This is a genomic window from Krasilnikovia sp. M28-CT-15 (assembly GCF_047159595.1).
GTDB lineage: Bacteria > Actinomycetota > Actinomycetes > Mycobacteriales > Micromonosporaceae > Actinoplanes.
Window position 1 is genome coordinate 229,869 of sequence record NZ_BAAGAK010000001.1, and the last position, 454,582, is coordinate 684,450.

The 454,582-nt window shown below is 70.0% G+C and carries 417 protein-coding genes, 23 tRNA genes and 13 pseudogenes (2 of these 453 only partly in view); 229 read left to right on the top strand and 224 right to left on the bottom strand.

Going from position 1 to position 454,582, the window contains the following annotated elements; genetic code table 11:
• From ACMCNO_RS01100 to ACMCNO_RS01110, 3 genes are all read right to left on the bottom strand, one after another.
• Positions 1-919: the beginning of an SGNH/GDSL hydrolase family protein gene (locus ACMCNO_RS01100; RefSeq protein ID WP_412747560.1), read on the bottom strand. 3,092 nt of this gene lie to the left of the window's left edge; only the first 919 of its 4,011 coding nucleotides appear in the window; the start codon lies at positions 917-919; the stop codon falls past the left edge of the window.
• A 1,053-nt stretch (positions 920-1,972) separates the two neighbouring features.
• Positions 1,973-3,052: an inositol-3-phosphate synthase gene (locus tag ACMCNO_RS01105; protein WP_412753572.1), complete on the bottom strand. Its 1,080-nt coding sequence runs from the start codon at positions 3,050-3,052 to the stop codon at positions 1,973-1,975.
• A 20-nt stretch (positions 3,053-3,072) separates the two neighbouring features.
• Positions 3,073-3,675: a PadR family transcriptional regulator gene (locus tag ACMCNO_RS01110; protein ID WP_412747561.1), complete on the bottom strand. Its 603-nt coding sequence runs from the start codon at positions 3,673-3,675 to the stop codon at positions 3,073-3,075.
• 178 nt (positions 3,676-3,853) lie between these two features.
• Here ACMCNO_RS01110 and ACMCNO_RS01115 point away from each other — a divergent pair, with 178 nt between their 5' ends.
• Together ACMCNO_RS01115 and ACMCNO_RS01120 are read left to right on the top strand one after the other, a co-directional pair.
• On the top strand, positions 3,854-4,321 hold the full coding sequence (locus ACMCNO_RS01115; RefSeq protein ID WP_412747562.1) for a DUF5318 domain-containing protein: 468 nt from the start codon (positions 3,854-3,856) through the stop codon (positions 4,319-4,321).
• Positions 4,322-4,509: 188 nt separating this feature from the next.
• Positions 4,510-7,278: a transglycosylase domain-containing protein gene (locus ACMCNO_RS01120; protein WP_412747563.1), complete on the top strand. Its 2,769-nt coding sequence runs from the start codon at positions 4,510-4,512 to the stop codon at positions 7,276-7,278.
• 388 nt (positions 7,279-7,666) lie between these two features.
• Here ACMCNO_RS01120 and ACMCNO_RS01125 read toward each other — a convergent pair whose 3' ends face one another.
• Entirely contained in the window at positions 7,667-7,957 is a 291-nt protein-coding gene (locus ACMCNO_RS01125) for a hypothetical protein (protein WP_412747564.1), read from the bottom strand.
• Between the two features lie 56 nt (positions 7,958-8,013).
• Here ACMCNO_RS01125 and ACMCNO_RS01130 point away from each other — a divergent pair, with 56 nt between their 5' ends.
• The gene (locus tag ACMCNO_RS01130; RefSeq protein WP_412747565.1) at positions 8,014-8,466 is read left to right on the top strand and encodes a DUF2690 domain-containing protein; all 453 of its coding nucleotides are present in this window, start codon (positions 8,014-8,016) and stop codon (positions 8,464-8,466) included.
• A 326-nt stretch (positions 8,467-8,792) separates the two neighbouring features.
• Positions 8,793-10,295, top strand: a complete 1,503-nt coding sequence (locus ACMCNO_RS01135; protein WP_412747566.1) for a glycosyltransferase family 87 protein — start codon at positions 8,793-8,795, stop codon at positions 10,293-10,295.
• A 6-nt stretch (positions 10,296-10,301) separates the two neighbouring features.
• Here the strand turns inward: ACMCNO_RS01135 and ACMCNO_RS01140 are convergent, their stop codons facing one another.
• Both ACMCNO_RS01140 and ACMCNO_RS01145 read right to left on the bottom strand, forming a co-directional pair.
• Positions 10,302-12,203 carry a hypothetical protein gene (locus ACMCNO_RS01140; protein WP_412753573.1) on the bottom strand — a complete coding sequence of 634 codons (1,902 nt, stop codon included), beginning with the start codon at positions 12,201-12,203 and terminating at the stop codon, positions 10,302-10,304.
• Positions 12,204-12,267: 64 nt separating this feature from the next.
• Positions 12,268-13,044 (bottom strand): deoxyribonuclease IV, encoded by a 777-nt coding sequence (locus tag ACMCNO_RS01145; protein ID WP_412747567.1) that lies wholly within the window; start codon positions 13,042-13,044, stop codon positions 12,268-12,270.
• A 147-nt stretch (positions 13,045-13,191) separates the two neighbouring features.
• Here ACMCNO_RS01145 and ACMCNO_RS01150 point away from each other — a divergent pair, with 147 nt between their 5' ends.
• From ACMCNO_RS01150 to rplI, 5 genes are all read left to right on the top strand, one after another.
• A complete protein-coding gene (locus ACMCNO_RS01150; protein WP_412747568.1) occupies positions 13,192-14,169 on the top strand; it encodes a hypothetical protein in 978 nt (325 codons plus the stop codon).
• Positions 14,170-14,507: 338 nt separating this feature from the next.
• Entirely contained in the window at positions 14,508-14,798 is a 291-nt protein-coding gene (rpsF, locus tag ACMCNO_RS01155) for a 30S ribosomal protein S6 (protein ID WP_106128737.1), read from the top strand.
• 77 nt (positions 14,799-14,875) lie between these two features.
• Positions 14,876-15,418: a single-stranded DNA-binding protein gene (locus ACMCNO_RS01160; protein WP_412747569.1), complete on the top strand. Its 543-nt coding sequence runs from the start codon at positions 14,876-14,878 to the stop codon at positions 15,416-15,418.
• A gap of 54 nt (positions 15,419-15,472) precedes the next feature.
• Positions 15,473-15,712, top strand: coding sequence for a 30S ribosomal protein S18 (gene rpsR / locus ACMCNO_RS01165; protein WP_412747570.1), 240 nt, complete (start codon positions 15,473-15,475; stop codon positions 15,710-15,712).
• A gap of 14 nt (positions 15,713-15,726) precedes the next feature.
• Entirely contained in the window at positions 15,727-16,176 is a 450-nt protein-coding gene (rplI, locus tag ACMCNO_RS01170; protein ID WP_412747571.1) for a 50S ribosomal protein L9, read from the top strand.
• Between the two features lie 109 nt (positions 16,177-16,285).
• Here the strand turns inward: rplI and ACMCNO_RS01175 are convergent, their stop codons facing one another.
• Positions 16,286-19,297 (bottom strand): hypothetical protein, encoded by a 3,012-nt coding sequence (locus ACMCNO_RS01175; RefSeq protein ID WP_412747572.1) that lies wholly within the window; start codon positions 19,295-19,297, stop codon positions 16,286-16,288.
• Positions 19,298-19,864: 567 nt separating this feature from the next.
• Here ACMCNO_RS01175 and dnaB point away from each other — a divergent pair.
• The gene (dnaB, locus tag ACMCNO_RS01180) at positions 19,865-22,504 is read left to right on the top strand and encodes a replicative DNA helicase (protein WP_412747573.1); all 2,640 of its coding nucleotides are present in this window, start codon (positions 19,865-19,867) and stop codon (positions 22,502-22,504) included.
• Positions 22,505-22,620: 116 nt separating this feature from the next.
• On the opposite strand, the gene ACMCNO_RS01185 is transcribed toward dnaB, so the two are convergent.
• From ACMCNO_RS01185 to ACMCNO_RS01195, 3 genes are read right to left on the bottom strand one after another with little or no spacing between them, the layout of a single operon-like run.
• Positions 22,621-23,064, bottom strand: coding sequence for a zf-TFIIB domain-containing protein (locus ACMCNO_RS01185; protein ID WP_412747574.1), 444 nt, complete (start codon positions 23,062-23,064; stop codon positions 22,621-22,623).
• A gap of 1 nt (position 23,065) precedes the next feature.
• Positions 23,066-24,442, bottom strand: a complete 1,377-nt coding sequence (locus tag ACMCNO_RS01190) for a glycosyltransferase 87 family protein (RefSeq protein WP_412753574.1) — start codon at positions 24,440-24,442, stop codon at positions 23,066-23,068.
• Entirely contained in the window at positions 24,442-26,970 is a 2,529-nt protein-coding gene (locus ACMCNO_RS01195) for a putative bifunctional diguanylate cyclase/phosphodiesterase (RefSeq protein ID WP_412747575.1), read from the bottom strand. The genes ACMCNO_RS01190 and ACMCNO_RS01195 overlap by 1 nt, the downstream gene beginning before the upstream one ends.
• Before the next feature lie 527 nt (positions 26,971-27,497).
• Here ACMCNO_RS01195 and moaC point away from each other — a divergent pair.
• The 4 genes from moaC to ACMCNO_RS01215 all read left to right on the top strand — a co-directional run bounded on the left by moaC (position 27,498) and on the right by ACMCNO_RS01215 (position 30,282).
• Entirely contained in the window at positions 27,498-27,989 is a 492-nt protein-coding gene (gene moaC, locus ACMCNO_RS01200; RefSeq protein ID WP_412747576.1) for a cyclic pyranopterin monophosphate synthase MoaC, read from the top strand.
• Positions 27,962-28,480: a molybdenum cofactor biosynthesis protein B gene (locus ACMCNO_RS01205; protein ID WP_412747577.1), complete on the top strand. Its 519-nt coding sequence runs from the start codon at positions 27,962-27,964 to the stop codon at positions 28,478-28,480. The genes moaC and ACMCNO_RS01205 overlap by 28 nt, the downstream gene beginning before the upstream one ends.
• 26 nt (positions 28,481-28,506) lie before the next feature.
• Positions 28,507-29,733 (top strand): molybdopterin molybdotransferase MoeA, encoded by a 1,227-nt coding sequence (locus ACMCNO_RS01210; RefSeq protein ID WP_412747578.1) that lies wholly within the window; start codon positions 28,507-28,509, stop codon positions 29,731-29,733.
• A 114-nt stretch (positions 29,734-29,847) separates the two neighbouring features.
• On the top strand, positions 29,848-30,282 hold the full coding sequence (locus tag ACMCNO_RS01215) for a molybdenum cofactor biosynthesis protein MoaE (protein ID WP_412747579.1): 435 nt from the start codon (positions 29,848-29,850) through the stop codon (positions 30,280-30,282).
• A 6-nt stretch (positions 30,283-30,288) separates the two neighbouring features.
• Here the strand turns inward: ACMCNO_RS01215 and ACMCNO_RS01220 are convergent, their stop codons facing one another.
• From ACMCNO_RS01220 to ACMCNO_RS01235, 4 genes are all read right to left on the bottom strand, one after another.
• Entirely contained in the window at positions 30,289-31,686 is a 1,398-nt protein-coding gene (locus ACMCNO_RS01220) for a glycosyltransferase 87 family protein (RefSeq protein ID WP_412747580.1), read from the bottom strand.
• Positions 31,687-31,841: 155 nt separating this feature from the next.
• Positions 31,842-32,396, bottom strand: coding sequence for a DoxX family protein (locus ACMCNO_RS01225; protein ID WP_412747581.1), 555 nt, complete (start codon positions 32,394-32,396; stop codon positions 31,842-31,844).
• A 28-nt stretch (positions 32,397-32,424) separates the two neighbouring features.
• Positions 32,425-33,630 (bottom strand): ATP-binding protein, encoded by a 1,206-nt coding sequence (locus ACMCNO_RS01230; protein WP_412747582.1) that lies wholly within the window; start codon positions 33,628-33,630, stop codon positions 32,425-32,427.
• A 116-nt stretch (positions 33,631-33,746) separates the two neighbouring features.
• On the bottom strand, positions 33,747-34,418 hold the full coding sequence (locus ACMCNO_RS01235) for a hypothetical protein (protein WP_412747583.1): 672 nt from the start codon (positions 34,416-34,418) through the stop codon (positions 33,747-33,749).
• A gap of 173 nt (positions 34,419-34,591) precedes the next feature.
• Between ACMCNO_RS01235 and ACMCNO_RS01240 the strand changes: the two genes are divergently transcribed.
• Complete coding sequence (locus ACMCNO_RS01240) at positions 34,592-35,311, top strand: prepilin peptidase (RefSeq protein ID WP_412747584.1); 720 nt, start codon at positions 34,592-34,594, stop codon at positions 35,309-35,311.
• A gap of 6 nt (positions 35,312-35,317) precedes the next feature.
• Here ACMCNO_RS01240 and ACMCNO_RS01245 read toward each other — a convergent pair whose 3' ends face one another.
• The 5 genes from ACMCNO_RS01245 to ACMCNO_RS01265 all read right to left on the bottom strand — a co-directional run bounded on the left by ACMCNO_RS01245 (position 35,318) and on the right by ACMCNO_RS01265 (position 42,443).
• On the bottom strand, positions 35,318-38,491 hold the full coding sequence (locus tag ACMCNO_RS01245) for a UvrD-helicase domain-containing protein (protein WP_412747585.1): 3,174 nt from the start codon (positions 38,489-38,491) through the stop codon (positions 35,318-35,320).
• 181 nt (positions 38,492-38,672) lie between these two features.
• Positions 38,673-39,956 carry a metallophosphoesterase gene (locus ACMCNO_RS01250; protein WP_412753575.1) on the bottom strand — a complete coding sequence of 428 codons (1,284 nt, stop codon included), beginning with the start codon at positions 39,954-39,956 and terminating at the stop codon, positions 38,673-38,675.
• Positions 39,957-39,961: 5 nt separating this feature from the next.
• A complete protein-coding gene (locus ACMCNO_RS01255) occupies positions 39,962-40,201 on the bottom strand; it encodes a MoaD/ThiS family protein (protein ID WP_412747586.1) in 240 nt (79 codons plus the stop codon).
• A 3-nt stretch (positions 40,202-40,204) separates the two neighbouring features.
• Positions 40,205-41,248 (bottom strand): GTP 3',8-cyclase MoaA, encoded by a 1,044-nt coding sequence (gene moaA / locus ACMCNO_RS01260; RefSeq protein WP_412753576.1) that lies wholly within the window; start codon positions 41,246-41,248, stop codon positions 40,205-40,207.
• 313 nt (positions 41,249-41,561) lie between these two features.
• Positions 41,562-42,443, bottom strand: a complete 882-nt coding sequence (locus tag ACMCNO_RS01265) for a fructosamine kinase family protein (protein ID WP_412747587.1) — start codon at positions 42,441-42,443, stop codon at positions 41,562-41,564.
• A 56-nt stretch (positions 42,444-42,499) separates the two neighbouring features.
• Between ACMCNO_RS01265 and ACMCNO_RS01270 the strand changes: the two genes are divergently transcribed.
• The gene (locus tag ACMCNO_RS01270) at positions 42,500-43,012 is read left to right on the top strand and encodes a GNAT family N-acetyltransferase (RefSeq protein ID WP_412747588.1); all 513 of its coding nucleotides are present in this window, start codon (positions 42,500-42,502) and stop codon (positions 43,010-43,012) included.
• A gap of 100 nt (positions 43,013-43,112) precedes the next feature.
• Positions 43,113-43,988, top strand: coding sequence for a DUF4192 domain-containing protein (locus tag ACMCNO_RS01275; protein WP_412747589.1), 876 nt, complete (start codon positions 43,113-43,115; stop codon positions 43,986-43,988).
• 54 nt (positions 43,989-44,042) lie between these two features.
• On the opposite strand, the gene ACMCNO_RS01280 is transcribed toward ACMCNO_RS01275, so the two are convergent.
• From ACMCNO_RS01280 to ACMCNO_RS01290, 3 genes are all read right to left on the bottom strand, one after another.
• Positions 44,043-44,825 carry an aminoglycoside phosphotransferase gene (locus tag ACMCNO_RS01280; RefSeq protein WP_412747590.1) on the bottom strand — a complete coding sequence of 261 codons (783 nt, stop codon included), beginning with the start codon at positions 44,823-44,825 and terminating at the stop codon, positions 44,043-44,045.
• Between the two features lie 16 nt (positions 44,826-44,841).
• Entirely contained in the window at positions 44,842-45,333 is a 492-nt protein-coding gene (locus tag ACMCNO_RS01285) for a hypothetical protein (protein WP_412747591.1), read from the bottom strand.
• A 100-nt stretch (positions 45,334-45,433) separates the two neighbouring features.
• Positions 45,434-45,673, bottom strand: a complete 240-nt coding sequence (locus ACMCNO_RS01290) for a hypothetical protein (RefSeq protein ID WP_412747592.1) — start codon at positions 45,671-45,673, stop codon at positions 45,434-45,436.
• A 532-nt stretch (positions 45,674-46,205) separates the two neighbouring features.
• On the opposite strand from ACMCNO_RS01290, the gene ACMCNO_RS01295 reads away from it, so the two are divergent.
• The 3 genes from ACMCNO_RS01295 (at position 46,206) to ACMCNO_RS01305 (ending at position 49,785) form a co-directional block, all read left to right on the top strand.
• The gene (locus ACMCNO_RS01295) at positions 46,206-47,567 is read left to right on the top strand and encodes a hypothetical protein (protein ID WP_412747593.1); all 1,362 of its coding nucleotides are present in this window, start codon (positions 46,206-46,208) and stop codon (positions 47,565-47,567) included.
• 32 nt (positions 47,568-47,599) lie between these two features.
• On the top strand, positions 47,600-48,085 hold the full coding sequence (locus ACMCNO_RS01300; RefSeq protein WP_412747594.1) for an NUDIX domain-containing protein: 486 nt from the start codon (positions 47,600-47,602) through the stop codon (positions 48,083-48,085).
• A gap of 902 nt (positions 48,086-48,987) precedes the next feature.
• Positions 48,988-49,785 (top strand): hypothetical protein, encoded by a 798-nt coding sequence (locus tag ACMCNO_RS01305; RefSeq protein WP_412747595.1) that lies wholly within the window; start codon positions 48,988-48,990, stop codon positions 49,783-49,785.
• A gap of 583 nt (positions 49,786-50,368) precedes the next feature.
• Here the strand turns inward: ACMCNO_RS01305 and ACMCNO_RS01310 are convergent.
• The 3 genes from ACMCNO_RS01310 to ACMCNO_RS01320 all read right to left on the bottom strand — a co-directional run bounded on the left by ACMCNO_RS01310 (position 50,369) and on the right by ACMCNO_RS01320 (position 54,234).
• Positions 50,369-51,328 (bottom strand): AraC family transcriptional regulator, encoded by a 960-nt coding sequence (locus ACMCNO_RS01310; protein ID WP_412747596.1) that lies wholly within the window; start codon positions 51,326-51,328, stop codon positions 50,369-50,371.
• 115 nt (positions 51,329-51,443) lie between these two features.
• A complete protein-coding gene (locus ACMCNO_RS01315; RefSeq protein ID WP_412747597.1) occupies positions 51,444-52,400 on the bottom strand; it encodes an AraC family transcriptional regulator in 957 nt (318 codons plus the stop codon).
• A gap of 391 nt (positions 52,401-52,791) precedes the next feature.
• Entirely contained in the window at positions 52,792-54,234 is a 1,443-nt protein-coding gene (locus ACMCNO_RS01320) for a recombinase family protein (RefSeq protein ID WP_412747598.1), read from the bottom strand.
• A 21-nt stretch (positions 54,235-54,255) separates the two neighbouring features.
• Here ACMCNO_RS01320 and ACMCNO_RS01325 point away from each other — a divergent pair, with 21 nt between their 5' ends.
• Complete coding sequence (locus ACMCNO_RS01325; protein ID WP_412747599.1) at positions 54,256-54,459, top strand: DUF4192 family protein; 204 nt, start codon at positions 54,256-54,258, stop codon at positions 54,457-54,459.
• Between the two features lie 100 nt (positions 54,460-54,559).
• Here ACMCNO_RS01325 and fdhD read toward each other — a convergent pair whose 3' ends face one another.
• Positions 54,560-55,387 (bottom strand): formate dehydrogenase accessory sulfurtransferase FdhD, encoded by an 828-nt coding sequence (gene fdhD / locus ACMCNO_RS01330; RefSeq protein WP_412747600.1) that lies wholly within the window; start codon positions 55,385-55,387, stop codon positions 54,560-54,562.
• Positions 55,388-55,464: 77 nt separating this feature from the next.
• Here fdhD and ACMCNO_RS01335 point away from each other — a divergent pair, with 77 nt between their 5' ends.
• The 6 genes from ACMCNO_RS01335 to ACMCNO_RS01360 all read left to right on the top strand — a co-directional run bounded on the left by ACMCNO_RS01335 (position 55,465) and on the right by ACMCNO_RS01360 (position 59,214).
• Complete coding sequence (locus ACMCNO_RS01335) at positions 55,465-56,064, top strand: molybdenum cofactor guanylyltransferase (RefSeq protein ID WP_412747601.1); 600 nt, start codon at positions 55,465-55,467, stop codon at positions 56,062-56,064.
• A gap of 120 nt (positions 56,065-56,184) precedes the next feature.
• Complete coding sequence (locus tag ACMCNO_RS01340) at positions 56,185-56,457, top strand: DUF6457 domain-containing protein (RefSeq protein ID WP_412747602.1); 273 nt, start codon at positions 56,185-56,187, stop codon at positions 56,455-56,457.
• A gap of 48 nt (positions 56,458-56,505) precedes the next feature.
• Positions 56,506-57,582 (top strand): T3SS (YopN, CesT) and YbjN peptide-binding chaperone 1, encoded by a 1,077-nt coding sequence (locus ACMCNO_RS01345; RefSeq protein ID WP_412747603.1) that lies wholly within the window; start codon positions 56,506-56,508, stop codon positions 57,580-57,582.
• A 294-nt stretch (positions 57,583-57,876) separates the two neighbouring features.
• A complete protein-coding gene (locus ACMCNO_RS01350; protein WP_412747604.1) occupies positions 57,877-58,128 on the top strand; it encodes a hypothetical protein in 252 nt (83 codons plus the stop codon).
• A gap of 103 nt (positions 58,129-58,231) precedes the next feature.
• Complete coding sequence (locus ACMCNO_RS01355; protein WP_412747605.1) at positions 58,232-58,801, top strand: hypothetical protein; 570 nt, start codon at positions 58,232-58,234, stop codon at positions 58,799-58,801.
• Positions 58,801-59,214: a hypothetical protein gene (locus ACMCNO_RS01360; RefSeq protein ID WP_412747606.1), complete on the top strand. Its 414-nt coding sequence runs from the start codon at positions 58,801-58,803 to the stop codon at positions 59,212-59,214. Before ACMCNO_RS01355 ends, ACMCNO_RS01360 begins: the two co-directional genes overlap by 1 nt.
• Positions 59,215-59,289: 75 nt before the next feature.
• On the opposite strand, the gene ACMCNO_RS01365 is transcribed toward ACMCNO_RS01360, so the two are convergent.
• Positions 59,290-61,167, bottom strand: coding sequence for a beta-propeller domain-containing protein (locus tag ACMCNO_RS01365; RefSeq protein WP_412747607.1), 1,878 nt, complete (start codon positions 61,165-61,167; stop codon positions 59,290-59,292).
• 53 nt (positions 61,168-61,220) lie between these two features.
• A complete protein-coding gene (locus tag ACMCNO_RS01370) occupies positions 61,221-61,679 on the bottom strand; it encodes an Lrp/AsnC family transcriptional regulator (RefSeq protein WP_412753577.1) in 459 nt (152 codons plus the stop codon).
• Positions 61,680-61,746: 67 nt separating this feature from the next.
• Between ACMCNO_RS01370 and ddaH the strand changes: the two genes are divergently transcribed.
• A complete protein-coding gene (ddaH, locus tag ACMCNO_RS01375; protein ID WP_412747608.1) occupies positions 61,747-62,574 on the top strand; it encodes a dimethylargininase in 828 nt (275 codons plus the stop codon).
• Here the strand turns inward: ddaH and ACMCNO_RS01380 are convergent, their stop codons facing one another.
• Positions 62,575-62,721, bottom strand: a complete 147-nt coding sequence (locus ACMCNO_RS01380) for a hypothetical protein (protein ID WP_412747609.1) — start codon at positions 62,719-62,721, stop codon at positions 62,575-62,577.
• 102 nt (positions 62,722-62,823) lie between these two features.
• Between ACMCNO_RS01380 and ACMCNO_RS01385 the strand changes: the two genes are divergently transcribed.
• The gene (locus ACMCNO_RS01385) at positions 62,824-63,399 is read left to right on the top strand and encodes a bacterial proteasome activator family protein (protein ID WP_412747610.1); all 576 of its coding nucleotides are present in this window, start codon (positions 62,824-62,826) and stop codon (positions 63,397-63,399) included.
• Between the two features lie 7 nt (positions 63,400-63,406).
• Here the strand turns inward: ACMCNO_RS01385 and ACMCNO_RS01390 are convergent, their stop codons facing one another.
• The 4 genes from ACMCNO_RS01390 to ACMCNO_RS01405 all read right to left on the bottom strand — a co-directional run bounded on the left by ACMCNO_RS01390 (position 63,407) and on the right by ACMCNO_RS01405 (position 67,224).
• Complete coding sequence (locus ACMCNO_RS01390) at positions 63,407-64,222, bottom strand: HAD family hydrolase (protein WP_412747611.1); 816 nt, start codon at positions 64,220-64,222, stop codon at positions 63,407-63,409.
• Positions 64,222-65,043, bottom strand: a complete 822-nt coding sequence (locus ACMCNO_RS01395) for an HAD family hydrolase (RefSeq protein WP_412747612.1) — start codon at positions 65,041-65,043, stop codon at positions 64,222-64,224. Before ACMCNO_RS01395 ends, ACMCNO_RS01390 begins: the two co-directional genes overlap by 1 nt.
• Before the next feature lie 107 nt (positions 65,044-65,150).
• Positions 65,151-66,410: a serine--tRNA ligase gene (gene serS, locus ACMCNO_RS01400; protein ID WP_412747613.1), complete on the bottom strand. Its 1,260-nt coding sequence runs from the start codon at positions 66,408-66,410 to the stop codon at positions 65,151-65,153.
• 61 nt (positions 66,411-66,471) lie between these two features.
• Positions 66,472-67,224: a hypothetical protein gene (locus ACMCNO_RS01405; RefSeq protein ID WP_412747614.1), complete on the bottom strand. Its 753-nt coding sequence runs from the start codon at positions 67,222-67,224 to the stop codon at positions 66,472-66,474.
• A 67-nt stretch (positions 67,225-67,291) separates the two neighbouring features.
• Here ACMCNO_RS01405 and ACMCNO_RS01410 point away from each other — a divergent pair, with 67 nt between their 5' ends.
• The 3 genes from ACMCNO_RS01410 (at position 67,292) to ACMCNO_RS01420 (ending at position 68,976) form a co-directional block, all read left to right on the top strand.
• Positions 67,292-67,720 carry an OsmC family protein gene (locus ACMCNO_RS01410; RefSeq protein WP_412747615.1) on the top strand — a complete coding sequence of 143 codons (429 nt, stop codon included), beginning with the start codon at positions 67,292-67,294 and terminating at the stop codon, positions 67,718-67,720.
• A 92-nt stretch (positions 67,721-67,812) separates the two neighbouring features.
• Entirely contained in the window at positions 67,813-68,175 is a 363-nt protein-coding gene (locus ACMCNO_RS01415) for a metallopeptidase family protein (RefSeq protein ID WP_412747616.1), read from the top strand.
• A 66-nt stretch (positions 68,176-68,241) separates the two neighbouring features.
• Positions 68,242-68,976 carry an AIM24 family protein gene (locus ACMCNO_RS01420; RefSeq protein ID WP_412747617.1) on the top strand — a complete coding sequence of 245 codons (735 nt, stop codon included), beginning with the start codon at positions 68,242-68,244 and terminating at the stop codon, positions 68,974-68,976.
• A 94-nt stretch (positions 68,977-69,070) separates the two neighbouring features.
• Here ACMCNO_RS01420 and pheA read toward each other — a convergent pair whose 3' ends face one another.
• The 6 genes from pheA to ACMCNO_RS01450 form a co-directional block, all read right to left on the bottom strand.
• Positions 69,071-70,027, bottom strand: a complete 957-nt coding sequence (gene pheA / locus ACMCNO_RS01425) for a prephenate dehydratase (RefSeq protein WP_412747618.1) — start codon at positions 70,025-70,027, stop codon at positions 69,071-69,073.
• A gap of 68 nt (positions 70,028-70,095) precedes the next feature.
• Positions 70,096-71,994 carry a PAS domain S-box protein gene (locus ACMCNO_RS01430; RefSeq protein ID WP_412747619.1) on the bottom strand — a complete coding sequence of 633 codons (1,899 nt, stop codon included), beginning with the start codon at positions 71,992-71,994 and terminating at the stop codon, positions 70,096-70,098.
• Positions 71,995-72,136: 142 nt separating this feature from the next.
• Entirely contained in the window at positions 72,137-72,730 is a 594-nt protein-coding gene (locus ACMCNO_RS01435; protein ID WP_412747620.1) for a hypothetical protein, read from the bottom strand.
• 34 nt (positions 72,731-72,764) lie between these two features.
• A complete protein-coding gene (locus ACMCNO_RS01440; RefSeq protein ID WP_412747621.1) occupies positions 72,765-73,154 on the bottom strand; it encodes an ACT domain-containing protein in 390 nt (129 codons plus the stop codon).
• Between the two features lie 85 nt (positions 73,155-73,239).
• Complete coding sequence (locus ACMCNO_RS01445; protein ID WP_412747622.1) at positions 73,240-73,704, bottom strand: PAS domain-containing protein; 465 nt, start codon at positions 73,702-73,704, stop codon at positions 73,240-73,242.
• A gap of 50 nt (positions 73,705-73,754) precedes the next feature.
• Positions 73,755-74,522: a hypothetical protein gene (locus tag ACMCNO_RS01450; RefSeq protein ID WP_412747623.1), complete on the bottom strand. Its 768-nt coding sequence runs from the start codon at positions 74,520-74,522 to the stop codon at positions 73,755-73,757.
• A 286-nt stretch (positions 74,523-74,808) separates the two neighbouring features.
• On the opposite strand from ACMCNO_RS01450, the gene ACMCNO_RS01455 reads away from it, so the two are divergent.
• Positions 74,809-76,035 carry an arginine deiminase gene (locus ACMCNO_RS01455; RefSeq protein WP_412747624.1) on the top strand — a complete coding sequence of 409 codons (1,227 nt, stop codon included), beginning with the start codon at positions 74,809-74,811 and terminating at the stop codon, positions 76,033-76,035.
• Here ACMCNO_RS01455 and ACMCNO_RS01460 read toward each other — a convergent pair.
• From ACMCNO_RS01460 to ACMCNO_RS01515, 12 genes are all read right to left on the bottom strand, one after another.
• Entirely contained in the window at positions 76,022-76,897 is an 876-nt protein-coding gene (locus ACMCNO_RS01460; protein WP_412747625.1) for a DUF5926 family protein, read from the bottom strand. The genes ACMCNO_RS01455 and ACMCNO_RS01460 overlap by 14 nt on opposite strands.
• A 122-nt stretch (positions 76,898-77,019) precedes the next feature.
• Entirely contained in the window at positions 77,020-78,219 is a 1,200-nt protein-coding gene (locus tag ACMCNO_RS01465) for a sensor histidine kinase (RefSeq protein ID WP_412747626.1), read from the bottom strand.
• Positions 78,220-78,306: 87 nt separating this feature from the next.
• On the bottom strand, positions 78,307-79,107 hold the full coding sequence (locus ACMCNO_RS01470) for a glycerophosphodiester phosphodiesterase (RefSeq protein ID WP_412747627.1): 801 nt from the start codon (positions 79,105-79,107) through the stop codon (positions 78,307-78,309).
• The gene (locus ACMCNO_RS01475) at positions 79,104-79,439 is read right to left on the bottom strand and encodes a rhodanese-like domain-containing protein (protein ID WP_412747628.1); all 336 of its coding nucleotides are present in this window, start codon (positions 79,437-79,439) and stop codon (positions 79,104-79,106) included. The genes ACMCNO_RS01470 and ACMCNO_RS01475 overlap by 4 nt, the downstream gene beginning before the upstream one ends.
• Positions 79,440-79,455: 16 nt before the next feature.
• On the bottom strand, positions 79,456-80,637 hold the full coding sequence (locus ACMCNO_RS01480) for an LCP family protein (protein WP_412747629.1): 1,182 nt from the start codon (positions 80,635-80,637) through the stop codon (positions 79,456-79,458).
• 185 nt (positions 80,638-80,822) lie between these two features.
• Positions 80,823-82,064 (bottom strand): LCP family protein, encoded by a 1,242-nt coding sequence (locus tag ACMCNO_RS01485; RefSeq protein WP_412747630.1) that lies wholly within the window; start codon positions 82,062-82,064, stop codon positions 80,823-80,825.
• Between the two features lie 110 nt (positions 82,065-82,174).
• Entirely contained in the window at positions 82,175-83,140 is a 966-nt protein-coding gene (locus tag ACMCNO_RS01490) for an NAD-dependent epimerase/dehydratase family protein (protein ID WP_412747631.1), read from the bottom strand.
• A gap of 55 nt (positions 83,141-83,195) precedes the next feature.
• Positions 83,196-84,869, bottom strand: coding sequence for a cation acetate symporter (locus ACMCNO_RS01495; RefSeq protein WP_412747632.1), 1,674 nt, complete (start codon positions 84,867-84,869; stop codon positions 83,196-83,198).
• Positions 84,869-85,243: a DUF485 domain-containing protein gene (locus ACMCNO_RS01500; protein ID WP_412753578.1), complete on the bottom strand. Its 375-nt coding sequence runs from the start codon at positions 85,241-85,243 to the stop codon at positions 84,869-84,871. The genes ACMCNO_RS01495 and ACMCNO_RS01500 overlap by 1 nt, the downstream gene beginning before the upstream one ends.
• A 132-nt stretch (positions 85,244-85,375) precedes the next feature.
• Positions 85,376-85,903, bottom strand: coding sequence for a flavin reductase family protein (locus ACMCNO_RS01505; RefSeq protein WP_412747633.1), 528 nt, complete (start codon positions 85,901-85,903; stop codon positions 85,376-85,378).
• A 161-nt stretch (positions 85,904-86,064) separates the two neighbouring features.
• Positions 86,065-86,838: a GntR family transcriptional regulator gene (locus tag ACMCNO_RS01510; RefSeq protein WP_412747634.1), complete on the bottom strand. Its 774-nt coding sequence runs from the start codon at positions 86,836-86,838 to the stop codon at positions 86,065-86,067.
• Positions 86,835-87,380, bottom strand: coding sequence for a UTRA domain-containing protein (locus tag ACMCNO_RS01515; protein WP_412747635.1), 546 nt, complete (start codon positions 87,378-87,380; stop codon positions 86,835-86,837). The genes ACMCNO_RS01510 and ACMCNO_RS01515 overlap by 4 nt, the downstream gene beginning before the upstream one ends.
• A gap of 232 nt (positions 87,381-87,612) precedes the next feature.
• Here ACMCNO_RS01515 and ACMCNO_RS01520 point away from each other — a divergent pair, with 232 nt between their 5' ends.
• Positions 87,613-87,846, top strand: coding sequence for a hypothetical protein (locus ACMCNO_RS01520; protein WP_412747636.1), 234 nt, complete (start codon positions 87,613-87,615; stop codon positions 87,844-87,846).
• Between the two features lie 331 nt (positions 87,847-88,177).
• Positions 88,178-89,683 (top strand): glycosyltransferase family 2 protein, encoded by a 1,506-nt coding sequence (locus tag ACMCNO_RS01525; protein ID WP_412747637.1) that lies wholly within the window; start codon positions 88,178-88,180, stop codon positions 89,681-89,683.
• Between the two features lie 68 nt (positions 89,684-89,751).
• Here ACMCNO_RS01525 and ACMCNO_RS01530 read toward each other — a convergent pair whose 3' ends face one another.
• From ACMCNO_RS01530 to ACMCNO_RS01580, 11 genes are all read right to left on the bottom strand, one after another.
• Entirely contained in the window at positions 89,752-90,753 is a 1,002-nt protein-coding gene (locus ACMCNO_RS01530) for a hypothetical protein (protein ID WP_412747638.1), read from the bottom strand.
• Positions 90,754-90,889: 136 nt separating this feature from the next.
• Positions 90,890-92,524: a cation acetate symporter gene (locus tag ACMCNO_RS01535; protein WP_412747639.1), complete on the bottom strand. Its 1,635-nt coding sequence runs from the start codon at positions 92,522-92,524 to the stop codon at positions 90,890-90,892.
• A complete protein-coding gene (locus ACMCNO_RS01540; RefSeq protein ID WP_412747640.1) occupies positions 92,521-92,928 on the bottom strand; it encodes a DUF485 domain-containing protein in 408 nt (135 codons plus the stop codon). Before ACMCNO_RS01540 ends, ACMCNO_RS01535 begins: the two co-directional genes overlap by 4 nt.
• 123 nt (positions 92,929-93,051) lie before the next feature.
• Positions 93,052-93,450, bottom strand: coding sequence for a hypothetical protein (locus ACMCNO_RS01545; protein WP_412747641.1), 399 nt, complete (start codon positions 93,448-93,450; stop codon positions 93,052-93,054).
• A 195-nt stretch (positions 93,451-93,645) separates the two neighbouring features.
• On the bottom strand, positions 93,646-95,334 hold the full coding sequence (locus ACMCNO_RS01550; RefSeq protein ID WP_412747642.1) for a DUF4153 domain-containing protein: 1,689 nt from the start codon (positions 95,332-95,334) through the stop codon (positions 93,646-93,648).
• 13 nt (positions 95,335-95,347) lie between these two features.
• The gene (locus ACMCNO_RS01555) at positions 95,348-96,430 is read right to left on the bottom strand and encodes an ATP-binding protein (RefSeq protein WP_412747643.1); all 1,083 of its coding nucleotides are present in this window, start codon (positions 96,428-96,430) and stop codon (positions 95,348-95,350) included.
• Positions 96,427-97,116, bottom strand: coding sequence for a response regulator transcription factor (locus ACMCNO_RS01560; protein ID WP_412747644.1), 690 nt, complete (start codon positions 97,114-97,116; stop codon positions 96,427-96,429). The genes ACMCNO_RS01555 and ACMCNO_RS01560 overlap by 4 nt, the downstream gene beginning before the upstream one ends.
• Positions 97,117-97,359: 243 nt before the next feature.
• Entirely contained in the window at positions 97,360-98,106 is a 747-nt protein-coding gene (locus ACMCNO_RS01565; protein WP_412747645.1) for a LytR/AlgR family response regulator transcription factor, read from the bottom strand.
• A complete protein-coding gene (locus ACMCNO_RS01570; protein WP_412753579.1) occupies positions 98,103-99,323 on the bottom strand; it encodes a sensor histidine kinase in 1,221 nt (406 codons plus the stop codon). Before ACMCNO_RS01570 ends, ACMCNO_RS01565 begins: the two co-directional genes overlap by 4 nt.
• A 150-nt stretch (positions 99,324-99,473) precedes the next feature.
• The gene (locus tag ACMCNO_RS01575) at positions 99,474-100,982 is read right to left on the bottom strand and encodes a sugar transferase (protein ID WP_412753580.1); all 1,509 of its coding nucleotides are present in this window, start codon (positions 100,980-100,982) and stop codon (positions 99,474-99,476) included.
• 357 nt (positions 100,983-101,339) lie between these two features.
• Positions 101,340-102,200, bottom strand: coding sequence for an Fpg/Nei family DNA glycosylase (locus ACMCNO_RS01580; RefSeq protein WP_412747646.1), 861 nt, complete (start codon positions 102,198-102,200; stop codon positions 101,340-101,342).
• 24 nt (positions 102,201-102,224) lie between these two features.
• On the opposite strand from ACMCNO_RS01580, the gene ACMCNO_RS01585 reads away from it, so the two are divergent.
• Positions 102,225-103,436, top strand: coding sequence for a glycosyltransferase (locus ACMCNO_RS01585; protein WP_412747647.1), 1,212 nt, complete (start codon positions 102,225-102,227; stop codon positions 103,434-103,436).
• Positions 103,437-103,451: 15 nt separating this feature from the next.
• Here the strand turns inward: ACMCNO_RS01585 and ACMCNO_RS01590 are convergent, their stop codons facing one another.
• Genes ACMCNO_RS01590 through ACMCNO_RS01600 form a run of 3 tightly spaced genes read right to left on the bottom strand, consistent with a single transcriptional unit; the run spans position 103,452 to position 105,953 of the window.
• A complete protein-coding gene (locus ACMCNO_RS01590) occupies positions 103,452-104,198 on the bottom strand; it encodes a CDP-alcohol phosphatidyltransferase family protein (protein ID WP_412747648.1) in 747 nt (248 codons plus the stop codon).
• Positions 104,173-105,234: an iron-containing alcohol dehydrogenase family protein gene (locus tag ACMCNO_RS01595; RefSeq protein WP_412747649.1), complete on the bottom strand. Its 1,062-nt coding sequence runs from the start codon at positions 105,232-105,234 to the stop codon at positions 104,173-104,175. The genes ACMCNO_RS01590 and ACMCNO_RS01595 overlap by 26 nt, the downstream gene beginning before the upstream one ends.
• Positions 105,222-105,953, bottom strand: a complete 732-nt coding sequence (locus tag ACMCNO_RS01600) for a sugar phosphate nucleotidyltransferase (protein WP_412747650.1) — start codon at positions 105,951-105,953, stop codon at positions 105,222-105,224. The genes ACMCNO_RS01595 and ACMCNO_RS01600 overlap by 13 nt, the downstream gene beginning before the upstream one ends.
• Before the next feature lie 291 nt (positions 105,954-106,244).
• Between ACMCNO_RS01600 and ACMCNO_RS01605 the strand changes: the two genes are divergently transcribed.
• The 3 genes from ACMCNO_RS01605 to eccB all read left to right on the top strand — a co-directional run bounded on the left by ACMCNO_RS01605 (position 106,245) and on the right by eccB (position 110,131).
• On the top strand, positions 106,245-107,339 hold the full coding sequence (locus ACMCNO_RS01605) for a PLP-dependent aminotransferase family protein (RefSeq protein WP_412747651.1): 1,095 nt from the start codon (positions 106,245-106,247) through the stop codon (positions 107,337-107,339).
• 128 nt (positions 107,340-107,467) lie between these two features.
• Positions 107,468-108,610: a magnesium/cobalt transporter CorA gene (gene corA, locus ACMCNO_RS01610; protein WP_412747652.1), complete on the top strand. Its 1,143-nt coding sequence runs from the start codon at positions 107,468-107,470 to the stop codon at positions 108,608-108,610.
• A 90-nt stretch (positions 108,611-108,700) separates the two neighbouring features.
• Positions 108,701-110,131, top strand: a complete 1,431-nt coding sequence (gene eccB / locus ACMCNO_RS01615) for a type VII secretion protein EccB (protein WP_412747653.1) — start codon at positions 108,701-108,703, stop codon at positions 110,129-110,131.
• Between the two features lie 18 nt (positions 110,132-110,149).
• Here the strand turns inward: eccB and ACMCNO_RS01620 are convergent, their stop codons facing one another.
• Entirely contained in the window at positions 110,150-110,776 is a 627-nt protein-coding gene (locus ACMCNO_RS01620) for a hypothetical protein (RefSeq protein WP_412747654.1), read from the bottom strand.
• A 128-nt stretch (positions 110,777-110,904) separates the two neighbouring features.
• Here ACMCNO_RS01620 and ACMCNO_RS01625 point away from each other — a divergent pair, with 128 nt between their 5' ends.
• Both ACMCNO_RS01625 and ACMCNO_RS01630 read left to right on the top strand, forming a co-directional pair.
• Entirely contained in the window at positions 110,905-111,435 is a 531-nt protein-coding gene (locus ACMCNO_RS01625; protein WP_412747655.1) for a peptidylprolyl isomerase, read from the top strand.
• A 27-nt stretch (positions 111,436-111,462) separates the two neighbouring features.
• Positions 111,463-112,374, top strand: a complete 912-nt coding sequence (locus ACMCNO_RS01630) for a rhomboid family intramembrane serine protease (protein ID WP_412747656.1) — start codon at positions 111,463-111,465, stop codon at positions 112,372-112,374.
• Here the strand turns inward: ACMCNO_RS01630 and ACMCNO_RS01635 are convergent.
• Positions 112,350-112,790 carry a PH domain-containing protein gene (locus ACMCNO_RS01635; RefSeq protein ID WP_412747657.1) on the bottom strand — a complete coding sequence of 147 codons (441 nt, stop codon included), beginning with the start codon at positions 112,788-112,790 and terminating at the stop codon, positions 112,350-112,352. The genes ACMCNO_RS01630 and ACMCNO_RS01635 overlap by 25 nt on opposite strands.
• A 36-nt stretch (positions 112,791-112,826) precedes the next feature.
• Between ACMCNO_RS01635 and ACMCNO_RS01640 the strand changes: the two genes are divergently transcribed.
• The 5 genes from ACMCNO_RS01640 to ACMCNO_RS01660 all read left to right on the top strand — a co-directional run bounded on the left by ACMCNO_RS01640 (position 112,827) and on the right by ACMCNO_RS01660 (position 118,441).
• A complete protein-coding gene (locus ACMCNO_RS01640) occupies positions 112,827-113,957 on the top strand; it encodes an acetyl-CoA C-acyltransferase (RefSeq protein WP_412747658.1) in 1,131 nt (376 codons plus the stop codon).
• Positions 113,958-114,015: 58 nt separating this feature from the next.
• Positions 114,016-114,492, top strand: a complete 477-nt coding sequence (locus ACMCNO_RS01645) for a hypothetical protein (protein ID WP_412747659.1) — start codon at positions 114,016-114,018, stop codon at positions 114,490-114,492.
• A gap of 190 nt (positions 114,493-114,682) precedes the next feature.
• A complete protein-coding gene (locus tag ACMCNO_RS01650) occupies positions 114,683-116,419 on the top strand; it encodes a S8 family serine peptidase (RefSeq protein ID WP_412747660.1) in 1,737 nt (578 codons plus the stop codon).
• A gap of 204 nt (positions 116,420-116,623) precedes the next feature.
• Positions 116,624-117,367 carry a hypothetical protein gene (locus ACMCNO_RS01655; RefSeq protein ID WP_412747661.1) on the top strand — a complete coding sequence of 248 codons (744 nt, stop codon included), beginning with the start codon at positions 116,624-116,626 and terminating at the stop codon, positions 117,365-117,367.
• A 309-nt stretch (positions 117,368-117,676) separates the two neighbouring features.
• The gene (locus ACMCNO_RS01660; RefSeq protein WP_412747662.1) at positions 117,677-118,441 is read left to right on the top strand and encodes an SAM-dependent methyltransferase; all 765 of its coding nucleotides are present in this window, start codon (positions 117,677-117,679) and stop codon (positions 118,439-118,441) included.
• Between the two features lie 282 nt (positions 118,442-118,723).
• Here ACMCNO_RS01660 and ACMCNO_RS01665 read toward each other — a convergent pair whose 3' ends face one another.
• The 3 genes from ACMCNO_RS01665 to ACMCNO_RS01675 form a co-directional block, all read right to left on the bottom strand.
• The gene (locus ACMCNO_RS01665; RefSeq protein WP_412747663.1) at positions 118,724-119,158 is read right to left on the bottom strand and encodes a hypothetical protein; all 435 of its coding nucleotides are present in this window, start codon (positions 119,156-119,158) and stop codon (positions 118,724-118,726) included.
• A 165-nt stretch (positions 119,159-119,323) separates the two neighbouring features.
• A complete protein-coding gene (locus ACMCNO_RS01670; protein ID WP_412747664.1) occupies positions 119,324-119,455 on the bottom strand; it encodes a hypothetical protein in 132 nt (43 codons plus the stop codon).
• A 420-nt stretch (positions 119,456-119,875) separates the two neighbouring features.
• Positions 119,876-119,960, bottom strand: a tRNA-Ser gene (locus ACMCNO_RS01675).
• Positions 119,961-120,200: 240 nt separating this feature from the next.
• Between ACMCNO_RS01675 and ACMCNO_RS01680 the strand changes: the two genes are divergently transcribed.
• Complete coding sequence (locus ACMCNO_RS01680; RefSeq protein WP_412747665.1) at positions 120,201-122,042, top strand: ricin-type beta-trefoil lectin domain protein; 1,842 nt, start codon at positions 120,201-120,203, stop codon at positions 122,040-122,042.
• Between the two features lie 150 nt (positions 122,043-122,192).
• A complete protein-coding gene (locus ACMCNO_RS01685; RefSeq protein WP_412747666.1) occupies positions 122,193-123,167 on the top strand; it encodes an NAD(P)H-quinone oxidoreductase in 975 nt (324 codons plus the stop codon).
• Positions 123,168-123,169: 2 nt separating this feature from the next.
• On the opposite strand, the gene soxR is transcribed toward ACMCNO_RS01685, so the two are convergent.
• Complete coding sequence (soxR, locus tag ACMCNO_RS01690) at positions 123,170-123,607, bottom strand: redox-sensitive transcriptional activator SoxR (RefSeq protein ID WP_412747667.1); 438 nt, start codon at positions 123,605-123,607, stop codon at positions 123,170-123,172.
• Positions 123,608-123,656: 49 nt separating this feature from the next.
• On the opposite strand from soxR, the gene ACMCNO_RS01695 reads away from it, so the two are divergent.
• From ACMCNO_RS01695 to ACMCNO_RS01715, 5 genes are all read left to right on the top strand, one after another.
• The gene (locus ACMCNO_RS01695; RefSeq protein ID WP_412747668.1) at positions 123,657-124,343 is read left to right on the top strand and encodes a transketolase; all 687 of its coding nucleotides are present in this window, start codon (positions 123,657-123,659) and stop codon (positions 124,341-124,343) included.
• A 2-nt stretch (positions 124,344-124,345) separates the two neighbouring features.
• The gene (locus ACMCNO_RS01700) at positions 124,346-125,224 is read left to right on the top strand and encodes a transketolase family protein (protein WP_412747669.1); all 879 of its coding nucleotides are present in this window, start codon (positions 124,346-124,348) and stop codon (positions 125,222-125,224) included.
• 328 nt (positions 125,225-125,552) lie between these two features.
• Positions 125,553-126,455 (top strand): C40 family peptidase, encoded by a 903-nt coding sequence (locus ACMCNO_RS01705; protein ID WP_412747670.1) that lies wholly within the window; start codon positions 125,553-125,555, stop codon positions 126,453-126,455.
• Positions 126,456-126,549: 94 nt separating this feature from the next.
• A complete protein-coding gene (locus tag ACMCNO_RS01710; protein ID WP_412747671.1) occupies positions 126,550-127,209 on the top strand; it encodes a GNAT family N-acetyltransferase in 660 nt (219 codons plus the stop codon).
• Between the two features lie 321 nt (positions 127,210-127,530).
• Positions 127,531-128,061, top strand: a complete 531-nt coding sequence (locus ACMCNO_RS01715; RefSeq protein WP_412747672.1) for a YbhB/YbcL family Raf kinase inhibitor-like protein — start codon at positions 127,531-127,533, stop codon at positions 128,059-128,061.
• Between the two features lie 51 nt (positions 128,062-128,112).
• On the opposite strand, the gene ACMCNO_RS01720 is transcribed toward ACMCNO_RS01715, so the two are convergent.
• Entirely contained in the window at positions 128,113-128,823 is a 711-nt protein-coding gene (locus ACMCNO_RS01720) for a class I SAM-dependent methyltransferase (RefSeq protein ID WP_412747673.1), read from the bottom strand.
• A gap of 799 nt (positions 128,824-129,622) precedes the next feature.
• On the opposite strand from ACMCNO_RS01720, the gene ACMCNO_RS01725 reads away from it, so the two are divergent.
• On the top strand, positions 129,623-131,053 hold the full coding sequence (locus ACMCNO_RS01725) for a hypothetical protein (RefSeq protein ID WP_412747674.1): 1,431 nt from the start codon (positions 129,623-129,625) through the stop codon (positions 131,051-131,053).
• Positions 131,054-131,062: 9 nt separating this feature from the next.
• On the opposite strand, the gene ACMCNO_RS01730 is transcribed toward ACMCNO_RS01725, so the two are convergent.
• A complete protein-coding gene (locus tag ACMCNO_RS01730; protein WP_412753581.1) occupies positions 131,063-131,779 on the bottom strand; it encodes an IucA/IucC family C-terminal-domain containing protein in 717 nt (238 codons plus the stop codon).
• 393 nt (positions 131,780-132,172) lie between these two features.
• Here ACMCNO_RS01730 and ACMCNO_RS01735 point away from each other — a divergent pair, with 393 nt between their 5' ends.
• Positions 132,173-133,837 (top strand): peptide deformylase, encoded by a 1,665-nt coding sequence (locus tag ACMCNO_RS01735; RefSeq protein ID WP_412753582.1) that lies wholly within the window; start codon positions 132,173-132,175, stop codon positions 133,835-133,837.
• Positions 133,838-133,840: 3 nt separating this feature from the next.
• Here ACMCNO_RS01735 and ACMCNO_RS01740 read toward each other — a convergent pair whose 3' ends face one another.
• On the bottom strand, positions 133,841-134,956 hold the full coding sequence (locus ACMCNO_RS01740; RefSeq protein ID WP_412747675.1) for a globin domain-containing protein: 1,116 nt from the start codon (positions 134,954-134,956) through the stop codon (positions 133,841-133,843).
• Between the two features lie 141 nt (positions 134,957-135,097).
• Here ACMCNO_RS01740 and ACMCNO_RS01745 point away from each other — a divergent pair, with 141 nt between their 5' ends.
• Positions 135,098-135,853 carry a CPBP family intramembrane glutamic endopeptidase gene (locus ACMCNO_RS01745; protein WP_412747676.1) on the top strand — a complete coding sequence of 252 codons (756 nt, stop codon included), beginning with the start codon at positions 135,098-135,100 and terminating at the stop codon, positions 135,851-135,853.
• Between the two features lie 52 nt (positions 135,854-135,905).
• On the opposite strand, the gene ACMCNO_RS01750 is transcribed toward ACMCNO_RS01745, so the two are convergent.
• Positions 135,906-137,441 (bottom strand): hypothetical protein, encoded by a 1,536-nt coding sequence (locus ACMCNO_RS01750; protein ID WP_412747677.1) that lies wholly within the window; start codon positions 137,439-137,441, stop codon positions 135,906-135,908.
• Between the two features lie 153 nt (positions 137,442-137,594).
• Between ACMCNO_RS01750 and ACMCNO_RS01755 the strand changes: the two genes are divergently transcribed.
• Positions 137,595-137,685 (top strand) — tRNA-Ser (locus ACMCNO_RS01755).
• 360 nt (positions 137,686-138,045) lie between these two features.
• Here the strand turns inward: ACMCNO_RS01755 and ACMCNO_RS01760 are convergent.
• On the bottom strand, positions 138,046-139,002 hold the full coding sequence (locus ACMCNO_RS01760; RefSeq protein ID WP_412747678.1) for a SigB/SigF/SigG family RNA polymerase sigma factor: 957 nt from the start codon (positions 139,000-139,002) through the stop codon (positions 138,046-138,048).
• Positions 139,003-139,447: 445 nt separating this feature from the next.
• On the opposite strand from ACMCNO_RS01760, the gene ACMCNO_RS01765 reads away from it, so the two are divergent.
• Positions 139,448-140,179, top strand: a complete 732-nt coding sequence (locus ACMCNO_RS01765) for a GAF and ANTAR domain-containing protein (protein WP_412747679.1) — start codon at positions 139,448-139,450, stop codon at positions 140,177-140,179.
• A 40-nt stretch (positions 140,180-140,219) separates the two neighbouring features.
• Positions 140,220-140,951, top strand: coding sequence for an ANTAR domain-containing protein (locus ACMCNO_RS01770; RefSeq protein ID WP_412747680.1), 732 nt, complete (start codon positions 140,220-140,222; stop codon positions 140,949-140,951).
• 174 nt (positions 140,952-141,125) lie between these two features.
• On the opposite strand, the gene ACMCNO_RS01775 is transcribed toward ACMCNO_RS01770, so the two are convergent.
• Entirely contained in the window at positions 141,126-141,821 is a 696-nt protein-coding gene (locus ACMCNO_RS01775) for a TetR/AcrR family transcriptional regulator C-terminal domain-containing protein (RefSeq protein WP_412747681.1), read from the bottom strand.
• A 153-nt stretch (positions 141,822-141,974) separates the two neighbouring features.
• Between ACMCNO_RS01775 and ACMCNO_RS01780 the strand changes: the two genes are divergently transcribed.
• The 4 genes from ACMCNO_RS01780 (at position 141,975) to ACMCNO_RS01795 (ending at position 143,888) form a co-directional block, all read left to right on the top strand.
• The gene (locus tag ACMCNO_RS01780; protein ID WP_412747682.1) at positions 141,975-142,427 is read left to right on the top strand and encodes a hypothetical protein; all 453 of its coding nucleotides are present in this window, start codon (positions 141,975-141,977) and stop codon (positions 142,425-142,427) included.
• Between the two features lie 68 nt (positions 142,428-142,495).
• Positions 142,496-142,654 (top strand): hypothetical protein, encoded by a 159-nt coding sequence (locus tag ACMCNO_RS01785; protein WP_412747683.1) that lies wholly within the window; start codon positions 142,496-142,498, stop codon positions 142,652-142,654.
• Between the two features lie 102 nt (positions 142,655-142,756).
• Complete coding sequence (locus ACMCNO_RS01790; protein WP_412747684.1) at positions 142,757-143,002, top strand: hypothetical protein; 246 nt, start codon at positions 142,757-142,759, stop codon at positions 143,000-143,002.
• Positions 143,003-143,324: 322 nt separating this feature from the next.
• On the top strand, positions 143,325-143,888 hold the full coding sequence (locus tag ACMCNO_RS01795) for a DUF5994 family protein (RefSeq protein WP_412747685.1): 564 nt from the start codon (positions 143,325-143,327) through the stop codon (positions 143,886-143,888).
• Positions 143,889-144,141: 253 nt separating this feature from the next.
• Here ACMCNO_RS01795 and ACMCNO_RS01800 read toward each other — a convergent pair whose 3' ends face one another.
• Positions 144,142-145,119, bottom strand: coding sequence for a magnesium transporter CorA family protein (locus tag ACMCNO_RS01800; RefSeq protein WP_412747686.1), 978 nt, complete (start codon positions 145,117-145,119; stop codon positions 144,142-144,144).
• Between the two features lie 505 nt (positions 145,120-145,624).
• On the opposite strand from ACMCNO_RS01800, the gene ACMCNO_RS01805 reads away from it, so the two are divergent.
• Entirely contained in the window at positions 145,625-145,867 is a 243-nt protein-coding gene (locus ACMCNO_RS01805) for a hypothetical protein (protein WP_412747687.1), read from the top strand.
• A 195-nt stretch (positions 145,868-146,062) separates the two neighbouring features.
• Here the strand turns inward: ACMCNO_RS01805 and ACMCNO_RS01810 are convergent, their stop codons facing one another.
• The 3 genes from ACMCNO_RS01810 to ACMCNO_RS01820 all read right to left on the bottom strand — a co-directional run bounded on the left by ACMCNO_RS01810 (position 146,063) and on the right by ACMCNO_RS01820 (position 148,562).
• Positions 146,063-146,431 carry an STAS domain-containing protein gene (locus ACMCNO_RS01810; RefSeq protein ID WP_412747688.1) on the bottom strand — a complete coding sequence of 123 codons (369 nt, stop codon included), beginning with the start codon at positions 146,429-146,431 and terminating at the stop codon, positions 146,063-146,065.
• A gap of 40 nt (positions 146,432-146,471) precedes the next feature.
• Positions 146,472-147,692, bottom strand: a complete 1,221-nt coding sequence (locus ACMCNO_RS01815; protein ID WP_412747689.1) for a PP2C family protein-serine/threonine phosphatase — start codon at positions 147,690-147,692, stop codon at positions 146,472-146,474.
• 135 nt (positions 147,693-147,827) lie between these two features.
• Positions 147,828-148,562, bottom strand: a complete 735-nt coding sequence (locus tag ACMCNO_RS01820; protein ID WP_412747690.1) for a maleylpyruvate isomerase family mycothiol-dependent enzyme — start codon at positions 148,560-148,562, stop codon at positions 147,828-147,830.
• A 341-nt stretch (positions 148,563-148,903) separates the two neighbouring features.
• On the opposite strand from ACMCNO_RS01820, the gene ACMCNO_RS01825 reads away from it, so the two are divergent.
• From ACMCNO_RS01825 to ACMCNO_RS01855, 7 genes are all read left to right on the top strand, one after another.
• Positions 148,904-150,445 carry a carboxylesterase/lipase family protein gene (locus tag ACMCNO_RS01825; protein WP_412747691.1) on the top strand — a complete coding sequence of 514 codons (1,542 nt, stop codon included), beginning with the start codon at positions 148,904-148,906 and terminating at the stop codon, positions 150,443-150,445.
• Positions 150,446-150,752: 307 nt separating this feature from the next.
• Positions 150,753-151,799, top strand: coding sequence for a LuxR C-terminal-related transcriptional regulator (locus ACMCNO_RS01830; protein ID WP_412747692.1), 1,047 nt, complete (start codon positions 150,753-150,755; stop codon positions 151,797-151,799).
• Positions 151,800-151,949: 150 nt separating this feature from the next.
• Positions 151,950-152,615 carry an HdeD family acid-resistance protein gene (locus tag ACMCNO_RS01835; protein WP_412747693.1) on the top strand — a complete coding sequence of 222 codons (666 nt, stop codon included), beginning with the start codon at positions 151,950-151,952 and terminating at the stop codon, positions 152,613-152,615.
• Positions 152,616-152,626: 11 nt separating this feature from the next.
• The gene (locus tag ACMCNO_RS01840) at positions 152,627-152,890 is read left to right on the top strand and encodes a UBP-type zinc finger domain-containing protein (protein WP_412747694.1); all 264 of its coding nucleotides are present in this window, start codon (positions 152,627-152,629) and stop codon (positions 152,888-152,890) included.
• Positions 152,891-153,098: 208 nt separating this feature from the next.
• Positions 153,099-153,641, top strand: coding sequence for an SRPBCC family protein (locus tag ACMCNO_RS01845; protein WP_412747695.1), 543 nt, complete (start codon positions 153,099-153,101; stop codon positions 153,639-153,641).
• Positions 153,638-154,813 (top strand): zinc-dependent alcohol dehydrogenase, encoded by a 1,176-nt coding sequence (locus ACMCNO_RS01850; RefSeq protein ID WP_412747696.1) that lies wholly within the window; start codon positions 153,638-153,640, stop codon positions 154,811-154,813. The genes ACMCNO_RS01845 and ACMCNO_RS01850 overlap by 4 nt, the downstream gene beginning before the upstream one ends.
• 73 nt (positions 154,814-154,886) lie before the next feature.
• The gene (locus ACMCNO_RS01855; protein WP_412747697.1) at positions 154,887-155,918 is read left to right on the top strand and encodes a hypothetical protein; all 1,032 of its coding nucleotides are present in this window, start codon (positions 154,887-154,889) and stop codon (positions 155,916-155,918) included.
• 341 nt (positions 155,919-156,259) lie between these two features.
• On the opposite strand, the gene ACMCNO_RS01860 is transcribed toward ACMCNO_RS01855, so the two are convergent.
• The gene (locus ACMCNO_RS01860) at positions 156,260-156,889 is read right to left on the bottom strand and encodes a BON domain-containing protein (RefSeq protein WP_412747698.1); all 630 of its coding nucleotides are present in this window, start codon (positions 156,887-156,889) and stop codon (positions 156,260-156,262) included.
• A gap of 894 nt (positions 156,890-157,783) precedes the next feature.
• On the opposite strand from ACMCNO_RS01860, the gene dnaK reads away from it, so the two are divergent.
• The 8 genes and pseudogenes from dnaK to ACMCNO_RS01900 all read left to right on the top strand — a co-directional run bounded on the left by dnaK (position 157,784) and on the right by ACMCNO_RS01900 (position 167,667).
• On the top strand, positions 157,784-159,676 hold the full coding sequence (gene dnaK / locus ACMCNO_RS01865) for a molecular chaperone DnaK (RefSeq protein WP_412747699.1): 1,893 nt from the start codon (positions 157,784-157,786) through the stop codon (positions 159,674-159,676).
• Between the two features lie 6 nt (positions 159,677-159,682).
• Positions 159,683-160,222, top strand: coding sequence for a nucleotide exchange factor GrpE (locus tag ACMCNO_RS01870; RefSeq protein WP_412747700.1), 540 nt, complete (start codon positions 159,683-159,685; stop codon positions 160,220-160,222).
• Positions 160,222-161,199, top strand: coding sequence for a DnaJ C-terminal domain-containing protein (locus ACMCNO_RS01875; protein ID WP_412747701.1), 978 nt, complete (start codon positions 160,222-160,224; stop codon positions 161,197-161,199). The genes ACMCNO_RS01870 and ACMCNO_RS01875 overlap by 1 nt, the downstream gene beginning before the upstream one ends.
• A complete protein-coding gene (locus tag ACMCNO_RS01880) occupies positions 161,196-161,525 on the top strand; it encodes a chaperone modulator CbpM (protein WP_412747702.1) in 330 nt (109 codons plus the stop codon). The genes ACMCNO_RS01875 and ACMCNO_RS01880 overlap by 4 nt, the downstream gene beginning before the upstream one ends.
• A complete protein-coding gene (clpB, locus tag ACMCNO_RS01885; RefSeq protein WP_412747703.1) occupies positions 161,516-164,140 on the top strand; it encodes an ATP-dependent chaperone ClpB in 2,625 nt (874 codons plus the stop codon). Before ACMCNO_RS01880 ends, clpB begins: the two co-directional genes overlap by 10 nt.
• Before the next feature lies 1 nt (position 164,141).
• Positions 164,142-164,576, top strand: coding sequence for a thioredoxin (gene trxA / locus ACMCNO_RS01890; protein WP_412747704.1), 435 nt, complete (start codon positions 164,142-164,144; stop codon positions 164,574-164,576).
• Between the two features lie 35 nt (positions 164,577-164,611).
• Positions 164,612-166,255 (top strand): annotated as a pseudogene (locus tag ACMCNO_RS01895) (FAD-dependent oxidoreductase).
• 254 nt (positions 166,256-166,509) lie between these two features.
• On the top strand, positions 166,510-167,667 hold the full coding sequence (locus tag ACMCNO_RS01900) for a hypothetical protein (protein WP_412747705.1): 1,158 nt from the start codon (positions 166,510-166,512) through the stop codon (positions 167,665-167,667).
• A 215-nt stretch (positions 167,668-167,882) separates the two neighbouring features.
• Here the strand turns inward: ACMCNO_RS01900 and ACMCNO_RS01905 are convergent, their stop codons facing one another.
• The 3 genes from ACMCNO_RS01905 to ACMCNO_RS01915 form a co-directional block, all read right to left on the bottom strand.
• On the bottom strand, positions 167,883-169,043 hold the full coding sequence (locus ACMCNO_RS01905) for a glutathione-independent formaldehyde dehydrogenase (protein WP_412747706.1): 1,161 nt from the start codon (positions 169,041-169,043) through the stop codon (positions 167,883-167,885).
• 805 nt (positions 169,044-169,848) lie between these two features.
• Positions 169,849-171,273, bottom strand: a complete 1,425-nt coding sequence (locus tag ACMCNO_RS01910) for a methyl-accepting chemotaxis protein (RefSeq protein ID WP_412747707.1) — start codon at positions 171,271-171,273, stop codon at positions 169,849-169,851.
• A 416-nt stretch (positions 171,274-171,689) separates the two neighbouring features.
• On the bottom strand, positions 171,690-172,640 hold the full coding sequence (locus ACMCNO_RS01915) for a GlxA family transcriptional regulator (protein ID WP_412747708.1): 951 nt from the start codon (positions 172,638-172,640) through the stop codon (positions 171,690-171,692).
• Positions 172,641-172,700: 60 nt separating this feature from the next.
• On the opposite strand from ACMCNO_RS01915, the gene ACMCNO_RS01920 reads away from it, so the two are divergent.
• The 4 genes from ACMCNO_RS01920 to ACMCNO_RS01935 all read left to right on the top strand — a co-directional run bounded on the left by ACMCNO_RS01920 (position 172,701) and on the right by ACMCNO_RS01935 (position 175,185).
• Positions 172,701-173,006, top strand: coding sequence for an enoyl-CoA hydratase-related protein (locus ACMCNO_RS01920; protein WP_412747709.1), 306 nt, complete (start codon positions 172,701-172,703; stop codon positions 173,004-173,006).
• Entirely contained in the window at positions 172,976-173,491 is a 516-nt protein-coding gene (locus ACMCNO_RS01925; protein WP_412747710.1) for an enoyl-CoA hydratase-related protein, read from the top strand. Before ACMCNO_RS01920 ends, ACMCNO_RS01925 begins: the two co-directional genes overlap by 31 nt.
• Before the next feature lie 50 nt (positions 173,492-173,541).
• Positions 173,542-174,636 carry a lipocalin-like domain-containing protein gene (locus ACMCNO_RS01930; RefSeq protein WP_412747711.1) on the top strand — a complete coding sequence of 365 codons (1,095 nt, stop codon included), beginning with the start codon at positions 173,542-173,544 and terminating at the stop codon, positions 174,634-174,636.
• Between the two features lie 408 nt (positions 174,637-175,044).
• Positions 175,045-175,185 carry a hypothetical protein gene (locus ACMCNO_RS01935; RefSeq protein ID WP_412747712.1) on the top strand — a complete coding sequence of 47 codons (141 nt, stop codon included), beginning with the start codon at positions 175,045-175,047 and terminating at the stop codon, positions 175,183-175,185.
• Between the two features lie 329 nt (positions 175,186-175,514).
• On the opposite strand, the gene ACMCNO_RS01940 is transcribed toward ACMCNO_RS01935, so the two are convergent.
• Positions 175,515-176,153, bottom strand: a complete 639-nt coding sequence (locus ACMCNO_RS01940; RefSeq protein ID WP_412747713.1) for a VOC family protein — start codon at positions 176,151-176,153, stop codon at positions 175,515-175,517.
• 292 nt (positions 176,154-176,445) lie between these two features.
• Here ACMCNO_RS01940 and ACMCNO_RS01945 point away from each other — a divergent pair.
• Positions 176,446-176,598 (top strand): annotated as a pseudogene (locus ACMCNO_RS01945) (helix-turn-helix transcriptional regulator); the annotation flags it as partial.
• 322 nt (positions 176,599-176,920) lie between these two features.
• Here the strand turns inward: ACMCNO_RS01945 and ACMCNO_RS01950 are convergent.
• Complete coding sequence (locus tag ACMCNO_RS01950; RefSeq protein ID WP_412747714.1) at positions 176,921-177,274, bottom strand: barstar family protein; 354 nt, start codon at positions 177,272-177,274, stop codon at positions 176,921-176,923.
• A 169-nt stretch (positions 177,275-177,443) separates the two neighbouring features.
• On the opposite strand from ACMCNO_RS01950, the gene ACMCNO_RS01955 reads away from it, so the two are divergent.
• Both ACMCNO_RS01955 and ACMCNO_RS01960 read left to right on the top strand, forming a co-directional pair.
• Entirely contained in the window at positions 177,444-178,031 is a 588-nt protein-coding gene (locus ACMCNO_RS01955; protein ID WP_412747715.1) for a GNAT family N-acetyltransferase, read from the top strand.
• Between the two features lie 206 nt (positions 178,032-178,237).
• Positions 178,238-178,702, top strand: coding sequence for a DIP1984 family protein (locus ACMCNO_RS01960; protein ID WP_412747716.1), 465 nt, complete (start codon positions 178,238-178,240; stop codon positions 178,700-178,702).
• 628 nt (positions 178,703-179,330) lie between these two features.
• Here the strand turns inward: ACMCNO_RS01960 and ACMCNO_RS01965 are convergent.
• A complete protein-coding gene (locus ACMCNO_RS01965; protein ID WP_412747717.1) occupies positions 179,331-179,861 on the bottom strand; it encodes a cytidine deaminase family protein in 531 nt (176 codons plus the stop codon).
• A gap of 337 nt (positions 179,862-180,198) precedes the next feature.
• On the opposite strand from ACMCNO_RS01965, the gene ACMCNO_RS01970 reads away from it, so the two are divergent.
• Positions 180,199-181,197: an NAD(P)-dependent alcohol dehydrogenase gene (locus ACMCNO_RS01970; protein ID WP_412747718.1), complete on the top strand. Its 999-nt coding sequence runs from the start codon at positions 180,199-180,201 to the stop codon at positions 181,195-181,197.
• A gap of 136 nt (positions 181,198-181,333) precedes the next feature.
• Positions 181,334-181,774, top strand: coding sequence for a DUF4279 domain-containing protein (locus ACMCNO_RS01975; RefSeq protein WP_412747719.1), 441 nt, complete (start codon positions 181,334-181,336; stop codon positions 181,772-181,774).
• A gap of 189 nt (positions 181,775-181,963) precedes the next feature.
• Here ACMCNO_RS01975 and ACMCNO_RS01980 read toward each other — a convergent pair whose 3' ends face one another.
• Positions 181,964-182,371, bottom strand: a complete 408-nt coding sequence (locus ACMCNO_RS01980) for a nitroreductase family deazaflavin-dependent oxidoreductase (RefSeq protein ID WP_412747720.1) — start codon at positions 182,369-182,371, stop codon at positions 181,964-181,966.
• 814 nt (positions 182,372-183,185) lie between these two features.
• On the opposite strand from ACMCNO_RS01980, the gene ACMCNO_RS01985 reads away from it, so the two are divergent.
• The 5 genes from ACMCNO_RS01985 (at position 183,186) to ACMCNO_RS02005 (ending at position 188,731) form a co-directional block, all read left to right on the top strand.
• Positions 183,186-184,577 carry a hypothetical protein gene (locus ACMCNO_RS01985; RefSeq protein WP_412747721.1) on the top strand — a complete coding sequence of 464 codons (1,392 nt, stop codon included), beginning with the start codon at positions 183,186-183,188 and terminating at the stop codon, positions 184,575-184,577.
• A gap of 1 nt (position 184,578) precedes the next feature.
• The gene (locus tag ACMCNO_RS01990; protein ID WP_412747722.1) at positions 184,579-185,142 is read left to right on the top strand and encodes a hypothetical protein; all 564 of its coding nucleotides are present in this window, start codon (positions 184,579-184,581) and stop codon (positions 185,140-185,142) included.
• Positions 185,136-185,768 carry a hypothetical protein gene (locus tag ACMCNO_RS01995; RefSeq protein WP_412747723.1) on the top strand — a complete coding sequence of 211 codons (633 nt, stop codon included), beginning with the start codon at positions 185,136-185,138 and terminating at the stop codon, positions 185,766-185,768. Before ACMCNO_RS01990 ends, ACMCNO_RS01995 begins: the two co-directional genes overlap by 7 nt.
• A 224-nt stretch (positions 185,769-185,992) precedes the next feature.
• On the top strand, positions 185,993-186,499 hold the full coding sequence (locus ACMCNO_RS02000) for a hypothetical protein (protein ID WP_412747724.1): 507 nt from the start codon (positions 185,993-185,995) through the stop codon (positions 186,497-186,499).
• Between the two features lie 687 nt (positions 186,500-187,186).
• Positions 187,187-188,731 (top strand): hypothetical protein, encoded by a 1,545-nt coding sequence (locus ACMCNO_RS02005; protein WP_412747725.1) that lies wholly within the window; start codon positions 187,187-187,189, stop codon positions 188,729-188,731.
• Positions 188,732-188,872: 141 nt separating this feature from the next.
• Here ACMCNO_RS02005 and ACMCNO_RS02010 read toward each other — a convergent pair.
• Positions 188,873-189,004, bottom strand: a pseudogene (locus tag ACMCNO_RS02010) (histone-like nucleoid-structuring protein Lsr2); the annotation flags it as partial.
• 13 nt (positions 189,005-189,017) lie between these two features.
• Here ACMCNO_RS02010 and ACMCNO_RS02015 point away from each other — a divergent pair.
• Positions 189,018-189,713 (top strand): annotated as a pseudogene (locus tag ACMCNO_RS02015) (MMPL family transporter); the annotation flags it as partial.
• Between the two features lie 232 nt (positions 189,714-189,945).
• Here the strand turns inward: ACMCNO_RS02015 and ACMCNO_RS02020 are convergent.
• Positions 189,946-190,248: a MerR family transcriptional regulator gene (locus ACMCNO_RS02020; protein ID WP_412747726.1), complete on the bottom strand. Its 303-nt coding sequence runs from the start codon at positions 190,246-190,248 to the stop codon at positions 189,946-189,948.
• A 171-nt stretch (positions 190,249-190,419) separates the two neighbouring features.
• Between ACMCNO_RS02020 and ACMCNO_RS02025 the strand changes: the two genes are divergently transcribed.
• Entirely contained in the window at positions 190,420-190,842 is a 423-nt protein-coding gene (locus ACMCNO_RS02025) for a hypothetical protein (RefSeq protein ID WP_412747727.1), read from the top strand.
• 430 nt (positions 190,843-191,272) lie between these two features.
• Here ACMCNO_RS02025 and ACMCNO_RS02030 read toward each other — a convergent pair whose 3' ends face one another.
• Positions 191,273-191,818, bottom strand: a complete 546-nt coding sequence (locus tag ACMCNO_RS02030; RefSeq protein WP_412747728.1) for a hypothetical protein — start codon at positions 191,816-191,818, stop codon at positions 191,273-191,275.
• A 479-nt stretch (positions 191,819-192,297) separates the two neighbouring features.
• Between ACMCNO_RS02030 and ACMCNO_RS02035 the strand changes: the two genes are divergently transcribed.
• On the top strand, positions 192,298-193,542 hold the full coding sequence (locus ACMCNO_RS02035; protein ID WP_412747729.1) for a cyanophycinase: 1,245 nt from the start codon (positions 192,298-192,300) through the stop codon (positions 193,540-193,542).
• 47 nt (positions 193,543-193,589) lie between these two features.
• Here the strand turns inward: ACMCNO_RS02035 and ACMCNO_RS02040 are convergent, their stop codons facing one another.
• The 6 genes from ACMCNO_RS02040 to ACMCNO_RS02065 all read right to left on the bottom strand — a co-directional run bounded on the left by ACMCNO_RS02040 (position 193,590) and on the right by ACMCNO_RS02065 (position 199,527).
• Positions 193,590-194,744, bottom strand: coding sequence for a M20 family metallopeptidase (locus tag ACMCNO_RS02040; RefSeq protein WP_412747730.1), 1,155 nt, complete (start codon positions 194,742-194,744; stop codon positions 193,590-193,592).
• The gene (locus ACMCNO_RS02045; RefSeq protein WP_412753583.1) at positions 194,741-195,493 is read right to left on the bottom strand and encodes an amino acid ABC transporter ATP-binding protein; all 753 of its coding nucleotides are present in this window, start codon (positions 195,491-195,493) and stop codon (positions 194,741-194,743) included. Before ACMCNO_RS02045 ends, ACMCNO_RS02040 begins: the two co-directional genes overlap by 4 nt.
• Before the next feature lie 8 nt (positions 195,494-195,501).
• A complete protein-coding gene (locus tag ACMCNO_RS02050) occupies positions 195,502-196,353 on the bottom strand; it encodes an amino acid ABC transporter permease (RefSeq protein WP_412747731.1) in 852 nt (283 codons plus the stop codon).
• A gap of 103 nt (positions 196,354-196,456) precedes the next feature.
• On the bottom strand, positions 196,457-197,398 hold the full coding sequence (locus ACMCNO_RS02055) for a transporter substrate-binding domain-containing protein (RefSeq protein ID WP_412747732.1): 942 nt from the start codon (positions 197,396-197,398) through the stop codon (positions 196,457-196,459).
• A gap of 88 nt (positions 197,399-197,486) precedes the next feature.
• On the bottom strand, positions 197,487-198,332 hold the full coding sequence (locus tag ACMCNO_RS02060; protein WP_412747733.1) for a MurR/RpiR family transcriptional regulator: 846 nt from the start codon (positions 198,330-198,332) through the stop codon (positions 197,487-197,489).
• Positions 198,333-198,357: 25 nt separating this feature from the next.
• The gene (locus ACMCNO_RS02065; RefSeq protein ID WP_412747734.1) at positions 198,358-199,527 is read right to left on the bottom strand and encodes a hypothetical protein; all 1,170 of its coding nucleotides are present in this window, start codon (positions 199,525-199,527) and stop codon (positions 198,358-198,360) included.
• A 195-nt stretch (positions 199,528-199,722) separates the two neighbouring features.
• Here ACMCNO_RS02065 and ACMCNO_RS02070 point away from each other — a divergent pair, with 195 nt between their 5' ends.
• The gene (locus ACMCNO_RS02070) at positions 199,723-201,333 is read left to right on the top strand and encodes a diguanylate cyclase (protein ID WP_412747735.1); all 1,611 of its coding nucleotides are present in this window, start codon (positions 199,723-199,725) and stop codon (positions 201,331-201,333) included.
• Between the two features lie 3 nt (positions 201,334-201,336).
• On the opposite strand, the gene ACMCNO_RS02075 is transcribed toward ACMCNO_RS02070, so the two are convergent.
• Entirely contained in the window at positions 201,337-203,421 is a 2,085-nt protein-coding gene (locus ACMCNO_RS02075) for an alpha-galactosidase (protein ID WP_412747736.1), read from the bottom strand.
• A gap of 17 nt (positions 203,422-203,438) precedes the next feature.
• A complete protein-coding gene (locus ACMCNO_RS02080) occupies positions 203,439-204,425 on the bottom strand; it encodes a LacI family DNA-binding transcriptional regulator (protein ID WP_412747737.1) in 987 nt (328 codons plus the stop codon).
• A 188-nt stretch (positions 204,426-204,613) separates the two neighbouring features.
• On the opposite strand from ACMCNO_RS02080, the gene ACMCNO_RS02085 reads away from it, so the two are divergent.
• The 8 genes and pseudogenes from ACMCNO_RS02085 to ACMCNO_RS02120 all read left to right on the top strand — a co-directional run.
• Positions 204,614-206,629 carry a beta-galactosidase gene (locus ACMCNO_RS02085; RefSeq protein WP_412747738.1) on the top strand — a complete coding sequence of 672 codons (2,016 nt, stop codon included), beginning with the start codon at positions 204,614-204,616 and terminating at the stop codon, positions 206,627-206,629.
• Entirely contained in the window at positions 206,626-207,606 is a 981-nt protein-coding gene (locus tag ACMCNO_RS02090) for a carbohydrate ABC transporter permease (RefSeq protein WP_412747739.1), read from the top strand. Before ACMCNO_RS02085 ends, ACMCNO_RS02090 begins: the two co-directional genes overlap by 4 nt.
• Complete coding sequence (locus tag ACMCNO_RS02095) at positions 207,603-208,511, top strand: carbohydrate ABC transporter permease (RefSeq protein WP_412747740.1); 909 nt, start codon at positions 207,603-207,605, stop codon at positions 208,509-208,511. The genes ACMCNO_RS02090 and ACMCNO_RS02095 overlap by 4 nt, the downstream gene beginning before the upstream one ends.
• 198 nt (positions 208,512-208,709) lie before the next feature.
• Entirely contained in the window at positions 208,710-209,885 is a 1,176-nt protein-coding gene (locus ACMCNO_RS02100) for an extracellular solute-binding protein (RefSeq protein WP_412747741.1), read from the top strand.
• A 269-nt stretch (positions 209,886-210,154) separates the two neighbouring features.
• Positions 210,155-210,727 carry a galactose-1-phosphate uridylyltransferase gene (gene galT, locus ACMCNO_RS02105; protein ID WP_412747742.1) on the top strand — a complete coding sequence of 191 codons (573 nt, stop codon included), beginning with the start codon at positions 210,155-210,157 and terminating at the stop codon, positions 210,725-210,727.
• Positions 210,681-211,172 (top strand): galactose-1-phosphate uridylyltransferase, encoded by a 492-nt coding sequence (galT, locus tag ACMCNO_RS02110; protein ID WP_412747743.1) that lies wholly within the window; start codon positions 210,681-210,683, stop codon positions 211,170-211,172. The genes galT (ACMCNO_RS02105) and galT (ACMCNO_RS02110) overlap by 47 nt, the downstream gene beginning before the upstream one ends.
• Positions 211,169-211,519: a galactokinase family protein gene (locus tag ACMCNO_RS02115; RefSeq protein ID WP_412747744.1), complete on the top strand. Its 351-nt coding sequence runs from the start codon at positions 211,169-211,171 to the stop codon at positions 211,517-211,519. Before galT (ACMCNO_RS02110) ends, ACMCNO_RS02115 begins: the two co-directional genes overlap by 4 nt.
• Positions 211,443-211,634 (top strand): annotated as a pseudogene (locus ACMCNO_RS02120) (hypothetical protein); the annotation flags it as partial. The gene ACMCNO_RS02115 and the pseudogene ACMCNO_RS02120, both read left to right, overlap by 77 nt.
• On the opposite strand, the gene ACMCNO_RS02125 reads toward ACMCNO_RS02120, so the two are convergent.
• From ACMCNO_RS02125 to ACMCNO_RS02145, 5 genes are all read right to left on the bottom strand, one after another.
• Positions 211,548-211,874: a hypothetical protein gene (locus ACMCNO_RS02125; RefSeq protein WP_412747745.1), complete on the bottom strand. Its 327-nt coding sequence runs from the start codon at positions 211,872-211,874 to the stop codon at positions 211,548-211,550. The pseudogene ACMCNO_RS02120 and the gene ACMCNO_RS02125 overlap by 87 nt on opposite strands.
• Positions 211,875-212,027: 153 nt before the next feature.
• The gene (locus tag ACMCNO_RS02130; protein ID WP_412747746.1) at positions 212,028-212,798 is read right to left on the bottom strand and encodes an adenylate kinase; all 771 of its coding nucleotides are present in this window, start codon (positions 212,796-212,798) and stop codon (positions 212,028-212,030) included.
• Complete coding sequence (locus tag ACMCNO_RS02135) at positions 212,783-214,600, bottom strand: SulP family inorganic anion transporter (RefSeq protein ID WP_412747747.1); 1,818 nt, start codon at positions 214,598-214,600, stop codon at positions 212,783-212,785. The genes ACMCNO_RS02130 and ACMCNO_RS02135 overlap by 16 nt, the downstream gene beginning before the upstream one ends.
• Positions 214,597-214,932 carry an ArsR/SmtB family transcription factor gene (locus tag ACMCNO_RS02140; RefSeq protein WP_412753584.1) on the bottom strand — a complete coding sequence of 112 codons (336 nt, stop codon included), beginning with the start codon at positions 214,930-214,932 and terminating at the stop codon, positions 214,597-214,599. Before ACMCNO_RS02140 ends, ACMCNO_RS02135 begins: the two co-directional genes overlap by 4 nt.
• Before the next feature lie 593 nt (positions 214,933-215,525).
• Positions 215,526-215,870, bottom strand: coding sequence for an ArsR/SmtB family transcription factor (locus ACMCNO_RS02145; protein WP_412747748.1), 345 nt, complete (start codon positions 215,868-215,870; stop codon positions 215,526-215,528).
• A 196-nt stretch (positions 215,871-216,066) separates the two neighbouring features.
• On the opposite strand from ACMCNO_RS02145, the gene ACMCNO_RS02150 reads away from it, so the two are divergent.
• The gene (locus tag ACMCNO_RS02150; RefSeq protein ID WP_412747749.1) at positions 216,067-217,890 is read left to right on the top strand and encodes a phosphoenolpyruvate carboxykinase (GTP); all 1,824 of its coding nucleotides are present in this window, start codon (positions 216,067-216,069) and stop codon (positions 217,888-217,890) included.
• An 87-nt stretch (positions 217,891-217,977) separates the two neighbouring features.
• The gene (locus tag ACMCNO_RS02155) at positions 217,978-218,184 is read left to right on the top strand and encodes a DUF2795 domain-containing protein (RefSeq protein ID WP_412747750.1); all 207 of its coding nucleotides are present in this window, start codon (positions 217,978-217,980) and stop codon (positions 218,182-218,184) included.
• Between the two features lie 147 nt (positions 218,185-218,331).
• On the opposite strand, the gene ACMCNO_RS02160 is transcribed toward ACMCNO_RS02155, so the two are convergent.
• From ACMCNO_RS02160 to ACMCNO_RS02170, 3 genes and pseudogenes are all read right to left on the bottom strand, one after another.
• Complete coding sequence (locus tag ACMCNO_RS02160; protein WP_412747751.1) at positions 218,332-219,171, bottom strand: hypothetical protein; 840 nt, start codon at positions 219,169-219,171, stop codon at positions 218,332-218,334.
• 492 nt (positions 219,172-219,663) lie between these two features.
• Complete coding sequence (locus tag ACMCNO_RS02165; protein WP_412747752.1) at positions 219,664-220,740, bottom strand: hypothetical protein; 1,077 nt, start codon at positions 220,738-220,740, stop codon at positions 219,664-219,666.
• A gap of 392 nt (positions 220,741-221,132) precedes the next feature.
• Positions 221,133-221,281 (bottom strand): annotated as a pseudogene (locus ACMCNO_RS02170) (IS5/IS1182 family transposase); the annotation flags it as partial.
• A 26-nt stretch (positions 221,282-221,307) separates the two neighbouring features.
• Here ACMCNO_RS02170 and ACMCNO_RS02175 point away from each other — a divergent pair.
• Positions 221,308-221,631 (top strand): annotated as a pseudogene (locus tag ACMCNO_RS02175) (FAD-dependent oxidoreductase); the annotation flags it as partial.
• A 27-nt stretch (positions 221,632-221,658) separates the two neighbouring features.
• On the opposite strand, the pseudogene ACMCNO_RS02180 reads toward ACMCNO_RS02175, so the two are convergent.
• Both ACMCNO_RS02180 and ACMCNO_RS02185 read right to left on the bottom strand, forming a co-directional pair.
• Positions 221,659-221,850, bottom strand: a pseudogene (locus tag ACMCNO_RS02180) (hypothetical protein); the annotation flags it as partial.
• Positions 221,851-221,892: 42 nt separating this feature from the next.
• On the bottom strand, positions 221,893-222,981 hold the full coding sequence (locus tag ACMCNO_RS02185; RefSeq protein ID WP_412747753.1) for a flavin-containing monooxygenase: 1,089 nt from the start codon (positions 222,979-222,981) through the stop codon (positions 221,893-221,895).
• Positions 222,982-223,054: 73 nt separating this feature from the next.
• On the opposite strand from ACMCNO_RS02185, the gene ACMCNO_RS02190 reads away from it, so the two are divergent.
• The 3 genes from ACMCNO_RS02190 (at position 223,055) to ACMCNO_RS02200 (ending at position 224,900) form a co-directional block, all read left to right on the top strand.
• A complete protein-coding gene (locus ACMCNO_RS02190; protein ID WP_412747754.1) occupies positions 223,055-223,360 on the top strand; it encodes an ArsR/SmtB family transcription factor in 306 nt (101 codons plus the stop codon).
• Between the two features lie 367 nt (positions 223,361-223,727).
• The gene (locus ACMCNO_RS02195; RefSeq protein ID WP_412747755.1) at positions 223,728-224,165 is read left to right on the top strand and encodes a hypothetical protein; all 438 of its coding nucleotides are present in this window, start codon (positions 223,728-223,730) and stop codon (positions 224,163-224,165) included.
• A gap of 108 nt (positions 224,166-224,273) precedes the next feature.
• Positions 224,274-224,900 carry a DUF305 domain-containing protein gene (locus ACMCNO_RS02200; RefSeq protein ID WP_412747756.1) on the top strand — a complete coding sequence of 209 codons (627 nt, stop codon included), beginning with the start codon at positions 224,274-224,276 and terminating at the stop codon, positions 224,898-224,900.
• A 61-nt stretch (positions 224,901-224,961) separates the two neighbouring features.
• On the opposite strand, the gene ACMCNO_RS02205 is transcribed toward ACMCNO_RS02200, so the two are convergent.
• The 3 genes from ACMCNO_RS02205 to ACMCNO_RS02215 form a co-directional block, all read right to left on the bottom strand.
• A complete protein-coding gene (locus tag ACMCNO_RS02205) occupies positions 224,962-225,483 on the bottom strand; it encodes a DUF4396 domain-containing protein (protein WP_412747757.1) in 522 nt (173 codons plus the stop codon).
• 112 nt (positions 225,484-225,595) lie between these two features.
• The gene (locus ACMCNO_RS02210) at positions 225,596-225,724 is read right to left on the bottom strand and encodes a hypothetical protein (RefSeq protein WP_412747758.1); all 129 of its coding nucleotides are present in this window, start codon (positions 225,722-225,724) and stop codon (positions 225,596-225,598) included.
• A 21-nt stretch (positions 225,725-225,745) separates the two neighbouring features.
• Entirely contained in the window at positions 225,746-226,183 is a 438-nt protein-coding gene (locus ACMCNO_RS02215; protein ID WP_412747759.1) for a cupredoxin domain-containing protein, read from the bottom strand.
• 151 nt (positions 226,184-226,334) lie between these two features.
• Here ACMCNO_RS02215 and ACMCNO_RS02220 point away from each other — a divergent pair, with 151 nt between their 5' ends.
• The 3 genes from ACMCNO_RS02220 to ACMCNO_RS02230 all read left to right on the top strand — a co-directional run bounded on the left by ACMCNO_RS02220 (position 226,335) and on the right by ACMCNO_RS02230 (position 227,331).
• Positions 226,335-226,565, top strand: a complete 231-nt coding sequence (locus tag ACMCNO_RS02220; protein WP_412747760.1) for a DUF2933 domain-containing protein — start codon at positions 226,335-226,337, stop codon at positions 226,563-226,565.
• A 34-nt stretch (positions 226,566-226,599) separates the two neighbouring features.
• A complete protein-coding gene (locus ACMCNO_RS02225) occupies positions 226,600-226,872 on the top strand; it encodes an SHOCT domain-containing protein (protein ID WP_412747761.1) in 273 nt (90 codons plus the stop codon).
• 315 nt (positions 226,873-227,187) lie between these two features.
• Complete coding sequence (locus ACMCNO_RS02230; RefSeq protein ID WP_412747762.1) at positions 227,188-227,331, top strand: hypothetical protein; 144 nt, start codon at positions 227,188-227,190, stop codon at positions 227,329-227,331.
• Positions 227,332-227,967: 636 nt separating this feature from the next.
• Here ACMCNO_RS02230 and ACMCNO_RS02235 read toward each other — a convergent pair.
• From ACMCNO_RS02235 to ACMCNO_RS02260, 6 genes are all read right to left on the bottom strand, one after another.
• On the bottom strand, positions 227,968-228,684 hold the full coding sequence (locus tag ACMCNO_RS02235) for a hypothetical protein (protein WP_412747763.1): 717 nt from the start codon (positions 228,682-228,684) through the stop codon (positions 227,968-227,970).
• A 147-nt stretch (positions 228,685-228,831) separates the two neighbouring features.
• Entirely contained in the window at positions 228,832-230,610 is a 1,779-nt protein-coding gene (locus ACMCNO_RS02240; protein ID WP_412747764.1) for an ATP-binding protein, read from the bottom strand.
• Between the two features lie 75 nt (positions 230,611-230,685).
• A complete protein-coding gene (locus ACMCNO_RS02245; protein ID WP_412747765.1) occupies positions 230,686-231,171 on the bottom strand; it encodes a hypothetical protein in 486 nt (161 codons plus the stop codon).
• Between the two features lie 1,558 nt (positions 231,172-232,729).
• Positions 232,730-233,895 (bottom strand): IS3 family transposase gene (locus ACMCNO_RS02250; protein WP_412747766.1). Its coding sequence is split into 2 segments (ribosomal slippage): positions 232,730-233,608 and positions 233,611-233,895, totalling 1,164 coding nucleotides; the frame shifts between segments, so codons are not numbered across the junction.
• A 710-nt stretch (positions 233,896-234,605) separates the two neighbouring features.
• Positions 234,606-235,070 carry a helix-turn-helix domain-containing protein gene (locus tag ACMCNO_RS02255; protein WP_412747767.1) on the bottom strand — a complete coding sequence of 155 codons (465 nt, stop codon included), beginning with the start codon at positions 235,068-235,070 and terminating at the stop codon, positions 234,606-234,608.
• 333 nt (positions 235,071-235,403) lie between these two features.
• Entirely contained in the window at positions 235,404-235,799 is a 396-nt protein-coding gene (locus tag ACMCNO_RS02260; protein ID WP_412747768.1) for a hypothetical protein, read from the bottom strand.
• 209 nt (positions 235,800-236,008) lie between these two features.
• Here ACMCNO_RS02260 and ACMCNO_RS02265 point away from each other — a divergent pair, with 209 nt between their 5' ends.
• The 3 genes from ACMCNO_RS02265 (at position 236,009) to ACMCNO_RS02275 (ending at position 239,936) form a co-directional block, all read left to right on the top strand.
• Positions 236,009-236,362 (top strand): hypothetical protein, encoded by a 354-nt coding sequence (locus tag ACMCNO_RS02265; protein WP_412747769.1) that lies wholly within the window; start codon positions 236,009-236,011, stop codon positions 236,360-236,362.
• A gap of 114 nt (positions 236,363-236,476) precedes the next feature.
• The gene (locus ACMCNO_RS02270) at positions 236,477-237,952 is read left to right on the top strand and encodes an ATP-binding protein (protein WP_412747770.1); all 1,476 of its coding nucleotides are present in this window, start codon (positions 236,477-236,479) and stop codon (positions 237,950-237,952) included.
• 103 nt (positions 237,953-238,055) lie between these two features.
• The gene (locus tag ACMCNO_RS02275; protein WP_412747771.1) at positions 238,056-239,936 is read left to right on the top strand and encodes a Druantia anti-phage system protein DruA; all 1,881 of its coding nucleotides are present in this window, start codon (positions 238,056-238,058) and stop codon (positions 239,934-239,936) included.
• A 37-nt stretch (positions 239,937-239,973) separates the two neighbouring features.
• Here ACMCNO_RS02275 and ACMCNO_RS02280 read toward each other — a convergent pair whose 3' ends face one another.
• The 5 genes from ACMCNO_RS02280 to ACMCNO_RS02300 form a co-directional block, all read right to left on the bottom strand.
• A complete protein-coding gene (locus ACMCNO_RS02280) occupies positions 239,974-244,764 on the bottom strand; it encodes a helicase HerA domain-containing protein (RefSeq protein ID WP_412747772.1) in 4,791 nt (1,596 codons plus the stop codon).
• 26 nt (positions 244,765-244,790) lie between these two features.
• Positions 244,791-246,293, bottom strand: a complete 1,503-nt coding sequence (locus ACMCNO_RS02285; RefSeq protein WP_412747773.1) for a hypothetical protein — start codon at positions 246,291-246,293, stop codon at positions 244,791-244,793.
• Positions 246,290-247,849 carry a hypothetical protein gene (locus ACMCNO_RS02290; protein ID WP_412747774.1) on the bottom strand — a complete coding sequence of 520 codons (1,560 nt, stop codon included), beginning with the start codon at positions 247,847-247,849 and terminating at the stop codon, positions 246,290-246,292. Before ACMCNO_RS02290 ends, ACMCNO_RS02285 begins: the two co-directional genes overlap by 4 nt.
• A 797-nt stretch (positions 247,850-248,646) precedes the next feature.
• Positions 248,647-249,711 (bottom strand): hypothetical protein, encoded by a 1,065-nt coding sequence (locus ACMCNO_RS02295; protein ID WP_412747775.1) that lies wholly within the window; start codon positions 249,709-249,711, stop codon positions 248,647-248,649.
• A gap of 74 nt (positions 249,712-249,785) precedes the next feature.
• Positions 249,786-252,470: a hypothetical protein gene (locus ACMCNO_RS02300; RefSeq protein WP_412747776.1), complete on the bottom strand. Its 2,685-nt coding sequence runs from the start codon at positions 252,468-252,470 to the stop codon at positions 249,786-249,788.
• Between the two features lie 107 nt (positions 252,471-252,577).
• On the opposite strand from ACMCNO_RS02300, the gene ACMCNO_RS02305 reads away from it, so the two are divergent.
• The gene (locus tag ACMCNO_RS02305; protein WP_412747777.1) at positions 252,578-254,419 is read left to right on the top strand and encodes an RHS repeat-associated core domain-containing protein; all 1,842 of its coding nucleotides are present in this window, start codon (positions 252,578-252,580) and stop codon (positions 254,417-254,419) included.
• Between the two features lie 18 nt (positions 254,420-254,437).
• Here the strand turns inward: ACMCNO_RS02305 and ACMCNO_RS02310 are convergent, their stop codons facing one another.
• Positions 254,438-255,724 (bottom strand): IS256 family transposase, encoded by a 1,287-nt coding sequence (locus tag ACMCNO_RS02310; protein WP_412747778.1) that lies wholly within the window; start codon positions 255,722-255,724, stop codon positions 254,438-254,440.
• Positions 255,725-255,969: 245 nt separating this feature from the next.
• On the opposite strand from ACMCNO_RS02310, the gene ACMCNO_RS02315 reads away from it, so the two are divergent.
• From ACMCNO_RS02315 to ACMCNO_RS02330, 4 genes are all read left to right on the top strand, one after another.
• Positions 255,970-256,986, top strand: a complete 1,017-nt coding sequence (locus ACMCNO_RS02315) for an IS110 family transposase (protein WP_412747779.1) — start codon at positions 255,970-255,972, stop codon at positions 256,984-256,986.
• A 33-nt stretch (positions 256,987-257,019) separates the two neighbouring features.
• Positions 257,020-257,457 carry an RCC1 domain-containing protein gene (locus ACMCNO_RS02320; protein ID WP_412753585.1) on the top strand — a complete coding sequence of 146 codons (438 nt, stop codon included), beginning with the start codon at positions 257,020-257,022 and terminating at the stop codon, positions 257,455-257,457.
• A gap of 317 nt (positions 257,458-257,774) precedes the next feature.
• A complete protein-coding gene (locus ACMCNO_RS02325; protein ID WP_412753586.1) occupies positions 257,775-259,418 on the top strand; it encodes an ABC transporter transmembrane domain-containing protein in 1,644 nt (547 codons plus the stop codon).
• A gap of 16 nt (positions 259,419-259,434) precedes the next feature.
• Positions 259,435-261,207, top strand: coding sequence for an ABC transporter ATP-binding protein (locus tag ACMCNO_RS02330; protein WP_412747780.1), 1,773 nt, complete (start codon positions 259,435-259,437; stop codon positions 261,205-261,207).
• Positions 261,208-261,574: 367 nt separating this feature from the next.
• Here the strand turns inward: ACMCNO_RS02330 and ACMCNO_RS02335 are convergent, their stop codons facing one another.
• Together ACMCNO_RS02335 and ACMCNO_RS02340 are read right to left on the bottom strand one after the other, a co-directional pair.
• On the bottom strand, positions 261,575-261,775 hold the full coding sequence (locus ACMCNO_RS02335) for a hypothetical protein (protein WP_412747781.1): 201 nt from the start codon (positions 261,773-261,775) through the stop codon (positions 261,575-261,577).
• A gap of 23 nt (positions 261,776-261,798) precedes the next feature.
• Positions 261,799-263,184: a hypothetical protein gene (locus ACMCNO_RS02340; RefSeq protein ID WP_412747782.1), complete on the bottom strand. Its 1,386-nt coding sequence runs from the start codon at positions 263,182-263,184 to the stop codon at positions 261,799-261,801.
• Between the two features lie 408 nt (positions 263,185-263,592).
• Between ACMCNO_RS02340 and ACMCNO_RS02345 the strand changes: the two genes are divergently transcribed.
• Together ACMCNO_RS02345 and ACMCNO_RS02350 are read left to right on the top strand one after the other, a co-directional pair.
• The gene (locus ACMCNO_RS02345; RefSeq protein ID WP_412747783.1) at positions 263,593-263,994 is read left to right on the top strand and encodes a hypothetical protein; all 402 of its coding nucleotides are present in this window, start codon (positions 263,593-263,595) and stop codon (positions 263,992-263,994) included.
• A gap of 134 nt (positions 263,995-264,128) precedes the next feature.
• Positions 264,129-264,425, top strand: coding sequence for a hypothetical protein (locus tag ACMCNO_RS02350; protein WP_412747784.1), 297 nt, complete (start codon positions 264,129-264,131; stop codon positions 264,423-264,425).
• Between the two features lie 295 nt (positions 264,426-264,720).
• Here the strand turns inward: ACMCNO_RS02350 and ACMCNO_RS02355 are convergent, their stop codons facing one another.
• The 5 genes from ACMCNO_RS02355 to ACMCNO_RS02375 form a co-directional block, all read right to left on the bottom strand.
• On the bottom strand, positions 264,721-265,182 hold the full coding sequence (locus tag ACMCNO_RS02355; protein ID WP_412747785.1) for a hypothetical protein: 462 nt from the start codon (positions 265,180-265,182) through the stop codon (positions 264,721-264,723).
• Between the two features lie 159 nt (positions 265,183-265,341).
• Positions 265,342-265,686 carry a histone-like nucleoid-structuring protein Lsr2 gene (locus ACMCNO_RS02360; RefSeq protein ID WP_412747786.1) on the bottom strand — a complete coding sequence of 115 codons (345 nt, stop codon included), beginning with the start codon at positions 265,684-265,686 and terminating at the stop codon, positions 265,342-265,344.
• Between the two features lie 174 nt (positions 265,687-265,860).
• Positions 265,861-266,340 carry a hypothetical protein gene (locus ACMCNO_RS02365; protein WP_412747787.1) on the bottom strand — a complete coding sequence of 160 codons (480 nt, stop codon included), beginning with the start codon at positions 266,338-266,340 and terminating at the stop codon, positions 265,861-265,863.
• 194 nt (positions 266,341-266,534) lie between these two features.
• A complete protein-coding gene (locus tag ACMCNO_RS02370; protein ID WP_412747788.1) occupies positions 266,535-267,044 on the bottom strand; it encodes a hypothetical protein in 510 nt (169 codons plus the stop codon).
• Between the two features lie 212 nt (positions 267,045-267,256).
• The gene (locus ACMCNO_RS02375; protein ID WP_412747789.1) at positions 267,257-267,616 is read right to left on the bottom strand and encodes a hypothetical protein; all 360 of its coding nucleotides are present in this window, start codon (positions 267,614-267,616) and stop codon (positions 267,257-267,259) included.
• A 1,039-nt stretch (positions 267,617-268,655) separates the two neighbouring features.
• Between ACMCNO_RS02375 and ACMCNO_RS02380 the strand changes: the two genes are divergently transcribed.
• A tRNA-Arg gene (locus ACMCNO_RS02380) sits at positions 268,656-268,728 on the top strand.
• 445 nt (positions 268,729-269,173) lie between these two features.
• Here ACMCNO_RS02380 and ACMCNO_RS02385 read toward each other — a convergent pair.
• From ACMCNO_RS02385 to ACMCNO_RS02395, 3 genes are all read right to left on the bottom strand, one after another.
• The gene (locus tag ACMCNO_RS02385) at positions 269,174-269,512 is read right to left on the bottom strand and encodes a DUF6086 family protein (RefSeq protein ID WP_412753587.1); all 339 of its coding nucleotides are present in this window, start codon (positions 269,510-269,512) and stop codon (positions 269,174-269,176) included.
• A 65-nt stretch (positions 269,513-269,577) separates the two neighbouring features.
• Positions 269,578-269,973, bottom strand: coding sequence for a hypothetical protein (locus ACMCNO_RS02390; protein ID WP_412747790.1), 396 nt, complete (start codon positions 269,971-269,973; stop codon positions 269,578-269,580).
• Positions 269,974-270,423: 450 nt separating this feature from the next.
• The gene (locus tag ACMCNO_RS02395) at positions 270,424-273,495 is read right to left on the bottom strand and encodes a DUF3427 domain-containing protein (protein WP_412747791.1); all 3,072 of its coding nucleotides are present in this window, start codon (positions 273,493-273,495) and stop codon (positions 270,424-270,426) included.
• Between the two features lie 155 nt (positions 273,496-273,650).
• Here ACMCNO_RS02395 and ACMCNO_RS02400 point away from each other — a divergent pair, with 155 nt between their 5' ends.
• The 6 genes from ACMCNO_RS02400 to ACMCNO_RS02425 all read left to right on the top strand — a co-directional run bounded on the left by ACMCNO_RS02400 (position 273,651) and on the right by ACMCNO_RS02425 (position 279,068).
• Positions 273,651-274,565: a phosphorothioated DNA-binding restriction endonuclease gene (locus tag ACMCNO_RS02400; RefSeq protein ID WP_412753588.1), complete on the top strand. Its 915-nt coding sequence runs from the start codon at positions 273,651-273,653 to the stop codon at positions 274,563-274,565.
• Positions 274,566-275,446: 881 nt separating this feature from the next.
• Positions 275,447-276,576, top strand: a protein-coding gene (locus tag ACMCNO_RS02405) for an IS3 family transposase (RefSeq protein ID WP_412747792.1) whose coding sequence is annotated in 2 segments (ribosomal slippage) — positions 275,447-275,711 and positions 275,711-276,576 — 1,131 coding nt in all. Because the reading frame shifts where the segments join, the coding sequence is not laid out codon by codon here.
• A gap of 189 nt (positions 276,577-276,765) precedes the next feature.
• Positions 276,766-277,155 (top strand): YbaB/EbfC family nucleoid-associated protein, encoded by a 390-nt coding sequence (locus ACMCNO_RS02410; protein WP_412747793.1) that lies wholly within the window; start codon positions 276,766-276,768, stop codon positions 277,153-277,155.
• On the top strand, positions 277,152-277,463 hold the full coding sequence (locus ACMCNO_RS02415) for a hypothetical protein (protein WP_412747794.1): 312 nt from the start codon (positions 277,152-277,154) through the stop codon (positions 277,461-277,463). The genes ACMCNO_RS02410 and ACMCNO_RS02415 overlap by 4 nt, the downstream gene beginning before the upstream one ends.
• Complete coding sequence (locus tag ACMCNO_RS02420) at positions 277,463-278,464, top strand: hypothetical protein (RefSeq protein WP_412747795.1); 1,002 nt, start codon at positions 277,463-277,465, stop codon at positions 278,462-278,464. Before ACMCNO_RS02415 ends, ACMCNO_RS02420 begins: the two co-directional genes overlap by 1 nt.
• A gap of 13 nt (positions 278,465-278,477) precedes the next feature.
• Complete coding sequence (locus ACMCNO_RS02425) at positions 278,478-279,068, top strand: DUF6346 domain-containing protein (protein WP_412747796.1); 591 nt, start codon at positions 278,478-278,480, stop codon at positions 279,066-279,068.
• On the opposite strand, the gene xerC is transcribed toward ACMCNO_RS02425, so the two are convergent.
• From xerC to ACMCNO_RS02440, 3 genes and pseudogenes are all read right to left on the bottom strand, one after another.
• Positions 279,045-280,277 (bottom strand): tyrosine recombinase XerC, encoded by a 1,233-nt coding sequence (xerC, locus tag ACMCNO_RS02430; RefSeq protein ID WP_412747797.1) that lies wholly within the window; start codon positions 280,275-280,277, stop codon positions 279,045-279,047. The two genes, ACMCNO_RS02425 and xerC, sit on opposite strands and share 24 nt — an antisense overlap.
• Positions 280,274-280,492, bottom strand: coding sequence for a helix-turn-helix domain-containing protein (locus tag ACMCNO_RS02435; RefSeq protein WP_412747798.1), 219 nt, complete (start codon positions 280,490-280,492; stop codon positions 280,274-280,276). Before ACMCNO_RS02435 ends, xerC begins: the two co-directional genes overlap by 4 nt.
• Positions 280,493-280,512: 20 nt before the next feature.
• Positions 280,513-281,451: pseudogene (locus ACMCNO_RS02440) on the bottom strand (replication initiator); the annotation flags it as partial.
• Positions 281,452-281,576: 125 nt separating this feature from the next.
• Here ACMCNO_RS02440 and ACMCNO_RS02445 point away from each other — a divergent pair.
• The 4 genes and pseudogenes from ACMCNO_RS02445 to ACMCNO_RS02460 form a co-directional block, all read left to right on the top strand.
• Positions 281,577-281,984: a hypothetical protein gene (locus ACMCNO_RS02445; protein ID WP_412747799.1), complete on the top strand. Its 408-nt coding sequence runs from the start codon at positions 281,577-281,579 to the stop codon at positions 281,982-281,984.
• Positions 281,984-283,642, top strand: a complete 1,659-nt coding sequence (locus tag ACMCNO_RS02450) for a hypothetical protein (RefSeq protein ID WP_412747800.1) — start codon at positions 281,984-281,986, stop codon at positions 283,640-283,642. Before ACMCNO_RS02445 ends, ACMCNO_RS02450 begins: the two co-directional genes overlap by 1 nt.
• Positions 283,639-284,808, top strand: a complete 1,170-nt coding sequence (locus ACMCNO_RS02455) for a S8 family serine peptidase (RefSeq protein ID WP_412747801.1) — start codon at positions 283,639-283,641, stop codon at positions 284,806-284,808. The genes ACMCNO_RS02450 and ACMCNO_RS02455 overlap by 4 nt, the downstream gene beginning before the upstream one ends.
• Before the next feature lie 10 nt (positions 284,809-284,818).
• Positions 284,819-285,051: pseudogene (locus ACMCNO_RS02460) on the top strand (hypothetical protein); the annotation flags it as partial.
• 32 nt (positions 285,052-285,083) lie between these two features.
• On the opposite strand, the gene ACMCNO_RS02465 reads toward ACMCNO_RS02460, so the two are convergent.
• Both ACMCNO_RS02465 and ACMCNO_RS02470 read right to left on the bottom strand, forming a co-directional pair.
• The gene (locus ACMCNO_RS02465; protein ID WP_412747802.1) at positions 285,084-285,677 is read right to left on the bottom strand and encodes a DinB family protein; all 594 of its coding nucleotides are present in this window, start codon (positions 285,675-285,677) and stop codon (positions 285,084-285,086) included.
• A gap of 974 nt (positions 285,678-286,651) precedes the next feature.
• On the bottom strand, positions 286,652-287,260 hold the full coding sequence (locus ACMCNO_RS02470; RefSeq protein ID WP_412747803.1) for a hypothetical protein: 609 nt from the start codon (positions 287,258-287,260) through the stop codon (positions 286,652-286,654).
• Positions 287,261-287,440: 180 nt separating this feature from the next.
• Here ACMCNO_RS02470 and ACMCNO_RS02475 point away from each other — a divergent pair, with 180 nt between their 5' ends.
• The gene (locus ACMCNO_RS02475) at positions 287,441-287,758 is read left to right on the top strand and encodes a PadR family transcriptional regulator (protein ID WP_412747804.1); all 318 of its coding nucleotides are present in this window, start codon (positions 287,441-287,443) and stop codon (positions 287,756-287,758) included.
• A 123-nt stretch (positions 287,759-287,881) separates the two neighbouring features.
• Here ACMCNO_RS02475 and rho read toward each other — a convergent pair whose 3' ends face one another.
• From rho to ACMCNO_RS02490, 3 genes are all read right to left on the bottom strand, one after another.
• Positions 287,882-289,090, bottom strand: coding sequence for a transcription termination factor Rho (rho, locus tag ACMCNO_RS02480; protein WP_412747805.1), 1,209 nt, complete (start codon positions 289,088-289,090; stop codon positions 287,882-287,884).
• Between the two features lie 287 nt (positions 289,091-289,377).
• On the bottom strand, positions 289,378-291,534 hold the full coding sequence (gene helR / locus ACMCNO_RS02485; RefSeq protein ID WP_412753589.1) for an RNA polymerase recycling motor ATPase HelR: 2,157 nt from the start codon (positions 291,532-291,534) through the stop codon (positions 289,378-289,380).
• Positions 291,535-291,766: 232 nt separating this feature from the next.
• On the bottom strand, positions 291,767-292,204 hold the full coding sequence (locus tag ACMCNO_RS02490; protein WP_412747806.1) for a nitroreductase family deazaflavin-dependent oxidoreductase: 438 nt from the start codon (positions 292,202-292,204) through the stop codon (positions 291,767-291,769).
• A 556-nt stretch (positions 292,205-292,760) separates the two neighbouring features.
• On the opposite strand from ACMCNO_RS02490, the gene ACMCNO_RS02495 reads away from it, so the two are divergent.
• Entirely contained in the window at positions 292,761-293,180 is a 420-nt protein-coding gene (locus ACMCNO_RS02495) for a hypothetical protein (RefSeq protein WP_412747807.1), read from the top strand.
• A 119-nt stretch (positions 293,181-293,299) separates the two neighbouring features.
• Here ACMCNO_RS02495 and ACMCNO_RS02500 read toward each other — a convergent pair.
• The 21 genes from ACMCNO_RS02500 to mptB form a co-directional block, all read right to left on the bottom strand.
• Positions 293,300-293,372: transfer RNA gene (locus ACMCNO_RS02500), tRNA-Arg, on the bottom strand.
• A 45-nt stretch (positions 293,373-293,417) separates the two neighbouring features.
• A tRNA-Tyr gene (locus tag ACMCNO_RS02505) sits at positions 293,418-293,504 on the bottom strand.
• Between the two features lie 255 nt (positions 293,505-293,759).
• Positions 293,760-293,831 (bottom strand) — tRNA-Val (locus ACMCNO_RS02510).
• Positions 293,832-293,845: 14 nt separating this feature from the next.
• A tRNA-Asn gene (locus ACMCNO_RS02515) sits at positions 293,846-293,919 on the bottom strand.
• A gap of 9 nt (positions 293,920-293,928) precedes the next feature.
• Positions 293,929-294,002: transfer RNA gene (locus ACMCNO_RS02520), tRNA-Val, on the bottom strand.
• Positions 294,003-294,082, bottom strand: a tRNA-Met gene (locus ACMCNO_RS02525).
• 100 nt (positions 294,083-294,182) lie between these two features.
• Positions 294,183-294,269, bottom strand: a tRNA-Ser gene (locus ACMCNO_RS02530).
• A 3-nt stretch (positions 294,270-294,272) separates the two neighbouring features.
• Positions 294,273-294,358: transfer RNA gene (locus ACMCNO_RS02535), tRNA-Ser, on the bottom strand.
• A 3-nt stretch (positions 294,359-294,361) separates the two neighbouring features.
• Positions 294,362-294,434: transfer RNA gene (locus ACMCNO_RS02540), tRNA-Arg, on the bottom strand.
• Positions 294,435-294,439: 5 nt separating this feature from the next.
• Positions 294,440-294,513: transfer RNA gene (locus ACMCNO_RS02545), tRNA-Ile, on the bottom strand.
• A 5-nt stretch (positions 294,514-294,518) separates the two neighbouring features.
• A tRNA-Ser gene (locus ACMCNO_RS02550) sits at positions 294,519-294,603 on the bottom strand.
• Between the two features lie 4 nt (positions 294,604-294,607).
• Positions 294,608-294,680 (bottom strand) — tRNA-Asp (locus ACMCNO_RS02555).
• Between the two features lie 37 nt (positions 294,681-294,717).
• Positions 294,718-294,790: transfer RNA gene (locus ACMCNO_RS02560), tRNA-Ala, on the bottom strand.
• A 5-nt stretch (positions 294,791-294,795) separates the two neighbouring features.
• Positions 294,796-294,871 (bottom strand) — tRNA-Leu (locus ACMCNO_RS02565).
• 5 nt (positions 294,872-294,876) lie between these two features.
• Positions 294,877-294,949: transfer RNA gene (locus ACMCNO_RS02570), tRNA-Thr, on the bottom strand.
• Between the two features lie 5 nt (positions 294,950-294,954).
• Positions 294,955-295,025: transfer RNA gene (locus ACMCNO_RS02575), tRNA-Gln, on the bottom strand.
• 34 nt (positions 295,026-295,059) lie between these two features.
• A tRNA-Gly gene (locus ACMCNO_RS02580) sits at positions 295,060-295,133 on the bottom strand.
• Positions 295,134-295,152: 19 nt separating this feature from the next.
• Positions 295,153-295,225: transfer RNA gene (locus tag ACMCNO_RS02585), tRNA-Glu, on the bottom strand.
• A 92-nt stretch (positions 295,226-295,317) separates the two neighbouring features.
• A tRNA-Pro gene (locus tag ACMCNO_RS02590) sits at positions 295,318-295,390 on the bottom strand.
• Between the two features lie 116 nt (positions 295,391-295,506).
• A tRNA-Trp gene (locus ACMCNO_RS02595) sits at positions 295,507-295,580 on the bottom strand.
• A gap of 66 nt (positions 295,581-295,646) precedes the next feature.
• Positions 295,647-297,356, bottom strand: a complete 1,710-nt coding sequence (gene mptB / locus ACMCNO_RS02600) for a polyprenol phosphomannose-dependent alpha 1,6 mannosyltransferase MptB (RefSeq protein ID WP_412747808.1) — start codon at positions 297,354-297,356, stop codon at positions 295,647-295,649.
• A gap of 230 nt (positions 297,357-297,586) precedes the next feature.
• Here mptB and ACMCNO_RS02605 point away from each other — a divergent pair, with 230 nt between their 5' ends.
• The 3 genes from ACMCNO_RS02605 (at position 297,587) to ACMCNO_RS02615 (ending at position 301,249) form a co-directional block, all read left to right on the top strand.
• Complete coding sequence (locus ACMCNO_RS02605) at positions 297,587-298,117, top strand: PadR family transcriptional regulator (RefSeq protein ID WP_412747809.1); 531 nt, start codon at positions 297,587-297,589, stop codon at positions 298,115-298,117.
• A 76-nt stretch (positions 298,118-298,193) separates the two neighbouring features.
• On the top strand, positions 298,194-298,886 hold the full coding sequence (locus ACMCNO_RS02610; protein ID WP_412747810.1) for an ABC transporter ATP-binding protein: 693 nt from the start codon (positions 298,194-298,196) through the stop codon (positions 298,884-298,886).
• Positions 298,883-301,249 (top strand): FtsX-like permease family protein, encoded by a 2,367-nt coding sequence (locus ACMCNO_RS02615; RefSeq protein ID WP_412747811.1) that lies wholly within the window; start codon positions 298,883-298,885, stop codon positions 301,247-301,249. The genes ACMCNO_RS02610 and ACMCNO_RS02615 overlap by 4 nt, the downstream gene beginning before the upstream one ends.
• A 51-nt stretch (positions 301,250-301,300) precedes the next feature.
• On the opposite strand, the gene ACMCNO_RS02620 is transcribed toward ACMCNO_RS02615, so the two are convergent.
• A complete protein-coding gene (locus tag ACMCNO_RS02620; protein WP_412747812.1) occupies positions 301,301-302,665 on the bottom strand; it encodes a serine hydrolase domain-containing protein in 1,365 nt (454 codons plus the stop codon).
• 403 nt (positions 302,666-303,068) lie between these two features.
• On the opposite strand from ACMCNO_RS02620, the gene ACMCNO_RS02625 reads away from it, so the two are divergent.
• On the top strand, positions 303,069-304,052 hold the full coding sequence (locus ACMCNO_RS02625; protein WP_412747813.1) for a hypothetical protein: 984 nt from the start codon (positions 303,069-303,071) through the stop codon (positions 304,050-304,052).
• A gap of 55 nt (positions 304,053-304,107) precedes the next feature.
• Here the strand turns inward: ACMCNO_RS02625 and ACMCNO_RS02630 are convergent, their stop codons facing one another.
• Positions 304,108-304,713 (bottom strand): hypothetical protein, encoded by a 606-nt coding sequence (locus tag ACMCNO_RS02630; RefSeq protein ID WP_412747814.1) that lies wholly within the window; start codon positions 304,711-304,713, stop codon positions 304,108-304,110.
• Positions 304,714-304,955: 242 nt separating this feature from the next.
• On the opposite strand from ACMCNO_RS02630, the gene ACMCNO_RS02635 reads away from it, so the two are divergent.
• On the top strand, positions 304,956-305,612 hold the full coding sequence (locus ACMCNO_RS02635; RefSeq protein WP_412747815.1) for a VC0807 family protein: 657 nt from the start codon (positions 304,956-304,958) through the stop codon (positions 305,610-305,612).
• Between the two features lie 49 nt (positions 305,613-305,661).
• On the opposite strand, the gene ACMCNO_RS02640 is transcribed toward ACMCNO_RS02635, so the two are convergent.
• Complete coding sequence (locus ACMCNO_RS02640) at positions 305,662-306,093, bottom strand: sigma factor-like helix-turn-helix DNA-binding protein (protein WP_412747816.1); 432 nt, start codon at positions 306,091-306,093, stop codon at positions 305,662-305,664.
• Between ACMCNO_RS02640 and ACMCNO_RS02645 the strand changes: the two genes are divergently transcribed.
• Both ACMCNO_RS02645 and ACMCNO_RS02650 read left to right on the top strand, forming a co-directional pair.
• On the top strand, positions 306,093-306,251 hold the full coding sequence (locus tag ACMCNO_RS02645; protein WP_412747817.1) for a hypothetical protein: 159 nt from the start codon (positions 306,093-306,095) through the stop codon (positions 306,249-306,251). The genes ACMCNO_RS02640 and ACMCNO_RS02645 overlap by 1 nt on opposite strands.
• 51 nt (positions 306,252-306,302) lie before the next feature.
• Positions 306,303-306,440, top strand: coding sequence for a hypothetical protein (locus ACMCNO_RS02650; RefSeq protein WP_412747818.1), 138 nt, complete (start codon positions 306,303-306,305; stop codon positions 306,438-306,440).
• A 67-nt stretch (positions 306,441-306,507) separates the two neighbouring features.
• On the opposite strand, the gene ACMCNO_RS02655 is transcribed toward ACMCNO_RS02650, so the two are convergent.
• On the bottom strand, positions 306,508-307,440 hold the full coding sequence (locus tag ACMCNO_RS02655; protein WP_412747819.1) for an NADP-dependent oxidoreductase: 933 nt from the start codon (positions 307,438-307,440) through the stop codon (positions 306,508-306,510).
• A 78-nt stretch (positions 307,441-307,518) separates the two neighbouring features.
• Between ACMCNO_RS02655 and ACMCNO_RS02660 the strand changes: the two genes are divergently transcribed.
• Positions 307,519-307,935: a winged helix-turn-helix transcriptional regulator gene (locus ACMCNO_RS02660; RefSeq protein ID WP_412747820.1), complete on the top strand. Its 417-nt coding sequence runs from the start codon at positions 307,519-307,521 to the stop codon at positions 307,933-307,935.
• Between the two features lie 192 nt (positions 307,936-308,127).
• Here ACMCNO_RS02660 and ACMCNO_RS02665 read toward each other — a convergent pair whose 3' ends face one another.
• Entirely contained in the window at positions 308,128-309,264 is a 1,137-nt protein-coding gene (locus ACMCNO_RS02665; protein WP_412747821.1) for an acyl-CoA dehydrogenase family protein, read from the bottom strand.
• Between the two features lie 83 nt (positions 309,265-309,347).
• Here ACMCNO_RS02665 and ACMCNO_RS02670 point away from each other — a divergent pair, with 83 nt between their 5' ends.
• The 4 genes from ACMCNO_RS02670 to ACMCNO_RS02685 all read left to right on the top strand — a co-directional run bounded on the left by ACMCNO_RS02670 (position 309,348) and on the right by ACMCNO_RS02685 (position 314,353).
• A complete protein-coding gene (locus tag ACMCNO_RS02670) occupies positions 309,348-310,349 on the top strand; it encodes an AraC family transcriptional regulator (protein WP_412747822.1) in 1,002 nt (333 codons plus the stop codon).
• A gap of 48 nt (positions 310,350-310,397) precedes the next feature.
• The gene (locus tag ACMCNO_RS02675) at positions 310,398-311,600 is read left to right on the top strand and encodes an acetyl-CoA C-acetyltransferase (protein ID WP_412747823.1); all 1,203 of its coding nucleotides are present in this window, start codon (positions 310,398-310,400) and stop codon (positions 311,598-311,600) included.
• A gap of 13 nt (positions 311,601-311,613) precedes the next feature.
• Positions 311,614-313,755: a 3-hydroxyacyl-CoA dehydrogenase NAD-binding domain-containing protein gene (locus ACMCNO_RS02680; protein WP_412747824.1), complete on the top strand. Its 2,142-nt coding sequence runs from the start codon at positions 311,614-311,616 to the stop codon at positions 313,753-313,755.
• Positions 313,756-313,918: 163 nt separating this feature from the next.
• A complete protein-coding gene (locus tag ACMCNO_RS02685) occupies positions 313,919-314,353 on the top strand; it encodes a hypothetical protein (RefSeq protein ID WP_412747825.1) in 435 nt (144 codons plus the stop codon).
• A 26-nt stretch (positions 314,354-314,379) separates the two neighbouring features.
• Here the strand turns inward: ACMCNO_RS02685 and ACMCNO_RS02690 are convergent, their stop codons facing one another.
• A complete protein-coding gene (locus ACMCNO_RS02690) occupies positions 314,380-315,552 on the bottom strand; it encodes a low temperature requirement protein A (protein ID WP_412747826.1) in 1,173 nt (390 codons plus the stop codon).
• A gap of 330 nt (positions 315,553-315,882) precedes the next feature.
• Here ACMCNO_RS02690 and ACMCNO_RS02695 point away from each other — a divergent pair, with 330 nt between their 5' ends.
• The 10 genes from ACMCNO_RS02695 (at position 315,883) to ACMCNO_RS02740 (ending at position 323,855) form a co-directional block, all read left to right on the top strand.
• Positions 315,883-316,710: a type 1 glutamine amidotransferase domain-containing protein gene (locus tag ACMCNO_RS02695; protein ID WP_412747827.1), complete on the top strand. Its 828-nt coding sequence runs from the start codon at positions 315,883-315,885 to the stop codon at positions 316,708-316,710.
• 39 nt (positions 316,711-316,749) lie between these two features.
• Positions 316,750-318,369 carry a thiamine pyrophosphate-binding protein gene (locus ACMCNO_RS02700; protein ID WP_412747828.1) on the top strand — a complete coding sequence of 540 codons (1,620 nt, stop codon included), beginning with the start codon at positions 316,750-316,752 and terminating at the stop codon, positions 318,367-318,369.
• Between the two features lie 12 nt (positions 318,370-318,381).
• Positions 318,382-318,813, top strand: a complete 432-nt coding sequence (locus tag ACMCNO_RS02705; RefSeq protein WP_412747829.1) for a hypothetical protein — start codon at positions 318,382-318,384, stop codon at positions 318,811-318,813.
• A 46-nt stretch (positions 318,814-318,859) separates the two neighbouring features.
• Positions 318,860-319,288, top strand: coding sequence for a nuclear transport factor 2 family protein (locus ACMCNO_RS02710; protein ID WP_412747830.1), 429 nt, complete (start codon positions 318,860-318,862; stop codon positions 319,286-319,288).
• On the top strand, positions 319,288-319,740 hold the full coding sequence (locus ACMCNO_RS02715) for a nuclear transport factor 2 family protein (protein WP_412747831.1): 453 nt from the start codon (positions 319,288-319,290) through the stop codon (positions 319,738-319,740). The genes ACMCNO_RS02710 and ACMCNO_RS02715 overlap by 1 nt, the downstream gene beginning before the upstream one ends.
• A gap of 32 nt (positions 319,741-319,772) precedes the next feature.
• Entirely contained in the window at positions 319,773-320,150 is a 378-nt protein-coding gene (locus ACMCNO_RS02720) for a nuclear transport factor 2 family protein (RefSeq protein ID WP_412747832.1), read from the top strand.
• Positions 320,147-321,700, top strand: coding sequence for a GMC family oxidoreductase (locus ACMCNO_RS02725; RefSeq protein WP_412747833.1), 1,554 nt, complete (start codon positions 320,147-320,149; stop codon positions 321,698-321,700). The genes ACMCNO_RS02720 and ACMCNO_RS02725 overlap by 4 nt, the downstream gene beginning before the upstream one ends.
• A complete protein-coding gene (locus ACMCNO_RS02730) occupies positions 321,693-322,298 on the top strand; it encodes a DJ-1/PfpI family protein (protein ID WP_412747834.1) in 606 nt (201 codons plus the stop codon). The genes ACMCNO_RS02725 and ACMCNO_RS02730 overlap by 8 nt, the downstream gene beginning before the upstream one ends.
• On the top strand, positions 322,295-322,768 hold the full coding sequence (locus tag ACMCNO_RS02735; protein ID WP_412747835.1) for a VOC family protein: 474 nt from the start codon (positions 322,295-322,297) through the stop codon (positions 322,766-322,768). The genes ACMCNO_RS02730 and ACMCNO_RS02735 overlap by 4 nt, the downstream gene beginning before the upstream one ends.
• A 109-nt stretch (positions 322,769-322,877) precedes the next feature.
• A complete protein-coding gene (locus ACMCNO_RS02740; RefSeq protein ID WP_412753590.1) occupies positions 322,878-323,855 on the top strand; it encodes an aldo/keto reductase in 978 nt (325 codons plus the stop codon).
• 181 nt (positions 323,856-324,036) lie between these two features.
• Here the strand turns inward: ACMCNO_RS02740 and ACMCNO_RS02745 are convergent, their stop codons facing one another.
• Positions 324,037-325,281, bottom strand: coding sequence for an IS701 family transposase (locus ACMCNO_RS02745; RefSeq protein ID WP_412747836.1), 1,245 nt, complete (start codon positions 325,279-325,281; stop codon positions 324,037-324,039).
• A gap of 861 nt (positions 325,282-326,142) precedes the next feature.
• Between ACMCNO_RS02745 and ACMCNO_RS02750 the strand changes: the two genes are divergently transcribed.
• The 7 genes from ACMCNO_RS02750 to ACMCNO_RS02780 all read left to right on the top strand — a co-directional run bounded on the left by ACMCNO_RS02750 (position 326,143) and on the right by ACMCNO_RS02780 (position 333,920).
• Positions 326,143-327,087, top strand: a complete 945-nt coding sequence (locus ACMCNO_RS02750) for an NAD(P)/FAD-dependent oxidoreductase (RefSeq protein ID WP_412747837.1) — start codon at positions 326,143-326,145, stop codon at positions 327,085-327,087.
• A gap of 25 nt (positions 327,088-327,112) precedes the next feature.
• The gene (locus ACMCNO_RS02755) at positions 327,113-327,433 is read left to right on the top strand and encodes a UBP-type zinc finger domain-containing protein (protein ID WP_412747838.1); all 321 of its coding nucleotides are present in this window, start codon (positions 327,113-327,115) and stop codon (positions 327,431-327,433) included.
• Positions 327,430-328,824 (top strand): peroxidase family protein, encoded by a 1,395-nt coding sequence (locus ACMCNO_RS02760; RefSeq protein WP_412747839.1) that lies wholly within the window; start codon positions 327,430-327,432, stop codon positions 328,822-328,824. The genes ACMCNO_RS02755 and ACMCNO_RS02760 overlap by 4 nt, the downstream gene beginning before the upstream one ends.
• A gap of 337 nt (positions 328,825-329,161) precedes the next feature.
• Complete coding sequence (locus tag ACMCNO_RS02765) at positions 329,162-330,928, top strand: AGE family epimerase/isomerase (RefSeq protein ID WP_412747840.1); 1,767 nt, start codon at positions 329,162-329,164, stop codon at positions 330,926-330,928.
• Between the two features lie 96 nt (positions 330,929-331,024).
• Positions 331,025-331,405 carry an STAS domain-containing protein gene (locus tag ACMCNO_RS02770; protein WP_412747841.1) on the top strand — a complete coding sequence of 127 codons (381 nt, stop codon included), beginning with the start codon at positions 331,025-331,027 and terminating at the stop codon, positions 331,403-331,405.
• Entirely contained in the window at positions 331,402-333,540 is a 2,139-nt protein-coding gene (glgX, locus tag ACMCNO_RS02775) for a glycogen debranching protein GlgX (RefSeq protein ID WP_412747842.1), read from the top strand. Before ACMCNO_RS02770 ends, glgX begins: the two co-directional genes overlap by 4 nt.
• A 59-nt stretch (positions 333,541-333,599) precedes the next feature.
• Positions 333,600-333,920, top strand: coding sequence for an STAS domain-containing protein (locus ACMCNO_RS02780; protein WP_412747843.1), 321 nt, complete (start codon positions 333,600-333,602; stop codon positions 333,918-333,920).
• Between the two features lie 84 nt (positions 333,921-334,004).
• Here ACMCNO_RS02780 and ACMCNO_RS02785 read toward each other — a convergent pair whose 3' ends face one another.
• From ACMCNO_RS02785 to ACMCNO_RS02810, 6 genes are all read right to left on the bottom strand, one after another.
• Positions 334,005-335,249 carry a glycosyltransferase family 4 protein gene (locus ACMCNO_RS02785; RefSeq protein ID WP_412747844.1) on the bottom strand — a complete coding sequence of 415 codons (1,245 nt, stop codon included), beginning with the start codon at positions 335,247-335,249 and terminating at the stop codon, positions 334,005-334,007.
• Entirely contained in the window at positions 335,246-336,427 is a 1,182-nt protein-coding gene (locus ACMCNO_RS02790; protein ID WP_412747845.1) for a PP2C family protein-serine/threonine phosphatase, read from the bottom strand. Before ACMCNO_RS02790 ends, ACMCNO_RS02785 begins: the two co-directional genes overlap by 4 nt.
• Before the next feature lie 5 nt (positions 336,428-336,432).
• Positions 336,433-336,864, bottom strand: a complete 432-nt coding sequence (locus ACMCNO_RS02795) for an ATP-binding protein (RefSeq protein WP_412747846.1) — start codon at positions 336,862-336,864, stop codon at positions 336,433-336,435.
• 6 nt (positions 336,865-336,870) lie between these two features.
• Positions 336,871-337,191 (bottom strand): STAS domain-containing protein, encoded by a 321-nt coding sequence (locus ACMCNO_RS02800; RefSeq protein ID WP_412747847.1) that lies wholly within the window; start codon positions 337,189-337,191, stop codon positions 336,871-336,873.
• Between the two features lie 42 nt (positions 337,192-337,233).
• Entirely contained in the window at positions 337,234-337,572 is a 339-nt protein-coding gene (locus tag ACMCNO_RS02805) for an STAS domain-containing protein (RefSeq protein ID WP_412747848.1), read from the bottom strand.
• Positions 337,573-337,835: 263 nt separating this feature from the next.
• Positions 337,836-338,594, bottom strand: coding sequence for an SDR family NAD(P)-dependent oxidoreductase (locus tag ACMCNO_RS02810; protein ID WP_412747849.1), 759 nt, complete (start codon positions 338,592-338,594; stop codon positions 337,836-337,838).
• A gap of 129 nt (positions 338,595-338,723) precedes the next feature.
• On the opposite strand from ACMCNO_RS02810, the gene ACMCNO_RS02815 reads away from it, so the two are divergent.
• Positions 338,724-340,358, top strand: coding sequence for an esterase-like activity of phytase family protein (locus ACMCNO_RS02815; protein ID WP_412747850.1), 1,635 nt, complete (start codon positions 338,724-338,726; stop codon positions 340,356-340,358).
• A gap of 92 nt (positions 340,359-340,450) precedes the next feature.
• Here the strand turns inward: ACMCNO_RS02815 and ACMCNO_RS02820 are convergent, their stop codons facing one another.
• Genes ACMCNO_RS02820 through ACMCNO_RS02830 form a run of 3 tightly spaced genes read right to left on the bottom strand, consistent with a single transcriptional unit; the run spans position 340,451 to position 343,198 of the window.
• A complete protein-coding gene (locus ACMCNO_RS02820) occupies positions 340,451-341,389 on the bottom strand; it encodes a peptidase inhibitor family I36 protein (protein ID WP_412747851.1) in 939 nt (312 codons plus the stop codon).
• A 13-nt stretch (positions 341,390-341,402) separates the two neighbouring features.
• The gene (locus ACMCNO_RS02825) at positions 341,403-342,290 is read right to left on the bottom strand and encodes a peptidase inhibitor family I36 protein (protein WP_412747852.1); all 888 of its coding nucleotides are present in this window, start codon (positions 342,288-342,290) and stop codon (positions 341,403-341,405) included.
• A gap of 50 nt (positions 342,291-342,340) precedes the next feature.
• On the bottom strand, positions 342,341-343,198 hold the full coding sequence (locus ACMCNO_RS02830; protein ID WP_412747853.1) for a peptidoglycan-binding domain-containing protein: 858 nt from the start codon (positions 343,196-343,198) through the stop codon (positions 342,341-342,343).
• Between the two features lie 309 nt (positions 343,199-343,507).
• Here ACMCNO_RS02830 and ACMCNO_RS02835 point away from each other — a divergent pair, with 309 nt between their 5' ends.
• Positions 343,508-344,146 (top strand): flagellar brake protein, encoded by a 639-nt coding sequence (locus ACMCNO_RS02835; protein ID WP_412747854.1) that lies wholly within the window; start codon positions 343,508-343,510, stop codon positions 344,144-344,146.
• 45 nt (positions 344,147-344,191) lie between these two features.
• Here the strand turns inward: ACMCNO_RS02835 and ACMCNO_RS02840 are convergent, their stop codons facing one another.
• Together ACMCNO_RS02840 and ACMCNO_RS02845 are read right to left on the bottom strand one after the other, a co-directional pair.
• A complete protein-coding gene (locus ACMCNO_RS02840) occupies positions 344,192-344,512 on the bottom strand; it encodes a hypothetical protein (RefSeq protein WP_412747855.1) in 321 nt (106 codons plus the stop codon).
• Between the two features lie 173 nt (positions 344,513-344,685).
• Entirely contained in the window at positions 344,686-345,759 is a 1,074-nt protein-coding gene (locus ACMCNO_RS02845) for a Gfo/Idh/MocA family oxidoreductase (RefSeq protein WP_412747856.1), read from the bottom strand.
• Positions 345,760-345,815: 56 nt separating this feature from the next.
• Here ACMCNO_RS02845 and ACMCNO_RS02850 point away from each other — a divergent pair, with 56 nt between their 5' ends.
• Entirely contained in the window at positions 345,816-346,913 is a 1,098-nt protein-coding gene (locus ACMCNO_RS02850) for an ROK family protein (RefSeq protein ID WP_412747857.1), read from the top strand.
• A gap of 61 nt (positions 346,914-346,974) precedes the next feature.
• Here ACMCNO_RS02850 and ACMCNO_RS02855 read toward each other — a convergent pair whose 3' ends face one another.
• A complete protein-coding gene (locus ACMCNO_RS02855; RefSeq protein ID WP_412747858.1) occupies positions 346,975-347,178 on the bottom strand; it encodes a hypothetical protein in 204 nt (67 codons plus the stop codon).
• 126 nt (positions 347,179-347,304) lie between these two features.
• Between ACMCNO_RS02855 and ACMCNO_RS02860 the strand changes: the two genes are divergently transcribed.
• Entirely contained in the window at positions 347,305-347,802 is a 498-nt protein-coding gene (locus ACMCNO_RS02860) for a DinB family protein (RefSeq protein WP_412747859.1), read from the top strand.
• A 5-nt stretch (positions 347,803-347,807) separates the two neighbouring features.
• Here the strand turns inward: ACMCNO_RS02860 and ACMCNO_RS02865 are convergent, their stop codons facing one another.
• From ACMCNO_RS02865 to ACMCNO_RS02880, 4 genes are all read right to left on the bottom strand, one after another.
• A complete protein-coding gene (locus tag ACMCNO_RS02865; protein ID WP_412747860.1) occupies positions 347,808-349,166 on the bottom strand; it encodes an MFS transporter in 1,359 nt (452 codons plus the stop codon).
• Between the two features lie 165 nt (positions 349,167-349,331).
• A complete protein-coding gene (locus tag ACMCNO_RS02870) occupies positions 349,332-350,831 on the bottom strand; it encodes a M1 family metallopeptidase (protein WP_412747861.1) in 1,500 nt (499 codons plus the stop codon).
• A gap of 143 nt (positions 350,832-350,974) precedes the next feature.
• Positions 350,975-351,169 carry a hypothetical protein gene (locus tag ACMCNO_RS02875; protein ID WP_412747862.1) on the bottom strand — a complete coding sequence of 65 codons (195 nt, stop codon included), beginning with the start codon at positions 351,167-351,169 and terminating at the stop codon, positions 350,975-350,977.
• A 724-nt stretch (positions 351,170-351,893) separates the two neighbouring features.
• Positions 351,894-352,118: a hypothetical protein gene (locus tag ACMCNO_RS02880; protein ID WP_412747863.1), complete on the bottom strand. Its 225-nt coding sequence runs from the start codon at positions 352,116-352,118 to the stop codon at positions 351,894-351,896.
• Positions 352,119-352,292: 174 nt separating this feature from the next.
• Here ACMCNO_RS02880 and ACMCNO_RS02885 point away from each other — a divergent pair, with 174 nt between their 5' ends.
• Positions 352,293-353,174 (top strand): hypothetical protein, encoded by an 882-nt coding sequence (locus tag ACMCNO_RS02885; protein WP_412747864.1) that lies wholly within the window; start codon positions 352,293-352,295, stop codon positions 353,172-353,174.
• Here the strand turns inward: ACMCNO_RS02885 and ACMCNO_RS02890 are convergent.
• Entirely contained in the window at positions 353,171-353,899 is a 729-nt protein-coding gene (locus tag ACMCNO_RS02890) for an HAD family hydrolase (protein WP_412747865.1), read from the bottom strand. The genes ACMCNO_RS02885 and ACMCNO_RS02890 overlap by 4 nt on opposite strands.
• Before the next feature lie 183 nt (positions 353,900-354,082).
• Positions 354,083-356,029: a S8 family serine peptidase gene (locus ACMCNO_RS02895; RefSeq protein WP_412747866.1), complete on the bottom strand. Its 1,947-nt coding sequence runs from the start codon at positions 356,027-356,029 to the stop codon at positions 354,083-354,085.
• 361 nt (positions 356,030-356,390) lie between these two features.
• Here ACMCNO_RS02895 and ACMCNO_RS02900 point away from each other — a divergent pair, with 361 nt between their 5' ends.
• Positions 356,391-357,065: a hypothetical protein gene (locus tag ACMCNO_RS02900; RefSeq protein WP_412747867.1), complete on the top strand. Its 675-nt coding sequence runs from the start codon at positions 356,391-356,393 to the stop codon at positions 357,063-357,065.
• A 167-nt stretch (positions 357,066-357,232) separates the two neighbouring features.
• A complete protein-coding gene (locus ACMCNO_RS02905) occupies positions 357,233-357,592 on the top strand; it encodes a helix-turn-helix domain-containing protein (RefSeq protein ID WP_412747868.1) in 360 nt (119 codons plus the stop codon).
• Positions 357,593-357,688: 96 nt separating this feature from the next.
• On the opposite strand, the gene glpK (ACMCNO_RS02910) is transcribed toward ACMCNO_RS02905, so the two are convergent.
• Together glpK (ACMCNO_RS02910) and ACMCNO_RS02915 are read right to left on the bottom strand one after the other, a co-directional pair.
• Positions 357,689-359,209, bottom strand: coding sequence for a glycerol kinase GlpK (gene glpK / locus ACMCNO_RS02910; RefSeq protein WP_412747869.1), 1,521 nt, complete (start codon positions 359,207-359,209; stop codon positions 357,689-357,691).
• 19 nt (positions 359,210-359,228) lie between these two features.
• Positions 359,229-359,996, bottom strand: coding sequence for an IclR family transcriptional regulator (locus tag ACMCNO_RS02915; RefSeq protein WP_412747870.1), 768 nt, complete (start codon positions 359,994-359,996; stop codon positions 359,229-359,231).
• Between the two features lie 148 nt (positions 359,997-360,144).
• Here ACMCNO_RS02915 and glpK (ACMCNO_RS02920) point away from each other — a divergent pair.
• The 3 genes and pseudogenes from glpK (ACMCNO_RS02920) to ACMCNO_RS02930 all read left to right on the top strand — a co-directional run bounded on the left by glpK (ACMCNO_RS02920) (position 360,145) and on the right by ACMCNO_RS02930 (position 364,802).
• Positions 360,145-361,663 (top strand): annotated as a pseudogene (gene glpK / locus ACMCNO_RS02920) (glycerol kinase GlpK).
• Positions 361,664-361,741: 78 nt separating this feature from the next.
• Positions 361,742-363,454 carry a glycerol-3-phosphate dehydrogenase/oxidase gene (locus tag ACMCNO_RS02925; RefSeq protein ID WP_412747871.1) on the top strand — a complete coding sequence of 571 codons (1,713 nt, stop codon included), beginning with the start codon at positions 361,742-361,744 and terminating at the stop codon, positions 363,452-363,454.
• Between the two features lie 130 nt (positions 363,455-363,584).
• Complete coding sequence (locus ACMCNO_RS02930) at positions 363,585-364,802, top strand: globin domain-containing protein (protein ID WP_412747872.1); 1,218 nt, start codon at positions 363,585-363,587, stop codon at positions 364,800-364,802.
• A gap of 60 nt (positions 364,803-364,862) precedes the next feature.
• Here the strand turns inward: ACMCNO_RS02930 and ACMCNO_RS02935 are convergent, their stop codons facing one another.
• The 5 genes from ACMCNO_RS02935 to ACMCNO_RS02955 form a co-directional block, all read right to left on the bottom strand.
• Positions 364,863-365,423 (bottom strand): hypothetical protein, encoded by a 561-nt coding sequence (locus tag ACMCNO_RS02935; RefSeq protein WP_412747873.1) that lies wholly within the window; start codon positions 365,421-365,423, stop codon positions 364,863-364,865.
• Between the two features lie 21 nt (positions 365,424-365,444).
• A complete protein-coding gene (locus ACMCNO_RS02940; protein ID WP_412747874.1) occupies positions 365,445-367,226 on the bottom strand; it encodes a substrate-binding domain-containing protein in 1,782 nt (593 codons plus the stop codon).
• Positions 367,227-367,623: 397 nt separating this feature from the next.
• Positions 367,624-367,863 carry a hypothetical protein gene (locus ACMCNO_RS02945; protein WP_412747875.1) on the bottom strand — a complete coding sequence of 80 codons (240 nt, stop codon included), beginning with the start codon at positions 367,861-367,863 and terminating at the stop codon, positions 367,624-367,626.
• Between the two features lie 104 nt (positions 367,864-367,967).
• The gene (locus ACMCNO_RS02950; protein WP_412747876.1) at positions 367,968-368,420 is read right to left on the bottom strand and encodes a GNAT family N-acetyltransferase; all 453 of its coding nucleotides are present in this window, start codon (positions 368,418-368,420) and stop codon (positions 367,968-367,970) included.
• Between the two features lie 35 nt (positions 368,421-368,455).
• Positions 368,456-369,640, bottom strand: coding sequence for a cytochrome P450 family protein (locus ACMCNO_RS02955; RefSeq protein WP_412747877.1), 1,185 nt, complete (start codon positions 369,638-369,640; stop codon positions 368,456-368,458).
• A gap of 413 nt (positions 369,641-370,053) precedes the next feature.
• On the opposite strand from ACMCNO_RS02955, the gene ACMCNO_RS02960 reads away from it, so the two are divergent.
• Positions 370,054-370,404: a histone-like nucleoid-structuring protein Lsr2 gene (locus ACMCNO_RS02960; protein ID WP_412747878.1), complete on the top strand. Its 351-nt coding sequence runs from the start codon at positions 370,054-370,056 to the stop codon at positions 370,402-370,404.
• 633 nt (positions 370,405-371,037) lie between these two features.
• Positions 371,038-371,541 carry a CAP domain-containing protein gene (locus tag ACMCNO_RS02965; RefSeq protein ID WP_412747879.1) on the top strand — a complete coding sequence of 168 codons (504 nt, stop codon included), beginning with the start codon at positions 371,038-371,040 and terminating at the stop codon, positions 371,539-371,541.
• 131 nt (positions 371,542-371,672) lie between these two features.
• Here the strand turns inward: ACMCNO_RS02965 and bluB are convergent, their stop codons facing one another.
• Positions 371,673-372,299 carry a 5,6-dimethylbenzimidazole synthase gene (gene bluB, locus ACMCNO_RS02970; RefSeq protein WP_412747880.1) on the bottom strand — a complete coding sequence of 209 codons (627 nt, stop codon included), beginning with the start codon at positions 372,297-372,299 and terminating at the stop codon, positions 371,673-371,675.
• Positions 372,300-372,577: 278 nt separating this feature from the next.
• Here bluB and ACMCNO_RS02975 point away from each other — a divergent pair, with 278 nt between their 5' ends.
• Together ACMCNO_RS02975 and ACMCNO_RS02980 are read left to right on the top strand one after the other, a co-directional pair.
• The gene (locus ACMCNO_RS02975; protein WP_412747881.1) at positions 372,578-373,276 is read left to right on the top strand and encodes a hypothetical protein; all 699 of its coding nucleotides are present in this window, start codon (positions 372,578-372,580) and stop codon (positions 373,274-373,276) included.
• Positions 373,277-373,403: 127 nt separating this feature from the next.
• Entirely contained in the window at positions 373,404-374,666 is a 1,263-nt protein-coding gene (locus tag ACMCNO_RS02980; RefSeq protein ID WP_412747882.1) for an EAL domain-containing protein, read from the top strand.
• A gap of 85 nt (positions 374,667-374,751) precedes the next feature.
• Here ACMCNO_RS02980 and ACMCNO_RS02985 read toward each other — a convergent pair whose 3' ends face one another.
• Positions 374,752-375,546 (bottom strand): L,D-transpeptidase family protein, encoded by a 795-nt coding sequence (locus ACMCNO_RS02985; RefSeq protein WP_412747883.1) that lies wholly within the window; start codon positions 375,544-375,546, stop codon positions 374,752-374,754.
• Positions 375,547-375,702: 156 nt separating this feature from the next.
• Here ACMCNO_RS02985 and ACMCNO_RS02990 point away from each other — a divergent pair, with 156 nt between their 5' ends.
• Together ACMCNO_RS02990 and ACMCNO_RS02995 are read left to right on the top strand one after the other, a co-directional pair.
• On the top strand, positions 375,703-376,323 hold the full coding sequence (locus ACMCNO_RS02990) for a CGNR zinc finger domain-containing protein (protein WP_412747884.1): 621 nt from the start codon (positions 375,703-375,705) through the stop codon (positions 376,321-376,323).
• Positions 376,324-376,378: 55 nt separating this feature from the next.
• Positions 376,379-377,149: a zf-HC2 domain-containing protein gene (locus tag ACMCNO_RS02995; RefSeq protein ID WP_412747885.1), complete on the top strand. Its 771-nt coding sequence runs from the start codon at positions 376,379-376,381 to the stop codon at positions 377,147-377,149.
• Between the two features lie 4 nt (positions 377,150-377,153).
• On the opposite strand, the gene ACMCNO_RS03000 is transcribed toward ACMCNO_RS02995, so the two are convergent.
• From ACMCNO_RS03000 to ACMCNO_RS03010, 3 genes are all read right to left on the bottom strand, one after another.
• Entirely contained in the window at positions 377,154-377,378 is a 225-nt protein-coding gene (locus ACMCNO_RS03000) for a hypothetical protein (RefSeq protein ID WP_412747886.1), read from the bottom strand.
• 84 nt (positions 377,379-377,462) lie between these two features.
• Positions 377,463-377,948 carry a large conductance mechanosensitive channel protein MscL gene (gene mscL / locus ACMCNO_RS03005; RefSeq protein ID WP_412753591.1) on the bottom strand — a complete coding sequence of 162 codons (486 nt, stop codon included), beginning with the start codon at positions 377,946-377,948 and terminating at the stop codon, positions 377,463-377,465.
• 116 nt (positions 377,949-378,064) lie between these two features.
• Positions 378,065-378,418, bottom strand: a complete 354-nt coding sequence (locus ACMCNO_RS03010; RefSeq protein WP_412747887.1) for an STAS domain-containing protein — start codon at positions 378,416-378,418, stop codon at positions 378,065-378,067.
• Positions 378,419-378,549: 131 nt separating this feature from the next.
• Between ACMCNO_RS03010 and ACMCNO_RS03015 the strand changes: the two genes are divergently transcribed.
• From ACMCNO_RS03015 to ACMCNO_RS03025, 3 genes are read left to right on the top strand one after another with little or no spacing between them, the layout of a single operon-like run.
• Complete coding sequence (locus ACMCNO_RS03015) at positions 378,550-379,083, top strand: helix-turn-helix transcriptional regulator (RefSeq protein ID WP_412747888.1); 534 nt, start codon at positions 378,550-378,552, stop codon at positions 379,081-379,083.
• Positions 379,080-379,769, top strand: coding sequence for an ABC transporter ATP-binding protein (locus ACMCNO_RS03020; protein ID WP_412747889.1), 690 nt, complete (start codon positions 379,080-379,082; stop codon positions 379,767-379,769). Before ACMCNO_RS03015 ends, ACMCNO_RS03020 begins: the two co-directional genes overlap by 4 nt.
• Entirely contained in the window at positions 379,766-381,250 is a 1,485-nt protein-coding gene (locus tag ACMCNO_RS03025; RefSeq protein WP_412747890.1) for an FtsX-like permease family protein, read from the top strand. The genes ACMCNO_RS03020 and ACMCNO_RS03025 overlap by 4 nt, the downstream gene beginning before the upstream one ends.
• On the opposite strand, the gene ACMCNO_RS03030 is transcribed toward ACMCNO_RS03025, so the two are convergent.
• The gene (locus tag ACMCNO_RS03030) at positions 381,247-383,457 is read right to left on the bottom strand and encodes an ATP-binding protein (RefSeq protein WP_412747891.1); all 2,211 of its coding nucleotides are present in this window, start codon (positions 383,455-383,457) and stop codon (positions 381,247-381,249) included. The genes ACMCNO_RS03025 and ACMCNO_RS03030 overlap by 4 nt on opposite strands.
• Positions 383,458-383,622: 165 nt before the next feature.
• On the bottom strand, positions 383,623-385,710 hold the full coding sequence (locus ACMCNO_RS03035; RefSeq protein ID WP_412747892.1) for a S9 family peptidase: 2,088 nt from the start codon (positions 385,708-385,710) through the stop codon (positions 383,623-383,625).
• Between the two features lie 240 nt (positions 385,711-385,950).
• Between ACMCNO_RS03035 and ACMCNO_RS03040 the strand changes: the two genes are divergently transcribed.
• Positions 385,951-387,117, top strand: a complete 1,167-nt coding sequence (locus ACMCNO_RS03040; RefSeq protein WP_412747893.1) for an FAD-binding oxidoreductase — start codon at positions 385,951-385,953, stop codon at positions 387,115-387,117.
• Between the two features lie 46 nt (positions 387,118-387,163).
• Here the strand turns inward: ACMCNO_RS03040 and ACMCNO_RS03045 are convergent, their stop codons facing one another.
• Together ACMCNO_RS03045 and ACMCNO_RS03050 are read right to left on the bottom strand one after the other, a co-directional pair.
• Complete coding sequence (locus tag ACMCNO_RS03045; RefSeq protein WP_412747894.1) at positions 387,164-387,727, bottom strand: dihydrofolate reductase family protein; 564 nt, start codon at positions 387,725-387,727, stop codon at positions 387,164-387,166.
• Positions 387,728-387,757: 30 nt separating this feature from the next.
• Positions 387,758-389,782: a SpoIIE family protein phosphatase gene (locus ACMCNO_RS03050; protein WP_412747895.1), complete on the bottom strand. Its 2,025-nt coding sequence runs from the start codon at positions 389,780-389,782 to the stop codon at positions 387,758-387,760.
• A 114-nt stretch (positions 389,783-389,896) separates the two neighbouring features.
• Here ACMCNO_RS03050 and ACMCNO_RS03055 point away from each other — a divergent pair, with 114 nt between their 5' ends.
• On the top strand, positions 389,897-394,297 hold the full coding sequence (locus ACMCNO_RS03055; RefSeq protein WP_412747896.1) for a HAMP domain-containing protein: 4,401 nt from the start codon (positions 389,897-389,899) through the stop codon (positions 394,295-394,297).
• Positions 394,290-394,838, top strand: coding sequence for a two-component system response regulator (locus ACMCNO_RS03060; RefSeq protein WP_412747897.1), 549 nt, complete (start codon positions 394,290-394,292; stop codon positions 394,836-394,838). The genes ACMCNO_RS03055 and ACMCNO_RS03060 overlap by 8 nt, the downstream gene beginning before the upstream one ends.
• 66 nt (positions 394,839-394,904) lie before the next feature.
• On the opposite strand, the gene ACMCNO_RS03065 is transcribed toward ACMCNO_RS03060, so the two are convergent.
• The 3 genes from ACMCNO_RS03065 to ACMCNO_RS03075 form a co-directional block, all read right to left on the bottom strand.
• Entirely contained in the window at positions 394,905-395,339 is a 435-nt protein-coding gene (locus ACMCNO_RS03065; RefSeq protein ID WP_412747898.1) for an Imm1 family immunity protein, read from the bottom strand.
• Positions 395,305-395,730 (bottom strand): DddA-like double-stranded DNA deaminase toxin, encoded by a 426-nt coding sequence (locus ACMCNO_RS03070; protein ID WP_412747899.1) that lies wholly within the window; start codon positions 395,728-395,730, stop codon positions 395,305-395,307. Before ACMCNO_RS03070 ends, ACMCNO_RS03065 begins: the two co-directional genes overlap by 35 nt.
• Before the next feature lie 81 nt (positions 395,731-395,811).
• Positions 395,812-396,078, bottom strand: coding sequence for a hypothetical protein (locus ACMCNO_RS03075; RefSeq protein ID WP_412747900.1), 267 nt, complete (start codon positions 396,076-396,078; stop codon positions 395,812-395,814).
• 618 nt (positions 396,079-396,696) lie between these two features.
• Between ACMCNO_RS03075 and ACMCNO_RS03080 the strand changes: the two genes are divergently transcribed.
• Genes ACMCNO_RS03080 through ACMCNO_RS03090 form a run of 3 tightly spaced genes read left to right on the top strand, consistent with a single transcriptional unit; the run spans position 396,697 to position 398,622 of the window.
• The gene (locus tag ACMCNO_RS03080; protein ID WP_412747901.1) at positions 396,697-397,500 is read left to right on the top strand and encodes a helix-turn-helix domain-containing protein; all 804 of its coding nucleotides are present in this window, start codon (positions 396,697-396,699) and stop codon (positions 397,498-397,500) included.
• A gap of 8 nt (positions 397,501-397,508) precedes the next feature.
• Positions 397,509-397,850, top strand: coding sequence for a PCC domain-containing protein (locus ACMCNO_RS03085; RefSeq protein ID WP_412747902.1), 342 nt, complete (start codon positions 397,509-397,511; stop codon positions 397,848-397,850).
• Positions 397,851-397,884: 34 nt separating this feature from the next.
• A complete protein-coding gene (locus ACMCNO_RS03090; RefSeq protein ID WP_412747903.1) occupies positions 397,885-398,622 on the top strand; it encodes a hypothetical protein in 738 nt (245 codons plus the stop codon).
• A gap of 4 nt (positions 398,623-398,626) precedes the next feature.
• Here the strand turns inward: ACMCNO_RS03090 and ACMCNO_RS03095 are convergent, their stop codons facing one another.
• The 4 genes from ACMCNO_RS03095 to ACMCNO_RS03110 form a co-directional block, all read right to left on the bottom strand.
• Positions 398,627-398,800: a hypothetical protein gene (locus ACMCNO_RS03095; protein WP_412747904.1), complete on the bottom strand. Its 174-nt coding sequence runs from the start codon at positions 398,798-398,800 to the stop codon at positions 398,627-398,629.
• A 123-nt stretch (positions 398,801-398,923) separates the two neighbouring features.
• Positions 398,924-399,271, bottom strand: a complete 348-nt coding sequence (locus ACMCNO_RS03100) for a thioredoxin family protein (RefSeq protein WP_412747905.1) — start codon at positions 399,269-399,271, stop codon at positions 398,924-398,926.
• Entirely contained in the window at positions 399,253-399,633 is a 381-nt protein-coding gene (locus ACMCNO_RS03105) for a MerR family transcriptional regulator (protein WP_412747906.1), read from the bottom strand. Before ACMCNO_RS03105 ends, ACMCNO_RS03100 begins: the two co-directional genes overlap by 19 nt.
• A 47-nt stretch (positions 399,634-399,680) precedes the next feature.
• Positions 399,681-400,019, bottom strand: a complete 339-nt coding sequence (locus tag ACMCNO_RS03110; RefSeq protein ID WP_412747907.1) for an STAS domain-containing protein — start codon at positions 400,017-400,019, stop codon at positions 399,681-399,683.
• Positions 400,020-400,144: 125 nt separating this feature from the next.
• Here ACMCNO_RS03110 and hemL point away from each other — a divergent pair, with 125 nt between their 5' ends.
• The 11 genes and pseudogenes from hemL to ACMCNO_RS03165 all read left to right on the top strand — a co-directional run bounded on the left by hemL (position 400,145) and on the right by ACMCNO_RS03165 (position 411,148).
• A complete protein-coding gene (gene hemL, locus ACMCNO_RS03115; protein WP_412747908.1) occupies positions 400,145-401,482 on the top strand; it encodes a glutamate-1-semialdehyde 2,1-aminomutase in 1,338 nt (445 codons plus the stop codon).
• Positions 401,479-402,132 carry a histidine phosphatase family protein gene (locus ACMCNO_RS03120; protein WP_412747909.1) on the top strand — a complete coding sequence of 218 codons (654 nt, stop codon included), beginning with the start codon at positions 401,479-401,481 and terminating at the stop codon, positions 402,130-402,132. The genes hemL and ACMCNO_RS03120 overlap by 4 nt, the downstream gene beginning before the upstream one ends.
• Position 402,133: 1 nt before the next feature.
• Positions 402,134-402,691, top strand: coding sequence for a TlpA family protein disulfide reductase (locus ACMCNO_RS03125; protein WP_412747910.1), 558 nt, complete (start codon positions 402,134-402,136; stop codon positions 402,689-402,691).
• Positions 402,691-403,629, top strand: coding sequence for a cytochrome c biogenesis CcdA family protein (locus ACMCNO_RS03130; RefSeq protein WP_412747911.1), 939 nt, complete (start codon positions 402,691-402,693; stop codon positions 403,627-403,629). The genes ACMCNO_RS03125 and ACMCNO_RS03130 overlap by 1 nt, the downstream gene beginning before the upstream one ends.
• A 25-nt stretch (positions 403,630-403,654) precedes the next feature.
• Positions 403,655-405,280 (top strand): cytochrome c biogenesis protein ResB, encoded by a 1,626-nt coding sequence (locus tag ACMCNO_RS03135; RefSeq protein ID WP_412747912.1) that lies wholly within the window; start codon positions 403,655-403,657, stop codon positions 405,278-405,280.
• Positions 405,280-406,347 carry a c-type cytochrome biogenesis protein CcsB gene (ccsB, locus tag ACMCNO_RS03140; RefSeq protein ID WP_412747913.1) on the top strand — a complete coding sequence of 356 codons (1,068 nt, stop codon included), beginning with the start codon at positions 405,280-405,282 and terminating at the stop codon, positions 406,345-406,347. The genes ACMCNO_RS03135 and ccsB overlap by 1 nt, the downstream gene beginning before the upstream one ends.
• A gap of 199 nt (positions 406,348-406,546) precedes the next feature.
• Positions 406,547-407,056, top strand: coding sequence for an RNA polymerase sigma factor (locus ACMCNO_RS03145; protein WP_412747914.1), 510 nt, complete (start codon positions 406,547-406,549; stop codon positions 407,054-407,056).
• Entirely contained in the window at positions 407,049-407,930 is an 882-nt protein-coding gene (locus tag ACMCNO_RS03150) for a hypothetical protein (protein WP_412747915.1), read from the top strand. Before ACMCNO_RS03145 ends, ACMCNO_RS03150 begins: the two co-directional genes overlap by 8 nt.
• 69 nt (positions 407,931-407,999) lie before the next feature.
• Entirely contained in the window at positions 408,000-409,460 is a 1,461-nt protein-coding gene (locus tag ACMCNO_RS03155; protein ID WP_412753592.1) for a menaquinone biosynthesis decarboxylase, read from the top strand.
• A pseudogene (gene mqnP / locus ACMCNO_RS03160) lies at positions 409,457-410,377 on the top strand (menaquinone biosynthesis prenyltransferase MqnP); the annotation flags it as partial. The gene ACMCNO_RS03155 and the pseudogene mqnP, both read left to right, overlap by 4 nt.
• Positions 410,378-410,524: 147 nt before the next feature.
• Complete coding sequence (locus tag ACMCNO_RS03165; protein ID WP_412747916.1) at positions 410,525-411,148, top strand: UbiX family flavin prenyltransferase; 624 nt, start codon at positions 410,525-410,527, stop codon at positions 411,146-411,148.
• Positions 411,149-411,190: 42 nt separating this feature from the next.
• Here the strand turns inward: ACMCNO_RS03165 and ACMCNO_RS03170 are convergent, their stop codons facing one another.
• A complete protein-coding gene (locus ACMCNO_RS03170) occupies positions 411,191-411,466 on the bottom strand; it encodes a BldC family transcriptional regulator (RefSeq protein WP_412747917.1) in 276 nt (91 codons plus the stop codon).
• 281 nt (positions 411,467-411,747) lie between these two features.
• On the opposite strand from ACMCNO_RS03170, the gene ACMCNO_RS03175 reads away from it, so the two are divergent.
• Positions 411,748-412,197, top strand: coding sequence for an Lrp/AsnC family transcriptional regulator (locus ACMCNO_RS03175; protein WP_130510234.1), 450 nt, complete (start codon positions 411,748-411,750; stop codon positions 412,195-412,197).
• Positions 412,198-412,207: 10 nt separating this feature from the next.
• Entirely contained in the window at positions 412,208-413,296 is a 1,089-nt protein-coding gene (locus tag ACMCNO_RS03180; protein ID WP_412747918.1) for a PLP-dependent cysteine synthase family protein, read from the top strand.
• A 74-nt stretch (positions 413,297-413,370) separates the two neighbouring features.
• Here the strand turns inward: ACMCNO_RS03180 and ACMCNO_RS03185 are convergent, their stop codons facing one another.
• From ACMCNO_RS03185 to ACMCNO_RS03200, 4 genes are all read right to left on the bottom strand, one after another.
• Positions 413,371-413,994: a putative glycolipid-binding domain-containing protein gene (locus ACMCNO_RS03185; protein ID WP_412747919.1), complete on the bottom strand. Its 624-nt coding sequence runs from the start codon at positions 413,992-413,994 to the stop codon at positions 413,371-413,373.
• Between the two features lie 174 nt (positions 413,995-414,168).
• Positions 414,169-415,932, bottom strand: coding sequence for a DEAD/DEAH box helicase (locus ACMCNO_RS03190; protein WP_412747920.1), 1,764 nt, complete (start codon positions 415,930-415,932; stop codon positions 414,169-414,171).
• Between the two features lie 241 nt (positions 415,933-416,173).
• Complete coding sequence (locus ACMCNO_RS03195) at positions 416,174-417,397, bottom strand: hypothetical protein (RefSeq protein WP_412747921.1); 1,224 nt, start codon at positions 417,395-417,397, stop codon at positions 416,174-416,176.
• A gap of 129 nt (positions 417,398-417,526) precedes the next feature.
• A complete protein-coding gene (locus ACMCNO_RS03200) occupies positions 417,527-419,164 on the bottom strand; it encodes a C40 family peptidase (protein ID WP_412747922.1) in 1,638 nt (545 codons plus the stop codon).
• 276 nt (positions 419,165-419,440) lie between these two features.
• Here ACMCNO_RS03200 and mqnE point away from each other — a divergent pair, with 276 nt between their 5' ends.
• The 4 genes and pseudogenes from mqnE to ACMCNO_RS03220 form a co-directional block, all read left to right on the top strand.
• Complete coding sequence (mqnE, locus tag ACMCNO_RS03205; RefSeq protein ID WP_412747923.1) at positions 419,441-420,610, top strand: aminofutalosine synthase MqnE; 1,170 nt, start codon at positions 419,441-419,443, stop codon at positions 420,608-420,610.
• Positions 420,611-420,634: 24 nt separating this feature from the next.
• On the top strand, positions 420,635-421,063 hold the full coding sequence (locus tag ACMCNO_RS03210) for a hypothetical protein (protein WP_412747924.1): 429 nt from the start codon (positions 420,635-420,637) through the stop codon (positions 421,061-421,063).
• Positions 421,064-421,075: 12 nt separating this feature from the next.
• Positions 421,076-421,450 carry a DUF4229 domain-containing protein gene (locus tag ACMCNO_RS03215; RefSeq protein ID WP_412747925.1) on the top strand — a complete coding sequence of 125 codons (375 nt, stop codon included), beginning with the start codon at positions 421,076-421,078 and terminating at the stop codon, positions 421,448-421,450.
• Between the two features lie 163 nt (positions 421,451-421,613).
• Positions 421,614-422,927: pseudogene (locus ACMCNO_RS03220) on the top strand (M14 family metallopeptidase); the annotation flags it as partial.
• A 49-nt stretch (positions 422,928-422,976) separates the two neighbouring features.
• On the opposite strand, the gene ACMCNO_RS03225 reads toward ACMCNO_RS03220, so the two are convergent.
• Both ACMCNO_RS03225 and ACMCNO_RS03230 read right to left on the bottom strand, forming a co-directional pair.
• Positions 422,977-423,741, bottom strand: coding sequence for a VOC family protein (locus ACMCNO_RS03225; protein WP_412747926.1), 765 nt, complete (start codon positions 423,739-423,741; stop codon positions 422,977-422,979).
• Positions 423,742-423,951: 210 nt separating this feature from the next.
• Positions 423,952-425,976 (bottom strand): HelD family protein, encoded by a 2,025-nt coding sequence (locus ACMCNO_RS03230; RefSeq protein WP_412747927.1) that lies wholly within the window; start codon positions 425,974-425,976, stop codon positions 423,952-423,954.
• 253 nt (positions 425,977-426,229) lie between these two features.
• On the opposite strand from ACMCNO_RS03230, the gene ACMCNO_RS03235 reads away from it, so the two are divergent.
• The 4 genes from ACMCNO_RS03235 (at position 426,230) to ACMCNO_RS03250 (ending at position 428,051) form a co-directional block, all read left to right on the top strand.
• The gene (locus ACMCNO_RS03235) at positions 426,230-426,589 is read left to right on the top strand and encodes a type II toxin-antitoxin system RelE/ParE family toxin (RefSeq protein WP_412753593.1); all 360 of its coding nucleotides are present in this window, start codon (positions 426,230-426,232) and stop codon (positions 426,587-426,589) included.
• Positions 426,582-426,902 carry a helix-turn-helix domain-containing protein gene (locus ACMCNO_RS03240; protein ID WP_412747928.1) on the top strand — a complete coding sequence of 107 codons (321 nt, stop codon included), beginning with the start codon at positions 426,582-426,584 and terminating at the stop codon, positions 426,900-426,902. Before ACMCNO_RS03235 ends, ACMCNO_RS03240 begins: the two co-directional genes overlap by 8 nt.
• Before the next feature lie 77 nt (positions 426,903-426,979).
• Entirely contained in the window at positions 426,980-427,126 is a 147-nt protein-coding gene (locus ACMCNO_RS03245) for a type II toxin-antitoxin system Phd/YefM family antitoxin (protein WP_412747929.1), read from the top strand.
• Positions 427,127-427,205: 79 nt separating this feature from the next.
• Positions 427,206-428,051 carry a menaquinone biosynthetic enzyme MqnA/MqnD family protein gene (locus ACMCNO_RS03250; protein ID WP_412747930.1) on the top strand — a complete coding sequence of 282 codons (846 nt, stop codon included), beginning with the start codon at positions 427,206-427,208 and terminating at the stop codon, positions 428,049-428,051.
• A 19-nt stretch (positions 428,052-428,070) separates the two neighbouring features.
• Here the strand turns inward: ACMCNO_RS03250 and ACMCNO_RS03255 are convergent, their stop codons facing one another.
• The 3 genes from ACMCNO_RS03255 to ACMCNO_RS03265 all read right to left on the bottom strand — a co-directional run bounded on the left by ACMCNO_RS03255 (position 428,071) and on the right by ACMCNO_RS03265 (position 432,103).
• Positions 428,071-429,309, bottom strand: coding sequence for a glycosyltransferase family 2 protein (locus ACMCNO_RS03255; RefSeq protein WP_412747931.1), 1,239 nt, complete (start codon positions 429,307-429,309; stop codon positions 428,071-428,073).
• A 1-nt stretch (position 429,310) separates the two neighbouring features.
• Positions 429,311-430,810, bottom strand: coding sequence for a hypothetical protein (locus ACMCNO_RS03260; RefSeq protein ID WP_412747932.1), 1,500 nt, complete (start codon positions 430,808-430,810; stop codon positions 429,311-429,313).
• Positions 430,811-431,158: 348 nt separating this feature from the next.
• A complete protein-coding gene (locus tag ACMCNO_RS03265; protein ID WP_412753594.1) occupies positions 431,159-432,103 on the bottom strand; it encodes an aldo/keto reductase in 945 nt (314 codons plus the stop codon).
• Positions 432,104-432,282: 179 nt separating this feature from the next.
• On the opposite strand from ACMCNO_RS03265, the gene ACMCNO_RS03270 reads away from it, so the two are divergent.
• Complete coding sequence (locus ACMCNO_RS03270; RefSeq protein WP_412747933.1) at positions 432,283-433,884, top strand: beta-1,3-glucanase family protein; 1,602 nt, start codon at positions 432,283-432,285, stop codon at positions 433,882-433,884.
• 4 nt (positions 433,885-433,888) lie between these two features.
• Here ACMCNO_RS03270 and ACMCNO_RS03275 read toward each other — a convergent pair whose 3' ends face one another.
• Together ACMCNO_RS03275 and ACMCNO_RS03280 are read right to left on the bottom strand one after the other, a co-directional pair.
• Complete coding sequence (locus ACMCNO_RS03275) at positions 433,889-434,782, bottom strand: SWIM zinc finger family protein (protein WP_412747934.1); 894 nt, start codon at positions 434,780-434,782, stop codon at positions 433,889-433,891.
• Position 434,783: 1 nt separating this feature from the next.
• Positions 434,784-437,876 (bottom strand): SNF2-related protein, encoded by a 3,093-nt coding sequence (locus ACMCNO_RS03280; protein ID WP_412747935.1) that lies wholly within the window; start codon positions 437,874-437,876, stop codon positions 434,784-434,786.
• Positions 437,877-438,014: 138 nt separating this feature from the next.
• On the opposite strand from ACMCNO_RS03280, the gene mqnC reads away from it, so the two are divergent.
• From mqnC to nuoL, 16 genes are all read left to right on the top strand, one after another.
• Complete coding sequence (gene mqnC / locus ACMCNO_RS03285; RefSeq protein ID WP_412747936.1) at positions 438,015-439,253, top strand: cyclic dehypoxanthinyl futalosine synthase; 1,239 nt, start codon at positions 438,015-438,017, stop codon at positions 439,251-439,253.
• A 358-nt stretch (positions 439,254-439,611) separates the two neighbouring features.
• Positions 439,612-440,307 (top strand): demethylmenaquinone methyltransferase, encoded by a 696-nt coding sequence (locus tag ACMCNO_RS03290; protein WP_412747937.1) that lies wholly within the window; start codon positions 439,612-439,614, stop codon positions 440,305-440,307.
• Between the two features lie 110 nt (positions 440,308-440,417).
• Positions 440,418-440,879, top strand: a complete 462-nt coding sequence (locus ACMCNO_RS03295; protein ID WP_412747938.1) for a hypothetical protein — start codon at positions 440,418-440,420, stop codon at positions 440,877-440,879.
• Between the two features lie 100 nt (positions 440,880-440,979).
• Positions 440,980-442,278 (top strand): geranylgeranyl reductase family protein, encoded by a 1,299-nt coding sequence (locus ACMCNO_RS03300; protein ID WP_412747939.1) that lies wholly within the window; start codon positions 440,980-440,982, stop codon positions 442,276-442,278.
• A gap of 175 nt (positions 442,279-442,453) precedes the next feature.
• Complete coding sequence (locus ACMCNO_RS03305) at positions 442,454-442,819, top strand: NADH-quinone oxidoreductase subunit A (RefSeq protein ID WP_412747940.1); 366 nt, start codon at positions 442,454-442,456, stop codon at positions 442,817-442,819.
• 6 nt (positions 442,820-442,825) lie between these two features.
• Positions 442,826-443,500 (top strand): NuoB/complex I 20 kDa subunit family protein, encoded by a 675-nt coding sequence (locus ACMCNO_RS03310; RefSeq protein WP_412747941.1) that lies wholly within the window; start codon positions 442,826-442,828, stop codon positions 443,498-443,500.
• Positions 443,501-443,565: 65 nt separating this feature from the next.
• Complete coding sequence (locus ACMCNO_RS03315; RefSeq protein ID WP_412753595.1) at positions 443,566-444,258, top strand: NADH-quinone oxidoreductase subunit C; 693 nt, start codon at positions 443,566-443,568, stop codon at positions 444,256-444,258.
• Positions 444,255-445,595 (top strand): NADH-quinone oxidoreductase subunit D, encoded by a 1,341-nt coding sequence (locus ACMCNO_RS03320; RefSeq protein ID WP_412747942.1) that lies wholly within the window; start codon positions 444,255-444,257, stop codon positions 445,593-445,595. Before ACMCNO_RS03315 ends, ACMCNO_RS03320 begins: the two co-directional genes overlap by 4 nt.
• Positions 445,596-446,684: an NADH-quinone oxidoreductase subunit NuoE gene (nuoE, locus tag ACMCNO_RS03325; RefSeq protein ID WP_412747943.1), complete on the top strand. Its 1,089-nt coding sequence runs from the start codon at positions 445,596-445,598 to the stop codon at positions 446,682-446,684. It begins immediately after the preceding gene.
• Complete coding sequence (gene nuoF / locus ACMCNO_RS03330) at positions 446,681-447,997, top strand: NADH-quinone oxidoreductase subunit NuoF (protein WP_412747944.1); 1,317 nt, start codon at positions 446,681-446,683, stop codon at positions 447,995-447,997. The genes nuoE and nuoF overlap by 4 nt, the downstream gene beginning before the upstream one ends.
• Positions 447,997-450,513, top strand: a complete 2,517-nt coding sequence (locus tag ACMCNO_RS03335) for an NADH-quinone oxidoreductase subunit G (RefSeq protein ID WP_412747945.1) — start codon at positions 447,997-447,999, stop codon at positions 450,511-450,513. The genes nuoF and ACMCNO_RS03335 overlap by 1 nt, the downstream gene beginning before the upstream one ends.
• On the top strand, positions 450,513-451,895 hold the full coding sequence (gene nuoH, locus ACMCNO_RS03340) for an NADH-quinone oxidoreductase subunit NuoH (RefSeq protein WP_412753596.1): 1,383 nt from the start codon (positions 450,513-450,515) through the stop codon (positions 451,893-451,895). The genes ACMCNO_RS03335 and nuoH overlap by 1 nt, the downstream gene beginning before the upstream one ends.
• Position 451,896: 1 nt before the next feature.
• Complete coding sequence (nuoI, locus tag ACMCNO_RS03345) at positions 451,897-452,568, top strand: NADH-quinone oxidoreductase subunit NuoI (RefSeq protein ID WP_412747946.1); 672 nt, start codon at positions 451,897-451,899, stop codon at positions 452,566-452,568.
• Complete coding sequence (locus ACMCNO_RS03350) at positions 452,568-453,335, top strand: NADH-quinone oxidoreductase subunit J (RefSeq protein ID WP_412747947.1); 768 nt, start codon at positions 452,568-452,570, stop codon at positions 453,333-453,335. Before nuoI ends, ACMCNO_RS03350 begins: the two co-directional genes overlap by 1 nt.
• Positions 453,332-453,631 carry an NADH-quinone oxidoreductase subunit NuoK gene (gene nuoK / locus ACMCNO_RS03355; protein ID WP_130510265.1) on the top strand — a complete coding sequence of 100 codons (300 nt, stop codon included), beginning with the start codon at positions 453,332-453,334 and terminating at the stop codon, positions 453,629-453,631. The genes ACMCNO_RS03350 and nuoK overlap by 4 nt, the downstream gene beginning before the upstream one ends.
• 20 nt (positions 453,632-453,651) lie before the next feature.
• Positions 453,652-454,582, top strand: the start of a protein-coding gene (gene nuoL, locus ACMCNO_RS03360; protein ID WP_412753597.1) for an NADH-quinone oxidoreductase subunit L. Its footprint extends 977 nt past the window's final position; 931 of the gene's 1,908 nt are visible here — the first part of the coding sequence; its start codon is at positions 453,652-453,654; the stop codon falls past the right edge of the window.

Sequence of the window (454,582 nt, forward strand, 5' to 3'; positions counted from 1 at the left end):
GCTTGCCGGTGATGAACACCCGGCCGCCGGTGCCACGTGCCAGCGAGACGTCCGACAGCGACCCGCGTCCGATCTCCTGGACGGTGGCCTTCGCTGCGGCGAGATGACGCACCACCGTGGTCTGTTCGGCGCGTTCCAGGTAGGTGAGCCCACCGTGGCCATCGGCAGTCAGGTGCGCGATCGCGCCCGCCGCCTTGGTGAGCGTCGATGCCTTTCCATCATGGTTGATGGAGAGGATGCGCGTGCCGTCATAGGCAGCGATCTTGTCGAGGACCGGAACCGCTGAGGTGACCTGCCCGGGTAGCTCGACCCGGGTGGTGATCTTCCGCGCGGCGGTGTCAACGACGTGGATGCGGGTCCGGCCCAGCTCAGCGGCGCCGCTCTGCGTCAGCGTGGCTGTCTCGTCGGATCCACAGCCGGGGTTGTAGTAGGCGATGCTCACGTTGATGTTCAGCTTGGTGACCTCGCCCGAGGCCATGTCGACCACAGCGGCGAAGGCGCCCTGGTCGAAGAGATTCGTCCGGTTGGCGAAGTGCCTGGGTTCGTACACCACGACGGCGCGCTTACCGGAACCGGTGAGACACGCATTGCCGATCCACTGGTCGGTGATGATGTCCGGCTCGGCCAGAGTCGCCACCGTCCGCCAGGTGTAGCCGGCCTTCGCGTCGGCCGCCAGCAGATGCAACCCGGTCGCGTCGCCGGCGGTGGTCCACATGCGGTCGCCGGAGGTCTTCCAGTCCTTGCCGATGACGCCGGGGCGGTCGGCTGGGGCCACCCCATCGGGGGCCTGCGAACCCTGCTGCGCGGGTGGCGGGGTGGGAGCTGCCTGCTGCGGGCTCGCGGCCGCCGCCCGGCCACCGGTCAGTCCGGCGGTAGCCGCCAGGCTGGCGACCAGCAACGTGCCTATTCGTCGTCTCACATGACCCTCTTCTTAGACATGGATCGCTGTTGACATGGGTGGGCACCGCCTCGCGAGGACGCTGCTTCCGTCGTCGAAAGGTCGGGACCCGAGCAGAGAAATCGACCGGAATGTGGTCAGTCGGGGGGAAGCAGCATGCGTGCCGGGCACATGAAAGATCGGCCGACCGCGGATGTCCCGGTCGGCCGTGTCCGATGTGCACTGCGCCGCTCTGTCTGCCCGCCTCACCACGTGCGGGTGCGGCGTCGAGTTAGGCCATCGGAGGTGATGACGCCGCCAACTGTGCTGCGTCCGGGTGGCAGTACTCAGATGAGCGTTTCCAGCCCACCGCGATGGAGGCGCACCCCGATGCTCATGCTGATATCCGACCCGTTAGCCAAGCAACGGGTGATGCGGTTACCGCTTCGTTCGGAACATCGCCAACCAAGCTCCCCGTAGTTTGACTGATGTCTCTTTGGTTGTCGGGCAGGTGCCGCCACAGACCCTAGGAGCGATAGCGGAGTATGTCAATTCATAAGATCCTCAGCGCATGCCGGCCGCGCAGAACCAGTAGCCTGACGCCAGCCGTTGTGGCGACCGTTGGGCGCTGCGTTGTTCACATAGGGCAGTCGCATCGCTCGGTGGTCACCGCCCGCAGTGGTGCGGGGGGCGGCACGAAAATCGGTGGCGCGGTCGGTGCCGGCGGTGCAGAATGCTGGCCCGAGGTTGTCTGACTGGAATCAACATCGCTGTGGCCATGCGTACTGTCGCCCGAGCATGATCGGTGCTGCGACCAATTAAAGCGTTTGGTATCGCTCGATGAGGACGGCGCGCTGTCCTCATCGTGATTGTTCATCTGCGTCCGTCGCGAAGGCTGTGTGCGCAATTCCACGCTCCGCTTCTCGCTCCCCGGCCACGCTGGAATTGAATGGCCGGCAGAACGCCTGCCATCGCCGCAGCACCGGATGCACGACAAACGTCGAGGACGCAGCGCGTGGCTGCGTCCTCGACGTCAATTCACAGAGCCGATCGTGGGCTCCGGGCGGGGTCCCTCGACGCGGATCCTCGGCTTGACTAGCGCTCGATCTCGCCGCGGATGAACGCCTCGACGGACTCCTTGGCGTCGTGGTCGTTGTACTGCACCGGCGGCGACTTCATGAAGTAGGAGCTGGCCGACAGGATCGGCCCACCGATCCCGCGGTCCTTGGCGATCTTCGCGGCGCGTACCGCATCGATGATCACACCGGCGGAGTTCGGCGAGTCCCACACCTCAAGCTTCAGCTCGGCGTTCAGCGGGGTGTCGCCGAAGCTGCGGCCCTCCAGCCGGATGTACGCCCACTTGCGGTCGTCGAGCCACGGCACGTGGTCCGACGGCCCGATGTGCACGTCGCTCTTGAGCATCTCGTGCGGGATCTGGCTGGTCACCGACTGGGTCTTGGAGATCTTCTTGGAGACCAGGCGGTTGCGCTCCAGCATGTTCATGAAGTCCATGTTGCCGCCGAAGTTGAGCTGGTACGTGCGCAGCAGCTCGACCCCGCGGTCCTCGAACAGCTTGGCCAGCGCCCGGTGCACGATCGTCGCGCCGACCTGGCTCTTGATGTCGTCACCGACGATCGGCAGGCCCGCATCCTCGAACTTCTTTGCCCACTCCGGGTCGGAGGCGATGAAGACCGGCAGCGCGTTGACGAACGCGCAGCCCGCGTCGATCGCGGCCTGGGCGTAGAACTTGTCGGCCTTCTCGGAGCCCACCGGCAGGTACGAGACGACGACGTCGACCTCGGCGTCGCGCAGCGCCTGGGCCACGTCGACCTCCTCGGCCGAGGACTCCTCGATGATCTCCCGGTAGTACTGGCCCAGACCGTCGAAGGTCGGGCCGCGCTGCACGGTGACGCCGGTGGGCGGCACGTCGCACAGCTTGATGGTGTTGTTCTCGCTGGCAACGATCGCCTCGGCCAGGTCCATCCCGACCTTCTTGGCATCCACGTCGAACGCCGCGACGAACTTCACGTCGGAGACGTGGTAGTCGCCGAAGGTCACGTGCATGAGACCCGGAACACGGTCGTTCGGGTCGGCGTTGCGGTAGTACTCGACGCCCTGCACGAGGGACGAGGCGCAGTTACCCACACCCACGATGGCGACGCGGACGGAGCCCATCGCGATTGCCTCCTTGTTCATCACGGCCGGTCCTGGTGCGGACGCGGGTTCTCGGGGGATGTCTCCGCGGCCGGTGTGGCCGGGGACCGGCCGGAGCGCTCGTTCGTGATGAGCTCCTCCAGCCAGCGGACCTCGCGCTCGCACGCTTCGAGTCCGTGTCGTTGCAGTTCGAGGGTGTACGCGTCGAGCCGATCCGCGGCCCGGGAGAGGACGTCACGCAGACCCTCCCGGCGCTCCTCGATCCGGCGGCGGCGGCCTTCGAGGATCCGCAGCCGGGTTGCCTGGTCAGTCCGGGCAAAAAACGCAAAATGTACGCCGAAGCCGGCGTCGTCGTAGGTCTCCGGGCCCGCCTGGGCCAACAGCTCCGCGAACCGCTCCTTGCCCTCGGCCGTGATCTTGTACACGATCCGGCCGCGTTTGCTGGTCAGCGGTGGGACCATCGCGTCCTCCGGCGCGGTCTCGCTGATCCAACCGGCGGTGTTCAAGCGCTTCAGCGTGGGGTACAAGGTGCCGTAGCTGATCGCGGCACGGATGGTCCCCAGCTTGGTGGAAAGCTCCTTGCGTAGCTCGTACCCGTGCATGGGGGCCTCCTGAAGGAGGCCGAGGACGGCGAGTTCGAGCACGTCGCCACCTCCTCGCCGGATCTGCGGCCGCACATTGCGGGACGATGTATCGGGCCGATACATCGTCACGTTAGAACGCGAGCGCTCCGGCCGCAACATGATCGCGGCTACGCGGTCACTGCGCCACGCTGAGTGACGCCTGTCGCCGTACGGGACACGAGCGCGTACTCTCTTCGCCATGCGCACGCAGCGGCAGGTCGTCGACTACTCGCTTCAGAAGCGGGCGCTGCTGCGTGACGTGCGTAACGGCAAGGTCGGAACGCTTGAAGTCTGCGATGCGTCGCCGTACCTGAAGAATGCAGCCAGATTCCACGGCGAGCCCACGGACGAGCGCTGCCCGATCTGCCGTCACGACAACCTCACCCTGGTGCACTACATCTATGGCGATGAGCTCAAGCAGTCGGCTGGACAGGCACGCAAGCTCGCGGAGCTGCCCGTGCTGGCCATGACGCTGCGTGAGTTCCAGGTGTTCGTCGTGGAGGTGTGCCGCTCCTGTGCGTGGAACCACCTCACCGAGCAGTATCTGCTCGGCCGGGATGCGCTCAACGCCGACGAACTGGACAGGGTCGAGGCCGTCGCCTCGGCTTCCTCGGGCCGCCACCACGAGGCAGGGTCGTCGTCGCAGCGCCGGGAGGGCCGATGGTGACTCGCCCCCCTAACGCCAACGTCGACACGACCCCGACCGACACGGGCATCCAGCGCCGCAATCGGTCATTCTTGGCATCTGACAGCGCGGCTGCGCGGACGCAGCCCACGACGACCGCTAGTGGCGCAGCCCCCGGAAGCCCTTCCCGGCTTTTCGGGCGTGCCACCGCGACCGGTAGGTGTGACTGAATGAATTCGAACGGCGACTCGCAGTCAGCACGCGCCCGGGCCCGAGTGCCCGGGCCGTCCGCTGCTACCGGCCCGGACGGCGACCCGTCCCGCGCTGCAGCCCGTCCTGCCCCGGACGCGTACCGGCGTGGCACCGCAGGTCAGGCCAGCGTCGGGGCGCCGCGCGGCTCGGCGTCGGTCGGAGCACCCGCCGGCCGCGCCGCGGTCGGCGCCGCCTCAGTCGGCTCGGCGCGGGTCGGCGCGGCGTACGGCGCCGCGGGCGGCACCGGATCGTACGGTGGCCGGGCCGCCGTGGCCCGTGCCGCGGTGCGTCCGTCGGCCGGTCCGGACGGCTTCGGCGGGTTCGACGAGCACGGTGGCGGCGGCGTGGGCCGTCCGAACCGCAAGGACTTGACGAAGGTTGCCAAGCGCCGGCGGCGCACCAACGTCCTCACGGCGGCGGCCGCGGTCGTGGTCATCCTGCTGGGCGCCGGCGTCGTCGGGGGCACCTGGTTCTTCGACGGTGTCGACCTGCCACAGCAGAAGTCCGAGGACCAGTCGACCACCGTTCGGGACAGTGACGGCAAGGTTCTCGCCAAACTCGGCAGCCAGAACCGGACCGTCGTCCCGGATGCGGCCATCCCCGTGATGGTTCAGCACGCCGTGGCGGCCGCCGAGGACAAGAACTTCTACGACCACCACGGCATCGACTTCCTCGGCATCGCCCGGGCCGCGTGGAACAACTTCACCGGCGGCGACAAGCAGGGCGCCTCGACGATCACCCAGCAGTACGCGCGGCACGCTGCCGACCTCAAGGACATCAGCTACAACCGGAAGCTGCGCGAGGCGGTGATCGCCCGCAAGCTCGAGTCGAAGTACAACAAGCAGAAGATCATGGGCCTCTACCTGAACTCGGTGTACTTCGGCGAAGGCCGGTACGGCATCGAGGCGGCGGCGCAGGGCTACTTCGGCAAGTCTGTGCTCGCCCCGCCGGACAGCCCGAGGGCGCTCACGATCTCCGAGGCGGCGGTTCTCGCTTCGATCATCAAGCAGCCCGAGCCGGTCAAGGGTGGCCACCAGGGATTCGACCCGAACATCAACCCGCAAGCGTCGAAAGACCGTTGGCAGTACACCCTCAACAACATGCTGGAGATGAAGTGGATCTCCCCGGAGCAGCGTGCCGCCGCGGTCTGGCCGGACCGGAAGTTGGGGCTGCGTCCGATCGAGAAGGGCAAGTCCAGCGGCGACGCCGCTAACAAGCCGGTCGGCATGATCATCCGGCATGTCAAGCAGGAACTGCGCGAAATGGGCATCGACGACGACGAGCAGCGTCGCGGCGGGCTCGACATCAAGACCACCATCGACCCGGACATCCAGAAGGCCGCGGAGGAGTCCGCGCGGCGGTCCAGCGATGAGTCTCCGATGCACGACAAGCCGAGTTCGTACCAGGCTGCGCTCGTCGCCATCGATCCGTCCGACGGCCAGGTAAAGGCCTACTACGGCGGCGACGATCCCAATGGTCTCGACTACGCGGGATACATGAAGGGCGACACGGGGGAAATCGATGAAAAGGGCGGCGGCCAGTCGCCCGGCTCATCCTTCAAGCCGTACACGCTGGCGGCGGGCCTGAAGAAGGGCATCTCGTTCGAGACCCACTGGAATGGCAATCTGGAACGCCTGCAGGGCGGGAAGATCAGCAACGCGGGGGCGGATCCCGGCACCGTGTGTAATGGTCAGATCGCGTTCTGTCAGCTGGAGAAGGCGACGATTCAGTCGTACAACTTCCCGTTCTACTGGATCGCCGAGAAGCTCGGGCCGTCGGCGGTGTTGGAGGCGGCGAAGTCGGCAGGCATCCGCCACATCTGGACCGACAGCCTCAAGAGCAATCCCCAGGGCCTCATGATCGACCTGGACAAGACCGACGCTTCGACCTGGAACAAGTACTTCGCTCCGGAGACCGGCTTCGGCCAGTACCGGGTCCTGCCGCTGGAACACGCCAACGGAATCGCGACCCTCATCAACGGCGGCGTCTACCACAAGGCCCATTTCATCTCCACGGTCAGCCGCCGCGATGAGGTCACCGGCAAGATGGTCGCGTTCTGGCACGAGAACGTCAAAGGTGTTCCGGAATTCCCCGCGGACCAGATGAGCGACCTGCTGGGCGTCATGCAGAAGATCCCGGACCACGCGAACAAGGTGCTGCGCAACAACCGGCCTGCCGCGGTCAAGACCGGCACCTGGGAGTACAACATCAAGAAGAAGGGCGAAACCGTTCGCGGCAACGGTGACGCGTGGATGGTTGGTGGCATCCCACAACTGGCCGCCGCGGTCTGGATCGGTGGCGCTAAGGGGAAGGTCCAGCTGAAGCAGGGACCCGACGGCACCGGCAAGGGCATGATCGGCGGCAGCACGCCGGGTGCGGTGTGGAAGATGTTCATGGACAAGGTCACGGACAAGCTCGACTGGAAGGTCGAGCGCTTCCCGGAACGTCAGCGCACCGGTGATCCCAACAGCCCGTTCCAGAACGGCGTGGCGCCCCCGCCGCCGGTCGAGCAGCCGCAGTGCCTCATCGGCTTCCTCTGCCCGGGCGGAAACAACAACGGCGGGAACAACGGCGGAAACAACGGCGGCGGGAACAACGGCGGGAACAACGGGCCCGGCGGTGACAACGGTGGCAACAACGACGGTGGAAACAACAACAACGGCGGCGATCCACCCACCACGTTCCCCGGCCAGTTCCTCAACGGTAATACGCCGGATACCAACAGCACGCCCGGAGCCGGCGGGTAGCACAATGGGCCGGGTTCGATCAAAGAGCCCGGCCCATCATGGTGAATTCGCTGGCGCCTGGGACCATCACGGACGAAAAGGGGCAGGATGCTGCCCAACGGTGCCTTGACCTGACTCGCCGATGGGCATGTTCGACGACCCCTGCATGCACCTCGCGATCCTGTTAAGAGGAGCGTGCAAAGTCGTGGGCGCGTGGCTGGATGGATCAGCCACGGTTCGGGCAGACGACGTGTCCCTCGCCTCGTCCGGCCGGTATGGACTGCGAACAGTTTCCGAGCCGGGTGTTGGACACGGCGGTGCACGCCGTCGTGCCGACCCCACCACTGTCGCATCTCGACGGGCAGTAGCGCCCCGCTGACATGTTCGACCGCGTCCAGGCCGTCGTCACTCAGGTCCAGCGTTCACCGTTCCTGGATTGCGCATAGTCGACGATCCGCTTCTTGATGTCCGCCACCGGGCTGTCGCCACGGATCACCGCAATCACGATGGCGCCTGAGTTGTCGCTGGCAACTGTGGTGCGGGTCCTACTGCAGAAATTCAGATGCCGACCCAGTTCTCGGCCGGATAGCATCCATCGGCGCTGGACGATCGAGAGGCCTGACGGGGCCTGCCATGGCAATCCCGCGTCGGTGACCACTGTGGTTCCGGCGCGCGACCGCGTCGGCGCGTCCACGGCCATCCGGTGCACAGTGGAGATCCGGCAATCGCGCGACAAGGAAACGGGGACTCGTAGTCTTGCTGAGGATTAGAGCAACTCTCCTGATCAGTGTTTTGTTTGCCATCGCGGCAAGCTTCATGGTTGCCTCTCCGGCACAGGCTGCGCCTGCCGGGTGCGGAGCGATCTGTGACGGCAAGGATCCGCAGTCCTACAAGGTTGGCGGCAGGGCCGGCTCGCCGACGTGCGGCTCCGATGCAGTGACGAAGGGGACGTTCTCCGGCGTCGAATTGCGATACAGCCCGTTCTGTCGGACCGCCTGGGCCAGGAACACAAGGACCGGAATGTTGGGCTACGTCACCGTGGAAAGCTTCGACTCGAGCGGTAGGAAGCGCCTGACGTACGACGATGGGGATTCCACCTGGACTCGGATGGTGAACGACAAAGGCATGAAAGCACGTGCGTGCCGGTGGGAGTACGACAGTGAGTTCGACAACACGCCGAACCTCCTGGGCTGTACTGCCAAGTTCTGAGTGAGACCGACACCGATCGGGCGGGCCGCATCGCGACCCGTCCGATCGATCAGGACGTCCGCCGAGGACCGCCGTCTGCGGCCGTTCCCGGGATCATGCCGACGCGCGGGGCGCAGTTTCAGGTCGTGATCCTGGCCGGCGGTGCGCCCGGCACATCCGTTGATTCCCCCACCCCGCCTTTGCGTCGTCGTCTGGTCATTGCGCCGACGGCCCACTCGGGTCCGGTATCCACCTCACATTTCACCACCTACGGCGGAACCCAGGCGCGGGGCAGTTCGGCGTGCGGCGCCCTCTTCGCGCGTCCGGGTAGGGCATGATTCCCAGTCATGAGCACGCAGTCGTCCACAGACGTCGAACGGTCCGGATCGCAGGACCACCCCGCATCCTCGGACGGCTTCGTGCGCGGGCTCTCCGAGGCGATCGGCGGGCCACTGGGCGGCCATGCCGTGCCGCCAGAGGCCCGGCCGAACCGCTTCTGGACGGCGGCGCGGATCGTCCTCGCCCTGACCTGTCTCACCCTGGCGCTGCACTGGGTGCAGAAGTCGCCGTGCCAGGACGGCGACTGGCAGAAGAACATCCAGTACACGCGGTTCTGCTACACCGATGTGCTGGCGCTGTACTACGCCGAGGAACTCAACCAGGGCAAGGTGCCGTACCGGGACCACGCCGTGGAGTATCCGGTGGTCACGGGCTATTTCATGGGGGCGCTCGGGCTGCCGGTGCACGCGCTCGGCCAGAAGTTCCCCGGCATCAACCAGGGCAAGTGGTTCTACAACGCCAACGCGTTCGTACTCTGCGCACTGGCGGTCGCCACCGCCGCGGTCATCCTCGCTCTGCGGCGCCGCAGACCCTGGGACGCCGCGATCTTCGCGTTGTCACCGATCCTGTTCGTCACCGCCACGGTCAACTGGGATTTCCTGGCCATCGGACTGGCCATGTTCGGCCTGTACGCGTGGGCCAGGCGGCGGCCCGCGCTCGCCGGGATTCTGCTCGGCCTCGGCGGGGCCGCCAAACTGTGGCCGCTGTTCATCCTCGGCCCGATCCTCGTTCTCGGGTTGCGCTCCGCCCGGCTGCGGGCCGCCTTCACCGCCATCGGTACGGCGGTCGCCGCGTGGGCGATCGTCAACCTCCCGGTGTTCCTGGCCTACCGGACAAGCTGGAACCGGTTCTTCGACCTCAACACCGAGCGCCCCGTCGACTGGGGCACGTTCTGGTACATCGGTCGCTACCTCGACGGCAAGTGGAACACCGGCACCCCGGGGAACCAGGGCCCGTTCCAATGGCTCAGTGACCACGTTCCCGCGTTGAACTGGGTCACGTACGCATTGTTCGGTCTGAGCTGCCTGGCCGTCACCGTGGTGTGCATGCTGGCGCCCCGGCGCCCGCGTCTGTCCCAGGCCGCGTTCCTCGTCGTTGCGGCGTTCCTCATCTTCAGCAAGGTGTGGTCCCAGCAGTACGTGCTGTGGCTGCTGCCGCTGATCGTGCTGGCCCGCCCGCGGTGGGGCGCGATCCTCGCCTGGAGCGTCGCCGAGATCGGGTACTTCACCGCGTTCTATGCCGAACTGCTCGGGGCCGGCGGCAAGCCCGTCATTCCGGAGGGGACGTTCGTGCTGGCATCGACGCTGCGCCTGATCACCGTGGCGGTGCTCTGCGGGTTCGTGGTGCGGGACATGTGGCGGCCGGAGCGGGATGCCGTCCGGAGCACGTACGCGGACGATCCGGACGGTGGTGAGCTGGACGGAGCACCGGACGCACCGTGGGTGGCCCAGCTGCGCCGGCCGCAGCGCCCGTCGACCCCGCAGCCGCCCGAGGTGCCCGTCACCGTCTGACTGATGTCAGGGGATGTGGAACAGAACGGTGTCCTCGTCCAGGTCTTCCCGGGTGATTCCGAGTGGATCCACCGGAACATCGCCCGCGCGTTCCCACGGGGTGCCCGCCGCCTGCGAGCGCACCAGCAACACGGTCTGCACCCCGAGCCCGCGCAGGTACGCGATGCTGGCCTGGTCCGGGAACGTGACCGCGTTGCGGCGCAGCTCCGCCTGGTGCGCCGGGGCGAACGCGCCACCGCCGTTGGCCAGCGGCTGGAACCGCGACGTCGACCAGAGCATGACGGTCTGATCGCTCAGTGTGAAGGTGGGCAGCACCAGAGTCGAGCTGGCGACCGTACGCATGGCCTCGGGTTGAAGGGGAACGACCGGATGAGCGGTGACCCCCCAGCCCTCGACCAGCACCAGAGCGAGTGGCACGAGCGTGGCCGCGCGTAGCCACGGGCCCGGCCACGGAGGCATCCGCTGCGCGGACAGTTGCTCGGCGCGCCGGACGAACTCGTCGGCCGCACCCGCCGCCAGCACGGCCAGCAGCAGGGTCACCCAGAGCATGAGACGGCCCGGGATCCGCACGCCGAACGAGCCGGGCAGGTGGCCGAACAGCGGCAGGTACGTCCAGCGGCCGTCGAAGACGGTGGTGCCGAGCGTCAGCACCACCGCGGCCGCGAGGGCGAGCAGCATGACGAAGCGCTGACGCCAGGTCCAGATGGAGAAGACCAGGCCGACCAGGGCGAGCGTGTACAGGACGAAGCCCGGCAACAGGCTCATCTCGGCGGCCCAGCGCAGCGACGCGCGCGGAACCGCATGCGCGGCACCCCAGATCCGGGACTCGGCCGGGCCGATGAGCAGACTGTGCACCGGCGGCGAGAAGAACCGCACCTCCGTCCCGGCGGGGCCGGTGGCCCCGGCACGCAGGTAGGGCAGCGCGATGAGCAGCCCCACACCGGCCACGATGAGGATCCCCAGCAGGTCGGTGACGAGCAGCCGCCACCCCAGCACCGGGCCCTGGCCGCGGCGGCGCAGTCGTCGGATCGGCGCCGCGACCAGCACGACGAGGACCAGGAAAGCCAGCACGTACGCGAAGGGCAGGCCCTGCGCGAAACCGAGGCTGATCTGCCAGGCGGCCAGCAACCAGCCCGCCACGGCCCAGCGGGCGCGTCGTCGGGCGGGCCGGAAACCGTACCGCAGGGACCAGCCGTGCCCGCGGGCGAGCATCGCGAGCGCCAACGGGATCGCGCCGACCGACACGATGTCGAGGTGGCCCTCCTGCGCCAGCCGCCACGGCGCGTACGCGAACGCGACCGCGCCCACCGCGGCACCGGTGCGCCGGGCGCCGAGCTGGCGGATCAACGTGTACCCGCCCAGGGTCAGCAGCGCGTGGGCCAGGACGAACAGGATGTTGTAGCGCAGCACCGCCGCGTCCGGTCCGGTGCCCAGCATCCCGGCGGGAGCGTAGCCGAGCAGGCTGTCGCCGAACGCGAACGAGTGAGGCAGGGGGAAGAACGCGTTCGCGTGCCAGAGCCGGGCCGGGTCGGTGATCAGGATGTGTCCGGCCCAGGAGACCTGCCAGGCCTGGCGGGACGGATCGTAGAGGTCCTGCGGGAGGGTGCGCAGCGGGTAGCGCAGGGCGGGCCAGGTCATCGCCACTGCGAGGAGCAGGGAGGCGTAGCCGGCCAGGGCGTACTCGTGGATCAGGCCGCGGCGCAGGGCGCGGACGGCTCGACGGAGCCGGCCGGGGGTGCGCTCCGGGGTGGTGGCGAACGCGGTCCACGGATCTGGGGGCGCGCCGGGCGGCCGGGTGGCGGGCAGCTCCGAGCGGCCCTGGTCCAGCTTGTCCCCCGGCTGCGCCGAAGCTGGTGCCTCGGTGGGTCTTCGCTCGCTCGTCGGCGTGTTGGCGGGCTGGTCGGCCATGGCCGATGGGTCGGGGCTGAGCTGCGGCTGGTCGGTTGTCACGCCATCACCTCCTGCCGCTGCGTCAGCTGCCCGCCCGCTCCCGCAGCAGGGCGATGTCGGCGGACTGGCCAGCCGCGCCACCGGGCGTCTCGACGATGACGGGTGCCCCGGCCGCACGGATCACTGCCACCACCAGGTCCGGCCCGATCTTGCCATTGCCGAGGTTGTCATGCCGGTCGCGGCCCGAGTCGAACGGGTCCTTCGAATCGTTCGCATGGATCAGGTCGATGCGGCCGGTGATGGCCTTCACCCGGTCGACGATGCCGAGCAGCTCCTCGCCACCCGCGTGGGCGTGGCAGGTGTCCAGGCAGAAGCCCGCACCGAACTCGCCGATCGCATCCCAGAGCCGGGCGAGGTTGTCGAAGCGGCGGGCCATCGCGCGCTCGCCGCCCGCGGTGTTCTCGATCAGGACCGGCAGCGGCAGGCCGCCCTCCTTTTCCGCGTACGCAAAAGTCTTGCGCCAGTTGTCGACGCCGACCGCGGGGTCGTCGCCGTCGCCGACGTGGCCGCCGTGCACGATCAGGCCGCGCGCGCCGATCTCGGCCGCCGCCCGGGCGTGGGTGAGCAGCAGCTTGCGGCTCGGGATGCGGATGCGGTTGTTGAGCGTGGCCACATTCACGATGTACGGCGCGTGGATGTAGACCGCCACGTCCGAGGCGCGCAAAGCCTCGGCGTCGGGGCGCGGGGCGGGCGTCTTCCAGCCCTGCGGGTCGGAGAGGAAGAACTGCACCGCGTCCGCGTTGCGGGCGGCGGCTTCGGCGAGGGGGTCGCCGGGATCGACATGGGCTCCGATGCGCATGGGTCGAGCCTACGACGGGGGTACGACGTAACCGGATGCACCAGTCGGCGACGCCGTGCGTCACCGGGCTCCTCCGCGTCTCGTTAACCGAGGGATTCTGCAGGTCAATGCGCCGGTGCAGGCCGGCCGAACCGGGGAGATGGGTGCATGTCGCGTCAGTTCCGACACGTGGGTGCGGCGATGGCGCTGGGCGGCCTGCTTCTCGGCGCCCCGCTGCTGACGAACGAGAACGCCAGCGCGGAGCAGTCCGCCGAGGGCCGGCCCGGGGCGTCCCTCGGGGCGCACACCCTCGAGCTGGCCTGCAAATCCACACCGGACCTGGAGGTCGTCACGGCCCGGGCCGAACGGGTCCGGGCGAAAAGGCGGGGCGCCAGCCCCCAGCGGGTAGTGGCGCAGCGCGGCACCCACCGCAAGCCGGTCAGCCGCCACGGCGCCACCGAGGCGACGTTCGTGCGGGCCCTGAGCGCACCGACGGACGACCCGACGTGCGCACTGACCGACGAGTCGACGCCGGTCGTCGCGCCGCCCACGCAGACTTCGGTGCCGCCGTCGAGCGTGCCGGTCCCGATCCCGGTGCCGTCCGGCTCCCCCAACGTGACGACGACCCCGTCCGGCCAGGGCACGCCGTCGAACTCGGTGGGCGCTGGTTCGTCCGTGCCGCCGCCGGTGACCCAGACCACCCGCCCGCAGCGGCCCCCGACCGTCCGGCCGGGCACCTCGCGGCCGACCCTGCCGCGACCGGTACCGGTCACGACCGCACCGACCACGGCCGTGATCGAGCCGGTCGGCGGTAACAACGCCGGGTCCCAGGATGGCCCCACCCGCAGGGACACGGTGGCCGCCGCACCCGTGATCGCGGGGCTTCCGCCGGGCGGCCCCAGCTCGCTGGCCACCGGCGTGACCGCGGTCGAGGGTCCGCCGACCACCGATGCCGTCCCCGGCACGACGTCCGCTGGGCCGGCGGCGGTGGTGAGCGCCGGGGAGCCCACGGCGTTGCCGCCGGTGCCGGACGATGCCCCGATCGGCCTGCTGGCGCTGACCGCTCTGGTCTGCGCCGCGGGAGTGTCTTCAGGCACGATTCGGGCAATAGTGGCGCAACGTGCATCTCGGGCAATGATGGCGTAGACTCCCGGTCAGAAAGCTCCGCGGGGCGGCTGCGTCCAACCTCATCGGTGTGGTCGTTCCTCCCCAGGTCCCACCCAGCGAAAGCGGACCGGACGCCCCGCGGCTCTCCCACGAACGGCCCCGTCCCTGCCCGGACGGGGCCGTTCCGGTTTGTTCGGCGGGTTTTTGCGCTCGGTGGGCGCGCCGGTATGCTTGCCCGGTCCGCCGGGTGACCGCCGTGGGCCAATCGCTCCACGGCGTTGCTGTGGGTCGACCACGACGTCGCACGGCGGCGGACAGCAAGACCTCCTGCCACGGAGAGACCGTGGCCGTTTAAGCCCACAGGAGGTGAGAACGTCTTGCGTCATTACGAACTCATGGTGATCCTCGACCCCAGTCTCGAGGAGCGCACCGTCGCCCCGTCGCTCGACACGTACCTGAACGTGATCCGTACCGCGGGCGGCTCGGTGGAGAAGCTCGACGTGTGGGGCCGTCGCCGGCTCTCGTTCGAGATCAACAAGAAGTCAGAGGGCATCTACGCCGTCGTGGACCTGCAGGCGACGCCGGAGGCCGTGGCTGAGCTGGACCGTCAGCTGCGCCTCAACGAGTCCATCCTGCGTACCAAGGTCATCCGGCCCGAGACGCGCTGACTTACCGTCCCCGTCGTTTCTGTCGTAGGACTCTGCGAGTCTCATCCCAGCAAACGCGAGGACGCGAGGAGAAGGTCATGGCAGGAGACACCACCATCACGGTCATCGGCAACTTGACCGACGACCCTGAGCTGCGCTTCACCCCGTCCGGTGCGGCGGTCGCCAAGTTCCGCGTCGCATCGACGCCGCGGTTCCTGGACAAGGCATCCGGCGAATGGAAGGACGGCGAGCCGCTCTTCCTGGCGTGCAACATCTGGCGCGACGCCGCGGAGCACGTGGCCGAGTCGCTTCAGCGTGGCGCCCGCGTCATCGTCACGGGCCGGCTGCGCCAGCGCTCGTACGAGACGCGCGAGGGTGAGAAGCGCACCGTCATCGAGCTCGAGGTCGACGAGATCGGCCCGTCGCTGCGCTACGCCACGGCGAAGGTGCAGAAGATGTCGCGCTCCGGCGGCGGTGGGGGCGGCTTCGGCGCCTCCGGCGGTGGTGGCAACCGGCAGCAGGCCAACGGCGGCGGTGGGGGCGGCGGATTCGACGACCCCTGGGCCACGGCTGCCCCTGCCCAGCCCTCCGGCAGCCGCTCCGGCGGCGGCAACAACTTCGACGACGAGCCACCTTTCTAGCGGGCGGGGCGGCCCTGCCGCCCGGCACGCGACATGACATCAGGAGCAAGAGCAATGGCGAAGGCTGCGGCACTGCGCAAGCCGAAGAAGAAGGTGAACCCGCTCGACAAGGAGGGGATCACCTACATCGACTACAAAGACACCCAGCTGCTGCGGAAGTTCATCTCCGACCGGGGCAAGATCCGCGCTCGGCGAGTCACCGGTGTGAACTCCCAGCAGCAGCGGCAGATCGCCCGCGCGGTCAAGAACGCCCGCGAGATGGCGCTTCTGCCGTACACGGCCTCGGCGCGCTGAGAGGAGGCACCCAGATGAAGATCATTCTCACCCATGAGGTGTCGGGTCTCGGGACCCCCGGCGACATCGTCGAGGTCAAGAACGGCTACGGCCGCAACTACCTGCTTCCGCAGGGCTTCGCGATCGCCTGGACCAAGGGCGCCGAGAAGCAGGTGGCGGTCATCCGCCGGGCCCGCGAAGCCCGCGAGATTCGCGACCTCGGCCAGGCCAATGAGGTCAAGGGCCAGCTCGAGGGCCTCAAGGTCACGCTGACGGCGCGCTCCGGCAACGGCGGCCGCCTGTTCGGCTCGATCACCCCGGCCGAGATCACCGACGCGGTCAAGGCCGCCGGCGGTCCGGCCCTGGACCGGCGGCGCCTCGAGCTGCCCGGCCACATCAAGACCACGGGCTCCTACAAGGTCCAGGTCAAGCTGCACCCCGAGGTGACCGCCACGTTCCCGGTGAACGTGGTCGCCGCCAAGTAACAGGCACACTGCGACAGGCGCACCGGCTCAGCCGGTGCGCCTGTCGGCGTTTTCGGGGTTCGTGGTGTCGCCCGGCCGCGTGGGACCCTGTTCCCGGACGCGCAGAGCGTCAGCTCAGAGAGTTGCCGGTGATCGCGGAGGTCAGCACCGTGGCGATGCCACCGCCCACGACCGCCGCGGCCAGGCCGACGCTGGCGGCCTTCCACGAGCCGCTGGCCCGGCGCAAGCCGACAGCCACGGCGATGCTCAGCACCAGCGACAGCGCGAACTGCGGAGCCGCCTTGGCCAGCGTGCCGAGCGCGTGCGCCTGCTGGGCGCCGTTGAGCACCAGCATGGCGAGGACGAACAACACCACCGGGACGCCGTACCAGATGACGGTGTAACCCACCGCGGCCAGCGGCCCGCCGGTGTCCTCCTCGATCTCGTCCTCATCCGGCTCCAGCAGGCTCGTCTGCCGCCGCTCCGACACGGCCGCCAGACCACCGACGGCGCGACGCTCATACGAGCCGGTCGCCGCGCTCTCGTATGCGGTCACCGGGCGCGGCGGCCACTGGGTGTCCGGCGGATCCTGCCAGCGGCCAGCCGAACGCGCACCGACCAGCATCGGCTCACGCGACTCCGCGCGTGCGGCCGATCCACCTCCGTTGTCCGCCGGCCTGCCGGAGACGGGTACGGACGCCTTGCCGGCGGCACGCCCCGGCGGGTTCTGCGACGACGGGCGGGACGAGCCGTCGGTCAGGCCACCCTGCGCCGCCATCTCGCGCCGCCAGTCGCCGGTGTTGCCGTCGCGGTAGCTCGCGGTGCCCGACCCCGGCTGGTCCCGGCCGGTGGTGCCCGGGCCCGGGTTCAGCGCGCGGATCTCGGTGGCGGCCTCGCCGGGCGACGGCCGCTGGTCCGAGCGCAGCTCCGCGCGGAGTTCCGCCTGCAGCTCCTGCCGCCAGGCCTGGGTCGGCGCGTCCTCCAGGCGGGTCATCCGCCAGTTGTCGCGCTCCGGCTGCGGCTCGGAATCACGGCGCCAGGCCTCGGGGTCCAGCGGCCCGCCGGTACCGCCGTCGCCGGCCGCCCGACGGTCGTCATCGTCGTCGTCATCACCCGCTCGGCGCCGTCCACCGCGGCGCGACTCATCGCGCCAGCTGCCCGCGGCGCCGTCGTCGCGGCGAGGCGCGTCGCGCCACTCCCCGGTACGCGCCTCCCGGCGGGGCTCCTCGCGCCACTCTCCGGGCCGCCCGGTGCGCATGGACTCGTCGCGCCATTCGCCCGCGCGGGTGCCGCGGCGGGGTTCGTCGCGCCATCCAGGACGATCGTCCGGCTCCGGCGCGTAACCACGCCCGCCCACCGGGCCTTCCGCCTCGTACCCGCGTCGCCGGGTCGGGAGCTCGGGCTCGTACCCGCGCTGTCCGCTCGGCAGCTCGGGCTGGTATCCGCGCTGTCCGTCCGGCAGCTCGGGAGGGTATCCGCGCTGGCCGCTCGGGGGTTCGGGCTCGTATCCACGGCGCCGGGCGGGCGGCTCGGTCGCGTCCGGAGCCGACCGCCGGCCGTCGGTGCGCGGCTCCTGCGGCTGCCAGGGCAGCGGGATGACGCCGGTTTCGGCGGCGCCGTCCGCCCACGGGTCCGACGCCGGACCGGGGTCGCGGCGAGGGCGTTGCTGCCGCGGCGCACGGTCCGTGCGCTCCGCGGAGTCTTCGTCTTCCTCGAACAGGCTCCACTGGCCCGTGTCGGGATCACGGCGCCAGTCGTCGTCCTCGTAGCGCCGGTCCGGCGTGGCCAGGTCGGCTCGCCAGTTCGCCGCCTCGGGGTCGGGCTCGGCCCGCCGGCTGCGCGACGGCGGGCGTTCCGGCTCCGTACGCCGCAGGCGTGCGCTGGACTGTCCCGGGTCGGCGTCCCACTGCCGCTGCGGTTCCGCGTCCCAGCCTTGCGAGGCGGGCGGTTCCTGGCCCGGGCGCCAGCCGCGGGACGTCGACTGCCCCGGATCGGTGTACGCGGGCATCGTGCCGGTGTCGGTGTGCCCGGCCCAGTTGTCCGCCTCCGTACGGGTCGACCAGCCCGTACCGCCTTCCGGCGGGCGCCGGCGCCCCGACTGGTCAGCCAGGCCCGTGGTGCCGGCGGCCGACTCCTGTCGCCACCGCTCGCGGTCGTCGTCGCGTACCAGATGGCGGCCGGAGTCGTGGGGCGCGGGCGCGGCCCAGGAGCCCGGCTCCGCGGGAGCGGACCAGCCCGGTGCGGTTCCGGGGGTGGGCCCGGGCTGCTGCCAGCTCGGTGTCGTCTCGGCGCGCTGCCAGCTCGCCGTACTCTCCGGATCGCGCACGGAGGCGCCATCCGTCCGCGACCAGCTGCCGGAACGTGGTTCCTCGCGAGGCTGTTGCCACGACGGACCCGTATCGACGAGCTGCTGCCATGCCGGAGTGCTCGGCGTCGACCGGCCGGTGTCCTGCTGCCACGGCGGTGTGCTCGCGGCGCTCTGCTCCCAGGGCGGGACGGCCGGACCGGCCTGTTCCCAGGGTGGCGTGGCCGCGGCACCACCCTGCTCCCAGCCCGGCGTGGTGGCCGGCTGCTGCCACGGCGCGCTGGCGCCGGGCTGCCAGGGCGGCGTCGGCGCCGCGAACTGCTGCCACGCCGGGCGGGTGTCGCCGCCCGGCTGCCATGGTGGGTCGGGCGCGGGCGAGCCAGCCGCCGCGCCGTTGCCGTTGTCGGCCGCGGGCTGGCGGGAGTCCTGGCCCCCGGCCGGGTCGTCCGCAGCCGGGGACTGCCACGCCGAACTCGAAATCGCCCGTCGGCCGGTGGTCGGTGGGGCGACCTGCGGCGGCAGGTCAGCCGCGCCCGCGCTGCCGGTTTGCCACGCCTCGGTGGTGGATCGCCAACCATGGGTGCCGGAGGTGGAGCGCCACTCCGTCGTCTGCCGCCAGCGTGCGGTCTCGGTCGTGGCCTGCCACTCGGCGGTCTCCGTACGCCAGCCGACGCCGTCGGCGGGATATCCGGAGCGGGTCGTCGGCACGACCTCGGACCAGCGGCTCACGGACTGCCATTGCCCGTTCTGATCCGTGGTGGTCGCGGGCAGGTTCGCCTGCTGCGCCCACTGGTCGGCGCGGCGCGACCAGGCGACGGCCTCGGGGATCGGCTGCATGCTGCCGGTGTCAGTGACAGAACCCGTAGTCAGGGACGTATCATCTGATTCGGGATTTTCTGGACCGGCGGTTGGGGACCACGACTCCGGCGTGCGCCTGTCTCGCGGCAGGCGGGCGCCGTAGTCCCACTCCCGTTGGTCCACGACAAAAGGGTGACGTCCGCGAGGCCGAACCGCAACGCCCTGACGCGACGGCTTCGTCACGCAAGGCAGTCTTTCTCGTTGCCCGGCCTCCACAGCATGCCCCGCGCCGCAGCTCATGGCGTGTTCCGACGCCTCGCCGGACCGGTTCGGCGAGGCGGCCAACAGCCGCCCACCTTTTTCCTCTCCACACCATGGGGACGGCGAAATCGCACGTCAGGTGCCCTGGCGCGGCAGCGTCCCCAGCCGTTGTACACAGGCTGTGCACAGGACCGCGCACAGGCTGGGTCGGCCTTTCCACAGGTTGTCCCGAGGGCCGTCCACCGCGCGGCTTGGGCGGGTGGCCCGCGGGTCCGTATGGTTACCGCGCCGTGCCCGGCCCCCCGTGGAGAATTCCCCGGAACGGCCGAGCCGGGCAGCCGGAAAATGTCAGACCCCGGGTGTTCGATCACGACGGCGCGAACGGCGAGCTGGGGGAGGTCCGGAGTGTCGGTCACCGACGACGCACGGCCAGACTCCCGCCCGTCTCCACCGGGGGGCCGCGCCCCGGCCGGCGCGGGCGCGAGCGGCGGCCCTCCGGGCGGCGGCGGTCCGCCACGCGACGGCGCCCCGAGCGGCGGCTTCGACAAGTCGCCGCCGCAGGACATCGCCGCCGAGCAGAGCGTCCTCGGCGGCATGCTGCTGTCCAAGGACGCGATCGCCGACGTCGTCGAGATTCTCAAGTCCCACGACTTCTACCGGCCAGTGCACGCCACGGTCTTCGACACCATTCTCGATCTGTACGGTCGCGGCGAGCCGGCCGACGGCATCACGGTCGCGGCGGCCCTGGCCGACTCCGGCGACCTGCAGCGCGTCGGCGGGGTGCCGTATCTGCACACGCTGATCGAGAGCGTTCCGACCGCCGCCAACGCCTCCTACTACGCCCGGATCGTCTCCGAGCGGGCCGTGCTCCGCCGCCTCGTCGAAGCGGGCACGAAGATCGTCCAGCTCGGGTACGGCACCGGCGGCAATGGTGGGCGCGACGTCGACGACATCGTCGACCTGGCCCAGCAGGCGGTGTACGACGTCACCGAGCGGCGGGTCAGCGAGGACTTCGCGGTGCTCGCCGACATGCTCCAGCCGACCCTCGACGAGATCGAGGCGGTCGGTGCCACCAACGGGATGATGACCGGCGTGCCTACCGGGTTCTCCGACCTGGACCGGCTGCTCAACGGCCTGCACCCGGGCCAACTGATCATCGTCGCGGGTCGGCCGGGTTTGGGAAAGGCGCTTGCTCTGGATACGCCCATTCCCACGCCGGACGGATGGACGACGATGGGACGCCTGACGGTAGGCGACGTGGTTCTCGGCGAGGACGGACGGCCGACGAAGGTCGTCGAGGCGTTTCCGATCCTCCACGGTCGGCGCTGCTACGAAGTCGAATTCTCCGACGGGTCGGTGATCGTCGCAGACGGCGAACATCTGTGGAAGACCGCAACGCGGGCCGCACGGCGGCAGCGCAGCGAGAACACGCTCGCCTTCCAGCGGCGCGAGGAAGCCAGAAACGCGCTGCCCGTCATGCACACCGTCGCCAAGCAGGCCGGCACGGTGGGCACACTGACACGGCAGTACACCCGCCGGGGGGAGCCGTGGAGCAGGCAAGTCCAGGCATATTCGAGCCGTGCCTTGTTCGAGGCATTGCATCAGCGTGTTCGGCGCCGCATGAACGCGGAAACCACCGCGGACCACCCTGGCGTGGTTTCTACGGAGCAGATCGCGCGGACCCTGCGCTTTCCGACAGACGGCAGGCTCAACCACTCGGTAGACAACTGTCAGCCGCTCGCCTTGGCGCATCGAAGCGATCTCCCTGTCCCGCCGTACACGCTGGGTGCCTGGCTGGGCGACGGATCCGCTGATGGCAGCGGGTTCACGACCGCAGACCCGGAAATGTCGGCCAACAAGCACATCCCGATGGCGTACCTCAGATCGTCTGAGAGCCAGCGCAGGGCGCTACTTGCGGGCTTGATGGACGCCGACGGCACCGTCACACCGACAGGCAGCCTTCAGTTCACTGTTACCTCGGAACGCCTTGCGGTTGACGTACGCGAACTGGTTGTTGGCCTTGGCTACCGGTGTTCTCTGACCACCAAGCCCGTTCCTGGGCGAAAGCCAGACTCCTCGATCGCGTACACCCTGAACTTCTCCACGGCGGATCGCGTGTTCCGGCTTGCCCACAAGGAACAGGCGCACCGAACGCGCTGCCGGACCACAACCACAGCACGAACGGGCCTGCGCTACATCGTTGACGTCCGGCCGGTGCCGAGCGTGCCCGTTCGCTGCATCATGGTGGACAACGCGGATCACATGTACCTCGCCGGTCGATCAATGATTCCCACCCACAACTCGACTGCGTCGATGGACTTCGCCCGCAACGCCGCGATCCGCGCGAACTGTGCCAGTGCCATCTTCTCGCTGGAGATGAGCAAGATCGAGATCGTCATGCGGCTGCTGTCGGCGGAGGCTCGGGTACCTCTGCACGTCCTGCGCTCCGGCCAGCTCTCCGACGACGACTGGACGAAGCTGGCCCGGCGGATGGGCGAGATCAGCGAAGCCCCCATCTTCGTCGACGACACCCCGAGCATGAACCTGATGGAGATCCGGGCCAAGGCCCGCCGCCTCAAGCAGCGCCACGACCTCAAGCTCATCGTCGTCGACTACCTGCAGCTGATGACCTCCCCGAAGCGCACCGAGAGTCGCCAGCAGGAGGTCGCCGACCTGTCGCGGGGACTCAAGCTGCTGGCCAAAGAGGTCGAGTGCCCGGTGATCGCGGTGAGCCAGCTGAACCGCGGCCCCGAACAACGTACCGACAAGCGGCCCCAATTGTCCGATCTGCGGGAAAGTGGATCAATCGAGCAGGATGCCGATGTTGTCATACTTCTGCATCGCGACGACTACTACGACAAGGAATCGCCGCGCGCCGGCGAGGCGGACTTCATCGTCGCGAAGCATCGGAACGGGCCGACCGACACGGTGACTGTGGCGGCGCAACTTCACCTGTCCCGCTTCGTCGACATGGCGATCGTCTGACTGCGGTCAATGCGACCAACACCCGTGGCGTCTGCCGGGCCCGACGTCCGAACCCCGATCACCGGGGGCCGCCTGCTGAACAAGCGGCCCCGGTTGACTCGCGGTGGTTCGGGCGATCAGTCGAACAGTTCGTTCAGGAAGCTCTTCCGGCGCCGGTAGTGACCGTGATGCCGGTAATGCCCATGATGGCGGTAGTGGCCGTGGTGCCCGTAGACGGGCGCCGCCGGCGGATACCCATGCGCGGCCGGAGCCCCGTACGGAGCCGGCGGGGGCGGCGGAGCGTAGCCACCACCGTGGTGACCCGGCGCGGGTGGCGCAGCGTAGCCGCCGTGGGCGGGCGGGGGCGGCGGGGGCGCGTACGCCCCGGGCTGCGGAGCCCCGGACTGCGGTGGCCGGCCGGCCGCCTGACGGCTGTTCCAGTTGGCCTCGGCCTCGAACAGCTTCTCCAGCTCCCCGCGGTCGAGGAAGATGCCGCGGCATTCGGTGCACTGGTCGATCGTGACCCCGCTGCGCTCGTACTGCCGCATCTCACCGTGACACTTCGGACAGGTCATCTGCATCTCACACACGGTACAAGGCCGCGTCATCGCGGGGTGCCGTTGTGGCTGAGTACTTCCTGAGTGCCGGCGTCCAGGCCAGCAGCGCCAGCGGATACAGCAGGTAGCCGAACCGGGTGGTCGGCATGAGCAGGATCGCGGCCAGCAGGCCGTACCCGCAGAACAGTGCCGCGGTCGCGGCCGTGCGTGGTGGGCGACGCAGCAGCAGCATCGCGATCGTGAGCCCGGCCGCGCCGAGCAGCGCCGCCGCGACGTACCGGCCGCCGGGCAGGGCCGAGGCGATGAGCTGGCCGGGGAACGGGGACTGCGCGGGGCTGTGCACCAGGCCGTGCCCGAGCGGGAAGCGCAGCACGTTCTCCGTCAGCGCGTCCGCGTCGACCAGCAGTGCGGGGAGCAGGGCCAGCAACGGCAGCCCGATGGCCCCGGGCAGCAGGCGGCGGCCGCGCCGGGCGGTCAGGGCGAACACCACGAGTACGGCGGCGACGGGCAGCGCGAAGAGCTTGGCCGCGGCGGCCACCCCGACGGCGACACCCGCGGCGGCGAACCGGCCGGTCGCGCAGCACGCGAGGGCCAGCAGGCACAGGGCGAGAACGGGCAGGTCGTCGCCGCCCGTGGCCAATGTCAGGGCGCAGATCGGGAGCACCGTCGCGAACTGTGTGGCGCGCACCCGTGCGGCCGGGTCGGCAAGCCGCAGGAGTACGACCGCGGCGATCAGGGCGGCCGCGGTGACCACCGCGAACCACACCCGGGCATCGGTCCACCAGGCGCCACCCATGGCGGCCCGGGGCAGCCCGAACACGGCCATGCCCGGCTGGTACGGGGCGTACCCGAGCAGCCGTTCCGACTCCGGCAGCGCCGCGATGGCGTCGCGCCCCAGGTACGGTGTCCCGCTCTCCAGGAGCCGCCGCCCCATCTGCTCGACGACCAGCACTTCTTCCTGGGCGCGGTCGGTGCGCCCGCCGGCGCGCTGCACCGCTTCGACGATCAGCGGCAGCAGCGCCACCCCGGCCCAGACCAGCCAGGCCAGCGGGGCGCGCCCGCTCCAGGCCGGGTTTGAGGGTGATCCCCACCGGGAGGGAGGTTTCGAGGGCCGATTTCCAGGCAGGAGGCGGGCCGCCGCCGACGACGGCTGCTCGACCCCCGGTGCGGTGCCGAGCGGGTGGCCGTTGAAGCGCCGGGCGAGGAGCTGGCCGGTCACCACCACCGCGGCGATCAGATACGCCCACACCGCGATCGCGCCCCAGCCACGGTGCGGGAGCAGGGTGGAGGTCAGCGCGGTGGCCAGCGCGAATGCGGCGGACACCGCGTACAGGATGAGGTCGCCGACGAGGCCGTCGACGGCCCGGTCGACGCGCCTCAGCAGTCGGCCGGGGGCGGAGATCACGCGGGCAAGTGTGGCAGAGACGATCTCCCGTGGGCCCTGCGGCGGGGCAGGCGCACCACGGCGCCGGTCTCATGCAGGGCCTCAGCCAGTACCCCGGGGCGGCCCCCGGAGCCGCGCCGCAGCGCCGCCAGTAGGCGCCCGGCGCCCATGGGCCGGGCGAACAGGTGACCCTGACCGGCGACGCAGCCCAGCCGGAACAGGGCGTGTCGCTGGGGTTCGCTCTCCACGCCCTCGGCGACGACCGTGAGCTGGAGGCTGCGGGCCAGATCCACGGTGGACCGGATGACCGCCGCCGCCTCCGGGGAGGTCTCCACCGCCAGGACGAACTCCCGGTCGATCTTCAGCTCGTGCACGGGGATGCGCGACAGCACCGACAGTGACGAGACTCCGCTGCCGAAGTCGTCCAGCGCCAGCCGCACGCCCGCGTCGCGCAGCTCGCTCAGGGCGCGTTCGACGACTTCGAGCTGGCTGAGCGTGAGGGTCTCGGCGAGTTCGAGGACGAGCCGGTCGGCGGGTACGGCACGGTTGTGCAGGCGGGCCAGGACGGCCGCGGGGAACTGCGGATCGAGCAGGCTGCGCGGGGACACGTTGACCGCCACGGGCAGGTCGAAGCCCGCCTCCCGCCACGCGCCGGACGCGGTGAGCGACTGGTCGAGCACGGCGTCCGCGAATGCCGCGAGCTGCCCGGAACGTTCGACGGTCTCCAGGAAGTCCAGCGGCCGGAGGTGGCCGTGCTGGGGGTGGTGCCACCGGGCCAGTGCCTCGGCGGAGATCACCTCGCCGGTGCCGAGGTCGACGATCGGCTGGAAGTCGACCACGAACTGCTGTTCTGCGACGGCGCGGCGCAGTTCGCCGCCGAGCATCAGCCGTCCGAGGTCCGCGGTGTCGCGGGCGTGCGCGTACGTGGCGGTGCGCCGCCCGGAGCGTTTGGCCTGGTACATCGCCACGTCGGCGCGGCGCATCAGCTCTTCGACCCCGCCGGTGCCGGGGGCCAGCGCGATGCCGCCGGCCGCCTCGACCGTGAGCTGCATGCCGTCGACCTCGATGGTGCGGTCGAGTTGGGCCAGCATCGACTCGGCCCGGTGTGCCGCCATGGCGGGGGCGGGCAGGCCGGTCAGCAGGATCGCGAACTCGTCGCCGCCGAGCCGGGCGACGAGGTCGCCGGGCTGGGCGGCGTCCTGCAGGCGGCGGCCGACCTCGCGCAGGACGGCGTCACCGGCCGCGTGCCCGAGGGTGTCGTTGACCTCTTTGAAGTGGTTCAGGTCGATGAGCAGCAGAGCCAGGATGCCGCCCCCGGCGCCGTCCGCGATGCTGGCGCTGGTGCGTTCGTACAGTTTGCGGCGGTTGGGTAGGCCGGTGAGCGGGTCGTGGGTGGCGGCGTGCGCGTTCTCGGTGGAGATCCGGGCGAGTTCGGCGTACGCCTGCGCGTTGCGGATGGCGGTGCACAGGGCCGAGGCGAAGGTGCGCAGCTTGTACTGTTCGAACTCGGTGAAGTTGACCCGGTCCCGAAAGCGCAGCCGCAGTTCGCCCGCCCGGTAGCTGCCATCCGTGGTCTGGAGTTCGGCCGTGATCAGGTTGCCGTCCGGTGTGGACGCCGCGGGCGCCGGCCCGTCGAAGGTCACGCCGCGTTCCACGCCGCGCACGACCCGGTCGCTGGTTCCGTCCGCGAAGTCGATCTCCACGTCGTCGGCGGAGAAGATCTGCGCCGCCCGGGTGGACGCCAGGTGCAGCACCTCGGTGAGGTCGGGGACGTTGAGGGCGTCGATCGCGCGGGACAACCGCTGCCAGGATTCCCGTTCGACCCGGGTGCGTACCCGCCGCGAGTGCCAGAGGTGCACGCAGGCGATCAGCAGCGGGACGAGCAGCAGGAGCAGCGGGTCGCCGCGGTAGGCCAGGACCGCCACCACCCAGAGGACCGTGGCCAGGCGGAAGACGTGCCCCACGATCTTGACGTCGAGATTCATCCGGGCGACCCGGGCGATCGGGGCCTGCTGCACGATGGCCATCAGCGGGAAGAACACCAGGTCGTCGACGATCACCATGGCACCGAACGCGAGCGTGAGCGCGATCGGGTTGAAATGCGGACGGTCCGCGGCATGGTCCATACCGGAGGCGATCAGGACCAGGCCGGCGGCGGTGGCGGTCAGCACCTCCTTGGCCACGGCGAAGACGACCTTCCGCGGTGGCAGCCGGAGCAGCACCTTGTCGATGAGCGCACCCGCCACGGCCGCCAGCACGACCCATGGCACGGGCGCGAGGGCGAGGCCGACGAGCACGGGGACCTCGGCCCACGCGACGGCTTCGCCGTTGGAGCGTACGCGGACGTGGACCCGCAGCCGGTGGGCGAACACCGTGCCGCCGCAGATCGCGACCAGCAGCAGGGCGTCCGGCCAGCCCGGACGTGGGCGCACGGGCAGGGTCGCGTCGACGACCGCCGCGAACATCGCCAACACGACGACGAGACCGACGAACAGCCGTAGCTGTCGATCGGTCACGTCGTCGTCAAGACTCTTCGCGGATCGCATCCGACTCCTGATAACCGAGCACATCGGATACCCAGCACATCTCTCATGGCTCAGACATCAGCGTATCGACACGTGCACGCCGGCGCACGGTCAGTCACTCCCATTCGTTGCTGCGCATGGCCGTCTCCCTCGCCGTCCCGTCAGGAGCTTCGCGGGCCCCTGAACCCCCTACGTACCGGTTCGCGTCGCGACAGAGGGAACGTTATGCGGGCACGCGCGGTTTTGGTAGTGATTCGTGCCGGTATGCGCAGAACACGAGAATCGACCATCGCCGCCATCACAATCCGCGTCCGGGCACGGACTGAACGCAATCCGCAACCGGGTCAAACCAGAGTGTTCCGATTACCGGACATAACGCCCCGCAAACCTGAAAGCATTGACAATAGCGATCTGGGTGGCTCTGGTTATCAACGAGCAGATGGCTGCTGAGCAGCGGGAAATCAGCGAAATTTGTCGTGGGGAAATTGTGCTGTGCCGGTGGCGATCGCGCTAACCCCAGCTCGCCGGCCGTTCTATAAGCTCCCGGTATGCCCGACGAATCCCTGCTCACCCACGTCGACGACACCGGGGCCGCGCGCATGGTGGACGTCTCCGCCAAGGCGGTCACGGCCCGCCGTGCCGTGGCCGCCGGTCGGCTCGACACCACCGCGGAGGTGGTCGCGCTGCTCCGGGGCGACGGCCTGCCCAAAGGGGACGCTCTGGCGGTGGCCCGCCTCGCCGGAATCATGGGAGCCAAGCGCACCCCGGAGATCATCCCGCTGTGTCACCCGATCGGGCTGCACGGGGTGACGGTCGACCTGCAGGTGACCGACGCGGGTGTCGAGATCGTCGCGACCACCAAGACCGCCGAGCGCACCGGCGTCGAGATGGAGGCGCTGACCGCGGTCGCCACCGCCGGGCTCGCCCTGATCGACATGGTCAAGGCCGTCGACCCGGCCGCGAGCCTGCAAGCCGTCCGGGTGCTGCGCAAGGAGGGCGGCAAGACCGGCGAATGGGTACGCCCGCAGGATCGCCCGTGACGTCCCCCGCGATCCGGGCCCGGGTCGTGGTCGCCTCCAACCGGGCCGCGGCCGGCATCTACTCCGACACCAGTGGCCCGCTGCTGGTCGCCGGGCTGCGCGACCTCGGCTGCGACGTCGAACCGGTCCCGGTCGTGGTCCCGGACGGCGAGCCGGTCACCGACGCGCTGCGTGCGGCGGTCACCGACGGCGTCGACGTCGTGCTGACCAGCGGCGGCACCGGGGTCACCCCCACCGACCGGACCCCCGAGGCGACCCGGGTGCTGCTGGACTTCGAGATCCCGGGCATCGCGGAGGCGCTGCGCGCGTACGGACGGGACAATGTGCCCGCGGCCGCCCTCTCCCGCGGGGTGGCCGGGGTGGCCGGGCGCACGCTCATCGTCAACCTCCCCGGTTCCACCGGCGGGGCCCGGGACGGACTCGCCGTGCTCGGCCCGCTGCTGGCGCACACCGTGCAGCAGCTGCGCGGCGGCGACCACGGCCGCGAGTGACCGCCCGGCGTGGCTAGGCTGATCGGGTGAGTGCTGAGGGCGTCCCGGTGGACTGGGACAAGGCGCGCCGGAGCGCGTACGAGGCGGGCCGGGCGGCAGCCGGGCCTGGTGAGCGGGTGCCGCTGGCCGAGGCTGACGGGCGTACTCTCGCCGAGCCGCTGTGCGCGCTGACCGATCTGCCCGCGTTCCCCACGTCCAGCATCGACGGGTGGGCGGTGCGTGGCCCCGCACCCTGGCGCCCGGTCGGCCGGGTGCTTGCCGGGCACACCCCGGCGCCGCTGACCGGCGACGGCACCTGCGTCGAGATCGCCACCGGTGCCATGGTCCCGTCCGGCACGGCTGCCCTGCTGCGCGTCGAGGAGTCCGGCCGCGACGCCGACGGCCTGGTCACCGGCACCCCGCGCAGCGCGCCCGAATGGCGGCTGCCCGGTGAGGAGGCGACCCGCGGCGAACAGCTGCTCGGTGCCGGGACCGCGGTGGACCCGGCCGTGGTCGGGCTAGCCGCCACCTGCGGCCACGAGACCTTGGCGGTGCGCCGGGCGGCCCGCGCGGCCGTACTGATCTTCGGTGATGAGCTGCTCACCGGCGGGGTGCCCGGCGATGGCCGGGTCCGCGACTCCCTCGGCCCCCAGGTGCCCGGCTGGCTGCGCCGCTACGGCGCCACCGTCGGCCCGGACGACGTGGCCGGCCCGGTCCGCGACACCCTCGACGCGCACGTCGACGCGCTGCGCGCCGCGCTCGCCGGGGCCGACCTCGTCTGCACCACCGGCGGCACGATGCACGGGCCGGTCGACCACCTGCACCCGGCGCTGGCCGCCCTCGACGCCGAGTACGTGGTGAACACGGTCGCGGTCCGGCCCGGCTTCCCGATGCTGCTGGCCCGCGTCACCGATCCGGACGGGCGGGCCCGCTTCGTCGCCGGGCTCCCCGGCAACCCCCAGTCCGCGGTGATCGCGCTGGTGTCGCTGGTGGCCCCGCTGCTGGCCGGGCTGCACGGCCGGGAGCTACCCGAGCTGCCCCAGGTCACCGCGGGTGCCGACGTCGCGGGGCGGGGCGGGTTCACCCATCTGGCCCTGGCCGCTCTCGACCCGCACCGGGGCACGGCCACCCCGGTCGGTCATGTCGGCTCCGCGATGCTGCGCGGGCTGGCCCAGGCGCACGGGTTCGTGGTGGTGCGCCCGGGCACCCAGGCCACCGCCGGAGACCGGGTGCCTTTCCTGCCACTACCCCTGCATCCCGGAGAACGGCCATGACCGACTGCACCGAGCGCAGCGAGGGCCGGGAGGGCATGGCCAAGGAGGCACTGCCATGACCGACTGCACCGAGCGCAGCGAGGGCCGGGAGGGCATGGCCAGAGAGGCACTGCCATGACCGTCGAGCAGCCGTCCGTGACCATCGTGGCGGTCAGCGACACCGACCTGGATCTGGCCGCGCACGAGCGCGCGGTGGCCGACCCGCGGGCCGGGGCGGTCGTCTCGTTCCAGGGGGTGGTCCGCGACCACGACCACGGCCGGGGCGTCACGTTGCTGGAGTACGAGGGTCACCCCAGTGCCGAGGCGGTGCTGCGGGAGGTGGCCGCGGAGGTGGCCGCCGACCCGGCCGTTTATGCGGTGGCCGTGTCCCACCGCATCGGCACGCTGCGGATCGGCGACGTCGCACTGGTGGCGGCGGTCAGCACGGCGCACCGTGGGGCGGCGTTCGCGGCCTGCGGGCGACTGGTCGACGAGGTGAAGGCCCGGCTGCCGATCTGGAAGCGGCAGGTCTTCGCGGACGGCACCGACGAGTGGGTGAACTGCCCCTGAACCCGGTCAGCGCGGCGCGGTCGTCGCGGGACTCGGCCGCGACTCGGCCGGCGCCGTCCGGGGCCGGTCGACCGGGAACGCCGGCGCCGCCCCGGCCCGCGTCGGCAGCCCGTTGATCAGCAGGATCATCGCCAGCGCGTACGCGTTGCCGCCGATCGTCCCGACCACCCCGCCCGCGCCGGACACCGTCCACATCGGAGTGGTGACGAACAGCAGGTAGGTGAGCACGGCCGCGACCGCGTACCCGGCTCCCGCGAAACCGGGTGGGCGCCCCGGCCACGGGCGCCGGGCGCCGACCCGCTGCCGGAACGCCGCGTCCACCAGGATCAGCACCGCCGGCACCACCCAGATCAGCTCGTACGTGCCGGTGACCGGTCCCACGATGGCCGCGGTGAGGCCCACCAGGGTGAACGCCGCGATCTCGTCGCCGTCCGCGTGCGCGGACCGGGCCCGCAGCAGACCCACCGCCAGCAGCAGCGAGGCGACCGACAGCCACAGCAGCACCGGCGTGGTGGCCGAGTCGTACAGGCGGGCCAGCACACCGGCCAGCGACTGGTTGCCGGGCGAGGCCATCCCGCCCCGGCGGTCCAGGCGGCCCAGCACCTCATCGAGCCATGCGGCGCTCTGTTGTGGAGCGGCCAGCACGGCGACCACGCCGAGGCTCAGCGCGGTGGCCACCGCGGTGCATGCCGCTCGCCACTGGCGGGTGCCCGCGAGGTAGACGATGAACAGGATCGGGCTCAGGTTCAGCGCGGTCGCGACGCCGATGCCCGCCCCGGCCCACGTCCCCCGCTGCCACCAGCGCCGTGGTGGCCGGGCCGGGGCGCCGACGTGTGGCGAGGGTGGGCGAGGACGGCCCGGCCACCACGCGGCGCGGCTGCGCGCCCAGGCGTGGCGGCGCAACGCCACCACGTCGGCCACGATCAGGCTGAAGATCAGTACGTCCAGCTGGCCGAGTCCGAGTGCCGCCCGGACCGGCTCCAGCAGCAGGGCCAGGGCACCCGCCGCCAGCACGGCGCGCCACCGTGGCCGTCCGTACCGGCGGGCCACCGGGCCGGCCAGCGCGTACAGGGTCAGCGCGAGGGTCGCGATCCCGGCGAGCGCCAGCAGCTGGCCCGCGACCGTGATGGGCAGCCACGCGGCGGGCAGCAGCAGGAACGCGGCGACCGGCGTGACCGCGGTGCCCAGGTCGCTGTCCGGTGCGCGGTAGTCGTACAGGCCGTCGCCGGCCAGCCAGTTGCGCGCGGCGGCGCGGTCGAGGGCGAGACCGGCCAGGCCGTACCGATGGGTGAGGGCGGCTACCGCGATGCCGACACCGGCGCAGGCCAGCGCGGCCACGGCGAGCCGCGCCGCTCTCCGGTGAGTGCGCGCGGTTCGGCGCGCACGCTCCACAATCGCCGGCATGGCGCGACCCCCCGTCGCTCTCGCTCTCTGGTCCGCTCGGACCTCGAGGGGCGGCGCGGATCAGGTCCGGCACGGCCCGCGGCGCGAGCTTGGCAGGCCCCGGGCAAACGCCGACGGCCCCCGATGCTTAACGCCGGGAGCGGCGGGGAGGTTGTTCAGTGCGGCAACCGCCGCGCGACGGTGGCCGATGCCGCCGCGATCTTCGCCTCTCGTTTCGCGGTCCGCACCGCGCGGCGCACCGAGCGTTGCACCGTACGCTGCGAGCGGTCGACCGCGTGCGAGGTGCGGTACCGCAGGCCCGGCCTGCCCTCGGTGTCTGACGCGGCCAGCAGCAGTCCGCCGAGCAGGCCGAGGTTCTTGAGGAAGTGGACCTGCTGCTGACCGCGCTCCGGTTCGGACATCGTCCAGAAGGGATGCCCGGCCAGGGTCGTGGGGACCAGGCCCGCGGCCAGCACCACCGCGGCCGGGCGGGTGAACCGGCCACTGACCAGCAGCAGCCCCGCGACCACGTCACTGGCCGCCTTGAGGCGGACCAGGCTCTGCGCGTCGCTGGGCAGCCGGGAGTCCACCCGCTCGATCAGCGGGCTGACGTGGTCGGTGACCTTCTTGGCCATGTCGACCCGGGAGCCGGGGTCGAGGGCGATGCGGATCCCACTGGTGACGAAGATGGCGCCGAGCATGGCGCGGGCTGCGCTGCGTACGGGCTTCATACCGCTGGTTATACCCGCACCGGACGGATCATGCCGGTTGTGTCCTGAGGTAGCGGCCGAAGTGCGGGACGGTGAACGCGACCGTGCCGCGCCCGCCGGAGTAGATCAGCCCTTTCTTGATGAGCGCGTCGCGGGCCGGTGACAGGCTGGCCGGGCGGCGGCTCAGGGCGCCCGCGATGTCGGCGGTGGGCACCGCGGCGTCCATGTCGTCGGCCGCCTCACCGGACAGCGCGGCCATGGTCCGCATGTACTCGCGTTCGGCCGGGGTGGCGCGCTCGAAGCGCGAGCCGAAGAAGCCGACCGCCAGTTCGGCCTCCGCTTCGGGGGCGGCCACCCGGACGTCCGCGGCGGTGATCGGTGAGGTGGGCGCGTGATCCCAGGTCGCCTTTCCGTACGCCTGTACGAAGTACGGGTATCCGCCGGACTTCTCGTAGAGCAGGTCCAGCGCCTTCGGCTCGTACGCGACGTCCTCGCGGGCGGCCGGGGCGCACAGCGCGTGGTCGGCGGCGATCCGGTCCAGCCGGTCGATGCGCTGGTAGCGGAAGAGCCGTTCCGAGTACGACTTGGCGGCGGACAGCACTGCGGGCAGGTGCGGCAGCCCGGCGCCGACCACGATCAGCGGGGCGCCGAGCTGGGACAGCTCGTGGCAGGCGGCGCAGAGCGCGGAGACCTCGGCGGGCCCCAGGTCCTGCATCTCGTCGATGAACAGCGCGATGCCGGTGCCCACGTCGGTGGCCAGCGACGCGGCGTCCGTGAACAGCTCCACGAGGTCGATCTCGATGTCGCCGGAGTCGGCCCGGCCCCGGGTGGGCGGGACGTCGATGCCGGGGGACCACCGGTCGCGCAGCTTCGCGCCGGAGTCGCCGGCCCGCAGCGCGAACGCCTTCAGGACGCCGAGCACCTCGTCCACCCGGTCGGGGTCGCGGTGGTGCGGGGTCAGCTCCCGGATGGCCATGTGCAGCGCGCCGGACAGGGGGCGGCGCAGCGACTGGTCCGGGCGCGCCTCGATCTTGCCGGTGCCCCACAGGCGGCCGATCGCCGCCGAGCGCAGCGTGTTGAGCAGTACGGTCTTGCCGACGCCGCGCAGGCCGGTCAGGACGAGGCTGCGTTCGGGGCGGGCCCGGGCGACACGTTCGAGGACGACGTCGAACGCGTCCAGTTCGCGGCCGCGGCCCGCCAGCTCGGGGGGCCGCTGCCCGGCGCCGGGCGCGTACGGGTTCCGTACCGGATCCACGGATAGCACCGTATCGGGCTGTCTAGCCGAATTGCTAGAGACGGGACTCGACGGGCTTCTAAGGTTTTCTAGCGTCTCGGCTAGAAACCGCTAGAACGACCTACCGTTCGGGAGCCCTACTTCTCGCGGAGGCAGAGGACGAAGTCGAGGCTGTCCAGCTCGCTGTCGTAGAAGTACCACTTGGTGTACCCCGTGACCTTGCTGCACTTGACCTTGGCGTCGTCCTCGCCCGTGGTGTGCCCGTCCACCCGCTTGAGCACCTCGTACGTGCCCGAGGCGCACGGCGTGATCTTCATGATGGGCGAGGCGACCGTGCCTTCGTTACGGACACACTGCCCCTTCGACACGAACCGGGCGTCCGAGCTGCTGCCGGGCTCCGCCCCCACACCCGTGGCCGCTGCGCTCGGCGTCGCCAGCGTGCCGGACTGCTGCTTCTGTCCCTTGTCCCGGGTGATCAGCCACGCGGTCGTCGCGAGACCGCCGCAGATGAGCAGGCCCAGCACCACCACCAGGACGAGGATCGGGCCGTTGCGGCGGCGCGGCTGCGGCCCGCCCGGCGGCGTCCACCCTCCCGGCGCACCGGTCGGCGCGGAGGTGTACGGCTGTGGATAACTTGCCGACGCCCCGGTGTCGGTCGGCACGGAGACCGGATGGGCGCCCCAGCCACCCTCCGGCGGCGCCGTGGGGTGTCCGCCCCAAGGGTCGGACGGTTCCGTGTACGGCTCGTCGGACCCCGGCAGTCCGCCGGCCGGCCACGGCCGCCCGGAGTTCGGGCCGTTCTGGGTCATCGGGGTCCTCCTGGCACACGTTCGCTGCCCCGCAACGGTAGCGTGCGGCGGCTCCGCGTTCTGTCCCGGAATCGCGCCCACCATGGATCATTCCGGCGACAACCGCCCGAACGATCGCCGCTGTCGGCAACCCGACCCGCCGATGCGGTCCGCCGCCGATACGGTCCATGGTCATGTCGCTACCCATCGTCATCCTCGCTACCGGGTACGGCGCCGCCGCGAGCGCGTTCCTGCCCCGGGTGGCGTACCGGCTGAGCGTCCCGTTCGGGACTGCACCCAGGCCGGTCTGCGCCCGGTGCGAGCGGTCTTTCCCCGCCGGGCACCGCGGATGGGTCCGCGCCGGGAGCCCGTGCCCGTGCGCCGGATCGCCGGCGGACCTGGCCGTGGTCGGCGCCGGTGCGAGCGCGTCCGCGGTGCTGGCCCTGGCGCTGGGGACCGTGCCGATACTGCCCGCGCTGCTGGCGGCGGTGCCGATCGGTGTGCTGCTGGCCGCGGTGGATCTGCGCTGTCTACGGCTGCCCGACCCGCTCGTCGGGGCGCTGGCCGCGGTCGTCGTGCCGCCACTCGTACCGCTGGCCCTCGGCGGCGGGGAGCCGGGGCGGCTGGGGCGCGCCGCCGCCGCGGCGGGACTCGCCGGCGTCGCGTACCTGATGGTGGCGTTGCTGCCCGGGCAGGGTCTGGGCTTCGGCGACGTCAAGCTGGCCGCGGTCCTCGCCTTTCCCCTCGGCTACCTCGGCTGGCCCGCCGTTGCCGTCGGGATGGTGGCGCCGCACCTGGTCAACGGCCCCGCGGCGCTGTTCCTGCTGGTCTCCGGGCGGGCCCGCCGGGGCACCGCCCTGCCGCTGGGCCCGGCCCTGCTGGCGGGCGCCGTCGTCGGCGCGCTCGCGGCCTGACCCGCGCTACAGCAGGCGGAGCTGGCGGTCGCGCGGCCTCGCCGGGACCGTGTCACCCATCCGCTCGAACAGTCCCGCGTCGATCGCGTCGAGGAACGGCGTCGGCGCCTGCTCCCGTTCGCTGCCGTGCCGGAATCTGCGGGCCGAGTGCGTCACGTACAGCCGGTCCTGGGCCCGGGTCAGGCCCACGAAGAACAGCCGCCGCTCCTCCGCGGTCTGGTCGGCGTCCGGTGCCGCCCCCGGCCAGCGCAGCGGCAGCAGCCCGTCCTCGCAGCCCACCAGGAACACGACCGGGAACTCCAGGCCCTTGGCCGCATGCAGGGTCAGCAGGTTCACCGCCTCGGCGCGCGGGTCCAGCGCGTCCACCTCGGCACCCGTGGCGATCTCCTGCAGCAGGCGGGGCAGGTCGTCACCGACCCGCTGTGCCAGCGGCATGAGCAGATCCGCGGCCGCCCAGACGTCCTCCGGGGCGAGCTGCTCGCCGTCCAGGGTGGGCGCCGCGTACCGCTGGGCCAGGACCTGGGCGGTCAGCTTCACCCGGGCCGCCAGCGAGCCGCCCAGGCCGCCCGCGTGACGCAGCTCGCGGGCCAGCACCTGCACCCCGGCGCGGTCGCGCAGCCGGTTGTGGGACCGCTTCTGTACGGGCACCCCGGCGCGCGCCAGCGCCGCCACGATCGGACCCGACTGGGCGTCCGTGCGGTACAGCACCGCGATGTCCGAGAAGGACAGCGCGCCGGGCACGACCGCCCGGCCGTCGACGCGTCCGGAGTCGAGCGAACGGTGCGACAGCCCGCCGACCAGCTCGTCGACCGTACGAACCACGAAGTCGGCCTCGTCGGCCGCGGAACTCGCCCGGTACCGCCCCACCAGTGGCGCCTCGGGGTCGAGCCGGGCCGGGTCGAGCCGCCGCCCGCGCACCAGCGTGCTCGGCGCGATCGCCTGCACCGCCGCCGCCAGAATCGGCGCGGACGAGCGGTAGTTGCGGGTCAGCCGGACCAGCCGGGCATCCGTGAAGTCCTGCGAGAAACGCAGGAAATACCCCACGTCGGCGCCGCGGAACGAATAGATCGCCTGATCCGGGTCGCCGATCGCGCACAGGTTGCCGTCGGCCGGGCTGAGCAGGCGCAGCAGTTCGTACTGCACCTCGTCGACGTCCTGATACTCGTCCACGAAGATCCAGCGCCACCGGTCCCGGTACTGCTGCACCAGCGCGGGATCATCGCGCAGCAGCGCGACCGGCAGGGTGAGCAGGTCGTCCAGGTCGACCAGGTTCCGCTGGCGCAGCAGCTTCGTGTACGCGGCCGTGTCGTCACCGGCCTGTTCCCGGACCGCGTCGCGTTCGGCGTCCTCCGCGATCCGCCACCCCGGGCTCAGCCCCGCCGCCTTCGCGTTCTCCGTCAGGATGGCCAGCCCGACCGCGTGGAACGTGCCGACCGTGATGTCCTCGGCGGCGTCGCCGAGCAGCCCGGACAGCCGTACGCGAAGCTCCTCGGCCGCCCGCCGGGTGAAGGTGATCGCGAGGCAGCGCTCGGGGAAGATCCCCAGCTCCGCGCAGAGGTACGCGATCCGGTGCGTCAACGTGCGGGTCTTGCCCGTGCCGGGACCGGCCACAATCAGCAGCGGCCCGCCGGGCGCCGACGCAGCCACCCGCTGCATGGCGTCCAGCCGGTCCAGCAGCCCCGTGCCGACCTCCTCCATCCCGGCCAGCATCGGCTCGAACGGCTCGTGCGGGCTCGGCGGCGGGGGCAGCGGCGGGGCCGGGGCCGGTACGGTCTTGCGCGGCTCGCGCACCTTCGGCGTGGGCACCCGGCCGAGCTGCGGTTCGGACCGCCGCTGCTGAGGGACCGCCGCCGCGGCCGGCACGTCGAACAGCGTCTCGGCCTGCGGGGCGCTCGCCCGGTTGCGCAGCTCCCCCGGCTCGAACAGGGTGATCACTCCGTACTCGCCGTCGTAGCCCGGGACCCGGCGGACCGCGCCGCGGCGCAGCCGGTCGATCGCCTCGCGCAGATGCTCGCCGCCCGCCTGCCCGATCGCGTCCAGCGGCACCGTACGCAGGATGTCCAGCTCGGTGCCGAGCGTGGCGACGAGGTGGTTGAGCTGCGACTCGACCGTCTTGGACTTGGGGCCGACCCCGCTGATCTCGCCGAGGATCTCGTGCAGCTGGATGAGGTGTTCGACCCGTTGCGGGCGGCGGCCGGCGCCCGGCGGGCGGTCGGCCAGGTCCTCGACCCGGCTCAGGACGCCGACGGTCAGTGGCTTGCCACACTCCGGGCACCGGCCTCCCGCCTCCCGGGTGCGGGCGGGCTCCCAGTTCACGGCGCAGGCGCGGTGGCCGTCCGCGTGGTACTTGCCCTCCTCGGGGAAGAACTCGATCGTGCCCGCGAGGGTGTGCCCGTCCTTGATCGCGAAATAGTCCGGGGTGCCGGTGAACAGCGTCGCCTCGCGGGCCAGCGCGGCGGGGGAATGCGCGTCCGAGTTGGACACCAGGCGGTAGCGGTCCAGGCTGGACACCCGCCAGTTCATCTCCGGGTCCGACGACAGGCCGGTCTCCACGGCGGTGATCTGGTCGGCCAGGTCGGCGTAGCAGTCGGCGATCGCGTCGAAGCCGGACTTCGAGCCGAGCGCGGAGAACCACGGGGTCCAGATGTGCGCGGGTACCAGGTAGGCGTCCGGGCTGGCCTCGAGCGTGATCTCCAGCAGATCCCGGGAGTCCAGGCCCAGGATCGGGCGGCCGTCCGCGGTCAGGTTGCCGACCCGGCCGAGGGCGGTGTTGAACCGCGCGGCCGCGTCCAGGTCGGGCATGTAGATCAGGTGGTGCACCTTGCGGGTGCGGTCGTCCCGTTTGTAGATCGTCGAGATCTCGACGCTGAGCATGAAACTCGCCTCGGGGGTGTCCCGCAGCGAACCCGGCAGGCGCTGCTCGACGCCGCCCCGCAGGTCGTCGGTGAGCCGGAACAGGCCCGGCCCGGCGGGTACGAGACTCTCCCGCAGGTGTTCGAACCACGCCGGATGCGTGAAATCGCCCGTGCCGAGCACCGCGATGCCCTTGCGGCGTGCCCACCAGGCGAGGTTGGGCAGCGTGAGGTCACGGCTGCAGGCGCGCGAGTACTTCGAGTGAATGTGCAGGTCCGCGACGTACGTGTCCGCGGTGACCGAGGACCCTGCGCTGAACGAGGGCACGCCGCATCCTGTCATGGGCACACCTGTACGCGCGCGCCGCCACGCGCGGAGTGACCCATTCGATCCGCGTGCGCATGACCGCCTCCGCCGCGGCGCAGCGAGGGCCGCGCGGGCAGGCCGGTCAACTACGCATCCTCGATCGTGGCCGCCCGCGCCGTCGGGCAACGCCGGGAATTCACTGTCACGGGGTACGCAACTCGACGAGCGTCACCTGGGGCGGGGCGCCGACGCGCACCGGTGGCCCCCAGAAGCCCGCGCCGTTCGTCACGTACAGCGGGACGCCGTCGACCTTGCCGTAGCCGCTGACCACCGGCTGGCCCTCCGCCTTGACGACCAGGTTGAACGGTGCCATCTGGCCGCCGTGGGTGTGGCCGGACAACTGCAGGTCGACGCCGAAGCTCGCGGCCTGGTGGACCTGCACGGGCTGGTGAGCCAGCAGAATCACGGGGCGGGAAGGGTCCCGGTCACCGAGCGCCTTGCGGAAGTCCGGGCCCTGCCCGTACACCGCCCCGGCCAGGTCGTTGACCCCGGCCAGGTCGAGCCCGCCGAGCGCGACCCGCTCGTTCTGCAGCGGCCGTACGCCCAGCCGAGCGACCTCCTGCACCCAGTCCTGGTAGTCCGGGCGGTAGTACTCGTGGTTGCCGGTCACGAAGTAGGCGCCCTGCCGGGACTTGATCCGCGCCAGCGGCTCGGCGTACCGGCCGAGTTCCGCCACGCTGCCGTCAACGAGGTCACCGACGATGCAGACGACGTCCGCGTCCAGCGAGTTGATCATGTCGACGATGCGGCCGACGTGGTGCGAGGCGCTCAGCGGCCCGAGGTGGATGTCCGAGACCACGGCGAACCGGGTGCCGTCCAGCCCCCGCGGAAGCTTGGCCAAGGGGATCCGCACCCGGTCCAGGCGCGGCGGCCCCAACGCGGTGCGTACGCCGTAGCCGGTGATGCCTGCCGCGGTGAGCCCCGCGAAGATCGCCGCACCGCGCGCCAGCAGCAGCCGTCGGTCGACCCCCGCGCGCTCGGGCGGCCCGTCGGCAGCCTCGGCGCCCATCCCGGGCGAGGCCGCCTCCCGCCGTGCGGGGTCCACGGCCGGGACCGCGACGGCGGCTGCCGTGACGGGTTCTTCCACCCGCGCTCCGGCTGCGGCTGTGGCTGGCGCCTCCGCCCCGGCGGCGGACCGGCGGTGCAGCCACAACCCGATCAACAGCCGTGGCACCTCCAGCACCAGCAGCACGATGAGCAGGTAGAACATCAGCGCGATCCACAGATATCCCAGCCAGCCGACCACCTCGGCGTTCCCACCCCGGGTCAGCAGGAGGGTGACCGGGACGAGCGCGGCCAGCAGAGCCACCACGGCTCCGCCGATCCGCCGGGCCCGGCCCGGTCGCAGCGGGTCACGGACGAGCCGCTTCCACAGGTACAGGTGGATCAGCCCGAGGACGGCGAGGACCACGGCGACGAAGGCGATCACGGTCAGCCCCCCGCGAACGGAGGCAGGACGTCGACGGTCGCGCCGGTCGGCAGCAGCGCCGCGCGGTCGTGGCACTGCAGTCCGTCGACCAGGTAGCTGGCGGCCTTGAGGACGACCGCGAGGCGTTCACCGTGCCGGGTGGTGAGGCGGTCCACGAGATCGTCGAGCGTGCCCGCGTCGACGCCTTCGGTGCTGACCCCGGCCGCGGCGCGCGCCCCGGCGAAGTAGCGGACGGTCAACACCGCTCAGCCTCCGATCGCCGACATCGGTCGGGCCGGTTGCAGGAACGCCGGATCGTCGATGCCGTGTCCCGCCCGCTTGCCGTACATGGCGGTCTGCCAGGCCCGCGCGATCTCCGCGTCGTCGGCGCCGCCACGCAGCAGCGCCCGCAGGTCGGACTCCTCGCGGGCGAAGAGGCAGTTGCGCACCTGGCCGTCCGCGGTCAGCCGGGTGCGGTCGCAGTCGCCGCAGAAGGGCCGGGTCACGCTGCCGATCACGCCGACCCGGGCGGGGCCCCCGTCCGCGGCTGTCCAGCCCGGTACCAGCCAGGTCTCGGCCGGGGCCGTTCCACGTGAAACGGTGTCGGGTTCCAGGCCGAACGGCTCCAGCGACTCGAGGATCTCCGCCGCGGTGACCATGGTGTGCCGGTCCCACTGGTGCTGCGCGTCCAGGGGCATCTGCTCGATGAAACGCAACTCGTACCCATGCTCGAGCGCGAAACGCAGCAGTGCGGGAGCCTCGTCGTCGTTGATGCCCCGCATGAGCACGGTGTTGATCTTCACCGGGGTGAGCCCGGCGGCCGCCGCGCCACGCAGACCGGCCAGCACGTCGGCATGCCGGTCCCGGCGCGTCAGGGTCTGGAAGCGCTCCGGTGACAGCGTGTCGAGGGAGACGTTGACCCGCCCCAGCCCGGCGTCGCGCAGGGCGGGTGCGAGCCGGTCGAGCCCGATGCCGTTGGTGGTGACGGACAGCCGCGGTCGCGGGGACAGCCGCGCGGCCGCGGCCACGATGTCGACCAGCCCCGGGCGGATCAGGGGCTCGCCGCCGGTGAAGCGGACCTCGGTCACCCCGAGCAGCTCCACCGCGATCTGGATCAGCCGGTGCATTTCGTCGTCCGTGAGCTGCTGCTGCCGGGGCAGCCAGGCCAGACCCTCTTCGGGCATGCAGTACGAGCAGCGCAGATTGCATCGATCCGTCAGCGACACCCGCAGATCGGTCGCCACCCGACCGAATCGGTCCACCAGTGGCCCGGCTCCGGCCCGCTCGGACGTCGCAGCCTGCTCGGCCACGGGGGTTTCCGCTGCTCCGGCGGCCCGCTGAGCCGGTCCGGGACGGTCGGCCGGTCCGGGACGGCCGACAGGTTCGGCGGCACCGACCCGCTCCCTGGGCGCCACCGCGTCGAGGCACTCGGCGGTTCCGACCGCGCCGAGAGACCCGACGGCGTCGACCCGCCCGGCGGAATCCAGCCGCCCGGCGCTGTCGACCCGCCCGGCGCTGTCGACCCACTCGGCGGTGCGGGTCACGGACCTACCCTCGCTCACCGATCGAATCTAGCCCGTCGGGCCGACATTTCCGCGCCGGCGTCGTCAGTCCCACAACCCCTCAGAGGCGAAGGGCCAGGTCGGCGGCCGTGCGCACCGCCGCGCGGTAGGTCTCACCGAACACCGCCGTGTGCACGAGCAGCAGGTGCAGCTGGTGCACCGGCACGCGCGCCCGCCAGCCGTCGGCCAGCGGCCAGGTCTCCGCGTACGCATCCAGGATCCGGTCCAGGTGTGGCGCCCCGCCGAACAGCGCGAGCTGCGCGAGGTCCGTCTCCCGGTGGCCGCCGTGCGCCGCCGGGTCGACCAGCCACGCGCGGCCGTCGGCGGCCCACAGCACGTTGCCCGGCCACAGGTCGCCGTGCAACCGCGACGGCGGCTCGTCCGCGCCGTACCCGGGCAGGTCGGCGATGACGCGCTCGACGGCCGCGACGTCCGCCGTCGCCAGCGCGCCGCGATCGGCCGAGATCTTCAGGTACGGCCGCAGCCGGTGCTCGCCGAACCAGCTCGACCACGGCCCGGCAGACGCGGAGTTGTCCTGCGCGAGCGGGCCGATGAACCCGGCCCATGCGGCGCCGAACCCGGGCGCCCCCGCGCGGTGCAGCCCGGCCAGCTCCCGGCCGAACCGCTCGGCCGCCGCCGGGGTGGCCGTCCCCGGCTCGACCCACGCCAGCGCCAGCAGATCCGGCAGCGCCACCAGCACCTCCGGCACCGGCACGGCGCCCGCCTCGGCCAGCCAGCGCAGCCCGCTCGCCTCGGCGGCGAAGAAGCCCTCCGGCGGGGCACCTCGCGGCCAGGTCTTGGCGAACAGCGAGGTGCCGTCGTCCAAGGTCAGGCGCGCGGCGTGGCACACGTCGCCGCCGCCCACCGGGGTCTCCCGGATGCGCTGATGGGTGAGAAATGTCGGGAGGTGCTCGGGGTGCGCGTGCAGGTACGCCAGATCCACGCCCTCATCTTCCACTTCGGGTTACGAGCTGCCCGATTCGGAGCCAAAATGTCGGCATGGACCCTGTCGCAGTGCGTTCGTACCGGCCGACCGATCACAGCGCGGCACGCCGGCTGTGGTCCGAGCTGACCCGCCAGCACACGAACATGTACGGCACCGCGAACGGCAAGGGTGACGACGGCGGAGCCGAGTTCGAGGAGTACCTCACCCGGCTCGATCTGGGCGGTGTCTGGGTCGCCGACCATGCCGACGACGGGGTGATCGGCCTGGTCGGGCTGGTCATCCGGGGCCGGGCGGGCGAGGTCGAGCCGATCGTGGTCACCGCGACCCACCGGCACAAGGGGGTGGGCCGCAAACTCCTGCGGCACGTGGCCGACGAGGCGCGGCGCCGCAACATGAAATCGCTGACCATCTCCCCCGAGTCGCGCAACGTGGAGGCCATCCGCAGCCTGCACGCGGCCGGGTACAACGTCGTCTCCGCGATCGAGCTGACCCTCGACCTCGGCCGCGACACCCAGGCGTGGCAACCCGACAGCGTCGAACTGCACGAGCTGTCATTCCGCTCCTGACCTGGGCGGTTACGCTCCGTGCCTGTGGATGACGGGCGTGTCGTCCACAGGCCGAGGATCGGCACGCCCGGGAGGCCGGGGCCGCGCCACGCTGCCCCGCATGACACCCGAGTGCACCCTCAAGGTCAGCAGTCCCGCCGAACTCATCGCGGCGGTGCCGTTCCTGCTCGGCTTCCACCCGGCCGACAGCATCACCGTGGTCGCCGTCCGCGGGCCGCGGGTGCGCTTCGCCGCCCGTCATGACCTGCCCGAGCCGGACCAGCCCGGCGACGAGCTGCGCACCGAGTCCGACCACGTCGCCGAGGTCGTGGCCCGCCAGGGCGTCGACGGCGCCACGGTCATCGGGTACGGCCCGGCCGACCGGGTCACCCCTGCCGTGGCGCGCACCGCCGAGGCGCTGCGCCGCCAGGGGCTGGTGGTGCACGACGAGCTGCGGGTCACCGACGGGCGCTACTGGTCGTACCGGTGCACCGAGCCCGCCTGCTGCCCGCCGGACGGTCGCCCGTGCCCGCCCGGGCACAGCGCGGTCGCGGCCGCCGCCACGTTCGCGGGACAGGTGGCGCTGCCGGACCGGGCCGCCCTCGTGGCCCAGCTCGCCTCCGTGACGGGCGCCGACCGGGCGGCGATGACCGCGGCGACCGCCCGGGCCCAGGGGCGGCTGGCCGATCTCATGGCCCGGGAACTGCACGAGGCGGGTTTCGCCCGGCTGGTCCGCCACGCCGGCCGGACGGCGGTCCGGGCGGCGGAGCGGTCCTACCGGTCGGGCCGGGGCCTGGCCGACGACCAGGTCGCGTGGCTCGGGGTGCTGCTGATACACCTGCCGGTGCGTGACTACGCATGGGAACGCATCGGCACCCAGCCGTGGCGGGTGACGATGTGGACGGACGTGCTGCGCCGGGTCGAGCCGCCGTACCTGCTGGCGCCCGCCTGCCTGCTGAGTTTCACCGGGTGTCCGGCAAACACCGCATCAGACTAACGGACCAATGCCCCCGATGGCTTCATAGTGCGACGTCTACATCCCTCAGCTCAGTCACTGGGAACGAAGGCGCCGGTGGGCCGCCCACTTGCCGGTCCAGGCCGCAAGGTCGTGTACCCACTGATGAGGGCTCTGCCGGGACTTGGCCGACCACTTCGAGGCGTTCTTGGACGCGAATTCGTCCAACACCTCAGGATCAGTCGCAGTCCATGCAGGGAACCTCGCGAGCCAGTTCTCAGCCTGCTCGGGCTTGTGGCCACTGCCGATCAGCCACTGAACAAGCAGGGCGAGTTCGACCCACGAAGCGGCCTTGGTCGCCCATGCCCAATCGACGATCCGCAGGCCGTCCGTGGTCACGATCAGGTTGGTCGGGTTGAGGTCAGAGTGGATGACCATCGCGCCCGTCATCGCCGGGTGCCCGAACCCGAGCCGGGCTTCAGGGGTGAACCACGGTCGGCCCGGCGCGGGGGTCTCCTGAAGTTCGTTTAATGTCGCAGTGAGCAGATCAAGATCCGGACTTCCGGGGGACAGATCGGCGTGGGGACCGTCGAGATGTTCGGTCCCCACCACCAACCACCCATCGGACTGGAAGTCCCACAGGACCGCGGCTGGATACCGGCCAACGGCCTTCGTGACGGCCAGTTCGTAGCGCAGTGTCAGAACGTTCGTCTCGGCTGAGGCAGCCTTGATGAACACCGTTCCGTTCGGCCCGGTGACGGCGGAGGCGATCTCCGCGTGGTCGCCGGTCACGGCCGGGGTCACCTCGAAGGCTCCGCCGATTCGGTCGGCGATCTCGGTGGTGACGGCCTCCGGCAAGGCGGTCCAGTCACTGCGCAAGGGAGATCCTTATCGGTCAGGCGTTGATACCGGGCTGCGGCGGGTTGGGTGGGCAGCAGGACTCGGCCTCGCCGCTCCAGAATTCCATGTCGACCGGGTAGCCGGTCGCGTGCAATGCCGACAGCGTGTAGGTCATGGCGGTGCCGTCCTGCATGGCCTCGGTCAGGATCGGGCGGTGGTGCACGTAGTGGCCCGCGACCTCGTGACAGGCTGCGGTGTAGGGCTCGCTGATCTGGAGAGCGGCGTGCCACACGGCATCGACCGGGCGGGTCGGGACGACCCGGTAGGACTCGCCGGACGGCAGTGTCATGCCGTAGCCGGGGTTATCGTGCGCGTCGGCGTATGCCTTGAGGAAGATCAGAAACTGCTCGGTCGCTCGTTCGGCGTAGGTCTGAGTGACCTCCTGCTTGGCGGCGAAGTAGCGGGCGATCTTGTCGAACACCTCAGCCGAGACAAGCGTTCGAGGGTCCGCGACGATCGCACCCGGCATGTCCGCGGTGATGGTCATTTTCTGTACCTCCTGCTCCGAGGGGTTATGGGAGGCTACGCACCACAGGAAGCGGACGGTGCGTAGAGTCTTGCCATCTGCACGCCTTTCGGCACAATGATCAAATTTCCTGCGTGAACGCAGGGCCGCGTATGTAGAGTTCGCGGCCTTGCCAGCCGCCGTGATGCTCCGGCGTGCCCTTCGCGCATTTCCCGAACACGCGCCACCACGTCAAATCGTCGCCGTAGTCGCATGGCTCAATCACCATTTCGACACGACAAAGGATCGGTCCAGCGCCGTACTTGTAGTCCTCGTCCGCCAGGCGCAACGTGACGCCCGGTCGGGGCCTATCGGCCACCATGGGCGACCGCGCTTCCCCGGCTCGGCTCCCACGCCCGCAACGCGGTGAGCAGGGATTCCAACGGTGCCGACTCGGGCGGGTAGACCACGGCCGCACGGCCGACCGCCCGAAGGCCTGGATGGAGCGACGCCCCGCGGACTCGCTTCGGCAGCGCAGGGAGCGGCGTCAAAGGCGCACTGACGGTACGCGCAGATGGTGGGGTTCCCCTGACCGTGTAAGCCATGACGTCATACCTCTCGTTGAACCGGACCGGATTTGTCGATGTCGGCCGAGCACCGTTGGGGTGATCCGCGCGGGCCGACTCGCACCAGACAGAGGACCGGCGTGACCATTCCGCTGCTGAAGAAGTATTCGATGAGCGCCTTCCCATCGAAGGGGGCTGCCCTCAGATCACCAGATTTCCGGCCTGCTCGTAAGAAGGCGAGCCTTGCCCCGGAATGCTGATCCAGGGCACAGGTTGTGCGGGGTTGCGCGCACCCAGATGATCAAATCCGGACCACGTATGGTGACTCCGTTGGCACAGGAGGTACCGATGGTGCGACCAGTCACGAACCACGAACTCGAGGCGCTGCTGCACGAGGCTGGGTACGGATACGCGCATGGCGCCTTCGCCCGCCAGGTGAACCACGCGGCCGGCGACCATGGTCACCTGCGCTACGACGCCTCGACCGTCTACTGGTGGCTCCGGGGGCGCTGCCCGGACCGGCACATCCAGGAGCTGATCACGACGGTTCTGGCCCGCAGGATCGGCCGAACGATCACCGTGGACGCCCTCGGTCTCGGGGGCGAGGGCACGCAGGTCGGACTGCATTACCCAGGTTCGCCACGAGAGGCGGTCGATGTCGGCAGCCGGTTGTGGAGGATGACAGTGCAGCGCGGAGACCTTGTGGCTGCCACCCCGTTCGTCGTCGCAGCGGCCTTAAACACCGGATTCGCCTGGCGCTTCGACCCCGCCGACGCCACGGTGGCGCACCAGGGGAGCCGACGGATCCTCGACTCGGACGTCACGGCGCTGCAACTGTTCGCCGATCAGTTCGCCGAGCTCGACCGCCAACACGGCGGCGGCGCTCACCACACACGCACTCTGATGAGCGACTTTCTGTACCGAAATGTCAGCCCGATGCTGCACGGCACCTACACCGACGCGGTCGGACGACGGCTGATGACCGCTGCCGCCACCATCGCCGGGCAACTCGCGTTCATGACTTACGACGCTGGTGAACACGGCGCCGCCCAACGCCACTTCACCACGGCGCTGCGCCTGGCGAAGGCCGCCGATGATGCCCTCTACGGCGCTCACGTGCTGGCGAACCTCGCCACCCAGGCGATCTACCTCGGCCACGGCCCCGAAGCAGTACGACTCGCCCGCGCCGCGCTTGACGGCGCTGGCCGGGCCCCCGCCTCCGTCCTTGCCCGTCTGCACACCACTGAAGCGAGCGCGCACGCCATGGCCGGCGACCGGAGGGCCTGCACCAGGGTCCTGGCCAGGGCCGCCCGCGCTCTCGCCAGATCCCGACCAGGAGACGCACCAGCTTGGGCCGGGTACTTCAGCCCCGCGCACTTCGCCGGCGCGGCGCTGCGTTGCCACCGTGACCTTCAGCTACACCGCCAGGCCGTCCGCTACGGACCCGCCGCACTCGACGTTCCGGCGGGAAACGTTCGAACCCGGGTGCTACATACCGCTCTGCTCGCCACCACCCATGCCGCCGCTGGCGATCTCGATGAAGCTTGCCTCCTCGGTAAGGAGGCCATCCAGCACAGCCGCACCATCAGCTCAGGGCGCGTCCGCCACCGGCTCGCCGAGTTCGCCCGTGGGCTGACACCGCATCGTTCGGTCGCGGGCGTCGCCGACTTTCTCGAAGAACACCGCAGCGCCCTCGCCGTCGCTGTGTGAGCGCAGCGGGCAAACTCGACTACCGTCGCCCCATGAACACGTGGGTCGAGCCTGAGGTCTGGTACGCGCAACTGCCCTCCTTCCACGCCGCAGCCGCCGCCCTGATCACCGCCACCGGCACCGACCACGTCCTGCTGGTGAAGCCCACGTACCGAGACGGCTGGTCACTCCCCGGCGGATACGTCGAAGCAACCGAGTATCCCCACAACACCTGCGCCCGCGAACTGCATGAGGAACTCGGCCTCACTGTCAGACCCGGCGCCCTGCTCGTCGTGGACTGGGCCCCACCTGAAGGCAAACGCCCCCGAGCAATCATCAGCCTGACCTTCGACTGCGGCGAACTCTCGCCGGATGTCGAGATCACCCTGGCAGCAGGCGAACTCGACGACTGGGTGTTCCGCACGCCCGACGAGGCGGCAGCGTGTCTGCCCGCCAACGTCGCCCCGCGCATTGCCGCGGCTCTGCAGGCACGCGCCCTCGGAGAGACCGCATACCTGGCCGGAGGCCGAATCATGTAGCCCGACGCCACGCGCGGCGTCTGCGGCCTGGGAGATCCACAGAGGACGCGAAGATCTCGATGCGTCCCCCGTCCTGCCCTTTGCGCTGTTCGGCGCTCCACGAACCTCTGAGCAGGCGCGACGACGTATGGCCGATGGTCGACGCGGGCGCAGCCGTGGGCGCCGCCGTGGCCGCGTGACGAAGTGACGGAACGAACGTCACTCTCCTATTACTTCTTCAAATTCCTTCTCCTCCTTTAAGCAGCAATAGAGAGTGACGCAACTTCCGTCACTTCGTCACCTCGACCGACGGCACCGCCCACCGACCCGGGCCTCTTGAGAACCTCGTCCTGCTCCCGCTGGACCGTGTCGCGGTTCGGCCGCGCCCGCCGAAGCGAGCAACCCATGCCGCCGCGATGTTGCGTGAACAGGCTGAGCCGACCTGGCCGACTTGCAGAACGTCCCGCCCTTCACCTGGAGCCTCGCGCGGCATTCGGCTGCGGGCGGGACAAGTTCGCGGTGCACACCCTCGGCCGTCTGGCGGGACGCCGAGGAGAGCGCGCCGTTGGGCCAGCGCTTCCGTGAGCGGAGCCGCCGCGTGTCTGCCACTTGGCGGCTCCGCCCCGGTCCGCCCCGACGCCGCCAGCAGGCGCGCCGCCCGCCAATCGCCCGCGCCACCAAGGAGGCCGCTATCCCTCGCCACACCCGAACGCCCAGCCGCAGGCGACGCCGTCCGTCAGTCGCGCCGACCTCCCGGCCGACCGCCCTGGTCGTCAACCGCGATGCCGTCGCCGCGATGCGCAGTGGCTACCGCGTCGTCCACGTCCAGGGCGCCACGCCCGTCTACCGATACACGGACGCGTGACCGAACCCACTCCGGACCGCTCGCCGCACCCCCCGCACCGCCCGAAGGGACACTGACCATGGCGAAACTGACTGTCTACGGCCGAGACGACGGCCCTATCGACCTTGAGCGTGACCTCCCGCCCCACGTACTCGCCTCGCCCGAGTGCCCGCCCGACATCCGCGACGCCCGCCGGGCATTCGAGGACGCCGACGCCCGCCGTGCACCGTTCGCCGACGCTCTCCAGGCCGTCAAGGACGAGCCCGAGGACCGCGCCATTGCGATCCGCCGCGCCGTCCGCGACGGTGAGGAACCGCCCAGCCCGCTCGACCCCATCGCGCACGCTGAGCGCGTCCGCATCGCCACCGAGCAACTGAACGCGGCCACCCGCGTAGCCGTCACCGCAGGCAACCGATACGAGCAGCTCATCCCCGTGCACCGCGACACGCTGCGGACGATCGTCGCCGCGCACGCCCCAGCACTCGCCACGCGGGCCGCCGAGTCCGGTCGCACGGCACAGGCCGACTACGCCGCCGCGCAAGCGGCCCTTGACGTACTCCAGATGCTCGACTACTCGTACGTCGGGACCGAACCGGACGAGACGCGGCGCGTGCGGATGGAGCACACCGTGGGCGCTCACTACCACCGCGTCGAGAAAGCAGACCCGCGCAACGAACCCGGACGCCCGATGCGGATGGCGATGTCGTGGCATGACGTCCTTGCCGTGACGGCTGGCATCCCTGCCGACATCGCGGTCCGTGATCCGCTTGCCGAACCTGACGAGGCAGTCGCGTCCGCGCACGCCCGCTACCTAGCAGTCCCCGTCGACGACCGGGGCCGCGAGCCGATCGTGCTGGACGGGCAGCCGCGCCGATGAGCCCCCGACGACCGGAATCTGACCAGGCTCGCGTCGCCCGCGTCGTCGCTGAAGCCGACGACGCCCGCCAACGCCGCCACCAAGAGCCGCGCGCCGACCGCAGCTGGATGATCGCCCCGCAGCGGAGCGCTACGGCCTCCCGCCTGAGCTGGCCGAACGCATCACCGCCGACCGAACCGCAGAGATCCACGCTCAAGCGCGCCAGCTCGCCATTGCACACGCGACCGCGCACAGTCCGGCGCCGAGGCCGGACTGACACCGGAAGCAGCCATCAAGCTTGAACTCGTCGCCGGTCGCCACCCACGGCAGAGCCAGCAGCCCTTCGACCCGGTCGAAGTGATCGAGCGGCTGCGAAAGCCGCACTGACATCGCACACGGCCCGGCCGCCCGAGCGCGGTCGGGCCGCCCTGCGACCTACACCCGACACGGCACCACGAGCCCGAGCATCATTTGAGATTCGGTAACAGAGGGTGGCCGCCCCTGGGGGATAGACCCCCGCTGGTTTGCTCCCGCACCGAAGCGGCATAGCGTCTCGGGGTCTGTACGGGCATAGAGGTCGCCAACGGCGCGCCATGAAGCGCGTTCAGTTACGGAGCGTATGCCGGGGCGAGTGGCCGTAGACCGCGCGGTAGTAGGCGGCGAACCGTCCGAGGTGCCCGAATCCCCAGCGCCGGGCGATGGCGGAGACCTCGTCACCGTTGGTCGGGTCGGCGGCTTGCAGGTCCTCGTGGACGTAGGAGAGCCGTACCCGCCGCAAGTACAGCAGGGGCGTCGTGTCCAGGTGGCGTTGGAAGGCCTGTTGCAGGGTGCGGACGCTGATCCCGGCCGCAGCGGCGATGTCGGCCATGGTCAGCGGCCGGGCGGGGTTCGCCTCGATGAACGCGACCGCGCGGCGGATTGCGGCAGCCTGTGCCCCTGACCGGCTGGTATGGCCGCAGGTGTACGGAAACGTTGCCAGGGCCGCGCCCGCGATCATGTCGATCGCGCCCGCCAACACGAGGGGATGAGCAAGGGCCGTGTCCGGGTCGTGCAGCTGCGCGTGGATGTGCTGCATGGTGGCGCGGAAGTAGCGGCCTAACGCGGGCGTTATCGGGCTCATGTCGGTGAACCGAAACCGGCGCGGATCGAGCCCGACATGGGCCGCGACGGGCGCAACCGGCAGCCGCAGGACCACCGTGTCGAGATCGCGGGCGAAGGAGCTGTGCGTCTGACCCATCGGGGCGACCACGGTGTCTCCGGCGGTCATGTCCACGTGCAGGTCGCGGGTGTGGATGCTGGCCTGAGCCCGGCCCGCCGTGATGAAGCAAAGGAAGTCGAAGGGCGGGCTCTGCATGTCGACGCCGATCGGGCTGGTCACGTCGTCGACCGCTAGCGGTCCGACGCTGACGCTGCGCTGTCGGTAGAAGAAGGTGAACTTGTCTCCGGAGATCTTCATCCGGGTGTCGGCGTAGGTGCTGCGGACGATCTCGACGGCTTGCTCCGGGTCGTCGGTGGCCACCTCGAAGCGGTGCACCGGCCCGGCGTCGGTACCACGGAGATCCATTGTCTCCTCCCTGGCTGGTCGGCTAGCCCGCCGAACCGGCCGGGGATCGACGGGTTCCTCTGCGTTTGCCTGCCGTTCAACTATGCCCCGCGCCAACTGACGAGGCCACTGGCTGTCACCTGTGGAGGGTCTCCGAGGGCGGGCACCCGTAGACGGCGCGGTAATAGCCCGCGAACCGGCCCAGGTGGCCAAAGCCCCAACGATGCGCGACCCGGGACACCCCGGTGCGGGCCGGGTCGGCCGCGCGCAGCTCGTCGTGGGCGTGGGCCAGGCGGACACGCCGCAGGTAGCCCACCGGCGAGACGCCCAACTGCTCACGGAAGCCCTGTTGCAGGGCGCGGACACTGACCCCGGCCGCGGCGGCGATGTCGCCGATGGTCATCGGCTGGGCCAGGTTCGCCTCGATGAACGCCACCGCGCGGCGGACCGCAGCGGCCCCGATCCACGGCCGACCCTCATGGTCACAGGCGTGCGGAAACGTCGCTAGGACCGCACTGGCCATCAGGTCGATCACCCCGGCCAGGACCAGGGGATGCATCAAGGCGGTGTCCTCGGCCTGCAGCGAACGGTGCACGTAGTCCATGGTGGACCGGAAGTGGCGGCCCAGGGCCGGGCTGAACGGGACCACGGAGGTGAGCCGGAACCGGTCTGGATCCAGTCCGGCGCGGGCCGCGACCGGCGCGACCGGCATACGCAGGATCATCGTGTCAACATCGCGGACAGACCCAGAGAACGGCACCCCGACCGGGTTCGCCGCAACGTCACCCGGCCCGACCTGTGTCTGCTCGGTGCCGACACGGAAGCTGGACTGTCCGCCGCGCAGGGCGATGACACACAGGGAGTCGAACGGCGGACATTCGATGTCGACGCTCATCGGCTGCCGCACCGTGTCCACCGCCAGCGATCCCGCCTGCACGGTGTGGTGACGGTAGGAGAACGTGGCTTCGTCACCGGAGATCCTTATCCGCGTGTCGGCGTAGATGCTCCGCACGATCTCGACGGCTTCCTGCGGGTCGTCGGTGCTCACCGCGAAGCGGTGTACCGGCCCGGCGCCGGTGCCGACGGGGTCCATCGATGTTCTCCCTGGCGGGTGGGGGTAGCCCGCCGAACCGACCGCGGACCGGCGGACGCTCGACAGTGCCTGACCGTTCCACTATGCGGTGGGCGGCGACCGGCTGTCACCCGTGCAGGGTATCCGCGGGCGGGCACTCGTGGACGGGGCGGTAGTGGCTGAACCGGCCGAGATTGACCAAGCCCTATCGATGGGTGATGTGAAAGGAGGACCAATGGCTCGCGGCACACTGCACACCCCCAAGCCCGACGACCAGCGCCGACGCCGCAACGCGCCGACGCACGGCGAGGTTGCCCTTCCTGGTAGACCAGTCAGAATCGTGGCCCAAGGTCGGTGAACGTCAGAGGCCCCGCACCGGAAGTCTCCGGGCGGGGCCTCGTGCGTCTGGCTCTCATTCGAGGTCCGGATCGCCCTCGGCCCAGCGGAGCAGCACTCGACTGGAGTCGAACCCCTGGCGCCCAGTCGGTCGCCCAGGATTGGCCGCCAGGACCCCGACAGCGTCGGTAAGCAGTTCGCGGCGACCTTCGGTGCCTCGTCGGTCCCACTCCTGGCCCAGCGTGAGCCCGGTGGGCACCCGCTCAACGACAGTTCTGCGTGGTGCGGCCTCGATTCGCGCCCGTTCCGCTTGCAACTCCTGTAGCTGAGCGAAGGCTTCTGGCGTCGCCGCCATCGCCATGTCCGCGAGAGCGGCCGAGATACGGTCATCGATTTCTGCGAGATCGCCGTCACCGGTCACCGTGACACGCTCGACGGTCATCGGCACATGGGCAAAGGATGCCAAGAACTCCCCGGCGACGAACTCCTCAACCCGCGGCGCGTCGATGTGCACGGACCGCGAGCAGAGCTGCCCCTGACCTCGCGCGTTGCACCTATAGACGATTCCCCGATCCCGGCCCGGGGTGGCGACATAGAGCCGCGCCCCGCACGATCCGCACGTGATGATCCCGCTCAGCAGGCGGGCGGGCGCCCGGCCGCGTGGCCCCGCCGCCGCCTTTGGCGCGAGCGCCTTACGAAGGGCAAGCACCGTTGGCAGGTCAAGCACCTCGGGAAACGGCGTGAACCGCTTGCCGGTGTCGTCCCGTAGCACTTTGCCGCCGATGCTGACGGCGCCCGTTAGGGCGTCACCGGTCAGCATCTGGGTCAGTGAGACCCGGCGCCAGGTGTTCGAGAACCGGGGCTTATGTCCGCGCTCGTTGAGCCAGCGCGTCACCCGTCCCAGGCTGTGCCCAGCCAAGATCATGTGAGCCGCCTCTTGGACGACAGCGGCTTCGGTCGGCTCGACCGCCAGCGTCTTCCCGACCCCGTTCGCCGCAGGGACGACGCGATAGCCGTACGGGGGAGCACCGCCAGGCCACCGCCCGGCCCGCCGCAGGCGGTCGACTGCCGATCGGGTGCGGTCACGCATCCGCTCCCGCTCCGCCCGAGCGATCTCCGCCCGGATAACGAACAACATCCGGAACGCTTCGCCGTCCGCTGAGTCGAGCCCCTTGGTGTCCATGAGCCGGACTGGTGGACTGACGATCTTGCCGGTGGCCGGGTCCTTGCCCTCGACCACGTCCAGGAGCGCTGCTGCGACGTTCAGGCCCTCTCGCGTCATCCGGTCTACGTGCCACGCGATGAGGACGTCAGCGCGCCCCTCGCGGGCATCGGCGAGCCATGCCTGAAACCCCGGCCGGTCCCGCAGTGAGCCCGTGTAGCCGTCATCGACGTGGAGGGCGATCTCCTCGAAGCCTTCCCGCGCGCACAGGGCGCGCAGGTCGGCGATCATGCCGTCCCGGGACATGTTGGTGCTGCCTGCCGCCTTGCTGAGTCGCACATTGAGCGACGCCCGCATCGGTCCTCCTCGCCTGATGAGGTGTTTAGAAGATTAGCCGCGTTCGCGGCGTGGCGGGCGGGGCTCGGTGCGCTGGCGCGCGTCGCGGTGGACCGGGCGCTGGTGCAGGATCCCCGGTACCCGATGGCACGGCTGCTGGAGGACGTCCTCGGTTACGCCGTCGACCCCGCGGCGGTCACGGGCTGGCCCCGTGTCGTCGTGCCCGATGGCCCGGCACCGGCCTGACAATCCGCGCTCGCCCGCCAGGTCCGGACTCCAGCTTGGCCGGATCTTGGTCGGTTTCCGCCCGCCCGGGGGCGCGAACTGACCAAGATCTCGAGCGAGGTCAGCAGGTGACGCGGTGGGGGGCGGTGTAGACGTTCATCGAGCGGCCACGCAGGAATCCCACCAGTGTCATCTCGGCCTCCTCGGCCAGCTCCACGGCCAGCGTGCTGGGCGCGGAGACGGCCGCCAGCACGGGCAGCCCCGCCATCCACGCCTTCTGGGTCAGCTCGAAGCTGGCCCGGCCGGAGACGAGCAGCAGGTGCCCACGCAGCGGCAGCCGGCCCTCGCGCAGTGCCCACCCGACCACCTTGTCCACGGCGTTGTGCCGTCCCACGTCCTCGCGCAACACGACCAGCGTGCCGTCGGGGTCGAACAGCCCGGCCGCATGCAGACCGCCGGTGCGGTCGAAGGTGCGCTGCGCGGTCCGCAGGCGGCCGGGCAGCTCGGCCAGCATGTGCGCACCGATGGTGACCGGATCCTCGGTGAGCGCGAACCGCGACCGGGTTCGTACCGCGTCGATGCTGGCCTTGCCGCATACCCCGCACCCGCTGGTGGTGGTGAAGTTCCGGCTCGGGTCCGTCACCGGCGGCGGCACGTCCGGGCCGAGCACGACGTCGATCACGTTGTACGTGTTCGGAGCGTCGGTCCCGGCGCAGAGCTGGGCGGTGACCACGTCCGCGGCGCCCCGGATGACGCCCTCGGTGAACAGGAAGCCCAGCGCGAGATCGATGTCCTGGCCGGGGGTGCGCATCGTGACCGTCAGCGGTGCCCGCCGGACCCGGATCTCCAGCGGCTCCTCGGCCGCCAGGTCGTCCGGCCGGTGCCGGGGCGCGCCCGCGGAGTCGAGATCGATGCGGAGCACCGGTCGCCGGTTCATCGTGCGCGCCATGGTCCGACCCTATGCCGTGCAGCGGCAGGGTTCCCGGTGCGGTCACGCTCCTGTCCCGGCCGGGATACGGTACGTACGTGGGGGGATTTGCTGCGGTGGTTCTGGCCGGTGGTGCGGCGCGTCGAATGGGCGGAGCGGACAAGCCGGCATTGACGGTCGCGGGGCAGTCCATGCTGACCCGGGTGCTCGCTGCGGTGCACGACGCCGACCCGCGAGTGGTGGTCGGCCCGGTGCCTCCCGATCTGCCCGTACACGTCGATTCCACGCGCGAGGACCCGCCCGGTGGAGGTCCGGTGGCGGCGACGGCGGCGGGGCTGGCCCTCGTTCCGGCGGATGTCTCGCTGACCGCGTTGCTGGCCGCGGACCTGCCGCTGCTCACCGGCGAGGCGGTCGATGTGTTGCGTCTCACGGTGGAGTCCGCACCCATGCAGGGCGCGCTGTACCGCGACGCCGAGGGCCGCCGCCAGTCGCTGTGCGGGGTGTGGCGTACGGCCGCGTTGCGCGACGCCGTCGACCGGCTGGCCGGCAAACGGGGCGACCTGCACGGCGCACCCATGCGTGAGCTGCTCGACGAGCTGAGCTTCATAGACGTCTCGTGGCGACGGCCGGGTCCGCCACCCTGGTTCGACTGCGACACCGACGACGACCTGCGCGCGGCCGAACAGTGGGCTCGATGAGTTCTGCGGGCTCGATGATCCTCCTCGCCGTCGGTGAGGCGTGGAGTCCGACCGCCTGCCCGTCCCCCGACCCGACGATCAGGGCCACCCGGGCGACCAGGTGGCCGGGGAGTGAATGCGATGAATGAGCTGGAGGCCTGGCTGGCGGCGGCTGGTGCCGAGGTCGGCGTGGCACCCGCCGAGGTCGACACCGCGGCGCTGCTCGACGTCGCCCGTGACGTCGCCCACCAGGTGCTGCGGCCGGGCGCGCCGGTCACGGCGTACCTGATGGGGCTGGCCGTGGGGCGCGGCGCCGACCCGGCCGACGTCGCCGCGCGGATCCGGGCCCTGGCCCTGGCCTGGCCGCAGCGGGCGGGCGCACAGCCCGTCGTCGCCGACCCACCGACCCCGTGAATCCCGAGCTCGCCGCTCGGTAGGGTGACGGGGACGGAGGTGGCGATCATGACCGTGGATGACGCGCACGAGCAGCCCGAAGGCGGCCTGCTCGACGAGCCGACAACGGCTGACCTGCGGGCCAAAGTGACCGAGGCCTGGCGTGAGTTCGCCGGTGCGCTCGCCGCTCTGCTGCCCACGCTCTCCCCCGGCGCGCACGTCGACCTCACCCTCGACCCCACCGCGTCCGGCACCGGGGCGGCCATCTACTCGGTGAGCCTGCGATTGCTCTCCGGTGGCGTGGTGGAGGCGCTCGCGGTCGGCAACGCCGCCCTGCCGGAGGGTTTTCGGATGGACCGGTCCGCCGTGGCGGACCTGGTCGCGCTCGGCTGGTCGCCGCCCGGGGTGCTGCCCGGCTCGGGTGACTCGTTCGGTCTGCGCACCGAGGTGTCCGCCGCGAACCGGCTCGCCACGGTCGTCACCCGCACGCTGCGCGACGTGTACGGCGCACCGCACCCCGCGTTCCTGGTCTATCTGGTGCACGACGAACAGGACGAGCCGCTCGAGAGCCCGCCGCTGGGCACGGCCCGGCACGAGCCGGGCGTCGGCCAGGCCATCGACCTCGCCGACCTCGACGAGGACGGCGTGTTGACCGAGGCGCTGGCGAACGCGGCCGACGAGGTCGTTCCGCTGGAGGAGCGGGTCCGCACGGTCGTCGCCACGATGTCGAAGACCACAGTGGACCAGTTGCAGGTCGACACCGACGGCGACATCGGCATCCGGGCCGGGTCGGCGATGGTGTTCGTCCGGGTCCGCGACAATCCACCGCTGGTGGACGTGTTCTCCCCGATCCTCACGGAGGTCGAGCCGACCGAGCAGCTGTACGTCAAGCTGTCCGAGCTGACCAACCGCATGCCGATCGGTCGCCTGTACTGCGCCCAGGACACCGTGTGGGCCTCCATCCCGGTGTTCGGCCGCAATTTCCAGGCCACCCATCTCATGCTGGCGGTGCAGGTGATGACCGGTCTCGCGGACGAACTGGACGATCGGCTGCACGGCGAGTTCGGCGGTAAGCGCTTCTTCGGCGAGGGCGACAAGCCCGCGGGCCGGACCGACGGCGAGCATCGCACCGGTATGTATCTGTAGGCACACCCCACGTGGCTGCGGACCGGTATCGCGATACCGGATACTCGTCGGTCCACATAGGTGAATTGTCGCCCCGAATCGTCGCCGAACTGCCTGCATTGATTGACGTCAAATTACGGTGATATTGTTCACTGTCCTTTTTGAGGACTTTGTAGTTCGTCGGGGCAATGCGTCAAACCGTGGACATCAATTGATTTGCTACTTTGCCTGCGGCTCGCGCTCATGCCCCTCCTGAGTTCCACAGTCACGGCGGGGGAACGATAGAAGCGCGCGACGAAATCGAATCGGGGTGTCATGAGCAGAATCCGCAAAGGACTGTTCGGTGCGGCCACGGCCGCTGTCCTGACGGCCGGGGCGCTGATCCCGGGTACCGCGGCTCAAGCCGCAGGGGCCTGGTACGACGTGGGTTGGTACCGGAACAAGTCCACTTGTGAGGCCGAGGGCAAGAAGGCCGTCAACAAGGACAAGAAGGATGCCTACACCGACTGGCGGTGCCAGTCCGACTCGCCGGGCTACCGGCTCCTGGTCCTGCAGGTCTGGAAGTAATCCGTACGCGGCTCCGGAGTCGTTGAGCCGCCCACGGCGATCACCCGGTTGAATGGGCGCGAAGCCCTGGCCGACTGGTGCAATTGTGTGCTTGGAGAGGTGTATGAAGACGTTCCTCATGAAGGCGGTCCTCGCCCCGGTCGTGGCCCTCGGCATCATCGCCGTTCCCGCTGCGGCCTGGGCCAAGGAAGGTAAGACCGGTCACTCCGGTTGCTACAAGGCCAAGGCCTCCGACACGTACGAGTCGTTCCTGCAGGCGAACAACTCGACGACGAAGATCAGCAGCGAGGGCGGCGATGTGACGGTCACCTCGATCGCCACCGGCACGGCCTACGACTGCGGCCCCGCGGGTCGCGGCAAGTCCGTCCCGAAGATCACCGTGGAACTGCAGTTCCACGCCGAGGGCAAGCGGCTGTCCTGCGGCGGCACCGTCGGTGGCGGTGTTTCCGGCGGCGCCCCGGGGGTCAACGCCAGCATCACCTGCAACGGCGAGAAGACCGACATGAACGTCTCCCTGAAGCACACCTGCAAGAACACGGACAAGTGCAAGATCTCGGTCTCGGACGAGACGTTCTCGGCGTCCAGCGACGGGCGGATCTCGATGCTGGAGACGAAGGTCATCGTGACCAACGGAACCAACGTCCGCACCTCGTCCCGCGTGAAGCTGTTCTGATGCGGCCGGGACGAAAGACGATCGCCGCGGCGACGGCCGCCGTGGCCACCGCCATCGGTGTGCTCGTGCCGAGCGCGGCGAGCGCCGCCACCGACCCGGGAAACCCGCACTGCCGGCTGGCTGTCAGCCGCATCAGCGAGTCCGTCGACTTTGTCAGCGGCACGGGCCGGGTGAACGACCGCAGCGGTTGTGGCGGGACGACCATCCAGGTCTCCGTCGAGCGCAGCCGCTTCTGGGGCTGGGAGGTCGTCGCGCGTTCCGAGGTGAAGCGGGACCGCAGCGACACCAGAGTGATGTACGACTGCACGGGCACCGGCAAGCACGACTTCCGGCTGACCATCGTGCCGATCGGCATGTTCGACGAGGCGGTGCATTCGTCGGTGCTGCACGGGGTGCAGTGCTCCTCGCGCTGATGTGAGGCGGGCGCGGCCCGCCACCGGCGACTTCAGATGACGATCTGGGTCCGTGGTGGCGGGCCGCGCCCGTTGTCACGCCGGGAGCCAGGCCAGGCGGTCCATCGTGGACAGGCCCGAGGCCTGCAGGCCGGAGTCGGAGACGGTCCACAGCACGTCACCGACCACCAGCGTGCGCCGCACGGCCGGGGCGACGGCGTCCACCACCCGCGGCTGCGCGATCCTGCCGACCTCGGTCAGCCCGCCGTCGGTCACCCGCAGGGCCAGCGCCGACGCGGTGGGAATGCTGCGGCCACGCGGATCGTACGTCGTGACCGGCACCACGAGCAGTTGCGTGGTGGGCCACCACAGCAGGGCGTGCGGGTCCCATTCCGCCTCGGACTGGCCGTCCGCGATGTGGTGCTGGGCCAGGCGCCTGGGGTGGGCCGGATCGGTGGTGTCGAACAGCGACACCTGGGTGCCGGTCACCCGCCCCGCGGTGTCCGCCTCCTGGCCGACGCCGATGAGCCGCCCCTCGCCGACCGGCTGCAGGTGCGCCGAGTAGCCGGTGATCTTGAGTTGGCCCGTGACGGCGGGGTGCGCCGGGTCGGCGAGGTCGACCGCGTACAGCGGGTCGGTCTGCCGGAAGGTGACCACGTAGCCGCGCGGGCCGATGAACCGTACCGAGTAGATCCGTTCGCCGTGGCCCAGACCGTCCACGACGCCGACCGGTGCGAGGGTGTCCCCGCGCTGCTCCAGCACCCGGACGGCGGAGGCGGACGTGCTGTCGTCGGTCGTCGCGACGCGCAGGCGCCCGTCCCACTCCGACAGCGCGTACTGGTTGACGAGCCGGCCCGGAACGGATCCGGCGGCCGCGTACCGGGGACGGTCGGCGCCGGTGAGCTCCAGGCGGAAGATGTCAGTGTTCCCGGCCTTCGGTGTGCTGAAGGGTTCGGGCCCGGTGTCGTATCGCCACCGCTGGTCGCCGGCCAGGTAGAGGCTGGTGGCCGTGCCGTACACGGTGTCGGCGTCGGCCACCACCGTGACCGGGTCCCCGTCGGTGAGCGCGGGCGCGTTCAGGTCGAACGTCAGCACGGTGAGCAGGGAGGTGCCGGAGAAGTCGGCGGGCCGGCTGACCCGGTCGCAGCCGACCTGGCCGGAGGTCGTGGCGGAGCCCGTCGTGACGGACCAGTCGGGCAGCCAGGCGCTCAGCGGCGCGCGGCCGACGGCCGTACGGTTGGCCGCCGTCCGATCGCCCTCGACGCTCTCGGGTCGATCCGGCATCTGGATCTCCGGCATCGATCGCAGCACCACCCGGGCCACCGTCCCGGTCTGCCGGGCGTCGACCAGCGTGCCGTCGCCGGTGTAGCGGCTGATCACCCGCGGAGTGCCGCGCAGGTCGACGAGGAGCAGCTGCGCCTGACTTCTCATCGGCGGCCCGACGCGGTCGATCGCGGCCTCCAGGTCGGCGGAGCGGACCAGGACCAGGGCGACGTCCCCGGCCAGCAGCAGTTGCGGGTCGCCCGCGACGTGGAGGTCCAGGCGGCCGGTGGTCTTCCGGCTGGCCGCGTCGACGATTTGCAGTCTGCCGCTGGTCAGGGTGACGATGCGCCGGCCGTCGGTCTTCACGATGTCCGGTTCATCGGCGTCCTGCTCGTGATTGTTGGTGTCCGAGTGCGGTGCCGCGGGAGCGGGGGCGGGTGCGCCCCCCTTCTCCACAGCGCGGGCGCTGTCCGCCCTGGCGTCCGCGACCCCCGCGCCGGGCAACCCCCACGGGCCGACCGCCTTCCTGGTGTGCGAACGCAGGTCATCGAGCAGCTGCTGGCAGGAGTCGAAGGCCACGAGCCGCAGCGCCCCGGCGGAGATCGTGCTGATCGGCCGGGGCGGTGCGGGGCGCGAGGTGCAGCCGCTCAGCGGCAGCGTGGCGGCGAGGGCGCCGCAGAGCAACGGGCGGGTCCAGCGTGGGGCAGGCATGTCGGTGGGACGTCGGGCGGACCCGCCCGGTTCCGCTTCATTTCCAGACCGGCTCAGTTCGGCGCGGGCACCTGGGTGGGGGTCTCGACGAGCCGGGACAGCACCACCATGCTGCGGGTCGAGGTGACGAACGGCTCGGCCCGCAGCCGTTCCAGGGCCTGTTCCAGGTGGCCGATGTCGGCGGCCCGCAGGTGCACCAGCGCGTCCGCCTGCCCCGACACGGTGTACGCCCCGACCACCTCGGGGTGGCGCCGGGTCGCGACCGTGATCTGCGCGGGCGTGGTCCGGCCGGTGCAGAACAGCTCCACGAACGCCTCCGTCGTCCAGCCCACGGCGGCCGGTTCGATGACGGTGGTGAACCCCTTGATGACCCCACTGGAGCGGAGGCGATCGACGCGGCGCTTCACGGCCGGCGCCGACAGGGACACCTTGGCCCCGATCTCGGCGTAGGACGCGCGGGCGTCATTCACGAGCAACGCAATGATTCGCTGGTCTACGGCGTCCATCTGCAACGATTCGTCTCCGACGAGCAAGGCTTCGACCTGTTTCGTTCCTCTCAGCGTACCTACCCTTTACCTCATGAGTCACACGGAGCGGATGCCGCGTACCCGGACATATCTGATGTGCCCGCCGGAGCACTTCACGGTCGAGTACGCCATCAATCCCTGGATGGACACCACCGCTCCGGTCGACCCGGTGCTGGCCCTCAAGCAGTGGCAGATGCTGCACGACACACTCGCCGACCTCGGGCACCAGGTGCACGTGCTGAGCCCGCAGCCCGGCCTGCCCGACATGGTGTTCGCCGCCAACGGCGCGTTCTCCGTCGACGGCACCGTGTACGGCGCCCGCTTCAAGCACCCGCAGCGCGCCGCCGAGGCCGCCTTCCACCAGCTCTTCTACGCCAGCGGCGCGTGGCGCTTCGCCGACCCCGCGTTCGTCAACGAGGGCGAAGGCGACTTCGCGTACCTGCCGAACGCGTACGGCGGGCTGATCCTCGCCGGGTACGGCTTCCGCACCGACCCGGCCGCGCACGCCGAGGCGCAGGAGGTCCTGGGCCGCCCGGTGGTCTCGCTCAAGCTGGTCGACCCGGCGTACTACCACCTGGACACCGCGCTGGCCGCGCTCGACGACCGGAACGTCACGTACTACCCGGACGCCTTCTCCGCCGCCTCGCAGCGGGTCCTGCGCCAGCTCTTCCCGGACGCGGTGCTGGCCGACCGGGCCGACGCGGAGGCGTTCGGCCTGAACCTGGTCAGCGACGGCCGCAACGTGGTGCTCAACACCGAGGCGGCCGGCATGGCCGACAAGGTGCGGGCGGCCGGCTACACCCCGGTGACCGTGGACCTGTCCGAGCTCAAGCGCGGCGGCGGCAGCGTCAAGTGCGCCGTAGCCGAACTCCGCCCCTGATCATCGCCCGTCATGAATGAAGCCAGCCTTGGCGAGTGCCTGGAGGACCTTCCGCATCTCCCCCTGGCTGGCCACGTCCAGCTCCAGACAGCGGGCGACAAACCAGTCGTCCTCCCGGTGCACCGCGGCGGTGAACGTTCGTACCATCGACCCCCCTCAGGCTGCCAGGTCACATCCTATGGCCCTGCTGCGCGTCGCGGCATGACGCCCGTGGCGAATAGCTAGCGGCCGTGCGGGAAGATGGAACGCATGACCGACGACACCCCCACCCCTGAGAAGCGTGACGACGGCTCCGTCATCGTCGTGGGTCCCGACGGCCGCCCGATGGGCACGGTGGACGCCAACGGCGAGGTCAACCCGGAGGACCCCGGCAATCTGATCGAGCAGCCGGCCAAGGTCATGCGCATCGGCAGCATGATCAAGCAGCTGCTCGAGGAGGTCCGCGCCGCGCCGCTCGACGAGGCCAGCCGCAGCCGGCTGCGGGAGATCCACCACCGCTCGATCAAGGAGCTGGAAGACGGCCTCGCGCCGGAACTGCAGGAGGAGCTTGAGCGCCTGTCCCTGCCGTTCAACGGCGACACCCCGCCCAGCGAGGGCGAGCTGCGCATCGCGCAGGCCCAGCTGGTCGGCTGGCTGGAGGGGCTGTTCCACGGCATCCAGGCGGCGCTGGTGGCCCAGCAGATGGCGGCCCGCCTGCAACTGGAGCAGATGCGCTCGGGACGCCCGGCCCTGCCGGTAGGCCCGAACGGCATCATCCCCGGCATGCCGGGCCAGGCCGGCTCCGGCGGCGAGGGCACCGCACACAGCACCGGCCAGTACCTGTAACGAAAGATCAGAGCGGAAACAGCCGCTCCAGGTACGCCGCCACCCCGTCCTCGTCGTTCGTGAGCGTCACCTCGTCGGCGACCTCACGAACGGCGGGGTGGGCGTTGCCCATCGCCACCGACCGGCCCGCCCAGCTCAGCATCGGCACGTCGTTGGGCATGTCCCCGAACGCCACGACGTCGTCGGCCGTGAACCCCTCCTGCTCGCACAGCCAGGCCAGCCCGGCCGCCTTGGTCACCCCCGCCGCGGAGATCTCCACCAGCGCCGACGAGGAGGAGTGCGTGGCCTCGGCCAGCCCGGCCAGGGTGTGGCCGACCAGGGTGTAGAAGTCGTCCGGCGCCTGGGTGACCGAGCGGGCCAGCAGCTTCACCGCCGGAACGGTCGTCAGTTCCTCGGGCGTCGCGAGGACCCGGACGTTGCGGTGCTCGGCCTCCCAGGTCATCGGCCACCGCTGCTCGTACCAGAACTTGCGGCCGTCCTCGACCTCGACGGCCAGCGCGACGTCCGGGACGGCCTCGCGCAGCCGCTTGGTCACCTCCAGCAGCAGCTCGACCTCCAGCGGGGCGGCGCGCAGCACGTGATCGGTGTCGGGGTCGTAGACGATCGCCCCGTTCGCGCAGACCGCGGGCAGCGGCTCGGCCAGCTGGTCGTAGAGCTGGCGCAGCCAGCGCAGCGGGCGACCGGTGACGAGCACGGTCGGGATCCCCTTGCCGTGGAGCCGGTCGAGCGTTTCGGCAGTGCGCGGGCTCAGTGAGCCGTCGGTGCGGATCAGGGTGCCGTCGATGTCGGAGGCGACGAGGCGTACCGGCGGGGGAGCGGACATCACCTCGACAGTAGCTTGTCCAGGAACACCGCCACCCCGTCGGCGTCGTTGGCCAGGGTCACCTCGTCGGCGGCGGCGAGGACCGACGGGTGGGCGTTGGCCACCGCCACCCGCCCCCAGCCCGCCCAGGCGAACATGGGCAGGTCGTTGGGCATGTCGCCGAACACCAGCACGTCACCGGGATCGACGCCGATCGACTGGGTGACCACCGCGAGGCCCGCGCCCTTGTCCACCCCGGGCGGGCAGATCTCGATGTAGTTCATGCCGGCCTGGGTGACCGACGCCACCTCGGGCGGCACGATCCGCTGCGCGGTGGCCAGCAGGTCGTCGACGTCGCAGTCGGCGCACCGGGCGAACGCCTTGATCACGTCCACGGCCACGCAGACCTCCCGCGGCCGTTCCTCGATCACCACCGGGTAGCGCCAGGTGGGGTCGCGGTCGCCCCACAGCGGGGCGTCGTCGTAGTCGAGTGCCTCCACCAGCACGGACAGCGGCCCGACCGCGGCCTCCAGGTCGGCCAGGATGCCAGCGAGGGCGCGCCCGGACAGCCGCCGGGTGTGCAGGGTCACCGGCTCGTCCGGGTGGCTCTGGTCGATCACCCAGGCGCCCTGGGCGAGGACGAGGAATTCCGCGGCGCGGATGTCGGTGCGGGTCAGCCCGGTCAGCCGGGGGCCCCGGCCGGTGGCCCCGACCACCCGGATTCCGGCGGCCCGGACCCGGTCGAGCACCTCATGGGTGTACGGGGACACGGTGTCGTCGCTGCGCACCAGCGTGCCGTCGAGATCGGTCGCGATGAGCTTCGGCAAGCCGGGCTTGACCATCTCTACCTCCGAGGGTGGTAAACCCCCGCGGAGGGCGGAAGGAGAAGGCTACACCCGGCCCACCACCGGCGGCCATCACGTTTCGTGGCCGCCAGATTCCGATCCAGTTACCGGACGGGTTCCAGGACGTCGCGCCCGCCGAGGAACGGCTGCAACGCCTTGGGCACCTGCACCGAGCCGTCCGGCCGCTGGTGGTTCTCCAGGATCGGGATGAGCCAGCGGGTGGTGGCCAGCGTGCCGTTCAGGGTGGCCACGGTCTGCGGCTTGCCGTCGGAGTCGCGGTAGCGGATGTTGAGCCGCCGCGCCTGGAACGTGGTGCAGTTCGAGGTCGAGGTGACCTCCCGGTAGCGCTGCTGCGACGGCACCCACGCCTCGCAGTCGTACTTGCGGGCCGCGCTGCTGCCCAGGTCGCCCGCGGCCACGTCGATCACCCGGTACGGGATCTCGACCTTGGCCAGCATCTCCTCCTCCATGGCCAGCAGCTTCAGGTGCTCCGCCTGCGCCTCCTCCGGGCGGCAGAACGAGAACATCTCCACCTTGTCGAACTGGTGCACCCGCAGGATCCCGCGTACGTCCCGGCCGTGCGATCCCGCCTCCCGCCGGAAACACGACGACCAGCCCGCGTACCGCTGCGGGCCGTCGAGCTCCAGGATCTCGTTCGAGTGGTACGCCGCGAGCGCCACCTCCGAGGTCCCCACGAGATACAGGTCGTCGGCCTCCAGCCGGTAGATCTCGCTGGCGTGCGCGCCGAGGAAGCCCGTACCTTCCATCGACTCGGGCTTGACCAGCACCGGGGTGATCGAGGGCGTGAAGCCGTGCTCGACCGCCTGCTGGATCGCCATCTGCAGCAGCGCGAGCTGCAGCAGCGCGCCGACGCCGGTCAGGTAGTAGAACCGCGAGCCCGAGACCTTCGCGCCGCGCTCGGTGTCGATCGCCCGCAGCCCCTCGCCCAGCTCCAGGTGGTCCTTCGGGTCGGGAATGTCGGGGATCTGGCCGACCTCGCGCAGCACCACGAAGTCGTCCTCGCCGCCGGGCGGCACCCCGTCCTCGACGATGTTGGGCACGGCCAGCTGAGCCTGGCGCAGTGCCTGGTCGGCGTCGGCCGCGGCGGCCTCGGCCGCCTTCACCTCGGCAGCCAGCTCCTTGGTACGGGCCAGCAGCGCGGCCCGTTCGTCGCCGGTGGCCCTCGGCACCTGCTTGCCCAGGGATTTCTGCTCCGCCCGCACGGCCTCGAAGCGTTGAGTGGCGGCCCGGCGGTCCTCATCGGCGCGCAGCAGGTCGTCGACCACCGTGGTGGGCTCGCCGCGCAGGCGCTGGCTGGCACGGATCGGCTCGGGGTCCTCGCGGAGCAGACGCAGGTCAATCACGATAGGTGAGCCTACCGGCGCCGCCGGGCGGCGTTCAGCCCGATATCGCCCGCCGTCCCGATCAGGTCGACTCGTCGCGTTCCGCCGTGTCGGGCGGGAACGGCTGGGCGGGGGTGACCGTGAGGCCGTGCGGGGCCTCCGGCGGGCCCTCGTCGTCGGTGTCGCGGGGCCGCCGCCACGACCACACCGGGGACGCGGCCGGTGCCTCCGCGCCGTCGGCGGGCTCCGGATCCACGCCCGGTCCGAGGTGCCGACCGGCCAGGTACAGGGCCAGCATGGTGGCCGCGACCCCGAACAGGGCGCACCAGATCCCCCGCCCGTACGTGAGCTTCAGCTGGTCGTCGCCGAGCTGGATGGTGAACACGTTGCCCAGCACCCCGCTGGTGTGGCGCAGGTGGGCCGCGACCCCGGCCAGAAGGGCGAGCTGGACCCCGGCGGTGCTGAGCCCGGCCAGCCGGGCGTACCGGCGGCCGGGTTGCGGGCCGAGCAGCACCAGCACCACGGCCGCCACCAGCGGGAACATCCCGGCGAGGTAGCCGGCGCCCCAGACGCCCAGGTCGGCGAGCGTGGCGGGCAGCGGCTTCGTGCCCACCTGGCCGTCGCCGAAGACGGTGGCGTCCACGGCGGTGACCTGCCACTCGGACATCAGCGAGGCGAACAGCGCGACACCGCCCAGCGCGGCGGCCAGCGGCACGAGGCGCCGGTCCGCGGCCAGCCCGGCGGCCCACGCGGTGACGTGCCGTCGCGGCCGTCCGGCACCCGACTCGTCGTCGCGACCGAACTCGACCACCGCAGGCTGCTCCCCGGCCGACATGAGATCCATCATGGCCCGGCCCCGGCCTCGGCGGCCAGCACACCCGGAATGGACTAGCGTCTGGTACATGCCTATTCGCACTGCATCAGCCCGCTGGTCCGGCAACCTCACCGAAGGCACCGGAACGATCAAGACCGGCAAGGGTGGCCTGTCCGGGAACTACTCCTTTGCGTCGCGGTTCGAGGAGGGCCAGGGGACGAACCCGGAGGAGCTGATCGGCGCCGCGCACGCCGGCTGCTTCTCGATGGCGTTCTCCAAGGGCCTCGCGGACGCGGGGTTCCCGCCCACCGCGGTCGACACCACCGCCAAGGTCCACCTGGACAAGACCGACGCCGGGATGACGGTCACCCGCATCGACCTGGAGACCGTCGGCGACGTGCCGGGCATCGACGACGGCACGTTCCAGAAGATCGCCCTCGGTGCCAAGGAGAACTGCCCGATCTCGCGCCTGCTCTCCCCCGGCGCCGAGATCAGCCTCAACGCCTCGCTGGCGTGATCCGCTCGTGGCCGGTGCGCTCGGCGTGTCTGTCGGACACCCGACCGCACCGGTCGCGCCGATCATTCCTCCGCGTGCCCGGATGACGCACAATGGGCGCTGTGCCGGTCGAGATGAGCCGTGAGCGATTCGAGGAGCTGGTGGGCCAGGCGCTCGACGAGGTGCCGGTCGAGCTGCTCAACCTCATGGACAACGTGGTGATCCTGGTCGAGGACACACCGCCGGACGGCGACGACGAGCTGCTCGGACTGTACGAGGGCCACGCGCTCACCGAGCGCGGCTGGGACTACGCCGGGGTGCTGCCGGACCGGATCACGATCTACCGCCGGCCGACACTGAACGTCTGCCGCACGGAACTCGACGTCATCGACGAGGTGGCGATCACGGTCGTCCACGAGATCGCGCACCATTTCGGCATCGACGATCACCGCCTGCATGAGCTGGGATGGGGCTGAACGGCCGGTGACGGTGTTGTGACCTGCTTCTACGCTGGGTCGCACACCAACACAGGAGGGCCTTACATGCGCAGTGACCTGTTCTCGGCGGACAACCTCGAGAAGGAGTCGGCCCAGCCCGGTCTGCGGCTGCAGAACTCGAAGCTGCTGAAGGCGGAATTGAACGGCGAGTTCATGGCGCGGACCGGATCGATGGTCGCGTACCAGGGGCAGGTCCAGTTCGAGGCGCTCGGCTCGGGCGGCCTCGGCAAGTTCCTCAAGCAGAAGCTGACCGGCGAGGGCGTCCCGCTGATGCGGGTCAGCGGCCGGGGTGACGTGTTCCTCGCGGAGCGGGCCGCCGACATCCACCTCATCGACCTGGAGCCGGGTGACGCCCTCTCCATCAACGGCGCCAACGTGCTGGCGTTCGACTCGACCCTGCAGTACGACATCAAGATGGTGCAGGGCGCGGGCATGATGTCCAACGCCGGCCTCTTCAACTGCGTCTTCACCGGGTACGGCCGGATCGCGGTCACCACCAAGGGCAGCCCGGTCGTGCTGAGTGTGGATCAGCCCACCTATGTGGACCCGCAGGCCGCGATCTGCTGGTCGGCCAACCTGCAGACCGGCTACCACCGCGCGGAGCAGCTCGGCCTCGGCACGCTGCTGGGCCGCACCACCGGCGAGCGGTTCACGATGAGCTTCGCGGGCCAGGGCTTCGTCGTGGTCCAGCCGTCCGAGGAGCCCCCGGGTGGCCTGGCCGGCGCCGGGTCGGGCCAGCAGCAACAGCAGGGCGGCCTGCTGGGCGGCCTGCTCGGCTGACGATCGCCGCGCAGGCGGATCTCGAAGAGTTCGGGTGCGGTGCCGGCCCGAACTCTTCACCGTTTCCGGGCGCCGCCCACGCGCGGGCGCGGTGTCAGGCGGGCTCGCCGGCGCGGAGGCGGGCGAGCCACGCAGCGCTGTCGGCGAAGTCGTGATTGGACAGTCCGGTCGGTGGATCCGTCGGCCGGACCGTCTCGGCGGCCGACCATCGGTGGCGCGGATAGCTGCCGAGGAAGCGCACGTCGGCGCAGATCCGGCGCAGGCCTTGCAGGGCCTCGCCCAGCCGTGCCTCGGCGACGTGCCCGGTGCAGTCGAGGAAGAACACGTAGATGCCGAGCTGCTCGCCCGTGGGGCGGGATTCGATGCGGCTCAGGTTGATGCCGCGGACGGCCAGCTCGGTGAGCACGGCCAGCAGCGCACCGACCCGGTCGTGGGCGATCGAGACCGCCAGCGAGGTGATGTCGTCGCCGCTCGGGGCGCCCGGCGGCGCGGGCCGCGACAGCAGCGCGAACCGGGTGACCGCGTCCGGTCGGTCGGCGATCTTGTCGGCCAGCACGGTCAGCCGGTTGCGGGGCACGCCGATCGGCGCGCAGATCGCGGCGTCGTACTCGCCGGCCGCGGCCGCGATCGCGGCGGCCGCGTTGGAGAGCACGTCGACGACCGCGGCGTCGGGCAGATGTGTCCGCAGGAACGCGCGGCACTGGGCGGACGCCTGCGGGTGCGCGGCAACCGTACGGATCTCGTGCAGCGGGATCAGCCGCGCCGCCGCCAGCTGGAACTCCACCGGCAGGACGACCTCCCGGGTGATCACCAGCGGGGTGCCGGTGGCCAGCTCGTCGAGGGTGACCGGCACGGCGCCGCCCACGGAGTTCTCCAGCGGCACGAGCGCGGCGTCGGCCTCGCCGGAGCGCACCGCGTCGAGGGCCTCCGGCACGCTGCGGGCGGGGATGCGGCTGCCGCGCTCCGCGGCGGGGATGGTGCGCAGCGCCTGCTCCGTGAAGGTCCCCTCGGGACCGAGGTAGACGTATCGGGTCGGCGGGGTTCCCGGCATGGGCCCAGCTTAGTGACGCCTGCCGGTCGCGGTCGTCGGCCGTGCCCCGGTCCCACGCCCGGGTGCCGTCACCGGCTCGGCACGCCGGTACCGGTCAGCGCATCCTGCACGCTGCCGAGCAGGCTCTCGGTGGTGAACGGCTTGTGCAGCAGGATGCCGCCGGTGGCGCGCCGCACCCCGGCGTTCCCGTCGGTGTAGCCGGACACGAACAGCACCGGGATGTCCGGCTGGCGGGCCTTGAACCGCTCCGCCAGCTCAGGCCCGGACATCTGCGGCATGAGTACGTCCGTCAGCAGCAGGTCGAACGGTTCGTCGGCGAGCGTCAGCGCGGCCTCCGGATGGGCGGCCGGTACCGGCTTGTACCCGTTGCGGTCGAGGATGCGCACCATCAGTTCGCGGACGGTCTCGTCGTCGTCGACCACCAGCACCCGTTCGCCGTTGCCGTGACCGGCGGGCCGGTCCGCCACGACGTCGGCGGGCAGGCCGGTCACCTCCGCGGCCGGGAACACGACGGAGAAGGTGGTGCCCACGTGCGGTTCGGAGGCGATCCGGATGCTGCCCCCGGCGTCGGTGACGATGCCGTAGACCGTGGCCAGCCCGAGGCCCGTACCCTCGTGTTTCGCCTTGGTGGTGAAGAACGGCTCGAAGACCCGGTTGACCACCTCGGGCGACATTCCGGTCCCCGTGTCGTTGACCGTCAGCCGAATGTAGCGGCCCGACAGGGGAGGTGGCGCGTAGCCCACCTCGTCGGGGGCCATCTCGACGTGATCGACCTCCATCACCAGCACCCCGCCGTCGGGCATGGCGTCGCGGGCGTTGATGACGAGGTTGAACAGGACCTGGTCGATGCTGCTGCGGTCGGCGATGATCGTGGTCGGCTGCTCGGCGGTCCGGGTGACGAGCTGGATGTGGCCACCCAGGGTGCGCGAAAACAGGTCGTTGGCCTCGATGACGACGTCGTTGAGATCGATGATGGCGGGCTCGGTGCGTTCGCTGCGGGCGAAGACGAGCAGTTGGTGAGTGAGCCTGCGGGCCCGCTCGGCGGCCCGCAGGACGCGGGCGAGATCGTCGCGGGCCTCGCTGTCGGTGGGGATCTGCTCGGCCGCGAACTGGCTGTAGTTGAGGATGATGGCCAGCAGGTTGTTGAAGTCGTGCGCGATGCCCCCCGCCAGCTGGCCCAGGCTCTCCAGGCGTTGCGCGGTCTGGGTGCGCTCCAGGGCGGCCCGTTCCTTGGCGCCCGCCCGCTTGCGGGCAGAGACGTCGTGCTCGATGAAGGCCACGGCGGTCACGTTCCCGGCGGTGTCGCGGACCGGGGCCAGCATGACGGCGACATCGAACAACCCGCCGTCGCGGTTCAATCGGACGACCTCGATCTGTTCGCTGCGCCGCCCTTCGGCCGCCTCGGCGAACATCGCCAGCAGTGCCGTGCCGTCGTCGGGCGGGGCGAGCATCTGGATGCTGGACCCGATCGCCTGGGCTCGGGTGTAGCCGTAGATCTCCTCGGCGCCCCGGTTCCAGGTGGTGATCGTTCCCTCCGTTGTCGCGGTGTAGACCGCGTCGCTGGACGCCTCCAGGACCGCCGCCAGCATCACCTGGTCTTTGACGGCCGCGGCGGAGTTGCTTTCGAGCAGGCGGCGGTGCCGGGCGATGACGATGCTGATGACCGTGGCCGCGATCGTGACCGCCACCCGCAGGATCTGATCCCAGGTGCCCCACAGGCCCTGGTACGTGGAGACCACGACGACCAGGCTGGTGGCGTATACACCGATCGAGAACACCGCTGCCGGGCTGCCGGACACGGCGGCCAGGCAGGGGCCCAGCGCGATCACGCCGAACGACAGCAGGTGCGGCTCGGCCCCCAGGGTCAGCAGGGCCAGTCCGCTGGTCGCCACCGCCGGTAGGACCATCGGATGGACATGGCGGGAGCCGGGGCCGCCTCGGGACGTGGCCCGGGATCCCGTGCTCATCACGATGTCCCTTCTGAGGCGCATCACGTCCATAAATCTTGGACCGAGCCTCACGTTACGCTCATATCGGTTATAACGGGCGTCCATCAGCGATGCGGGACCGTCGGCCAGGGAAGGCCCCGTCCCCCGGCGGGTCAGGCGATCAGAAGCCGCAGGCCCGGACCCTGATGCCGGGTGGTGCGTCGGCCTGGACCCGGTCGCTGCACACGTCCGCACCGGCCTCGACCAGACGCAACGCATCCGGTTTACCCCGGCTGACGACAAACAACGGCTCGTCCTGCTCCGCATTCTCGGCGGCCAGCCGCACCGTGGTGAACTGCCACGACTGCTCGCAGAACGGCCCCTCGGCGACCTTCAGCGGCGTGTCGGGGATGCCGGGCTTACCGTTGATCAGCGCCAGCACCTGCTGCGCGGCGGGCCCCTTCGTACACGGGCCGGCCGGTGACGGCGGTGGCGTCGTCGTGGGCGCGGGCGTCGTCGTCGGCGGCGTCGCCAGAGTCGGCGGCACCCCGTTCGGCGGGCCGGCGGGTGGGACACCCGGCACGCCGGCGCTGGGCAGCCCGCCGGGCGGTGAGGCGTACGCCGGTGCCGACGGTGCGCTGCTGACCTCGTCGGGCGCCCGCGGCGGCGCCGTCGGCAGGGGCTGCGGGGGTGCGCCCGCGCAACCGGCGAGAGCGGCGAGAGTCCCGGTCATCACGAGCCGGGCGGCGGTTCGGCGTACGCGCAGGCGTGCCACGGCCCCATGGTAGGGCCTCATGACGGTCGATGGATCAGCCGGCGATGCGGTGTCCGGCCGCGGTGAGCGTGTCCATCGCCTCGCGCAGCCGCACGGTCGGGACCAGCAGGTAGTCCGTGTCGTACGTGGAGAAGGTGACGATGTTGACCCGCGCCTCGGCCAGCGGCCCGATCAGCGACGCCAGGACGCCGGTCAGGGCGAGGTCGAGCGGGCCGACCACACGCAGGGCGCGCCACGGCGTTTCCGCGACCGCTTCGGCGGGCGCCCGGTCGGCCGGGCAGATGACGGACAGCTCGTCGGGGGCCCAGGTCACCGAGATGACGCCCTTGTCGTCCGGCCCGCTGCTCAACGACGCGGGCAGGGCGGATCCGGCTGGCAGCCGGCACACCGCATACTCCTCCGGCAGCAGCTCCAGATCCAACATGAGGGAAGAGTACGTTCCCCGCGTGCTTCGCCCAATGCCTCGCGGGTGCGTTGATCGCCACAACCCGACATCCGGCCACGGACGGTCAGTATCGGACTGCGGAGAGAAACGTCAGCGAGGCGACAACGTGGCCACCGTGCCAGAGCGGGGTGGCGATCGCGTCGACGGTCAGGTGGGCGGAGTCGGTGGACGGCTTGACCCGCAGGAGGCCGCGGGCGAGCCGCTCGCTGCGGATGGCCAGCAGCGGCGGGATCTTCTCCACCTCGGGCTCGGACAACTCGCCCGCGCCCGCGGTGAAGTCGATGAGCCGCAGCACGCCGCCCAGCAGGGGCTGACCCACCGCCTCGGCGGGGGTGCCGAGGCCGAGCAGCTCGCTGCCCGACGGCGAGATCGCGAGGATCCGGGAGGTCACGTCGATGACCAGGCACGGCTCGGCCGCGGCCGTCACCGTGGACGTCCACCGGTCGATGCCGCCGACGAACTCGGCCTCCGCCGGGGTCCGCGCCTGCGGCACGAACGCGCCTGAGAGTGAGAGTTCGACGTGCGCCACCCGCACCTCCCTGTAAGCCTGCGCACGGGTCCGTGCACTGACTCCGAACGTTACCGGCGGGCCGAACGCTTGTCAGCGGCCGTTTGTCCGGTGCCGTGCCAGCGATAGTCGCCGACCGGACGGTAGGGCGCATTCGACCAGGTGTCGGGACGGCGGGCGACCGCGGAGAGTTTTCCGGCGGTGGCCGAGGAGATCCGCGCCCCGCCCGCGATGAGTAGCCGGTCCAGCTCCTTGTGCGTGGCCACCAGGCAGTCCTTGGGCAGGCCGTGCACGCTGATCACCCCGGAGCCGACGAACGCCAGGACGGGACTCACCGGCACGGAGAGTCCGACCGCGGCGGACATCGCGCGGGCGGCACGCTTCGCGTCCCGGCGCGCCTCGGTCACGTACGCGGGGCGTTTGCCGTTGATCTGGACGACGTCACCGGCGATGAGGACGCGGGCGCGACCGTGGTCGGCGACCGTGACCGCGTACACGCCGCCGGGGCCGATCGCGAGGAAGCCCGCGCGGTCGTCGACCGGGTCGGGCTCGTACCTGCCGACGGAGTCGGTGCGCGGCCATTCGACGATGTGCCAGGCGGGACCGAGCCGGTCCAGGCGGGTGAGCGCGCGGGCACCGGCGGCCTCCACGCGGCGGGCCTCCCGCTCGGCGCGGCGGCGGCGGGCCCAGTCGAACGGGCTGAGGCGGGGCACCTCGAGCGCGGTGGGCGGCGCGTCGCGCTGGGGCCCACGAACGGGGGTGAGGGCTCTGCTGGGTACGGGCAGGGTGGCGGGGCGGGCGGAGAAGACAGTCACTGCGACCTCCGGCAAAAGGTCCATCGGGCTCTCTTGTCACTACCGTAGGTGTTCAACCCCACACGGAAGCAAGACATCCCACGAGACTGAAAGCGGAGTGAGTAGGGATGAATGCCGCATTCATGCCTGGCCTCTTCTTGCTCATGATGCATTCCGTGCCTCGGTCTCCCCACAGGACTCGGTAGTCGTCACCAAGTTAGCCTCCCCTGACTGGCGGACGCAGCCCTGTCCCACGATTCCGGCGCACAACGTCACCTGGCGAGCGCGGCGCGTGCCGGAAGCGCGGTCGGCGGTGGCCTAGGCTCGGCCTGTGACCGGCCATGTCGACAGCGAGGTCAGCCCACTGCGTACGGTCCTGCTGCACCGGCCCGGGCCGGAGCTGGCCCGGCTGACGCCCCGGAACAACGACTCGCTGCTCTTCGACGCGATCCCGTGGGTGGGCCGCGCCCAGGAGGAGCACGACGCGTTCGCCGCGGCGCTGCGCGAGCGCGGCGTCGAGGTGCTGTACCTCGGCCAACTGCTGGCGGAGACGCTGGCGGTGCCCGAGGCGCGGGCCGTGCTGACCGCCGAGGTGCTGGACACCCCACGACTGGGCGACATCCTGCGCGAACGGGTCGCCGCCCACCTGGCCGACCTGGGCCCGCCCGAACTGGCCCGGGTGCTCATGGCCGGGCTCGCCCACGAAGAGGTCAAACCCGGCCCCGGGCGCCCGGGCGGGCTGGTCTACCAACTCATGGACTCCCACGACTTCGTCATCGACCCGCTGCCCAACCTGCTGTTCACCCGGGACTCGTCGGTCTGGATCTCCGACCGGGTCGCGGTCACCAGCCTCGCCATGCCCGCCCGCCGCCGGGAGACCACCCTGACCGGGGCGATCTACCGGCACCATCCCCGGTTCGCGGGCACCGAGCTGCTCTACACCCCGGAGCTGGAACACGTCGAGGGCGGCGACGTGCTGCTGCTGGCGCCCGGGGTGCTGGCGGTCGGGGTCGGCGAGCGGACCACCCCGGCCGGGGTGGAACGGCTCGCCCACCGGGTCTTCGCCGCCGGGCTCGCGCACACCATCCTCGCGGTGCCGATCGCCCAGGAACGGGCCACCATGCACCTGGACACGGTGTGCACGATGGTCGACGTCGACGCGGTGGTGATGTATCCGAACGTCGCGAACACCCTGCAGGCGTACCTGGTCACGGCCGGGCCGGACGGCGCGCCGGAAGCCGCCGGGCCGCAGCCGTTCCTGGCCGCGGCGGCCGCCGCCATGGGCATCGACCGGCTGCGCGTCATCGACACCGGCCTGGACCCGGTCACCGCCGAACGGGAGCAGTGGGACGACGGCAACAACACCCTCGCGCTGGCGCCCCGGCTCTGCGTCGCGTACGAGCGCAACGTCGAGACGAACGCCCAACTGGAGCGCGCGGGCATCGAGGTCATCGCGATCAGCGGCTCGGAGCTGGGCTCCGGGCGCGGCGGTCCGCGCTGCATGAGCTGCCCGATCGCCCGCGCCCCGCTCGCCGCCTGGGCGTCTAACGCAGGGTGAGCTGGCGGCCGACGAGGCCCTGCTTGGCGCGCCGGGCGGCCGCGTCCAGGGGCGCCGTCTCTCCCAGCGTGTCCCGGTAGCGCTTCGCGAAGTCGGCCAGCGGGGCCTCCCAGTCGGCCGCCTCAAGCTCGCGCGGCACGTCCCACACGGGAACGAGCAGCCCGTGCGCCCGGAACATCCCCGCGAACCGGGTCGCCTCGCCCAGGGTCAGCTCGCCCGCCGCCGACAGCCGGGCCAGCGCGTCCAGCGCGGCGTCCTCCGGATCCGGCATGACCCAGCGCACATGCGCCTTGTCCGGCACCCGGCACCAGTACGCGGCGGGTGCGGCGGCCAGCCGCTCGGTCGGGTAGATGGAGGCGTTGGCCCGTTCCAGCGAGGCCGCCACGCCCGGGTCGTCGGCCTGCTCGGCGTCCAGCCAGTACTCGAAGGTCAGGTGCAGGGTGACGTCCAGCGGCCCGTCGTCGAGGATGTCCTGCAGCCGCGGCCCCGGCCCGGGCAGGGCGGGCACCGCCACGGTCTCGCCCGGCTCGGTACGCAGCGCGCACAGGATCGCCACCGCGAGATCGCGGGAGACGTCACCGGACTGCACGTGGCGCTGCAGCCCGACGAAGACCTCGCCGTCACGGCGGATCATCGCGGGCCACGCCATCGGCAGCACCGTGGAGAGGGTGACCGGGCGGTCGCCGTACTCCGCGGTGATCTCCGGCTTGAGGCGCAACGGCGCCGAGGCGGCCGGGACCAGCTCGCGCAGCGCGATCCACTCCGGTTCGTCGGCGAGGCCCTCGAACGGCCGGGCGACGAAGATGTCGCGCACCTTCTGGCGCTTGGGCTCGGTCTGCGGGCCCTTTCGACGCTTGCTCATGGCGCATCAGCCTAGGCGCTGCGATCCGCTGCGCCCCGCCGCGGCCCATCGTGTCGGCCACCCGCCCCGGTCAAACCCGAGGGGCCGCCAGACCCGACCGCCCGCCAAACCCGGGGCGCCGTCTACCCGCGAGGTAGCCGGACCTCGGCCAGGGTGCCGCCGCCCTCGCGCGGGCGCAGCGCCACCCAGCCGCGCTGCCGCTCCACGATCCGCCGCACCAGGTAGAGACCCAGCCCGGCGCCGGGGTGCCGGCGCCGGTCACCGGACTCACCCTGCCAGTACCGTTCGAACGCGCGCTCCACGTGCTCGGGGCGGATTCCGGCGCCGCGATCGCACACCCGGAACGTCACGGTCTGCTCATCGGCCTCGGCGCGCAGCTCCACCGGGGTGTTCGGCGGCGAGTACTTGTCCGCGTTCGTGGCCAGCTCGGTGAGGATCGTGGCCAGGGAGGCACGGTCCCCGTACGCCTTGGGCAGCTCGGCGGGCAGGTCGTCGAGCACGAGGCGGCGGCGCAGGTCGGCGGGCAGCTCGTCGGCGGCCTGCCGCAGCGCCTCGACCAGGTCGAACGGGCCGGGCGGGGTGCCGGCGACGTCGCCCTCCTCGCTGGTCGCGGCCAGTAGCCGGTCCACCAGCCGGGCCAGTTCACCGGCCCGGGCCCCGATCACCCGGACCGCCTCCTGGCGCCCGCATTCGTCGAGGGACTCCCAGTGGTTCGTGAGGGTGTCCGCGTACCCCTTGATCACGGTGACCGGGGTGCGCAGCTCGTGGCTGGTCACGGCGACGAACAGGTCCCGGTCCTCCTGGCGGCGGGCCAGCTCGGCGTCGTCGCCGTACGCGGGCAGGCCGTTGGGATGGGTGTACAGCCGTCCGGCGAGCGTCGCCAGCAGCTCCAGCACGGCGTGCTGCTCCGGGCCGGGTGGCTCGGCGGCGACGGTGAAGTACACGTACAGCGCGCCGACGACCGTGCCCGCTGCGTCCGCGCGGGCCGCCAGCACCCGGGGCACGTCCTCGGCGCCGACCGGGCCGGTGAATTCGTCGTTCAGCGCGCCTGGGGTGACCAGCAGGCTGCGGTGCCGCGCCAGCTCGTCGTCGACCCGGTGCACCCGGCGGCCCAGCACGTGGGCGCAGGTGCCGCAGGCGGCGATGATCCGGCCGTGTTCCGGGCCGTACTCGGCGAAGCCGGCGCCCGCGCCGTCGAGCACCTCCCAGGCCAGCCGGACGACGTCCTCGAGGACGGCGACCCCCGCCGCGCCGGCGTTGATCCGGTCCAGGACGGCGAGTTGCCCCCGGGTCAGCGCGGCGTAGTCGGGTCGCTGGGGCATGTCTGCGAGTCTGCCTCGGTTCCGGAAATTTCGGCAGGGCGGCTGGTGGATCTTGGCCACAATGTCACTCGCTCGGCTGGTTTGTGCTCAGCCGGCGCCGAGCCGGTCCAGCACGAACCGCGGCCGGTCGGTGATCACCCCGTCGACCCCCTGGGCGAGCGCCAGGTCCAGCTCGTCGGCGGTGTTGACGGTCCACACGTACGTGCCGTGCCCGGCGGCCCGCAGCGCCGGGACCAGTTGGGGCCGGGTCCGCAGCAGACCGACACCCGGACCGGCGATCCGCGCCCCGAACGGCAGGCGGCCCTTGCTCACTCCCGGGGGCAGCAGCTCCAGCAGGTACACCGTGGGGATGGCGGGGGCCAGCGTCCGGACGCGGCGCAGCGCGAGCGCGGCGAACGACATCACGGTCACCCGTACGGGGTCGTCGGGGCGGGGGTCGGCGAGGCCGTGGCGGCGCAGCAGCTCCACGAGGCGGCGCTCGACGTCGGCGCCGTACCGGGAGGGGTGCTTGGTCTCGATCAGCAGGCGGACCTGGCGCCCGCTGTCGCGGACCGCGCCGAGCAGCCGATCGAGCGTGAGCAGCCGGGTGCGGTCCGGGTCCGGGGGGTCGTCCAGGGGGTCGTCACCGGCCGACGGGTGCCAGGAGCCGAAGTCCAGCTCGTCCAGCTCGGCGAGGGTCTTGCCGCTGACCAGGCCGCGGCCGTTGCTGGTCCGGTCCAGCCGCCGGTCGTGGACGCAGACCAGATGCCCGTCGCGGGTCAGCCGCACGTCGCATTCCAGGCCGTCCGCCCCCTCGTCGAGGGCGCGCAGGTACGCCGCGAGCGTGTGCTCGGGCAGCGCCTCGGAGGAGCCGCGGTGCGCGAACACGAGCGGACGGTCGGCGCTCACAGGACGCGGGCCGGCTGACCGTTCTCGCTGACCATGTCGCGGCCGACCGCGGCCCAGGACTGCATGCCGCCGTCGAGGTTGCGCACGTTGTCCCAGCCGTTGCCCGACAGGTAGGACACGACCTGGCCGGAGCGGCCGCCGGAGCGGCACACCACGACCACGTCGGCGTCCGTGGGCACCTCGGCCATCCGGGCCGGGATCTCCATCATCGGTACGTGGTGCGCCCCGGGCGCGTGCCCGGCGGTCCACTCGTCGGGCTCCCGCACATCGATCAGGTAGGCGCCGGGGTCGACCTCGGCGGCGCTCACGCTGGGTACCTGTGGTCCGAACACGGCTCTCAGCCTAGGACTATTTCTCGTTCGCGATGACGTCCGGGTGGTTGACGATGAACTCGCCGAGCTTGTCCTCCTGGACCGCCTTGAACATTTCCATGCTTTCGGGGGTGATGGTCTCCCGGCCCGCGCCGTTGCCCGCGAACGTGCCCTTGTTCGTGCGCAGCAGCACGAGGTCGTTGGCGGCGATGCCCTTGAGCCCGAAGATGAAGTCCTGGATCGGCACCCCGCCCGTGTCGAGCACGAACGCCTGGCCCGCCGCCTTGATCAGCCCGGTGGCCTTGAGCGGGTTGGCCAGCGCTCCGCTGGTGCTGGCCTTCTTGGCCATGGCCTTGATGAGCTGCTGCTGGTGGCGCTGCCGGTCGTAGTCGCCGTTCTTGAGGCCGTACCGCTGGCGGGAGTAGTCGAGCGCCTCCCAGCCTTCCATGTTCTTGCAGCCGACCTCGTGCCAGATCGGCTTGGTCGGCTTGCCGGTCTTGCGGGCCTCCGCGAGGAACAGCGCCTTGTCGTCGACCCAGACCATGTGCTTGGACTTGACCCGCTGGTCCACGCACATGCGTACGCCGCCCAGCGCCTCGATGACGCTCTTGAAACCGGCGAAGTCGATGATCGCCGCGCCGTCGAAACTCATCCCGGTGTTGGCCTTGATGGTCTGTGCCATCAGCTGCGCGCCGCCCGCCCAGCCGCCGCCGTTCTGCGCGCCGTGGAAGAACGCCTCGTTGGCCTTGGAGACCCCGCCCGGGTAGCCGTTCTTGGCGAACGCCGGCACCTGCATCTGGGTGTCACGCGGGATGGACACCAGATACGCCTGGTCGTGGCTGGCCGGGATGTGCAGCACGATGATCGTGTCGGAACGCAGGTCGTCGACCGCCCAGCGCTTGCGCGCGTCGACGCCCATGAGCAGCAGGTCGATCGGTCCCTTGAGCGGGTCGCCGCCCTTGCCGGTGGTCGCCTTCTTGGTGTCGCCGATCAGGTTGTCCTGGGTGATCGCTCCGGTGGCGCTGGCGATCACCCACTTGCTGCCGAGAAGACCCGCTCCGCTGCCCAGCATCAGCAGTGTGCCCAGCACGACGGTCAGGCGCGCCCACAGCGGGCTGCCGCGCTTCTTGCGCGGCGGTGCGGCGGGCGCGATCAGCCCGTCCTGGCGGACGGCGTCCCGATCCTGCGACTGGGGGGGTCGAGGGGGGGCGACCGTCATTCAGAGCTCCAGAAGATCGGGAAGGGGGCCGAACCACTGTACGTTCAACTTCGATATCGCGGGAGTCCTCCCGCGTTTCAAGTCCGTGACACAGAGTGTTTACGGACGACGCGGGCTGGTGGTTTCCACCGGCCCGCGTCGAATGCCCGTCCTGTGTGCCGCTTTTGTGCGGCGACACACAGTCGCTATTTACCCGCCTTCGCCGCGGCGCTGGGCAGGTTGGCAGACATCCACTCGGTCATCTTGTCGGCAGAAACCGCCTTGTACAAAGCGAGTGCCTTCTCCCGGTCGCTGACCACGACGCTCTGTCCGCCGATGGTCTGGCTGCCCACGTTGGGGCTGGTGATGAACGTGAGCTTGTCGCCACGGATGTTGCGGAACTGGACCGCCATGTCGGTGAGCGAGAAGTCCTGGTCGACCGTGACGGCTGCGGTGACCGCCTTGAGGAAGTCGTTCAGCTTGCCGGGGTTGGTCAGCGTGCCCGTGCTGGCGGCCTTGTCCATCAGCGCCTTCAGGAATTCCTGCTGGTGCTGCATGCGGGCGAAGTCGCCGCGGGCGAACTGCTTGCGCTGACGGATCCAGTCCAGGGCCTGGGTGCCGTCCATGTGCATGGTGCCCTTCTTGAACACCCGGTGCGGCTTGTGGATCGAGGTGATGGTCTGCTCGACCTTCAGGTCGACCCCGCCGAGGGCGTCCGTGACCTCCTTGAACCCGCCGAAGTCGATCGCCATCACGTGGTCGATGCGCACGTCCGAGAAGCACTCGACCGTACGGACCGCGCGGGGCAGGCCGCCGAACGCGAACGCCGCGTTGATCTTGTTGCGGCTGCCGCTGCTGCACGGCGCGTTGTTCTCCGACGGGATCTGCACGTACAGGTCGCGGGGGATCGACACGAGCTGCGCGGAACCGTGGTCGGCCGGGATGTGCATGAGGATCAGGGTGTCCGCGCGCCAGGCATTGGTGGAGTCCTTGGCCGCGTCCGGGTCCCGCGAGTCGCTGCCGACCAGCAGGATGTTCAGCGCACCGTCGACCGTCTTGGCCGGGCGGCCACCCGTGATCTGGTCGAACGCGTTCGTCCGCTTCAGGTCGTTGTCCAGGCCGTTGGCGTAGCCCATCAACGTGACCGCCGCGATCACGCCGATGACGATCACCGCGATGCCGCCGACCAGCGCGATCCGCCCCCAGCGCGGCTTCGGCTTGCCCCGGTACGGCCGCCCGGGACCGCCACCACGGCCGGGCCCGCGCGGCGGCGGGCCGCCGGGTCCGGCGGGGGCACCGGCCCACCCGTCACGCCCGTCGGGGCGGGAAGCGCGCTCGCGGTAGGCGCCGGGTACACCGGCGTGGCCCGAGGTGCGGCTGGAGCCGGGGTGAGCGGCGCCGGGAACGGAGGCGCGGCCGGAGCCGTAGGAGGACGTGGTCGGTGACATGCTCTCAGGTTACGTAAGCCCATCCAGGCATTTCGTGCATCGACACTGGCGCGGCACGAAGGGAGGAGACAATTACGCTCCGTGAGAAGTTCACTACCTGCCCGAAATGATCAGTTCCTGAAGAACTCGATCGTGCGGCGCAGCCCTTCCTCGGGCCCGACCTGCGGCTCGTAGCCGAGCAGCGTGCGGGCCAGGGTGAGGTCGGGGCGGCGCTTCTCCGGGTCGTCCGCGGCGCGTGGCACCAACTCGATCGTCGAGCTGCTGCCGGACAGCTCGACGATGAGCCGGGCCAGGTCGAGCATGGTCATCTCATGCTCGGTGCCGCAGTTGATCGGCCCGGTCTCGGTCGAGTCGAGCAGCAGCAGGATCCCGCGGACCAGGTCGTCCACGTACGTGATCGAGCGGGTCTGGGTGCCGGTGCCCTGCACGGTCAGTGCGGCCCCGCGCAGCGCCTGGCTGATGAAGGTGGGGATGGCCCGGCCGTCGTCCGGGCGCATCCGCGGCCCGTACGTGTTGAAGATCCGCACGATGGCCGTGTCCAGCCCGTGGAAGCGGTGGTACGCCATCGTGGCGGCCTCGGAGAACCGCTTCGACTCGTCGTAGACCGCCCGCACCCCGATCGGGTTGACGTTGCCCCAGTACGTCTCGGGCTGCGGGTGCACCAGCGGGTCCCCGTACGCCTCGGAGGTCGAGGCCATCAGGAAGCGGGCGGCGTCGGCGACCGCGCGGTCCAGCAGCGCCATGGTGCCGATCGAGCCGACCTTGAGGATCTCCATCGGCAGCTTGGCGAAGTCCGTGGGGCTGGCCGGTGACGCCATGTGCAGGATCGCGTCGAACCGGTCGGCCAGCGCCGGGTGGGGTGGCAGTCCCTCGGTCACGTCCGCCTCGACCAGCGTGAAGCGGGGCTCCGTGGCGAGGTGGGTCAGGTTGTCCCGGGAGCCGGTGACGAAGTTGTCCAGCGCCACGACGGTGCACCCGCGCGCCAGCAGTGCGTCCACCACGTGCGAGGGCACGAAGCCGCCGCCGCCGCTGACCAGAATCCGATGCCCGGGGCCGTACCTCTGCGTGACTGCCATGCCGGACACGATAGCGACCGGGGCCGGTGCGCGATCCGCACCGGCCCCGGGCGGATCAGTGTGCGCCGTAGCCGGTCAGCGAGCGCACCTCCAGTTCGGCGTACTTGACGCTGTCCTGCTCCTTGGAGATCACCGTGCCGAGCCAGCCGCAGAAGAAGCCGATCGGGATGGAGATGATGCCCGGGTTGTTCAGCGGGAACCAGTGCCAGTCGTGCTCCGGGAACATGGCGGTCGGCGAGCCGGACACCACGGGCGAGAAGAACACCAGCACGATCGCCGAGATCAGGCCGCCGTAGATCGCCCAGAGCGCGCCGGAGGTGTTGAACCGGCCCCAGAACAGGCTGTACAGGATCGCGGGGAGATTCGCCGAGGCCGCCACCGCGAACGCCAGCGCCACCAGGAACGCCACGTTCAGGCTCTGCGCGTAGATCGACAGCCCGATCGCGATCGCGCCGATGACCAGCGCCGCGATCCGGGCCACCCGAACCTCGTCACGCTCGGAGGCCTGCCCGCGGCGGATCACGTTCGCGTAGAAGTCGTGCGCCACGCTCGACGACGACGCCAGCGTCAGGCCCGCGACCACCGCGAGGATCGTGGCGAACGCGACCGCCGCGATGATCGCCAGCAGCACCGCCCCGCCGGTCTGGCCGCCGAAGTATTCGATGCCGAGCGCCTGGGCGAGCTGCGGGGCCGCGGTGTTACCGGCCTTGTCCTGGGCGGTGATCTCCTTGCCGCCCACCAGGGCCGCCGCCCCGAACCCGAGGGCCAGGGTGAACAGGTAGAAGGTGCCGATGATGCCGATCGCCCAGAGCACGCTCTTGCGGGCGGTGCGGCTGGTCGGGACGGTATAAAACCGGGTCAGGATGTGCGGCAGACCGGCCGTGCCCAGCACCAGGGCGATGCCGAGCGAGAACAGGTCCATCTTGCTGTAGAACGTCTCCAGCGCGGTGGGCTTCTCGACGCCGTACCGCAGGCCCGGTTCGAGGAACGCCGCGCCCTTGCCGGACGCCTTGGCGGCGTCGCCCAGCAGGGTGGACAGGTTGAACTTGTAGTGCGCCAGCACCAGCAGCGTCATCACCAGGGCGCCGGACATCAGCATCACGGCCTTGACGATCTGCACGTACGTGGTGCCCTTCATCCCGCCGACGACCACGTAAATGATCATCAGGGCGCCGACCAGGATGATCGTGGCGACCTTGGCGGTGTCCGCGTCCATGCCCAGGAAGGTGGTGTCCGCCTTGATGCCCAGTAGCAGGCTGACCAGCGCCCCCGCACCGACCATCTGGGCGATCAGATAGAAGATCGACACGGCGATGGTGGAGACCGACGCCGCGGTGCGCACCGGCCGCTGCCGCATCCGGAACGCCAGCACGTCGGCCATCGTGTACCGGCCCGAGTTGCGCAGGAACTCCGCGACCAGCAACAACGCGACGAGCCACGCGACCAGGAAGCCGATGGAGTAGAGGAAGCCGTCGTAGCCGTACAGGGCGATCAGACCCGCGATGCCCAGGAACGAGGCGGCCGACATGTAGTCCCCGCCGATGGCCATGCCGTTCTGGAAGCCGGAGAACGACCGGCCGCCCGCGTAGAAATCCGTCGCGGTCTTGGTCTGCCGGCTGGCCCAGACCGTGATGCCCAGGGTGATCGCGACGAAGACCAGAAAGAGCGTGATCGTCAGCGTACGGGAGGTCGACGACGTCGCCTCCGCGGCGAACAGGTGCGACTCCATCACGCCACCTCCCCGGCGGCCACGTCGGCCCCGCTCTCCATGTCGGCGCGGATCCTGTCGGCCACCGGGTCCAGCTTCTCGGCCGCGTACCGGGCGTAGTACCAGGCGATCAGGAACGTCGAGACGAACTGGAGCAGGCCGAAGACCAGCGCGACGTTGATGTTGCCGATGATCTTGATGCTCATGAAGTCCCGCGCGTACGCCGAGAGCAGCACGTACAGCGCGTACCAGCCGAAGAATGCGATCGTGGTCGGGAAGATGAACCGGCGCAGCTTGCGGCGCAGCTCCCCGAACTCCGGGGACTGCTGGACGGCGACGTACTTCTCCGCCGTCGTGATGTCCCCGGTCGCGGGTGCCGGGTCATCGGGGGTCAGTTCCGTGGTCAACGTGGCTCACCACCTTCGTGGGGGCGGGTCTTTCGCGCACCGTACGGAGGAAGGCCGGCCAGGTGGGGGAGGCTGGTCGGGACGTGCGCCGAACGGGCGTCCCACTGCGCCGATCGGTCGTCAGTCGGCCAGGCGACGGTAGCGGCCCCGGAAGTGCACCAGCGGATCCGGTGCGGCGTCCAGCCGTACCGTCTCGACGGTTGCCTCCACCAGCAGTGACCAGGCGTATGGCCGGGACCCGTCGAGGCGGCACCCCGCCCAGGTGCGTGCACCGGCGGGCACCGGCCCGTAGTCGGTGTCGGTCCAGGCGTCCTGCGCGAACAGCCCGCCGGGTGCGGGCATCAGGCCCGCGAAGCGGTCGGCGAGCTGCTGGTCGTCCGTGTCGAGAAGGGTGACCGCGAACCGGCCTGCCGAAGACGCGGCGTCCCAGAAGTCGCTCTCCTCGTCCACCAGCCCGGCGATCCGGCCGGGCTCGCCGTCCGCCACGACCAGCGACGAGACCGTGAGGCCCGCCGGGCCCGGGGTCGTCCACAGCGTGACCGGGGCGGCCAACCGGCCGCGCATCCGGCGCAGCGCGGAGCGCTCCTGGTCGGGGGTGGCGAACGGATCCGTGGAGTGGATCTGCGCTCCGGGCTCGATCGGGTTCACGGCCCCATTCTGGTCTGCCGACGCACCGTACGAAGGGTGCCGCAGCCGACCGGTTGCCGCGGGAAACAACACTTGCCCCGGTTGCTGCCCGAAAGCGCACGCCGCCCCGCGCTGACGCCGCCATTGTGGATCTTGGTGGCCGTGCGGCTCCTGATGAGTGCCTACCGTGATTCCGGCAGGTCGTACTGCACCTCATAGTGTTGTGCCGATTTGATCATGATGGTGGCCTCGACCGCACGGCCGCTGTCGTCGAACGCCACCCGGAACTGACGTAGCACCGGGACGTCCTCGGGCAGTTGCAGCGCGACGAACTCGGCAACGGTGGCGAATCGCGCGGCCACCTGGTCGACCGCGTTCCGCAGTGGATGGCCCAGCGCCGCAAGCGCCGCCGGGGAGCCGCCCTTGATGCGCCTGTTCTGCGCGAGGACGGTGCCGCGGGCGATGTCCACGGGGTAATGCGTCCACACCAGCTCGGCCGGTTGTTCGTCCAGTAGCAACACCTGGTGGCGGACCACCACCGCCTCCCCGGGAGTGAGACCGAACGCTGCTGCGACCTGAGCGGTGCCTGGACGCTCGCCGACCTCGATCAACCGTGACGAGCCGGACCGTCCCTGTGCGGCGTTGTCCGTGATCCACGGATACGGCTCGCTGGGCGCGGGCGGGTCCGCGTAGTGGGCGGCCCGCACGACCGTGGGGCGGCGGTGCGTGGCCAGAACCGCTCGGCCGCGCTGGCCCTCTACCAGGCCCTCCGCCTTGAGGATGGCAATCGCGCGGGTGACACTCATGTTGTTCACGCCGTACCGCCGGGTGAGTTCGGCGGTGGTCGGCAGCCGGGCGCCGGGTGCGATGTCCCCGGACAGGATGAGCGCGCGCAGATCGCCTGCCAGTTGGCGTTGTCGGGACCGTACCCCGTCGTCAGGAACCGGAGAGCTCACGGAGTCGATGGTCGCATCCGGTAGGACACGGGCCCGCACAGCCGCGCGACCATACAGTTGACTGCGTGCTCGACGGCTCGGCCTCCGGCGTCGACGTTGGTCCGGGTCAGGACGAGGACCGGTTCGTGCCACTCGACTTCGAGGAGCTCCGCCTCGTCGGCCTCCGGGTGGCGGGCAATGATCTGCTCGAAGACGTCGACCGGCGCGTGGCCCAGCGCAGCGAGCGCGGCCACGGCACCCCCGCGGATCTTTCCTGGCCTGGCGAGATCGGTATCAGCCGCGATGGAGGCCGGATAGTAGGACGCGGCGATCTCCACCGGACGATCGTCCAGCAGCATCAGCCGGCACCGTCGAACCGTGTGGTCGCTGTCCCGCAAGCGCAGGGCGGCCCGGACGGAGTCGGGGACGTCCGCCGTCACGGACACCTCGAGCAGGCGCTGGCTGCCTGACTTACCGCGGACGGCGGCATCTGCTGACCATGCATTACCCGTGCTCGCGCGGATGTACTGATCGGACGTCGTCTCGCCGCGCTGGTCCGTCATCCCGATCGCCTCCTGCTACGCCGCTCCAAGCCATGTTGCCCGAACGGAATCCGTTGTGCTCGTTCGGGTGGTCCTGCTGCAGCCTTACACAATATGTGTAAGGCTGGCTTCAGCTCCGCGCTGACGTACTGAGGATCGTCTCTGCGGCGGTGGGTGAGCCGGGGGTGCGCCGCGATGTTTCGTGTGCGGCACGACCAACGGAGCGGTGCGCCCTGTCTTGAAGGAGAGTGCGATGTGCGAGGCGTGGCTGAAGCCGGGGCGCGTGGTGCGCGTCGGCGGCGCGGCCAGCGTCCAAATCCAGGGGCGCCGGGCAATCACTCTCCGGATCGTCCGCGTGGATCGTCGTGCCACGTACGAAGGCTGGGTCTGGCTGGAGGGCTACGTCCTCGACAGCCGTGGAAGGGCGGTTCAGCGGCGCATCGTCTTCGTGCTCCGTGCTGGCCTGCGACCGTATCCACCGGACTGACGGATGAGCTGCCGACTGCCCTGAGCGGACCGCCCTGTTTGCAGAGAATCGTGATGGATGATGGGGTGCGGCGAGATGCCGTTGATCTGGCAATGGGGAGTGCCCGTGGCGGACCGCGTGTGCGCCCGAAGCGTGCCGGGCGGTCGGATGTTGGCCGGGCGGTGCGCCGCCGTGCTGGTTCCAGCGGGCGTTCACCGCGGCCGGGGAGTAGCGTGGGCGTGACATTCGGTCGGAGAATGCGGCCTGGGTGCGACCAGGCTCACGGTCGCGCTACACCACGGACACGTCTCCGTTCAATCGCCGTGAAAAATGCTCCGTACGGTGGGTCGCCATGGTCTCCACCCTTCTCCTGTCAGTTCCGCTCCTGCTGATCCTCTATTTCGGATTCTTTGCGGTGCACACGTACGCGTACAGCATCGCGGCGTTCTTCAAGAAGCCGCTGCCGACCGTGACCCCCCGTCCGGACGCCCGCGTGGCGGTCGTCGTCGTCTCCTTCAATGAGCGCGCCGTCATCGCGGACACCGTCGCCGCCTGTGAAAGGCTGACCTTCCCGAACAAGACCGTCATCGTCGGTGACGACTCCACGGACCCCGAGACCATCGCGCTGTTGCGGGGGCTGGCCACCGCACGCGGATGCGTGGGCCCGACTCCGGTGCGCTACAACGGCAACGACGTCGAGCTCTGGGAGTCCGACGGGTTCGTCCTGTTCCACCGGGCCGAGAACGTCGGCTTCAAGGCGGGCAACCTCAAGGCCCTCGAGGGCTATCTGCAGGAGCGCGGCTTCGACTACATGTACCTGCTGGACGCCGACTGGCGGCCGCAGACCGACGCGGTCGAACGTTGCCTCAGCGTCATCGAGGCCGCCCCGGACATCGCGTACGTGCAGACCACCCGCCTCTACCACCACGGCCGGGGTGAGCATTTCCAGCGCTGCCTGGCGATCAGCGAGGAGGCCTGCTACCTGGTCGACCTGCCGGGCCGCCAGCGGCTGGAGCACATGATCCTGTTCACCGGCTGTTGTGCGCTGTTCAACCTGAGAGCGCTCTCTCAGGTTGGCGGGTTCCGGGCGGGCCACCTGACCGAGGACATCGACCTGTCGAACCGGTTCTACCTGGCCGGGTTCCGCGGTGTCTTCCTGGAGGACGTGACGAACATCGGCGAAGTGCCGCCGAACTACAAGGCGTTCCGCCGGCAGCAGCAGCGGTGGGCGACCGGCTCCGCGCGTACGTTCAAAGAGTTCTTCCGCCCGGTGCTGCGGTCCCGGCTCGGCTTGGCCACCAAGCTCAGCCTGCTGCGCCAGAACGCGTATTACACCGTCGCGCTCGGCATCGAGCTGGCTCTGCTGTGGAGCGTGCTGACCGCCCTGGTCACGGTCGCGGGCTCGGCCCTCGGATGGTCCGTCCCGGCGCCCGAGGAGGTGCTGCGGCCGGTCGGAGTGCCGCTGGCCATCGGCGCGCTGATCGCGCTGTTCAGCGGCGTTCCGCCGCTGGTCGTGCATGCCATCAAGAAGCGTGAGTGGGTCAACCTGCTGTACATCCCCGCCGCGTGCTGGATCGCGCTGTCCGTGGTGCACACGTACGCGATCGCGAACGTCAAGGGCTTCCGCAACGTGGCACAGTCCTGGTTCGTCACCCCGAAGACCAACCGCCAGAAACAGAACGTACGGGTGGCGCCCGCGCGGCGGATCCGTGCGCTGAACGTCGCCACGCTGGTGGCCGTGGTGGGTGCCAGCCTCGCCGCCGGTCAGGGCGGGGCTGGTCCGATGCTGCTGCTGGTGCTCGTGCCGTACGCGCTGATGTGGATTCCGTCGCTGATCATCGGTGCGCTGACGAGCTGACGCCCCCGCGGGGGTGGCCCGGACCAGCCTTCAGAGGCTGGTCCGGGCCATGACGGGTGAGCCCCCGTTCATCCCACCCGTTCGATCACGGCGCGCCGGATCAGCAGCTTGCCCTCTTCGTGGATCGAGTCGAAGGCCTCCTTGTTGAGGAGGATGCAGCTGCCCGCCGCACTCTCGACCGGGACGACGATCGACTTGTTGTTGTCCAGGTTGGTGACCTTCAGCTGCGTGCCGGGCGGGAAGTTGCCGCTCAGCGCCGTCTTGCCACCCGAGCCGGTGGTCGTCACGGTCGAGCCCTTGCAGACGACCTCGCCCGCACCCGTCCCGTTGCCGTTGTTGCCCTGGCCGGCGTTGCCGTTGTTGCCCTGGCCGGCGTTGCCGTTGTTGCCCTGGCCGGCGTTGCCGTTGTTGCCCTGGCCGGCGTTGCCGTTGTTGCCCTGGCCGGCGTTGCCGTTGTTGCCTTGACCGGCGTTGCCGTTGTTGCCCTGGCCCGCGTTGCCGTTGTTGCCCTGGCCCGCGTTGCCGTTGTTGCCCTGGCCGGCGTTGCCGTTGTTGCCTTGACCGGCGTTGCCGGTGCAGCCCGCGGCGGCGCGACGCTGGTTGATCAGGTCGACGACTGCCTGGCGGTTGGCGATGCGGGCGGCCGACTGGGCGTCCGGGTTCGCCTTCTGGCCGGCGATGAAGTTGAGGTTGTTCTGCAGGGCCTTGTCCAGGCCCCCGCAGTCCTCCCCGGAGCCCTTGCCCTGGCCGTTGTTGCCGTTCCCGGCGTTGCCGTTGTTGCCCTGGCCCGCGTTTCCGTTGTTCGCGGCCACGTTGGCGGTGCAACCGGCGGCGGCGCGACGCTGCTGAATGAGGTCGACGACTGCCTGGCGGTTGGCGATGCGGGCGTCCGACTGGGCGTCCGGGTTCGCCTTCTGGCCGGCGATGAAGTTGAGGTTGTTCTGCAGCGCCTGGTCCAGTCCGCCGCAGTTCTCTCCGGCGCTGCTGATGCCCGTACTGATGGCGAACGCGCCACCGACCAGCGTTGCCGCCGCCGCCCCGATCATCAGCTTCCGTGCTCGCCCCGTCATCCCGCGTCGATACATGCACCCGCTCCTTCGCGTCATGAGCACTGCCCGTTGCAGCACCGTGAGGTACGGGACGGCCGGGTCGCGGGGTTCAGTTCAGGTTACTTAAAGTTATTTAAGGTCCTGGTGGTGAGCGCTGCTAGAGGCGAAGTGACTCCGGAGCGTGCAGGCGGAGCATGGTCGCGCCCACATCGCGGGGCACCCGCCGAGCGGTCAGCAGCGACCCGATGACCATCACCGCGAACGCCAGCGGCACGCTCCACGCCGCGGGCTGGCCCACCAGCCGGGCGGCCCAGCCGTGCAGCGGCGGCCCCAGTACGGTCACCAGCACCGCCGTCATCGCCGCGCCGCCGCCGACCAGAATCCCCGCCGCCGCGCCCACATCCGTGAGCCGCCGCCACCAGATGCCCAGCACCAGCAGCGGGCAGAAGCTGGACGCCGCGACCGCGAACGCCAGACCCACCACCCGGGAGACGTCCAGGTTCGCCACCGACACCGACAGGGTCAGTGGCAGCGCCGCGGACAGCAGGGTGGCCAGCCGGAAGTCACGCACCGAGCCGCCCCGGTCCGCGTGCAGCACGTCCGTGTACACCACCCCGGCGACGCTGGTCAGCAGGCCCGACGAGGTGGACAGGAACGCCGCCAGCGCCCCGGCGGTCACCAGCGCGCCGAGCAACCGGCCCAGCGTGCCCGAGCCCAGGGCGGCTTCCGGCAGCACCAGCACCACCGCGTCCGTGCGGCCGGTCATCAGCAACTGGGGGGCGTAGATCCGGCCCAGCACCCCGTACAGCGTGGGGAGCAGGTAGAAGGCGCCGACCAGGCCGAGCACCACCAGCGTCGTGCGCCGGGCCGAGGCGCCGTCGGGGTTGGTGTAGAACCGGACCAGAACGTGCGGCAGGCCCATCGTGCCCAGGAAGGTGGCCAAGATCAGGGAGTACGTGACGAACAGGCCGCCCTGCCGCCCGGGCAGCAGCCAGTCGTCGCCCCGGCGTTCATCCACGATGCTCACTTCCGGCACCGGATCTCCAGCCGCGAAAGTCACCGAGCCGCCACTGTGGACCGTCCTGATCGCACCGTCCACATGCAACACCGCGTCGTGGTGAATCTCGACGGTCGTCGTCGCGGGAAAGACCGGGCCCGTCGGTGGAGTGACCGCGGGCCGTCCGTCCGTTTGCCACTGCAACACCAGAAAGATCACCGGTACGGCCAGGGCGGTCAGCTTCAGCCAGTACTGGAACGCCTGCACGAACGTGATCGCCCGCATCCCGCCCAGCGCCACATTGGCCGTCACCACCAGTCCCACCACGACCGCACCCCAGGTGTACGAGCCACCGGTGACGGTCGTGAAGGTCAGGCCGGCGCCCTGCAACTGCGGCACCAGATACAGGCAGCCGATGAAGATGACGAAGATCGTGGCGAGGCGACGCACCATCGGCGAGCGGAGCCGCACCTCGCAGAAGTCCGGCAGGGTGAACGCGCCCGAGCGGCGCAGCGGGGCCGCCACGAACAGCAGCAACGCCAGGTAGCCTGCCGCGAAGCCGACCGGATACCAGAGCACGTCGACGCCGTAGCGCAGGATCAGCCCGGCCACGCCAAGGAAGGAAGCGGCGGAGAGGTACTCGCCACCGATCGCGGCCGCGTTCCAGCTCGGGCTGACCGACCGCGACGCCACCAGGAAATCCGATGTGGTGCGTGCGACGCGCAGGCCGTACGCGCCGATGCCGATCGTGACCAGCACGACCAGGACCAGCCCCGGGACGACGTACGGGTTCACGGCTCGGGCCTGCGGATCACCGCGGTGAAGTCCTGCTCGTTGCGCTCCGCGAAGCGCACGTACGCCCAGCCCACCGCGACCAGGAACGGGAACGAGCCGACCCCGAGCAGCAGCCAGGGCAGGTTGATCCCGAGCACCTTCGCCGTGCCGACGGCCGGGGCCACCGCGAACAGCAGCGGCAGGGAGCCGAGCCCGGCGACCACGACCAGCGACAGTCGCAGGGCGAGCGCCAACTGCGCCCGCATCAACCCTTTGACCAGCGCCTCCCCGACCGGGGTCTGCTCGGCGAGATCGGTTCGCGCCCGGTCGGCGGGTGCCCGCCGGGACGCCACCTCGCCCAGCACGACCCGGACGCGTCGCTGCACGTCGGCGGTGTCTTGGCTCCGCGCCTCATCGCCGGCCATGCCCGCAGTCTGGCGACTGCCCGGCAGTTGTCAAGACCGCGGATGCGAAAGGGCCCGCACGTCGCCGGCGTGCCCGCTGCCGCAGCGGGCACGCCGGCGACAAGATCGCCCGACGGATCGGGCTTACGGCAGTTCGTCGGCCCGCGAGCAGTTACCGACGCCGGTCCGGCAGATTCGGTACATGTAGTGCAGTTTGCCGACGCCGTCGGCAACCTTCTTCCGCGCCCCGCACGAGGAACTTCCGATCCACGTCCAGTCGCCGTTTCCGATCTTGCGCTGCCAGCGGGCGCAGTGGCCGTCCTCCAGCGGATCGCTGGCGTAGAGGTCGTAGTTGAGCAGGTGGCCCGAGGTGGTGCCGTCAGTCATGGCCTCGCCGACCGCGCCGGTGGTGGAGAAGGTGATCGCACCGGGGGTGGCGAGGGTGACGGCGGCCTGGGCCGGCATGGGGCTGGCGCCGAAGATCAAGGCCGCGCCGGCGGCGACGGTGAGAGCACGCTTGGCCCAGGTGTGATGCAGCAGCACGAAGTCCCCGTTTCCATCGGAAGTGAGCTGCCGGAGTGGTCCCCGGCGGGGAAAGCATAGGTGTTTGACGATCATGCACGCACATCGACTTCGCGCGGCTGACCGCCATCTCACATCAGACGCTGCGGAAACCCTGCTGCGGGCCTTCGACCTCGGGAGAATGAACACTGCCGGGTCCGATGAGGACAGTGCGGTCTAGTCCATCGCGTAGGGCGTGGGGCAGGAGTGGTCCGGTGCGGCCGGGCGGGTGGCGAGGAGATCCCGGGCGCGCAAGCGCCCGTAGTTCATGCCGCGCCAGTCGTCCGGGTCGGCGTTCAGGCGACGTGCGATCGGGCCCAGGGCACAGTCGCGTTCCGGCTGGGGCAGCCGGTCCAGCGCGGGGACCGCGTCCGGCGACAGCGTCGACAGGTACCAGGTGTCGATCCGATGGCTGTGGACGAACCGGTCGACGTTGCGGTCCGCGATCAGCCCGTCCGGGTTCGCCGCGACCAGGCCGAGCAGCGCGAACACCCCGGCACCGACCGCCACCCGGGGCAGCCAGGCGCCGCGCAGCCGCACCCCGGCGACCAGCACCAGCACGAACACCACACCCAGCCACAGCTCGCACAGCGAGACGAGCACCCGCAGCCGGGTCAGGCCGTACATGTCCGCGTACAGGTCCATGCGGTGCAGCGCCGAGGCCACGATCACGAGGGTCAGCGCGGCCAGCGCACCCAGCACGGCCCGGATCAGCACCCGATCGGTACGGCTGTCCCGCGGCGCCCACCGGGCCGCCCCGGCCAGCACGAGCAGGGTCAGCCCGGTGACCACGAGCAGCTGCCAGAAGCCGCTGCGGGCGTACTCCGAGTAGGTGAGGCCCTCGGTGGTCAGCACGTGGGTCGCGCCGCCGAACAGCACCGCCAGCTGCACGGCCACGAAGACCGCGAACATCGCGACCAGCAGGCACAGTGGAACGGCCCATTCGAGACGGCGTACGGTGCGGGTGGCGGGCCGGTCCCAGCCGGACAGATCGGGCGGCGCGGCACGCAGGTATGCCGCCCCGGACAGCAGCCCCGCCGTCACCGCGAAGATGAAGCACCACCGCACCACGGTGTCCACGCGCATGTCCGGGACGATCGAGTCCAGCATCCGGGAGAACGCCGCATCCGCCGAGGCGAACAGCGCGCCGAAGACCACCAGCAGAGCGGCCGACACGGCCACGGTCGCCACCACCCGGATGCCGGAGCCGCCCGTGCCGCCGCGCCGGATCCGGGCCAGCCCCCGGGCCACCCACGGCAGCGCCCGCAGCACCGAGAACGCCGCCAGCACCGTCGCCACCACCATGCCGCGCAGCGACCGGCCCCCCGCCACCGCCAGCGCGCTGGTCACCACGGCGGTCAGTACGCACAGTGCGAACAGCCAGCCCGCGGCCCGCAGAGTCCCGGCGGAGAGCAGCAGCACCGTGGCCACCGACCAGGCGTACCGGGACGGTGCCAGCGTGGGGGCGCGCCACGACACCAGCGGCTGGGGAGCCCCCGCCGCCAGCGGGTACGGCGCGATCCGCGCCACCACCAGCGCCGTCACGCCGATCGCCGCGGTGACCATCCATCCCACGCCGCCCCGGTCGAGCGGGAGGCTGAGCGCGGCGACGACGGCGGCCACCACGATCGCCAGCAGCGTCGCCGGCGAGGCGGGTCGTCCCGGTCCGGCCCAGCGGCGCCCCCACAGTGACGCCGGGACCCAGGGCCCGTGCAGCGGAGACATGGTCGGCGGGCCCCAGTTCGACGGAGTCCGGCTCGGCGCGGTCTGGCTCGGCGCGGTCTGGCTCGGCGTGGTCTGGCTCGGCGTGGTCTGGGTCGGCGCGGGCGGGCGCGCCGGCGACGGTGGCTTGGGTGTTTCGGGCACACTGATCTCCTGGTCAAGCGGGCTGCAGTGGCAGCGTCACGTGGATGTGGCAGCCGGGTCCCGCCCGCCCGGCCGTGGGTCCTCCGGCCGGGTCGACGACCGCGATCGTGCCCTGGTGCAACTGCACCACCCAACGAGCGATCGCGAGGCCGAGGCCGGTGCCGCCGTCGGTGGCGCGTTCGCCGCGGGTGAACCGTTCGAAGACCCGTTCGCGCTCCGCGGGTGGGATGCCGTCGCCCTCGTCGGCTACGGCGACCAGCAGATGCCCTGCCCGGCGTTCGGCGGCCAAGGGTGGCCCACCGGCCGTCGACGGGGTGGCCGAGCGGCGTTCGGCGCGGATGGTCACCGTGCCACCGGCGGGGCTGTGCCGGGCGGCGTTGTCGAGCAGGTTGGCGAAGACCTGGTGCAGCCGCTCACGATCCCCCTGGATCACGACGTTCGGAGCGGACACCGCGAAGCGGACCTCCCGGCCCGCGCCGGTCGCGTTGACCGTCGCCTCGCGCACCACGTCGGCGAGCAGGTCCGCCACGTCGATCGGGTCGCCGGCCAGCGGGACCACGCCCGCGTCCAGCCGGGACAGGTCGAGCAGCTCGGCGACGAGGCGGCCGAGCCGCTGGGTCTGCGACAACGCGGTCTGCATCATCTCCGGTTCGGCCTCGGCCACCCCGTCCACGATGTTCTCCAGCAGGCCCTGGAGCGCGGTGATCGGCGTACGCAGCTCGTGCGAGACGTTCGCGATCAGCTCGCGCCGGTGCTGGTCCGCGGCCGCCAGGTCCGCGGCCATCTGGTTGAACGCGGTGGCCAGCTCCCCGACCTCGTCGCGGGACCGGGTGCGCACCCGGCGGGTGTAGTCGCCGCGGGCCATCGCCCGGGCCGCCACGGTCATCTCGCGCAGCGGCACGGTCGCCCCGTGCGCCATCACCTGCAGCGTGACCAGCGCCAGCGCCACCGCGATCGCGAGCCAAGACAGCTCCACACGCATGAAGTCGATGCTCCACCAGAACACCAGCAGCCCGACCCCGCCCGCGAAGCCGAGCGCCAGGGACAACTTCGCCTTGATCGACCGTACGGGGTCGAGTGGCCGCCACAGCCTCACCGGGTCACCTCGAGGGCGTAGCCGACGCCGTGCACCGTGCGGATCAGGTCGGCGCCGAGCTTGCGGCGCAGGGCCTTGATGTGGCTGTCGACCGTCCGGGTGCCGGAGGCGTCGGCCCAGCCCCACACGTCGGACAGCAGCCGCTCCCGGGGCAGCACCGTCCGGGGATGCTGGGCGAGGTGCGCCAGCAGGTCGAACTCGGTCGGGGTCAGGTGGGCCTCGGCCCCGGCGCGCCGGACCCGCCGTTCCGCCAGGTTGATCTCCAGGTCGCCGAGGCACAGGGGCGCGGCGCCCGCCCGGTCGGCGTTGCGCTGGGCGCGGCGCAGCAGGGCGTGCACCCGCGCGGCCAGCTCCCGCATCGAGAACGGCTTGGTGAGGTAGTCGTCCGCGCCGACCGCGAGCCCGACCAGCAGGTCGGTCTCGTCGTCGCGAGCGGTCAGCATCAGTACGGGCACGGGGCGCTCGGCCTGGACCCGGCGGCACACCTCCAGGCCGTCGAAGCCGGGCAGCATGACGTCCAGGACGATCGCGTCCGGCGGGGTACGCCGAGCCGCCGCCACCGCCGCGGGGCCGTCCCCGGCCACCTCCACCGCGTACCCCTCGGCCCGCAGCCGCGCCGCGACCGAATCGGCGATGGTCCGCTCGTCCTCGACCACGAGGATCCGTCGCTGCACCGTAGTCTCCACGTCGCCCTCCGTTCCGCCCCCGCATCGTGCGCGGGCGGTGCAAGACCGGCGTCCCCCGTGCCCGCCGACCTCGGATGAGGAGCCTATTGATCATCCGTGCAGGCCGGGGGGCGGCGTTGTGAACGAATGGTGGAGATCGGCCGCCGCTTGGCGCGGACAGGGTGACCAGGACGCCGACCCTGTGGATAACCCTGGGGAAAACCCGCCCGAGGGTGTGGACAACCCTGTGGAGGCGGGCGTGGGTCAACGGGTCCAGTCGTGCTTGGCGGCCCGGATCAGGCGGTCCTTCAGCTCGCGGGTGTGCCGGCGGCTGACCGGCAGCTCCACCGAGTCCACGGACACCACGTACCCGGACTGGGTCAGGCGCAGCTCCGTGACCAGCCGCAACTGCACCAGGTACGACCGGTGGATCCGGACGAAGCCCGCCGCCGCCCAGCGCTCCGCGAGCGTCGCCAGCGGGACCCGGACCAGGTGCGAGGCGTCAGCGGTGTGCAGGCGGGCGTAGTCGCCCTGCGCCTCCACCCAGCGCACCGCCGACCGCGGCAGCATCCGGGTCGTGCCCGCCAGTTCGACCGGGATGCTCGGCTCGTCCACCTGGGCCGCCGCGGGGGCGACGGGCGTGGCGCGCCGCCCGGCCACCCGGCGCAGGGACTCCGCCAGCCGCTCGGCGCGGACCGGCTTGCGGACGTAGTCCGTGACCCCGAGGTCGAAGGCGTCCACCGCGCCGTCGTCGTACGCGGTCACGAACACGATCGCCGGGGGCCGCGCGAACCGGTGCAGCAGCCGGGCCAGCTCCATCCCGTCCAGCCCCGGCATCCGGATGTCCAGGAACACCGCGTCCACCTCGGTGTCGCGCAGCACCCGCAGCGCCTCGGTCGCGTCCCCCGCGCGGTGCACCTGCGACACTCGCCCGTCCGTGGTGAGCAGGTACGCCAGCTCGTCCAGCGCGGGCGGCTCGTCGTCGACCGCGAGCACCACGAGGCGGCTCACGCCCGCACCTGCGGGTGGAATTTCGGCACCCGCATGCTCACCTTCGTCCCCGCCCCGGGCGCGGTCTCCACCACCAGCCCGAAGTGATCGCCGAACACCGAGCGCAGCCGCTCATCGACGTTGGAGAGCCCGACGTGCTGGCCCGCGTCGTCCGCGCCGCCGTCAGCCACCGCGGCGGCATCCCCGGTCAGCGTGGCCGGGTCCATTCCGACGCCGTCGTCCTCGACCGTGATGTGGCATTCCGCCCCGGCGTCGCGGGCCTCGATGCTCACCACGCCGACACCCGGCTTGCGGGACAGGCCGTGCCGGACCGCGTTCTCCACCAGCGGCTGCAGGCACAGGAACGGCAGGCCGACCGGCAGCACCTCGGGCGCGATCTGCAGCCGCACCTGGAGCCGGTCACCGAAGCGGGCCCGTTCGATCGTCAGATAGCGGTCGATCGAGCGCAGTTCCTCGGCCAGCGTGGTGAACTCCCCGTGCGCCCGGAACGAGTACCGCGTGAACTCCGCGAACTCCAGGATCAGCTCCCGCGCCCGCTCCGGGTCGGTCCGGACGAACGAGGCGATCGCGGTCAGCGCGTTGTAGATGAAATGCGGGCTGATCTGCGCCCGCAGCGCCCGTACCTCGGCCCGGGCCAGGCGTTCCCGCGACGACTCCAGCTCGGCCAGTGCCAGCTGCGACCCGGCCCAGCGCGCCACCTCCAGGGTGGCCTGTACGAACCCGGGAGCCGGCTGGTCGGCGGCGACCGCCACCAGCGCGTCCGTGGCCCGCCCGTCCGGCCCGGCCAGCGGGGCGACCACCGCGCCGCGCACGACGCAGTCCACCCGGTCGCAGGGCAGGTCGGCGCTGGACAGCACGATGGACCGACCCGTCCGGACGGCACGCCGGGCGGCGGCGGTGAGCTGGTCGCCGTGGTGCTCGCCGCGCCCGTCGAACGCGAGGCACCGCCGCGCGTCCGCGATGGCCAGGCCGACCGCGCCGATCAGCGTACGCAGATGTCGGGCCGCCTTGCCCGCCGCCGCCGGGGTCAGCCCCGGGTGCTCGGCACTGCGCGCCGTGCGCAGCGGCTCGGCGGCCAGCGCGGCGGTGTGCAGCACCTCGTAGGTGGCCCGTTGCAGGGCGGTCGCGACGCCGCGCCTGGCCCGCAGCCGGACCACGGCCAGCACAGCGCCCAGCAGCCCGACGAGGACGGCCAGCACCGCCCCCACCGTGCCGATCCGCGTGCCCACGCAGCAGATCCTGTCGTCCCGCACCACAAAAAGCCAGGCGTCCGCAGGGATCGCCCGCCGTCGCTGCCTCGCGAGCAGATCTTGATGAGCTGTGCCGTCACCGCCGACGGCCGAAGCCGCCCGGCGGTGCGGTGGTGGTCAGTACGCGCCCTTGCGGCGCAGCACCACCCAGATGGTGCGCCACATGATGGCCAGGTCGTAGGTCAGCGACCAGTTGTCGACGTAGTACAGGTCGAGCCGGACCGCCTCGTCCCACGACAGGTCGGAACGGCCGGAGACCTGCCACAGCCCGGTGATGCCCGGGCGCACGAGCAGCCGGCGCCGGACGTCGCCGAGGTAGTCGCCGTCGTCGGCGGGCAGCGGGCGCGGCCCGACCAGCGACATCTCGCCCTTGAGGACGTTGATGAGCTGGGGCAGCTCGTCGAGGGAGGAAGCCCGCAGCTTCTGCCCGAAGGAGAAGACCCGCGGGTCCTCCTTCATCTTGAACAGCATGCCGTCGGTCTCGTTGAGCTCCAGCTCCTTGAGGCTGGCCTTGCGCTCCTCGGCGTCGACGTACATGGTCCGGAACTTCCACACCCGGAACGTGCGGCCCTCGTGGCCGACCCGGGGCTGGCGGAAGAACACCGGGCCGGGGTCGGAGAGCCGGATGCCGAGCGCCACCAACAGCAGCACCGGGCTGAGCAGCAGCAGGCCGAACGCGGCGGCGACCCGGTCGAGCAGGTTCTTGGCCAGCCAGCCGGGGCCGGACAGCGTCGGCTCCTCGACGTGCAGCAGCGGCAGGCCCTCGATCGGGCGGATGTGCACCCGCGGGCCCGCGATGTCGGTGAGCTGCGGCGCGACGACCAGGTCGACGCCGGTGCCCTCGAGCTGCCAGGCGAGGCGGCGCAGCTCGCCGGGCTCGGCGCTGGCCGAGCCGCAGACCGCGATCGTGTCCGCGCCGACCTCGCGCACCAGCGACAGCACGTCGCGGCCCGCGTACACCGGGACGGGGGTTTCGATGCCGCGGGCGGCGCCGTACCCGTCGGTGAGATGGATGGCGACCGGGATGAGCCCGGCCGCGGGGCTGCGGGTGACCGCGGTGTAGACCTCGAGCGCCTCGGGCAGCGTGCCCACGAGGATCATCCGGTGCGCGCCGTGACCGGTGCGTCGCCGGGCCACGTGCAGCATCTGCCGGGCGGTGTAGCGGCAGACCAGGATGAACAGCAGCGCGCTGAGGCTGACCGCGGCGACCGTGCCGCGGGACAGCTGCGTCTTGGTGGCGAACGCCAGCAGCGACACCCCGGCCACGACCGTGACGAACCCACGGACGACCCGTTTGAACTCCTCGCTGCCCAGGCCCAGGTAGCGGCGGTCGTAACTGCCGTTGCCCCACAGGATGATCAGCCAGCCCAGGGGCAGCAGCAGGTAGGCGGCCAGATAGAAGGTCTGCTTCTCGCCGTTGAAGCCGGCGCTCACCCGGTCGATGTCGATCGTCTGGACCGCCAGGTAGCTGGCCAGCAGCGCGGAGGCGAAGTCGAGCAGGACCAGGATCATCGTGTACGGCCGGTGCCAGCGCGACAACCGCCGGTGTGAACGGGTCCACGCCGACCGGGGCACGCCGTTGGTCGGGTGTGGGTCCTGCTGCCACTCGAAGCTGTCGTACGGCATGCCGCTCCGGCTGCTCTTGGGCGCCGGGCTGCTCTCGGGCGCCGGGCGATGGAGGCTCGCAGTCACCTCGCCTACGTCCTCCCGCAACTCATACCGCCCGCCGACGTTTCGGGGACCGGGAGACGCCGTACGGGCCTCCCGGCGGGCCGGCGACGTGACCGGCGACCCCGGAGAACATTACGCACCGCCACGGGCAGTCCGGTGCCGACGGGTCGCCGGCCCCGGCCGCGCCGCGGACAACGCGTGGGACCGGGCCACTATACCGATGGATCGGGCCTGGAGAAGGGGACGTTGTGCCCGCTTTCTCTCGCGGAGACCAACTTCGGGCGATAGCCACGCTGCGTGAGGGCGGGCGTGCTATCGGATGAGCTTGGAAAGGCGCCGATCGGCGAGCGGCTTGCCGCCGGTCTGGCAGGTGGGGCAGTACTGCAGGCTCTTGTCGGCAAAGGACACCTCGCGTACGGTGTCGCCGCATTCGGGGCAGGGCAGTCCGGTCCGGGCGTGCACCCGCAGCCCGGCGCGCTTCTCGCCTTTGAGTTCGGCGGCGCGCTGACCCACCGATCGGGTGACAGCGTCGGTCTCCACGGCGCGCATCGCCGCGTACAGCGTGGCGATCTGGTCGTCGGTGAGCCTGCCGGTCAGCGCGAACGGCGACAGCTTCGCCACGTGCAGGATCTCGTCGGAGTACGCGTTGCCGATCCCGGCCAGCACCTCCTGGTCGGTGAGCACCCCTTTCACCTGCCCGTTGCGGCCGCGCAGCCGCTGCGCGAACTCCTCGGGCCCGACCGCGAGGGCGTCCGGGCCGAGCCGCGACACGCCGGGTACCTCGTTCGGGTCGCGGACCAGGTAGGCGGCGAGGGACTTCTGGGTGCCCGCCTCGGTCAGGTCGAAGCCGGAGCCGTCGTCGAGGCGTACCCGGATCGCGATGGGCCCGCTGCCCGGCTTGAGTGGCGCCGCGGACTTGAACGCGTCGCGGTAGTGCAGCCAGCCCGCCCGGGCCAGGTGCACGATCAGGTGAACCTCGTCGCCCAGGTGCACGTCGAGGAACTTGCCGTGGCGCCCGGCCCCGGTCAGGGTCAGGCCCGCCACCGCGCCCGGCGCGGGATCGTAGGTCTTCAGGGCGCTGAACGAGGCCACCTCGAAGCGCTGCACGGCGTGGCCGACCGCGCGCTCGCGCAGGTACGCGGCGAGCGCCTCCACCTCGGGAAGTTCCGGCACCCCCCGAATGTAGCGTCTACCCACGTGAAGGTCGTGGTTGCGCACAACCGGTACCGGGAGGCGATCCCGTCCGGCGAGAACGTCATCGTCGACACCGAGATGGCCCAGCTCGCGGCGGCCGGGGTGGAGGTGCTGCCGTTCCAGCGCAGCTCCGACTCGATCGGGCAGCTGCCCGCCGCCGAGAAGGCGCTGCTGCCGGTGTCCCCGATCTACGGGCGGGCCGCCCAGCGGGACCTGGCGGCGCTGCTGGCCGAGCACCGGCCGGACGTGCTGCACCTGCACAACCCGTACCCGTTGCTGTCGCCGTGGGTGGTGCGGACCGCGCACGCGCACGGGGTGCCGGTGGTGCAGACGGTCCACAACTACCGCCAGGTGTGCTCGTCGGGGCTGTACTTCCGGGACGGGCACAACTGCACCGACTGCCGGGGCAAGGTGATCGGCTGGCCCGCGGTCCGGCACCGCTGCTACCGCGGCTCGGCGGCGCAGAGCGCGATCCTGGCCACCGCGCTGGCGGTGCACCGGCCGACGTGGCGTTCCGTGGACCGCTACATCGCGCTGACCGACCGGATCGCCGAGCACCTGCGCGACTACGGCATCGCCGAGCCGCAGATCGTGGTGAAGCCCAACGGCCTGCCGGACCCGGGCGAGCCCGATCCGCTCGGCGACGGTTTCCTGTACGCCGCCCGACTGTCCCCGGAGAAGGGTCTGGGCCTGCTGCTGGAGGCCTGGCGGCGGCATCCGGACGGGGCGCTGGGCGAGCTGCGCATCGCGGGCGACGGCGAGCTGCGGCCGCTGGCGGAGCGGGCCGCCGCGGAGCGCGGCGACGTCACGTACCTGGGGGTGCTGGACTCCGCCGGGATGGTCGCGGCGCGGCGTGCCGCCGCGGTGGTCGTGGCCGTGCCGACCTGGAACGACGTGCTGCCGACCGTGATCCTGGAGGCCATGGCGGCGGGCCGCCCGGTGCTGGGCACGGCGGTGGGCGGGATTCCTTACCTGCTGGGGGCCGGACAGCACCCGCTGGGGGCCGGACAGCCGGGACCGATCGGCGGCTGGGCGGTGGCGCCGGAGGTCGCCGCGCTCGCCGAGGCGTTGCCGACCGCCCGCGCGCAGGCGGCGGCGCTGGCATCGGACGCCCGCAAGCGCTACGTCCAGGAGTTCCACCCGGATGTGCTCACCCCGCGGCTGATCGAGATCTACCGCGACGTGGCGGCGGCCTCCGGCCGCACATCGCGGTGAGCGGTGCGGCCCGGGTCAGCCGCGCAGGGCGGCCCGGCCGCTGAACGCGATGCTGGCGGCCAGGAACGCGCCGTTGATCAGGGTGAACGCGGCGACCAGCCAGACCGTCCACTGCGGCGCCACGGTCAGCACCACGCCCGCCAGGGCGATCACCGCGCCGTAGTCGCGGACCAGTTTGATCACCCGGACCGGCAGCGACGTGCTGGTCACCATGCTGGCCGCCTGCGGTCCGCTCTGCATGACCGAGGTGACCAGGTTGACCATCCAGGTGCCCGCGAACGCGGCCAGCAGCCACGCGGGCGTCGCGGGGACCTGCGCCGCGGCGGTCGCGGAGAGCGCGGCGACCAGGGAGATCTGCGCGGCCACGTCACACAGGACGTCGACCCGCGCCCCGGCCGCGCTGGTCTGCCCGGTGACGCGGGCGAGCTGCCCGTCCGCGCAGTCCAATGCGTACGCGGCCTGCCAGCCGACCAGCGCGAGCAGGCCGATCGGCCACGCCCACACCGCGCCGGTGGCGACCCGGTGCGCCGCGGCCACCACCACGAACGACACCAGGCAGCTCAGTCCCAGGTTTGCGGCGGTGAGCACGGTCGGGGCGAGGCGGCGCTTGTGCGCGGCCACCGAGATGCGCGCGCCCAGCCGCTGGCTGACGGCCTCGCTGAACAGTCCACCGCCCCGGTTGACCGCGTAGTAGTCCGCCGCGGTGGGCGCCGCGGCCGGGGGAGTCCGGGTCGGGTCAGCGCTGTGCGAGGGCGTCGTCATATTCGGCCAGCTTCCGGCGGATCTCGTCGGTCGACAGTGCCAGGTGTTCCAGGATCGTGTAGCGGTCGGGGCGGGTCCGCGGGGCGAACTCGACGACCTCCACGAAGCGCTCCGCGTCCAGGCCCACATCCGAGGGGGTACGGGGCAGCCCGTGCCGGGCCAGGCACTGCGCCATCTGGGCGAAGCGCCGCTCGTCGCCGCGCAGGAACGTGCAGAACAGCGCGCCGAGCCCGGCCAGCTCGCCGTGCGAGGCGGTGCCCGGGAACAGGGTGTCCGTGGCGTGGACGATCTCGTGGCAGCCCCCGCTGCACGGGCGGCTGCTGCCGCAGACCGCCATGGCCAGGCCGCTGGAGATCAGCGACTCGGCGAGGACGGTGACGAACCCGTCGTCGTTCATGTCCCCCGGGTGGGTGAGCATCGCCTCGGCGCCCATCCGGGCCAGCGAGGCGGCCAGCCCGTCGAACGGCTCGCCGCGCACCTCGCGGCCCAGGTCCCAGTCGGCGAGGGCGCTGATGTTGCTGATCACGTCGCCGATGCCGGCCCGGTTGACCCGTTCCTGGCCGTTCTCCACGAAGTCCAGGTCGACGATCACCGCGTACGGGATGTGCACCCCGTACGAGCCCTTGATGCCGTCGTTGACGAGGCTGGCGACGGGGGAGGCGATGCCGTCGTTGGCGAGGCTGGTGGCCACGGACACCATCGGCATGCCCCACCGGTTGGCCGCGTACTTGGCCGCGTCGATGGTCTTGCCGCCGCCGATGCCGACCACCGCGTCGTACGAGCGGGTGCGCAGCTTCGCGGCCAGCTCCAGCGCGGCGTCGACCGTGCCGCCCGCGGTGGTGTAGACGTCCGCGGAGCCCAGCGAGGGGCGGATCAGGTCCGCGATGCGTTCGCCCTGGCCGGGGCCGACCACCACCGCCACGTCGCCGCCTGCCGAGATCCGTCCGTCGGCCAGGATGTGGCCGAGGTCGGCGACGGCGCCGCGGCGTACGTGGATGTGCAGTGGGGTCTGCACGCTGCGGGCTAGTAGCGGCATGCGATCTCCCGTGCCTTGGCCAGGTCGTCGTGGTTGTCGACCTCGACCCACGCGACCTCGCCGATGGTGGCCGCGCGCACCTCGCCGCCGCGGTTGGCGAACTCCTGGTAGCCGTCCTCGTAGTAGAGGTCGGGGTTGCGCTCCCAGGTCGCCTTGAGCGCGTCGGCCAGGCCCGCGGCGGCCTCCGCCTCGATGATCGTGGCGCCGATGTACTCGCCGAACGCCTCGGCCGGGTCCATCAGCTTGGTGATCCTGGTGAGTTGCCCCTCGGGGGAGAAGACGGTCTTCATCTCCTCGTCGGCCAGCTTCTTGACGTTGTCAATGGCCAGCAGGATGCCGGGGCCACGGTTGGCCAGCAGGGTCTGCTCGACGCTGACCGGGTGGACCGTGTCGCCGTTGACCAGCAGCGCGCCCTGGGCGAACTGGTCGCGGGCCAGCCACAGCGAGTACGCGTTGTTCCACTCCTCGGCCTTGTCGTTGTGCACGAGGGTGAGCTTGACGCCGTACTTCTGCTCGAAGGCGTCCTTGCGCTCCTCGACCGCGTTCGCGCAGTAGCCGACCACGACCGTGATGTCGGTCAGGCCCGCCGCGGCGAGGTTGCGCAGCGAGATGTCCATGATCGTGGTCTCCCCGTCCACGGGGACGAGCGCCTTCGGCAGCGTGTCGGTGTACGGGCGCAGCCTGCGCCCGGCGCCGGCGGCGAGTACCAGACCGATCATGGGGTTCCTTCCACAGCAGGGGTGTCGAACGACGAGGATAGCGGCGTGTCAGCTACCGAGCGTAGCCAGCACTGCGAATCCGTCCTCGGCGATACGCCTGACCATTCCGTCGTCCACCTGCCGGTTCTTGCCCGACGATGTCCCAGGTATTCGGGAAAAGCTTTCGCTGCGGGGGTCGTTTGAGAAAGAAAAATCGGCCGTCGGCGCCGACGACGACAGCACCGGCAACACGAAGCGGTAGGGGTCCGGGCACGCGAAAATTGTATAGAGCGGCCTCGTAAGCTGAGCGGTATGACCGCTGAGCAGCTGATCTCCTTTGCCCGTGGCGCCCCCTCCTTGGACATCGTCGATGTCGAGGGGCTCAAGGCCGCGGCCGTCCGCGCGTTCGAGGCCGATCCGGCCGGGGTGACCGCGTACGGCACGTCGGTCGGCTACCTGCCGCTGCGAAAGTGGATCGCGGACAAGCACGGGGTCGCCCCGGAACAGGTGATCGTCACGAACGGTTCGCTGCAGGCGGACGCGTTCCTCTTCAACCACCTCGTCACGCCCGGCGACGCGGTGGTGGTGGAGAAGCCGACGTACGACCGGACGCTGCTGAACCTGCAGAACCTGGGCGCCAAGGTGCACCAGGTGACGATCGAGCCGGACGGCATCGACGTCGACGAGCTGCGGCGCCTGCTCGAGTCGGGGGTACGCCCCAAGCTGGCGCACATCATCCCGAACTACCAGAACCCGGCTGGCGTGACGCTGTCGCTGGCGAAGCGCCACGCCCTGCTGGAGCTGGCTGCCGAGTACCACTTCACGATCTTCGAGGACGACCCGTACGCGGACATCCGGTTCCGTGGCGAGGCGCTGCCGTCGATGCTGTCGCTGGACACCCGCGGGGTGGTCGTGCACGCGTGCAGTTTCACCAAGACGGTGTGCCCGGGCGTCCGCGTCGGCTACCTGGTCGGCCCGGCGGACACGATCGGTGCCATCGCCAAGAAGGCCACCAACCTGTACATCTCGCCCGGCATGGTGTCCGAGGCGATCGTGCACCAGTTCTGCGTGTCGGGCGACATCCAGCGCTCCATCGCGACCGTCAGTGAGGCGCTGGGCGAGCGGGCCCGGGTGCTGGCCGAGTCGATCCGTACGCACATCCCCGGCGCCAGCTTCACCGAGCCGGCGGGCGGGTACTTCCTCTGGGTGGACCTGCCCTCCGACATCGACGTGGACAAGCTGTTCCCGGTGGCCACCGCGAAGGGCGTGGCGATCGTCAAGGGCAGCGACTTCCTGCTCGACGGCGGGAACCATTCCGTACGCCTGGCGTACTCGGCGGTGACCGTGGACCAGATCGACGAGGGTGTACGCCGCCTGGCCGCGGCGATCGCCGAAGTCCGCGGCTGACGCCTCCGACCGCCGCCCCGGGGCCGCCCGTCCTTGACACGGCGGCCCCGGTCCACCGGCGCGTCCGGATGCCGTCGCCGGGCTGGCGTAGCCTCAGGCGGGCCGTCACGCGCGGAGGGGGAGGCGTTATGAGCGATGGCAGCGTGCGCCGGGTCAGGTCGACCGGCAACAACCGGTCGCTGTCGCGGGCCTGGACCGCCCCGGTGCGGGCGATGAACCGGTTCCTCGGCAGTGCGGACTCCCCCGATCCGGGCGCCGAGCAGTGCGCCGACAGCGCGGTGGTCGACTGCGGCGTGTACGTCGACGGCAAGCGCGAGCCCGGCGAGTACTCCCCGAGCGCGGCACTGCGGCTGGCACGCTCCCGCGACGACGCGTTCGTCTGGCTCGGCCTGCACCAGCCGTCGGACTCCGAGATGTCCGCGATCGCCCGCACCTACGGCCTGCACGAGCTGGCGGTCGAGGACGCGGTGCAGGCGGAACAGCGGCCGAAGCTGGAGCAGTTCGGCGACGTGCACATCCTGGTGCTGCGCACGGCCCGGTACGTCCCGCACAGCGAGCTGACCGAGACCTCCCAGATCGTCGAGACCGGCCAGATGATGGTCTTCGTGGGGGAGCAGTTCGTGATCACGGTGCGCCACGGCGACGCCTCCGAGCTGGTCTCCGTCCGGGCCGGACTGGAGACCGAGCGCGCCGCGCTCATGCAGCACGGGCCCTGGGCGGTCGCGTACGCGGTCACCGACCGGGTGGTCGACCTGTATCTGGAGGTGGCCGACCAGGTCGAGGCGGACCTGGACATCCTGGAGGAGCGGGTGTTCGCCCGCGGCACCGGCAGCCCGATCCAGCAGATCTACCAGATGAAGCGGGAGCTGGTGGAGTTCCGCCGGGCCGTGGTCCCGTTGCAGCGGCCGCTGGCCACGATCACCGCACCGCAGAGCCGGGTGGTGCCCAAGGAGATCCGCCGCTACTTCCGGGACGTGCACGACCATCTCACCCGTACGGTCGAGCAGGTCACGTCGTACGACGACCTGCTGAACTCGATCCTGCAGGCCCGGCTCGCCCAGGTGACCGTCGACCAGAACAACGACATGCGCAAGATCGCCGCGTGGGCCGGCATCGCGACCGTGTGGACCGCCGTCGCCGGCGTGTACGGCATGAACTTCGAGCACATGCCGGAGACCCAGTGGCTGTACGGCTACCCGGTCGTGGTCTCGATCATGTTGCTGATCTCGGTCCTGCTGTACCGGGCGTTCCGCCGCAACGGCTGGCTCTGACCGGGCCGGGCGGGCATGCCCGCGTGGCCCCACTGCGCTCGGTCATGCCGCTGCCCCCCATGCGAGCGCCGCGCCCCCTAGAGTGGCCGGGTGCCGTCGCGTCAGGATCAGCTGCACTCATACCAGTACTCGCTGCAACGGGTCGTTGCCGCGCTGGTGACGCACGACCCTGACCCGCACCGCTCGCCGCTGCGCCGGGCCGGCATGACCGCGCTGGTGAGCCTCGTCATCGCCGCTGTGGCGGTGGGAGCCGCCGCGGTCTACGGCCTGATCACCGGGCGGAGCAACGAGAACCCGCGCAACGAGGCGGTCGTCTTCCTGGAGAAGGACTCCGGCGCCCGGTACATCTACCTCAAGTCGGACGACAAGCTGCATCCGGTACTGAACTACGCCTCCGGGCTGCTCATCGCGAACTCGTCCACCCCCGAACTGCGGACCACCACCCGTGAGCGGCTGGCGGCGGTGCAGCTGGGCGCCCCGCTGGGCATTCCGAACGCCCCGGACTCCCTGCCCGGCGCGGACGACCTGCTCGTGCAGCCGTGGTCGATCTGCACGCAGCCGACCGGCGGCCCGGCCAGCGACAAGGACCCGCGCAGCACCCTGCTGGTCGGCGAGCGGCTGACCGACGGCACGCTCGCCACCGCGCCCGGCGACGGCCGCCCCGCCCAGGGCCTGCTGGTGAGCGATCCCGACGGCCGGACCTTCCTGGTGGCCGGAAACCGGCGCTTCCAGATCCCGGGCGACCGGGACGACGCGGTCCTCAGCGCGTTCAACTGGAGCGACCGGACGCCGTGGCCGGTGGCGGCGGCGTGGATCAACTCGATCCCGCTCGGCCCCGACCTGAAGCCGCTGTCGATCGACAACCGGGGCGAACGCTCCGGGGTGCCGGACGCCGACATCGGCCAGCTGTTCACGGACGGCAAGCAGTGGAAGGTGGCGCTGGCCGACGGCGCGGCCCCGATCACCGAGGTGCAGGCCCTGCTGCTGAAGACCGTCGAGGGGACGAACCAGGGGTCCCTGGACGGGTCGGCGTTCATCAACCTGCCGCAGTCCGAGACCCGGCTCATCGACCGCGGCGACTCGAACGCGCTGCCGTCCACGCTGCCCGAGCTCGCCGCGCCGGCACGCAGTGCCTGCATGACCCTGCCGGTGGGCGCCGACGGCGCGGGGCTGCGGATCGACCCGACCTTCGCCGCGGGCACCCAGGCGACCGGCCCGGCGGCCGTGGAGGGCGGGGTGCAGGCCGACTGGGTGAATGTGGCCCGCGGCCGGGGCGCGGTGGTCGTGTCGCTGGCCTCGCCCACGGCGCCCGCCGGCTCCGGGACGGTGAGCATCGTGACCGACACCGGGCGCCGGTATTCGGTCGCGAACCGTGAGGTGCTGGCCAAGCTCGGCTATGGCGGGGTGTCACCGCAGTCCGTACCGGCCCAACTGGTGGCGCTGCTGCCGCAGGGACCAGCGCTGGACGTCACCCGTGCCCGGCCGACCGGGACGGGCACGGGTGACGTCCAGGGCAACTAGCTGGCCGCGACCCCAGGGTCACGACTTCTGCTTGCCGCTCCGGGCCACCTCCGGGCCTTGCGGGGAGGTGCCGTTCTGGCCCGCCGTGTCGGTCTTGCGGTCGGTCATCGGGCTCTTGCCGGCCATCGGGTCGACCGGCTCGAACGCGGCGTCGTCCGCCCCGCCGATCGACTCGGCCGCGGCCGCCATCGTACGGTCCGGGTCGTATTCGTCCCATTGCGCGGCCTTGCGCCGCCGGGTGAGGTAGGCGGCGCCCGCCCCCACCGCGACACCCGCCGCCGCCAGCCCGATCAGCTTCGACCGCTGGCTCCTCGCCTTACCCTTCATCCGCGCGGAGCGCCGTCCCCGGCGGCCGGAGCGCGACGCCTTCGAGCCTTCCTTGCCGGCCTGCCGCAGTGTCTCGGCCGTGGCCGCGATCACCGGCGTCAGGGTCGCCAAGGTGCTCTCCCAGCTGGTCGTGGCGGTGTCCCGGGCCTTGGTCGCGGCGGGGTGCACCCGGTCCCGGGCGGCGGAGATCTTCGGCCCCATGGTCGCGCTGGTCTCCTGCGCGGCAAGGGTGGCCGCCCGCTTGAAGTGCTCGACACCCAGGCCGAGTTCCTGCTTCATCGTCGCGTTGCGGCGCTTGCGGCGCATCGTTGCGAACACCAGTGCCCACCTCCTGAGGGTTATCTCTAGGCCATGTTGCCTTCCCAGGTACCCCCGCGCATCCGGATCTGACACATGGGGCAGGATCCGAATTACGCAACGAACTGTCCTACAGACGGGAGTACCCCGTGGCTCAGAAGCTTTACGCCACTCTGCACACCAACCACGGCCCGATCCGGTTGCAGCTGTTCCCGGATCACGCGCCGGCGACTGTGCGCAACTTCGTGGAGCTCGCGGAGGGGACCAAGGAATACACCGACCCGCGCAGCGGCCAGAAGGGCAGCGGGCCGTACTACGACGGCACGATCTCGCACCGGGTCATCCCCAACTTCATGATCCAGATGGGTGACCCGACCGGCACCGGCCGGGGCGGCCCCGGCTACCAGTTCGCGGACGAGTTCCACCCCGAGCTGCACTTCGACCGGCCGTACCTGCTGGCCATGGCGAACGCGGGGCCGGGCACCAACGGCTCCCAGTTCTTCATCACGGTCTCGCCGACCCCGCACCTCAACCGGCGGCACACGATCTTCGGCCAGGTGGCCGACGACCAGTCCGCCAAGGTCGTCGACTCGATCGCGACCACCCCCACGGGCCCGGGCGACCGGCCCCGCGAGGACGTCGTGATCGAGCGAGTGGAGATCGAGCGCGTCGAGGGCTGATTACCCCGTCCGGGTACCGTTGTGGGCATGAGTGACGTGCCCACGACGGTCCCGGTCTGCTACCGCCACCCGTCGCGGGAGACCTACGTCCGGTGCACGCGGTGTGAGCGGCCGATCTGCCCCTCCTGCATGAACGAGGCATCGGTCGGCCACCAGTGCCCGGAGTGCATCGCGGAGGGCCGCCGGAGTCAGCGGCCCGCACGCACCGCCTTCGGCGGCAGCGTCACCCGCGGCTCCGAGGTGGTCACCCGGACCCTGATCGGCGTCAACGTCGCCGTCATGATCCTGTCGGTCGCGACCGGCGGCGCCGGCGCTGTGGCCGGTGGCGGGATGGGCGGCCTGTTCGGGGGCAGCACCCCGCTCACCGAGTGGGGGGCCGTCCTCGGCTACGCGATCTACGGCCCGCCCGGCGACCTCGCGGTACACGGCATCGCGGCCGGGGAGTGGTACCGCCTGGTCACCGCGATGTTCCTGCACTACGGCGTCCTGCACCTCTTGATGAACATGTACGCGCTGTGGATCCTCGGGCGGGAGCTCGAGCGGCTGCTCGGTCCGGCCCGCTTCGCCGCGCTGTACCTGATCGCGGGGTTGGGCGGCAACGTCGCGGCGTATGCGTTCTCCGCGCCCGCCCAGATGACCGCGGGCGCCTCCACGGCGGTGTTCGGCCTCATGGCGGCCTTCTTCGTCATCCTCAAACGGCTGAATTTGAGCGTCGCGCCGATCCTGCCGGTCATCGTCATCAACGTGGTCTTCACGTTCGCGGTGGCCGACGTCTCGGTCGCGGGCCACCTCGGCGGCCTCGCCACCGGTGCGGTCGTAGCGGTGATTCTCGCGTACGCGCCCCAGAACCGGCGCACCCTGATCCAGGTCGCCGGCTGCTCCCTGGTCGTGCTGGCGTTGCTGGCCCTGGCCCTCTACCGGACCGCCGTGCTGCTCTGACCCGCCGCGCCGGTACGCCATGCGGCCAATGCCTGCGCCACCTCGTCCGGCGGCGCACCCAGCTGATGCTCGCTGAACAGGTACAGCGCCTCCCCGGCGTCCACCTCCAGCAACTCGCTGCGCAGGCCGAGCCGCTGGCGGCGATCCACCCGGACCCGTTCGATCGCGGCCCACTCGAGGCGGCGACGGCGGGCGAAGCCGGTGACGACGGTGATCCCGTCCGGGTCGGCCGCCAGCCGGACCGGGGCGATCAGGTCGGACAGCGCCCAGCCGCACAGGCCCGCCGCGGTGACCCCGGCCAGCACCCACTGCACCGGGTCGTCGCGGCCGAACGCCAGGACCAGTACGCACACGGCGATCGCGCCGAGCAGTTTGGTGACCGGTAGGACGGGCTTCACATGCCAGCGCTGGGGCATGGTCCCACTATGACAGCCGGGCGTACCGTCGGCGGTATGCGCGATGCGGTGATCGTCGGGGCGGTGCGGACCCCGGTCGGCCGGCGGAACGGCGGCCTGTCGGAGACCCATCCGGTCGACCTGTCCGCCCACGTCCTGCGGGCCCTGGCCGAGCGTGCCGGCTTCGACCCGGCCGATGTCGAGGACGTGGTCTGGGGCTGCGTCTCCCAGGTCGGCGAACAGTCGTGGAACGTGGCCCGCAACGCGGTGCTGGCCGCCGGCTGGCCCGAGTCCGTGCCCGGCACGACCCTGGACCGCCAGTGCGGCTCCAGCCAGCAGGCGGTGCATTTCGCCGCCGCGACCGTGCTCAGCGGCCAGGCGGACCTGGTCGTGGCGGGCGGGGTGGAGTCGATGAGCCGGGTGCCGATGGGCTCCAGCGCCCAGGACTGCGATCCGTACGGACCGGCGGTCCGCGCCCGCTACGGGGTGGACGGCTTCAGCCAGGGCGTCGGCGCGGAGCTGATGGCCTCGCGGTGGGGTCTGACCCGGACCCAGCTCGACGAGTACGCGCTGGCCAGCCATGCCGCGGCGGCGAAGGCGCAGGACGCGGGGGAGTTCGATGTCGAGATCGTGCCGGTCGGTGCGGTGGCCCGCGATGAGGGCATCCGCCGGGACACGACGCTGGCCAAGCTGGCGGGTCTGAAGACCCCGTTCCGCGCCGACGGGGTGGTGACCGCCGGTTCGGCTTCACAGATCTCCGACGGTGCGGCGGCGCTGGCGGTGACGACCTCGCGCTGGGCGTCGGCGCACGGCCTGCGGCCGCTGGCCCGCATCCACACCGCGGTGGTGGCGGCGGACGACCCGGTGATGATGCTGACCGCCCCCATCCCGGCCACCGCGAAGGCGTTGGAGCGGGCGGGTCTCACCCTGGCCGACATCGGGGTGTACGAGGTGAACGAGGCGTTCGCGCCCGTTCCGTTGGCGTGGCTGGCGGAGACCGGCGCCGATGCGTCGCGGCTCAACCCGCGGGGTGGGGCGATCGCGCTCGGGCACCCGCTCGGTGCCTCCGGTGCCCGGATCATGACCACCATGCTCCACCACATGCGACAGTCCGAAACCCGGTACGGCCTGCAGACGATGTGCGAGGGCGGCGGAATGGCGAACGCCACGATCGTCGAGATTCTGTAATTCGGTATTCATCGGGAATCGGCCGCAGCTTTGCCCCCGGGGCGCCGTTAGACGCCACATGGACGTGTTTTCCCGAACGTTCCTCCCCGCCGCCGCCGAAGCCGGTGTCGCCATTCCCACCGTGAGCCGGCACATGCCGATCCTGCGCCGGTGTGTCGAGTCGGACGACGCCACGATCCTGGTCTCGCGTTGCCTGCGCCCGGAGCACGCCATGTCCGGCGATTTCCTGCTGCTGCTCACGTACCGCCGGCTGGTGGTCACGCAGGAGACCTGGGTGCTGCGCCGGATGCGGCTGCACCTCAACGCGAACCTGCGCCACCTCAGCAACGTCACCTGGAACATCGACCTGCGCCGGCACACGGTCGACCTCGCGGCCACCGCGGTCGACGGTGTCCGGGAACGCTTCCGCGTCCGGGCGGCCGAGCCCGACCACGTGTGGCGGGTGGACTCGCTGCTGCGCCACGTGTTCCGGGAGCGCCCCGCGCAGCCCGCCGTCCGCCCGGTCGCCACGGACGCCGCCGTGATCGCGGCGTGACCCTGCGCCTACCCGCGGTGACAATCGCACCTGTCGCGGCTGGACAGGTATCACTTCCGTCACCGTCGATCGGAATGCTCGCAGATTCCCGGTAGAGTCCCCGCGCACCGTCGGCCAGGCGGAGCTTCAGGTCGACACGGCTCGCCTAGTCGGGCGTACGGGGAAAAGGGCGACAATGCGCAACCATCGGATGGGGACGGCGCTGCTGATCTCAGCGCTGGCGTGGGGAATCGGCGCGGCGGCGCCCGCAGCGAACGCGGGCGCGGACGCGGGCGGGGTCCGGCTGGTCGTCGGGTTCCGTTCCACGGACGGTCTCGAGGGAGCGACCCATCGCCTCGCCGTGTCCGGGCTCCGGCTCAAGGGCACGCAGCGGCTGGCGTCGAAGCTGCGGGCGCGCACCCTCACCGTGCCGGCCGGCGACGTCGCCCGGATCACGGCCAAGCTCCAGGCGGACGACAACGTCGCGTTCGTCCAGGTGAACCGCAAGGTGAGCAAGTTCGACGTGACCCCGAACGACCCGCGTTTCGCCGATCAGCGCGAGCTGGGGCAGATTCAGGTGCCCGCCGCGTGGCAGTTCACGACGGGTGCCGCGAGCACCGTGGTCGCGGTCGTGGACACCGGTGTCACCCCCGTCGGTGACATCGCCGGCGCGACGCTGCCGGGCTGGGACTTCGTGAACGACGACGCCGACCCGTCAGACGACGAGGGCCACGGCACCGAGGTCGCTTCCATCATCGCGGCACGCGGCAACAACGGCGCCGGGATGGCCGGTGTCTGCTGGCAGTGCCGCATCCTGCCGGTGAAGGTGCTGAACAGCCAGGGCCTGGGCTTCGACGACGACGTCGCCGACGGCATCGTGTACGCCGCGGACCACGGCGCCAAGGTGATCAACCTGTCGCTGGGTGGCCCCGGTGGCGCCAGCAGGCTGCTGCAGATGGCGACCGACTACGCCCGCGCCAAGGGCGCCGTGGTGGTCGCCGCGGCGGGTAACGACGCGCTTCCGGAGATCAACTACCCGGCTGGCAACGCCGGGGTGATCGGGGTCGGCGGCACCGACACGGCCGGGAACCGGTTCGTGACCAATGTCCCCGGGGTCGGCGACGTCGGCTCCAACTACGGCCCGAGCTGGGTCGACGTGGCCGCGCCGTTCTGCACGACCGCGCAGAACCGGAGCGGCGCGTACGGCACGTTCTGTGGCACCTCCGCCTCGACCCCGCTGGTGTCCGGCGTCGCCGCGCTGGTGAAGTCGCGCGAACCGGCAGCCAATCCGTGGTCGGTGGAGAACGCGGTGCAAATTACGGCGCGGGGCCCCGGCAACTGGGTCCGGTACGGCGAGATCCGCGCGGACGCGGCCGTCGTGACGCTGATCGACCGCTTCGCGCCCACCATCGGCAGCACCACCCCTGCCGGCGGTACCAAGTTCCGGGGCACCCTCACCGTCACCGCGACAGGCGTGCACGACAACTCGGGCGGCTCCGGCATCGACCACGCCTCGCTGTACGCGGACGGCAAATTCGTCGGTAGCGACTACAGCGCCCCGTTCACGGTGAAGTTCAACAGTGGCCGCCGCAACGGTGTGGTCAAGCTGCAGTGGAAGGTCTACGACCGGGCCGGGAACTCGGCCGCCTACACCCGCACCGTGGTCGCCGACAACCTGGCGCCGGCCCTGAAGTGGAAGTCCGGACCGGCGAACAACAAGAGGGTCAAGGGCAAGGTCACGGTCAAGGCCAGCGCCAGCGACGCGGGCAGTGGCATCCTGCGGGTGGAGCTGTGGATCAACGGCAAGCTCGCCAAGACGGACGCGAAGGCGGCCTACTCGTTCGTGATCAACACCGCCAAGTACGGCAAGAAGATCAAGGTCCAGCTGCGGGCGCGGGACAAGGTCGGCAACGTCAAATCCATCAGTACGCGGACTTGGAAGCACTGACGGTCCTTCACTCACAGTGAAGGTGCGACCCCCGGTGGTGAGGCGCCAACTCCGTACGGTGACGCTCCCAGGTCGGAGCGTGGGCGCTTCCACGCCAGGTTCCCTAACTGGCGGGAACACAGAGAGCTACTTGAGCTTCGGTTGAATCAAGCCCGGCATCGTTTCCCCTGTCAGCAAAACGGGGACGTTGAAGGGAACTGAATCATGAAGCTGTCGAGCCTGATCGCCACCGCGGGTGTGGCCCTGGCCGGCGCTCTCCTGGCCGCTCCGCAGGCGGCTTCGGCGGCCGCGGCGCAGGTGCCGGGCGTCCCGATGGGTGTGCAGCAGGTCCGGTCGGCGGTCAATGAGGCGCAGACGGTGGTGTCGTGGAGGCCGACGACGTTCGCCGCGCGTTATCGGGTGAAGGTTCTCGACGGGTCCGCGACGGTGGCTTCGTATGTGGTGCCGGCGTCGCAGGCGCTGGTGGGTGGTCGTTTCCAGGTGGTGGTGTCGACGCCGAACAAGTGCTCGACGTACCGGATCTCGGTGCGGGCGGAGGACGCGCTGGGTCAGGGTGCGCAGGTGGCGGTGACGGAGAAGTCGCTGGTGCCGTCGGTGGTGACCAAGGCGCGGGGGTTCCGGGGTGCGGACAAGACGCGGGCGACGTTTGAGATGTCGGCGCCGCAGTGGCGGGGTTACCTGGTGGCGTCCGGTGGTGGTGCGAAGGCGGACAATCTGGCGGCGCCGTCGATCGAGGTGACGACGCAGTTGCAGTTGGTCCGGATCGCGGACGGCAGGGTGATCACTTCGGTGAGCACGACGCAGGCGGGGTGGACCACCGCGAAGCTGTCGAAGATTTTCACTGGTCTGGACGCTAAGCGGGCGTACGTGTTGAAGGTGAGCACGTCGAACGAGTGGGGCAGCTGCGCGAAGCAGGACGGCAAGATCCTGCTCCCGGCCGCCGCCTGACACCACGGCCGAAGGCCCCGCCAGCCCGCATTCTCAGCGGGCGGGCGGGGCCTTCGCCATGTACAGGCGCGGCCGACCACCAGGAGAACTGGTACGGCCGGGAATGTTATGGTCCGAGTCTCGTAGCTCCAGGCGGGTCCGCCGCCCGGCAGCGGTGATGTAGAAGGCGATGCCATGGTGGCCGCCCGGGACACCCGGGGCGGATGACGCGACACCGGTTTCCTCCGGCTGTCGTACCCCGGGTTCTGTCATGCCTTCTCTTCGCGCGGCGTTGTGTCGCCGCGCCACCGAATCATGGAGCGATCAGAAATGGCTGAGGACCTTTCCACCTGGTACACCGAGTTCTTCACCGAGCTGCCGAACGCCTTCTGGAGGGCCGCTCTCCCGCCGCAGTACACGAACGCCGAGGTCGACTTCCTGGTACGGGTCGCCGGGCTGCAACCCGGTTCGCGGGTGCTGGACCTGCCGTGCGGCAGCGGCCGGCACACGCTCGCCCTGGCCCGGCGCGGGTATCGAGTCACGGGGATCGACATCTCGACCGAGGCGGTCGCGTTCGCCCGCGCGGCGGCGGCGGACCTCGACGGCGTGGACCTACGCGTGGGCGACATGGCCCGCGTCCCCGGCGATCTGCGGGTCGACCTCGCAATCTGCATGGGAAACTCGTTCGGCTACCTCGACCACGACGGCAGCCGTCGGCTCCTGGCCGACCTCGCCACCATCGTGGTGCCCGGCGGTCACCTCGTCCTCGACTATGGATTCGTGGCCGAGTCGCTCCTGCCCGGACTCCAACTCGACGAGCCGCCGATGACACTTGGCGGCATCGAGGCGGTCTCGGTCAACGAGTACGACGCCGCGAACAGCCGATGGCTCACCCATTTCACCTTCCGCCGCGGCGACCAGGAGCACCGGGGCACCTCGGTGCAGCACGTATACACCGCGGCCGAGGTCGTCCGGCTGGTCGGCGAGGCCGGTTTCAGCGACACCGACCTGTACGGCGACCCGGACGGGACACCGTTCCGGTTGGGCAGCCACCGGCTCCTGCTGGTGGCCCGGCGTTCTCGGCATCTCGAATGACGTGGTGACCGGACGGGCTCACCCTGCGGCAGGTCGGCCGCAGGGTGAGCCCGTCGGGCCGGGAGCCCTCTCTGCGCGTTCGTCGCGTCAGGTAGGGCGCCGGGGCGGGGTGACGCGCGAACGGGTGTTACCTGCGGTCTGACTGCGAGAGCATCTCTTACCCGGTGTTCCGGTAGCACTTCCCAGATGATTTGCCCCTGTGCGGGTGCCCCACCGCCTGCTGCGGGGCACCCGCTACGGCGGAACCCACTGAACGACGACAACTAGTTCAGCGTGGTCCGCTCAGAGCGTGCCGGTTTCCCCGCCCCTGGCCAAGATTCCGCCACCGTGCCCCGACCCGGTGAGGAACTCAGTGCCTCGCCCGAGTCCGCCGCCACCGACGATGATGCCGGAGGTGAGGTCCGTGCCCCGTCCGAGCCCGCCGCCACCTGCACCAATGCCGGAGATGACGTCCGTACCCCGTCCGAGCCCGCCGCCGCCTTGCCCGTGGCCGGGGATGTGCTCCGCGGTTCGTCCGCTGAAGCCACCGATCGAGCCGCCCGCAAGGGAGACCGTGGACTGATCCTTGGGAGCCGTCGCCCCAAAGCCGCCCGCGATACCGCTGCCGGCGAGCTGGGCAGTGTCCGATGCGGCCGCTCCGGTGCTGCCGCCGATCGCGCCACCGGAGACGAGAGCGCCGATCGCCGTACCGACAACCGCGGCGCCGACCAGCACCATTCTTCTGAGCTGCATGGACTTTCTCCTCAATTTCTGGGCCTGCCTCGATGCGGCCCTGCCCGAACATAGGGGGGTCTGTCACGCCTCGACCCAGCGCCACAATCGACAGTGATCATGGTCTCTCCCCCCGGGACCGCCTCCTCCGCTGTTGACCTCGATACACGTCTAGCCAGAGTCACCCAGCCCGAACACGACGCTGAGGAGGTAGGCGACCGTCACGGCAATCGGTCGCGAGAAGACGAAGAGCAGTGCCAGGACCACGATCCCGACCATGGTGAGAGCCTCGAAGAAGATCACGCGCGGACCGTATTGCCGACCCACGGCAGCGGGCAGTGAACCACCTATCACCTGCGGGAACGCGCACAACACCGTCACACGTCGTTCCGGACTCAGTACCGAGTGGCCCGCGACGAGACGCCGCGTACCGCCGACACCAGGCCGCTGATAGATGCTGCGTTGATCAGCGCACCCATCGAGATGCCGACCACCCACACCCCCAGCGTGACCGAAACGGCTGGTCAGCGACCCCAGCCTCCCTACTTACCTCGATCACCATCGAAACAGCACCCATACCCACCCCGGGCCGCACATTTGCCGTGACGAACGAGCCGTAGCGAGATCACCCGGGACTCAGTGAGACCGTGGGTAGGTACGACGAAGGCCCCGCGGGTCTGCGTTTCCGCAGGCCAGCGGGGCCTTCATCGTGATCAGGAAGTGCGGAGGGCGTGGGATTCGAACCCACGATGAGTTTCCCCATACCGGTTTTCAAGACCGGCGCCATCGGCCACTAGGCGAGCCCTCCCGAGCGGTGCCTCCCAGTTTGCCAGACGGTCGCCGTCGGCTCGCATGGCCTCCGCCCTAGCGGCAAGCGCCCCACCCACCCTTCGCCGAAACTTATTTTAAGCCATTGAAAAGACCGTTGAGCTGCTGAAACACCCCCGACGCGAGCGTCGCAGCGGTTGACATGACATTGACGAGAATGTTAATTCTCGCTGGGTACCTATCCGGTCAGGCCCCCACCTCCGGTCAAGGGAGTCCCGCCATGTCCCCCATCAGCAGGCGGTTCGCCGCCGTCACCGTCCTGGCCGCCTCGGCCGCGGTCATCCCCACCCGGCCCGCGCTCGCCGCGAACGAACAGGTCCACGTGTACCTCACCACCACGAGCGACAGTGCCGGGCGTACGGTCACCCGCGGTCTGCAACCGCAACCGTCGGTCACCTTCACCAGCGGCGGCGGTGCCGCCAACCAGACGATCACAGTCAATGAGAACGCCACGTACCAGCAGTTCGAGGGAGCGGGCGCGTCCATCACCGACACCGCGGCCTTCGACATCCGCGGCAGCGGCGCCCTCTCCCCGGCCACTCAGAGCGACGTCATGACCAAGCTGTTCGACCCGGACGCGGGCATCGGCGTCAGCGCCCTGCGCAACGTCATCGGCTCGTCGGACCTGGCCCAGAACAGCTATTCGTACGACACCACGTGCTGCGACCTCAACGACTTCTCGCTCAACCGCGACGCGGACATCATGGCGCTGACCAAGCAGGCGCGGTCCCTGAACCCGGCACTGTTCGTCATGGCCTCGCCGTGGTCGGCCCCGCCGTGGATGAAGGACAACAACGCCTACAGCCAGGGCTGGTTGCGCGCCGAGTACTACGGCACGTACGCGCAGTACTTCGTCAAGTACATCCAGGGCTACCAGGCCCAGAACATCCCGATCAGGTACGTGACGGAGCAGAACGAGCCCGGCTGCTGCCCCGGCTACCCGTCGATGCAGTGGAACGCATCCGGGCTGGCCTACTTCGCGAAGACGAACCTGTTGCCCGCGCTGCAGAACGCGGGCCTGGACACCAGGTTGCTCATCGGCGACTGGAACTTCGACACGTACGACGCGTGGGTGGCGCCCCTGATCAACGACAGCGCGATCCGCAGCCACCCGAACTTCGGGGGCGTTGCCTGGCACGACTACGGGGGCAACCCGGCAACAGAGTCCACAGTGCACGGGCTGTTCCCGGGCGTGAACCAGTACAACACCGAGCACTCCGGTGGCACCTGGGTCGCTGACCAGCACGCCGAGGACATGGGCGACCTGGTCGACTACTTCCGCAACTGGGGGCGCAGCTGGACGAAGTGGAGCATGGCGGTGGACGAGGCCATGGGTCCACACAACGGCGGCTGCGGCACCTGTACGGGGCTGGTCACGGTGCACCGCAACGACGCCCGGCGGGGCCAGGTCGACTACACCGTCGAGTACTACACGATGGGGCACCTGACCAAGTTCGTCCGTCCCGGTGCGGTCCGGATCGACTCCACCGCGAACGGCGCCGTGCCCAACGTCGCCTTCCGCAATGCGGACGGGTCGAAGGCGCTGATCGCGTACAACACCACCGGCGGTCCGCAGACCGTCAAGGTGAACTGGGGCGCGCAGAGCTTCACGTACGCGCTGCCCGCCCGCACGTCGGCGACGTTCACCTGGACCGGCACGCAGTCCGGTGGCGGCGCCGGCCGCTCGGGGCAGATCGCCGGCTTCGGCGGCAAATGCGTCGACGTGGCCGGGGCGAACCCGGCGAACGGCACCCCGGTGCAGCTGTACGACTGCAACGGCACCGCCGCGCAGAGCTGGACCCTGGCCGGTGACGACTCGGTCCAGGCGCTCGGCAAATGCCTGGACGTCACCGGCGGCGCCACCGCCAACGGCACCAAGACCCAGCTGTACGACTGCAACGGCACGAACGCGCAGAAGTGGACGGCCGCGAATGGTGCCCTGGTCAACACCGGCTCGGGCACCTGCCTCGACGCCACCGACCTCAGCTCGGCCAACGGGACCCGGCTGCAGATCTGGTCCTGCACCGGCGCCGCGAACCAGCAGTGGCAGCTTCCATCGTGATCTGACCTCGACCGGCGCGGGAGGGCCACCTGGCCAGCCCGCGCCGGGTGGCAGCGGGCGGGCGGTCGGCCACCGGGCCATCCACCTGTGGGAGCAGCGGCGGTGAGGAAGCGAGCCACCGATGTCGGTCGGATCGGGCAGAGTAGACCCATGCACGCCATCGTGATCCAGACGCCGGGCGGACCTGAAGCACTCGAATGGACCGAGGTTCCCGACCCGGAGCCCGGGCCGGGTGAGGTCGTCGTGGAGGTCACCGCCGCGGCGGTCAACCGGGCCGACGTCCTGCAGCGGCGCGGCCACTATCCGCCGCCGCCGGGTGCTTCGCCGTACCCCGGGCTGGAATGCTCCGGTGTGATCACCGCGACCGGCCCCGGCGTGGCCGATCACGGCGTGGGCGAGCGGGTCTGCGCCCTGCTGGCCGGCGGCGGTTACGCGCAGCGGGTCGCCGTGCCCGAGGGCCAGCTGCTGCCGGTGCCGCGGGGCCTGTCCGTGCAGGAGTCCGCGGCGCTGCCCGAGGTGGCTTGCACGGTGTGGTCCAACGTCGTGGACGTCGCCCGGCTCCGCAAGGGCGACACGCTGCTGGTGCACGGCGGTGGTGGCGGCATCGGCACGTTCGCGGTCCAGCTCGGCGTGGCCCTCGGTGCCCGGGTCCTGGTCACCGCGCGCGCCGCCAAGCACGACCGGCTGCGGGCGCTCGGTGCCGACCTCGCGATCGACTACACCGACACGGATTTCGTCGCCGCCGTCCGCGACGCCACGGACGGCCGCGGCGCCGACGTCGTGCTGGACATCATCGGCGGCGCCTACCTGGGCCGCAACGTCGACGTGCTGGCGCCCGGCGGGCGGATCACGGTGATCGGCCTGCAGGGCGGGCGCGCGGGTGAGCTGGACCTGGGCGCGCTCATGGCGAAGCGGGGCACGATCGCCGCCACGACGCTGCGGGCCCGTCCGGTCGCGGACAAGGCGCGGATCGTCCGTGGGGTGCGCGAACAGGTGTGGCCGCTGGTCGACGCGGGGGCGATCCGGCCGGTCATCGACCGTACGCTGCCGATGAGCGACGCCGCCGAGGCGCACCGGCTGATGGAGGCCAGCGATCATCTGGGCAAGATCCTGCTCCTGCCCTGAGGTCAGCCCGCAGACAGCAGTTTGCGCGGGCCGGTGCCCTGCTCGCTCAGCGAGTCGCCGGGATTGACCAGCTTGCAGCGCTGCAGCGACAGGCAGCCGCAGCCGATGCACCCGGAGAGTTCGTCGCGCAGCCGCTCCATGAGGGCGATCCGTTCGTCCAGGCCATGGCGCCAGCGGGCGGACAGCCGCGCCCAGTCGGCCTTGGTCGGGGTGCGGTTCTGCGGCAGCGCCGCCAGCGCCGCCCGGATCTCCTCCAGGGAGACGCCGACCTGCTGCGCGATCCGGATGAACGCGACCCGGCGCAGCTCCGCGCGCTCATAGCGGCGCTGGTTGCCGCTCGTGCGGGTGGAGCGGATCAAGCCCTCGCTCTCGTAGAAGCGCAGCGCGGACCGCGCCAGGCCACTGCGCGCCGCCATGTCGCCGATGGTGAGCAAATCCACGCCGGGCATCCCTTGAGTTGAAGTGAACTTCAACTTGCAGGCTACCCGCATGACCGTCATCGCGGAGCGGGGCAACCCCGCACGACAGCTCGTCACCCGCCTCGTGGGCGACGAGAAGCACGCACCCAGCGCCTACTCCACGCTGGAAGTGCTCTGGGTGCTCTACGACCGGGTCCTGCGGGTCAGCCCGGCCACGGTCGACGAGCCGGACCGGGACCGGTTCCTGCTCTCCAAGGGGCACGGCCCGGCTGCGTACTACGCGGTCCTCGCGGCCACCGGATTCATCCCGGAGAGCTGGCTCGACGACCTGGGCGGCCGCGACAGCCGGCTCGGTCTGCACCCGGACCGGACCCTGATCCCGGGGGTGGAGATCGGTTCCGGCTCCCTCGGGCACGGACTCGGTCTCGCCGTCGGCACCGCGCTCGGCCTGCGCGCCCAGGGCTTCCTCGACACCCGCACGTACGTGCTGCTGGGCGACGCGGAGCTGGACGAGGGCGCCAACCACGAGGCCATCGCGTACGCGTACGCGGCGCGGCTGGGCGGGCTCACCGCGATCGTCATCGACAACCAGTCCGCCACGCACGGCTGGCCCGGCGGCCTCGCCGGCCGCTTCGTCGGCTGGTCCGCTTCTGTCGTGGACGGTTACGACCACGATGCCATCGCCCACGCGCTGAACAGCCACGACGGGCTGCGGCCGCACGTCGTGGTCGCCACCGTTGCCCCGAAAGGACGCTGACCATGCGGGAGACCTTCGTCGAGACGACCACCGCGCTGCTGGAGGAGGACCCGCGTACCGCGCTGGTGCTCGCCGACATCTCGGCGGACGCGTTCGCGCCCGCCCGGCGCCGCCATCCCGACCGGGTGCTCAACGTCGGCATCCGGGAACAGCTCATGACCGGGGTCGCGGGCGGGCTCGCGCTGACCGGGCTGCGACCGTTCGTGCACTCGTACGCGCCGTTCCTCGTCGACCGGGCGTACGAGCAGATCAAGCTCGACCTGGGTCACCAGGACGTGGGGGCGGTACTGGTCAGCATCGGTGCCTCGTACGACGCGTCGGACGTCGGCTACACCCACCACTCGCCGGGCGACGTGGCGCTGCTGGACACTCTGGACGGCTGGACCGTGCACATTCCTGGGCACCGCGACGAGGTGCCGCCGCTGCTGCGCGCCGCGGCCGGGACGGACGACCGGGTCTACGTGCGACTGTCCACGCAGGAAAACCGGCTCCCCCGCCCGGTGTCGCCGCGGCTGCAGGTGGTGCGGCGGGGTCCCGCGGGCGCCCCGTTGGTGCTGGCGGTGGGGCCGATGCTGGATCCCGTGCTGGCCGCCGTCGCCGATCTGGGCGTGACCGTGGCGTACACGTCGACTCCCCGGCCGTTGGATGTGGTGGGCCTGCGGGCGCTGGCCGGCGCGGAGATCGTGGTGGTCGAGCCGTACCTGGCCGGTACGTCGAGCCGGGTGGCGGCCGCGGCGCTGGCGGATCTGCCGCACCGGGAACTGCATCTGGGCGTGCGGCGCGCGGAGACCCGGCACTACGGCAGCGTGACCGATCAGGCCCGGTCGCACGGTTTGGACCCGGCCGGACTGCGCGCGTCGATCTCGGCCTTCCTCGGCTGAGCCGTGCCGCGGCCTCGGCCGGCGACGGCACTCGTACGGGGCAACTGTCCGCACCCGACAAGAAACGTTCTGACCTGCGGTTTTATGTGTGTGTCACGCGAATTGGGGACCGCCCCGGAGAGAGTAATTCGCGGAATTTCGCCCATCGGAAACCACATTGTGTGTTCGTCTGGTGGACGAAATGTTAGATCAGTCCGGGTTCCCATTGTCGCCGCACGACAGCGCGACGACCGCGCGGCCGACTTCACCGGCCGCGCCCGTCGGGATTCGCGAGAGTGCCCCGGGCCGACACCGGAGGCAGATTCTGTCCCATCCGTACAGCCGCCGGATGCTGGTCTCCGGCGCTCCCACCAGTGCACCCGGCCGACACCGCAGGCAGACCCTGCCGCAGCGGTACACGCGCGAGGTGCTGCTCACCGCCGGGATCCGCATGAGTGCGCCGGGCCGGCATCGCCGGCAGGCTCCGCCGCACCCGTACACCCGCCGGGTGTTGACCGCGAGTGCTCTCGCGCTCGCCGTCCTCGCCCCGGCCGTGGACCCCACGGAACGGCCCGCGGAGGCGGTGACACCGCCGCAGGTGGCGCCCCCCGAGCGGGTTCGCGTCGCCCAGTCGGACCCGATCGCCGCGGAGGCGGGCCGCCGTGCCCACCGGGTGTCCCGGTCCGCGGTGCGCTCGGTGACCGTACGTCCGGTGGTCACGGTCGTGCGCGGCGCGGCCGGACGAGCGGTCGTCCGGGTCAGCACCCGCATCGTGCTGCTCCGGCGGGCGGCCGACGCGCGCCGGTCGCGGGCCCACCATGCACCCACACGGTCCCGGCACGGATTCGGTGAACGCCGGTACCGCGTCGGCCGCGCCGTCCACCACGCCGTCCGCGGCGAGTACGTCTCGCTGCCGCCCGCCCGTGGCATGGGTCCGGTGCTGGCGTTCGCCTGGGCGCAGATCGGCAAGCGGTACCGCTCCGGCGGCGAGGGTCCGTACACATTCGACTGTTCGGGGTTCACCAAGCGGGCCTACGCCCGGATCGGCCTGCGGTTGCCGCACTCCTCCGGAGCGCAGGCCGCCATGGCACGGACCGTGTCCCGCGCGGCGGCGCGCCCCGGTGACCTCGTCGTCGGGCGTGGCCACGTCGGGGTGTACATGGGCGGCGGGATGATGATCGACGCGGGTAACCCGCGTACCGGTGTGGTGTACCGCAGGCTCTACTCCGGTCTGCACATTGAACGGCTCTGAGGGCGGCGGTGTGCGGCGGCGCCCTGGCCGCCGCACGTCGGCCGCGGCGCATTCCCGATGCGTCGCGGCCCGCGCCGGGTGAACAATCACGCACGTGATCAACAGTCATTGGCCGCTGTTCGGCCTGCGCCTGCGAACGCCCCGCCTGGAACTGCGAGTGCCCGACCTCGACGACCTGGCAGCCTTGGCCGACCGCGCTGCCGAGGGGGTGCATGACCCGGAAACCCAGCCTTTCACGAACGCGTGGACCGATGTGGAGCCCGACCGGCGGGCACGCGGCACGCTGCAGTGGCACTGGTCGATGTGGGGCCGCTGGACACCGGACGAGTGGTCGCTGAATTTCGTGGCGGTCGCCGACGGCATCGTGGTCGGCACCCAGGACGTGCGCGCCAGCAGGTTCGCCGCGCTGCGCGAGGTCGGCACCGGATCGTGGCTGGGCCGGTCGCACCACGGCCGCGGGTACGGCACGGAGATGCGCGCGGCGGTGCTGCACCTGGCGTTCGAGGGGCTCGGCGCCGAGTACGCGACGTCTGCGGCGTTCGCCGACAACGACGCCTCCTACGGTGTGTCGCGCAAGCTCGGCTACGCCGACGACGGCGTCGACCGGCATCTGGTGCGGGATGCGGTGGTGGTGAGCCGGCGGCTGCGCCTCGACCGGGCGGGATGGGCGGCCGCCCGTACGGTTCCGGTCACCATCGAGGGGCTCGCGCCCTGCCTGCCCATGTTCGGCCTGCCGCCGGCCGGGGACCCGTAGGCAGCAGTCGGCACCCGTCCCCACTGGGCGGGTGCCGACTTGCTGGCCGCCGCAGGCGACCTATCGCCACCGAGCGCGGGGATCTCGGCCACACGCACCCGGTCGGATGTCCGACTGAAGTATTGCCCCGCGGACCGGAAGTCAAGCGCACCGGCTGTGCGTTTCCTGGCAAAACCCCGCAGGAGTGACGCGGCGACCGGCAACCGGTCAGAAAGGCGTTGGACACGTGTTCTGGTTACGCTCGGGCGGTCGTGGGAATCCCCACCGTGGTCCCCGCGGACGCCTGGCCTCCCGCGGACGCCTTGAGGGAAGGACATCACCATGAGTCTCGACCGCCCCACCGCCCCGGACCCGTACGACCTGCTCCCGCCGGTGCCGTCCTTCACGGTCACCAGCACGGACCTGGCCGACGGCCAGCCGCTCGACGAGCTGCACGCGCATCCCGGGGTGGGTGGCAAGAACCTCTCCCCGCAGCTCGCCTGGTCCGGCTTCCCGCCGGAGACCCGCGGCTTCGTGGTGACCTGCTTCGACCCGGACGCGCCCACGGGCAGCGGCTTCTGGCACTGGGTCCTGGTCAACGTGCCGGCCTCGGTGACCGAGCTGGAGCGCGGGGCCGACCCGCTGCCGGACGGCGCGTTCTGCGTCCGCAACGACTACGGCGACGCCGGGTACGGCGGGGCCGCCCCGCCTCCCGGGGACCGGCCGCACCGGTACGTCTTCGCGGTGCACGCCATCGACGTGGACTCACTCGATGTGGGCGCGGACGCGACCCCCGCGGTGGTCGGGTTCAACCTGGCGTTCCACACCCTGGCCCGGGCGACGATCCGTCCGACGTTCCAGGTCCGGGGCTGACCGAGGCCGCGGACCTGACGTCGGTCCACGGCCCCCTGGGCGATCGGAAGGTCAGAGCGGGGTGCGCGCCACCGCGAAGACGGACTGGCCGAACGGCGGCTTGACCAGGCGCTCGGCGGCCTTGGTGACGGGCAGCACCAGCGAGTCGTACACCTTCACCATCGGGCCCTCCTTGGGGGCCAGCTTGAAGATGCTCGTGGCGCCGTAGTAGCCGATCAGGCCGAGCGCGTTCGCGTAGTGCATCTTCTCGATGGTCAGGCCGGCCTCGGTCATGGCGGCCCGCATCGTCTTCTTGGTGTAGCGGCGTACGTGACCGGTCGCGATGTCGACCTGGCTCATGGCGAACATGAACGCCGGCACGATGATGATCACCCGGCCACCGGGGCGGACGAGGCCGGCCATGCTGCGCAGCGCGCCCACGTGGTCCTCGATGTGCTCCAGCACGTTGTACGACACCGCGGCGCTGTAGTCCCCGCCCTCGGTGCTGGGCAGCAGCATCTGGCGTACGTCGATGCTGGGGTGATCGACCAGGCGCTCCTTGAGCTGCACCAGCCGGTCGGGGTCCGCCTCGGTCGCGGTGAAGCGGGGCAGGTGAGCCGACCACTCGAGCGCGTAGTCCCCGAGGCCGCTGCCGATCTCGATGGGGTTGTCCCCCAGATACGGAAGCGCGAGCTCGACGAACCAGCGACGGTGGTTCACGGCCGTCGCCAAGCCCTCGAGTACCTCGGACTGGATCCGCTGGTCTCCAGTGATGTCTGCCATAAGTCGGGTTCCCTCGTCTTGCTGGACAGCGGGACCGGAAGAGTTAACCAGACGCTGCCTGCGACCGAAAGTTGAGCGGGGGGTGACCGCCCATTGTTTGCCTGATTGAGACATTGCCCGGGATGGTCCCGGGTGGTACATCGTGCCCGCCGGGTGACCGAAAACGCCCCTACATATCGTCTCGATCACGCATCGGTCACTCGTCACTGCAACGTTACCAACCTCGGTTAGGCTCGCCGACGCTATGACGATTACGGGTATTGACTCGACAGGCCAGTCATCTGGTGGGCACGCGGCCCTGCCGAACCGTGAGGCCGCCGCAGAGGACCTGGACGCAGAGCTCATCGCCCTGGAAAGCGAGGTCGCGGCGGCGCCCGTCGACGTCAAACCCGCTGTTCGAGCCGTATCCGACCGGGCGACCGAAGAGTACCGTCCCACCCGCTGGTGGCGGACTCTCAAATGGCGAGACGTCCTCGCGATTCTCACTTTCGTCGCCATCGCGCTCTTCCTGACCGCGCCGTTGTGGCTCAGCCTTGATCATGAGTTGCGTGACGATCCGCAAGATCAGGCTTTCTTTGAGTGGATGCTGGCACACGGTGCACGAGTGCTCACGGATGGCGCCTATCCGTTCTTCTCTGATCGCATGAATTACCCCGACGGGGTGAACATGATGGCCAACACCTCGGTGCTGGCCGTATCCCTTCCGATGACTCCGATCACTCTGATGTTCGGTCCGCATGTGGCGTTCAACGTATTTCTTACGATGGCGTTGGCATGCACCGGCACATCATGGTATTTGGTGCTCTCCCGCCAGTTCGTCGCCTCGCGGCTGGCCGCCTGGGTCGGTGCGCTGTTCTGCACGTTCGCACCGAGCATGGTCTCGCACGCGGGCGGACACCCGAACATCGTCTCGCAGTTCCTCGTCCCGCTGATCATCTGGCGCACCCTGGCGCTGCGTACGCCCGGCCGCGCCGTCCGCGGCGGCGTCATCCTCGCGGGTCTCCTGGTCTGGCAGGCGTTCATCAACCTCGAGGTCCTCTTCATGACCGCTGTGGGCCTCGGCGTGTTCTGCGCCGTCATGGCGGTCGCCCGGCGGCGCGGTCACCCCGGCGAGATCCGCACCTTCCTGCGCGGGCTCGGCGTGGCCGGACTGCTCACCATCGCCGTCCTGGCGTACCCGCTCTGCGTGCAGTTCTTCGGGCCGCAGAGCTACAAGGGGCTCGCCCCGTTCGTCCGGAACTTCGGCGCCGACCTGGCCTCGTTCACCGCGTACTCGCAGCGCTCGATCGCCGGGCAGGGGCAGGTCAATGCGGGCCTCGCGCAGAACGCCTCCGAGGAGAACGCGTTCTTCGGCTGGGGCCTGGTGATCCTCTTCTTCGGGCTGATCTTCTGGATGCGCCGTACCGTCGCCGTGGTGGCCCTCGCCGGCATCGCGCTGCTGTTCGCCGCCATGTCCCTCGGGCCCCAGATCTACCTGCGGGGCATCAACACCGGCGTGCCCGGGCTCTGGTCGGTGCTGCACAGCATCCCCGTGCTCGACTCGGCGGTGCCGACCCGCTGGGCGATGGCCATCGCCCCGGCGGTCGGCATCGTTCTGGCGCTGGGCGTGCAGCGGGGCGTCGAGCTGGTCCGGACCCAGCCGTCCACCCGCGGCCCGGTCCGGGTCGCCATGATCACCGCGGTGGTGATGGCGCTCGTCCCGCTCGCGCCGACCCCGCTCACCACCAAGCCCATGGAGCCCGTCCCCGACTTCGTGGCCTCCGGTGCCTGGCGCCAGTACGTCGACGACAACCACACCGTCGTGGCCCTGCCGCTGCCCGACTCCAGCTATCCGGACCCGCTGCGCTGGAGCGCGTACACCCACCAGGACATGCGGATCGCCGGTGCGTACGCGCTGCTGCCCAACCAGAACCCGCTGGACCCGACCGACCGTACGGCGCTGTTCTCGCCGCCCTGGCGGCCGACCAGCGGCCTGATGGCCTCGATCAAGCAGGGCAACCCGACCCCGGAGATCACGGACACCCGGCGCGAGATGACCCTGGCGGACCTGCGCTTCTGGAAGGCGGGGGTGGTCGTGCTCGCCCCCCAGGCCCGCGATGACGAGATGCTGCGCGTGATGACCGACCTGCTCGGCTTCCAGCCGACCTGGACCGGTGGCGCCTGGGTGTGGAACGTCCGCAGTCTGGTGGACGACCCGAAGGCCGCGCTGACGGCCGCAAACGCCGGCTGAACCGCGCCGCTACTTGATGCAGCAGCCCTGACAGACCTTGGCGTCGGGGAGGGTGAACGCGAGGCAGCAGGTCTTGCGCTGCACGTCCAGCTTGCCGCCCCGGCCCGGCACCAGCTCGATGAGGTCCGCGACGCCGAGCGTCGTCAACAGGGTGTCGATCGTCTCGGCGGACGAGCCGGGCAGGACGTCGGCGGAACGCAGCACCGCGTACGCGATGCCGGACGACACCGATCCCATGAGGGTCCGCTTGCCCAGCCGCACCCGGCGGTGGATGGCGTCCAGCAGCGGGGTCAGATGCTCGTCGAGCAGCGTGGTGCGCAGCGTCGCCAGCAGGGCGGCCTCGTCGGCCACGACGCGGATCTGAGGCAGCCCACTGAGGGCCAGCGGGTCCGACGGCAGCACCGCGACCTCGATGTCGGCGCGCAGGCCGAGCGTGACCAGCGGCCGGGGGTCGTCGAAATGCATGAGTACGTCGGGAGCCCGCAGCAGCGGGACCCGGCGGGCGGAGGCCCAGCCCAGCACCGCCGGCAGCGCCAGCCAGTAGGTGTACGCCTTCCAGGCCAGCGCGGCCGCGGCGTGCGGCTCCGCGTGCCAGCGGCGGGCGGCGCCGTCGAGCAGGGTGTCCAGCCGGCTGTCCGTCAACAGGGTGGTCGGCTGCCAGCCCGACGGGTCGACGACCAGCAGGTCGGGCGCGAGGCCGGGCAGCTCCGTGCTGGTGCCGAACATGGCACGCAACGTCGCGGTCACCGGCGCCAACGGCTGCTCGGCGAAGGGGGTTCCGGTGAGCGCGCCCCGGTCGATGGCCGTGGTCACCTGGCCACGCCGATCCGAGGGCGGGAGTGCCCCCCGGAGCGCTTCGTCGGCCGGACCACCGCTGTCACCTCACCACGTGCGTGCGAGTCGCCGGGAGCGGACCTCGCGGCGACGACCACCATACCTTGTTAAGGCTAACCTAACCAGGCCGATCGGCGCCCCTGATCAGACGGCTCGGTGTCCCCGACCAACCGTCCCCGGCGGCCCGCTTCGCACGTCAAGGCTTCTGTCGGCAACGTGCTACTAGCCCCTTACGGACAGCAGCGGCGGTGACACTGAAGCTCTCGTGGCGAAGGGGACACCGTGTTGACCACCTCACCCGTCGAGCGAGCCGCGGACAAGTTCGTCGCGGCGCTGGCCCAATGGCGCAACGAGCGGGGCATGACCAAGAAGCAGCTCGCCGCGCGCATGGGGTTCGATCCCTCGTACGTCAGCCATGTCGAGAGCCGCCGGCACAAGCCCACGGAGGACTTCGCCCGGCGAGCCGAGGCGGTCCTCGCCGCCGGGGGCGCGATCTGGCAACGGTTCCGGGAGTACGACGAGCTGCGGCACGCCCGCGGCGCCGCGCTGCACCGCGACCCACCCGTGCCCGTCCAGTGGATGCCGCCCGGCACCGGGCTGATCGTCGAACGGGAGATCGCCGAACTGCGCTACACCAACGGCGCATACCGGTGCCGGATCCGGCGCGACCTCTACAACCCCGGCGGCGAACCGGTCACCCGGTACCTGGTGAAGATCGCCGTCGACCGGTTCCCGCACGACCCCGCCGGCTCCAACCGGCACCACCGCGCGCATCCCCTGACGGTCGAGGAGATGACCCTGGCCGCACACGCCGGCGAGGGCGCCGCGGTGGAACCCATGGACTGGTACGTCAAGCTCGACCGGGACGCCGCCAAGGAGATCTGGCTGCTGTTCGCGAACGAGCACGGGCGGTTCCCCCTCTACCCCGGCGAACGCACCACGATCGAGTACGCGTACACGGTCGGGGAGCAGAAGTGGGGGCAGTGGTTCCAGCGGGCGGTCCGGCTGCCCACCCGAAGCCTCACCGTGCGCCTCGACTTCCCGGTGGAGTTCGACCCGCAGGTGTGGGGGGTGGAAACGTCGCTGGCCGCCGAGGTGCCCGTCCGTACGCCGCTCGGGCGGCACAACGACGGCGACCGGGCGATCTTCGAATGGTCCACGGATGCGCCCCTGCTCAACGCGCGGTACCGGCTGGAGTGGCGGTTCCGCGCTCCCGGCGCCCCGACCGTGGAGGACCCGTCACCGCCCGCGGCGCCAACCCGCTCCCCCGGCGGGGGAGGTGATCCAGCCGTGCCCTCGGGCACGGGGGATGATCCGCCCGCGCCCTCGGGCGCGGGCACCGACCTCGCCGAGCCCGCAGTCCCATCGCCCGGTACGACCAGCGAGCGGTGGGACAAGGAGCGGGCCAGCCAGCGGATGCGCGACATCGGCATCGTGCAGCGCGGCTCCGACCTGCTGCGCCAGCGCGCCCGGCACTTCCAGCTGCCTCGCGAGGAGGCCGCCGCCCGCGACGCGGTGACCGGACTGCTGGCCACGCTCGACCGGCTCGAACGGGCACACGACTTCCGCAAGGGGGTCGGGCTGGCCGCACCACAGGTCGGCCGCGCGGTCGCGGCCGCGGTGATCCGGCCACCCGAGCGCGGCAGCGCGCTGGTCATCCTGCTCAATCCCCGGCTGGTCGGCGAATCGTCGGACACCGACGACCGGTACGAGGGCTGTCTGTCCTTCTTCGACTACCGCGGCCTGGTCCGGCGCCCGTTACGGGTGGAGGTGGAACACGCCCGCTTCGACGGGACCCGGGTGATCACCTCCTTCGAGCAGGCGATGGCGCGGCTGGTCAGCCACGAGATCGACCACCTGGAAGGCCGCCTGTACGTGGACCGGATGCCCGACGACAGCCTGCTGCCGGTGGAGGAGTACCAGCAGACCGGGCGGCCCTGGGCGTACTAGGGCCTAGGTCATCTCGGAGAAGCTGTCGTACTTGATGCGCATCGGCGGGACCTGGAGCTCCGCCAGGGTCTTCAGGGTGGCCTTGACCATGGGGCCGGAGCCGGAGATGAAGAAGTCGTGCTCGTTCCACGGGCCGTACCGGGCCACCACGTCGCAGATGTTGCCCTGCTCCCCGCCGAACGTCGGGTCGTCGCTGCACGCGGTCACCACCGACAGCCACGGATAGCGGGCGGCCAGCCGGTTCAGCTCGGCCAGGTCGTACAGGTCGTCGCGGTCGCGGGCGCCGAAGAACACATGCACCCAGCGGGTCCGGTTGTACCGGGTCAGCTCCTCCAGCAGCGACTTGATCGGGGCCAGTCCCGTGCCGCCCGCCACGAACACCGCGTCCCGGGTGGAACGCCGGTCCAGCGTCATCGTGCCCATGGGCGCGGCCAGCCGTACCATGTCGCCCACCTGCAGGCGGCGCACCAGGGCGCTGGAAACCCAGCCCGCGCCCACCGCGCGGGCGTGAAACTCCAGCGTGTTGTCGCGCCGCGGCGCGTTCGCCGGTGAATACGTGCGCCACAGCCGCGGCTGGTATCGCGGGCATTCCATGCTCAGGTACTGCCCCGCGCGGAACTCCAGCGGCTGCAACGGCAGCACGGTGAAGACCGCGATGTCGCTGGACCGGCGCTCGTGCGCGACCACCTCCGCATGCCAGTACGGGGGGTTGGTGTCCGCCTGCGCCCCCGCCAGCATCTTCGCGGCGATGACCGCGTACGCGTCGGCCCACGCCTGCTCGTACTCGATGGCCCACTGGTCGCCCGCGAAATGCCGCAACGCCTCGATCAACGCTCCACCCACCACCTCGTAGTGCGCCGGTTCCACATGGAACTTCCGGTGATCGCGGCCCAGCCCGCGCAGGTACTGGTCGAACCGCTCGGGATCCTCGAGGGTCTGCACGGCCGTGACGATCGCGCCGAGCAGACGGGCGCGTTGCACGTCCATGTGCACCGGGAACAGGTCACGCACGTTGGGGTGGGCCAGGAAGATGCGTGCGTAGAAGTAGCCGGCGACCTTGTCCCGGTGTTCCTCGACCAGGCTCCAGCTCTCCTTGAGCAAGCGTGCGAGGTCTCCCATGCCTTCAGGGTGGAATACCAGAGTCGGGTACCCGACGTACCCAAAGTGCGACGCCGCGGGTTCATCGGCGCGTCGCTTACCCCTTTTCCAGCTGTTTGTGCTTAGCGATTGAACGGATCATGCGCCCCATAGAGTGATCCGGTGACCTCCGAATCACGGCCCGCCAGCCGCACCCGGCTCGGCCAGGAAGTGGCGATCGTCCTGCTGTTGTCGCTGGGCCAGTCCGCGGTCTACTCCGTGGTGTCCATCGTCGCGAAGCTCACGGCGGGCAAGCCGCTGTCGCAGCAGGCCGCCACGCTGAACGCGTCCCAGTCGCCGCGGCCGTACCTGGACCTGACGTACCAGCTGTTGGAGATCTTCTTCGCGCTGGTGCCCGTACTGTTGGTCCTCTATCTGGTGAACCGCCCGACCGAGACGCTCGGCCTCACCCTCAACCGCCCCCGGTTCGACGTCGGCTGGGGCTTCGGGCTGGCCGCGGCCATCGGCATCCCCGGCCTGCTGCTGGTGTACGTCGCCGCGCAGCTCGGCGTCAACGCGCAGATCGTGCCCGCCGCGCTGCAACCGGTCTGGTGGGCGACGCCCGTGCTCATCCTGGCCGCGATCAAGAACGCGGTGCTGGAGGAGGTCATCGTCGTCGGCTACCTGGTGACCCGGCTGCGGGAGCTCGGCTGGCAGCTCCCGCTCGTGGTGGCGGCGTCCGCGGTGCTGCGCGGTTCCTACCACCTGTACCAGGGGTTCGGCGCGTTCGTCGGCAACGCGGTCATGGGGGTCGTCTTCGCGCTGTTCTTCGTGCGGGCCAAGCGGGTGATGCCGTTGATCGTGGCGCACAGCATCCTGGACATCGCGGCCTTCGTCGGCTACTCCCTGCTGCCTCCGTCCTGGCTCCACTGGCTCTGAGCCGACGGCGTGCGGGCCACGGCGGGGCTGCCCACGAGAAGCCGGCCGCGACTCAGCGCCCGGCGGCGCCGCGATAGAACAGTGTCGCCTTGGACGCCATGTTCCGCGCCGACGACCGGCCCGTCAGCGCCGCGGCCAGCAGGCTGGTGCCCGGGAAATACCGGTTCGCGGTGCGCAGCAGCGCCCACGCGCCCGCCTGCAGCCCCGCCATCCGGCCAGCCCGCGACAAGCCACGCGGGCGGTCGCTGTCCGCGCCGCGCTCATGCGCGGGTCGCCGCGCCGCGACCAGCGCCAGCTCGGCCGCGTCCCGGGTCGTATGCACCTGGGTCAGCACGAGCAGGTCGGCCGCCCGCGCCGGATCGGTCGGATTCAGGCCGTACGCGGCGGCGATGTGCAAGGTCAGCTCGGCGTGCGCCAGCGCGTTGGCGGCCAGCAGGGCGACCGGCGTACGCGACCCGGCAACCGCCCCGAAGACACTGGTCGCGCTGCCCAGCCGGGTGAACTGCGCCGCCGCCAGACGGGCCATCGCATCCGGCCCCGCGGTCGGATAGGCCGCACGCATCCGCTGCGCCCAGTCCCAGGCGCGCGGGCCGATGGCCTGCACGGCGGCAACCGCCAGCAGCTCGGGTGCGTACCCGGGGTCGGCGAGGATCTTGGCCCACGCCTCGATGGTCGTCTGTCCCGGCGCGGTCCGGACGCCCGCGGGCTGGGTGTCCGCGGGCTGGGTGTCCGGGGGCTGGGTGTCCGGCGCGGGCGATTCGGCGCGCGGCTGCCCCGCAGCGGCGGCGGTCTGCGGTGCGGGTGCCGCGGCTCGTGCCGCCACCGGAGCGGCCGGTGCCGGCGGCGGCGCGGTGGGTGCCGTAGGCGGCGCGGTGGGCGTCGTCGGGGGAGCAGCGGGTGTCGTCGGCGGAGCAGCGGGTGTCTTTGCTGCGGGCGGTGCCGTGGGTGGTGCGGCGGGCGCCTCTTGGTTGGGTGTCGACCGTGTGGCGGTGGGCGGTGGTGTTCGCGGGGCGGTCGTGGACTTGCGAGCTGTGGGCTTCTTCGCGGTGGTTGCCTTCTTGGCGGTCCGGGTGCCCGGCGCCGCGGCATCCGAGTGGGGCTTCGCCGACGTGCCCGCGACCTTCTTGGCTGGACGGGCCTTTCTGGCCGGTCGGGCGGCCGGCTCGGGCTTCTGGGCCGGGTCGGGCTTCTGGGCCGGGTCGGGCTTCTGGGCCGGGTCGGGCTTCTGGGCCGGGTCGGGCTTCTGGGCCGGGTCGGGCTTCTGGGCCGGGTCGCTGGTTACACCGTCCTGAGCGCTGCGGTCTCGGGGGCTGCTCCCTGTGGGGCCGCCGGGTGCGGTGGCGCCGGGCGCGGCGGTGGGCGTACCCGGGGAAGCGGAGCGCCGGGCTGCCCGCCCCCGCTCGGAGCCGGCCCGCGACGGCGGCCGGGTGTCCGGCTCCCCGGACGGTGGCTGGAACGTCACCGGAGGGGCGGGCTTTGCGGCGCGCTCAGCCGACTGGTCCGGCGGCGCGTTCTCGTCCGGGGTGCTGAACGCGGCCCGGGGGCTACGCGCGCGCGACGGGCGCTGCGTGGGCTGGTTCTCCTCCATGCCGTCGCAGCCTAGCCCTGGCGCAGCGGTTTCTCCCGGTGAAAATCCCGTGGTCCGTCGATTCGTGATCGGCGTGGCCAAATGGCAGCCTCTTTGCCGGGCGCCGAGGCGGTCCGGTATCCTCGACGATCGGTGGCCTCGTGGGCCGCCGGGGGAGACTTCGCCTAGTCTGGTCTATGGCGCCGCACTGCTAATGCGGTTGGGGTCTTAAAGCCCCTCCCGGGTTCGAATCCCGGAGTCTCCGCACTTCCCCCATGCAACGAGGGCACGACGGTGCGCCCGGTGGCCGGGGCGATCCACCAGCTTGCATCCGTGTCGGAGTGCCCGCTCGTCACGCTGGGGCTAGTTCCAGGCCGCGACTCCTACGCTGCGTAATGCGCCGGTGCGCGATCGAGCACGCGCCCCGCTCGCAGAGTCGGATGTCGCCGCCCCGCTGCGGAGTGCGCAGGGCTCGGGAGCCCGAGTGCAAGGTTGCTGCGATGACGCGCGGACACGGTCGCGATGGTGCCCCGGGCAGATCCCCTGCCCGGGGCGCCACCTACCCCCCGACCGTCAGCAACGACTCGATGGAGCCCGGACCGACATGCCGGTCACTGGACACTGTTCAACGACCGTCCGAAGGACCCGCACCAACGACTTGGCAGGTGAGTCCCGTCCGGCCGGCGCCGTGTACGACGTCGGCGTCGTCGGCCTGTATGGCGTGGCGCAGCCTGCTCAGCGACCGGGTCAGCAGTCGTGAGACATGCATCTGCGAAACCCCGATCTGTGCGGCGATCTGCGCCTGGGTCATGTCGCCGACGAACCGTAAGCCGATGACGTGCCGCTCCCGGGCCGGCAGCAGGGCGAGCGCCCACCGCAACGTCTCGCGCCGATCCACCGCATCGAGGCCATATTCAGTGCCGTACAGCGTGTCGATCAGCCGCAGGTCCTCGGCGCCGGTGACCGGCTGTTCGAGGGACCGCGGCCGGTAGGCGGTGCCGCATCGCTGGGCTTCCACGACGTCATCGCGGCTGACACCCAACCGGGCCGCCAACTCCTGCGTGGTGGGCGAACGGTGCAGGACCTGAGCCAGGTCCCCGGCGGCTGCGGCGAGTCGCGGGCGGAGTTCCTGCAGGCGACGCGGTACCCGCACGGTCCATCCAGCGTCGCGGAAGTGCCGCTTGATCTCCCCGACGATCGTGGGGATCGCGTAACTGGCGAACGGCACGCCGCGCGCGGGGTCGTACCGGTCGACGGCCTTGATCAACCCGATCGCGGCGACCTGTGTGAGGTCCGCCAACGGTTCGCCCCGGCCACCGAAGCGGCGGGCCAGATACACCGACATCGGCAGATACCAGTCGATCACCTGGGCCCGCGCGGCCGCCCTCCCCGCATCGCCGGCTGCCAACCCGTGCAACCCGGCCAGCAATGCGTCGGGGCGCGCCCGGCTTGCGCCAAGCAGGTGAGTGTCCGGGGTGGACGTGGTCGCCCCGGCATGTGGACGCGGTTGCCGCCGGCCCGGCTCATCCGTTGATGATGGGGCGGCCTGCTCGCGCCGTGCCGCGGAGGTGGCCGCGGTCATGGTGACACCGAATTTCGGCGACGCAGGCAGGCGACGATCAACGAAGGCGCGGTCGCGGTCATGATTGACCCCTCAGGTGGCCGTGAGTCCGTAACGCTTACAGGACTGCGCCACCGGGGACTGGAGTGACACGATCACACTACGCCCTGCCATCCCGCATCACATCCGATTCGCTGTCATCGATTGACTCGGTTTCCTCCGGGCCTGCGTGCCAGCCACCGCTCGTCGCACGCCACGCTGTCGTCAGGCCCGTTCCGGGTAGCTGGGGTATGGTCGATCTGAGATGGCGGGCGCGTGGCCCGCGGCTGCTCCGGACCATGGCAGTGCCGGTCTCCGAACTCGTTTCGGCCGGTCTCCGAACTTGTTTCGGAAGGTGCGACATGAACCGGACGATGTGTAGCTGTCCCGTTCACCCACGGCACCGCCGGGTGGTTGTGGGACCTCGGTGAGCGACACCGGCTACCCCCTCGCCGGGGCGAGGGATCACGCGGCGGGTCAGTCGGCGGTGCAAACCCCGGACGGTGTCGTGGGGGCGTTGCAGCAGCTCTGCAACGCGGCGGCGGGGGTGTTGTCCGCCTCGGGGACGGCGGTGAGTGTGATGGCCGAGGACGGTGCCCGAGGTGTCGCGGCTGCCTCCGATTCGGCCAGCGAACTGATCGATGAACTCCAGTTCGTCCTCGGTGAAGGGCCGTGCATCGACGCGTTCGCGACGCGCCGCCCGGTCCTTGTGCCAGATCTCGCTGACGGGGCGGCGAACCGGTGGCCGGCGTACACGCCGGCGGCGCACGATGAAGGGGTGCGCGCGGTCTTCGCGTTCCCGTTGCAGGTCGGCGCGGCCCGGCTCGGGGTGCTCGACGTGTTCCGCGCCCGTGCGGGCCCGCTGACCGGGGCGGAGCTGCGCCAGGCGTTGACCTTCTCCGAGCTGGCGGTCAGGACCCTGCTAGACGGGCAGGACGTTGCCATCTCGGGTGCGGCGGCCGACGGACTCGACGAGGCGATCGAGCACAGCCCCGAATTGTTCCAGGCCCAGGGCATGGTCATGGTCCAACTCGGCGTCTCCCTTGCCGAGGCACTGGTCCGCATCCGGGCCCACACCTATGCGGAGAACCGCCGCCTCAACGACGTGGCCCGCGACATCGTCGCCCGCCGGCTCCGCTTCCACCCCGACCAATCGTGAGCCACCCGCCACTCCTATGTCAGCAAGGCCAGGAGCACACATGACCATCATCTCCGCGCAGCGGCTCGCGAAGGTCTTCGTCGAGGTCGCCGACACCCTCGTCGACGAGTTCGACCTGATCGACTTTCTGCACATGCTCACCGACCGCACCGCGAACCTCGTCGGCGCGTCGACCGTCGGTCTGTTGCTGGCCGACCAGCACGGCCAGCTGCAGTTCATGGCAGCCTCCGACGAGAACACCAAGCTCCTCGAACTGTTCCAGGTCCAGAACCACGAAGGCCCCTGTCTGGACGCCTACACCACCGCCCGACCGGTGATCAACGCGGACCTGCGCCAGGCCGAAGCCCGCTGGCCGCGCTTCGCCCCCCGCGCAGCAGCGGCCGGGTTCCGCGCGGTGCATGCCTTCCCGCTCAGCGTCCGCAAGGAAGTGATCGGCGCGTTGAACGTCTTCGGCACCGAGGTGGGCGGCGGCTTCGACGACGGCGACGTACAGATCATCCAAGCGCTCGCCGATGTAGCCGCGATCGGACTGCTACAGGAACGGGCCATCAGCCGCGGCGAAGTCCTCACCGAGCAGCTCCAAGGTGCGCTGAACAGCCGGATCGTCATCGAACAGGCCAAAGGTGCGATCGCGCAAGCCCGCGGAATCAGCGTCGACGAGGCGTTCACGATCATCCGCGGCTACGCCCGGCGCAACAACCGACGCCTCGGCGACATCGCCCACACCATCGTCACCGACCCGGCCACCCGGGCCAACATCACCGACACCTGAGCCCGCGACGCCTCGATCCGACAACGCACGAACCTCGCGGCCAGTAAGGAGGCACCCGACGCAGTTCCTTGAGGTGCGGAACGCAGAGCCTTCGCCATCACCTTCAGCGACCGGTTCCCGGCCGCTGAAACCTCCTGAAGCCGCTGGAGACACCGTTAGCGAGATAGTCCCGGTTCATGGCCGGGATCCGGTGATGGTGGTGGCGAGTCCGGTGAGCAGGATGTCCAGTCCGCGGTCGAGTTCGGCGGCGCCGTCGTAGTCGGCGAGTACGGGGGCGAGGCTGCGGAGCAGGGGGAAGTCGTTGATCGGGAGCCGGTGCAGGCCGAGCCGTAGCAGGTCTGTGGTCTCGTCCGGGTTTTCGACGAGTTCTTGCAGTTCGTTGAGGACGTGCCCGTGCAGGAACCCGAACAGGGCCCGGTAGATGTGCAGGGCGTCGGGGCCGCTGACCCCGGCGTGGGTGAGCAGGGCGAGTACGTCTTCGAGGGCGCGTAGGGTGCCTGGCGGGCGCATCCCGAGTGGGGTGGCCAGGGGTCGGGTGACCAGCAGTGGCACCACGTTCGGGTGGGTCAGCGCCAGCCGGCGGTAGTTGTGGGCGACGACGCGTAGTTGCGCCTGCCAGTCGGGGGCGGTGCGGTCGACTTCGAGTTGGGCGAGCACGGTTTCGGCGACGCCGTCCAGCAGGGCCGCCTTGTTCGGTGCGTGCCGGTAGAGGATCATCGGGTCTCGGTCCAGGGCGCGTGCGAGGCGGCGCATCGACAGTCCGTCGACGCCGTCCTGGTCGATGATCTCCAGCGCGGCGGCCAGGACCGCTTCGCGGGTGAGCTTGATGCGGCCATTGGTGTCCCGGGTGTCATCCGGCGATGCGGTCATGGCGGACGGCGCCTCACCCTCATGTTGTTCGTGACCAGCGGCATGTTGTTCGAGACCGCGGCCATCATAGTCCAACGGATGTAGACCTACGGTGTTGACATCAGCCTACCTGCGGCGTTGACTGTAGGTCTACAACGTAGTTGGGAGAGTGCCATGATCGTCATTCTTGGGCTCCTGCTCCTGGCCGCCGCGGCGATCATCGGCGTGGCGGGTGTCCTCGGTAACGCCGGCGAGGCCCACGCCCTCAGCGACGGGTTCTCCGTGTTCGGCTACCCCGTGACCGGTTCGACCGGCGAGCTGTTCCTCTACGGCATCGTGGTCGGAGCGGTCGCCGCGTTCGGGTTGAGCATGCTGTTGGCCGGCGCGCGTCGTACCTCCCGCCGTGGCAGCGTGGCGCGCAGCGGGCTCAAGCAGTCCCGCCGTGAGACCGCCGCCGCCAACGCGGCCCGCGACGATCTCATCAAGCAGCGCGAGACCGCCGCCGCCAACGCGGCCCGCGACGATCTCATCAAGCAGCGCGAGACCGCCGCCGCCAAGGCTGCTCGCGACGATCTCATCAAGCAGCGCGAGACCGCCCGGGAGCTGCCCGCCGAACACGCCCAGTGATGACCCGCCGCCGGCCCGCCGTCGCAACTGCCCCATGAGAAGACCCACAGGTCAAGAGGGGATAGACAATGCTCGTTCTACTGATCGTGCTACTCGCGCTCTGGCTCATCCTGACGGTGGTCGGATTCGCGATCAACGGCCTGGTCTGGCTGGCCATCATCGGGATCATCCTGTTCGTCGGCACCGCAGCCATCGGGGCCGCCCGGCGCAACGCCCTACACCGCTAGCCCGGCGAGAAGTACCTCGGGCCAGAGGCCCGCCCTTCACCACGTGGCGGCCTTCAGCGCCGTCGTCCAAACTCCACACCCGCCCAGTCTCAAGGAGCAGTCATGACCACCGTCCGACCGACCAAACCCGACACCGGCCAACCGGCCCACACCGCGCCGATGACCCCGTACGCCATCGCCGTCGCCCTGTTCGCCGCCTTCGTCGTCGGCGGCATCCTGGCCAAAGCCGCACCGCTGTGGACCGTCGCCGTCGCAGGCCTCGCCATCGGAGCAGCCACCTTCTTCGTCATGATCCGCTACCCGCATCTCGGCGACCGCGCAGCCCGGCAACCGACTATCCGGCACTGACAAGCCCGGAGGCCGCGTGGTCGACACCGAGGTGATGCAGGGCAACGTCCTGGGAATGAGCGGCAGCCTGCCGCTCGCCCCGGCGACTGGCGACCGCCGCCCGCCACCGCCACGATCCTGATCAAGGTGGTCGGCACGGTCCGGATCACCCGGCTACGCCGCCTGTCCAACCAACACCGCCAACTAGACCAACACCGCCAGACCGACACCCGGGCTCGGCACCCCGAGGTTCGGCACCCTTTGGACCACCCACACCCCCCACCAAGCCCGCAACCGGTCTCAATTCGGGGTTTACATCGGCGGCGGGTGAAAGGAGTCGACCATGAAATCCGCGACTGCCGATGCACGCATGACCTTCGTCTCGGTGACGCCACCGTCGGTCCCGCGGCTGCGCCTGGAACCCACCGGCTCCCGACGCACCCTGCTCGACGGCGCCTGGTGGCCACGCAGCACCGACCCCGTCGCCGAACTACCCGGCCTGGTCCTGGCCATCGACAAGATCCGCGGCCCGGTCACCCGACTCGTACTGGCAGCCGGAGGCTGGGACAGCCACCCCCGCCGCCTCCGCGTGCATGGCCGGGTGCTGCGACTGGGCTACTTCACCAGCCAACCGCTCAGCCTGCTGACCGCGATCTGCGACCGCGACGAACGCGTCGACCTGCTCGTCGTCGCACCCAACACCGACAGCGGCACCGCCGACGCGGCGATGATCCTGGCCGCCACCACCACCAACCTCGTCCACGCCCAAGACATCCTTCTCACGGTCAGTACACCAGCGGCCCGAGCAGCGGTCAGCAACGCACCTGAAGACGCGTGGGAAACCGACGGCGGCCATCTGGATCCCGTCCCAGAGCCGGCACCGCACAAGGTGCCAGAGCCGGCCTGATCCGGCCGAACCGGCGCCGCAGCGGTGCCTGATCTGTGGCAGGCGGTTGCCGGTTAGCGCGCGGGCGTCCGGGTGTCACCCCTCGGTGGCCTGCAGCCCGAACGACTTTGGGGTGGGCGTGGATGCCCGGCTTCTTTCTGACTCTGGCTGGCGCCGCGGCGATGGCGGCCATGGGGGTATCGCCACATACCCTGGAGCCCTACGGGCCGGTCGTTGAACAGCGCTGGGGTTCGCTGGCGAGGCTGAGCCTTGCTCAGAGCCAGTCCTTGCGGCGGAAGACGATGTACAGTGCGCCGGCCAGGACGGCGGTGACGGCAGTGGATGCGATGAAGCCGGACATCTGGCCGAAGCCGGGGTAAGGCACGTTCTGCCCGTAGAAGCCGGTGACAGCGGTAGGCACGGCGATGATGGCGGCCCAGCTGGTCACCTTCTTCATGATGAGGTTCATGCGATTGCCCTGGACGGTCAGGTTGGTCTCCAGGACGGTGGTGACCAGGTCGCGCAGCGACTCGGTCCATTCGGTCGCGCGCAGGACGTGGTCGTAGACGTCCTGGTAATACGGCAGCATCGCGTCGTCGATGACATGGGTGGTCGGTCGCATGAGGGTGTTGACCACCTCCCGCATGGGAAGCACCACCCGGCGAAGCAGGACGAGGCTCTTGCGCAGGCGGTAGGTTCGTCGCTGCACGGCGACGATGTTGCTGCGGTTCTCCTCGAAGAGCAGATCCTCAAGGTCCTCAATGGCGCTGTCGAGTTCCTGCACCGTGGCGAAGTGGCCGTCCACGAGATAGTCCAGCAAGCCGTGCAGGAGGAAGGCGACGCCGAACTTCGCGAGGTCGGCGTTGTCGTCCCAGCGGGCCGTGAGCTGGTCGATGTCGAATCGCTCGTCCTTACGGACAGTGATCAACGCGCGGTGGGTGACGAACGCGGCCACCTCACTCGTCATGATCTCCCCAGTGGAGCCGTCGAGACCTACCGCGTAGGCGGACAGGAACAGGTGGCTCTCGTACCGGTCGAGCTTAGGACGCTCATGGGGGAGAAGCGCGTCCTCCACCGCGAGAACGTGCAGGCCGAACTCCTCGCGGACCATTGCGAAGTCGTCCTCGGTCGGTCCGCACAGATCCAGCCACACGACGGTGTCGTCGGCCTCGGCGAGACGCTCGGATATCTGTTCAACGGGGAAGCCCTCGCTGAGGAGGTTCCCGTGGCGGTAGAGCCGGGTGCGCGTCATCCAACCACCGTAAGCACATCCGGGATTCCCTCGACATCGACCGGGTACACGGCGGACCAGAACCCACCGGGCACCGGCCACCCGGAATAGGGCATCTTCCATAGCGGGGACAGGCCCGCTATGGAAGATTGTCGCGATGAACGCCATCACCCTGGCGAGGGCCCAGCGTTGGTCCTCCCCATAGTCGGCCGCGGCTGGGCCCAGATGCAGCCGCTGTCTGAGCCGGACCACACCGGGCGTCGGACAGTTTCGGTGCCAGCGTTCCCGTTCCCGGCCCTGCAGCGCCGTCACTCTCATCGAAATCGTCGTTGGCTGGGGTGGGTCCGGCGGACTGCCCGCACACCGGTAACCGTGACACGTCGCGGGCCAGGCCCAGCGGGGGCGGTGTATCGCTGCGTGGTGATCGTCGTAGGTCGTGGCCGTCATTGGAGACGCGACCCGCTCTCGTGTCCGGTAGTGGGGTCCGGCGGCTCCGGGGAGATTCGGATCGGCACAGGCGGATGATGTGGCTGTCGGACCTCAGTGCTACCACCGGGTCCTGCGCAACGTCTTCTGGATGTCCGCCTACACCTCCCTCCGGACCTGCTCCGCCTCCCGGACCTACTACGACAGGAAGCGCGCCGAAGGCAAACACCACTACCAAGCCCTCATCGCCCTCGCCCGCCGCCGCGTCGACGTCCTTTGGGCCCTCACCCGCGACCACCAGACGTTCGACCCCACAACGTCACAGACGACGACGGCCACCTAACCAGAACGCCGACCGATGCCCTCCCGGCGTCCCCCAGGGCACCCCCTCGTTGATTTCACTGGAAGCAGAGAGCGGGAGCGTGGCCGCTCACCGGACCGCGCTGAGGAGAACGCCGCCGTACGGTTTGGTCGGGCTGCAGGTGGCTTGGATCGGTGCCCGGGCGCGTCGAAGGGGCGGGCCAGGGGTGGCCGTCGATCAGGATGGTTTCGGCGGGCTGGGGTCGGCGGCCGCGTCCTCGACGGTGTTGTACATCGGCAGCAGCCGGTCCAGGTTGGTGGCGTGCAGGCTGGTGCGCAGCAGCGGCGGGCAGGCGGCCAGGCGCAGCCAGCCGTGGTGTACCGCGGTACTCCGGTGCAGGTCGACGAGCAAGGCCAGGCCGCTGGAGTCGCAGAATGCGACGGCCGTCAGGTCCAGCACGAGCCGGTGCCGGCCGTGGTGCAGCGCCACGGCGGCGGCGTCGCGCAGGTGGTCGCGGCTATCCCGGTCGATCTCCCCGACCGCGGCGATGACGGTGACCTCGCCGGCCACATCCCTGGCAGTGACAGAAAGTATCGGCTCATTCATCGCAGAGCCTCTCATTTCGCAGGGCGCCCTTGAAGACGGTTCAGGAATTCAGCGGGTTGGTGCGGTGGGCGGCGTCCGGGGACCATTCGGCCAGCAGCAGCGTGGCATCGTCGGCCGGCGGTCCGTGCTGGTGCTCAATGACCGCGTGCGAGAGCCGACGCACGATCTCCGGGGCGGGCAGCCCGGTCGCGGCGTGCTGCACAGCCAGATCCGCCAGCCGGTCCACACCGAACAGTTCCCCCGTGGCGTCGCGGGCTTCGGTGATCCCGTCGGTGTACATCAGGATCTGATCGCCGGGCTCCAGGCGGTGCTCTGCGGGCTGCATGTGGGGTTCGGTGACGCCCAATGGTGTGCGGCGGCCACCGTCGAGTTCGCCCACCACCCGGCCCGCGCGCAGCAGCAGCGGCGCCGGGTGCCCGGCGTTGAGTACCTGTAGCACACCGGTGTCCATGTCGAGTTCGGCGAGGACCGCGGTGACGAACCGGGCATCGGTGAACTCCTCGCCCAGGGCGGTATCCGCCGTGCGGGCCTGACCTGCCAGGTCCTGGCCGTCGCGGCGGGCGGCGCGGAGCGCGGCGAGCGCGACCGCGGTCGCCAAGCCGGCACGCAGTCCCTTGCCGACGCCGTCGAGGATGCTGAGCCGGGCCAGGTTCGCGTCGATGGCGTAGTCGTAGCCGTCGCCGCCGACGTCGTAGCACGGTTGCAGGATCGCGCTGACCGCGACACGGTCGCAGGCGATCGTCAACGGTTGCAGCAGCTGCCACAGCAGTTCGGAGGCGATCGACATCGGGCGGGTCCGACGCGCCTGCAGGAGGTGGTCCCCGCGCGGAACCGTCGTCGTGATCAGGTGACCGATCAGCCCGGCAAGCAGCCCGCACCGCTGCTGCAACACCGGGCTGGCCGGATCCCGTCCGGCGGGCAGCAGGAAGTCGATCACACCGAGTCGGGTGGTGCCGTCGATCATCGGTACCCACAGCCGCGGATGCTCGAAGTCGCCGGCGGGCAGGCAACGGATCTGCGCGTACGCCCGCCCGGCGACCGAGCTGTCCACCGGCACCGGCGCGAACGGGGGCTGGTCCGGCGGGGTCAGGGCGTGCAGGGCCTGCTGCTCGTGGTCGACGAGGTAGATGGTGGGTGTGATGCCCAGCCCGGTCATGCTGGCGTCCAGCGTCTCGGCGATCTGGTCGGCCTGCCACAGATGCGCGCGCATTAGCACCGTGCTGAGCACCTGCAGCCATGCCGGTTCCTCGGTCATTTCCATCGGCAACCCTTCTCGCGCGGCCCTTGCAACGCTGCCAGCTCGATGGCGAGCCTGTGGCGGGCGCAGGTCCTCATTGTCCGTGCTGCGGCGGCCAACGAGCTCAACGGCTCGGCTGTCATCAGGCTTTCGGACGGATCAGGCGGCGTAGGTGCGAAGGACCCGCAGGGCTGCGGCGGCATGTGGGCCGCTGGTGTGCAGTCCGGAGGCGTCCGGGGCCAGGCGCTGCGCACCGACCCGGCAGAATGCACCGGCCGGACCGGTGATCCTCGACTCGGCATCGGCGGGCCCGAACTGCCACGTCGACCCGGTCACCCCGACCAGGTCGCAGTACACCTCGCGCGGCACCTCACCGGCGAGCGAGAACGCGTACGGCAAAGTGGCGTGCGCCAGCCAGGCGATGTGTCGTAGCCGGTCGGTGTCCGGGAACGGGATGCCGAGCGGGCCGGTGATGTCGAGCCCGTGCGCCCAGTGCTCGGCCAACCGGGTCGTGGCGAGGGTCCGGGGCCGCAACGCCGCGGCGGCCCAGCGCAGCGGCCGGTGCGGATCGGCGTCGCGCAGCGTGGCGACCGACGCCCGGCGGGCCGCTCGCCAGCGCGCGAATACGGCGGCCGGGGCCGCCCGTTCGGCGCGGACCAACCGGTCCATTACCTCGTCGAGGGTCGCGTCGCCGGTCCGGGCCTCGAACTCGACGTCCCGCCCGGCCGCGGTCGCCGTCACCGCCTCCTCGGACTGCGCCAGATGCAGCACCACGTCGGTGACGGTCCAGCCGGGCGCGGCCGAAGCCGCCCCCCATGCACTGCCTGGCAGCGCGGACAGGATGACCTCCAGCCGATCCAGCTCCTCGACCAGGTCGTCCAGGACATCGACCATGGCCGACACCCTACGCCGCCAGCGCCCCGGGAGGGTGACGATATGGATCGTCGGCACCGGCTGCGCCTTCGGTCGCGCCGGCTGCCGGGCCGCGACGAACCGGCTATGTGCGGCGCGGCCGAGGCTGCCCGCCCGTCGTAGAGGCTTCGCGGGCGGCGAGAAGCCGGGCGACCTCAACGGCCAGGGTGTGGGGCGGTAGATGGGTTCGCCGTCGGCCCCAAGGGTGACAAGGTCACCGAGCAACGCTGACGATCCGCGCCGTTAGATCAGCCCGGCCGCCGAAGGGTTCCCAGGTCTTCAATAGGTACTTGGAATCCGCTCTGCCTGCTTGAGTGGACGTTGTGAAAACCTCGGCCGAATCCACGCCATCCGGATCCCGGCCCGAAGTCCGTGCGGCGGCCGGGAGGCTGCGCGGCATCCGGGAGGCGGGCGTGGCGGCCTTCCGTGGCATCCCGTTCGCCGAACCGCCGGTCGGCGCGTTGCGTTTCGCCGCGCCGCGACCGGTGGGTGGCTGGAGCGGGGTGCGGGAGGCACTCTCGTACGGGCCGCCGCCCCCGCAGGGCGGCCATTTCGGCATGGACACGTTGTCGCTGGACGCGGGAGGCGACGACTGGCTGACGGTCAACGTCTGGTCGCCCGAACCCGACCCGGGCGCGGGGCTGCCGGTGATGGTGTGGATCCAGGGCGGCGGCTACGAGATCGGCATGTCCAGCCTCCCCGAGTACGACGGTGGCCGGCTCGCGCGAGACGGTGGCGTCGTCGTGGTGACGTTCAACTACCGCACGGGTATCGAGGGCTTCGCGCAGATCGAGGCGGCTCCCGCCAATCGGGGTCTGCTCGATCAGGTGGCCGCACTCGAGTGGGTGCGCGACAACATCCGCGCCTTCGGCGGCGACCCCGAGCGGGTCACGGTTTTCGGCCAGTCGGCTGGCGGGGGATCGGTCGCCGCTCTGCTGGCGATGGACCGCGCGTCCGGGCTCTTCCGCCGAGCCATCGCGCAGAGTGTGCCGGGCACGTTCTTCTCGCCGGAGCTTGCCGCGGACATCGCTGCCGCCTGCGCTGCCGAGCTGGGGCTGCGGCCCACGGTGGCCGACCTGTCCAGCGTGGACCCGCGTCAGCTGCCCGCCGCCGCCAACGCGGTCGGCGCCAAGATGGACCAGTGGGCGGCACGCTGGGGCCAGCCCGCGCACAGCGCGGTCCTCTTCTCGCCCGTCGTCGACGGCGAGGTCCTGGCCGTCACACCGTGGCAGGCCTTGGGCGAGGGCGCCTGCCGCGACATCGAACTCCTCGTCGGCCACACCCGCGACGAGTATCGCCTCTTCACCGCCATCAACGGTCTGCTCGGCACGGTGAGCGAGGAGCAGGCGGCGAACGCCCTCGCGGTCTTCGCACCCGGCCCGGACGGCGCGTGCCGCTACCGCGACGCCTACCCCGCGGCCGACCCGAACGAGCTGTATGAACTGGTCCATTCCGATTGGCTGTTCCGCATGCCGTCGCTCCACCTCGCCGAGGCCCAGACGGCTGCCAGGGGTCGCGCGCATGTCTACGAGCTGACCTGGTCCGCCCCAGGCATGGGCGGCGCCCTCGGCGCCTGTCATGGCCTCGACGTACCACTCGTCTTCGGCAACCTGGACCGTGGCCAGCCCGCCATGCTGATCGGTGGAACACCCTCGCCGGAGGCAGAGGCCCTGTCCGCCCGGATGCGCGCCGCATGGGCCTGCTTCGCCGCCCACGGCGACCCTGGCTGGCCCGCGTACGACACCGATCAACGCCTCGTTCAGCTCTTCGAGACCCAACCTGCTGTCACCGCATACCCGCAGGAGTCCTCCCGCCTGATCTGGCAGAGCCATACCTTCCCCGTACTGCCGTTGATCAGCCGGTAGCGCCAAGAGGGTGGCCGGTTGGTCTTCTCATACATGCGTTCTAACCTGCTGGGGTGGCTGATCGTGTGGAGCACGGTTCGACCGTCGCTATGGCATGGCCCGCCGGGACGTGTACTTGATTCGGACGGCGACGGGCCGGCAGGTGCTCCGGCCGAGCGGGTGTCCGAGGGCCGGGAGGTGATCCACTACGTCGATCGGGAGTTCGATGCGCGGACGATGCTGGACGCTCCGACTTTTGAGGTTTGCCGCCGCTGTCGGGGGGTAGGCATTCCAGGTGCGCCCGTCCGGTCATGAGGAGGTGCAGGCCGTGAGCGATTCGCTGGCGGTGGCACTGGAGCTGACGGCAGAGATCAATCGGGTGACGCCGGCCAGCGACGACCTGGCAGACGACCTGGATTTCATGTGGGATCTGATGAAGCGGATCGTTCCGTTCGCAGCGGGGTGGATCGGCACGCTCGACGAAGATCAGCGCGGCTACACCACTGTCACATCCGTCGGCCACGATCGGGACAGCCTTGCGTACATGGAATCGGAGGAACTGACCGAGCTGAGGAAGTCGAGCGGCCTGCTGCAGCAACGCCAGCCCATGCGCCTGCGGGACGCGCCGCCGCACACGGTCGAGCTGCCGTGCTGGTCCGGACATTGGTGGCCGGCCGGATTCCGCGAAGGCCTCGCCGTCCCGCTCGTCACCCACGACGGTCGCCACCTGGGCGTGCTCGCACTACACACAGGCACGGTCACCCAGCCGACCGCTGAGGCCCGGGACGTGATCGGCGCGATTGCGCCCGCGATCACCGCCGTCCTGGATCCGATGAACTCGTTGGCCGGGCTGGCGCAGCTGGTTCAGGGCGCCACCGCCGCCGCCGTCGTCGACCGCCGAGGCACCGTCACCCCGCTGCCCGGGATGGCGACCGATCCCCTGCTCACCAGATGCCCGGGCGTCGTGCCCACAGCGGTCGACGGCCTGACCGACCGAGTCCGACACACGGCGTTCCTCTGCCCGGTCCCGGCGGACGACGGCCGGGAGGGCTACGTCCAGGTCACCGGCCTCGCCTGTCCCGCGAGCACACCGGAGAACCTCGTAGTGCTCGTCCTGATCTCGCCCCCGGGGGACCTCTGCACGCTGACGCACCGGGAGCTGGTCGTCCTCGGCCTGGTGATCGAGGGACACGCCAATCGAGACATCGCGGCCCGACTGTTCATCACCGCGCGGACCGCCGCGGCTCACCTCGAACACATCCGGGCGAAGCTGCACGCGCCGACCCGTACCGCCGCTGCGGTACTGGCGACGCGCCGCGGCCTGTACATCCCGTACCGGCTCATCGGGTGTGCGGACCGGACGGCCGTGAGGTGACGATCAGGGCTGGATGGTGATCCGGTTCTCCAACTCGATTTACGCCGGGCGCCCTCGGCATTGGCAACTCTGCCAATCGACGGCGGTCGACCACGGGGGTAGTTCTGAGATGAGACGCCCAGGCGTCGAGCGCCGAGGGAGGACAGTCGCATGCTCGTCTGGCTCTCCGTCCATGACGAGGACCTGCTGAAAAGGCAGTCTGACGACGTCCGGAAGGAATCGACCATGGTGGAGACGCTGTCCCGGTACTGGTGGGCGGTCGTACTGCGCGGCATCGCGGCTATCCTGTTCGGAGCGGTGGCGCTGGTGTGGCCGGGGGCGACGGTGTTCGCGCTGGTGGTGTTGTTCGGGGCATATGCGCTTGTCGACGGCGTATTCACGCTGGCCTCGGCGCTCGGCCGCAACCGCGACGGCGTCCGAACCGGCAGCCGTAGCTGGCTGATCGTGCAAGGCATCGCCGGTGTCCTGATGGGCATCCTGACATTCGTGTGGCCGGATGCCACCGCGCTTGTGCTGCTGTGGCTGATCGCAGCCTGGGCGCTGATCACCGGCGTGCTACAAGTCGCCGCGGCGATACGGTTGCATCGCGAGATGCGGCACGAGTGGCTGCTCGCACTCAGTGGCGTGCTGTCGGTTGCGTTCGGCATCCTGCTCCTAGTCTGGCCGGCCGCCGGGGCGCTGGCCGTCGTGACACTGATCGGTGCGTACGCGGTCGTGTTCGGAATCGCCCTGGCGGTGTTGGGCGTGCGGCTGCACCGGAACCGCCCCGATGCGCGGGCCGCGACCGGTACCCGGAACCGGCCGGCCCCGGCGTGAGGTGAGAATCCATGACCACAGTCATCGACCCGCACGTCGTCCTGATCAGACCGGTGGTCCCGCAGACCCCCGGTGGCTGCGGAGAGTGCCTGCGCCTGGGCACGCCGTGGGTCCACCTGCGGTTGTGCCTCACCTGCGGGCACGTCGGCTGCTGCGACTCGTCACCGATGAAGCACGCGCGGCAGCACGCCCACACCAAAGCCCATCCGATCGTCCAATCGTTGGAGCCCGGCGAGGACTGGCGATGGTGCTACGTAGACGAGGCGTTCGTCTGACCGGGCAGGGAAGGCGCGCAGCGGTCGATTCGCGGGTCAGATGGTTTCCTGCGGGTATACGGCCTAGAAGGCCGCGCGCCGGGTCGCGGTGTACCCGGTAGGAGGGTGTACCCGGTAAGAGGAGGTGCAGCGGCGGGCCACGGGCTCGGCTGGATGAGCCTCGGTCTGGGCCGTGCCGGCGGTGCGGGGCGCACGCGAAGGAGGATCCATGGAGTTGACAGCAGCGACAACCATTCGCAAACCCGCGCTGGAGGTGTACGGGTTCTGGCGCGATCTGGAGAACCTTCCGACGTTCATGGCGCACCTCGAGCAGGTCCGCACCACCGGTGACCGGACCAGTCGTTGGACCGCCGACGCCCCGTTCGGCAAGGACGTCGGGTGGGACGCGGAGATCATCGAGGAGGTGCCCGGTGAGAAGATCGCGTGGCGTTCGACCGGCAACGCCGACGTGCCGAACGCCGGTACGGTCCGCTTCGTGCCCGCCCCGGACGGTGTGAGCACCGAGGTGCACGTCGTGCTGGTGTACGACATTCCGGGTGGCACGGTCGGCAAGGCGGTCGCCAAGTACTTCGGTGAGGAACCGCATCAGCAGCTCGACGACGATCTGCGCCGGCTCAAGCAGGTGCTGGAGACCGGCGAAGTGGTCCGCTCCGACGGCGCCCCGTGGGGCAAGCGAGCCCGTAAGGAGTTCCCGCAGCGTCCGGCCCAGCCGCTGTCGGACGCCGAACTCGCGAAGGGAGCGGACGCATGAGGGCGAACACCTGGGCCGGGCGTAACAAGGTCGAGGTCCGTGACGTGCCGGATCCGAGGATCCTGAACAAGCGCGATGCCATCGTACGGATCACCTCCACCGCGATCTGCGGCTCGGACCTGCACCTGGTGGACGGGTACGTGCCCACGATGCAGGACGGCGACGTCATGGGTCACGAGTTCATGGGCGAGGTCATCGAGGTCGGCCCCGGCGTCGACCCTGGTCGTTTGCGCGTCGGGGACCGGGTCGTCGTGCCATTCCCGATCGCCTGCGGCGGGTGCGCGGCCTGCGCCGCAGAGCTGTACTCCTGCTGCGAGAACTCCAACCCGAACGCCGGGATCGCGGAGAAGATGTTCGGTCACCCGGTCGCCGGGATCTTCGGCTATTCGCATCTGACCGGCGGTTTCGCGGGCGGTCAGGCCCAGTACGCGCGGGTGCCGTTCGCCGACGTGGGTCCGATGAAGATCGAGTCCGAGCTGAGCGACGAGCAGGTGTTGTTCCTGTCCGACATCTTGCCCACCGGCTACATGGGTGCCGAGATGTGCGACATCCAGCCCAGCGACGTCGTGGCGGTGTGGGGCGCCGGCCCGGTCGGCCAGTTCGCCATGGATAGCGCCCGGGTGCTCGGCGCCGCGCAGGTCATCGCCATCGACAAGGAGCCGTACCGGCTGCAGATGGCGGAACGGGCGGGCCACACGCCGGTGAACTTCGACGAGGTCGACGTTCGGTCGCGGCTGCTGGAACTGACCGGCGGGCGCGGACCGGACAAGTGCATCGACGCGGTCGGCATGGAGGCCACCCACGGCAGCGCGCACATCGCCGCGTACGACCGGATCAAGCAGGCCGTCCGGTCGGAGACCGAACGCCCGCACGCGCTGCGCCAGGCGATCCTGTCGTGCCGCAGCGGCGGCGTGGTCTCGGTGATCGGTGTGTACGGCGGTCTGCTGGACAAGTTCCCCGCCGGCGCGTGGATGAACCGGGCGCTGACCCTGCGGACCGGGCAATGCCACGTGCAGCGCTACATGAAGCCGCTACTGCAGCGCATCGAACGCGGAGAGATCGACCCGACCCGGATCATCACCCACACCCTGGCGCTCGACGAGGCCGAACGCGGCTTCGAGATCTTCAAGAACAAGCAGGACAACTGCGAGAAGGTCGTCCTCAAACCCTGACGACCACCCGCATCCGGCCACCGCGGTAAGTAGACTCGATACGAAACACGCCGCCGCGAAGTGGGAGCGCAAGGTGCTCGACCTGCCGCCGCACGCAGCCGGGGTCGCCGCGGAGGTGATCGCACTGGCGGACCTGCCAGCGAGCCTCGAGGAGCGCGCGGAGGCGATCCTGGACCCGCTGCGTCAGGTGATTCCGTTTCAGGCCGCCCGCATCGCGTTGCTTGATCCTGAGCTGCGTCAGCACGACCTATTGGCCTGCCACGGGTACAACGACCGCATCCGCGCCTACATGACCACCCGGGAGGACTACGGCGAAATCGAGTCCCTAGGCCTGCACGGAACCACGCCGCTACGTGTCCGGGATCTCCCGGTACCCGCGACGGAGATCCGCAGCTGGATGGAACTGTTCCGACCGGCCGGATTCCGGGAAGGTCTCGGTATCGGTCTGGTCACCCGTGACGGCCGCCGGGTCGGCCTACTGGGACTCAACACCGACAGCCCCGCATACCCGAGTCCGGCCGCATGCGAGCTGGTGCAACTGCTGGCCCCCACCATCGCGTACGCGGTGGATCCGCTCCGCTCGCTCACGGTGCTGGCCCGGATCGTCCGGGGGATGACCGCGGCGACGGTTCTCACCATGTCCGGCGGCTCGCTACCCCTTCCCGGGCTGCCTACGCATCCGCTACTTGAGGCGAACTCGGCCGTCCTCTCGGCGGCGGTCGCGCACCTCGGCGGAACACCGGAATTTGCCACGTTCCTGGCACCGTACGACCGGCCGCCAGCCGAAGCCGGACATGTCCGGATCACTCGGTTGGGGTGCGATGGTCGGCCCCCACGTCATCTGCGGGCCGTGGTCGCCGTTGGCACACCGGGTGACCTGTGCGGGCTGACCGGAACCGAACTGGAGATCCTGGGTGCGCTCGTCGACGGTGCGCCGACGGCGTCCATCGCCGTTGCCTGGGGCATCCCCGTGGAGATCGTCGAGGGGCACCTCGAACGCGTCCGAATCAAGCTCGCCGTTCCGGACCGGATCACGGCCAGCCTCCGCGCCGTGCGGGAGGGACTCTATGTCCCGACCGAATTGGCCGCCGTCACCCGATCGTAGCCGCACGACCGGATCCAGTTCCGTCGCTCCAAGACGTCCGATGCCGTCGGTCGGACTTGCCGGGGCCCATTGGGTGACCACGTCGGCTCCTCATTGACATCGTACGGACGGGCCGACTGTCGGCCTGAGACAGATAGTTCGGCTCACCGCACGGCGGCAGACCCGCGTTTCGGTACCGCCTCCCGGCCCGGGATTGGCAACCATGCCAATCGACGCAGGCGGCCGGTAGCGGTACTCCTGGGGTACCCGGTCCACCGAGCCGGACATTCGGGGACGGACGGCGGCGCACCACCTGACGCCCGCCCACATCCGACGACAGGAGTCCGATCATGTATCACGGTTCACGGGTTGATCGTGATCAGGTTCTGCACCTCGGTGACACCGGGCGCCGACCAGGCGACACGTTCGGCCTCGTGGCGTTCCGCCCACGACCGTACGCTCCCGGTCAGGATCACCGTGCTGCCCTGGGTGGTGACGTGGATCCGTTCCGCATCTGTCTCGGCCGTGCGTACCAGGGCGTCCTCGATCTTCTTCCTGAGCTCATCGGGCGACGGGCCGGTACGCGGCCGCACGGTGATGAGGTTGCTGACCCCCTTGACGCCGGTGAGGGTCCGGACCAACCGTTGCGCCTCCCTCCGCTGGTAGTCCCAGTCCACCTCGCCGCGCAGGGTGACCCAGCCGCCGGACACCGAGACCTTCACCGTGTCGTCGGGTACGAGCGAATCCATCTCGAGCGCCCGCGCGACGGATTCGGCGAGGTCGACGTCGGTCTGCTCGTGGCTGGGCGCCAGGCGTACCTCGATGTCGTTGACGACGGCCTTGACCCCGCGGACACGAAGCGCCGCACGTTCGGCCACCCACTTCTTGCTGAACGTGTCCACCCAGCCGGTTAGCGTCGTCACCCCGTCCCTCACGGCCACGCCGATCTCATTCGGCGCGACCTCGGCGTCCCACTTCAGCTCGCGCAGCACCTCACGCTGGATTCCTCATCGGTCGGGGTGGTTACTGTGCTGGCCATGCCGGTCCTCCAAGACCTCTCGTTCGTGTGTCGGCCCCACTCGCTTCGCGATCGGGCGAGGGCCCGTCTCGACCCTCGGCCCGGACCGGATGACTCCGGTTCACCCGCGGCAGGGGTTCACCCGCGGCAGGCTAGATGTGATGTCCGGGGAGGCTGGTCGAGAAGGTGTGACGACACGGTCTGGTGTCGTAGGTAGGTGAAGGCCTCCGGTTGTACGTCCTGTCTCGATCCCACCAACGCGGCCCGGGATTGTCGATTGGCAGGACTACCGATCCGTGGTGCGTGGACTGTGGACGGCACAGCGGTGTACCGGCCCGACGATGTTCGCTGACTTCGCTTTCCGTCGCAGTTGCGGTCCCAGCAGAGGCGCGCGGGAGCGAGTCCGTCGTGGGGCCGACGTTGACGATGGTGAGAATTCAGGTAGTAGGCCCTCGGCGTGTTGTGCGGCCGCTCGGCGGCCTATTTCCTGCCGAGGCGGTCCGCCCACCCGGTGATCGTCACCAGCCCTTCGCTGACGGCGACGCCGATCTCACTCGCCTCCACCTTGACGTCCCATCTCAGTTGGTCGACCACCGGCTGCTGAATGCCTCATCGGTGAGGGCGGGCGCTGCGATGGCCATGGTGGTTCCGTCCGGGCTGCCGACGAGCCCCTGAGGTTCGCCCCCGGGACCGATGAGTCCGGCTTACCCACACCGGGTTGGCCGGCGGCTTCGTAACGCCGGATTGGCAGATCTGCCAATCGACACCCGCGGCGGCTGCTGGTGGTCTGGAGGCAGGGGAACGGAGCCCGCGATCCCGCGTGTATCCCGGCGACGCAGCCCCATGCGCGATGGTGGAGGAGAGCCTCATGCCCAAGGCAGTCGGGATCGATCTCGGCACCACGAATTCGGTGATCGCGACCGTGGAAGGCGGACAGCCGACGGTCATCGCCAATGCGGAAGGTTCACGAACCACCCCGTCGGTGGTGGCTTTCACCGAGCAGGGCGAGCGACTAGTCGGTCAGCTGGCCCGCCGCCAGGCGATCCTCAACCCCAAGGGCACCATTTACTCGGCGAAGCGTTTCATCGGACGCCGTTTCGACGAGGTGTCCAGCGAGCTGAACGCGGTGACGTTCGACGTGGTATCCGGCCCCGACGATGCGGTCCGGTTCAGGGTCCGCGACAAGCTGTACGCGCCCGAGGAGATCTCCGCCCTGGTGCTGCGCAAGCTGGTCGAGGACGCGTCGAAGTTCCTGGGTGAGCGTGTTACCGAGGCCGTCATCACCGTGCCGGCCTACTTCAACGACGCGCAACGCCAGGCGACGAAGGACGCCGGCCGGATCGCCGGCCTCGAGGTGCTGCGGATCATCAACGAGCCGACGGCGGCGGCGCTGGCGTACGGCCTCGACAAGAAGCAACACGAGACCGTCCTGGTCTTCGACCTCGGTGGCGGCACCTTCGATGTCAGTATTCTCGACGTCGGTGACGGCGTGGTGGAGGTCCGCTCCACCGCCGGCGACACCCATCTGGGCGGCGACGACTTCGACCGCAAGCTCGTCGACCACCTGGCCGACGAGTTCCAGAAGACCGACGGCATCGACCTGCGCCGCGACCCGCAGGCCCTGCAGCGGCTCTTCGAGGCTGCCGAGCACGCCAAGGTGGAACTGTCGTCGGTCACCCAGACGACGGCCAACCTGCCGTTCATCACGGCCGACGCCAACGGCCCCAAGCACCTCAACATGACCATCACGCGTGCGAAGTTCGAGGACCTCACCAACGATCTCGTCCAGCGCTGCCTGGATCCGGTAGAGCGTGCCATGTCCGACGCGAAGGCGACCGCGAACGACATCGACGAGGTCATCCTGGTCGGCGGCTCGACCCGGATCCCGGCCGTGCAGAAGCTGGTCCGCCGGCTCACCGGCGGCAAGGACCCGAACATGACGGTCAACCCCGACGAGGTTGTTGCGCTCGGCGCCGCGTTGCAGGCCGCAATCATCAAAGGCGAGGTCAAGGACGTCCTGCTGCTCGACGTCACCCCGCTGTCGCTGGGCATCGAGACCCAGGGCGGCGTGATGACGAAGGTCATCGACCGCAACACCACCATTCCGGCCCGGCGTACCGAGAGCTTCAGCACCGCAGCCGACAACCAGCCCGCCGTGGACGTGGTGGTACTGCAGGGCGAGCGGGAGAAGGCGGACGACAACCGGGTGCTCGGCCGGTTCCGGCTGGAGAACATCCGGCCCGCGCCTCGTGGCGAGCCACAGATCGAGGTCACCTACGACATCGACGCGAACGGGATCCTGAGCGTGTCGGCCCGGGACAAGGACACCGGCGCCGAGCAGCGCATCACCATCAGCGAGAGCTCCAACCTGGACAAGGGGGAGATCGACCGGATGGTCCAGGACGCCGAACGCCATCGTGGTGAGGACGCCCGGCTGCGCGAGATGATCGACGCCCGCAACGAGCTCGACTCGGCGGCGTACCAGGTGGAACGACGGCTGAACGAACTGGGCGACGCGGTACCCGTGCACGAGAAAGGCCGCGCCGAGATGCTCGTCGACGACGCGCGCCAGGCGATCAAGGACGACGCGCCGCTTGATCGGCTCCGCTCCCTCAGCTTGGAACTGCAACAGGTCTATCAGGGCCTCGGCGCCGGCGGCGGTCCGGCCGGTGGCGCGGACGGCGGCTCGGCCGCACGGCACGACTCGTCGGGCAGCCAGGATGACGACGACGTGATCGACGCCGAATTCTCGACCGGATAACCGACGATGACCGATCAGGCACGGGAGCCGGCGGCGACCGGTGCGGCCGCATCCGGCCCACCGGAGCCGGCCGCCGACGGTGCGGCCCCGCAGGTCCGCGACGAGACCGCCGAGCTGCGTGCCCAGGTGGCCCAGTCGGACGAACGTTACCGGCGGGCGGTGGCCGACTACGACAACCTGCGTAAGCGGATGGCGCGGGACGTTCAGCGGGAGCGCGAGGAGGAGCGGGCCCGGGTGGCGGCGCGATGGCTGCCCGTCCTCGACAATCTGGAGCTTGCCCTGCAGCACGCCACCGCCGAACCGGCGTCGATCGTGTCCGGGTTGGAGGCCGTCCGCCAACAGGCGCTGGCCGTCCTCGCCGACCTCGGTTATCCGTTGCGCGCCGATCTGAACCAGCCGTTCGACCCGAGCCGGCACGAGGCGGTGGCCGCGCTGCCGGCCACCGACGCCACGCCGGGCACGATCCTGCAGGTCGTCCGGCCCGGTTACGGCACTGACGAGCGCCCGCTGCGGCCCGCCGCGGTGGTCGTGGCGAAGGGCGCGTGATGGCGCCGTCCCGCGACTTCTACGACACGCTAGGCGTCTCCAGAGACGTCAGCGCGGACGACCTGCAGCGGGCGTATCGCAAACTGGCCCGGACCTATCACCCCGACGTCAACAAGGATCCGGGTGCGGAGGAGCGGTTCAAGGATCTCTCCGAGGCGTACGATGTGCTCTCCGATCCGGAGCAGCGGCGCCGCTATGACGCCTTCGGCCCGGACTTCCGCCAGGTGCCGCCGGACGTGGATCCGCAGACGTGGGCGCGCGCGCGGGCGGGCGCGGGGGCCGGCGGCGGTCGCGCCCGCGGCGGCGGTAGTCGCGCGCGTCGCCGCGGCGGTCCGGCGGAGGACGTGTACACCCAGCCCGGTGGCTTCGAGGACATCGACCTGGAGACCTTGTTCGGCGGCATGTTCGGCGGCCGTGGCGGCGGTGGCTTCGGCCCGATTCCGGGCGCGGACCAAGAGGCCGAGATCGAACTGACGGTCGAGGAGGCGTACACCGGCGGGCGCCGGACCGTCACGCTGTCCGGCCCAGCCGGCCGCCGCACGCTGGATGTGACGATTCCGTCCGGGGTGACCGACGGCCAGCGGATCCGGCTGCGCGGCCAGGGCGGGCGCGGCGGCGACGGTGCCACGGACGGCGACCTCTATCTCGTGGTGCGGCTCGCACCGCACCCGCGGTATCGCGTCAACGGACGGGACATCACCGTGACGCTGGCGCTGGCACCGTGGGAAGCCGCACTCGGCGCGTCCGTCGCGGTTGACACCCCCGGCGGCGAGGCGAAGATCCAGGTTCCCCCGGGTACGCCCAGCGGCCGGCGGCTGCGGCTCAAGGGACGGGGACTGCCCCACCCCCGCGGCCGGCCGGGTGACCTGTACGCCGAGGCCCGGGTCATGGTCCCGCCCAAGCTGTCCGACGAGGAACGGCGGTTGTTCGAGCAACTCGCCGCGGTCTCCACCTTCGACCCGCGGAGCCGGCCATGACCTACCCCCTCACCCGGACACCGGGGCCCGCGATCGGCCGGCTGAGCCTGACCAGGTTCTGCCGTACCGGCGGGGTGCACCCGGAGATGGTCCAACGGCTCGTCGCGCTGGGCATCCTCAACCCCGAACGCGACGCTGCCGGAAACCTGTGGTTCGGGCGCGACCAGCTGCTCGCTCTGGCTCGCGTCCAACGCCTGCGCGCCGGCCTGGGCGTCAACTACGCCGCCCTCGGCCTCGTGATCGACCTCCTCGACCGCGTGGCCGCCCTCGAGCGTGAACTTCGCGTCACGACCTCTCGACGCACCGGAGGCACATCGTGGACCTGAACCGCCTGACCCAGAAATCGCAGGAGGCCCTGCACGACGCTCAGACCAAGGCGCTGCGGTTCGGCCACACCGAGATCGACGTCGAGCACCTGCTGATCGCCCTGATAGAGCAGCCCGAGGGGCTGGTGCCCAGGCTGCTGTCGGCGACCGGCGTCGACCCGGACAAACTACGGGAACAGGTGGAGGCGGAACTGGAGCGGCGTCCCCGGGTCAGTGGACCGGGCGCCGCACCCGGCCAGGTCTTCGTCACCCAGCGCCTGTCCCGGCTGTTCGACGCGGCCGAGCGCGAGGCGAAACGGCTCAAGGACGAGTACGTCTCCGTCGAGCACCTGGTGATCGCCATGCTTCAGGAGGGACGGGGCTCCACCGCTGGCCGGCTGCTCAGCGACGCGGGGCTCACCCGTGACGGCTTCCTCCAGGAGTTGACGAAGATCCGGGGCAACCAGCGGGTGACCTCGGCGATGCCGGAGGTCGCCTACGAGGCGCTGGCCAAGTACGGCCGCGACCTGGTCGCCGACGCCGCCACGGGCACCATGGACCCGGTCATCGGACGCGACGGCGAGATCCGCCGGGTGGTCCAGATCCTGTCCCGCAAGTCGAAGAACAACCCGGTGCTCATCGGTGAACCGGGCGTCGGCAAGACCGCCATCGTGGAGGGACTGGCCCAGCGGATCACCAACGGTGACGTGCCCGAGGGACTGCGGGACAAGGTGGTGTTCGCCCTGGACATGAGTTCCCTGGTGGCCGGCGCGAAGTACCGCGGTGAGTTCGAGGAACGGCTCAAGGCTGTGCTGTCCGAGGTGAAGGCCGCCGAGGGACGGATCCTGTTGTTCATCGACGAGCTGCACACGATCGTCGGTGCCGGGGGCGGCTCCGAGGGCGCGATGGACGCCGGCAACATGCTCAAACCGATGCTCGCCCGCGGCGAACTGCACATGATCGGTGCGACGACGCTGGACGAGTACCGCAAGCACATCGAGAAGGACGCGGCGCTGGAGCGCCGCTTCCAACCGGTGCTCGTCGAGGAGCCGACCGAGGAGGACGCCATCTCGATCCTGCGCGGACTGCGGGAACGGCTGGAGGTCTTCCACGGCGTGAAGATCCAGGACGCGGCACTGGTCGCCGCGGTGGTCCTCAGCCGCCGGTACATCTCCGACCGGTTCCTTCCGGACAAGGCCATCGATCTGGTCGACGAGGCGTGCGCGATGCTGCGTACGGAGATCGACTCGATGCCGGCCGAACTCGATGAGCTCACCCGGCGCCTGACCCGCCTGGAGATCGAGGAAGCAGCTCTGTCGAAGGAGGAGGATCCGGCGAGCTTGGCCCGGCTCGACCAGCTCCGCAAGGAACTCGCCGACCTGCGCGCCGAAGTGGACGCGCTGCGCGCCCAATGGGACGCCGAACGGCAGGCCCTGAGAAGGGTCCAGGAGCTGCGTCGGGAGATCGAACAGATCCGGCACGAGGCGGAACAGGCGGAACGCAACTACGACCTCAACCTGGCCGCCGAGTTGCGCCACGGCAAGCTACCGGAGCTGGAACGCCGGCTGCAGGCCGAGGAGCAGCGGCTGGCCGCGAAGCAGAGCGGCAAGCGGCTGCTCCGTGAGGTCGTCACCGAGGCCGAGATCGCCGGCATCGTCTCCCGGTGGACCGGCATCCCGGTCAGCCGGCTGACCGAGGGCGAACGCCAGAAGCTGCTGCGCCTGGACCAGATCCTGCACGAGCGGGTGATCGGACAGGACGAGGCCGTGCAGCTGGTCACCGACGCGATCATCCGCGCCCGCTCGGGCATCAAGAACCCGCGCCGGCCGATCGGGTCGTTCATCTTCCTCGGCCCCACCGGAGTCGGCAAGACCGAGCTGGCGCGCGCGCTGGCCGCGGCGTTGTTCGACACCGAGGACAACATGGTCCGGATCGACATGAGCGAATACCAGGAACGGCACACCGTGAGCCGGCTGGTCGGGGCGCCGCCCGGATACGTCGGCTACGAAGAGGGCGGGCAGCTCACCGAGGCGGTCCGGCGCAAGCCGTACTCGGTGGTGCTCTTCGACGAGATCGAGAAGGCACACGCGGACGTGTTCAACACGCTGCTGCAAGTGCTCGACGACGGGCGTCTCACCGATGCGCAGGGCCGCACCGTCGACTTCCGCAACACCGTGATCATCATGACCTCGAACATCGGCTCTCAGTACCTGCTTGAGGGCATCTCCGACGCAGGTGAGATCAAGCCCGAGGGCCGCGAGCTGGTCATGGGCGAGCTGCGGCGGCACTTCCGTCCCGAGTTTCTCAACCGCGTCGACGACACCCTGCTGTTCAAGCCACTCACCCAGCCGGAGATCGAGCGCATCGTCGACCTGATGTTCAACGAACTGCGCGAGCGGCTGGCCGAGCGGCGGATGACGCTGGAGGTCACGGAGGGGGCGCAGCGGTTCATCGCCCGCCAGGGCTTCGATCCGGTGTACGGGGCCCGGCCGCTGCGCCGCTTCATCGCCCGTGAGGTGGAGACCCGCATCGGCCGGGCGCTGCTCGCCGGGGACGCCCGGGACGGCGCGGTGATCCGGGTGGACGTGGCCGACGGTGAGCTGACCGTCACCTACGAGAACTCGCCGGAGGAGTGACGTGGACGGCAGGGTGATCGAGTGTCCGAACTGCGGGCGCAAGAACCGGGTCCCCGCGGCCGCCGAGGGCATCCCGCAGTGCGGCAACTGCCACAATCCGCTGCCCTGGATGGCCGAGGTCGGCGACGACGACTTCGGCGACGTGGCCGAGCGGGCGAACATCCTGGTCCTGGTGGACATGTGGGCGACCTGGTGCGGCCCGTGCCGGCAGGTCAGCCCCGCGCTGGAACAGGTGGCCCGCGACCTGGCCGGCAAGGTCAAGCTGGTCAAGGTCGACGTGGACAAGGCACCGAAGGTGTCCGAGCGGTTCACGATCCAGGCCGTACCCACGCTGATCCTGATGCGCGACGGCAAGGTGGTGGCACGCCGGGCCGGCGCCGCACCCGCCTCGGCACTGCGCAGCTGGATAGACGAGGTCATGCGGAGCGCAGCGTGAACGCGAACGAGGAGCGGCTCTCCGAGACCCCGGATGTGGCCGGGGCCTATCCCCGTCTGTCCGACGAGCAGATCGAACTGCTGAGCCGGCGCGGCGAGAAGCGGCCGGTCCAGCGGGACGACGTGCTTGTCGCCGAGGGTCAGCGGGACCGCGACTTCCTCGTCGTGCTGTCCGGCAAGGCCGCGGTGATCGAGGGGTACGGCACCCCGAAAGCCCGGACAGTCCGGGTACACGGCCCGCGCCGGTTTCTCGACGAACTCGGCCTGCTCACCGGCCAGCCGTCCTTCGTCTCGATGGTCGCGCAGGAACCGGGCGAGGTTCTCGCGGTGCCCCTGCACGAGCTGCACGAACTGGTCCGCAAGGAGCCCGGCCTTGGAGACCTGATCCTGCGCAGTTTTCTAGCCCGCCGGGAACTGCTGATCGGCAGCATCACCGGTATCAAGATCGTCGGTTCGCGGTACAGCCCGGACAGCCGCCGCCTGCGCGAACTCGCCGTCCGCAACCGGGTGCCGCACACCTGGATCGATCTGGAGGAGGACCCGGGCGCCGAGGAGCTGTTGCGCCGGCTGTCCATCGGTGCGACGGACACACCAGTGGTGATCTGGCGGGACAGGGTGCTGCGCAACCCCTCGAACGCGGAACTGGCCCGGGTCGCCGGCCTGCGGCGCTCCTGCCAGGACGAGGCGATGTGCGACGTCGTCGTGGTGGGCGCGGGGCCGGCCGGCCTCGCCGCCGCAGTTTACGGCGCTTCCGAAGGACTCTCGACGGTCGTCCTCGACGCGGTGGCCACCGGCGGGCAGGCCGGTACCTCCTCCCGGATCGAGAATTACCTGGGTTTCCCGGCCGGCATCTCCGGCGCCGACCTGGCCGACCGCGCCGTGGTGCAGGCGAAGAAGTTCGGCGCCGACCTCAACGTTCCGGCCGAGGCGGTACGCCTCGGATGGGACGACAACGACCAGATCGTGCACCTCGACGACGGGGCACAGTTGCGGAGCCGGACGGTGGTGATCGCCACCGGCGCGCGGTACCGGAGACTCGACGTGCCGCGCCTCGCGGAGTTCGAGGGCACCAGTGTGTACTACGCCGCCACCTTCATGGAGGCCGTCTTCTGCGAGCGGCAGCCGGTGTCCGTCGTCGGCGGCGGCAACTCGGCCGGCCAGGCCACGGTTTTCCTCGCCCAGCACGCCGTGCAGGTACGGCTGATCATCCGGCACGACGACCTGAACCGCGACATGTCCCGGTACCTGGTCGACCAGATCGAGCGACTGCCCAACGTCGAAGTGTAGCGCCACACGGAGGTCACCGAGCTGATCGGCGATGACGGTCGGCTGCAGGCGCTCGGCGTGCGCGACACCAGGACGGGTGAGCGGCAGGAGATCCCGACGACGGTGTTGTTCCCCTTCATCGGGGCGCAGCCCTGCACCGGCTGGCTGGCGTCCAGTGTCGACCTGGACAAGCGCGGTTACGTCCTGACCGGAGCGCAGGTGCTTACCGACGCGCCGCAGCCGGTGATGCTCGAGACCAGCCGTCCCGGCGTGCTCGCAGTGGGTGACGTCCGTAGCGGCTCGATCAAACGGGTCGCGTCCGCCGTCGGTGAGGGATCCATGGCCGTTCGTCTGATCCATGACCACCTCGCCAGGTTCGGACATCCTGCCGATCGGCGGCGGTCCCGCCCGTGACATCCGGAAGGAATCCATCCTAGAGACGCTCAGCCGTCACCGGTGGGCGGTGGCCCTCCGTGGCGTCGCCGCGATCCTGTTCGGTGTGCTCGCCCTCGTCTGGCCTGGGATCACCGTCTTCGCTCGCCCGGATGGATCCAGACCAGCTTCGTCTGCGCCAGGTTGGTGGAAGCGGCGGCCACCCGGCCCGCTGTGCACTACACCTGGACAGGTGCGCCTGCGCGGAAGTCCAGTGGGCGCCAGGGAGGAGCGCGATGACCGGCAACCCGGAACACGAGGGCGATTCAGCGGTGATCGTGGTGGGCCTGATCGCTACCCCACCCGACCATCCGGCGTGGGTCGCGCAACGGCTCGCCGAGGAGCTTGCCGATCTGCTCGCCCGGCAGGTGAATGACCAGGTGCGCTGGGAGGTCCGGACCGGGTGGGGCTCGGTCGCACCGCGTCGGGACGGCGGAGTGGAGGCACTGCTGGACGACGTGGCGCGCCGCCGCGAGCAGGAGGTCTGGAACGTCGCGATCTGTCTGACCGACCTGCCGCTGCATGCCGAGCGCGTACCGATTGTGGTGCGCACCTCGGCCCGTCGCCAGGTCGCCGTGGTCTCGCTGCCCGCGCTCGGCCTCCGCCAGCTGAACGCGGTGCGGGCCGTGGTCCCCGATCTCGTCGAGGAACTGCTCCGTGGGTCGCCCGAGGACGGCGAAGGGCTGGAAAGGGAGCCGTTGCGGCAGCTCGTGGGCGTAGTCGCGGCCATCCACCGCGTCCTCGGCCAGGGCGACGACGGCGAGATCGGGCTGGTTGGCTCCCGCATCGGTGGCGGCCTGCGTCTGGTGATCGGCATGGTGCGGGCCAACCGGCCGGGTCGGGCCCTGCTCGGGTTGTCCAAGCTTCTGGTGGGCGCTTTCGGCACCGCGGCGTTCGCGCTCACCTCCAACACGATCTGGCAGATGGGCGACGCGCTGAGCCCGCTGCGCCTGACGGTGATCATGGCGCTCGGCGTCGGCTCGCTCATCGCGTGGCTCATCGTCGCGCACGATCTGTGGGAGAAGCCCGGCAGCGGTACGCCGCCGGAGCTGGCCCGGCTCTTCAACATCGGTACGGTGCTCACACTGTGCCTGGCCACCGCGGTGTCCTACGTAGTGCTGTTCGCCGGGACGGCCGCCGTCGCGCTGTTGCTGATCGACCCGTCGGTGCTCGCGCAGTCGGTCACCGGCCGGATCGGGTTGCCTGACTATCTGAGGCTCGCCTGGATCGTCAGCTCGCTGGCCACGGTCGGTGGGGCGATCGGTTCGGGTCTGGAGGACGAGGAGACCGTACGGGCGGCGGCGTACGGCTACCACCCCGATCCGGGCGGCTGGTTGGACGAGACGGGCTCGGCGGGCAAGTCGGCGGACGTCGGCCTGCCCGACGCCGGCTGAGCGGCGGCCGGGGAGGGTGGCACATTGACTGTCACCATCCGCCTGTTCGGCTCCGGCCGGCGAGCGGTGCAGGTGCATGCGCCGACGCTGGCCCGCTCGCCCGACGTGCGCTTCGCCGGGTCCTCCAACGCCTGCCACGGCCGCTCCAGCTCGACCCGCTACACCCCGTCGGCCGCGAGGATCGCGACCCGGCACCCATTCAGCTCTCCAGCCAGTCAGGCACCCGCCCCCGCCATCGCCGGGTGCAGGACGACCTTCGTCCAGCCCTCGTCGCGCTCGTCGAAGTGCTCGTAGGCCTCCGGCGCCCGGTCGAGGGGCAGCTCGTGACTGACGATGAACGACGGCTCGGCCTTGCCCGCGACGATCAGGTCGCGCAGCTGCCGGTTGTACTTCTTGACCGGGGCCTGGCCGCTGCCGATGTGCTGGCCCTTGAACCAGAACATCCCGTAGTCGAAGGCGAGTTTGCCCTGCTTCGCCAGCTCGTCGCCGGCCCCGGGGTCCTGGGGCACGAAGACGCCGACACAGCCAATCGTCCCGGTGAAGCGCACCGACGCGACCAACCGGTTCATCGTCAGGTTGGCCCGCTCCTCGCCGTCGGGCTCGTGCGCCTGATAGCCGACGCACTCGCAGCCGTTGTCCGCGCCCAGCCCCATCGTCTCCTCGAGGACCGCCTGCACAGGATCGACCTTCGAGTCGTCGATGGCGAGCGCGCCGATCGACTCCGCCAGCCGCAGCCGGTCGGGGTGCCGGTCGACGACCATCACCTTGCTCGCCCCTCGGATGGTCGCGGAGAGGGCGGCCATCAGACCGACCGGGCCCGCGCCGTAGATGACCGTCTGGTCCCCGGGTTGCACGCCGGCCATCTCGGTGGCGTGGTAACCGGTCGGGAAGATGTCGGCGAGCATCACGTAGTCGGTCTGGCGCTCCTCGGCGTCCTCGCCCAGCCGCAGGCAGTTGAAGTCACCCCAGGGCACGCGCAGCAGCTCGGCCTGTCCGCCGCCGTACGGGCCCATGTCGGCAAAGCCGTACGCGGCGCCGGCCATCTTCGGCTCCGGCTGGGCGGTCAGGCAGTAGTTCGTCAGCTGACGCTCGCAGTTCTTGCAATGTCCGCACGCGATGTTGAACGGCAGGACGACCCAATCGCCCACCCGGACCTTGTCGACCCCCGCGCCGACCTCGACCACCTGACCCAGGTTCTCGTGCCCGAACCAGCGGCCGGGCTCGAAGTCGGTCCGGCCCTCGTACATGTGCAGGTCCGAGCCGCAGATATTCGCCGACGTGATCCGCACCAGGACATCGGTCGGCCGCTCGATCCGCGCGTCCGGCACATCCTTGACACTGACCTGCCGCGGCCCCTCATAAACCACTGCCTTCACGACTACCTCCTCGTAGCAGATGCCCCCCACCCGGGCTAGGGCCGGGGTCTTCCTAACCGGGCCGAATACCCCCGGAAAACCACCTAAACCACAGCTGGCCGCGGCCGGCTGTGATCGGTGGCCGAACGGGCAGTCACCGTCACGCAACAGAGGGCTCAAAACGCTGATCCGGGGCTGACGGCCTCGAACGGCCACTTTCATCGTGAAGGTGCAGGTCACAGGCAATACGGAAGACCAGTGTCAACATATGACAGGGATCCGCGCAACAAACGGTGACTGCCGCGTCGATGGCGGCATCTCTGTAGGCGTCCCGTCGTCTCGGCGTTCTTGTGGCCGAAGTCCGACCGATCCGCCGCGGCCGGTCGATCGATCGCGCAGTTCAAGAATGTCGGACCCCTGACCTGCATTGGGTGAGGTATCGGCTACGCCTTGATCTTGGGCGGTCGGCGACGGTCGTCGGAGGGGGAGGTGTCGGGCCAGTGAGTGACATCGCAGGCGAGCTGTGGACTGGTCGCGCAGGCTGTGCCGCCGAGCCGGGTCGGATGCCTGAGCCGGATCACGCGGGTCGCGTGGGTGCGGGCGCCGCAGCGTAAGTGCCGCGGCCTGGCCAAGGCATCATCCCTGCAGCACCAGCTCGCAGGCGCCGCGATGAACCTCAACCGCATCGGAGCCTCGCTCGACGGCTGCCCTCACGGACGAACCCGTACGTCGCACTTCGCAGCACCCCGCCCCGTCGCCTGACGACGACGGGGCGGATTCGCCAACAGAGTCCCGGTGTGGTCCGGGGCTCGCTCAAGCGGGCGGGTTATGCCACGTTGGCTTGTGCCTGCTCGACGGTGGAGACGTAGCTGATCGGGGCGCCGGTCGCGTCGGATGAGCGCTGCATCTGCATCGCGACCAGCGGGCTGGCGACGATGAGCGCGGCGTGCCGCATGCCGCCGCCGACAGCGGCGGCCATCGCACCCTCGTGTACCGCCTGCAGCTCCGGCGTGGAGACTCCCAGCGCTCGCATGTCGCAGATGACGGTCCAGCCCGGCTGGCCTTCCTTGATCTTCGCGTTGAACTCGCGGCTGTATGCCTGCCCGAGTTCCGGGGTCCAGTCACCGCGCAGGTCGAGGTTCAGCAGGTTCGCGGCCTTGTCCCAGGAGATGTGGTAGCTGGCCTCGACGTGCTGGGCATTGGGCAGCGCGAGGTGCCCGATCGACTGTTGCAGCTCGCCCGCGATCCGGGTGATCTCGGTGACGGCCAGGCTGTTGCGCTCGGCGGCGGTGGCCGTGCTGCGGGTGCTCTCGCCGACCACCGTGATCGCCTGGGCGATGGCCTCGGCCCGCTGCGACACCTCACTGATGGTCGAGGTCAGCTCGCTGGTGGTGACGGTCTGCTCCTCGATCGCCGAGGCGATCGAGGACTGGTACCCGGAAATGCTGTCGATGATCTGGCCGATCTCACCGATCGCGCGGATCGTCGATGCCGAATCGCCCTGGATCTGGTCGACCGTGGCGGCGATCTCCCGCGTCGCCCGGGCTGTCTCGGTCGCCAGATCCTTGACCTCGCCGGCCACCACGGCGAAACCCTTGCCGGCGTCGCCGGCTCGCGCAGCCTCGATGGTGGCGTTCAACGCGAGCAGATTGGTCTGCTCGGCGATCGCGGTGATGGTCTTGATGATCCCACCGATGGTCGCCGATGACTTTTCCAGCGCACTCATGGTGGTGGCCGTCTGTGCCAGGGTTTCGACACCGGTACGGGCGACCGTCGAAGCGCTCTGGACGTTCTGGGAGATCTCCTGGATCGCCGCATGCATCTGCTCTCCCGCGGCCGCGATGCCCTGGACCCGGTGGGATACGTCCCCCGCGGCCTCCACGATGGAGCTGACCTCGTGACTGGTGTCCCGGACACCGGTCTCGATGATCTCGCCGCTGACCGCCATCTCACCCCCGCCGACCGCCAACAGCTCGACCGCCGGCCCCAGCCCCTGCAGGCGCGTCCCCAACATCTCCAGCCCGTCGGAGAGCGGCACGTCGAGCTTCCCGCCGCGCAGCGCGGCCTCGACTGCTACGGCCTGCACCTCACGCGCCCGCACCGCCTCGACGGCCCGCCACGCCAGGGCGAGTGCGCCGAGCGCCCCCACCGCCAGCACACCGATCGCCAGCGGCGCCGGCGCGTCGGCGAGGATCAACACGGCGGCGACGGCCATCGCCGTCGCTGCCACCCCGGACGACGCCCACGTCATCGTGGTACTCGAGATGTTGCTGGGACGAGACGTCGACTGTCGCCGGTTTGAATAGCCCATGCCAGTTCTCTCGGCACCAGCACGGCCCGGCTTTATGGTTGCTGGCCACGCTGCTCACGAAACCTGGCCGCGCCTGACCCGCCCGTAACCACTGCCACACCGGGGGTGCTCCTGCGGAAGCGACACGATCTCGGGCTCTGTCCGGTTCGGGTCTTTGGTCCTGCTCAGCGTGCCGACCGGCCCTGGCCGGCCATGCCCGGGCCGTTGATAGGGGGACCTGCGGCTGGCCCTAGCTTCCGGCCCATGGCGAGTTCCAGCAGGACCGCCTCGTCGGTGTCGCTGTGGAAGTGCAACAGGCAGCCTCAGCAGGCTTGGCTGGTCGACGACAATGGTCAGATCAAGAATGCGAGAAGGCGCTACCGTTCGGTGGCCGTCGCCTTGAGCAGCGCTCGCAGGGTGGACGCGTTGCGGTAGCCCACCATGGGGGCGATCGTGGCCAAGGGCAGGGCCGTGGTGCGGAGCAGGTGGTCGGCCCGTTCCACGCGTAGCCTGCGGATGAGGGCGTAGGGCGTCATCCCCAGCCGCCCGCGGACCCGGCGCTCGAGCGTGCGGCGGGTGGTCCCGAGGGCGAGGGCGGCGTCGGCTACCCCGATGTCGCGTTCGAGGTTGGCGCGGACCCAGGATTCGAAGTCGCTGAGCAGACGGTCGGCTTCGGTGAGGTAGCCGAGGATGGACTCGACGCTGCGGGCCGGCCGTTCGTCGATGAGCAGCGCGGCGGCGGTGGCTTCGGCGAGTTGCGGACTGACCCGCGCCACCAGGTTCAAGGCCAGGTCGATGTGGGCGAATGCCGCACCGGCGGTGGTGACTGGGCCGTCGCGGACCACCATTCGGGACGTGTCCAGTTCGGCTCTGGGGTAGCGGTTCTGGAACGTCTCGGACAGCCACCAGCTGGTCGTCGCGCGCCGGTTGTCGAGCAGGCCCGCTTCGGCGAGCAGGAACGTGCTCGTGCATGCCGCGGCCACCTCGCGGCCTTCGAGTGACCAGTCGCGTAGGGAGCTGCGCACGGCGCGTACCTCCTCTCGCATCAGAGCGTCCACGACACTCGCCGGGCCGTCGGCGGCCAGCGCCGGGATCACCAGCAGGTCCAGACCGGCGACCGCGCCGTCGGTCAGCGCGAGGTCGACGGGCACCAGGAGGCCGCCTGCCGTGGATACCGGGGCACGCTCGGCGGCGACCGTACGTACCGGGATGTCGGGGATGTTCCGGTCGACCTGTCGACGGGCCGCGTTCGCGGCCCGGAGGACGTCGAGAATGGTGGTGACTCCGGAGTCCCAGCAGCCCGACAGCACGAGCACGCCCACGTTCATGTCGCGGATGCTACGTGCAGTGTCGCATTCACCGCCTCGGGTCTGCCTACGGTGAGGGTCATGTCTGCTGCTGAGAAGGTCGTCGTCGGGCAGGACGGCGCCGTGCTGATCGTCGCGATCAACCGTCCGGACAAGGCGAACGCGGTCGATGCCGACGTGATCGCCGGGCTCGCACGCGCCTATGTCCGCCTCTCGGACGATCCGTCGCTGCGGGTCGCCGTCGTGCACAGCCGGGGCGAGCATTTCACCGGAGCCTTGACCTCGTCTCGCTCGCCCCTCGCCTGGCTGCCGGAGGGGAAGGCATCCTGCCGGAGGGAGGCCGCGACCCGTGGGCCATGTACGGCGAGGCGCCGACGAAGCCGGTGATCATGGCGGTCCACGGACGGTGCTTCACCGCCGGCCTGGAGCTCGTCCTCAGCGCCGACCTGTGCATCGCTGCGGAGGACACGGTATTCGGCCAGCAGGAGGTCGCGCACGGCATCATGGCCCTGGGCGGCGCCACCGTGCGGCTCCCGCGGCGCGCGGGATGGGGTAATGCCATGCGCTATCTCCTCACCGGTGACCAGTTCGACGCCGCGGAGGCCTGGCGGATGGGCATCGTGCAGGAGGTCGTGCCCCGCGGCGAGCAATTCGAGCGGGCTCTGGAGCTCGCGCGGCGCATCGCCGCTCAGGCCCCGCTCGCCGTGCAGGCCACGTTGGCTGACGCCCGTGCGGCCGTAGCCGGGCCGGTCGCCGCTTCGGCCGCGAGCCTGCGCGGCGACGTGATTCCCCGCCTGCTCGCCACCTCCGACGCACGCGAAGGCGTCGCCGCCCTGCTCGAGCGACGCCGGCCCATCTATACCGGGAGCTGAGAGGCAGGCACGCACATCCCGTGACCACGACGAGACCGAAGGACGCCCCAATGAATGCCGTGATCGGTGCGCTACCCCGCCATTACGAACGCCTCAACCTGATACCGGGGGTGATCCAGCCGTGGGAGGACGGGCTGCGGACCGATGCCGCGGACGGCACCTTCGAATGGTGGTACTGCGATGCCCATCTCGAGGACGGCTCGACGCTCACCGTCGAGTTCCACACCAAGCCGCCTTACGTGTCGCCATCCGCACCGCTGACACCGTTCGTACTGGTGACCTTGACCCGCCCCGACGGTTCGAGGATCGACAGGGCGTGCACGACGGAGCCGTCCGAGTTCTCCGCGTCCAATGAGGGCTGCGACGTCTCCATCGGTAGCAACACCTTCCGGGGTGGAACCGACGGCTACACGGTCCACGTCGAGGTCGAGGACATCGTCGCCGACATCACCCTGACCGCTGAGGTCCCGCCGTGGCGTCCCGCGACCGGGCACACGTTCTTCGGCGAGAACGAGGAGCACTACATCGCCTGGCTTCCCACCGTCGCCCGCGCATCCGCGGAGGTGACCCTGACCCTGGACGGGGCCACCAGGCATCTCACCGGCACGGGCTACCACGACCACAACTGGGGCAACATCGCTCCGCGGAAGGTCCTCGACCACTGGTACTGGGGCCGTGCCCGCCTCGGCGACTACACCATCGTGGCCCTCATGTTCGTCAGCGACGAGGCATACGACAAGGCAGCACTGCCGGCATTCCTCGTGGCCAAGTCCGGCCGGATCCTGACGTCGGCGGTCGGTGCGAACGCGGTCACCTGCACCGAGGGCGACGTGTCGGTGCACGGCACCAGCGGCGTCCCGGTCGCAAGGAGGCTCGAATACCGGGTCGTGGACGGCGACGTCGCCTACATTGTGACCTTCCAGCACCGTCAGAACGCCTTCATGATCGACTTCGGTCGGTCAGGCGCCTACCACCGCTTCCTCGGGGACGTCACACTCGAGCACTTCCGAGACGGCAGCACCGAGACCGTGCGCGGCCGGACCTTGTGGGAACTGCTGCACTTCGGCGCACGCCCCGGGCCCGAAGACGGTGCGCCGCAGGCAGCGGGTGGAGCCCGCCTCCCCGTCGTGGGCCACCAGGCGTGAGACACACCGAGGGACACGATGCGCACCTCGTGGCTCCCCAGTGGCCACCCGGTCGAAGCCCGAGCCGCCGGACATGGCCTGCACGCCCAGTCGTCGTAGGCGTCCTGTTTGAACTCATCCGAGCGGGAACCCGTGACAACAAGCGGCCGTGGCGAACACCCTCGGACGGCCTCAGAAGCCTCCCGTGAGCTCAGCGATCGTCCACTGCCGACAGCGACCGGTCCGGGGGCCGGATCGACCTCCATCTCGTTCGCGGCCGCTCGCCCGGACGCCATCGGCGTGCGCTGCCCGACCTGAGCAGAACCGTACTGAGCAGTAGCGCACTGAGGGACCGGCGGCGGCCGAGCACCCGGACCGGCTGCCCCTGGTGAGGGCAGCTGTCAGACCCGGCCGATACCGTCCGAAGCCATGACAAACGGCAGGCCCTACGCGCATGACCCGCTGCCGCTGTTCGCCGAGCCAGACGACCGGCCGGTCAGCTACCAGGCCCCCGCTCACAGTGACCCGGCAGCCAGCACGGCGTCCTTCCACGGCCCGGACCGAGCTTGAGTGCCCGGTCACCGACTGCGCCAGCCGTACCATCACCACGGTCGGCGGCACCCGACGGACCTCACCTCCGACGGCGCCCACGCGCCGGAATCCGTCGCGCACTACACCGCGAAGCATCTGATCGGCTGCTGGCTCGAGCAGCAGGCACCTGGCGCCACCGTTCACGTAGACGATGTGACCCTGGAGAACAAGCGGCGCCCGGACGTGACCGCCGAGATCAACGGTCACCGGATCCGGCCCGAGGTGCATTACTCCGCTATGACGGTGACGGGTGTCGAGGGTATGGGCGTGGGCATTCGGACACTGACCTACCCGACGCCTCGGCCGCGCTACCGGGGTGACAGCACCCGGAACTCGTTGCCGTCGGGATCGGCCAGCGCAACGGCGCCGTCCTCGCCCACCTTGAGTGGAACGGCGCCAAGAGCGACCAGCCGTTCGACCTCCGCCTGCCGATCACCGTGGACGGGTGGGGCGAGGTCGAAGCGCTGCCGATTCCTTGCCTCTTTGGGGCTCACGGGCGGTCCTCCCCACGCGACCTTCGTACCGCCGTGCGGTGACTGGATCGCGGTCTGCTCATTCTGATCCCACACCAGCGGCCAGCCCAGCGCGTCGCTCCAGAAGAGCCCGACCTCGCGGGTGCCGTCGCAAGCGAGTTCTCCCAGGAACCCGCACCCGGCGAGGTAATTGTTGCCCGGCTCGATCACGTCGAACGCGTAGCCTTCCGGGTCGGCCAACACGACGTGCCCCTCCTCGGGGCGCTGTCCGACGTCGAGATGGCTGGCGCCGAGTTCCAGCGCCTTCGCCACCGTTTGCTGCTGGTCGGCGAGGCTGGTGCTGGTCAGGTGCAGGTGCAGGTAGTCCGGCGGCAGCTTCTCCGCATGGCTGGCGACGAACCTGAGGCTGAGCTGCGTATCGTCGCCCGGCACAAGCGCGCCATCAGCTTCCTGGACCACCTCACGGCCGAGCATGCGGGCCCAGAACTGCGCCAGAAGCAGCGGGTGACGCGCATCGAAGCAGACCGCGAAAAGCCGACACGTCATTGTGCACGTCTCCGATCACTGACTGGCGGTCGCCGATGGATGCGTCCGCCGCCCCGGCAAGGTGCGAGCGTAATGAGGGCCGTCGTCGCCCGCATCTGACTTTCAACGGCAGGTGACACAACCGGCCGCTTACACGCGTCGGCTCATCGGCAGCTCCGCGCACCCGCACCCGGGTCGCTAATGATCGCTTGCACGGACCGCGGTCAGCGAGACCGAAGCCCTGGTTCGTCTAGCTGAACAACCGGCCGAGGTGGTGCTCGCCGACACGTCTGTGACACGCCCCGACAGCGCCGGCTTCGTTCGTCGCGTGCTCGCCTATGCCCCGCAGGCACAGGTGGTGATCTTCGGCGCTGAAGATCCCCGCGTTGCGGCTCATCGAAGGGTCGTGCTCGTTGACGATCTCGATGGTCGCGGACCGCTTGTGCGGATCCACCCCGATGATGACCCGAGCCACCTGCTGATCTCCCTCCTCGATCCGACATGGGTGTCGGCCGGAGGGCAGCGCTACTTTGAGCTGGGCATACCCCTCTGGAGCCACTCCGCGCCGCGGTGACCAGCGGAGCGCACGCCAAATGAGAGCCACACCAAGTACGGTGGGCAGCCGATGAGAGAGCTATCTCGCTGGTCACCTCGATCAAGCCTGGCCGGGCTGCGGTCGTGCCGCCAGTAAACAAGTAGCCGATGAGCGGACGTTTTCACTCTGGGTCAACTGGGGATTGCCGCGTCTCAACGTCAATTGACACCCCGCCGGCCGGCGGCGTGGGCTGATGAACCACGAGTCGCGAGCGGCGGCCGGCGAAGGCTCTTCTCAACGCCCGAGCCTCGCGGTTCTTCCCAGAGAAAAGACCTGCTCGATCGACGTGGACGACGACCGCATCGTGGCGATCGATGAGATCCGAGATCCCCCTCGCCTGGATCGTGTCGCGCCAGGCTTCGATGTTTCGCCCGAACCAGGTTGGGAGCCCGCAAGGATCGGACACTGCATCCCAAAAGTCGTCGAGCGTCTCCAGCTTCCTGCCCCTCAAGTCGACGACGAGATCCTTAGCCACGTCGCTGCCTCACCTTGACGTTGGGACTTCCACTCACGGTGTTCACAGCTCACCATGCCGAGACGGCACCCTGCACACCAACCCAATATCCGGATCTGCCGCGATCCGCTCGCAACACAGCGTCATGGCCGGGTCGACGCGGCCAGCACACGGACATGTCGATGCCCGGATGTTCGTTGCAGTCGATCTCTTCCCAGGCGACCGACTGATGGAGCGTTCGCGGTCGGCGTTAGGCTTCTTCGTCGTGGATATGCCAGCGATAGAGTCGGACGACGTTGCGGATATCCAAGTCACGAGGGACAGGAGCGTCGAGAGTCAACGCGCCGCGGCAAGTATCTGGGCTCGGGCCACGGCCAGGCGGGACAGCCTGCTCGTGCCGGCCCCAGTCGAAGAGAAGCTGCCGGGTATCCGGCACCGATTGTCGACTGACGCCGGCTCTCTGCATGTCGCCCACCTGCGGGGCGAGGCTGCGGGTTTCGCGCTCGTTGTGGCCCATGAATCGGTGCTCGAACTTCTCTACCTCGCCGTCGCTCCCGAGGCATGGGGGGCCGGAGTCGGTAGCAGCTTGCTCGCATATGTGGACAATCTTGCGCGCGTGGCCGGAGTCAATAGCCTGGAACTCTGGGTCATCGATGACAACGAACGGGCTGTCCAGGTTTATGAACGGTCTGGCTGGAAGCCCACCGAAGACCTCAGGATCTCAACTGGACGACTTGAGCGGCGGCTCGTCAAGGAGTTGAGTCGAGGACTCGATTGATTCAGCGCCGACTCGCGGCCAGCTTCCTGTCAATCAACGTCACGTGCACGGATCTGCCGCCAGTGGTGCGGGATGCGCAAGTGCGGCCGTCGCGCGCTCCGTACGTCCGGCAGACGCGTTCCTAACGGCGTGGCCACCGCGCCTCGGCTGGGATCGGGCGAGAAATTGCCGTGCGATGTCGATCTTGGTTCGTCATACTGGTGTCCATGAAACTTGCCGAGGCTCTCGCGCTGCGCGCAGATGCGTCGCGCCGCGCTGATCAGCTCCGTTCCCGGGTCAGCGGCAGCGCGCGCTACCAGGAAGGTGAGACGCCGGCCGAGGATGCCGCGTCGCTGCTGGCCGAGGCCGGCGCGGTGCTCGACGAGCTCGAGTCGCTGATCCGGCGGATCAATCGGACCAACGCCGCTACCCCGGTCGAGGGTGGCACCCTCACCGACGCGCTCGCCCGCCGCGACGTCCTGCGCCTGCGGCACGGCATCGTCACCTCGGCGGCTGACGCCGCGGCCGGCGAAGGCCAGCGAGGGTTTCGGCAGCTGCGCTCCGAACTGAAGATGATCCCGGCGCTGCCAGTGGCTGACCTGCGACGCCAGGCGGACGACCTCGCCCGGCAGTTGCGTGAGGTCGACACGCTGATCCAGCGGACCAACTGGGAGGCCGACCTGCTCGATTGAAAGGCGCGGAGCAGGTAGCCGACGTGGAGGCGTGCACAGACCCGAGAGCCGGCGGGTAAATCGGCTCCTTTCTTGGCGCGCCGAGGGCAGGCGCAGGGGTTCGACTCCCTGGCATACATCGCATGCCCAGCACGGAGCACAAGTGACGGCGCACCGGGCACGGCACACTACCGGGTGCAGATCCACGACGGTGAGGGCGGGAATGGGGAACTCCGCGGCCCGCTGAAGGGAACTGTCAACAATACGGCGTTCACTCATCTGCCGCCGTCCGTGCGCGCGGGGCTGTGTGCGGGTCCGTGGGCGTCCGCCCAGCTGGGCCGGTGCACGCGGCGCGACACAGTCAATTCGGCCGACCGGACCCGTGGTGCACCCGCAGCGGTGAGGCCGTGGGGCGGATCGGCTGACGTGCCGAAGAGGTCGTCGATCTTAAGCTTCGCTGGTGCTTGAGCTGCACAGACTACCCGCTATACGGGTGCCTCTCGCCGGCCTCCTCCATGTCGTCGAGTGAGCTTGGTCGAGAACCGATGCGCGAGATCGAGGGCAGGTCAGTTCTGGCGTGATCATTATTTTCCGTGTAGCCGTCGCAGCCTGGATTCGTCGCAGCCGTCGGCTTCTGGAGATCGCCGGGCTATCCCTGGTCGCGGAAGACTGCTGGGTCGAACTCCTGGGTGCCTGACTCAACGGTCCATCGCGCGGCCAGCGGCATCAGGTCCGTGACACGGACGCTTCTGACGCCCTCTTCCGTGGGCAGGATGACCCGGATGTTCGGGTGGTAGTCGAACAGGATCTGGCGATCCCGTCCGCATGGCCCGACCGGTCCGCGCCCCATGTTCCCCACCGCGACGATGGCGGACAACTCCCGAGCACCGGATGCCCGGGCATGACCTAACGCGACGAGTTCGGCGCAGGGCCCTCCGGTGAAGTGGTACAAGTTGATCCCGCCGTATATCCGGCCGCCGGCATCGCGGACCGCGGCGCCCATGGTGTGCACACCGTCCTCCCCGTCGGTGTTCGCATCGACAACGCGGCGCGCGAACTCGACAAGCTCGATATCGTCGTCGGTGAGGTCAACACTCCGGATCTGCACACGATCCTCGTACCACAAACATCCCGATTGCGGGAGCCGTTTCGGCACACCAAAGATCGGGTGCATTGTCATGCCGCGAGGCGCGCACTACGCATCGTCAGGCCAGCCTCGGTGGGCCGCGCTCTTGCCGATGCGAGTGCGTCAGACCGGCTCAGCAGGCGGCAGATGCGGTTGCAGGACCCCACCCCCTTGCACGTACGAGTTTGTTCCATCGTTCGGCGCATTGACCAACCACGACACCAGACCCGCGTCTGATCCCCAGAACTGCATCCGAACATGCCGCCGGTAGGGCGTGGCATCGACCTGTGCGGTCGCGCGGCACGCTTCGTTTTCCGTCGGCCTGGAGCGGACCGGGTGGGACTCTGGCGCGTCGGTTGACAGCGCGGCCACCGGGAGATCCGATGGCTTCGTGAAAGCCATCGTCTACACCCGCTATGGAGGGCCGGAGGTCCTGCATCTGGCGGATGTGCCGGCGCCAGTCGCGGGCGACCGGCAGGTCCTGATCAAGGTGCGGGCGGCCGAGGCGACCAAGTCCGACTGCGAGCTCAGGAGCTTCCGCTACGCCGTGAGATGGCTCTGGTTGCCGCTGCGGATCGCATTCGGCATCACCCGACCGAGGCGTCGCGTCCTGGGCGGCTACTTCGCCGGTGAGGTCGTGTCGGTGGGCGGGCGGGTCACCTCCTTTGCCCCGGGCGATCAGGTGTACGGTTCCGCCGGCCTGCGTCTGGGCGCCTACGGCGAGTACATCGTCCTTCCCGAGGACGCCGCCATCGCGCCGAAGCCACGGAACATGACGTTCGCCGAGGCCGCCGCCGTCCCGCTCGGTGGGCTCAACGCCCTGCATTTCGTGCAGCGCGCGAGCATCAAGCCCGGGGAGCAGGTGCTGATCAACGGGGCCGGCGGAAGCATCGGCGCACATGCCATCCAGCTCGCACACTCGATGGGCGCGCGGGTCACCGCGGTCGACCATGGGATCAAGGAAGACCTCGTCCGGCGCCTCGGGGCAGGCGACTTCATCGACTACACCATCGACGATGTGACGACCACCGGCCGCACGTTCGACGTCATCTTCGACATGGTCCCCGGGAGCCCGTACCGCCGTCTCATCGGCATGCTGCAACCGGGCGGGCGCTATCTCAACGGGAACCCCCGCCTCTCGGTGCTCGTCCGCTCCGCGCTGACCACCCGGCTCACCGACAAGACCGTCACCGTGGCCTTCGCCCCCGAGACGAAACAGGCCCTGGCAACGATCACCGAGATGATCGAAGCCCAGAAGATCCAATCAATTGTCGACCGGATCTACCCGATGTCGCAGGCGGTCGCCGCCCACCGCCGGGTCGAAACCGAGCAGCGGCTGGGCGCGGTCGTGATCATCATCGGTGAACCGGACGAGCCGGACGGACGCTGATGGTTTCCGGCCTATGGGCGATCCTAAGTTGCCCCTCCGCTCCGGGTCGGTGCGTCACCGAGGCGCAGATTCGAGGCCGTCCGGCCGTACCGAACTGAGTGTACGTCTGCAGGTCCGAACGCTTAGGTTGGCGCTCATGGTGGACGGCCCGTGGAAGGTTCGGCAGTACTGCTATTTCTGGCTCGCCAGCGAGGCGGTGACAGCCGAACAGATCACGAAACGTCTCGGGCTTGAACCGGATCGAACTGCGGTCATGGGATGCCGTCGGACATCGCCCGTGGTCCCTGCAGCTCATCGGTGGGAGATCCGCTGTGAGACGCACGGAGCAATCGACGAACAGGCGTCCATCGTTCTTGCTCGCGTCGCGCCCGCCGCGGATCGGGTCCGAGCCCTGGTTGACGGTGGCGACGTCGAGGCGGGCCTGATGATGGTTCGCTGGTTCGACGATCCAGACGGCGGGTACAACGCGCTGGGCTGGTGGCTGACCCGTGAGCAGATCCAACTACTCGCGCGGATGGGCGCGAGCGTCGAATCAGATGAGTACGCGGGGGACTCCACAGTGCATTCGAGCCGGTGACCGCGCTCATCGGCCGCCGACCGAGCGCCACGGTGATCGCCGGGACGCCAGCGCCAGAGACGTCCGGTCGTGCCGAGACCAGTCACGCCGCGTCCGCTCAGGCCGCAGGTAATGCGCGGCATATCCCCGGCCGTGGCTCCTCGCACCCTTCGGGCTGTGATGCTGCCACCACCTGCTTGGTGCGCGCTGTTACTCGTTCTTGCGGTGCAGCGCGACCAGCGGGATCCGGCGGGCCGTCTTGGTCTGGTAGTCGGCGAAGCCGGGCATTGCCGCGGTCACCCGGGCCCAGGTCTGCTCGTAGTCGTCGCCGGTGATCTCGGCCGCGCGGACCTCGACCGTCTCCGAGCCGATCTCGATCGTCGTGTCCGGGTTGGCCCGCACGTTGAAGAACCAGTCCGGATTCTGTGGGGCGCCGGCCTTGGAGGCCACGATCACCAGGCGGTCGCCGTCGTCGTAGTAGGCCAGCGGGTTGACCCGGACGGTGCCGGTGCGGGCCCCGGTGTGGTGCAACAGCAGCAGCGCGTCCCCGAACTGGGCCACCCCCTTGCCGCCTTGGGCGCGGAACTGCTCGATGATCGCCGTATTCCAGTCACTCACCCCCATAACCTATCCGGGCGATCGCCTCGGGAGCGAATCTGCCGAGCGATTTCCCATGACTCGGGGGTGGACTCGCCGCATGGCGCCGCCTCCGGGGCGGGAAAGGAGACAAGAGTGCATGGCAGGCAGCCTTAGAACGCAACGGCGTCAGAACTGCGGCTGCTGACCTCAACACCAGCTCACCCACGGATGCATTCATCCAGCAAGGACGCCGCCTCACCTCGCCGACGCCATCGGACAGCTCTCCCGGGTCGCCGAGCGGCAAGCCGTCACCGGACTACGAATCGCTGAAACTGCAGTGCCGTAGCCGCCCGGACGCCAAGACGACGCCCGGCAGTCTTGCCGGCAAAATCACAGCCACCTCGGCCTGGTGCGCCTACGGGACCTACGTTGTATTGGGCTCCGATACCGGAGCCAAACGACCCCTGGCCCGTCTGTCGGTCAACTTCACTGTGGTCGGAGAACCCAATGACTGAGTCGGCGGCCGGTCGAAGAACGGCGATGTGATTGCGAACGCTTCGTCGACCGCCAAGATCTCCACCGCCGCCTTGATGTTTGCTGCGTCGTTCGTGGTGCGTTTCTGGTTGTTGCGAAGGGCCTTCGCCAGTACCTGTCGTACGCGATGGTCGTCATCACGGCCAGGTCGGCGACCGTCATGGCCGGGAGAGTTGCTGGGTTTCGTGCCCATCGCAGCGCGGCCAGCGCTCTGGGCGGCAGGTCGTCACCGCAGGCCCAGCCCTTGAGCCGGCACAGGCGCGGACACCGAGCGGGGTCGCGGTAGCCGAGTCCTTGTATTAGCCTCCGCCGGGCGAATGTGGCGGAAACTCTCCGCTCGACGCAGGGGAAGCGGAGGCGTGCTTTGTCCGATCTGACGCGGCGGTCCCTGTTGGTGGGGGGAATGGCGGTGCTGTTGGGTGGATGCACGCAGAGCCCGAAGAAGCCGCTGATCACCGAGGACAGGCCGCTGCCTGGCCCGGAACTTCCGGGTACACCGGCGACGACGGCGTTGCGGTCGATCCTCGCACGGCGGGTCAAAGCGGTGCAGACCGGCGACGAGAGCCTGTTCCTGGGCGATCTAGACCAGTCCCAGGCCGCGCTGGTCAAGCAGCAGAAGATGCTGTTCGCCAACCTGCGCCAGCTCACGTTCAAGACTTTCGACTACGTGCTCCCCGACCTCCTCGAGCCGAAGTCGGACAACGGGCTGTCCAAGTTCCCGGTCGTGGGGATCGTCCAACTGGCCATCGATGATGCCGGTACCGGCGCGATGCCGGGCGAGGCGTTCCAGTTCACGCTCCTGCAGCGGGACGGACGCTTCCTGGTCCGCGACATCGTTGCCAAGACGAGGAAGAACGCCGATTCGCTCGGCGTGCAGGGGCCGATGGCGGACGCGCCGTGGAACATCACGCCGTTGAAGGTCACCACGGTGGGCGACGTCTGGCTGGCCTCCGACGCATCCGTGACCGATCTGGACACCTATGTCAGCGCCGCCGCCGCCGAGGCGAACCGGATCGACGCGCTGTGGGGCAGCCGGACCCGCTATCCGGGCAGCCTGATGTTTCTCACCCGCGACATCAGCTCGTTCCGGGCCTGGTACGGGTTCGGCCACGCGAGGAACTACTCGGACGACTTCGAGGGGGTATCGCCGGCCCAAGTCGGTGTGCGCACCAACGGCGAGTTGTTCGATGGCCAGTTCGCCGGATCCCGGGTGGTGGTGAACCTGCAGCGGATCGACACGTTCGGCGACGATCCTCGCCTGGTCATGCGGCACGAGCTGGCGCACGGCATCACCGCGCGCGCCCGTGAAGTGGGTATCTCGCTCGGCGATCTCGCCAGTGGCGCTCCCACGTGGGCGGTGGAGGGCTTCGCCCGATGGACCGAGACGCTGGGCAACGCGGGGCGCGCGGCCGGTGCCCTCCGCAGCGCCCGCGCCGGCTTCAACGGCCGGCTGCCCCGGTCGGGCGACTTCTACGGCAAGAAGATTTTGCACAACTATTCCGTCGGTGCGACGGCGTTCATGTTCGCCGAGAAGCTGAAGGGGAAGGACGGGGCGGTGGAGTTCTACGCCGCCGTCACCCGGCATGCGGACATCGGCGAGCTGGCCGTGGCCGATCTCCCCGTATTCGATGGCATCTGCCGAGAGTCTCTTAGTGTGAGCAGCGCGTCGTTCTACCGCCAGTGGGCCGACTTCGTACGGAACGGGGCCTGAGGTGATCGTGCGTAGAGCGTTGCTGGCCGGGCTCGCCGCCGTCGTCGTCGCGGCGATCATCGCCGGGGTCACGATGTTTCTGTACCGCGGCGGTCTTCGGGACGCCGAAGCCGGCATGGGTCCGTGCGCCGAGGGCTCCACCTTCCATTGCATCCCGCACCTGAGAGCCGGCGACATGCTCGCCGCGCTCAAGAAGCGCGGCTTCGATTGCGACGGACCTGCCAGGTCCGACGGATGCGCGCTGTATGTCGGCGAGAACGTGTACACCGTCAGAGTGGCGAGCGCCGACGGCGGGATCAGCCGGTTGACTGCCACCGTGGTGACCCGCGCGGATGCCGAGCCGAGTGCGGGCGCCGTGGCGCTGCTGCGCTGGGTCGCCGGTGTGCCCTTCGCCCAGGACCGTGAGGGCGCCGGCGAGGTCGACGCCTGGCTCGTCAAGCATGTCGCCGAGCGCAGGAACGTCAGCGCGGCGATCGCCAATTACGAATACCATCTCGACGACGATTCGGGCATCGGCGACCGAAGGTCGCTGCGTCTGGCCATCGGGGAGAAGATCGCATGGTGAACGCTGAGGCCGAGGCGCCGGGGACGCCGGCAAGGCCGCGAAAGGCCATCATGGTGCTCGCCGTGACGCTTTGCATCGTCCTCGGCAGTTGCCTCGGCACCGTCGGTGGGCTTGTCGGCGGTCGGGCCGCCGCCAAGTTCGCAGCGCCAGATCCGATCGGGCCCACCGCGCTGCCCCCCATTCCCGAGAAGGTCCCGAGCGGGTCCGACCAGTACCTGACCAGACTGACGGTCAGCCACATCACCAAGGACTTCGCGAAACGGGCGAAATTTACCTGTAACACGAAGCAGTTGGGGCAGACCCCCGACCCGGCGGGCATCTACTTCACCTCCTGTGACGCCCCGGAGGGTGTCACCGCTTCGGTCATGCTCTGGCACGACGGCGAGGCCAAGGTCAAGGCGGTGGAGGCGGAGTGCCGCCTGCCGCTCGGAACCCCGCTCTGCCGGACGCTGGCCGGCGGCATCGCGGAATTGGCGATCGTCGAACAGCCCGACGTGGCCAAGCGTACGGCGGCCTGGGCCGCCGAGAACGTCGACCGCGACGCCACCACGGTTATCGGCGGCGTGCGCCTGACCGCCACTCTCGACGGCCACTTCCCGTCGATGAGGATCGCTCCCGCTGAGTGACCTCGGTGGAGTTGCTGTCGCGCGCGTGGGTTCGCCCGGAAGACCGGCACGAATCGCACCGGATCACCGGAGACGCTGTACGACCTGGTCGTCGACGGCGTGAAGCTGGCGGTGGAGCAGGTGCAGATGTGCGTCGAAGGATTCGAGATGTTGTCCGCTGGCACGGTCATGATGCGGCACCGCAGGGACGGCGACTTCGACGCCCTCAAGGCTGGGTGAATGCGATGAACATGCAAGCTGCAGACGGCCGACAGTGGCGGGTGTTCCGCCGCCGACTCGCCTGGCGCCCGCGGCTACCCCGGTGGGTGGTGGAGTGGTGGCCCGAGGGCTGGCCCGACGACAGCATCGTCGGGCTCGTCGTCGGCGTGTACGCGACAGCCTTGCTGCTGCTGATGTCGCCGTTCCTGATCTGGTACCTGCTGTCCTGGCTGGTGTGCCTTGCCGTCACCCCGTTCGCCTGGCTGGCCCGTTCGACGCTGGGAAGACCCAGCCCCGTAATCGCGTACTGGGAAGAGAATCCGTGGGCCGAGTGGTGGGGCAGCGCGGACGGTCGCCCCGCCGCTGATGAGCTGGTGCAGCGGGTCGGCGGCGAGGTGGCACAGTTCGGGGCGCCGCGCTCGCTCACCGCGCCACGCCCAGAACTGCTTGAGCTGACCACCGTGCGCCAAACACCGATCATGGAACGCATCGCGGCGCGCTGGCGCAACCAGCGGAGCGATTCACACCGTTAGTCAGAATCGGGTGGCCGCGGCCGCACCGACGACGGGATCCGGGCGGAATTTCAGCTGCCAAACCCCACGGGCGCTGCAGGATCAGTTGTCGAGGCCGCTATTCGTCCTCATGCGACCAGGGTTCGATGGTCCACGGATCATCTGCCGCCTTTCGCCATGCAACGTGTCCCATCGGCAGGCTCGCCACGCTTGCGACCGCGGGATCCGCCTCTGTCAGATGCAAGATGTGACAGATGATTGATGCCCCGGGCGCACAGGGATCGGACATGCCGTCCTGGACGATCCACTCGTTCTCATCATCGTGAACCACAACGAGCGCCGGCCGCTCCCGCTCGCGACCGTCCCTTGCACCACGGCCCCCAGGTCGGCAGGAAACGTGTTGCCAGGGCTTTTTTCATTGACATCAGTTGTGGCCACGCATTCTGAAGATCGTCGGCTCCCATGCTACGGAGGTAGTCAGCGACCTTCCTGGTTCCCTCCAGGTGCAGCCAGTTGGACACATACCCCTGTTGAACTTGCGTACAGCGGCGAGGACCGCAGCCCGGACAGGACCGCGTCGGCATGCGGCGGCAACAGTTCCTCCTCAACCTCGACCAAAGCCTGGCCGGGCTGCGGTCGTGCTGCCAGTAAACAAGTAGCCGATGAGCGGTTGGCGCGAAGGCGTGGGCCGGCATTAGTGTGCAACCGGTGATCAACGGCGCGGCGGGCAGTCAATCACGGTCAGCTGATCTTCTCGTCCAGGGGTTGGCGAGGAACCCGGCGGCACCGCTGGACGTGCTGCGGTATCTGCTGCGGGTGGCGCCGTCGGTTGCCTGCCGGGGGTTGAAGAACCGCCACAATCTATCGCGGCCTGTGCAGTGCGTGATGGTCAACCATCCGTCGCGCGTGGTCCGCGGCACGTTGGCCGAGCATCCCGACATTGATCCGGAGATCCGTGGGCGGCTGCTGTCTGACCCTGACTGGCGGGTGACGGCACGGGCGTTCGGCAGCCCCGGGCAGCAGGCTGTCTCCGACGATGTACTGACGGCACTTCTGACGAGGATCGAGGACTCGCCGGCCGAGCCGGAATCGATGCTGAGTATCCCGGAGCTGTACGGCGAGCTATTGACGGCCACGCGGTTCGACGGGCGCGTCTACCGGCTGGCCGCAGCACACTCAGACCCGCGGGTGCGCCGGCACGCAGCCGCGGTTCCCCAGCAGCTCGACGATCTCTCACGCGGAGCTCTGATGACCGACCCGGTTCCGGAGATCCGCGCGGTCATCGCCGCGGCCATCGCGGAGGATCAGCGGGCCATGCAGCCCGCGGACCTGCCCGATCGCCACTGCCATGGATTCTGGGCCGTACTTCAGCGACCGCTGTCGCGGGCCCTCGTCGACCAGGTCGTCGCCAGCGGCGACGAGTCTGCCTTGTACTTCGTGGGTCCGAACCCGAGCACCCCGGCGGATGTGGTCCGGGCACTGCTGCGCCACCCTGCCGTTGACGTTCGCCGCCGGCTCACCGGACGTGTCGATCTGACCCACGAGCAGCTGCTCGAACTCGCCGCCGATGCCGCCGTCGAGGTCCGTACTGCGGTCTCGGTCCATCCGGGTCTGAGCGAGCAGGAACGGGCCCGCATCGACATCGACGTCACCACGGTCGACGGTCACGGCCACTACGGTTCCCGCCGGGTTTGCCGGGGCAACGACCATGGTCTCGTCGATGAACGGGCGCCCACGCTTGCCGATGCGTCACGATGGGCCCGTTCAGTCAACCCGCTGCTACGCCGACGGGCGGCCCGCAACCCCGACCTGCCCGCGGACCTGGTCACCCTCCTCGCCGACGATTCCGACCTCGGCGTACGGGTTCTGCTCGCCCGACATCATCCGGACGCCCCACCGGCGCTGCTTCTGCGCTGCCTCCTGGAATACCAAGGTTGCGGCCGCGAGTCGCTCCCCGAACTCCCGGGATTCCCGACCGAAGGGCTGGCCGCATTCGCCGACCACACTGACCCGGTCGTACGCAGGCTGGTTACATTGGATCCGCATGCCGGACCGGAACTCGTGGAGCGGTTGTGCTCTGATCCGGACATCACCGTTCGACAGTCGATGGCCGCCTGCCCGCGCCTGCCAGCAGCCCGCATCGTCGCGCTGCTCGACGACCCGGACCTGGTTGAACACGCGGCGGCCAATCCGGCCCTGCCGGTCGACCGGATGCACCAAGTCCTCGCAGAGGTCACGTCGCCCAAAGCTTGATCAGGTGCACGCTTCTGCCGCGACACTGCGTGAGGCTCACCGCAGCCGCAGACCAGGTTGGGAGCGGCTACGGCATTCGTTGGCCCTGGTGTTGACCCCAGACGAGGGCGGGGCCGACGAATATGGCGGAGGGTAACGGGGTTACCGCTTGGCGTGGAACGCCTCGACGACGGCGCTGGGGATGCGACCTCGCTCGGACACCTCGTAGCCGTTCTTGGCGGCCCATTCCCGGATAGCCTGATTCTGATCCCGGCTTGAGCGCGCTGGCGCCGCGGCCGGTGCCGACGCCCTCGTCGGCGGGGCGCCCGCGGCGGACCTGGACCACCGCGAGGCAAACGTACGCGACGACAAGGTCATCGTTCCGATGGTCCTGACCGTCGTCCTGCTGGTACTCATCCTGCTACTGCGCTCCCTGCCCGCGCCGGTGCTGCTCCTGCTGACCGTCATCGCCAGCTACGCCGCGAGCCTCGGCGCCGCGACCGTCGTCCTGACCCACCTGCTCGACCTCCCCGCCCCGGACGCCGGCGTGCCCCTGCTCAGCTTCCTGTTCCTCGTCGCGCTGGGCGTCGACTACAACATCTTTCTGATCACCCGCGCCCGCGAGGAAACCATCGCACGCCGCGACACGCGCAGCGCGACGATCCGCGCTCTCGGCACGACCGGTGGCGTCATCACCTCGGCCGGCATCCTGCTCGCCGCCGTCTTCACCGTCCTCGGAGTCCTGCCGGTCATCGCGCTAACCCAGATCGGCGTCATCGTCGGCATCGGCGTCCTGCTCGACACCCTGCTGGTCCGCACACTGCTCGTACCCGCCAGCGCCCTACTGCTCGGCGAGCGATTCTGGTGGCCAGCCCATCCCGGGCAACAGTCACCGCGGGCGGGGGACGACAACACCCCGAGGACCCGGGGACAGTTGAACCAACGATCTGCTGGAGACCCTGTCGATCATCGAGAACACCTGCCTGGGAGGGCACCTGTCTGACGAATCCGGTCGCGCCCCGACGACCGCGGTGATCTACCGGCAGACTACTCGCGCCTGCCAGGGGTCGCTCGATCCGGAGCGTTCCGCTTCGGCAGAGCAGGGTGGCGGAGCCGGCCGGGCACGACCGGTGAAGTGGGGGCACGGCCCCAGCGTCGGGTGACGACGGACGGCCCCTGCCCTGACGGGAGGGACCGTGGCGGTCGTTTCCGCCCGCTGTCGCCGGGCGGGTGTGTCAGCGGGGTTGCTGGGTTTGGTTGTGCCGCAGGGCTTCCTCGAGTTGGTCTTCGAGGATGATGATCCGTACGGCGGACGCCATGTCGGTGCCCTGGTCGCACATCTCGCGAGCGCGGGCGGCAAGCCGCAGTTGGTAGCGGGAGTAGCGGCGGTGCCCGCCGCCGGAGCGGTACGGGTCGATCAGTTTCGCCTCGCCGAGCCGGCGCAGAAACTCCGGGGCGCAGCCGACGATCTCCGCGGCGCGGCCCATCGTGTAGGCGGGGTAGTCCTCGTCGTCCAGCATGTCATCCGGTTGGGCCATGTACACCTTCCATCACGAGGGCCCCGGCGCCGTAGCGCCGGGGCCCAAGGGTTACGGGTCAGAAACACCATCTACCGACGAGTCGTCGGCTTGTCGTATCCGCACCGGCCCGGTGTTCGGGTTTCGGGTGCGGGGATCGCATAAGCGTGACCGGAGACCACCTCTCGTTCGATGGAAACTGCGGTGTCCGCGCCCAGCCCAGTCGATGCGGCCGGCAGCGGGCGATCCAACGGTGTGCGGCCCTCCCTTTCCTCTGACTTCCTCTACTGCTACGTGCTGTCCGCCGGTGTCGGAACCCCACGCGACTTCGTGGCCCCGGACACGTACGACGGAACGGTTACTGCCAGCAGCGGAACCCTGAACCTGACCTCGGCCCCGCCACGTTCGGTGCGCCCGGAGCATGTCTCACCCCGGGGTACTGCCGTACTGAACTTCCCCTTCAACTACGAGGTGCTGGTGGTGCTGTCGTTCACCTGCGTGGTGCTTTTCGTGCCGGGCGGGGCCGTGGAACTTCTGGCCCTGCTCCTTCGCCTCGGTGGGGCGGTTTCGTCTGCGTCTTTGTCGTTCCTTCGCTCTCAACCCGAGAAACCATAACCGGTGACAGCCAGAATGTCTACTAACTCGCGCACAGATTTTCTACGAGGGCGCACGTAGCGTTCAGGCTGATCGAAGATCGCCAGAGAAGGTACGCCAGGACACCGCCGCGGATCACCACCGACGACGACCGAACGGGGTCGTGCTCCTCGCGGCCGCCGGGCCGGCTGTGCGCGCACCAACTGACACGGGCTAATCGCGTACGGGCTGGGGTCCACGGCCGAGATCCGCTGATGGTGGCGGCCAGCCCGGTGCGCAGGATTCAGTGGAATGGATGAAAGTCCATCAACATAGTCGCCCGCTGGCCTCGAGGATGACGGCATCCTCCGCGAAGCTGGGTAGGCGCGCCGCGAGCTGATCGGTCAGCTCGTTCCACGAGGTCACACTCCACCCGCGGGATCTCCGCCCATGCCCCCTGCGAAAGCCCGAGTCACAGTGCGGTCGATGCGGACCAGTCGACGTGCGTGGTGTGGCCCAGGCCGCCGTACCAGTTGTTGGGCGCCGGATGGAGTTGAAGGTAAGGCAGGTCCGGGACACCGTAGGCATGCAGGACGTCCCACACGGTGTCGGCGCAGTTGTTGCCGATGACGTCGTAACCCCGCCCGGCCGCGGCGGCCGCCACCGTGTCGGCCGGGTCAGGGTCGAACCGTGTACTCGAGGCGGTAGTCATCTTGTAGGAAAGGTAGCCGCGGGACCTCATCGCGCTGAGCATTTGTGACTCGGTGCCGTTCTGGCGCCAGAAGCCGTTGTCGGCGCCGGCGTTGATGTGCGGCTTGCCGTTGGGATTCTCCACCGAGCCGAAGGAGTAGCTGTCGCCGCAGGTGGTCCGGTATCCCCAGCCCACGTGGCCCAGGCCGTTCGCCCCGCTGGGCCGGACGAACACGTAGGCGCCCTTCGCGGCGCCGCAGCCCAGCGCGGACGCGTGGGCGAGTTTCGTCAGCGGCCCAATGGACGCCGCGAAAAACGCTACCGACAATGCGATTAACAGTACGAGCCGGCGATGTCGCGCGGCGGAGGCTCTGGGCATGAATGTCTCCTTATCTCGAAGCGAGGGCGAAAGCCGTCAGCCGTGAACGGTGTCGCTCAGGAGGCCGACCCCCGCCAATCATCCTGGACGCGAAACACGGTTTTAGCAATTGCCATCATCAATGGCGCAGCCCCGGAGGGAGTCCGACGGGGCGCATCGCTACAGTGCGTGAACAGCTATGTTCACGTGAACACATCGTCGCAACTTACGGTGATGGGGGCATCACTATTCGGTTTGGCGAGGCGCGTTGACGGTGAGATCTGAGCGGGTTCTCCTGTTCATCTCATTTCTCGCGCACCGACAATTTGCGTTCACGGTCGCGCTGTTCAGGTCAGGGATCGGAATGTCGATTCGAGGTATTGACGTCTGCTCGGCACGGGATACTCTGGCGGGTGCACGGTTCGCCCTCACGAATGGTGAGGAGCAACGTGTCCGCACGACTTTCATCCCTGCGCGTGGTCCCGGCCCTGCTGTGCGCCGCGACCGTCGCGATCGGACCGATGGCGGTGCCCGATCAAGCCCATGCCGCGCGCCGGCCGGGCGGCAGTCTGGTCCTCGTCGGCGGTGGCCTGTCCGACGACAACGCGGCCGTCTATGACGACATCGTCCGGCTGGCTGGTGGCTCGGGCCGGGCCCGGATCGGCATCGTCACCGCGGCCGCGTCGGTGCCCGCCGAGGATCCCGACGCCGGCACCCCCGACTGCAACAACAGCGTCTGCAACGGTGACTACTACGCCGCCCTGTTCCAGCGCTACGGCGCACAGGCCGAATGGATCCCGATCGACCTGGACCATGTGGCTGCCGCCGACGACCCGGCCGTGGTCGCGCAGATCAACCGACTCAGCGGCTTCTTCTTCGGCGGCGGCGACCAGTACCGGTACGTGACCACGATGAAACGGGCCGGCGGTGCGGACTCGGCCGCCCTGGCGGCGATCCGTGCCCGCCTGCACGCCGGAGCGGTGGTCGCCGGTACCAGCGCCGGCGCGCAGATCCAGGCAGGACGAGACATGGTCTCCGGCGGCGAGTCCTACGAGGGACTGCGCGACGGAAGCGCGCCGGGCTACTTCGACGACGCCACCAAGCTCGGCTACCTGCCGGACGGCGGGTTCGGGTTCTTCCAGGCCGGGTTGCTGGACACCCACTTCTCGCACCGGGGACGGTGGGGCCGCTCGGCGCGCCTCGCGGCGGACACCGGCCACGACCGCGTCTTCGGACTCGACCAGGACACCGCGCTGGAGGTGACCGGGGTCGGCGGGCGGCACGAGTCGATGCGGGTTCTCGGCGCCTCCGGTGTCCATGTGCTCGACCTGCGCCGCGCCGAGGCGCGCACGGGTGAGGACGGCTGGTCGATCAGCGGCGTGCGGTGGACCCGGTTGAGCGACGGCGACGGCTATGACGCGCGGGTGTGGCGCCTGAGGACCGGCAAGCCCGTCTACCGGGGCACCGCGCCGGGATGCCCGGCCGCGGTGGCCGACGTCTTCGGCCGGGAGGTGTTGTCGACCCTCGCCGGGGATCTGGCCGGGCGACGCGACTGCCGTACCGCGGCGGGCCGCACGAGCGAGCAGCACCCCGCGTTCGTGGTGGACCTGCGCCGCGACCAGCGGTTCACCGCCTACGGGGTGGGCAGTGCGGCGACGTACCGCGGGCTGCGGGTGAGCATCCACGGGGCGTGAACCCAAGGGGACGGGTTCCCGGGCGCTCGCCCGGAAACCCGCCCCGATCACGAGGCGACGGCGTCCACCAGCCCGGCGAGCAGGGCGACCCGGGGCGCCACCGAAGCCACGTCCAGCCACTCGGCGGCACCGTGGTCGTCGCCGCCGACCGGTCCGAGCCCGTCGAGCACGGGGACGCCGGCGGCGGCCAGCAGGTTGGCGTCCGCGCACCCGCCGGTCGCGGCGGCCTGCACCGGAACGTCGAGTTCGGCCCCCACCTGCGCGGCGAGCTTCATCAGCTCGTCGGTGCCGGCTGCGCCCTCCCACGGCGGGGTCGGCGCGATCACCGACACGACCGCCGAGACGCCGGGTACGCGGGGCTCATGGGCTGCCGCGGTGATCGCCGCGAGCGCCTGCTCGAACGCGTCGGTCCGGTCGGCACGCAGGTCGACCACGAGCGTGGCCTGCTCGGGCACCACGTTGGCGCGCTCTCCGGCCTGCAGGACCCCGACGTTGACGGTGACCGAGGGCCAGCGGCCGTTGAGTTCCTGCAGGGCGATCGTCAGGCGGGCGGCCGCGAGCGCCGCGTGGGCGCCGCGTTCCGGCTCGATGCCGGCATGCGCGGCACGCCCGTGCAGGGTCACCTCGATGTCGGCGACGCCCTTGCGGGCCGACACCAGATCGCCGTTCTCCCGGGCGCATTCCAGGCACAGGGCGACGTCCGTCTCGCGGGCGAGGCGGTCGAGCAGCGTTCGGCTGCCCACCGAGCCGATCTCCTCATCCGGCGTGGCGAGCAGGACGAGTTCGCCGAAGGAGGTCCGGCCGCACAGCAGGAGACTCTCGATCGCGGCCAGCCCGGCCAGCACGCCGCCCTTGTCGTCGCACACCCCGGGACCATACGCGCGGCCCTCGTCCACCCGGAACGGACGGGCGGCCGCGGTGCCGGTCGGGAACACCGTGTCGAGGTGCCCGGCGAGCAGGACCCGCCGCGTGCCGGTGCCCCGGATGCGGGCGAGGACGGCGTCGCCGAGCGGGGCGCCCGCGGCGTCGTGCACGGGGATGCGACGGGTCTCCAGCCCGGCCTTGTCGGTCCAGGCCGCCAGCAGGTCGGCGACCCGGTGCAGGCCCGTCACGTCGCGGCTGCCCGAGTCGATGTTCACCATCCGGCCCAGCCGTTGCAGGTACGCGGGTTGGCGCTGCCACGCCGCGTCGCGCAGGTTCACAGGACCTTCGACAGGAACGCGCGGGTACGTTCGCTGCGGGGGTTGCCGAGGACCTCGGCTGGTGTCCCGGTCTCCACCACCGTACCGCCGTCGAGGAACACCACCTGGTCGGCCACCTGGCTGGCGAAGCCCACCTCGTGCGTCACCACGATCATGGTCATCCCGTCGGCGGCCAGGTCTCGCATGACATCGAGGACCTCGCCGACGAGTTCCGGGTCCAGCGCGGAGGTCGGCTCGTCGAACAGCATCAGCTTGGGGCGCATCGCCAGGGCGCGGGCGATGGCCACCCGCTGCTGCTGCCCGCCGGAGAGCTGGGCCGGGTAGGCCGCGGCCTTGTCGGCCAGGCCGACGCGTTCCAGCAGTGCGGCCGCCTGTTCGCGGGCCTGTGCCACCGGTTCGCGCAGCACACGTACGGGGGCCTCGGTGATGTTCCGCAGCACGCTCAGGTGCCCGAAGAGATTGAACCGCTGGAAGACCATGCCGATCTCGCGCCGCCGGGCCGCCACCTCGCGCGGGCGCAGCGCGTACAGTCGCCCGCCGTGCTGTCGGTAGCCGACCGGGGTTCCGTCCACCGTCAGCGTGCCGCCGTCAAGGGTTTCCAGGTGGTTGATGCAGCGCAGGAACGTCGACTTGCCGGAGCCGGAGGGCCCGAGCAGGCAGCAGACCTGGCCGGCGGCGACGCTGAGGTCGACGCCGCGCAGGACCTCGTGAACGCCGAAGCGTTTGCGCACGCCGGTGGCGTGCACCATCGCGGTGGTCACCGCAAGCCCTCCCGTGGGTTGTTCACGCCCCGCCCGAAGCGGCGTTCGACGAAGTACTGCCCGACCGACAGCACGCTGACCAGGGCGAGGTACCACAGCGCCGCGACGGCCAGCAGCGGGATGACCTTGTAGTTGCCGCCGTAGACGCCCTGCACGACGGTCATGAGGTCCCGGCCGGCGATGACCGAGACCAGGGCGGTCGACTTCAGCATGGTGATGGTCTCGTTGCCCATCGGCGGGATGATGACCCGCATCGCCTGCGGCAGCACGATGCGCCGTAGGGTCAGCCCGGGTGGCATGCCGAGGGCGTGTGCGGCTTCGGTCTGTCCACGGTCGACGGCGAGCAGCCCACCCCGGACGATCTCGGCAGCGTACGCCATCTCGTTGAGCGACAGTGCCAGGACCGCCGCCGTAGTTCCGGAGATGACGACGCTGGTGGGCTGGTCGAACACCGCGCCCAGGCCGGGCAGCGCCACGGTGATGCGAGGGAACAGGGCGCCGAGGAAACCCCAGAAGATGATCTGTACGAGCAGGGGAGTGCCCCGGAAGAACCAGATGAAACTCCACGCGAAGCCGCGCAGCACCGGGTTGGCCGACAGGCGCAGGACGGCCAGTACGATCGCCCCGATGGTGCCGAGGACCATCGCGACACCGGTGAGCGCCAGGGTGACGCCGACGCCGCGCAGCACGTAGTCCTTGAACAGGTAGCTGCCGATTGTCGCCGGTTCCAGGTTGGGGCTGCGCAGCAGCGTGTCGAGGAACAGGGCCGCGATCGCGAACAGCACCGCCGCGGTCACCCAGCGGCCGTAGTGGCGTACCGGCACGGCCCGCGCACTCGTGATCTCCATGGCTATCCCTTCGCGGAGGGGCAACCGCCGGGCACGGCCACGGTCCGCCCTCAATCGGAAATCGTGGCGCCGCGCCCGGCGGTCGCGGTCGGTGTGCGGGTGGTCAGTCGATCGCCTGGTCCACGGTGATGGTCGTCAGGGCGATCGGCTGCTGCTGGTAGTGCGCCAGGATCTTGGCGTAGGTGCCGTCGTCGACCAGGGCCTGCAACGCCGCCCGGTACGCCTCGGCGAGGTCCTTGCGCGACTTGAGGAAGCCGAAGCCGTTCGGGCTTGCCCGCCAGCCGTTGGGCTGGCCGGGATCCTGAACGAGTTCCGCCTTGCCGCTCAGCCCGGCGGTGATGTCGGTGAGATTGACCTGGGTCGCGGCTACCGCGTCGGCGTTGCCGGCCAGCAGCGCCTGCACCGCCTGCGGGTTCTCCGGGTATTCCTGCACCGCGATGGGGCGGGCGGCGCAACTCTGGGCGCTGTACTCGGCCAGGTGTTTGGCCTGGTTGCTGGCCTTCTGCGCCGCAACCTTCCGGCCGCACAGGTCGGCGACCGTCTTGATGCCCTGCGGGTTGCCCGTGCGGACCAGGAAGCCGGTGCCGGAGGCGGAGTAGTCGACGAACGTAGCGACCTGGTGCCGTTCCTTCTTGTCCGTGATGCCGCCCGCGATGGCGTCGTACTTGGCGGCCTGCAGGCCGGGGATCAGCCCGTCGAACGGCTGCTGGGAGAAGGTGGTGGCCAGGCCGAGCTTGGCGGACGCGGCCGTGAGCAGGTCGAGGTCCAGGCCCTTGAACGCGTCCGTGCGGCCCTCGGCGGCGAAGTCGATGAAGGGCTGATAGGGCGCGTTGGTGGCGACGGTGACGGTGCCTTTGGCGCGGACGTCGCCGGGCACGGTGGACGCGAGTCGCGGGTCCGTGGTGACCGGGCCCGCGCCCTCTACGGTCACGGTCACGTTCTTGGCCGGGGCGGCGGCCACGCCGCTGTCGGTGGTGGAGCCGCATCCGGCGGCAAGGAGAACGGCTATCGCCGTGACTGACGGCGCTACGTATCTGAGGCGCATGAGCGGGCCCTCCCCGGGTCACCTCGTGGTGTCCCGGCGACTGTAACGCACGTTACGGATGATGTGAAGTTACAGATCCATGTAACGGCTAGAGGTAGGGCTGGCCGGCCGCCTCGATGGCGGCCAGGCGGCTCTGCGCCACGGCGCCCAGCTCGTCGATCACCCCGGCGACAAGGGCCTCGAGCAGCGCCAGGGCGGGCACGAAACTGTCGTACAGCGACGGTGAGTCGACCCGGCTCGGCAACACCACCTCGGCGAGGCCGGCGATCGGGGACAGCCACCGGTCCGTACACAGGATCACCCGTGCACCGCGGTGCTTGACCGTGCGCGCCAGCTCCAGCGTCGACGCCTCGTAGCGCCGGAAGTCGAACAGCACGAACAGGTCGCGGCGCCCCACGTCGACCAGCGCGTCGACCCGCTCCACCGGACCAGCGGGCAGCAGGCGGCTGGTGCCACGCAGCTGCATGAGATGAAAGACCAGGTACTGCGCGAGCAGGGCGGAGAACCGGCCGCCCGCCGCGGTCACCCGCAGCTGCCGGTTGGCCAGCAGCCGCACCGCGCGCTGCAGCTCCGCCTCGGGCAGGTCGGTGAGGGTCCCCGCGACCGCCCCGGGCAGCACCTCGGCGGCACGCGAGAGCGGGCTGGACGTCGCTCCCGGCGTCGCCGCGTACGCCGCCAGCGGCGAGATCTCCCGCTCGGCGAGCTCCTCGCGCAGCACCCGCTGGAACTCCGGGAAGCCGCCGAAACCCAGCCGGGACAGGAAGCGCAGCACGGTCGGCGCGCTCACCCCGGCCCGGTCGGCCAGCGCCGCGACCGTCTCCAGCCCGGCCGCCGGGTACGTCGCGAGCAGCGCCCGGCCCACCTTGCGCTCACCCGGGCTGCACTCGCCCAGCCGGGCGCGAATGACCGCCGCCACCCCCACCCGCTCCGTCATGCGGCCAGCGTAGACGGCACGCGACCTAACGCTTCGTCACGGTGCAGGTATAGTCGCAGCCCCCCGAAACACGGTGGCTCTCCAGTCCGGCGTGGACCGTACCGGCACCTCCGGGGCCGATGCCGTCGGCGGTCGCCCGGGAGTCGTTCGGCTCGCTCTCGGTGAACGCGGCGCCGCCGCAGGAGGCCGCCGGGGCGCCGTCGTACAGGTCGCCGCGGGGCACCCCATCGACGACGTCGCGCAGGTAGTAGCCACAGGTGGGCCGGTGCCGGAAGTCGAACGTCGAACCCGGCGCCAGTTTCCAGATCTTGAAACCCTGATAGCTGAGCGGGCGTCCCGGCTGGACCCGCTCGGGCGGATGGTCAGCCAGCACCACGTACACGTTCCGCGCCACCACCGTGGCCAGCCCGTCACGGTCGACGTGCAGCGAGCCGCCCTCCTCGACGCCGACCCCCCACGCCGCGCCGCCGGTCGTCCGGCCGTCCTGCACCGCGCGCGCGACGAACGCCATGGTGCGCCCCATCCGGTCGCGGGTGACGAAATGCGAGTCGTTGACGGTGTTGCGATAGTCCGGCCAGGCGAACATCCCGTACGTGAACGTCATGTCCGGGCCGTACGGGTCGGCCAGCGCGGTGGCCGACGTGGCGCTGCCCCCGCATGCGTCGTACACGATGTCGCTGTTGACGTGCATTCCCGCGCTGCCGCCCCCGGCCCCGCCGCCCTTGGCGACGACGGACTCCACCGCGGATTCCAGGGCGGTGTCGCGCCAGGCCGCGTACCGGCACTGGTCCCCGCCCGCGAAATAGACGAACTCGGCGTTGCGGATGTCGGCGTTCGCCCGGGTGTCGTTGCCGTCGGCCGCCGCGCTGAGCGTCAGCGTGGTGCAGGAATTGGTACCGGTCAGCGTGATGATGACGTCGCATTCGGGGGTTCCGGTCCCGGACGCGGCGACGACCACCACGTCCAGCGACCCGGTGCCGCCGCGGATCTCGTCGATCGCCCCGGTCATCGTCGCGGGCACCACGGCACCGCCGCCGTTCATGACGAACGCCGGGCCGGACCACGAGCTACGACTGACGTCCGTGGGGCTACCTTTCCGGACGCGGGTGACCGCGGCCGACGCGGGCGCCGCGAGCACGGAACCCAGCAGGGCCGTCGCGGCCAGCGTGCACCAGCAAGCTCGATACAGGCGCATGTGAGGCTCCGCTTCGATACCGAGGGCCGATCGCGAGCGTATTAGATATTACATTGGTGACCCATATCCACAAATTGTAACGACTCGGTGGGCTTCATTCCGGGGTGGGCTCCGCCTCATCGTGGGGAGAGCGCTCAGGAGCGGGGAGGCCGGGCCGAAGGTGTCTCAAGGGGCAATAGGCGATCTGGTGCGGAGGTGGATGTGGGCGACCGGGCGAGCGAGGCGTTGCTGCCGGTGCCGGTCTCGCCGTACGGACCGCTGGATGCTCTGGCCGAGCAGGTGCACCTGATGGCGCAGACCGGCCAAGTGCACGAGACGCTGGACGCCCTGACCGTGTTCGAGCCGCTGGCCCGTGCCTTCGGCGACACGCAGACCACCGGATTCCTGCTCCAGGGACGGATGTTCCTGTACATGTACGTGGGCCATTTCCCCGAAGCGATCGCCGTCGGGGAACAGCTGCTGAACCATCACGAAGCCACGGGTTCGGTGGTGTCCGTCGCCAAGACCCTTGCGGACATGGCCGACCTCTATCTGCGCTCCGGTCGGGTCAGCGAGGCGATGGGCAATCTCGCCCGGGCTGGACTGCTGCTGGAGCAGACCACCGTCCGCAACGACCGCTACGTTGCGGCGCTGAGCTCGATGATCCGAGCGGCCAGCAGCGCGGAACTCTACGAAACCGCGCACGCCACCTACCGGCAGCTGTTGCGGTGGTGGTCGCCAGAAGGCAGAGCCAACGTCACCGCCAACTACGACCTCATCTACGCCGATGCGCTGATGCAGTGGGGGCTGCGGCTCGATCAACTTGGAGACCATGTCGAGGCCCAGGCCCAGGCCCGGTTACGGGGTGCGGCCGCGATCTTCCAACGCTGGGGCGAGACGTACGCCGGCCAGGACGTGGCCGGGCCGCCCGCCGCGCTGCACGCCTTGGTGCTGGCCAAACTCGGCGAGCTTGAGCAGGCGGAAAGACTGGCCGCCGATGTCGTGATCCCGCTGCGCACCGGGGGCGACACCCACGCGGCGTGGCCCGCTCACCTGGCGCTGGGAATCGTGCACCGCTCTCGAGGCGATGCGGTTGCCGCACGTCGGGAGATCGTGGCCGCTGCCGAGGTCATCCGGGACAGCGGCACGGCCAGTGAACAGCTCGTCGTGGACTTCGAACTCGCCTGCCTCGGCGAACTGGCCGCCAGCGAAGAGGCCGGCCGGGATCTCCGCAACATGATCGACCGGCAGGCGCGGCGGCTGTGGCAGCAGCGCCTGCAACGTGTCACCATGCTGCGCCAGGCCCGCCAGCGCGAGGAACAGGAACAGGCGCGGCGCGCGGCCGAAGCGGCTCTGCTGCACGACCCGCTCACCGGGCTGGGGAACCGCCGCCGCTTCGACCAGTTGATGGCCGACCTGGACGCCGGGCGGATGCCAGCGCCGGTCGTGTTGCTCTTCATCGACGTGGACAAGTTCAAGGCCATCAACGACAGGCATTCTCACGGCGCCGGTGACCGGGTACTCCGCGAGATCGCCGGAACCTTGCAGGCCAACTGCCGCACCGAGGACATCGCCATCCGCTACGCCGGCGACGAGTTCGTCGTGTTCCTGCGCACCGACCTGGCCGGCGCTGCCCACGTCGCGGAACGGATCCGGGCCACGGTCGCCACCGCCGTGTTGGACGACATCGCTCCCGGCCTCCGGGTCAGCATCAGTGTCGGCCTCGCCGCCCATCAGCCCGGCATGCCCGCCCACGAACTCGTCGACAACGCAGACGCCAACCTCTACCGTGCCAAACGCGCCGGGCGCGACCGGATCGCTGCCTGAACCTCAATCCGCGACGCGGTGCAGGCGGACCAGGGTGCTGGCGTGTGCACCGCCGGGAAGGGTCACCGGCAGGCCCGGCCCCAAAAGGAGGGATGCCGGATACGTCGCCCCGGTGTCCTCGTCGCGGTAAACCGCTTCGGGATCCAGGGCCGTCAGCGGCAAGGACCGTAGGCCGGGCGCGAAGTCCGCGTCGACCCGGAAGCAAAAGACGGCGATGCGGTTCTCGTGGACGTACTGCAGGGCGGACATCGCGGAGTGCGGCGGGCGCAGTCGATGCAGCTCGCCGTGCTGCACCACCGGCCGGATGTCGCGGTACACCGTAACCATCTCGCGGGCCGCCGTAAGCTCGTCCGGGCTCCACGTGGTCAGGTCACCGCCGATGCCGAGCACGCCGGTCATCGCCACGTGGAAGCGGAAGCGCAGCGGCACCTCGCGCCCGGTCAGCGGGTTCGGGCTGTCGGTGACCCAGGCGACCATCGTGGCTGCGGTGTACACCTGGGTGTGCCCGTGCTGGATCTCCAGTCGGTCCACGGCATCGGTGTTGTCGCTGGTCCAGCACTGGTCCGTGCGGCACAGGATGCCGAGGTCGATCCGGCCGCCGCCGCCCGCGCAGGATTCGATGCGCAGGTCCGGGTGGGTGGCGCGGAGCCGGTCGATGACCTCGTACACGCCCGCGGCGTGCTGCGTCCAGGCGGGGTCGGCGGCCTCGGTGATCGGCCGGTTGAAATCCCACTTGAGAAAACCGGCAGCGGTGTCGCGGACGAGCTGGTCGAGCCAGCGTGCGGCCCATTCGCGTACGTCGGGGCGGCCGAAGTCGAGGACCAGCTGGTTGCGCAGCTCGGTGCGCTGATGGCCGGGGGTGTGGTGCACCCACTCGGGGTGGCTGCGGTACAGGTCGCTGTCGGGATTGGTCATCTCCGGCTCGACCCACAGCCCGAAACCCATGCCGAGGCCGCGGATCTCGTCGGCTAGGGGACGCAGGCCGTTCGGGAATCGGTGGGGATTCGCGACCCAGTCGCCGAGCCCGGCGCGGTCGCTGGTCCTGGCGCCGAACCAGCCGTCGTCGACGACGAACATTTCGACGCCGAGGTCTGCGGCGAGTTTGGCGAGCGCGAGCTGGCCTTCGGCCGTGACGTCGAAGGTGGTGGCTTCCCAGGAGTTGTAGAGGACCGGTCGCAGCTCGCCGGGGTGCGGCAGGACGTGGCGGCGCTGGTAGGTGTGCCAGGCTCGGCTGGCCGCGCCGAATCCACCCGTGGTGTACAGCCCGGCGAACAGCGGAGTGGTCAACGATTCGCCGGGGCGCAACTCGTGCCGTACGCCGTCGTGACCGGCCCCGCCGGCGACCGCGCAGCGCCCGGAGTGGCTTCGCGACGCGACCAGGCGCCAGGATCCGCTGGTGGCCAGCGCCATCGACCAGACCTCGCCGTGCTGTTCCTCGGCCGTACCGTCGTCGATCATGACCCAGGGGTTGGCGTGGTGCCCGGTCACTCCGCGCCGGCTGGTGAGGTGGGTTTCCGCGGTGGGCAGCGGCGTCCGGTGCAGGCGGCCCTCGGCCGACCAGGCGCCCGTGACGTGACTCATCCGGTAGTCGTCGCGTGGTGGTACGCACCAGGCTCCGGAGTCATGCCGGTGCAGCAGGATCGCGCCGGTGTCGCCGGTGTGCCGGACGACGGCCCAGCGCTCGATCACGTCGGTGCCGGGAGCGGGGCGGTAGTGCAGGTCGACGGCGAGCGGCTGATGCCGGTCCGCCAGGCTGACCGTGAACTGGTCGGCGGTGGCGTGGTGGGAGACGATCCGCAATTCGAGTCCGGTGGTCCCGTCGGGGAACCAGCAGCCGAGCGAGGCCGGACCGAAGGCCCGTCCGCCCTGGACCGGATAGTCCTCGGCGGCCTCCCAGGGGGCTTCGAAGGTGTCCGGGTGCGGGGACGGGAGTGCGGGCACGGCTAAGAGCGCGTCGACGCCGATGCGCGCTCCCCAGTGGACGGGGCGGACGCTGCCCGCCTCGGCGTCGAGGCGCAGCGCGTAGGTCGTGGCGACGGTGTGGATCGCCACCGTGCTGCCGTCGCCGGAGAGTTCGACTGCGGTCACGGGTGCCTCCCGGGGGGTCAGGCGGAGCCGCGCCAGACGATGGGGGTGGGTAGCAGGATGCCCTCGCTTGCGTAGGGCTCGCCGCGCAGCTGCCGGAGCACCAGGTCGGCGGCCTGCGCGCCGAGCTCCGCCGCGGGTTGATGGATGGTGGACAGCTGCGGCTGGGTGCGTACGGCCCAGGAGCTGTCGTCGAAGCCGACCACGCCGACGTCGCCGGGCACGGACAGCCCTGCCTCGCGCAACACCTCCAGCGCCCCGGCCGCCAGCGCGTCGGAACCGGCGAAGACACCGTCGATCGCCGGTTCGCGCTCGAGCAGCGACCGCATGCCTTTGGCGCCCCACGAGTAGTCGTAGAGCGGGACCTCCGCAACCAGTTCCGGGTCGAATTGCGGCCCGAGGGCCTCGCGGAACCCGTCGACGCGGTCGGCCCCGGAGTCGCGGTCGACCGCCGCGGCGATCATGCCGATCCGGCGACGGCCGGTGGCCATGAGCCGTTCGGTGATCAGCCGCGCCGACCCCGCGTTGTCGATGCCGACGAACGGGATACCGCGGTCCAGGTCGCGCGGATGCCCGACGAACGCCGCCGGTATGCCGACCTGGGCGAGCACGTGAATGATCGGATCGTGGGTACGGGCGGAAACGATGATCACGCCGTCGACGAAGCCGCCACTGAGATAGCGGCTGACCCGCTGGGTGTCGCGTTCGGAGTCCACCACGAGGTTGACCATCTGATGGTCGGCGTCGGACAGTGTCGCGTTGGCGCCGAGCATGATCGCCCCGATGTTGGGGTCCTCCAGGAAGAGGACATGCGGCTCCAGGACGACGAACCCCACGGCCTGTGAGCGCTGCGTGACGAGGTTGCGGGCCGCGGTGTTGGGCACGTATCCGACCCGGGCGATGGCCGCTTCGATAGCGGCCCGGGCATGCGGTGACACGTATCCGCCGTTGATGACCCGGCTCACCGTCCCGCGCGAGACGCCGGCGGCGGCCGCGACGTCATGCACGGTCGCGCGCCGTGATGGGGATCCAGACGGTGGCACGGCGTTACTTTAGCCGCTGCTCTTGACCGGGACGAGCGGCCGAACCTACTGTGTGCACGTTCACACACCGGATCACACGATCCCTGGTCAGGCCGCTGTGTGCACGTGCACACAGCGGCCTGACCGTGACGGGATGAAGGGAGGTGACGACCATGGCTGATCACCAGGGCCGCGGCCGCCCGGCACTGGCCGGCATCACGCTCGGATGCGACTACAACCCCGAGCAGTGGTCACCGAGCGTGTGGCTCGAGGACGTCGCGCTGATGACCGTGGCCGGTATCGACCTGGTCGCGATCAACATCTTCGGGTGGTCCGACCTCGAATCCCAGCCCGGCCGCTACGACTTCGACCGTCTCGACGCGGTGATCGAGCTGCTGCATGCCAACGGCATCGCGATCAACCTGGGGACGGCGACCGCGTCGCCGCCGCCATGGCTGAGCGCACAGCACCCCGAGATCCTGCCGGTCGCCGCCGACGGCACCCGCCGCTTTCCCGGCGGGCGCCAGGCATGGTGCCCCAGTTCCCCGGTCTACCGCCGGCACGCGCTCGCCCTGGTCGAGCAGGTCGCCAAGCGGTACGGCCGCCACCCCGGTGTGGTCCTCTGGCACGTCTCCAACGAACTCGGCTGCCACAACGCGCTGTGCTACTGCGACGTCAGCGCCGAAGCGTTCCGCGCGTGGCTGCGCCAGCGCTACGGCACCATCGCGGCGCTGAACTCGGCGTGGGGCACCGCATTCTGGAGCCAGCGCTACCACGACTGGGCCGAGATTCAGCCACCCCGCGCCACGCTGTCCGCCGGCAACCCCACCCAGATCCTGGACTTCCACCGGTTCAGCTCCGACGCCCTGCTCGACTGTCACCAGGCCGAGGCCGAGGTGCTCCGCCGCCACTCCGACGCGCCCGTGACCACCAACTTCATGGTCACCGCCCACATCCGCAACCTGGACTACTGGAGCTGGGCGCCGCACGTCGACATCGTCGCGAACGACCACTACCTGGATCACCGGCTCGACGATCCCACCGCCGAACTGTCCTTCGCCGCGGACCTGACCCGCGGACTGTCCGGCGGCGAACCCTGGATGCTCATGGAGCAGGCCGCGGGCGCGGTGAACTGGCAGCCGTACAACCTGGCCAAGACGCCGGGGCAGATGCTGCGCAACTCGCTGACCCACGTCGCCCGCGGCGCCGACTCCATCTCCTTCTTCCAGTGGCGGGCCGCGCCGTACGGGGCGGAGAAGTTCCATTCGGCCCTCGTGCCCCACGCGGGCACCGACACGGTGGCCTGGCGGGAAGTCCTCCACCTGTCGGCGGTACTCAAACGCCTCCGCGAGGTCGCCGGCACCCGGGTGCTGGCCGACACCGCTCTCGTCTTCAGCTGGCCGTCGTGGTGGGCCGCCGACGGCGACGGCCGCCCCTCCGAGGCGGTGCGTTACCTGGACCAGGTGCACGCGGTCTACAACGAGCTGCGCAAGCTCGGCGTGACCGTCGACGTCGTCGCGCCCGGCGCCGACCTGAGCGCCTACCGCCTGGTCGCCATCCCCTGCCTGTACGCCGTCTCGGACGCGGACGCCACCCGGATCAACGAGTACGTCGCGGGCGGCGGGCACGCCGTCGTGACGTTCTTCAGCGGCATCGCGGACGAGAAAGACCACATCCGGCTGGGTGGATACCCCGGCGCTTTCCGCGACATGCTCGGGATCTCGGTGGAGGAGTTCTTCCCGAGCGAACCCGGCCGCACGTTCGGTCTGAGCACCGGCGGCCGCGCCGGCCTCTGGGCGGAGAACCTGCGTCTGACCACGGCCACGGCGCTGACCCGCTACACCGACGGTCCGCTGCCCGGCGTACCGGCGGTCACCCGCAACACCTACGGCGACGGGACCGGTTGGTACATCGCCACCGCACTCGACACGACGACGCTGCGCGACGTGCTGCGGCAGGCCGTCGAGACGGCCTGGGTCCCGGCGACCGGACCGGAGGGTGACGGCAGCGTCGAGGTCGTACGCCGCGCCGACGGCGAACGCCGCTACCTGTTCGCCATCAACCACGGCACCACGACCGTCGAGCTTCCCGCGACCGGACACGAACTGGTCGACGACCAGCCGATCACCGGAACGCTGCGGGTCGGCGCCGGGCAGGTCCGCGTCGTCAGAGAGGACCGGGCCCGATGAGCACCAGAAGCACCACGCCCCCGCCCGTGCGCGGCGGCACCATGAGGAGTCTGCGCACCGCGGCGGTGCCGCCCGGACGCCAGAGCATCCGCGACAGCCCGCGGGCTCGCGGCCGCCGGCGATACACCCGGGCCGTGCTGTTCTTCGTCCTGCCGTTCAGCACCCTGTTCGCGCTGTTCGCCGTCATCCCGATCGGGTACGCCGTGGTGCAGTCGCTCTACGTCGTGCAGCGCACCGGCACCTTCGGACCCGCCCGCGAGGTCTTCGGCGGACTCACCCAATACGACCGGGTGTTCTCCGACGGCCCGTTCTGGACGTCGATGGGCCGAGTGCTGATGTTCGGCATGGTCCAGGTGCCGGTCATGCTCGGGCTGGCTCTGCTGCTCGCCCTGCTGCTGGACTCCGGGCTCGTCCGAGGACGGCGCTTCTTCCGGCTCGCCTTCTTCCTTCCGTACGCGGTGCCCGGCGTGGTCGCCGCCATCATGTGGGGCTACCTGTACTCGCCGCAGCTGTCGCCGTTCACCGCGGTGACCGGCAACGTCGACCTGCTGTCCGCCGATCTCGTGCTGTGGTCGATGGCGAACGTCGTGACGTGGGTCTACGTCGGCTACAACATGCTGATCATCTATTCGGCGTTGCTCGCCATCCCGCCGGAGATCTACGAGGCCGCCAAGCTGGACGGCGCCGGCCCGATCCGCACCGCCATCTCGATCAAGGTGCCGCTCATCCTGCCGGCCATCGTGCTGACCACGGTCTTCTCGATCATCGGTACGTTGCAGCTGCTGGCGGAGCCGCAGGTGTTCCGCAGCTTCAGCACGGCGGTCTCCAGCACCTACACGCCGAACTTGACGGTCTACTCCACCTCGTCGGTGCCGAACTTCAACCTGGCGGCGGCCTTCTCGGTGGTGCTGGCCCTGTCCATCTTCGTCCTGTCGTTCACCTTCCTCAGGTTCACCCAGCGCAGGGGGATCCGATGACCCTCACCATCCCCACCCCGGTCCGGGCACCGTCGAGCGACCGCCGTGGCACCCAGGGGCGCTCTGCGAGGCGCAGCCTGCTGTCGCGCATCGGCCCCATGGGCATCATGACGATCGCCGCGGCCTACGTGCTCATGCCACTGTGGTGGCTGCTCGTCAGTGCGTCGAAAGATCAGGGACAGCTGGTCGACGGAAACCCGCTGTGGTTCAGCGACGTGAGCGTCCTGAGCAACCTGCAGCAGTTGTTCGCGTACCGCGACGGGCTGTTCCTGCGATGGTTGCTCAACAGCCTGGCGTACACCGGCGGCGCGGCCCTGCTCGGCACGCTGCTGGCAGGCATGTGTGGCTACGCCCTGGCAAAGTACCGGTTCCCGGGACGGGAACTGCTGTTCAACGTCATCCTCGGTGGCGTCCTCGTGCCGGCCACGGCGCTGGCGTTGCCGCTGTTCCTGATGTTCAGCGCGGTGCACGCCGCGAACACCTTCTGGGCGGTCTTCCTGCCCAGCCTCGTCAACCCGTTCGGGGTCTACCTGGCCCGCGTGTACGCCACCACGAGCGTGCCCGCCGACCTGCTGGAAGCCGCCAGAATCGACGGCGCAGGAGAGGTGCGGACATTTTTCACCGTCTCCGCGCGACTGATGACGCCAGCTTTCCTGACAATATTCCTGTTTCACTTCGTGGCTATCTGGAACAACTTCCTCCTTCCTTTGATCATGCTGGGAGATGAGAAACTCTTCCCGGTGACCCTGGGGCTCTACACATGGAATACCCAGGCCACGCAGAATCCGGAACTGCGCGGGCTGGTCCTGATCGGCGCATTGGTGTCGATCGTACCGATGATTGTTGTCTTTCTTTCGCTGCAACGCTTCTGGAGAGGCGGCCTCGGCGCCGGCTCGCTCAAATGAAATCACCCCCCCGAACCGATCAAATTCAGGAAAGAAGAATCCCCCATGCGTCCTCCATTGCGTGCCACCGGCATCGTTCTGATATCCGCATTGGCTCTTTCGGCATGCTCCAGCACGGACACGCAGCCAACCGCAGTTGCGGACAAGGCAGCCTGTTCCCCGTCACAGGGCAAAGTCGAGCTCACCTTCACCTCATGGGTGCCGGAGATCCAGTCGGTCGTCGACGTCTGGAACGCCAAGAACCCGAACATCCAGGTGAAGGTCCAGACCGGACCAGCCGGCAACGCCGGCACCTATCAGAACTTCTTCAACCAGCTCAAGGCCGGCAACGCCCCCGACCTCGGCCAGGTGGAGTACGACGCGCTGCCCAGCTTCCGCCTGCAGGACGGCCTCACCAACCTCGGCGGATGCGACATCGTCACCAAGGCCAAGAGCCGGTTCGTCGACTGGACGTGGAACCAGGTCAGCTTCGGTGAGCAGGGCGCCGCCTACGGCATTCCCCAGGACGCCGGGCCGATGGCGATGTTCTACCGCAAGGATCTCTTCGAAAAGCATGGCATCAAGACCCCGACGACCTGGCAGGAGTACGCCGACGCCGCGGTGAAGGTTAAGGCAGCCGGCGGGTACATCACCAACTTCTCGAGTGTCGACGTCAACCAGTTCGCCGGCCTGGCCTGGCAGGCGGGCGCGCACTGGTTCGCCAACGACGGCACCACCTGGTCGGTGAGCCTGACCGACCCAGCCACCACCAAGGTGGCCACGTACTGGCAGGGTTTGCTCGACCGTAAGCTGGTGTCCGCCGTGCCGCCGTGGACGCCCGAGTGGAACAACGCCTACAACTCGGGCAGCGCCTGGACCTGGGTCTCCGCCGTGTGGGGTGCCAACTCCATCGCCACGGGAGCCCCCAAGACCGCCGGGAAGTGGGCCGTCGCCCCGATGCCGCAGTGGACGGCGGGGGAGGCCGCCGCCGGGAACTGGGGCGGATCCAGCACCGCCGTCTTCAAGGGATCCAAGCACCCGTACGAGGCCGCACAGTTCGCGCTGTGGCTCAACACCTCCGACGAGGCACTGACCCTAATGAACGAGAAGGCGAACATCTACCCAGCGACCACGGCCGGAGCCCAACTGCCCGCGCTCAAGAAGGGCGTCGATTTCTACGGTGGCCAGCCGATCTACGACGTGTTCGCCCAGGCATCCGGCCAGGTGAAGCCGGACTTCGTCTGGGGACCCACGATGACCAAGACGTACACCGACGCATCCGACGGCTTCAAGGCGGCCGTTTCGGGCAGCAGCACCCTGCAGAAAGCGCTTGAATCCACTCAGCAGTCGACGATTGCCACCCTCAAGTCGCAGTCCATCCCGGTCAAGGAATGACGAATCCCCGAACCGGCCGCGCCGCCCCACAACGGCGCGCGCGGCCCGCAGCCCAGAGCTGAGCACGACCCCTCCCCGAAGGTCAGCGCTGGAACGGGACCCGGAGACCGGCGAGTCGAGACACCCCCCGGTCGGATCGGCACGCCGGCTCCGGGTTTCCCGCCTCCGCGATGCCTGCCTCGGCGCGATCGGGATCCTCCGGGCGTTGCGCCATCTCCTCCAACAGCCGCGCCGTCGACTGTGCACCAGCTGAAGCCCACGGGAGAACGATGTACAGCGCACCCCACCGCCGATTCAACCCTCTGACCGGCACCTGGGTCCTCGTTTCACCACACCGCACCGCACGACCGTGGCAGGGGCAGATCGAGGACATTGCGCCGAACCATCGACCTGCCCATGATCCGGAATGTTATCTGTGCCCCGGCAACAGCCGGGCGGGAGGCGCGCGAACGCCCGACTACGCGACGACGTACGTCTTCGACAACGACTTCGCCGCGCTGCACCCGGATATCCCACCCGGGCGTGACAACGAACTGGGGCTACTGGTCGCCGAACGGGAGCGCGGCATCTGCCGCGTCGTCTGCTTCTCGCCGCGGCACGACCTGACCCTCGGCCAGATGCAACCGGACCAGATCAGGCACGTGGTCGACACCTGGACCGACCAGTACGCCGAACTCGCCGATCTGGACTGGGTCAACCACGTACTGATTTTCGAGAATCGTGGCGCCATGATGGGCGCCAGCAACCCGCATCCACACGGCCAGATCTGGGCCAACGAACGCATACCCACCGGGGGTGGAGCAGGAACTGCACCGGCAACGACTGCACGCTGCCCACGGTGACTGCCTGCTGTGTGACTACCTCGCCGTGGAGCTCAAGGTAGAAGAACGGATCGTGTGCCAGAACGACGACTTCGTGGTTCTCGTGCCGTTCTGGGCGGTGTGGCCCTTCGAAACCATCGTCCTCCCGCGCCGTCACCACGGCGCACTGCCCAACCTGGACGATGACGAGCGCGACAGCCTCGCTGACATTCTCGGGCGCCTGAACCGCCGCTACGACGACCTGTTCGCCACGACCTTCCCGTACTCGATGGGCTTGCACCAACGACCGACCGACGGCGCCGACTATCCCGAGTGGCACCTGCACGGGCACTTCTACCCGCCACTGCTTCGTTCAGCCACCGTCCGCAAGTTCATGGTGGGCTATGAACTGCTCGCCCAGCCACAACGCGACATCACTCCCGAGGAGGCCGCCCAGCGGCTCCGAGACGGTACGGGGCAGCAATGACCGCGGAATCGATGCACGGCCGATTGGTGCAGGTGTTCGATGCGGAACCGCAGCTTGTTGTCCGTTCGCCCGGCCGGGTGAACCTGATCGGCGAGCACACCGACTACAACGACGGATGGGCCCTGCCGGTCGCCGTCGACCTCCATACGGAGATCGCGGCGCGGCGGCGCGCCGACCGAATGCTGCACATCGTCGCGCCGCGGATGAACGCGAGAGACGAGGTGTCGATCGATGAACTGCATTCGCGGCAGGGGCCACAGTGGTCACGGTATGTCCGAGGAGTGGCGGCCCCTCCTGCGAGAAGCGGGATGCGATGTCGGTGGCGCCGACATCCTCGTCGATGGTGATCTACCGATCGGCGCCGGCCTGTCGTCGTCAGCATCGCTGGAACTCGGCGTCACCATGGCATTCGCCACCTTGGCGGACTTCCCGGTCGACGCTGCCGCGCAGGCTCAGCTCGGACAGCGGGTGGAGAACGAGATCATCGGCGTGCGGAGCGGCATAATGGACCAGTTGTCCATCGCGTTGGCTGTCGAAGGCCATGCTCTGCTGATGGACTGCCGCAGCATGAACGCCACCGCTGTCCCGATTCCCGATAGCATGCGGATCCTGGTTCTCGACAGTGGTGTGGCCCGAATGCTCACCGGATCGGCGTACAACGAGCGGCGTGGCGAATGCCGGTCGGCCTTGCGCATCCTGCAAGGCCGTGATCCCCGGCTGCGGGCGTTGCGGGACGTCAACGAAGATCTGCTCAGTCGGTGGCTGTCAGACCTGCCGAGGCGGCTCCACCGACGCGCCCGGCACGTCGTCACCGAGAACCGGCGTGTACTCGAGCGTGACCGGGAAGGGTGGGGGTCAGCACGGGGGTTCACCGGCGTGGCTGCCGGGTGCTGTGGTGTGGGTCCATCCGTCGCGGGGCGGCAGCGTCGCTGTGTCGTGCCCTGCGGTGACCGGTGTGGCGTTGGCGTGGGTGGTCCGCGGCGAGCACGTGTAGGTGTCGCGCGGGTGTTCACCGGCCGGTCGGGGCGGGGCGGGGCGCCCGGGCAGGCCGAGTCGGCGTCGTGCCTGGTCGAGGTGGTCGATCATGGTGTGGGTGACGTCGTCGATGGGCCGTTCACCGTCGATGGTGATGAGGGTTTCGCGGTGGTGGTAGTAGTCGAGCAGCGGTGTGACGGCGGCGTCGAAGACGTCGAGGCGGTGGCTGATGACCTGTGCGGTGTCGTCGGTGCGGCCGCTGTGTGCGCCGCGGGCCAGCAGCCGGGTCATCAGTTCGGCACGTCCGGCGGTGAGGTGGACGGCGATGCGGACTTCGGTGCCCAGTGGTCCGGCGACCCGGTACGCGGCTTGCGCTTGGGCGACGGTGCGGGGGAAGCCGTCGAGGATGTAACCGCCGCGCCGGGTCGCGGCTTCGACGGGTTTGCGCAGGATGTCCATGACGATGCTGTCGGGCACGAGGTCACCGCGGTGGATGCACGCGGCGACGGCCCGGCCGATGGCGGTGCCCTCGGCGACGTGGCGGCGCAGCAGGTCACCGCTGGAGATGTGCGCGATGCCGTAGTGCTGCGCGATGCGGACGGCCTGGGTGCCTTTGCCGCTGCCCGGGGGGCCGATCAGCAGTAGTCGCATGGGGACGCTCCGGGGGCTGGGGGTTGGAAGGGGGCGGTCTGCGGCTGGTGCCGGCGGGTGGCGGTGCGGGTGGTGGTGCCGTCGTGTCCGGCACCAGCGCGCGGTCCGGCGGTGGGCGGCGGTGCGGGGTCGCTGGTGTGGTGCAGGACGTGGGTGCGGGCGTAGGTGATGGCGGTGGGGGTGTCGGGGAAGACCCGTCCGTCGCGGCGGAGTTGTTCGGCGACGCCGAGGGCGCTGAGGATTTCCTCGTGGCCGGGGGCGATGCCGGACAGCAGCACGGTGATGCCGCGGCGTTGCAGGCGGTTGATGGCGTCGCCGAGTACGTGCGCGCCGGTCGCGTCGACGGTCGATACCCGCGACATGCGCAGGATCACGACCCGCACGTCGGTGATCTCGGCCAGTTGCAGCAGGAAGCTGTGGGCGGCGGCGAAGAACAGGGGCCCGTCGAGGCGGTAGGCGACGATGTGTTCGGCGAGCAGGGCGTGCTCTTCGGCGCTGTTGTCGCCGGGCTCCAGGGGTACCTGTTCGAGGCGGGCGGTGCGCGCGACCGCCCGCAGGGCCAGCACGACGGCCACGCCCAGGCCGACCGCGACGGCGGTGACCAGGTCCCATACGACGGTCACGGTGAAGGTGAGGAACAGGACCAACGCGTCGCCGCGGGTGGAGCGGGCCAGGGCGAGCAGGGAACCGGTTTCGACCATGCGCACGGTGGTGGCCAGCAGAACCCCGGCGAGCGCGGCGAGGGGGATGCGCCCGACCAGCGGCGCGGCGGCGAGCACGATGACGGCCAGGGCGAGCGCGTGGGTCAGGGATGCGAGTTTCGAGCGGGCGCCGGCGCGTACGTTGACGGCGGTGCGGGCGATCGCCGCGGTGGCGGGGATCCCGCCGAACACGGGCGCGGCGAGGTTGGCCAGTCCTTGACCGAACAGTTCCCGGTCGGGGTCGTGTTGTTCGCCGACGCTCATCGCGTCGGCGACGGTGGCCGACAGCAGGCTCTCCAGCGCGGCCAGCGCGGCCACCGCGCCCGCGGCGGGCAGCAGCGTCTGCACGGCGTGGACGTCGAGGAAGCTCAGCGACGGGGCCGGCACACCGGCGGGCAGGGCACCGATCCGCGCCAGGCCGATCGGGGTGGTTTCAGCGAGCACTGTCGCGGCGGCGACCCCGAGCAGCGAGAACGGCACGCCGGGCCGCCAGCGCGCCCCCAGCAGCATCACCGCCGCGACACCCACGGCCACCAAGATGGGGGCCGGGTGCGGATCGCGGGCGAAGCGCAGCGCCGCGTCGGCGGCCACCGCCCACACCTTGTCACCCTGCGCGCCCGTTACGCCGAGCGCGGCCGGTAGCTGCTGCAACGCGATGACCACGGCGATACCGGCGGTGAAACCCTCGAGCACCGGGGTGGGCAGGTACCGCACGTAGCGGCCGAGGCGGGCCGCCGCCAGCCCGATCAGGATCACCCCGGCCATCACGCCGACCATCAACACCCCGGTGGCGCCGAACTGGGCGACGACCGGCACCAGCACCACCGTCATCGCCCCGGTGGGCCCGGACACCTGCAGGTTCGAGCCGCCGAACACCGCGGCCACCGCACCGGCGACGACCGCGGTGACCAGCCCGGCCTGCGCGCCGAGCCCGGAGGTGACCCCGAACGCCAACGCCAACGGCAGCGCCACCACGGCCACCGTCAGCCCGGCGAGCAGGTCGGTGCGCGGTGCGCGGCGCGCCGCTGTCCAGTCGCTGCGCTGCGGTAGCAGGCCGACGAACCGGGTAGTCAGCGACCGGGTCGCCTGCGCGACGCTCACCGGTGCCCCGGGCTGCGCAGCTGCGTCAACAGATCATCGCGGTCGGTCAGCAGGCAACCGAGGATCCGCCGACCGGCGGCCAACAGCTCCGCCACGTCCGGGGTGCTCAACGCGTACACCACCAACGCGCCTTCCCGCGACGAGGTCACCAGCCCGGCCCGGCGTAACACCGCGAGCTGCTGGGACAGGTTCGACGGCTCCACCTCGATCACGGTGAGCAGGTCCCGCACGGGCTTCGGCCCGTCCTGCAGCAACGCCAGTACCCGGATCCGCACCGGATGGCCCGTGGTGCGGAACAGCTCGGCCTTGGCCTGGTGCACCGGCACGGACACGCCCACCTCGCCCCCGATCCGCACGCCCGCGCCCACCACGACGCCTTACCTCACGACTTGCAAAGTTTAGCAATTAAGCATGAATTCATGGTGGCGGCGAGATCGTGCGGTTTGTCACGCCGGTTGCCCTGGCCGGCACCGGCTTCCTGCTGACGTCCTCCTGGCCCGTCGCCCGTCCCGAGGGGTCAGCCGCTAGGCAGGTCGGGCAGCTCATGACACGGACCCGCACTGTGGCGAACTGCCGCTGTGGTAGCCAGGGCACGCCCCCCAGGACGATTGGGCGCGCGGAGCGGCCCGCCGCGGTATGCCCTCAAGGTGGCCGGGGTGACCGGAGCGGCCGCGAATGCCGTCTCGGTGCGGGGCGGGACCGTCCAGCGACCGACCGTATCCATCGCTTCTTCCTGGCGGGTCGCCGCGGGCCATGTGTGCCTGCACCTCGGCGAGCTGTCGGCCAGCCCGGGTGCGTCGAGCCGGTACGGAGGCGATGTCAGGACATGGGGGGGCGGGGTGTGCCGGCCAGGCACGAGAGAAGGGGAAGCCAAGCCGGCACTCCCCGCCCGGTCTGTGACCGCCGGACGGCCCGGCGACGCGGCCTATCGGGTGTGGGATTCGGCCGCCGCCCGCAGGTCGTCCAGCAAACCGGCCTGGGAGGTCAGGACCTCGGTCAGGATCCGGCGCGCGACCGCGAGCAGTTCAGCGACCTGGGGGCTGACCAGGGAGTAGATGACCGTGGAGCCTTCCTTGCGGGTGACGACCAGGTTCATCTTGCGCAGCACGGCCAACTGCTGCGACAGGTGCGCCGCCTCGATGCCGACCTCGGGGAGCATCTCGGAAACCGCATGATCTCGCTCCGACAGCAGCTCCAGGACCCGGATCCGGGCGGGGTGCGCCAAGGCCTTGAAGAACTCGGCCTTGGCCTGATACAGCGGCGTGCTCACCGGTCCACCCCCTCCTGACCCGAAACCGTACCCGGATGGGTGCCGTGATCCAGCCTGGGCCGCGCGGCGGCCATCCGCACCTGTGACATTCCCCTGCCCCGCGCCAACTACTGCAAGACTCATCACTTGCTAAAGTTAGCAAATCATTGAGGGTTGGCGGGAGACGCCGCTCTCGCGCACGAAAGGCTCTCCGCCGATGACTGTGGCAACGACGCCCGGCCTGACCGACGCCCCCACCACCCACCCCCGGCTGCTGGAATGGGTACGCCAGGTGGCCGAGCTGACCACCCCCGCCCGGATCCACTGGTGCGACGGCTCCGACGACGAATGGCAGCGGCTCACCTCGGAACTCGTCGACACCGGCACCCTGGTCCGGCTGAACGAGGCTAAGAAGCCGAACTCGTTCTGGGCAGGCACCGACCCGTCGGACGTGGCCCGGGTGGAGCAGCAGACGTTCATCTGCTCGGCCGACGAAGCCGACGCCGGGCCGACCAACAACTGGATGGCCCCCGCCGCGATGAAACAGCTCATGACCGGGCTGTACCGCGGCAGCATGGCCGGGCGGACCATGTACGTCATCCCGTTCTGTATGGGTCCCCTGGACGCCGAGGACCCGAAGTTCGGCGTCGAGATCACCGACTCGGCCTACGTCGCCGCCAGCATGAAGATCATGACCCGGATGGGCACCCCGGTACTGGACGTCATGGGCGCCGACGCCGACTTCGTACCGGCCCTGCACTCGGTCGGCGCGCCACTGGCCGACGGCCAAGCCGATGTGATCTGGCCCTGCAACGACACCAAGTACATCGCCCACTTTCCGGAGACCCGCGAGATCTGGTCCTACGGCTCCGGCTACGGCGGCAACTCGCTGCTGGGCAAGAAGTGCTACAGCCTGCGGATCGCGTCGGTGATGGCCCGCGACGAGGGCTGGCTCGCCGAGCACATGCTCATTGTGAAGCTCACCAACCCGGCCGGGGTCGTGCACTACATGGCGGCGGCGTTCCCGTCGGCGTGCGGCAAAACCAACATGGCGATGCTGCAGCCGACCATCCCCGGTTGGACGGTGGAGACACTCGGCGACGACATCGCGTGGATGCGGTTCGGCGAGGACGGCCGGCTGTATGCGGTCAACCCGGAGTACGGGTTCTTCGGCGTCGCGCCGGGCACCGACCACACCACCAACCCCAACGCGATGCGCACCCTGGAGAAGGGCAACTCGCTGTTCACCAACGTCGCGCTGACCGATGACACCGACGTGTGGTGGGAGGGCATGGGGCAGCCCCCGTCCCATTTGACCGACTGGCACGGCAACGGCTGGACTCCCGAAGCGGGCCGGCCCTCCAGCCACCCGAACTCGCGGTTCTGCACCCCGATCAAACAATGCCCGATCCTCGCGCCGGAATACGACGACCCCCGGGGCGTGCCGATCTCGGCGATCCTGTTCGGCGGACGCCGCAAGACCACCATCCCGCTAGTGGCTCAGTCACGGAACTGGAGCCACGGCGTGTTCCTGGGTGCCACCCTGTCCTCGGAGACCACCGCCGCCGCGGTCGGGCAGGTCGGTGTCGTGCGGCGTGACCCGATGGCAATGCTGCCGTTCATCGGCTACCACGCCGGCGACTACCTGGGCCACTGGCTGTCCATCGGCGAACGGGCCGAAAGCCCGGCCACGCTGCCGAAGATCTTCCAGGTGAACTGGTTCCGTCGTGGTGACGATGGCCGGTTCCTCTGGCCGGGCTACGGCGAGAACTCACGTGTTCTCAAGTGGATCGTCGAACGCCTGGAAGGCACCGCCGACGCCGTCGACACCCCGATCGGGCAGGTACCGTACCCCGCGGCCATCGACACGGCCGGTCTCGACGTCACCGACGCCGACCTCGCCCAGGCGTTGCACGTCGACCCCGCCGAGTGGCAGGCCGAGATCCCGCAGATCCGTGAATGGTTCGACACGTTCGGCGACAGGCTGCCCGCCCAGTTGCAGACCGAACTGGACGGCCTGACCCACCGCCTGCAGCAGTAACACCCGTCCCCCGGCCGTGGCGTGGCCCCCGACGCCGTGCCCCCCGCAACAGGGCCACGCCACACCCCCTCAGCAAGGAGCAACCTGGTGACCGTCACCCGCACCGAACTGGCCGTCCACGTCGAAGCCGCGTTCACCACAGGACCCGCCACCCGCGACCGGATGCTCGCCTACGCGGCCGGCAGCCACGCCCGGCCCGAGATCATCGACCTGATCAACGGCCTGCCCGACAAGTCCTATCCGAGCCTGCGTGACCTGTGGTACGAACTCGGCCACGTCCCCGTCGGCGGCTGAACAAGGCCATGCCCAGCACGTCGCGGCGTTCGGCGCCGGCCGAAGGACGGCAGCGAGGTGAGCATGCTGGTCGACAACGGCTCGGCGGTGCACCTCACGAGCGGGTTGGTGCTGGTCGAAGGTTCGCAGCTTGACCGGTGACGGACGTCAGCGGAGCTTGATCTTCTCCAGTCGCCCGGTCTCGTGGTCGATTTCGAGTTCGGTGACGGTGGCGCCGGCGACCAGCGCGTCCCGGCCGTCCGCGTCCTCGCCGTCCTCGATCTCGATCTCGGTGTCGCCGGTGACCTGGGCCGAGACCCGGCCCCCGGCCGAGGTCACCACGACCAGACGCCCGGTGGCGGAGTCGAACGACTCGACCGTGCCGAACCGGTCGCCTTCGTCCTCGTCGTCCACGCCGTCGTGGTCACGGTCGCCGTTGCAGCGGTCACCGCTGCGGTCGTCCTCGTCCTCGTTGGTGCGACCGTCGTGGTCGCGATCCTCGGCGCCGTCTGCCACACCGTCGTCGTCGGAGTCACGGTCGCCGGGCCGCAGCCCGAGTTCGTTCTCGTCCTCGTCGTCGACGTAGTCGTGGTCGGTGTCGTCGTCGTCCGCGGCGCAGGCTTCGAGGGCGTCGTCCTCGTCCTCGTTGGCCACACCGTCATGGTCGAAGTCCTCGTCACCGTCGAGGATTCGATCGCCGTCGCTGTCGGCCTTGTTCACCTTGGTGCGGGTCCGGCGCTCGTCGCCGTCGTCCTGGCCGTCGTTGTCGGTGTCCTCGTCGCGGGGGTTGCCGCGCAGCTTGTACTCGCGCAGGTTGCTCAGCCCGTCACGGTCGGGGTCGCGGGCCGCGTCGGCCCTGCTGTGCGGGTTGAGGTGATACCGGCGTTCCCACTTGTTCGGGATGCCGTCGTGGTCGCTGTCCCGGGCGCCGGCCTGGGCCGGCAGGGCGAAACCCGTCGCGGCCACCACGGCCAGCATCGACGTCGCCGAAATCCGCCACCACCGCATCCGGGTCTCCTCCGTCTCCAGGGCGTCAAGTCGGACTCATCCTGGGGTGAGAAGGTTGCGGCCACCGGATGCGGCCGGTTGCCATCCGGCTGCAGCAGCGAACAGGCCACGCCGGTCAGAACCGCGTCCAGCCGACGACACACCGCGCCGACCCAACGCGTTGTCCCGTCTCAGTTCGGCTGAGGCAGTCTCGTGAACCTGTCGCAGCGCCGGTCACAAGCACCCCGCCTCGCTGGGGACGCTCCGGTGTTGTCTCACTCGTGTTGTCGCATCCTGCTCGGCGGCAGTCCGATGCGTCCATCCGCTGAGACAGGACACCCGCCACTCAAGAAGCGCCCACCAAGAGCCGTCGACCCGGTCTTGGAGGTATGGCGATGAAATTCCATTTCCGGGAAGCCGCCGGTTGCGGACGCCACCGCTCATCGGCTGGATCTGCTGCGCCAGATGCTGCTCATTCGGCGCCGCAGCCCGGTCAGCGGTAGCGCCGCCTGCTCACCCAGCGGCCCGGTTTCCTGACAGACCTCGGCGGGTCCGCAATAGCGCGTGCAGGATGACGCGCAGGGGCTTTCGCTGCGGCGAAGGCAGGGCCTCCCGGGCAGCGATGAAGGCCTCCGTCGCGGCGAGCGCCTCGGTGTGCTCACCGCGGACGGCGTGCAGCTCGGCTTTCTCCCGATACACCCGGACCAGAATTTCCCGCAGGCCACGCTCGGTGCATTGCAGGTGGGCGGCGTCCAGGCTCTTCAGGGCCCGGTCGGTCGCGCCGAGCCCGCGCTGGGCCCGGGCCAGGGTCAGCAGGTACTCGGCCATCTCGTCGGCGTCGTTGGCTCCCGCACCCTTGTTGCGGGCGATGCAGACCTGCATCGTCTGCTCCGCCTCCGCGTACTCGCCGTTGGCGATCTGGATCACCCCGATCGTGTCCAGCGCATCCGAGTCAAGGTGGTAGGCGCGCGCGACCGCGTGTTCCTGCATCCGCCGCGCGACGTCCCTGGCCCGCGGGAGGTCACCGGCCCGGTACTCGGAGTAGGCCCAGTTGTTCAGCGTCACGATGAGCCGTTCCCACTCGCGGAGCCCCAGGGCCAGTTCCTCGGCCTGGCGGTAACGCGGCCGCGCCGCGTCCATATCGCCGTTCTCGGCCAGCGCATCGGCCAGCTTCAGACGGTGCCAGACCTGCATATGCGCGGTGGCCGTCTCGTCGAGCAACTCGACCGCGTCCTGAGCGTGCCTCAGAGACTTGGCCCCATTGCCTGACAATCGCTCGATACTCGCCCGCACCAGGTGGGCACGCGCCTGCAGCCGACGGTCGCCGTGCTTACGCGTCCAAGCCTGGATGCCCTTGACATGCCGGCCAGCTTCCCGGAAGTCGCCGGTGCGCCTGAGCATGTCGATCCAGCACAGCCGCGCACGCATCAGCAGGGCCTCGTCGCCCAGAGCCTCCGCCTGTCGTTCGAGTTGCACCGCTGCGGTGTACCCCACGGCGGCGTCCACGGCGACCCGGTCCTCCAACGCGAGCAGGGCAGCCGACAACTCCTCGGCGCCAGCCACACTGCCGTCCACCCCATGCCGGTTCACCGCAGTCTCATCGGCCGCGAGCCCACGATGAACGCAGCCTGGTGACACACCCCACAGCAGTGCATGGCGAGGCTCGACGGACGGCGCGGAACATCAGGAGGCAACTCCAGGCATCATGATCGCCAACGTCCTCCCGACGGTCTGACCCAAACGACGGCCGGGGTGCCTTGTTAGCGATACGTCGACCGACGGGAGGACGTCGCCGTGCCGACGCTGCCGGGGTCGATGTGGCCTGATAGAAGCCCGAAGCATCCCACTGGATTTCCGCCCGCGGTCTCGCTGGCGGCGGCGCATCGCGTGAGGCGACGCGACGGAAGTCCGGGTGGGCGCAGTAGTAACGACGATCGAGCTCGCCGAGGTGCGAGTCACGGTAGACGTGGACGCATACGCCGACCTGCGGTTGCCGCCGGTCAGGATCACCGCCAGCGGCAGGCCGCTGGCGTCGGTGATCGGGTGGTGCTTGCTGCCCAGCCGGCCCCGGTCGACCGGGCTGGGACCGGTGCAGTGCCCCTTTGAGCGCTCGCAGGTGCGAGGAGTCCACCACCGCGTGCGCCAGGTCCAACAACCATGGCCACCCGCGCCCTGACCAACGACAAGATCACCGTCGAATGGAACAGCGCAGTCGAGGAAATCCTCGGCGAGGACGGCACGGTCGTCGGCGCCCGGCTGCACAACCTGCACACCGGCCAGACGAAGATCCTCGACGTCACCGGCGTCTTCGTCGCCATCGGCCACGACCCGCGCAGCGAACTGTTCCGCGGCCAAGTAGGACTGGACGATGCCGGTTACGTGCAGGTCGCCCACCCTGGGGCGCGCACCAGCATCCCCGGCGTGTTCGCCGTCGGCGAGCACCGCCTGCAGCCTCACCGCCAGGGCCGCATCGGCGCGGGCGTGGTGGGCCAGCAGCGCCGCGGACCCACCACCGGGCGCTGCCGCCGCCAACACCACACCGACCACGCCTGGCCCCGACACGTCGAACACGGCGAGCAGCAGCACGGCCAGCCCCGGCATCACCAGGGCGTTCGCGGCCACCGCCACGGCGACAGGCACCGGGCGCCGCAGCACCCGCGCCAGCCCCGAACCCTCCACGGTGGTGCCGACCGCCAGCATCGCCGCGACCAACAGCGCAGCGAGGACCGCACCGGGTGGCACTCACCGCGCCCCGACCGGTGCCGCCGTGCGCGCCCCAGCGGCCAGCCGCCGCACGACGTGCTCCGCGTCGCGGCCCACCCCGCGCAGCGTGGCCGAGGCGATGCCTCGCTGCCCTTCCAAACCGACGTAGCCCAGGCCGGCTACCGTGCTCGACACGCCTCGGTCATGCAGCGGGCGCCCAGTGGCATCCAAGGCGCCACGCCCGTCGGATCCGGCGCAGTCCGCGAGATGCGTTGTCTGGGGCCGGAAGCCGGTGGCCAGCAGCAGCACATCGACCGGCTCCGACGTCCCGTCGGCCCACACCACCCCGTCCGGGGTCAGCCGGGTGAACATCGGCCGCCAGTCCGGCCGCCCGGCATCGATCGCGGCCCGGTAGCGGCCGTCGTCGAGCACCCGCACGGTCTTGCCCCGCAGCAGCCGCCCCAGCGGCAGCCGTTCCACACCGGTGCGGTGCAGCCACTCGTGCAGGTCCCGGCCGAGCGGACGCTGCGGTATGAACCGCACCGGCGCGCGGGAGGCAAGGGTCACCGCGGCAACCTCGGCCAGCTCCACCGCGATCTGCACTGCCGAGTTGCCGGCCCCCACGACCACGACGCGCCGCCCGGCCAGCGGCACCGGCGCCCGGTACTCGGCCGAGTGCCACACCGTGCCGGCGAATGCGTCCAGCCCCGGCAACGCTGGCCGGTACGGTGCGCCGAAGCCACCCGCGGCCGAGATCACCAGCCGGGAAGCGAACTCGCGGCCGTCGCCGGCCCGGGTCACGAACCCCTGGGTGGTGCGGGTGACCGCGACGGCCAGCGTGTTCACCTCGATCGGCACACCCAGCCGCTGCGCGTACGCGCCCAGGTAGGTGACCACCTCATCCCGGGTCGGATACCGGTCCGGATCCCCGCCGAATGCCAGGTCGGGCAGCTCGCTGAAGCGCGCCGGCGAGAACAGCGTGAGGCTGTCGTAGTAGCGCGACCACGACCCGGTCGGCGACGGGCCAGCCTCCAACAACAGCGGCTCCAGGCCGTGGCGGCGCAGCGCCCAGGCGGCGGCGAGACCAGCTTGACCGGCACCGATGACAACAGCGTCGAGGAGGCTCATGCCATCACCATATCGTCATTCCATGGATTTGCGATATGACGATGTGAGATAGGATCGGCGGCGGAGGTTCTTGATGCCCGACATCCCGACACTGACCGCACGCACCCGCGAGTTTCTACGCGCCCTCGCCAGCGAGAACCGCCAGCAAGTCCTCCTGCTGTTCACCGACGGACAACCTCGCAGCGTCGGGCAGGTCGCCGCAGAGCTGGGCGTCGGCCAGTCCACCGCCTCCGAACAACTCGCCGCACTACGCCGCGGCGGCATCGTCCAGGCCCGCCGCGAAGGCAAGACCGTCTACTACTGCGCCGACCGGGACGGCATCATCGCCGCCCTGGACGATCTCCAGACGATCCTGCGAAGCTGCTGCCCACCCACCTGACCCACTGGGGCTCAGGCTCCCGCCTGCGCAATGGGCGCTTGCTTGCCCGGGTGGCGTTGCCGCGTCCTCGCCTCAGCACTGACTTCGCAGTCGGCTCCTGGTTTGTCGCCGGTGGCTTGTTGAGCACGGGGGAGTCGGCGTGTTGGTGACTACATGTTCTCTGGGGGTCAGCGGCTTTGGCTAGCGACTTCTTCCAGGTCAGGCACTGCAGTCAGTGACCTATCGATCACCGCATATGTGGTGCAAGGGACTCCCTCTGGCGTGGTTCGTTGGGGTGCTGCCTGTCGATCCGGGGACGTCCGTCTGGTCGGCGTGGGGACGGGGCTTAGCCCTGGGTGGCCCCGGCTGGACCGGTACGGTGGGCGACGTGGAGGTGGGACGGACGGCGGTCACCGGGCGGTTGGCGCGGTGGTTGCTGCTGGCCTGCACGCTGTTCGGTCTGGCGGCGATGCACACGCTGGGTCATGCCGGCCTGAACATGGAGGCCCACTCTGGCCATGCGCCGGTGTCGGTGATGACTTCGGGCGTGATGGATGGTGCGGGCCCGGTGACATGGGTGACCAGCGTGGTGGACGCCTGTCCGGGCTGTCCGCCGGGATCGGGCCATGACGGCATGTCCGGGTGGGATGTGTGCCTGGCCGTGCTGACTGGGTTCGCCGCGCTGGCCCTGTTGGCGGTGTCGCTGACGGGGTTGTGGTCGGATCGCGCTCCTGTGGGTACGACGTGGATGCCGCTGCGGGTGCCTCGGGGCCCGCCGCTTGGGCTGGGTTTGGTTCTCGCCGCGGGATCGGTGCTGCGCATATAGGCCCGTGCCGGTCGCGGCCGCCCGCAGGGGGTGGCCGTGGCAAGGACGCCTTGTTGTGCACGTTCACCGATACCGAGAGGACTTCTTGTTGTGTTGACACGTTCTGTTGTGCTGCGCCGTGTGCTGATCGCCGGTGCGGCCCTGACCACCACGGTCGTGCTGGCCGGCTGCGGCGACAACGATGCCACCGCGCCGGGGCACGGGATGGGCCCTGGCATGGGCGTCTCCGCGGCGTCCGCCTCGCCGGGCGCGGTGTTCAACGCCGCGGACGTGATGTTCGCCCAGGCGATGATTCCGCACCACCAGCAGGCCATCGCGATGGCCGACCTCGCGCCGACCCGGGCGGCCAGCAGTGAGGTCAAGGCGCTCGCGGAGAAGATCAAGAAAGCGCAGCAGCCTGAGATCGACGTGATGGCCGGGTGGCTGGCTGCGTGGGGTCAGCCCACGCCGATGCCGGGGATGAGCGGTGGCATGGTGATGCCGGGTGCCAGTCACGGCCCGATGGCCGGCTTGATGTCGGCTGCGGACATGAAGGCGCTGGAAGCAGCCTCCGGTGCAGCGTTCGATAAGCAGTTCCTGACCATGATGATCGCGCACCATGAGGGTGCGATCATCATGGCGCAGCAGGAGCAGGCGCAGGGCTCCAACCCCGACGCCAAGGCCTTGGCCGCGAAGATCGTCACGGATCAGCAGGCCGAGATCACCACGATGCAGGACATGCTCAAGAAGATGTGACCGAGTTTGGGGAGGTCGGTACCCCCTGCGGGTACCGGCCGCCCATGGTGGTCGAGCGTGGTCAGTGGGCGTGGTGGTACTGGTGCACCACCGCGTGACCTCTGCCCCGCGAGATCATCCACCGGTTCACCGGGGTGGTCAGCAGGAATGCCACCACCAGCGAGAACGCCAGCGACCCCCAGAACAGGACGCTGGTCAGCCCGGCGTCCATCGCCCCGGGCACCGCGACGATGACCGCGTTGTCGAGCAGCTCCATCACCGCGATCGACACCGTGTCCGCCGCCAACGCGATCTTCAACGCGGCCCCGAAGCCGACCCCGGCGCGGAGCACGCCGCGCATGGTCAGGCCGTAGCCGAACACGAACGCCAAGGCAATCGAGAGCACCACGGTGCCCGCGTTGTGCAGCCCGACCGCGGTACCGATCACCATGCCGAGCACCTCACCGATCGCACAGCCGGTCAGGCAGTGAAGCGTCGCCGACGCCGCGGTCCCCCACGTCGTGCTGCCGGCATGCTGATGGGCGTGGTCGTGCACCGCGGCCGGTGACATCGTCCCGGCGCCGTGGTGATGGTCGTGGTTCATACGCACCTCCTCAACCAGGCCATCATACCCCTAGGGGGTATGTGTCGCAACGGGGTGCGACCAGCTGTACCGTCAATTCGGCGCGGTCAGGGCCGGGTGTCGGCGCACTACCTCATGTCCCGAACCAGGTACGGCTTGCTCCCCAGGGTGGGTACACGCTCGGCCGCGGTTCGAGGGTCAGCTGTGCCCGGTGGAAGTCGTAGTGCCGGGTGCCGTAGTGGTAGACGTCGGCAACGGTCATCGTGTCAGCGAAGAACGGGTCCTAGTCGACGGGAAAGTGCATCTGCCTGGCCAGCGATTCCTCGGTCTCCGCGTCGAGACGGCGGTGAAGCTGGTTCACGATCCGGTCGAGAAGCCGGGTCAGGCGAGGGCCGTGGAACACGAGCACGGCCCGGGCCGGGTTCAGCCGCACCGTCGTGCGGGCGAACGCGGGCAACGCGGCGCTGACCGCGAAATCGCCGAATACCACCCGCGACGTGCAGTCCCCGCTCTCCTGCCGATCGAAGACGATCTCCACAGGCACGCCCTGGCGGACCCGGATCACATCTGGACGGTAGCCACCCCGCACGACGACCTGCACCCGCTGCACCCCGTCGGCCGACTCCGCGGCCTGCGCCCGGCGAGAGCCGAAGAAGAACCAGACCAGGAAGCCGACCACCCCGGCCGAGGCCAGCAGCACGACGACATCGGCGATGTTCATGGCGTCCCCCTCGTGAAGCTCCCCACTACCCTCACGCAAGATACCCCCCAGGGGTAGGTACCTTCGTCCCGTAAGACGTGACCCTCGCTCGTACCGGGGCCGGATTGCAGCGGAGCAGGGTGGGGGGTGAAAGCCGAGGAGAGGGGGTGTCATGAGACGCCAACCGTGGGGACTGTACGCAATCGCGGCGGCGATCCTCGTCGTCGGCTTGGTCGCCTTCGGCGTGCCCGCGTCGACCCTGCTGGTCGCCGCGTTCGCGCTGGCCTGCCCCGTGATGATGATGTTCATGATGGCCGGCATGCACAGCGGCCACGACGACGCCGACCAACACCGGACGGTCAACCACAGCCCGCAGACGCCCCACACCGCCAGCCAACGCTGAGCGGGTCCGGCAACAGCCCACGAAGGAGATCGCCATGATGTACTGGGGCACCGGCATGGGCACCTGGGGCATGACGCTCATGACCATCAGCAGCCTGCTGTTCTGGGGCCTGATCATCGCCGGAATCGTGGTGCTGGTCCGCTACCTCAGCCGCGACCTTCGACCCGTCGGCCCGGCGCCCGGGGCCACAACACCGCAGCAGATCCTGGCCGAACGGTTCGCCCGCGGCGAGATCAACGAAGCCGAGTACACCAGCCGCCTGCACCGACTCGACGCTCCACCACCAGCCGACCGGCCCGGAGACTGACCACTGCGGCGCACAAACGGCTAGCTACAACAACCACCGACCGACGATCTTCGTTCGCGAAGACGCGCTAGCTGTGATGTCCGGAGTGTCCTGACGCGACAGCGCCGCGAGATCACAACCCTGGTCCGCGCGTTGCAGCCGCAGGCTGTCCGCCAAGGCGGCACAAGACTGTATGGCAGGCAGTCTTAGAACGCCTGTACGATGATCGTGTGGGGAGCGTGAGCCCGGAGCGGGAGGAGCCCGCTTACCCGCACACGATATGTTGCCGCGGCCCGTCGGTACCTCAGTGCCGTCTCGTCGGTGCAGGCGGTTGGCATGCCGATCGATCCCGGACCGCCGGGCGCAGTGCGGGACTGCGATCGCGGTGGCATCGCCGCGTTGCGCGAGCTGCACGAGGCCCTTGGTGAGATGCTCAGCGCGCGGCAGAGCTGGGATGCGATCCGCCCCCGGCGACGATGAGCCCAACCCGATCTTCGTGTCCCCGCTGGCCCCGTGGTGCTCCGATGGTGACCGGACGTCGGAGCACGGTGCAGCATTGTGCGACACGCACCGGCACGCAGGCCCCACTCGGCGACATGCTAGAGTCGTTACCCGCAGGTCCGGGAGTAACGAAACGCCCGGACCAGCGGATACGCAACCGCGACCCGCTGGACGCATCAGCACGCGCGATCACGGGGAGTAGTTGTATGAGCGCCCGTAGCTCAATGGATAGAGCATCTGACTACGGATCGGAAGTAGACGTACTCCGATATTGATTCGGCGTTCAGTACAGCTAGGCCGTGACCTGGGTAAACACAGGATCGCGGCCTAATTCGTTTCCGCATACTGGCGGAAATTCCCACGCATCGGGACCGTGGTGCTCCGATGGTGGTCGGCTGTTTCGGAACGACCTGTGCTGCGCGAGGATGCTGCGGTTGGGGGAAGGTCGTTGCGTCTAGCCGAGGGCATACGCGCTTGTGGACCGCGTCGAGGCTAGTACCTCGTCCCTGGATAGCGGATCGCGCGGAGCTGCCCCGCAGTACGCGAGCGGCGGCCCATGGACAGAGCGCTGTCTCTGCTCTCTCGGCCGGCACCGCGGCGGGCGATGCCGGTACCTCACTTCGCGGCTATCCGGGCGGTGAACTCGGCTCGTTGTTGAGCCTCAGCGGCAGTGATCATCTCCTTCTCCTGCGGTGTGAGGTGGATGCGGCAGGACTCGATCGGCGTCGGATAGGTGATCGCGTCGGCCTGGCACGGCCTCCCGGCCCGGGTCGGCCTGCTGCAGATCGGTACTCGCTTGCGTTGCTCACGCCGCAGAGCGTCTACCTGCTCATCCAGCAGTTCGTTTTGCCTGCGAAGCTTCGCGACGGTGTCCCGGAGCAGGGTGATCTCGGTCTGAAGGCGCTGGTAGTCCTCGCCGCGAGCGCGGCGGACTCGGTGCTTGGACACACCGCTGCAACGGTTGCCTGGCGCGGCGCCGCACTGCGGGCATGGCCAGTCCAGGTCAGGGTCCTCGACGGTGACGAGGCCTTCGGGCAGCGTGCGGGCGTCGAAACCGCGACCGAGCTCGGCGGCGGAGAACACCGTCTCACCGAAACAGGCCCGGCGGAACCCGCCCTGGGGCCCGACGACCCACTCGCTGATCGGCCCGTAGACCTCGACGGCCTCCTCGACAGTCAGGAGATGTGTGTAGGCGATCGGGCCCGAGCCGCCATACAAGGTGCCCGCGACGGTTTCGCCGATCGACAGCCAGGCGATCGGCTCACCGCAATGGCTATCCCAGGCCACGGCGCGGCCCTCATGGCGCAGACGAGATCCATCACCTTCCGCCATGCCGGATCCCCTATCCAATGATCAGCTCAGGTCGGCAGAGGGAAGTTTAGCGCGCAGGACCCTTGTAGACAGATGATCGAGAATCCGACGATGAGGCGGTTGTCGGCGAGTCTGTTCAGCTTGCTGTGTCCCTGCTCCCTGATGCGGTTAGGCGGCCGCGGCGCCCGTAGTGGTGTCGACGTCATCCTTCTCGTCGAGGTCGCCGATGTGATTTTCGAGTCTGGCGAGCACGGTGGTGAGTTTGCTCGACCAGTCGCCCCGTTCGCTCTGGTACCAGTCGCGGCGCTCCTTCATCGCCTCGGTCTCGGACTGACCCAGTACAAACAGCAGCAGTTCCAGCCCGACCCGGACCCGATTGCCCTCGAACCCGCTCAGGGTGGCGTATATCTCGGTGAAAAATTGGTGTGCCGTGTTGAGGATGATCACCAACTGGCTCCCGCGGAGTTCCGGACGATAGAACGGACCCTCCGGTATCTCCTGGAACTCGACCTTGTACGGCTTCTCGATGGTTTCCTGCTGCTTCTGGCTGGCGATGACCTCCGGCGGCACTCCGGCCTTCTGCGCGGCACGTTCGATCTCCTTCTGAAGATTCTCGGTCGCTTCCTGCTCTTGCTCCTCGCTGCGCGGGCGCTTCTGCAGAATGTTCGACACGTTCTCCATGATCTTCTCGGAGGTCCGGCTGGAGTCCTCGTCCTCGCCGGTGAAACCCGCGTTCTTCAGGGCCTTGGCTGCCCGCCGATAGCGTTCACGCTGATAACCAAGGGATTGTTGGACATTGTGCTTCCGGAGCAGTTGCACGACCCGCTCCGACATCTCGACGGCCTGCTTGGAGTTGGTGACACCGAACAGGTCATCCATCGTGGCCGGGAAGTCGATCTGCACGCCGACGTAGCGATCGTTGTTCTGGAAGTGGTACAACTCGGTTCGGGAAACCACGTCAATCTGCCGCCCATGCCGGGTGAAGATCAGCCCGTTGTTCTCCTTCCGGATGCTGAACCGGGCCTTCGCCCAGTTCTCACCCTTGCGGCCGCGGGCGCCATCCAGGAACTGCGGCGGCAGGTAGGAGTACCGGACGACGATGTCACCGAGCGATTCGCCGGATTCCTCGTCCTTGACCGGGATGCGCAGACCTGGCAGTGCCTCAGCCCCGTCCGGCGGATTTTCGTAGAACCGCGCTCCCGGCGTGGTGAACAACGGGTCGATCGGCTCCACGGTCTTGTCGTTGACCTTGATCGACGTGGTGCGCAGGTAGCCGCGGTAGGTAACCCCGAAACGCTGCAGCAGGTTGCGTTCCAGATCGGTCTTGGTGCGCCACATCCGGAAATCCAGTTTGTCCCAGATGACGACCGTGCGGGCCGCCGCCACTCCGCCGGGGAAAGAGCGCTCGATCTCGTCGACCACCCAGGCGGGTAGGGTGTCCACGACCGCGGTCGGGGTGATGACCCGGCCATCGGTGGCGCTGTACGTGCCGGCCGAGATCTCGTCGACGTCGATGGTCACCCGGTAGAAGTCCTCGTCCCCGATACGCGAGTAAACCGCGAACCGCCGGCCCTGACTGACCGAGGCGCTGGGCAGTCCGAACCCGAACCGGCCGAACATGCGCCGACTGTTGTGCCGGTCAGTGCCACCCCACCGACACGCGGCGGTGATCATCCCGGGGATCATGCCGTAGCCGTCGTCGACGAACGCGATCGCGTCCGGCTTGGTGTCCTTACTGGTGGCGTAGCCGAAGTAGATGTGGATATTCTCGGCGCCGGCTTCGATGCTGTTGTCGATCAACTCGTCCGCCGCGCGGGCCGGGTTGCGGTAGCCATGCTTGCGCATGCTCTCGACGAACAATCGCCCGTCGACCAGGTCACCGGCCGCGTCGCTGCTCGCGACGTAGGCCTGCTGTCGGTCGTGGGCCTCCTTGGCGTTGCCGTTCATACTGATCCTCTCTTTCGACGGCCCCTGCGGCCGTGTCGTGATGTGGACGCCGCGGGGTAGTGCTCGACGGCTGGACTACGCTGCCTTGAGAACCTCAGCCTTCGGCCGCATCCGGGAGATCGCCTGCGAGACCGCGCTGCGGCCCACCCTGCGACGCCGGGCCACTTCGGCCGGGGACAGCCCGCCCGCGAACAGCATCACAATCTCGGCTTCGGCCGGCGGGAGGGAGCGTGCGAATCGCTGCACGACATCCCAACTGTCGACGTTCACGATCGCGTTGTTCGGAGGCTGGGCGAGATCGTCGGCCTGACCGCCGCGCTGCTCCAGGTAAGCCTGGACCCACTCCTCGTCGGTGGACGCGGTCGCACTCTTGGCGGCGTAACGGCGCAACAACTCCGGCACCCGGCGGCGGGCGACCTGAGCCAGGAAGCCCTCGAACGGCACGCCTCGGCCGGCATCGAACCGCCCGACTGCCTCGGCGAGGCAGGCGTTGGCGACGTCCTCAAACTCGCTGTGCTGGCGCCACCCGACCGGCGTACTCCGGCGGATCACCTGCACCAACCTTCGCCAGTCATTCTGCGTGACCAGCCCGACGGCCGCAGCCGCCGGGTCCAGGGCGCAAAGATGCCCCATATCGGCCCCCTCCTCAGGTAAGCGGGGGTCGGCACGGGGCCGGGACGTGGATGTTGCCTCGTTCGAGGACCTTTGTGGTCCTATTGCCAGGTCAACCCACCGCGGATGTCAAGTTGTACGGCCAGATTGCGCCAACGAATTCTGGCCCGAGAAGATCCGAACGACCTACCTCCTCCACCGTGGCGGCGAGCCGGTCGCACCTTCCACTAGGTGATTCCCCTGCCGGACCCGATCTGTTCACCCCGGCTTCCTGACCACGTGGGATTCCGCTGGAAGAACCCATGATCAGTAAAGCCGAACGGTGAGCACGTCAAGTATCTGGGACACGAGCGTCAAGCATCCGTGACGGGACACATTGTTACCTAATGAGACTGGCCAGTTGGTCTCTTTCGGACCAAGGCGCCGCGCAAGCGCGGCGCGCGCCGGACGCGCTAGGCCTGCTGGCTGCCCTCGGCCGGCACGCCGGCCCATGCTGCTGTTGGGGGCAGTGTTTACCCAAGGAACTGGGCCTCGGGTGCCAAAGCCGTGAGTAAGGCATGGCTGGCGACGAGATCGCACTCGGCCTCGATCAGCTGAGCCGAGGTGCAATCCGGCAGGCGTGCCCAGGACCATTTGATCTCTCCGGTAACGCAGCGCGTTGCCGGTGGTCCGCAAGACAGCTCCTGGCGACATAGGCGGCCTGCCGGGCCCGGATGAGCCTTGCCCGATGTACACGAGGCACTTCTCGTCCGCACGGCGGATCCGATAGACGCCCACGTTGGGCACAGTGACCGGCGCGGAACTCCATGCGCTCCGGGAGAGGCCAGCCCAGTCGGGCGCCGTCGGATGGCGGCTCAGGTCGAGGATTGAGGGGTGATCGGCTGACCGGGAGACGAGCAGAGCCTGATAGCCGCGTATTAACCGGCCCGCTTCCGCGAGCCGCTTGTTGTTGCCGGAGGGCTGACCCACCCGTCCGGCATACGTCCGAAGTTGGCTACCGGTGAGCAACCGAACTTCGCTCGGTGCTCCGATACACCTACGCACTCGGCTGTCTTGCGATGCAGCACATCGCCCGCGGCCTGTGCCACCGAGAACTCGAAGCCTGCGTCTCCGACGGTCCACATGACCCAGAGGCAGGGGGCGGCCGTGGGTGGATCGTTGAACGGGATCCCGTCTCGGTAGGGGGTGCACAACCGGCTGAGCCGCTGCCGCAGCTCCGAGATTGCCCAATGTAGGTCAAGGCGCTGTCACCGACCCTCACCCGGTACAGACCCGGCTCGCGCGGCACACGGAGGCGAGCGGCCAACCACGATGCCTTGTGCTGGCCGCCGTGCGTATCGGCTGCAGGCGGTGGCGGTCTCGGCCACAGCTACTGCCGCGCCCCTTCGCGGCTTGCCACCGAATATGGCGGTCTCGCCACGCGAGTGTGGCCTGGCGGGTCGAGGAGGCCCGTAGCGTCAGCCCACATATAAGAAGGGTTTGCTGCACCGATTGGTGACAGGTGTAGTCACGCGGCCTGACTGGCCGGTGGGGTCATGATGGTCTCGAACTCGATAGGGGTCAATCGGGACAGCGAGCGTTGGCGTCTGCGGCGGTGGTAGGTCCGTTCGATCCAGGTCACGATCGCGATCCGTAGCTGTTCGCGGGAACGCCATGCGTGCCGGTCCAGGACGTTGTTCTGCAGCAGGCCGAAGAACGACTCCATGGCCGCGTTGTCCCCGGCGGCGCCGACCCGACCCATCGATCCGACCATCCGGTAACCATCGAGGGCCCGGACGAACTTTCTGGATCGAAATTGCGACCCACGGTCGGTGTGGAGTACGCAGCCGGACAGGTCACCGCGTCGGGCGGCGGCGTTGTTGAGCGCGGCCACGGCCAGGCAGGACTTCATCCTGGTGTCGATGCTGTAGCCGACGATCCGGTTGGACCAGACGTCCTTGATCGCGCACAGGTAGAGCTTGCCCTCACCGGTGTGGTGCTCGGTGATGTCGGCCAACCACAGCCGGTTCGGGCCCTGGGCGGTGAAGTCGCGGCGGACCAGGTCGTCGTGGACCGGCGGGCCGACCTTGCGCCCTTTGCCGCGCTGCTTCTTGCCGAACGCGCTCCACCAGCCGTTACCCGAGCAGATCCGCCACGCGGTCCGGTCAGCCATCGGCTGCCCACCGGCGCGGGCCTCGTCAGCGAGGAACCGGTAGCCGAACTCCGGGTCGTCGCGGTGCGCGTCGACCAAGGCGTTGGCCCGGTACGCCTGGATCACCTCGGTGTCGGTCACGGGCCGGGCCAGCCACCGGTAGTAGGGCTGACGAGCGATGTTCAATACCCGGCACGTCACCGCCACGGGGATCCCCTCAGCGGCCAGCTCACTCACGAGCGGGTAGAGCCTTTTCCCGGCAGGTTCGCCTGCGACAAGTACGCCGCAGCCCGACGCAGGACCTCATTCTCCTGCTCCAACAGCTTGTTCCGTCGTCGAAGTTCCCGCAGCTCGGCCGACTCGGTGCGGGTCACACCCGGCTTGGCACCGGCGTCGACGTCGGCCTGACGCAGCCACTTGAACAACGTCATCGGATGGACCCCGAAGTCCTTCGCGATCTGCTCGACCGTCACACCGGGGTCACGCTCACGGGTAACCCGCACGACGTCGTCGCGGAACTCTTGGGGGTATGGCTTTGGCACAGCGACATCCTTCCAGCTCACCCACAGGGCAAGCCATCTCAGATGTCACCTACCGGTGCAGCAGACCCGAACGTGTGACCGCCATGGGGCGTACAGCATTGAAGTACAGCAACGCCAACAGCCGCATCGACCGAGACCCTCCCGTGTTGACCCCTCTGACTTCGTACGGAGCTTGATCCAAGCGCGGCGCAGGCAATCCTGTATGTCAGGACTGTCTTGTCGATGCGTTCAGTGGTGGTGGGCGTCCCCAGAGCCAGGATTGGCCTTCGCGTTGAGCTGGGCGGTGGCCACCGCGGTCGGGGTACTGGATGTCGGCGGCGCTGGGGAGTTCCTGACCGGCGAGTACTTGCCGGCGGAACATGCGCCACCGGTTCTTGGAGGTTGAGCCAGTAGGCGTTCTTTGGGATGAACACCTGCCGAATCCGCGGATGCGAGGCCAGCCACTCGGGGCTGGACAGCGAGGTGTGTGAGGACGGGTTATCGCTGATCACCACGATGTCCCCGAAAGGGTTCGTCCGTTCCAGCAGGGCGAGGAATTCTGAGTAGGAGGCTGTTCCGGCGCGGCGCGCACATCGTGACTGCGTGGCCGTCGCGGATACGCAGCTCGCCGTAGACCCATGTCTTGTCCGGCTCGCGCCACTAGGCGACCTGTTCCTTGACCGGGGTGCCGTCGTTGGTCGAGCCAAGCTGAGCAGGGTAGGCGCGCGGGATCAGCGGGCCAAGCTCGTCGACGCAGCCGACCGTGGCGCCCTCAGGCGTACGGGTGTACAGGTCGATGACGGCGGTCCTTCTGGGACAAGGTCGGAGTCGTTTGACACCGCTGCCCCAACGGTCGCCATCCGCAAGCAGGATCCGTCGCACCTGCGCACGCCCAACGGCGATCCCGGAGCGTTCGCGGCCTCGGTCAACGCGTCCAGCGTCCATACCGCCGCGGTGGACGTCGCGCCGACCTGGACCAAGCCCCCAGCCGCGGAGTCGTAGCGCGGCCGGCCCGGCGGCACCCTCTTGAACAGGGCCACGATCCGGGACCGCCGTTGCTCGGTGAGCCGCCGCGGCCAGCCCCGCCGGCCCCTGCCGTCGAGGCCAGCCAGCCCTTCGGCGTTGAACCGGTGGATCCACGACCGCACCGTCCGCGGGTGACACCCCACCCGCAACGCGATCTCCCGCACCGGCACCTGTTCCAGGACAGCATGATGATCTAGCCCGCATCACTCAGTCCTTGGGCGCATGCCGCGCCCCGGCCAGCTTCTCAACTCTCGCCTGCTCGTCTCCGTCCGCCGCAGAACGCGCGACCACCCGAGCAGGCATAACCCTCGACCGCCTCCCACACGACGACCCGTACTACGCGAATCATCACGCTAAGGATCCTTTACCCGACAGTTACCTATGCGAGGAACGATGCACGAACTGACCTACGTAGGCACAGACGGATCCGATCATTGAGTGCGGAGAGGGTGCCCCGGCATCGAGGTAGAGGGGGCCTGCTCGTGCGGTTGCGGCGGAGGTGGTCAACCTGCGTCGATATTTCGGACCGTGAAGGAAATCCTCTTCGTTTTTGCCGGCTCCTTGAAATCGAGTGCGGACCCGTCAGAGAAAATGATGCGCGCCGTGGGCATCGGGCTATTGTCTGCGGGCTTCCATGCGAGAGCTTGAGCGAGGATGACAACGGTTCCAGTCCGAGCCATATCCGCAGCGATGACGTTTCGTTCGAGCACGATCTCGATCCTTCGTGTGTTCTCATCGACGATGACGTCCACGATTCTTTGATCGCTCACCGACTCAAGCGGCGGATGCAAGCTCTTGAGGGAATTGATGCCAAGGATCTGCGCGGAAGCAACCCGTTTCCCTGTGAGGCTCCCGCGTAATGCCTCGGCGTCGATGGCTACCGGCTTCGGACTGCTCAAGAGTTTGCCTTTCAGGTCGCTTGACTTGGCCCGCTATACGCTGCTGCGATGATCGCGGCAGCCTGGGCCGTGTGCAATTTTCGAGCGGGAACGCAGGCGTTGCGGAGAACGTGCTGATCGGGAGGCAATTGCCCAGCCACACAGGGGGTCATGTCTGCAGCTCCTGGACGGCAGTTTCAGCCGGGGCGGCGAGGTCGAGGCCCTGGTCGGTGGCTGAGGAGCGGGATGCTTTCCGCGTCGGATCCACCGTCGAGGCGGGCCTTGCGAGCCGATGTCCTGCGATATGTGTACAGCAGATCCGCAACGGCCTGACCCGAGTTTGGCGCAGCCAGAATCAAGCAAGCCAAGAGTTCTTTGCGGCTCGTTCGATCGCCTGTTGCTTCGACTATCTCAACGAGGTCGTCGAGACGGTCGTTGATGGGGCCCGGAAGCGCTACGCCGATACGCTTTTCCGGACAGTTTGGCAGCAGCGTGTCGGCGTCGATTCGCCGCCGTGTTGTCATTTACCTTCTCCGCGCACCGAGGTAGTGTATCCGCAAGACGCGCGTTTGACACGCGTCTAACGCATGTTCGAGTTGACGCATAACGCGAGTCGGCCTCGGACGGGGGCCGGTAGGAGGTATTGGGAGCCGATGTCTACGCAGCTTGGCGGCGCGAGCACGATTCGGCCCCGTCTCGTGAATCCCACGAATTTCCTATTCGCGACGCGCGACACGGGGTACAAGACCACTGGCCTTGCGCTTGCGGAACTGGTGGACAACGCCTTGCAGGCACGTGCCCGGCACATCGATGTCGACGTCCGGGCCGCGCCGTCACCCGATCGTCAGCTTGAGCTGATGGTCGTTGATGACGGGGCAGGCATGGACGCCAGCGCACTGGCCGAAGCTTTGACCTTCGGCGGTACAAGCCGCTTCAACGACCGGTCTTCACTTGGCCGATACGGGATGGGGTTGCCCAACGGAGCGCTCAGCCGCAGCCGCAGAGTTGAGGTGTACACGTGGCGGGGATCCGCGGTCCTGCAGTCGTGTTTGGACATCGACGAGCTGGCGGGATCAGGTGACGTCTGGCTGCCCCCTGTCGAGGCGATCCCACGGCCAGAGTTCGTCCCCGGCACGCCGTCCGGAACGGTCGTCCGGCTGACCCGGTGTGATCGCGTCGAGTACAAGCGGTCGTCCGCCCTGGCGCGGCGGTTGAGTGAGGACCTGGGCCGAATCTTTCGCCACTTCCTCGTTGCTGGGGTCACACTCACGGTGAACGGGCAGCCGGTCATTCCCGTCGACCCACTATGCTTGCACCTCGGCGCGAAGACGACGGGTGGCGTCCAATTCGGGGATGACCTCGTGTATGAGATTCCCGCAGCGGGGACGATCGGCAAGGTTTCGGTTACTTTCAGTGAACTTCCTGTTGACAGATGGCACGACTTGCCGGCTGACCAGAAGAGGGCCCTCGGCGTGACCGCCGGACCGCCGGTCTCGGTGGTCCGCGCCGGACGGGAGATCGATCGTGGCTGGTTCTTCATGGGCGGCAAGCGCCGGGAGAACTACGACGACTGGTGGAGATGCGAGGTCCGGTTCGACCCCGTCCTCGATGAGATGTTCGGGATCACCCACGCTAAGCAGGCGATCTCGCCCAGGCGCGAACTGCTAGCCGTCCTGTCCGAGGACTTGGAGACCATCGCGCGGGCTCTAAACGCGCGAGTGCGGAACAAGTTCGTGATGGTCAAGGCTGTCGAACCGCTGAGCGCCGCTGAGCGTCAGGCCGCGCGGGCGGACGCATCGCTGCCTCCGCTGCCAAGTAGACGACGTCCAGTGCCGCAGGAGTTGCAGCACTTGATCGACGATCTGCCGCCGCGAGACACTCCCTACCGCATCGTGCCCGCGGAACTGCCCACGACCAACGCCTTTGAGGTCCTGGTGCTGGGTCGCCAGACGATCATGCTGATCAACACCAAACATCCGTGGTACCGAGACATCTATGGACCGTTGGCCACCAGCGAGTTCGGTAAGGATCATGACATCGCCCGGCAGATCGTTTTGTCACTACTCGCCGCTGCACGCAGCGAAGCAGCGCTGGCGCGCCAACATGATCGCGGGCAGGCTAGTAGCCTTCGGCAGGTGTGGGCTGACGTGCTGGCTAGCTACCTGAATGCCTGAGATGACGAACGCCTGGCACCCCCTACCCACTCCCGCCGGATGGGAGGCACCAGACCGTCGCGCCTTCGCGGCGTTGGCTACCGCTCTCCGCGACCTTGATGCCGTGGCTGCCGAGGCTGCGCTGCAGCGCTGTTCGAAGCGGGGGAAGGCGAAGACATCACTCGACGCGGCCGCCAATGTCTTGATGGACCTTGCGGGACAGGGCTGGGCGGTCTCGGTCGACGGGACCGCCGTCTCGGTGACACCTCCGACTGGTGAGACCGACCCCGCAACTGAGAAGCTGCGAGTCCGAACTCAAGAGTTGATCAAGCGCAACGAGCAACTCGGGGAACCGTCGGTGCGTCGGTTCGTGAAGTTCATGGAGCAACCGCGCCTCCACGATGGAGCATTCATTTCCATCTTCAACCTGATGCGTGACGGCCGAGACCTCGCTCAGGCCCTCGGCGCGGTTCAGCAGGAGGCTTTGGAGGATCCTTCGAAGCTGCGCAGCGCTATCGATCCCTACGTGCAGGTAGTCACGAACGAGAGGTGCAGCGAAACCGGATACAGGCTCATTGATGTTTGGCGCTACTTCCGTCACACGTGGTCGAATCAGTACACCAGTACGCCGGGCCGAACGATGATGCTCCTCGTCCGTGACCGTGCGGCCAAGTACCATCCAGTGATCGGCATTGCCGCGCTCGGAAGCGCTATCGTCCAGTTGGCCGAGCGAGACGATTGGATCGGCTGGCAGCCGAAGGTGTTCCTCGACAGCCTGGAGAAGGACCCTACGCTGCGAATGGCGCGATGGATCACCGCGCGGCTCTCGACGGCTCGGGATGAGTTGTACCGCGAGGACCTGGTCAGGGATGGTCTGTACTGGCCGTCGCTGTGGGATGAGCCTTCCGAGGCCGCGATCGAGCGGTTGGTCAAGGAGTCCGAGACTCGGCGTCGCGAACATCACCGCTACGCGAAGGGAACGGACTTTAAGAAGACTCGAGACGCCAATGATGAGGACGCATGGCGCACCCGTGCCGAGTCGGACCTGTTCCGCAGCAAGCGATGCCGTGCATTGGCGGATCTCCTCACCATCCGCCTCGCGTTGCAACCGCATCTATATCCGAAACCGTCTCGGGCTGGCCTTGCCGCGGCTTTGGCAGATCCCAAGGCGAGGCGTGGCATCACCGCAGTGCTACGCCGCGCGAAGGCAGATGCAGTAGGCACCGAGATTGCCGACCTCACTGTCTGCGGTGCAGTGGCGCCTTACAACGTGGTATTGGGCGGCAAACTAGTCAGTATGCTGGCCGTCAGCCCAGTCGTTGTCAAAGCCTATCGCCAGCGCTACGGCGACTACGCGGGTGAGATCGCCTCGTCGATGGCCGGTCGCCCCATCAGACGACGCTCCAACCTGGTCTTCGTCGGTACGACGTCGCTGTACGGGTCGGGAGCCAGTCAATACAACCGCATCCGGATACCGTCAGATGTTCTCGGTGGTTCGGCGCCCATCGAATACCGCCGACTCGGCCGCTCGAAGTCGTTCGGAACGTCCCATCTGTCGTCCGCCACGGTGCGGTCGTTGGTCCGGCTGGCTGAACAGAGCGCCACGGGTGTCCGAGTGAATAGCATTTTCGGCGAGGGCGTGAATCCGAAGCTGCGCAAGATTCGGCACGGTTTCGACCTTCTCAATTGGCCTTCGGACATTCTGCTTCGACACGGCAGAAAACGCATCATCTACGGCATCAGCCTCGTCGACAATCTGCTTCCCTACCTTCTCGGTGTCGAGCAGCGACCGGACTACCGGTTCCGGCGATCGGCGATGAGTGATGCCAGCAGCGTCGCGATCTGGTGGATGAAACGGTGGTTGACACCGCGAATCCAGTCGGACGACATCATGGCGGCTGTCTCTGCACACACCCTGATTCGGCCTGTGCGTCACGGTGCGCGTGTCGCGCTGCCTCCTAGCACGGCCGCCCCTGAGGACAACGAGCAACTCGAGTTGTATTGAGTGCCGCCGGCTGGCCGGCCGGTCAGCCGGCGGCAGATCATTCGTGGTCTGTGGCCGATTCTTCGTCGGCGATGCGTTCGTAGTACGCCCGTACCGTCGTTCTCGCGTACGGCGAGTGGTGGGCGTTCTGTACGAGGCAGGTCAACGGCGGCATGTTCCGCACCATAGACGCCAGTTGCTCGGCGTCAGATCCGCTGGTCTTGCCAAGGAGGGACTTCTGCACGGCTCGAATCTGGTCAGCCTGCGTCTGGCTGAAGAAGAGCCTGGTGGCAGTAGCCCCCGATACCGCATCCGGAAGGTCCTTCGGGTATTGCGTCGCAATGAGCACGCCGACTCCGAAGGCGCGGCCTTCTCGCATCAGCGGTTCCAGATAGGGGGACTGAACCAGTCGCCATGCCTCGTCCAGAACCACCAGTCGGCGCAGGACGCGAGGCTGTGGCCGGCGGATCAAGTGCCCGTAGAGGGCCATCAGCAGGAACTCGGCCACCGCGTTCTTCACTTCGTCGCCGGGTAGCTGGCTTAGCCGAACCACCGAGCGGCCATCCAGCAGAGTCTCCTGGGTGGCCTCACCGGTTTCTGACCCGAACAGCTCCAGATCGAAGATCGGTGACAGCCTGCCAAGCAGAGCCGCGTGATCGTCACGGTGCAGCACTTCGCGGATCGTCTCGAACGGCAGGTACGTCTGGTCCGGGCCGGGCACGAACGGGCGGCCATCGATTCCCGCGATGGAGTACGTCTCTTTGATGGCCTCGCGGAGCGTGTACGCCTGTTGGTCGCCGAGCCGGTAGATGCGTTTGATGATGTCGACGAGCTGGTGGACATGGGCCATGGGTGTCGCACGCCCGGACGTCGGGTCAACCGGTGGCACGAGCGGGTTGAAGGGCAGTCCTTCGACGCTGGCGTCGAACATGGCGAGCCGCTCGATCCGCGTGTACTCGCCGGTGGCGTAGTCGTCCTTGAAGTCCAGAATCAGTGCGGGGAGGTCGAACGGAGGTGACATCAGCTCGTGCATGAGGGCCTTGGTCGCCTGGGTCTTCCCGCTGCCGGTCTCGCCCGTGATGGCGATGTGGCCGTTGGCGAGGGGCCGGCTCGGGCGCTGCGGGTCGTAGTACACGTCTGCGGGTTTCCCGTACTGACCGGGGGTCACGCCGACGTACGCCTGTGGCCGATCCACGCTTGCTGTGGCCGTTGAGCTGCTGTCCGGACGACCCGTTGAAGTTGCTTCAGGTTTACCTTCACGTCTGCTCTGGCTCCCTGTGTCGGCCGGACCGCGGCCTTCGCTGGTTACCGTTTGTGTGTCGAACAGGGTCGGATGTGTATCGGCACGGCTAGGCGCAGCGGTGTCCTCGGCCGGCCGGCTGTCAGATCGGGTCGTCGGGGCAGGCGCGCTCGGCGGCGGGGCGGCCGCAGGTTCGCCGGTCGTGTTGCTGGGCGGAAGGTCGTCGGTCGGCTGCTCCGTGGACGAGGGTGGCTCTGCCGGTGGAGCCGGTTCCAGTGCATCGACACCGGCCTCGTTGAGCTGTGTCACGGTGAGTGGGAATCGGGTACCGTCGCCAGCCTGAACGTGGGCCTGGCGCTGAGCCTTGAGTGATTGGGAGTCCACGCCGATAGATACCTCTACGAGGTGCAGGTCGACGGCGGAGTCGATCCCTCCTTCGAAGAGGTCTTGCGCAGCCTTTGCCCACCGCTGACGGGTACCTGAGCCGTAGGACCGTTTCGAGAGTTCTCGGTAGACGTTCTCGCGCAGGATTTCGCGCCGCGCAGGGGCAGTGATCAGTTCGTCGTGCCGTTCCTTGCGCAGGACATCCCGCACCAGGACACCTGTAACGGACAACTGCTCGGTCGCCGGACCAGTGGCGCTCCCATCGGCGATCCGGAACTCCGCCGAGGTGTCCTGCATGGCTTTGACCTCGAAGAGGGTCACCAGGCAGGTGTTCTCGGCCAGTTCGATGCCTAGCAGATCGGCTCGACGAGAGTCCTCCCGGAGGTGCAGCCATCGGCGAGCGGTCTTGTCGTCCAGGCTGATCAGTAGTCGCTCTCGCCCTGCTGGACAGGTCGCCTTGTACCAACGTGCCACGATCAGCGTTCCCAGCAGGCCCTTCGTCTGATTCGGGTCGAGATTTCCATTCAGGCCCGATCCCAGTGCCAAGGCGCCGACGTCGAGCAGGTCCGTCAGCTCGACGAGTAGGCCGTCGAGTTCGCTGTCGGTCACCGCAGTATTGTATTGCCGGATGACCTCGCGAAGGGCACGACGAAATGGGTCGGTGTCGTCGGCGAAGGCCACCACATCGCGGGCGCCGTCATGAGCGCTAAAGACTTGTAGGTGGCCCAACTGCAGATCTCGGTCTACATGGCGATCAGCCAGAACGAACCACGGCGCCGCCGTCGCCGCCGCTGCCAGCAATTCCCGTACTGCCGGATCCTGCCGCACCGCGAGACGGGATGCCGGCTGGGTCTTCGAGATGAGTCCTGCCACCTGGAAGTAGGCCGCAAAAGGCCCACCTGGGGCGGGCTCCAAGTCCACTGTCTTGCTGAAGGCCCGAAACCTGAGGCGATGGGGCATCGCGAGCGGCTGGATCGGATGTTCCACAACGCTGATCTTGTCCTGGCGTCCACCGGACTGATCGAACGCCACCATGACATGGGCGAGCGTGTCAGGTGGCGGGTTCTTGGTGTTCGCCGGCAGGGACCGCACCTCGAAGGTGAACCGTCGATCCTCCGCCGTGGCGCGAAAGAGCTGGGCCACACGGGCCTCGTCCTCGTCATCGAGACCGAGCGACTGGATCCCGGCTTCGCGCCCCTTGTAGAGGACCGTCAGATGGGCGCCCTCGATGACTTCCTTGCTCTCGAACTCGGCCAGCATCGAAAGGTACGGTCCGGGTCTCGGCGGGTCGATCAACGTCAGGCGAATGCCTTGCCGTGCGGGCGGGTAGGCGTCCAGGAATGCTCGGACGATCTTCTCCACCGCCGGGAAACCATCGTCACCGACACTGCGTTCCTGCACTGCCGCGAAATACGGCAGGTTGCCCACCGTGCTGACCTGAGGAAGGACCTGCGGTGTATCGATGGTCAGGTCGGGCAAGCACAGGCTGGTCAGGAAGTTCGGTAGGTTGTCGGCCGACTCCACCACGAGCTTCTCGTCGAGTGCGCTGAGGCGGCCGCGTTGCGCGGAGACGACCAGAGCGAACTCCGAGTATCGCCACAGGTACAGCGGATGCAAAGGCGTCAACATTGCGATCGTCTGTGATCCGGACCCGAACACGATGGTATCGAGAAGCAGGATTTCGGCGATCAGTTGGTCGGCGTCTGACGTGTAGTTGCTGAACAGGTCGCTGTAGACGCGACTGATGGAGGTCAGGAGGGCATGGTACCGATCGACGTACACGCGGATGAGTTCACGCGACTCTGGGGCTGAGGCGACGAGCAGAGGGGAGGCAGCGAGTTCCGGGGTGAATGGAACAACCGCATCACGAGCTGCGTCCAGTTCGGCGAAGGCATGGCTGAGTTCGCGCCCGCTGTCGTCCTCGATCGCCTCAAGGAAGCCACGGATTTGGTCGGCTGTCCAGAGCCGGCTGAGATCTTCTTCGCCGCGGTAGCCGGCGATCCGCTGTTCGATGTCTCCTACGGTCGCTTTGATCCAGCCGCCGTAGCGGCCCTTGTCGACCAGGCGCATGACCAGGTCGAGAACCTCCGGTCGTACCTGTCCGCGCAGCGTCAGCCCTGACGGCAACTCGAACGTCAGGCGTTCGTTGCGAGACGACGTGGTCCTTGCGTCGAGGTCATCGACGGCGCTTCTGACGTTCTCCCGAGCTGCGGTGAGGTCTTCGGTTTGGGATTCGTCGTCGGACAACAATGCCTGGGCTGCGAAGGAGGACAGTGGCTGAGGGCCGGGCCGTGGCGGGGTGGGCGTGTCGCCGTCGTTGTCGCCGTCTTGCTCGGGCTGTCCTTGTCCCGGGTCCTTCGGTTGGTCGTGATCTGCCGGGGGCGCGGGAGGGACCGGCCGGGGTGGGTCGACCTTTGCTCTGCGCTTGCGCTGCGTCATGAGTTCGGAGGCTTCGGCGAACGTGAGCTGGTCAGCCGGCTCGCCCCGACGAAGTTTGTAGAGCAGGTGAAGGCTGCGCCGCAGCGCTCGGCGCCTGTCCGGGTCGGTTTCGTTGGTGATGTTGTCCGTCATCGTGCGCCGGTCGGTGTCTGTCAACATCTGTAGCCGACCTACGAGTTCGCGGTTGTCCCGCACCCGCTGAGAGATGACCTGGTCGCGAGCGCTGTCGAAGAGTTCGGGGTCGGACAGGAGCCCGAGATGAGGCAGTTGGCGGCTCGACTGCGCTTTGAAGTCGGCTGCGTCGTCTTGGCCGCTGGGGAGCGCGACGTAGTAGTCGACCAGTTGCCCGAAGGAGATGTTCCGGTCGTTGGCGAGTTTGCTCCACCATTTCAGGAGGACGTCGTTGGTGTCAGCAAGACCAGCCTGCGCTTGGGTGACGAGAAGGCCCTTCAGGACTGCCGGCCCGATCGTTTCGAATTCCTGCAGTGAGGACAGGCGTGCCTGGTCACCGAACGGCACCACGACGATGGTCGCCGTCAGACTCCGGTCGTTGCGCCAGACCTCGGCCTGCTGCACCGTTGCCGAGAACTTCTCGGGCGGGATGCCAGCTTCTTCAGCGATGCGCTGAGCGTCAGGCGTCAAGACCGCGATCCGAAGATCCACAGATTGGAGCACCTGGGCCAACCCGGTGATCACCTCGGTAGCCTCGAGATACGGCACGTCCTGGACGACGACTCCAAGCGAGCCGGCGTACTGCGTGACCTTTTCGCAGAGGAGGGCGCTCACAAGTCCCTGGTGTGCCTGAGTGTTCGTCACAGTATCGCGAGGCTTTCTGGGTTGGTGGTCACGACGGTTTGGCCATCGGCATACGCCTTTGCGTAACCCGCTTCGAGCACTGCCCTGCGGAAGGCTTCAACGTTGAGGCGCAGGTCCTCCTCGGAGACCGAGGTGGGCGGTCCGAACTGGCCGTCGTTAATGTTGTTGCGGCGGACGATGTGGTCGTCGGTGCGCTGACCCGCGACGATGCCGTAGTAGGCACGCAGCCTGTCGAGGAACTCCGGGAAATCCAGCGGTTCCTCTGGATCGACTGTCGCCGCAACGAGTGTCTCGATGAATTCTGTGGTGAGGCCGTACCTCTTCTGCAGCTTGCCGCCTCGCCCGCTGTTGCTCCAGGGGACGAGATATCCGGCTCGTCTTCCCAATTCCGTCAAGAACTCGACGGGATGCTTGGCTAGTGTCATCGCCGCTTGCCAGAGTGCTTCACTTAAAGCTTCCTGGGGAGAAACGTCGCTGCCGTGCCGGTACACCTCGTACCCCTTCTCGACCAGTAGGCGCTGCTCCTTCCGAATTCCGGCGACGATCTCCTCTGGATCGGAAGCGTCTCCGAGTTTCGAAACTCGCTCTCTGAATCGTCGTGACACCAATGCCTCCAACGAGTCTCCTGCAGCTCGCAGGGACGCCCGGGAGGCATTTCTGATCGACAGTCTTGCGCCGTCGAACATATCCACCACGATTGGCGGTCGAGGGCTTCCGTCATATGCCTCTTGAAGGCGGGATATCAGGTGGACATGGATCGCAAAGCACGAGAACGTGACCATCCGCCGCAGGGAGTTCAGCTTGGACCCGTGCCCGTGATCGAAACGCGCAAGCCGGTCGATCGAGTCGCGGAGAGTCCGCAAAGTGTGTGATTCCAAGACGCCGTCTGCGTCGGTTGCCATGAAGGGATACGACGCCTGCAGCGACTCTTCCGCGCTGGGGCTGAGCGGAAAAGGTTCCGCGTACTGCGACATCGGCAATGCCAGAGTGGACCAGGGATCGCGGTCCGACTGCAGAAGAAGCCGTATATGCTCCGCGGCGTCGCCGTCTCCGCCTGCAGTGAGCAAACTAGCGAGGAATGTGCCGCAGCGTGTATCCGAAACGTCTGCTGTGATGAGGCGGTCGTTGGACAGCGTGTAGGACGACTTTGCCGAATCTGGCCATACCGCCTTGTCGGTGGCGAGCACCCCTTCGGCCAAGGTGCGGAGGGTGCTGAGCTTGTCTTGGTCGATGTCTGCGCCGTCGCGTCCGACGAATGCTTCAGGGTACGCCGCCAAAATGTTGCTGTTCGAATGGCGCTCACGCTGAACTCCTGCTCTTTGGTCAAGAACCGTGCGACGCAGGAACTGGGCAAGCGCATCTGAGTTATAGGAGGTGCGTGTCAACGCCCGGCCGAGGCCGTTTGCTATGTGCACCGGCTTGATGGAAGCGTTGGTCGGCAGGAGCCCGAAGTCTTCAGCGTAGACCTCATGGAGGAGCGCTTTGACATCGCTGATCACAGGCGGTACCTCGCAGGCTGCCGTTGGATTTCGATCTTGGCCTCAATGTCCTTGGCGACGTTCCGGATGCGTACATCCACGATGTCGCTGTCGGCGAGGTCCACACTGTTGTGAATCTGGTCCACAAATCGTGCAACCCGCCGGGTCGCGCTTCTCGACCAACTCGCGCGCCCCAGCCCCCAATGAGCCTCGGCAAGAGTCAAATAGAGGGACCGGTCCACCAGAAGGCGTGCGTCACTTCCGTGGCCATCAACGACGGCCAGCGCGAAGGTCGCCGTGCGTCTCTGCTCTGGAGGCAACCAGGCGTCGACCCATGGAGCGAACCGGGAGGGTCTGATGCGGAACCGGCTTGCGGGGACGGTATGCAAGGATAGGAAGGTGTCCGGGGATCTGACGTCGAATCGGTGGCTCTGCCACAGCACCAGCTGATCGCGCTCCGTGTCCGGACAATCAGGCTGGTAGAAGCGATTCAAGGCTAGGAGCAGGTCCCGCACCACGTTAGATCCGCCGTCGGTGCCTGCACTCGCGAGGTCATCGAAGCGCCGTTCGTCGAGGGGTAGCAGTTTCAGCAGGTCGGCGCCTGCAGCGTGCTCAAAGTAGAACCTGCGCTTGAGCCTGCGGTAGGCGTCAACGCGGGCGTCGGTCGGAAGACCCTGCACGCCGATGGGGCTTGTGCCATCAACCCAGTTGGCGGCCGTCGTAGATCCTCGCCATAGGTCGGTGTCGTGGCGTGGGTGCGTGACCGTGGCAGGGTCGAAGGACTCCCGGACGGCATCGAAGAGTGGCCCTACGCCGCCCTCGAACGCGAGGTGCGCGTAGTGCAGGGTGTGCACCTGCCGGTCGGCCAAGCGATCGATCATGGGCCGGCCGCCGGTGATGAGGTAGGCCAGGAAACCGACGAGCTGGCGCATGGTGGCGTGGTGACCGCGACGAGCGACTTCATGAAGCAGAGCCGTTAGCCGTTCCCGAACGCGCTTGGTTCGCAGCGCGTCACGATTCGCGATCGCGGGGTCCCCCTGGGTGAGGCCCTGGTAGAAGCGCGGATCGCAGAGCTTGTCGATCACGCTGAGAACCACTGTCGGGGCGAGCACGTTGCGCAGGCTGAGATCAATGACGCGCACCTGATCACTCGCAGATGGCGGCTGCTGGTCTCCATAGTGCACAGCGTGCTGAACCTGACGGAGGGCTTCTCCCAAGGGTTTGAAGTCCTCTGCGAGTGGATCTCGGCGAAGGACGAACAGGGGCCACTCGTTGATGGCCAAGACCATCGGGCGCTTGACCTCGTAACACGTACGCCAAACCGTCAAGATCTCCTGGTCGGACATGACGTTCGCGTCGGTGAGCACTTGAGTGCCGAGCTTTTCCAGATCGGCTCGCAGTCGCTCGATGAGGTGAGTCTTTCCATCGCCGGGGTTGCCGGTAACGATGACCTGGAGACCGTCGCCTGCCAGTTCGAGCATGTGCTCGTTGAGTCCAAGGTCGACATCCACCCAGTCGAGTTCTTCGGGGCTGAGCCGGTCTGCGTAGCTGTTGCTGCTGCGGTACAGGCGTTCCACGAACTCGCTTGGTGATCGCGCCGCAGGGCCGCTGCCAGAACCAAAGGAAGACATGGCACCGGGTGCGTCGTCCAGCGGCGGCACTCCGGAGCCCTCACTCGGCCAGCGGCTCGACGGATCTGAACTTGTCACCGACTGCGCTCCTCGCTCGACACCCTCATCGTCGCTACCTCGTGGACGGTTCTAGCTTCCACTCCCGAGAGGGCTGAGCATGACGACTGTGACCGGAGCTCACAGAAACTCGGCAGGCGCACCGCGGCTCCCCTGCGACAGGCATATACCCCTGTTGTCAACCCTTGTCACTTCGCTGTGTCATCATCACCGTCCGGTTCGGATCGTAACCGCTTCTACCCACACCGTCACTAGAGGTCGCTCGGCCGATCTGATGTTGAGTTGGGCAGGAAGCACCTCGCGAGGCAGGAGGGTCGGATTGGCGACGGTGCGGGGTGCCGAGTGATCCCCACCGTCCGTGCGTGGGCGACACGTCCGGCGGACGGCTGGGGAGATGTCGTACCGGGGCGTCATCATGCAGCGGTGACGTACCATCTGAACCGGCTCGCGGCGGCTCGGGTGCCACTTCTTTCATCGACATCAGGTGTGGCTCGTACGCAGCTCGATCCAACTGCGTCGCCGGGACTCCCTCGGTCGCGGGTTCGAGTCCCGCCCCCCTCACCGACTGGCCGTCCTCACGGGGGACAGCCAGTCCTCATGCGGGTGTGCCGACGCGGGAGGGTCGGGATCGGCTGTAAACCGCCGGCTCAGCGCCTAGGGGTTCGAATCCCTCCGGCCCGCACCACTCAGCTGTTGAAGGTGTTGTGCTGGACGTTGTGGTCGCCGATCTGCAGACCCCGGACACTCTCCAGCCGGACGTCGCGTGCGGCCGGGTTCTGTGATCGGCCGGCCCGCCGGTCCAGCAGGGCGTAGAGGACCTCGGCCGAGGCACGGGCCGCGAACCGCTTGTAGCGGTCGTCCTTGGCCGGGTCGGCGTGGTCCATGACGCCCTTGACCACCAGCCAGTCCGGTACACCCTGGGTCTCGGCCACGGTGGCGATGGTCGCGGCCTCCATGTCCAGGCCGGTGACGGTGCGTACGCCCATCGCCGACAGCCGCGCCCAGGCTTCGCCGTCCTTGGCCACGTAACTCCCACTGGCCATGGGCGCCACCGCCACCGCGAACGGCAGCTTCGCGGGCCCGTGCACATCGTCGTAGCGGGCGCGCTCGATGAAGGTGCGGCCCTCCTCGGTCAGCACCCACTCCACCCCGGGCCGGACGATGTGCCCCTGGGCCTCGATCGCCTCTGGCCGTTGTGGCCACATGCCCGGTGGGAAGTAGCGTTCGAACGCCGGGTGCTTCACCGGGTCCTGATCGAGGAGCAGCCGCTCCGGCAGCCAGAGGGCGGCCTCCTCCTCGGTTGCGGGGCCGTAGCTGGGCAGCCCGCTCGGAGGATTCAGCTCCTGCGCGGCGCGGATCCACTTCTGGTTGAGTTGGTAGTGCCGGTGGTCGCCGACGAAGCCGTCCCTGGTCTGCTTGCCCTCGTCGTACTCGTACGTCATCTCGGCCACCACCACATCGCCCAGCGCGACCTGGCCCGGGTTGCCCGCGCACACGCCGGGCATGGCCAGGCAGCCCGGACGCAGCCGGTCGACCAGCGCCGTGGCCGCGACCCCGGTCGGGCGGCCGCTCATCCGGACCGGCCGGGCGAGCGCCACCGACAACCGGCGGCCGTCGGAACATCGGTACTCGCCCCGGAGGTAGGGATGTGGGTCGTCCTCGTCGCAGAGCGTCCAGTCCTCGATGCCGGCCTTGGCGGCCTCGTGCTCCAGCGGGATCGCCGCGACGATCAGAACGTCGATCGGGTACACGTCATCTCCATCGTCACCACTCGATTCCGCGGCGCCGGACCTCGGCATCGTGGTCCTGCTCGCGGCTCTCCCGCTCATACGTTTCGGCCAGCTGCCGGAGAATCCGCTGCGACCGAGGCCAGCCCTCGGCCTGACGTTCGCACTCCCGATAACGTTCGACCAGCGTCCGTTCTTGAGCGCCGCCGTCCCGGGCGCCTCGCCACGTCACCCCGCGCCGGTTGTAGAGACCGCCCCAAAAGAGCACTGTCCATCGCGTCGCTGTCCGCGTCCTCCAACACCTCGCGCACGGCCAGCGGTGGCACCGAGCCGTCCTCGTCCGGCTCGGCGAAAGCGAGGACGGCGCCGATCTTCCCGTCGGCGAGGCGCAGCCGGCCCGAGGCCGACAGCCGTCGTCTCACCTCCTCGACCCAGGCCGCGAGGGCCTCGGCGTCGATGGTCCCATCCGGACCGGTGCCCGGGCAGCGGCGCCAGGAGCGCAGGACCTGGGAGATGGCGCGGATCCGGGCGGCCTGGTCCGGGTCGTCGACGGTCTCGTCGGAGCCCTCGGGCCGGAAGGCGGCCTCGACGAGCTCGACGAAGAAGGCCGGGTCCTCAGCGAGGCGGGCGTGGATCGGCGGCGTACGGGCGTCGTAGCGCAGGAGCGGGACGAGGTTCAGCTCGATCTCGGTCACCCGATGCGGCCCGAGCGCGTCCCGGTGACGTTCGAGCAGTTCGACGACGATCTGCAGGTCGTATCCGGAAAGCCGGCGGTCCTCCTCGGCCGACCGGACGAATCCCTCGCAGGCGGTGGCCGCCTCGACGGCGACCTCGGGCGTGTCGACCTGTTCGGCGTACATCGCGATCAGATCCAGGGCCGCCGAGAACCGGCCCACGCTGATCAGGCCGGCCGCCGCCTTCGCGACACCGGTGAACTCGGGGCCGAGGCCGTTGACCCCGAACTCGCGCCAGTAGACGGCGGCCGCCTCGGGGCCAGGATCGGTGTTCTCCGGATCGCGCCGCGCCAACAGCAGCCTCGCCCGCGCGGTCGGATCCGAGGTGCGGTCGAGGTAGTCGGCGCCGCGCCGGATCCGCAGCGCGAAGTACTCGAACGCGATGTCCGGCCGGCTCGCCGGGCGGTCCCCGGACAGCCAGGTCAGCAGCACGTCGTCGTGCTCGGTGGACGGCGACTGGGCGAGGGCGGCCCCGATTAGGTCGCCGTTCCCGGTTCGGTCGGCTAGCGCCACCAGTGCGTCGAGACCGCCGGAGGCCAGGATCCGCGCCACCGCCTCGGCTCGTAGCCGCGACAGCTCGGTGAAGTACTCCGCGCTGGACCGTCTCCTCGTGACGCCCTCCGGCTGGGGCCACCGGTTGCCGAACAGCCAGAACGTCTGGTCGGCCGGTTGCGACGGCGCGAGCGCGTCGGCGGCCCGCCGGAACGGCGCGAGTTCGTCCGCCGACATCGCCCACGGCGCGTCGCCGACGTCGGTGTGCAGCGCGATCAGTTCGCGGAGCGCCTCGGACAGACGCCGCCGCATCTCCTCGTCGTCGACCGAACTGGACAGGGACATCAGCCGCTCCACGAAGCCGGAGCGCTGATCGTCGGGCAGGTTGTCGGACAGTGGGATGAGGGCGAGGAAGCGTTCCGGATCGTCGTCGAGGTCGTCCAGGGCCAGGCCGGCGACGTCCCGGAAGGCGGCGTAGGTCTCGGCCGGAGGCGGTGCCCCCGGTATCGGCCAGTCCCGCAGGAGCGGCGTCGGGTGGAGCGTACCGATGGTTCCGTGCCGGGCCGACCGGAGCAGGTCGAGCAGCAGCGTCCGGGCGACCTCGGGCTGGTCGCGGAGCATCCGCTTCAGGGCGCGCAGCCGGACCGGTCGGGATGCGTTGGTCTGGGGCCGTGTGACCTCGAAGATCTCGGCGAGCGAGGCGCCCGGCCGGTCCGGCTGATCGCTGCCCGGATCGGCCGCGGCCATCCGGGCCAGAGCCTCGACCGCACCGCCGAAATGCTCGGTCGGCCAGGCGAGGAGCTCCAGGGCCGCGCGGGAGAAAAGGCGGCCGGTCCGCACGGCGTCGAGGAACGCGGTGGGGGATGCCTCGGCCAGATACGTCAGCACGTCCGCGAGGGAGAGGTTCGCCTGGCTCATAACCTCGCGCACCACCCGGTGCGCGAGGTCGGCCGAACCACCGCGGACCGCGAGGACGATCAGCGACTCCGCGATGCCTCGCCGGATCGCCACCGACCCGCCCTGCGTGGTGAGGACGTGGACCGCCAGGCCGGCGAATGCCGCCCGGTCCTCATCGGTGAAGCTGGGCGCCAGCAGGACGATGGTGTCCTCGGGCGCCTGCACGTACCACCGCTGACCCAGGTGCCCGAGCATCGCCGTGTCCGGGTCCGCGGCCGCCTGAGCGGAGATCTCGGCCATCTCGGCGTTATCCACCCCGATGAACTCATTGACGGTCGCCCGATCACCGTCGTGATCGCCGTGCCAGCCGCCCAGCAGCGCCAGCCGCCGGAGGCGGACATCGGCCGACCGGGCCCAGGGCGGGATCGCGAGCGAGCGGTGTTTGGCCAGGGCCCGCCACAGCTGGCCCAGCCCACGCCGGGCCAGGACGCCGAGGGACCGGGCCCGGTCCGGCTCGATCCGGGCGGACAGGTGCCTCTCGACCTCCTCCTCGTCGAGCGCGGGCACCCTCACGGCCGGGTTCGGCACGAGCTTGCCGTACACCAGGATGGTGTGCGGGCGCCGGAGCGGGATCTCGTTCAGCGGCAGGCTGGACGGCACGGCCAGGATCCGCGGCTCCTGCGCCGCTAGGTGGGCGCGGAGGGCCGCCTGATCGTCGATCAGCAGCGTGCGATCGCCCAGCGGCGTGCTACGACAAGGCCGGGCAGATGACCACGGCCACCGACTGGGCCAACCGCACCACCACCTTCACCTGGACCCCGGACGGCCAACGGAAGCGGCAGACCACACCCGACGGTGTCACCAGCACCTACGACTACGACACCACCGGACGCACCAAGTCCATCCAGCTCACCGCCGCGGGCGCGAGCCTGGACACCTACGACTACACCTACGACGACGCCGGACAGATCAAGACCGGCGACGGCAACACCTACACCTTCGACAAGGGCGGCAAACTCGCCGGCGTCGCCGGCCCCACCACCAACGGCACCTACAACACCACCCCCGCAGGCAGCCTCACCGGCACCCCGGACGGCACCACCCTTGCCTACAACGCGGCCGAACAACTCACCGCCGCCACCCACACGGGGGTCACCCAGGCCAGCTACGCCAACGACACCAACGGCAACCGCACCACCGCCACCATCCCCGCCGGCGCCAGCAGCCCTGCCGGGACCACCTCCTACCACTACAACAGCCCCGGCGCGCTGACCCGCGTGACCACCACCAGCGGCGACATCGGCTACACCATCGACGGCGCCGGCCTGCGCAAGTCCCGCACCAGCAACGGCGCCACCACCACCTTCACCTGGGCCACCAACAGCAGCATGCCGCTGCTACTCGACGACGGCACCCACCGCTACCTGTACGGGCCCGACCTCACCCCCTACGCCCAGATCGACCACAGCGGCACCGTCGAATACCTGCACACCGACAACCTCGGCTCCGTCCGCCGCATCACCAACGCGGCCGGCGCCACCACCAGTACCAACACCTACGACCCCTACGGCAAACGCACCGCCCACACCGGCACCGCCGACAGCCGCATCGGATTCACCGGCGCCTGGACCGACCCCGACACCGGACTGGTCTACCTCCGCGCCCGCGACTACGACCCAGCCACCGGACAATTCCTCACCCTCGACCCGGCCATCGACACCACCGGCCAGCCCTACGCTTACGCCCGCAACAACCCCATCCAGAACACCGACCCCGCCGGCCTGTGCGCCGACTGCTCCTTCATGCAGAACTGGGTCCTCAACCACGGAGCCACCCGAGAAACCCTCACCACCGGCGTCATCGGCCACGTCGTCGGCTTCCTCGAAGGCGTCGGCGACGGTGCCAGCTTCGGCCTCACCGGCATCGCCCGCGAAGCCCTCAGCCCCGGCTCCAGCTGCTACGTCAAAACCAACAGCTGGGCCTACAAGGCCGGTGAAGCCTTGCCCTACGTCCTGCCCGCCGGCGCGGCCTTCAAGGGCGCCTACGGCGCAATCAAAGGCATCCGCGCCGCCCGCGCCATCGCCGGCGCCGGCGTCAAGGCCGGTGTCAGGGATGGCGTGGAAGCTGTGGGCGGCCGGGTCACGGCCAAGGGCGCGGAAGGGTTCTGCAGCTTCACCGGCGACACCCGCGTCCTCATGGCCGACGGCACCAGCAAACCCATCGCCGCCATCAAAACCGGCGACAAGGTACAGGCTGCCGACCCCAAAACCGGCAGGAAGGGCGCCCGGACCGTAACCCACCTCTGGATCCACCAAGACCAGTTCGTCAAGCTCAAACTCGGTAAGGCCAGCGTCAACACCACGAAAAATCATCCTTTCTGGAACGACACTGACAAGGTATGGGAACCTAGCGCCGCCCTCGACCCCGGTGACCTCGTCCTTACCGCCGACGGCCAACACGTCCGCATCACCGGCCTCACGGAGGGCAGTGACCTCTACGGCCGCGCGTACAACCTCACCGTTGACGACATCCACACTTACTATGTACTCGCCGGCACCACACCCGTCCTCGTACACAACACATGCGGTGAATGGGGACTATCTCGCTAATGGTGTTTCCGGCGGTCTTCAGTAGGTCTCAGCGGCCGGGAAGCGGTCGCTGAAGGTGATGGCGAAGGCGTTCAGGGCGGGTTTCCAGCGCATCGTCCATCGGGTTCGGCCGGTCCCGGTCGGGTCCAGGGACCGGGTCACGAGATACAGGCACTTTAGCGCTGCCTGTTCGTTCGGGAAGTGGCCGCGGGCTTTGATCGCCCGCCGGTAGCGGGCGTTCAACGACTCGATCGCGTTCGTGCTGCACAGCACCTGCCGGATCTCCACGTCGTAGTCGAGGAAGGGGATGAACTCCGACCAGGCGTTGTCCCACAACCGGATCACTGCCGGATACCGGCCGCCCCACTTCTCGGCGAGGTCGTCGAAGGCCGCCCGGGCGGCAGTGGCGTTGACCGCGGTGTAGATCGGCTTGACGTCGCGTTTCAGCTCGTCCCAGTACTTGCGGGAGGTCAGCCGGAACGTGTTGCGGATCAGATGAATGATGCAGGTCTGCACCACCGTGCCCGGCCACACGTTCGTGACCACCTCCGGCAGCCCTTTCAGGCCGTCGCAGACCAGGAAGAACACGTCCTTGACGCCCCGGTTGCGCAGGTCGGTCAGCACGCTCATCCAGAACTTCGCGCCCTCGCCACCTGTGCCGGCCCACAGGCCGAGGATGTCCTTGTCCCCGTCGAGGGTGACCCCGATCGCGGCGTAGAACGGCCGGTTCGCGACTTGACCGTCGCGGACCTTGACCACGATGGCGTCGATGAACACCGCCGCGTAGATCGCGTCCAGGGGCCGGTGCGACCAGTCGGTCATCTCCTCGATGACCTTGTCGGTGATCCGGGAGATCGTCTCCTTCGACACCGACGCCCCGTAGATCTCGGCGAAATGGGCACTGATCTCGCCGGTGGTCAAACCTTTCGCGTACAGCGACAACACGACCTCGTCGACGCCGGACAACCGGCGCTGCCGCTTCTTGACGATCTGCGGCTCGAACGTGCCCGCCCGGTCGCGGGGCACGTCGATCGCGACATGGCCGGTGGCCTCGGTCAGCACGGTCTTGGACCGGCTGCCGTTGCGGATGTTGCCCGACCCGGCACCGGCCGGGTCGTGCTTCTCGTAGCCCAGGTGCTCGGTCATTTCCTCGTTCAACGCGGTCTCGAGCACCGTCTTGGTCAGCTGCTTGAGCAGCCCGTCTGGCCCGGTCAGCGCCAGGCCTTGTTCCTTGGCCAGCCGTACCAGCTCCGCGGCGGCCTGTTCCTCCGCCGACGGCTCGGGCTTCTTCTTCCGTGGGGTCACATCGTTCAGTGTCGCGGTCATCACGGCACCCTCCTCGCCGGGCTACGCCCGGCGGGTCAGGCCCGAAACACCGTTAGATCCAGTGTCAACCTTGGACTGTCTGGCGGGCTCGCTCCACCTGTTTGTTGCCTTCGTGGCTGTTGTAGGTTCTGCGGCCCGCCAGACCTCAAGGACCGGCCGGTATGGCTTGAGAGGAGCGTGTCAGCGCCCGACTGGGACATGCCTACCGACCGGCCCGCGCCCCTCGGTCAAGGAGACGCACTTCCATGGTGGTCATCGGCATCGACGCGCACAAGCGCACCCACACCGCCGTCATCATCGACGGCAACGGCCGGCAAGTCGCGGTCAAGACCTGCGGATCAACCAGCAAAGATCACCTCACGCTGCTGCGGTGGGCGGCCAGGCACGACCCCGACCGCGTCTGGGCTCTCGAGGACTGCCGCAACATGACCCGCCGCCTCGAACGCGACCTACTCGCCGCTGGCGAACGCATCGTCCGTGTCCCGCCCAAGCTCATGGCACACGCCCGCGATGCCGCCCGCACCTACGGCAAGTCCGACCCAATCGACGCCCTGGCCGTCGCCCGCGCCGCGCTCCGCGAGGACGGACTACCCGTCGCCCACCTCGACGGACCCGACCGCGAGATCCGCCTGCTCGTCGACCACCGCGAAGACCTGATCGCCGAACGCACCCGCGCCGTCAACCGCCTCCGCTGGCACCTGCACGAACTCGACCCCGAGTGGGATCCGCCTGCCCGGTCACTGGACCGGGCCAGCAACCTCAACCGAGTCCTTCACCGGCTGACGACCCTGCCCGGCACCGTTGCCCGGCTCGCCGCCGCGCTCGTCGAGCGATGCCGGCAGCTGACCGACGAGATCAACGCCCTCGGGGCGGAGATCAGCAAACTCGCCCAGCAACTGGCACCCACACTGATCGCACTACCTGGCTGCGCTGCGTTGACCGCCGCGAAGATCCTCGGCGAAACCGCTGGTATCGCGCGCTTCCGGTCCGCGTCGGCCTACGCCCGCCACAACGGCACCGCCCCGCTTCCTGTCTGGTCGTCCAACCGTTCCCGGCACAGGCTCAGCCGCACCGGGAACCGCCAGCTCAACGCCGCCCTGCACCGCATCGCGATGACCCAGGCCCGCTGCCACCTGCCAGCACAAGAGCTGATCGCCCGCCGCAAAGCCGGCGGCGACGGCGGCATGGAAGCCCTTCGCGTGCTGAAACGACGCCTCTCCGACGTCATCTACCAAGCGCTACGCGCCGATACGGCTGCTTGACAGAGGAGCAATCCACAGTCCCACACGTGCGGGCTGGGCAGCGACACACAAACCTACTGCTGGGGCGCCGGCTCCTCTAGCCAGCTGGGTAACGGCGGCACTGCCGACCAGTTACGGCCGGTGGCGGTGGCCGCCCCGGCCGGGGTGCGCTTCACCCAGCTCACCGCCGGCAACAACCACACGTGCGGGCTGGGTAGCGACACCAGAACCTACTGCTGGGGCTGGGGCCCCGACGGTCAGTTGGGCAACGGCACCGTGGACGAGTCGACGACTCCGGTGCCGGTCAAAGCCCCGAATGGGGTGAGCTTCACCCAGCTCACCGCCGGCGAAGGCCACACGTGCGGGCTGGGCAACGACACCAGAACCTACTGCTGGGGCTGGGGAGCCGACGGTCAGCTGGGTAATGGCGGCACCGCGAACCGATCGAGTCCGGTGGCGGTATCGCCGCTTCCGCCGCTGACCGGCCCCTAGCCCCGGCCAGAGTCACCGCGACACCCCCATCCCTCCCACGGGTTGCCCCGGTCTCCGAGACCTGCGGGTGCCGAAGGGGTCAAGGCCGTACGTGGAAAGAGTTGTCCGTCTCGTCCAGGAATGACCGTTGGCGCTGCGTAACGGGGCAGACCCCGCTGTTGTGGCCAGTGATCTTGTTCGTTAGGTTGCTTCGCCACGGTGTCAGGCGTGGGCGGAGGTTGGCGAGGATGACCGATCCGCATCGCGACCCGTCTGCGGCCGACCTGCGCAGCCCGTGGCGATTTCTGTGGTGGCTGGTCAGAAGCCAGCCCGTGCGGGTGGCCTGCGGAGCGCTGCTCGGCGTCACCTGGATGGTTGGTCTCACGCTGCCGCCCTACGTTCTGTCGCAGGCCATCGACCGGGGGCTGGCGGGCAAGGACTTCGGCCGGCTCGTGCTGTGGTCGGGTGTACTGCTGGCGGTCGGTCTGGCCAACGCCTTCTTCGCCATCATGCGGCACCGCACGATGACCCGGATCAGACTGGACGCCGCGTATCGCGCGGTGCGTGCGGTCGTCCGCCAGACCACGGCTTTGGGGGCCCGGTTGCCGCGGCTGGTTTCGTCCGGCGAGATCGTTGCGGTCGGCAGCCGCGATATCTGGGTCATTGCGCAGGCCCTGACGGTGACCGGGCCGGGCTTCGGTGCCGTTGTTGCCTACGTCGTGGTGGCCGGCCTGCTGCTGTCGATCGATCCGCTGCTGGCGATCGTGGTGCTCGTGGGTGTTCCGGCCCTCGTGGCGACCGTCGGCCCGCTGCTCGGGCGGCTGCAGAGCCGCAGCAGCGTCTACCGCGAATATGAGGGCCGCCTCTCCGACCAGGTCGTGGACATCGTCCACGGTTTACGGGTACTCAACGGCTTCGGCGGCAAGTCCGTGCATGTCGAACGCTACCGCCGCGGCTCGCAACGGCTGCAAGAGGAGGGCTACCGGGTCGGCTCCGTGACCAGCTGGGTGCACGCCCTCAGCGTCGGGCTACCAGCCGTCTTCCTCGGCGCCGTCACCTGGCTGGCAGCAGCGATGACGGTACGGGCGGAGATCAGCGTGGGCGAACTGGTGGCGGTCTACGGGTACGCGGCCGTGCTGGTGGTCCCGGTTTCGGCCCTCATTGAGGGCGGAACGGATCTCAGCCGGGCAGCGGTTGCCGGTCGCCGCGTCACGCGACTGCTTGCGCTGCCGCGGCCGGCCGACGTCACGCATGCCATGCCCGAGGGTCCAACGGCAACGGCGTTGTTGCGCGACCCGGCATCCGGCGTGGTGATCGAGCCCGGTCTGATGACGGCCATCGTCGCGAGTCGCGCGGCCGATGCGGCCGCGATCGTCGAACGCCTGGGGCGCTTGGTCGACTCGGATGCCGTGTGGGGCGACCTGCGTCTGGCCGACATCACACGGTCGGCCGTGCGTGATCGGCTCCTCGTGGCGGAGAACGACGCGGAGTTGTTCGAGGGCCGGCTTCGTGACGTGGTCTCCGGTCGACGCGACCGCCCTAGGGAGGCGATCGGGCGTGCCCTGTGGGCGGCGGTCGCCGAGGACATCGTGCAGGCCCTCCCGGCCGGCTCCGATTCGGCGATCGCCTCACACGGCGGCAACCTGTCCGGCGGCCAACGGCAGCGACTCCGGCTGGTCCGGGCGCTGCTCGCCGATCCCGAGGTGCTGCTGGCCACCGAACCGACCTCGGCGCTGGACGCCCACACCGAGGCCACGCTCGCGCACCGTCTCAAAACGGCCCGGGCCGGCCGGACGACGGTAGTGACCACCACCTCCCCGCTACTTCTGGATCAGGCCGATGTCGTCTTCCACGTCGTCGACGGCCGGGTCACGGCCCGCGGCCCGCATCACGAACTGATGGCACGCGAGCCCAGCTACCGCGCCCTGGTGGAACGGACCGGCGACGACCACGCCGAAGCGGCTGCCGGCAACCAGGCGTGAGATGGACGACCACCCCATGACACCGAAGAACCACCTCGCGGTGGCCGAACCTGCCCAGGTGCGGCAGGCGGCCCGACACCTCATCCGCGCCGACCGGGCATCGGTCGCCTGGATGCTGCTCCTCAACGGATCGGCCGCGCTGGCGGCATTGGCCGGACCCTGGCTGCTCGGCCGGATCATCGACACCGTGGTCGACGCCACGCGGAACCCGGCGAATTCGGCCGGCGCCCTGACCACGATCAACTGGCTGGCCCTGTCGATCATGTTGTTCGCTGGCCTGCAGATCGCACTGTCCCGGTCGGCGCTGCTGGTCGGGTTCCGATTCGGTGAGCGCACCGCCGCCCGCGTTCGCGAGCAGGCCGTCGACCGCGCCCTCGGCCTGCCCGCGTCGCTGGTCGAACGGACCTCGCCCGGCGATCTCGCGGCGCGCGTGGTCCACGACGTCTCCGAGGTCGCCTGGATCCTGCGCGACGGCATCCCCGAGGTCTTCATCGCCGCCGTGCAGGCGCTGCTGATCCTCATGCTCATCTTCGTCCTCAACCCGCTCCTCGGTGTCTGCGGCATCGTTGGCATGACCGGCATCGTGTTCGTCAGCCGGTGGTACCTGCGGCGCGCCCGCACGGCCTACCTGGCCGAAGGAGCCGCCAACTCGGTGATCACCGACGTCCTGATCAACACCTCCGCCGGCGCGCGCACGGTCGATGCCTTCGGCCTTGAGCAGCAGCGCCGAGCGGTCGCAGACCGCGCCATCGATGACGGCATGCACACCCGGATCCGGACCCTCTTCCTGCGCAGCGTCCTGTATCCGGTCGTCGACTCGTCGTACGTGATCGCCGTGGTCGGCGTGCTCGTCGTCGGCGGGCTGCTGTACCACCGCGGCGCGGTGAGCCTCGGCATGGTGACCGCCTCGGCGCTGTACCTGCGTCAACTGTCGGTGCCGCTGGACCTGATCCTGACCTGGATGGAAAGCCTCCAAAGCGGCGGAGCCGCGTTCGCCCGGGTCGAGGGCATGCGAGGCGCCGGGACGCCGCCCCGGGTGGCGCCCGAGCCGGTCGGAGACCGGATCGAAATCTCCGACGTGCACTACGCCTACGACACCGGCCGAGACGTGATCAACGGCGTAAGCCTCGAGGTGCGACCGGGTGAACGCCTGGCCATCGTCGGCATGTCCGGCGCCGGCAAATCCACCCTCGGCCGCCTGATCGCCGGCGTGGATGCGCCGCATACCGGCACCCTCACGGTCGGCGACGTGCCGGTCTCAGAGCTGCCCGCCGAACAGCTGCGCCGGCACGTGATCCTCGTGACCCAGGACCACCACGTATTCCGTGAATCGCTGCGCGACAACCTGCTTCTCGCAGCCCCGGACGCCGGCGACGCCGACCTGCTTGCCGCCTTGGCCGCGGTCGGGGCCGACTGGGCCGGCGAACTTCCCGACGGGCTGGACACCACGTTCGGCGAAGACGTCAAGCTTGATGACGCCCAGGCCCAGCAGCTCAGCCTGGCCCGGGTCGTCCTGGCCGACCCGCACACGGTGATCCTCGACGAGGCGACCGCATCGCTGGACCCGGTCACCGCGCGGAACACGGAACGCGCGCTCGCCGCCGTACTACGCAACCGGACCGTCATCGCGATCGCGCATCGCCTGCAGACCGCCAAGGACGCCGACCGCATCGTGGTCATGGACAGCGGCCAGGTCAGCGAGGTCGGCAGCCACGACGAACTGGTACGCAAAGGCGGAACGTACGCAGCCCTGTGGGAGTCATGGCACGGGCCCGCCGACGGCGAGTAGGCACCCGCAGGCGCACCTTCGAGCGCGTTACCGGCCCGGCGCTTGCACCACAGATGTGGTGATCGGTCCGGTTCCGACGGCACCACCTGAGCTGGAACAACGCGCTGCCAGAGCCCTCGACCCCCAGAGAACGTGCCTGTACCTCAACGGTGGGGCCTGGTGGTGGCCCGACGCCGTCCGGCTGCTGGCCAGCCCGGCGCGTTGGGGAAGCAGCCCACGCAGGAAGCCGGACGACCGAACCATCCCAAACCCGACATAAGAACGGTTATCGAACCAAGCCAAACGACTGGGCCGAACAGATCGCCCGCACCGTCACCGGTCCGACCCAGCAAGCAAAAGCGCTGACCACCTGAGTCGAAAATAGACCTCAGCCGACGGGAGTCAGGACGGCTTGGTAGCCGAGTTGCTGGAGCTGGTGGACGAGGCGGCTGGCCTGTTTCGCTGGGTCGACGCGATTACGGAAGTGATCGGGGCCGAGGTCTTGGTAGTCGATGTCGTTGCTGAGCATGTGCCAGATGGCGATGAGGATGCTGTGGCCGACCGCGACCAGCGCGCGGTTACGAGACATCGCTTAGGAACCGGCTGAGAGGATTAGAGCTGCCGCTTGATCTGGGCAACGCAGGCCCGGTCGACAGACCGGAACGGCGTGCCGAAGACCTGCCGCGATGCCGTGTCGAGCGATGGCCGGTTGCGGGGGCTGTCCGGCCGCATGACCGTAGCGACGAAGTCGAAGAGTTTGCGTTCGCCGTACCGTCGCGCGATGCAGTCGACGGCGAGATGGCTCACGCCGTAGAACGCGTTGCCGTCGAGGAGACCCGCGTCTTTGTCGAGCGTCTTTAGCGCGATGCTCGACGGCGGGTCGGTGCGGAACTTCTGGCGTACGACGGGCACGCGGACGGAATCCGTTGCGGGCCGGGGTGCGTAGGCGATGTACTCCGCGATGCCTTCTTGCAACCACATATCGAGGTTCTGGGCCGCGGGTCGGTGCTGGTCGGACCCGCCGAGCGTGACCACGTGGCCCATCTCGTGCTGGATCAGTTCCTGTAGCTCCCGCCCGCTGCGGGCCTTGCTCATGCGCAGCACCACCTCGCCCAGAAAGTTCTCCGGGAAGGTCGTGTAGCCGGTCACCCATTCGCTGGGTGTGGTGCCGAACCAGCTACGCCACTCCTCGTCCGTGGCCATATAGACGCGGTAGCGCCGCTGGGGATTGCCCAGCAGGTCGGCGTAGTGGTCGGCCCGCGTGGCCGCTCGCTCCGCCGCTGCCAGAACCTCCTTGAGCCGTTTCGCGTGGCCACGGCTGGCACCGACCGTGACGCGCTTGCCCTGCGCCAGCACCAGCGGGCCGACCTGCCACGGCGTCGACTGCCACTCCTCTTTGTGGTTCATCCGCGCAGGGCCGACGTTCGAGATCCGGTAGTCGTCCTTTCCGACCTTGCTGATTGTCAGGCCCTGTGTGATCATCGGCGCGCCCATGCCGGTCGTGGTGGTGTACTTGAGCTTCGGGCAGCTGGGCAAGCTGAAGCAGTACGTCAGGTAGAAGTTGTCGTCCCAACGCGTTGTCTCCCACCGCACCGGTTTCGGGACCGAGTAGTGGTACTCGAGCTGGGTCACCCCCAGCCCTCTGAGCGAGGCGTAGAGGTCCCGGTAGTACGCCCGCACCTTGGGCTGGCCCGGATCGACGATGGCCAGCCAGCCGGCCTCGTCGCCGTGGAGCAGTGCCTGGGCGCTCCGGTTGAGGGCGGCCAGGACGCGGGTGGCTGGAGTGTCGATCACGGTGGTGGTCGGCGCCCCGGTGGCGGTGGTCGGGCTGACTGCCTGGGGCGACGCCGGTCGTCGCGGTGCCCGGACGGCGGCGGTGACCAGGACGACGGCGCAGTAGGTGACCGCCAGTGTGAGGACCGCTCCGACGGCACCGCCGATCAGGAGCCCGCGACTTCGGCGCCGCCCCGGTGGGGTCGCCGGCGCGGCACCAGGCAACGGTGCGGCACCAGGCAACGGCGCGGCACCAGGCAATGGTGCGGCACCAGGAAGCGGTGCGGGACCAGGAAGTGGTGGGGGACCGGGAGGAGGGGCGGCGCCAGGGACCGGACTTTCGTCCGGAGTCTGGGCAGCCGCCCAAACCTGGAACGAATTTGGGTCCTGCATCGTGTCCCCCCGGCCGTTGCCTGATCTTGCAGGCACCGATTGAACCACGGCGTACCGGCGCCGGGCTGACCCTCGGCGCCGCGATGAACCGCGACAACGCCCGAATGCCGGGCCTCTGGTGGCCATCCGCGGCCGTGCCGTCAGGTACCGCCACCTTCCGACACTTGGCCACCTCACCGTGATCAAGTGGTGTCTTTCGGTCACACTGTGGTGCGGTTAGCCGGGATGCGGAGGCGCGGGATGTCGAACATCGAGGTGATCGTGGCGGCGTTGGCGGCCGGGGCGAGCGCGGGGGTAACGAACACGGCCACGGCGGCGGTACAGGACGCGTACGCGGGGTTGAAGAAGGTGCTGCGGCCGTGGGTGCGGGGTGACGGGCGGGCGGCCTTGGAGGCGGACGAGACCGACGAGGGTGTGTGGCAGGCTCGCCTCGGGGAGGAGTTGACCGCGTCGGGCGCGGCGGAGGATGCGCAGGTGCGGGCTGCCGCGGAGCTGTTGCTCGGTCTGGCGGACCCCGCGAAGGCAGCGACCTACAACATCACCGTGGGCACCAATTCGGGGGTGGTCGGTGGCACGTTCACCGCACCGGTGACGATCAATCAGGAGGTATCGGTCCCCCCAGTGCCGCCGGCGACGGCTTAAGGCCACCCGTCCCCGGCACCCGTACCGGCCTCGACGCGGTCGCCGTCGACACCAACTACGGCGCGGCGGGCGTGTTCCACGCGCCTGTGCACGTCCACGGGCGTCCGTCGGTGCGGTGGCCGCATCGGGTGGGTGTGGACCCGCCGCTGGCCGATTGCCGCCAACCCCGGGCGATCGACGCGGAGCTCGCTGCGGCGAGCGGGTCCGGTCAGGCAGTGGTGGTCTCGCAGGTGGTCACCGGCCTGGGCGGGGTAGGCAAGACCCAGGTGGCGGCGGCGTGGGCGCACCGCTGCTGGCAGGACAGCGCAGATGAAGCAGTCGCCGGAACGGACCCGCCGCTCATACCCGGCCAAATCCATCGGGGTACGCTCGCTCACCTGGACCAGTATCGCGAACTGCCGCCACGACTGGGCACCAGCGTGGGCGAGTGAGTACGCCGAGCGAGCTTCGTACACCGTCAGCCGCAGCTCCTCTGCCGCCGAGCTGGCGCGCGCCGGTGCTACCGGACTCGAACCGGCTCATACATTTCGGTCGTCAGCACGATGTGCCGGCAACGGGCTTTCCCATCCGCCTTTGCCCGGCGTGTCCGCTGAGGACACTTGCGTGCCGGAGGCGTGCACGCCGGCTTCCGGCCGCACTCAAGTGCAGCCGCGATCCGCTCGCTACGCAATGTCACGGCCGAACCGCTGTGGGACGCACACGCTCGCAGTCGATGAGCGCAGCCGCTCAGAGCTCTGCGAGTGTGATCACGAGGTCCTGGGGTCCTTCCAGGCAGTCCAACGCCCATGCCCAGCCGGGAAGGGCACCAGCCTTGGCGAAGAACTCGTCGAGTGTCTTGCCGAAGGACCATAGGTGTCCGAACGCCAGACTCTCGGTCTCCGCACCAGCAGGCCAATAGAGCGTGCAGCTCAGTTGCCACATCGGCGCGTCCTCATCACCCGCCTCGACGAACTGCCGCGTGAGATCAGTCGAGAACTCAGATCGTCCACGAAAGTCGTAGGTTCCGAACTGGGCGAGGACCCCGTCACCGTCTTCCTCCGGCGGCGCTACCCCATCGACCGGGAGCCCGGCAAAGCACCGGAAGACCTCGACGGTCGTTCGCACGTCGGCCGAGGTCATCGCGTCCGGGTTCACTCCGGCATCGGCAAGCATCGACACCAGGACGTCCCTGGTCGCGAGGATCAACATGAACGGATTGTCTCGCTTCATTCGCCCTCATTGGGCCGCCGACACTGCGCGAGGCTCACCGCAGCCGCTGACCAGGTTGGGGGCGGCTACGCATTCGTTGGCCCTGGTGTTGACCCCAGACGAGGGCCTCGCCGACGAATATGGCAGAGGGTAACGGGGTTACCGCTTGGCGTGGAACGCCTCGACGACGGTGCTGGGGATGCGACCTCGCTCGGACACCTCGTAGCCGTTCTTGGCGGCCCATTCCCGGATAGCTTGATTCTGATCCCGGCTTGAGCGGGCTGGCGCCGCGGCCGTGCGGGAGCCGATGCGGCCATGTGTTTCAGTGCGGCCGACTCGGGAGGCGACCGCCAGATATGGGTCGAGCACCTTGCGTAGCTTTCCGGCGTTCTTCTCGGACAGGTCGATGGTGTAATTGACGCCATCGAGCCCGAACCCGATGGTGCGGTCGGCGTTCCCGCCGTCGAGGTCATCGGTGAGCAGCGTGATGATTTGCTTGGCCATAGTTACTCCCGAAGTTCGCAAAGGCCGCGCCGGAACTACGCCGCCGGTGGTCGAGCATAGCCGCCGTGAGTGCCTCATTCTGCGCCCGCATTTTAAGAACCAGACGGCCAGGGTCGTGGAGGAGCATCTGGAGCTGCCCGCCGATAGCGTGCGGCGGCCTTCGCGCGATGCTGCCTACCACGGCCACTCTTGGACAAGGTCCTCTACGAGTTCGCCCGGCCGCACGGCGAAGAATTGGTCGGCCGAGTCGTCGAAGACGACCTGCGGGCCTGCCGCCGAGGCCAACCGGCATACGGCCGTGAGCACGGCGATCCCGTTCGGCTTGCGAAAGTACACGGCCTCCACAGCGGCATCGGACGGCATCGCCGACTTGGTGTCGGCGTCGCCGCCAATGTGGAGACCTACCTCGCCAAGGTCAAGTCCCCCGGTACGCGCACACGCCGCGGGATCCGGACACGGCGCCAAACGTGGAACCGCGTCCGCGTCGGCCAGCGTGAACCACGCTGTCCCGTGGCAGCCCGCATCGCGCAACACGGCCAGAACATCTGCGACCGAGGGCAGCGGCACCGGCTCCGGCGCTTGATCGAGTATCCCGCGGGTGAAGCTCGCTGCGGCCGCCCACTCCAGCACACCGCCGCTCACCGACAGGTGCATCGGAACCACATGATAGGTGACCAACTCACGGTCGCATTCTGGCAGCGATAGCGGGGGTACTGCCGGGGCCGAGATCGGGCACGCTCACATACCGCCGGTAGGGCGCCCTCACGGGCGAGCACAGTCACGGGTCGTGATTATCGATGCCTACGATCGGCGCAGGAGCGTATCGATGAGCGGCCGGAGGCCGCTGTCTAGGTGGTGGCCGGTGTGACCATCTCAGGCAGGCCACCGTCTGGCTGCCACCGCATCTGAATGTCGTCGGCGACGATCAGCCAGCGGGCTGTGTCCTGCATGAAGCACCATTCGACCTCATGAACGAGGTGCCCGGCCTCGTCGAGGCGCAGTTCGTCGTAGCGCCAGTCCGCATGTCCTCCACCGACTATGAACCCGTCGAGGTTGTACGAGTGCACCGTCGGATACCGCAGGGTGATGTTGCCGTCGTCGTAAGCGCCGCGCAGCGTCAACTCCACCGACACGAGCCTGTTGTGCCAGTGAGGCTCACCGGATCCTGATCGTTCCGTCACGGTCATGGCTTCGAGGCGGCCATCGTGCGGCCCTCGGTGGTCGTGCGGTCCGTAGTACCAGTCGGTTCGGGCGAGGAACAGCGCACCCGCAGGAAACCGGTCGGCGTTGTCGGCGACGTAGTTGCGGTATGCGTCAAACCCTGCGTCGCTACGACCGTCGGACTGGAGCAGGAACATTCGGGCATTCTGCCAAGGCAACTGCCACGCCGCGCCCCGAATACCCTCTCTGCCGCGAATCCGTTCGCTGCGAAGCGTGACGGTGGGCGTTGCGATTGGATACACGGGCTCTGCCTATGAGCGAGCAAGAAGGCTGGGGTTGGCCGGTGCCGCACTACTGGGCACCACACCGCTGGAACTGCGCGATCCCCTGCTACCCCATGCCCGGTCGTCTACGAGGTCCGAACGAGCTTGATCGCGCTGCTGGCGAGCGCGAGGGTCACCAGCCATAGGTAGATGCCGAGCATGGTCTCGGGCAGATGGGCTGATTTGGCGAGGTGGTTGAAGCCGAGGACCGTCGTGGCGACCGCCAATGCGGTCAGCGCAGCGGCGGTGCGTCGCCGGGTCGTGGCGTTGATACTCGGCTTGGTCAAGACGGCGCCCACGACGGACGCCACGATCGCCGCGATCAGCACCAGGGCCGACGGGACTCGACCGAACGCGGCGTGCTCCGCTGCCGAGGGAACGCCGAGCCACGTGGCCACAGCCGTGCCCGCCAGGAAGAACACGGCTATCGGTGCGAGAACCCTCACGGGCACGAACCCTGCGTTGCGAGCCCGGCTCGGCCCGTTTCGTCTACGACCAGGCCGTCATCACTGGTAGTGACCCAGTTGGTGGATCGTTGCGCACACGAGTTGACCTGTTGGTGTCCCTCACGTGGCAACCGCTGCTTACTTCCTGGCCACATCATGTCCCCCGCCTTGATCGTCGCCACACTCTAGGCACGCCGTAGGTGTGCCGTCTCCCACGAGAATCACAGAACGTGATGGCGGGTCTGCTCGAAGTAGGACATTGAATCTCGGAGTAGAGCAAATGGGCGTGGCCGTGGTGCGAAGCACCCCCGTTGGTGCACGTCTCACGGTGGATCACCGACCGTTGATAGCCGAGCACGCCACTGCCGCCTTATCGTACAGGCGTTCGGATGCCGGTTCCTCTCGGCTGCATGAGCCGGCGCCGCAGCGCTGCGCGAAGCCATGGTGCTGGAGGTGGAAGCGGGCGCGAAGATCGCGGGGCGCATGGCGCCGGCTCCTGAGGCAAGGGAGACGAGAGTGCATGGCAGGCAGTCTTAGAACGCCTGTACGATGATCGTGTTGGGGAGCGTGAGCCCGGAGCGGGAGGAGCCGCTTACCCGCACACGATATGTTGCCGCGGCCCGTCGGTACCTCAGTGCCGTCTCGTCGGTGCAGGCGGTTGGCATGCCGATCGATCCCGGACCGCCGGGCGCAGTGCGGGACTGCGATCGTGGTGGCATCGCCGCGTTGCGCGAGCTGCACGCGGCCCTTGGTGAGATGCTCAGCGCGCGGCAGAGCTGGGATGCGATCCGCCCCCCGGCGACGATGAGCCCAACCCGATCTTCGTGTCCCCGCTGGCCCCGTGGTGCTCCGATGGTGACCGGACGTCGGAGCACGGTGCAGCATTGTGCGACACGCACCGGCACGCAGGCCCCACTCGGCGACATGCTAGAGTCGTTACCCGCAGGTCCGGGAGTGACGAAACGCCCGGACCAGCGAATACGCAACCGCGACCCGCTGGACGCATCAGCACGTGCGATCACGGGGAGTAGTTGTATGAGCGCCCGTAGCTCAATGGATAGAGCATCTGACTACGGATCAGAAGGTTAGGGGTTCGAGTCCCTTCGGGCGCGCAATATCAATTGGCCTCTCACCAGCGGTGGGAGGCCAATTGCGTTCGGCCGATCAGCTTCTGTCGCGGTTGCTGCTCACGGATTGCTCACGAAGCCTTCCACTCGGGTCGTTCGGGGCGTCAGAAGGTTCCATGCCTGCTGGACCTGCTGGCGACATGGCCGGGGCTCGCGCGACCACTGCCGAGTTCTCCTGGAATGAGATCAACGCGCCGCGCAAGCGCGGCGGGTGCTCCCTCGCGCTCCGGCCTGCTGGCGGCGCAAGCGCCGGCATCGGCCGGGCGCAGCGGCCACCCTCCCGCTTCCGTGCTGTTGAGAACCGGAGCACCTTCGGTGCACTGGGCTCTGTCCGGACCCGGGGCATTCGGACTCCGGGATGTCCCGTCCACCGTCGATCCAGGCCCGATCCCCAGAGGGTGGGCGACGGCAGGCGGGACTTTGGCTCGGGTCACGTGATGAGGTGGAGGTCTTCGGTGATGTCGTCGAACCCATCCGGTACGGGGTACCACTGACCCGACGCGCGGTAGTCGAGGAATAGAGCGACCTGGAGGAACCCGCGCACCATTTGGCGCAGGGGCAGGCTTCCGCTGTGACTCAGGTACCTGAACATGGCAGCGAGGAAGGCCCGTACTTTTGCGGGGTCGATCTGGATCTCGTCCCACCCGGTGTTGGTGAACCCGCTGGGCTGTTTGACAAGGCGCTCCATCGCGGGGATGAGGTCGGCGAACATCAGTGAGGTCGCTTGGCTTCGGTCCCAGATCTCCCGGCCGTCGACCGTGTACAACATGCCCACGCCAGTCTCCTTCCAGCGCCGATCGGCGGCTGCGGGCGATAGCCCGGATGTCGTCGTGCTCACCAGCCGTGATCGGCCCGGGTATCTGCAGTGAGTTCGTCCAACGCTAGGTGGTACCACGTACCGCGAATGAAGGCGTGTAGATCGGGTCCCCGGCACGTGTAGCGGAGGTGTTGTGCCTCCATCCCGTCTGGGAGGACGATCCGGCACTGCCACCCGGTCGACTCGACGCCTTGTTGGCTGAGGCGTAGCGGTGTCACCAGGTCGAATTCCGGACCGTATCCGCCAATCAGCGCGCCTTCTGCGCCCTGCAGCAGGAGGCCATGCGCTGAACGGTAGAGCGCGGGACCTAAGTCTCTCGGGACGTCGCCGGTGATCGAGATGAGGTGGAAGTCGGTGTATGGGCAGCAGTATGCGTTCTCCCCGTAGACGTTGAGCGCGTAGCAGTCGAACACGCAGAGGAGCCCAGCGTCGGTCGGGTAGAGCCAGTTAGGGACGAGATCGTGCGTAAAGCGGACGAGGCCATGAGTCTGTGGCCCGCTCCCTCCCATGCTTCATCGAAGTAGCCAACCCACATATCGCCTGCGGGCGTCGTCAGGAGCTTTTCGATGGCATCGCCGAGGTGGCCGGCACGGACGAGATCGCCCTCGCTGATCCATACCTGCGCGTTGGGTGGGGCGTCCGATCGGCTTCGGGCGGCAGCCAGCGCGACCTGGCCGCGGCCGGGCTGACAGCTGTATGTAGCCCCGAAGGCACAGCGAATTGATCAATTTGACCGAGCACGTGCTCGTGCTGGTCGAGCAGGCTGCGGCGTGTTCGAGGCTGCGGCGTACCCGTTCACAGTTGCTCGGATCCCAGGGTCGGTCACCGGTCCTTGTGCGGGGATAAGAACAAGAGGCTGGTGGTCAGCCGGCGGCCACGCGGGCTTCGTGGAAAGTGTCGGCGGGAAGCCGGTGTGCGAGTCTCCAGAGGATGCGCATGGGGCGGTTGCCGGCGTGCTGCAGGTAGGTCATAGGCCCGGCGTAGAGGTAGGGCGGGGCGCCGAGGTCGCCGTCGGCTTCCTTGGTCTGGCGTAGGAACAGGTGCACGGCGGAGCCGCGTGCGGCGTGGTGAATGTACCGCTGCCCGGTTGGCGAGGCGGCCGAGATGGTGCTCTGCGACTCCCATTGGAACAGCTCCGGGGTGACGGCCCGGTCTTGGTACATGGTGGTGGGCGAGTAGTGGTGTTCAGTCTTGATGAGCGTGACGAAAAAGATGTCGGCCTGCTCGTCGGGGATCCATTTGACGCCTTCGCGCATTTGCGAGGGATCGGCGATGCCGAACGCGGCACAGGCTTCGTCGCGGGTGTAGCGGGCGTGTACTCGCAGGGGGACTTGGTTGGTCGGATCGAGCGGCCGTGTGATCCGGTGGATGCGGGCTTGCAGGACGTCCACAATTTGGCGGAGTTCTGCGGCCCGGTCCGGGTGTGCCCGCAACTGATTGACCGTTTCTGTAACCGGGAGGGTCTTGCCCCACAGCGCGAGGTGCAACATCGCGCCTTGCCGCCCGGGTGGTTGCACGCCGTTGGTCAGTTCGCGGAGGTGGTGCAGTCGGTCGGGGTCGTCGATGTGTAGCAATCTGCCGATGGCCGCGCCCAGAACGGCGTCATGCGGGCCGGCTGGTGTGTCCACGAAGCCGGCGAGGCGGCGCAGCCCGGTCCAGCCGCCGCCGGCGCGCCGCCGGTACACGTCCTCAAGCTCGATGCCGGTTTCACTGAGGAAGCTGGCGAGTGGGACGTCGCCGAGGCGGCGTAGTTCGGCGACGAGGTCCGCGCGCCGCATTCGCAGCGCAGAGCGGAGGTTCCGCAGCACAATGCCCTTGGCGATGCGGTCGAGCTGGATGTGGCAGCCGGCGGGCAGTGTGGGGAAGTCGTGGTCGACGTCGCGGGTGAGTGCCCGCCGAGTGGAACCGGTAAGTGCTCGGTAGCGCAGGTCGAAGCGGAAGTGGGCGTGCTGGGCACCGATGAAGTCCAGGACCGTCAGGCACGGCTTGTCGTCGGCGAGGCGCAGGCCGCGTCCCAGCTGCTGCAGAAAGATCGTGGCGCTTTGGGTGGGTCGCAGCAGCAGGATCGTGTTCACCGTCGGCAGGTCGACGCCTTCGTTGAACAGATCGACGGTGAACAGTGCCTTGAGCGCGCCGGCTTTCAGACGGGCGATGGCATCCTGCCGACCGGCGGTATCGGTGCGGGAAGTCACCGCCACCGCGGGAATCCCGGCTCGGACAAATCGGTCGGCCATGAATTGCGCGTGTTCGATGCTGACGCAGAAACCGATCGCCCGCATCCCGGTCACGTCGACCTTGTCGGTTACTGCCTGCAGGATGATCCGGGCGCGGGCGTGGTGTCCGGTGTAAAGATTGCCGAGTTCGGCCTGGTCGTATCCTTGTCCGCGTTTCCAACGGAGCGCGGACAGATCGACGTCGTCGTGGATTCCGAAGTAGTGGAACGGCGCCAGCAGTTGCCGCTCCAACGCCTCCCATAGCCGCAACTCCGCCGCGGTGTGACCGTCGAACCAGCGACGGACGTCCAGGCCGTCGGCGCGTTCGGGGGTCGCCGTCAGGCCGAGCAGGATGCGCGGGCTCAGGTGCTGAAGCAGTCGGGTGTAGGTGGGTGCTTCGGCGTGGTGGAACTCGTCGACGATGATCATGTCGAAGGCGTCTGGATCCAACGCGGCGAGGTCGAAGCGGTGTAGCGACTGGACTGAGGCGAATACGTGCCGCCACTCGCGCGGGCGCTCGCCGCCGACGAAGATCTCGCCGAAGGTGCCGTCGCCGAGCACGTGCCGGAACACCGATCGGGATTGCCGCAGGATCTGCTCCTGGTGCGCCACGAACAGCAACGACTCGACCTGGCCGGCCTGGCGCAGCCGCCGGTAGTCAAGCCCGGCCACGATCGTCTTGCCGGTACCGGTGGCCATCACGACCAGGTTGCGGTGCCGCCCGTGCACCTCCCGCTCGGCGGCGAGATCGTCGAGAATCTCCTGTTGGTAGCCGTACGGGCGTACCTGCACCGTGGTCAGATCGATGCTCAGGTCGGTCGGATTTGGTCCGGACTCGGCGGCCAAAGCTTCCCGCAGCCGCGCCTCGTCGCGGCGCGGGTCGTAGGCCTCGAAACCGGGATCATCCCAGTACTCGTCGAAGGTCGCAGCGAAGGTCGCGAGAATGCTCGGCTGCTCCAACTCCGACAAGCGGACGTTCCACTCCAACCCGTCTACCAACGCGGCCTTTGACAGGTTGGATGAGCCCACGTACGCCGTGCTCGCGCCGCTGCCACGGCGGAACAGCCATGCCTTGGCGTGCAGCCGGGTACTGCGAGTCTCATATGAGATGCGGATCTGCGCACCCAGCTCGGCGAGGCGATCCAGGGCCCGCTGGTCCGTTGCCCCGAGGTAGGTGGTGGTGATGACACGTAGTCGCCCGCCGCGCTTGATCAGGTCGCGGATGGACTCCTCGATCAGGCGCAGCCCGTGCCACTTGATGAACGCGCACAACAGCTCGACGCTGTCGGCGGAGGCCATCTCACGGGCGACCTCGGTTCCGATGCGGGGTTGGCCGCGTCCGTTGACCAGCAGCGCGCCAGCGGACAGCGGGATCTCCGGTCGCGGCGGAAACGCCGCCGCTACAGGCGCGGCGGGCCGCTTGACTAGGGCGGTGAGCAGATCGTGGGACGCCACCACCAGGTCACCGGGTCCGGCGGCGGGGGGAACGACCGCCGCGATTGCCTGGGCGATGCTGTTGGCCACCCCGACCTGCCGGGCCACTCGCTCAGGGCCCTGGCCCGGCGTGGCACGTAGCGCCCGGCGGGTCAGCGCGGCGATGTGGCGTGCCAGCACCTCGTGCGCGTCGGCGGGATCCAACCCCGTCCGCTGGACAAGATCTTCGTCCAGCCCGTCGAGCTGATCCTCTAGCGCGTGAGTGATCAGGTGCTCGTAGGCGCCCACGGGGAGATCCGTCACGCAGGCAACCTAGCGCGAAGTCGGCGTCCTTTCGGTGATGTCACACCGTCCACCACCCGGTCGGTTCCCTCGGCCACGCCACACTCCGGGTTATGCGCCGGCTGCTCGAGCGATCGCCTCAAGCATGGCAATCTTCGATCATGGCCGACGATCAGGACGCGGCGCTGCTGGCCCGGCTGGCGTCGCTACGTCAGCACCAGCAGGGCGGACGACGTTCACCGCACAAGCCGCTGTTGGTCCTGTTGGCGCTCGGTCAGCTGGCCACCGCGGGGTCGAGTGAGCTGCCGTGGTCACAGGCCCAGGCGCGGTTGAGCGACTTGATCGCCGAATTCGGCCCATTGACGCGTACCAGTCGCGCCCAGAGCGCCGCTTACCCGTTCACCCGCCTGCGCTCTGACGGCATCTGGGTCCTGGACCAGGACGTGCCGATGGATGCAGTGCGCCCGCTGTCCACCCACCATGTCGTGGGCCGCTTCGAGGACTCGCTCGAGGCGGCGCTGCGCCACGACCCCACCTTGGTGCAGTCCGCTGCTCGGGCGATGGTCGAAAGCCACTTCCCGCCCACGGTAGCGCCCGATGTCCTGACCGCTGTCGGCCTCGACCCCAACCTCGTGCTACACGCCGCCGATGTGGTGCCCGACCCGAGCGGCAACGCCGAACGGCGCCGCGACCCACGCTGGCGGACGGCGGTGCTGCAAGCATGGGACCGGCAATGCGCCTTCTGCGGCTTCGACGGGCAGTTCCTGGGCGCTTCGGTCGGCCTTGAGGCCGCTCACGTGCGGTGGTTTGCGTTCGACGGACCGGACAGCCTCGACAACGCTCTGGCACTGTGCGTGCTACACCACAAGCTGTTCGACCTCGGCGCCCTCGGTCTCGACGCATCCGCCCGCGTCCTCGTGTCCGCCGCCTTTACCACCCGAACCGACGCCGGGCAGGCGCTCTACGATTTGCACGGCCGTGCGCTCCGCCCGCGCCCAGGAACACCGTTACCAGCGACCGAGCACCTCACCCGGCATCAGCGGGAGGTGTTCAAGGGTCAGCCACTGATCGCCTGAGCATCTGGGCTGGACTTTGTCACCTTGTGTCCATCGCGGGGCTCGTCTGGCGCGAGCGCCGCGACGCTTTTGAACGTGGGTGCGATTGCGTCGCCGAACGTGTGGCTAACGGTGCCGATCGGGTCTCCTCCCGCTGGCAGCCGGCCAGCAGCGCGACCGTGCCGACGAGGGCGACCGTGACAGTCTTGGCCAAGGACGTCTCATCAAGGTTTCTACCTGTCCAGTGATCATGGTCCATCAAATGGTGTGTCACTGCCGGGGGTTACCGGTGGGCACCGATGCGGTATTGGCCACCGCTGCGCGCAGTGCGCCCGGTCCGCAGACCCCCCGTTTACCCCTCGAAAACCCCTGCCAACGGTCGATCAGCGGCGACAAGTGATGGTCATCCTGCGGGGATGTTTGGGACTCAACGCGAAGGTTTGACTATGAATGACAAGCCTCGTAGCGCGACAATCGAAGGGCGTAGGGCCGTTGATTCGATTCTGATAGGCGTCTCAGGATGACGTTCCAGCGTCACGACGGTGACTTATTTCGGCGGACCGTGCACCCTCGTTACCCCCCGAAAACCATTGCTAAGCGTTGACCAACAGGCCCAAGCGTTGATCGCGCCATAGTGGCGTTTGTGAAGCTCAGTGCCAGGCTACGGCGACCAGTGACAAGCTAGTGATCGTTACGATCGGTAACAGAAGGTTGGGGGTTCGAGTCCCTTCGGGTGCGCAAATCTGAAGGCGCTGACCAGCAGAAACATGGGTCAGCGCTTCATCCTTTCCCGGGTGGATCAGTCTCTGGGAGCCATTCTGGGTGACTGGGTCCCCGTGGAGTGGTCCAGCCGTTGTGAGAGTCCCGATGCCCCATGATGGGGCGGGAGGACAGATCACGAGATGGGTACGCGTCGACGGCACACGCCGGAGCAGGTAATCCGCAAGCTGCGCGAGGGCGAGAAGCTGATCGGCCAGGGCAGTGGCCTGGCCGAGGTGTGTAAGCAGCTGGAGATTTCCGAGCCGACCTGGCATCGGTGGGTGGCGCAGTACGGCGGGATGAAGGCCGATGACGCCAAGCGGCTCAAGGAACTGGAGCGGGAGAACGCTCGGCTGAAGAAGATCGTCGCTGATCAGTTACTGGACATCGACATGCTCAAGGAGCTGAACAAGGGAAACTAGTGAGCCCGGACCGTCGCCGCCGTGCTGTGACGGTGCTGCGGGATCGGTTCCGGGTTTCCGAACGGCGGGCCTGTCGGCTGGTCGGTCAACACCGCTCGGCGCAGCGCCGGCCCACCCGTCCGGCGTCTGATGCTGATGTGGTGTTGCGGGACCGGTTGCGGCAGATCTCCGCCCAGAATCCGCGGTGGGGCTGGCGCAAGGCCCACGCCATCGCCGCCCGGGAAGGCCTGGTCGTCAACCGCAAACGCACCCGCCGGTTGTGGATCGAACTGGGACTCAAACGTCCGGCCGGGGTCCGCAAGAAACGACGGTGTGGCCCGGCCCGGCACCAACGGATGCGTTCGCAGCGGCCGGATCAGATGTGGGCCCTCGATTTCCAGGTCGATGTCACCGTCGACGGGCGGCAGGTTCGCTTCCTCAACGTCGTCGACGAGTACACCCGCGAGGCCCTCGCCACCCGGGCGGCTCGTTCGTTCACCGCAGATGCCACCGTGGCCGTGCTCGACCGGATCGTCAACGAGCTGGGCCGCCGCCCGCAGCATGTGCGCATGGACAACGGCCCTGAACTGACCGCGTACGCGCTGGTCGACTGGTGCCGGTTCGCCGGGGTGGACCCGGCGTATATCGATCCCGGCTCGCCATGGCAGAACGGCGTCTGCGAATCGTTCAACGGCCGTTTCCGTGACGAGTTCCTGTCCTGCGAGCAGTTCAACACCCTGCTGGAGGTTCAGGTCCTGGCCGAGGACTGGCGCATCGAGTACAACACCTACAGACCACACGGCTCCCTGGACGGCCTCACCCCCGAGGCGTTCCGGACCGCATGGATCACCAACCAGAACCGACTCTCATAGCCGGTGGACCACCAACCGGGGCCCAGTCATGGGAGCCAAGGCCGTTCTTGCTGGCCCTCACTCGGCGCCGCTTCCCCACCCGTGAGTACATCCTTCGATGGCCGCGGGCATGCAGCCCTGCCACGCTTCGACGCCCCCCACCGCGCGTTGCTGTCGACTAAACTCGGCCGCCAATCGGGGGGGAGGGTCATGCCGCTAGATCCAGACGACGTCGTCGACGACTGGGCGCGACGCATCGAGCAGCAGACGGCGCTGACGACCGAGCTGAGTGAACGCCTGCAGGGATCGAAGGCGTCCGCCGAGTCCCCCGGTGGTGAGGCCACCGTGACCGTCGACCACTCGGGCGGCCTCGCCGACCTGCGGCTCAGTGCCCGCGCGATGCAGCTGTCACCGGACGAGCTCGCCGAGATCATCCTGGCGACGAGCCGGCGGGCGCAGGCCAAGCTGGCACAGCAGGTGACCGACCTGGTCAGCGGCCTGTACGGCGCGGGCTCGGAGACCGCGGCGTTCATCGGGGGGACCTACGCCGCCCAGTTCCCGGAACCCGACGACCAGGACGAGGCGGACACCCGACGATGACGCAGCCAGACATCCGCCTCGACAGCGAGGCCCTGCGCGCACACGCCCGGATGGTGGACGAGGCCGCCAGGATGTCCGGCGAGGCCACCTCCGGCGCCGCGTACCTCGACCTGCACGACGAGGTGTACGGCGAGTGGCCCGGCAAATTCTTCGTGCCCCTCATCAACCCCGCGCAGGACTGGGCGCTGCAGGAACTGCGCAGCGGCACCGACGCCACCAGCCACCTTGCCGAGCTGCTCCGCGCCGTCGCCGACGACGCCGACACCACCGACAGCAATGCCGCGCAGCGATTCCGGAACGACCGCTGATGAGCAGCGGGACCTACGCGACCCGGGCGAGCCTCATCGCGCCGGAAAGCGACATGAAGGGGTACGAGGGCGCCGGCATCTTCGAGTCGGCATGCGGCCTCGTCGACGGCATGATGAACGGGGACTGGCTGGGTGCCGGCGGCAACGCGGTGGCTACGGGCCTGTCGCTGATCGGCGCCGTCATGGATCCGCTGCAAGCGGTTTTCGCCGCCGGGGTGGGCTGGCTGATGGAGCACGTCAGCTTCCTTCGTGAGCCACTCGACAAGCTGATGGGCAATCCGAAGGCCATCGAGGGACACGCGCAGAGCTGGTACAACATCGAAAAGCGCCTCTACGACGCAGTCGACTTCTTCGCCAACGAGGTCAACCGCAGCACCGCGGCATGGGCCGCCCAGTCGGCCGAAGCGTACCGGCGACTCGCCCGCAACCACGCCGAGTCGCTCCAGGCACTCGGCAAGATCGCCGACGGGATGAGCAAGGCCACGACCATCGTCGGCGCGATGGTCGGCGTCGTCCGAAACACCCTGCGGGACATCATCGCCGAGGTCGTCGGGGCCTGCATCTCCAAGGCGATCCAGGCGGCGACAGTGGTGCTCATCCCGAAGGTCGCCGCCGAGGTCGCGGTGCTGGTGGCCAAGACCAGCGCGAAAATCCTCACCGTCCTGAAGCGACTCTTCGCGGCGATCAAAGAGATGGGCGTGGCGACCAACAAGATGGGCAGCCTCATCGAGGAGATCGGCAAGGCCAACCGCAACGTGCTGCGCCTGGAGGCGTTCCGGCTGGAAGCGGCCGGAACCGCCCGGCCCGGCTGGAAAGGATTCAAGGACGCGTATAGCCTCCTTAGCCAGGGGCACGTCTCCGTGCACGGCACGGTCGACCAGGTCATCGTCGAAACGGCGCGCAGCGCAGCGAAGACAAACAGTGTGCAGAACGCCGGGGCGGCGGGAACGACTCTCACGGGAGACAATCCCGCACCGACCCCGATCGATCTTCCCCTCTGACGGGAGTCAGGCTATGCAACCGCCGGACGATCGGATCGCCAAGCGTCTCGCTGAGATCAGGGCGGAGGAAGCGGCGCTGGACGCGGAGGAGGCTGAGCGCCGCGCCCCGACGGCCGACGCTGGGGCCGAGGTTGTGGACCGCCGCAAGGGCGGAGCGCTGCGCACCGCGGTGTTCCTGATCGTGGTGATCGGGCTCGCGGCCGGGCTGTTCGGGGTGGCGGTCACGCTCAACAGACTCGCGGGCGACGACATCGCGGACGCGCGCCGTCTCGGCACTGCGACGGTCAAGTTCTGTGAGCGCGCGGGGCCGGTGACCAACAAGGGCTTCGGCTACTGGGACCGTTGCACCGCCACGGTCGACTGGGAGGGTGGCGGAGTCGAACGGCTCACCGTGGGAGCGGTGTTCACGTCAGACGACATCGGCAAGCCGGTCCGCGTCGGCGATCTGGGCAACTACCGCACCAGCAGGAAACTGGTCCTTGCCGACGCGCCATACCGGCCCTGGCTCGGATGGATCGGAATCGCCATCGGACTCGTTGGGTTTGTACCGTGCCTCATCGGAACACTCATGGTGCGCGAGCTACTCCGGTTCCGGCGCCGCTGACGCTCGTCCCTCTGCGCCCCGCCCGGGTGGATCCGCTTGACGCCCGAACAGGGCGCGGCTCATCGCCTCGGCGGCCGCACGCGGTTGTCCTTCCAGCAGGTGCCCGTACACGTCCTTGGTGATCGCGATCGAGGTGTGACCGAGCACCTCGGACACCACGTGGAGCTCGGTGCCCTGCGCGAGCGTCAGCGAGGCGCCGGAGTGGCGCAGCTCGTGCGGGTGCCAGTGCCCGAGCCCGGCACGTCGGCACAGCGCCCAAAGCCGGTTGGTGAAGTTGTTCGGTTCGATCGGGGTGCCGACCTCGCTGGGGAAGATCAGCCCGTGGTCCTGCCACGCCTCTGCGGCGGCCAGGCGTTCCTCGCCCTGCCGGGTGCGGTGGTGGTGCAGTACGTCGAGCAGTTCCGGCGTCAGGCACAGCACGCGGCGCGACCGCGCGGTCTTGAGCTCGCTGACGACCAGCATGGACCAGCCGGTGCCGTAGTCACGGATCCGCTTGACGCTCTGCGACACCGCCAGCGTTCCGGCGGTCCAGTCCAGACGATCCCAGTGCAGGCCCAGCGCCTCTCCCCGTCGAAGACCGTAGGCCAGCATGATCGTGACGAGGGCGTCCCAGCGATGCCCACGCACCGTCCCCAGCAGCGCCTGGGCCTGCTCCGGGGTGAGCGTGCGGCCCTCCGCGGTCACCCCCCCGGGGCCCGCCGACAGACTGGCAACGTTGCGAGGCACCAGACCCTCGCGCAAAGCCTGGCCGAGCGCCTTGCGGAGCACCGCCCGCATCATCCGGATCGTGTGGGGGCTGTATCCAGCCTCCCGCTTGGCCTGCCACAACAGATCGCAGTCGGAGACGGTCAGCTTCGTCAGCTTCCGACGTCCCAGCGCCGGACGAAGGTGCAACCGGATCATGTCCCCGTAGTCGTCGAGCGTCGACGGTGCCACCTGACCCGGCAGGTTGACCGACCACCACCTGTCGAGGAAGGCCCCCACCGACAGCCGGTCGTCGGACGGCGGCAGACTGGCGTCGAGCTGCTCGTGCAGTCGCCGGAGCTTCCGGACTACCTCGTCACGGGTCGCGCCGGACACCTTCTTGCGGACGGGTCGCCCGTCCGGCCCGTAGCCGAGGGAGGCTGCGCCACGCCAGCGGTTCCCATCGCGGTAGATCGAATCCTCGCCGCGACCGCGTCGGCGCGGCGAGCCTCCCGCTGCTGTCATGCCGCCTGTTCCTCCTCCAGGTGCTTGACGAAGTCCGCGAGCGCGCTTGCCGGGATCCGGCGCAGGCCACCGACCTTGACCGAACGGAGCTGTCCGGACCGGATCAGTGTGTAGACGGCGGTCCGGCCGATCGCCTGGGCCTGTGCGGCCTGCTCCGGGTGCAGCAGCACGGGGCTGACCACGTCCATGTCCTGCGTGTTTCGTGGAGTGCTCACTGGGTTCCTCTCTTCATGCTTCATGCGGCGGTGGGCTTGGCGGTGCTGAGTTCGTAGGCGAGCTCCTCGCGGCCAACCTCGTGTCGGGCGCGGGCGAGCGCGGCGGCGGTGTTGGCGAGCAGCGCGTCGCCGGTGGTGTGCCAGCCGACGCCCGCGAAGGTGAGCGTGCCGACGAGCAGGACGGTGTGCTCCGCCTGCTTTCCGTCGGTCGGGGGTGTGGTGCGCTGGTCGGCCTGGTGGTCGTCGGCGTGCCGACGGTGCTCGACGCGGGCGGCGCGGAGCTGGCCGAAGGTGGTGGAGTAGCGGCGGGCCTTGGTGAGGAAATGGCCGCCGAAGCCGAGCATGTGTGCCCGGCGGCGTAGGCGGGTGTAAGAGTCGGCCGCGGCGGGTTTCGCCGGTTCGGTGTCAAGGCTGGCTTGACGCTCGGCGGTGCAGCTCGGGCAGGCGGCGTAGCGGGTTTGGGCCCCGCAGTCGGGGCAGGTCCACGGGCTGTCGAAGGGGGCCCGGCGTTCGCCCGGCTCGGGGTAGACGACAGGGCGACCGCTCAGCGGCGCGGGGGTCCGGGTCGGGCGGCCGAGGCGCCAGCAGGCGTCGATGAGGCGGGCGGTGTGACCGCCGGTGGGGTCGGCGTACTGGTCGACGGACTCCGGTGTGAGGCGCGCGGAGGTGTGTCCGGTGGCTTCGGTGCTCTTGGTGGCGTACTTGGCCAGGTAGCCGGCCTTCTGGGAGGTGATGTGCTGGACCGCCTGGTCGTCGGTGACCGTGCCGGTGGCGGCCACCGTCAGGGTTTGCAGGTCGACCTGGTCGCCCCAGGTGATAGGCCAGCCGTCAGGCCGGTCCGGGTGCGCGGGGGCGGCCAGCTCGGTGCCGGTGGCGGCCTCGGTGAGCGCGTCGACGAGGTCGTCGATGGTGATGCCGGGCGGTGGCGCCACGATGGCGTCGGGTTCGGCGGGATCGATGCACCCTTGGTGCCGCGGCTGCCACGCCGTGTAAAGCTTGATCTTGCGGGTCCCGGATGTCGTTTCTCCTTCTGTAGGGTGGCCTCTGCGGATAGCGCGATACGCCTGCGGGGAGGGGTTTAGCGATGTTGCCGGTTGATGCGGTGATGCAGCAGATTGCGGTGGAGATCGACGGCCTGAAACAGGTCGCCGCGAGTCTGCGTGGGGAGCTGGAGGGCAGCTTCCGGGTGCAGGTGCCGAAGGTGTACGACGCGGTGCAGCCCGGGGCGACCGTGGGCGCGTCGATCGTTGGGGATGCCTGGATCGGTCTGCAGGACTCCCTGCACGCCTGCCTGCAGGGCACCACCGATGCGCTGTTCAACCTCGATCGGGGCACGCAGGCGGTCACCACCGCGGCCGAACAGATCGCCCAGGACTACGGCGACGCGGATGCCTTCTCGAAGGCCAAGGTGGAGGACGTCCACGAGATCATGGTGGCGCCACCGCAGGCCCTGGGACCGCTGTCCTCGACGATCCCGGCGGGAGACCTCTGATGGCGGAGGTGGGACGCTTCATCGCGGGTTCCAATTACAGCGGGTTCGACGTCAAGCAGTTGTTCACCATGGTCGATGCCGCGGCGTCTAACCTGGCGCCCAGTCACGCTCAGGTCGACGCGCTCAACCGGGCCCAGCAGACCCTGAACGCGCACGGGCAGGCCTTGAAGAACGCGCGGGCACAGCTCGCGCTTCGGTGGCCGCCGGAGACGAACGCGGCGTCGAACGCGTATCTCGTCGAACTTGACCGCCTGATCGCGGCCGTCGACGACACCGCGCTGAACTGCGCGGTGAACGCGGCGCACATCAACCTGGTCAGCAACGCGATCGTCGAGTCCCGCAAGACGCTGAAGCCGCTGCACGACGAGTACGTCGCCAACGAGAGCGCCCTCGCCCAGTACGAGCAGGAAGTCCATGACTTCGGTGACGGCGCCAAGGACATCCCCTTCGGTAAGAGCATCGCCGAGGGTGCGAAGCGGCTCTTCTCGGATCCGCCGGTCGCCGACGGCCGCCAGGACGAGCTGACCCAGCGGGTACGCCGGGAGATGACGGCGCTGGCCGGGGCCGCGCAGGACGGCGCCGCCCGGATCCAGCCGCCGATTCCGTACGAACCGCCGAAGGTGGAGATCTCGCGCGACAGAATCGACGAGCCTCCTCGTCCTGGTGGCGATGGAGGTGGGTCGACAGGTGGGGCGGTTCGGCCGCCGCGCATCGACCCGCCCGCGCACACCCGAACCCCCGCCGACGGTGCCGTGTCCGCGCCGGGTGACCAGGTGGGCGGTGCCGTCGTGGCGCCGCCGGTCGCCGGTGCTCATCCCGGATCGTCCGGAAGCGGTCCGGGCCTGGCGGGTGTCATCGCCCCGCCGGCGCTGCCCACGCCCGTGCAGCCGGTGCCCGGTGCGGGGGTCGGATCGGTGCCCGCGTCACCCGGGGGTGTCGTGGGTGCGCTGCCGGGGCTGCTGCCCGCGCTCGGCGGGGCGGCGGCGGGTCTTGGCCCGATCGCGTCCGGCGGGCGGATCGCCGGTGGCGTACCGGCCGGGGAACTCGGAGCGATGCGTAGCGCGGGCGGGCCGCTCGGTGGCCTGCGCAACGGTGTCATCGGTGGCGTCCCCGGTGTCGGCGCAGGTCCCGGCGTCGGCCGCGTCCCCGGCGTGGGCGGCCTGTCCGGCGTGGGCGGAGCTCCCGGCGCGGGCCGCGTTCCCGGCGTGGGTGGCGTGGGCGGGGGCGGTCTGGGGGGCGGAGCCGGTGCCCGGCCGAGGATCAATCCGGTCGGCGGGGTCATCGGCCAGGAGCCGGGGGCGGGCAGCGCGGGCCGTGGTCCCGGAGCCCGCATCGCCGGCCAAGCGGGGATAGCCGAGCGCGCTCCCGGAGGCCGCGCCGCGGGTCAAGCAGGAATGGCCGGTCGTGGTTCCGGAGGCCGGGGCGCAGGCTCGGCCGGGATGGCTGAGCGCGGTCCTGGGGGCCGTGCCTGCGGCCCGATGGGGATGGCCGGAGCCCGCGGCGGTCGCCGCGGTCACGGTGACAACCCGGATGGCGGCCAGCGCTGGGACCCCGACAACCCGTGGGAAACCGCGGAGGGCGTCGATGCGGTGATCGCACCCGATCAGTCGAGCGGCGACGTCGATCCCGGGCCGGGCATCATCGGACTGCACCGGTGACCTTGCCGCCACACCGTTTCCCCCGCCTGGCCGCCGCGGTGGCCGGCGGTGTCCTCCTGGCACTCGTCGGTGCGCCACCGGTGCTCGCGGATTCGGTCCGCGAGCACCAGTGGCACCTGCGCGCGTTGCACGTCGCCGAAGCCCACAAGATCAGCCAGGGTGAGGGTGTCACCGTTGCGGTCATCGACACCGGGGTCCGCGCCGACCATCGGGATCTGACCGGCAATGTCCTGCCGGGTGTCGACTTCCTCGACGCGAAGACCAAGGGGTGGGTGGACACGAACGGGCACGGCACCGCCATGGCCGGGCTCATCGCCGGGCACGGCCACGGCGCGGGCGACGCCGACGGTGCGCTGGGTATCGCACCGAAAGCCAAGATCCTGCCCATCCGGGGTCAGAAGGACAACAAGCTGTCCAGCGTCGAGATTGCCGACGCCATCACCGAGGCCGTCCGCCACCACGTCGGCGTGATCTCCATGTCATTCGCCACGTCAGCCGACGAAACGACGAAACGCGCCCTTCAACAGGCGATTGACGCGGACATCGTGCTCGTCGCCGCGTCCGGAAACCGCCCGGATGACATCTTCCTGCAGTACCCGGCGAAATACCCGGGCGTCGTCGCGGTCGGTGCGACCGGACGTGACGGGAAGCTGGCACCGGTGACGACCACCGGACCGGAGATGGTCTTGGTCGCACCCGGCGTCCAGATCGTCTCCACCGCTAACACCGGCGGATATCGGCGGGGTACGGGAACAAGTGACTCCACGGCGATCGTCGCCGGTGCCGCCGCGCTGATCCGGGCCAAGTATCCGAACCTGTCCGCCGCCGAGGTCGTGCACAGGCTCACCGCCACCGCCATCGACAAGGGCGCCCCAGGCCGTGACCGCGAGTACGGCTACGGCGCGCTCGACCTCGTCGCCGCGCTGAGTGCTGACGTGCCCGCCGGCGCCGGGCAGCCCTCCGCGGGTTCGAGCGGTTCGGCGGCCCCGCTGCCGGATCCGACGACGAAGACCAACACCGCAGCAGCCCCCGCCACGCGCAAGGCCGGCCCGGTCAACTGGACGGCCATCGGCGTGGTCGTCGCCGTCCTCATCATCATGACCGGCCTGATCGTCGGCCTGCCCACATGGCTGATCCTTCGTAGCCGCCGACACCGCAAACCGTGACATCTGGCGCTTCAGACGGCGCCACTTCCAACCGAAGCTGTCACGCCGACAGAAGGCGGTCAACCGCATCCAAGAAGAGATGCGCGCCCGCGGCGAACGAGCCATCCCCACACTCGAGACCTGCAAGATCCCGAATAAGCGTCGCTGCCGCCTACGCCGCTCCACCGGACCGTAGAGGCCATCTCGGTCCTGCACCAACGTCGAAGCCAGCTGCTCGCGAGTTGTGACACCAGCGGCTCGTGAGTTTTGACTCCATTGATCGGTTCTGCCGTTGATCAGTCTCCGCGAGTTCTGACCGCACGTCCGTCCGCTGCCTGCGCAGCCTGCTCGATCTTCGCCCGGTGTGTCGCGCGGGCCGCGGTGTCGATCTGCTCCTCGTATTCAGCCGTCACCCCGGTTCGGCAGTCGAGCTGCTCACGCAGGATGTCTGCGTGTCCGGCATGCCGGGTGGTGTCCTGCAGGACGTGGACGATCATGTTGAACAGCTTCACGTCGGGGCGCGGCCACCACGGCACGTGGCCGGGGGCATCGATGGGAAGCTCCGTGATCGTCGCGTCGGCATGCTCCCAGGCGCGCTGGTAGAAGCCGATGATCTGTTCGCGAGTCTCATCCTGAGTTACCCACAGGTCGCTGCCGTCCGCGTCCTGCCAGCGGGGCAGCGGTTCCGGGAACGGGCGGTCGAAGATCTCACCGAGGTACCTCGCCTCCCAGGCCGCCATGTGTTTGACCAGGCCGAGAAGGTTGGTCCCGGTCGCCGTCAGGGGACGCCGGATGTCGTACTCGGTCAGACCGTCGAGCTTCCAGACCAGCGCCTCACGGGTCACCTTGAGCTGGCCATGCAGGTAGTCCTTCGCGAAGTCATCGATCACGGAACACGAGCTTGCCACGCAGCAACAAGAGAAGCCGCCCAAGAACTCACAGAGCTGTGGTGTCGAAACTCGCGGACATGAAATCCAGCGACGATCTTGCAGTGTTGAATCTGGCGTTCAACCGGTGTCCGAAGCCGCGGAGATAGTCACGTATCCACCCCTAGTGCCGAGACTCCCTCGGTCGCGGGTTCAAGTCCCCATCCCCGGGCGTCTGCAGCAGACCCGCGTGTCCTTCACGCTCAAGGGCGGCGGCAGCAAAGCTAGCGTGTTCTACTCGACGGAGCTCGGCATCTTTTCGATCACCGGACCGACCACGGCCTGGGCGCGGCGCTAACAGCCGTAACCCGCCGCTCCCCCTCCCCACCACCGTGTCCGCCGACTACACCTGTAGCCGCTGCTCTTCAATGTGGTGTGCGATGCCGCCCGCGGTCACGGACCTTTCTCGCATCGCTGTGGTGATCGGCGGCCCGTGCCATAGGGCGCCAGCGGCTCGCAGCACTCCCACGGGGGCTCGCCTGCTCGCGCTGCCTCCGCGTACGCAGAGCCGGGAAGGTCAGCCGACGGTCGATGCTGCCGGCGGGGATGTGATGGGTAACTGGGAATCCCTGAGCAGGGATCTCGAGGTGCGGATCGGCGGCAGCGGGGGACAGCAGCAGTTCTTCGCCACGGCAGCGCTGGCGAACTCCACGGCCGCCGCGGCCGACTGAAGAGCCTGCATCCGGGTTAAGCAGCTCAGCGAATTCCAGCGGCAGGCCACCGACCCGTCGCTGAAGGCGGCGCTCGGCACGCTGGCCACGGCACCCACCACGCTCGGCATGGATGAATACCTGCCCGGCCCCACGACCATCGACGAGGCCGGCCTGGCGATCGGCACTCTGGGCCCTGGCCTCGGCGCCGTGCACCAGGCGTGCGGCTGATCGCCCAGCCCGTTCAGGGCTGGTAGCTGTCGCCCGGAACATGTCTCGGGCGCAGGCTCACGTCCCGGGGGCGGCGGCCGTGTCGACGACTGTGCCGTCCGGCCGGGCCGCGGTGAGCCGGGCACCTCGTACGGAGTCGCCCGGCGCCCAGATGAGGAACACGTCGCCGTCGTGGGCCCCGGTGACAACCTGCCCGGACGGCAGCCGGGCCATGATCGTGGATGCGCCCTTGGGCAGGTGCCCGAGCAGCACGTTCGCCTTGAGCACGGAGTCTTCGCCACCGAACAGGCGGATCTGGTCGGCGCGGCCCGGCTCCATGACCGTGCCGAACATCTCGTCGTCTCCCTGCAGGCTCGTGTGGCAGATGGTGATCCACGTGCCGTGGCCGGCGACGTACACCCGGACCTGGCTGTCGCCGTTGCGGGTGATGAGCCGTTGGACCGGCTCACCGAAGATGTCGCCGTTGAGCTGGTGGAAGGAGTCCACGCAGTGTGCGGCCACCTGCGCTTCGGTGACCGGGGTGTCCGCGGAATTCGCGGCCTGCTGGGTGCTCACGACCCATGCCGCGGCCACCCCGACAGCTGCGACCACCAGCGCGAGGGCCAGCCGGACGCGACCACCGGCGCTCCGGCGCGGCGGGGTGGCCGGACCGGCGTCAGCGGACATGGCGGGGGTGCGGCTGGGCCGGGATGGCGATCGATGAACGCGGCATGCACTCTCCAGGCGGTGACGGGGTGGTCACCATAGCCGAGCGCGTCCGTCGGTCGCACGCTACTTGACTATCTCTACTACCTGCCTTTGTATAGCAGCATGACGGAAACACACGACCCCCAACTGTTGAAAGGTGTGCTTTCCCTGCTCCTGCTGCACCTGCTCGCCGAGCACGAGTCGTACGGCTACGAGGTGGTGCAGCGCCTGCAAGGCGCCGGCTTCGCTGACGTGCTCGAGGGGAGCGTCTACCCCGCATTGGCCCGCCTGCAGCGTGAGGGCCGGGTGGAAACCCGCCTCGTGCCCTCGCCCAGCGGCCCCGCCCGCAAGTACTACCGCCTGAGCCCCGCCGGACGGGCCGCACTCACCAGCGGGACCGCCACGTGGACACGGCACGCCGCCGCGGTCGACGCCGTGCTGTCCCGGCCACTGCCCGCCTCTGCGGAAGGACACTGACATGCCCCACACCATCAACTGGATCGACCGGCTGCGCATCGAATCGCCGAGGCAGCCAACGCCTTCCAGAGCGGGGTGCCCGCCGTGGATCCGCATGCCACCGGTACGTACGTAGGGTGGCCGTCATCGCGGAGCCCGGCGCAGGAACTCGGCGTTGGAGCCGGTCGCCTTCAGGTGGTCGAGGAGTCGCCGCATGCTCTGCCTGCGGTCGTCGCCGCTGAGCGCCCGGCGGAGCTGCTGCATGAGGGCCAGTTCGGCCGGTGCGACGAGCGCCTCGTCGTGTCGGGTGCCGGAACCGGTGACGTCGATGGCGGGGAAGACCCGGGCCTCGGCGAGCGTCCGGTCGAGTCTCAGCTCGGCGTTTCCGGTGCTCTTGAACTCCTCGAAGATCACAGTGTCCATGGCGGAGCCGGTGTCGATCAGCGCGCTCGCGATGATGGTCAGCGAGCCGCCGTTCTCGATGTTGCGGGCGGCGCCGAGGAACCGCTTCGGGGGGTGAAGCGCGGTCGAATCGAGGCCACCGGACAGGGTACGCCCGCGGGCCGGCGCCGCCAGATTGTAGGAACGGCCGAGCCGGGTGATCGAGTCGAGCAGCACGACGACGTCGCGGCCCTCCTCGACAAGGCGCTTTCCCCGTTCGATGGCGAGTTCGGCCAGGGCGGCGTGGTCGGTCGGCGGCCGGTCGAACGTGGCCGCGATGACCTCGCCCTGCACCGAGCGCTGCATGTCGGTCACTTCTTCGGGGCGCTCGTCGACGAGCACGACCATGAGGTGACACTCGGGGTTGTTCTGCGCGATCGCGTTGGCGATCGCCTGCAGCACCATCGTCTTTCCGGCCTTGGGGGGTGCCACGATGAGCGCGCGCTGGCCCTTGCCGATCGGCATGACGAGGTCGATGACGCGGGTGGTGAGTACGTGTGATGCGGTCTCGAGCCGCAGCCGCTCCTGCGGGTACAGCGCGGTGAGCTTGTAGAAGTCCGGGCGGCTCCGGGCGTGTTTCGGGCTGCTGCCGTTGATGCTCGTGACGTCGAGTGTGGCCGGTTTCCGGCCGGACGGCAGGTGAGCGATGCCGGTGACGTGGTCACCGCGGCGTAGCCCGTGTGCCCGGATCTGGGCCGGCGCCACCGGGATGTCGTCGGGGCCGGGCAGGTAGCCGTCGGCGCGCAGCCAGGCGTTGTCGTCGACGATGTCGATGAGCGCGTCGACGGCGACAGCGGTGGTCGACGCGGCGGGACCGTTGTCCGCTGGACGGTTGCGGGGGCCGGTGCCGGTGGGGCGGCGCCGGGTCTCGGGGTGGTGACGTGGGCGGGAGCGCACGTTCGTGTCGGTCATGGGGTGCTCCTGTGTCGGGATGCGCAGAGTCGCGCGAGCAGGCTGTGGAAAGTCGACAGCAGCCGTTCGCTCGGCGAAGGAAAGAAGATGCGGCCGGTCCGTGAAACTCGGCCTGTGCGGGGCTCCAGGGGCGGTGATGCCGCCAAATTCAGGCCCGGCTGTGCTACACGGTAGCGCGCCGATGCAAACGCGACAAGCCGTCGATCCCCGAGTCGCGTGATCCCGACCGGCACCCGTCTGCCCGGCCGTGACGCAGCCCCTCTGCGCTGGCGCCTGCTGCTATCCGGTCACGCCGGCCCATCCGACGTGAGGATCACGAGTTGCTGTGTGGCCCGGGTCATCGCCACGTAACGGTCGACCGCGCCCTCGATGCCCTCGCCGAACGTCTCCGGGTCGACGAGGACGACCAGGTCGAACTCGAGCCCCTTGGCCAGCTCCGGGGTGAGGGACCGGACTCGCGGTGTCGCCGTGAATCCGGGGTCGCCGATGACGCAGGCGATGCCTTCGGCGTGCGCGGCGAGCCAGGCGTCGACGATCGAACCCAGTTCCGCGGTGGAGCCGTGCACGACCGGGATGCCGCTGCTCCGGATGGAGGTCGGCACGTTCGCCTCCGGGAGCACGGCGCGGATGACCGGCTCGGCCTCGGCCATGACCTCCTCCGGCGTCCGGTAGTTGATGCTCAGCGAGGCCAGCCGGGGCCGGTCGAGCCCGATCCGTTCGAGCCGTTGCTGCCACGACTCGGTGAACCCGTGCCGGGCCTGAGCGCGGTCACCGACGATGGTGAAGCTCCGGGAGGGGCAGCGCAGCAGCAGCATCTGCCACTCGGCATCGGTCATTTCCTGCGCCTCGTCCACCACGATGTGCGCGAACGGACCGGCCAGCCGGTCGGTGATGACGGCGGGCAGCACGGCCTCGTCGACCAGGGAGTTGCGCATGTCGTCGCCACGCAGCATCGTCCACACGCCTTCGCCGTCGTCGTACGCGGTGGCGTCGAGCAGGTCGTCGACCACCCGGGACATGCGTACGCGTTGGGCGGCCAGCGTGGCCTCCGCCCGGTGCCTTCGCCGGGACGCCTCCGGATCGCCGAGCCGCTGGCGGGCCGCGTCCAGCAGCGGCAGGTCGGCGACGGTCCAGGCGGTCGGGTCGGCGCGCTGCAGTGTGCGTACGTCGTCGGGGCTGAGCCAGGGCGCGCACGTGCGCAGGTAGGCGGGTACCGACCAGAGATCGGAGACGAGGTCGGCCGCGTCCAGCAGCGGCCACGCCCGGTTGAAGGCAGTCCGCAGCGCCCGGTTCTCCACCAGGGAGCGCCGTAGCAGGCTCTCCGGCTCGTCGCCGTCGTACTTGCTGATCAGGATCGTGAGCAGTTCCTCCCAGACCTCGTCGCGGGCCTCGTTGTGCGGGGTGCCGGGGCCCGGCGCCTGAAACGCCTCGGCCCAGTCCTCGCCGCTGAGCCAGATGTCGGCATCGCCGGTCGGGACCGTCATTGCCTTGGCGGGCGGCTCCTCGTAGAACCGGACGGCCGTCTCGATCGCGCGTACCAGGTCGGCGGACGACTTGAGCCGCGCCACCTCCGGGTCGTGCTCCGGCGCGGCTCCGGCTCCCTCGACGACCAGGTCCCGCAGCGTGCAGGACTGCACGCCTTCTTCGCCGAGGCTGGGCAGGACGTCCGCGACGTACGCCAGATAGGGCTCATGCGGACCGACGAACAGCACCCCGCCCCGCCGGTGACCGAGCCGCGGGTCTGAATAGAGCAGGTACGCGCAGCGGTGCAAAGCAACGACGGTCTTTCCGGTACCCGGACCGCCGTCGACCACCAGTGCGCCACCCGACCCGGCCCGGATGATGGCGTCCTGGTCCGCCTGGATGGTGCCGAGCACGTCGCGCATCCGGGCCGACCGATTGGTGCCCAGACTGGCGATGAACGCGGACTGGTCGTCGAGCGCGGCGGCGTGGCCCGCGAAGCCGTCCGTGGTGAAGACCTCGTCCCAGTAGTCGCTGACCCGGCCGCCGATCCAGCGGTACCGGCGCCGGCTGGCCAGGCCCATCGGGTTCGCGTGCGTGGCGCCGAAGAACGGCTCGGCCGCGGGGGAGCGCCAGTCGAGCAGCAGCCGGTTTCCCTGGCCGTCGGTGAGACCGAGCCGGCCGACGTACACCGGCGCGGCGCCGTCCGCGGTGTCCATGCGCCCGAGGCACAGGTCCAGGCCGAAGCGCCGCAGGGCGCGCAGGCGGGCGGTCAGCCGGCGGACCTCCTCGTCGCGGTCCATCGCCCGGCGGCCGATGCCCCCGGGCGCCTTGCGCGCGGCGTCGAGCCGGTCGGACAGGTCGGCGATCGACTGGTCGAGGCTCTCCGCGATGGCCGCGAAGTGCCGCTCGTCGTCGGCGATCAGGTCGGGGTCGGCCTTGGCGTCGAGCCGGTCGGGAAGGTTGAACGCGCTGGTGGTCAGCGGACTCACGGCATCAGCTCCGATCTGCGGGCGCCGACGACCGGTGCGCTGGTGGGGCCGTCGGCGGATCGAGGACCCGACCAGCCCGAAGATGGGGTGAAACGAGCAAGCATCCCATTTCGGCCAGATTCCGGCCTCGGCCGTAGATTCTGCGCCAGGACCGGGGTCTTGCCGCAAGCCCCCATATCCGATATACGTTGAAGGTGGCGGGGAGTATGCGCGCCGTGCCGCTTCAGTCTCTGACGATGCGGAAAACCGGGAATCCGGGAGCCGCCGCGGCGATGTCCGCCTCCGGGGAGTCCTTCGTCAGGCCGTCGAAGAATTCGCCCACCTCCCAGGCCCACTTGCGCAGGTAGATCCGGATCAGTGGCGACTTCTGCGCGTCGGCGATCTCCACCGGGGTGAAGTGCTGGACCCGGCGACCGAGGCGCAGCTCGCCCTCGCCGGCGGCCCGCAGGTTGCGTACCCATTGGGTGTGGCCGCGCGGGGCGAGCAGGTACTGCTCGCCCTCGTGGGTGAAGAGATTGACCACCGTGGTGCGGACCTCGCCGCTCTTGCGGCCGCGCACCGCGAGGACGCGGCTGCCCAGCAGGCTGATCCCGCGGGCGGTGAGCCACTTGGCTGCCGCGTTGAAGGCGTGGGCTGAGCGTTTCGGGGCCAGGTAGCGCATGATCTCCTCCTCGATGTGAGAGCACTGCTCCCGTGTGAGAACAGTGAACCTCAGAACGTCGTTCGCAGTCAAGAGCAGTGCTCTCATTTCTCGCGGCTGGCCGAGGCCCGAGCGAACGGGTCGCGGCCGGCCGGATTGCCGCCGTCCACACGCTGGGGAGGTCCCGTGGAGGTGTGGTGAAACCGGTTCCCGGGCTCCGGAGCCGCGGGCAGGCTGGCTGCCGATGCTGGGAGGCTGACCATGGATTTTGCGTACTGGGTGCGACGGTTCGAGGGCGCGGCGGCCGAACGCGGCGTAACCCCCGATCCGGCGTGGGGTACCGGTGGGCCGCTGCCGGATGCGTTGATCGCAAGCCTGCAGCGGTTCCAGGCCGGTGAGGACGGCGACGGAGTCAGTCTCCTCGCCAAGAGCGCCCGAGCCGGCGACGCCGACTATCTGGCCGCCGTACGCATGTTCGTGGCTGAGGAGCAACGCCACGCCAGGTTGCTGGAACGGATACTGGCCGAGGCCGGGGCCGAGACGCTCGCGGGACACTGGGACCGACACGGTCTTCGTCGTGGTGCGTCGGGCGTTCGGGCTGCGGCTGGAGCTGATGACGTTGATGGTGGCCGAGGTGGTCGCGTTGCGGTACTACCGGGCACTGCGGGACAGCGCGCCGAACCCGCTGCTGAGCGAGGTGGCGGCGCGGATCCTCGCCGATGAAGAGCGACATGTGCCGTTCCACGTCGCGCGCCTGCGTCAGGGATTCGGGCGGCTGCCACGGCCGGCCCGTGCCGTCGTCGCAGGTGGATGGTGGCTGCTCATGCTCGGCGCGACGCTGGTGGTGACGGTCGATCACGCCCGTGCGTTGCGTCGGCTTCGGCTGTCGCCCATGCGGTTCGCAGCCGAGGTGGTCGCGTTGTTCCGGCCGGTGGTGTCGGCGGTGCTGGGTGACGCGGAGACCGTCGCCGCAGAGGTTGAGGTGGTGGGCCGCTAGAAGGCGCCCGATGGGTGGCGTGGTCGCAGACCCCGGACTTGAACCGGGCACCCGTCCTTATGAGAGACGGCAGGCTCCCACGCCTGTCTGCGGAGAATCCACAGCGGATGACATTTCGGTACCCCCGGCTGGAATCGAACCAGCGGCCCCCGGGTCCGGAACCCGGTGCTCTGTCCGCTGAGCTACGAGGGCGGGAGCGCCGCACCCAACCCGTGGGATGGGTGCGGCGCGGGGTGATGGTGCGGGCGGAGGGATTCGAACCCCCTCAGCACGCGTGCGACCGGGTTACAGCCGGCCCCGACTCTCCCACGTCGGCGCGCCCGCTTGGGGTGGCTGGCTGGAGTGAAATCCGGCGTTGGGCTTCAGGATCGGCCCTGGTTCAGCTTCCGTGCCACTCGTGGGGAGACAGCCGGGGTTCGAATCCGTGAGTATCGGTGCCACAAACCGGCGCCTCCGCGCTACTGTCACCATCGATCACTCTCAAATTCTCGGTCCGGGCCACATCGCGTCGGCGCCTCCAGGGCCACATCCTGGCGCTCTGCCATTGCGCTACCGCCACACTCTGGGCCCTTGGGCCAGTACCCGCACCAGGATTCGAACCTGGGACATCCGCCTTGTAAGGGCGGCGCTCTCCCGCTGAGCTACACGGGCGGGATCGGACTCGGCTCCGGCGGAAGGGCTCGAACCTTCACCTGTACGCGTTAACAGCGCGCTGCCCTGCCGATTGGGCGACGCCGGAGAGAGTGCGTGTTCCGGCCTGGGATCGAACCAGGGACCTCCGCCGAGTCATGGCGGCGCTCGTACCGGCTGAGCTACCGAAACTGGAAGCGGGGACGGGATTTGAACCACGTGATCTCCGGCTTATGAGGCCGGCGAGGACAACCGAACTCCTCCACCCCGCAGTGCCGCCCCCGGGCCTCGAACCCGGTCAGTCCGGACCAGAAGTCCGGGGCCCGTCCCGTCGGGCGCGGTCGGCGAATGTGCTGTCGCCCGGGTGATGAGCGGAAGGTCGGGGACTCGAACCCCGGCGACGCGTATCGCGTCGTACACCGCTTCCAACGGTGCCCCTCGACCGGCCGGTCACCTTCCGTGCGGAGGAGGGCGGAGTCGAACCGCCAAGGCCCAAGAGCTCGTCCCGCTTCGAACGGGGTGCCGTCACCACGTCGGCTGGCTCCTCCAAGTGCCCTGAGCAGGATTCGAACCTGCGACCCCCTGATTCGTAGTCAGGTGCGCTGTCCACTGCGCCACCAGGGCATGAGTCCCGTCGGCAGGAGTCGAACCTGCTGTCTCCTCGATATCAGCGAGGCGCCTCTACCACGCAGGCCGCGACGGGTTGTGCGGAAGGAGCGGGATTCGAACCCGCGGACGGTCGCCCGCCTCCGGCTTAGCACGCCGGTGCCTTCAGCCTCTCGGCCATCCTCCCTCGGCGCCCCGTACCGGACTCGAACCGGCGGCCCTCCGCTCGACAGGCGGACGCTCTGACCACTGAGCTAACGGGACATGGTGACGACCCGCGTACGGGCGGCCGTCAATGATGTGGACCCGGCCGGATTCGAACCGGCCGCCTCCGCTGTGCGAGAGCGGCGCTCTACCAACTGAGCTACGAGCCCCTGAGTACCCGGCCGGGGAGTCGAACCCCGAGAATCTCCGCATTCTGAGTGCGGCGGCTTTGCCAATTTGCCCAGCCGGGCGGGAGAGCCAGCGGGCGGACTCGAACCGCCCACCTCCGCTTTACGAGAGCGGCGCACCACCTGTCGTGCTGCGCTGGCAGGAGCTGGGAGCCCAGGATTCGAACCTGGTCGAGCTGCTTCAGAGGCAACCATGCTGCCGTTACATCAGCTCCCATCGCGCGGGGCCTGGACACGGCCCCGCGGAATTGAGCGGTACCGGGGACTCGAACCCCGTCTACGCCTGCTTGGAAGGCAGGTGCCCTACCCGTTGGGCGAGTACCGCGAACGCGCTGGTGCGCGAGTAGGCCGTACGGGATTCGAACCCGTGATCTCCTGATCGAGAGTCAGGCGAGATGACCGCTACTCCAACGGCCCATGACAACCGCGGCGTGGACCGCCGGGGTATCGAACCCCACCCGCGCTGCCTGCCGAGCAGCGCCGCACACCTGTGACGTGCGGCCCGAAAGTCCGGAGCCCGGGAATCGAACCCGGCATGTCCTGCTCCCAAAGCAGGCGGGTTTCCCAGCTCCCTCGCTCCGGATGGCCCTCGGCCGCGGACGACGGACGTGTCGCCGCCTTCGGCCGAGGGCATCGTCGTAAAATGCCATCCACTGTGGAATTCTCAATGTTCATTACCACCGGCAGGCCGGGGTACGCACGGGCGGCAGGAATCGAACCCACAACACACGGTGTTGGAGACCGCTGCTCTACCGAATTGAGCTACGCCCATAAGGAATGGTGAGAAAAGAAAAGCCGCCCGGTCCCGGCTGGGAGGGCGGCGAGTGAACGCTGTGGCTCAGCGTCGATAGCGCCCTGATCCCATGTTGGACCGCTGGCTTTCCTGCTGGACGGCAGGTCGCTCGCCGAACGGCATGGCGGCCTCGCCCCGCAGCGCTGCGCGCCGCAGATCAATCGAGGGGTACCACGACATCGAAGGCTCCTTGCCGATCCGTAAGTTGGTCTTGCTGCTGAAAAAGAGAGTAGGCATGACGCGCGTCGAGGGCAACGGTATTTCCGCAATTTCTCTTCGCGTGTGGCCGCCGACACCTCGCCGCCGACCGCGAACTCGGCCCATTCCGCGCAGAAGAATCGGGGCCGTGTGTTTCGTCCACGCAGGACCGTGGCCGCCCAACACGGCAATGATGCCGAGTACCGCGACGGCGATCAGGTAGGCCACGACCAACGCACCCACACCGGCGGCGAGCGGTGGCACGAGCATGGCCACCACGGCGCTGACCGCCGCCACCGCCGAGCGTTCCCGGCGCCCGCGTGCGGTCGCGGCCAGCGGCAGGACCGCCCAGAGCAGGTACCAGGGCTGCACGACCGGGCCGCACAGCACGGCGGCCACGAAGATGAGGCCCAGACCCCGCACCGGGTCGATCCGCCCGCGAAACACGGCCAGGAGCAGCCGCGCCACCACCGGGACGCAGATCGCGGCGCCGATCAGGTTGGCGATGGTGACGGCGGTGGCCGTGACATGTGCACCCACGACGACCCCGATCAGCAGGCCGATCGCCGTGGTGGGGGCCATCCAGCTGTAGACCGTGGTGCTTCCGCGCAGCGCGGGCAGCCAGCCGAACCCGGCGAGGACCGACAAAAGTACGGTGCCGGCCGCGGCACCTGCCACCAGCGCGACGGCCGCGCGGCGGTGGCGCCGGAGCATGGCGGCCGCGAGGCAGCACACCGCCGCGGCGGCCACGATCTTGATGTTGGCGGCGATCGTCAGCATGGCCGCCCCCGCCGCGAACCGCAGCCAACCGCCAGTCCCGGCGCGCGGCAGGGCGCCGAGGGTGAGTTCCATGCCGGCGAGCATCAGCCCCAGCATGGCCGCGTCGTTGTGCGCCCCGGCCACCAGATGCCAGAGCACCAGCGGGTTGAGCAGGCCCAGCCACAGCGCTTGCGCCGGCGACGCGCCCACCCGCCGGGCGAGTCGCGGCAGCGCCCAGGCGATCAGTACGACCCCGGCCAGGGCGATCAGCCGGTACAGCAGCACACTCGGGGTCAGCCGGTCACCGGCGACCAGGGCCACCACGCGTGACATCGTCAGCCAGGCCGGGCCGTACGGTGCCGGGGTGTCGACCCAGTAGTGGCTGACGTGCTGGGTGACGACCGAGTCCGCCCCGAGCGCCTGCGCGGGTCCGAGCCGGTACGGGTCCAGCCCGCCGGCTGCGGTCAGCCCCTGGGCCAGATAACTCCAGACGTCGCCACTGAACAGCGGTCGCGCCACCGTCAGCGGCAGGGCCCAGGCGGCGGCGATGCCGTACATCCGGGTGGTCGTCATGGTGGCGACGTGCGGGCGCAGGGTGAGCCAGGCGAGGATCAGGCCACCCATGGCGACCAGGGTCGTGGCGACCACGATGGCCGACGGGGCGACCAGGCCGGTGGTGGCGACGGTGACCACCATGGCGGCGGCCGCCCCCGCGACACCGGGGAGCCGGTGTCCGGCGACGGCGGGCCGGGCGCGGGTGACCGGTGGGCCGGCGCGGTGCAGGACAGCGGTCTCCATGACAGCCACTTATCCCCCTCATGTATACACACGGTTCATAGGCCCTCCGATCATGGCGGCCCGGCGCAACGCCCGCCTCGGTCCGGGGACCGGCGCGGGTTGGCCGGTAGATGGACATCGCTGGGCCACGGCATCTACCATTCGGCCGAGTGCACCCGTGCTGACCTGCGGTTTTGTCGCCGCACACGCGATAGACACCGAGTGTGTACACACCGTGTATAGTGGCCCGCATGTCGGTCGGCTTCGCCCTTCTGGGCCTCCTGGAATCCGGACCGCGGCACGGCTACGACCTGAAGCGCACCTACGACGAGCGCTTCGGTCACGGCCGCGCCCTGCACTACGGTCAGGTCTACTCGACGCTGGCCCGGCTGCTCAAAAGCGGCCTGGTGGCGGTCGAGTCCGAACCAGGCGACGGACCGGAGCGCAAACGGTATGCGATCACCGAGTCCGGGGTCACCGACGTGGCGGGCTGGCTGGCCCGGCCGGAGAAGCCCGAGCCCTACCTGCAGAGCACGCTGTACACCAAGGTCGTTCTCGCCCTGCTCACCGGGCGCGACGCCGACGACCTGCTCGACGTCCAGCGCCGGGAGCACCTGCGGCTGATGCGGGAGCTGACGCACCGCAAGTCCACCGGTGACCTGACCGACCAGCTCATCTGCGACCACGCGCTGTTCCATCTGGAGGCCGATCTGCGCTGGCTGGAGCTGACCGCCGCACGGCTCGACCGGCTCGCCGACCGGGTCCGGCAACCTCCGCCCTGACGGCGGCTGATCGGGCCGGTCCCCCTCCGCGTCCCGATCCCCTTCGCGCTCCCCCATCCCCCCGAGGAGACGACCCATGACCGGCCGCACCGACCCCCCGCTGTTGACCGGTGAGGACCTGACCCTGAGCTTCGGCCCGACCCGGGCGCTGACCTCCGCGTCGGTCAACGTCCACGCGGGCCAGGTCCTGGCGCTGATGGGGCCATCCGGCTCGGGAAAGTCCACCCTGCTGCACTGCCTGGCGGGGATCCTCGCCCCCGACTCGGGCCGGGTCACCTTCGACGGCCGCGACCTGGCGGCGATGTCGGATTCCGAGCGCAGCGCCCTGCGCCGCAGCGAATTCGGATTCGTCTTCCAGTTCGGGCAGCTCGTGCCGGAGCTGACCTGCCTGGAGAATGTGGCGCTGCCACTGCGGCTGACCGGCGTACGGCGCCGTCAGGCGCATCGTGTCGCGGCCGAATGGCTCACCCGGCTCGAGGTCGCCGACATCGCCGACAAGCGTCCCGGGCAGGCGTCCGGTGGGCAGGGGCAGCGGGTGGCCGTGGCCCGAGCCCTGGTCACCCGGCCCCGCGTCGTCTTCGCCGACGAGCCGACCGGCGCGCTGGACTCGATCAACGGGGAACGCGTGATGCAGTTGCTGATCGCGGCGGCCCGGGACACCGGCGCCGCCGTCGTGCTCGTCACGCACGAGGCCCGCGTCGCCGCGTACTCCGACATCGAGGCCGTGGTGCGTGACGGCCGGGTGCGCTCGCAGGAGTTCGCCCGGTGACGGCCGGGGCGGGGCGACCGCGGATCGGGCGCGCCGGCTGGGGCACGGAGCTGGCGCTGGGGATGCGCATGTGTGTGGCCGGTGGCCGGTCCGGCTGGGCCCAGCTCACGATGATCGCGCTGGGTGTCGGCCTCGGCGTGGCGATGCTGCTGACCGCCACCACCATCCCGGCCGTGATGGCGGCCCGCGACGCCCGGATCAACGCCCGCGCCGAGGACTCCGGACGGGAGCTGCCCCGTGGCGCCGACACCGTTCTGGTCGCCCGGGCGGACAGCCAGTTCGGGGAGCATGTGATCCATGGGCGGATGCTGCAGCCGGAGGGCGACCGCGCGCCGCTGCCGCCCGGGGTCACGCGGCGGCTCGCGCCCGGCGAGATGGTCGTCTCGCCGGCCCTCGCCACGCTGCTCGCATCGCCGGATGCCGCCCTGCTGCGCGACCGGTGGGGGGCCCGGGTGGTCGGCCGGATCGGGCCGTCCGGCCTGGCCGGGCCCGCCGAATACGCGTTCTATCTCGGCGCCGGTCAGCTCGACGACGCATCCGCCACCAGGGTGCGCACGTTCGGGGCCGCGGATGCCGAGCAGGGACTGCCGCCCGAGTTGCTGCTGCTCGGCTCGATCGGGCTGGTGGTGCTGCTGCTTCCGGTCGCCATCTTCGTGATGACCGCCGTGCGATTCGGCAGCGAGGCTCGCGACCGGCGACTCGCCGCGGTCCGCCTGGTCGGTGCGGACGCCGCGATGACCAGCCGGATAGCCGCCGGGGAGAGCCTGGCCGGTGCGATCGCGGGTCTTCTGGTCGGCGGGCTGGTGTTCCTCGCGGTGGCACGGCTGGCGGGCCGGCTGGTTCCGGAGCGCCTGACCTTCTACGACACCGACGTGCGGCCCGTACCGGCACTGGTGGTGCTGGTCGCGGTGCTGGTGCCGGTCGCAACCGTGCTGGTGACACTGTCCGCCCTGCGGCGGGTGGTGGTGGAGCCGCTGGGCGTCGTGCGGCGCGGCGGTGACCGGCGTCGCCGGCTGTGGTGGCGGCTCATCCTCCCGGCCACCGGGGTCGCCCTGCTGTGGCCGGTGTACGACGGGCTGATCGACACGTCGAACAGCGCCGGTTATCAGGTGGTCGCGGGCGTCACGGCGTTGCTGACCGGCCTGGCCTTGCTGCTGCCCTGGCTGGTGGAGGCGACGGTACGCCGGCTCGGCGCCGGCGGGATCTCCTGGCAGCTCGCGGTACGCCGCCTGCAACTCGACAACGGCACCGCGGTACGGGCGGTGTCCGGCATCGCCGTGTCGGTGGCCGGCGCGATCGCGCTGCAGGGGCTGTTCGCCGCCGTCCAGGCCCAGTACGCGCGGGAGGATCTCGGGCGGGGGGAGCGGTTCCAGATCGTCGTGCTCACCCGCGACGGCGCGCACCGCGACGACTGGGTCACGGCACTGCGGCACACGACAGGTGTGCGCGTGGTGGAGCCGGTGACGGTGACGAGCGCCGTGCCCGCCGTGGGCCCGGACCAGCTTTCCGAGAGCCCGGACCAGCTTTCCGAGAGCCCGGACCAGCTTTCCGAAAGCAGGGTGCAGATCGGCGGGTGCGATGTGCTGCGCCGGTTCGGGCGCATCGGCGCCTGTGCCGACGGGGACACGTTCCTGGTGGCTGCCCACCTGCCGGTCGCACCCCACCCGGGGACCACACTCGTGTTGGGGGACGGCGCGCCGCCGGGCGCCGGGAAGTCCCCGCGGTGGACGTTGCCCGCCACCACGCGCACCGTGCCCGCCGTCGACGAGAGTGACGTGGTGGGCCTGCCGATGATCCTGGCGACGCCCGCAGCCGTACGCGGCAGCCTGCCCGACGACCGCGTGGTGGACATCTACGCCGGGCTGGACCCGGCCGTCCCCGACGCGCTGGACCGGCTCCGCAACACCGCCGCCCGCCGGGACCCGACGGCCATCGTGCTGCGGACCGACAACCGTTCCCTCCAGTCCACCCTGGCGACGATCCGGCAGGCCCTGCTGGTGGGCGCCGTGGCGCTGCTGGTGCTGATCGGTGCGAGCATGCTGGTCAACGTGGCCGAGCAGCTACGGGAACGGCGCAAGCTGATGGCCGTGCTGGTCGCGTTCGGCACCCGCCAGTCGACGCTGACCGGGTCGGTCTTCTACCAGGTCGCGATCCCGGTGCTGCTCGGCCTGAGCCTGGCCGTCATCGCCGGCACCGGGCTCAGCGCCGCGTTGCAGACCGCCGCCGGCTCACAGGTCCGCATCGACTGGCTCGGCATCGGCATCACCTCGATGGCCGCGGCCCTCGTCGTCGTGCTGACCACTGTGGCCAGTCTGCCGCTTCAGTGGCGGCTGACCCGTCCGGTCCTGCTCCGTTCGGAATAGTCTCTTGGCTCGGGGGCCGAGGCCAAGACCCTGGCCAGATCTACCGCGCGCCTATCCAGCCACCCGGGGTACCGCCCGGGTGTTGTAGAGGTAGCGGCCATTGTCGAGGAAGGCCAGCACCGGGTGGACGCCGTCGACCGGCTCGGCGCTCACGAACCGGTCACCACCCAGGGGGACGTAGCGCACGGTCGTCGGCTTCTCGCCCTGTTCCGCCGCGAAGCCCTTCGGGATCAGGGTGATGTCCAGCCCGCCGCCGGCCACCGCGACCTCATACGTCACGAGCGGTCCGGAGAAGCTGCCCGCGTAGCCGTCCGGCACGAACGGCACGGGTTCAGCGGGTGGCCGCGGGCGCTGAGGCACGCGGATGCCGGCCACCTCGGCGAACACCGCGGTCAGCACGTCGTCGAGGAACGCTCCGGCCGCGTCGCCGTTGACGGTGACCGCCACCACCACACCCCGGTCGGGCACGATGCGGAAACAGGTCGTCTGTCCGGGCGTGCTGCCGTCGTGACCGACGACCGGCACGCCGTCCCAGTCGAACAGCATGAAGCCGAGGCCCCACCCGATCGGCGGCCGCTCGCCGAGCCGGGGCGGCGCGACCTGCGGTGCCCGCATCGCGGCGAACGTGCCGGCGGGCAGGACGCGGGTGCCGCCCTCGGCGACGCCGTCGGCGAGGAACATCCGGCCGAGGCGCACCAGCTCGCGCGGTGCCGCGCACAGCGTGGATCCGGCCGGAGCGTTGGAGCGGGGCATCTGCCACCGCGCGACGACACGCTGCGGGCCGCCGTCCGGATCGGGCACGTGACCCACCGCGGCCCGGAACAGCATCGCCTCCTCGGCGAACAGCGCCGTGTGGGTGGCACCGAGCGGACCGATCAGGCGCTCGGTCACCACGGATTCCCACGTGCCGCCCCGCAGCGCGGCCACCAGTGCGCCCAGGACGCAGTATCCGGCGTTGCAGTACGAGAACAGCTCGCCCGGCCGGTGCACCTGCGTGGCGTTGGCGCGGATGAAGGCCACCAGCCGGATGAGTGCGTCGTCGCCGCGCCCGGTGTCCTCGAACAGGTCACCGTCGAAGCCGCCGGTGTGGGACAGCAGATGGCGCACCGTCACCGCCTCGGTGGCCGCGGCGTCGATGACACCGAACTCGGGCAGGTACCTGCGCACCGGTGCGTCGAGGTCGACGAGACCGTCGCCGACGAGTTGCATGACGAGCGAGGCGGTCCACAGCTTGGTGACCGAGCCGACCTGGAACACGCTGTCGGTGGTGGCCTCGACGCCGGTGCGTCGGTTGAGGACACCGGTGGCCGCCTCGGCCAGCTCGTCGCCGGCTCCGACCGCAATGACGGCGCCGGGTACGCCGTGCCGGACTGCGGCCTCGTGGAGCAGCTGTGGCAGATGGGGCAGGAGGGTCATGTCCGGAAACCGTACCCGCAGATTACGAGCGCGGTGTATCTCCATCTATGTCACGGGCGAGGAAGCCGACATCCGGTACGTCCGGTGACGATGCGGGAGCGCGGGCCTGAGAGGCACGGAAATCGGCAACGGATAGTGACCGGCGTGCGGCCTGGGATGCCCAGGGCTGTGGGCGGATCACAAAAGTCGCTGGTAGGTGGCGGAATGCTGATGGAAGTCGCTGTCGCGTTCCTTACAGGGGGTTACCAAAACTTTCGCGCTCCGTCGGTACGTTTCACGTGACCGAAGTCTCTTCCAATGCGGTGCCACGGCAACGGGCCGTGGGTGTGCGTGGGAAGGGATCCAGATGCCTAGTACGAAGAGGGCACTTGTCGGAGCGGTCGTCGCCGCGACCGCAGCCTTGATGACGTTGAACGCTGTACCGGCGCAGGCAGACGATGGCAAGGGTGCGGTCCGGCCCGGGGCGCGGGTGGACGCGGCGCTGTCGCCGGACCGCGCGGCGAAGCCGAGGGTGGCAGCGTCGGCCGCCGCCACCGCCGAGCTGGCCGCGATCCAGGCGCGAATCGCGCGGTACGCCAAGGCCAGCAAGGGCAAGTACTCGTTCGGTAGCTACATCGACTCCAGCACCGGCCGGATCGTCGTCGATACCAACGCCCCGGACGCGGTGCTGGCCTCGCTGACCAACGTGTCGGGGGCGGCGCTGGCCGCGCGGGAGGCCGCCGGCACGATCAAGGTCAACCGTACGGCGATCCGTGACTCCTTCAACCGGCGTGACGACTCGACGCCGTTCTACGGCGGCGGCGGCATCTACAGTGGCGGCGGTATCTGTTCCTCCGGCTATGCGGTGCGCAACGGGGCCGGCACGGTGTTCATGACCACCGCCGGGCACTGCTTCGCCACCGGCGCCACCGTACTGACCGAGTCGGGTGCCCGGGTCTACGGCACGGTCTCCAACCGTCACCTGCCCACCGTCACCGGTGAGAGCTACGACGCGGAGCTGATCGGCGGCTCGTCCTACGCGGGCCGGATCTTCACGGGCGGCGTCGTCAGCTCCACCAGCACGCGCGTGGTGGCGGCCGGTACGGCCTACGTCGGGTACAACGCGTACTGCAAGAGCGGCCGGACCACCGGTGAGACCTGTGGTCACACCGCCACCAGCATCAACGCCCAGGTCTGCACCGCGACCGGCTGCAAGTCGCCGGTCATCGCCTTCACCGGTGGCGTCCTGCCTCAGGGCGGCGACTCGGGTAGCCCGTTCTACGCGAAGGACGGCTCGGGCAACGCGTGGATCCGCGGCAACGTCATCGCGTCCGGTGGCGGCACGGGGTACGCCGAGCCGTACACGGTGATCTCGTCCCGCATGGGCGTGAGCATCGTGACCAGCTGATCTGAACCGGAATGTCGGACGGGCCGGGAACCGCGTGGTTCCCGGCCCGTTCGCGTCAGCTCAGTTCCAGTGGCCACGGCCCGCCCTGCGCGGTGACCGGGGCTCCGTCGTCCGGGGTGACCGCCACCCGGACGTACATCTGGTAGGTGCCGGGAGACAGCCGGTCGCCGCCTGGCTCGCAAGCGGCCAGCACTCCGTCGGCGGGTACCTTCTTGCTCTGCCCGGCGGCGAGATCCCAGCGGACACCGACGGCGTCCTGTGGCATCGGCTCCGTCGCGACGCGACCGTTCACGACGAGGAACACGTCCGCGCGGGGCGCACCGACACCGTGCACCGGTGCGTGGCTGGTGACGTCGACGGTGCCGGACACGGTCGGTGCGGTGGCCGCGACGGTGGCGGGGAACCGGCCGGTCAGGGTCAGCGGTCCGGCCGCCGGTGCACGCACCGGCTGTCCGCAGCGTGGCGCGGTGTCGTTCGGGTCGGGTGCGGGTTCCATGGCTGTCTGCTCCTTCCGCGCGGCCTCGGGCGGTGCGGCCCCGGCCGGGGAGAGTCCCGGTGCGGCGGGCTCCCCCGTGCTCGCGGGTGAGCCGCAGCCGCCGATACCAACGGCCAGGGCGCACAACGGCACCGCACAGACCAGCTTTGACCGGTAACGCACCATGATCTTCCCCCTCCGTAGCGTGACATACGCAGGTAGGACGTGGTGGGTGCCGTGGTGGTTCCGCCTGTATTGCCGGCTCGCCCGATGGGGCGATGAGGCCGCAGAAGGGGACGAAGCCGCCAGACCGGCCCAGGGGTGTCTGACCCGGCTGCACCGCGGGCTCACACGTGTACAGCGGGAAGATCACGGCATGGCAGCACATCCGTACGCTGTGCCGGGCACTGTCTACTCCCGGGGGAACGATGAAGCTGCGTGCGCTGCTGTCCGGTTGGGCTCCGACGATCGTCTTCGGCATCGTCCTGCCGATCGTGACGTACAACGTGCTGACCGGGCGCGGCGTCAGTGAGGTCACCGCGCTGGTGGTCGCGTCCGGGTGGGCCGCGGCCGACCTCCTCGTGTATTTCGTGCTGCACCGCCGCCTGGACGAGTTCGCGCTCATCATCCTGACGATGCTGTTGCTGAGTGCGGTCGGCGCACTGGTGTTCCACAGCACCACGGCGATCTTCGCCAAGGATTCCGTGATCACCGGGCTGTTCGGCGTCGCCTGCCTGGTCAGCCTGCTGTTGCCGCGTCCCATGATGTTCTACTTCGGCCGGAAGTTCGCCACCGGGGGCACCGCCGCGGGCGTCGCCCAGTGGAACGACGCCTGGGACCGCTTTCCCGGCTTCCGGACCGGAAACCGGCGGCTCACCGTCGTCTGGGGCGTCACGTACGTGGCGGAGGCGGCGGTGCGGCTGGCGCTCATCCCGGTGCTGCCCACCGCGACGATGCTCACCGTCTCCACAGTCCTGCCGTGGGTGGTCCTGGCCGGGCTGATCGCCTACACCATGCGGGCCAGCCGCCAGGGCCAGGCGCGCCTGGCCGCCGCCCGCGCGGCCGAGCAGCCGACCGCAGCCTGAACCCGGACCCGGCCGTCCCGTTGCTCCCGACCCGGCCCGGAGGGCGCGCTCAGGTCGCGGGGCAGGTGCGCGCGGTGGCGGGTTCGCCGGTCCAGAAACCGCGTCCGACCAGGCGTTCGCGCAGGGCCTTCAGGGCGTAGAAGGTACGCGACTTGACCGTGCCCGCGGGAATTCCGAGGATCTCCGCGGCCTCCTCGATGGAGCGTTCCCGGAAGTAGATCTCGATGAGTACGCGCCGCGTCCGGTGCCGCGTCGACCGGCGGCGGAAGTGCCGGGGCCGGAAGTGCCGGGGCCGGAAGTGCCGGGGCCGGAAGTGCCGGGGCCGGAAGTGCCGGGGCCGGAAGTGCCGGGGCCGGAAGTGCCGGGGGCGGTGGTGCCGGGGGTCGCGGCGGCGGTCTCTCCGGCCCGGGCGGGCAGACGCCCGGCGGCTCGTCCGGCGGGTCCATCGCCGCGTCGGTGGGCAGACACGCCGCGGGCACAATGGCCGGTGCGACCGGACTGGCCGCCGGTGCGGTCCGGCTGGCCGCGACGGGGACCCAGATGGCCGCCAGCGGGGCGACGCAGGCGTACGGGCACCTGAGCGGCCTGGGTCAGGGCGCCGCGCCGGGCGTCCACGACGGCGACGGTCAGCAGCACTGATCCGGCGTCGCCGTGTCCATCCCCAGTTGACCAGAGGAAACGGGCCTGACGATGAGCGGGAAGAACAGCACGCAGAACGCGATGTGGTGGATGTGGGTGCTGCTCGGCTCCAGCGGGCTCGTCATCCTGTTGCTGTGCGTCGTCGGCCTCATCATCATCGTCTGGGCGGCGCTGACACCCGGGATCTGAGTGGCGGGGTCGCGGGTCTGGTCGTCCCCCGATGTCGTGACGGCCGGCCGGCGACCCCGTCGCGGTCTCAGGGCACGAGGACGAGGCGTCCGCGGACACCTCCGGCGGCCATCCTGGTGTGTGCCTGGGCGGCGGAGGACAGCGGGAGGGTCTCGGCGACCCGCAGCGTGAGGCGGCCGGCCTCGACCAGCGCCGACAGCTCAGCGAGGCGGCCGCCGTCGGCGTACACCTCCTGGACGATCACCCGGGTGCCGCGCAGTGCGGGCGGTGCGAACGGGGCGACGAGCGCGACGAAGACGCCGCCACCGCGCAGTGCCTCGTGGGCACCGATCCCGATGACCGCCGCGTCGACCACGCCGTCGACCCCGCCGGGCACGATGGCGCGTACGGTGGCGGCGAGCTCGTCGGTGCGCGGCACGAACCAGGTGGCACCGAGCGACTCGACGATCCCGCGGTCGTCCGGCCCGGCGACCGCCACGGTGCGGATGCCGCGCAGCGCCGCCAGCTGCAGCAGGGTCCCACCGACACCACCGGCGGCCCCGGTGACCAGCAGTGTCTCACCGCGGCGTAGCCCGGTGAGCGCGAGCGACCGGTCTGCGGTCAGGCCACTCATCGGCAGCGTCGCGGCCTCGGCCAGCGACACCGTGGCGGGCGCGGGCGCGACCGCACCGGCGTCGAGCACCACCGAGTCGGCGTAGGTGCCCGCGGCGGACAGGACGTCGCGGAGACCGACGACCCGGTCGCCGACGGCGAAACCGGTGACCCCGGGGCCGACGGCGTCGATCACACCGGCCACGTCCCATCCGAGGGAGTACGTCTCGGCGGGAGCCAGCAGCCCGGCCTCGGTGAGGAGGCCGGTGCGCGTGGACAGATCGATCCGGTTGACCGCCGCCGCGGCCACGGCGATGCGGACCTGGCCGCGGCCCGGCTCCCCCACGGGGAACTCGGCGATTTCGATGACGTCGGGACCGCCGAAACGGCGGACGATGGCAGCTCTCATGCCCACGACGCTAGGGTCGCCGTCGTGGTCCGGTAAGAGCGCACCTCAAGGTGCGTTACGCGCGGGGAGGTACGTGGGATGGCGACGATGACGGCCGCGCAGCGCCGGGCGCAGGAGAGCCGGCGCTACAACGCGAACCTGGCGGTCTGCCCCGGCCATGAGCTGCTGGCCACGCTGAGCGACAAGTGGCTGACGCTGGTCGTCGCGGCACTGGCCGACGGTCCGCTGCGGTATGCCGAGCTGTCCCGCATTGTGGCTGGCGTCAGTCAGAAGATGCTGACCCAGACGCTGCGGAAGCTGGAGCGCGACGGTCTGGTGACGCGTCAGGTGACCCCGTCGGTTCCGGTCCGCACCGACTACGAGCTCACGGCGCTCGGCCGGGATCTGCTCCCGTTGCAGCGCGCCATCAAGGACTGGGCAGAGACACACATCGAGCTGGTACACAAAGCCCGGGCGGCGTATGACGCCGCAGAGTCGGCGACCGACGGGTCGTGAACCCCGCGGCCGAACGGCCCGTCATGGCGAGCACAGTCGTTCTCGCGGATTCGGAGGGGCGGCATCTCCCTCGGCGATGTCAGCGGCTGGATCTGGGGCTGCTGCGCGCTCGCCGGGACGTGGCTCGGCATCCGGGCCCGCCCCGCGTTCGGGCTGCACAGCCCGAAGCCGCACAGCAGCGTCTGCTGACCCCTACAGATCCATGGACCGGCTGATGATCTCCTTCATGATCTCGGAGGTGCCGCCGTAGATCCGCTGGATGCGGGCGTCGGCGTACATGCGGCAGATGGGGTACTCCCACATGTAGCCGTAGCCGCCGAACATCTGCAGGCAGTCGTCGACGACCCGGCCCTGCGTCTCCGTGGCCACGAGTTTGGCCTGGGCCGCCTCGTCCGCCGTGAGCCGCCCGTCGTTGTACGCCAGCACGCAGCGGTCCACGAACGCCTGCACCCCGGAGATCTCGGCCCGCATCGCGGCCAGCCGGAACCGGGTGTCCTGGAACTGGGTGAGCGTCCGGCCGAACGCCGTCCGCTCCCGGGCGTAGCGCACCGTCTCGGCCAGTGCGGCTTCGGCGACGGCGACCCCGCCGATCGCGACGATCAGCCGTTCCAGCGCGAACTGGCTCATCAGCATCGTGAAGCCCGCGGTCGGGTCGCCCAGCACGTCCGCGCCGGTCAGCCGGACCTCGTCGAAGAACAGCTCGGCCGTGTCCTGCGTACGCAGCCCCAGCTTGTCGAGCTTGCGGCCCCGGCTGAACCCCGGCATCCCGGTGTGCACGAGGAACAACCCGAGCTGATGGCCCTCGCCGGTACGCGCGGCCACGATCACCGTGTCCGCGTGGACCCCGCTGGAGATGAACGTCTTCGCCCCGTTGAGCACCCACCCGTCGCCGTCGGCCACCGCCCGGGTCCGGATCCCGGCCACATCGGAGCCGGTGCCGGGCTCGGTGATCGCCAGGGCCAGCACCCGCTCGCCGGTGACCGCCCCGGTCAGGCAGCGCTGCTTCTGCTCCGGCGTCCCGAACTCCGCCAGGTACGGGGCGACGATGCCGGAGTGCAGCGGCACCGCGAATCCGGACTCGCCAGCCCGGGCCAGTTCCTCGATCGCGATCTGCTCGTACCGCAGGTCGGCCAGGCCCAGTCCGCCGAACTCCGGGTCCGCCCACGGGCACAGCAGGTTCTGCTTGCCCGCCAGCCGCCAGATCTCCTTGTCGACGATCCCGGCCTGCTCCCAGTCCGGTTGCCGGGGCTGCACCTCGCGCTCGACGAAGCCTCGCCACGCCGCCCGGTACGCCTCATGGCCGGTGTCGTAGAAGTCACCGCGAATCATGAGGCCGACGCTAGGGCGGCCGTACGATCCGAAGTCATGACCCCACCGCTCACAGATCCTGACCGGACCGGGCCGGTGCGGGCATGCTGACCCGCTCGGTGGCCATCCACCACGTACGCGTGGCACTGCGCGGCGCCGGGCGCCGGGGAGTGGACACCACCGCGCTGCTGGAGCAGGCCGGGATCCCCCCTGAGCTGCTGGAGGTGGAGCGGGCCCGGGTCTCGACGGAACAGTTCGCCCGGCTCACGAAGCTGCTCTGGGACTCGCTCGACGACGAGCTGCTGGGCCTCGCCCCGGAGCCCAGCAAGGTCGGCACGTTCGCGATGATGTGCCACGCGGTGGTGCACTGCCCGGACCTGCGGTCGGCGCTGCGCCGTAGCGCCGAGTTCTACCGCCTGTTCCCGCACGGCCCGCGGATGCACCTGACCGAATCCGGCGACGACGCGGCGATGAGCCTCGACAAGGGATTCGACGATCCGGACCATTTCCTGACCGAGGCCGCCCTGGTCGTGTGGCACCGCTTCGCGGGGTGGCTGATCCGGCGGCGGATCAACCTGCGCCGCGTCGAGTTCGCGTACCCCGCCCCGCCGCACGTCCTGGAGTACGACCTGCTGTTCGGCGCCCCCGCGGTGTTCGAGGCCGGGGGCACCGCCGCGGTCTTCGACGCCGCGCTGCTGGATCAGCCGGTGCTGCAGGACGAGGCCGGGTTGCGGACCTTCCTGCGCCGCGCCCCGGCCGACGTGCTGGCCCGCATCGACTACGGCAGCACGGCGGCCGCCCGGGTACGCCGCCTGCTCAGCCGGGCGCTGCCGGACCGGTTGCCGAGCCTGGACGAGGTGGCCGCCCGCCTGTCGGTCAGCCCGCAGACGCTGCGCAGACAGCTCGCCGCCGAGGGCACCTCGTTTCAACAGGTACGCGACCAGCTGCGCCGGGACGTGGCGGTGGCCGCGCTGGCGGGCGGGCGGATCTCCATCGAGCACCTCTCGGCGCAACTCGGCTTCTCCGAGCCGAGCGCGTTCCACCGGGCGTTCAAACGCTGGACGGGGTCGACGCCGCGCGCCTATCAGCCGGGTCAACCAGGCTGAGCATCCCGGTCATGGGAGCGGGCGGGCCGACGGCCCTAGCGTGCTTGCATGACCGAGGCACTGATCTTCGACGCGGTGCGCACCCCACGCGGCAGGGGCAAGCGGGGCGCGCTGCACGGCGTCAAGCCGGTGACGCTCGCCGCCGGGATGCTGCGCGCCCTGGCCGAGCGCAACGACCTGGACACCTCCGCGGTGGACGACGTGGTCCTCGGGGTCGTCTCCCCGGTCGGGGAGCAGGGCGCGGACATCGCCCGGACGGCGGTGCTGGTCGCCGACTGGGACATCCGCCCGGCGGGCGTGCAGCTCAACCGGTTCTGCGCCTCCGGGCTGGAGGCGGTGAACACGGCCGCGGCCAAGGTCGCCTCCGGCTTCGAGGATCTCGTGGTCGCCGGTGGGGTGGAGTCCATGTCCCGGGTGCCGATGGGCTCGGACGGCGGGGCGTGGATCACCGACCCGCAGACCAGCTTCGCGACCCACTTCGTGCCGCAGGGGGTGAGCGCCGACCTGATCGCCACGCTGGCGGGCTTGAGCCGTACCGATGTCGACGCGGTCGCGGTGCGCTCGCACGCGCGCGCGACCGAGGCGCGCGAGAAGGGCTATTTCACCCGCTCGATCGTGCCGGTCACCGACCAGAACGGTCTGCTCGTGCTGGCCGAGGACGAGACGATCCGGCCGGGCACCACCGTGGCGACCCTCGCCGGGTTGAAGCCCAGCTTCGCCGCCCCCGGCAGCCTGGGCTACGACGCGATCGCGATCGACCGCTATCCCGAGGTCGAGCGGATCGACCACGTGCACACCGCGGGCAACTCGTCGCAGATCGTCGACGGCGCGTCGGCGATGCTGATCGGCAACGCACGCGCCGGCCAGGCCCTCGGCCTGGTCCCACGCGCCCGGATCATCGCCACCGCGGCCGTCGGCACCGAACCGACCATCATGCTCACCGGCCCCGTGCCCGCGACCCGCAAGGCACTGGACCGGGCCGGGCTCACCACCGCAGACATCGATCTGTACGAGATCAACGAGGCGTTCGCCGCGGTGGTCCTCAAGTTCCAGCGCGACCTCGACCTGCCCGACGAGAAGGTCAACGTGAACGGCGGCGCCATCGCGCTGGGCCATCCGCTCGGCGCCACCGGCTGCATGATCCTCGGCACCCTCCTCGACGAGTTGGAACGCCGGGACCTGCGCCGTGGCCTGGCCACCATCTGCGTCGGCGGTGGCATGGGCGTCGCGACCATCATCGAGCGGATCTGAGGGAGTACTACTGATGAGCATCCGCTTCGAACGCGACGGCGACGGCATCGTCACCCTCACGATCGACCTGCCCGGGCCCGCGAACGTGATGAACGCCGACTACCGCGCCGCGATGGCGGCGACGGTGACCCGGCTGGAGGCCGAACGCGAGTCCGTCACCGGCGTCGTCCTCACCTCCGGCAAGAAGTCCTTCTTCGCCGGGGCGGACCTGACCGAGCTGATCGCGGTGACCGCGGACAACGTGGCTGAGTTCGCCGCCGCGCTGACCGCGGTCAAGGACCAGTTCCGGCGCCTGGAGCGGCTCGGGCGGCCGGTCGTCGCGGCCATCAACGGCCACGCACTCGGTGGCGGGTTCGAACTCGCCCTCGCCTGCCACCACCGCATCTGTCTCGACGACGACACGATCCGTCTCGGCCTGCCCGAGGCCACCCTGGGTCTGCTGCCCGGCGCGGGTGGGGTCACCCGCAGCGTGCGGCTGCTCGGCGTGCAGGCCGCGCTGCCGCTGCTCTCGGAGGGCAAGCGCCTGCGCCCCGCCGAGGCCCTCGCGGTCGGCTGGATCCACGACCTCGCCGCCGACCGCGCCGACCTTGTGGCCAAGGCGCGGGCGTGGGTGCTGGCCAACCCGGCCGCCGTCCAGCCGTGGGACGGTGCGGGGCATCGGGTACCGGACCTGCGGCCGCTCGACCCGGACAGCTACCCGCTGCTGGCCGCGGCCCCGGCGGTGCTGCGCAAGAAGACGCACGGCTGCTACCCGGCGCCGGAGAAGATCCTCGCCGCGGCGGTCGAGGGCGCGATGGTGGACGTCGACACCGCGCTCGCGGTGGAGAGCCGCTACCTGGTCGAGCTGGTCACCGGCCAGGTAGCGAAGAACATGATCACGACGTTCTGGTTCCAGCGCAACGCATTGGAGGCGGGCGGCTCCCGCCCCGCCGGGATGCCCCGCACCACCGTGGTGCGCGTCGGCGTCCTCGGCGCGGGCATGATGGGCGCGGGCATCGGGTACGCCAGCGCCACCGCCGGCATCGAGGTCGTCCTCAAGGACGTCGACGTGGAGGCGGCCGAGGCGGGCAGGGCGAAGATCGCGGCGTTGCTGGACGGTCGGGTCGGCGCGGGCCGGATGACGTCGCAGCGGCGCGACGAGACCCTGGCCCGGATCACCGCGACCGCCTCGGACACCGACCTGATCGGCTGCGATCTGATCATCGAGGCGGTCTTCGAGGACCGCCGCCTGAAGAACACGGTGCTGGCCGCCGCCGAGGCCGCCGCCCGGCCGGACGCGGTGATCGCCTCCAACACCTCGACACTGCCCATCACCGGGCTCGCCGAGTCCGTACCCGATCCGGCGCGCTTCATCGGCCTGCATTTCTTCTCTCCGGTGCACCGGATGCCCCTCGTGGAGATCATCCGCGGCGAGAAGACGTCGGCGGAGACGCTGGCCCGCGCGTTCGACTTCGTCCGGAAGATCGGCAAGACGCCGATCGTCGTCAACGACAGCCGCGGCTTCTACACCTCCCGGACGTTCGGCACCTACCTCACCGAGGGCATCGCGCTGCTGGCCGAGGGGGTGCATCCCGCGCTGGTGGAGAACGTGGCGCGCAGGTCCGGCATGGCGGTCGGCCCGCTGGCGGTCTGCGACGAGGTCACCCTCACGCTGGCGCTGCGGATCCGCCGGCAGGCCCTCGCCGACCTCGCGGCCCAGCCGGGCTCCGCCGCGCCACCCGAGCACCCGGCGTACGCGGTGCTCGAAACGATGGTCTCGGAGTACGGGCGGACCGGGAAGGCGGCGGGCGCCGGCTTCTACGACTACCCGTCCGGTGGGCGCAAGCGGTTGTGGCCGGGCCTGGCGGAGCGGTGGAGCACCCGGGACCCGGGCGTCTCCGAGGACGATGTGCGGGACCGGCTGCTGTACATCCAGGCCGTCGAGACCGCCCGGATCTTCGAGGAGGGGGTGCTCACCTCAGTCGCCGACGCCAACCTCGGGTCGATCATGGGCATCGGCTTCGCCCCGTGGACGGGTGGCACGCTGCAGTTCATCAACTCGTGCGGGGTCGCCGCGTTCGTCGAGCGCGCCGATCACCTCGCCGACACGTATGGCGAGCGGTTCCGCCCGCCGGCCCTCCTGCGGGACATGGCCGCCCGCGGCGATCACTTCTGACCCCGGCCCTGCTGCGGGACATGGCTTCGTCAAGAACCTGGTGACCTGTGGTCCGCTCCTGGCCCCAGGCACCAAGATCCGAGACCTGGTGGCGGGGCGCTGGATGAGCTGACCGCGTGGCCGGGACCCGGTACCGTCAAACCGCCAACCGAAGGGGGCGGAGATGCCGGCCGATTTCATCATCGCCACGGGCGACCAGATCCAGGTGACGATCCCGCCGCCGACGATCGTGCCGCAGCTCGCGGCGCCGATCCCGCTCATCGGGACCAGTAAGAACGTCATGGTCGGCACCAATCCGGTCTGCCTGGAAGGCGACGAGCTGCCCGCCGCGATCAAGGGGCCGCTGACCTACACGGCACCGCCGTTCGTCACCCCCGGCACGGGCACGCTCGAGATCACGCTGCTGCCGACCAACAAGACCATGCAGACAGAGAACGGCAAGAAGATCCTGGTCAAGGGCGCGACGTTCACGGTGCGGTTCAACGTGCAGACGCCCGCGCAGCAGCCGACCCCGACCGGCCCGGTGCCGGACCCGGTGGCCGTCAAGCCCGGTACGGCCCAGTTCATCACCACGAACGTGCGGGTCAAGGCCGGCTGACCGGCACTTCTGCGCGACGCGGCCGGTCAGGCGTCGGCTACCACTGTCTGCTGCGAGGTGCGTGCCCGCGGTTCGTAGCCGGTGCGGCCGTGGTGGCGGTCGATGTAGGCGATCACGAGCAGCACCGCGACCAGCAGCACGAGCGCCACGACACCCGGCACGAACAGCGACACCGGGATCAGGAGGACGCATAGCAGCCCGGCCACGAGGTGATCGAGGCGGGGCCGGTGGCCGCGTCGTCCGCTGATCGCGCTCAGGCCGGACATGAACAGCGCGGCGCCGCCGCCGAGGCCGATGGCGTGGACGCCGTGCATGTGCGCCGTGGGATGGCTCACTACGCTTTCCAGGCCGACGGCGATGAAGACCACGCCGGCGACCAGCGGCAGGTGCAGGTAGCTGAACATGTCGCGGGCCAGGTGGGCGCGCTCGGCGCCGATCGCGCGGGCCAGCTGGCGTTCGCTGAGTGCGGCCTCCCAGTCGAAGTACGCCCACCACAGTCCGCCGATCGCGGCCACGGCCAGCAGGATCGTGGCTGCCAGCAGCGGCGTGATGTGTGCTTGGGTGAGCAGCACGCCGGCGCCGACGGCGACCACCGACTCGCCCAGAGCGATGATCATGAACAGGCTGTGCCGCTCGAAGAAGTGCCCTGCATGGACCGTGAAGCCGCCGACGCCGGTGATGATCGGGGTGCCGTAGTCGATCAGCACGGCGAAGCACCACAGCACGACCTGGATCGAATCCGGCGTGTACACGCCGATGATCAGCAGAACCGACGCGGCGAGGTTGCCCGGTGCAAGGCGCAGGATGGCCGCGCGGTTGGCGCCGCCGGCGACGGCGAACAACACCAGGTGCAGCACGCGCACAACGAAGTACGCGAGCGCGAAGGGCAGCGCGTTCTTGTCTGAGGCCTGTGGCACCGCGACCGCGACCACGAGCATCGCACCCATCGCGGCCAGGACCACCCCACGGGCGGCCGCGCTGTCGGTGTCGACCGCGTTGGTCAGCCATGCGTACGCGCCCCAGGCCCACCACAGCAGGGCCAGCACGAGCATGCCGCGCAGCACGCCATCGGGATGCGGGTTCCCCAGGATCATGTCGGTGACCCGGGTCAGCGAGAAGACGAAGACTAGGTCGAAGAAGAGTTCGAAGCTGGAAACCGGCCGACGCGGCTCGGTGAGATTGGTGTCAGGATCGGCCATGCCGACCATTGTCGCATCAGGACGGCGGTTGCGGAGACCCGAAAAGGGGTCGCCTCGTGGCGTATACCCGACGAAGTGCCGGCAACGACTTGACGAAGTGTGCGAGGTGGGCGGATCCGCGGTGTCGTGGCGCGGCCCGTACCGACCGACCTGGCAAGCATCGCTGCTGACTTGACGAAGATTGGACTCGAATCCGGCAGCGTACGGCGTCCGCCCATTGTTCGCGTTGACTCCTCCCCAGGCCACGCCGCAGGATTTCGCTATCCAAAGCGCTGGACGGTGACTCTGACGAGTTTGCCGTCACTGATCCTTGTCGACCAAGGAGTCGCCGTGACCAAGAAAGTCCTCATCGTACTCAGTGAATACGGGTATTGGGGAGAAGAACTCATCGGCCCGCTGAGTCAATTCGACGAGCGGGGCTACGACGTCGTCTTCGCGACCCCGAACGGGCGCCGGGCGCATGCTCTGCCGCCCAGCCTCGACCCGGACTTCATCGATCCGCCGCTGGGCCGCAGCGTGGTCTCCGCCGAGGTGGCAAAGCTCGTCCGCGAGATCGAGGAGTCGCCCCGGCTGGACAACCCGATCAGCCTCGCCGACTGGTACCCCACCCGGCCGTACACCAGCGAGGACGACTACCTCCGCAAGCTGGAGGCGTACAACCGGCAGGTCGGCGACAAGCTGGACGAGCAGATCGCCGAGTACGACGCGATCCTCATCGTCGGCGGCAGCGGCCCGATCGTGGACCTGGCCAACAACGGCCGGGTGCACGACCTGATCCTCGCGTTCCTGCGCAGCGGCAAGGTGATCGGCGCGGAGTGCTACGGCGTCGCCTGCCTCGCGTTCGCCCGTGACTGGGAGCACCGGGAGAGCATCATCGCCGGCAAGCACGTCACCGGGCACTGCAAGGAATACGACTACAAGGACGGCACGGGCTTCCTCAACACCGACTTCAACATGGGCCCGCCGCCGTACCCGCTGGAGTACATCCTGCGTGACGCGACCGGTCCCGACGGTGAATACCACGGCAATTTCGGCCACGAGATCTCGGTCGTCGTGGACTACCCGTTCGTCACCGGACGTTCCACGCCCGACTCTTTCCGTACCGGCGAAAAGATGATCGCCGTGCTGGAAGACGGACTCCGCCGCTACGGCTGGTAAGGAAAGGGGTGCATTGTGGCCAGGCCCGGTAAAGAAGCGATGATCGAGCAGTTCCTCGCTGACGGCATCACGCACATGTTCGGAAATCCGGGGACGGTCGAGCAGGGGTTCCTCGACGCCTTGGAACAATTCCCCGACTTTCATTACATCCTGACCCTGCAGGAGACGGTCGCGGCGGGCATCGCCGACGGTTATGCCCGTGCCACCGGTGGCCCCGCCGTGCTCCAGCTGCACAGCGGCGTGGGGCTGGGCAACGGCATCGGCATGATGTACCAGTCCAAGCGGGGCCACGCGCCGCTGGTCGTGGTGGCCGGCGAGTCGGGCATCGCGTACGACTCGATGGACGCGCAGATGGCCGCCGACCTGGTCGCCATGGCCAAGCCGGTGACCAAGTGGGCGACCCGGGTGGTCGACCACCGCTCGCTGCTGCGGGTGCTGCGCCGGGCCATCAAGATCGCCATGACGCCGCCGCGCGGCCCGGTCTTCGTGGCCCTGCCGATGGACGTGCTGGACGCGCTCAACGACGAGCCCGTCCTGCCCACGGTCATCCCGGACACCCGGACGCTGCCCGCCCCGGATCTGGTGGCCCGCGCCGCGGCGCTGCTGGCTCCCGCGCAGCGGCCGGTCATCCTGGTCGGCGACGGCGTCTCCGTCGCCGGTGCGGAGCCGGAGCTGGCCCGGGTGGCCGAGAAGCTCGGCGCCGACGTGTGGTTCGTGGACTCGTCCGAGGCCCACCTGCCCGCCGCGCACCCGCTGACCCGGGGCGCGATCGGGCACATGTTCGGCCCGGTCAGCCGCGCCGCGGTGGCCGACGCCGACGCGGTGCTGATCGTCGGCACGTACGTGTTCCCCGAGGTCTTCCCGGACCTGGAGACCCCGTTCCGCCGCGACGCCGCGATCGTGCACGTCGACCTCGACGCGTACGAGATCGCCAAGAACCACCCGGTCACCCTGGGCCTGGTCGCCGACCCGAAGCCGACCCTGGACGCGATCGCCACCACGCTGGACCGGCTGCGCACGCCGAACCAGAACGCGGCCGCGGCGGCCCGGATCGAGGCCCGGCGCGCGGAGAAGGCCGCGGCCCAGCCGGGCAAGGACACGCTGATCGACGCGTTCCTGGCCGAGCTGGCCCGGCGGGCCCCGAAGGACCTGATGGTCTTCGACGAGGCGCTGACCGCCTCCGACTACGTGGTCAAGCACCTCCAGCCGAGCCTGCCGGGGCACTACTTCCTGACCCGGGGCGGCTCGCTGGGTGTCGGCATCCCGGGCGCGGTCGGCATGAAGATCGCGCACCCGGACAAGACCGTGGTCAGCTTCAGCGGCGACGGCGGCAGCCTCTACACGTACCAGGCGTTGTGGACCGCGGTGCGGCACGACGTGCCCGCCACGTTCGTGGTCTGCAACAACCACCGGTACGAGCTGCTCAACAAGAACATCGCGCAGTACTGGAACGAGCGGCACATCTCGGCCCACCCGTACCCGACGTCCTTCGATCTGTCGCATCCGGAGGTCGACTTCGTCGGGCTGGCGCACTCGTTCGGCGCCGAGGGGATGCGGGTCGACAAGCCCGACCAGGTGGCCGAGGCGGTGGACCGGCTGCTCACCGCGCGGCGGCCGTTCCTGATCGACCTGCTCACCGACGACACCGTACGCGACTGAGGAGACATTCCCATGGCATTCACCGAAGCGGCGATCCGGTCCATGGTGGCCGACTGGTACCGGGCCCTGGACCAGCACGTCGAGCTCGCCCAGGCGCTCACCTACCTGGTCGACGACGGCCTGGAGATGCGGTTCCCGGAGGGCACCTCCCGCGGCCACGAGGGCTTCGCCGAGTGGTACAAGGCGGTCACCAACCGGTTCTTCGACGAGGTGCACACCGTCACCTCGGTCGAGTTCTCCGAGCTCGTCGCGGACCGGGCCGCGGTCAAGGTCGTCGTGAACTGGCAGGCCAAGATCTGGAACCCGCCGGCCGCCAAGAGCCTGTGGCTCGGGTTCGACGCGTACCAGACGTGGGAGGTCGTGCCCGGCCCCGAGGGCACCCCCCAGATCAAGACCTACATCGTCGACGCTCTCCAGCCCATGCCGGGCTCGGCGTCGCTGTGACCCCGCCGCGTCCGCGGCGGTATCCCCAGTAAGGAAAGGAACCACTATGTCTAACACCGATCTCGTATTGAGGATGTACGACCTCTTCGGCAAGGGCGACATGGACACCATCAAGACCGAGGTGTTCCACCCGGAGATCACCTGGGCCATGCCCGGCCATCACCCGCTGTCCGGCACGATGAAGGGCGCCGACGAGGTCATCGCGTTCTTCTCCGACCTGTTCCAGGCCGGCATCAACGTTGACGACGTCCACTTCGGCGAGCTCGACAACGGCACCGTCGTGGAGAAGCACCACGGGCACGGCCTCTCCGAGGGCGTCGAGTACCTCTTCCCGACCTGCACCACATACGAGATCGAGAACGGCCGGATCCGCGCGGTCCAGGTGCACACCGCCGACCAGCACGGGGTGGACCGTTACATGTGGTCGCGCTTCCAGCTCAAGAGCGTTGCCGACCGTCTGCTCGTGGGGGCCTGATGTCACCCACGACTGAGCTGGTCGAGGCCGCGTACGAGGCCCTCGCCACCGGCGACCGCAAGCAGATCGAGCAGTACTGGGCCGAGGACATGCGCTGGCTCGTGCCCGGCAACCACCAGCTGGCCGGCTGGTGGGAGGGGCTCGACGGGTTCTTCGACTTCATGTCGCAGGTCGGCAAGCTCTCCGGCGGCAGCTTCGTGATGACGCGTTCGGCGATCCTGCTGGCCGACGGCTGGTCCGCGGACATCTCGCACAACGTCGGCACCCGCACCAACGCGGCGGACGGCAGCACCTCGCCGTACGACCGGCTGGAGATCGACGTCGTGCACGTCCTGCGCTGGCGCGACAACAAGGTCATCGAGGGTCGCGGCGCGATCTACGGCGACGGCACCACGCAATTCAACCAGTTCTGGTCGCAGCTGGCCGCCGACGCCGCGCGCGTCGCCGCCTGACCGACCGGCTACATAGACGCGGAAGGGCACCGATGGACACCAGGGAAGTTGTGGACAGTTACTACCGGCTGGCCAACGCCGGCGAGTGGGACGCGTGGTGCGACCTGTTCGCCGCCGAGCAGGTCATGGACGAGCAGCTCGCCGGTCACATCGAAGGCCGGGAGACCCTTCGCAGCATGATGAAGGGCTTCCCGGACATGTACGCCAGCTTCGCGAACCGACCGCAACACATCGTCGTCGACGGGAATGAGGCCGCCGTGGTCTCGCACATCTCCGCCGTCACGAGTTCAGGCGGCCGCATCGAGGCGAACGTGGCGAACTACTTCCGGGTGACCGACGGGCGCATCACATACATGGCCAACTTCCACGACACGGTGCCCTTCCGCGCCGCCCTCGGGGGGGACAAGTGACCACCACCGAGACGTACGACTACGTCATCGTCGGCGGCGGCACCGCGGGATCGGTGCTGGCGAACCGGCTGACCGAGGACCCGGACGTCAGCGTCCTGGTACTGGAGGCCGGCGGCAGCTTCGTGCCGGCCAACGTGGACAACGCGCCGCTGTGGTACACCCTGCTCGGCAGCGGCGTGGACTGGGGCTACACCACCGTCCCGCAGCCGGGTCTGGGTGGGCGGCAGGTGTACGAGCCGCGCGGCAAGCTGCCCGGCGGCAGCAGCAACCTGTACATCATGATGCACATCCGCGGGCACTCCTCGGACTTCGACAACTGGGCCTACCAGGGCGCGGCCGGCTGGTCGTACGCGGATCTGGAGCCGTACTTCCGCAAGCTGGAACAGCAGCAGACGGTGACCAACGCGGGCGGCCCGGACGCCAACCCGCTGTCGCGGGTCTTCATCGACGCCTGCAAGGACCTCGGCCACCCCGAGGTCGACGACTTCAACGGCCCCGAGATGATCGGCACGGGCTGGCACCACATCGACGTCAAGGACGGCAAGCGCCACGGCGCCCTGGCCGACTTTCTGGAGCCGGCGCTGTCCCGGCCGAACCTGACGCTGCGCACCGACGCGACCGCCGCGAAGCTGCTGTTCGAGGGCGGCCGGTGCACCGGCGTGGCCTACCGCCAGCAGGAGCCGACCACCGCCTCGGGCGAGGGCCGTACGCTGCCCGGCGTCAAGCTGGCCGAGCCGGGCGACCGCGAGGTACGCGCAGCGCGCGAGGTGCTGGTCTGCCTCGGCGCCATCGAGTCGCCGAAGCTGCTGCAGCTCTCCGGTGTCGGCGCCGCGGGCCTGCTGGGTCAGCACGGCATCGACGTCGTCGCCGACCTGCCGGGCGTGGGGGAGAACTTCCACAACCACGTGCTGACCGGGCTGATCGCGGAGACCGTCGACCCGGTCCAGCCGGGGCGGCAGAACCTCTCCGAGTCGGCGCTGTTCACCCGCTCGCAGCCGGGGCTGCCCGCACCGGACCTGCAGCTGGCGTTCGTGCACGTGCCGTTCGACATCATCGTCGGGCAGAACCACCCGAACGCGGTGTCGATCCTGCCCGGCGTGGTGCGCCCGAACTCGCGCGGCAGCGTGCGGCTGGCCTCGGCCGACCCGTTCGCCAAGCCGCTGATCGACCCGAACTACCTCGGCGACCGCTCCGATCTGGAGCGCATGGTGCAGGCCGTCAAGATGTCCCGGGACATCTTCGCCGCACCCGCGTTCAAGGGTCTGCTCAAGGGCGAGCTGCTGCCCGGCGCGGACGTGCGGACCGACAAGGAGATCGAGGAGTTCGTGCGCAACCGCGCGGACTGCTACCACCACCAGGCCGGGTCCTGCCGGATCGGCGTCGACGACCTCGCGGTCGTGGACCCGTCGCTGAAGGTACGCGGCGTGGAGGGCGTCCGCGTGGTGGACGCGAGTGTGATGCCGGCCGTGCCGTCCGGCAACTGCCACACGGCCATCGTCGCCATCGCCGAACGGGCCGCCGATCTGATCAAGGAGAGCCGTCATGCCTGACGTCGTGCTGCGCCCGGGTCCGCTGTCCGGTGCGAAGGTCGCCGTGCTGGTGGAGAGCGACTTCTTCGAGCCGGAGATCCACTACTACCAGCGCCGCTTCGCCGAGGAGGGCGCGGAGGTGCACTTCCTGACCCGGCTGTGGGGCCAGGACCAGATCACCTTCAGCGGCCACGAGTGGCGGGCGCCGTTCACCGCCCACGAAAGCGTCGAGGGGGTCGACGACGAGACGCTGCGCTCGTACGACGCGATCATCGTGCCCTCGGGCATGGTGTCCGACCGGCTGCGCTACACCGAGGACGTGAGCAAGCTGGCCCCGGCCGTCGACCTGGTGCGCCGGGCGTTCGCCGAGCCGGGCATCCTCAAGGGGATCATCTGCCACGGCTTCTGGCTGCTGGCGCCGATCCCGGAGACGATCCGCGGCCGCAAGGTGGTCTGCCACAACAACCTGGTCGGCGACGTCCGCAACATGGGCGCCGAGTACGTCGACGCCGACGTGGTCGAGGACGGCGATGACCTGGTGACCGGGCGCACCGGCATGCATGCGCACCTGTTCGCCCGGCAGATCATCGACCGGCTGATCGAACGGCGCCGCTCGTGACCGCCCCCGCCGCGCCCGCGCTGCGCTGGTCGCACGTCGCACTCAACTGCGCCGACCAGAAAGTCACGGAGGAGTTTTACGCGCGCTGGTTTGGTTTCGAGCGGGCCAGAGTGGTGACCCTGGACGGCGGGGCGGAGATCATCTTCCTCCGCCAGGGCGACGTCTACCTGGAACTGTTCGCGACCACCGACGCCACCCCGTTCGCGGTGAGCGCGGACGGCCCGGCGTACCACGGGATCGCCCGGCACCTGGCGTTCCAGACCGACGATCTGGACGCCTTCCTGGAACGGGTGGGCGACGCCATCCCGGTCTCGCTGGGACCGCTGAAATTCGACAGTTTCATCGCGGGCTGGCACAGCGTCTGGCTCACCGACCCCGACGGCGTGATCATCGAGGTCAGCCAGGGATACCGCGACGCCGACCCGGCCGACCTGCTGGCCGCGCACGTCCACTCCGGACCGAGCACGTAAGCGGGATGTCACATCGCCGAGCTAGCCTGCGCGGTACACATCTGACGAGCGGGGGGAACCCACGTTGAGATACCGCACACTAGGCCGTACCGGTCTGCGGGTGTCCGAGATGTTCCTCGGCACGATGACCTTCGGCACGGACTGGGGCTGGGGCGCGCCGCTCGACGAATGCCGCAAGCTGTACACGGCATTCGTCGAGGCGGGCGGCAACGTCATCGACACCGCGGACAAGTACACCGAGGGCGAGAGCGAGCGCATCGTCGGTGAGCTGATCAAGCAGGACCGGGACCGGATGGTCGTGGCGACGAAGTACACGCTCTCCGCCGACGGCACCGACCCGAACGCGTCCGGCAACCACCGCAAGAACCTGACCAGGGCGATCGAGTCGAGCCTCACCCGGCTGGCCACCGACCGGATCGACCTGCTCTGGGTGCACATCTGGGACCCGGCCACGCCGATCGAGGAGACGATGCGCGCGCTGGACGACGCCGTCCGCGCCGGCAAGATCCTCTACGTGGGCATCTCGGACACCCCGGCCTGGGTGATCTCCCGCGCCAACACCCTCGCCGACTGGCGCGGCTGGACCCCGTTCGCCGGGGTGCAGCTGCCGTACAGCCTGGTGCAGCGGGACGCGGAGCGGGAGTTGCTGCCGATGGCCGAGGCGATGGGGCTGTCCGTGGCCGCCTGGTCGCCGCTGGCCCGGGGCGTGCTGTCCGGCAAGTTCACCCGGTCCACCCCGACGACCCACACCCGGGTCCGGGCCGAGGACATCAGCGAGCGGGAGCTCGCGGTCGCGCGGACGGTCGACGCGGTCGCGGACGAGCTGGGCGCCAGCTCGTCGCAGGTGGCGCTGGCCTGGGCGATGGCCGGCCGCCCGAACCTGCACGTGGTGCTCGGCGCCCGCCGCCTGGAGCAGCTGGCCGACAACCTGGGCGCGGCCGACCTGGAGCTGCCGGAGGAGGCGATCCGCCGGCTGGACGAGGCGAGCGCGATCGAGCTGGGCTTCCCGGCCGACTTCATCGCCTCGATGGGCGGGTTCACGTACGGCCCGGTCGGCGAGCGCGTCGACTTCGTCGACCGCGCCTGACGATCGGGCAGCGGTTCACGCCGACGGCGCCGGATCCGGGTGATCCGGCGCCGTCGGCGTGTGACGACTGCCCCTGCGTTGCTGTGTAGCGCATGCCCGGTCACCGAGCAGCGCCAGCCCCTGCCCTGGCGCTGCTGAGCTGCAACCCCGGCCGAGCGGCCGCGAGTGCCCTGGTGGCAGCTCAGGAGGCGGCGTACTCCAGCCGGTCCTCGCCGCCGGGGCATCTCGTGCCGGTCCGTTCCGCGATCACGTCGTAGGTGTAGGCCGCGCTGCACAGGGCGACGTGGTGGTGCCAGCCCGCGAACGTGCGGCCCTCGTAGTCACGCAGGCCGTACCGGTCGGCGAACGCTTCCAGGCGCGGCGCCGCATGCAACCGGATCTTGGCGAGCGCCACCAGCTCGGACAGCGGGCGGTCGACCATGTTGGTGAGCCAGAAGCCGCGCGGCCGAGCCTTCCCGAGCGGCCACTCGCACAGCAGCGTGCGCTGCGGAGCGGGACCGTGGGCCCGCCCGGCGACCCCGTCCGACAGCGTCGCCCGGACGGGTAGCTGCAGGAACTGCGAGCGCAGGCCAGTGGCGCCCTCGTGTCGCCACTCGACTGTCTCGCGGGGCAGGTTCCAGGTGCGCGCGATCAGGTCACTGACGGTCAGGTGCCACGGCAGGGTCTGCGTGTCGCCGAGGCTCGCCGTCTGCGGCCGGGGGGTGCGGTTGCCGGGGGTCTCGTACCAGACCCGCTGGGTGGGGCTGACGTGCACCAGATACTGCTGGCGACGTTGCTCGAGGCCGGCCAGGAACGGCTCGATGTTGGTGCGGTTCGCGGTGTCCACGACCACCGGAGCCGACGGCAGTCCCCACTCAAGCGCCATGTCGTCGAGCACCTCGACCTGGTACTGCCAGTACGGCCGGGGCAGCTCGTGGTCCGGCATGCGGGCCCGGGTCCGGCGCTCGACGTCGCGCCCCCACGCCTCCGGGACCATCAGCCGCCAGTTGATCGGCACGGTCAGGTCCTCGTCGGTGAGGGTGACCGTGATGGCCAGCTGGCAGTTGCAGACCCGGCCGAGCGTGTGCACGTACTGCCGCTCGACGGCGGCCGAGTAGCGGCCGTGCTTCGGGAAGTGCACCTCCTCGATCACGTATGCGGACGGCTTGAGGTGCTGGACCAGGCGTTCGAAGAGCCGTCGCCGGATCGGCTCCGGGTCCCAGGGGCTCTGGTTGATGAACTGTTGCAGGGACTGTTCGCTGCGGCCGGGCGCGGTCTCCACGAGCCGGCGGATGGACTTGCGGCCCGCGCAGTTGAGCAGGCCGTACAGGTACGTCTCCGCGGCGTTGCGCTGGTCCGTCCGGCCGAGCGAGGCGAACACGTCTGTGCAGAAGCTGCGGAAGTCCTCCTCGCTCCACTGTGATCTTGTGGTGGTGGGTTCAGTCACCTGGTGCTCCCCCCGTGATGCGTCGCTCCTCTGTAGACCGGCTCCCATTATGGATTGAAGCAAGTGGTTGAGATATCGCCTACTCGACGTAGTCCGACCTTTCTTTTGGGCTACCCCCAGGTACCGGTTCCCAGTGCGTTCACATACGGCGTATATGGCGGTAGGAAAAGAGGGTCGGCGTGGTCTCGGCCCATGAGTCCGGATTGGGTGGCTTCGGCGACGAGCCGCTGATGGCAGTGGTTGTGGCAAGCGCCCTGACGATGACGAACGCGTGTGCTCACAAGGGATTTCGCGTGACGGACGCCACACCCGCGCTCGCGTGGAGGATGCGCTGGAGAACTGCTGGAGGCGCGCTGGAGACTCGCTCAAGCCGCTCCGGGCTCCCCCGTTCGGATGAATATCGGATCGGCCGTTCGGGTCAGGCGTGACTCCGTGTGGTCGACCGATATACCCATCGGGCGGACCCGCAAATGACAATTCTCCTGCTATTGAAAGCGTTCTCACGTCGCTTGTAAATTTGCTTGATACATCAATTACCACCAGGGGTCGTACCAGTATTCGGACGGATTCCTCACCGCATCCACGGCGCTGGATGCTGCATTCTTTGCGCTGATCGGCAGTGTCGAGGCATGTTCGACCTGACGGACTGTGCCGCTCGACTTGACGCAGTACGGCATTGCGGGACCGGCGGGCGGGTACCGGCGCGCGCGTGTGTCAGGCTCGGCGGGTGCTTTCGGTCGGGGGCCTATCACCATGCGTAGTCTGCGGTCACGCGCCCGCGCGTCCCGCGTGGACAGCCGCGACCCCCCGTCCCGACCGGCCGGACCCGGGATGCCCCGGTGACTGTGGAGGGAAAATCCTGTGACCACCAACGAGCCCGCCTCCGGCGCCAGCGCGGACGCGATCGTCGTCGGCGGCGGCCCGGCCGGCCTGTCGGCCGCGCTCTACCTGGCCCGCTACAACCGCACCGTGCTGGTGTTCGACACCGGACACGGGCGTTCGACACACCATCAGAAGAACCGCAACTACCTCGGCTTCCCGGAGGGCATCGCCACGATCGGACTGCGCGAGTTGGCCCGGCAGCAGCTCGCCCCGTACGAGCAGATCACGATCGTGCACCACGTGATCAGCGAGATCACCGGCGACGGCGAGTCCGGGTTCACCGCGCAGGGCCAAGGTGACCACCGGTGGCACGGCCGCGTCGTCGTGCTGGCCACCGGCGTGCTCGACCACTTCCCCCACTTCCCCGGCTGGGAGTCGTACGTCGGCCGGAGCATGTTCTGGTGCATCACCTGCGACGGCTACGAGAACCGCGGGCGCAACATCCTGGTCGTCGGGCACACCGACGCCGCCGCGGGCGAGGCGATGCAACTGCACAGCCTGACCGACCGGGTGCAGCTGCTGACCAACAGCCACTCCGACGAGATCAGTTCCAAGTTCCGCAAGCGGCTCGACAACGCGAACATCCCGGTGATCGACGACCACATCCACGAGGTCGAGGGCGCCGACGGGATGATGACCGCGGTCAACACCCGCGGCGGCCTGCGCATCGAGCTGGACTCGCTGTTCAGCATCCAGGGCGCGACCCCGGAGACCAGGCTCGCCCAGCAGCTCGGGGTGCGCCTCGCCCCCAGCGGCTGGATCGAGGTGGACACGGAACAGAAGACCTCGGTGCCGGGCGTGTACGCCGCGGGCGACGTCACCGCGCTGCACTCGCATCAGGTGACCGCGGCCGTGCACGAGGGCGCCCAGGCCGCGTCGGCGGCAAACTACTTCCTGTACCCACCCGAGCTCAAGGCCGACTGACCGCCGCGCGAGAGGACCCGTCGAGATGACCACCTGGATCGTGGTCGGGGATGCCGAGGGCAACCCGACCGACAAGTCCTGCACGCACCTGGAGGGCCTGGGCGAGGTGACCCCCAGCACCAGCTACGGCTGCGAGGACTGCCTGCGCGAGGGCACCCGCTGGGTGCACCTGCGCGAGTGCCTGAACTGCGGCCACGTCGGCTGCTGCGACAACTCCCCGCGCCGGCACGCCACCGCGCACTGGCGCAAGACCCAGCACCCGCTGGTCCGCTCCATGGAGCCGGGCGAGGACTGGGGCTGGTGCTACCCCGACTCGCTGTTCCTGCTTCCGGAGGAGCTCGCGTGACGGCTACCGCGTCCGAGGCGGCGGCGCAGCGCCGTACGGTCCGCGACCACTGCCTCGCGCCGGGGCGCCTGGTCGACGCACCGTCCGCGGGCGCCCGCTACGGCCGGCTCTTCCCCGGCCTGGCCCCGCTGGCCGCCGACCCGGACGCGCTGTACGCGGCGGGCACCCCCGGCGGCATCTGCGACGCCTCGCACTTCCCGACCCGGGGAATGCTCAGCGGGCACTCCGCCGACGACGCCCACGAGGCGGCCGGCTGGCCGTTCTTCGGGCAGTTCGTCGCGCACGACATCACCGCCGACCGTTCGCCGGTCGGGGTGCAGGCCGACGTGGTCGCGTTGCGCAACGCCCGCTCACCCCGGCTGAACCTGGAGATGGTGCATGCCGAGGGCCCGGTCGGCACCCCGTTCCTCTACGACGCCCAGGACACGGCGAAGCTGCTCACCAGCGCCGACGGTTACGACCTGCCGCGCAACTGGCAGGGCACCGCGCTGATCGGCGACCCGCGCAACGATGTGCACACGTTCGTGGCCCACCTGCACCTGGCGTTCCTGCACGCGCACAACCGGCTGGTGGACCGGCTCCGCGAGGACGGGGTGGGCGAGGACGATCTCTTCGAGGAGGCGCGTCGCTCCCTGACCTGGCACTACCAGTGGATCGTGGTGCACGACTTCCTGCCCCGCCTGGTCGGCCCCGAACTGGTCCAGGAGATCGTCGACAAGGGCCCGCGCTACTTCTCGCCGGGCGTGGGAGAGGCGTACATCCCGCTGGAGTTCGCCGATGCGGCCTACCGGTACGGCCACGGCCAGATCCGGCACCGCTACCGGATGCAGCCGGGCGGGACGTTCTATCCGCTGTTCCCCGATCTGTTCGGGCACGGGCCGATCCCGCCCGAGCATCGGCTGGACTGGGCGCAGGTGTTCGACCTGCCCGGCGAGCCGCCCGCGCAGCGCGCCAAGCGCCTGGACGGCGGACTGCCGGCCAGTCTGATCGCTCTGCCCCGCGAGGTGACCGGCGACGTTCCGGTGGACGCGTACCGTTCGCTGGCGGTCCGCGACCTGCTGCGCGGGCAGGCCACCGCACTGCCCTCCGGTGAGGCGGTCGCCGAGCTGCTCGGCGAACGCCCGCTGAGCCGGGACGAGGCCGGACCGGAGTGGGCCGGTGCCACCCCGCTCTGGCTGTACGTCCTCAAGGAGGCCCAGCACCGGGCCGGCGGGGACCGGCTCGGCCCGGTCGGCGGCCGGATCGTCGCCGAGGTCCTCATCGGACTCCTGCGCGCCGACACCGACGCCTACCTGACCGCCGACCCGGACTGGCGTCCCACGCTGCCCGGCGCCGGGCCGGAGTTCACCCTCGTGGATCTGCTGGTGCTCGCTCGGACGTCCAGCGCCTGACCGACCGGCTCCCCCGAAGCGGGTCGCGGCCTCCGTGCCGCGGCCCGCTTTCCCTTTCGCTTGCAGTGCGCGCCGGACGCCGTCGGATGCGGCCCGTAGAAATGTGGCCGAGGAGAACGCGAACTGCGCGGCGGACTTGACGAAAATGGTCCGCCGATCACGCGGCGCAGGACCGTCCACATCGAACGCCGTTGACGCATGCGAACGCCGCTGGCGACGATACATCCCTACCGTTCGCCAAATCCGGCAAGGCCGCCACGTCTGCTTGCTGCCTCAGGGAGGGTCGATCATGACCGAAGACATGCGCTTTCCTTTCATGGACACCATTGCGGGAAGCGTGACCGAATACGACCGCGGGAAGGGGGTCTTCGGGCTGCGGACCATCGACGGACGGCGCTTCGACGTACGGCTGTCCGACGGCATGTCCGCCGAGCTCCTGCGCAACCTCGACGAGCCGTACGCGGACGCCAGCGGGCACGTGGACGACATGCTCACGCCCGGTCGGCCGCTGTTCGCCTACGGCGTGTTCTACCCCGAGGGCGGCGCGTACAACTACGTGGCGAAGCGGCTGGTCTTCATGGGCCGCAGCGTCGACGACTACAACTTCGAGCGACCGAACTGGTGGATCAACCAGATCGACTCCCTGGCCGGCTTCTACCGCAAGGCGCAGTTCGGCCACGACCCGATCGACTACAAGAACTACCGGACGAACATCCGGCTCGGTGGCGAGAAGACCGACAGCCACGTGCAGGAAACCGACACCATTTCGAGAATGGTCTACGGAATGGCGTCGGCGTACATGCTGACCGGCAACGAGGAATACCTCGAGATCGCCGAGAAGGGCACCGAGTACCTGCGCGACCACATGCGCTTCGTGGACACCGACGCGGACGTCGTCTACTGGTACCACGGGATCAAGCTCGACGGTGACTACGAGCGCAAGCTGTTCACCTCGGAGTTCGACGACGACTACGACGCCGTCCCGATGTACGAGCAGATCTACGCGCTGGCCGGGCCGACCCAGACGTTCCGGGTCACCGGCGACCCGCGGATCTCCGACGACGCGGACGCCACGCTGCGGCTGTTCGAGAAGTACTACCGGGACACCGCGGGCGGCGGCTACTACTCGCACATCGACCCGGTGCTGCTCAGCCCGCACCACGAGTCGCTGAAGTTCAACAAGTCCCGCAAGAACTGGAACTCGGTCGGCGACCACGCCCCCGCGTACCTGATCAACCTGCTGCTGGCCACGGGCGAGCAGCGGCACGCGGAGATGCTGGAGCGCACGTTCGACACGATCGTGGACCACTTCCCGGACTACGAGGTCAGCCCGTTCGTCAACGAGCGGTTCTTCCACGACTGGACGCACGACCTCGGCCACACCTGGCAGCAGAACCGGGCCGTGGTCGGCCACAACCTGAAGATCGCCTGGAACCTCATGCGGATGCACGCGATCAAGCCCAAGGACACCTACCGCCAGGTGGCCGAGAAGATCGCGGAGATCATGCCGGCCAAGGGTTCCGACCAGCAGCGCGGCGGCTGGTACGACGTGGTCGAGCGGGTGCTGCAGCCGGGCGAGGAGTGGCACCGGTTCGCGTGGCACGACCGTAAGGCGTGGTGGCAGCAGGAGCAGGCCATCCTGGCGTACCTGATCCTGTTCGGTTCGATCGGTGGCGACGCCAACCAGGCCCAGGCGCGGCAGGCGGAGGCGTTCTACAACACCTTCTTCCTGGACCACGACGAGGGTGCGGTCTACTTCAACGTGCTGGCCAGCGGCATGCCGTACCTGCTGGGCACGGAGCGGCTCAAGGGCAGCCACTCGATGAGCATGTACCACTCGGCGGAGCTGTGCTACCTCAGCGCCGTCTACACCAACCTGCTGATCACCAAGCAGCCGCTGGACCTGTGGTTCAAGCCGCGGCCGGACGCGAACCGTACCCTGCGCGTCGCGCCCGACCTGCTGCCCGAGGGCCGGGTCCGGCTCACCGACGTCGAGATCGACGGCAAGCCGTGGGAGACCTTCGACCCGATCGCGATGACTGTCGACCTGCCCGAGTCGCAGAGCTCGCTCACCGTCAAGGTCCGGCTCACCCCGACCGCCTGACCACCTCGCACCCCGGTGACCGCCACCGGGCCCGTGCCGTCCCGGCCGGGTCCGGTGGCCGTCGCCGGTTCGCCTGGAATGCGCGAAAGGACGGACATGCACATCACCAAGGACAACGTCAGCGACGTCACGGTGGCCCGCCTCGTCGGGACGCTGGACGGCGCATACGCACAAGAAGTGCACGACGGCATCGTGGAGATCCTGCTCGACCGGCAGCCGGTCCTGCTGGACTTCTCCGGGGTTCCGCACGTCGCGCAGGACGGTCTGCGCACCATGCTGGCGATCTACCGCCAGGCGCAGGCGCTCGACGGCAAGGTCTGCGTCGTCGGGGTCACCGGCGAACTGCACCTGGCCCTGCGGGCGACCGGCTTCCTCCGGTTCTTCCTCGTCGCCGACGACGTGGAGGACGGAGTGGCGGTTCTGCAGGAGGCCGCCGACGACAGCGACCAGAAGATCGAAGAGAAGGTGGCCTCATGACCGCCCCCGTGCACGTCGTCCGTGACCGGATCGACTCGTACCCCACCCACCAGATCGCCGGATACGGCGTCCGCCTCGGGCGGCACATGCCGTTCGGGGCGACGCTGGTGCCGGGCGGGGTGAACTTCTCCGTCTACTCCAGCGCGGCCGAGGCGGTCTCGCTGGTGCTGTTCCGATCGGGCGAGCACACCCCGCTGGCCGAGATCGAAATCCCGCACGAGTTCCGCATCGGCGGGGTCTGGGCGATCACCGTGTTCGGCCTGGACTACGAGAACCTCGACTACGGCTACCGGGTGCGCGGGCCGAGGAACGCGCACATCGCGGACCGGTTCGACCCGGAGAAGATCCTGGCCGATCCGTACGCGCGGGCGATGTCCGGCCGGGAGGTCTGGGGGCGGCAGCCGGACTGGAACGACCCGTACCAGTACCGGTCCAAGCTGGCCTTCGACGACTTCGACTGGGACGACGACCGGCCGCTGCGCATCCCGAACGAGGACCTGGTCGTCTACGAGATGCACGTGCGCGGCTTCACCCGGGACCCCTCCTCGGAGGTGTCCGCGCCGGGCACGTACGCGGGCCTGGTGGAGAAGATCCCGTATCTGAAGTCGCTCGGGGTCAACTGCGTCGAGCTGATGCCGGTCTTCGAGTTCGACGAGTTCGAGAACAGCCGGATCGACCCGGCCACCGGCGAGATGCTGGTCAACTACTGGGGCTACTCGACCGTGGGCTTCTTCGCGCCCAAGGCCGGGTACGCCGCCACCGGCCCGTTCGGCATGCAGGTCGACGAGTTCAAGAACCTGGTGAAGGAGCTGCACGCCGCCGGCATCCAGGTGCTGCTCGACGTGGTGTTCAACCACACCGCCGAGGGCAACGAGGAAGGCCCGACGATCCACTTCCGGGGCCTGGACAACCGGACGTACTACATCCTCACGCCCGAGGGGTACTACTTCAACTTCAGCGGCACCGGCAACACGTTCAACTGCAACCACCCGATCGTCCGCAACTACGTGCTGTCCTGCCTGCGGTACTGGGCCAGCGAGTTCCACATCGACGGGTTCCGCTTCGACCTCGCGGCCATCCTGGACCGCGGCGAGGACGGCGCCCCGCTGGCGAACCCGCCGCTGCTGGAGGCGCTGTCGTACGACCCGCTGCTGCGCGACTGCGTGCTGATCGCGGAGGCGTGGGACGCGGGCGGCCTCTACCAGGTCGGGGCGTTCCCGAACTACGGCCGCTGGTCGGAGTGGAACGGCAAGTACCGGGACACGGTCCGCAACTTCCTGCGCGGGGAGCCGGGCACGATCGGCGACCTGGCCACCCGGATCGTCGGCTCGCCCGACCTGTACTCGACCCGGGGCACCATGGCGTCGATCAACTTCATCACGTGCCACGACGGGTTCACGTTGAACGACATGGTGTCGTACAACGGCAAGCACAACGAGGCCAACGGCGAGGACAACCGGGACGGCAACGACGACAACGGAAGCTGGAACTGCGGCATCGAGGGGCCGACAGACGACGCCGAGGTGCTCGCGCTGCGGTTGCGGCAGATGAAGAACGCGTTCCTGTTGTTGCTCACCAGCCACGGCGTTCCGATGATCTACTCCGGCGACGAGGTGGCCCGTAGCCAGGGCGGCAACAACAACGCGTACTGCCACGACAACGCGATCAGCTGGTTCGACTGGTCGCTGGTCGAGAAGAACAGCGAGCTGCTCGACTTCGTCCGCAACTGCATCGCGTTCCGGGCGGCGCACCCGCTGCTGCGCTCGCCGCTGCACCCGACCGGCCAGGACGTGACCGGCACCGGGTACCCGGACGTCAGCTGGCACGGGGTGCGGGCGTGGGACGCGGACTGGTCGCAGGACAGCCGGCTGCTCGGCGTGCTGCGTACCGGGCCGGGTGCGGACGGCGCGTCGGACTTCATCTACCAGGTCGCGAACGCGCACTGGGAGGGTCACGACGTGGAGCTGCCGGCGCTGCCCGAGGGTCTGCGGTGGCACCTGTTCGCCGACACCTGGGCGGGCTCGCTCAGCTCCGGTGGCGCCATCCATCCCGGATTCGAGCCGCCGGTGGACAACCAGCGGTCGGTCTGGGTGGGACCGCGGTCCTCCGTCATCCTGGTGGCACGCCCACAGTAAGATAAATCGGCCTGCATCGATCCTTACGGGGATCGTGCTCACGGGGGAGGAGACAGGTTGTGGGATTCACCGCGCGGGTGAAACATACCGGCACGATCGCGCTGATAACTCTGGGCGGGATGTTCGACACGCTCAGCGGGCCGGACTTCCGCCGCGAGGTCGACCTTGCCGCACAGCGCAGGGTCGACACCGTGGTGCTGGACATGACGGACGTGAACTACCTGTCCTCGGGCGGGCTGCGACTGATCGCGTACCTGCGGCAGAAGTGGCCCGCCGGGGTCAAGATCTCGCTGGTCGGCGCGAACGAGGCCATCCAGCGCACGATCCGTCTGGTCGGCTTCCACTACAGCCTCGAGTTCGGCGACCAACTGCCGGGCTGACGGCGACACGCACCACAGAGCGGGGCACCGGAGAGATCCGGTGCCCCGCTCTTCCGCGTGGGGGCGGTCTTGTCGTGCAGCAGGTCAGGTGAAGAGCAGATTGCCTTCGGGCAGCGCGATCCGCTCGGCCATACCGTCCGCACGGGGGTCGCGCCGCGCCCGGGCGTACTGCTCGACGGTGCGGTTCGCGATGGCGGCCCAGGAGTATTTGTCGGCGACCATCCGCTGCGCGGTGCGGACCATCCAGGCCGCCGTCGACCGGTCGGCCAGCAGCCGGGACACCGCCCGGCCCAGCCCCTCCGGCTCGCCCGGGCGGAACGTCATGCCGGTCCGGCCCGGCTCGACGATCTCCTTCAGGCCGCCCGTGGCCGCCGCCGCGACCGGAGCGCCCGCCGCGGACGCCTCGATCGCGACCATGCCGAACGGCTCGTACCGCGAAGGCACCACCATCGCGTCGGTGGCGGCCATGGTGGCCGCCAGGTCACCGTCGAGGAAACCGGCGAAGGAGACCGCATCGTGCAGGTGCAGCGCGTCGGTCTGCTGCCGCAGCTCGCCCGCGTACGGGCCGTCACCGGCGATGACCAGACGCAGGCCCGGATGCTGCCCGCGCAGCGTGGGCAGCGCGGCGATCAGGTCCTGGACGCCCTTCTCATACACCAGGCGGCCCGCGAAGCCGAGCAGCGGGCCGGAACCGGCGAACCGCATCCGGGCCCGCGCGATCCGGTCCGCCTCGGCCGCCCACTGGTCCGGCTCGGCGCCGTTCGGGATCACGTGGATCCGCTCGGCCGGGGTGCCCAGCGCCTGGTGGACCTCCCACCGCATGTAGTGCGAGCAGACCACCACCCGGTCGGACTGGTTGGCCAGCCAGCACTCCACGGAGTGGATGGAGCGGCTCAGGTCGCCCGGCAACCAGCCCTGGTGGCGGCCCGCCTCGGTGGCGTGCACCGTCGTGACCAGCGGGATGCCGACCTGTTCGCGGACCGTCACCGCGCTGTGCGCGACCAGCCAGTCGTGCGCGTGCACCACGTCGAACGCGGCCGACCGGGCGACCTTCAGGGCCGCCCGGGTCAGCGCGTGGTTGACCGCCAGCGCCGCGGCGAACGGGGCGTGCTCCCCGCCGGGCGTCAGCGGTGCGTCATCGGAGACCCGGACGATCGTCAGCGGCCCGTCCCGTTCGACCGTGGTCGCCGCGCTGCCACCGGGCGCCCGGGTCACCACCGTGACCTCGTGGTCGGCCGCCGCCAGCGCCCGGGACAGGGCGTACACGTGGCGTCCGAGGCCGCCCACCATCAGCGGTGGGTATTCCCAGGACAGCAACAGGACTCTCATATCGGCTCCCCGTAGATTGGCTGCCGGCGCAGGCCGAGCATGGTGACGTCGTCGAACTGGTCGGCCGCCCCCGAGTGGGTACGGATCGCCGTGGCGAACCGGTCGACCACGTCCTCGGCGGTGCCACCCTCGACGAGCACCGCGCTGCACCGCTCGTCGCCGAAGAACTCACCGTCACAGTTCTTGGCCTCCGGCACCCCGTCGGTGTAGAGGAACAGCAGGTCGCCCGGCCCCAGCTCGGCCCGGCCCAGTTCGAAGCGCGCGTCCGGCATGATGCCCAGCGCCGGGCCGGTCGGCTCCAGGCGCTGCTGAGTCCCGTCGGCGCGCCGGATCACCGGCGGGTTGTGGCCGCAGTTGATGTAGACGAGGTCTCCGCCGCGCGGGTCGACCACCCCGAAGAACAGCGTGGCGAAGTACGCCTGATGCATGTGGTTCGCCATCAGGTAGTCGTTGGTCGTGCGGACCGCGCGCAGCACCAGGGCGGTGCTGTCCTCGACGTCGGACTGCTCGGCCGCCGCGGCCTGCCGCAGCAGGCTGCGGATCAGCGCCATGAACAGCGCCGCGCCGATGCCCTTGTCGCACACGTCCGCGATGGCGAACGCCAGGAAACGACCGTTGATCACGTCGTACGCGTCGTAGAAGTCGCCGCTGACCTCGCGCGCCGGCTGGAACCAGGCGGCGATGTCCCAGCCCTCGATCTCGGGCAGCGCCTGCGGCAGGAACCCGAGCTGGATCTCCCGGCCGATCGCCAGGTCGCGTTCGAAGTCGCGGTGCTCCGCGGCGGTCTGCAGGTGGCTGAGCGCGACGCCCAGGTCCCGCGTGTGGCGGCTGACCGCGAGGCGGCTCTGCACCAGGTGCGGCCGGAACGGCGCCAGCAGGAACTCGGAACCGTCGCGGACGTGGGCCGCCAGGTGCTCGTCGTCGGTGTCGGCGAACGACACCACCGCCGGCGCGTGGCCCTCCGTCGCCACGATCCGCTCCACGAACGAGCGGACCGTGGCGACGGCGACCCCGGCGTCGACCAGCAGCATGTCGGGCGTGCCGTCGGTCGGCCACCAGTCGGCCAGAACAGACTGTGGCGTTCGGATCTGCGGTGGATCGCCGTCGTCGGCCAGGACCCGCCACAGGTCGCGGGCCGACGAGCTGCATCCGTTCACGATCATTGTTGTTCCGGCCATGTCGCCTATCCCCGTTGTGTTTCCGTTTCCCGTCGAAAGACGACGGTGGTTCGGTTGGCTCCGTCGACGTACTCGTGTGCGGCCGCGTCGACGGAGTGTCTGGTCAGGTAAAGGCCGAGCGAACCCGGCTCCCGGTCCTGCAGCGGAAGGTCCAGCCCGGTCGGCTCCGGCGCCCCGAACGGATCGAACGGCGGCGCGGTGTCGATCAGGCGTACCCACACCTCGGCGGCGGTCAGGTCAGCCTCGATGGTGACCCGGCCGTCGGCGTCGTCCGGCCCGTACCCGTGCCGGACGATGTTGACGAACAGTTCCTCGGTCGCCAGCCGCAGCCGGTACGCCGTGTCCTCCGACATGCCCGCCGCCCCGATCAGATCCGCCAGCAGCTCGTTGACCGCCGTGAGGGAATCGGTGACGGCGGGCACTGTCAGGGTTCGCACCGGTGCTTACTCCGGCAGCTGGTCGGTCATGACGACGCTCTGGTCGAAGCCGACCAGGCGGATCGTCTGGGTCACCCGGGCGTTCGCGCCGACCAGCACGATCTGCACGTCGTCGTTCATCTTCTGCTGGGCGTACACGAGCTGGCGCAGGCCGGCCGACGACAGGTAGTTGAGCTCGTTCAGGTCCAGCACCAGGCGCTTCACGTCCCGCTGCAGCGCCCGCTCCACATCGTCGGCAAGGATCGGCGCCCCGGCCGCGTCGAGGTCCCCAACGAGGGTGATCACGACGGAGTCGGTGGTCGAGGTGGACGTGGTGGTCAGTGGCATCTCGATCTCCCTTTTCACTGGTCGCCGGCGGCTGCCGGGGGCCTAGTCGGATTCCAGAGCGGAAATCGCCTCCGGAATCGTTTCCGCCACCGTGAAGAATCGGAGAAACCCGGTGGCGGACAAAATGGTGCGCAGGGTTTCGGGAACACCCACCAGGCCGATCGCCGTACCCGACTGCTGTGCTCGGCGATAGGCCATCAACATCATCCGCAGACCTGCGCTGGACACGTATCCGACACCGCTCATGTCGAGCAGTACCGGCGTCCCGTCGGGGATGAGGTCGGACAACTCCTGCTGGGCAACGGGCGCTGACCGGGCGTCCAAGTCCCCGGTCAGACTCACGACGGTGACGGTGTCGACCATCCGTTTGTCGACCCGCATGGGCACTCCTTCGCGCCGAATCAATGTCGAGCGCGTCATGCTGACGCTCTTGCCATGGGTGCTCCCGGTGTTTCGAAAACGCTGTGCGGCATCGCCCGCCGGAGAAAACAGACCGGCGTGATCTAGAAGTCTCACGGCCGGTCACGGAGAGCGTCAACGAGCCCGGCAGGGCCGGACCGGGCCCGGCGCAGTTCGGCGCGGGGCTTCGTCAAGTCGGCGAAACAGACGCAGCAATGCGTTCAGTGCGCGGCCTCGGGCCCGCGTCAGTGCGGAAACGGCACCCCGCTGAGCTCGGCGCACGCGGCGATCAGGCCGTCCTGCACCCGCGGATCGGTGGCGCCGGGCAGGGCCGGCAGCGGTTGCATGTGCCGCCAGTAGCCGCCCGTCCGCAGGGCCCGCTCGTCGTCCGACACGGCCAGCCACGCCTGGGTCTCCGCACCGGTACGCACGTCGGTCGGCGCGCTGGAGCCGCCCATCCGGGTGCGCACCCAGCCCGGGCAGACCGCGTTGCTGATCACCTGGGGGCAGCGCCGGGCGACCGCGTACGACAGGGCGAGATCGGCCAGTTTGGAGTCGCAGTACGCGGCGGTCGCGTTCCACCGGCGGCGCTCGCGTTGCAGGTCGTCCAGCGCGATGGTGCCGCCGTCGGCCATCCCCGAGGTGAGGTAGATCAACCGGCCGGGCAGCGGGACGAGCGCGGTCAGCACGTACGGTGCCAGCACGTTGACCTGGAACGTCTGCTCCAGGCCGTCCTCGGTGACCACCCGTCCACCGGGCTCGCTGATCCCGGCGTTGTGGATGATCGCGTCGAACGGTCCGTACTGCTTGGCCTGGTCGGCCAGGTCCCGGGTCTGCGCCAGTGAGGCGAGGTCGCCGACGATCGCGTCGGCCGTTCCGGGCAGGCCCGCCGCCCGCGGTGCGGTGCGCGCGTGCCACACCACTCGATGCCCCCGCGCGCTCAGCAGCCGGGCCGCCTCCGCGCCCAGTCCGGTCGTCGAGCCGGTCACCAGAACGGTCGCCATGGGCGGCAATCCTACGTGCCGTATCGTGCCGATCTTGTGACACCTTTCGATGTGACCAGCAGCCGGGACGGCGACGGCAGACCATCCCCTGTTCATGCGGCGGCCACCCGGTCGCCCGAGACTGCGGCCATGACATCCCGCACCTTCCGCCGAGCCGCCGCGCGGCTTGCTTCGCGTCGCGGACTCGCCCTTGTCGGTGCCGGTCTGCTCGCGCTTACCCTGGCCACCCCCGACGCGGCGGCCGCGTGGCCGGGACGACCCGGCCCGCACGCCCACGACGACGCGTACCGCCTGTCCGGCGCCACCTCGGTCGACGCCCGCCGGGGTGTGCTGCGCAACGACAGCGGACACCCGGTCACCCTGGTCGCGCACTCGGACCCGGCACACGGCACGCTCACCCTCAACCAGGACGGCTCGTTCCGGTACGCGCCCGCCGCCGGTTTCCACGGCACGGACACCTTCACGTACACGGTCAGCGACGCGGTGCGGTTGTTCACGACGCACCTGCCGCCGCTGGCCACCATCGGCGGTGTCACCGTCACCGGCGGCGGATATGGTTCCGCGCTGGTCCCCGTGCCCGGCTCCACGACCGAGTTCTACGGCCTCACCGACCGCGGGCCCAACGTGGACGGCCCGAACTCCTCGAAGGTCGAACCGCTGCCCGACTTCCACCCGCGGATCGGCAGGTTCCGGCTCACCCGCGACGGCCGCGCGGTGCTGCAACGGGCCATCACGTTGAAGCTGCCGGACGGCACGCCGTACACGGGGCATCTCAACACCCAGGCCAACACCGGCGAGACCATCACCGACCTGAACGGCACCCCGCTGCCCGCCGACCCGACCGGCTACGACTCCGAGGGCCTGGTCGCGCTGCCCGACGGCACGTTCTGGGTGTCCGACGAATACGGCCCGCTGCTCACCCACTTCGACGCCCGCGGCCGCCAGCTCGAACGCCTGTCCCCGTCCGGTGGCGGCCTGCCCGCCGAACTCGCCAACCGGGTGCCGAACAAGGGCATGGAGGGCCTCACCGTCACCCCCGACGGGCGGACCCTGGTCGGCGTGATGCAGTCCGCGTTGCAGCAGCCGGACCTGACCCAGAAGCCGGGCAACGTCACCGCGGTCCGGATCGTCACGGTCGACCTGCGCACCCGCGCCACCCACGAGTACGTGTACCTGCTGGACAACCCGAAGGACACCGGCACCGCGGTCAGCGAGATCACCGCGCTGTCGGCGACCACGTTCCTGGTGGACGAGCGGGACGGCAAGTTCCCGCCGGGGGCGTACAAGAAGCTGTGGAAGATCGACGTGACCGGGGCGACCGACGTCGGCCCGGCCGTGCCCGGCTACGACACCGCCAAGGGTGGCTACCTCATCGACGGCGCCAGCCTCGAGGCGACCGTCGGGAAGCAGGACACCGCGACGGCCACCGCCACCCTCGCGGCGGCCGGGGTCACCCCGGTCGCCAAGACGCCGTTCCTGGACGTCACCGGCCTGCTCACCACGCTCGACCCGGCGGCGAGGTTCTTCTCCCACGACAAGCTGGAGGGGGTGGCCGCGCTGCGCGGCGGCCGGTACGTGGTGCTGAGCAACGACAGCGACTTCGGCATCGACGGCCTCACGCAGTCGAGCACGACACCGTTCACGCTGCGTGCCAAGGTCTCCCCGGCCACCGGCAGGCAGGACGACGGTGAGTTCCTCGCGGTCGACATGACCCGGCTGCCCGCGGCCACCAGCACGGCGACCGTCACGATCACCGTGCCCTGAGCTCACCTCACGCCGCTCGGGTGGTCCGGGCTCGCCAGGGGGGCCGCCCGCCGGGGGGTGCTCGGCGGGCGGCCCGGTTGGGGGCGTGGCCGTCAGGAGACGGCGACGTTGCGGTACCAGTAGTGCAGGATCTCCCGGAAGTTCTTGCCCTGGCGCGCCTGGTCGGCCGACCCGTTCTGGGACATCCAGTCGCCGCTCACCCAGGAGCTTCCGCACGCGGTCGTGGTCGCGCAGTAATGCGTCTCGAGGATGTCGCCGCCGCGGGTGACCCGGCTCGACCAGGTGCGGTCCACGGCGGCGGACGTCGCCGCCTGGGCCGAACCCGGCTTGTACACCTGAGAAGCGGTGGTGTCGGCGACGTCGTAGCACTTGCCACCCGAGGTCTTGCGGGTCGAGTGCAGTGCCCAGTACCAGGCGAAGTTCTTCACCGCGACGGCGCCGGCATCGAGCGACGCGTTCGGCCAGCTGCCGATCCACTCGTTCGGCAGGACGTTCTTCACGTACGTCTTGAAGTCCACCCGGTCCACGCGACCGAGGCTGACCCGGTAGACCAGGATCGTGCTGGGCAGCGTGGTGTTGGTGCCGTCGGTCTTGCACCCGGTCGGGTTCGTCGATGACCCGAGCAGATCGTGCGAGGCGTTGTTGTTCTTCAGCGTGGCGTTGAGGTTGCCCTTCTCGCCGGGGTCGAAGTCCTGGTGGGCACCGTTGAAGTTGCTGTTGAAGTACACCCGGACGGTCTTGCTGGTGCGGTTCCACACCGAGGCCGCGTTGTTCTTCACGCAGACGCCCTTGCCCTCACCCGCACCCTTGAACTCGTAGCAGGACGGCTGGGTCGCGCCGTAGTCCTCCATGGAGTCGGTGAAGTCGGAGAGGGAACCGCCCTGGTTGCTGTTGAAGTAGTAGCAGAAGTCGCCGCTGTCGCAGCTGCCGTCACGGTCGGCGGCGAATGCCGCACCGGGTGCCACCGCGGTCCCGACGAGTGCCGCGACCAGGACGGCCAGCACACCCGAAACTCTTCTCAACTTGGTCATTCGCATTCTCGCGTCACTTCTCGTTGTAGCCCTGGGAGTTCCAGAACGAGGTCGGGTCCGGGTTGTCCAGGTGGGGGTCGCCGACGCTGACGGCGGCGTGGGTCTGGCGTCCGGGCCGGACTTCGACGTGGGTGTGTGCGGCCGAGCTGGAGGACACCCCGTGCCACGACTCATCGGCGATGACCTCGCCGCGGCTGATGGCATCGCCCACGCTCACCGCGGACTTCGGTGCGGTGTGCAGGTAGATCACCGTCTTGTCCGCCGCGGAGTTGTAGACGGCGATCGTGGACAGCCCGCCGCTACCGGTGGCGCCCCGGGCGACGTAGATGACCGTTCCGGACACCAGGGCGTGCACGTCCGAGCCGACGCTGCGGGCGATGTCGATGCCCTCGTGCCGGCCAGGGGTGGACGTGTAGCCGTCGAAGCCGCACGTGACCGAGCCGCCACCGGTCTGGTACAGCGCGAACGACAGGTTCGTGCGCGATGACGGCGAGAACTGGTGCGAGGCGTTGTTGTTCTTCAGCGTGGCGTTCAGGTTGCCCTTGGCGCCGGCCGCGAAGTCCTGGTACGAGCCGCTGTAGTTGCTGTTGAAGTAGACCCGTACGGTCTTGTCGCTCCGGTTCCAGACCGAGGCGGCCTCGTTCTTGACGCACTTGCCCTTGCCGTTGCCGGCGCCTTTGAAGTCGTAGCACGAGGGCTGCTCGGTGCCGTAGTCATCGACCGAACCGGTGAAGTCCGAGACCGATCCCTCGTTGTCGCTGTTGAAGTAGTAGCAGAACTCGCCGCTGTCGCAGATTCCGTCGCGGGAGGCCGCCTGCGCGGGCGAACCGAGGGCGAGGACGGAGGTGGCGATGGCCAGGGCGGCGCCGGCGATACCGAGCGCCCTTCGAAGCTGAAGCATGATCCCTCTTTCGCGAGGATGTTCGGATGATCTGGTCGGGACGGTCGGGGTCAGTGACTGCGCTGGTATTCCTCCCAGGTGTGGATCGCGACCTTGGGCCCGTCGTCGGGCTTCTGATTCGCCAGGCCGTTCCGGCCGAGGTAGTAGTCGCCGGTCTGGTGCTGGGCCTGGGTGGACAGGTCGGTGTCGTTGATCGCGGCGGCGTGGATGTGCCACGGCCAGTCGCCCTGGCTCGGGTCGCGGACCCAGGCGGCGAAGCCGACCTGACGCAGCGCGCGGGCGGTGGCGGTGCGGGTGGCGGCGTTCATCCCGGTGACGGAGATGTCGACGACCCCGCCGCCGTCGTGGGTGCCGGCCGAGGTCGGGTCGCCACCGGGGTTGTACGAGCCCTGGTCGAGCTTCAGGCGGGCACCGAGCAGCCGCTCCGCCTCGGTGAGCATCGCCTGGGTGCGGGCGTCCACGACCTTCCCGTCGCGCTGGACCTTCGCGCCCGCGCTGATCTGGTGGCTGACGGTGAACCGGTGCTGCCCCAGCCTGGTCAGCGACGTCGTGCCGGGCAGCCCGTTGGCGTCGAGGCCCGTGTACCCGAGGGAGCGCTGGTAGGCCGAATACGCCGTGACGGTCTGGGTGCCGAAGTAGCCGTCGACCCATTGCGCGTCCAGCAGGTGCTGCGCCTGCAGCGCCTGTTCGACGGCCAGAACGGAGGACTTCGCGCCCGGGGTCAGCGTGTTGTCGGGGCGGCGCGGGTCGATCTGGGCGGCCAGGACGGTGGCCTCCATGTTGACGACCGGCAGCGCGGTCGCGGTCGTGGCGGCGGACACCGGTTCGAGCGGTGCGGCTCGCGCGGGGGCCGGGATGCCGACGGCCGCGCACAGCGCGGCGATGCCGACGGTGAGCCGGGTACGCATGATCGATCCTCCTCGGGATCTGGAAAGTCGCGGTGGAACGGGGATCACCTTGCAAGGGGACTCCGGCCGTTCGGTACTGCCGCATTGGTGTCAGAACTGTCAGACCCGCACTGACCTGCGTCGATTCCAGTGTTGTCAGATTGGGCGACGCGCTGCTGACAGGAATGCCGGGACCGTGCCGCCGTTCTGACAGCACGCCGACGCCAAGACAATTGCCCCGTTTTAGGACGTGTTGCCGGGTAGGCGACTATCCTTCCCCATAGATGCGGTGTGCGTGCGGCCCCGCGGCCCAGTGACAGGGAGGAGCAGGTGGGTAGCGCTGACCCGGTAGACCTCCCCGACGTCAACGATCTCGTCGACGTGACGCTGGACTCCCGCCCCGAACCACTCGCCGCGGTGGTCAGCGCCGTCACCGGGGATACCGTGCTGCTCACCGAGCCGATCGATCGCACCGGGCACTTCGTGCTGCCCGAACCGGGCGAGGGTGGCCTGATCGTCTGGGGCACCGCGGGCAACCTGCGGCAGGCGCCTCTCGAAGTGCTGGAGACGAGCCGGCAGCCCGGACCGAGCTGGACGGTGCGCCTCACCGCACCGGCGACGCGCTGCCAGCGGCGCGCGTTCGTCCGGGCCAGCGTGACCCTGCCGGTGGTGGTGAAGCATTCGGGCAAGCAACTCGAGGTCATCGCCATCGACATCAGTGAGGGCGGACTGCGCTGCAACGCTCAGAAGGATGCCGGGGTCAAAGTGGGGGACTCCGTGGTCGCCGAATTCGACGCCGGTCAGCAGATGGTCGCGCCCGCGACGGTGGTTCGGGTACTGCGCGGCGATGAGGAACGACCGACCGAGCTCGGCCTGTCATTCACCGACCTGAAAATGAAGGAAGCGGACAACATCCGAAAGTACGTTTTCAGCCAGCTCCTCGAACAGCGGCGCCGCGGAGCCGAATGAGTCGTACCCGCGCCGTTGGTCGGGCCGGTTGCCCCGGCGGGCGAGTCACGCGGGTGTGTCGGAGCGCTTCTTGCGGCGCTTGGCGCGCACCACCCGCACCGGCGACGAGGCGTGCAGGTAGAGGCTGCGCCGTCCCTCGTTGTAGGCGAGGTGGACCTGGACGACGTTGTTGACCGGGGGATCGGTCCGGTCCACCCGGTACCGCTCCCCGCCCGAGATGATCAGGTCGCCGCTGCGGACGTGCGACGGCGACTGCACGATCATTTCCCGGCCGACGACGCTGCCCAGGCCCACGCGGGGCAGGCGGGCGACCCACTGGGCCGCGGCGTTGTCCGGCACCGGACGACCCGACCACCGTGCCGGCATGGCATCCTCCCAGGACCGAAACCTCAACCCTCTCGATATCGGCCGCCTGCGGCCGAAGTTGACGCATCGCCGCCTGCAGCTTGCCGCCCCGGGCCTTCCGTTCCGGCGGCCTTCCGTCTTGGTCCGGGCCCGGGTCGGACGGGCTTGGTCCGGGCCCGGGGCGGACGGGCCAATCAGTGCGACGGGGTGTCCGGCAGCGTGATCACCCGTCGTTCCGTGGCGGAACGGCGGGCGGCTTCCAGGATCGCGAGCCCGGCCACCGAGTCGCGGGGGTCGACCGGGGGCGGGGCGCCGTCGCGCAGCATGGCGACCACTCCCGCATAGAAGTCCGGATACGCGCCCGGCTCGCTGGGCACGGTCTCGCTGGTGCCGTCGGTGGTCAGCCGTCCCCACTGCTGCGGGTCCTCCCGGCCCCAGTCCGGGCCGCCCGGCAGTCGTCCGGCCCGCAACGCGCTCTCCTGGCCGTCCAGCCCGTACGTCGTGAAGGCGGCCCGGTCGCCGAGCAGCCGCAGCCGCGGCCCGGGGTCGGCGGCGACCGCGCTCATCCACAGGTGGGAACGGGCCCCGCCCGCGTGGCGCAGCGCCACGAACGCGTCGTCGTCCACCCGCGCGCCGGGTCGGCGGCGCTCCAGCTCGGCGTACACCTCGGTGGCCGGACCGAGCAGGTGCAGCGCCTGGTCGATGAGGTGGCTGCCGAGGTCGTAGAGCAGGCCACCGGCCTCGGCCGGGTCGTCGCGCTCGCGCCAGCCGGTGCCCGGGGTGGGGCGCCACCGCTCGAACCGGGACTCCAGGCGCAGGATCTCACCGAGTGCGCCCTCCGCGACAAGGCGGCGGGCGGTCCGGTAGTCGCTGTCCCAGCGCCGGTTCTGGAACACGGTCAGCGGCAGTCCGCGGGCGGCGGCGAGGTCGACCAGGGCCTGCCCGTCGGCCGCGGTGGCCGCGAGCGGCTTGTCGACCACGACCGGCAGCCCCGCCTCCAGGGCGGCCCGGGCCAGCGGCACGTGGCTGCGGTTGGGGGTGGCGACCACGACGAGGTCGAGGTCGTCCGCGCGCGCCCAGAGCGCATCGGCGTCGGCCACGATCTCGGCGCCCGGGTGGTCGCGGGTCGCCTGGTCGCGCCGGTCGGGGTTCGCGGTCACCACTGCGCTGAGCCGCAGGCCGGGGTTGGTGCTGATGAACGGGGCGTGGAACGTCGCGCCGGCCAGGCCGTAGCCGATCAGCCCGACGCGCAGGGTCGGTGTGCTCATGCGGCCAGTTAATCAACACTGTTGACTTACGGCAAGCGTAGGCAAGAATGGTCACCATGCCCAGCGCAGTCCGGGGCGCCGCGGGCGCCAACCTGCCGGCCGTCCGGGACCACAACGCCGCCCTCGTGCTCGACCTCGTGCGCGGTGCCGACGGCATCAGCCGGGTGGAGCTGGCCGGCCGGACCGGTCTCACCGCCCAGGCCATCACCAAGATCGTCAACCGCCTGCGCGACGACGGCCTGGTCACCGAGGCCGGTCGCGCGGGCGACACCGGCGGCAAGCCGCGCACGCTGCTGCGGCTGGATCCCGCCGCGCGCTTCGCGGTCGGGGTGCACCTCGACCGTGCCGACGCCACCGTCGTGCGCACCGACCTGACCGGTCGCGCCGTCGCCCGGCGGCACATTGCGTACGGGATGTCCGCCGGTCCCCGGCGCGCCCTGGACGCCGTGGTCGACGCGGTCCACGCCGTGCTGGCCGACGCCGGCGACAGCGGCCGGATGCTGGGCGTGGGCATCGCCTGCCCCGGCCCGCTCGACCACGGCACCGGTGTCCTGCACAGGGTGACCGGGCTGCCCGCCTGGGACGGCTTCCCGCTGCGGGCCACGGCCGCCGAACGGCTCGGCACACCGGTCATCCTCGACAAGGACACCAACGCCGCCGCGCTCGGCGAATGCCTGTCCGGCACCGCGTTGCCGGACAGCTTCGCGTACGTCTATCACGGGCCCGGCCTCGGCGCCGGTCTCGTCCTCGGCGGCCGGGTCCACCACGGACGGCGGACCCTCGCCGGTGAGTTCGGCCATCAGATCATCCAGCTGGACGGGCCGGTCTGCGCGTGTGGCAACCGCGGCTGTCTGGAGGTCCTGTGCCGGGCCGCGGTCGACGCCGGGGACGTGGCGGGCGCGGCCCGGCTGGTCGGGATCGCGGCGGCCAACCTCGTCCGGCTGCTCGACGTCGAGCACGTCGTCCTGGGCGGCCCGGTCGTCCTCGCCGACGCCGGGCGATACCCGGGTGAGGTGGCCGCGGCGATCGGCGCCCATCTGCCCGAACCCGACCGGCAGCGGGTCGGCGTCACCTTGACCGCCGCGGGCGCCGACGCCGTCGCCACCGGTGCGGCGGCGCTGATGCTGGCACCGCTGTTCGACGCGGTGGCCTGACTCGAACGGCGCTGCTCCCGGTGGCTGCCGCGTCGACAGGCGCAGCCACCGGGGCCGCGGGTCAGCGGCGCTGCAGCAGCCCGCCGGGTGCGATGGCGGTGGCCAGCCGGGCCAGGGCCAGAGCGCCGATGAGCAGGCCGAAGTCGCGCAGGGCCACGTCGTAGAAGTCGCCGAGCAGCAGCAGGTTGAGGATGATGCCGCCGAGCCAGGCGGCCACGAGGCAGCCACCGAAGCGGGGCAGGACCGCCACGACGATCCCGGCCACGATCTCGCCGCATGGGGGAGAGCGAGTACCCGCACCAGAAGCCACCATCACGGAGGCCGAGGGATAGCGGGCGACGTGGCCGCGGAGGTGGTTGTCCGCTGCGGCCGATCTTGGCAGGGTTCATCCATGCCGTCGTTCGCCGACACCACCGCCACTCAGGTCTTCGGTCAGCCGCTCCGCGCGCAATGGGAGGTGTTCCTCGACGAGCACCGCGGCGCGCTGCACGACTGCCTGACGGGCCTCACCGAGGAACAGGCCCGCCGACGGCTGGTGCCCTCCCGGACCACCCTGCTGGGGTTGGTGAAGCACGCGACATTCGTCGAGCAGGTGTGGTTCGAGGAGGCCATCACGTGCCGCTCGCGCACCGAGATCGGCATCCCGGCCACGCCCGACGAGTCGTTCATCCTCGACGACGGGGACACCATCGCCAGCGTGCAGCGGGCGCACCGTGAGGCGTGCGCCGCCTCCCGCCGCCGTACCTCCGAACTGGGGTTGGACGACCTGCTTCGCGGCAACAGGCGCGGCCCGCTCCCGCTGCGCTGGGTGTATCTGCACGTGCTGCGCGAGCTCGCCCAGCACTGCGGGCACGCGGACATCCTGCGCGAGCAGCTGCTCGACGCGTAGCCGGCTCAGCCCTGATCCACCGGACTGGGCTCGGCGGTACCCGCCGGGCCCAGCAGATAGCGGCTGCTCAGATTCCGGTACGGACGGCTGCGCAGCGCCGCAACCGTGGCCACCAGCCCGACGACGCCGGTCAGCACGAACACCAGCGCGAGTCCACGATCGGCCCCGGTGCCGAACCAGCCGCCGATCGCCTCGGCCCCCCAGCCGACCGTCATGAACGGGATGAAGACGAACTGGGCGATCGGTGAGATGACGAAGGCCGTCAGCGGGGACGCGGCCTGCTCGACGCTCTGCGCGAAGCCGAAGACCCGGCCCTGCCGCTCGAACGGCACCACCTTCTGGAGCACCGTCTGCTCGGCCGCCTCCGCGTACGGCATGAGCAGCATGTACGCGTACATCCCCGCGCCCAGCAGGACGATCGAGGCACGCAGCGGGAACACCACGGTGACGCCCCACAGCACGACGTTGACCATCAGCAGCAGCCACACCGGGTTCGCGCCCAGGCCGGTACGCGCGACGAGCAGCCCGCCGACGATGAATCCCGTACTCAGGACTCCCCAGAGCAGACCCCACGCCTGCACCGACATCATCGACAGCCCGTACGCGTCCATCAGCGCCATGAAAACGCCGCCGAGGAAGTTGTTGAACGCGGAGAAGACGATCAGGGCCATCAGCCCCGGCACCTCGCGCACCACCCCGATGGTGCCGCGCAGGTCGACCCGGTGCTCTCCGGTGCCGTCCGGGTGCGCGCCGGCCGGTGCGTCCGGCACGGCGACCGCGGCCAGGTGCACCACGGCGACGGCCAGGACCACCAGGGCCAGGATCAGCACCCAGTACATGCCCCCGGCAGCCACGAGTACCCCGCTGATCACGGACGTCACGAGGAACGAGACCCCCGAGGTCGTGCCGACCAGGCCGTTGGCCCGGTCCCGGGTCTCCTCGGCGATGAGCACCGTCACGAGGGTGGGCAGCACGATGGTGCGGATGTTGCCCGCGATGACGCCGAGCATCAGCGCGACGATGAGACCCCACAGATGCACGCTGGCCGGGTCGGTGAACGCCGCACGCGGGGAGAGCTGGTAGATCGCGAAACCGACGGCGTACAGGCCGAGGGATGCCGCGGCCGACACCTGCATCATCGTCTTCTTGCGGTGGTGGTCGACGAGGCTGCCGAACCAGATGCCGGTGGTGGCGGTCAGCACCAGGAAGATCCCGGAGATCACGCCGGTGGCGAAGACCGAACGGGTCTGCAGGTAGACGTAGAAGGTGATCGCGAACCAGACCGTAAAGTTGATCACCGAGACCAGCAGCGTGTTGATCAGCAGCTGGTAGAAGGTCCGCCGGTCGCCCTCGATGAGGCTCATCTGGTGACGGTATGGCCATTCAGCGGTCGATGTCCCCCGGACCCCGTCGGCGTGCCTCAGAAGGAATGGGTCCAGGTGAGTACCCGTTGCTGATCTCGTGAGGGAACGGGATGGAAAGAACGGTGCGCCGAGGCCCGGCGTCGGGCCTCGGCGCACCGGATGCGGTCAGCGCGCGGCGGACGCCTTCCAGTCCTTGTGACCCGGCATCGCCGGGACCTTCTTGCCGTACAGCCAGCTGTTCAGGAAGGTCTTGAGGTTACGGCCCGAGGTCTTCGACGCGAGCGCGATGAAGTCCTGCGTGGAGGCGGACTTACCGCGGTAGGTCTTCACCCACGCGCGCTCGATCTTCTGGAACTTGGCGGCCCCGACCTTCTGCTTCAGGGCGTACAGGACCAGCGCGCCACCGTCGTACACGTTCGGGTTGAACACGTCCCACACCGAGGCGGACCCCTTCGGGCGCGCGACCGGACCGTACTTGGCGCGGGTCTGGTTGCCCCGCTGGTAGACGTTCTTGAAGTACGCGTCGCGGTTGCTGAAGCCGGTGTACTTCTTGAAGGCCTTCGTGTCGGCGGCGTAGAGCAGCTCGTACCAGGTGGCGTGGCCCTCGCTCTGCCAGACGTCGCTCCACGACTTCGGGGCGACACTGTCACCGAACCACTGGTGCGCCAGCTCGTGCGTCATGACCGGGTCGAGCACGTACTTCGGGGCGCCGAACAGGCCCGTGTCGTACAGCGAGAGGGTCTGCGTCTCCAGGGCGAAGCCGAGGTTCGCGTCGATCACCAGTGACCCGTAGTTCTCGAACGGGTACGCCCCGACCTGCTTGGTCATCCAGGCGAGCTGCTTGCGCTCGACATCCGCCTTGGGCAGCAGCTTGCTGGCCAGCCGGCGCGGGACCACGTCGCGGATCGGCACGTTGTTGACGGCCTTGCGGTTCTTCACCACGAAGTCGCCGACCGCCACCTGCACCAGCTCGCTGGCCATCGGCTTCGACTCGCGGTACACCGACGTTGTGTAACCGTTCTGCGTACGGTCCGTGACATGCCGGCCGTTCGCCACGCCGGTCCAGCCCACGGGGGCGGTCAGCCGGATCGTGTACGTCGCCTTGTCCCGGGGGTGGTCGTTGCTCGGGAACAGCTTGTGGCTCGAGGCGGGCTGGCCCGCCAGCACCGAGCCGTCAGGGGTGGTCACGAACCCGTCCGGGGCGTCGGCGCTCGGCGTCACCGGCGTCGCGGTGAAGCCGCTGACGATGACCCTGAACGCCTTGCCCTTGGGCAGGGCGCGGGCCGGGGTGATGACCAGTTCCTCGCCCGAGCGCGTGAACGTGGCCGCGGCCCCGTTCACCGACACGGCGCCGACCTGGCCGCCGCCGAAGTCGAGGTCGAAGCGGGACAGGTTCTGGGTGGCGTTCGCCCAGATCGACACGCTGCCGGCGACGGTCTGCTTGGGGTCCTTCGCCGCGTACTTCAGGCTCAGGTCATAGTTGAGGACGTCGTATCCGCCGTTGCCCAGCTTGGGATACAGGCGGTCGCCCAGGCCGGCGGTGCCGGGGGTCGCGCCCGCGCCCGCGTACGCGTACGCGGGGGTCACGGTCCCGGCCGCTCCTACCAGAAGGGTGACGCCAGCGGCCAGCACGGTAGGAATGCGGCCGTTTGTGATCATCTTCATGAACGCAGAGGCTACGTGGGCGCCGCAAGGCCAGGCAACCTACATAGGCATCGGAGCAACGACTTCCGGGCCAACGACATCGGCCGGGAGGACGAGGACATCCGCCCATCGCTGCCTTCGGGCGGGAGGTGGACCGATCGATCTCATCCATCCGGGGCTACCGCCCCAGGTAGCGCGGCAACGCGGACCTGGACAAGCCGGGATCGGGTGCTGTGATCCCACAGCGTCTCGTCCACCGCCAATTCCACCCAGCATTCGCCACGGGCGGTGACAATGCCCAGGACCGTACGGATAACCAGATCGATATCTCCCAGGCCGTACTTGTAGTCGGCCTCCATGACATGGAGCCGCAGCCCCCGCCGCAGCACAACGCCGCCGTGAGACCAGCGGCACTCATCCGTCATCGGCATCCGATGTTCGAGCGGTATTGCTGCCCTGGAGTCAAGGTGAGCCACCCCAGCTGCGGCAGGATCTCGGTGTGGCCAGGCCGCGACGGCCGATGCGGCGCGATCGCCTGCGAAGTGGAGCGGTCAAGCCGACGGTCCAAACACGGCCACCGCAGCCCGCACACGCATTGGCGCCGAAACGCCCAGCGTCGGCGTGGCCGGTGAACGGGCTCGACCGGAGTCGACCGGCTGCGCCGCCGCATCCAGGGTGTCGAAGGCAATGATCTGTAGCGATGTGCGTCCATGTCGGACTCCTCCGGGTCGTTCTGGCGTAGGCGTGGCAGCGAGGCCGATCGAGGTCAGGGTGGGGTGCCGAGTTGTTCGCGATGAACGGGGGCAGCGGGCAACTCGTCCCAGGACCACGATTTAGGATCAACCAGCGATCGGGAATACCGGCGTTGTGCCCGACCTCCGGTGCGGACTTGCGGTCCGATCACGCCGTGAGCTGCAGTTATATGTCGCGGAGTCGCTGCAGCTCGTTACTCGCTTCATTGAAAGGTCGGCGTGCCGTTGATGTACTGGGTGGCGCAGAGGAGGTGCAATGCCGCGTCATCCAAGAACCGAGGCGAACCGTCGCGCGAACGTGCCGTTGATCAAAGCCCGTGGCCGGATTCAGTCACCATGCCATCCAGGGCAGACGATGTCCCGACATGAGATGGCCGATGCCGTGAACCAGGCCCTCGACAGGCTCTTCCCTTGCCGCAACCTTGCTGGCTACTACGTCGATGCTCGCTGGATCGGGAAATTGGAGCGCGGTGAGCACCACTGGCCGGGTGCCGAGCGGCGGGCAGCGCTGAGAATGGTCGCCGGAGTAGCGGCCGATCACGAACTCGGTCTCCACCGGCCCCGCCATACCGAACGCGGAATCAGTGCGGCTATTCTCCGGTCCAGGGATCAGGGTGACGACAGCGCAATACAACCCATCCCCCGGAGCATCGAAATGCGATCCGCGTCCGCGGATCTTGGGGAGGCCGACGCTCCTGGCATCTCGGGCAGTTGGCACAGCTTTGCCCTCGTGACCAGCATGCTTGCCCGACAACGTCAAACAGTGGCACCCGAGGCTCTGCTGAGTCTTGTCGAGGCCCATCGTGACTGCCTTTCGACGCTGCTTCGCAAGGCGGGGAAGAACGATCCGCTGCGCGTGGAGATCGGATTGATGCTCGGGGAGGCTTCCGTGGTCGCGAGTCGCCTGTGGAGCGCGCTTGGCAATCGCGCTATGGCGCTGGCTCACTGTGCGTACGCCCGAGGTGTGGGAGATCGGCTGCAGGATCGACGACTCGGTGCTACCGCGCGGATATTCGAAAGCAATCTGCACTCCGGTGCTGCCAACTTGATCGAGGAAGACGGAGACATCATGATCGGCCTCCGTCTCCTCGAAGAGGCTGCAGCCGCGTCCATGTGGCTGAGCCCTCCAGCACGTGCCAGGATCGCCGCAGAACAAGCGCAGGCGTTCGCGGCACTGAAGCTTGCCGGTCAAACCGAGTCCGCGCTCGCCCGAGCGCACGATGCCGCGACCGAAATCGTTCCCGCGGACTGTGTGGGACTCTACAGCGATTGGAATCCATCACGACTGAGGGTCTATGAGGGTACCTGCCTTGTATTGATGGATGAGCCGGGCAAGGCCGTCGAGACACTCGAAGTCGCGATTGCGGAACTGGAAGCGGATGGGCGGAACCTCAACGTTTCCCTCGCGGCGCGGGTCGATCTCGCAGCCGCGTATGCACAGATCGGTGAAATGGAAGCGTCCTGCAAGGTGCTGGGCGAGACGTACGAACAACTGCGGCTGGTCGGAAATCTTCGGGGTATCAGGCGCGCTCGGCAGGCCCGCCAGCGGCTCGCGCTGTGGAGCGGCGAGCCTTCCGTACGCGAGCTGGACCTGAGGATGAGAGTTGTCTAGTCCTTCGACGGCGCCGCGTTGAGCAGTGACCGAACTGCTGAGACGACCTTCTCCGGGTCAAGGCGGTCGAGGATCGCGTCAGGATGGAAAGCGGCCAACTCATCTCGATTTGCGCGATGGGCAACCACGACAACGGAGAATCTAGCCTGCCTCGCGCACGCGATGTCGTTGGGGGCATCGCCGATAACAACGGTCCGGCTCGCGTCGAGGTCGTAGCCGTACATCCGCGCGAATCGCCGGGCGATGACGCGGGGAAGCCTGAACCGATCACGGTCGTCCGAGCCGAACGCCCCGATCCGGAGATCCAGGTGTCTGTCCAAGCCCAGTGTGCCGAGCTTGATCTCGGCGGCCAGGCGGAGATTGCCGGTAAGTACAGTCTGCCGCAGGCCGCAGAGCTGCAACGCGGAAATGCTGTCGGCTGCTCCCGGATACGGTGGCTGGACCAGGGAAAGTTCCGCACGTCCCTCATCCATCACGGTGGCAAGTGCCTCGTGGAATCGGGCGACCCCACCTTCGGCCTCTCGTCGCGAAACGCCCGACGCGATCGCAGTGTCAATGACAATTGACTCGTCCGTGTACCCATGCACCTTCGTCTCAGGGAAGACGATCGCGGCCTCGGCGAGTCCGAAAGTCTGGGCGATCGATCTGCGCAGCCACCGAAGGTCCGCCGGGATCAGCGTCCCGTCCACGTCCCACACCACAAGTCCGCTGTCGCGAAGCTCCACAGAGGGCATCGTTCCACAACCCGGGGCGTCGTATGGATCGTCGCGTCGTCGATCCTCGCATCGGCTGATGCGGAGGGGGCCGGTTACCGCCAGACGTTCTGGTTATGGTGGGCCGGGCGGACCTCGTGGGCCCGCCCGGCCACACCGCCGGGCCCGCCGTCGCGAGCCCTGAGGGCCGTCAGGTCACTCGTCCGGCTCAGGGACGAGGAACCCGGCGGCCCGCACCGCCGCCGTCAGCGCCACCACCTGCGGCGGCATCGGGGCCATGGGATATCCGTACCCGGCCGCGGGTTGGCCGCCCGGGTTGAATGCCGGTCCCGGCATGGCGGCCTCGGGGCCGCCGACCGGCATCCAGTGCGGAACGAGCCCGACCGCGACCGGGGCGTCCGGCCTCCCGGCACCGCACCGGTACGGGTCACCGCCCATGAGTGGACGGCAGCTCGCAATGATCAACTGAGCCAGCCGGTTCACCCGGGCCGGGCCGCGCATCCCGAATCCGTACCGGAAATCCGGGTGATGGGCGAGGACGAGCGCCGCCAGTGCCGCGACGTGGGTCGCCGCGATGCCCGTGCCGTCGAGGGCCGCGCGTCCCTCCGGGGCGACCGCCGAGACGATCCCCACGCCGGGCGCGCAGAGGTCGACCTCGGGCCCGGCGCAGCTGAACCGGGCGGGTGCGAACCCTTCGGGCGTCGGCACACCGGACAGCTGGGAGATGTGCAGGCTTTCCGGCGGGCAGGTGCCCAGCCGGCCGATCGCGCCCACGGTGAGCACCGCCGGCACGGTGCCGGGGAACATCACCGGACCGCCGGTGTCCCCGGCCGCGGCCACGCAGAGTATGCCGGCCTGCCGGGCCTCCTCCAGCTTGTACGCCACGAGCCCGGCCGCGCCGCCCGCGTACGTGCCGAGGTCGATGACGTCGACCTCCTGGGCGATGCAGTAGTCGAGCGCCTCGATCAGGTCGCTGAGCCGCCCGCCGGGCAGCACCCGGCAGACGTGCACCTCCGCCTCGGGGGCGAGGCCGACGAGATGGTCCCCGTCGTGCCCGAGGATCAGCGCGACGTGGTGGGTGGCGCGCCCGATGAGGTCCTGGTCCCAGGACTTCTCGTCCTGACCGATCACGTCGATGCCACCCATGATGCCTTCGGCGGCGTCGAGGCGTCCGGCATCCACTCCGGACCCGATCACCGCTATCCGTACGCCGTGGCCCCGGTAGGTCGGCGGGAGCCGGTCGAATCCCATCGCCCGGCGTGCCCAGCCGTCGCCGTGGCGCTCGCTCGCGGTGGTGTCGAGCCGTCGGCAGACCACGGTGTTGGGCTCGGTGCCGGACAGGTCCGGCCGGTCGATGACCGTGCTCCAGCAGTCGGCGCGGGGGCGCACGTACACCCCGCGGACGGCGTCGGGTGATCCGGCCGGAACGGTCACCTCCGCGGTGCCGTCGGCGCCGGTCCGGGCCACGACCGGGTAGCGGCCGCCGTGGACGTAGACCACCGCGTCGGGCAATGCGTCGCCGTGGTCGTCGCGGACCTGGAACCGGATCGGCACCGCCTCGTCCAGGGTGCCCGTGCCCGGGGTGTGCGCCCATGGTGGCAGCTGTTCGTCCTGGGCGAGCGGGTGGTCGATGTCGACGTGGAACTCGGGGCGTGCGGCCAGGATCGCCGCCTGCTCCGGGGTCGCTTCGACCACGGCGACGGCCGGGAACCGGCTGCCGGACCGGTACACCGGCACGGCGCCGCCGCCGGGTTGGTGCTCGGTGCTGCGGATGACGCGGAGCACCCGCAGGTCGGGGTTTCGTTGCAGTGCCTCGATGAGGTGCTGGGCGTCCGCGGCCGGGTCGGTGGGCCCGGTGCGTCCGCCGGTGGCCCAGCCGGTCGGGGCGACAAGGTACCGCTCGGAGCGCGGCCGGAGGGTTCCGGTGTGCTCGTCGGTGTCGCCCGCGGCGGGGCCGCGGCTGCCGGTGGTGCGCTCGCGCGGCCTGCCCGGCTCGGTCCGCCGGGACGGCGGGTCCCCGCCGGCGCCGGTCCGGCTGCCGGGTGGTGGCGTCGCTGCGCCGGCTTCGGCCCGCCGGTCCGCGGCCTTGTCGGGCCGCCCCTTCGGCTGGCCGGTGCCGGGAGCCTGGCCGTGTTCGGCCATGGCGTTGCTCCTTCCGCTTCTCCCGCGCCGGCCCGGGCCGTCCGGCTCGGCACGGTGATTCCTGCGTCGGCGGGCACGCTGCACACCACCGGCGCCGGAGCTGGGCCGCGGGGCGGCGGCCCAGCTCCGCTGACATGTCGTGCGCTGGCACACCGCGATCGGGTCGGGGGTTACGGTTCGGCGCACGAGCGTCGGCCACCGATGGGTGCCGATCACCTGAGGGGTACGCGCGGGCCGAGAAAGTCCTGATGGGACGGATGCCCGAAGGGATCGCCGGTGTACGGCGGGACGAGACCCGCTACCGGCCGAACTGGCCGCCGCCGGAGGAGGCGAACGGGAACTGCTGCTGCGGGCCGAATCCTTGCTGGCCGGGGCCCTGCTGCCCGTAGCCTTGCTGGCCAAAGCCCTGCTGGCCGTAGCCCTGCTGGCCAGAACCCTGCTGGCCAGAACCCTGCTGGCCAGAACCCTGCTGGCCGTAGCCCTGCTGGCCAGAACCCTGCTGGCCGTAGCCCTGCTGGCCAAGACCCTGCTGGCCGTAGCCCTGCTGCTGGCCCTGACCCGGCTGAGTGCCGTACTGCTGGGTGAACTGCTGTTGCTGGCCGAACTGCTGCTGCTGTTGCGAACTCTGCTGCTGGATCAGCTGCTGTTGCACCAGTTGCTGTGCGACCTGCTGGGCGAGCTGGAGCACCCCGGAGTAGGTGAGCTGCTGGATGGCCTGCTGCGCTACCTGTTGCAGCTGGGGCTGCTGGGCGAGCACCTGCACCAGCGGGTGGGAGTGCGCCTGCTGCTGGATGAGAGTCATCTGCTCCAGCTGTTGGGTGAGGCCGGGCTGCTGCGCCAGCACGTGCAGAACCTGCTGGCGGATCAGCTGCAACGCGATGCGGTGCGCCAGTTGCTGCTGGGCGTGCTGCATCTGCTCCGGGCCGAACCGAGGTCCGCCCTGCTGTGGGCCGTACGCGTTGCCGTCGCCGCCCCAGCCGCCGGGCATCTGGCCCGGGTTGGCTGTCGGCATGGTCGGTGCGTACGTCATCGCTGACATCGTTCCTCCCAACGTCCGATCTTCCTGGACAGAACGTCCATCGATATCGGACGCTACGCGTGGTGGTAGAGAGGAACAAGGCTTAGATGGCTTTCGATACATTTGATATCTGCATGGGTAAAATGTGAAACCCTTCGGCGGCGATCACGACTACGGGGTGCTCGATGAACCCTCTACAACAGCTCATCCGTGACCGGATGGCGGAGCGGGGCTGGTCGTACGCCGACGTGGCGCGCCGGGGCGGCATCCCACGCTCGACGGTCCACCATCTCGCCACGGCCGACAACCTGCGCCGGCCGCCGCATCGCGCCACCCTGGAAGGGCTCGCCGAGGGCCTGACCGTGCCGGTGGGTGTGGTACGCGCGGCCGCGGCGTCCGCGGCCGGGCTCGCCGCCTGGCAGGAGTCCACACCCGACCCCGAACTCAAGCTGCTCGTCGCGGCACTGACCCGGCTCGACGCGACCGACCGGCGCCATGTGCTGGCCCTGGTCCAGTCACTGCTCAGCGTCGACCGCTCGAACTGACGCCGCGGGCGGGAGCCGGCCCGACGCCGATGAAGCATCGCGGGCATGCGCTCCGGGGAAGCCGTCCCGTGCCGCCCGCCGGGGCCAGCTGACCGGTCACGGTGCCTGTGCGGGGCGGGGCTTCTGCCAGTCGAACGTGCGTTGTACGGCGCGTTGCCAGTTGTCGTACTCCTCGGCGCGGCGGTCCGGGTCCATCCGGGGCAGCCATTGCGCGGCGCGGTGCCAGTGGTCGCTCAGCGCGTCGAGGTCCGGCCAGTAGCCGACCGCGAGACCGGCCGCGTACGCCGCGCCCAGCGAGACCGTCTCGGCCACCATGGGCCGGTCGACCGGCACGTCCAGCACGTCCGCGATGAACTGCATGAGCAGGTTGTCCGACGTCATGCCGCCGTCCACCTTGAGGCTGCGCAGGGCGAGGCCGGAGTCGGCGTTCATCGCGTCGACCACCTCGCGGGTCTGCCAGCCGGTCGCCTCCAGCACCGCCCGGGCCAGGTGGCCTTTGGTGATATACGACGTCAGTCCCACGATCACCCCGCGCGCCTCGCTGCGCCAGTGCGGGGCGAACAACCCGGAGAACGCGGGTACGATGTAGCAACCGCCGTTGTCCTGCACGGTCCGGGCGAGCGTCTCGATCTCCGGTGCGCTGCCGATCAGGCCGAGCCCGTCGCGGACCCACTGCACGAGCGAGCCGGTGACGGCGATCGGGCCCTCCAGCGCGTACACCGCGGGTTCGTCGCCGATCTGGTAGGCGACCGTACTGAGTAGACCGTGGGTGGATTCCACCACGTGGGTGCCGGTGTTGAGCAGCAGGAAGCCGCCGGTGCCGTACGTGCACTTCGCGTCGCCGGGCGCGAAGCAGGTCTGCCCGAACAGTGCGGCCTGCTGGTCGCCGAGCGCCGCCGCGATGGGTACGCCGGGCAGCACCGCCCGCGCCGGCCCGAACACCCGCACCGACGAGCGGATCTCCGGCAGCATCGAGGCGGGGATGCCGAAGAACGACAGCGCCCCGGAGTCCCACTGCAACGACCGGATGTCCATCAGCATGGTGCGGCTGGCGTTGGTGACGTCCGTGACGTGGATGCCGCCGTCCGTGCCACCGGTGAGGTTCCAGATCAGCCAGCTCTCCATGGTGCCCAGCAGCACCTCGCCGCGGTCCGCGCGGACACGCAGCCCGGGGGTGTGCTCCAGCAGCCAGTGCACCCGGGGCCCGGAGAAGTACGGCGCGAACGGCAACCCGCACCGCTGCCGGACCAGATCCGCGCCCGGTGCGGTGCCCAGCTCCTCGACCAGCCCGGCCGTACGGGTGTCCTGCCAGACGATCGCCCGGCCGATCGGGACGCCGGTGTGCCGGTCCCACAGCACGATGGTCTCGCGCTGGTTCGTGATGCCCATCGCCGCCACCTGATCGGCGGTGATCCCGGCCTGGCGCAACGCGCCGGGCACCAGGCGCCGCACGTGCTGCCAGATCTCCATGGCGTCGTGCTCGACCCAGCCGGATCTGGGGAAGAACTGGCGGTGTTCGCGCTGGACCACGGAGACCAGATGGCCGCGCTGGTCGAAGACGATGCACCGGGTGGACGTGGTGCCCTGGTCGATCGAGAGCACATAGCGTTCAGTCACGGCCGCTCCTGCCCGGTGCTCACCATCGTGCCCCGCCCAGGTCCCGGGAGACCGCGCGCGCGGCGTCACACACGTACGTGACCAGTTTGGGTTTCGGCCGCCCTCTGGTGTCGCAGATGCGCTCGACGGCGCCGGTGATTCCGATCGCACCGACGACGAGGCCGCCGTGCCCGCGGATGGGCGCGGCGACACCGGCCTGGCCGACGGTCGTCTCCTCCACGTCGAGGCCCCACCCGGCCTCGCGCAGCTCGGCCAGGGCGCGGGCCAGCGCCCGCCGGTCGACGATGGTGCGATGGGTGTACGGCTCCAGCTCGCCGCGTAGCAGTTGGGCCTCGGCGGCGGCGTCGAAGGCCAGCAGCACCTTGCCGAGTGCGCACGCGTGCGGGGGCAGCACCGTACCCATGTCGAGGGTCTGCAGGGTGTCGTCGGGCCGGAAGACATGGTGGACGACGAGGACCTCGCCGTCGAGCAGGGCCCCGACGCGGACCGCCTCGCCGCTGCGGGCGGCGAGGGGGTCGGCCCAGTTGATGGCGCGCGAGCGCAGTTCGTTGGCGTCCAGGTAACTGGTGTCCAGGTGCCGCAGGGCCGCGCCGAGGTGGTACTTGCCGGAGGTCTTGTCCTGCTCGACGAAGCGGACATGTTGCAGGGTCCGCAGGATGCCGTGGGCGGTGCCCTTGGGCAGGCCGAGGGAGCGTGCGATCTCGACCACACCGAGTTGTCCCTGCCCGCCCGCCAGCAGGCGCAGAATCGCGGCCGCACGCTCGATGGACTGGACATTTCCGGGCATCTCGCGATGCTAGCGGAGTCGTGATCGGCGGACAACGTTCGACAATGTCGAACCGCCTTCATTGACCGCCATATCGGCCCTTCCTAGCGTCGGAGTCCGGAACACCGGTGGCGCCGCCGGTTCGGACAACCCGCGAGGAGAGATCCGCATGGCTGACTTCGTCGGCGCCGTGGACCAGGGCACGACGAGCACCCGCTTCATGATCTTCGACCACGGGGGTCGGGAGGTGGGCCGTCACCAGCTCGAACACGAGCAGATCCTGCCGCGGGCCGGATGGGTCGAGCACAACCCGCTGGAGATCTGGGAACGCACCTGCTCGGTCATCCGCACCGCGATGCACGCCAGGGGACTGCGGGCCACCGATCTGGCCGCGCTCGGCGTCACGAACCAGCGCGAAACCACCGTGGTGTGGAACCGCCGCACCGGGATGCCGTACTACAACGCGATCGTGTGGCAGGACACGCGTACCGACCGCATCGCCGCGGCCCTGGAACGCGACGGCCGCGGCGAGGTCATCCGCCGCAAGGCCCGGTCTGCCGCCCGCGACCTACTTCTCGGCCGGGAAGATCCACTGGATCCTGGAGAACGTCGACGGCGTCCGCACGGCCGCCGAGGCCGGGGAAGCCGTGTTCGGCAACACCGACAGCTGGCTGCTGTGGAACCTCACCGGCGGGGTCGACTCCGGCGTGCACGTCACCGACGTCACCAACGCCAGCCGCACCATGCTGATGGACCTGGAAACGCTCGACTGGGACGACGAGCTGCTGTCCTTCTTCGACATCCCCCGGGCCATGCTCCCCGAGATCCGCCCCTCCTCCGACCCCGAGGGCTACGGCCACACCCTGACCGGTGGGCCGTTCGGCGGCGAGGTTGCTCTCACCGGCGACCTCGGCGACCAGCAGGCCGCCACGGTCGGGCAGGTCTGCTTCGGGGTCGGCCAGGTGAAGAACACCTACGGTACGGGCAACTTCATGCTCCTCAACACCGGCACCGAGGCGGTGCGCTCCCGCAGCGGGCTGCTCACCACGGTGTGCTACCAGTTCGGCACCGACAAACCCGTGTACGCCCTGGAAGGCTCCATCGCGGTCACCGGCTCCGCCGTGCAGTGGCTGCGCGACCAGCTCGGCATCATCAGCGGCGCGTCGGAGAGCGAGGCGCTGGCCCGCCAGGTCACCGACAGCGGCGGGGTGTACTTCGTCCCGGCGTTCTCCGGACTGTTCGCGCCGTACTGGCGATCGGACGCGCGCGGCGCCATCGTCGGGCTCTCCCGCTACAACACCAACGCGCACCTGGCCCGGGCGACGCTGGAATCCATCTGCTACCAGACCCGCGACGTCATCGAGGCGATGGCCCGCGACTCCGGCGTCACCCTCGACGTGCTGCGCGTCGACGGTGGCATCACCGCCAACGAACTCTGCATGCAACTTCAGGCCGACATCCTCGGCGTCACCGTCTCCAAGCCGGTCGTCGCCGAGACCACCGCACTGGGCGCCGCGTACGCGGCCGGCCTCGCGGTCGGCTTCTGGCGCGACACCGAGGAACTCGCCCAGAACTGGAACGAAGACAAGTGCTGGCAGCCCGAGTGGACCGAAGAGCAACGGGAGAAGGGCTACACCGGCTGGCACAAGGCGGTACGCCGCACGCTCGACTGGGTCGACGTCGACTGACCGCACCCGCCCGGCCGCCCACCCGGCAGGAGCCCCCTCGCGGACCGTCGCGTCCGAAGACCACGAAAGGAAACACCCATGCGTACCGGAACTTTGTCACCGCAACGCCGCGAAGCGGCGATGGCCGCGATGACCAGCGGTGAGGAACTCGACGTACTCGTCGTCGGCGGCGGGGTCGTCGGGGCCGGTGCGGCCCTGGACGCCGCGACCCGCGGCCTGTCCGTCGGCCTCCTCGAGGCCCGCGACTGGGCCAGCGGCACCTCCAGCCGGTCCAGCAAGCTCATCCACGGTGGACTGCGTTACCTGGAGATGCTCGACTTCGGGCTGGTCCGGGAGGCGCTGCGGGAACGCGGCCTGCTGGTGCAGAAGCTCGCCCCGCACCTGGTGCGCCCGGTCCCGTTCCTCTACCCCCTCGAACACCGCGGCTGGGAGCGCCTGTACGCAGGCGCCGGGGTCATGCTCTACGACACGATGGGCATCTCCAGCGGCCACGCCCGCGGTCTGCCCCGGCACCGGCATCTGAGCCGCCGCGCCGCCCTGCGCGAATGCCCGTCGCTGCGCCCCGAGTCGCTGATCGGCGGCATCCAGTACTACGACGCGCAGATGGACGACGCCCGGTTCACGATGTTCCTGGTACGCACCGCGGTCGCGTACGGGGCACACGCCGCCTCCCGGGCTCGCGTCGTCGGCTTCCTGCGCGACGGCGCCCGGGTCACCGGCGTGCGGGTGCAGGACCTGGAGAGCGACCGGATCGTCGAGATCCGCGCCAAGCAGGTCATCAACGCCACCGGCGTGTGGACCGACGACGTCCAGGACCTCGTCAGCGAGCGCAAGCCGTTCAACGTGCGGGCCTCCAAGGGCATCCACCTCGTCGTGCCGCGCGACCGCGTACAGTCCTCGACCGGTCTGATCCTGCGCACCGCGACCAGCGTGCTGTTCGTCATCCCGTGGGACCAGCACTGGATCATCGGCACCACGGACACCGACTGGGACCTCGACAAGGACCACCCCGCCGCGTCGAGCCGTGACGTCGACTACCTCCTCGAAGAGGTGAACAAGGTCCTCGTCACGCCGCTGACCCGCGACGACGTGCAGGGTGTCTACGCCGGGTTGCGCCCGCTGCTGTCCGGCGAGTCCGAGTTGACCGCCAAGCTGTCGCGCGAACACGCCGTCGTGACCCCGGTGCCCGGGCTGGTGGTCGTGGCGGGCGGCAAGTTCACCACGTACCGGGTGATGGCCGCCGACGCCGTGGACGCCGCCGTGCGCGGCCTGAACCGGACCGTGCCGCGTTGCTGCACCGACCAGGTCCCGCTCGTCGGCGCGGACGGTTACGTGGCGATGCGCAACCAGCGCAACGCGCTGGCCGCCGAGCTGGGACTGCACGTGTCCACCGTGGAGCATCTGCTGCGCCGCTACGGCACCGTCACCGACGAGGTGCTCACGCTCGTGCGCGAGGACCCGGGCCTGGGGCAGCCGCTCGAAGGCGCCGACTCCTACCTGCGTGCGGAGGTCGCATACGCGGCGCTGCACGAGGACGCGCGGCACCTGGAGGACGTGCTGACCCGGCGTACCCGGATCTCCATCGAGACCTTCGACCGGGGCACCACGGCGGCGCGGGCCGCCGCGGCCATCATGGCCGAGGTGCTCGGCTGGAGCCCGGAACAGCTCGACCGGGAGGTCGAGCACTACCTGCAGCGGGTCGAGGCGGAACGCGCCGCGCAGGAGCAGCCCGACGACGCGACCGCCGAACTGGCCCGGCTCGGCGCGCCCGAGCTACTCCTGACCAGCTGATTCGGGGCGGGACCGGGCCGGGCAACCGGCCCGGTCCGGTTCGGGGGGTTCTGTCGACTCAGGACTTTGGTCCCTCGATCGGCGAGTTACGCGCCCCTAACGTCGGGCTACACCGACCGCGAGGAGTGTTGTGCTCACGTCCACGTCAGCCGCCGTCGTCCGGGCCACCCTGCCCGCCGTCCGCGACCACGCCGAGGAGATCACCGGTACGTTCTACACCCGGATGTTCGCCGCGCATCCCCACCTGCTGAACCTGTTCAACCGGGGCAACCAGGCCACCGGCCGGCAGCGGCAGGCGCTGGCCGGGGCCGTCGTGGGGTACGCCGGGCACCTCCTCGGCGACGACCCGATGCCGTGGGAGCCGATCGCCGCCCGCATCGCGCACAAACACGCGTCGCTCGGCATCACGCCCGCGCAGTACCCGATCGTCGGACGGCACCTGATGGCCGCGGTGGGCGAGATTCTCGGCGACGCGGTCACCCCGGAGGTCGCCCGCGCCTGGGACGAGGTCTACTGGCTGTTCGCCTGCGAACTCGTCGCCCGCGAGGCGCGGCTCTACCACGCCGCCGGAGTGGACGACCCCGCCCGGGTCTGGCGCACCTGGGAGGTCGTCGACCGGACCGTGGAAACCGACGACGTCGTCTCGCTGACCCTCGCGCCGTCCGACGGGTCGGCTGCGGAGGAGTTCGTGCCGGGACAGTACGTCTCCGTCGCGGTGGACCTCGGCGGTGAGGCGGGCCGGCAGATCCGGCAGTACAGCCTCTCCGGGGCGCCCGGTCTGCCCACGTGGCAGATCACGGTCAAGCGGGTCGCCGGGACCGGGGGCAGCCCGGACGGCGTCGTCTCCACCTTCCTGCACGAGCGGGTCGGCGTGGGCGACCGGCTGCGGCTGAGCCCGCCGTTCGGCGACGTCAGCAGCGTCGGCGGGGCCGGCCCGCTGCTGCTGATCAGCGCGGGCATCGGAGTCACTCCGGCGATGTCCGCGTTGCAGGATCTCGCGCGTCGCGACCCGGACCGCGACGTCGTGCTCGTCCACGCCGACCGCACCGGCGACGCCCACCCGCTGCGCAGGCACCTGCCCGCCCTCAGTGCCGCCCTGCCCCGGCTGCGGATGGACCTGTGGTACGAGCACGGCACCGCCGACCGGGCCGTCGCCACCCGGGCCCGGGTCAACTCCGGCCGGGTCGATCCCGACCGCATCCCGCTGCCCGAGGGCGCCGACGTGCACCTCTGCGGGCCGTTGCCGTTCATGAGCCACGTCCGCGCCGGGCTGCTGCGCCGCGGCGTGCCCGGCGAGCGGATCGCGTACGAGGTCTTCGGTCCGGAACTGCTGTCCTCCCGGGGCTGAGGCGCAGCGTGCCCTGGTGACTGCCGCGAGGCGCGACCGGTCCCCCGTCCGGCGCGCGGTTCAGGCGCGGCGGGTCGCCTCCCGCGGGGGGATTCCGGCAGCGGTCAGCACGTGGTCGGTGACCGTGCCGGGGGCGTGGGTCGCGTCGATGGTCACCACGGCGCGGCCCCGCCACGCCGCGGTGAACTCCCGGAAGTACGTGTCACCGGCGTCCAGCGTCGCACCGGCCCGGCCGAAGTCGTTGCCGGAGTCGCGGTGGCGCAGCCGGTGCCGCATCGTGCCCAGGTCGATGTCGAGCAGGAACACCGCGTCGAAGCGGCCGGCCAGCTCGGCCGCGTTGGCCGCGTAGCCGCACAGCCACACCGCCGGGGCCGTGCCGCGGGTGGACTCCGCGGTGATGATCTCGTCCAGGCGGGCCGGATCCCAGGCCCACCGGTGCGCGGCCAGCCAGTCCGCGTCCGGTGCGGCGGGCCGCTCGACGCGGTGTCCGGCGGCGTCGATCCACCGGCACAGCCGCGCGTCGGCGTCGAGACTGACGGCCCGGTGGCCCCGCTCGCGGAGCGCCCGGACGAGCGTGGACTTGCCGGCGCCGGTCGCCCCGGTCACCAGATACACCCGCACCGGCCCACTGTCCCACACCCCTCAGCCGGGGGTGTGCGCGGCGAGGAACGCCTGGGCCATCGCCTCCGCCACGTCGGCCGGGTCGGTGGCCGCCACGGCCGTACCCCCGGTGGCTTTGGCCATCGCGGTCAGCGCGGCCATGTCCGCGTCCGGGCCGTAGCCCACCGCGATGACGGGTACGGGGCGGCGCGGGTCGCTGCCCGCCCGCAACCGCTCCAGGAAGACGGACTGCGCCATCGCGTACCGGGACTGTTCGTCCCTGCCGTCGGTGAGCACCACCACCGAGGTGACCGTGCCGGGCCTGGCCTGCGCCCGCATCGTGGCCTGGCCGTCCAGCACGGCCTGGTACAGCGGCGTGCCCGCATCGGCCTGCGGGCGGTATCCGGCGATGCCCGCGCCGAGGATGTCGCGCCGGGTCCTGCTGCCGACCGTGCCGGTGATGGGGCCGAGCGGCACGATCTCCTGGTGCGCCGGGCTTGCCGCCGTCGGGGTGCCGAACAGCCACAGGCCGATCGCGGTGTCCTCGCCGAACAGTCGGCTGGCGCTGAGCCCGGTCTCCCGCAGCAGCGCGGCCTTCGTGGTGCTCCGCCCGGCCTTGTCTGTGATTCTCTGGTTCATCGACCCGGACCCGTCGAGCATCACCAGCACCTGGAACTTCAGCGTCGTGTACTGCGCCCACTGCAACGCCGGACCGAGCAGGCCGTCCGCCGCGTCCGGAAGTGGCAGCGCATGCGGGGTGGCAGCCACCCGGAACCCGGCCGCCGTGAGCGCCTGCGACGTGATCGCCGCGCGCAGCCGCGCGGCCAGGTCCCGGTGCGCGGTGGACGCCGACACCGCGTACGGGTAGTCCGCCTCCACGACGCCGTCGGCCGGGACCGCCGCGGTCAGCTGCACCGCGTGCGCGCCCTGCCGGTTGGCGATCAGCTGCTGTTCGGTCATCGGCATCACGCCGATGTCGGCGATGGCACCGGTTGCCGCCTGGCGCAGCAGTGTGGCCGGGTCGGCGGCGGCATCCGTGAGGCGGCTGCGCAGGGTCAGCGCGCGCAACTGGGCGATCCCCGGGTCCGTCGTGGTGCGGGCCATCGCCCGGTGCACCGCGTACACGGAGAGGATGCCGGTGGTGTCGTGCAGCGCGTCCGGCATGGAGACCCGCGGGATCCGGCGCTCGGCGACCCCGTCGACCAGGGCCGCCCAGGACGCGTGCCCCCGTACGGTGAACTGCCGGGCCGTGGCCGCGGACGCGGCCAGGACGATCGGCGAACGGGCCAGCGGCGCGCCCGTGACGGTGTACCGGGTGCCGTCCGCGGCGGCGATGCGCAGCCAGGCGCTGCTCGACGGGATCCACACGTCGGGTTTGCGCGCCGCGGCCTGGGTGACCGCGGGGGTCTCGGCGGAGACCGTGATCGGACCGCAGTCCGCGCCACCCGGGTTGATCGTGCGGGCGGCGGCCCGGATCACCGGGGCGATCTCGGCGGCCGCGGCCACCCGCAGCGCGGCGTCCGGGCAGGGCAGCGCGACCGGGGCGATCCCCGTTCCGGCCGCCGGTGCGGTGTCGCCGCGCACCCAGCTCACCACGCCGCCGACGGTCGCCACCAGCAGCACGGCGACGGTTCCCACGAAGATCCGGCGCCGGACCACCACGGGGGACAGCCGCCGGGTCCGGCCGCGGCGCTGCCGCCGCAGATGGACGAGTACGGCCGCCAGCACCAGCAGAACGGGCACCGCGCCGCCGACGGAGAACCAGAACGCGCCCACGAACACATCGCTGTCGGCGTCCGGCCACGTCGCGATCACGGTCGCCATCTGCTGATTCCCGTCTTCGTCCGGATTCAGGGCGCGAGCGGTCCCGATGGATCGTGGCGTTCGCGCGTCTGCGAAGTGGACCGTGGCGCACGCGGAACCTAGCAGAGCCGATCACTGATTCGGGTGAGATATGCCGTCGATCGTGAGAAATGCGATACCCATTGTGGAATTCACCTCGTCGCCGGGACAGGCGCGTTTCCGGGTGGCCGCAGAATCGCCGCCAGCCGCCGCAACACATCGTGACAGCGCGATTTCACTGCGCCCGAGGGTGCGCACTGCTCCGGAAGGGCATCCACAATCGCGGCGCGATGCCCGGGCGTCACCAACCCGGTGACCGGCTCCGGCGGATGCTGCTCGGCACGGTCGACGACGCTGGCCCGCGCGGTTGCGGAGGGCCTCAGGCGGGTGGACTGTCGGCGATGGTGCCGGTGGCCACCTCGACCGCCGGCGGCGCCGGGTCGGTGCCGTGCCCCGCCATCTCGGCCTGGGTGTCGCCGTAGGTGGTGCTTCCCAGCAGTGCTGCGGTAGCCACCGCCAGCAGCACCGCGCGCTTACGCCGGGCGGCCGCCCGAACGGCCGCGCGTGCCGGCACCGGTAGCAGTGCGCGTCCGATGCCGTCCCCCGTTGACGGACTCATCCGCTGCCTCCCCGTGAGCGTGACGGATCATCTACGGGCGACAGTACGTACCTGCGCGCGGGCGCACCGTATCGGGCGCCACGCTGTGATCGAGGCAACCAGGGCTACCGCCCCAGAACGGCGTCGCGGGTGGGGCGACGGTCGATCTCCATGAAGCGATGCGGACCTTCCACGGCGGCGAAACCGGATCGCCGATAGACCTCGTGGGCGTCCTTGGTGGCGAGAAGGAAACGGTCCACGCCGTGGGCGGCCAGATCCTCGATGATGCTGTCGATCAGCCATCCACCGAGCCCGCGGGCGCGGTGGTCGCTGTCGACAAAGACATCACATATCCACGCGAAGGTGGCGTTGTCGGTCACCACCCGGGCGAACGCGACCTGGTCACCGCCGCTGAAGACCGAGTACGGCATCGAGCCGTCGATCGAGCGGGCCACCACCTCGCGTGCCCGCCCGGCCGCCCAGTACGACTCCTCGCCGAGCCACCGGTGGACGCGGCCGAGATCGACCCGGGAAGCATCGCTGGTCAAGACATAGCCGTCGCGTGAACGATCCACCATGCAACCTCCTCAAGACTTTCGGATGGCGTCACCGCTCACGCGAGCAGGACCGGCAGGGAGGCCAGACCCCGGGTGCGGAACGACGGCCGCCACCGTAGCTCGTCGGCGGGCACGGCGAGCCGCAGTGCGGGGAAGCGGCGGACCACCGTGCCGATGGCCACCTCCAACTCCGTGCGGGCCAGCGACGCGGCCAGGCAGAAATGGATGCCGTGCCCGAACGTCAGATGGTTGCCCGAGCGCTGCGGATCGACGGTGTCCGGGCCGGGGAACTCGGCCGGGTCACGGTTGGCGGCGGCCACTGCCAGCAGCACCGTCTCGCCGCGCGGGACCGGGACCCCGCCGATCGTCAGATCCTCGATCGGGAATCGCCGTAGGACCACGGGCGAGGGTGGCTCGAACCGCAGCAGCTCCTCGATGGTCGCGGACAACCGTGCCGGGTCGGCGCGGACCTCGTCCAGGACGTCAGGGTGACGCAGCAGGGTCAGCACGCCGGTGCCGATGGCGTGCACCGTGTTCTCGTATCCGGCCAGGAGCAGGAGGAACGCCAGCGAGGTCAGCTCGTCCTCGCTGAGCCGGTCACCACCGTCGCGGACGGCGATCAGCGCGGACAGCAGGTCGTCGTCCGGTTCGGCGCGCTTGGCCGCGAGCAGCTCCGCCAGATAGGCGTGGATCGCGCCGACCGCACGGGCCGCGGCGGCGCGGTCGTGCGCGGGTGGCGTCATCATGGTGTCCGTCCAGGACCGGAAGTCCTCCCGGTCCGCTGCGGGAACCCCGAGCAGGTCACAGATGACGGCCACCGGCAGCGGGCCGGCGTAGTCCCGGACCAGGTCGGCCTGGCCGCGCGCCGCGGCCGCGTCGAGCAACGCGTCGGCGCTGAGCTGGATCCGGGGACGCAGGTCATCCATCCGGCGCGGAGTGAACGCCTGGGACACCAGGCGCCGGACCCGGGTGTGATCCGGCGGGTCCATGTTGCCCAGATTGGCGTCCAATGCGGACGGCAGGGAGAAGCCCTTCCAGGTGCCGTCACCGTTGCGCTTGTCCAGGGACAGCCGCTGGTCGGCCAGCGCAGCGCGGACATCCGCATACCGGGTCACGAGCCAGACCGGGGAGCCGTCCGGCAGCTGCACGCGGCAGACCGGGGCCTGCTGTCTGAGCTGCTCATACATCGGGTACGGATTGCGGAAGAAGTCTTCGCTGACCGGCAGTGCCGCCGCCGTCATCCCGCCACACACCCCCACATGTCCGGCCCCCCCATGGGTTCGGCGCTGTGACATATGAAAGGCCGGGCATCCACGGGGGAAGATGCCCGGCCTCCCGCATATGGAATCACACCCGGTACCGGTCCCGCTACCCGGGTCCCGGGGTTGTTTCCGGGCCGGTCCTCGTGGCCGCCTCGGCGGCGGGGCCCGGCCGGTGACCCCGGCTGGTTCGGAATGACGGTGCGATTTCCAAGCCCGGTGTGGCGGGAACTCGCCGGGATTGGCGACGTACCGGCTCGTGACCGCAATGCGTACGAAATAGAAATCGGACGGTCGACGGGCCCTGTGGGCCAGTGTGCGACGGTTACCGCTAAGGTGCCTGCAATAGGTTTCTTCCCCAGCATGTAACGCCTGTCCGGTGGAGTGATAAGAGTATGGCTAAGCAGATTGTTACCGTTTTGACCGATGACCTCGATGGTGGCGAGGCGGACCGTACGGTGGAGTTCGCGCTGGATGGCGTGAACTACACCATCGATTTGTCGGACCGGAACACGGGGAAGCTGCGCAAGGCGCTCGAGCCGTATATCTCGGCGGGCACGCGGGTGGGTCGCAGCCAGATCGACAACCGTGGCCGCGGCCGCCGCGGCGCCGCGGTGCCGGCCAGCCGGTCCAGTCGCGAACAGAACCAGGCGATCCGGGAGTGGGCTGCCAAGAACGGTTACGAGGTGTCCGACCGCGGCCGTATCCCGACCTCGGTGGTGGACGCGTTCAACAGCCAGCGGTGAACCGGGCACCCGCCGATGCGCGGGTGCAACACACGGCAAAGGCGGGACCCCAGGCCATGATCGGCCTGGGTTCCCGCCTTTGCCGTGTGCGCGATTTTCCGCGTTATGACGCTATTGATGCTGCTCGAACCTGGGGCAGCGGCGGGCTTGCGCAAGACCCCGCGCCGGGTCCCGAAATCGTGCAGGTAAGCCGACCGGCTCTCGGCCGAACAGCCTCATGTACGCCGGTTAGGAGGCGGGGATAACGCGACGATCGACCGGCCCTCGAACGGGTGAAGGCTGCCGCCTTCGGAGAGTTCTGGCCAGGTGCTGACCCGGACTCTTCAAGATCTGTCCGCCGCCCGAGGGGCTGCCGCACCGCCCGGTGCTGTCGCGCCACCTCGTGCTCTCGCGCCGCCCGGGGTGGTCGCGTCGCCGCAAAGGCGGGGCTGGCGCTCGGTGGCCGCTTGTGATCGTGGCTGGGTGGCCGTCTGGGTGGGTGTTTGAGGGCCGGTTCGTGGTGCCGGCTGGCTGAAAGTATGAGCTGCAACCGGTAGGCAACTCGCGCGGACCCGGGTGCGCACCGTACGACCCCGAATCTTCTTCATGTGACCGGCTGACAGGGCCGGGCCAGATGACCGGGGGAGATGGACTGTGGGTCGCAAGACGGTGCGCAAGGTTGTGACGACGGTGGGTGTGCTGCTGGCTTCCGCGGGTGCTTCGGTGGCCGCCCTGTCGGTGAGCACGGCGCCGGCGCAGGCTGCCGGGGTGGCGCCGGTGACGTTGCAGTCGCAGCTGGTGTCGTTGACCAACAGCACCCGGGTCCGGGCGGGGTGTAAGCCGATCCGGGTGGACGCCCGTCTGCTGGCCGCGTCGCGGGGGCACAGCGCGTACCAGGCGCGGACCCGGAAGATGTCGCACATCGGGGCGAACGGGTCGACGTTCGTGACCCGGGCCCGCGCGGCCGGGTACGCGTACCCGCAGAGTGAGAACGTGGCGTACGGCTACGCGACCGCGTCGGCCACGATGAGGGCGTGGATGGCCAGCCCCGGTCACCGGGCGAACATTGTGAACTGCAAGGCGAAGTCGATGGCCGTGGGTGTGGTGTACGCCAGCAACGGCGTCCCGTACTACACCCAGATGTTCGGCTGGACCTGATCCCCCACCAGCTCCCACAAACCCTGAAACGGCCTGGCCGGCACGCGACAACGCGCGCCGGCCAGGCCGCTTTCGTGGGCTCGGGAAAACCGTTCCACCACGCTTCGGGGACGGTGCGGTGCGTCCAGGTGTCAGTTGTCCCATCGGTCGTGATGGACGGCGTCCTGCCAAGGGCGACGCTGCCGCCAGCCGTGACGTTCCAGGTCGGGTACCCGTTCCAGGTGGGTGACCGGGCCGAGGCACAGCCAGGCCACGGGCCGGATGCGGGCGGGGATCTCGAGCAGCTTCTGCACGAACGGCTCGCGGTAGAACGACACCCAGCCCACCCCGAGCCGCTCGGCGGTCGCCGCCAACCACAGGTTCTGAATCGCCAGGCACACCGAGTACAGGCCCGCGTCGGCGATGGCGTGGCGCCCCAGCACGGCCGGGCTGCCGCGCTCCGGGTCGTACGTGACCACGATCGACATCGTGGACTCCAACACCCCGTCGATCTTGATCCGGGAGAACCGGTCCGCCTGCTCCCCGGTCAGCCCGGCCGCGAAGACGTCGCGCTCCTGCCGTACGTGACCGTGAAACGCCTCCCGGAGCCCGCGGTCGCGCACCAGGACGAAGTCCCACGGCTGCGACAACCCGACACTGGGCGCCGCATGCGCGGCGGCCAGGACCCGGTCGAGCGTCTCGGCCGGGATCGGGGCGCCGGTGAACTCACCGCGTACGTCGCGGCGCTGGTGGATGACGTCGTACAGCTGGCCGGTCATCGGCATTCTCCCAAGGTCGTCTCGCCCCTGAGCGCGGCTCGGGGCATCGAGGTTCAGCCCATGATTGCCGTGCCGACCTGCCGGCGATGGATGGGCCGAGGCGCGGTCGGACAACGTCGCGTCGCGGCTCGGGGTTCAGGCCGCACAGGACCGCCGTCATGGGTGGCACCGATTCACTGCATTGCGTACGTACGGCAGGCCCGGTGGGCCGTTCGGCCCTGGGGTGCGGCTGGGCGGCGGCGCCACGGTTGACTCGTACCCCGTGGGAGGTGGTTGTCGTGCGGGCGCGGACCGGCGGTGGCCTGGCCGTGGCGGCGAGCCTGGGGTATGGCGCGCTCTATCTGGCCGGGCGCCGGGCCGGATCGACGGCGGCCGAGCGCGCGGCCCGCCTGCCCGGCGACGACGTGGTGTCCCGCTCCACGATGGTGACCGACCACGCCGTCACGGTCGGCGCGTCGCCGGTGCAGGTGTGGCCGTGGCTGGCGCAGCTGGGCTGGCGCCTGGGCGGCTACTACACGCCCCGCTGGGTGGATCGTCTGTTGTTCCCGGCGAACTGGCCCAGCCTGGATCGCCTCGACCCGCTGCTGGTGCGCGATCTTGCCGTCGGTGACGTGATTCCGGACGGCCCGCCCGGCACGGCGTGGTACGTCGTCGCCGAGGTGGAGCGCCCCCACACGCTGGTGTTGCATTCCACGACCCACGTGCCGCCGGGGTGGCGGCGGCGTGGCGCGATGATCGACTGGACCTGGACGTTCCGGCTGACCGCGCTGCCGGACGGGCGTACCCGGCTGCATCTGCGGGTGCGTGGCCGGACCGCCCCGTGGTGGCTGACCTGGGGCTACCACGCGGTGCTCGTCCCGGCGGACTGGGTCATGGCCACCGGGATGCTGCGCGGGGTGCGGCGCCGGGTCGAGGCCGCGCCCGCGCCGGGGCCGTCCGGGCGGCGCCCGTTCGCGGAGGCAGGCCGCGCCGGCTGACGCGGGTTGTGAGCCAGCCCTCAACTCTGCGATACGTCTGCCGATACAGAGCGCGACCATCTCGGAGGTAGCCACGCATGCTCAGGTCCCTTGTCCGTGTCCCGGCGCAGCCGGCCTCGAGGCCCCGATGCTGACGCATCCGGGGCCGGGGGAGTTCACGGCGCAGCGGGAGCGGACCGCGGAGACCCGGCAGGTCGGGGAGCTGTTGCGTACGGCCCGGCAGGCGCTCGGGCTCAGCATCGCCTTCCTGAGCCGGATGGACGGCACTCACCAGCACATCGAGATCCTGGACTCGGCCACTCCCGTGACGGGGCGGCGCATGACCAACCCGGTGGAGATGACGTTCTGCCAGGCGATCATGGACGGCCGGCTGCCGCCGGTGATTCCGGACATGACGGCGTACCCGGAGGCGATGGAGATGCCGGGCGCCCGCGTGGCGCACATCCGCAGCTTCGTGTCGGTGCCCGTGAAGCTCAGCGACGGGTCCGTGTACGGCACGTTCTGCGCCGCCGGGCTCGCGCCCGACGACCGTCTCAGCGCCCGCGACCTGGCGCTGATGGAGGTGCTGGCCCAGGCCGCGTCGGTGATCATCGAGCCGGGCCTGCGCCAGCAGGAGCGCCTCTCCGAGATCGAACGGCGGATCGGGCCGGTGATCGCCGACGGCGGCCCGACCGTACTGTTGCAGCCCATCGTCGATCTGGTCACCCGGCGGCGGACCGGCGCGGAGGCGCTGAGCCGCTTCCCGAAGGAATGGCAGCAGCCGCCGGACGCGTGCTTCGCGGAGGCCAGCGCGATCGGCGAGCGGCACCGGCTCGAACTGCTGGCGTTGCGGCGGGCGGCCGACCACCTGGCCCACGTCTCCGGGTACGTGTCGATGAACGTCTCCCCGTCGACGCTGCTCACCCGCGAGTGCACGGACTTCCTGGACCGGCTGCCGCTGGGCCGGGTGGTGCTGGAACTCTCCGAGCATGATCCGGTGGAGGACTACGACGCGCTCAAGGCCGCCCTCGGGCCGCTGCGGGCGCGCGGCATGCGGCTGGCCATCGACGATGTCGGGGCGGGGTTCTCCTCCCTGCGGCACATCGTGATCACGGCGCCCGACGTCATCAAGCTGGACCGCAGCATGATCGCCGGGATCTCCGGGGACACGGTGCTGGGCGTGGTCGCGAACGCCCTGGTGGACCTGGCCGGGGTCACCGGGGCGCAGCTGGTCGCCGAGGGGATCGAGACCGAGGCGGACGCCAGGACCCTCGAGGAACTGGGCGTCGACCTGGGGCAGGGCTGGCACTTCGGCGCGGCGACCACGGTGAGCGACCTGCGCGACTACTACCCCGGTGGGGACCGGCAGTTCCCGGTGGGCGTCACCGGCAGCGCGGGAGCCGCCGCCTAGGAGTCAGGCCCGCCCGGCATGGGTCGGGGTGACCGCGCGATGCGACTCAGCGATTCTGAGCCGGGCCGGCGGTATCCGTGGGCGCTTAGTACACCCACACCTTGGTCTTGGGCGGCAGTTGGTTGCTCGACCAGAGCCAGTCCATCGCCGGGATGCCGAGCCGGGCGCAGCCGTGCGACGCCGGATAGGGCGGGATGCTGTACGCCCCGTGCACCGCGATGCCGCCGTTGAAGTACTTCGGCCGGTACAGCGGGCCGAGCGGGCCGTGCCGCCAGCCGTCGATCTGCCGGTACACCTTGAACTTCCCGCTCGGGGTGTGCGCCAGGTAGGTGTGTTCCTTGTACTCGTACGTCTGGTTGGAGCCGGTCGAGGTGTTGAGGATCCCGGTGACCGTGCCGTCCTGGACGACCAGCAGCAGCTGCTTCTTCTTGTCGATCTCGATGAGGCGCCCGGTCGTGCTGCGGGCGGTCGGCCGGACGCCGCGCTCCAGCGCCTTGGCGGTCTTGGGCCCGACGACGCCGTCACGGCCCAGGCCCGCGGCCTTCTGCAGCGCGAACACCGCCTGCTGGGTGGTGCCGCCGAACGTGCCGTCCGCCTTCGTGCCGTTCCAGTAGCCCAGCTCGGTGAGCCGCTTCTGCAGCGCCACCACCTCGGGGCCCTTGTCGCCGCGGCGCAGCTTGCCGATCGGCTTGGCCGGCGTCGACACCGACACGGACGCGGCCGGGCTGGGCGTGGGAGGTGCGCTCGTCGTGGGCGTGGCCACCGACACCGACGGTACGGGGGCCGGGGCCGCCGCGGTGCCACCGCTGTTGTCGCAGGCGGTCGCGAACGTGAGCGTCACGGCGGCGGCCGCCGTGGACGTGAGAATCCTCCACACCATGATCCGAGGCTACCTGGCGTACACCATCCGCGGACTTGATCAGTCAGACATCAGCGCGGATCGCGCTCCCATATCGAATTCCGTCGTACTCGACATTTGGGTTGTCCCGGGTCCCGCCCTTCGAAGGTGGGTAAAAGAATCAAGTAGGCTTCGGTTATGTCATGGAAGGCCAGCGCCCGGCACGGCGTGCGCGAGGCGCCCGCCGGTCTCGCCCTGCTGCAGGACCTGCTGAACACCCGGGCCACCATGTCCTGCGGCCCGGACCTGCTGGCCTCGGCGGACGATGCCCAGCGCTGGCTCACCGAGGCCGTCGCCACCTGGTCGCGGGTCGCCAGTCTGCCCGCCCCCGTCCTGCTGCTCTCATCGACGGATCTGCGCTCGCTGCGCCGCCTGCGCAGCACGTTCGAAGGGGTCGTGCTGGCGGGGCGCCATGCGGTCGAGCCCGACGGCGCACTGCCGCCCGCCGACGTGCCGGTCAGCCTGGTGCCCGACGCGGACGGCTGGGTGCGCATGGTGCCCGCCGGCCGGGGCACCCGGTGGCTGGCCTCCGCGCTGTGGGCCGAGGCGCTGCTGGCCCAGCAGGCCGGGCTGTGGCCCCGGCTCAAGCTGTGCCACAACGTCGACTGCCGGGTCGCCTTCTTCGACACCTCCCGCAACAACAGCGGCGTCTGGCACGACGTCAGCACGTGCGGCAACACCGCCAACCTGCGGGCCTTCCGGGAGCGCAAGCGGCTGCTCGGCGAGAGCGGCGGCCAGCTGCCCCGCCCCGACCGGTAGCCCCCCGTCGCGAACCGCCGGGAACCATCCGGCCGCCGGCGGCGACTATCAGGGCATGGCGTGTGAACGGTGGCGCGAGATGCTCTCCGCACAGCTGGACGGCGAGGACGATCCAGCCGATCGCCCGCGGGTCGACGAACACCTGGCCGGCTGCGCAGGCTGCCGCGGCTGGCTGGACTCCGCCGCCGCGGTCAACCGGCTCACCCGTACGGGCGCGGCGGTCGATGTGCCCGATCTGAGCGCGGCGATCCTGGCGGCGGTGCCCCCGCCCGCGCCGGCCTCCCGGTTCAACCGGGCCGCCCTGCTGTACGTCGCACTCGCGGCGGTCGGCGCGGTGCAGCTCATCCTCGGCCTCGCCCAGATCGGCGGCGGCATCGGCGCGGACCACGTCCACGCCGGGGCCGACGCGACGCCGGGCCACCTGTGGCACGAGTCGGCTGCCTGGAACGCGGCCGTGGGCGCCGGGTATCTGTTCATCGCACTGCGCCGGTCACGTCCCACCGGGCTGGTGCCGATGCTCACCGCGTTCGTCGGCATGCTGTTGCTGTTGTCGGTCAACGACCTGAGCGGCGGCCGGGTCGACGCCACCCGGCTGGTCAGCCACGGCTTCGTCATCCTCGGGTACCTGCTGGTCGTGGGGCTGTCGCGGATCCCCGCGCCGGTGGGTCCGCCCGGCGCGCGGGCCGGGGGCGGCGTCTCGGGCTGGCGGGCCCGCTTCGAGCCCGACGACGACGCGGCGGCGCCCGCCGCCCGGCCGGGGCTGCGGTTGGTGCCCCGCCCACCCGGCCCGCTCACCGCCACCGCGACGCGGCGCCCCGCGGCCTGACGGCTCACGGGCGGACGGACAGCTCGCGCCACTCGTCCGGGCCGACCAGCAGGGCGCGGACGGTGTTCAGCGCGGCTTCCTCACTGTCGTACTCGAAGAAGTGCGACACCCCGTCCGCCCCGCCCGCGCGCTGCTCGACATACCACTGGTCACCACTCGTGCGCAGGTAGACGTCCTTGCGCGCGATGCGCCCCCACTTGCCGTTCCACCAGTGCTTCCGCTGCTCCATGAGGCCACACCCTATCGAACACACGTTCGAACGGGGTGAGGTTGGGGTGATCTTCTCGTCGGCCGGGGGCCGCGAACCCGTCGGTCAGCGGGTCGGCGGCTGATTCCAGCGCGCCGTGTCCTGTGCCGCGTCCCGGGGTGCCCGCGGCGCCGGGCTGCGTTCGGTCCAGTCGCCCGGAGCGCTCGCCCCGCCGCGCACGAGGGCGTCGCGGATCTCGGTGAGCAGGCGGATCTCCTCGCTGGGTGCCGCCGGCGGCGGCTCCTCGCCCCGCTTGCGCCGCTCGGCCAGCCGGTTGAGCGGGAAGACGACGAGGAAGTAGAGCGCCGCGGCGGTCAGCAGGAACGTGATGCAGGCGTTGACGAAGCCCACCCAGTTGATCACCACGCCCGGGCGGACCTCCCAGCCGTTGGCCGCGAGGCCGGTGTTGCCGGTGGTGAGCTGGATCAATGGCTTGAGGAAGCCGTCGGTGAACGCGGCGACGACGGCGGTGAAGGCGGCGCCGATCACGATGCCGACCGCGAGGTCGACCACGTTGCCGCGCATGATGAAGTCCTTGAAGCCCTTGAGCATGGTGTTCACGAGCACTCCTGCACCGAGACGGGGGGATCGACCGACGCCAGCAGATGCCCGCGACCGGTCCGCGACAAACTACGCCGATCGGGTCGCTGTGCGAAGGGGCTACGGCATCAGTCCAGTGCGGGTTCCTCGGCGGCGATCGCCGCGTCCACGCTCGGGTACGTACCCAGCACCTCGACCAGCCCGCTGACCTCCAGGATGCGCAGCACGCCACGCTGGGGGGCGGCCAGCCGTACCGTGCCGCCGGCGTCGTCGGTGCTGTTCTTGGCCCGGACGAAGACGGACAGGCCGGTGGAGTCGCAGAACGACACCTCGGCGAGATCGAAGATCAGGCGGGTGTGTCCCCGCTCCAGGAGGTCACCGATCTGGTCCTGTAGCTGCGGCGCGGTCGCCATGTCCAGCTCGCCGCCGACCGACAGGACGACCATGTCGTCCCGCTCTTCCGTTCGTACCGTCAGGGACATCGCAACCTCCGCATTTTGTGGAGACGCTACTCCACGGGGCCGGTTCGGGGTGCGGGTGGTGCGGTCCGCGCGGTGAACGAGCCGTGTCGAGCGCTTGACGGTAGCTATTCTCTCAGTGAATAGTGTCGGCCATGTCGACTCCGCACGTGCTTCTCGGTCTGCTGGCCGCCGGGCCGCGGCACGGCTACGACCTCAAGCGCGCGCACGACGAGCGGATGCCCAACAGCAAGCCCCTCGCGTACGGGCAGGTCTACTCCACCCTCGGCCGCCTGGAGCGCGACGGGCTCGTCGTACCCTCCGGCTCCGACCGCGACGGCGGGCCGGAGCGCACCTCGTACGCCCTCACCGATGCGGGCCGGGCCCGCCTCACCGAGTGGCTCTCCGCGGTCGAGCCGCCGGCGCCGCACGTGACCGCGACGCTGTTCACCAAGGTCGTCGTCGGCCTGCTGGCGGCCGGTGCCGACGTGGCCCGCGACTACCTGATCGCCCAGCGCGCCGCGCACACCGCCCGGCTGCGCGAACTCACCGCGGTCAAGACCCGGCCCGACTCGTCCGTCGGCGAGATCCTGGCCGCCGACTACGCCATCGCCCATCTCGACGCGGACCTGCGCTGGCTGCAGACCACGCTGCTGCGCGTCGCCGATCTCCGAGAGGTGCACCAGTGACCCCCCTGCTGCAGGCACACGGGCTCGTCAAGAGCTACGGCCCCACCCCGGCGCTGCGCGGCGTCGACATCGAGATCGGCGAGGGTGAACTCGTCGCCGTCACCGGACCGAGCGGCTGCGGCAAATCCACGCTGCTGCACTGCCTGGCCGGGATCCTGCGGGCCGACGCGGGCACGGTGCGCTACCGGGACCGGGAGATCGGCGCGGAGTCCGAGGCCGCGCGCGCCAAGCTGCGGCGTACCGAATTCGGGGTGCTGTTCCAGTTCGGGCAGCTCGTGCCCGAACTGACCGCGGCCGAGAACGTCGCCCTGCCGCTGCTGCTGGCGGGCTGGACCAGGCGCGAGGCGCGCCGGGTGGCGCTGCTGTGGCTGGGCCGCTTCGGCGTCGAGGACCTGGCCGACGTCCGGCCCGGTGCGATGTCCGGCGGCCAGCAGCAGCGCTGCGCGGTGGCCCGGTCGCTGGTCAGCGAGCCGCGGGTGCTGTTCGCCGACGAACCCACCGGCGCGCTCGACGTGCTCACCGGCGAGCAGGTGCTGACCGAGTTGATGCAGGTCGCGCGGCTGCAGGGCACGGCCATCGTGCTGGTCACCCACGACGCGCGGACCGCCGCGTACGCGGATCGCGAGATCGCGTTGCGCGATGGAGTCGTGGACCCCACCGGCCTCGGTCTCGGGATCGGCTCGTGAGGCCCGCGACCCTGGCCCGCCTGGCCCTGACCGGCAGCCGCACCGACACCCTGCGGATCGTCTTCACCGGCGCCAGCGGCGCGCTGGCCGCCCTGATCCTGCTGGCCGCCGCGACCGTGGCCGCCGTGCCCGAGGCGGGCGGGGAATTCGGCGTGGTGACCCGGTACCGGCCCACCCTGCTGGCCGAGGACGGGCTGCGCCCCGGCATCGTGGCGACCCTGCTGCTGCTGGCCGTGCCGGTGCTGGCGCTGGCCGGGCAGTGCATCCGGTTCGGCTCGCCCGCCCGCGACCGGCGGCTGGCCGCCCTGCGCCTGTCCGGGGCCACGCCGGGGCAGGCCGTGCTCGTCGCGGCCGGAGAGACCGCGGGCGCGGCGCTGCTCGGATCGCTGAGTGGAGGCCTGATCTACCTCGTGGGCCGGTGGGCGCTGGACCGCCCGGACGCCGCGGGGCAGCGTGACCTGCCCACCGACGTGCTGCCGAGCCTGCCCGTCCTGGCCGGGATCGTGCTGCTGGTGCCGGTGGTCGGCGCTCTGGCGGGCGCGTTCCTGCTGCGCAAGGTCATCGTCACCCCGCTCGGCGTGGTCCGCCGTACGCGGGATCGCCGCCCCTCGGTCTGGCCGGGAGTGCTCATCATCGCCGGGGTGTTCGTCCCGTTCATGGTCAAGCCGCTGGGCTGGTGGCTGGACCGGGCCCCGCAGGGGATGAGCGCGACCGTCTTCCTGCTGGCGATGATGCTGGTCGTCCTCGCGGCGGTGGTCGGGGTGGTCCTCGGCACGGGCTGGATCGCGTACACCACCGGGCGGCTGCTGCGGCGCTACGCGCGCCGGCCCGCGACCCTGCTGGCCGGGCGGCAGCTGATGGCCGACCCGTGGAGCGGCAGCCGCACCTTCGCCGCGCTGCTGGCCGCGGTCATCGTCGGCGCCGGTGTGACCGGCTTCCGTGCCGAGCTGGCCACCCAGTTCGCCGTCGAGGACGAGGTCGCCCGCCGTACCGGCAGCGAGTCCGGCTACGACACCGCCTTCTACTTCGGCGCGATCGACCTCATCGACATCACCGTGGCGATCGCGGTCGTCATCGCCGCCGCGGGCATCCTGATCGCGCTCGCCGAGGGCGTCGTCTCCCGGCGCCGCGCGTACGCGATCCTGGTGGCCACCGGCGTGCCGCGCCGCACCCTGGGCGCGGCGATCGCCTGGCAGACCCTCGCCCCGCTGATCCCCGCCACCGCGGTCGCGCTGACCGTCGGAGTGTCCCTGGTCCGTGCGCCCGGCACGACCGTGAACAGCAGCATCACCACGACGCAGAGCTGCGCGGACGCGTCGTGTCCGGAAACGGTCGTCGCCGTGACCCGGCAGGTGCCGCTGCCGTTCGGTGACCTGGCCGTGCTGGGCGCCGGCACGCTGGCGATCATGGCGCTGGTGGCGGTGCTCGGGATCGTCCTGCTCCGGATGAGCACCGATCCCTCGGAACTGCGCGCCGCCTAGCTCGGACCCGGCGCGGCGGCTTCGAGTGCCTTGCCGACATTGCTGAGCAGCTCGGCGGCGGTGAATGGCTTGTACACGATGCGGGTCGCCTCGGCCGGGCCGCTGTCCGACACCACCACCACGGGGTCGGCGTGGCCGGTCATGAACAGCACCGGTAGGTCAGGGTGCTGGGCGTGCATCTCGTCGGCGACTGCCGCCCCGGAACGATCGGGCAGGATCATGTCGGTGATCAACAGATCCACGTCGTCCAGATCGGTGCGCAGCGCGGTGTCCGCGTCGCCGAACGCGGTGGTGCGGTAGCCGTTGCCGGTCAGGATGCGGACCACGACGTCGCGTACGGCATCGTCGTCCTCGACGACCAGGACCCGTTCGCCGTGTCCGTGTTCCTGACCGGGGATCGGCGTGCGGCGCCGGTCGGCCTCGTCCGGTTGGTTGACGATGGGCAGCAGGATCCGGAAGGTGGTGCCGACGCCGGGTGCGGAATCCACGGTGATGGTGCCGTTGGCGTCGATGACGATGCTGTAGACCGTGGCGAGGCCGAGGCCGGTGCCCCGCTCGGACGGCTTGGTGGTGAAGAACGGCTCGAACAGCCGATCCCTGACTTCGGCGCTCATGCCGACGCCGTTGTCGCGGACGGTCAGCTGGGCGTAGCGCCCGGCGGGCAGCGGCAGGATCGTGTCTTCGGGCAGTTCGACCAGGTCGGTGTCGACCTCGATGACGCCGCCGTCGGGCATCGCGTCGCGGGCGTTGATCACGAGGTTGAGCAGAATCTGGTCGAGCCGGCCGCGGTCGGTGCACACCGGCAGGGCATCGTCGTATGTCGTGCAGCGCAGGATGATGTTGGCGCCGATCGTCCGGCCGAGCAGATCGTGGGCGCCGGTGACGGCCGAATTGAGATCGACGGCCTCGACCTTGGCCGGTCCCCGATTGGCGAACAGCAGCAGCTGGCTGGTGAGGGCCCGGCCCCGTCGGGCGGCATCGCGGATCCTGGCGAGATCCTCCGTCACCTGGTCGTCGGGCTCGTCGGCGATGAACTCGGCGCAGTTGAGGATGATGGCCAGCAGGTTGTTGAAGTCGTGCGCCACGCCTCCGGCAAGCTGGCCGAGGCTCTCCAGGCGGGCGGCCCGCGCCGCGTGCTCGTTGGCGAGCTGCTCCTCGGCTTCGCGCCGCATGCGGGCGGTGATGTCGCGTTCGGTGGCTGCGCCGCCGATGACCACACCGTTCTGGTCTCGCATCGGCCAGAGGATCGTCGACACCTTGACGTAGCTGCCGTCCTTGCGGAGGCGGGTCGCGCCGTCGGTGTGGAATTGACGACCCGCGGCGATTTCGGCGAGTGCCACGCGGAGTATCTCCCTGCGGTGCGGCAGCAGAACCATCGTCGCGGAGCGGCCGATGGCCTCGTCGGCGGTGTAGCCGTAGATGCGCTCGGCGCCGCTGTTCCAGGCCGTGATGATCCCGTCGAGGGTGAGGGCGACCGTCGCGTCGGCGGACTGCTCGACGATCGCGGCCAGCATCGCCTTGTGCCGTGCCGCGTTGGCGACGGTACGGGTCGCCAGCACGGCCAGCACGATGGCGAGCAGTAGACACCCGACGCCGATGGACACCATGATCGTTAGCGCCCGGGAACTCGTGCGCCGGGCCAGGGCGGCATCCGCGTCCGTGCTGGCCTGCGCGGACTCGGCGAGTTGGTTCACCGCGCCGGCGGCGCTGGCGAACCATTGCAGCGCCTCACCCGCGACCAGGTCGTTGGAGACCGCGATCTGGCCGGGCGCGCCGGACCGGTACCCGGACACGATCCTTGAATCGGTGTCCATGAAATGGTTGAAGGCGTCCTGGGCCACGGCCAGCTGCTGCTTCTGTGCCGCCGTGAGCGGATGTGTTTCGATCCGGGCCAGATCCTGCCGGAACGCCGCCACCGAGGACAGGAACAGGCTGCGCTGGATGCCGGTGTCGGAGGCGGCGCCCGGCACCCCCCGGATCGTGTCGAAGGCGTAGCCGGTCTGCCAGCCGGTGAGGTCGGCCATGCGGAATTTGGCCGTGAGCGCGTCGCGCTGCAGCGCGGCCGACTCGGCGACCTGCCGGTCTGCCCTGCGCAGCGCGAGAATATTGCTCACGGCGACGCCGATCGTGATGATCAACAGCAGCGCCACGATCCCGAAGGCACTGCCGAGCCGCGCGCCGCCATGGATTCGACGCCACGTGTGCATGTCTCGGTCTTCCCACGGGACAGCCAGGGCCCGCGCAACACCGCGCACGGCGGGTGCCAGTCCACGTGCCTTTACCGTAGCGGACATCTAGCCCTTATTCGGCATATGCGATAAATTCTCGCAGAATGCCAAGGGTTGGGCGACACGCACCGGCCCGCGGGCCGGTCAGGCCAGACCCATGACGTCCAGGGTCCACGCCGTCACGAACGACTCCTCCTTCCAGGCGTCGTACCGGCCGCTCGGGCCGCCGTGCCCGGCACCCATCTCCGTCTTCAGCAGGTACGACCCGCCCGGCGCGACCTCGCGCAGCCGGGCGATCCACTTCGTCGGCTCGTGGTACAGCACCCGGGTGTCGTTGAGGCTGCTCACCGCGAGGATCGCCGGATAGCGCTGCGCCGCCACGTTCTCGTACGGGCTGTACGACTTCATGTACGCGTACACGTCCGCGGACTCCAGCGGGTTGCCCCACTCCTCCCACTCGGTGACCGTCAGCGGCAGCGACGGATCCAGAATGGTGTTCAGCGGATCCACGAACGGCACCTGCGCCACGACCCCCGCGAACGCGTCCGGCGCCAGGTTGGCCACCGCGCCGATCAGCAGGCCGCCCGCCGAGGCGCCGCGAGCCACCAGTCGGTCCACGGACGCCCACGAGTTCTTCACCAGCACCCGGGCACACGCCACGAAGTCCGTGAACGTGTTCATCTTGGTCAGCAGCCTGCCGCCCTCATACCACCGGCGGCCCAGTTCGCCGCCGCCGCGGATGTGCGCGATCGCGAACACCACACCGCGATCCAGCAGTGACAGCCGGGCGATGGAGAAGTACGGGTCGATGCTGGTTTCGTACGAGCCGTAGCCGTACAGCAACAGCGGGGCGGTGCCGTTACGGGGGGTGCCCTTGCGGGCCACGATCGAGATCGGCACCCGGGTGCCGTCGTCGGCCACCGCCCACTCGCGGAACTGCTCGTACTCCTGCGGGTCGTAGCCGCCCAGCACCGGGCGGCGCTTGCGCAGCGTCATCGCCTGGGTCACCAGATCCACGTCGTAGACGGAGTCCGGGGTGACCATCGAGGTGTACGAGATCCGCACGGTCTTCGCGTCGTACTCCGGGTTGCCCGCCAGGGCGACGCTGTACAGCGGCTCCGGGAACTCCATGTCGTAGCTGTCCGTGCTGCCGTCGGCGATGATGCGCAGGCCGGTCAGGCCGTCGCGGCGCAGCGAGACCACGATGTGACGGCTGAACGCGTCCACCGCCTCCAGCCGGGTGCCCGGCTCGTGCCCGATCAACTCCACCCAGTCGCCCGGGTTGTCCACCGAGGTGCTCGCCAGGGCGAAGTCCTCGGCGCCGTCGTTGTGCAGGATCAGGAAGCGGTGGCCGTGGTGCTCCACGGAGTACTCCACGCCCTGGCGGCGCTCCGCGATCACGGCCGGCTCGGCCGTCGGGAACTGGGCGTCGATGACCCGTACCTCGCTGGTCATCTTGCTGTGCACGTCGATGACGATGAACTTCTCGCTGCGGGTCAGGTGCACGCCGACCCAGAAGCGCTCGTCGGGCTCCTCGTACACGACCACGTCCTGGGCGGCGGGCTCGCCCACGGTGTGCCGCCACACCCGGTGTGGGCGCCATGCGTCGTCCACGGTCAGGTAGAACAGCGTCGAGGCGTCCGCCGACCAGGCCGTGCCGTACGAGGTGTCCGGGACCTCGTCCGGCAGCACCTCATCGGTCTGCAGGTCCTTGACCTTGAGGGTGAACCGCTCGTCGCCCGCGAAGTCCACCGAGTACGCGAGGAACCGGTCGTCCGGGCTGACGTCGAAGGTGCCCAGGGCGAAGAAGTCCTTGCCCTCGGCCAGCGCGTTGCCGTCCAGCAGCACCTGCTCGCCGGTCAGCGGCGCGCCGTCGTCGGTGACCGGCGGATCGGTCTCGCCCGGCCGGACCGGCACCCGGCAGTGGATCGCGTACTGGCTGCCCTCGACGGTCCGGGTGTAGTACCAGTACCCGCCCTTGCGACTCGGCACCGACAGGTCGGTCTCCTGGGTGCGCCGCTTGATCTCCTCGAAGATCGTGTTCTGCAGCGGGACGAGGTGTGCGGTGGCGTGGTCCGTCCACGCGTTCTCCGCTTTCAGGTGGGCGATCGTCTCGGGGTTGTCCCGGTCGGCCAGCCAGGCGTACTCGTCCGTCACGGTGTCGCCGTGCTGGGTGCGCACGCTGGGGGTCCGGCGGACGGCCGGCGGGGCGTCGGGCAGTTCGGTGGTCACCGGCCCAGGCTACCGGTCGGTCGTGGCGGTCCGGTCGCTGTCCGTTGTGGTGCCCGATGAGGGGTGACCCTCCCTGCGCCGATTAGAACATGTGTACGATGTGCCAGAGTGGACGATCTTCACCCCATCGATTCACGTCTCCGTATCGACACCCGTCTCCGCGCTTCGTTCCGCATCCGATCTCCGAATCACGCCCCGGGGAGTTCCGATGTTCGTCGCCGCCGCCCCGCCAGGCCGCGCATGACCTCCGCCCTGCCGCCCGTGCTGCGGGCCCTGATCGATATCTGCGGCCCGGCCTTCGCCCGCCTCGCCGGTCCGGCCGACACCGTGGCGGGCCGCGCGGCGCGCTTCGTCGCGGGGCCCGCCACCGCCACCGCTCTCGCCGACGCCCTGCGTCTCGCCGCCACCCGCGGTCTCGCCGTGCGGCCCCGCGGCGCGGGCACCAAGCTCGACTGGGGCACGCCGCCAACCGGCGTCGACGTGCTGCTCGACACCGGCCGCCTGGCCGGGGTGTGGCACCACGACCCTTCCGCGGGCACCGCGGAGGTCGGCGCGGGCACCCCGGTGCACGCGGTACAGGCCGCGCTCGCGCGGCATGGCCAGCGCCTCGCGGTCGACCCGCCCTCGGCGGGCGCGACCATCGGCGGGATGCTGGCGGTCAACGAGTCCGGCCCGCTGCGCCACCGGTACGGCACCGCGGCCGACCAGGTCCGCCACGTCAGCTACGTCGACCGGGCCGGTGAGCCCGGCAGCTCGGACGGCCGCGCCGGCACCCGCCCCGGCGGCGTGGCGGTCGACGGTGTGATCGTCTCCGCCAACCTCCGGCTGGAGCCGCTACCCGCGGCCCGGCGCTGGGTGTCCGTGGCGGTGTCCACGCCGCTGCAGGTGCACAACCTCGTGGAGGAGACCCTCGCCCAGCTGGTCGACCCGAGCGCCATCGAGGTCGACCTGCCGCGTTCGGTCCCGCGCACCACGGAGCAGCCGCCGGGCTCCCTCGCGGTCCTGCTGGAGGGCGCACCGACGAGCGTCGCCGAGCGTGCCGACCGGCTGGCGGCGGCGATCGGCGACCGGGTCACGATCTCGCCGGTCGCACCCCGCTGGTGGGGCCGGTACCCGTTCGGCCACGACGACGTGGCGCTGCGCATCGCGGTGCCGATCGCCGACCTGCATGCCGCCGTCTACGCGCTGCGGGACGCCGCCGGTGCGGTGGTGCCGATCCGCGGCTCCGCGGGCCTCGGCACGGTCCACGCGGTGCTGCCCGGCAGCACCCCACCCGACCGGGTGGAGGCGATCCTCGACGCGGTCCGCGGGGTCCTGCTGGCCCGCGGCGGACGCGCCGTGGTGATCTCCGCGCCCCCGCCGACCGCCCGGGTGATCGACGTGGCCGACCACCACGACCTCTTCTGACCGGCCGCTGGCACGACCTCTTCGACCCGGTCGCTGGGCGCCGGGCTCAGCCCGGCGGGCCCACCGCATACGTCAGGTAGGCGAACTGGCCGCGGCGCCGCGCTTCCGTGAGGGACAGGCGGCGCGATGAGAGGCGGCGTGGCAGCACGGGAGCGCCCGCGCCCAGCGTCACCGGCGCCACCCCCAGAATGATCTCGTCGAGCAGTCCGGCGTCCGCGAACGCGCCGGCCAGCTCTCCCCCGCCCACCACCCACACGTTGCGGCCCGCGGCCGCCGCGGTCATCGCCGCGTGCACCGGGCGCACGTCACCCTGGACGAACGTGACGTCCGCCCCGGGAATCGGCGGCAGGTCGCGGTGGGTGAACACCCAGGAAGGCACGTCGCCGTAGTATTCGGCCCACTTCTGCGGCTGATCGAGCAGCTTCTCGTGCGCCAGCACCCACTCGTAGGTCGTCGCGCCCATCGCGAACGCGCCCACCCCGGCGAAGAAGTCCGCGAACGGGTTGTCCCCCTCGTCGCCAGACACCTCGAACAGCCAGTCGAGTGAGTTGTCCGGGTCCGCGATGAAGCCGTCGATGGTGGTCGCCGTGTAGTACTGCGTTGTGGCCACGGCACGATGCTGCCACCCGGGTCCGACGATTCAGGCGTCGTTGCGCAGCACCAGGATGGCGATGTCGTCGCGCGGCTCCTCCACCGAGAAGTTGATCGTGGTGGAGCGGAGCCGCGCCGCCATGACCTTGGCGGGGTATCCGGCCAGCGGACGCGCCGCCTCGCGCAGCCGCGCCGTGCCGAACAGCTCCCGGCCGCGGCGGCGTTCGGTCACCCCGTCGGTGTAGAAGATGAGCGAGTCACCGGCCCGCAGGCGCACCGCGGCGGCCGGGGTGGCGATCGTCTCCAGCAGCCCGAGGGCCGTGCCGCCCGCCCCGACGAACGCGGTCCGGCCGTCCGCGCGGACCAGCACCGCCCGGTCGTGCCCGGCGAGGTGCAGGCTCACCCGCAGGGTGGCGTCGTGTTCCCGGTCGATCGCGGCCAGCGCGAGGGTGCAGTACCGGCCGCCGCCGCGCTGCACGAGGGTGCGGTTGACCCGGGCCAGGATCTCGGCCATGGGCTTACCGTCGTCGACCAGGATCCGGATGACGTCGCGGACCAGCCCGGTGACCGTGGCGGCCTGCACCCCCTTGCCGGAGACGTCACCGACCACCACCACCCAGCTGTCCGGGCCGGTGGGCACCACGTCGTAGAAGTCGCCGCCGACCTCGGAACCCGCGGGCACGTACTCGGCGGCGAAACCGACCCCGGCCACCTCCGGCAGCACCGGCGGCAGCAGCGACGCCTGCAGGGTGCGGGCGACCGTCCGCCGCTCGTCGTGGATCCGCGCGTTGTCGATGGCCAGCGCCGCCCGGCGGGCCACGTCCTCCAGCACGGCGACCTCGTCGGCGTCGTGCCGGTGCCGCGGGTGCCGCCCCACCGCGAGGGTGCCGAGCCGCTGCCCGCGCGCCACCAAGGGCACCACGAACCCTTCCGTAGGCGTGCCGAACATGACCTGCGTACCGAGCTTGGACGCCTCCTCCAGCCGGGCCAGCACCCCGTCCGGCCCCTCCTCGGCGAGGGTGGCGTGCAGCGCGGGCAACGCCGCCTCGTCGGCATGGGTGGCCGCCGCCAGTTGCAGGCGCCCCCACGCGTCCGTGGTGTGCACCGCGCACCACAGCCCCAGCCGGGGCACCACGAGCTGCGGGATCAGCGCCATCGTGAGGTTGACGTCGAGGGACTGGGCGAGCAGCTCGCTGGCCTCGGCCAGGAACGTCAGCCAGGTCTGGCGGCGTAGGTCGGCGCGGCGCAGCCGGTCGTTCTCCAGGTGCAGCGAGAAGCGCTCCGCGACGATGCGGGCCAGCGGCAGCGCGTACCCGGCCGGGGAGGCGTCCAGCTCCAGCTCCCCCACGTACGGGCGGGGCACGGTCAGCGGCAGCCGGATCGTGGCCGCGTCGTCGCGCGGCGCCCGGCCGTACCGGGCGATGGCGTGGCGGCCGCGCCCGTCGCCGCGGTCGAGCCGCAGCACAGCGCCGGAGGCGCCGGTGAGCTGGGCCAGGCGGGCCAGCAGATCCGTGCCGAAATCGGCGATCCCGTCGTCGGTGTGCCGTTCCGGGTCGGTCTGCAGCAGGGCGGTGAGCGCGCCGATCCCGGGAGCCCCGTCCTCGGGCGCCGGGGCCGGTGTCGGAGTCGTGCCCTCGAGGCGTTCCAGGCGGAACCAGACCCCCTTACCGCTGGGCTGGTGCACCGTGCCCCACCGGGTGGCGAAATGGTCGACCAGCAGCAGCCCCCGGCCGCGTTCGGCGACCTCGCCGATGTCGGTGCGTTCGTTGCGCGGCCCGACGGCCAACTGTTCGACCGGTCCGGGTGCGAAGTCCGTCACGATGACGGTGAGCCCGTCCGGGTCGGCGACCACCTCGATGTCGAGGTCGGTGTTGGCATGCACCACCGCGTTGGTGGACAGCTCCGTGGTCAGCAGCAGAGCCTCGTTGAGCAGGGCGTCGAGGCCCGCCTCGGCCAGCACGGAACGGACCAGCGCGCGGGCCGCGGCGGGCGTGCGCCGGTCGTTGGGGAGCCGGACGCGGCGGGTGAACGAACCCTCGACCGGGGTCGCGACGCGGTCGGCCTCCACTGACACGCATGCATCCTCTCCTGCACACCGGCGTGTGCACAAAGGCGTCCCTCGCAATGGCCGGGCCGGGCGAGGGAAGATAGGGAGCCCACCCCGGAGGACACCGTCAGTGAGGACAGCATGACAGTGGCCAAGCAGCTCAGTACCGGCACGCCAGACGAGACCGCCCTGCTCGGCGAACTGGCGGAGGCGTTACGGCGGGTTCGGCGCGGCGACCTGAAGGTTCGCCTGCCCCGCCGTTCCGGCACGGCCGGCGAGGTCGCGGACGCGTTCAACGAGGTCGTGTCGCTGCAGGAGCGGCAGAACATGGACGTACGCCGGATCGGCCGCATCGTGGGCCGGGACGGGCGGCTGACCGAACGCCTCGACGAGGAGGGGCTCGACGGAGCGTGGGCGGACACGGTGCGTTCGGTGAACTCGCTCATCGACGACCTGGCCCGCCCCACCACCGAGATCTCCCGGGTCATCGTCGCCGTGGCCGACGGCGACCTCTCGCAGCACATGGCACTCGAGATGGACGGCCGACCCCTGCGGGGTGAGTTCCTGCGCATCGGCCGCACGGTGAACACGATGGTGGACCAGCTGTCGTCGTTCGCCGACGAGGTGACCCGGGTGGCCCGCGAGGTGGGCACCGAGGGTGAGCTGGGTGGCCAGGCCGACGTGCGCGGCGTCGCGGGCACCTGGAAGGACCTGACCGACTCCGTCAACACGATGGCGTCGAACCTCACCCACCAGGTCCGGTCGATCTCTCAGGTGGCGACCGCGATGGCCCGCGGCGACCTGTCGCAGCGGATCACCGTGTCGGCCCGTGGCGAGGTGGCCGAGCTGTCCGACACGATGAACGCCCTCACCGACACCCTGCGCCTGTTCGCCGAGCAGGTCACCCGCGTGGCCCGCGAGGTGGGCACGGAAGGCAAGCTGGGCGGTCAGGCCGAGGTGCCGAACGTGGCCGGCACCTGGAAGGACCTCACCGACTCGGTGAACTCGATGGCGTCGAACCTGACCGCCCAGGTCCGTAACATCGCCCAGGTCTCCACGGCGGTGGCCAAGGGCGACCTGTCGCAGAAGATCACCGTGGCGGCCCAGGGCGAGATCCTGGAGCTGAAGGACACCGTGAACACGATGGTGGACCAGCTGTCGGGCTTCGCCGACGAGGTGACCCGGGTGGCCCGCGAGGTGGGCACCGAGGGTCGGCTGGGCGGTCAGGCCCAGGTGCGCGGCGTCTCCGGCACGTGGCGCGACCTCACCGAGAACGTCAACCAGCTCGCCGCGAACCTCACCGACCAGGTCCGCAACATCTCCCAGGTCTCCACCGCCGTGGCCCGCGGCGACCTCTCCCAGAAGATCACTGTGGACGCCCGCGGCGAGATCGCCGAGCTGAAGAACACCGTCAACACGATGGTGGACCAGCTGTCGAGCTTCGCGGACGAGGTGACCCGGGTGGCCCGCGAGGTGGGCACGGAGGGCAAGCTGGGCGGCCAGGCCCAGGTGCGTGGCGTCGCGGGTACGTGGCGCGACCTTACGGACAACGTGAACTCGATGGCGTCGAACCTCACCGACCAGGTCCGCAACATCGCCCAGGTCTCCACCGCGGTCGCGAAGGGCGACCTGTCCCAGAAGATCACGGTTGATGCCCGCGGCGAGATCCTCGCCCTGAAGTCGACCGTGAACACGATGGTGGACCAGTTGTCGTCGTTCGCGGACGAGGTGACCCGGGTGGCCCGCGAGGTGGGCACGGAGGGCAAGCTGGGCGGCCAGGCCCAGGTGCGTGGCGTCGCGGGTACGTGGCGCGACCTGACGGACAACGTGAACTCGATGGCGTCGAACCTGACCGCTCAGGTCCGCAACATCGCGTCGGTGACCACGGCCGTGGCGAAGGGCGACCTGTCGCAGAAGATCACGGTCGACGCGCAGGGCGAGATCCTGGAGCTGAAGTCGACGGTCAACACGATGGTGGACCAGCTGTCGTCGTTCGCCGACGAGGTGACCCGGGTGGCCCGCGAGGTCGGCTCCGAGGGCAAGCTGGGCGGCCAGGCCCAGGTGTCCGGCGTCGCCGGTACGTGGCGCGACCTGACCGACAACGTCAACTACATGGCGTCGAACCTGACCGCCCAGGTCCGCAACATCGCGTCGGTGACCACGGCGGTGGCGAAGGGTGACCTGTCCCAGAAGATCACGGTCGACGCCCGCGGCGAGATCCTGGAGCTCAAGTCCACGGTGAACACGATGGTCGACCAGCTCTCGTCGTTCGCCGGTGAGGTCACCCGGGTGGCCCGCGAGGTCGGCATCGAGGGCAAGCTGGGCGGCCAGGCCCAGGTCAAGGGCGTTTCGGGTACGTGGCGCGACCTCACGGACAACGTCAACCAGCTCGCCTCGACGCTGACCACCCAGCTGCGCGCCATCGCCGAGGTATCCACGTCCGTGACCCGCGGCGACCTGACCCAGAGCATCGCGGTCGAGGCGCAGGGCGAGGTCGCGGAGCTGAAGGACAACATCAACCAGATGATCGTGACGCTGCGCGAGACCACCAAGGCGAACGCGGAGCAGGGCTGGCTGGACTCCAACCTGGCCCGCATCGGCGGCCTGCTGCAGGGCCAGCGGGACCCCGGCGAGGTCTGCCGCATGATCATGACCGAGGTGACGCCGCTGGTGGACGCGCAACTCGGCGCGTTCTTCCTCGTCGACGAGGAGGAGGCGGTGATGCGGCTGCGGCTGGCCGCCGCGTACGGATATGTGGCCCGCGATCACGAGGTGACGTTCGGCCCCGGCGAGGGTCTGGTCGGTCAGGCCGCGGTGTCCCGGCGCGCGGTGCGGGTGCGGGCCACCCATGACGGCGCCCTGACCATGCGCTCCGGCCTGCTGTCCATGCCGCCCAACGACCTGGTCGTGCTGCCGGTGCTGTTCGAGGGCGAGATGCTCGGGGTCATCGAGTTCGCCTCGGTGGCGGCGTTCTCCGGGCTGCACCTGACGTTCCTGGAACGGCTGGTCGCCACGATCGGCATCGCGCTGAACACGATCCAGGCGAACCGGCGTACCGAGGAACTGCTCGCCCAGTCCCAGCGGCTGGCCCGCGAGCTCCAGGAACAGTCCGCGGAGTTGCAGCGGACGAACGCCGAGCTCGAGGACAAGGCGCAGCTGCTCAGCGAGCAGAAGGGCAACATCGAGACGAAGAACCGGGAGATCGAGCTGGCCCGGCGCGGCCTGGAGGAGAAGGCGCAGCAGCTGTCGCGGGCCTCGGCGTACAAGTCGGAGTTCCTGGCCAACATGAGCCACGAGCTGCGTACGCCGCTGAACTCGCTGCTGCTGCTGGCCCGGCTGCTGGCGGACAACCCGGAGCAGAACCTGTCCGAGAAGCAGATCGAGTTCGCCCGGACCATCTACAGCGCGGGCTCGGACCTGCTGTCGCTGATCGACGACATCCTCGACCTGTCGAAGATCGAGGCGGGCCGGATGAACGTCGAGCCGGACGTGGTCGACTTCGAGTACCTCAGCGGCTACGTGGACCAGGCGTTCCGTCCGCAGGCGGACGAGAAGGGCCTGGAATTCTTCGTCGACGTCTCGCCGGAACTGCCCCCGTCGCTGATCACGGACCCGCAGCGGCTCCAGCAGATCCTGCGTAACCTGCTGTCCAACGCGGTGAAGTTCACCGACTCCGGTGCGGTGACCCTGACCATCGGCCCGGCCCCGCAGGGCACGGACTTCGACATGGCGTCGCTGCTGGCGGCCCGGCAGGTGGTGGCGTTCTCCGTCGCCGACACCGGCATCGGCATCTCCGACGAGAAGCTGGCGCTCATCTTCGAGCCGTTCCAGCAGGCCGACGGCACCACCACGAGAAAGTACGGCGGCACCGGCCTGGGCCTGTCCATCAGCCGGGAGTTCGCGGCTCTGCTGGGCGGCACGATCGTGGTTTCCTCGGTGCCCGGGGAGGGCTCCACGTTCACGCTGTACATCCCGGACGCGATCGTCTCGGCCAGCATTCCCGCGCCGGCGGCGCTCCCGGCCCTGACCGCCGCGCCCGCGGTCACCCGGCCCGCGCCGCCGCCGCTGGACCTCCCGTTGCTCGAGATGCCCGTCCTGATGCCCGAGACCGACCCGCATCCGGTCTCCCCGGCCAGCCGCCAGCTGGACGGCGCCACGGTGCTCATCGTGGACGACGATGTGCGCAACGTGTTCGCCCTGACCAGCGCGTTGGAGCTGCACGGGCTGCACGTGCTGTACTCCGACAACGGGGTCGACGGCGTGCGGCAGCTGGCCGAGCACCCGGAGGTCGACATCGTCCTGATGGATGCGATGATGCCGGACCAGGACGGATACGAGACCACCCGCGGCATCCGGCGCAACCAGCGCTTCGCGGATCTGCCGGTAATCTTCCTGACAGCGAAGGCGATGCCCGGGGACCGGGAGTCGGCCCTCGCCGCGGGCGCCACCGACTACATCACCAAGCCGGTGGACCTGGACGAGCTCATCGAACTGATGGCGCGATGGGTGACCGCCGCCGAGACGGAGAGTGAGCGTGGCTGAGCGCGCCAAGGCACTGCTGGTGGACGACCGTCGCGACAACCTGATGGCGCTGGAGGCCATCCTGCAGGGCCTGCCGGTGCAGGCCGTCGCGGTGGAGAGCGGGGAGGCGGCCCTCAAGCAGCTGCTCGTGGACGACTTCGCGGTCATCCTGCTGGATGCCCAGATGCCCAACATGGACGGTTTCGAGACGGCCAGCCACATCAAGCGGCGGGAGCGTACCCGGCACGTACCGATCCTGTTCCTGACGGCGGCCGACCGCGACGCGCAGCTGGCCCTGCGCGGGTACGCGGTCGGCGCGGTGGACTACCTGACCAAGCCGTTCGACCCGTGGGTGCTGCGGGCGAAGGTCTCCATCTTCGTGGAGCTGTGGACGAAGAATCAGCAGTTGAAGGCGCAGGCCGAGGCGACCCGGGAACGGGACGCACAGTGGGCCCGGCTTACCGAGCTGGTCGACGAGGCGGCGCGGGTGTTGCGCACGGGCGGCCCGGACGCCGCCGCCGACGCCTTGGACCTCCTGGAAAAGGCCCGCTGGGGCCAGTAACCGGCGGCGGTCGAATCCAGATGGTTCACGCCCACGATCAGTCATCCTGGGTTCAGGCGCGGGTGGCTACTTCTCCCACGCGAGACACGTCGGCCGCTCGCCCGTTTCGATGAACTGCCGGGCTGCTTCGCGAGCCTTCGCCGGAGTGACGCGAAGACAATCCGGGTCTTCCTCGGTAGGCAGATGGCCGTAGTCAAACTCAATCGGGATCCCATTCCATGCCGAAACACCGGGCTCGTAGCCGACACCATTACCGGGGCCGATCCAAAAAACACGCGCCCTGTCTGGGTGTCCCACGCTCATGTGCAGACCGACGCGGTGTCCGTCATACCTCAGGTCTTTGGTGATATCAACGACGAAGCTCAGTCCCGTTGGTCCTCGCTCGGCCTCGATGCGGTCCAGAACCTCGTCGAGTTCGGACGTGGTGCCGACCTCTACCTTCCGTTGACCGTTGTCCCAGCGGACTCTAATTGTCATCGCGCCGCCGAACCACCTTTCCATTGCCAACGTAGCGGTCGTGGAACCTCAATTGTCCACCTTCCCGTACGTACACCTCAAGCATCGATCCTTCGGGAAGCATGTCGGGCAGCAGCTCGTCGCATCCAAGATCACCCTCGCATGGCTTTCTGGTGAGCACCAGGCGAACCCGTCTCAGCTCCAAACGCTCTCGCATGAGCGCCGCGACGTGTCCCTCCACGTGGCTCAGACCGACGTTCCCAGTACGCGACCACGGCGCCTTCTTGCGCACGAGCGTCGCAGCATTGTCGACTATCTGTCCTCCCGCCCCGTTGACGATGGGTTCAGGGTGTAGCTCATGGCCGTCCTGATCCAACGCGATGCCGGCGACGTAGGCACTCGGCGGGAGGCGCAGGCGAGCCGCAGCGTCGCGCACGGCTTGCGGAATCGGAGTCGCTGCTGCGCCCGGGGGCGTGGTGATGCGGGTTGGTGACGGCGGGGTACCTCCGCCAGCTCCTCAAGCGCCGCCGAGGACCCAACTCGCGTACGACTGAAGCGACTCCCGGCAGCCCTCAACCGCCGCGCGAGCGCGTTCGATGTCCTCCTTCGCGGTGCGGAGCTGATGGTAGGCGCCCATGACGTAATCGTTCTGGGTGTCGCCGACAACCGCGCCGATGCGGCCGATGGCCTCCTCAATTTCTTCACCTACCGCGGCGAGGCTTTGCGCCGGTAGGCCATTCTCGGCAAGCTGAAAGACGGCGCCAGCGCCTTCTGCCATAGACATGACGTAACAACCTCCGTGGTTTCTGCGATAGCACACCCCGCCGGTGCATGTGCCGAGACTTTCCGTCCCAGCCTTTGGCCGGGTGTCAACGGCCACACCCGTTCATGACGCTTAGGCATTTGGTCCCATGAGCCGTCGTGATACCGGTCGCCTCGAACGTTCACGAGCCGATCTCGTTGGCCCGTCCCGGTTCCCACCCCCGCAGCGCCGCGAGCAGGTATTCCAGCGATGCCGGCTCGGACGGGTACACGACTGCGGCTCGGCCGACCGAACGAAGCCTCGGATGCAGCGACGCCCCGCGAGCCCGCCTCGGTAGCGGAGGCGGGGTGACGGCTGGTCGTTCCGCCGTCATCGGACTCTGGCCCCGGTCTTCGCGTGGCCATGTCCCTCCGGACAACCGAGGGGCCTGCCGCACTGTGGACACCACCGACACTTGATCTTGAATCCCAGTAGGCCCGAGAAGAACCCGATGAGTAGGGCGACTGCTATTGCGGGTAGCACGGTGCACCCCCTGTGTGTTTAGGCTTGGCTGTGGCACACAGCGTCCCTCTACGATCACTCTCCAGGGAAGTTCGGCGGTGTCTCCAAGCCGCTCCACATCGAGGATGTAACTAGCGCATGACCGATTTGGGCCTGACAATGAGGGAGGTCCGCGAAGAGGCGGGCTATTCGCTGTCTGGTATGGCCAAGCGGACCGGCTACAGCCGGGGCTATCTGGGCAACGTGGAGACCGGCGAGCGGCAGGTGACCCCCGACGTCATCCGGGCCTATGAGCGGGTGTTGGGGGACAGATTGAAACGTCGGCAACTCTTGATCGCTGGGGGCCTGGCGGCGTTCTCGGCAGGTTCAACACGTGACGCAGCCGTGAGCATCGCGTCCGAAATCGGCAAGACGCGAAACGGTCTGCTCCTGGAGACGCAGACCTCCCATGCGACCGATCGAGCGATTGCCTCAATCGTTGCCCGGGACACGCCCTCGCTGGCAGCGTTGGTTAAGTGGTCGCGTGCGGGCACGGCCGTCCTTCGGGTCAACGCTGCGGGCATCCTCGCAAAGGTCGGCTCGCCACTTGTAGATAGCGAAGCCATCGCGGCTCTGCGGACAAACGCGACGGTCCGTGAGCTTTATCTGACCGCCGTCCTGTCACGGGTGCTTGCATTGCCTTGGGGCGAGGCGAACAATCTCGCCTCGTCCCAATCTGGTCTCGCAAACCCCGAACACGTCGTGGCCATGAGCACGGAGTTGAACAACCCGTATGACTCTGTGGCGCGTTGGTGTTCGACGGTCATGCTCTATCGCACCCGCACCGATGATCCGGTAACCGTATCCGCCGCACTCATCGAATCACTGAAAACCGAACCGGCACGGGAGAATCTCCGCGCCATCGGCTCGGCGCTCGCGGGCGTCGACCCCCTCACAATCTAGGAGAGATCTTGTTCCTCGTTACCGTTGAGAAAGATCAGGAAGTCGTCGAAACGGTCGGAGCCGCTGTTGCGGCTCGGGGAGTCCGAAACGGATCTATCTCGCTTATCGGGGCGGTTCAGGAGTGCACGGTGTCGGTGATGAACAAGGATGACGCCCTCTTCGATCGGCTCCGCAGCTACGACCAGCCGTTTGAGCTGACCGGTACCGGTGAGGTGGTCGACGGGAGCGTTCATCTCCACGTTGTACTTGCCGGGGAGGACGTGACAGCAGCTGGACACCTTCACCGGGCCGTCGTACGTGACTTCTTCGTCCGCGCCTACATTTCGCCATTGGACCAGGCCGCAAACTAGATTAGGTGCGCGCCGGCTCTTGGAGGTGCCGACGATGAAGCTGGTTGCCGAACCCATGCCGGCTCGGGAGCGCCCGGAGGACCAGCTCGCGCGGTTGTTCGCCGACGGTTGGCCCGCCTGGATCGCGGCGGACCAGGAAGTCAAGAAGTACATCGGCCGGGTACAGGAGCTGTTCGCCGAGCTGGAGCTGGTGCTGCTCGACCCCGCCGACGAGATCGTCGCGATGGGCTGGGCGGTACCGCTGTGCTGGAACGGCGACCCGGGTGACCTGCCCGCCGGATACACGGACTCGTTGCGGCGCACCCTGGCCGATCACGACGCCGGTCGAACGCCGGACACGCTGGTCATCATGGCAGCCCAGGTGCGCGGCGACCTGCGCGGGCAGGGCGTTGCCGGTGAGCTGCTCACCGCGCTGCGGTCCGTGGCCGACGAACGCGGACACCACAGGGTCATCGCGCCGGTGCGTCCCACACTCAAGGCCCGCTACCCACTGACCCCGATCGACCGGTTCGTGACGTGGACCCGTGATGACGGCGCTCCGCTGGACCCGTGGCTGCGCACTCACTGGCGGCTCGGCGCTCGCATGATCGCCACGGCGCCGCGGTCCCAGACGATGACCGGCTCGATCGGCGAATGGCAGCAGTGGACAGGAATGGTGTTCCCCGAGAGCGGCGACTACGTCATTCCCGACGGCCTCAGCCTGCTGCACGTCGACCACGAGCACGACCGAGGAACGTACGTGGAACCGAACGTGTGGTTCCAGCACCAGTAGAGCTCTACCCGCGGTTGGCGAGCCCACGGCCTTGCAGCAGCTCCCGATCCGCACGGCAGAAGCCCGACGGATCCGCGTCGGAGCGCAGATGTTCCAGCGACACGGCGCCCGCGTAGTCGAGTTCCTCCAGCTCGGGGCCGACCACGGCGTCGGTGGTGACGGCGTACCCACCGGCCAACCGGTACCCGATCTCACGTGCGATGAAGTTCGAGGTCGGAAAACACGACGAGTCGATCCACCCCGCAATCCTCCACGCGCGGGCCGTTCCGCCTTCGCGGTGGTCAGCCTTGGCCGAGGCGGATCAGCGGTTCGCGTACGGTGCGGTGCGGTCCTCAAGCGCGTTGCGCAGGTACGACTTCGGGCGGGCGCCGACGATCGACCCCGTGACCACGCCGTTCCGGAAGAACAGCAGCGTCGGCATGGACAGCACCCGGTACGTCCGGACCGCCTCCGGGTTCGCGTCGGCGTCGATGGTGGCGATGACGATCCGGTCGCCGAACTCGGTGGCCAGCTCGGCCAGGGTCCGGGCGAGCGGGCGGCACGGCGGGCACCACGTCGCCCAGAAGTCGACCACGACCGGCCGGGTCTCGCGCAGCACCAGTTCGGCGAACGTCGCGTCGGTGACCGTGGTCAGCGAAGCCTCGGACACTGTTCCTCCCGTTGTGCGATGGCCTCGGCCAGCTGCTCGTGCAGCCGCCCGCGTACCTGCGTGAGCCGGCCGAGGTAGGCGTCCACCTCGGCGATCTTGCGCCGGAGCACGGCCACGGAGTCCGGGCAGACGTGCCCCGAGGTGTTCCCGGCGCGCAGGCAGGCGACGAACGGGCGGATCTCGTCGAGCGCGAAACCGGCGTCGAGCAGGGTGCGGATCTCCCGCACCACGCGCAGCTCCGACTCCTCGTACCGTCGGTAGCCGTGCGGGTCCCGGCCCGCGCGGACCAGGCCCTGCTCCTCGTAGTACCGCAGCGTGCGGGCACTCGTCCCGGCCCGCTCGGCCAGCTCACCGATCAGCATCGCGAAAGCCCCTTCGTCCCCGACGACGCTAGGCCCTCACACCGGCGTCAAGGCAAGGGCTGTTGGGCGCTGCTGATCATGAGGGCGCTGCGCAGCCCGGTGATGTCGAGGACGCGCAGCAGGAAGTCGCCGACATTCGCGAGGGACAGCACGGCGCGGGCGTGCTGGGCCTTGCGGCTGAGCACGACCAGGGTGCCCAGGCCCTGCGAGTCGCAGAACGTCACTCCGGCCAGGTCGAGGACGATCCGGGCGGGCGGCTCGGCCAGCTCGTCGGTCACCATGGTCGACAGCCGGGTCACCGTGAGCACGTCGATCTCCCCGGCGAGGTGAAAGACGACCTCGTCGGGGGCGCGCTGCACCGCGATGGATAGCTCCGGCCGCTCCACGCGGGCCAGCCTATCGTTTCCGCACTTGCGGAGCCCGTCGGCGCGGCGGGGCTCGGTGATGTGCACAACCTCGCTCCGGGGCTGGGCGGACGGGCGCCGGGGGGCGCTGACAGAATGGTTCCGCTGTGACCACCTCAACGCGCGCCGACGCGCGTCCGTACCCGGACGACGCCCCGGCCTCCCAGACTTTGTTCGACCGCGCCCGCGCCATCGTGCCGGGCGGGGTGAATTCGCCCGTGCGTGCGTTCCGGGCGGTCGGCGGCACGCCCCGCTTCATGGCGCGCGGGCAGGGCCCGTGGCTGTTCGACGCGGACGGCCGGCGATATGTGGATCTGGTCTGCTCGTGGGGCCCGCTGATCCACGGCCACGCGCACCCCGAGATCGTGGCCGCGGTGCAGGCCGCGGCGGCGCACGGCACCAGTTTCGGTACGCCGACGGCCGGGGAGGTGGCGCTGGCCGAGGAGATCGTCCGGCGGACCCCGGTGGAGCAGGTCCGCCTGGTCAACTCGGGCACCGAGGCCACGATGACCGCGATCCGGCTGGCCCGGGGGTACACCGGGAAGTCCAAGATCATCAAGTTCGCGGGCTGCTACCACGGTCATGTGGACGCCCTGCTGGCCGCCGCCGGCTCCGGGGTGGCGACGCTGGGGTTGCCCGATTCGCCCGGGGTCACCGGCGCGGCGGCGGGCGAGACGATCGTGCTGCCGTACAACGACGAGGCCGCGGTCGAAGCGGCGTTCGCCGCGGACGGCGCCGAGATCGCGGCGGTGATCACCGAGGCGGCGCCCGGCAACATGGGGGTCGTCGCCCCACGCAAGGGCTTCAACCAGCGCCTCGCCGAGCTGGCCCACGCCCACGGCGCGCTGCTCATCGTCGACGAGGTGATGACCGGCTTCCGGGTCGCCGCGGGCGGCTGGGCCGCCCTCGACCCGGTCGACGCGGACCTCTTCACGTACGGGAAGGTGATGGGCGGCGGCCTTCCGGCGGCCGCGTTCGGCGGCCGGGCCGAGGTCATGTCCCGGCTCGCCCCGGCCGGTCCGGTCTACCAGGCCGGGACGCTCTCGGGTAACCCGCTGGCCTGCGCGGCCGGGCTGGCCTCCCTGCGGCTGGCCGACGCCGCCACGTACCAGCGCCTCGATGCGTTGGCCGACACCGTGGGCCGCCTCGCCGCCGACGCGCTGACCGCGGCGGGCGTGCCGCACCGCCTGTCGTACGCGGGCAACATGTTCTCGGTCTTCTTCACCGACGCCGAGGTCGCCGACTACGAGGCCGCGAAGACCCAGGACGCCGACGCGTTCCGGGCGTTCTTCCACGCGCTGCTGGCCCGCGGGGTCTACCTGCCGCCGAGCGCGTACGAGTCGTGGTTCGTCTCCACCGCGCTGGACGACGAGGCGCTGGAGCAGATCGCCGCGGCGCTGCCACCCGCGGCCCAGGCGGCCGCGGCGGCGGGAGGCACCCGATGACCCAGACGCGGACGACCGTGCACGTCGTGCGGCACGGCGAGGTGTACAACCCCGCCAAGATCCTGTACGGCCGGCTGCCCGACTTCCACCTCTCGGAGCTGGGCCGCCAGATGGCCAAGGCCGACGCCGAGGCGCTGGCCGACCGCGACGTCACGCACGTCGTGGCGAGCCCGCTGGAACGCGCCCAGGAGACCGCCGAGCCGATCGCCGCCCAGTTCGGCCTGGAGATCGCCAAGGACACCCGGCTCATCGAGAGCAGCAACTTCTTCGAGGGCAAGCAGGTCTCCGTGGGCGACGGCGCGCTGCGGGACCCGCGCAACTGGTGGGTGCTGCGCAACCCGGTCACCCCGTCCTGGGGCGAGGCGTACATGGTGATCGCCGCGCGCATGTTCGCGGCGCTGCAGGCCGCCCGGGTCGCGGCCGAGGGCCACGAGGCCGTCTGCGTCTCGCACCAGCTGCCGATCTGGACCCTGCGCCGGTACGTGGAGAACAAGCGCCTCTGGCACGACCCCCGGCGCCGCCAGTGCGGGCTGGCCAGCATCACCTCGTTCCGCTTCGAGGGGGCCAAGGTGGTCGGCATCGACTACCGCGAGCCCGCCGCCCACCTGGTCGCAATGTCCCCGGGCGCCCGGAACGCCAAGGGCGCCTGACATGCGCCGGTTCGCCAGCGTCCTGGCCGCCGCCGCCCTCGCCGCGGCGGCGCTGACCGGCTGCGGCGAGCAGAGCTGGGAAAAGAAGTGCACGACCAGCCCGCAGGGCGTCATCGAGTGCACCCCCGAGCGGCGGCCCGCGGCCCGCGAGGTGACCGGTGAGCTGCTCGACGGCGGCACGTACGACGTCTCCCAGGACCGGGGCAAGGTCGTGGTCGTCAACTTCTGGGGATCGTGGTGCAGCCCGTGCCGGGCCGAGGCCGACGACCTGGAGCAGACGTACACGGCGACGAAGGACAAAGGGGTCACCTTCGTCGGGGTGAACTCGCGGGACGGCCGCGACGCCGCCCGGGCGTTCGAGCGGGGCCGGGTGAGTTTCTCCAGCATCTACGACCCCGACGGCAAGGTGGCGCTGAGCTTCGACGTGACCCAGGTCAGCACGCCGTCGACCCTGATCCTGGACCGGCAGGGCCGGATCGCGGCGGCGTTGCGCCGGGCCACCACGGTCGCCGAGCTGCGGCCGCTGGTCGAGCGCATCGCGGCGGAGGGTACGGGCTGATGGGCGAGGCCTTCGCCGAAGCGGTGGCCGGCGGCCCGATGCTGCTGGCGATCGGCGCCGCCGCCCTCGCCGGCCTGGTGAGCTTCCTGTCGCCGTGCGTGCTGCCACTGATGCCGGGCTACCTGTCGTACGTGACCGGGCTGGCCGGTGCCGACCTGGACGCGGCCCTGGGCGTCACCCCGAAGGCCACCTCCGGTGCGGTCGCCACGGACCCGCGGGTCAGCGGCTCCGGGGCCGACGACGGCCGCGCGGCGGCCGGCGGCGCAGCGGCGGGAGGCGGTGGCGTCGTCACTGCCGGAGCCGCGGTGGCGGTCGACGGGGGCGGCGGGGCTCCGGTCCGGCCCTCCCGGCTGAGCGGCCGGGGCCGCGTCCTGGTCGGCACGGTGCTGTTCGTGCTCGGCTTCGCCGTGGTCTTCATGCTGCTGGCCACGCTGGTCGCCAACATCGGGCTGACCATGCTGGCACACAAGCAGGTCCTCGACATGGTGCTCGGGGTGGTGGTCATCGTGCTGGGCCTGGCGTTCCTCGGTCTGGTCCCGGGCCTGCAACGGGAGGTGCGCATCCACCGGCTGCCCGCGGCGGGGCTGCTCGGCGCCCCCGTGCTCGGTGCGCTGTTCGGGCTGTCCTGGATGCCGTGCACCGGCCCCACCCTGGGTGCGGTGCTCGGGCTGGCGACCAGGAGCGGGCAGACGGACCGGGCGGTGGTGCTCGCCCTCGCGTACAGCCTCGGGCTGGGTCTGCCGTTCGTGCTGTTCGGGCTGTTCTTCCGGCGGCTGCTCGGGGTGTTCGGCGCGGTGCGCCGCAACAGCCAGTGGGTGACCCGGATCGGTGGTGCCCTGCTCATCGCGGTGGGTCTGGTGCTGGTCACCGGCGGCTGGAACGACTTCCTGATCTGGTTGCAGACCACGTTCGACTTCGACGCGGGGACGCTGCTGTGAGCCGCGGCACGGCCGGGACGACCCGGTGACCGCGGTCGAGGAGCGGCCCGCGCCGTCCGCCGCGCCGCCACCGCGGGGGCCCAACCCGGCGTGGGTGCTGCTGCGCAACTCGTGGCGGCAGCTCACCAGCATGCGTACGGCGCTGGTGCTGCTGTTCCTGCTGGCGGTGGCCGCGGTGCCCGGCTCGGTGCTGCCGCAGCGCCCGGTCGACCGGGGACAGGTCGCGGCGTACTTCGCCGCACATCCCCAGCTCGCCCCGGTCCTGGACCGGCTGGGCGGCTTCGACGTGTACGCCGCACCCTGGTTCGCCGCCATCTACCTGCTGCTGTTCACCTCGCTGGTCGGCTGCGTGGTGCCCCGCCTCGTGGAGCATCTGCGCGCGCTGCGTACCGTGCCGCCGGACGCACCCCGCCGCCTGGACCGGCTGCCGCGGCACGCCGCGCCCGCGCAGGAGGCGGGCGCACCGGCCGCGGCGGCCGCCGCGATCGCGGCGACGCTGCGCCGCCGCCGGTTCCGTACGGTGGTCCGCGAGCACCCCGACGGCGTGGTGACGGTCTCCGCCGAGAAGGGCTACCTCAAGGAGACCGGCAACCTGCTGTTCCACCTCGCCCTGCTGGCCGTGCTGGTCGGCGTGGGCTTCGGCTCGTGGTACGGCTGGCACGGCAGCCGCCTGCTCGTGCAGGGCGCCGACACCGGGTTCTGCAACTCCGTCACCCAGTTCGACGACTCGGCGCTGGGGCCCCGGGTCGACGCGGCCGACCTGCCGGACTTCTGCATGCGGCTCACCGGCTTCGCCGCCAGCTACCAGCCGACCGGCCAGCCGAAGTCGTTCCGGGCCACGGTCGCCGTCCAGCAGGACGGCCACACGTCGACCCGCTCGTTCGCGGTCAACGACCCGCTGCGGCTGCGCCACGCCAACGTGCACCTGATCGGCCACGGCTACGCCCCGGTGCTGCGCTACACCGACCGGTACGGCCAGCAGCAGACCAACGTGTTCCCGTTCCTGCCCCGCGACGGCATGCTGACCAGCGAGGGCGTCGCCACGTTCCCGGACGCCAACGTCGACCCGCGCACGAACAAGCGCGACGAGAATCTGCAGGTGGGCTTCGAGGGCGTGTACCTGCCCACGGTCGACCCGCAGGGCGGCGCCGCCTCGGCGTTCCCGGCCGAGCGGGACCCGGTGCTGTTCCTCACCGCGTACCGGGGGAATCTCGGGGTGGACGCGGGCATCCCCGGCTCGGTGTATGCGCTGGACCGCGCGCAGATCGACACGGGCAAGCTGAAGAAGGTCGGCGGGGAGCGCCCGCAACGGCTCAAGTCCGGCGAGAGCTGGACCCTGGACGACGGCACGAAGCTGGAGTTCCTCGGCACCCGGCAGTTCATCACGCTGTCGGTGCGCTACGACCCCACCCAGTCACTCGTGCTGGCGGGCGCCGTACTGGGCCTGCTCGGGCTGATGTTGTCGCTGGCCGGGCACCGGCGCCGGGTCTGGTTCCGGGTTTCGCCCCTGCCCGGTGACGCGGGCCCGGCCGACGGTAGCGTGGTGGAGGCTGGCGGCCTGCCGCGCACGGACTATCCCGGCTTCGGTGCCGAGTTCGAGCAGCTCACCCAGGCGGCCGCGGGGCCGGTCCAGAGCGGAGGGACGGCGTGATGGCCGAGTTGTCGAATCAGCTCATGGTGGTCGCGGTGCTGGCGTACCTGGCGGCGATGGTGTGCCACGCCGCCGAGTACTCGTTCGGCAACCGCAGCCACATCGGCCGCGCCGCCGCGCGCCCCGCCCGCCAGCTGGTGGGGGCGGGTGCCCCCGTCACCGCCTACGCGCCGCCCGCCGACGGCGAGATCCACACCGACGCCCCGATCCCGGTCGGCGAGGGCCCCGTGGAGGAGTCCGCCTCGCCCGGCGGCCACGAACCGGTCTCGCCCGCCGGGCCCGGGGCTTCCGGCACGCGGGATCGCGGGGCGCTGTTCGGCCGGATCGCGGTGGCGATCACGGCGCTGGCGCTCGCCGCCCACCTGGGCACCCTGGTCACGCGCGGCATCGCGGCGGACCGGATGCCGTGGGGCAACATGTACGAGTTCATCCTGTCGGTCACCTTCGTCGGGGCGGCCGCATGGCTGGCCGTGCTCAGCCGCAAGCCGGGCATCCGTCACCTCGGACTCTTCGTCACGCTGACCCTGGTGGTGCTGCTCGGCGCGGCCGGGCTGATCGCGTACACCCCAGTGGGGCCGCTCGTGCCCGCGCTGCACTCGTACTGGTTCGTCATCCACGTGTCGACGATCATCCTGGCTTCCGGCATCCTGCTGTTCGGCGCGGTGCCGGCCGCGATGTTCCTCATCAAGACCGGTCACGACCAGGGCAAACGGTCCTTTCCGTACACGCTGGGCAAGCGGGTGCCCGCGGCGGCCACGCTGGAGCGGCTGACGTTCCGGCTGCACGCGTTCGCGTTCCCGCTGTTCACGTTCGGTGCGCTGATCGCCGGCCCGTTGTGGGCCGAGGCGTCGTGGGGCCGGTACTGGGGCTGGGACCCCAAGGAGGTGTGGGCGTTCATCTCGTGGGTCGTGTACGCCTGCTACCTGCACGCCCGGGCCACCCCGAGCGTGAAGCGCACCACGGCCACCTGGATCGCCCTGCTGGGCTTCGTGACCATGCTGATGAACCTGTTCGGGGTCAACCTGTTCTTCTCGGGCCTGCACTCCTACGCCAACGCCGGCATGTAGGGCTGGTGTGACGAAAGCCTCATCACCGGCCGGGTGAACCGGTAAGGCGAGCGCGGCCACCCGCCGATTCCTGCCGTTGCCGCGATCCGGGCGAACAATTTCCGCCGTCGGCTGCAACCACGAACGTGGCCCGTTCGTGAACGGTATGCGACGGCCCCGGGGAGGGCCGCCGCACCGACGGGGAGGAGCGGGGCGGCGCATGCGGGATGCCCACAGTTTCGACGAGTTCTACCGTCAGACGTCGACACGTCTGATGCGCTACGGCTATGCCGTGGTCGGCGACCCCGCCGAGGCCCAGGACCTGGTCCAGGAGGCGTACGCGAAGGCGTGGCGGCACTGGCGCACGGTGGCCGCTCACCCGGCCCCCGAGGCGTGGGTCCGGCTGACGCTGGCCCGGCTGGCCACCGACCGCTGGCGCCGCCTGGCCGCCTGGCGCGGTGTGCTGTCACGCACCGGGCCACCACCACCCATCGCGCCACCCAGCGTCGACACGGTGCTGCTCACCACGGCCCTGCGGCGGCTCCCGGCGGCGCACCGGCAGGCGGTGGCGCTGCACTACCTGTTCGACATGTCGGTCGACGACATCGCCCGCGAGACCGGGGCCGCGGCAGGCACGGTCAAGTCCTGGCTGTCCCGTGGCCGCGCGGCGCTGGCCGCCCAGCTCAGCGAGGCCCGTGACGGGCAGATTCTGGAGGCGCACGATGTCTGATCTCAAGCAGAGGTTCGCCGCGCTCGCTGACGACGCGGATCAGGTCGCGGTGGCGCCCGCCGGAGAACTGCGGACCCGCGCGGACCGCCGGGCCCGGTCGCGGGCGGTCGTGGCGACACTCGCCCTGGCGGTCGTGGTCGGCGGTACCGCCACGGGCGGTCGATGGTTGTTCACCGCCGGTGGACCCGCGGTACCGCCGCAGCCAGCCGGCAGCACCCAGGTGACCGCGCCCCCGTCGAACGCCCCGGAACCGTCCCTCACGAACGGCACGAAGCCGCCCGACACCACCCCGCCGAGCAGCGGAACTCCGGTCCGCTCGGACGTGCCGGACCGGGCGTTCCTCACCCTCGCCGAAACGCGCGCCGAGGAGCCCTACACGGTGGACACGGAGGACCAGATGCCAGAGCTGTGCGGCGCAAGGTTCCCCAGTGACGGGGCCGTCCAGAGCCGCCGGACCGTACTCGCGAACTACAAAGGCCCGCACACCCCGGCGGACAACACACCCGATGGCACCGTCATGCAGACGATCACCGTGTACGGCGGTGGTGGAGCGCAGGACTTCATCCGCGAGTTTCAGGCCGCGGTGCGTGGCTGCCCGAAGAAGGTGAAGGGCGACGTGACCATCCGGCCGCGCCTGCTGCCCGCCCCGAGCCTCGGTGACGAAGCGGTGCTGGTGGAACGGAAGGTTGTCGTCGACGTGCCGCCCGGCGAGTTCGGCGCCGGTGAGCACGTGTGGCGCACGGCCGTGGTGCGGGCCGGGGACGCGGTGACGGTGCTGAACATCCAGGGCTGGGAGGGCGCCTCGATCGATCCCGCGGAGACGACCACGCTGACCCGGCAGGCCGCCGAGCGCCTGGCGAACTGGCGCCGGTAGGTGACGCCCCGGGGGCGGTCCACCCGCCCCCGGCGGCGACCGTCCCCGGCGTACGCAAGACTGGTGACCATGGTTGCGCGTGGCTTCCCGTACCCGGATCTGCAGAGTTTCCTTGCCGCCCTGGAGGGCGCGGGTGAGCTGCGGCGGGTCGGGGTGCCGGTCGACCCGACGCTGGAAATCAGCGAGGTGGTCACCCGGACGGTGCGCGCGGGCGGCCCGGCGCTGCTGTTCGAGCGGCCCACCCGCGGCGAGATGCCGGTCGCGATCAACCTGTTCGCCACGGAACGGCGCACCGCGATGGCGCTCGGGGTCGACTCCCTGGACGAGGTCGGTGAGCGGATCGGCGCGCTGGTCAAGCCGGAGCTGCCGGTCGGCTGGTCCGGCATCCGCGAGGGCCTGGGCAAGGTGCTGCAGCTCAAGTCGGTCCCGCCGAAGAAGGTGAAGACCGCCCCCTGCCAGGAGGTCGTGCTCAAAGGCGACGAGGTGGACCTGAACCGCCTGCCCGGGCTGCAGGTATGGCCCGGCGACGGCGGCGTCTTCCACAACTTCGGCCTGACGCACACCAAGCATCCCGAGACCGGCAAGCGCAACCTGGGGCTGTACCGGCTCCAGCAGCACTCGCACAACACGCTGGGCATGCACTGGCAGATCCACAAGGACTCCACCGCACACCACGCGGTCGCGGAGCGGCTCGGGCAGCGGCTGCCGGTCGCGGTGGCGATCGGCTGCGACCCGGTGGTCAGCTACGCGGCCAGCGCCCCGCTGCCCAGCGACATCGACGAGTACCTGTTCGCCGGGTTCCTGCGCGGCGAGCGGGTCGAGATGGTCGACTGCCTGACGGTCCCGTTGCAGGTGCCCGCGCACGCGCAGATCGTGCTGGAGGGCTACCTGGAGCCGGGGGAGCGGCTGCCGGAGGGGCCGTTCGGCGACCACACCGGCTTCTACACCCCGGTGGAGCCGTTCCCGGTGCTGCACATCGAGGCGATGACGATGCGGCGGGACCCGATCTACCACTCCATCATCACGTCCAAGCCGCCGCAGGAGGACCACGGCCTCGGCAAGGCCACGGAGCGCATCTTCCTGCCGCTGCTGCGGATGATGATCCCGGACATCGTCGACTACGACATGCCCGCGGCCGGGGTCTTCCACAACTGCGTGATCGTCTCGATCCGCAAGCGCTACCCGAAGCACGCGCAGAAGGTGATGAACGCGATCTGGGGCGCCCACCTGATGTCGCTGACCAAGCTGATCGTGGTGGTGGACGACGACTGCGACGTGCACGACTACCACGAGGTGGCGTTCCGGGCGTTCGGCAACGTCGACTACGACCGCGACCTGGTGCTGACCCAGGGCCCGGTCGACCATCTCGACCACGCCTCCTACCAGCAGTTCTGGGGCGGCAAGGCGGGCATCGACGCCACCCGTAAGCTGCCGACCGAGGGCTACACCCGCGGCTGGCCGGACGAGATGACCATGTCCCCGGAGGTGGTGGCGCTGGTCGACAAGCGCTGGAAGGAGTACGGCATATGACGGCGGTCGCCCAGACCCCGGAGAAGCCGGGCCGGATCAGGTCTTTCCTGCGGCTGGTCGCGATCGAGCATTCCGTGTTCGCGCTGCCGTTCGCGTACCTGTCCGCGCTCGTGGTGATGGCGGCCCCGGCGGATCTGATCGCTGTCATGCCGCCCGGCTCGGTGCGCAGCTCGGGGATCTATTGGCGCGATCTGCTGCTGATCACGGTGGCGATGGTGTCGGGGCGCACCTTCGCGATGGCGGCGAACCGGATCCTCGACCGCAAGATCGACGCGCTCAATCCGCGTACGCAGAACCGGGAACTGGTCACCGGGGCGGTGAGCCTGCGCACGGCCTGGACCGGGGCGGCGGTCTCCCTGGCTCTGCTGTTCGCCTCGGCGGCCCTGCTCAACCCGCTGTGCCTGCTGCTGTCGCCGCTGGCGGTGCTCCCGCTGATCGTCTACCCGTACGCGAAGCGGTTCACCAACTTCCCGCACTACGTGCTGGCGCTGGCGCAGGCCGTGGCCCCGGTCGGCGCGTGGCTGGCGATCACGGGCACCTTCGTGGGGTCGGGACCGGCCTGGGTGCTCGGGGCCGCGGTCGGCCTGTGGATCGGCGGCTTCGACCTCATCTACGCCTGCCAGGACGCGGAGATCGACCGGCAGATCGGGGTGCACTCGACCCCGGCCCGGTACGGCGTGCGCGCCGCGCTGGTCCTGTCGACGCTCACCCACATCGTGACGTTCGCGCTGTTCGTCTGGTTCGGCCACCTCGTCGGGCTGGGCCGGCTGTGGTGGATCGGCCTGGCACTGACTGCCGTGGCGTTCGTCTACCAGCACGTCGTGGTCACCCCGAACGACCTGTCCAAGGTCAACCGGGCGTTCTTCACCGCGAACGGGTTCGTCGGCATCGCGCTGTTCCTGTTCGCGCTGCTTGACCTCGTGCTTTCCGACCGGCTGAGGACCCTGGTCGCGGCAGCCCCGCTGTGACGGTGGCCGGTTGATCGCCCTGAATCATGGGCGGCCCTGCTGTGACGACGGCCGCCCGCGGCCCTGATCGGTTCAGGCTGCGGGCATGCTTGGGGCGTGCGGATTCCATGGATCGTCGGCGTCTCCGGAGCCTCGGGCACCCCGTATGCCCGGGCGGTGCTCGGTGGGCTGCTGGACGCCGGGGAGCCGGTCGACCTGGTGATCTCCCGGGCGGCACGGCTCACGCTGCTGGACGAGACCGATGCCACGGTCCGCGACGCGCACTGGAAGGACGACGTCGCCCATTGGCTGGGCCGCGACCTGGCGGGGGCGGACCTGGTCTACTGGCCGGCGATCGACCTGGCCGCCGGGCCGAGCAGCGGCTCGTACCCGGCCCGCGGGATGATCGTCGTCCCGGCCAGCACGGCGGCATGTGCGGGGATCGCGATCGGGCTCTCCAAGGACCTGCTGCAGCGCGCGGCGGAGGTGAGCCTCAAGGAGCGGCGCCCGACCGTGGTGGTGCCACGGGAGACCCCGGTGACCCGCAGCCACCTGGAGCACCTGATCGCCCTGCACGACGCGGGCGCGGTGGTACTCCCGGCCAGCCCGGGCTTCTACGGGGCCGGGGCGCGGGCGAGCGCCGAGCAGCTGATCGACTTCGTCGCCGGGAAGGTGCTGGACGCAGCTGGAGTGCCGCACACGCTGTTCCGGCGCTGGAGCGGCGAGCTGGGCAGGCGCTGAGCGGGAAGCGGTGAACGCGGCCAGGGACCGAGCGGCAGGGCGCTAGCGCAGGCCGTTGGGTGGGCCGTACGCGCCGCCGGGGTTGGTGGGTCCGGAGTTGCGGGGCTTGTTGGCGGCGTCGTCCTCGCGCATTTCCTCGATCACACCGTCGCCCTCCAGCAGCGCCCGGACCTCGGACTCGCGGAACCGGCGGTGTCCACCAGGAGTACGGATGCTGCCGATACGTCCGGCCGCCGCCCAACGCGTGACCGTTTTGGGGTCGACGCGGAACAGAGCGGCCACCTCGCCCGGTGTCAGCAGACGATCTCCAGTGTCCACAACCCCCTCCTCGGCGTCGTTGTCTGGAGCGGCCGGTTGGTCACGGTGAGTGTCGGCGAGCTCGATCGGGACGTACAGCCATTAGAGCATCGCCCCATCAGCAAGTCCGTGAAATGCGGAAAAAGCCCCGATTGCGACAGTGATCATTATCCTGGTTCGCTTCCGCGGTCCCGGGCAACTACCGGGCGTGAGGTGAGGAGCCGGGCGAGCCGGGCCCGGCAGCCCCCCGTACGGTGGTGCCGCCGTCGACTCGGGCGGCGCTCGGTTTATGGTCTGACCCCATGGACGCCATCGACCTGCGCCTCATCGGCCTACTGCGGGACAACGCCCGCTCCTCGTACGCGGAGCTGGCGCGCAAGGTCGGCCTTTCCGCCCCGGCCGTGCACGAACGGGTCGGCAAGCTGGAGGCGGCCGGGACGATCCGTGCGTACCGGGCCGAAGTGGACAATGATGCGCTCGGGCTGGGGGTCACGGCGCTCATCGGCATCATCGAGGACTCCGGCGCCGACACCGACGACGTGCTCAACGCGGTCCGCGAAATGCCCGAGGTCGAATCCTGCTACTTCATGGCAGGCGTGGAGTCGTACCAGCTCATCGTGCGGGTCTCGTCGATCGCCGAGCTGGAGCGGCTGATCGTCCGCATCAACCGGACGCCCGGGGTCGCCTCGACCCGGACGGCGATCGCCCTGTCCACCAAGTGGGAGAACCGCCCACAGCCCAGCCTGGGCTAGCGTCAGCGTTATGCAGATGGATCGGTGCGACGACGCCGCACGCCAATGGGCCCGGGACGCCATCGCGCTCGTCGAGGCCGACGCCAACCGCTCGGCCGACACCCACCTCCTGCCGTTCCCGCTGCCCCCGGCGTGGGGCATCGACCTGTACCTCAAGGACGAATCGTCGCACCCCACCGGCTCGCTGAAGCACCGCCTCGCCCGCTCCCTGTTCCTGTACGCCCTGTGCAACGGCTGGATCGGCCCGCACACCACGATCGTCGAGGCGTCCTCGGGCTCCACCGCGGTCAGCGAGGCGTACTTCGCCCGGATGCTCGGGCTGCCGTTCATCGCGGTGATGCCCGCCTCCACCTCGCCCGAGAAGATCTCGCTGATCGAGTTCCAGGGCGGCAAGTGCCACCTGGTCACCGACCCGACCGCGGTCGTCGCCGAGGCCCGCCGCCTCGCCGAGGACCTCGGCGGCCACTTCATGGACCAGTTCACCCACGCCGAGCGGGCGACCGACTGGCGCGGCAACAACAACATCGCCGAGTCGATCTACGCCCAGCTGGAGCTCGAACGGCACCCCGTACCGACCTGGATCGTGGTGGGGGCGGGCACCGGCGGCACCAGCGCCACCATCGGCCGGTACGCCCGGTACCGCCGGTATCCCACCAAGCTGTGCGTGGTGGACCCGGAGGGCTCCGCGTTCTGGCCCGCGTACCTGTCCGGCGACTGGAGCGTCGCCACCGGCCGCGGCTCGCGCATCGAGGGCATCGGCCGCCCACGGGTCGAGCCGTCGTTCCAGCCCGCCGTCGTCGACCGGATGGTGCCCGTACCGGACGCCGCGTCGCTGGCCGCCATGCGCGCGGGCTCGGAGGTGCTGGGCCGCCGGGTCGGCGGATCCACCGGCACCAACCTGTGGGGTGCCTTCGCGCTGATCGCGGAGATGCGGGCGGCCGGGTGCACCGGCTCCGTGGTCACCCTCATCTGCGACGGCGGCGAGCGGTACGCCGACACGTACTACTCCGACGCCTGGGTCGGGGCCCAGCACCTCGACCTGGCCGAGCCTCGCGCGGTCATCGACCGGTTCCTGCGCGACGGCACCTGGCCAGCCTGAGCCGTCGGCGGGCCGCCTCGGCCGCCGCGGGCCGGACCGGGCCGTCAACGGACCAGCCGGGCCAGGCCGGGCCGTCAACGGACCAGCCGGGCCAGGCCGGGGAACTCCGTCACGAAGCCGTCGTCGTCCACGCTCAGATCCGCGCTGAAGGTCTCCGTGGCGAACCGGACCATGCCGCCGCCCACCGGCGTGTAGATCTGATCCGCCTGCACCACCTCCAGGCTGGGCACCAGCACCCAGGCGACGCTCAGCCGGTGCGCCACCCCCGGCTCGGCCTTCAGCAGGCCCAGGCGCCGGATCGGCAGGGTGTTGGTCAGCGGCGAGCCCGCCAGATCGACGTCGAACGCGCCGTACAGCAGGTCGGGCTCCTCGGTGCCGGGCTGACCGGCCCCGGCGTGACCGGCGGCGGTCAGGGCACCGTCGAGGTCACCCTGTTCGGCCGTGGTCACCCGCCAGCGCCCCGCGGCCAGTTCGAGCTTGAGGGTACGGGCCCACCCGGCGCCCTCGGTGCTCACGTCGATCCAGGCGCTGACCCCTCCCGGATCGGTCTGCAGCTCATACCGGCAGGTGTACGCGACCGGGTCGACCGCGGTGGCGGTGCCGCGGGCGTACAGGCCGGCTTGGGTGTCCACGAGCGCGTGCTCGGCGCCGGGGGTGTCGCGGCGCTCCCAGAACAGGGACCCGGCAAGAGGCGGCATGAGTGGACGTTAGCCGCCCACCCGTCCGCGCGCCCGACGATCAACCCGCAGTTCCAGCGCACGAGGTCGCCCCGCGGCAAGGCCCGCACCGAGCTCGACCGCCGCGGCTGCGCGGAAACGACAACGCCGGCCCGGGCGCATCTGCCCGGGCCGGCGTTGTCTGGTCAATCGGTGTCAGTGACGGGCGGTGCGGGTCGGCCCGAAGCGGCGCTCGCCGCCCGACCCGCCCTCGCGCCGGTCGTTGCGCGGAGCTTCGCGACGGAACCCGCCGGTGCGCTCGCCGTTACGCCCGGCGCTGTGCCCCCGCTCCGCCCGGGGACGGTCGGAGTAGGAACGGTCGCGGTCACCCGACGGCCGGTCGCCGCGCGGGCGCTCGCCGAACCGCGCCCGGTCGCCGTAGCCGCGATCGCCGGTGTGCTCGCCGCGAGCCCGGTCACCCTGGCCGCGGTCGCGGTCGCCGAAGCTGCGCTCACCCTGGCTGCGGTCGCGGTCCCCGAAGCTGCGGGGGCGATCGCCGTGGCTGCGGTCGCGTTCGCCGAAGCTGCGCGGCCGGTCGCCCCGGTCCCGGTCCCGGTTGCCGAAGCCACGAGGCCGGTCGCCGCGGTCGCCGAAACGACGGGGCCGGTCGCCGCGCTCGCGGCGGGGCTCCGGCTCGTCCACCACCGGGACGCCGCTGGGCTCGCGGGCACCGGTGATCTCGGACAGCTTCTCGTCGCCCGGGCGCACCCGGACCTCGGCCGGGTCCACCCCGGCCTTGGACATCATCGCCTGGGTGGTGCGGCGCTGCTTCGGCAGCACCAGCGTCACGACCGCGCCGGACTCACCCGCGCGGGCCGTACGCCCGGCACGGTGCAGGTAGTCCTTCGGGTCCTTCGGCGGGTCCACGTGCACCACGAGCGAGATGCCGTCCACGTGGATGCCGCGGGCGGCCACGTCCGTGGCGACCAGGACGTTCGTGCGGCCTTCCTTGAACTCGGCCAGCGTCCGGGTGCGTACCCGCTGGGTCTTGCCGCCGTGCAGCGCGCCCGCGCGCACGCCGACCGCCGCGAGCTGCTCGACCAGCCGGTCCACCCCCATCTGGGTACGCGCGAAGACGATCGTCTTGCCCGCCCGGTTGGCGATCGAGGCCGTGATCGGGAACTTGTCGCGCGGCGGGATCAACAGCAGGTGGTGATCCATCGTGGAGACGCTGGCCTCGGCCGGGGCGGTCGAGTGGGTGACCGGGTCCGTCATGAACCGCTGCACCAGCGTGTCCACGTCACCGTCCAGAGTGGCGGAGAACAGCAGCCGCTGCGCGTCGGCGGGGGTCTTGGCCAGCAGCTCGGTGACGTCAGGCAGGAAGCCCATGTCAGCCATCTGGTCGGCCTCGTCCAGCACGGTGATCTCGATGTCGTCGAGCTGGCAGGCGCCGCGCTCGATCAGGTCCGCGAGGCGGCCGGGAGTGGCCACGATCACCTCGACGCCGCGGCGCAGCGAGTCCATCTGCCGGTCGTACGGCACGCCGCCGACCGCGGTCTTGAGGAAGACGCCGACGGACCGGCCGACCGGCAGCAGCGAGTCGGCCACCTGCATGGCCAGCTCGCGGGTCGGCACCAGGATCAGGGCCTTGGGGCGGTGCGGCTTGGCCCGTCCGCCCGCCGCGACGCGGGCCAGCACGGGCAGGCCGAACGCCAGGGTCTTGCCGGAGCCGGTCTGGCCGCGGCCGAGCACGTCCCGGCCCGCGAGCGCGTCCGGAATGGTCGCGGCCTGGATCTCGAACGGCGCGGTGATGCCCTCGCGGGTCAGCACGCGGACGATCTCGGCGGGGAGGCCGAGCTCGGCGAAGGTGGCGGCCACCGGGGCCACGGGGGTCTCGTCGGAGGATTCCGTGGGGGTTTCGATGTCCGGGGGGGTTTCGAGGACGGACGGGAACGTGCTGGGATCAGCGAAAGTGGTCAAGAGAACCTCTCTACGGGGGCGCACGCTCGCGACTGGCCCGCCGCGTCCGGATCCCCGGCCGCTGAAATGCCCGCAAGAACGCCCGAGGCGCGCCTAGGGCGCGCCAGGTCAATTACTGCCATCAGTGTACGGGTCAACGCGTGTGACGCCGCGCGGATTCCGCTCCGGGAGTGGGCAGACTCACCCCGGCCCAACCGCGCCAGCCTAGGCGGCGAGCCGACTCATGGCAACCACACCGCGGTTATTCGGCGAAGACCCCGTGGATCGTGTCGACGAGGTCACTGCCCACGGTGAAGAGGAACAGCAGGCTCGTCCCGACCAGCAGGCCGAGCACCACGAGCATCGAGACGACGACCTTGAAGTTGCTGCTGCGGCCGCTGTCCGGTGACTCCTCCCAGCCCTGGGCCAGGATGTGACCGGTCAGCGAGCCGGAGTTGTCCACGGCGTTCATCGAGACCGGCATGGTCATCTCGACTGGCGCATTCGTACCCAGACCGCCGTAGACCGTGCCCTGGACGCGCTGCTGGGGCACGGCGGCGGGCTCCGGATGCTGGGCGGGACGACCGATCGCCGGGGCCGGTGGCGCACCGGCGGGCGCCGCGGTGGCGCTGAACGGCGCCGGGGTCGTGCCCGTACCGGCTACCCCGAACGTGGTGGCCACGGGCGTGCCGTAGACCGGGCCGCCGCTCATGGGCGACGCCGGGTATGCGGGCCGCGCGGCGGCGGCCGGGATGGTCGGCGGCGCCGGGAACGGTGACGGCGGCGGGCCCGGTATGGGGCTCGGCCCAGGGCCGGGTGGAACCGGGCCGGGCACGGGATCCGGGCCGGGCGGCACGGGTGACGGGCCGGGCCCGGGTGGAACCGGCGCCGGGCCGGGGCCGGGCGGCACGGGGGCAGGCGGGGTCGGATCCGGGGTGGGCGGCGGTCCCGGCGGTACCGGGGCGGGACCCGGCCGGGGCACCGGAGCCGGGACCGGCTGTGGTGGCCTCGGAGCCGGGAACGGGCTCGGCGGCGGCTCGATCGGCGCCGGTGGCTCCATCGGCTTGGCGGGATCGCCGGGCTTCGCGGGCTCGATCGGACCGCCGGGTCTGCCCGGCTCGGCCGGGGACGGGGTGTCGGGTGTCGAGGGCTCGGGCAGCCCGGGCTGCTCCGGCTCGGCGGGGCCGGGCGGTTCGATGTCGGGCTGCTCCGGTTCCGGGGACTTCGGCTCCGGGGAGTTCGGTTTCGGGGACTTCGGCTCCGGGGCACCCGATCCGGGCTCGGCCGCCCGGGTCCCATAGACCGTGGCCTGCGCCGTCCGGCGGGTGCTGAGCCCCACATCGCCGGGGCCGAGGCGCAGCGCGCCGGGCACGGCCGCCCGTGCGGCGGTGGCGCCGGGCAGCGCGGACACGGGCCGGGCCGCGGGCGCCCGCGCAGCGCCCGGCTTGTCGCCGGGGCTGTCCGGTGCCGCGTGTTGCTCGTCCATGTGCCCTCCCGACCCGCCGCCGTCCCGCGCCGACGCTGATCGCTGCCCCGGGCGTTGACCCTTACCGTGCCACATCCGCGCCCGTCAGCACACCCGGCGTCGACCCGGCCAGGTGAAAGCGCGCACCCGCTACTTGCCGCCGCCTGCGTCGCCGGTGGCCGAGCTGGACGCGGCCCCGCTCCGGGAGCCGGAGGCGGTCTCAGCCGACGGGGCGGTACCGCCCGCGGACGAGGCCGTGCCACCGGCCGAGTTGGCCGTACCCGTGGAGCCGTTGGGCGGTGTTCCGCCCGCCGGTGCCGAGGTGGACGACGTGGGGTCGGTCGGGGTGGTCGGATCGGTGGAGGGCGTGCTGGTCGATGGCGCCGGAGTGGTCGTGGTGGGGGTGTCCGGCTTCGTCGTGGTGGGCTTGGTCGTGGTGGGCTTCGTGGGTGGCTTGGTCGTCGCGGGCTTCGTCGTGCTGGGCCGCGGCGGCGGGGTGGTCTTGACCGGCTTCGGCTTCGGCTTGGGGGCGGGCGAGGAGAGGTCGGGGCCCTCGGTGGGGCCGTCGACCGAGCCGTACACCCGGGTGGCCTGGAACAGTCGCGTCCAGCGCACCGGCACGAGGCGCACCGTCAGGCCGGTGCGGGGGGCCTCCACCATCATGCCGTCCCCGGCGTACATGGCGACGTGGTGGATGCCTGTCCAGCTCGACGTGTAGCTGAAGAACAGCAGGTCGCCGGGGAGCAGCGAATACCGGTCGACGACCTTGTTGCGGGTCTGCCAGTACTGGTCGCGCGACACCCGGGCCAGCGGGAACTGCCCGGCGGCCTCGCTGCGGTAGGCGGCGTACGTCAGGCCGGAGCAGTCGTACTCGTCCGGGCCCTCCTCGGACCACACGTACGGGTCGCCGCGCTGGGCCAGGGCGAAGTTGACCGCGGCGATCGCCCGCGGGTCGGCGCCGTGGCCCTGATCGGCGCCGGACAGGTAGCCGGCGCCGAGCCGGGCGTCCTCGGCGTTTTCGAGGGCCTCGGCCTGGTTGAGCGCGTCGGCGTTCTGCTGCTCCATCTTCTGCAGCGCGGACTGCTTCTTCGCGATGTCGGCGTTGAGCTTGTCGTAGCGGCCGGTGACCTCGGTCGCGTGGGCCGTGGTGACCTGCTGCTCGTCGAGGGCGATCTGCTGCGCCTCCTGCGCGATGACGAGCTGCCGGGCCGCCACCTGCTCGCCGGGGGAGTCCCCGCGCGCGATCTGGGCGAGGGAGTCCAGGTCCTGTAGGCCGGAGCCGCTCGCGCCGGGGGGCACGGCGGCGGCATCGCGCATGGCGTTCTCGGCGGCTGTGGTGGCGTCCTGCTGGGCCAGGACCAGGGCGGCCTGGGTCCGGGTGACCTTCTGATCGGCGGCCGCGGCCTGCTGGCGCGCGATGTCGCGGTCCTCGCCCAGCTTGATCAGCTGGTCGCCGAGGGCGGCGATGTCGGCGCGACGCTTCTCGATCTTTGCCAGCAGCGGGTTGACGGGCACGCCGGGGGTCGGCGAGGTGGTGGCGGTCGTGGGCGTGACCTGGCCCGGAAGAGAGAGGGTGCCGAGCGGGATCGGGCGGGATCCGGCGTCCGGCACGGCGGCGGATCCGGGGGCGGCGGGTCCGCCCGGGAAGCCGGGCACGGCGGGAATGCCGGGCGTCTGGGCGCCGGGGGCCGGGGCGCCGGGGGCCGGGGCGCCGGGAGCCGCGAAGGCGGGCAGCGGCTGGAACAGGGCGGCGATCGCCGCGGTCGCCACCGCAGAGTACGCAACCATGCGCAAACGGTGACGCCCACGCCGCGGGATGCCCGAAGCGTTTCGCGTGTCCGTTGCCATCTGCTCCCCGTCCGCGTCGGTCGCCAGTCCGCCGCTACCGTCCCCCCCAAGGTTCATACACCGCGCCGCGCATCCCTGTCGATTGCTCTGGGCCTAATGGCTGCTGATTTGTCACAGGACGGACGGTGAACCCAGGCGGCCTGGCTGATCTCCGCGCACCGGGTGTCGGGGGGTGGACGTAGGCTCGACGGCGAGCGAATCGGGAGAGGGGCCCACATGGATGCCGGACTGAAGCGGGAGCTGGAGGCCAAGGTCTACGCGGGCGAGCGGCTGACGCGCGAGGACGGCGAGGCGCTGTACGCCAGCGACGATCTCGCCTGGCTCGGCGGGCTGGCGCACCACCGGCGTACGGAACTCAACGGCGACCGGGTGATGTTCAACGTCAACCGGCATCTCAACCTGACCAACGTCTGCTCCGCCAGCTGCGCCTACTGCTCGTTCCAGCGCAAACCGGGCGAGAAGGACGCGTACACGATGCGCATCGACGAGGCCGTCCGCAAGGCCAAGGAGATGGAGGACGAGCAGCTCACCGAGCTGCACATCGTCAACGGCCTGCACCCGACGCTGCCCTGGCGGTATTACCCCAAGGTGCTGCGCGAGCTGAAGGCGGCGCTGCCCAAGGTCAACCTCAAGTGCTTCACGGCCACCGAGGTGCAGTGGTTCGAGAAGATCAGCGGCCTGCCCGCCACGGAGATCCTCGACGAGCTGATGGATGCGGGCCTGGAGTCGCTCACCGGCGGCGGCGCCGAGATCTTCGACTGGGAGATCCGCCAGCACATCGTCGACCACAACTGCCACTGGGAGGACTGGTCGCGCATCCACCGGCTGGCACACCAGAAGGGCATGAAGACCCCGGCCACCATGCTGTACGGCCACATCGAGGAGCCCCGGCACCGGGTCGACCACGTGCTGCGCCTGCGCGAACTCCAGGACGAGACGGGCGGCTTCGCGGTCTTCATCCCGCTGCGCTACCAGCACGACTTCGTCGACTCCGCGGACGGCAAGATCCGTAACAAGCTGCAGGCGCGCACGACCATGGCCGCGCCCGCCGAGTCGCTGAAGACGTTCGCGGTGTCCCGGCTGATGCTGGACAACGTGCCGCACGTGAAGTGCTTCTGGGTCATGCACGGGCTGTCCGTGGCCCAGCTCTCGCTGAACTTCGGCGTCGACGACCTGGACGGTTCGGTCGTCGAATACAAGATCACGCATGACGCCGACTCGTACGGCACGCCGAACACGATGCACCGGGAGGACCTGCTCAACCTCATCTGGGACGCGGGCTTCCAGCCGGTCGAGCGCAACACCCGCTACGAGGTGGTCCGCGAGTACCCGAAGCCGGTGTCGCTGGCCGAGCGACGCAGCGAACCCCAGCAGGTCTGGGCGTAGCACCCGGCGTACCCTCGGCATGTCATGACCGAGACCGCAAGCGAGCGCCGCCCCCGCCGCACCCCCGACGGGCGCCTGGCGACCGCGGGAGATCTGCTCGGGGTCGCGCTGGCCGGTCTGCTCTGCGGTGTGGTGATCCTCCTCGTTTTCGAGGGGATCGTGGCGTTGCTGCGGCTGTCGGCGTTCGGCGACGCCAGCGGCTGGCTGGCCCTGGTGCTGCCCGGCTGGTTGTTCGTCGAGGAGTTCCGCGCCGCCGGATACGGAGCCAACCGGGTCATCGTCGCCGGGCTCGGCGCGGGCTTCGGCCTGGCGACCGGGATGACCCTGGCCGGTCTCGCCGCCGCCACGTTCCCGGCGCTGGTCAGCGGGGCGGTCGGCGCCGCGGCCGGTACGGTCGTGTACTGCCTGGTCTGGTTCTACGGCCTCCGGTGGCTGCGCCACCGGGCGGGCTGAGAGGGAAGCGTCATGAGTCCGTCCGTCAAATACACGCTGGGTCGCCTCGGCCTGTTCGTGGTGGTCTTCGCGCTGCTCCTGCCGGTGCCGCTGAACCTGCTCGTCAAGGCGATGATCGCGCTGGTCGCATCGGCCGGTTTCGCGTACTTCCTGCTGGCGCGCTGGCGCAACGAGATGGCCGAACAGCTGGCCGGGGCCGCGAACCGGCGCCGGGCGGAGAAGAACCGGCTGCGGGCCGCGCTGGCGGGCGACGAGTCCGCAGCCGCCGCGGGCGACCGGGCCGCCGAGCCGGCCGCGGGCGACCGGGCCGCGGGCGACCGGGCCGCGGCGCCGGCCGCGGAGGACGACGGTGCCGACACCGCCGCGTCCGACGGCAAGGCACACTGACCCTGGACGAACGCTGTCCCCGACCAGCGCTCCGGGTATCCATCACGCCGGGGTAGGGGGCAGTTTGGCATGACAGGCAGCACGGCAGATTCATTGCCAATGGTCGATCCCCGGTGATGCAGTGACGAGACGGGACCCCCATCCCTATCTCCGGAGGTCGTTCATGAGACGACGTGTCGCCACCCTCGCCGCCGCCGCGATCGGGCTCGCCCTTACCGCGTCCGCCGCTCCGGCCCAGTCCGCCGCCGCCCGCCCCGTCACCGCGGAGCCGGGCGCCGGCCCATCCGTCGACTCCTCAGCCCAGTACGAGGTGTACGACGCCCGTACGCCCGCCCAGCGCAACGCGATCGCCCGCACGGGCGCCGCCGTCGACGACGTCGAGCACGCCGTCGTGACCGTGACCGCCACGCGCAGCGAGGTGCAGGCTCTGCGCAAGCTCGGGTACACGGTCAAGCCCGTCGCCGACAGCCGCCCGGACGCCGGGCCGAACGCGCTCGACTTCCCGTCCCGCGACGCGGCGTACCACAACTACGGCGAGATGGTCGCCGAGGTGGACGCGATCGTCTCCCGCTACCCGTCGATCGCGAAGAAATACGTGCTCGGCACGTCCTACGAGGGCCGGCAGATCGTCGCCGTGAAGATCTCCGACAACGTCGCCACCGACGAGAACGAGCCCGAGGTGCTGTACGACGCCAACCACCACGCGCGCGAGCACCTCACCGTGGAGATGGCCGTCTACCTGCTGCACCTGTTCGCGGACAACTACGCCACGGACACCCGGATCAAGGGCATCGTGGACACCCGGGAGCTGTGGATCGTCCCGTCGGTCAACCCGGACGGCGCCGAGTACGACATCGCCACCGGCTCGTACAAGTCATGGCGCAAGAACCGGCAACCCAACAGCGGCTCCCGGTACGTCGGCACCGACCTGAACCGCAACTACGGCGACCACTGGGGCTGCTGCGGCGGTTCCTCGGGCAACCCGTCCTCGGAGACGTACCGGGGGCCCTCCGCGTTCTCGGCGCCGGAGACGCGGGTGATCCGCGACTTCGTCAACAGCCGGGTCGTCGGCGGCAAGCAGCAGATCAAGGCCGCGCTGGACTTCCACACCTACTCCGAGCTGGTGCTGTGGCCGTTGGGCTACACGAACGCCGACACCGGGCCGGGAATGACCGCGGACGACAACAACACGTTCGCCACCCTGGGGCGGCGGATGGCCGCCACGAACAACTACACCCCGGAGCAGGCGAGCGACCTGTACATCACCGACGGCGACTCGCTGGACTGGCTGTGGGGCGTGCACAAGATCTTCGCGTACACGTTCGAGATGTATCCGACCAGTTCGGCGCAGGGCGGCTTCTACCCGCCCGGCAGCGTCATCACCCGGGAGACCACGCGCAACCGCGAGGCGGCGCTACAGCTGGCCGAGGTGGCGGACTGCCCGTACCAGGTGATCGGCAAGCAGTCCCAGTACTGCTGAGCGACCGACGCCAGTACTGCTGAGCGACCGGCGATCCTGGCCGGGATCAGGAGATTCCGGCCAGGATCGCGAACGTGCCGCCCTGCGGGTCCTCGAGTACGGCGTACCGGCCCCTCGGGAAGCTCGTCGGCGGGTGCATCACCCGGCCGCCCAGGGCGAACGCCCGGGCGGCCGACTCGTCGCAGTCGGCGACGGCGAAGTACACCATCCAGTGTGGTGGCAGGTCGGCCGGCCATTGGGGGCCCAGCATCGGCTGCAGGCCGGCGATCGTGCGGCCCTCGCGCTCCCACACCACGTACGGCGGGCCGCCCGCCGAGCTGTCACGCGCCGTCCAGCCGAACACCTCCCCGTAGAACCGCGCCGATCCCTCCACATCCCGGGTGGTCAGCTCGTTCCAGGTCAGTGCACCGGGCCGGTCGAACACCTCGGCACCGCGCATCATCGCGGGCTCCCACACGCTGAACGGCGCCCCGGCCTGGTCGAGGAACGCGGCCATCCGGCCCTGGTCGAGCACGTCGAACGGAGGCACCAGGACCTGCCCGCCGGCCGCCTGGACCCGGGCGGCCACCGCGTCGGAGTCCTCCGTACCGATGTAGGTGCTCCAGGCGGTCGGCTGCCCTTCGCCGAACAGCGGCCCGGCGCCCGCCGCGGGCAGCCCGTCCAGATTGAAGACGGTGTAGCCGCCGGCCTCCGGGTCGGGTGACACGTGCGCGCTCCATCCGAACAGCGACGTGTAGAAACGGACGGCGTCGTCCAGATCGGCGGTCCCCAGGTCCACCCAGGTCGGTACGCCCAGGGTCGGTGCGGTCATGTGGCTGTGCCCTCCTCACGCATGCGCCCGCGGCCCTCGCTGCGCTCGGTGCACTCGCTCATCCGGTGAATCGTCGCACCGGCTGCCTTTCGTTGGGGTTAAGTGTCGAAGTTCTGGCTGAATCGGTGATCCGTCGGCGTCGATAGGTCCATGACGGATCCGGATTGCCGCACCCACCCCGCCGCATGCACTCGACCCGGGTGGATGATCTTAGCTACCGGCGCCGGTGAGTGGCTCGGGCAGCGGCTGAGCGTGCACCACGGACAGCCGGGACACCGCGCGGGTGAGCACCACGTACAGGCGGTGCAGGCCGCGCGGCTCGGCGGCGACGATGTCGGCGGGTTCGGCGACGATGACATGGTCGTACTCGAGGCCCTTGACGACCGTGGCGGGCACGACCGTGACCCGCGCCGCGGTCTCCACGTCGTCGGGCGTCGCGGCCGGGATCCCGGCCGCCGCGAGGTGGGCGCGCAGCCGGTCGACCGCGGCGTCGGCCGCGATGACCGCGACCGAACCCTCGTGATCCAGCGCGGCGGTGACCTCGACCAGGACCGCGGCGTCCAGGTCGGCGGGCTCGGCGACGTCGACGACGGCGAGGTCGCCGTCGCGGCGCAGCGACACCGCCTCGGGCACGTCCACGCCGAGCGCCGGCAACAGGCGGTTGGCCAGGGCGACCACGACCGCGGGTACGCGGAAACCGGTCGTCAGTGGCACCACGGCGGCGTCCGGCTTGCCCAGGTGGGCGAGGGTGTCGCGCCAGTCCGTGGCGGCCCAGGGCGCGGTGCCCTGGGCCAGGTCGCCGAGCAGGGTGATCGAGCCGTGCTCGCTGCGTCGCGCGATCGCCCGGGCCTGCATCGGGGAGAGGTCCTGTGCCTCGTCGACGACCACGTGGCCGAAGCTCTGCCGGCGTTCGAGCAGCCCCGCGGCCTCGTCGACCAGGACGGCGTCGGCGGCGCTGAACCGGGCGGTCTTGACCGTACGCGGCGGCTTGGTCCAGAGCAGTTCCTGCTGTTCCTCGGCGGTGAGGATGCCCTCGGCGCTGCGCGCCAGCAGCTCGGCGTCCGTGCACAACGCGACCACCAGCCCCTCCGGGGTGACCGCGGGCCACGCGGCGTCCAGGAACTCCCGGACCGGCGCGACCTTGGCCATCTTGCGCAGCCATCCCTCGCCGGGTGAATTCCCGGTGCGGTACTCGGACTGCCGTTGCAGCAGGCCCACCACCCGCGCCGACACGCGTTCCCGGCCCACCAGGTAGGGCAGCCCTTCGCGCCGGGCCTCGTCGACGATCCGGCGCAGCGGCTCCGGATCGATGCGCCAGCGGTACGAGCCGTCCGACACCATGATCGCCTCGGTGGGCTTGCCGATCCGCCCCCACAGCGCCCGGCGCAGCACCTCGGCCATCCGCGGGTCGTGCTTGAGCAGGGCCGCCGCGGGAGTGTCGGTGCCCCGCACCGGCACCCGGGCGATCAGGTCGTCCACCGTCGCCTGGGCCACCTCGACCTCACCGAGGGCGGGCAACACCGCGGAGATGTACGACAGGAACGCCGAGTTCGGTCCCACGATCAGCACGCCGGACCGGCGCAGCCGCTCCCGGTGCAGATACAGCAGGTACGCGGCGCGGTGCAGGCCCACCGCGGTCTTCCCGGTGCCGGGCGCGCCCTGCACGCAGATGGAGTCCGTCAGCTCCGCCCGGACCAGTTCGTCCTGCTCGGGCTGGATGGTGGCGACGATGTCGCGCATCGGGCCGACGCGCGGGCGTTCGATCTCCGCGGTCAGGATCCGGCTCCTGGTGCCGAGTTCCTCGCCGCGGTCGAGGTGCTCGTCCTCGAAGCTGGTCAACTCGCCCTTGACGAAGCCGAACCGGCGCCGGGTGGCGACGCCCTGCGGGTCGCGCACGCTGGCCCGGTAGAACGCGCGCGACAGGGGTGCGCGCCAGTCCAGCACCATCGGCTCACCGGCGTCGTCGGTGACGTGCCGCCGCCCGACGTGGTGCGCGCCCGCGTCCAGGTCCAGGCGGCCGAAGAACAGCGGGGTGTCGGGATTGTCGGCCAGCTCGGCCACCCGTCTGGACAGGTGCCGGCCGAGCTGCTCGGCGGTGTAGGCGTCCCCGGCCACGTTCTCGCCGGTGGCGAACAGGGCCTGGGCGCGCTCGCGCATGCGGCCCAGGGCCGCGCGGGACTCGGTGAGATGGTGGCGTTCGGCGGCGAGTTCGGTGTCGAGGTCAGGTGTCGTCACAGGTCGTCCTCCGGGCGGGTCCGGATCGCTCGCGTGTCCGAAGGGCCGGATCGCCGGCCTCGGCGCGGGGGGACGTCCGCTGCGGTGCATGCTCACCACGGCCGTCAAGCGGCCCACCAGGGTACGCGCGCCCGCCCCGTACCTCCACCGAATATCGCCTAGATGCAGATGGTCGGCAGGCCACCACCTTGCCAGCCTCAAAGGTTAAGAATATCCTTAACCCGGAGGTGGACTGGTGGAGTGGGAGATTTTGATGACCAGTCAGGTCGAAAGCTTCCTTGACACCCTCTATCAGTCCGATCGCGAATCGCATCGGCTGGTCAATCAGGCGATTCTTGTCCTCGAGCGCAACGGACCAGCAGAGGGTCGGCCCCTCGTGGACAGCATTACCGCCTCGCAGATCAGCAACATGAAGGAGCTGCGGCCGCCCTCCGTGGGCCGCACCGAGATCCGGATTCTTTTCGTCTTTGATCCTTGGCGGTCCGCGGTCCTACTCGTGGCGGGCGACAAGTCAGGTCAGTGGAATCGTTGGTATCGCGAGGCGATACCCGAGGCCGAGCAGCTCTACGCCACCTATCTAAAGGAGCGGGAAGGGGAGACGGGCCATGAGTGAGGTCAAGCGCTGGCGAGATACCGATCATCTGTCCCGGGCGGTGGCGACCGCTGGTGGTCCGGAGGCGTTCGACACCGTAGTCGGGCAGATGCTCGATGAGGCTCGCGGATGGCGGCTGGCAGAGCTTCGCAAGCGGCGCGACATGACCCAGGAACAGGTGGCCTCGAGGATGGGGGTGTCTGTAGCGCGGGTTTCTCAGATTGAGGCCGGTGACGTCTCCACCCAGGAGGTCCTCGGCCGGTACATTTCGGCGCTCGGGGGAACGCTCAAGATCATCGCCGACTTCGGTGATGAACAGCTCAAGGTCGCCTAGCTTCCAGCATGGGTGCGCCATGGCTAATGGCGAGGTTGTGCAGCGGATTCCTCGGGGTCGGGAGCGGCGGTGAGGTCATGCACTGGCGGGTGCAGGACGCCAAGCAGCGATTCAGCGAAGTCGTGCGCGCCGCCGAGTCCGGTGAGCCGCAAGTGGTCACCAGGCATGGCCGGGATGACCTCGACCCCGGGCGCAGCCGTGACCTGCCACGGGACATCCGGTGAGCTGTGCACGGGCGTGTTCTTCGACCGAATCGGCGCACCCGCGGGCGGCGCGGTGCGGGGCGGAGATAGCGTCGCCCGCATGAACGTTCAGCGGCCGCGCGTCGGGCACATTCAGTTCCTCAACTGCCTCCCCCTCTACTGGGGCCTGATGCGCTCCGGCGCGCTGCTGGACGTGGACCTGCGCAAGGACAACCCGGACCGGCTCAACGCGGCCCTGGTCGCCGGGGACCTGGACATCGGCCCGATCTCCCTGGTCGAGTACCTGCGGCACGCCGACGATCTGCTTCTGCTGCCGAACCTGGCCGTGGGCAGCGACGGGCCGGTGCTGTCGGTCAACCTCATCTCCACCCGGCCGCTGGCCGAGCTGGACGCCCGGCCGGTCGCCCTCGGCTCCACCTCGCGTACCGGGGTGCTGCTGGCCCAGATGCTGCTGGCGGAGCGGTACGGTGCCGAACCGGACTACTTCCGGTGCCCACCGGACCTGCCGCAGATGCTGCTGGAGGCCGACGCCGGGGTGCTGATCGGCGACCCGGCGCTGCGCGCGATGTACGAGGCGCCGCAACGCGGCCTGCAGGTCGTCGACCTGGGCCAGGCGTGGCACGAGTGGACCGGTCTGCCGATGGTGTTCGCGGTCTGGGCGGTCCGCCGGGATTTCGCGGCCGCCTACCCGGGCGTGGTGAAGGACGTGCACGAGGCGTTCCAGCGCTCCCGTGACCTGTGCCTCGGCGAGCTGGACGAGGTCGCGCGTGCGGCCGCCCGGTGGGAGCCGTTCGACGTGGCGACGCTGGCCACGTACTTCCGGGCCCTGGACTTCTCCCTCGGTGAACGCCAGATCGCGGGGGTGCGGGAGTTCGCCCGGCGGGCGGCCGCGCGGGGGCAGACCCCGCCGCTGCCGGCGGGCGGGCCGGAGTTCGTGGAGCTCTGAGCCGGTCAGCCGCCGCCCGTCAGGGCCGCGCGACCGTGCGGGTGGGTGCGTCGGATTCGGTGCGCGTCTGGCGGGGGATGACCGGGATCGCCTGACCCGCCGCCGGGGACACGCCGCGCAGCGTGAGCAGGCTGGCGAACAGGCCTGAGAACACGACGGTCACGCCGACGGCGATCGCGGTGGCGGACGGCAGGACCAGCCGGATCGTTCCGCGCGGGTCGAGGTGGCCGAAGCCGGTCTGGCCCCAGCTGGTCAGGGCGACGCTCGTGCCGAGCACGCCGAGGAACACCAGGGACAGCCCGATCAGGATGCAGCGTTCGAAGCTGAGCCAGCGCACCCACCGGTGGGGCCGCTGAGGCACGATGCCTTCGAAGTGGCCGTACAGCTCGGCGAAGCCGCCGAAGAGCAGCAGCTGGGCGCCGACGAGTACGGCAACGCAGGCGTACACCAGGGCGTTGATGTCGAACTCGACCCCCGCGAGGTGGCGGGGGGCCGCGGCCAGCGCGCCCGTGCCGAGCAGGCCGAGCAGCGCCAGCGCGAAGCCGGGCCAGACCAGCGTGCGGCGCGGCGCGAACACCAGCAGGAACCGCAGGTGCCGCCAGCCGTCGCGCCAGGTACGCAGGTGCGGCGGGCGGCTGCGGCCGTCGGGCCGCAGCGTGGTCGGCACCTCCACCAGGTCGTATCCGCTGAGCTGGGCGCGGACGACGAGCTCGGAGGCGAACTCCATGCCCGGCATGCGCAGGTCCAGGGCGCGGATGCGGTCGCGCTGGAAGCCGCGGATGCCGCAGTGGAAGTCGCCGACGGTCCTCAACCCGAACAGCGCCCGGCCGAGCCAGGACAGCACCGGGTTGCCCAGGTAGCGGTGCAGCGGCGGCATGGCGCCGGGCGCGATGCCACCGCGGAACCGGTTGCCCATGACGACGTCGTGGCCCGCGCGCAGCTGCTCGATGAACGGGCCGAGATTCGACAGGTCGTACGAGTCGTCCGCGTCGGCCATGATCACGTACCGGCCGCGGGCCTCGGCGATTCCGTTGATCAGGGCGGCGCCGTAGCCGCGCCGGGGCGCGTGCACGACCCGGGCGCCCGCCGCGCGGGCGATGTCCTGCGAACCGTCGGTGGAGCCGTTGTCGCTGACCAGCACCTCGCCGCTGACCCCCAGGTCGGCGAGTGAGGTCAGGGCCTTGCGGACGCAGACCTCCAGGGTCTCGGCCTCGTTCAGGCACGGCAACAGCACGGTGACTTCAAGATCGGATTGCACGTCAGTGACTGCTTTCAGGGATGGTGATCTTCGACGCGGCGGTGGGCTGACGCGGCGCTGAGTCGGGGGCAGGCGATGCGGCGGGGTCCGGCGATGCAGCGGGGTCCGGCGATGAGGCGGGGTCCGGCGGCGGGAGCGGGGCCGACGGCAGGGCGAGGGCTGACGCGGGGCTTGCCGGGGAGGCCGTCGTCTCCGGTCGGCGGGAGCGGGCGACGGCCACGATCCGGGTGATCGCGAGCGCCGTGCCGAGCGGGATCAGGGTGACCGCCGGTACGGCGTACCGGTAGTCGAACATGCTGGTGGCGACGGAGAGGACCATGGTGCCGAAGCCCGCGCCGACCAGCAGCAGGGCGTCGGCGGTGGTACGCCAGCCCGGGCGGCGCGGGCGCCACAGCGCGGCGATCAGCGCGAGTACCACCCCGGCGGCGTAGAGCGGGCCGGGTGTGGTGGCGACGTCGCCGTATCGCTGCAGCTTCTCGCCGAGGGGGTTGGGCGCGGGGATCGTCGTCGGCGGAATCCACAGTGGCGGCCCGGCCGGGAGGTAGTACCCGGCACTGCAGGAGACCCCCGGCTTGCCGGGTGGCAGCCACAGGTCGGCGAGGCATCGGGCGGACCCGTCGAGTGGTGCCCGGGGCGCCAGGTGCCATCCCACCTCGGTGGCGACCATCCGCAGGTAGGCGCCCGGTTCCTGGGTGATCACGGCTTTCGCGAACTCACCCAGGAACGGATCGTCCGCCTCGAGGGGATAGCGGCTGCGCGCTGGACTGATGGAACCCCAGATGTACATGTCCGGCCGGTGTGTCCAGAACGCCGGTGGGTCGGGCATGCACAGGGTGCGCTGCTGCGGGGTGAGCTGGAGCCGGTCGCAGTCGGCGATGGGCATGACCCGGGCATAGAGGAACCGACCCTGATACTGGCCGAACGCGTAGACCTGCCAGGTCTGGTGATACCAGACCAGGTAGCCGCCGAGGATCAGCCCGGCCGGCAGCAGGAAGGCGCCCAGGCGTGCCCACCCGCACCGGCGCACGAGCAGATACAGCATCGCGAGCGCGAGCACGGGCAGGCCGATGGTCCGGGTGACTGCGGCCAGGGCCAGCAGCACGCCGCCGAGTGCGGCACCGACCGCGCCGATCCGTTCACGCCAGGCGAGCGCCATCAGCCCGGCGACCGTGAGCACCACGAACGTGGTCTCCGCGAGGATGTAGTGCTCCAGCGTCAGCTGGCGGGCGTCGAGGGCGAGCGGGACGACCGCGAGAGCGGCCAGCCACGGCCAGGTGCCCCGGCGCACGAGGAAGGCGTATCCCGCGACGATCAGGGCGACCCCGGCCAGGTGCTGCGTGAGCGCCACCGGTGCCAGCTCGGCGAAGGGGTGTGTGAACGGCTTCAGCAGCAGGGAGTATCCGTACGGGCGCACGGTGTAGGGGGTGCCGTCGGCCGCCGCGGCCACGTACGGCCGGCTGTCCGGGAAGAAGAACGGGTGCGGGTACGCGACCAGGAACATGGCACGCAGCGTGAGTGCGCCGCCGAGGACGAGCCACAGCCCGAGGTGTCGCCAGAGGAATCGTCCGGATCTCGCAATTCGGGCAATTGCTGGCGAAGTGACCGTCCCTTGTGGCGAACCGCCCTCGGCTCGGGGGGCGGCGGCGACGGCAGACAAAGGGCATCCAAATGGATCATGGCGTGACGATTACCCGCCAGTCTGCCAGCTCGCCGTCGTCCTGTATGCCCCCTGTTCATCCTCCGGGACTCGTCCACCTCGGCCGGATCGTCGTCCGGACGGCCATGACGGTCCGTGATGGGCGGACGCCACCGGTGCACCCGCCCCCGATGCAGGTCAGGGCCGGATCGGTCAGGACAGGATGTCGTCGAGCGCCGCGACGTCCTCGACGCTGAGCTGCCAGGATCCGGCGGCCGCGTTGGCGCGTACCTGTTCCGGTGTCGTCGCTCCGGCGATCACGCTGGCCACCGCCGGGCGGGCGGCCAGCCCCGCGATGGCGACGTCGAGCAGGCTGTGCCCGCGTACGTGTGCGAACGCTTCGAGGGTCTCGATGAGGTCCCACGGCGCGCCGTCGAGCCAGGTCCGGTACCGGTCCTGGGCGAGGCGGGTGCCCGGGGCGGGCGCTTCGCCGCGCCGGTACTTGCCGCTGAGCAGGCCGCTGTCGAGGGGGAAGAACGGCAGCAGGCCGAGCCCGAACTGCTCGCAGGCGGCGACGACCTCGACCTCCACGTCCCGGTGCAGCAGGCTGTACTGGTTCTGGGCGCTGATGAAGCGGCTCAGGCCGCCGGTGCGGGCGGTCCAGTCCGCGTCCGCGATCTGCCAGCCGTGGAAGTTCGAATTGCCGATGTAGCGTACTTTGCCCGACTTGACCAGATCGTCTAGAGCGGACAGTGTCTCGTCGATCGGGGTGCCTTCGTCCGGCGTGTGGAACTGGTAGAGGTCGATGTAGTCCGTGTCGAGCCGCCGCAGGGACGACTCCACCGCCCGGACGATGTACGCGCGCGACCCGCGCACCCCCCGGTCCGCGCCGTTCAGGCCCTCCATGTCCATCCCGAACTTGGTGGCGACCACCACCTCGTCGCGGCGGCCCTTGAGCGCGGCGCCGAGGCATTCCTCGGAGCTGCCGTGCGGGGTGCCGTAGATGTCGGCCGTGTCGAACAGCGTGATCCCGGCGTCGATCGCCGCGTCGACCACCGCGCGGGTGCCGTCGGAGTCCAGCTTGCGGCCGAAGTTGTTGCAGCCGATGCCCACAGCGGACACCACGAGCCCGGAGTCGCCGAGCCGGCGGTAGGTCATGTCGATCGCGTCGCTCATGCCGTGAGCCTATGCCGTCGGGCGGGCCCGCCTCCCCGGGATACACCTCGACAAGACATCTGCCGTTCTCTATTGACACATGATGTTAACAGTTCGGATGCTATGAGAGCGCTCTCCCCCAGCGCGCGTTCCCCTCATCCCCATCCCCCGAGGAGTCCCCCGTGCACACCCGAAGAAGGCTCCTGCACGCGCTTGCCGCCGTCGCGGTGACCGTCCCGGTCACCGCTGCGATCACCCCGGCACCGGCCGAGGCCGTCGGCCCGGCGCTGCTGCCGGTCACGGTCACCAACAACACCGGCCGCGGCGACGCGGTCTACCTGTACGTCCTCGGCATCAACCTGAGCACCAACAAGCTCGGGTACGTCAACCGCAGCGGCGCGTTCACCCCGTGGCCCGCCGGGCAGATCCCACCGTCACCGGCCCCGGACGTCGCGATCGGCGGCCCCGGCAACGGGGGCAGCACCACGGTCCAGTTCCCCCGTGGCTTCTCCGGCCGCGTCTACTTCTCGCTCGGCGAGAAGCTGAAGTTCTTCCTCACCCCGGACGGCCTCGTGCAGCCCGCGCCGTGGGCGGCCGGCGACCCGAACCAGAACATCCTGTTCGACTGGAGCGAGTTCACCTACAACGACGCCGGGCTGTGGCTCAACAGCTCGCAGGTCGACATGTTCGCGGTGCCGCACGCGGTCTCGGTGACCGGTGCCACCAGCGTCACCCGGCGCACCGGGGCCCTGGTCGACAACGGGCGCAACACCGTGATCAACTCGATCAAGGCGCAGTCCGGCTGGTCCGGCTCGGTGTACACCCGCTCCGACGGCACCGTGCTGCGGGTCCTGGCTCCCGGCAAGGCCGCGGGCGCCGGGCTGCTCAGCGCGACCTACCTGGACTCCTACATCGCCTCGGCGTGGAACGCGTACACCGGCAAGACGCTGACCGTGGTGCCGTTCGCGGACCAGCCGAACACGAAGTACTACGGCCGTACCTCCGGCAACGTCATGAACTTCACCAACTCGGCGGGCCAGCAGGTGGCGTCGTTCAACCGGCCGAGCAGCGCGAGCGTATGGGGCTGCGCCGGTGACCTGCCCGCCCCCAACGACCTGGTGGTCGGGCCGATCTCGCGGACCCTCTGCGCGGCGCTGAACCGCGGCACGCTCGGCACCATCGACACCCAGCCCAGCCTCAACGCGGCCGACTTCTACAAGAGCAATCCCACCAACCAGTACGCGAAGATCATCCACGCCAGCATGGCCGACGGTAAGGCGTACGCGTTCCCGTTCGACGACGTCGGCAACTTCGAATCCCTGGTGAACGACGGCGACCCGCGCTCGGCGTCGATCACCCTCACGCCGTTCGGCGCGGGCGGGGGCAGCACCCCGGCGCCGACCGGCGTCAGCGTGGTCAGCAACTGGAACGGCAAGTGCGTCGACGTGCCCGGATCCAACTTCTCCGACGGTGTGCAGCTGCAGATGTACACGTGCAACAACACCAACGCCCAGAAGTGGGCCTTCAACGCCGGTCGCCTGGAGGGGCAGAACGGCAAGTGCATGGACGTCTCGGGCGGCGGTACGGCGAACGGCACCCTGATCCAGATCGCGAACTGCAGTACCAACCCGGCACAGCAGTTCACGCTCACGGCCGCCGGTGACCTGGTCAACCCGCAGTCCAACCGGTGTCTCGACATCAAGGACTGGAACGGCAACGACGGGGCCAAGGTGCAGATCTGGGATTGCGCCGGCTCCGCCAACCAGCGGTGGCATCAAGGCTGAACCGTTACCGATTCGGCGAGGGGCGGCGCCCGCGGCCACCGGTCGTTGGCGTCGACCCCTCCTGCTCCGTGGTCTCGGGTGTGCCCGCGAGCCCGCGGTACGCCGGGCGCAGCAGGTCGAGCAGCGGGATGTGCCGCACCCGGATCGGCGGCGGATCCAACGCCCGCAGCAGCAGTTCCGGGGGTGCGGCCACCCGGGCGGGGCGTTCCCGCAGGCGGCTCAGGGAGATGCCCGGGGAGTAGAAGTCCGTGAGCCGGTCCGCCAGCGGCTCCTCCGGGACCGCCAGCGGGTCGGGCGGTGCGGGCGGCTCGGGCATCCCGCGCAGCGCGTCGAGCAGGGCGTCCCGGCCGCGGCCCCGCCAGGCCAGCACCAGAAACGGGTCGTCGTCGAACGCCTCGGCCAGCACGTACAGCACCGCGGAGGCGTGCTTGCAGGGGACCGCCCAGTCGGGGCACGAGCAGCGCAGGTCCAGCGTCGTCGGGAACAACGGCAGGTCCAGGTCGGCGAAGACGTCGATGATCTCGTGCGGCATCTCGCCCGCCAGCAACGCCGCCCGGTACAACGCCCGGGACGCCAGCTCGTCCTCGACGCGGGCCCACCCGGCGTCGTCGTACGCTCCGATCGTGATCGTCACCTCGTACGGCTTCGGGCGGGAACCCTGCACCCGGGCGGTCACCTGCCCGGCGGCGAGGGTGAAGTCCATGACCTGACCCTTGCGCGCGTACGAGCGGCCGCGGGCCAGCCGGCCCGGCTGGCAGATCTCCTCCAGGATCGCGACGAAGCGCCGCGACCACCACCGCTCGCCGATCGCGCCGCGCTTGGCGCGTACGGCGATGCCGCCGTCGACCTCGATGGGTCTGGCGGCCTCGTAATACCGGCCCTGCGGATCGACCGGCACGTCAGCCCACCGCCACGGGATCCAGCGCGAACAGCTCGCGCAGTTCGGTCGTACTCAAATCGGTGATCCAGTCCTCGCCGGTGCCGACGACCGCGGCGGCGAGGGTCTTCTTCCGCTCGATCATCGCGTCGATCTTCTCCTCCAGGGTGCCGGTGCAGATGAACTTGCGCACCTGGACGTTGCGCGACTGCCCGATCCGGAACGCCCGGTCCGTGGCCTGATCCTCCACCGCCGGATTCCACCAGCGGTCGACGTGGATGACGTGGTTGGCCGCGGTGAGGTTGAGCCCGGTGCCGGCCGCCTTGAGCGACAGCAGGAACAGCATCGGCTCCGGGTCGGACTGGAAGCGGTCGACCAGCTCGTCGCGGCGGGCCTTGGACAGCCCACCGTGCAGCCACAGCACCGGCCGGTCGAGGTGCGCGGCCAGATACGGCTGCAGCAGCGTCCCGAACTCGGCGAACTGCGTGAAGACCAGCGCCTTGTCGCCGTCGGAGATGATCTCCTGCGCGAGCTCCTCCAGCCGGGCCAGCTTGCCCGAGCGCCCGGGCAGCCGGGAACCGTCCTTGAGCATGTGGGCGGGATGGTTGCAGACCTGTTTGAGCTTCATCATCGCGGCCAGCACGTTGCCGCGCCGCTGGATGCCCTCGGAGTCGGCGATGACGGCCATCATGTCCTCGACCACCGCCTGGTACAGGGTCGCCTGTTCCGGGGTGAGGGTGCACCAGACCTTCATCTCGTTCTTCTCCGGCAGGTCGGAGATGATCGACTTGTCCGTCTTCAGCCGGCGCAGCACGAACGGGCCGGTGGCCCGCTTGAGGGCGGCCGTGGCGTCGGTGTCCTGGCGTACCTCGATCGGCTCCTGGAAGCGCCGCCGGAACCGTTTCGCGGAGCCGAGCAGGCCGGGGTTGCAGAACTCCATGATGGACCAGAGCTCGGCCAGGTGATTCTCCACCGGGGTGCCGGTCAGGGCGAGCCTGGTCCGGGCCGGGATCGCCCGGACCGCCTGCGCCTGCCGGGTCCCGCTGTTCTTGATGGCCTGCGCCTCGTCGCAGACCACCCGGCCCCACGCCGCGTCGCGCAGCGCGCCCAGGTCCCGCAGCGCCGTCCCGTACGTCGTGATGACCAGGTCCGCGTCGGCGATCTGCGGGGACAGGTCGTCGCCGCGCGCGCGGGCCGCGCCGTGATGGACGTACACCCGCAGCCCCGGGGCGAACCGCGCCGCCTCCTTCTGCCAGTTGCTGACCAGCGACATCGGGCAGATCAGCAGCGTCGGCGCGACCGCACCCGCGCCCCGCTCCGCCAGCAGCAGCGACAGCGTCTGCGCGGTTTTGCCCAGGCCCATGTCGTCCGCGAGGATGCCGCCCAGCCCCAGCCGGGCCAGGAAGTGCAGCCACGACAACCCGCGCTCCTGGTACGGCCGCAGCCGCCCCTGGAAGCCTTGCGGCGTCGGCACCGGCGAGAGCCGCTCCGCCGCCCGCCCGGAGAGCAGGTCGCCCAGCGACCCGTCCGCGTCGACCTCGACCAGCGGCAGGTCCTCGTCGCCGCCGTCGACGACCTGCTGGAGCACCTCCCCGGCGGTGCGCTCACCCTCGCGGCGCCCGCCGACCGCCTTCAGCGCCGCCCGCAGCTGGCGTTCGTCCAGCTCCACCCACTGCCCGCGGACCCGGACCAGCGGCACCTTGAGGCGGGCCAGCTCGGCCAGCTCGTCCGCGTCGACCGTCGCGTCGCCCACCACCAGATCGATCCGGAAGTCGACGAGCTGCTCGAGGCCGAAGCCGGAGTCGGCCGCCGCCTTCTGGGTGGTGCCCTTGCGGCTGCGGGTGGTGAGTTTCAGGCCGACCGCCTTGCGTCCCGCCCAGGCGGGCAGTTGCACCCCGAACCCGGCGGCCTGCAGCAGCGGTGCGGCCTGCCGCAGGAAGTCGTGGGCACCGGCGGTGTCCAGCGTCATCGCGTCGGGGCGCGGTGCCTGCAGGGCCTCGTGCAGTGCGGGGAAGAGCCGGACGGCCCGCCCGAGCCCGGCCAGCAGCATCTCGTCCGGTCGGGGCGGCAGGCCCGGCAGGTGAACTCCGGCCCACAGCTGTTCCGCGGGCAGGTACAGGCTCGGGTCCTCGGCGGACTGCAGCGCGAACTCCAGGCGCCAGTCGTCCTGTCCGGGCAGCGGCTCGACCAGGCGAAAGCTGACCCGGATCGGGCCGTTGGCGTCGTGCGCCGCGCGCAGCCAGGCGCTCAGCGTCCGCTCCAGCGCCGCGACCTCGGCGGGCGGCGCGCCTGGCAGGGTCGGGTCGGCCGCGGTGAGGGCGAGCGCCCACCGGTCGGGCAGCGGGGCCTTGGCACCCGGCCGGTGGCCCAGCAGCAGGCGTTCCGGCAGCAGGGCCCGCGCCGCGGCGTCGACCAGGGCGTCCAGGGCGGCCGCCAGGGTCGCGCCCACTCCGGCGTCCGGTCCGGCGGCCCGGCACACCGGCGGCATCGCGGCACCGAAGTCGCGGTACGTCGCCGCGTCCGCGCCCGTCTGCACGGGCCGCCACCGCGCCGCCGGGACACCCGCCTCGGTGACCAGTTGGGGCAGCATCCGGCCGCGCCGGGCCAGGTCGCACGCGTGGCCTGCCAGCAGGCAGAGGTAGCGCAGCGAGGCGGCCGGTGCCCACGGCCCGTCCGGGTCCGGGTCGGTCAGGGCGGCGAGCGCGGCCAGCGCGGCGTCCGGGGGCAGGAGTACCGCGGGCGTCGGCCATGACCCCAGCCGGATCCCGCGCCGCGACATTTCGGCGCCCGTCTCCGGTGACGGCAGCGGCGTGCGGGTCGTGCCGGGCAGCAGCAGAGTCAGTTCCGCGTCGGCCGCTTTGGCGAGGACGTCCTGGAGGCCCCCGTCGCCGTCGGCGGCTGGGCCTTCGCCCCGAACAGTCGGCTGGTCGCCGTCCTCGGCGGCCGACGGGTCGGCGTTGAGCAGGATGGCGCGCAGAGCCTCCGCGGGCACCGCACCCGGGTGGATCCGCGGGCGGGACCGGGGGCGCGACGGCAGCAGGGCGGCATCACTCTCGGCCCACACCGCGAGCCCGCCGGCCGTACCGGTCACCCACGTGCCATGAACGAGCAGCACGCCGCCTCCGCTCCTGATGGGGATCCTTCGAGCCTAACGACCCGATCCGACACGAAGCCGGGCGTGGCCACCGGGCACCAGGCCTGGCCGTGACCGGTGCCGCTGACGTGTTCCACCCGGGCACGTACGCTTCGAGGCGTGACGGCGAACCCGGAGATCGACAGCATTCTGCAGCGCGGCGCGGACGGCGGGCGGATCACCCCCGAGGAAGCGCTGCTGCTCTACACGGAGGCGCCCTTCCACGCGCTGGGCGAGGCCGCGGACACGGTCCGGCGCCGCCGGCACCCGGACGGCATCGTCACGTACCTGATCGACCGCAACATCAACTACACCAACGTGTGCGTCACGGCCTGCAAGTTCTGTGCCTTCTACCGGGCGCCGAAGCACGCCGAGGGCTGGTCGCACCCGATGGAGGAGATCCTGCGCCGGTGCGGCGAGGCGGTCGAGCTGGGCGCCACCCAGGTGATGCTGCAGGGCGGTCACCACCCCGACTACGGCGTCGAGTACTACGAGACGCTGTTCTCCTCGGTCAAGCAGGCGTACCCGCAGTTGGCGATCCACTCCATCGGGCCCAGCGAGATCCTGCACATGGCCAAGGTCTCCGGCGTCTCCATCGAGGAGGCGATCGTCCGGATCAAGGCCGCGGGCCTGGACTCGATCGCGGGTGCGGGCGCCGAGATGCTGCCGGACCGGCCGCGCAAGGCGATCGCCCCGCTCAAGGAGTCCGGCGCGCGCTGGCTGGAGGTCATGGCGGTCGCACACCGTAACGGCCTGAGCTCCACGGCCACGATGATGATGGGTACGGGCGAGACCAACGCCGAGCGCATCGAGCACATCCGGATGATCCGTGAGGTGCAGGACCTCGCCGTGGCCAACGGTTACCTCGACACGCCGGTCGAGGCGTCGCACGAGGTCGGCGGGTTCCGGGCGTTCATCCCGTGGACGTACCAGCCGGAGAACAACCACCTCAAGGGCCGGACCCAGGCCACCACACTGGAGTATCTGCGGTTCATCGCGGTGTCCCGGCTGTTCTTCGACAACGTGGCACACCTGCAGGCGTCGTGGCTGACCACGGGCAAGGACGTCGGCCAGCTGTCCCTGCACATGGGCGTGGACGACCTGGGCTCGATCATGCTGGAGGAGAACGTCATCTCCTCGGCGGGCGCCCGGCACCGGTCCAACCTGCACGAACTGATCTCGATGATCCGTACGGCCGACCGCATCCCGGCCCAGCGCGACACCCTGTACCGGCACCTGGCCGTGCACCACACCGCGGCCGAGGACCCGACGGACGAGCGGGTGGTGTCCCACTTCTCCTCGATCGCCCTGCCCGGCGGCGGGGCCCGGCGCAGCCTGCCGCTGGTCGACGCCGGCTGACCCGGATCGGCGGCGGTCCATTTCCGGAGGCCGGTCGGCAACGACCGTGGTCGATTTGCCCGAGGCCGATTCCACCGTCCGGCGTGGTTGATCAACCGTTCGGACAGCCGCCGGTCGGCGGTCCGCACGGGAGCGGATTGCTCCTCGGTAACAAGCGCGTCGTCCGGCTGTCTGGGTGCGTATCCCCTAGTTACGGTGCCTGCGTAACACCGCACCACTGAACGTCGCCACGGCATCTGACCGCCGGCGGCGGGGTCGGACCCGACCGATGGCGGTCGTATATATAACGCACCAGGCGCGGGCGGGATGGGTCACCATCCCGCCCGCGTTGTGTGCGGCGGTGGCAGAGTGGGCAACCGTGACGCGCGCAGATCTGGACAAGCAGCCGCACGAGGTCGCCGAGATGTTCGACGGCGTGGCCGAGCGGTACGACCTGACCAACACGATCCTGTCCTTCGGCCAGGACCGGGGGTGGCGCCGGGCGACCCGGGCCGCGCTGGGCCTGCGGCCGGGGGAGCGGGTGCTGGATGTCGGTGCGGGCACGGGCGTGTCCACCGAGGAGATGGCGCTCTCCGGGGCGTACGCCGTCGGCGCGGACCTGTCGGTGGGGATGCTGGCGGCCGGGCGTCGTGGGCGCCCCGGGGTCCCGCTGGTGGCGGGGGACGCGCTTGCGCTGCCGTTCCCCGACGGTGCCTTCGACGCGGTGACGATCTCCTTCGCGCTGCGCAATGTGGTGGACACCGGCGCGGCGCTGCGCGAGCTGGCCCGGGTGGTCCGCCCGGGCGGGCGGCTCGTGGTGTGCGAGTTCAGCCACCCGACGAGCCCGGCGTTCCGCACCGCCTATCTGTCGTACCTGATGCGCAGCCTGCCCGCGGTGGCCCGGGCGGTGTCGAGCAATCCCGACGCGTACGTCTATCTCGCCGAGTCGATCCGCGCCTGGCCCGACCAGGAGGGCCTGGCCGCCCGCATGCTGGAGGCCGGGCCGTGGTCGCGGGTCGGCTGGCGGAACCTGACCGGTGGCATCGTCGCACTGCACCGCGCCACCAAGGTCTAGCCGGCACCACGGGGATCGCGCGGAATCGGCATCCAAGCGCCATCATGGGCGGGATTTTGCCAATCATGCCTCTTATGGGCGGTTTGGGTGATTAGCTCGATGGTATGACCATGTCCAGTCAACCGGTCGACTCCTTCGGCGTCGACACCGAGATCGACCTCGCCATCGACGAGCAGGACGAGGGGGAACGCCGCGCCCACGAGCTGGCCGCCCGGATCCGTACGGTGGCCGCGAGCGATCCCGAGCTGGCGCAGGATCTGGTGGATCAGCTGATTGTGGCGCTCGACCGCGCGCTGGGCGGTACGTTTCGGGAGCACCTGGACGGAGCCGCCCGGGACGCCGCCGACCGCGCGATCGCCACGGGCGCGCCGGGAGCCGGCGACGCACCGGGCGGCGCCGCCGCGCCCGTCGCGGCCGACAGGCCGGGCAAGCCGCGCCACGCCGCGACGGCGGCCACGACGGACGGCGAACCGCACGTTGACACGAAGAGCAAGATGGACACCCCGACGAGCACGGTGAGGCACGGCGGGGATGGCGCTGCACCGTCGACATCGCCATCCCGGAACGGTTAGGTACCCCTAACCCCTATCCACTTCGATGGCAGTCCTAGACTCCGACCTGGGCTGGCTTGTGAACTGTTTCACTAGCCCGCACGCGAACGGAGGGTGAGCCGTGAACGAGCACGTGGCCGCGGCAGGCGCCATCGCCGACGAGGCGGACGTGATCGTGGTCGGCGCCGGGCCCGGCGGGTCCGCGGCGGCGTACCACATGGCGCGGCACGGCCTGCGCGTCCTGCTGCTGGAGAAGACCGAGTTCCCCCGGGAGAAGGTCTGCGGCGACGGGCTCACCCCGCGCGCCACCCGGCAGTTGATCCGGATGGGAATCGACACCTCCGAGAAGGCCGGCTGGCTGCAGAACAAGGGCCTGCGGGTGATCGGCGGGGGCGTACGCCTCGAACTGGACTGGCCGGAGCTGGCCAGCTTCCCCAGCTACGGCCTGGTCCGCACGCGACTGGACTTCGACGACATGCTGGCCAGGCGCGCGGCCGAGGCGGGCGCCCTGCTGCGCACCGGCGTCAACGTCACCGGGCCGGTGCTCGACGACGACGGCCACGCGATCGGGGTCACCGCCAGGGTCGGCCCCGGTAAGGAGCCCGTCCAGTATCGGGCGCCGCTGATCATCGCGGCGGACGGTGTGTCCGGCAAGCTGCCGCTCGCCATGGGACTCGCCAAACGCGACGACCGTCCACTCGGCGTGGCGGTCCGGCGCTACTACCGGTCACCCGTACGGGCGGATGATGACTATCTGGAGTCCTGGCTGGAGCTTCGCAGCGCCCAGAACTCCGACGTCCTGCTGCCGGGGTACGGATGGATCTTCGGGCTCGGCGACGGCCGGGTCAACGTCGGGCTCGGCATCCTGAACTCCTCCAGCGCGTTCGGGAAGACGAACTACCGGGCCATGCTGACCGACTGGCTCGGCACCACCCCGCCGGAGTGGGGCATGCGCGGCGAGGAGCACGCGGAAGGGCCGGTTCTGGGCGCTGCGCTGCCCATGGGCTTCAACCGGGTGCCGCACTACACGCGTGGCGTCATGCTCGTGGGCGACTCGGGCGGCATGGTGAACCCCATGAACGGCGAGGGCATCGCGTACGCGATGGAGTCCGGTGAGCTGGCCGCCGAGGTGGCGGTGCAGGCGCTGGCCCGGTCGGCGGGCGCCGACCGGGAGCGGGCGCTGCGGGCGTACCCGGCGGAGCTGAAGCTCCGCTTCGGTGGGTACTACCGGCTCGGTGGGATGTTCGTGAAGCTGATCGGCAACCCGCAGATCATGCGGATCGCCACGAAGCACGGCATGCCCCATCCCACGCTGATGCGCTTCGTCCTCAAGCTGCTGGCGAACCTGACCGACCCGCGCGGCGGAGACGCCATGGACCGGATCATCAACGGCCTCACGAAAGCGGCCCCCACGGTATGACCGACTGCACCGAGCGCAGCGAGGGCCGGGAGGGCATGCCCGGCCGGCACGGTATGAGCGAGCGCGGGAGGGCACGTCCGGCCAGCACAGTCTGGGCAGTTCGGGTACCCCCGGTCGCAGGTGGGCAGAACGGGATTAATAGTGTGAAGCGGCTAACAGTCGAGCAGGAGACGGTATGACGCTCAACCCCTACGTACCGATCGTCGGGCTGCTGATCCTCGGCGCGCTCTTCGCCCTGTTCTCGGTCTCGGTGGCGCCCATCGTGGGCCCGAAGAGATACAACCGCGCCAAGCTGGACGCGTACGAATGTGGCATCGAGCCCGCGCCCCAGCCGATCGGCGGCGGCCGCTTCCCGATCAAGTTCTATCTGACCGCGATGCTGTTCATCGTCTTCGACATCGAGACCATCTTCCTCTACCCCTGGGCGGTGTCCTTCGAGGTGCTGGGCCTGTTCGGGTTCGTCGAGATGGTCCTGTTCATCGTCGCCGTCTTCATCGCCTACACGTACGTGTGGCGGCGTGGCGGCCTGAACTGGGACTGATAACCAATGGGAATCGAAGAGAAGCTGCCGAGCGGCATCCTGCTCACCTCGGTGGAGAAGCTCTCCAACTGGGCCCGCAAGTCGTCGTTCTGGGGCGCCACGTTCGGCCTGGCCTGCTGCGCCATCGAGATGATGGCCTCCGGTGGCCCGCACTACGACCTGGGTCGCTGGGGCATGGAGGTGTTCCGCGCCTCGCCCCGCCAGGCCGACCTGATGATCGTGGCGGGCCGGGTGAGCCAGAAGATGGCCCCGGTCGTGCGCCAGATCTACGACCAGATGCCGGAGCCCCGCTCGGTGATCTCGATGGGCGTCTGCGCCTCGTCCGGCGGCATGTTCAACAACTACGCGATCGTGCAGGGCGTCGACCACATCATCCCGGTCGACGTCTACCTGCCGGGCTGCCCGCCGCGGCCGGAGATGCTGATCGACGCGATCCTGAAGATGCGCGAGAAGGTCATGGCCACCCCGCTCGGCCCCAACGGCCGCAAGATGCTGGAGGCCCGCCGGGCCGAGGGCAAGCTGCCCATCGTCGCCCCGGGCGCCATGCCCTCGTCGTACCGGGCGGACCCCCAGCGGCGCGAGCAGTGGATCCAGGCGGTCAAGGAGGGCCGCGAGGAGCAACTGCGCATCGAGAACTGGATGAAGCTGCAACCGCACATGCGAGGGGAGGGCCGCAAGTGACGTCCGACAGCACCAAGGGCCCGGCGACCGAGCCGAACCGGCCCTCCGAGCAGCCCGGCGCGGGGGTGCCCGTGGCGGCCCCGCCGGTCGGCGCGGCCGCTGGCGCGCCCGCCGACTACCCGCGGGCGGTCAAGCGCGGCATGTTCGGCGTGCGCGGCTCCGGCGACACCTCCGGATTCGGCGGCCTGGTCCGGCGTACGCCCAGCCTCGGGGACACCCCGCGGCCGTTCGGCGGGTACTTCGACGAGGTGCACGACGCGCTGGAGGAGGCGTACCCGGGCTTCGCGGACGCGATCGAGAAGGTGATCGTCGACCGGGGTGAGCTGACCCTGCACATCAAGGCGGAGCGCATCGCCGAGGTGTGCCAGGTGATGCGCGACGACGAGGCGCTGCGCTTCGAGCTGTGCTCGTCGGTGAGCGGTGTGGACTATCTGGGCAGCGACGAGCGCCGGTTCCACATCGCCTACCACCTGACGTCGATGACGTTCCGGCGGCGGGTGCGCCTGGAGGTGGCCGTGCCCGAGGGGGTGGCGATCCCGTCCGTCACCGGGGTGTACCCCACGTCCGACTGGCAGGAGCGGGAGACGTACGACATGTTCGGCGTCGTCTTCACCGGCCACCCCAACCTGACCCGGATCCTCATGCCGGACGACTGGGAGGGCCACCCGCAGCGCAAGGACTACCCGCTCGGCGGTGTGCCCGTCGAGTACAAGGGCGCCGAAATTCCTCCACCAGACCAGCGGAGGGTCTACCAATGACCACGCATACGACGGGTGAGCAGGCCTACGCGACCGAGCGGGAGACCACCGAAGGCCGCGTCTTCACGGTGACCGGCGGCGACTGGGACACGGTCGCCGAGGGCATCGACCCGCTCAGCAACGAGAAGATCGTCGTCAACATGGGTCCGCAGCACCCGTCCACCCACGGGGTGCTGCGGCTGGTGCTGGAACTCGAGGGCGAGACCGTCACGGAGTGCCGCCCCGTCATCGGGTACCTGCACACCGGCATCGAGAAGAACCTGGAGTACCGCAACTGGACCCAGGGGGTCACGTTCGTGACCCGCGCGGACTACCTGGCCAACATGTTCAACGAGGCGGGCTACTGCCTCGCGGTCGAGAAGCTGCTGGGGATCACCGACGAGATCCCGGAGCGGGCGAACACGATCCGCGTGATGTTCATGGAACTCCAGCGGATCGCCTCGCACCTGGTGTGGATCGCCACCACGGGCATGGAGCTCGGCGCGATCTCGATGATGCTGTACGGCTTCCGCGAGCGCGAGTACATCCTCGACATCTTCGAGGAGGCGTCCGGGCTGCGGATGAACAACGCGTACATCCGGCCCGGGGGTCTCTCCCAGGATGTGCCGGAAGCGGCCCTCACCAAGATCCGCGACTTCCTGAAGTACCTGCCGAAGAAGCTCAAGGAGTACGAGAAGCTGCTCTCCGGCCAGTTCGTCTGGCAAAAGCGCACGCAGGGCGTCGCGGTGCTCGACGTGACCGGTTGCCTCTCCCTGGGCATCACCGGCCCGGTGCTGCGCTCGGCGGGTCTCGCCTGGGACCTGCGCAAGACGATGCCGTACTGCGGGTACGAGAGTTACGAGTTCGACGTGCCCACCGCCACCACCGGTGACGTGTGGGGGCGCTACCTGGTGCGGATGGCGGAGATCCGGGAGTCGCTGAAGATCATCGAGCAGGCCCTGGACCGGCTGAAGCCGGGCCGGATCATGGTCGAGGACCGCAAGATCGCCTGGCCCGCACAGCTCGCGCTGGGCGTGGACGGCCTCGGCAACTCGCTCGAACACGTCGCCAAGATCATGGGTCAGTCGATGGAGTCGCTGATCCACCACTTCAAGCTCGTGACCGAGGGTTTCCGGGTCCCGCCCGGCCAGGTGTACGTCGGCATCGAGCATCCGCGCGGCGAGCTCGGCGTGCACGCGGTCTCCGACGGCGGCAGCCGCCCGTACCGGGTGCACTACCGCGACCCGAGCTTCGTGAACCTCCAGGCCATCCCCGCGATGGCCGAGGGCGCCCTGCTGGCCGACGTGATCGCCGGCGGCGCCTCCCTTGACCCGGTGATGGGTGGGTGTGACCGCTAAATGTCTGATAGCACGGTGGAGTTCTCCCCGGCCGCCGCGCCGCTCGCGGAGAAACTCCTGGCACGGGCGCGCGAGATCATCGCCCGCTACCCGGCGGGCCGGGAACGGTCCGCACTGCTCCCGCTGCTGCACCTCGTGCAGTCGCAGGACGGATACGTCAGCCCGGCCGGGGTGGCGTTCTGCGCCGAGGTGCTGGGCATCAACAAGGCCCAGGTCGGCGCAGTCGCGACCTTCTACACCATGTACAAGCGCCGGCCCACCGGCGAGTTCCTGGTCAGCGTGTGCACCAACACGCTGTGCAACGTCATGGGCGGCCAGGAGGTGTACGACGAGCTGGCCGAGCACCTCGGCGTCGGTCACGACGAGACCACCGCGGACGGCCGGGTCACCCTGGAGCACGCGGAGTGCCTCGCGGCCTGCGACTACGCCCCGGTGATGACGGTCAACTACGACTTCTACGACAACGTCACCCCGCAGGGCGCGATCGACCTCGTCGATGGTCTGCGCGACGGGCAGCGCCCGGCGCCCACCCGCGGGGCGCGGCTGTGCTCCCTCAAGGAGATGGCGATCCAACTCGCCGGGTTCGCCGATCCGCGCGACGGTGCGGTCGCCGACGGCCCGGCCGGGGCGCCCACCCTGCGCGGGGTCACGCTGGCCCAGAAGAACGGCATCGCGGTCCGCAACTTCAACCCGGACACTCCGATCCCGACGACCAAGCCCGCCCCCGGTCAGCCGGCGGCCCCCGCCAAGACCGCCGCACCGACCGCGGCGGCGAAGGCGCCCGCCGGCGAAAAACCGGCAGCCGACGCCGAGCCCGCCAGCGGCGCCAAGGCGGCGCCTGCGGACAAGGCGGCGCCCGCAGCCAAGGCGGCGTCCGGCGACAAACCGGCCGCGCGCCGCGCTCCCACCACGAGAACGCGCGCCAAGGCCGCGGGCTCCGACCCGCAGGCCACCAAGGCGGCGGCTCCCGACGCCAACGCTCCGGCCAGCGACGCCAAGCCCGCCGGGGACAACCCCGAACCGCAGCAGAGCAATCTGCGGAAGGCCGCCGGGGGCACCGACACCGCCGCTGAGGAGGCAGAGCAGTGACCGAGCCTCGACGCGAAGTCCTGGAGAAGCTCACCCCCGTCCTCACCAAGCGCTGGCTGTCGCCGGACGCCTGGAAGATCGACGTCTACGAGCGGCTCGACGGCTACGCGGCTCTGCGCAAGGCCCTCGCGGTGCACCCCGACGACCTGATCCAGCTCATGAAGGACTCCGGGCTGCGTGGCCGCGGCGGCGCGGGCTTCCCCACCGGTCTCAAGTGGGGCTTCATCCCGCAGGGCGACGGCAAGCCGCACTACCTCGTGGTGAACGCCGACGAGGGCGAGCCGGGCACCTGCAAGGACCTGCCGCTGATGACGTACGACCCGCACTCGCTGGTCGAGGGGTGCATCATCGCCTCGTACGCGATCCGCGCCAACCGGGCGTACATCTACATCCGCGGTGAGGCGGTGCACGCGGCGCGGCGGCTGCGCAACGCGGTGCGCGAGGCGTACGTCAAGGGCTACCTCGGCAAGAACATCCTCGGCACCGGGTTCGACCTGGAACTGGTGGTGCACTCGGGCGCCGGGGCGTACATCTGCGGCGAGGAGACCGCGCTGCTCGACTCGCTGGAGGGCTTCCGCGGCCAGCCGCGGCTGCGGCCCCCGTTCCCCGCGGTCGCCGGCCTGTACGCCAGCCCCACGGTGGTCAACAACGTGGGCACGATCTCCAGCGTGCCGTACATCGTGCTCGGCGGCGCGGAGTGGTGGAAGAGCATGGGCACGGAGAAGTCGTCCGGCCCGATGATCTACTCCCTGTCCGGCCGGATCACCAACCCCGGCCAGTACGAGTGCGGCCTCGGCATCACCCTGCGCGAGCTGATCGAGCTGGCAGGTGGCATGAAGCAGGGGCACCAGCTCAAGTTCTGGACCCCGGGCGGCTCGTCCACCCCGCTGCTCACCGCGGAGCACATCGACGTGCCGATGGACTTCGAGAGTGTCGCGGCGGCCGGGTCCATCCTGGGCACCACGGCCGTCCAGATCTTCTCCGATCAGGACTGCCCGGTGTACGCCACGTACCGGTGGCTGGAGTTCTACCACCACGAGTCGTGCGGCAAGTGCACCCCGTGCCGGGAGGGCAACTACTGGATGGTCCGGACCTACCGGCGGATCCTGGCCGGTCAGGGCACCCACGAGGACCTGGACACGCTGCTGGACACCTGCGACAACATCCTCGGCCGCTCGTTCTGCGGTCTGGGTGACGGCGCGACCAGCTCGGTGACCTCCTCACTGCAGTACTTCAAGCAGGACTACCTCGACTACATCGAGGGTCGGACGGCTCCCCGGCTGTCCGAGAAGACCCTGGTAGGAGCGCACTGATGACGGACGTTGCCAAGCCGACCGACACCGTCACGCTGACCGTCGACGGGGTCGAGGTGACGGCCGCCAAGGGCGAGCTGGTCATCCGGGTCGCGGAGCGGATGGGTATCGAGATCCCGCGGTTCTGCGACCACCCGCTGCTGGCCCCCGCCGGGGCGTGCCGGCAGTGCCTGGTCGAGGTGGAGGGCCAGCGCAAGCCGGTCGCCTCGTGCACCCAGACGGTCGCCGAGGGCATGGTGGTCAGGACCCAGCTCACCTCGCCGGTGGCCAAGAAGGCCCAGGCCGGGGTGATGGAGCTGCTGCTCATCAACCACCCGCTGGACTGCCCGACCTGCGACAAGGGCGGGGAGTGCCCACTGCAGAATCAGGCGCTGTCCACGGGCCGCTCGGACTCGCGGTTCCAGGAGAACAAGCGCACGTACGAGAAGCCGATCCACATCTCCAGCCAGGTGCTGCTGGACCGGGAGCGGTGCGTGCTGTGCCAGCGGTGCACCCGGTTCTCCGAGGAGATCGCGGGGGACAAGTTCATCGACCTGATGGACCGCTCCTCCGGCGAGCAGATCAACGTGTACCGGGACGAGGTCTTCGGCGGCTCGGACGGCGAAGGGGATGTCCCGTTCAACTCGTACTTCTCCGGCAACACCGTGCAGATCTGCCCGGTGGGCGCGCTGACCGGCCAGCAGTACCGGTTCCGGGCCCGGCCGTTCGACCTGGTCTCCACGCCCACGGTGTGCGAGCACTGCTCGGCGGGCTGCGCGATGCGTGCCGACCACCGGCGCGGCAAGGTGCTGCGCCGCCTCGCCGGTGACGACCCGGCGGTGAACGAGGAGTGGAACTGCGACAAGGGCCGGTGGGGCTTCCGGTACGACACCGCGGCCGACCGGATCACCACCCCGCTCGTCCGCGACGCCGACACCGGTGAGCTGCGCGAAGCCTCGTGGAGCGAGGCGCTGTACGTGGCGGCCGAGGGTCTGCGGGCCGCCCGCGAGCGCGGCGTCGGGGTGCTCACGGGTGGCCGCCTGACGGTCGAGGACGCGTACGCGTACGCGAAGTTCGCGCGGGTGGCGCTGGGCACCAACGACATCGACTTCCGGGCCCGGCCGATCGGCGCGCACGGCGAGGAGGCCGACTTCCTGGCCGCCGGCGTGGCCGGGGTCAGCGACGTCAGCTACGCCGACGTGGAGAAGGCTCCGTCGGTGGTGATCGTCGGGCTGGAGCCGGAGGAGGAGTGCCCGATCCTCTTCCTGCGGCTGCGCAAGACGTACGTGCACAAGAAGCTCGGCGTGGTGGCGGTGGCGCCGTTCCTGACCCGCGGCTTCGAGAAGCTCGGTGCCACGCTGGTCGAGGCGGTGCCCGGCGCCGAGGCGCGGCTGCTGGCCGGCGACCCGGCGATCGCGGCGGCGCTGTCCGCCGAGGGGGCGTTGCTCATCGTGGGCGAGCGGCTGGCGGAGGTGCCCGGCGGGCTCTCGGCCGCCGCCGCGCTGGCCGCCCGTACCGGTGCCCGGCTGGCCTGGGTGCCGCGGCGCGCGGGCGACCGCGGTGCGGTCGACACGGGCTGCCTGCCGAACCTGCTGCCCGGTGGCCGTCCGGTCACCGACGCCGGGGGCCGTGCGGACCTGGCCGCCGCCTGGGACGTGCCGGTCGAGTCCCTGCCCGCCGCGGTGGGCCGCGACACCGACGCGATCGTGGCCGCCGCCGCGGCCGGCGAACTGGGCGGGCTGCTGGTCGCCGGGGTGGACCCGGCCGACCTGGCCGACCCGCGCCTGGCCGAGCGGGCCCTCGACGCGGTGCCGTTCCTGGTCAGCCTGGAGCTGCGGCACAGCGCGGTGACCCGCCGCGCCGACGTGGTGCTGCCGGTCGCCCCGGCGGTCGAGAAGCCGGGCACCTACATGGACTGGGAGGGGCGGCTGCGCACCTTCGGGACCGTGCTGAAGACCAGTGCGATGACCGACGGACGGGCGCTGGAGGCGGTCGCCGCCCTGCTGGACGTCACGCTCGGCACCGGCGACGTGAACGCGATCCGCCGCGAACTGGGTGGGATGCGGGCCAACACCTCGGCCCCGCAGGCCGCCCCGACCGTGGAACCGGGCCCCGTGGCGGAGCCGGCGGCCGGGCAGGCCGTGCTGGCCACCTGGCATCAGCTCATCGACCTGGGTCGCCTGCTCGACGGCGACGAGGTCCTGGCCGGGACGGCCCGCCCGCCGCTGGTCCGGATCGCGAAGGGTACGGCCGAGGCGCTCGGGGTCGCCGACGGCGACCCGCTGACGGTCGGTACGGACACCGGCGCGATCACCCTGCAGACGGCGATCACGGAGATGCCCGAGGGCGTGGTGTGGTTGCCGACGAACTCACCGGGCGCCACGGTCCGGCGCAGCCTGGGTGTGAGCTCGGGCGCCGTGGTCCGGCTGACCGCCGGGGTGGCGGGCCCGCTGCTCGCGCAGGCCCCGCACGCCTCGGCCGCCGAGAGCAACCTGCTCGCCTCCCCCGAGGTCAGCAAGAAGGGGGTAACGCCGTGATGATCCTCGCCGAGGCGCAGGATCCCACCCTGCAGACGTTCGAGAACGACGTCTGGTGGATCGTGCTCATCAAGCTGCTCGGGGTCTTCGTCGTCCTGCTGCTGCTGACGCTCTTCACGATCAACTATGAGCGCAAGGTCGTGGCCCGGATGGCGGTGCGGCCCGGCCCCAACCAGGTCGGCCCCAAGGGCTGGTTGCAGAGCCTCTCGGACGGCCTCAAGCTGCCGTTCAAGGAGGAGATCATCCCGATCACCGCGGACAAGGCGGTGTACTTCATCGCCCCGGTGATCTCGGCGACGACCGCGTTCACCGCGTTCTCGGTGATCCCGTTCGGCCCGGTCGTGTCGATGTTCGGGCACAGGACCGCGCTGCAGCTGACCGACGTACCGGTCTCCGTGCTGGTGCTGCTGGCGTGCTCCTCGATGAGCGTGTACGGCGTGGTGCTGGCCGGCTGGGCGTCGGGCTCGACGTACCCGCTGCTGGGTGGCCTGCGCTCCAGCGCCCAGATGATCTCTTACGAGGTCGCGATGGGGTTGTCCATCGTGGCGGTGTTCATGACCGCGGGCACGATGTCCACCTCGCAGATCGTCAAGGCGCAGGCGGGCAACGAGCCGTCCTCGATCGACATCCTGGGCTGGCATCCGACGGCCCCGAGCTGGTACGCGGTGCTGCTGCTGCCGAGCTTCATCATCTACGCGATCTCCGCGGTCGGTGAGACCAACCGGGCGCCGTTCGACCTGCCCGAGGCCGAGTCCGAGCTGGTCGGCGGCTTCCACACGGAGTACTCGTCGTTCAAGTTCGCGATGTTCTTCCTCGCCGAGTACATCAACATGATCACCGTCTCGGCGCTGTGCACGACGCTGTTCCTGGGCGGCTGGCGGGCCCCGTGGCCGATCACCGCATTCTGGTCCGACGCCAACTCGGGCTGGTTCGCACTGATCTGGTGGCTGGCCAAGGTGCTGATCCTGCTGTTCGGCTTCATCTGGCTGCGGGCCACGCTGCCCCGGCTGCGCTACGACCAGTTCATGCGGTTCGGCTGGAAGGTCCTCATCCCGGTCAACCTGGTGTGGATCCTGTTGCTCTCCGCCGTCCGGGTGCTCAACACCGAGACCTCGCAGCAGAACAAGTGGCTGATCATCGGCGGGGTGCTGATCGCCGTGGTACTGGTCGCGGCGTTCTGGCGCACCGGCAGCCGGGAGCCGGCACTGTCGCTGGAGGAGCAGCTCGCGCAGCGGCCACCGGGCAGCTTCCCCGTACCTCCGCTGGACCTGCAGGTGCCACCCAGCCCGCGCGCCCGCCGCGCGGTGGCCGAGCGCGAGCCCGCCACCGTGGGCGGCGGCACCACCGAGACACCCGACGACACACCAGACGAGGAGGTGTGACGTGGGGACGTTCACGGGCTCGTTCAAGGGCTTCGGGGTGACCTTCGCGCACATGTTCCGCAAGGTCATCACGACCGACTACCCGTTCTCGCCGCCCACCCCGGCCCCGCGGTACCACGGCCGGCACATCCTGAACCGGCATCCGGACGGCCTGGAGAAGTGCATCGGGTGCGAGCTGTGCGCGTGGGCCTGCCCCGCGGACGCGATCTACGTCCAGGGCGGCGACAACACCGAGGAGCAGCGCTTCTCCCCGGGTGAGCGGTACGCCTCGATCTACCAGATCAACTACACCCGGTGCATCTTCTGCGGCCTGTGCATCGAGGCGTGCCCGACCCGCTCGCTGACCATGAGCAACGAGTACGAGCTGGCGCGCGACTCCCGGCAGGACCTGATCTTCACCAAGGAGCAGCTGCTGGCGCCGCTGCTGCCGGGCATGGAGCAGCCGCCGCACCCGATGCGGCTCGGCGACACCGACGTGGACTACTACGTCGGTGCGCTGACCAACCCGGGGACCTCGGCCGGCGCGGAGCGCGCGCCGTGGTCGGAGACCGGCACGACGGACGCGGCCACCGAGGTGGACCCGGCCAGCCGCCCCGAGACGGCGGGTCCGGCCCGCCGCGGCGGCGGCAAGGCCGAGGCGGCCAGCTCCGGCCTCAAGAAGGGCGGAGCCTGATGGGTACGTTCGCCGCCGCGGCCGGGCAGGTCTCGGCCACCGAGGCCTGGGGATTCTGGATCATGGGCAGCCTGGCCGTCCTCGGCGCCCTGGGCATGGTGCTGGCCCGCAACGCGGTCCACTCCGCACTGTGGCTGATCGTGACGATGCTCTGCCTGGGCTTCCTGTATGTGGTCAACGACGCGCCGTTCCTGGGCCTGGTGCAGATCATCGTCTACACCGGCGCGATCATGATGCTGTTCCTGTTCGTGCTGATGCTGGTGGGCCGCGACAACTCGGACTCGCTGATCGAGACGCTGCGCGGACAGCGGGTGGCGGCGATCCTGCTCGGCATCGGCTTCGCCATCCTGGTCGCCACCGGCCTGGCCCGTTCGCTGGGCGGTGGCGGCACGGTCGTCGGCCTGGACGCCGCGAACGCGGGCGGCAACGTCCAGGGCATCGCCCGGGTGCTGTTCACCAACTACGTCTTCGCGTTCGAGGTCACCTCCGCGCTGCTGATCACCGCGGCGGTCGGCGCGATGATCCTGGCCCACGTCGAGCGGGCCAAGGAAGAGATCCACGACCAGGTGACCCGCATGAAGGAGCGGTTCCGCCCGGGCAACCACCCGGCTCCCAAGGCCGGCCCCGGCGTGTACGCGAACACCATGTCCGTGGCCGCACCGGCCCGCCTGCCCGACGGCAACCTGTCCGAGCGCAGCATCTCGCCGATCCTGCCCGTGCGTGAGCTGACGGCGCGCGAGGCGGCCCCGAAGGGAACAGAAGAGTGACTCCCGACTACTACCTGGTGCTCGCGGCGATCCTGTTCACCATCGGGGCCACCGGGGTGCTGATCCGCCGCAACGCCATCGTGCTGTTCATGTGCATCGAGCTGATGCTGAACGCCGCCAACCTGGCGCTGATCACCTTCAGCCGGATCAACGGCGGCCTGGACGGGCAGATCATGGCGTTCTTCGTCATGGTCGTCGCGGCGGCCGAGGTCGTGGTCGGCCTGGCCATCATCATGTCGATCTTCCGGACCCGGCGGTCGGCGAGCGTCGACGACGCCAACCTCCTCAAGTACTGAAGGGCCTGCACGTGGAACCAGTGGAGTACGCCCATCCGGTGGGCCCGCTGCACCTGCTCTGGCTGCTGGTAGCGATTCCGTTGGCCAGCGCGGCGATCCTGCTCCTGCTGGGGCGGGCGGCCGACAAGTGGGGGCACTGGCTCGGGGTGCTGTCGGTCGCGGCGAGCTTCGTGCTCGGCCTGATCTTCTTCATCCAGCTCGCCTTCCTGACCAACAAGTCCGCCGAGCAGAGCCTGTGGAACTTCATCGTGGTCGGCGACTTCAAGGTCGACTTCGGGTTGTTGTTCGACCCCCTGGCCGGGGTGTTCGTGCTGCTGATCACCGGCGTCGGCTCCCTGATCCACCTGTACGCGGTCGGGTACATGGCGCACGACGAGGGCCGCCGGAAGTTCTTCGGCTACTTCAACCTCTTCGTGGCGGCGATGCTGCTGCTGGTGCTCGGCAACAACTACGTGATGCTCTACTTCGGCTGGGAGGGCGTCGGCCTGGCGTCGTACCTGCTGATCTCGTTCTGGTACACCCGGCCGTCGGCGGCCACCGCGGGCAAGAAGGCGTTCCTGATGAACCGGGTCGGCGACGCCGGCCTGGCGATCGGCATCTTCCTGATGTTCGCCACCCTGGGCTCCACCCAGTACGCCGACGTGTTCAACGGGGTCGGGGCGCTGTCCTCCACCACCGTCCTGATCATGGGGCTGCTCCTGCTGCTCGGCGCGTGCGGCAAGTCCGGCCAGTTCCCGCTCCAGGCGTGGCTCCCGGACGCGATGGAGGGCCCCACCCCGGTGTCCGCCCTGATCCACGCCGCGACCATGGTCACCGCCGGTGTCTACCTGATCGCCCGGTCCAACCCGATCTTCAGCGCGAACACCGCCCTGCAGACCGTCGTGGTCAGCGTCGGGGCGCTCACGCTGCTCATTGGCTGCATCATCGGCGCGGCCAAGGACGACATCAAGC

Excerpts from the sequence above, each read along its gene's own strand:
- ACMCNO_RS02810 (WP_412747849.1), bottom strand. The coding sequence starts at position 338,594 with ATGGCGACCGTTCTGGTGACCGGCTCGACGACCGGACTGGGCGCGGAG.
- ACMCNO_RS03125 (WP_412747910.1), top strand. The coding sequence starts at position 402,134 with ATGCGCCGGTTCGCCAGCGTCCTGGCCGCCGCCGCCCTCGCCGCGGCG.
- ACMCNO_RS02400 (WP_412753588.1), top strand. The coding sequence starts at position 273,651 with ATGGCCGACGATCAGGACGCGGCGCTGCTGGCCCGGCTGGCGTCGCTA.
- ACMCNO_RS01480 (WP_412747629.1), bottom strand. The coding sequence starts at position 80,637 with ATGACGGTCGCCCCCCCTCGACCCCCCCAGTCGCAGGATCGGGACGCC.
- ACMCNO_RS01160 (WP_412747569.1), top strand. The coding sequence starts at position 14,876 with ATGGCAGGAGACACCACCATCACGGTCATCGGCAACTTGACCGACGAC.
- ACMCNO_RS03200 (WP_412747922.1), bottom strand. The coding sequence starts at position 419,164 with ATGGTTGCGTACTCTGCGGTGGCGACCGCGGCGATCGCCGCCCTGTTC.
- ACMCNO_RS02445 (WP_412747799.1), top strand. The coding sequence starts at position 281,577 with ATGTTGCCGGTTGATGCGGTGATGCAGCAGATTGCGGTGGAGATCGAC.
- ACMCNO_RS03235 (WP_412753593.1), top strand. The coding sequence starts at position 426,230 with ATGACCAGTCAGGTCGAAAGCTTCCTTGACACCCTCTATCAGTCCGAT.
- ACMCNO_RS02215 (WP_412747759.1), bottom strand. The coding sequence starts at position 226,183 with ATGAACATCGCCGATGTCGTCGTGCTGCTGGCCTCGGCCGGGGTGGTC.
- ACMCNO_RS03010 (WP_412747887.1), bottom strand. The coding sequence starts at position 378,418 with ATGTCCCTGACGGTACGAACGGAAGAGCGGGACGACATGGTCGTCCTG.
- ACMCNO_RS02235 (WP_412747763.1), bottom strand. The coding sequence starts at position 228,684 with ATGGCGGAAGGTGATGGATCTCGTCTGCGCCATGAGGGCCGCGCCGTG.
- ACMCNO_RS02850 (WP_412747857.1), top strand. The coding sequence starts at position 345,816 with ATGCCCAGCGCAGTCCGGGGCGCCGCGGGCGCCAACCTGCCGGCCGTC.
- ACMCNO_RS02415 (WP_412747794.1), top strand. The coding sequence starts at position 277,152 with ATGACGCAGCCAGACATCCGCCTCGACAGCGAGGCCCTGCGCGCACAC.
- ACMCNO_RS03155 (WP_412753592.1), top strand. The coding sequence starts at position 408,000 with ATGGTTGCGCGTGGCTTCCCGTACCCGGATCTGCAGAGTTTCCTTGCC.
- ACMCNO_RS02625 (WP_412747813.1), top strand. The coding sequence starts at position 303,069 with ATGACGTTGAACGCTGTACCGGCGCAGGCAGACGATGGCAAGGGTGCG.
- ACMCNO_RS01740 (WP_412747675.1), bottom strand. The coding sequence starts at position 134,956 with ATGGGAGACCTCGCACGCTTGCTCAAGGAGAGCTGGAGCCTGGTCGAG.
- xerC (WP_412747797.1), bottom strand. The coding sequence starts at position 280,277 with ATGACAGCAGCGGGAGGCTCGCCGCGCCGACGCGGTCGCGGCGAGGAT.
- ACMCNO_RS03225 (WP_412747926.1), bottom strand. The coding sequence starts at position 423,741 with ATGACCGCACCGACCCTGGGCGTACCGACCTGGGTGGACCTGGGGACC.
- ACMCNO_RS01520 (WP_412747636.1), top strand. The coding sequence starts at position 87,613 with ATGTGCGAGGCGTGGCTGAAGCCGGGGCGCGTGGTGCGCGTCGGCGGC.
- ddaH (WP_412747608.1), top strand. The coding sequence starts at position 61,747 with ATGAGTCACACGGAGCGGATGCCGCGTACCCGGACATATCTGATGTGC.
- ACMCNO_RS01590 (WP_412747648.1), bottom strand. The coding sequence starts at position 104,198 with ATGACGACGCCCTCGCACAGCGCTGACCCGACCCGGACTCCCCCGGCC.
- ACMCNO_RS02130 (WP_412747746.1), bottom strand. The coding sequence starts at position 212,798 with ATGCGACTACTGCTGATCGGCCCCCCGGGCAGCGGCAAAGGCACCCAG.
- ACMCNO_RS03210 (WP_412747924.1), top strand. The coding sequence starts at position 420,635 with ATGACCGAGACCGCAAGCGAGCGCCGCCCCCGCCGCACCCCCGACGGG.
- ACMCNO_RS01220 (WP_412747580.1), bottom strand. The coding sequence starts at position 31,686 with ATGCCGGCGATTGTGGAGCGTGCGCGCCGAACCGCGCGCACTCACCGG.
- mqnE (WP_412747923.1), top strand. The coding sequence starts at position 419,441 with ATGGATGCCGGACTGAAGCGGGAGCTGGAGGCCAAGGTCTACGCGGGC.
- ACMCNO_RS02840 (WP_412747855.1), bottom strand. The coding sequence starts at position 344,512 with ATGCCGGCACGGTGGTCGGGTCGTCCGGTGCCGGACAACGCCGCGGCC.
- ACMCNO_RS01975 (WP_412747719.1), top strand. The coding sequence starts at position 181,334 with ATGGTGGACGGCCCGTGGAAGGTTCGGCAGTACTGCTATTTCTGGCTC.
- ACMCNO_RS02425 (WP_412747796.1), top strand. The coding sequence starts at position 278,478 with ATGCAACCGCCGGACGATCGGATCGCCAAGCGTCTCGCTGAGATCAGG.
- ACMCNO_RS02085 (WP_412747738.1), top strand. The coding sequence starts at position 204,614 with ATGGCTGATCACCAGGGCCGCGGCCGCCCGGCACTGGCCGGCATCACG.
- ACMCNO_RS01665 (WP_412747663.1), bottom strand. The coding sequence starts at position 119,158 with ATGGTGCTGGTCGGCGCCGCGGTTGTCGGTACGGCGATCGGCGCTCTC.
- ACMCNO_RS01730 (WP_412753581.1), bottom strand. The coding sequence starts at position 131,779 with ATGTTCGGCACCAGCACGGAGCTGCCCGGCCTCGCGCCCGACCTGCTG.
- ACMCNO_RS01850 (WP_412747696.1), top strand. The coding sequence starts at position 153,638 with ATGAGGGCGAACACCTGGGCCGGGCGTAACAAGGTCGAGGTCCGTGAC.
- glgX (WP_412747842.1), top strand. The coding sequence starts at position 331,402 with ATGACCGCCCCCGTGCACGTCGTCCGTGACCGGATCGACTCGTACCCC.
- ACMCNO_RS02655 (WP_412747819.1), bottom strand. The coding sequence starts at position 307,440 with ATGAGAGCTGCCATCGTCCGCCGTTTCGGCGGTCCCGACGTCATCGAA.
- ACMCNO_RS02060 (WP_412747733.1), bottom strand. The coding sequence starts at position 198,332 with ATGACGGAGCGGGTGGGGGTGGCGGCGGTCATTCGCGCCCGGCTGGGC.
- ACMCNO_RS01995 (WP_412747723.1), top strand. The coding sequence starts at position 185,136 with ATGGTGAACGCTGAGGCCGAGGCGCCGGGGACGCCGGCAAGGCCGCGA.
- ACMCNO_RS01320 (WP_412747598.1), bottom strand. The coding sequence starts at position 54,234 with ATGCGGGCGTCGCTCAATGTGCGACTCAGCAAGGCGGCAGGCAGCACC.
- ACMCNO_RS03030 (WP_412747891.1), bottom strand. The coding sequence starts at position 383,457 with ATGCACACGTGGCGTCGAATCCATGGCGGCGCGCGGCTCGGCAGTGCC.
- ACMCNO_RS02865 (WP_412747860.1), bottom strand. The coding sequence starts at position 349,166 with ATGAGCCTCATCGAGGGCGACCGGCGGACCTTCTACCAGCTGCTGATC.
- ACMCNO_RS01515 (WP_412747635.1), bottom strand. The coding sequence starts at position 87,380 with ATGACGGACCAGCGCGGCGAGACGACGTCCGATCAGTACATCCGCGCG.
- ACMCNO_RS01655 (WP_412747661.1), top strand. The coding sequence starts at position 116,624 with ATGAAGCTGTCGAGCCTGATCGCCACCGCGGGTGTGGCCCTGGCCGGC.
- ACMCNO_RS02370 (WP_412747788.1), bottom strand. The coding sequence starts at position 267,044 with ATGTTCCTGCTCCAGTCCGACGGTCGTAGCGACGCAGGGTTTGACGCA.
- ACMCNO_RS02605 (WP_412747809.1), top strand. The coding sequence starts at position 297,587 with ATGTCGGTCGGCTTCGCCCTTCTGGGCCTCCTGGAATCCGGACCGCGG.
- ACMCNO_RS01770 (WP_412747680.1), top strand. The coding sequence starts at position 140,220 with ATGACCATCATCTCCGCGCAGCGGCTCGCGAAGGTCTTCGTCGAGGTC.
- ACMCNO_RS01465 (WP_412747626.1), bottom strand. The coding sequence starts at position 78,219 with ATGCCCCAGCGACCCGACTACGCCGCGCTGACCCGGGGGCAACTCGCC.
- ACMCNO_RS01645 (WP_412747659.1), top strand. The coding sequence starts at position 114,016 with ATGGACGTGTTTTCCCGAACGTTCCTCCCCGCCGCCGCCGAAGCCGGT.
- ACMCNO_RS02160 (WP_412747751.1), bottom strand. The coding sequence starts at position 219,171 with ATGCGGTGGTGGCGGATTTCGGCGACGTCGATGCTGGCCGTGGTGGCC.
- ACMCNO_RS01440 (WP_412747621.1), bottom strand. The coding sequence starts at position 73,154 with ATGTTGGATCTGGAGCTGCTGCCGGAGGAGTATGCGGTGTGCCGGCTG.
- ACMCNO_RS02845 (WP_412747856.1), bottom strand. The coding sequence starts at position 345,759 with ATGAGCACACCGACCCTGCGCGTCGGGCTGATCGGCTACGGCCTGGCC.
- ACMCNO_RS02315 (WP_412747779.1), top strand. The coding sequence starts at position 255,970 with ATGGTGGTCATCGGCATCGACGCGCACAAGCGCACCCACACCGCCGTC.
- ACMCNO_RS02770 (WP_412747841.1), top strand. The coding sequence starts at position 331,025 with ATGCACATCACCAAGGACAACGTCAGCGACGTCACGGTGGCCCGCCTC.
- ACMCNO_RS02335 (WP_412747781.1), bottom strand. The coding sequence starts at position 261,775 with ATGTCTCGTAACCGCGCGCTGGTCGCGGTCGGCCACAGCATCCTCATC.
- ACMCNO_RS02720 (WP_412747832.1), top strand. The coding sequence starts at position 319,773 with ATGGACACCAGGGAAGTTGTGGACAGTTACTACCGGCTGGCCAACGCC.
- ACMCNO_RS01340 (WP_412747602.1), top strand. The coding sequence starts at position 56,185 with ATGAATGAGCTGGAGGCCTGGCTGGCGGCGGCTGGTGCCGAGGTCGGC.
- ACMCNO_RS03310 (WP_412747941.1), top strand. The coding sequence starts at position 442,826 with ATGGGAATCGAAGAGAAGCTGCCGAGCGGCATCCTGCTCACCTCGGTG.
- ACMCNO_RS01315 (WP_412747597.1), bottom strand. The coding sequence starts at position 52,400 with ATGGACCCCGTCGGCACCGGCGCCGGGCCGGTACACCGCTTCGCGGTG.
- ACMCNO_RS01410 (WP_412747615.1), top strand. The coding sequence starts at position 67,292 with ATGCCTATTCGCACTGCATCAGCCCGCTGGTCCGGCAACCTCACCGAA.
- ACMCNO_RS02305 (WP_412747777.1), top strand. The coding sequence starts at position 252,578 with ATGACCACGGCCACCGACTGGGCCAACCGCACCACCACCTTCACCTGG.
- ACMCNO_RS01780 (WP_412747682.1), top strand. The coding sequence starts at position 141,975 with ATGATCGTCATTCTTGGGCTCCTGCTCCTGGCCGCCGCGGCGATCATC.
- ACMCNO_RS01450 (WP_412747623.1), bottom strand. The coding sequence starts at position 74,522 with ATGGACCTTTTGCCGGAGGTCGCAGTGACTGTCTTCTCCGCCCGCCCC.
- ACMCNO_RS02000 (WP_412747724.1), top strand. The coding sequence starts at position 185,993 with ATGAACATGCAAGCTGCAGACGGCCGACAGTGGCGGGTGTTCCGCCGC.
- ACMCNO_RS02150 (WP_412747749.1), top strand. The coding sequence starts at position 216,067 with ATGACTGTGGCAACGACGCCCGGCCTGACCGACGCCCCCACCACCCAC.
- ACMCNO_RS01485 (WP_412747630.1), bottom strand. The coding sequence starts at position 82,064 with ATGTCACCGACCACGTCCTCCTACGGCTCCGGCCGCGCCTCCGTTCCC.
- ACMCNO_RS01605 (WP_412747651.1), top strand. The coding sequence starts at position 106,245 with ATGACCGCTGAGCAGCTGATCTCCTTTGCCCGTGGCGCCCCCTCCTTG.
- ACMCNO_RS02690 (WP_412747826.1), bottom strand. The coding sequence starts at position 315,552 with ATGGCCGATCCTGACACCAATCTCACCGAGCCGCGTCGGCCGGTTTCC.
- ACMCNO_RS02790 (WP_412747845.1), bottom strand. The coding sequence starts at position 336,427 with ATGGCCGGAACAACAATGATCGTGAACGGATGCAGCTCGTCGGCCCGC.
- ACMCNO_RS02805 (WP_412747848.1), bottom strand. The coding sequence starts at position 337,572 with ATGCGGGTCGACAAACGGATGGTCGACACCGTCACCGTCGTGAGTCTG.
- ACMCNO_RS02665 (WP_412747821.1), bottom strand. The coding sequence starts at position 309,264 with ATGATTCGCGGTGACTTCTACGACACCGGCCATGAGGCGTACCGGGCG.
- ACMCNO_RS02830 (WP_412747853.1), bottom strand. The coding sequence starts at position 343,198 with ATGCGTACCCGGCTCACCGTCGGCATCGCCGCGCTGTGCGCGGCCGTC.
- ACMCNO_RS02360 (WP_412747786.1), bottom strand. The coding sequence starts at position 265,686 with ATGGCCAAGCAAATCATCACGCTGCTCACCGATGACCTCGACGGCGGG.
- ACMCNO_RS01365 (WP_412747607.1), bottom strand. The coding sequence starts at position 61,167 with ATGCCTGCCCCACGCTGGACCCGCCCGTTGCTCTGCGGCGCCCTCGCC.
- ACMCNO_RS01300 (WP_412747594.1), top strand. The coding sequence starts at position 47,600 with ATGAACACGTGGGTCGAGCCTGAGGTCTGGTACGCGCAACTGCCCTCC.
- ACMCNO_RS01845 (WP_412747695.1), top strand. The coding sequence starts at position 153,099 with ATGGAGTTGACAGCAGCGACAACCATTCGCAAACCCGCGCTGGAGGTG.
- ACMCNO_RS02190 (WP_412747754.1), top strand. The coding sequence starts at position 223,055 with ATGCCCGACATCCCGACACTGACCGCACGCACCCGCGAGTTTCTACGC.
- ACMCNO_RS01380 (WP_412747609.1), bottom strand. The coding sequence starts at position 62,721 with ATGGTACGAACGTTCACCGCCGCGGTGCACCGGGAGGACGACTGGTTT.
- ACMCNO_RS01420 (WP_412747617.1), top strand. The coding sequence starts at position 68,242 with ATGCGCAGTGACCTGTTCTCGGCGGACAACCTCGAGAAGGAGTCGGCC.
- ACMCNO_RS02985 (WP_412747883.1), bottom strand. The coding sequence starts at position 375,546 with ATGGTGTGGAGGATTCTCACGTCCACGGCGGCCGCCGCCGTGACGCTC.
- ACMCNO_RS02710 (WP_412747830.1), top strand. The coding sequence starts at position 318,860 with ATGTCTAACACCGATCTCGTATTGAGGATGTACGACCTCTTCGGCAAG.
- corA (WP_412747652.1), top strand. The coding sequence starts at position 107,468 with ATGAGCGATGGCAGCGTGCGCCGGGTCAGGTCGACCGGCAACAACCGG.
- ACMCNO_RS02740 (WP_412753590.1), top strand. The coding sequence starts at position 322,878 with ATGTTCCTCGGCACGATGACCTTCGGCACGGACTGGGGCTGGGGCGCG.
- ACMCNO_RS02715 (WP_412747831.1), top strand. The coding sequence starts at position 319,288 with ATGTCACCCACGACTGAGCTGGTCGAGGCCGCGTACGAGGCCCTCGCC.
- ACMCNO_RS02785 (WP_412747844.1), bottom strand. The coding sequence starts at position 335,249 with ATGAGAGTCCTGTTGCTGTCCTGGGAATACCCACCGCTGATGGTGGGC.
- ACMCNO_RS01955 (WP_412747715.1), top strand. The coding sequence starts at position 177,444 with ATGTTCGTTGCAGTCGATCTCTTCCCAGGCGACCGACTGATGGAGCGT.
- ACMCNO_RS01795 (WP_412747685.1), top strand. The coding sequence starts at position 143,325 with ATGAAATCCGCGACTGCCGATGCACGCATGACCTTCGTCTCGGTGACG.
- ACMCNO_RS02995 (WP_412747885.1), top strand. The coding sequence starts at position 376,379 with ATGGCGTGTGAACGGTGGCGCGAGATGCTCTCCGCACAGCTGGACGGC.
- nuoE (WP_412747943.1), top strand. The coding sequence starts at position 445,596 with ATGTCTGATAGCACGGTGGAGTTCTCCCCGGCCGCCGCGCCGCTCGCG.
- ACMCNO_RS01395 (WP_412747612.1), bottom strand. The coding sequence starts at position 65,043 with ATGGTCAAGCCCGGCTTGCCGAAGCTCATCGCGACCGATCTCGACGGC.
- ACMCNO_RS02185 (WP_412747753.1), bottom strand. The coding sequence starts at position 222,981 with ATGAGCCTCCTCGACGCTGTTGTCATCGGTGCCGGTCAAGCTGGTCTC.
- ACMCNO_RS01650 (WP_412747660.1), top strand. The coding sequence starts at position 114,683 with ATGGGGACGGCGCTGCTGATCTCAGCGCTGGCGTGGGGAATCGGCGCG.
- ACMCNO_RS02355 (WP_412747785.1), bottom strand. The coding sequence starts at position 265,182 with ATGTTGATCCTCGCGACCAGGGACGTCCTGGTGTCGATGCTTGCCGAT.
- pheA (WP_412747618.1), bottom strand. The coding sequence starts at position 70,027 with ATGCCGGGAACCCCGCCGACCCGATACGTCTACCTCGGTCCCGAGGGG.
- ACMCNO_RS02050 (WP_412747731.1), bottom strand. The coding sequence starts at position 196,353 with ATGGAGATCACGAGTGCGCGGGCCGTGCCGGTACGCCACTACGGCCGC.
- ACMCNO_RS02025 (WP_412747727.1), top strand. The coding sequence starts at position 190,420 with ATGGAAACTGCGGTGTCCGCGCCCAGCCCAGTCGATGCGGCCGGCAGC.
- ACMCNO_RS01635 (WP_412747657.1), bottom strand. The coding sequence starts at position 112,790 with ATGCCCCAGCGCTGGCATGTGAAGCCCGTCCTACCGGTCACCAAACTG.
- ACMCNO_RS03055 (WP_412747896.1), top strand. The coding sequence starts at position 389,897 with ATGACAGTGGCCAAGCAGCTCAGTACCGGCACGCCAGACGAGACCGCC.
- ACMCNO_RS01660 (WP_412747662.1), top strand. The coding sequence starts at position 117,677 with ATGGCTGAGGACCTTTCCACCTGGTACACCGAGTTCTTCACCGAGCTG.
- ACMCNO_RS02230 (WP_412747762.1), top strand. The coding sequence starts at position 227,188 with ATGCCGATCGATCCCGGACCGCCGGGCGCAGTGCGGGACTGCGATCGC.
- ACMCNO_RS01285 (WP_412747591.1), bottom strand. The coding sequence starts at position 45,333 with ATGACCATCACCGCGGACATGCCGGGTGCGATCGTCGCGGACCCTCGA.
- ACMCNO_RS02990 (WP_412747884.1), top strand. The coding sequence starts at position 375,703 with ATGTCATGGAAGGCCAGCGCCCGGCACGGCGTGCGCGAGGCGCCCGCC.
- ACMCNO_RS01820 (WP_412747690.1), bottom strand. The coding sequence starts at position 148,562 with ATGGTCGATGTCCTGGACGACCTGGTCGAGGAGCTGGATCGGCTGGAG.
- ACMCNO_RS02220 (WP_412747760.1), top strand. The coding sequence starts at position 226,335 with ATGAGACGCCAACCGTGGGGACTGTACGCAATCGCGGCGGCGATCCTC.
- ACMCNO_RS01695 (WP_412747668.1), top strand. The coding sequence starts at position 123,657 with ATGACCGTCATCGCGGAGCGGGGCAACCCCGCACGACAGCTCGTCACC.
- ACMCNO_RS02680 (WP_412747824.1), top strand. The coding sequence starts at position 311,614 with ATGAGCATCCGCTTCGAACGCGACGGCGACGGCATCGTCACCCTCACG.
- ACMCNO_RS01195 (WP_412747575.1), bottom strand. The coding sequence starts at position 26,970 with ATGCGATCCGCGAAGAGTCTTGACGACGACGTGACCGATCGACAGCTA.
- ACMCNO_RS02490 (WP_412747806.1), bottom strand. The coding sequence starts at position 292,204 with ATGCGCTACCTGGCCCCGAAACGCTCAGCCCACGCCTTCAACGCGGCA.
- ACMCNO_RS01930 (WP_412747711.1), top strand. The coding sequence starts at position 173,542 with ATGAATGCCGTGATCGGTGCGCTACCCCGCCATTACGAACGCCTCAAC.
- ACMCNO_RS01960 (WP_412747716.1), top strand. The coding sequence starts at position 178,238 with ATGAAACTTGCCGAGGCTCTCGCGCTGCGCGCAGATGCGTCGCGCCGC.
- ACMCNO_RS03175 (WP_130510234.1), top strand. The coding sequence starts at position 411,748 with ATGGACGCCATCGACCTGCGCCTCATCGGCCTACTGCGGGACAACGCC.
- ACMCNO_RS02825 (WP_412747852.1), bottom strand. The coding sequence starts at position 342,290 with ATGCTTCAGCTTCGAAGGGCGCTCGGTATCGCCGGCGCCGCCCTGGCC.
- ACMCNO_RS01430 (WP_412747619.1), bottom strand. The coding sequence starts at position 71,994 with ATGAGCACGGGATCCCGGGCCACGTCCCGAGGCGGCCCCGGCTCCCGC.
- ACMCNO_RS03145 (WP_412747914.1), top strand. The coding sequence starts at position 406,547 with ATGCGGGATGCCCACAGTTTCGACGAGTTCTACCGTCAGACGTCGACA.
- ACMCNO_RS01115 (WP_412747562.1), top strand. The coding sequence starts at position 3,854 with ATGCGCACGCAGCGGCAGGTCGTCGACTACTCGCTTCAGAAGCGGGCG.
- ACMCNO_RS02670 (WP_412747822.1), top strand. The coding sequence starts at position 309,348 with ATGCTGACCCGCTCGGTGGCCATCCACCACGTACGCGTGGCACTGCGC.
- ACMCNO_RS01525 (WP_412747637.1), top strand. The coding sequence starts at position 88,178 with ATGGTCTCCACCCTTCTCCTGTCAGTTCCGCTCCTGCTGATCCTCTAT.
- nuoH (WP_412753596.1), top strand. The coding sequence starts at position 450,513 with ATGATCCTCGCCGAGGCGCAGGATCCCACCCTGCAGACGTTCGAGAAC.
- ACMCNO_RS02055 (WP_412747732.1), bottom strand. The coding sequence starts at position 197,398 with ATGCGCCTCAGATACGTAGCGCCGTCAGTCACGGCGATAGCCGTTCTC.
- ACMCNO_RS02705 (WP_412747829.1), top strand. The coding sequence starts at position 318,382 with ATGGCATTCACCGAAGCGGCGATCCGGTCCATGGTGGCCGACTGGTAC.
- ACMCNO_RS01715 (WP_412747672.1), top strand. The coding sequence starts at position 127,531 with ATGAGTCTCGACCGCCCCACCGCCCCGGACCCGTACGACCTGCTCCCG.
- ACMCNO_RS01810 (WP_412747688.1), bottom strand. The coding sequence starts at position 146,431 with ATGAATGAGCCGATACTTTCTGTCACTGCCAGGGATGTGGCCGGCGAG.
- ACMCNO_RS01490 (WP_412747631.1), bottom strand. The coding sequence starts at position 83,140 with ATGGCAGTCACGCAGAGGTACGGCCCCGGGCATCGGATTCTGGTCAGC.
- ACMCNO_RS01150 (WP_412747568.1), top strand. The coding sequence starts at position 13,192 with ATGTCGCGTCAGTTCCGACACGTGGGTGCGGCGATGGCGCTGGGCGGC.
- ACMCNO_RS02065 (WP_412747734.1), bottom strand. The coding sequence starts at position 199,527 with ATGCGCCTGTATCGAGCTTGCTGGTGCACGCTGGCCGCGACGGCCCTG.
- ACMCNO_RS02345 (WP_412747783.1), top strand. The coding sequence starts at position 263,593 with ATGTCGAACATCGAGGTGATCGTGGCGGCGTTGGCGGCCGGGGCGAGC.
- ACMCNO_RS03260 (WP_412747932.1), bottom strand. The coding sequence starts at position 430,810 with ATGTTCCTGGTCGCGTACCCGCACCCGTTCTTCTTCCCGGACAGCCGG.
- ACMCNO_RS02875 (WP_412747862.1), bottom strand. The coding sequence starts at position 351,169 with ATGGAGGCCGACTACAAGTACGGCCTGGGAGATATCGATCTGGTTATC.
- ACMCNO_RS02955 (WP_412747877.1), bottom strand. The coding sequence starts at position 369,640 with ATGACGGCGGCGGCACTGCCGGTCAGCGAAGACTTCTTCCGCAATCCG.
- ACMCNO_RS01135 (WP_412747566.1), top strand. The coding sequence starts at position 8,793 with ATGAGCACGCAGTCGTCCACAGACGTCGAACGGTCCGGATCGCAGGAC.
- ACMCNO_RS01125 (WP_412747564.1), bottom strand. The coding sequence starts at position 7,957 with ATGGCCGTGGACGCGCCGACGCGGTCGCGCGCCGGAACCACAGTGGTC.
- ACMCNO_RS01290 (WP_412747592.1), bottom strand. The coding sequence starts at position 45,673 with ATGGTGGCCGATAGGCCCCGACCGGGCGTCACGTTGCGCCTGGCGGAC.
- ACMCNO_RS01785 (WP_412747683.1), top strand. The coding sequence starts at position 142,496 with ATGCTCGTTCTACTGATCGTGCTACTCGCGCTCTGGCTCATCCTGACG.
- ACMCNO_RS03185 (WP_412747919.1), bottom strand. The coding sequence starts at position 413,994 with ATGCCGCCTCTTGCCGGGTCCCTGTTCTGGGAGCGCCGCGACACCCCC.
- ACMCNO_RS01385 (WP_412747610.1), top strand. The coding sequence starts at position 62,824 with ATGACCGACGACACCCCCACCCCTGAGAAGCGTGACGACGGCTCCGTC.
- ACMCNO_RS03000 (WP_412747886.1), bottom strand. The coding sequence starts at position 377,378 with ATGGAGCAGCGGAAGCACTGGTGGAACGGCAAGTGGGGGCGCATCGCG.
- ACMCNO_RS02365 (WP_412747787.1), bottom strand. The coding sequence starts at position 266,340 with ATGCACCTGTCGGTGAGCGGCGGTGTGCTGGAGTGGGCGGCCGCAGCG.
- bluB (WP_412747880.1), bottom strand. The coding sequence starts at position 372,299 with ATGACCGGCCAGCTGTACGACGTCATCCACCAGCGCCGCGACGTACGC.
- ACMCNO_RS01840 (WP_412747694.1), top strand. The coding sequence starts at position 152,627 with ATGACCACAGTCATCGACCCGCACGTCGTCCTGATCAGACCGGTGGTC.
- ACMCNO_RS01920 (WP_412747709.1), top strand. The coding sequence starts at position 172,701 with ATGTCTGCTGCTGAGAAGGTCGTCGTCGGGCAGGACGGCGCCGTGCTG.
- ACMCNO_RS01275 (WP_412747589.1), top strand. The coding sequence starts at position 43,113 with ATGACACCCGAGTGCACCCTCAAGGTCAGCAGTCCCGCCGAACTCATC.
- rho (WP_412747805.1), bottom strand. The coding sequence starts at position 289,090 with ATGACCGACACGAACGTGCGCTCCCGCCCACGTCACCACCCCGAGACC.
- ACMCNO_RS02645 (WP_412747817.1), top strand. The coding sequence starts at position 306,093 with ATGGCCGGTGCGACCGGACTGGCCGCCGGTGCGGTCCGGCTGGCCGCG.
- ACMCNO_RS01815 (WP_412747689.1), bottom strand. The coding sequence starts at position 147,692 with ATGGAAATGACCGAGGAACCGGCATGGCTGCAGGTGCTCAGCACGGTG.
- ACMCNO_RS02755 (WP_412747838.1), top strand. The coding sequence starts at position 327,113 with ATGACCACCTGGATCGTGGTCGGGGATGCCGAGGGCAACCCGACCGAC.
- ACMCNO_RS02800 (WP_412747847.1), bottom strand. The coding sequence starts at position 337,191 with ATGCCACTGACCACCACGTCCACCTCGACCACCGACTCCGTCGTGATC.
- ACMCNO_RS01910 (WP_412747707.1), bottom strand. The coding sequence starts at position 171,273 with ATGACGTGGGCGTCGTCCGGGGTGGCAGCGACGGCGATGGCCGTCGCC.
- ACMCNO_RS03265 (WP_412753594.1), bottom strand. The coding sequence starts at position 432,103 with ATGACCTACCGCCGGCTCGGCGACTCCGGGCTCGTGGTGTCCGCTGTG.
- ACMCNO_RS02895 (WP_412747866.1), bottom strand. The coding sequence starts at position 356,029 with ATGGCCGAACACGGCCAGGCTCCCGGCACCGGCCAGCCGAAGGGGCGG.
- ACMCNO_RS02635 (WP_412747815.1), top strand. The coding sequence starts at position 304,956 with ATGAAGCTGCGTGCGCTGCTGTCCGGTTGGGCTCCGACGATCGTCTTC.
- ACMCNO_RS02115 (WP_412747744.1), top strand. The coding sequence starts at position 211,169 with ATGACCGCGGAATCGATGCACGGCCGATTGGTGCAGGTGTTCGATGCG.
- ACMCNO_RS01360 (WP_412747606.1), top strand. The coding sequence starts at position 58,801 with ATGCGGCCGGGACGAAAGACGATCGCCGCGGCGACGGCCGCCGTGGCC.
- ACMCNO_RS01640 (WP_412747658.1), top strand. The coding sequence starts at position 112,827 with ATGCGCGATGCGGTGATCGTCGGGGCGGTGCGGACCCCGGTCGGCCGG.
- ACMCNO_RS02685 (WP_412747825.1), top strand. The coding sequence starts at position 313,919 with ATGCCGGCCGATTTCATCATCGCCACGGGCGACCAGATCCAGGTGACG.
- ACMCNO_RS02330 (WP_412747780.1), top strand. The coding sequence starts at position 259,435 with ATGACACCGAAGAACCACCTCGCGGTGGCCGAACCTGCCCAGGTGCGG.
- ACMCNO_RS02410 (WP_412747793.1), top strand. The coding sequence starts at position 276,766 with ATGCCGCTAGATCCAGACGACGTCGTCGACGACTGGGCGCGACGCATC.
- ACMCNO_RS02420 (WP_412747795.1), top strand. The coding sequence starts at position 277,463 with ATGAGCAGCGGGACCTACGCGACCCGGGCGAGCCTCATCGCGCCGGAA.
- ACMCNO_RS01305 (WP_412747595.1), top strand. The coding sequence starts at position 48,988 with ATGGCGAAACTGACTGTCTACGGCCGAGACGACGGCCCTATCGACCTT.
- ACMCNO_RS02675 (WP_412747823.1), top strand. The coding sequence starts at position 310,398 with ATGACCGAGGCACTGATCTTCGACGCGGTGCGCACCCCACGCGGCAGG.
- rplI (WP_412747571.1), top strand. The coding sequence starts at position 15,727 with ATGAAGATCATTCTCACCCATGAGGTGTCGGGTCTCGGGACCCCCGGC.
- ACMCNO_RS01240 (WP_412747584.1), top strand. The coding sequence starts at position 34,592 with ATGTCGCTACCCATCGTCATCCTCGCTACCGGGTACGGCGCCGCCGCG.
- ACMCNO_RS01875 (WP_412747701.1), top strand. The coding sequence starts at position 160,222 with ATGGCGCCGTCCCGCGACTTCTACGACACGCTAGGCGTCTCCAGAGAC.
- ACMCNO_RS01460 (WP_412747625.1), bottom strand. The coding sequence starts at position 76,897 with ATGAGCAAGCGTCGAAAGGGCCCGCAGACCGAGCCCAAGCGCCAGAAG.
- dnaB (WP_412747573.1), top strand. The coding sequence starts at position 19,865 with ATGTCAGACCCCGGGTGTTCGATCACGACGGCGCGAACGGCGAGCTGG.
- ACMCNO_RS01575 (WP_412753580.1), bottom strand. The coding sequence starts at position 100,982 with ATGCCGTACGACAGCTTCGAGTGGCAGCAGGACCCACACCCGACCAAC.
- ACMCNO_RS02450 (WP_412747800.1), top strand. The coding sequence starts at position 281,984 with ATGGCGGAGGTGGGACGCTTCATCGCGGGTTCCAATTACAGCGGGTTC.
- mscL (WP_412753591.1), bottom strand. The coding sequence starts at position 377,948 with ATGCTCAAGGGCTTCAAGGACTTCATCATGCGCGGCAACGTGGTCGAC.
- ACMCNO_RS01355 (WP_412747605.1), top strand. The coding sequence starts at position 58,232 with ATGAAGACGTTCCTCATGAAGGCGGTCCTCGCCCCGGTCGTGGCCCTC.
- ACMCNO_RS02815 (WP_412747850.1), top strand. The coding sequence starts at position 338,724 with ATGACATCCCGCACCTTCCGCCGAGCCGCCGCGCGGCTTGCTTCGCGT.
- ACMCNO_RS02470 (WP_412747803.1), bottom strand. The coding sequence starts at position 287,260 with ATGTCCGCTGACGCCGGTCCGGCCACCCCGCCGCGCCGGAGCGCCGGT.
- rpsR (WP_412747570.1), top strand. The coding sequence starts at position 15,473 with ATGGCGAAGGCTGCGGCACTGCGCAAGCCGAAGAAGAAGGTGAACCCG.
- ACMCNO_RS01940 (WP_412747713.1), bottom strand. The coding sequence starts at position 176,153 with ATGCTCGGCCGTGAGGTGGTCCAGGAAGCTGATGGCGCGCTTGTGCCG.
- ACMCNO_RS01915 (WP_412747708.1), bottom strand. The coding sequence starts at position 172,640 with ATGAACGTGGGCGTGCTCGTGCTGTCGGGCTGCTGGGACTCCGGAGTC.
- ACMCNO_RS01350 (WP_412747604.1), top strand. The coding sequence starts at position 57,877 with ATGAGCAGAATCCGCAAAGGACTGTTCGGTGCGGCCACGGCCGCTGTC.
- ACMCNO_RS01295 (WP_412747593.1), top strand. The coding sequence starts at position 46,206 with ATGGTGCGACCAGTCACGAACCACGAACTCGAGGCGCTGCTGCACGAG.
- ccsB (WP_412747913.1), top strand. The coding sequence starts at position 405,280 with ATGGCCGAGTTGTCGAATCAGCTCATGGTGGTCGCGGTGCTGGCGTAC.
- ACMCNO_RS02950 (WP_412747876.1), bottom strand. The coding sequence starts at position 368,420 with ATGGTGGATCGTTCACGCGACGGCTATGTCTTGACCAGCGATGCTTCC.
- ACMCNO_RS01175 (WP_412747572.1), bottom strand. The coding sequence starts at position 19,297 with ATGCAGCCGATCCCCGAGGCCGTCGCCTGGTCGCGCCGCGCCGACCAG.
- ACMCNO_RS03040 (WP_412747893.1), top strand. The coding sequence starts at position 385,951 with ATGACCTCCGCCCTGCCGCCCGTGCTGCGGGCCCTGATCGATATCTGC.
- ACMCNO_RS02310 (WP_412747778.1), bottom strand. The coding sequence starts at position 255,724 with ATGACCGCGACACTGAACGATGTGACCCCACGGAAGAAGAAGCCCGAG.
- ACMCNO_RS02730 (WP_412747834.1), top strand. The coding sequence starts at position 321,693 with ATGCCTGACGTCGTGCTGCGCCCGGGTCCGCTGTCCGGTGCGAAGGTC.
- ACMCNO_RS03015 (WP_412747888.1), top strand. The coding sequence starts at position 378,550 with ATGTCGACTCCGCACGTGCTTCTCGGTCTGCTGGCCGCCGGGCCGCGG.
- ACMCNO_RS01105 (WP_412753572.1), bottom strand. The coding sequence starts at position 3,052 with ATGGGCTCCGTCCGCGTCGCCATCGTGGGTGTGGGTAACTGCGCCTCG.
- ACMCNO_RS02020 (WP_412747726.1), bottom strand. The coding sequence starts at position 190,248 with ATGGCCCAACCGGATGACATGCTGGACGACGAGGACTACCCCGCCTAC.
- ACMCNO_RS02095 (WP_412747740.1), top strand. The coding sequence starts at position 207,603 with ATGACCCTCACCATCCCCACCCCGGTCCGGGCACCGTCGAGCGACCGC.
- ACMCNO_RS01760 (WP_412747678.1), bottom strand. The coding sequence starts at position 139,002 with ATGACCGCGGCCACCTCCGCGGCACGGCGCGAGCAGGCCGCCCCATCA.
- ACMCNO_RS01345 (WP_412747603.1), top strand. The coding sequence starts at position 56,506 with ATGACCGTGGATGACGCGCACGAGCAGCCCGAAGGCGGCCTGCTCGAC.
- ACMCNO_RS02945 (WP_412747875.1), bottom strand. The coding sequence starts at position 367,863 with ATGAGTCCGTCAACGGGGGACGGCATCGGACGCGCACTGCTACCGGTG.
- ACMCNO_RS02960 (WP_412747878.1), top strand. The coding sequence starts at position 370,054 with ATGGCTAAGCAGATTGTTACCGTTTTGACCGATGACCTCGATGGTGGC.
- ACMCNO_RS01390 (WP_412747611.1), bottom strand. The coding sequence starts at position 64,222 with ATGTCCGCTCCCCCGCCGGTACGCCTCGTCGCCTCCGACATCGACGGC.
- ACMCNO_RS03215 (WP_412747925.1), top strand. The coding sequence starts at position 421,076 with ATGAGTCCGTCCGTCAAATACACGCTGGGTCGCCTCGGCCTGTTCGTG.
- ACMCNO_RS03195 (WP_412747921.1), bottom strand. The coding sequence starts at position 417,397 with ATGGACGAGCAACACGCGGCACCGGACAGCCCCGGCGACAAGCCGGGC.
- ACMCNO_RS03320 (WP_412747942.1), top strand. The coding sequence starts at position 444,255 with ATGACCACGCATACGACGGGTGAGCAGGCCTACGCGACCGAGCGGGAG.
- ACMCNO_RS03240 (WP_412747928.1), top strand. The coding sequence starts at position 426,582 with ATGAGTGAGGTCAAGCGCTGGCGAGATACCGATCATCTGTCCCGGGCG.
- ACMCNO_RS01310 (WP_412747596.1), bottom strand. The coding sequence starts at position 51,328 with ATGGATCTCCGTGGTACCGACGCCGGGCCGGTGCACCGCTTCGAGGTG.
- ACMCNO_RS03150 (WP_412747915.1), top strand. The coding sequence starts at position 407,049 with ATGTCTGATCTCAAGCAGAGGTTCGCCGCGCTCGCTGACGACGCGGAT.
- ACMCNO_RS02820 (WP_412747851.1), bottom strand. The coding sequence starts at position 341,389 with ATGACCAAGTTGAGAAGAGTTTCGGGTGTGCTGGCCGTCCTGGTCGCG.
- ACMCNO_RS03305 (WP_412747940.1), top strand. The coding sequence starts at position 442,454 with ATGACGCTCAACCCCTACGTACCGATCGTCGGGCTGCTGATCCTCGGC.
- ACMCNO_RS03090 (WP_412747903.1), top strand. The coding sequence starts at position 397,885 with ATGAAGCTGGTTGCCGAACCCATGCCGGCTCGGGAGCGCCCGGAGGAC.
- ACMCNO_RS01270 (WP_412747588.1), top strand. The coding sequence starts at position 42,500 with ATGGACCCTGTCGCAGTGCGTTCGTACCGGCCGACCGATCACAGCGCG.
- ACMCNO_RS01750 (WP_412747677.1), bottom strand. The coding sequence starts at position 137,441 with ATGGAGGAGAACCAGCCCACGCAGCGCCCGTCGCGCGCGCGTAGCCCC.
- mptB (WP_412747808.1), bottom strand. The coding sequence starts at position 297,356 with ATGGAGACCGCTGTCCTGCACCGCGCCGGCCCACCGGTCACCCGCGCC.
- ACMCNO_RS02630 (WP_412747814.1), bottom strand. The coding sequence starts at position 304,713 with ATGGTGCGTTACCGGTCAAAGCTGGTCTGTGCGGTGCCGTTGTGCGCC.
- ACMCNO_RS03120 (WP_412747909.1), top strand. The coding sequence starts at position 401,479 with ATGACCCAGACGCGGACGACCGTGCACGTCGTGCGGCACGGCGAGGTG.
- ACMCNO_RS01705 (WP_412747670.1), top strand. The coding sequence starts at position 125,553 with ATGCTGGTCTCCGGCGCTCCCACCAGTGCACCCGGCCGACACCGCAGG.
- ACMCNO_RS03075 (WP_412747900.1), bottom strand. The coding sequence starts at position 396,078 with ATGTCTATGGCAGAAGGCGCTGGCGCCGTCTTTCAGCTTGCCGAGAAT.
- ACMCNO_RS03130 (WP_412747911.1), top strand. The coding sequence starts at position 402,691 with ATGGGCGAGGCCTTCGCCGAAGCGGTGGCCGGCGGCCCGATGCTGCTG.
- ACMCNO_RS01835 (WP_412747693.1), top strand. The coding sequence starts at position 151,950 with ATGCTCGTCTGGCTCTCCGTCCATGACGAGGACCTGCTGAAAAGGCAG.
- ACMCNO_RS01965 (WP_412747717.1), bottom strand. The coding sequence starts at position 179,861 with ATGACAATGCACCCGATCTTTGGTGTGCCGAAACGGCTCCCGCAATCG.
- moaC (WP_412747576.1), top strand. The coding sequence starts at position 27,498 with ATGCCCGACGAATCCCTGCTCACCCACGTCGACGACACCGGGGCCGCG.
- ACMCNO_RS02700 (WP_412747828.1), top strand. The coding sequence starts at position 316,750 with ATGATCGAGCAGTTCCTCGCTGACGGCATCACGCACATGTTCGGAAAT.
- ACMCNO_RS02090 (WP_412747739.1), top strand. The coding sequence starts at position 206,626 with ATGAGCACCAGAAGCACCACGCCCCCGCCCGTGCGCGGCGGCACCATG.
- ACMCNO_RS01720 (WP_412747673.1), bottom strand. The coding sequence starts at position 128,823 with ATGGCAGACATCACTGGAGACCAGCGGATCCAGTCCGAGGTACTCGAG.
- ACMCNO_RS02660 (WP_412747820.1), top strand. The coding sequence starts at position 307,519 with ATGGCGACGATGACGGCCGCGCAGCGCCGGGCGCAGGAGAGCCGGCGC.
- ACMCNO_RS01235 (WP_412747583.1), bottom strand. The coding sequence starts at position 34,418 with ATGACCCAGAACGGCCCGAACTCCGGGCGGCCGTGGCCGGCCGGCGGA.
- ACMCNO_RS01790 (WP_412747684.1), top strand. The coding sequence starts at position 142,757 with ATGACCACCGTCCGACCGACCAAACCCGACACCGGCCAACCGGCCCAC.
- ACMCNO_RS01925 (WP_412747710.1), top strand. The coding sequence starts at position 172,976 with ATGTACGGCGAGGCGCCGACGAAGCCGGTGATCATGGCGGTCCACGGA.
- ACMCNO_RS03080 (WP_412747901.1), top strand. The coding sequence starts at position 396,697 with ATGACCGATTTGGGCCTGACAATGAGGGAGGTCCGCGAAGAGGCGGGC.
- ACMCNO_RS01870 (WP_412747700.1), top strand. The coding sequence starts at position 159,683 with ATGACCGATCAGGCACGGGAGCCGGCGGCGACCGGTGCGGCCGCATCC.
- ACMCNO_RS01540 (WP_412747640.1), bottom strand. The coding sequence starts at position 92,928 with ATGGCCGGCGATGAGGCGCGGAGCCAAGACACCGCCGACGTGCAGCGA.
- ACMCNO_RS02210 (WP_412747758.1), bottom strand. The coding sequence starts at position 225,724 with ATGACCGTTGCCGACGTCTACCACTACGGCACCCGGCACTACGACTTC.
- ACMCNO_RS02915 (WP_412747870.1), bottom strand. The coding sequence starts at position 359,996 with ATGCCCGGAAATGTCCAGTCCATCGAGCGTGCGGCCGCGATTCTGCGC.
- ACMCNO_RS01595 (WP_412747649.1), bottom strand. The coding sequence starts at position 105,234 with ATGCCGCTACTAGCCCGCAGCGTGCAGACCCCACTGCACATCCACGTA.
- ACMCNO_RS02225 (WP_412747761.1), top strand. The coding sequence starts at position 226,600 with ATGATGTACTGGGGCACCGGCATGGGCACCTGGGGCATGACGCTCATG.
- ACMCNO_RS01775 (WP_412747681.1), bottom strand. The coding sequence starts at position 141,821 with ATGACCGCATCGCCGGATGACACCCGGGACACCAATGGCCGCATCAAG.
- ACMCNO_RS01880 (WP_412747702.1), top strand. The coding sequence starts at position 161,196 with ATGACCTACCCCCTCACCCGGACACCGGGGCCCGCGATCGGCCGGCTG.
- galT (WP_412747742.1), top strand. The coding sequence starts at position 210,155 with ATGTACAGCGCACCCCACCGCCGATTCAACCCTCTGACCGGCACCTGG.
- ACMCNO_RS01600 (WP_412747650.1), bottom strand. The coding sequence starts at position 105,953 with ATGATCGGTCTGGTACTCGCCGCCGGCGCCGGGCGCAGGCTGCGCCCG.
- dnaK (WP_412747699.1), top strand. The coding sequence starts at position 157,784 with ATGCCCAAGGCAGTCGGGATCGATCTCGGCACCACGAATTCGGTGATC.
- ACMCNO_RS01415 (WP_412747616.1), top strand. The coding sequence starts at position 67,813 with ATGGGCGCTGTGCCGGTCGAGATGAGCCGTGAGCGATTCGAGGAGCTG.
- ACMCNO_RS01680 (WP_412747665.1), top strand. The coding sequence starts at position 120,201 with ATGTCCCCCATCAGCAGGCGGTTCGCCGCCGTCACCGTCCTGGCCGCC.
- ACMCNO_RS03180 (WP_412747918.1), top strand. The coding sequence starts at position 412,208 with ATGCAGATGGATCGGTGCGACGACGCCGCACGCCAATGGGCCCGGGAC.
- ACMCNO_RS02610 (WP_412747810.1), top strand. The coding sequence starts at position 298,194 with ATGACCGGCCGCACCGACCCCCCGCTGTTGACCGGTGAGGACCTGACC.
- ACMCNO_RS03295 (WP_412747938.1), top strand. The coding sequence starts at position 440,418 with ATGTCCAGTCAACCGGTCGACTCCTTCGGCGTCGACACCGAGATCGAC.
- ACMCNO_RS01140 (WP_412753573.1), bottom strand. The coding sequence starts at position 12,203 with ATGGCCGACCAGCCCGCCAACACGCCGACGAGCGAGCGAAGACCCACC.
- ACMCNO_RS01900 (WP_412747705.1), top strand. The coding sequence starts at position 166,510 with ATGACCGGCAACCCGGAACACGAGGGCGATTCAGCGGTGATCGTGGTG.
- fdhD (WP_412747600.1), bottom strand. The coding sequence starts at position 55,387 with ATGGCGCGCACGATGAACCGGCGACCGGTGCTCCGCATCGATCTCGAC.
- ACMCNO_RS01630 (WP_412747656.1), top strand. The coding sequence starts at position 111,463 with ATGAGTGACGTGCCCACGACGGTCCCGGTCTGCTACCGCCACCCGTCG.
- ACMCNO_RS02045 (WP_412753583.1), bottom strand. The coding sequence starts at position 195,493 with ATGGTGCACGCCACCGGCGTGCGCAAACGCTTCGGCGTTCACGAGGTC.
- ACMCNO_RS02870 (WP_412747861.1), bottom strand. The coding sequence starts at position 350,831 with ATGAAGATGATCACAAACGGCCGCATTCCTACCGTGCTGGCCGCTGGC.
- ACMCNO_RS01530 (WP_412747638.1), bottom strand. The coding sequence starts at position 90,753 with ATGACGGGGCGAGCACGGAAGCTGATGATCGGGGCGGCGGCGGCAACG.
- ACMCNO_RS02650 (WP_412747818.1), top strand. The coding sequence starts at position 306,303 with ATGAGCGGGAAGAACAGCACGCAGAACGCGATGTGGTGGATGTGGGTG.
- ACMCNO_RS01215 (WP_412747579.1), top strand. The coding sequence starts at position 29,848 with ATGACCGTCGAGCAGCCGTCCGTGACCATCGTGGCGGTCAGCGACACC.
- ACMCNO_RS03335 (WP_412747945.1), top strand. The coding sequence starts at position 447,997 with ATGACGGACGTTGCCAAGCCGACCGACACCGTCACGCTGACCGTCGAC.
- ACMCNO_RS01225 (WP_412747581.1), bottom strand. The coding sequence starts at position 32,396 with ATGAAGCCCGTACGCAGCGCAGCCCGCGCCATGCTCGGCGCCATCTTC.
- ACMCNO_RS02860 (WP_412747859.1), top strand. The coding sequence starts at position 347,305 with ATGCCGTCGTTCGCCGACACCACCGCCACTCAGGTCTTCGGTCAGCCG.
- ACMCNO_RS01185 (WP_412747574.1), bottom strand. The coding sequence starts at position 23,064 with ATGCAGATGACCTGTCCGAAGTGTCACGGTGAGATGCGGCAGTACGAG.
- ACMCNO_RS02385 (WP_412753587.1), bottom strand. The coding sequence starts at position 269,512 with ATGTTGTACACGGTCGACGGCCGGGAGATCTGGGACCGAAGCCAAGCG.
- ACMCNO_RS01145 (WP_412747567.1), bottom strand. The coding sequence starts at position 13,044 with ATGCGCATCGGAGCCCATGTCGATCCCGGCGACCCCCTCGCCGAAGCC.
- ACMCNO_RS01495 (WP_412747632.1), bottom strand. The coding sequence starts at position 84,869 with ATGGAGTCGCACCTGTTCGCCGCGGAGGCGACGTCGTCGACCTCCCGT.
- ACMCNO_RS01685 (WP_412747666.1), top strand. The coding sequence starts at position 122,193 with ATGCACGCCATCGTGATCCAGACGCCGGGCGGACCTGAAGCACTCGAA.
- ACMCNO_RS02940 (WP_412747874.1), bottom strand. The coding sequence starts at position 367,226 with ATGGCGACCGTGATCGCGACGTGGCCGGACGCCGACAGCGATGTGTTC.
- ACMCNO_RS03250 (WP_412747930.1), top strand. The coding sequence starts at position 427,206 with ATGAACGTTCAGCGGCCGCGCGTCGGGCACATTCAGTTCCTCAACTGC.
- ACMCNO_RS03065 (WP_412747898.1), bottom strand. The coding sequence starts at position 395,339 with ATGGAAAGGTGGTTCGGCGGCGCGATGACAATTAGAGTCCGCTGGGAC.
- ACMCNO_RS03245 (WP_412747929.1), top strand. The coding sequence starts at position 426,980 with ATGCACTGGCGGGTGCAGGACGCCAAGCAGCGATTCAGCGAAGTCGTG.
- ACMCNO_RS01700 (WP_412747669.1), top strand. The coding sequence starts at position 124,346 with ATGCGGGAGACCTTCGTCGAGACGACCACCGCGCTGCTGGAGGAGGAC.
- ACMCNO_RS02905 (WP_412747868.1), top strand. The coding sequence starts at position 357,233 with ATGAACCCTCTACAACAGCTCATCCGTGACCGGATGGCGGAGCGGGGC.
- ACMCNO_RS01405 (WP_412747614.1), bottom strand. The coding sequence starts at position 67,224 with ATGTCGGCCGGGGAGCAGCCTGCGGTGGTCGAGTTCGGTCGCGACGAC.
- ACMCNO_RS01800 (WP_412747686.1), bottom strand. The coding sequence starts at position 145,119 with ATGACGCGCACCCGGCTCTACCGCCACGGGAACCTCCTCAGCGAGGGC.
- ACMCNO_RS01935 (WP_412747712.1), top strand. The coding sequence starts at position 175,045 with ATGACAAACGGCAGGCCCTACGCGCATGACCCGCTGCCGCTGTTCGCC.
- ACMCNO_RS02620 (WP_412747812.1), bottom strand. The coding sequence starts at position 302,665 with ATGACCCTCCTGCCCCATCTGCCACAGCTGCTCCACGAGGCCGCAGTC.
- ACMCNO_RS01205 (WP_412747577.1), top strand. The coding sequence starts at position 27,962 with ATGGGTACGCCCGCAGGATCGCCCGTGACGTCCCCCGCGATCCGGGCC.
- ACMCNO_RS03350 (WP_412747947.1), top strand. The coding sequence starts at position 452,568 with ATGGGTACGTTCGCCGCCGCGGCCGGGCAGGTCTCGGCCACCGAGGCC.
- ACMCNO_RS01120 (WP_412747563.1), top strand. The coding sequence starts at position 4,510 with ATGAATTCGAACGGCGACTCGCAGTCAGCACGCGCCCGGGCCCGAGTG.
- ACMCNO_RS02240 (WP_412747764.1), bottom strand. The coding sequence starts at position 230,610 with ATGAACGGCAACGCCAAGGAGGCCCACGACCGACAGCAGGCCTACGTC.
- ACMCNO_RS02925 (WP_412747871.1), top strand. The coding sequence starts at position 361,742 with ATGCGTACCGGAACTTTGTCACCGCAACGCCGCGAAGCGGCGATGGCC.
- ACMCNO_RS03105 (WP_412747906.1), bottom strand. The coding sequence starts at position 399,633 with ATGCTGATCGGTGAGCTGGCCGAGCGGGCCGGGACGAGTGCCCGCACG.
- ACMCNO_RS02980 (WP_412747882.1), top strand. The coding sequence starts at position 373,404 with ATGCTGACGCATCCGGGGCCGGGGGAGTTCACGGCGCAGCGGGAGCGG.
- ACMCNO_RS02205 (WP_412747757.1), bottom strand. The coding sequence starts at position 225,483 with ATGAACCACGACCATCACCACGGCGCCGGGACGATGTCACCGGCCGCG.